A 461,373-nucleotide genomic window follows, 5' to 3' on the forward strand; every position below is an offset into this window, starting at 1 on the left:
GTCACCGGGGCCAGCCACCAGGTGGGGGAGGCCAGGTCGGACAGGAAGAGCAGCAGGCTGACGATCGTGCCGGCGAACAGCGCGATGCCGGGGACGTCGACGGTGCGGAAGAGCGACTCGTGGCGCTCCCTGGCCAGTGGCTTGTCCGGCGCCACGCCGATCAGCGTGAAGACCAGGGTGACGAGCGCGAGCGGCACATTGACCAGGAAGATCGCCCGCCAGCCCCACGCCCCGGCCAGCAGCCCGCCGAGCGGCAGCCCGACGACGATCGTGACCTGCGAGGCGATGGAGAAATTGCCCAGCACCCGGCTGGGCACACCGGTCCCCAGCTCGTCCGCCCGCTCTCTGACCAGCGCCATCGCCGTCGGATAGGCGGCCGACGTGCCGATCCCGATCAGCGCCCGCGACACCAGCAGGAAGCCGAACGCCGGGGCCGCGGCCCCGACGACGCCCGCGACCAGCAGGATCGCCACACCGGACAGGAAGACCCGGCGGGCCCCGAAGACGGCGGCCAGCTTGCCCATCGTGGGCTGCGCCACCGCGCTGCACAGGTACAGCACGGAGATCAGCGAGGCCGTGGTGCCCGGCCCCTTGTGGAAGTCGAGGCCGATCCCGACCAGGCCGGTCGCGATCATCGAGCTGTTGATCGGGTTGAGCGTCGAGCCCAGCAGCAGCGGGCTGACGAAACGCGGCCCGAACGGCTTTCCGGAGGCGGTGGGGCGGGTCTGCTCCGCGGTGTCCGCGGTCACGGCCGGGCGCTGAGGGCGTCCAGGACGTCCTGGGTCGTACCGGTCTCCGCGATGCGCGGGAAGATCCGCACGACGCTGTGCTCGTGCTGGCCGGTGTCGCGGTCGGACATGGCGTCGACGGGCAGCGTCACATGGAAGCCCTGCTCGTGCGCGTCCCTGGCGGTCGACTCGACGCCGCCGCTGGTGGAGACGCCGGTGACGACCACCTGCGTCACCCCGAGGTCGCGCAGCCGGTCGGCGAGACCGGTGCCGGTGAAGGCGCTGCGGGCGTATTTGGTGACGAGCAGGTCGCCGGGCCGCTGGTCAAGCTCGGGGATCAGCTCGGTCCACCCGTCGGGGAAGTCGAGCGTGCGGACCCCGCCGTCGGTCCGCCCGCCCGGCGCCCCCGCGACGTTCACCAGCACCACCGGCAGCCCGCGCTCGCGGAAGGCCCGCAGCAGGTCCGCCGTCCTGGCGGCGACGTCCTCGGCGGGGTGCGCGAGGGGCAGGCCGACGATGCCCTTCTGGAGGTCGATGACGATGAGCGCGGTGGTCGGGTCGACGGTGGTGACGGGCATGCTGAATCCTTCGGTGGATCGGGTTACCTGAGGAAGAGGGCGGGCTCAGGGCGTCTGGGCGAGGCGCCGCAGCAGGTCGGCGGTCGAGGCGAGCTGCGCGGTCTCGGCGGGGGAGAGCGTCGTCTCCAGCGCCCGCGTCAGCCAGTCCTCCTTGGCGAGCCGCCCGGTCCTGAACTCCTCGCGAGCGGTCTCGGTGATGCTCAGCAGCGTCTTGCGCCCGTCCTTGGGATCGGGCGCCCCGCTGACGAGGCCGGCTGCTTCCAGCGCCTGCACGATCTTCGCCATCGACTGCGGCCGTACGCCCTCGGCGCGGGCCAGCGCGGTCGCGGTCGCGGCCCCGTCCCGCTCCAGCCTGAGCAGCACGGACGACTGCGACCGCGTGAGGTCCATCCCGTCCGCCTGCTCCCGCAGCCGCCGCACGAGCTGCGCCAGCGCCACCCGCAGCTCCCCGGCGAGCGCCGCGGTGTCCGCGGTCTCCGCGTGCGGGGGTGCCGGCTGCTGTCCGTTCATGCTTCAACGGTAACGCTTATGCAGCCAACTGTACAGCTGGCTGTCTATTTCTCGTACTGCCCCGCCGTGCTGCGGATGTCCTGCTGTCGTACGTCCTTGAGGAGCTCGGCGACCGCGGCGAAGTCGTCGTCCACGTGCAGGACGATGAGGTCGTGATGGACCGCGCCGACGATGGACGGGCAGGCGCGTCCAGGCTGACGGCCTATCACTTTCCGTGGCCGGGCGACAGCCTGGGAGTAGCCAAGGAGGCGTGGGACAAGAACGGCGAAAGGTCCATGATGGGAACCGAGAACGGCGCGGCGGACGACGAGCAGGTCGTACGCCGTTGGCCCAACTCCGCGCGGTCGGTGCCGCGCGCCAGGCGTGAGCTGCTGGACACGCTGGCGGCGTGGAAACTGCCCGAACTGGAGGACGCTGCCGTCCTCGTACTGTCGGAGCTGGTCACCAATGCCGTACGGCACGCGGGCAGTCCGCGGGGGCGCGAGATCGAGACCCGCTTCTGCCGGCTCTCCGACGGCCGCCTGCGGATCGAGGTGCACGACGCGGGCGACCACCGGCCCGTGCTGCGGCGGGCGGCCGACACCGACGAGGGCGGGCGCGGACTGCTGCTGGTCGATTCGGTCACCGCCCACCAGTGGGGCGTCAGCAGCCGCGGCGGCGTGGGGAAGCTGGTGTGGGCGGTGTGCGCGGCTCCGACGTCCTCGTAGCGGGGGTCAGGGTTCGAGCACGATCCAGGTGCGGCCCGGATGCAGCGGCAGCGTACGGCCATTGAGGGTGTACGCCGTCCCGTCGGACGCCGCCGGGCGGTCCCAGGCGGCGGCGTACGAGCGGCCGTCGCGCAGGACCACCGCGGAACCGTGGCCGACGGTCTGGCTGAAGGGGACGAAGCCGGTGCGGCTGTGGAAGTCGGACTCCTTGACGGACACGTGCTGGACTATGACGTTGTCGGCCGTCCAGGGGGTCGTGCGGCCGTCCATGGCGACCTTGTACTGCGAGCCGTTCCAGACGAAGGAGAAGCGGGCGGCGGGCATCCTGGCCGAGGTGGTCGTCCTCGCGGTGCCCCCCGCGGGGGCCGCGGCGGCGAAGCGCAGGCCGATGTCCCCGGCGGTGCCGCCCTTGGCCGCCGCGTTCGCCGGGTGCAGGAACTCGTTGTGCGGCGCGGGGCGGTCGTGGTTGCGGAAGAAGTCCTTCGTACCGGTCACCGCCGTCAGCTCCGTGCTCTTCTTCAGCACCGGCAGCAGCTTGCTCTGGGCACCGGAGAAGGCGAGCGCGGGCTTGTCGTATTCGCTGAGCAGCTGCAGGTCCGTCTGCCGCGCGCTGCGGACCGGGCCGACGGTCGGCGGCAGGTGCTTGCTGTCGAAGACCGCCATCAGGCGGGACAGGCCGCCCTCGACCTCGATGGCGTAGACGATCGCCGCGCTGTTCAGCCCGGTCTGCGGGCGGGCGGCCGGCACATTGTCGACCTTCACGGCCAGCACACGGCCGGCGGCGCCCGGCTCCCCGGTCAGGACCGACCGGGACGCGGCCGTCCGGGTGGGCTTCGGGCCGGCGTCGTCGCCGCCGGGCGTACAGCCCGCGACCAGCGCCAGTGCGACCGCTGTACCCGCCCCAACCGCACGCCATCCGTACATCGCCGCTCCCGGTGTCCGGCCGACCTCACTCCATAGTGCGCCCGGCCGCCGGGTAAGGCCTCCTGTCGGCCGGCCCCGGCGGAATCGGTGGGAACGGCCGAGGGCGTATCGGGCGTCCTCTCGTACGGAGCCCGGGGCTTGGATAGTGTCGGGCGTCACACGCCAGGGGGCCGTGGGCGCGGGGCGCGCGGGTTGTGCGCGACGAGTCCGGTTCGACGGTTCCGCCGACGAACGGGGAGTCTGTTGACCATGCGCGCCGCACCGCTCGCGCTCGCCACCTGTGTGGCCGTCTCAGCCGCGCTGCTGCTGTCCGCCTGCGGCGGCGGCTCGAAGGACGACGGCAAGATCAAGAACGTCGGCACCGCGACGCCGGCCACGACGGCGGCCGCGCCCACCGGCTCCGCGTCCCCGTCCGCGACGGGCGTCCCACGGCCGGCGATCACGTCCTTCCCGGCGGACGCGAAGGACGTCTTCGAGGGCGGCTCCACCGGTGACGCGACGAAGGACGCGATCCTCGCCGACAACCAGCAGTGGGTCATGGCGCTGGACGACGCGATCTTCCAGGGCACCGCCGCGACGAAGGCGCTGGGCTTCTACACCGCGGGCACCGCCAACGACACCGCCACCCGCTACGTCAGCGGCTACCTGTCGAAGAACTACACCTGGACCGGCACGGTCAGGTTCTTCGACCGCAAGGCCACGATCCTGGGCACGGGCCACGCGGCGGTCATCTACTGCTCCGACGAGAGCAAGGCCTTCCTCAAGGACCGCAAGAGCGGGAAAATCGACAACACGCCGACGACGTCCGACAGCTACGTCCTCTACAACACGGACCTGAAGAGGAACGCGCAGGGCGTCTGGCAGACCGACGGGATGCTGCAGAACCGGGGGGCGAAGCAATGCCAGCCATGAGCCGCAGACGGCGGCACGCAGCGGTGGCCGCGGCGGCGGCCCTGGCGCTCGGCACACCCGGCCTCGCCCATGCGGGCGGCCGCGGCGACGTGGACACGAGCGGCGGCGCCGGCGGCGGGAACATCACCGCCACCGCGGGCGTCAAGTACGACACCAGCAAGAACGGCACCTCCTCCGACGGCTCGCCCGCCGGCCCGCTCAAGCCGACCGGCAACTGGTCGCCGCCCCCGTGCTGGTACCAGCCGTACTACACCCCGGCCCAGTTGAAGGCCGCCGACGAGTCGGTGTGGAGCGAGGACTCGCCCGGCTACGACTGGAAGACCCGCCAGGCCGACTACTACGCCAACGGGAAGCCCTACACCGACTTCAACATGGCCAAGACCGGCCAGGGCTACTGGTGGTACGGCTACACCCCGAGGGAGAACTACGGCCTCCCCGGCGCCCTCTCCTGCACCGACGAGCCCTTCTGGGTCGACAAGGGCGACCCCCCGCCGCCGGGCCACGCCAACGCCATCACCCCGCAGGTCCTCGCCGAACTGGCCTACCGCCAGATCCTCATCCCCACCGGCAGGGCCACCACCAACCCGACCACCACCCAGACGGTGAACCTCCCCACCTGGGTCTGGCTCGACCGCACCGTCTTCCACCCGGTCTCGGTGACCGCCTACCTCCCCGACTACAACGTCTCCGCGACGACCACCGCCACCCCGGTGGGCATCCACATCGACCCCGGCACCCCCGACGCCACCGTCTTCCCGTCCTCCGGCGACTGCCCCGACACGGGCACCGCGTACACCCCCGGCGACCGCGGCACCCCGCCCTGCGGCCTCACCTACCTCCGCGCCACCGACGGCGGCTCCTACCCCCTGACCGTCACCGTCACCTGGCACATCAGCTGGACCGGCACCGGCCAGCCCACCCCCGTGGACCTCCCCACCGGCACCTTCCCCCACGAGCAGCCCACCACCGTCCGGGAGATCCAGACCGTCGACCGCTGACAACCGGTCAATCGTCCTCGTGCGGCGGTCCGATGCGCGGAGCCTTGGTAGCGTCACGCGGAAAGAGGCGAAGAGGTACGGATGACGTGACGGTCAACGAGGGGGAGCCGCTGCGCCTCTACCGGAAGGCGCTGCGATACGCCGAGACGGACCCGGAGGTCTTTCTCGGAGCGGCGAGAAGAGCAGCGGAGTCGATCCTTTTGGACATCGCCATGCAGGAGGCCGTCGGCTCCAGACCCACTCTTGAGTCGTTGCTGACCGTGCTGGTGGCCAGGGACCTGGTGCCGCCGAAGGTCGTGCTGGCCGTGCGGACCATCCAGAACTACGGGAATTTCGGCACGCACGCCCAGGCCCCCTCAGGGGAGGAGATTTCCGCCGAGGACGTGCGGCCGTGTCTTACCGCGCTCACCCAGTTATCCGTGTGGCACGGACAGGTCACGGCCTCGCTGGCCGAGAACGAGGCGCGGCAGGGGCTGAGCGCCGCGCACGGCAGCCGCGGCACGACGCGTATCGCGGACTCGACCCTGATCGTCGTCAAAGCGCTGCTGCTCGGCTGCCGGTTCGAGCAGCAGCTCGCCCAGCGCAACCACCGGGTGTCGCACATACAACTGCCCTGGTCGGACAGCCTGGTCGGCGATGTGGCAGAGCGCCTGCTCGACCTCGCCATCTACAACGAGCAGCGGCTGCTGCGGATCCTGGAGTCCGACGAGGCGATCCGGTCCCAGGTAGTGACGGTCGGGCGGGTCGGCTACTCCATGGGAGGGCGCAACTTCTATCTGCTCGCGGCGCGCACGGGCCGCTGGGGCTCGGTGACAGGACCGGAATTCCTGGCGAACCCGGCCGGGGCGCAGATCGCCGTCCCCAAGCAGAGCGACATGTTCCACAACATCCTCACGGCGTTCTCGACCGACGAGGCCGGCCTGCGCGCCAAGGGGGTGACGATCCTCGACGTGCCGCACCACCTCGGCCTTGAGCTCTTCCATCTGAACCGCGACGTCCTGGCGGTCGGCGGGCAGAACCTGCGGATGCACGCCCGCGACGACGACGGCTACTTCGAACTGCTCGACTCGGAGATGCTCCCGCAGAGCGCACGGACGCGGCTGCGCGCGGCGGCGGCCAATGTACTGATCGCCAACGCCGACTGGCTGGCCGAGCTGCGCGTGGGAGCCGCGGAGCTGCACAGGGAGTTGATGCGCTCCTTCCACGACGTGGCCTCCGACGAGGGGCGTTACGAGGACCTGGTACGGGACCTGGTACGCCAGGCGGCCTTTCCGCCCGACAGCGGCACCACCGGCCGGGAGAGACTGGTGCGGCACGTCCTCTTCGAGAGCTACCGGCTGGGGGAACCGTGACACAGACAGGAGCACACCCATGACCAGGTGGCTTGGCGTAGCGCTGCTTCCGCGCGCTGATCATCTGCGGACCGCCATCCGGGTGCAGCACGAGGTGGCCGGCGGGCACATCCTGCACCCCCCGCTGACGGCCGAGGGGAACCTGCCGCACACCACCGTCTTCCAGGGGCCGTTCCTCGATACGCTCACCCCGGAAGCCGAACTGGAGCGGATCAGGGGGGCATTGACCCTGCCCGGGGAGGTCCGGCTGAATTCTCCCGGCATCGTCTACCAGCCCACCGGCTGGGTCTTCCTGTCGCTGGAGCGGTCGCCCCTGCTGGAGAAACTGCAGGACGTCGTGCTGGCCGCGCTGGCGCCGCACCTCGACCGCGAGGCCTTCGCCCCGAAGGACACCTCCCAGTACACCGACGCCGAAAAGGCCGGCTACGCCCGCTACGGCTACCGTTATACCGGCGAGGCTTACACCCCGCACATCACCCTCGGCCATGCCGAGGAGGAGACCGCACGAGCGCTGGTCCGGGCGGCGGGCGAGCGGTCTTCCGTGCCGGGCAGCTGGATCTTCGACCGGCTGAGCTTCTATGTGATGGGTGAGCACGGCGCTCACGCGCGGACGCTGGTGGAAAGGACGCTGAGGAGGCCGTGAAGAGTGATCGTGATCTGCTCGCCGTCGCCGAGGAGGCGATCGACGCCGGGGCGGCCTGGCTCGCGGGAAAGGGGGCGGGGGACGAGTGGGCCGAGACCAGGTTCAAGGAGTCGGGCGAGGAGGTCACGGACGCCGACGTCGAGGTCGAGCGCCTGGTGACGCGCGTCCTGCGCAGCCGTACCCCTGACGTTCCCGTCGTGGGGGAGGAGAGCGCGGACGGTGCGCTGCCTCCCGCCCGGTGCTGGCTGCTCGATCCCATCGACGGCACGATGAACTTCACCAGGCGCGGACCGCTGTACGCCCTGTCCCTGGCCTACGTGGACCGGGGGGAACCGACCGTCGGAGTGGTCTACGCCCCGGCCCTCGGCCGCCGCTGGACGGCGGGGCCGGAAGGGGGAGTCCCGCACGAACCGCAGCGGGCGGGCGACCTCTCCCGCGCGGTGGTCGGAGTCAGCGGCACCGGGAGCCGGCCCGGGGCCGCGACACTGATCCGACTGCTGCTCGACCGGGCGTACCGCACCAGGATGCACGGCGCGATGAGCCTGGACCTGGTCGGCGTCGCCGAAGGATGGCTCGACGCCTGCGTCTGCGTGGGCCCGAAACCGTGGGACGTGGCCGCGGGCGTGGCCCTGGTCCGGCAGCGCGGCCTCACCGTCCTGGGGAGCGGCGGCCGGCCCTTCGGCTGGGACTCCCCGGTGCTGCTCGCGGGGTCCGAGCCGGTCGCCGGGCAACTGGCGGAACTGTGGGGGACGGCGGACGAGCGGCAACGCTGAATCCGGCCTCTGACCGCGGGTGGAGGGGAGCCCCATGGCACGACCGGAACGCGCGTCCGGCTGTGTGATCTACGAGATCCGCCTGGGAGCCGACCCCGCGTGGCGACCGGGACCCGTACCGGTACGGCTCCCGTCGCGCCCCGAATCGGCCGACCGGGACCTGCGACTGACCTATTTCGAGGCGCGGCTGCGCGATGTGCTCTACGGCTCAGCCGCGGCCCCGGTCCGCTGGCACCACACCTACGACCCGCCGGCCCGCCTGGCGGGGGTGGACGTCGAGAGCGTCGAAATCCTGCGGATGCCGATGGCGGGCGGCGATCCGGGCCTCGCCGTCCTGCACGCGGACCTGGGCGCCGACCCGGTCGCGGCCCTGGAGGCACTGTCCCGGCCGTCAGGTCCTGTGCGGGCCGACCTCGGTCGGCTGCTACCGGACGAAGCGCGGCTGCTCCCCGGCGCGGTCCGCGCCCGGACGGTGGCGCACGTGACCTTCACGGACGGTCCCGTACGTGTGATGTCACCGCCGTACAGCGGGTGGAGGGCCGTCGAGCAGTGGTTGTGGCTGCTGGCATCGGCGACATCGGAGGCGCGGTTCGCGCCCGACCCCGAGGACCCCGCCGTCCGTGCCGGCACGGTGTACTTCTCCGCCGACTGGAAAGCCCTCGTCCTGCGGGACGGCACCGCCTTCGTCGGCACGTCACCCGACGCGGGGGGCGACTGCTTCCACGCACTGGCCAAGGCGCACGTGCACAGCATCTACCTGGACGCGCTGCTCGTCGGCTGCATGCAGCTGCACGCGCTCAACGACGTGGCGAACCAGGTCGCCGGCACGGACGCGACGCGGCTCGACGCGGACCGCCTGGCCGAGCTGGAACACCGCCTGATGGACGTCAGGCGGCGGCTGTGGTCCAGCCACATCACCGTGCGCGGCAAGGGGAACGAGGTGCTGCGGCAGTTCCAGGCACAGCACGCGCTGCCGGCCCTCCTGGAGGGCATCGTGGGCGAGCTGGCGGACGCGGGACGTCTCGTGGAGGCGATGACGAACCGCGGGGTGAACGCGGCACTGGGGCTGCTGACCGTCCTCGGCCTGCCGGTCGGGACGGCCTTCGCAGCCGCGGCGCTCTGGGGGGATCCGCACCCCCGCCTGCTGCTGTTCGCCGCGTCGGCAGCAGCAGGCGGATCCGCGGTGATCGTCGCGGCCGTACCCCAGGCCAGGCAGATGCTGCGGACCCTGAGGCGCAGGGGACCCCGCTGACGGTCACCGTCCGGGAGACCCGGACCGTCAACCGCTGACAGCCGGCCGGGGGCTAAGGCTCCTCGGTGCCGGCGGCCTTCTCGGTTGTCGCCGCCAGCAGCAGGGGCCAGCCGTCGAGCTCCAGTGGGCGCTTGTCGTGGGGCTGCCAACCGGCGGACAGCGCCGCGTCGAGCAGTGCGCGGACGGCGCCCGGCTCGTGCAGGTTCAGCGAGCCGCCCCGGACGTAGCCGACGTCCCCGGAGCCCAGGGGGGCGCCGCCCGGGACGTACCGGTCCGGGCCCTCGGCGAAGACGATGCGCAACGAGCCGCCGGTGCCCGCCGGCTGCGGATAAAGCATCAGCGTCTGGCGGCAGTTGACCCCCCCGCCGCTCGGCGACGCGTCATGGCTGTGGCGGTGATTCCACAGGTACGTGCCCCCGTCGGTGACCAGCAGGCGGGGGCTTCTCGGATTGCGGGGCACTCAGTCGACCTCCGCCACCGCCTGGGCGAACTGGGCCGCGTACAGGCGCGCGTAGGCACCGTCGGCGGACAGCAGCTCGCCGTGGGTGCCCTGTTCGACGATCGCGCCGGACTCCATGACCAGGATCACGTCGGCGTCGCGGATCGTGGACAGGCGGTGGGCGATCACGAAGCTCGTCCTGCCGTGGCTCAGCTTGGCCATCGCCCGCTGGATGAGGACCTCGGTGCGGGTGTCGACCGAGCTGGTCGCCTCGTCCAGGACCAGGATGACCGGGTTGGACAGGAAGGCGCGTGCGATGGTGATGAGCTGCTTCTCGCCGGCGCTGACGCCCGTGCCCTCGTCGTCTATGACCGTGTCGTAGCCGTCGGGGAGGGTGCGGATGAAGCGGTCGGCATGCGCCGCCCTGGCGGCCGCCTCGATGTCGGCGCGGGTGGCGTCCTCGGTGCCGTAGCCGATGTTCTCGGCGATCGTGCCGCCGAAGAGCCAGGTGTCCTGGAGGACCATGCCGATCGAGGAGCGCAGCTCCTCGCGGGACATCGCCGCGACATCCGTGCCGTCCAGGGTGATCCGGCCGCCGGAGACCTCGTAGAAGCGCATCAGCAGGTTGACCAGGGTGGTCTTGCCCGCGCCTGTCGGGCCGACGATGGCGACCGTCTGGCCGGGCTGCACCGCGAGCGACAGGCCGTCGATCAGCGGCTGGTCCGGGTCGTAGCGGAAGGACACGTCCTCCAGGGCGACCCGGCCGGTCAGCTCCGCCGGGCGGGCCGGCGCCTTCGGCTCCGCGGACTGCTCCACGGCGTCGAGCAGCTCGAAGACCCGCTCGGCCGAGGCGACACCGGACTGGATCAGGTTCGCCATGCTCGCGACCTGCGTCAGCGGCTGGCTGAACTGCCGCGAATACTGCACGAAGGCCTGGACGTCGCCGATGGACAGCGCGCCCGACGCGACCCGCAGGCCGCCGACCACGGCGACCAGGACGTAGTTCAGGTTGCCGATGAACATCATCATCGGCTGGATCGTGCCGGAGATGAACTGTGCCTTGAAGCCGGTGTCGTAGAGGGCCTCGTTCTCCTGGCGGAAGGTTTCCGCCGACTCCTGCGCGCGGCCGAAGACCTTCACCAGGGAATGGCCGGTGTACATCTCCTCGATGTGCGCGTTCAGCTGGCCCGTGGTCTTCCACTGCTGCACGAACTGCGGCTGCGCCCGCTTGCCGACCCGGGTCGCCACCAGCAGCGTCACCGGCACGGTGACCAGCGCCACCAGGGCGAGCAGCCAGGAGATCCAGAACATCATCGCCAGCACACCGACGATGGTCAGCAGCGAGTTGATCAGCTGGCCCATCGTCTGCTGCATCGTCGTGCCGATGTTGTCGATGTCGTTGGTGGCGCGGCTGAGCACCTCCCCGCGCGGCTGCTGGTCGAAGTACGACAGCGGCAGCCGGGACAGCTTCGCCTCGACGTCCTGGCGCAGCCGGTAGGCCGTCCGGTTGATGACCGTGGTCGCCACCCGCATCTGGACGACGCTGAAGAGCGACGCCACCACGTAGACGCCGAGGGCGAGCAGCAGCACACTGCCGATCGCGCCGAAGTCCATGCCCTTGCCGGGGGTGAAGTCGATGCCCGACAGCATGTCGGCGACCCCGCCCTTTCCGTGCTCCCGCAGCGAGTCGAGCGCCTGGTCCTTGGTGGTGCCCGAGAGCTGCTTGCCGATCACGCCGGCGAAGATCAGGTCGGTGGCGTGGCCGAGGATGCGCGGGCCCGTGACGGCGAGCGCGACGCTCACCGTGCCGACGGCGAGGACGACGTAGAGGAGGAGGCGGTCGGGGCGCATCAGGCCGAGGAGGCGCTTGAGGGAGCCCTTGAAGTCCATCGAGCGCTCGATCGGGCCGCCGCTCATGAAGCGGCCGGGGCCGGCCATGGCGGCGGGGCCGCGGCGGGCGACGGCCATCGGCTTGCCGGCGGCCGCCGGGCCCTTGCTCAGGGGGGCGGCGCCGTTGCCCTTGCCGGAGGCGCCGTTGCTGGAGGCGCCGTTATGGGGGGCGCCGTTGCTGGACGCGCCGCCGTTGCTCGACGCGCCGTTGCCGGAGGCCCCGTCGCTGCCCGGGGTGCCCGAGCCGTTGCCGGACTCGCCGCTCACGCCGCGGCCTCCTGCTCGGTCAGCTGGGACAACACGATCTCCCGGTAGGTCTCGTTCTCGGCCATCAGCTCGTCATGGGTGCCGGTGCCGACGACGCGGCCTTCGTCCAGGACGATGATCCGGTCGGCGTCGCGGATCGTGGACACCCGCTGGGCCACGATCACCACCGTCGCCTGCGCGGTCTCCGCCGCCAGCGCGCCGCGCAGCGCCGCGTCCGTGGCGTAGTCCAGTGCGGAGAAGGAGTCGTCGAAGAGGTAGATCTCCGGCCGCCGCACCAGCAGCCGCGCGATCGCGAGCCGCTGGCGCTGCCCGCCGGACACGTTCGTGCCGCCCTGCGCGATCGGGGCGTCGAGGCCGCCTTCCAGCTTCGCCACGAAGCCCTTGGCCTGCGCCACCTCCAGCGCGTGCCACAGCTCCTCGTCGGTCGCGTCCGGCTTGCCGTAGCGCAGGTTCGTCGCCACCGTCCCGGAGAAGAGATACGGCTTCTGCGGCACCAGGCCCACCGTCTCGGCCAGCAGCGCCGGCTCCAGCTCCGCCACGTCCTCGCCGTCGACGAGCACCCGGCCGCCGGTCGCGTCGTAGAGCCGCGGGATCAGGCCGAGCAGCGTGGACTTGCCGCTGCCGGTGGACCCGATCACCGCGGTGGTCTCGCCGGGCCTGGCGATCAGGTCGACGCCCCGCAGCACCGCGGCCTCGGCGCCGGGGTAGGCGAAGTCGACGTTGAAGAGCTCCAGCTCGCCGTGCCGGCGCAGGGTGGTGATCGGCGCCTTGGGCGGTACGACGCTGGAGGAGGTGCCGAGCACCTCCTCGATGCGCTCGGCGCACACCTCGGCGCGCGGCACCATCATGAACATGAAGGTGGCCATCATCACCGACATCAGGATCTGCATCAGGTAGCTCAGGAAGGCGGTCAGCGCGCCGATCTGCATGCCGCCGCTGTCGATCCGGTGCGCCCCGAACCACAGCACGGCGACGCTGGAGACGTTCACGATCGCCATCACCGTCGGGAACATCAGCGCCAGCAGCTTGCCGCTGGCCAGCGACACCTCGGTGACCTCGTCGTTGGCCTTGGCGAAGCGCTGCTTCTCGTAGTCGTCCTTGACGAAGGCCCTGATCACCCGGATACCGGTGATCTGCTCGCGCAGCACCCGGTTCACGGTGTCGACGCGCTTCTGCATGGTGCGGAAGATCGGGCGCAGCTTGCGGATGATCAGGCTGACCGCGACGCCCAGCACCGGCACCACGCCCAGCAGCAGCGAGGACAGCGGCACGTCCTGGCCGAGAGCCATGATGATGCCGCCGACGCACATGATCGGCGCCGAGACCATCATCGTGAAGGTCATCAGCACCAGCATCTGCACCTGCTGGACGTCGTTGGTGGTGCGGGTGATCAGCGACGGGGCGCCGAACTGCCCGACCTCGCGGGCCGAGAAGCTCTGCACCTGGTCGAAGACGGACTTCCGGATGTCGCGGCCGACCGCCATCGCGGTGCGGGCGCCGTAGTAGACCGCGCCGATCGCGCACACCACCTGCACGACGGTGACGCCGATCATGGTGGCGCCCATGCCCAGGATGTAACCGGAGTCACCCTTGATCACGCCGTTGTCGATGATGTCGGCGTTCAGGGTGGGCAGGAACAGCGCGGCGATGGTCTGGACGAGCTGGAGGACGACAAGCACGCCGATGGGGCGCTTGTACGGTCCCAGATGGGAGCGCAGGAGTCGGATCAGCACACTGACTACCTCATCGGTCGGTGGGTCGCTCGGGGTCGGCTCTCTGGCGGCCCGGTCCGGCTCGGCCACGACCGGCGCGCAACACTATCCTCAGGCATCCCCCGGCCGCACTTGATTAAAGCGAGGCAAAGGCTCCCGGATGGGTGTGTTCGCGCACAGCGATGTACTGCTGGCGCACAGCCGAGCCAACGGCCGTACCGCCGCCGCCGTTCCCGCCCTCCGCACCACCCGCACCACCCTCCGCGGGGGCCTCGTCGTCGGCCGGGTCGAGCAGCAGCGCGCCGGGCTGCGGCCAGTGCGGGGGCTCGCTCTGCGACTGCGAGCCGAGCACCGCGCCCAGCGACCAGGCCGCCTGCCGGGCCGCGCCGATCGCCGCGTACTCCGCCGGGGCCGGTACCACCACCAGGGTGCCGAAGAGCGCGGGCGCCAGCGCCCTCACGGCGGGCAGCTCGGCCGCCGCGCCCAGCAGGAAGACCCGGTGCACCTCCACGCCCTTGTTGCGCAGCACGTCCAGCGCGTCGGCCAGCCCACACAGCATGCCCTCGAAGGCCGCCCGCGCCACGTGCTCCCGCTTCATCGAGTCCCGGCGCAGCCCCGTTAGGGTGCCCGCGGTGTGCGGCAGGTCCGGGGTCCGCTCGCCCTCCAGATACGGCAGCAGCACCAGCCCGTAGGCCCCCGGCGTCGACTGGAGCGCCAGCTCCGAGAGCCCCGCCAGGTCCGTGCCGAGCAGCTCGGCGGTGCCGCGCAGGGTGCGTACGGCATTGCGCACCTGGACCACCGGGAGGTGGCGGCCGGTCGCGTCGGCGAAGGCGGTGACCGTGCCCGTCGGGTCCTTCAGCGCCTCGTGGTGCACCGCGAAGACGGTGCCCGCGGCGCCGAGCGAGACCACCGCGTCACCCGGGCCGAGCCCGAGGCCCAGGGCCGCGGCCATGTTGTCGCCGGTGCCGGCCGAGATCAGCAGGCCCTCGGGCGTCTGGCCCGCGGGCTCCGCGGGCGCCAGCACGTCGGGCAGCGCCACCTGGTGGCCGAGCGCCAGCTCGACCAGGTCCTCGCGGTATTCGCCGGTCGCCGCCGACCAGTAGCCGGTGCCGGACGCGTCGCCGCGGTCGGTGGTGCGCCGGGTCGGCTGGCCGAGCAGCTGCCACACCAGCCAGTCGTGCGGCAGCAGCACCTCGGCGACGCGCTTGGCCGCGGCCGGCTCGCGCTGCGCCAGCCAGCGCAGCTTCGCCACCGGATACGCCGCCTGCGGCTGCGCCCCCACCGCCTCCGCCCAGCCCGCGGCCCCGCCCAGCTCCTCCGTCAGGTCCGCGGCCTGCGCCTGCGCCCGCTTGTCCCCGCGCAGCAGCGCGGGGCGTACGGTCACACCGCCCGCGTCCAGCGCGAGCAGCCCGTGCTGCTGCCCGGAGATCCCGATCGCCTGCACACCTTCGAGCACCCCGCCCTTGGCCGCCTCGCCCAGCGACAGCAGCCATGCCTGCGGGTCGATCTCGGTCGGCTTCCCGCCGTCCGGCACCTGGTGGGGTGCGTACCCCTGCCGCAGGACCTCACCGGTGTCGGAATCGCATACGACGACGGTGGTACCCGCGGTGGAGCTGTCTATACCGGCCACTTTGCCCATACGGGCGATGATGCCGTACCGGGCGCCCCCCGCGCGTCACGGTTCGACGGTCAGGTGTTCGAGGTGCCCCACTCGTCGTCCGGCCCGTGCCCGTTGCGCATCGACCGCACCCGGGCGGCCAGGGCGTCGGGCAGCCGCGGCCCGACCTTCGCCGACACGGTGTCCGCGGCCTTCACCGCCGCGGTCCTGCTCTGCTGCGCGGCGGTCTCGGCGGCATTGCGCACCGCGGGGTTCTTCGCGAAGCGCTGCGCCGCGGCGACCAGCTGGTCGTACCGCTCCCGGCCCGCCCGTGCGCCGACCACGAAGCCGAACGCGGCTCCCACGATGAACGTCAGCTTGTAGCGCATGGCTCCACCCTTTCCTCCGGACTCGTCCGCACCGCGCCTGTGCTCCGCGCCTACCCTGCGCACCCGGACGACAACCCCGGGCAGAACGGTTGGCGAAGCACCCCCCCACTTGCGCTAATGTATGTGTCGCACCAGGAACACGCCTTCCGGGACCATCCCGGCGGGTGCATTCGGTGCACGCAGTGCGATCCCCTGTAGCTCAATTGGCAGAGCAGCCGGCTGTTAACCGGCAGGTTACTGGTTCGAGTCCAGTCGGGGGAGCTGGTCCCCTGTAGCTCAATTGGCAGAGCAGCCGGCTGTTAACCGGCAGGTTACTGGTTCGAGTCCAGTCGGGGGAGCGCCGGATCAGGGCCCCGCAGGGGTCCTTTTTCATACCCGCGGGAACCACCCCCCCGCCCCCGCGAGTCCACCTGATGACGCGTCTGTGACCCACGAGGGCGACAGATCGTATGAGCGGCTATGCTGCGGCAGACGGCGCGCACGCCACGCCGTACGGGGCGGTAGCTCAGCCGGTTAGAGCAGCGGACTCATAATCCGCCGGTCGTGGGTTCGAGTCCCACCCGCCCCACCACGGCCCTCTAGGGCATGGGCGTTGACCTGCGTGTTTGTGCCCGAGGTGGGGCTTGGCGTGAGAAGTGCTGCCTCTCGGCGATGCCACGTGAGCCCGGGTGAGCCCGGAGGTGCACGAGTCTGCCGTCCGGGCAGCCGGCGTCGGTCAGGACGGTCCCCGGATGCAGAGGCGCTCGGACTCGTCGGGCGGTAGCCAGGATCCTGGCGACTCTGCAGGGGCATTCTTCCCATCCACCGCACAGAGCAGGTCAGCTCATGCGCTCCCTGTGCATGCCGCCACAGGGGGCGCCCGGCACGAGTGCCCGACGCCTCCGCAGCGGGTGCCAAAGGGTCAGAGGAGGGTGTTGTAGGTGTTCATGCCGCCGCCGCTGAGGGCGCGGGTGGCGTAGGGGGCGGCGGGGTTGCCGGTGCCGCGGTAGTACCAGAACTTGCCGGCTGAGTCACGGGCGACGAGGTCCTGGTGGCCCTTGCCGGTCATGTCGCCGATGCCGACGAGGCTGGTGTAGCCCTGCCAGCCGCCGCCGATGCGGACGCGGTTCGCGTAGGGGGCGGCGGCTTTGCCGGTGCCGGGGTAGTACCAGAGGACGCCTGCGGTGTCGCGGGCGAGCAGGTCGGGGTGGCCGTCGCTGGTGATGTCTCCGGCGGCGATGAGCTGGTTGTAGAGGTTCCACCCCGCGCAGATGCGGGTGCGGTTGGCGAGTGGCGCGTTGGGGTTGCCGGTGCCGCGGTAGAGCCAGAGGACGCCGGCCGCGTCGCGGGCGACGAGGTCGGGGTGGCCGTCGCCGGTGATGTCGCCGGCTCCGAGGATCTGGTTGTAGATGTTCCAGCCGCCGCCTATGCGGGTGCGGGTGGCGAAGGGTGCCTTGTTGTTGCCGGTGCCGCGGTAGTACCAGAGGACGCCGGAGCTGTCGCGGGCGGCGAGGTCGCCGGTGCCGTTGGCCTTGAGCGGGCCGAGGGCGGTGATCGTGTTGTAGACGCCCCAGCCGCTGCCGACGCGGGTGCGGGGGCTGAAGGTGCCGGGGCGGGAGGCTGCCGCGTCGGCCTGGTGCTGCCAAAGGACCCCTGCGCTGTCGCGGCCGTACAGCGTGGCCCGGTGCGCGGCCGGGACCGTGTCCGTGGTGAAGTGCAGCGGTTGGTCCCATTCCGCGTACGGCGTTCCGTCGTCGGCCAGGGTCTTGAAGACGCCGGTGACCGTGCCCGCGGGCAGCCCCCAGTCGACGGCGACGTGCAGGTATTCCCATGTCCCGGCGTGTGCCTGCTCTCCGACCCACTCGTGGGCGGGGAGGTCGAGGATGAGCGAGCCGTCGGTGGTGGTCGTCCAGTGCCTGGTCGTGTAGGCGCCCGTGTCGGAGGCGTAGTCGATGTGCAGAGCTGCTGCGAGTTGGGCGGGGGTGTACCCGGCGGCACGGATCTGGTCGGCGGGGATGGTCCAGCGGGTGTGTGTGGCGGCCGGTGGGGTCTGCATGTACATCTGCGTGTATATGCTGGCGGTGGCGACGAGGCCGCCGGTGGGAATCGTGACAGTGCTGTTGGCGGTGTCCGGGGGGGCTTGGCCGGGGACGTTCCATCCTGTCGTCGGGTCGGGTCCGCCGATGTTGATCCTGCCGTTGTGGCCGATCGCTGACCTGCCGATGACCGAACCGCTCGCCCCGTCGATGACGGTGCCGTTGACGGTGACGTACGGGGGTGCCGGGTATCCGACGGAGACGTGCAGGTGGATGGTGCCGGTGGCCAGCGGGGCGCCGGGGATGCCGTTGCCGTCGCTGTCGGCGGTGCCGATGTCCACTGTCCCCGTGGCCGCGGTGACCGGCGGGGTGGACCCGGAGTTGCCGGGGGGCATGGTGACCGGCAGGACGGTCCCGGAGTCGTCGGTGATCGTCAGCTGGTCCAGGCTGGCCGCGGTCAGGGAGAGCTTGATGTATGCGTCGTCGGGCGTCGGTGCCGTCATGGTGATGGCGAGGTCACCGGCCGGCCCGTACTCGTCGATGTCGACGTAGCTTATCGACATGATCGACGGGATGGGGGTCGTGGCCTCCGCCGCCTGGGCGGACGCGAGGCCCCACGCGAGGGCGACCGCCGTGGCGATCGTAGTAGGGCGAAGTCGTCTGTATTGCAACGGAGTTCCTGGGTGGTGAGACGTGGGGCGGAGGTGGGAACGCCGACGGCGTTCCCACCTCCGCGTGGATTGGTACTGGTCGCAGTGGCTAGCTGGTCAGGCGGTTCGACGGAGGAGGTAAAGGAGCGCAGAACCTCGCCGGTCGTGGTGTCGACGGTCTGCTCCGGCCGGTCGGGCGGACGGGTTTGGTGCAACCGCCGAGGTGCTCGATCTGCTGCTGTGCGCGGTCGAAGTCGGGCTGGTTGACCAGGTGAAGCAGGTCCCGCACGGCGGGGCTTGCCACCTGGCGCAGGTCCAGGGCGACCATCGATGAGAACTACCACCGCGATTCGGCGCACCATCGAGGACTGCGGCCTGCCGCACTCCTCCAGCGCGATCGTCTCGCCCTATGGCACCACGGCCCACTACGTCCGCCACGGGCACATTATCCGCTGGAAGGGGTACGCCGCCCATCTCGCCGAGACGTGTGCCTACGACAGCGCCAACGTGATCACGGACGTGGCCATCACATCGGCCGCCACCAACGACAGCCAGGCCCTGCCCGGCATCCACACCCGCCTGGCCCGTCGCGGGCTGCTGCCCGACGAGCACCTCGTCGACGGCGGCTACACCTCCCTGGTCCACCTGGACCGAGCCGCCCGCGAACACCAAATCACCGTCGCCGGGCCCCTGCCAGGCAACCCCACCAGCCAGCACCGCCGAGGCGAAGGCTTCGACCGGGACGACTTCCACATCGACTACGACCGCCGCCGGGTCACCTGCCCCCAGAGCCAGGTCAGCGCGGGCTGGCACGGCCCCTACCCGACCCCCTCACCCATCGCCGCACCCCTGATCGTGGCCCGGTTCACCAAGAGCCAGTGTCGCCCCCGCCCAGCCCGAAACACGCTGCACCACCACCGCAGACAGCGTCCGAACCGTGGACTTTCCCCCGCGCGAACTCCGCGACCTCCAAATCCGCGTCCGCACCGAGCAGCAGACACCCGAGTGGAAGACCCGCTACGCGACCCGCTCCGGGGCGGAGGCACCATCAACGAGTTCGCCCATGGATACGGCATGTGCCACTGCCGCTACCGAGAACAGCCCAAGGCCCACCTGCAATATGTCCTCACGGCAATCGCCCCGACGGACGGGCTCACCCTCTGACCTGCACGGGCGGGACCGGGCGGGACTACCCGTCACCCTCCGGCATGGGTGCCGGGTGACTCATAATCCGCCGGTCGTGGGTTCGAGTCCCACCCGCCCCACCACGGCCCTCTAGGGCATGGGCGTTGACCTGTGTGTTTGTGCCCGAGGTGGGGCTTGGCGTGAGAAGTGCTGCCCCTCGGCGATGCCACGTGAGCCCGGAGGTGCACCGACCTGCGGTCCGGGCAGCCTGTGTGTGCCAGGGGCGCTGCCGGATAGCCAAGCTCCCGGAAGCCGATCGACGGTGGGTCGGCCGCCCTGGCCATCGGGTGGAGGGCATAGGGCACCCATCGGAGCACAGCCTGATTCCGGCCTCGGCGGCAGCTCCTTTCCCCTGTCCTGCAGCCGCTCGTCCGGTGCCGGGTGCTCCCCTGCAGGGGGCGTGCAGGCTGATGCCGGTACGTGTGTCGCGAGTCAGGACGTTGCCGGGATCCGCACAGGTCGGCCGGCTGATGCGTGTGCTGCGGATTTCGTTGTGGGGGGGGTGAGAACGCTTCACACGGTGGTGAGCGGGACCTGGACCGTGTGGACCTCGCCGTCGCCGAGGTGGAGCAGGCCGCGGCCGGGCTGGACGGCCTGGCCGATCGAGCTGCGCTGGAGCCGGACTCCGATGAGTTCGGCGTCGGACATGTTCTGCGGGGAGAGGAGAAGGCCGCGGCGGGCCTTCTTGAGGTCGACCTGCCAGCCGTTGAAGCCCGAGCACATGTCGTCCGCGTCGCCGGCGATGACGATGCCGATGTGTTTGCCGGAGGCGTTGCGCACCACGGACTGGAGGACGTCTCCGGCGTCGCAGGTGCGCAGCAGCTCGGCGTCGTCGACCATGATCATGCCGGGGCCGGCGAAGCGGTCCAGGGCGGCCCGCAGGTCTTCGGGGTCGATGTCGTCGTGGCCGAAGAACCCGACGACGCCTTCGGCATGTTCGAGGCGCCGCAGGGGTGACTGGCGTCGGGGTGCCGCGACGACGACCTGGGTACCGGACCATAGGAGAGATCGGGTCATGGTCAGCAGGGCTGTGCTGCGGCCGGAGCGTGGCGGTCCGGCGATGACGAAGCCGGGTGTGCCCTGGGTGAGGTCGGGGCCGAGGGCGGTGAGCTGGTCGCCGCCGACCGCGGCCATCGACCACAGTCGCCCGCCGCCGGGCATTGCCGCGATCTCCTGGCTGTCGCGCAGCTCCCACGCCTCCTCGTACGTGATGCGGCCCGGCAGGACGTCCACGCGGAAGGGTCGGCGTGAGCGCGGCACCGCGGCGTCCCGTTCCTTCGCGGCCTGGCCGATGGCCTGGAGCGCCGCAGCCTGGGCCTGGCCGCGGCGGTCCTCGGCGAGGAGGGCCACGTGGGTTTCCACCGGGCGGCCCTGGGCGCGGAAGGCGCGGCCCGGTGGGATTTCGGCCGGTGCCTTGCGGGGGTTGAGTCCGATCAGGGACAGGTCGGAGGGGTCACTGAGCTGCAGTGCCATCTTGTTCTCGGTGAGGGTGGAGATCCGGCCGATCAGCAGCGACCGGTCGCCGGAGATGACAAGGTGCAGGCCGGCGGAGGCGCCCTCGCGCATCAGCTGGAAGATCGTGTCCTGCAGGGTGCCGTTGTCGAGATCTCCGAGGGAGGGGACGAATCCCTCCCAGCGGTCGAGGAGCAGGACGATGTGCGGCAGGCGCTGGTCCGCCGGTACCGCGGCGCGCTGCTCCCTGATATCGGTGAAGCCGCTCTCCCCGAGCAGGGCCATACGCCGCTGCAACTCGGCCGAGAGCTTCCCGAGCAGCCGTACCGCGCGGTCCGCCTCGCCCGAGCGGACGACCGCCCCGCAGTGCGGCAGGGAGTTCAGGGCCAGCAGGGCGCCGTTGCCGCAGTCAAGGGCGTAAAGGTGCACGTCTGCGCAGGAGTTCGTACGGGTCAGCGATCCGGCGATGGTGCGCAGCGTCTGCGACCTGCCGCTCTGCGGGGCGCCGGCGATCATCAGGTGGCCGAAGGAGGCGAGGTCGACGGCGACGGTACGGCGGGCCTGTTCGGCGGGCAGGTCGTCCACCGCGTACGGGGCGGGCACGAGGCCGTCCGGGGACGGGGCGGTGAGGGCGTCGAGTCCGTCGATTTCGTCGAGGAGCAGGCGTTCGGGCAGGGCAGGCAGCCAGGGGCTGTGCTGAGGCGGGATGGCGAGCTGGGTTCCTGCTTGCTGGACGGCCTCGACGAGGACTGCGAGGTCGGTGAGGAGGTCGTCGTCGTTCGCGCCGGCCCGTCTGGGCGGTTCGGGGACCGGGCGGCCGATGCCGTCCCAGCCGACCACTGCCGCGAACGGCGCGGGCGCCTCGGCTGCGACCTGCCCCGGCCGCCGGCCGCCGACGCGGCCGGACTGGAAGGGCAGCAACGACGCGGCCCCGAGCCGTACGAAGGCCCGGCCGGGCGTGGACTTGGCGATGTACCCGGCGTCGGGCGCGTCGATCACGTCGGTGGACTCCGTCGCGTCCGTCACGCGCAGCGCGATGCGCAGGTTGGTGTTGGCGCGGATCTCGGGGGAGACGACGCCGGACGGGCGCTGGGTGGCAAGGAGCAGGTGGATGCCGAGGGACCGGCCGCGCTGGGCGACGTTCACCAGGCCGGTGACGAAGTCCGGCAGTTCGCGGGCCAGGGAGGCGAACTCGTCGATGACGATGAGGAGCCGGGGGACGGGCGCGAGCGCGGGGTTGGTGCGCATCGCGACGACGTAGTCCTCCAGGTCCTTGGTGCCTGCGGCGGCCAGGATGTGCTCGCGGCGCCGCAGTTCGGCGCCCAGGGACTCCAGGGCCCGTTCGACCAGGTGGGTGTCGAGGTCGGTGACCATGCCGACGGTGTGCGGGAGTTTCACGCAGTCCTTGAAGGCCGCGCCGCCCTTGTAGTCGACCAGGACGAAGGTCATCGCGTCCGGGCGGTTGGCGACGGCGAGCGAGGCCACGACGGTCTGGAGCAGTTCGGACTTGCCGGAGCCGGTGGTGCCGGCGACCAGCCCGTGCGGGCCGTCCCGTACGAGATCGACGGCGAAGGGGCCGTCGAAGGAGGCGCCCACGACGGCGGTCGTCGAACGGCCCCCGGCGGCCCAGCGGGCCGACACGGCGGCGGCCGTCGGCGGCTCCAGGCCGATCACGTCCAGCAGCCGGCAGGCGTCCGGCAGCGCCGCGCCCTCGTCCCCGCTGACGTCACGGATCGGGGCCAGGGCTCGTGCGACCTGGTCGGCCCACTCCGGGGTCACGCAGTCGGGCCGTACCGACAGCGCCGGCTCGGCGCCGGCCGTCGAGACCTGCAGCAGGCCACTGAAGTCCTCCTCGACCAGGGCGCGGCACTCCTCCGGGAGCAGCCGCCGGTCCGCGTCCAGGCAGATGAGATGGATGCCCACGCGGGGCCCGTTCCGCAGCACTTGGGTCAGCCCCGGCAGCGCGCGCAGCCGCCGCGATCCGTCGAGTACGACAAGGACGGTCGGCCCGGTCCAGGTCTGGTTGGGGGCTGTGCCCGCCTCGCTTGCCGCCTCCTGCCGGGCGGTGACCTGGGAGAGGAGTTCGCTGATCCGCCGGGCCACGGTGTCGGCGTCCGTACCGACCAGGGCGAGCGCCGACTGCCCTTCACGGGCGCGGGCGTGCGGCAGCCACCGCACCCACTCCCAACTCGCCTGACCGGTGGGGTCGGTCAGCACGCAGATCCGCAGATCGTCCGGCGAGTGCAGTGCGGCGGCCTGGGCCACCAGCCAGCGCCCGACCGCCCGCGGCAGGTCACCTCGGCCGGCGATGCCCAGCACACCGTGCTGCCGCAGCGGCACGGTCACCGGTACGTCGGCGAGCCCGCGGGTCTCGCCTCGCTTGTGCTCCTCCTGGCCGGGGTCGCCGACCTCCACCTCGGAGGGGACCGTGCCGGTGCCGACCCGCAGCAGCCCGTAGTCCGGGTCTGAAAGGCGACGCTCCCACAGCCGCTGGCCGGGGCCCGTTGCCGTGCCCCACACCTCAGCCGGGTCGGGGGCGCCCGCGCGGCGCGCGGCGGTCTCGGCCGCCATGGCCTTGCGGGCCTGGCGCTCGATCGACGCCTTGCGCTGCTCGTACTCGGCGAGCATCTGGCGGTAGGTCTTCTTGCCGTGCTTCTTGTCGTTGAGGTAGTTGCCGATCATGGAGATCGGGCTGAGTACGGCCATGAACAGGTACGTGGGCTGCTTCATCACCATGGCCATCGCCACCGCGCCGACCAGCGGGACGACCGCCATCAGCCACGGGAGCGGCCGGCTCTCCGACTGGCGTGGTGCGGCCGGCAGTTGGAACCTGGTGGTGCGGGGCGGGGGAGTGATGCGGGGCGGCCGGTTGTAGTCCAGGCCGGTGCCGTCCTCGGACGGCTTGAGCGCGGCGTCGGGGAAGCGGGGCGGGTTCAGCTCGAAGAGCGTGTGCCCGGCCGCGATGACGCTGCGCGGCTGCCACGGCTTCTCGGCGGTCAGGGGTTGACCGTCCATGGTCGCGGAAGCGCCGTACGCCGGACGTACGGTGACGGTGCCGTCGACGGTGACGTCCACCTCGAAGGCGGTGGGCGGTAAGGCGGCGTCGCCCACCGTGATCCACGCGTCGGGGCTGCTCCCGACGACGGCGACCCCGGGCCCGAGCCGCCACACCCCGCCGGCACCGGGCCCCCCGACGACCCGCACCTCGACGAGGCCCTGGGCCTCGGGGCTCGCCGCCCCGGGCCCGCCGAGACTGACGACGGCGCCGTCGCGGAGGGGGGAGGTATCCAGGCTCAACGCGTGGTCAACGGCGAATCCGTTGACGTGAAGGGTCGGCGCCCCCTGCGCGTCCGCCGGCCGCCCGAGTAAGCGCCCGACCTCGGACGCCAGCGCGCCCGTGAACCCTTCCAGGCCGGTGGTGACCGCGAAGTCCGCACAACAGTCGCGGATCGGGTCGGTCACACTGAATCGGAGTTCCACCGGTTGCCCCCCTGGCCCGTCGGTATTGTGCTGCTGGTGACGCTGACGCCCTCGTCGTCCTGGACGCGCGATACGCCGTACCCGCCCGACGATTCTGCGTCGGGGAAGCGGGGCCGACACCGTCGTTCAGGTGTCGAACTCACCCAGCCAGCTGCGCAGCAGCAGGTGTTTGGGCAGGTAGTCGGACTCGACCTCGATGGGGATGACGCCGGCGTCATGGGCGAGGCAGGCAACGGCGAGGGGGCCGATGGCCACTAGGCCCGTGGGGTCAGTGGCCCGTTCCTCGTCGGCGGTCCAGTACTGCTTGTGGAGCTCCAGGGCCTGGACGAGCGATGCGTTGAACCTCTCGCTGTCCTCGCGGACGTAGTAAAGGAACATTTCAAGGGGCGGGGACAGAATTTTGAGGATCAGCTCGCGGGGGGCGACCCGCAGGGTTTCGGGGTCTGTTTCGTTCAGGGCTTCGAGGAGTTTGTCGAGTGGTACTGAGCGTTCCCTCCAGGAAGTCTGAAGTGTGTCGACCCACGGGTAGATGTAGTCGTCAAATATGGCACCGGAACTGCGCAGCAGATCAAGGGGGATGGCGCTCAGCATGTCCAACCTGGACGATTCACGGCAAATTACTGACAGCCAAAAAGCGGTGATCCATGTACCGGCGTCCGTGTAGTATTGCGGGCCGGTGGCGGGGATTGTCCTCATGTTGTGGTCGATCCGGCACTGAATCGAGCCTTCGGTGGAATTCGCAGCAGCGAAGATCGCGCTTGAGGTCTGCATTGCCGTGATGAATGCCTCCCACGTCTCGATCTTGCTGGCGGTGGGGTCGAGGAGGCAATGGACCTGCGCCACCGTCTCGGCTGTGGCCAGCGCGCGGGCCAGCGTCCGCGGCGAACTCTCGACACGACTGAGTGATTGCGTGAGCCCCCCGCCCAGTACCTCAAGGAGGCTGCTGGCGTTGCCGACCGTGTCAGTCGGCAACTCATGGCGAGATACGGTCACTGGCACCTGTTCAGCTCCCTTGGTCGATGTCGAAGTGCCTCATGACGTAGCCATCATACTGACCGTCCTCGGACTTGGCCTTGACTACGACATAGTCCAGTTTGTTGTCGTCAAGGGCCTTTTGGAGTTCAACGGCGAGCTTGGCCTCATCGAGGTCCCCGGCCCCTCGTTTTTCCATCTGGACGATGATCGCCTCGAAGTACGCACGGTGGCCCTGCATGACCTGCCGTCCTGACAGAGGCCCGTCAGGCAGAGACGCGCGGTCCCCGAGCCGCGTGGTCGGGGATGCTTTCGCCTCGACCACGACGAACCCACCATCGGGCCGTCGCCATATCTGGTCGAATCGATTTTTCCCTCGCGCCCTGTTGTCGACGCGAGTGGCGCCGGGAAAGTTCTCCGGAATGGCATGGTTCGCCGCCGCGGCATCGCCGAGATCTTCACCGGCCCGACTCATCTGGTCGTGCAACGGCGGGTGGGCCGTGTTGGCATCATCGCGAGCGCGTTTGTTCCCGGGCGTCGGGTTGGCGTCGTATGCCGCTTGGGCATCCTTCTGCGCTTGGTGGGCGGCCTGGTCCGCGTCGATCGCTCTCTGGCGCTTGGCGGCAGCCTCGTCGAGGGCCTTCTGGTGCGGGTGGTCGTCCCCGGGTCGATCCCCGACCTTGGACGGGCCGTCCTTGTAGAGGGGTGGGAGGGGCGGTGGAGCGTCGCTGGCAGGGATCCACTTTCCCGGACGCGTCGGGTCGGGCTTGAGTTGCGGCAGCGGGTTGCCGTTCTCATCCCTGCCTTCGGTGCTGTGACGGTGACCGTCGGAGCGGTAATGCTGCTCGAACCATGTGCGGTCGGAATTGGCCTTATCGACCTGTATTCGGACCACCGCCATCGGGTCCTCAGGGGAGGGGTACCTGGCCGAACCGGCGGGGCGCTCGGGCGGTTTGACGGGCGGGATGCCGCCACCACTACCGTCGGGCAGTGGGGTTTCCTCGGTCAGGGGCTTCGGTGCGTCGTCGGCGACTTTGCCGTCGGTGGCCTTGAGTTTGGCGGCCGCCTTTTCCAGGTCCTTCTCCGTCTCGTCCAGGACGCGGTGGAGGGTGCCGGGTAACTTCCTGAAGATGTCCTCGGCTATGGACTTCAGAGCCGCTTCCAGAACTTGGACGACGTGCCACTTGCCGCCGGCGGAGTGGGTTTCGATCTTGCGGGCGTTGGCCCGGCGGTGGGCCCGGATGCTGGCGTTCTCGACACGGCTCTTGTGGGTTCTGGCTGTGGCGGCGACGCGTTGGAGGGCCTGGTAGTCCGCCTTCAGGGTGAGGGTCTCGAAGACGACGGTGGTGCTGCCGGTCAACATCTTGGAGACGGTCGCGCTCACATTGTTGCTGACCTCTTCGGCCGCCTGGTTGACGAGGTAGCCGACGATCTTGTTCTCGAGTTCCTGGAGCACGAACTTGACCGCCGTCTTGGTGAGGGCGATTTCCAGCGGTAGTTCACCCTCGGCTATGCCCAAGGTGAACAGGGCCTCGCCCTGGGTCGCGATGACCTCGGCCGCCAGGGCGCTCGCCTCCGCGATCACCACGCCCTTCTGGATCTCGACTGCCTTGGCGGCGATGTCGAGGGCCCCGGCGAAGTCGTGCATCGGGCCGCGCATGGCCATCATCTGGGAGTGATGGTGGTCCCAGTGCTCGGCCAGGGTGCTGACCGCGCCGGACTGGTTGGTGTCCTTCAGGCCGTGGACCGCGTCATGGCTCAGTTGGGACAGCTGCGTGATCTCCGTGGTGAACTCGCGCAGGTCCTTCGCCCAGCCGCGCAGTTCGTCCTCGTCGATCGCCGGCCAGGGAAGACCGAGGAAGTTGAACGCGTCGACGACCCAGCCTGGCAATTCGAGAGACATCAGGACCCCCGCCTTCACGCGTCGCCGTCTCCTGCAAGGACGCGTTGTCTTTACTCATGATGCTGGACGGGTTGCCGCCGGTTCCCTGGTGGTGGGCATCGACGGTCGACGTGGACGAGATTTCGCCAACCTGCGGGATGGTGCCCGTCATGTTTTCCGGCCGGGAACCATGGACTGCCGTCCGGTTGTCTTCTTCCGTAGGCTGATGCGGAGGTACCGGCGCTTTTGTGCATCGCATTGCGCAACCGCCGGCCCAATGGGCTTATCCCGTTACCGCTGTTCGATCGAGAGTTGGGATCCTTCATGGCGAATGTGAACGTCACGTACCAGGAGATGCAGGACGCGGCGACGAAGCTTCGTTCGGGGCAGTCCGACATCACGGACAAGCTCAATACGCTGCAGAAGTTCATTCAGGGCCTGGTCAACGGCGGCTACGTCACGGACCGGTCGTCCAAGCAGTTCGACCAGTCATACTCGGAGTTCACCAACGGGGCGACCAGGACGATCGAGGGGCTGGAGGGCATGGCGAAGTTCCTGGAGCATGCGGCCGCGCTGTTCCAGCAGACGGACGAGGATCTGGCCAAGGGTGCCCGCGGCTGAAGTCCACGGGCTGGAGGAGTTCGACTGGGCCGCCGTCTCGCTGTTGGGGGCGGTGGCCCACTGGCATATTCGGGGAAGGGTGCGGCTACGCAGTTCCGGTGTGGCACATGTCGGGGGCGGAAGCGTACTCCACGATTCCATTCGTGAGGATCAGGGACGTCACCGTGTAACAGGTCCCGGGTGAGACGGAATTGGCTGGAAACGTCGCCACGGGATCGGCGTTGCCGGCGGTTCTGCGCGGAGACGACTGCGTCCCTCGGACCTTCGCCTGCACGACATAGCCGCTGATCCGCTGAGCCTGTTCCGGGAGTTGCCAGGTGACCTGCACCTGGCCGTCGGCTCTGGTCACGGTGACGTGTCGCGGCATCAGCACAGGCAGCTGGTCGGTGGGTACGGGCCGTGGGACGGCGGTGCTCGGCGACGCGGTGGGTGATGCCGCCGGGTGCTTGTCGCCGTGGCCCAGGAGCAGGGTCAGCGCGGTTGCCGCGCCGGCGAAGACCACCAGTGCCGTGCAGGCGGCGATCAGCCGGATGCGCGCCTGACGTCGGGCCTCCCGCCGGGCGGACTCGGCCCCGGTGTCGGTGACTTGCTCGTCCTCGTCGGCGGGGTCCCAGCCGGGCAGTGGAAGCACGGGCGCCGGCTCGGGTTCCAGGGCGGGCACGCGGGAGGAGTGCGTGTCGGGCAGGAGGAGCCGCAGCGTGCGGTGGATCTCGGTCAGCGGAGGGCGGCCCTCGGGGTTCACGGACATCATGCGGCTGACCAGGGTGAGAAGTGCTTCGGGCGCGTCAGGCCGGGCCGGGTGTGGTACCTCGCCGCGCAGCACCGCCTCGTACAGCTCGGCCCCGCCGGCGCGGGCGGCCTCGGCGTGGGCGGGTGCCCCGTTCAGCAGCGCGTAGAGGGTGGCTCCGAGGCTGTAGACGTCGGCGGCCGGGCCCGGTTTCTCCCAGCCGAAGAACTCCCGCGGCGCGTACAGCGGGTCGAAGACCGAGCCGAGGCCGGGCGCGGCTCGTTGCAGGACGCGGTCGATGCCGTGGTCGGCGAGCAGCGCGTCCCCGGCCGCGTCGAAGAGGACGTTGCCGGGGCGCACCGCCAGGTGCAGGACGCCGCGGCGGTGGGAGGAGTGCAGGGCCAGGGCCAGGCGCGTACCGATGGCGATGACGTCGGCGGCGGGGAAGGGACCGGTGGTGCCGAGGAGCGACTGCGCGTCGCCGCCCGGGCAGAACTCCTGTGTGACATACGGCCGGTGGTCGCTGGTGACGCCCGCTTCCAGGACGGGGACGGAGCACGGGTGCCTCGCGGCGGCACCAGCGGCGAGGAGTTCGGAGTGGGCGGCCAGCCGTGGCCGCTCCTCCTCGACGGCGACGTGCAGGAGTTTGACGGCGACCTCGCTTCCCGTCTCGTCCTCCCGGCAGAGGAATACCGTGGCGTGCCGGCCTGCGCCGACGAGGCGTACCGCGGTGTAGCCGGCAGGCACCATGGAGCCCTGCTCGGGGGCCAGGGACTTCGCGGGTTGCAGGTGGTGGGCCGCGGGCCGGGGGGCAGCCGGGCCGCTCGGCGCTCCGGCCGCGCCGGTCCATTCCGGCGTTCGGTTCACCTCGGGCCTCCCTGGTTGTCGGCGGTTGCGGTGGCGTCGGTTCGTGGTGCGGTCATCTGCCCAGCAGCGCGGCGGGACGAAGCGCCCGGCGCAGGCGTTCCCGGCGCGGGACGGTGGCCAGGACCGCCTTCTCGACGATGTCGCAGTGGGACCAGGCCGCGTCGGCGGTGGCCAAGTCGGCGGGCCGGCCCCCGTAGCCGATCTCGTTGACCAGTTGCGCCAGTTGGGGCAGCCGCGCGCCGGCGGCGCCGCCCACGCGGTCCTGGCCGAACGCCGCGACCTCCTGCGCGGTGTGGGCGCCGGTGGCGGGCAGGCCGATCTCGGTGAGGCGGTCGGTGATCTGCTGCCACGCGCCGATCACCCGCAGACGAGTGTCGGGATTCCCGCGCCGCCGGGCACGGCGCCGGTGGGGGACCCACGCCGCGTACAGCAGGTAGCCGCAGGTGAGAGTGAGCAGCAGCACGAGCGCCCAGGCCCAGGTGGGCAGGCCGCCGGAGCCCCCGCCCGGCTGCGAACCCGCCGCCGCGTGTCCGGAGGCCTTGGGCGCGGTGGTGGGGCGGGCCTGCCCGGTGATGTCCCGGTCGACGTCCTGGCGCTGCTTCGGCTCGCCGGCCGGAGGTGCGGACGCCCCGGACTTCGACGTCTCACCGGGGGTCGGGTAGAACGGCACCCATCCGACGCCCTTGAACTCGACCTCCGGCCAGGCCAGGACGTCCTTGCCGGTGATCTGCCAGGTGCCGGGGGCGATCCGGGCGCCGGGGCGGAAGCCGACCACGACGCGGGCGGGCAGCCCGAGGGTGCGGGCCATGACGGCGTACGAGGCGGCGAACTGCTCCGAGGTACCGCGTTTGCCGGTGGTGAGGAAGAACTCCAGCGAGCGGTAGGTGTGGCCCGGCAGGGCGGCCGGGTCGAAGGCGTGGCCGTTCCGGAGCCAGTCGGCGAGGCGGCTGGCCTGCTGGTACGGGTAGGTGCTGCCGCCGGTGGCCTGGGCGGCGAGCTGCTGGAAGGTGTCGACGGCGGGAATGGGGCGACCGGCCGCGTCGGTACGCGGGAGCGCGAGCATGATCGGGTCGTCGGCGACGTCGGCGTATTCCAGGCGTTGGGAGTCGTACACGGGGACCTGTGAGGTGGCGGAGTAGGTGAGCCCGGAAGGGATGTCCTCTCCGGTGGACAGGACGCCGGTGTCCGGGTCGACGAGGACGGATGTGTGGGCGGGCGTATGAACGGCCGCTGGCCGGTCGGCTGCGGGCAGCCAGATGCCCGGCAGTTGCTGGATGGTGAAGCGCTGGGTGAGCGTGCTGGACGTGACGGGCGCCGCGGTGCCCTGCGGGGCGGGGACGCGGCCGCCGGTGCGGGTCAGCTTCGCGCTGGGGGACCAGGTGACACCGTCGTAGGTGTCGAGCACGGCGAGGCGGTAGTTCTGCGCGGCGGCGGCCTTGACGGTGAAGACCTTCTCGTCGCCGTTGCGCATCCAGGCGGCCACCTCGTCCAGCGGGCTGGTGGTCTGCGGGCGTACGGTCGCGGGCGGCACGGCGCCGCGCGGGTCGTACGGGGTGCCGAGTCCCGGCAGGTGGGTGCCGAGCAGCCCGGCGGCCAGCGCCAGTCCGGCGGCGAAGGGCAGGCCCAGCCCCAGGGCTCGGCCGGACAGGTGGGCTCGGGAGCGCACCAGCGCGAGCGCGGCGGCCAAGCCGGCGAGCGCGGCGACGGCCGGCGTGTTCGAGCCGGTGCCGTCCACGCCGAGGAGCAGCGGGACGCCCAGCGCCAGGACCGCAGGCACGGCGGGCAGGAGCGGGCTGCTGGTGCGCAGGGCCAGTTCGGCTGCGGCGAAGGCGGCCAGCCACAGCACCGCGTGCGGCAGGACGAGCAGCCGGTGGTCGCCGGGGGCGGGCAGGATCACGGTAAGGACGGCGTGCGGCGCGTCGAGGAGGGCAGAGCCCTCGGTACGTACGGTGGACGGTGTCGGCAGCCCGCTTCCCGCACCACGGAAGAGCGTGGCGCTGACCGTCGCGAGCCAGGCCACGACCGTCAGCAGCACGGACGGCCACAGCGGGCGCGGAGGCCGGTCCGCTTTCCCCAAGAGCAGTCCGGACAAGACGGCGGACAGGGCGACCGGTACGACGGCGGCGACGGACACCACCGGCAGCAGGCCGCGCAGGGTGAAGACGCGGTGGAAACCGTACCCGGATGCGGCGGTCAGGGCGGCCACCAGCGGCAGCGACCACAAGCGGCGGGCGCGGCCCAGGCCGTGGGCGGGGGCGGTCTGCAACGCGGCCCGGCGCTGCCCGGCGCCGGCCGCGGTCGGGCGGGGAGTGGGGGCGGCCCACGCCCAGTCCGGTCCGTCGGTGTGCGGCGACAGGGGCGCGGTGCGGACCGGGCGGCCGGGGGCCGAGCTCATCGCACCGCCTCCCATCGCCATGTGGCGAGCAGGGCGTTCAGCGAGGTGACGTGCACCTGGTGGACGTCCCTGCCCGTGCCCGCCACCTGGGGAGAGCCGGCCGCTTCGGCGCCGGCGCGCAGCATCGCCACGCGGTCGAAGCGACGACCGACCCGACCGAGCGCCGCGAGACCATCCGTGTCGCCGGTGCCGGTGACCACGACGAGCTGGCCGCCACCGCGGTGCTGTTCCAGGTCGTCGAAGGCGGCGGCGCAGGACCGGCGGTCTGAGGGCACGGTCAGCGCCAGCCGGTCGAGGAGGGCCTCCGCGTCGCCCGCCGACCCCTGGGCGCGCAGGACCGGGCCGGTCTCTGTGACCACGTAAACGGGGAAGTTCGACCGGGCGGCGGCGTACGCGACGGAGGCGGCGCAGTCCACGGCGAGCTCGAAGTCGTCCTCGCCGCCATAGGCGGTGCCGCGGGTGTCCAGGACGACGGTGGTGTGGGGCAGGGCGACGTCGACCATCTGCCGGACCATCAGCGTGCCGGTTCGGGCGCTGGACCGCCAGTGCACCCGGCGCAGGTCGTCGCCCAGCACGTACTCGCGCAACGCGTGGAAGGTCAGCGAACCGTCATCGGCTGTGTCGGAGGTCGGGCCCTCGATGTGGTGCGCGGTGCCGGAGGGCAGCACCGGCAGCAGGCAGATCCGCGGGCGGACGACGAGGGTGCCGACGGCGCCGTAGGTGCGGGCGCGGCAGGACAGGCCCAGCGGATCGGTCCGTTCGACCTGGAGCGGACCTATCTGGACGATGCCGCGGCGGCCGGTGGGGAGGGGGTAGCTCGCCTCGTGGGCGTCGCCAGGGCGCAGCATGGGGATGTCGGCGCTGGGCGCCTGGTCTCCGGCGCGGTCGCGGACCCGCAGGCCGCGCCTGGTCCGGCCGCCGGTGTTCGTCAGGGTCACGAGGGCGTCGGCGTGCTCGCCGCGGCTGACCTTGTGCGGCGTGACGCGGCGCTCGGCGGTCAGGTCGGGCCGGAGCCACGTCCACACCACGGCCGCGGTGACCGCGAGCAGGCAGGCCGCTCCCAGGGCGGCCGCTTCCCCGTAGCCGAGCGCGTATCCGGCCGTGGTCAGGGCCGCGCCGGATACGAAAGTGCCCCAGCCCGTGGGCGTCAGCATCACACCGGCGCTCCGCTGTGCTGAGGCACCGGCACGCTCGCCAGTACCTCCGCGACGACATCGCCACCGGTGCGTGCGCTCAACTCCGCCTCGGGGGTGAGGATCAGCCGGTGCGCCAGCACGTACGGGGCCATGGCCTTGACGTCTTCCGGGACGGCGTACGTGCGGGCCTGAGAGGCCGCCCGCACGCGTACGGCACGCAGCAGCGCGATGGACCCGCGGGGGGAGGCACCGAGCCTGACGTCCGGCAGCGCGCGCGTCGCGGCCACCACCCGGACCATGTACTCGTACAGCGGCTCGACCACCGTGGCCCGCTCCGCGACACGCGCGAACTGGGCGATCTGCTCCGCGGTGGCGACGGTGGGCAGTGACTCGGGAGTCAGGCTGGAAGCCGAACCGGACAGGACGGCGATCTCGGCGGCGAGGTCCGGGTAGCCGACCGTGATGCGCATCAGGAAACGATCGAGCTGTGCCTCCGGCAGAGGATAGGTGCCGCCCATGTCCACCGAATTCTGGGTGGCCAGCACCATGAACGGGCGCGGGACCTGGTGGGTCCTGCCGTCCGCGGTGACCCGGCGCTCCTCCATCACCTCCAGCATCGCCGACTGCGTCTTGGGCGAGGCGCGGTTGATCTCGTCCCCCAGCACGACGTTGGCGAACACCGGGCCGGGCATGAACTCGAACTGCCCGGTGTTCTGGCGGTAGACGGTGACACCGGTGATGTCGGAGGGCAGGAGGTCCGGGGTGAACTGGACCCGGGCGAACTTTGCCTCCACGCACGAGGCGAGACACCGGGCCAGGGTCGTCTTGCCGGTGCCCGGCACGTCCTCGATCAGCAGGTGTCCCTCGGCGAACAGACAGGTCAGCGCGAGGTCGATGACGGGGCGCTTGCCCTTGACCACCCGCTCGATCGTGTCGCCGAGCGCCTGGAAGCACTGGGCGAAGAGGGCGACGGCGTCCTGGTGCTGGTAGGGCGGGGATGCGGTCATGGCACTGGCTCACTTCGTCGTGGTGCGGCGCGGGTCATGTGCAGGACCAGACAGCGGGGTTGTCCCGGGCATCGAGGTAGACGTCGGCTACGTAGCCGCTGGTGCCCTCGTAGGTGATTGAGGCCCAGACGTCGCTGGTCGTCTTCGAGTAGGGGTCGTTCTCCGTGGAGCCGACGGTCTTGCAGTGCACCGTCACCTGCGGTGTGGTCTTGCCGGGGATGCCGCCGATGTGCTGGCCCGCCTTGGTGGTGGGCTGGGACCGGATGCCGACGGGGATGGTGTCGTGGCTGTTGTTGGTGATGTTCATCTTCTGGTCCGGCGGCGTGAGGTCGAGCGTCCCGCCGACGGTGCCGCTGGAGCCGGCGGCGTTCGAGGCCGTCACCGACACCGCGTACGCCTGGCTGTTGGCCAGGCCGGTGTAGGTGTGGCTGGTGTTCTCCGTCGTCACCGTGCTCGGGCCGGTGACGGTGTACGTCGTCGGCGAGCCAGCATCCGTCGGTGCCTGCCAGCTCAGCGTGCCGCCGTGGCCGCCGGTGGGGTAGGTCACCTGCAGGTTCTGCGGCGCGCCGGGGGCCAGGCACGGCCGCGCCGGCGCGGAAGGAGCGGACTCCTTGTCGCCCGCCCCTCCGGCGTACTTCGCCACCACCGTGAAGGTGTACTGGCGGGAGCAGGAGCCGCCGCGTACGTCGAAGGTGAACGGGCCGCCCGGCCCCACCTCGCTCGGTGCGACCGTCGCGTCGGCCGGGGCTCCCTTGAGTACGTAGCCCTGCGGAGTCACGCCCGAGGCCGCGGCGAAGGTGACAGTGATCCCGCCGGCGCCGGACTGGACCTGCGGAGTGCCGGGTGCCTTGGGTTCGGGGCAGCCCGGCTGCCACTGGGCGGAGCAGTTCCGCTGCGGCGCGTGCGGCGGGGGCTGCGACTGCGACGGGTGCGGTGCGTCGGAAGGACTCACCTGCACGGTAGGACCAGGGGCAGGCGGGGGCTGCGGCTTCGACGGGTGCGGTGCGTCGGAAGGACTCACCTGCACGGTAGGACCAGGGGCAGGCGGGGGCGGCGGGTTCTTCGTGGGAGGTGGGACGGGGGGCACATGGTTCGGTACCGGCTGCTGTGTCTTCTTGGGCGCGGAGGGGACGCCGGTCTTGTACTTGCCGATGTGCTTGACCTGGCCGCCCGCGTTGATGACGGCGGCGGCAGCGTTGTGCTGGTCGTTGACCCACAGCAGACCGTTGCGGACGAACAGTTCAAGGGTGCCCTTGGCACCGGTGACCTTCACCGCGTCGTCGAACTGCGAGGAAGCGGTGTCGTACACCAGCAGGCTGCCCAGGCTCTCGTCCGGTATGTAGACGTGGGTCCCCAGGACCTGGGGGGCGCCCAGGGTGTCTCCCTCGGCCGGGACCTTGGCGTTGGTCGTCTGACCGCTGCGGATGTCGACCAGGTCCAGAGTCCCGGCCCCGGTGCCCAGTATCGGGACCAGGGAGCCGTCCGTGCGGGCCGGCACCAGGACGGTGGCCGGTGCGGAGCCGGCGATGCCGCCTTGAAGGTTGAACGTCTGCCTGGTGCCCGAGAGGGAGACCACTTTGACGACCCCGGCCGTCCGGTCGGTCACCACCGGCGTGCCGCCGGCCAGCGTCAGCAACAGATCATGACGGGCGGGGGACACCTTCACCGGCGTGCTTCTGACACCGTTGACGAACGGCACCACCGTGCCGTCGTCCGGGACGGGCACCCACAACACGCCCTTGTCGTCCACTCCCGCCGCACCCAGGTGCGGCTTGAGGGTCACCGGGGTGCCCACAGGCGTGGTCATCACCGGGTCGATCCGCTGGACCGTACCCTTGAGCGGGTCCACCACATAGGCGTACGACCCACCGGACGCCAACTGCAGCCCCGAAGCCCCGTAGTCGGCGGACTGCTCCGCGGTGAGCTGCGCGGGATCGATCCGGACCACCTTGCCTGTCGTCCTGTCCAGCACCAGGACGGTCTTGCCGTCCTGGGAGATCGACACCTCGTGCCTGCGCGTACCAGGCAGTTGCGTCTTGCCGTCCACGTCGCCGGTCAAGCCGTCGGCATGTGTGGCCTCACCCTTGTCACTGCTCGACAGCCACGCGCCGATATCGGCTAATCGCGGCAGCGACCCAGAGGTGCCCACGCCCACCGCCACGGAGGCGCCGATCAGGGCGCCCACCGCCGTCACGGCCAGATATCCGGTGGCCCGGTTACGCGTCGGACGCACCGCGGCCCAGACGGCCGTGGCCGTGGAGCCCGCACGCAGCTTCAGGGCCGCGGCTGGGCCGATCCGGCTCGCAGAAGACGCTGGCGTCGTCTCGCGCAGTCTGTGCGGACGTAACGCCGGCCTCGAACCGTTGTCCTCTCCTGACGTGCTCATCGCGCCCCCCGGCGGATGGTGACTGTTCCGCGACCCAGGGTATCGGCCGCACCGGCGGCCCGTCAGGACCAGCCGCATCCTGTGACGGACACGTGACAGACGGCCCTGCGCGCGGCTCGGGCGCAGGGCTCGGCCATCCATGTCTGCGCACGATCTCCCGGGGGAATCGGTGATCGGCGACAAGCTCACCACCACGGACCTGCCTCCCGGGCCCTGTTGGTGAGCCGGGTGTGAGCCCGGACGCCGCTGGACCCGTACCGGAGCCCCCTGGAGGTCCCGGCCCCCGGAGCCACCCTCGTTCGAGTGACCCTTGGCCGGCCCCTGGCCGGCACCCTGCCCGCCCCGCCGGAGTGTCGTGGCGGCGGGGTCCGCAACCGGGGTGGGGGCTGGGGCGTCGGAGACGCAAAGGGGCGGGGGAGGGGTGGGCATGGGTGGGGAGCTGTTCGGGCTGGGGGCGGTTGTCGTGGCCCAGCCTCGGCGGGGGCTGTTCGGTAGGTACAAGGGGCCCGTGCTGGAGCTGTGCGACGTGGACGGCACGCCGCTGGCCGATGTCGAGACCGGGCGGCCGGGCCGCATGTACACGGTGGTGAACCGGGGCGGCGGCGTCGCCCTGCGGATCGAGGTGGGCACCCGGCGGCTGCGCCCGCACTTCCGGCTCACCGACGGCCAGGGCGCCGCCGTGGGGACGGCGCAGTCGCGCAGGGTGCTGCCGCGGGCGTTCGCGCTGGAGCTGCGCGGGGCGGACGGGGCCGGGCTCCTGCTGTCGCGGACCACTCCCGCGAGCCTGCAGTGGGCGGTCCGCGAGGGCGAGCCGAAGGCGTCTCCCGTCCTCGGCACGGTGACGTCCTCGGCATTCGGTCCGCTCCACACCCTGCTGCGCTACGTCGTGGAGTTCAGCGACGAACTCGGGCCGGCCCAGCGGCAGCTCGTGGTGGGCTCCGTCGTGTGTCTGCACCTGGTACGCCGGGTCCTCGGCGGCTCGTCCGCCCCGGCCTGACCCGTCGCCCGTGCGCCGCGCGCCGGCCGCCAGGACCACGAAAGGTCCTGGCGGCCGGCGCGCTGCCCTGCGCTACCTGGTCAGATACGCGTTGTAGATCGCCTGCGAAAGGGTGTCGCCCTTCTTGTCGGTGACGTCGGCCTTGAAGGAGACCCCCTTGCCGGCCTTGGGGTTCGCCACCGTCACCTTGCCGTTCCTGACGGCGAGCCGCTTCCAGTGCCTGCCGCCGTCGAAGGAGACGTAGACCTTCAGCGACTTGAGGTTCCTGCCCGCGGCCGAACCCTGGACGGAGACCGGCACCTTGATGCTCGCCCCGGCCCTGGAAGTGCTCGCGAGGCTCAGCGCCGGGCTGAACTTCACGGCGGAGGAGGGCAGCCGGACCTCGTCCGGGGTCGAGGGCTCCTTGGAGGAGAAGGTCCACGCCGCCGTCACCTTGGTGCTGACCGCCGCGACGCCGCTGCGGGTCACCGACGTGGTGAGCTTGTACGTGGCGGCCGCCGCGGGCACGGTGAACGGCTCGCCGCTCAGCGGGTCTTCGTTGGCGCCGACCTTCTTGCCGTTGCGGTAGAGGGTGGTCACCGCCGTGTCGTAGGCGGAGGCGCCCGATTGGCCCGAGCCGTCAGTGAACAGCGGGACGTAGCCGTAGATCTCGTTGCCGAGCCGGTAGAGCCCGGTGGTGGCGTCGATGCTCGGGCCGAAGACGCCGACGTTGAAGATCCTGGCGTAGCTCCCGCCGGACTTGTACGTCCTGCCTACGGTGCCGTACATCGCCTCGAACTGCTCGCCCGCGCTGTCGAGCTGGTCGAATTCGAAGTTCCACTGGACCGACGGGCCGCCGTTGACGTACTCGGTGGTGGTGACCGGCAGGTCCTCGGTGAAGCCGACCGCGCTGGAACCCGGGTCGGAGGTCGCGCCGAAGACGAGGAGCATGCCCTTCTTGCCCCTCACCGATGTGCCGATCGCGACCTTGACCTCGGCCAGTTCCGCGGCCTTGGCGTGCTTGGTGTAGCCGGTCGCCAGCGTGGTCCTGCTGAGGCCGTACGCCAGGTCGTAGCGCTTCCCGCCGTCCGTCCAGGTGCCCGCGAACGACTGGTGCAGGGTGCCGGGGGCGAGGGCGGGGCCGAGGTGCGCGGTGCGGAAGCCGGCATAGCTGTCCATCCACCATCCGACGCTGTTGGCGAAGTCCGCGGTCTCGACGGTGATGTCGGGTGCCGCGAACCGCGCGACGGCCGCACGGTCGGGGACGGTGAGGTCGACCGGCCGCGCGGTGCGCGCGTCGACGGTGACCTCGGTGGTGTGATCGACCGTGAGATCGGGCTGGTTGATCCAGTCGCCGCCCTCCCAGGTGTCCCCGTCGCCGACGAAGACGGTGCTGCTGAGCAGGTAACGGCCCTTGGGCACGCGGATCGTGGCCGTGCCGTCGGCGTCGTAGACGGGGATGAACGTGCCGGCCAGGTCGCCGGACATCGGGAAGAGCGAGGTGTCGTAGGCGCCGGTCGCCTTGCCCTGCCGGTCCAGGTGCTTGACCGTGAGGTCGTACGACTCGACCTCGCGTGTCACGCCGGCCGCGGTGCGGACGGTCTGGCCGTCGGCCGAAGTGGCCGTGATGTAGGCGGTGTAGGCGCCGTCGACGCTGCCGCCGAGCGTGGTGTCCACGGTGACGCCGACGCTCGCCGAGCCCCCGGCGGGCACCGTCACCGAGTCGGCGGAGAGGGTGAAGAAGCCTGCGGGAGCGGCCTGTTGACGCGGGTCCGTGCCCTGCACGGCGAGCGCGAGGACGACGTCCTGGCTGCCGGTGTTGGTGTAGGTGAGCGTCCTGGTCTGCTTCGGGTCGTCCCCGTGCGGCCAGACGGCCGTGTCGTAACTCAGGCTGGTCGAGCCGGGCTCGGCCGTGACGGTCTGCTTGACGGCCTTGGCCAGGTCGACTTGGCCGGTGCCCTGCTCGAAGGGCGAGTATCCGGCGCCGCTGTCGGTGGTGGCGGCGACCAGCGCGGCCTTGATCTGCTGCCCGGTCCAGTCCGGGTGCTCCTGCGCCAGGTCGGCGGCGGCGCCCGCGACATGCGGGGTGGCCATCGACGTACCCGAGATCGTCAGATAGCCCGCCGGGTCCTCGCCGACCTCCTGGTCGATGACCGTGCCGGGCGCGGCGGCGGCGGTGATGTCGACGCCGGGCGCGGTCACGTCCGGTTTGACGGCGTCGTCGCCGACGCGCGGGCCGCGTGAGGAGAAGTCGGCCAGCGCGCTGTCCTTGTCGACCGCGCCGACGGTCAGGGCGGCGTCCGCGCTGCCCGGCGAGCCGACCGTCCCTGCGGCGGAGCCGTCGTTGCCCGCCGCGATGACGAACAGCGTGCCGTAGTCGGCGGACAGGGTGTCGACGGCCGACTCCAGCACGTCGGTGCCGGGCGTGTCCGTGCCGCCGAGGCTCAGGTTGGCTATCTTCGCCCCGGACTTGGCGGCCCACTCCAGGCCCGCCAGGATGTCGGAGTCCTCGCCGAAACCGTCGTCGTCGAGCACCTTGCCCGAGATGATCTTCGCGCCGGGTGCGACGCCCTTGTACGTGCCGCCGGACCGCGCGCCGGTGCCCGCCGCGATGGACGCGACGTGCGTGCCGTGCCCGTAGTGGTCGTCCGGGTTGTCGGCCGTGGAGAAGTTCTGCACGTCGGCCACCTGGCCGGCCAGGTCCTGGTGGTCCTTGTCGACACCGGTGTCGAGCACGGCGATCTTCACGCCGGTGCCGTCGTAGCCGGCGTCCCACGCGCTCGGCGCGCCGATCTGCTGACGGCTCCAGTCCAGGCTCGACGCCTTCTGCACCGCGTCCAGCCACACCTTCTTCAGGCCCGGCTCGGCGGCCGCGTACGGGGTGCCCTTCGCCGGCGCGTTCGTCAGCGCCTGCCAGACCCCGGCGGTGCGGCCCGCCGGCGCGGTGACGGCCTCGGCATTGAGCGTGCCGTACGCGCGGGTGATCCTGGTGCCGTCGGCCCGGTGCAGATCGGCCTTCGCGTCGGAGCCGGCGCCCTGGTAGGTGACGATGTAACCCAGGCCGTGTGCCTGCGCCTTGCGGTATTCCGGCCGGTTCAGGGTCGTGACGTCGAACAGTCGCCGGTCGACACGGCCCTGCTCGATCAGCCGCACCGCGTCCAGCGGCAGCGCGTACGCGTGCCCGTCGGCGGTCTGTAACTCGACCGGGATGTGCTCGCGTCCCTTGCCGTGCTGGATCGCGACCGGCTTGCCGCCGGCGCTCACGCCGATCCGGTCACCGGTGATGAGGGTCACCCAGGTCTTCGCCCCGGCTCCCGCGGCCCTTGCCGGCGCCGCCGCGCGGGCCTTCTGCGCCGGGCTTTCGGCCGCGGCCCCTACGGGAGCCACCGCCCCGGCGGTCAGCGCCGCCGCCACCCCTACCGCGAGCGCTGCCGCCCGCGTCCTTCGCCAACTCTTGCGCAACTGAGTCCCCTTGTGCCGTGGTCTGGACACACGGGAGCCGCTGTCGAGGCACCCAGCATTCGTGATGTTCCCCCCACGAACCATCCCCCACAGAAACCCCGTTCGTATACCCACTATGTAAGCGCCTTCACAGGGTTCGCAAGAGTCACATACGGAACAAGCGCTTCAGCTGACCGCCGCCCAATTCCGTTTGCGGGGCGCCTCGTTCACCGCTTCAGGGGCCCTGTCGGGGCGGCCCGCGGTCACAAGGGACCGTCGGACGGCACCTCTTGCCGGGCGAGGACCATCTCGACCTCCGCCTTGGAGGGATCGCCCTTCATCGGGGCGGTCACCCCGGAGCGTACGAATCCGAACCGCCGGTAGAAGCCCTCGGCCCGCGCGTTGTCCTCGTGGACGTAGAGCCGCACCCGCGCCACCTCCGCGTCCGCAACGGCCCACTCGACGGCCGCCTCGAAGAGCGCGTCGACCGCTCCGCTTCCGCGGAATTCGGGGCGTACGAACACGCCGACGATATGCGCCTGGCGCTGCTGGACGGTCACGCCGAACACGTCGTCGCCGCCCGCCTCCTCGACCAGCACGGTCACCGTGCCGCTCCAGACCCCGCCCGGCCCCTCGGCCACGAACTGCCGCACCCGCGTCCCGCCGGCCGCCCCTTCGGCCCGCTCCCGCCAGAAGGACTCCGGCTCGGCGACCGCCCGCTCGTACGTCTCGAGAAAGGCGATCGGGGCCGCCGGATCCCGCAGCGCGAAGAGCCGCAGCTCCTTCACCTGGGGCCACTCGTCGGCACGTATCGGGCGAACGGCGTCGCGCCACAGCTGGTTCATGCCGCGACCCTACGGGAGGGCCACTTCCCGGCTCCACGGCATTTCCGCAGGTCCCCCGCTTGCCCTCGCTCCGGACGGCGCCGCGGGGCAGGGTGCTCCGGTTGCGCGGGAAGGGCCGGGCGCGGGGCCCTGGCGGCTCATGATCCGGCCGGGCCCCTGCCGGGCGGGCGCGGGTGGGGCGGCGCTAGCATCCTTCGCATGGCGTGGCGGGGGTGGCGGCGGCTGGGAGCCGCGGCGGGGCTGGTGGTGGTGCTCGCGGCGACCTGCGCCTCGGGGGCGGAGGTCCCGGAGGCCGGGGGGACGGCGGGGGATCCGGGGCCGCTGCCCGCCGACCGGTACGCCTACACGTCGCAGGACTACCAGCGGTCCCAGCGGGCGACGGCCTTGCTGGTCAGGGAGTGCATGGCGGACCACGGGCATCCGGACTTCCCGCTCGACCCCCGGTACCCGAGCGACCCCCTGGTCACCACCATGGTGACCACCGATTACGGGGTCCTCGACGCCGCCACCGCCCGCCGCTGGGGCTACGGGTGGGACCCGGCGGAACACCCGGGCGACCGGCCCGAGGGGCGCCGGATGACCGGTGCCGAGTTCGCGGACCTGCCGGCCTGCGACAACGAGGCGGACAAGCGGCTGCTGCGGGGCATCGACGTCAAGCGGGACTGGCTCTACGCGGGCACGCGCGGGGTCGAAGTGAACAAGGCGGTCGAGCGCGACCCGCGCCTGCGCGCGGCCTGGGACGTGTGGTCCCGGTGCCTGGCGGACCAGGGATTCACCCGCTACCCCGACCCCGTCGCCGCGTACACGGACGCCGCCTGGAAGCGGGGCAGCGACGGCAACACCGCGCATACACCGCGCGAGCGGGCCACCGCGGTGGCGGACGTCGACTGCAAGCGCCGCCACCGCACCGCCGACATCTGGCACACCGTACGGGCGCAGAAGCAGGCCGCCGACATCGCCGCGCACCCCGACGGATATGCCGCCGACCTGCGGGCCCTGACGACCTATCGGGCCTCCGTCGCCGAGGTGCTGCGGCAGTACGGCTAGGGCGTGCCACCAGTGGTGCGGGACCGTGACAATGCCGGGTGTCTGAGGAGGCGGACGCGGGGCAGCCGGTGGGGAGACGGTGTCGCCACCGACACGGAAGGGGTCCGACATGCCGGTCACGTTTCGAAAGTCGTTCTGGATATTCCCGGGGGTCCGGCTCAACCTGGGCCGCAATTCCCGGTCGTTCACATTCGGGTTCAAGGGGCACGGTCCCCACCACACGCGCTCGTCGACCGGACGGCGCACCACCTCGTGGGATCTGCCGGGCCCGTTCGGCTTCCGGCACACGAGCCGCAAGAAGCGGACCTGACGACGCCCCGCCGCGGTGAGCGGCGGGGCGAGGTCTCAGCGGCGCCGGGTCAGTGGTGGCCTCCCGGGGCGTGGTGCCCGGCGCAGACGTCGCCCTGGCCGCCGACCGGGGGTATCGCGGTGGCCGGGGCGGTCACACCGTCGTCCTCGCGGACGGTGATGGTGCCGAAGTCGTGGTCGCCCAGCACCGCGTTGACGGAGTCGGACACCGCGACCTTGTAGGCGGTGCTTGCGGTCGCTCCCGGCAGGGTGTCGCCGGTCACCGGGAAGGCGACCGCCTGGCAGGTCTCACCCGGCCGGAAGCTGACCTGCGCCATCGCCGGGGCCAGCGCCCCGGTGGTGGCGCTGCCGAGCACGGTGAGGTAGGCGCTGACCGGGTACGGGCTCGGCTGCGACAGGTAGACCGCCACATGGTCGGTGGACACCGCGGAGCCCTCCTCCACCGTCGTGGAGGCCACGTTGACGGTGCTGCGCCGCTGGGCGTGCGGTGTGCCCAGCGCCTTGCGGTCGAAGCCCAGGTCGGACACGTAGGCCCCGCCGGAGTCCGCGGCCGGGGTGAGCCGGACCGATGCCAGGCGGCGCAGGTCGAGGCCCGCCTTGCGCAGGGTCGCGGTCGGCACGTGCACCTGCTGGAGCACGATCTTGCCGAGGTTGGTGGACGTGCTGGCGGGCATCCGGTTCACGGCCCAGGGGTTGAGGGTGGAGACCGGGGCGCTCCAGCGGCGTCCCGAGGCGTCGGCCACGGTGAGGGTGAGGTCGGTGCCGGTGGTGACGCTCTCGTCGGGTGACATGTCGAGGGTCATCTCGTCGTACCGCGTCACGTCCCGCTGCGAGGACGGGACGGTGACGGCCAGGCCGCCGGCCTTGCCGGTCCAGGCCAGGTGGGTCATGGGGTTGAGCGGTACGTTCGGCGCGTAGTTCGCCGGGGTCCAGTACGGGACCTGCTGGTTGGTCAGGGTGCTGCCGGGGTTGGTGCAGTACGGCAGCGCCTCGGGCACGGTGCGGCCGTACTTGTTGGCGCAGACCGTGGCGGTCATGTCACCGGTGGCGGTCACCAGCGGGGAGGGGGCCTTGAAGGTGGTGAGGTCGGCCCGGTCGGTGCGCGGCTGCTGCGCGACCGTACGGACGTCGGCGAAGCCGGACACGGACGGCGGTTCCTGGCCCGAGCCGTCGAAGAGGCCCTGGAAGGCGGTCTGCCGGCCGAGGGTGGCCTCGAAGAACCCGGCGATGTAGGCCGATCCGACCTGGTATTGCTGGGCGGCGGTCAACCGGATGTTCTGGCCCGAGGCGAGCGCGGTGGCGCTGGTGCCGCAGACCGGGTCGTCGGCCTTCGACCAGTCGTCGGAGGCCGCCGGATAGGGCGGTGTCCAGGACGTGTTGTAGAAGTCGTGGTCGGTGCCCATCACCCAGATGTCGGAGCGCTGCACGTCGTCGGTGAAGGTGCCGTCGCGCGAGTCGGCGTAGAAGTGCTGGCCCTGCTGGTCGGAGACGTCGCCGTCGCAGTACGGCAGCAGCGTGGTGGTGATGACGTCCGGCAGGGTGGCGCGGGTGAAGTCGATCGGCGCCAGCGCGAAGACCGACTTGATGCTCCACGGGTGCGGCAGCGCCTCGTTGAGCGTGCCCGCGGTGACGACGCCCTCGCCGCCGCGCGAGTGGCCCATCAGGCCGATGCTGCCGAAGTCCATCGTCCCGGCCAGCTGGTGTGCGGTGATCGTGCCCGTGGGATACGTGTCCCGGCCGGCGGTCAGCGCCTGGTCCAGCGTGACGTCCTGGCCGGTCGCCGCGTCGTGGTAGGCGACCTTGTGGCCGCTGTTCGCCGCCTTGAGCATGGTCAGCGTGTCCAGCACCAACTGGCCGCGGGTGACGGCCCCGTCGTCGGGGGAGAGCTGGTTGTCGTTGGCGTTGACCGCGTTCGCCGAGATCGACACGACGGTGTAGCCGTCGGCCGCGAGCGCCTCGCCGGCGCCGTCGTAGCCGGCGTAGCTGAGGATCGGCGTGGTGCCGACCGGGCAGGGCCAGCCGCTGGCGCCCTTGAGCGTGGTGGTGTTGTAGCAGGCGCTGTGCCGGCCGTGCAGGAAGATCACCAGCGGGTGCGTGCCCCGGCCGGAGGGCAGGTAGACACGGCCCTCCAACTCGCCGCGGATACCGCCGATGTCGGCCAGCGCGATGGACTGGGCGCCGAAGTCGTAGTCGGCGACGGTGTATTTGCCGGTGCCGACGGTCGTCGGGTCGGCGGGGGTGCTGCCGCTGCCGCCGGGCTTCGCCGGGGCGGGACGGCCGCCGGCGTGGGCCGCGTCCAGGGTCTTGCGCTGGGCCTGGAGTTGCGCCGTCGCGGAGGTGAGGGAGGTGGGGCCGGTGGCGGTGCTGCTGCCGCCGGTCGACCACTGCCAGCCGATCGTCGAGGCCTTGGCGACGGCGGGGTCGGCGGTCGTCGCGGTGAGGGTACGGCCGTCGGCGGACTCGGCGGCGGGACCGAGGTCGACGCCGTCGGCGAGCAGTTCGGGGACGTCGTCCCTGATCGGCAGCCGGGTGCCGAGCTGGAGCGAGACCGCGTAGCCCGCGGCGCCGCGGGTGACCGTCCAGCCGTCGCCGGACGCCACGGTGGCCGAGCGGGCGCCGGGTGTCGCCGCGGCGGCGGGCAGGGCGGCGGCGGTGGCCGCGCCGAGGGCCAGCAGGCCCACGGTCAGCGTGGTGAGCGGGCGGCGCGAGGGCCGCCCCGATATGCGTCTGGTCACTTGTGCGGCGCCTCGTCCTGGTCGGGGTCGTCATCGGGGTAGGGGTAGAAGGCGGTGCCGAGCTTGGGCAGCCAGCCCACGGTGGCGACCGGGGAGGTGTCGTCGCCCGGGTGCTGCGGGGGCAGTCCGGCGTTGATCACCGGGCCCCAGCCGACGGTCAGGAAGGTCATCGCAGGGCCTCCTCGGCGACCAGCGGGTCGTTGGACAGCTCGGGCGGCGTGCCCGGCTCGGCGGAACGCAGCATCCGCGGGGCGACCTTGGGGGCGTCGGCCACCGGGTCGGGCGGCGCCGCGTTGTGGTACTGCGGGAAGTGCTCCTGGTAGTCGATCGCCGCCTGCACGATCTCCGGCTCGCTGAACCGCGGGCCCCAGAACTGCGCGGCGATCGGCAGGCCGACCGTGCTGTCGTAGCCGACCGGGAAGGAGACCATCGGCCAGGCAAGGGCGTTGGGCAGCTGGTAGTAGGCCCGGTAGACCGGGAAGCCGCTGCCGGTGCGCAGGCCGATCTGCGCGCCGAGCGAGAACACCAGCATGAAGTCGACGCCCGCCTTGTCCAGCGCGGCCTGGTAGTTGGCCTGGAGGGTGCGCCTGCGCCGCTCGCCCTCGACGCGGACGGCGGCCGGGATCAGCCCGGCGAACCTGGTGGCCGACTCGAAGGAGGCCGCCGTCTCGCCGGGCGCCTTGCGGCCGTACTGCGCCAGCAGCGCGGCGGCCTGGTCGGCGGGGCGGGTCGCGGCGAAGTCCTTGACCGCGTCCCAGTAGCGGATCTCGTAGCGGTTGGGGCTGAGCACCGCGGAGGACGGCGAGACCGGGGAGCCGTCGACGGTGGCCAGCACGTCGGTGCTGGAGAAGTACGGGTCGTTGGCGGGCACGGTGACGTCCAGGCCGGGGAATTCCTTCACCGTGGCGCCCAGCGAGGCGAGTTGCTGCTTGAGCCGGTTGAAGGCGGCCAGGTGGTCGGCGTCGTAGGTGTCCTGCGGCGAGGTGCCGGTCTGGATGCCGCGGCTGGTGCGCATCCAGTCGGACTGCGGTATGCCGATGGTGACGCCCGCCAGCGGCCTGCGGCCCTTGCGGGCGGTGAGCGGCATCGCGGGGAAGGGGTCGGGCGCCGACAGCGACAGCGGGTCGCCGGCCGGGTCGGGGCCGAGGATCACCGAGAGGATCAGCGACGCGTCGCGCACCGAGCGGGCGATCGGCCCCAGCACGTCGTATCCGGGAGAGAGCGGCATCAGCCCGGCGACCGAACTGGTGCCGAGCGAAGGCTTGATGCCGCTGGCGCCGTTCGCGGCCGAGGGCATCATGATGGAGCCGCCGGTCTCCTCGCCGATGGCGGCCGCCGCCAGCCGGGCGACCGGGGCGACACCCGAGCCCTGGCTCGAACCGCCGGGCACGTAGGCCTTGTTCCAGGCATTGCCGGCGAAGGTGCCGGTGATGGAGCCGGAGAAGGCCGAGGCGACGGTGTGGCCGAGGATCACCGCGCCGGCCTCGCGCAGCCGGTGCACGACGGTGGCGTCCCGCAGGGCGGCGTTGCCGTCGAAGGCGTGGCTGCCGTCCTTGGCCTCAAGTCCCTTGACCGCGACGGAGTCCTTGATCCCGAAGGGGATGCCGAGCAGCGGCGGGAGGTCCTCGCGGCTGTGCCGGGCTCGGGCGAAGCGGACGTCGGCGGCGGCCGCCTGGGCCAGCGCCCCGGCCCGGTCGACGCGGACGAAGGCGTTGTAGAGGCCGTTGTCGCCGTAGGTCTCGAAGGGGCCGTTGAAGCGGTCGATACGGTCCAGGTAGGCCTTGGTGACCTGGACCGCGGTGACGACGCGGGCCCGCATCAGCGCGGCGAGTTCGACCACCTCGTAGTCGACGAGGCGGGCCCGCTTCTTGATGCCGGAGACCGCGGGCAGGGAGCTGAGCAAGTGGGCCGTGCGGGAGGGGGAGTCGCCGGGCTGGGCGGCCGACGCGGGTGTGGCGACGGCCGCGGTGACGGCGGCGGCGCCGGTGACTGCGGCGGCCCCGCCCAGCACCGCCCGGCGGCTCATGCCGGCGGGCGGATCGGTCGGTGCGGGGGTGGGGCCGGGGGTGCGGGTGGACATGACACGTTCTGCCGGCATGTGCAGCTTCCCTGTCCTCTGCGTGCTGAAAGAAAAGGATGAACGTGGGGGGAAGACGTTTCCTACGGGGAGACACTAGGACGCGGGTAATGGCAGAGGGAAGCCATTGACGGTTACTTTCATTCAGGGTGAATCTACTTCATTGTTTTGTTTCGCACGGGTGTCGTGCACGTCAAATGCAGCGAGCGCTGAAACGTGCGTGAATCCGCCTCAACCGGCCATCGTGGCTGGTGGGTAGGCCACCGGCCAGGGTGCTGGGAGATGTGTGAAACAAAAACTCAACACGAAGGGAAAGCCTGAGGAAGGCCGAGGAGCGGAAGGCATCAGCGGCCGACTTTGAGCGGGCCGCCGTCCGTGTGCGGCTTGAGTTCGACCTGGACGCGGTGCGTCGTACCGCGGTCGACGGACCCGCCCAGCTCCGCGGTCACCACCCCGATGCGCAGGCCGCCGCCCGCGGTGCCCGCGCGGTGGACCTGGACGGTGAATTCCAGGCTGACCCGGTCGACGTCGAAGCCGATCCGCTCGTCCTCGGCGGCGACCCGGGCCACTTCCAGCTCGCCGCGGATCTGCTGGATGACCTCGGCCAGGCCGACGAAGGGCGGCGGTTCCACGGTGCGTGCCCCCAACGGGTGATCTCGCGGACGGGGTGGCAAGTCTACGTCTTTTAACAGGACATGACGTTATGTCAGGCGTAAGATTGCCCGTCATGGAGGCCGACGGGGGAATCGGTACCGGGCCCCTGGCGACGCCGCTGTGGGCGGTGCGAATCCGGCGGGCCAACGGGACGATCGCGGGGAGCGGGATTCTGCTGAGCCCTGACCGCGTGCTGACCTGTGCGCATGTGGTGGGCCGGGACGAGGAGGTCACCGCCGAGTTCGTCGGCGCGCACGGGCCGCGGGTGCCCGAGGTGGCCGCCAGGGTCGCCGGGGACGCCTACCGGCCCGAGGTGCGCGACTCCAACGGCGACCCGGTCGGGGACGTGGCGCTGCTCGCCCTGGACCGGCCGCGGCCCGCCGCCGAGCCGACGTCGCTGCACCGGGTGTCCGCGCCGGGCCGCGCGGTGCGGATGTACGGCTTCCCCGCCGCCTACAACGGCGGCCTGTGGCTGCCCGCCACCATCCTCGGCGGCTGCGGCCGGGACGGGCAGGTGCAGCTGGAGCCGACCAGCCCGGCGGGAGTGGCCAGGCGCGGCTTCAGCGGCGGCGGGGTGGTGGACCTGGCCACCGACAAGGTCATCGGCATGGTGCTGGCCAGCTCGCCGGAAGAGGGCGGCGGCTTCTCCTTCATGAGCCCGGCGGAGACCATCGTGCAGCACCTGCGCGAGGTGAGGACCTGGGTCGAGGGCAGGACCGCGGTCGACGAGGAATTGCGCTCCGCTGCCTCCGGCGACGACGGGTCGCCGCTCGACAAACCGTTCGCCGAGCGGCTGGCCCGCTGGCTGCGCGGCGGCCCCGCCGCCCGCCAGGTCAAGATCAGCCTGGTGCCGGACGACGACCCGGTGCGCGCCGCCACCCTGCGGCGCGCGATCACCCTGGCCGACCGGGAATTGCGCAGCCGCTTCTCCACCGGGCGCCCCTCGCTGGACTCGCCGGGGACCGTGCCGGCGGCCGGCGGCCTCGACCTCGCCGTCTACGCCACCGGCCGCGGCACCGACGAGATCGCCGAGCGGATCGCCGGCCGCATGGACCTGCTCCAGCACCGGGATCTGCCGGCCGCGCAGCGCATCGCGGCGGCCGCGGTGACCATCACCCTGGTCGTGGACGGCGTCGACGCCGCCGCCGACCCGGCGTCGCTGATCGGGCTGCTGGCGCTGCTGACCTCCCGGGGCAACCGGGTGCTGCTGGTCTTCCGCGCCCCTGGGGAGGCCCTCGAACTCGCCCGGCAGGAGCTGCTGCTGCGGCCGGCGACGGAGCGCAGGGCGGCGCTGGCCGGGCGTCTTGAGCGGATCGCCCTCGGCCCCGGCCGCGAGCTGGACAGCCTGATGGCCCGGGTGCGCGGCGCCGGGGAGTTGACCGACAAGGCCGTCGACGTGCTGATCAACGTCATGACCGCCCGCGCGGAACTGGCCGCGAGCCGGGGCGCTTTCGCCGGCCCGCCGGAGGACGGCCCCGATCCGGCGCGCTACGAGCGCATGGCCGCCCGCGCCGAGAACCGGCTGCCGCCCGCCATCGCCGCGCTGCGCGAACTGCTCGCCCGGCGCGACGAACTACGCGGCGAGCTGGGCCCCTACCGCCGGCTGTACGAGGACGGTGCCGCCCGCGGTGAGAACGTCGCGGCCGACGAGCTGTACCTGACGGCATACCGGCGCCTGCGCGAACGCCCCTGCGACGTGATCGAAGCGGAGGCCGCGGTCCGCCGCTTCCGCGACCTGGTGGACCGGCCGGGGCGGCAGCCCGCCCCGGGGCCCCCTGAAGGACGGGACAGCGACGAAGGAGGTACGCCGACATGACCGCGCCCGGCGCACCCTGCCCGCACCACCCCTGCGACGGCACGATCCGCGCCTCCGGCTACTGCGGCACCTGCCGCCGCCACCCCTCCACCGCGCCCACGCGGCAGAGGGCGGGACCGGAGACCGTACCGGGCCCGCGTGCCCCGCAGGGCGACACCGACGCCCCTGCCGGGACGCCCCGCCCGGCCGCCGCCCCCGGCGCCCTCGACCGGGACGGCCTGGTCCAGCTGCCCGTCATCCCGCGCCCCGCCGACGCCGACGTCGTGCGCGCCCAGCCCCGCCGCCCCGAGGGCGGCCGGCGCTGCGGGGTGCCGGACTGCACCGGCACCATCGGCCTGTCCTACGACGACGAGCCCGCCCCCGACGAGGGCTTCTGCCCGGTCTGCGGCACCCGTTACTCCTTCCTCCCGCAGCTCGGCCCCGGCGACGTCGTCGCCGGGCAATACCGCGTGATCGGATACCTGTCGCCCGGCGGCACCGGCTGGGTCTACCTCGCCGAGGACCTCGACCTGCCGGGCCAGCGGGTCGTGCTCAAGACGCAGATCAACACCCAGGACGCGGCGGCCCGCCGCAAGGCCGTCGAGGAGCGGCGCTCGCTGACCACCCTGCACCACCGGGACATCGTCGGGATCATCGCGTCCAAGCAGCACCGGCGCGAGGGCGAGAGCGAGCCCACCGACTACATCGTCATGGAATACGTCGCCGGGCGGCCGCTCGACCAGCTCCTGCTGGCCTCCGACGAGGAGCTGACGCGGCTGTTCGGCGAGCCCTTCGCGCTCGACCACGTGGTGACCTACGGCTGCAAGATCCTCGGCGCCCTGGAGTACCTGCACGACCAGGACCTGCTCTACTGCGACATGAAGCCGGAGAACGTCATCCACTACGAGCGGCAGATCAAGGTCATCGACCTCGGCGCCGTCCGCCGTATCGACGACCACGAGAGCGCCCTGGTCCACACCCCGCGCTTCGCGCCGAAGAAGCGCGAGCGCGACGAGCGCGGCTTCCTGGTCGACAGCGACCTCTTCACCGTCGGCCGCACCCTGGCCGCGCTCGCGGCCCGCGCCGAGGTGCCCGCCGGGCTCGCCGCCCGCTCCTTCGACCGGCTGATCGGCCGCGCCACCCACGACGACCCCGCCGCCCGCTTCACCTCCGCCGCGCAGATGTCCCGCCAGCTGTGGGAGGTGCTGCGCGAGCACCGCGCCCTGGCCCGCGGCGAGCGCCATCCCGAGCGGTCCACCCGCTTCGAGCCCACCGCCGTCGCCTTCGGCGCCGCCCTCGGCACGGCCCCCGCGCTCACCCACTGGACGCTGCGGCCCGAGGGCGTGCCACCACCCGACCTGGCCACCGGCGCACCGACCCCGCAGGAGACGGCCCGCGCGCTGCCGGGGCCGATCGCCGACCCGGACGACCCGGCGGCGGTGCTGCTCGGCGGCCTGGCCGGCGACGCGCCCGAGCGCACCGCGGAGCGCGTACGCGACGACCCGGCGCTGCGGACCGTCGAGGTCGCACTGTGGCTGTGCCGGTCGTATCTGCTGTCCGGCGAGGCGGGCCCGGCGGGCGATCCGGCCCGCGCGGCGGCGGAGAAGTGGCTCGGCGAGGCCGTCCGGCTGATGGGCCCCGACGTCGCCGGCTACGACTGGCGGCCGCCGTGGCACCGCGGGCTGCTGCACCTGATGCGCGGGCAGGTGAAGGCCGCGCAGGGCGAATTCGCCGCCGTCTACGCGACGGTGCCGGGGGAGTGGGCGCCGAAGCTGGCGCTCGGCTACTGCGCGGAGAACCTGCGCGGACAGCTCGCCCGGGAGCAGCCCGCGGGCCAGGAGGCGACCGAGGCCGAGCGCGCGGCGGCCGAGGAGGCCAGGGGCAAGGCCCGGGAGGCGGAAGCGGAGGCCGAGGCCTACTACCGGGCCGTGTGGGCGCGCGACCGCGCCCACACCAGCGCGGCCCTCGGGCTCGCCCGGCTGCGGCTGCTGCACGGCGACCGGGCCGACGCGGTCCGGGTGCTCGACCAGGTGCCTACGACCTCCCGCAACTACGACCTCGCCCGGATCGCCGCCCTGCGCATCCTCACCGGGCGGGTGACCGGCACCGCGCCCTCGCAGGCCGACCTCAGGCAGGCCTGCGAGCGGCTGGCGGAGCTGCCGCACGACGACGCCCGCGACCGGCTGGTCGCCGAGATCAGGGAGAACGTGCTCGCGGGCCACCGGGACCCCGGCCGCCCCGCCCCCTGGCGCACCCGGCTCACCCTGGCCCGGGGCCGCCGGACCGGCGGCACCGCGACGGTGGACGCCGAGCCGGACTTCCCGCGGCTGCCGCCGGGGGAGCTCTTCGACGGCGCCGGCAGCCGCAGGGCGCTGGCGCAGCTGCTCCACGGCTCGCTGCGCGGCCTCGTCGGCCAGGCGCCGGAAGCGCAGCGCGCCGAACTGCTCGACCGCGCCTACGCCGTACGCCCGGAAAGCCGCTTCTGACCCGCAACACCCCGCGCAGCAGCGGGAACAGCAGCTCATCGGTGAGGAGTCACGACCACAGTGGACACCACGATCGGCCTCGCGGTCAGCCAGCAGAGGTACCTCCCCGCGGGCGCGGGCCACAAGGACCTGCACGCCATCGTGACCGTCGAGGTCAGCGGCGCGGACGGCGCGGCGCCCGGTCCCGCGCTCGCCGAGGTCCTGGTGGTCGACTGCTCCACCTCGATGGACAGTCCCGAGGAGAAATTCCGGGCGGCCAAGAACGCCGCGATCGCCGCGCTGCGCCTGCTCCCCGACGGCACTCTCTTCGCCGTCGTCGCCGGCACCCACGACGCCGTCACCGCCTATCCGCCGCAGCCGGGGGGGACACCCGCGCAGGCCGGCGCGATGGCGGTGGCCGACGCCGCCACGCGGGCCGGGGCGGAGGCCGCGGTACGCCGCCTGGTCGCGGCCGGCGGCACCTGCGTGGGCAACTGGCTGCAGCTGGCGGACCTGTTGCTCGCCGGGCAGCCCGCGCCGATCCGGCATGTGCTGCTGCTCACCGACGGGCGCAACGAGCACGACGACCGCCGGCCGCTCGCCGGTGTGCTCACCGCGGTCGCGGGGAGATTCGTCTGCGACGCCTGGGGCATCGGCGACGGCTGGGACGCCCAGGTGCTGCTGGCAGTGGCCGGCGCCCTGCACGGCAGGGCCGACGCGGTCCGCCGGGAGGCCGAACTCGTCACCGCCTACGAGCAGTTGATACGCGCCCTGCTCGTCAAGGCGGTGCCGGAGGTGACCCTCACCGTCGAACTGGTGCCAGGCAGCCGGCTGCGGTACGTCCGGCAGACCTTCCCCGACGAGACGCCCCTGCGGCCGGAGGCGGACGCACCCGGCACGTACGTGACCCGGGCCTGGGGCAACGAGGTCCGCCGCTATCACGTCTGCATCGCCGTCGACCCCGAAGGGCAGCTGCACGGCGAGGAGTTGCTGGCCGCCGAGGTCGGTGTGCGCACCCCGGAGGAGGCCGGCGTCCGGCTGCCCGAAGCGCGGCCGCTGGTGGTGCACTGGACCGACGACCCGGCGCTGTCCGGGATGACCGACGAGCAGGTGCTGCACTTCCAGCTGTACGAGCAGCTCGGCCAGGCCGTGGCGGACGCGGCGGACGCCCACCGCCGCGGGCAGCTCGACCGGGCCGCGCAACTCCTCGGCGAGGCCGCCGCGCTGGCCCACCGCACCGGCGCCCGCCGCCAACTCGACGAGCTGCGGCGGCTGGTGGACATCCACGACGCCGCGGCGGGCGTGGTGTCGCTGCGCCGGGACATCGACCCGGTCGACTTCCAGCACCTGATCACCGCGAGCAGCCAGACCACCTACGGCCCCGAGCCCGCGGGCCGGGCGGTCGACCCGGGCATGCTGCCCGGCGCGGCCCTGACCGACTGCCCGGCCTGCAAGCGGCGCATCCCGTCGAAGGCCGGCTTCTGCCCGCGCTGCGGGCACACGCTGGGGGCGTCATGAGCGCGCCGACGGGCCCGATACGGGCGACCGCCCGGACACCGTCCCCGGCACCGACGCCGGTTCCGGCCCAGGCACCGCCACCCCCGCGGGCACCGGGCGGCAGCCGCACCCTGCGCGAGCTGAACCGCCGCATGCTGCTGCTGCTCGTCCTGGTGGTCCTGACCACCCTCTCGCTCTTCCACGCCTACCGCGGGGTGCACACCGACGCGGTGCCGCTGAAGTCCGCGAGCGCCCCCGGTGTGCTGGCCGTGGACACCGCGAAGGACGCGCTGGACCAGGCGCAGGACGGTGTCGAGGGGGACATCGGCACCACGAGCGCCTTCCACACCCATGTCTCGGTGGCCGGCCAGAGCCTCGCGCGGGCAGCGGGCGCCGACGTCACCGGGCTCAGCGGCCGCCAGACACTCCAGACGGTGACCGGTCTGATAGCGACCTACTCCGGCTGGATCGAGGACGCCGAGGCCCAGCACACGGGCAGCGTGCTCCGCGAGGCCTTTCTGGCCTACGCCGACAGCATGCTCGGCCGCGAGACCAAGGGTCCCGCGGCGGACGCCACCATCATGGGCAGGCTCAGCGCGCTGCACGACGAGCAGCTCCAAGTGGTTCGCGGGCAGACGGACTTCGGGCCGCTGCTGTGGCTGGAGTGGAGCGTCGCGCTCGCCCTGGCGCTGGCGCTGCTCGTGCTGCTCGCCGAGGCGCACCGCTACTTCGCCGCGCGCTTCCGGCGGCAGTTCAACCCGGCGCTGCTCGCCGCCGCCGTGCTGCTGGTCGCGGGCGTCACCCTGCTGATCGTCTTCACCGCGCTGACGCACTCGGGGATGGCCGCCGCGCGGACCGCGCTCTCCGGCTCGCCGGCCGACACGGCGATCCAGCGCACCGGGGCCGCGGTCTCGCGGCGGCTGGCGGACACCGGTTTCCGCGCGGCGGCGGACGACTGGATCCTCGTCGGCGGCCTGCTGCTCGGGCTGCTCGTGGTGCTGGGACTCCAGCCGCGCATCAGCGAATACCGCGTCCAGGTCGTCGCCCTGAAGTGGCCGCGGCCGCGCACGCTCGGGGTGGTCGGGGTGTGCCTGGTGCTGCTGGCCGGCGGCGGCGCGCTCGCCGTGCGGGCCACCGGCTGGAGGGGCTCGGTGACCCTGCTGGCCAACTGGACGGGTACGGAACAGGCGCAGTTCCAGCGGCAGGTGATCGACAAGTTCGAGGACGAGCACCGTATCCACGTGGTCTACCAGGGCAGTTCGGCCGAGAGCCAGGTGCTCGCCGCCGACGTCGAGTTCGGCACACCGCCGGACGTCGCGATCCTGCCCGGCCCCGGTGAGCTGGCCGGATACGCGACCCAGGGCGCGCTCACCCCGCTGGACGACCTGGTCGGCGAGGCCCGCTTCGCCTCGACCTGGGTCACCCCGGTGGAGGGCCCGGACGGGGCGCGGCACACCTACTGGCTGCCGATCAAGGCCGACCTCAAGAGCATGGTGTGGCACCCGCCGGCGATGGACGCCGCCGCTGTGGCGCGGGCCGCGGGCCGGCCCGCCTCCTGGTGCCTGGGCATGGGCGGCGACGCCACCTCCGGGTGGCCGGGCTCGGACTGGATCGAGGACATCCTGCTCCAGCAGACCGACCCGAGGACGTACACCGACTGGGCCGAGGGGAAGCTGCCGTGGCGGGACCCCAGGGTCCGCCGCGCCTGGACCACCTGGGGCCGGATGGTCGGCGCGGGCGACGAGAAGCTGATGGGGCCCGCGCTGTCCAGGCCGTTCGCCGACGCCGCCGACGGTGTGCTCCGGCAACCGCGAACGTGCGACCTGGAGCACCAGTCGTCCTTCGCCCGCAGCAGCGACGGGTGGAGCAAGGGCACCGCGTACACCCACTCCGCCGACGTCATCCCCGGCGCGCGGGCCGGCAACCGCTGGGAGGTCTCCGGCGACCTCGCCGCGGTGCTGCACAGCACTCCGCAGGCCGCCGAGCTGATCGGCTACCTCGCCTCGGACGAGGCCCAACGCGCCTGGGCCGGCACGCAGTCCGGCTACTCCGTCAAGCGCGCGGTGCTCGACCGCTACCCGAGCACCGGCACCGACGGCACGATCGCCGGCATCCTGGGCGCCTCGGACGCGGTCCTCTGCTACGACGCCTCCGACGCGATGCCGGCCCAGGTCCGCGACGCCTTCGCCCTGGCCGTGCTGCGCTACCTCGCCGACCCCGGGACCCTCGACGACCAGCTCGACACCCTCGACCGGGTCACAGGCAACGCCGGCAAGACCCGGCTGACCACGGTGTGTCCGCCGCCCGACCCCCTGTGAAGGGGTCAGACGACGGACAGCGTCACCGCCACATTGCCGCGGGTCGCGACCGAATACGGGCAGACCTCGTGGGCCTGCTCGACCAGCGCGGCCGCCTCGTCCGCCGGGACGTTCGGCACGGAGACCTCCAGCTGGACGGTGAGCCCGAAGCCGCCGGACTCGGCCTTGCCGAGGCCGACCTTCGCGGTCACCCGGGACCCGGAGACGTCCGTCTTCGCCCGCCGGGCGACCACGCCGAGCGCGCTCTGGAAGCACGCGCTGTAGCCGGCCGCGAAGAGCTGCTCGGGATTGGTCCCGGCGCCGGTGCCGCCCAGCTCGATCGGCGGGTTGACGATGACGTCGAGCTTGCCGTCATCCGTGGCGACCCGCCCGTCGCGGCCGTTCTCGGCGGTGGCGACGGCGGTGTACAGCACGTCCACGTACTGAATGGTCATGAGGGCTCCTCAACAGAAGGTTCAACGGTTCGGCGCCGAGCCGGGACCGCGGTCCCGGCTGCTCGCGACGGTCACTCCGGGAGGGCGACGACCGTCTTCCCGGTGGTCTCCCCGCGCAGCATCCCCAGGAACGCCGCCACGGCCTGGTCGATTCCGGTGAAGGCGGTCTCGCGGTAGCGCAGCCGCCCGTCCCGCAGCCAGCCGCCGACCTCGCGGACGAAGTCGCCCCTGAGGTCCTGGTGGTCGCCGACCAGGAAGCCGCGCAGCGTGATCCGCCTGCCGACCAGCAGGCCGAGGTTGCGCGGGCCCGGCGCCGGCTCGGTGTCGTTGTAGGCCGAGATGGCGCCGCACAGCGCCGCCCGCCCGTGCACCCGCAGCGAGAAGATCGCGGCCTCCAGGTGCTCGCCGCCGACGTTGTCGAAGTAGACGTCGATGCCGTCGGGGGCCGCGGCCCGCAGCTGCTCGGCCACCGGGCCGTTCTTGTAGTTGAAGGCGGCGTCGAAGCCGTACTCGTCGACCAGCAGCGCGCACTTCTCGTCGGAGCCCGCGCTGCCGATCACCCGGGCGGCGCCCTTGAGCTTGGCGATCTGGCCGGCCTGGCTGCCGACCGCGCCGGCCGCGCCGGAGACGAAGACCGTCTCGCCGGGTGCGAACTCCGCGATACGCAGCAGGCCCGCGTAGGCGGTCAGGCCGGTCATGCCGAGCACCCCGAGGTAGGCGGACAGCGGGGCCTGCCCGGGGTCGACGACCGCCGCCTGCGCCGCGTCCACGAGGGCGTACTCGCGCCAGCCGAGCCCGTGCAGCACATGCGTGCCGACCGGGACGCCCTCGGCCGCCGAGGCCACCACCCGGCCGACCGCGGCGCCCTGCATGGCCTTGCCCAGCTCGTAGGGCGCGGCGTACGACTTCGCGTCGTTCATCCGGCCGCGCATGTAGGGGTCGACCGACAGGAAGAGGTTGCGCACCAGGACCTGGCCGGCGCCGGGCTCCGGGACGGGTGCCTCGGCCAGGGCGAAGTCCGCCGGCGTCGGCCAGCCGTGCGGCCGTGCCGCCAGCTGCCATTCGCGGCCCGTGGGCTTGGTCGTCGGCGTGCTCGTGGACATGACGGGAACCGTCTCCTTCCGCCACGGGCCGGCTCGTGGAGCCACGCCGTGGCCAGCGCTTCACTTCAGCAGATGTTCAGGCCCTCAAGGCGTTAACCATGGACCTTAATCTTTCACCCGCCGAGCGGCGGCCCGACCCGGCCGACCGCCGGGGCGTCCCGCGTCAGCGGGCTACTGGCACCACCACAGCACCGGCTTGCAGGTCGGCGAGGGCGACGGCGGCCGGGTGTGCCTCGGTGTCGGCGTCGCGGGCGGCGGCGCGCTGCTGCTGGCGGGCGGCGGGGCGCTGGTGGCCGGCGGCTTGCCGCCGGTCGCGGACGCGCTCGGCGTGGCGCTGCTGGTGCTCGGCTTGGCGCTCGGGCTCTGCGAACGGCGCGGGCCGCCCGTCGCACCGCCTTTGTGCGGCCTGGCCGACCCCGCGGCGTCCGGCGAGGAGGGGCCGGTCGGCGGCGGGGTGGTGCCGGTGACGACGGGCGCTTCCGGCGGCGTGCCCCCGCCGGAGTCGGCGCCGGACAGCGCGGCCATCGACAGCATCACCAGCGCGCCGGCCACGGCGACCAGGCCGACCCCGTAGACGGCCACCCGCTGCTGCCGCCCGCGGGACCTCCTGCGCTGCCTGCCGCGGGCCGCGGCCCGCCCGGCGCCGGGCGGCGGCGGCGCGTCGGGCGCGTCGTCGTCCTCGGTGATCAGCGGCAGTTGGGCGGTCTCGCCGACCTGCGGAAGCTTCAGCTGGTCGGCAGGCGTGCCGCACCCCGGGCAGGAGTAGGCGCCGTTGAGGTGCCGGCGGCACGCGTAGCAGTAATCCATGGCGCAAGGACCCTATGGGACTCCCGCGGCGTGACGAAACCCCGGCCTCCCGCTTGTCCCGGCTTCGCCGGGAAATTCCCCCGCATCCCAAATCAGCGCAGGTGGGGGCTCTTGACGGCACCCCGGTGCAAGCCTTCTAATAAGGCTGCCCTAACCTAAGTAAGGTTCTCCTTACCTTAAGATCATCCCCGCTCACGCGAAGGACCCCCATGCTCCCCACGTTCGTCATCGGACTCCGCGAAGGACTGGAAGCGGCACTCATCGTGGGCATCATCGCCTCCTTCCTCGCCCAGCAGGGCCGCAGGGACGCGCTCAAGAAGGTGTGGCTGGGCGTCGCCGCGGCGGTGGCGATCTGCGTGGCGGTCGCGATCGGGCTGCAGGTCTACTCCAGCGACCTGCCGCAGAAGCAGCAGGAGCAGTTGGAGACCGTCATCGGCGCCATCGCCGTGGTGATGGTCAGCTACATGGTGCTGTGGATGAAGCGGCACTCCCGCGACCTGCGCAAGGACCTGGAGGGCGCGGCCGGCCGTGCGCTGAGCGAGGGATCGGCCTCCGCACTGGTGACGATGGCCTTCCTCGCGGTGCTGCGCGAGGGCTTCGAGACCTCGGTCTTCCTGCTGGCCACCTTCAACGAGAGCGACAACCCCGCCTACGGCGGCACCGGCGCCGCGCTCGGCGTCGTGCTCGCCGCGGGCATCGGCTACGGCATCTACCGCGGCGGGGTCCGCATCAACCTCTCGCGCTTCTTCCGCGTCACCGGCCTGGTGCTGATCCTGGTCGCCGCGGGCCTGGTCGCCACCGCGCTGATGACCGCCGCCGAGGGCGGCTGGCTGGAGCAGGGCACCCGCGCCTTCGACCTGTCCTGGCTGGTGCGCCCCGGCACCCCGACCTCCTCGGTCGCCACCGGCGTGCTGGGCATCCAGCCCTACCCCGACTGGACGATGGTCGCCGGCTGGCTCGTCTACGCGATCCCGATGACGGCCGTCGTGCTGTGGCCGGCCCGCCGGCGTACGGCCAGGGCCCCGCAGCCCGTCGCCCACTGAACCTCTCGCCCGTCCCCGCAGCAAGCAACCCCCAACAGGAGCTGACCGTGACCCCCCGAGCCACCCACCGCCGCGCACTGGCCTGCGCGGCCACCGTGATCACCGCAGGCCTGCTGATGACCGCCTGCGGCGGCGGCAAGGACGACTCGAAGGGCTCCACGCCCGCCGACGCCGACAACGCCGCAGCCAAGTCCTCCACCGTCAAGATCGACATCAGCGACAAGGACTGCGCGCCCACCCCGGCGACGGTCCCGGCCGGCACGGTGAAGTTCGACGTCGGCAACAAGGGCTCCGCGAAGGTCACCGAGGCCGAACTGCTCGACGGCGGCAAGATCCTGGGCGAGAAGGAGAACCTGACGCCGGGCCTGTCCGGCGACTTCACCCTCAACCTCGACGCCGGCAAATACCAGGTCTACTGCCCGGGGGCGAAGACCGAGAAGACCGAGTTCACCGTCACCGGCACCGCCGAGAAGACCTGGAAGGACGAGCCGGCCCTGGTCACCGCCACCCGGCAGTACGCGACCTGGGTCACCGGCGAGGTCAGGGAACTGGTCACCGGCACCGACGCCTTCACCGCCGCGGTCAAGGCCGGCAAGACCGACGACGCCAAGAAGCTCTACGGCAAGGCGCGCGTCCACTACGAGCGCATCGAGTCGACCGCCGAGGTCTGGGGCGACATCGACGGCCGTATCGACGGCCGCATCGACGACGCGGCCACCGCCGCCGACTTCACCGGCTTCCACCGCATCGAGCAGGAGCTGTGGGAGAAGAACTCCACCGCCGGACTCGGCACGCTCGCCGACCGGTTGAGCGCCGACGTGCACGACCTCTACACCAAGGTGCAGAAGGTCGAGTACCAGCCGGCCGCCATCGCCAACGGCGCCACCGACCTGGTCAACGAGATCCAGTCCTCCAAGATCACCGGTGAGGAGGAGCGCTACTCGCACATCGACCTGCTCGACTTCGACGGCAACCTGGCCGGCGCCAACGAGGCGGTCAGCGTGCTGCTGCCGGTGCTCAAGCAGAAGGACCCGGCGCTCGCCGACACCGTGGCCCAGCGCTACCAGGCCACCGCCACCGCCCTCAAGGCGTACGCGGCCACGCCCGGTTACGAGGACAGCGGCTACGTCGACTACAGCAAGGTCACCGACGCCCAGCGCCGCGTCCTGGCCCAGGCGGTCGACGCGTACGCCGAGTCGGTGTCGAAGATCGCCGGAAAGATCGCCTGACCGTGACCCCGCCCCAGGGCCCCGAGCCCGACGACACGCCAGACATCACACCGGACGCCCAGCGCGACTCCGGTCCCGCCACCTCCGCCGTCAGCCGGCGCCGGCTGCTCGGGGCCGTCGGAGCGGGGGCGGCGGTCGCCGGCGCCGCCCTGGGCGCGGGCGGCACCGCGCTCGCCAACCGCGACAGCGGCTCGGGCTCCGGCGCCCCGACCGGCCACGCCGCCCCCGCCACGGTCGACTTCCGCGGCGCCCACCAGGCGGGCATCGCCACCCCCTCCCAGGACCGGCTGTGCTTCGCGACCTTCGACGTGGCGCCGAACGCGACCCGCGCCGACCTGGCCGCGCTGCTCACCACCTGGACCGCCGCGGCCGAGGCGATGGCCCTGGGCCGCCCGGTGCCCGGCGACGAGGGCGACCTCAACACCCCGCCCGACGACACCGGCGAGGCGGTCGGCCTCAGCCCCGGCCGCCTCACCATCACCATCGGCTACGGCCCGGGGCTCTTCGACGACCGCTTCGGCCTCGCCGCCCGCCGGCCCAGCGCCCTGCGGCCGCTGCCGAAGCTGCCCGGCGAGAACCTCGACCCGGCGGTCACCGGCGGCGACCTGTGCGTGCAGGCCTGCGCGGACGACCCGCAGGTCGCCTTCCACGCGGTACGCAACCTGCGCAGGCTCGGCTTCGGCACCGTCCTGCCGCGCTGGATGGAGCTCGGCTTCGGCCGCACGTCCTCCACCTCCCCCCAGCAGGCCACCCCGCGCAACCTGATGGGCTTCAAGGACGGCACCCGCAACATCGACGCCCGCGACGAGAAGGTCATGGGCCGGCACGTCTGGATCGGCGAGGAGGAGCCGCAGCGGTGGGTACGCGGCGGCTCCTACCTCGTCAGCCGCAAGATCCGGATGCGGATGGAGCAGTGGGACCGCGACCGGCTCGGCGACCAGCAGGACGTCTTCGGCCGCTACAAGGGCAGCGGCGCCCCGCTGACCGGCCACAGCGAGTTCGACACCCCCGACTTCGCCGCGAAGTCCGGCGGGCAGTACGTGATCCCCGACGACGCGCACATCAGGCTCGCCTCGCCCGAGAACAACAAGGGCCTGCGCATCCTGCGCCGCGGCTACTCATACACGGACGGCATCGACAAGGAGACCGGGGACCTGCTGGGCGGGCTGTTCTTCATCGCGTTCATGAACAGCCCCGACCGGTTCGTCACGCTCCAGCGGGTGCTGGGGGCGCACGACGCGCTCAACGAGTACATCCAGCACATCGGCAGCGGCGTCTTCGCCGTGCCGCCCGGACTGGCCGCCGGCCAGGACTGGGGCGCGCAACTCTTCGGCTGACGCCCCGCCCCCGGCAAGGCTCATTCGGGAGGGTGGGCGTTCTTCAGGGGCGCGGGGAACCGCGCGCGCGACCCACCACCGGGCCGCGGGCGAGCAACGCCACCGCAAGTGGCAATCACCCGGGGGCGCGGAGGGACCGGGGGAGATCACGGCTTCGCATCTATCACCCCCGGAGGGGAGGGCACGGCTGCTCCACGGCGCGAGCATGGGGCGATGACCGTCGACGCGGGTGACGCCGAGCGCGAGCGGGCCGTGGAGGCCGCGCTGCGTGCGCTGGGGCTCGATGACAGGGCGCGGCTGCTGGCCGGGCAGGACATGTGGTCACTGCCCGCCTTCCCGGCGATCGGCCTGGGCTCGCTGGTGATGTCGGACGGTCCCATCGGGGTGCGCGGCAGGCGCTGGTCGGCCGAGGACCCGTCCGTGGCGCTGCCGAGCCCCACCGCGCTCGCGGCCTCGTGGGACCCGGAGCTGGCCCGCAGGGCGGGCCGGCTGCTGGCGCAGGAGGCGCACCGCAAAGGTGTGCACGTGCTGCTGGCACCCACGGTGAATCTGCACCGCAGCCCGCTGGGCGGGCGGCACTTCGAGGCGTACAGCGAGGACCCGCTGCTCACGGGGGCGATCGGCACCGGGTATGTGCGCGGGGTGCAGGAGGGCGGCGTCGGCGTCACCGTCAAGCACTTCGTCGGCAACGAGGCCGAGACCGACCGCTTCACCGTCGACAACCGCATCGATCCGCACACCCTGCGCGAGCTGTACCTCGCACCCTTCGAGGCGATCGTCGCCGACGCCCGCCCGTGGGGCGTCATGGCCGGCTACAACGCGGTGAACGGCGTCACCATGACCGAGCACGCCGAGCTGATCAACGGTGTGCTGCGCGGCGAATGGGGCTTCGACGGCGTCGTCGTCTCCGACTGGCTGGCCGCCCGCTCCACGGTCGGCGCGATCCACGGCGGGCTCGACCTGGCCATGCCGGGGCCGCACACCGTCTACGGCGAGGCGCTGGCCGCCGCGGTCAGGGCCGGCGAGGTGCCCGAGGAGCTGGTGGAGGCGGCCGCCAGAAGGGTGCTGCGGCTGGCCGCCAGGGTCGGGCTGCTCGACGGCGCCCCCGCGGCCGTCGCGCCCGCCGACCGGCCCGCACCGGTCGACGGCGACGCGCTCGCCCGGGAGATCGCCGCCCGCGGCTTCGTGCTGCTGCGCAACGAGGTGCGGGACGAGGCCCCGGTCCTGCCGCTGGACACCGCCGCCGTGCACGGCGGCATCGCCCTGATCGGTGCCGCCGCGCGCGAACCGCGCATCCTGGGCGGCGGATCCGCGCAGGTCTTCCCCGGGCATGTGGTCTCGCTGCTCGATGCGCTGCGGGTCGAGCTGCCCGCGGGCGTGCAGCTCGGCTACGCCCTCGGCGCCGACCCCGGCGAGGAACTGGCGCCCGCCGCGGCCGGGTTCGCGCTGTGGGCGGTCGCCCGCGCGGCCGACGGGCGCGAACTCGGGTCCGAGGCGCTGCCGTCCGGGCAGGTGCAGTGGTTCGGCGAGATGCCGCCCGGTGTGGACTACGACGAGGTGCACACCGTCGAGGTGTGCGGCACCTTCACCCCCACGGCCAGCGGCGAACACCGCTTCGGCACCCGCGGCACCGGTGCCTTCACCCTCACCGTGGCGGGCGAAGTCGTCTACGACGGGCCGCAGTTCGACCCGCACTCCGACCCCTTCGAGGCCTTCTTCGGCCAGCCGACGCAGCGCGGCACGGTGCGGCTCGCGGCGTGCGAGCCGGTGGCGGTGAGCATGGTCCACACGCCGCCCAAGGATGCGGAACTTCCCGTCCAGGCCATCGGATGCAGCCTGCTGCACGGTGAACCCGAGCGGGACGAGGAGGAGTTGCTGACCGAGGCGGTCGCCGCGGCACGCGCCGCGTACACGGCGGTGGTCGTGGTCGGCACCACCGAGCGCGTCGAGTCGGAGGGCTTCGACCGGCGGGACCTGCGGCTGCCGGGGCGGCAGGACGAACTCGTCGCCCGCGTCGCCGCGGCCAACCCCCGCACGGTCGTCATCGTCAACTCCGGTGCGCCGGTGGAGCTTCCGTGGCGCGGGGACGTCGCGGCGGTGCTGGTCTGCTGGTTCCCCGGGCAGGAGGGCGGCGCCGCGCTCGCGGACGTCCTGCTCGGTGCCGCCGAGCCCGGCGGGCGGCTCCCCACGACCTGGCCGGTCCGCCTCGCGGACGCGCCGGTCACCGAGGTCGAGCCGCGCTCCGGGGTGCTCACGTACGACGAAGGGGTCTTCGTGGGATACCGCGCCTGGCAGCGGCGCGGGGATCCGGCCCCCGCCTACCCCTTCGGGCACGGGCTCGGCTACACCTCGTGGGCCTACGAGGAGCTGGCCGCCGGGCCGGACTCCCCGGCGTCCGTCACCGTACGGGTCCGCAATGTCGGCCACCGGGCCGGGCGCGAGGTCGTCCAGCTCTACCTCGCCGGCTTCGGCCTTGTCGGCTTCGCCTCCGTCACCGCGGCCCCCGGCACGGTGGCCGAGGCCACCGTCCCGCTCTCCGTGCTCCCCCCGGGCCCTGCCCGCCTGACCGCGGGCCCCCTCACCCTCACCCTCACCCTGCCGTAGCACCGCCACCGGCCCCCGCACCGCGCGGGTGCGGGGCCGGTGGCGGCGCTCGGAGGGGTCAGACCGCGGCCAGGTCGGTGCGGGCCGGGGCCGGGGCGGGCTCGTCGGCGGCCGGGCGGGCCGCCCGGGGCAGGAAGAAGCCGAGCGCGAAGGCCAGCGCGATCAGGGCGGCCGTGCACAGGGCGGTCGTGGACGCCGCGTCCACCGCCGCGGCGGCGTGGCCCCGGCCCAGGACGTTGAAGAAGACCGTGCCCAGGGCGGCGATGCCCAGCGTCATCCCGAGCTGCTGCACGGCTTGCAGCGTCCCCGAGGCGGAGCCGATCTCGTGCGGCTCGACACCGCCGAGGATGATGTCGAAGAGGGGGACGAAGATCATGCCCATGCCGGCGCCCCCGACGACCAGCGGACCCGCGAGCTGCCAGGCCGTCAGGTCGGCGCCCGCGGTCTGGAAGACCCCGTAGAGGCCGAGGACCCCGGCGCCCATCAGCAGCAGGCCGATGTGCAGGACCTTCCTGCCCAGGCTGCCCATGAAGATCGCACCGCCCGCGGAGCCGAAGAGCGCGCCGACGGCCCAGGGCGCGGTGGCCAGCGCGGAGTGGAGCGCGGTGTAGCCGAGGCCGACCTGGAGGAAGACGCCGAGGGTGAGGATCATGCCGCCCATGGACGCGGTGAAGGCGATGGCGAAGGCGACGCCGGAGACGTAGGAGCGCTTGCGGAAGACGCTGGGCTCGACCAGCGGGCTGAGCCCGGCGCGGCTGCGCCGCACCTGGTGCAGGGCGAAGACGCCGAGGACCGGGATCGAGGCCGCGAGCATCGCCAGCGTCCAGCCGGGCCAGCCCAGTTCGCGGCCCTGGACCAGCGGGAAGACCAGCAGGAAGGCGCCGGCGCCGGCGAGCAGCACACCGAGCGCGTCGAGCCGCACACCGCGGGCGGCGGGCGTGACGGCCGGCAGGAACCTCCAGCCGATCACCAGCGCGGCAAGACCGATCGGCAGGTTGATGCCGAAGATCATCCGCCAGCCGGCGCCGAAGAGGTCCGCGTGGATGAGGACACCCGCGACGACCGGGCCGAGCACCGCGGACAGGCCCATCAGCGGGCCGAAGATGCCCCAGGCCTTCTTGACCTCCTGCGGCGAGAAGATCTCCCGCGGGATGGCGAAGCACTGCGGGATCATCACCGCGCCGAAGGCGCCCTGCACGATCCGGGCGGTGACGAGCATCGACGGGTTCTGCGCCGCGGCGCAGACCAGCGAGCCGAGGACGAAGCCCGCCATCCCGGTGAGCAGCACCCGCTTGCGGCCGAACATGTCGCCGAGCCGCCCGCCGACGAGCAGGGCGACGGCCATCGCCAGGGTGTAGCTCGCGGCGATCCACTGCAGGTCGGCGTAGGAGCCGCCGAGCGACGTACGGATCGAGGGCGCCGCGACGTTCGCGATGGTCGAGTCCAGCAGGTCCATGACGCTGGCGGCGAGCACCGCGGTGTAGCCGAGCCAGCGGCCGGGCTGTGCGGCGGGCGAGGAGTCGGGAACGGGTTCCTTCGTGGTGTCCATGACGAACACGCTATGGCCCCATGCGGTCAGCTTCTGTCCGCATGCGGGGGGCTCACGACGCCGGTCGGAAGGCCACCGCCGCCAGGAGCCTGGCCAGTTGCTCCTGGCCCTTCTCGTTCGGGTGGAACCAGTCCCAGGTGCTCAGCTCGTCGCTCCCGAAGTGGTAGCCGAAGACCGCGCCGCCGTCGTAGCGGCAGCGCGCGTACTGCCCGCAGACCTGGCCGAGCACCCCGTTGTAGGCGACCACCCGGTCGTGGACGGCGGTGCGCCGGGACACGGCGGAAGGGCTCTGCGAGTCCGGGTCGGCGAGCATGGACGGGCACAGGCCGAGCTTCCAGACCTCCTTGCCCAGCACGTTGGACCGGCCCACCGACCACAGCCGCTGGAGGTCGGGAATGCTGGCGACCAGGATCTGGGTGGCCGGCAGCGTCTTGTGCAGATACGCCATCGTGGCGGCGAAGTCCCTGCGGAAGTGCGCGACCGAGGTCATCGTGCCGGGCCGTGACGTACAGGCGTCGTTCCCGCCGATCAGCACCGTCACCATGGCCGGCCGGTGGGCGGCCGCCGCCCGCGCCTGGGCGGGCAGGTCGGCGACCCGGGCGCCGGTGCCGGCCAGATTCCAGCTGCGGGTGGCGGGCGCGGCCGCGGTCAGCCGGCCGGCGATGCTTCCGACGCCGGTGCGCGAGCCGGTCGCCCAGGACACCTCGGGGCAGTCGGACAGCGGCTTGCAGGCGTCGAAGCCGCGGGTGATGGAGTCGCCGAGGGCGGCGACCGACGCCGGGTGCACATTCCACGGGCGGGCGGGTGCGGCCGGGGCGGCGGGCGCGGGCTCGCGCGCGGAATGCGAGGTGTGTGCGGTGGGGGACCCGGCCGTGGGCGCCCGCCCGCCGTCCGGCGACGCGCCCGAGGAGCACCCGGAGACGCATCCGCCCAGCAGAGCGGCACCGACGGCCAGTGACAGGCCGCGTCGCAGCAGCGGTCGCATACGGCTCTTCCCTCCGACGAGTGGGTGACATCCGGTAACAGCCCGACCGTACGTCACGTTCTGGGAGACGCCGCAAGGTAGCTTTTTCCCTGACACCCGGATCGATGTGACGGGAGGTCGGCCGCGACCGGGCGTCAAACCGCCAGTTGTTGTCCTGTTTGCCGCGAATAGTGCAGAATGTCTCTCATGTTGCCCCGGGAGCAGCCGGTTCGGGTGTTGAGGCCGCTGGGGAAGGCGAACCTCGTCCCACACTGGAGGTACCGGTGACGACACGTGGTGTTCTGTACGTGCACGCCGCACCGCGCGCGCTCTGCCCGCACGTCGAATGGGCCGTCGCGGGCGTCCTCGGCGTGCGCGTCAGCCTGGACTGGATCCGGCAGCCCGCCGCGCCGGGCACCTGGCGTGCCGAATTCTCCTGGCAGGGCGAACCGGGCACGGCGTCCAAGCTGGCGTCCGCGCTGCGCGGCTGGCACCTGCTGCGCTTCGAGGTCACCGCGGAGCCGTCGGCCGGCGCGGAGGGCGAGCGCTACAGTGCCACGCCCGAGCTGGGCATCTTCCACGCCGTGATCGGCATGCACGGCGACATCCTGATCCCCGAGGACCGGCTGCGCGCCGCCATGCAGCGGGCCCGCAGCGGCGAGGCCGACCTGGAGAGCGAGCTGTCCCGGCTGCTGGGCAAGCCGTGGGACGACGAGCTGGAGCCGTTCCGCTACGCGGGTGAGGGCGCTCCGGTGCGCTGGCTGCACCAGGTCGTCTGAACACGCGCGGGTCTTGCGGCCCGTACGCGGTCCGGCGCCGTGGTCCGGCCCGTGCGTGGCCCCTCCGCGCCCGGTGGCAGGGCGCCCGTCCCGGGCAGCGTGCGGGTCGCCCGCGCGTGGTCCGGCCTGCGCCTGGCCCGGCCGCGTCCGGTGGCAGGGCGTCCGTCCCGGGCAGCGTGCGGGTCGCCCGCGCGTGGTCTGACGCGTACGTGGTCTGACACGCGGTCAGCGCGCCGCCGGCGTCGCCCGGTCGGACGTAACCTGCCCTCATGTCCGACTCTCTCACCGTCGCGGTCCTCGGCACCGGCCTCATGGGCGCCGGGATGGCCCGCAACCTGTCCGCCGCCGGCCACGACGTCCGCGCCTGGAACCGCACCCCGGCCCGCGCCCAGCCGCTGGCCGCCGACGGCGTCACCGTCGTCACCGACCCCGCCGAGGCCGTACGCGGCGCCGACGCCGTCGTCACCATGCTGCTCGACGGGCCCGCCACCCAGGAGGTCGTCGGCGCTGTCGCCGCCGCCGACGCCTTCAAGGCCGGCGCGGTCTGGCTGCAGACCGGCACCGTGGGGCCCGAGGCGCAGGGCCTGCTGGCCGCCCGCGCCGCCGATCACGGCCTGCTCTTCGTCGACGCGCCCGTCCTGGGCACGCGTACGGTCGCCGACGCCGGGCAGCTGACCGTGCTGGCCGCGGGGCCCGACGCCGCCCGTACGGTCGCCGACCAGGTCTTCGACGCGATCGGCGGCAAGACCTTCTGGCTGCCGGGGGACGCCGCCGACGGGCCGGCCAGCCGGCTCAAGCTGGTGCTCAACAACTGGGTGCTCGCCCTGACCGCCGCCGCCGGCGAGACGCTCGCCCTGGCCAAGGCACTGGACGTCGACCCCGACGACTTCTTCGCGGCCATCGAGGGCGGCTCCATGGACACGCCTTACCTTCGGATGAAGGCCGCGGCCATCCTGGGCGGTGACTTCACGCCCAACTTCACGGTCACCGGCGCGGCCAAGGACCTGGGGCTCATCGTGGGGGCCGGGGAGGCGGCCGGCGCCCGCATGGACCTCGCGGCTGCCGCCGCCGCTCGCTTCCAGCGGGCTGCTGCGCAGGGACATGGCGGCGAGGACATGGCCGCCGGGTACTTCGCCAGTTGGGCTTGAGGGGGTGCCCCTTGCGGTGCGTCCCTCGGCTGCCGTCCGGCGGCGGGTTGCGCGCCGCGGAGGGCTCCCACCAGGGGCGCGGGGAACTGCGCGACCAGCCGTCGACCGGCCGCGGGTCGTCACCGTGCGAAAAGGGCCGTTCGGTCCGTGCCGAACCACCGGCCGGTGGTGGGCTGAGCGCGCAGTTCTCCCCCAGAGCTTCGCCTGGGGGTGCCCCCACGCGCCCCCAGGCGATTGCCACTTGCGGTGGCAGTCGCAGTGCCGGTGCGTCGTGGCTTGGCGCGCGGTTCCCCGCGCCCCTTTGGGGCGCCCTCCACTCGGAGGGTGGCCGTGTTGAGGGGCGCGGGGGAGAGGCTCAGCTTTCGACGCTGCGGAGGGCCAGGACCACGTTGTGGCCGCCGAAGCCGAAGGAGTCGTTCAGGGCGGCGATCGTGCCCTCGGGGAGCGGGCGGGGCTTGTCGCCGACGATGTCGGCGTCCGCCTCGGGGTCCCGTTCGACCAGGTTGATCGTCGGCGGGGCGATGCGGTGGTAGAGGGCCAGCACGGAGGCGACCGTCTCGATACCGCCGGCGCCGCCGAGCAGGTGGCCCGTCATGGACTTGGTGGCGGAGATCGCCATGTGGTCCACGTCGTCGCCGAACACGCTGCGCAGCGCCTTGATCTCCGCCACATCACCCTGCGGGGTGGACGTGGCGTGCGCGTTGACGTGCACGATCTCGGCCGGCTTGAGGTCCGAGCCGTCCATCAGGTGCTGGAGCGCCGCCGCGATACCGCGGCCGGTCGGCTCCGGCTGGGTGATGTGGTGCGCGTCGGCCGAGATGCCCTGGCCGACCAGCTCCGCGTACACCCGGGCGCCGCGCGCCCTCGCGTGCTCGATCGACTCCAGCACGACCACGCCCGCGCCCTCGCCGAGGACGAAGCCGTCCCGGCCGGCGTCGTAGGGGCGCGAGGCGCCCTGCGGGTCGCCGTTGTTCTTGGACATCGCCATCATGTTGCCGAAGGCGACGATGGGCAGCGGGTGGATCGCCGCCTCGGTGCCGCCGGCCACGACCACGTCGGCGCGGCCGGTGCGGATCATCTCGACCGCGTAGCCGATCGCCTCGGCGCCCGAGGCGCACGCGCTCACCGGGGTGTGCACACCGGCACGCGCGTTGATGTCGATACCGACGTTCGCCGACGGGCTGTTGGGCATCAGCATCGGCACGGTGTGCGGCGACACCTTGCGTACGCCCTGCTCCTTGAGCACGTCGTACTGCCCCAGCAGCGTGGTGACACCGCCGATGCCGGACGCGACGACCGCGCCGAGCCGGTCGGGGTCGACCGCCGGGTCCTCGCCCGCCTTCGCGGTGAAACCGGCGTCCGCCCACGCCTCACGGGCCGCGATCAGCGCGAACTGCGCGCTGCGGTCCAGCTTGCGGGCCAGCGGCCTGGGCAGGATCTCCCCGGGCTCCACGGCGATCTGCGCGGCGATCCGCACGGGCAGTTCGGCGGCCCAGTCCTGTTCGAGCGGGCGCACGCCTGACCGGCCGGCCAGCAGCGCCTCCCAGGTCGACGCGCTGTCGCCACCCAGCGGTGTGGTTGCTCCGATACCGGTGACGACCACGGTGCGATTGGTCGGGCTCACAGGAATTGTCTCTCCACGTCTAGAAGGGCGGGCGACAGACGCGTCGTCCCGGATGCCGATCCCGCGGGCCACGCGCCGAGGGATCGTTTCGGCCAGCGGCCTCAGACCTGCTGGGCCTTGAGGATGTAGTCGGCCGCGTCGCCGACGGTCTTGAGGTTCTTGACGTCGTCGTCCGGGATCTTCACGCCGAACTGCTCCTCGGCCGCCACCACGACCTCGACCATCGACAGGGAGTCGACGTCCAGGTCATCGGTGAAGGACTTGTCGAGCTTGACGTCCTCGGTGGGGATACCGGCGATCTCGTTGACGATGTCGGCGAGACCGGCGACGATCTCTTCCTGGGTGGCCATTTTTTACGGCGCTCCTTGATGTGTAACCGATGGCGCGGCGTGCGGGACTGCGGCGCCGCGAGGGTGTGTGACTAGGGGAGAGTAACCACAGTCGCCGCGTAGACCAGACCCGCCCCGAAGCCGATGACCAGGGCGGTGTCGCCGCTCTTGGCCTGGCCGGTGGCGAGCAGCCGCTCCATGGCGAGCGGGATGGACGCGGCGGAGGTGTTGCCCGTGGTCTCCACGTCGCGGGCCACCGCGACGTGTTCGGGGAGCTTCAGCGCCTTGATCATCGAGTCGATGATCCGCATGTTCGCCTGGTGCGGGATGAAGGCGTCGAGCTGGTCCGCGGTGATCCCCGCGGCGTCCAGCGCCTCCTGGGCGACCTTGGCCATCTCGAAGACCGCCCAGCGGAAGACCGCCTGGCCCTCCTGGGTGATCGCCGGGAAGCGCACCTGCTCGCCGGGCGTGTCCCGGTAGACCTCCCAGGAGACGGTCTGCTTGATCGTCTCCGACTTGTCGCCCTCGGAACCCCACACCGTGGGGCCTATGGCGGGCTCCTTCGACGGGCCGACGATGACCGCGCCGGCGCCGTCGCCGAACAGGAAGGCCGTCGCGCGGTCCTCCAGGTCCGTCAGGTCGCTCAGCCGCTCCACACCGATCACCAGCACGTATCCGGCGGTGCCGTCGGTGACCATGCCCTTGGCGAGGGTCAGGCCGTAGGTGAAGCCGGCGCAGCCCGCGGAGATGTCGAACGCGGCCGGCTTGCCCGCGCCGATCCGGTGCGCGATGTCGGTGGCGACCGCGGGGGTCTGCTTGAAGTGCGAGACGGTCGCGACGATGACGGCGTCGATGTCGGAGGCGCTGATCCCGGCGTCCGCGATGGCCTTGCCGCCGGCGGCGATGGACATCTCCGCCACCGTCTCGTCCGGGCCGGCCCAGTGCCTGCTGGCGATCCCGGACCGCGACCTGATCCACTCGTCGCTGGAGTCGATGTGCTCCAGGATCACCTCGTTGGGCACCACCCGGGTGGGACGGTAGCCGCCGACGCCGAGGATGCGTGCGTACGGGGAGCCCTTGCTCGGGCTGATCTTCGCTGTCATCGCTGCAACGGCTCCTGTTCGGGTGTGGCTTGCGGTACGACGGCGCCCTCGGCCGCGGCCTGCGCCGCCACCTCGGCCACCAGCGCACGGGCCGCGTCGAGGTCGTCGGGCGTCTTCAGCGCCAGCGTCCGCACCCCGGGCAGCGCCCGCTTGGCCAGACCCACCAGCGTGCCGCCCGGCGACACCTCGATGATCGCGGTGACCCCGCGCTCCTTGAACGTCTCCATGCACAGATCCCAGCGCACCGGATTGGACACCTGGGCGACCAGCCGGCGTACGACGTCAGCCCCGCTCTCCACCGCCTGCCCGTCCGCGTTCGAAACATACGGCAGCGCGGGGTCGGAGACGGTCAGCGAGGGCGCGAGCGCTTCGAGCGTCGCGACCGCGGGGGCCATGTGGGCGGTGTGGAAGGCGCCCGCGACCTTCAGCGGGACCACCCGCGCCTTCTCCGGCTTGTCCTCGGCGAGCGCGGCGAGCTGCTCCAGAGTGCCCGCGGCCACGATCTGGCCCGCCCCGTTCACGTTCGCCGGGGTCAGCCCCAGAGCGGCCAGATGGGCCACCACCGCGTCGTGGTCGCCGCCGAGCACCGCGGACATGCCGGTGGCCGTCACCGCGGCGGCGTCGGCCATCGCACGGCCGCGGGCCGCCACGAAGGCCATCGCGTCCTGCGCGGACAGCACCCCGGCCAGGACGGCCGCGGTGATCTCGCCGACGCTGTGCCCGGCGACCACATCCGGGGTCAGCCCCAGCTCGCCGGCGGACAGCAGGCCCGCGGCGACCAGCAGCGGCTGCGCGACCTTGGTGTCGCGGATCTCGTCCGCGTCGGCGACGGTGCCGAAACGCGCGAGGTCCAGCTCCGCCGCGGCGGACCAGCCTGCGAGGCGGTCGGCGGCGCCGGGGAGTTCGAGCCAGGGAGCGAGGAAGCCGGGCGTCTGAGCGCCCTGGCCGGGAGCGACGAGTACGAGCACCTTCACACTCTCTCTCGCGGGCGGGGATGACCGCCCGTGGGGACAGGGACCAAGAACTGTCAGGTGATTTGTGGGTGTCCCACAAACGCTCAGCCGCGCCGCCCCGCATCGGACAGCCTGCCCAGGATGAGGGCGATGCGCAGGGTGAACGCCGAACGGACGTCGGAGGGTGACCACCCGGTGACATCGGTCACACGTCGCAGCCGGTAGCGGACGGTATTGGGGTGGACGAACAGCATACGGGCGGCCCCTTCGAGGGACGACGCCTGCTCCAGATAGACACTCAGCGTCTCCAGCAGCGCGGAGCCCGCTTCTTCCAGAGGCCTGTAGATCTCCTCCACCAACTGCTCACGCGCATGGCGGTCACCCGCCATCGCACGCTCGGGCAGCAGATCGTCGGACGACACCGGACGCGGCGCGTCGGGCCACGCGTGGCAGGCCCGCAGACCGGCCGCGGCCGCCTGCGCCGAGCGGGTCGCCGACAGCAGGTCGCCCACCACAGGACCGGCCACCACCGGGCCGGCCGCGAACGGGCCGATCAGCGCCTTCGCGACCCGCAGCGGATCGTCGTCGCCGCCGGCCACCACCACCAGGCGCTCGCCCAGCACCCCGGTCAGCACCTGGAGCTTCGCGTGCCGGGACGCCCGCCTGATCGCCTCGACGGTCAGTTCGCTGTCCCCGTTCGGCGCGGTGCCGAGCACCACGACGATCTTGTCCGGCGAACTCCAGCCCAGCGCCGCCGCCCGCGACAGCACCCCCTCGTCGGCCTCGCCCGACAGCACCGCGTTGACCACCAGCGACTCCAGCCGCGCGTCCCACGCGCCGCGCGCCTCCGCGGCCTGCGCGTACACCTGCGCCGTGGCGAAGGCGATCTCCCGCGCGTAGACCAGCAGCGCCTCGCGCAGCACCGCCTCGTCGCCCGGCGCCGCGACCTCGTCGATCGCGGCCTCCATCACCTCGATCGTGGTCCGCACCATCTCCACGGTCTGCCGCAGGCTGATCGCCCGGGTCAGCTCCCTGGGCGCGGTGCCGAAGACGTCCGTGCTGATCGCCTGCGGCGCCTCGGGGTGCCGGAACCACTCGGTGAAGGCCGCGATGCCGGCCTGCGCCACCAGGCCGATCCAGGAACGGTTCTCCGGCGGCATCGCCCGATACCAGGGCAGATTCGCGTCCATCCGGGCGATGGCGTTCGCCGCCAGCCGCCCGGCGGACTTCTCCAGCCGGCGCAGCGTCGCGGAATGCTCCCCGCGACCGGGTTCGGCGGGGGTCTGCGGTGACTGAGAGGCGTTCGGCACGGAGCCAAGCCTATGGGGTCGGTTTTTCCCGCCTCCCCGGCGTCGGGCCGTAGGTGTTCCGGCCGTCTACGGTAGAGGCATGATCGACGTGCGCCGGGCCGCCGACCGCTACGCCGGAGGAGAGCCGGAAGCCGGGGTCGACACCCGGCACGCCTTCTCCTTCTCCGGCTTCTACGACCCCGACAACGTACGGTTCGGGCTGCTCGTCGCCTGCAACGAGGAACGGCTCGCGCCGGGCGCCGGATTCGCCGAGCACACGCACCGCGACACCGAGATCGTCACCTGGGTGATCGAGGGAGAGCTGGAGCACCGGGACGCCGAAGGGCGCGTGGCGCGGCTGCGGGCCAGCGACGCGCAGTGGCTCAGCGCCGGCAGCGGGGTTCGGCACGTGGAGCGCAACGTCGGCGCGTCGACGCTGCGCTTCCTGCAGATGTGGCTGCACCCCGACGTCTTCGGGGCTCGCCCCGACTACGCGGCGGTGACCTCGCCGGTGCCGCCCGGCCCCGGGCTCACGCTGCTGGCGTCCGGGGCGCCGGACGCGACCCCGCCGTTGCGCTTGCGGCAAGGGGCCGCCGCGCTGTGGGTGGGCCGACCTCTCGGGCCCGAGCACCTCACCCTGCCGCCGGGTGCCTTCTGCTACCTCCACGTGCTCGGCGGCACGGTCGGTCTCGACGGTGCGGTGCTTCATCCGGGCGACGCCGCCAGGGTGGCCGGCGAGCCGGCCCTCTCCCTCCACGCTTCGGGCGGCGCCGAATATCTCTTCTGGTCCATGCGGTCGGAGCCGGCTCCTGCGTAGGGGGGCTCCCCGTGGGCGCCCCTTCCCCCGGCCCCGAGACCTTCCCCCGGCGGGTGGCTGTGCGCGCAGTTCCCCGCGCCCCTGACGTGATTGCCCCTTGCGGTGCGGTGCTTGTCTGCGGGCCGGTGGGGGCTTGTCGCGCTGGGGGGAACGGAGCGACCAGCCCCCACCGGGGGAAGGTCTCGGGCGAGGGGTGGCGTCCTAGGTGGAGAGGTCCGTGAGGACGGCGTCGGTCAGGGTGGGCCAGAGGGGGGTGGTCCAGGGGCCGAAGGGGCGGTCGGTGAGGACCGCGCAGGCCGCGGCCGCGGCCGGGTCGAACCAGAGGAAGGACCCGGACTGCCCGAAGTGACCGAAGGTCGCGGACGAGGAGTGCGCGCCGGTCCAGTGCGGCGACTTGTGCGCGCGGATCTCGAAGCCGAGCCCCCAGTCGTTGGGGTTCTGCGGCCCGTAGCCGGGAAGCACCCCCCGGAGCCCGGGGAAGGAGACCTCCGTGGCCAGGGCCACGGAGGAAGCGTGGAGCAGCCGCGGCGCCAGCACTTCCGCCGCGAAGCGGGCCAGGTCGGCGGCCGTGGAGACGGCGCTGGCGGCCGGGGAGCCCGGGAGCGTCGTGGCGGTCATGCCGAGCGGCTGGAGCACCGCCTCGTGGAGGTAGGACGCGAAGGGTATGCCCGCCGCCTTGGCGATCGTGTCGCCGAGGACCTCGAACCCGGCGTTCGAGTAGATCCGCCGGGTGCCGGGCGGGGCCTGCACCCGGTGTTCGTCGAAGGCCAGCCCCGAGGTGTGGGCCAGCAGGTGGCGGACCGTGGAGCCGTCGGGCCCTGCCGGGTCGTCCAGGTCGAAGACGCCCTCCTCGTACGCGACGAGCGCCGCGTAGGCGGTGAGCGGCTTGGTCACCGAGGCCAGCGGGAAGGCGTGGTCCTGCGGTCCGTGCGACCCCGCCACCGTGCCGTCCTGGCGGACGACGACCGCCGCCGCGTTCGGAACCGGCCACTGATCGATCAACCGTAGGCTGTCCATATGGTGAGCCTAATGGCCCGCACTTGCCTGGAGTGCACTCGAAGGTCTTAGCGTGGAGACCATGACGGTCGTGCAGATGGTGAACCAGGAAGCCGCGCCGATGGTCGCGCTGTGCGTGGCGGAGGAGACGCATCCGCGGCCCGACGGCAGGGACCAGTACACGATCAGCGAGGTCGCCGCCTTCACCGGGATGAGCGCGCACACCCTGCGGTGGTACGAGCGGATCGGGCTGATGCCGCACGTGGACCGCTCGAACACCGGCCAGCGCCGCTTCAGCAACCGCGACCTCGACTGGCTGGCCTTCGTCGGCAAGCTGCGGCTCACCGGGATGCCGGTCGCCGACATGGTGACCTATGCCGAGCTGGTCAGGGAGGGCAAGGGCACCGAGCCGCAGCGCAAGGCGCTGCTTGAGGCGACCAGGACGGACGTGGTGCGGCGGATCGCCGAGTTGCAGGACACCCTGACGGTGCTGGACTACAAGATCGGGACGTATGCGGGCGCCGAGCCGGCGCCGGAGAGGACAGGCGCGTGATGTCGGCTGAACTGTTGGGGACGGTACGACTGGGTGCCGACGGGCCGCTGGTCGGCGTCCAGGGCCTGGGCTGCATGGGTATCAGCGAGTTCTACGGCGACACCGACGAGGCCGCGGCCCGCGAGACGCTGGAGACCGCCCTCGACGCCGGGGTGACCCTCTACGACACGGCCGACATGTACGGCCAGGGAGCCAACGAGGAATTCCTCGCGCCCTTCGTCAAGGCGCACCGCGACGAGATCACCCTGGCGACGAAGTTCGCCAACGAGCGCAGGGCCGACGACCCCACCTACCGGTCGATCCGCAACGACCCGCCGTACATCCGGCAGGCCGTGGACGCCAGCCTGCGAAGGCTCGGCGTCGACGTCATCGACCTGTACTACATGCACCGCCGCGACCCGAAGGTGCCGCTGGCCGAGTCGGTCGGCGCGATGGGCGAGCTGGTGGCCGCGGGCAAGGTGCGCTTCCTCGGCCTGTCCGAGGTGACCGGCGCGGAGCTGCGCGAGGCGTACGCGGCGCACCCGATCACCGCGGTCCAGTCGGAGTGGTCGCTCTTCAGCCGGGACGTGGAGCAGTCCGCGGTGGGCGCGGCGGCGGACCTCGGTGTCGCCTTCGTGCCGTATTCGCCGCTCGGCCGCGGCTTCCTGACCGGTGCCTTCCAGGACGCGGGCAGCGAGCTGCACGAGAGCGACATGCGCCGCCGCCAGCCGCGTTTCACCGGCGCCAACGCCCGGCACAACGCGGACCTGCTGGAGCCGGTCCGCCGTATCGCGGCGGCCCACGACGCCACCCCCGGGCAGGTCGCGCTGGCCTGGGTGCACCAGCGGGCGCGGGTGCACGGCCTGCCCGTCGTCCCGATCCCCGGCACCCGCCGCGCCTCCCGTGTACGGGAGAACGTCGCGGCGGCCGGCATCATCCTGGACGCGGCGGAGCTGGCCGAGCTGGAGCCGATCGCGGCACGGGTGCTCGGCGACCGCTACCCGGACATGAGCACGACGGCCGCGGCGCGCGAGTAGGCAGGTCCTACGGCTGCTGCCGTACGCGGACGGAGCGGATCGCGGCCAGCACCGCCGCCGCGAACGGCAGCGACTCGTGCACGGGCCCGTAGCCGAGCCCGAAGATGACGGCGGCGGGATCCTGGTCGGGCTCACCCGGCTGCGGGCCGCCGCCGGCCCTGGTCAGCAGCCGCAGGTAGCCGTGCAGCATCTCGGGGGAGCGCCAGTCGACGCCGCTCAGCTCCTCGACCGGGAAGCTCTGGTCGCCCGCCTTCCACTTGGCCGAGGACGCGCCCGTCCAGAACCAGCGGAAGCAGACGGTGCGTCCGTCGAAGAGTGCCTTGGCGTCATAGGCCTTGAAGGACAGCGGCGGTGACGGTGCCTCGACCAGGAACCCGCCCAGGACGTCGTCGGCGGGTCCGCCGATCTTCGCGCGTAGCTCGTCGCGGTAATACTCCGCCAGGGTGCTGAATTCCTCCGGGACGATGAGCCGGTAGGGGTCCGCGCTGTCCTTCAGCTGGCCGCCGGCCGCCTCGATCAGCGGGTCCGCTCCCGGGCGCGGTGCCGCCCGCAGGACGACGTGCCCGCGGCGCCCGTCCGCCAGGTCCACGGACGCCAGCGCCGCATGCGGCACCCGCCGCTCGCCGAGCACCTGCAGCAGCCGTGCTCCCCGGGCCGCCCGGCTGTACCGGATCACGACGGCGTCGGGCTCGAACTCCCATACGGCATTGCTTCCGGCCAGCACATCGCCCATACGGCCAGCCTATTCCTCCGGGCGGCCGCGCCCCAGGCGACCGGCTCGCGGTGCGTCCCCGTCCGGGGTCAGGCCAGACCGGTGGTGCAGGCCGAGGGGGCGGCGCCGTCGCAGGTGACGGCCGCGTAGGAGCCGAGGGCGATCGAGGTGAAGTTGGCCAGGCTCGCGGTGCCCGGCGCGAAGTAGCCCGGGTGCCCGGCGGCGCCGCGGGCGCTCACGACACGGGCGCCGAATTTGGCCGAGACCGGATCCGTACCGTGGCCGAGGCCGGCGAATTCGAGGTGGGGGACGTCCTCGATCCAGTCGCCGCTGTCCCTGGCCGCCCACACGTTCGCCGTGGTGTGCAACTGCGAGGCCCGCTTCACGTGCATTCCCGGGCTGCCGAAGACGGTGATGTCGGCGACCTGGCTCCCTGCCAGGCCGGGCGCGGCCACCCCGCACAGCACCGAGCCGTAGGAGTGGCAGAAGAGCGAGACCCGCTGCCGCCGGGGCAGCGCGCCCAGCAGCGCCAGCAGCCGCGCGGCGCCGTGCTCGGCCAGGTTCGCGGTGGACGCGTCGAGGCCGAGGCCGCTGGGGGTCACGTAGTCGGCCCAGGCGATCACCGCGGTGCGCGCGTCGGGCTCGGCCGCCCGCTCCCGCCGGTAGAGGGCGCGGGCCATGCCGACCGGGGCCGTGTAGGCCTTCTCGACCCGCTCGAAGGTGAGGACGTTCGTGTCGGCGCCGGGCACCACCACCGCGACCCGCGTCGCGGTCGTGAGGTCGCCGAAGACCTCGGCGGCCAGGCCGGTGCCGCTGGGGTCGAAGGCCAGGATCTGCCGGTGGCCGGCGAGCAGCGAGGTGTAGCGGTCGGCCCGCCGCGCCGCGTCCTTGCGGCCGGCCGGCGTCAGCGTGTTGCCCGACGCGCGGGCCCGCTCGTCGGTGCGGGACCTGGCCAGCGAGAAGCGGTTGGCCTGGTAGCGCAGCGCGAGGGGGGCACCGTTGAGGTTGCCGACGACCAGCGGGTGGCGGCGGGCGAGCCGCAGCGCCTGCGGGCGGGTGAGCGAGGCGAAGAAGCGGGCGACGGCGCCGGCCGGCGCGGTGTCCGGGTCGGGCAGCCGGCGGCCGGCGACCGTGGCGCGCAGCCAGGCCGTGACCGCCGCGGTCCGCGCGTCGGCGGGGCCGTGCGGGCGTACCGCCGTCCAACCGGTGGTGGCCAGCATGACGAAGACCACGGCGAGCGCCAGAGCCGCGCGGAAGGAGGTGGGACTCATACGCGCTTCGAGCAGGGTCACCCGCGGCTGCCTTCCGGAAGACGCCCGCGCGAGGGTCCGGGCGGGTCGGCCCAGCGTAGAAGATCATGGGCGCCCTCCGGACGCGGAAGTCCGGGACCGGGTTTCGGGTGGGCCCTCCCGGGCAAGGGGAGTGGCCGGAAAACACCGGAGCCCCGGCCGGCGTGCTGCCGGTCCGGGGCTCCGCGAGCGGTGTGTCAGGCGTCGCCGCCGGCCGCGCCCGGGTGGGCCGCGGCCACGTCGAGCAGCTGATACCGGTCGACGGCCTGCTTGAGCACCGACCGGTCGATCTTCCCGTCGCGGGCCAGCTCGGTGAGCACCGCGAGCACGATCGACTGGGCGTCGATGTGGAAGAAACGGCGTGCGGCCCCGCGCGTGTCGGCGAAGCCGAAACCGTCGGCGCCCAGCGAGGTGTAGCGGCCGGGCACCCAGCGGGCGATCTGGTCGGGCACCGCGCGCATCCAGTCGGAGACCGCCACGAACGGCCCCTGCGCCCCGGAGAGCTTCCGGGTCACGTACGGGACCTGCTGCTCCTCCTCGGGGTGCAGCAGGTTGTGCTCCTCGACGGCCACCGCGTCGCGCCGCAGCTCGTTCCAGGACGTCGCGGACCATACGTCGGCCCGTACGTTCCACTCCGCTGCGAGCAGCCGCTGCGCCTCGACCGCCCACGGCACCGCCACGCCGGACGCCATGATCTGCGCCGGGATGGCGCCGGACTCGCCGGTCTTGAAGCGGTGGACGCCCTTGAGGATGCCCTCGACGTCCACGTCCGCGGGCTCGGCCGGGTGCTGGATCGGCTCGTTGTAGACCGTCAGGTAGTAGAAGACGTCCTCGCCGGGCCTGCCGTCGGCCGTCGGCCCGTACATCCGGCGCAGGCCGTCCTGCACGATGTGCGCGATCTCGTAGCCGTAGGCCGGGTCGTAGGCGACGCAGGCCGGGTTGGTGGACGCCAGCAGCTGGGAGTGGCCGTCGGCGTGCTGGAGGCCTTCACCCGTAAGGGTGGTCCGCCCGGCGGTGGCGCCCAGTACGAAGCCGCGGGCCAGCTGGTCGGCCATCTGCCAGAACTGGTCGCCGGTGCGCTGGAAGCCGAACATCGAGTAGAAGACGTAGACCGGGATCAGCGGCTCGCCGTGGGTGGCGTACGCCGAGCCCGCGGCGATGAGCGACGCCGTGCAGCCCGCCTCGGAGATGCCGTCGTGCAGCATCTGCCCGGTCGGCGACTCCTTGTACGCCAGCAGCAGCTCGCGGTCGACCGACTCGTACTGCTGGCCCAGCGGGTTGTAGATCTTCGCGCTCGGGAAGAACGCGTCCATGCCGAAGGTGCGGTATTCGTCGGGGGCGATCAGCACGAAGCGCTTGCCGATCTCCTTGTCCCGCATCAGGTCCTTGAGCACCCGCACGAAGGCCATCGTCGTGGCGATGGACTGCTGGCCCGAGCCCTTCTTCGCCGTCGCGTACGCCTTGTCGTCCGGCAGCGGCAGCGGCTTGGCGCGGACGATCCGGGTCGGCACGTAGCCACCGCAGGCCTTGCGGTGGTCGTGCATGTACTGGATCTCCTCGGAGTCCCGGCCCGGGTGGTAGTAGGGCGGGTAGCCCTCGTCCAGCTGGCGGTCGGTGATCGGGAGGTGCAGCCGGTCGCGGAAGCGCTTGAGGTCGTCGACCGTGAGCTTCTTCATCTGGTGGGTCGCGTTGCGGCCCTCGAAGTTCGGTCCCAGCGTCCAGCCCTTGATGGTCTGGGCGAGGATCACCGTCGGCTGGCCCTTGTGCTGCATGGCCGCGGTGTAGGCCGCGAAGACCTTGCGGTGGTCGTGGCCGCCGCGCCCGAGGTGCAGGATCTGCTCGTCGGTGAGGTCCTCGACCATCTTGCGCAGCCGCTGGTCGTCGCCGAAGAAGTGCTCGCGGATGTACGCGCCGGTCTCGGTGGCGTACGTCTGGAACTGCCCGTCCGGCGTGATGTTCATCTTGTTGACCAGCAGGCCGTCGCGGTCCTGGGCCAGCAGCGGGTCCCAGGAGCGGTCCCAGACCAGCTTGATGACATTCCAGCCGGCGCCGCGGAACTGCGACTCCAGCTCCTGGATGATCTTGCCGTTGCCGCGCACCGGGCCGTCGAGCCGCTGGAGGTTGCAGTTGACCACGAAGGTCAGGTTGTCCAGGCCCTCGCGGGCGGCGATGGACAGCTGGCCCAGCGACTCGGGCTCGTCCATCTCGCCGTCGCCGAGGAAGGCCCACACGTGCGACGCGGAGGTGTCGGCGATGCCGCGCGCCTCCATGTAGCGGTTCATCCTGGCCTGGTAGATCGCGCCCAGCGGGCCCAGGCCCATGGACACGGTCGGGAACTCCCAGAAGTCCGGCATCAGCCGCGGGTGCGGGTAGCTGGACAGCCCGTCGGGCGCCTTGGACTTCTCCTGCCGGAAGGCGTCGAGCTGCGCCTCGCTCAGCCGGTCGAGCAGGAAGGCGCGGGCGTAGATACCGGGCGAGGCGTGGCCCTGGAAGAAGATCTGGTCGCCGCCGCGGCCGTCGTCCTTGCCGCGGAAGAAGTGGTTGAAGCCCACGTCGTAGAGCGACGCGGACGAAGCGAACGTCGCGATGTGGCCGCCGACACCGATTCCCGGGCGCTGCGCGCGGGAGACCATCACCGCGGCATTCCACCGGGTCGCGTTCAGGATGCGCCGCTCGATCTCCTCGTTTCCGGGGAAGAACGGCTCGTCCTTGGTCGCGATGGTGTTCACGTAGTCGGTGCTGCGCATCTCGGGCACCGCCACGCGCTTCTCGCGCGCGCGTTCGATGAGGCGCAGCATCAGGTAGCGGGCACGCTCACGGCCGCGCTCGTCGATGGCCGCGTCCAGCGAGTCCAGCCATTCCGCCGTCTCCTCGGGATCGAAATCCGGGACCTGGCTGGGAAGGCCGCCAATGATGATCGGGTTGCGATCGGATCCGGAAGCCACGCTTTTCCTTTGCTGCTCGTCGGTGCTCGGTGCTCTACTGGGTCGCGCCGCATCCATCGTGTACCGCGCCGCGCGAAACGTCATCTCTACCCAGTGGTAACCGCAGGGCCTGCGGGACGGCGGCTGCGGGACCGGTGGTCGCCCCTGCGGCCAAACCTGAACTCTACGCCCACTCGGACGTACGGCCGACTGGCGGTGCCAATCGTGTGCAACACCGGCAAACCGTCGTGAGCTGCGTCACCATTGGGGGTACGGGTTGCGGCGACACGGTCGAATCGTCACTGTTTCGGCGGTCTCGTACGCCGGGTACTTGCGCGATCCGCCGCGCCCGTGTGGACTACCGCCAATAAGTCCGCGTGCGCGAGGGCACACACTGGACTGAGACGAACCGACAGTCCCCATGACAGGAGGCAAAGCGTGAGCGCGACCGCGGACCACGCGGAGGAGCGGACCAACCCGGCGAGCCGGCTTGGTTTCGAGCCCGGACAGGTGGTCCAGGAGCTCGGGTACGACGAGGATTGCGACCAGGAGCTTCGCGAGGGGATCGAGGAGCTCACGGGCGAGGAGCTCGCCGATGAGGATTACGACGACGTGCCCGACGCCGTCCTGCTGTGGTTCCGCGAGGACGACGGCGACCTCACCGACGCGCTGGTCGATGCCACATCGACCGTCGATCCCGGCGCCCCGATCTGGCTGATGACCCCCAAGACGGGCCGCGACGGCCACGTCGAGCCCAGCGAGATCGGTGAGGCGGCGCAGACGGCAGGTCTCGCACAGACCAGCAGCGTCAACGCTGCAAAGGACTGGACCGGCAGTCGTCTCGTGACCCCCAAGACGGCCCGCGCCGGCAAGCGCTGACCTCGGCGGTCGGCGGCTTCACGGCTCCCCGTTGCGGGGGTGCTGCCGTCGGCCGCGTACCACCTGCCTGTGGCTGGGCGCGCAGTTCTCCGCGCCCCCAGGGGGCTCGCCTTCTGCCGCAGAGGGCAAGCCATAAGGGGCGCTGGGAACTGCGCGCCCAGCCCACCACGATCCGCAGTCGGGCACGGCGAGAAAGCGACCACTTCCCATGTCCGAGATCGGGAGTCCGGCACCGGACTTCGCGCTGCCCGACCAGCACGGTCGGACGGTCCGCCTCGCGGACTTCCGCGGCCGGAAGAACGTCGTGCTGGTGTTCTACCCCTTCTCCTTCACCGGCGTGTGCGCCGGCGAGCTGCAGGCGCTGCAGGCGCAGTCCGCGGCCTTCGAGCGCGAGGACGCGCAAGTCCTCGCCGTGTCCTGCGACTCCATGCACACCCAGCGGGTCTTCTCGGACCAGGAGTCCCTCGACATCCCGCTGCTCTCCGACTTCTGGCCGCACGGCGCGGCCGCCCGCGCCTACGGGGTCTTCGCCGAGGACAAGGGATGCGCCCTGCGCGGCACCTTCGTGATCGACCGGAGCGGCACCGTGCGGTGGTCCGTGGTCAACGAACTCGCCGACGCGCGCGACCTTCATGAGTACGTAAAGGCGCTGGAAGCAGTGCGGTCCGGGGGAACCGGTCACTAAGCTCGGCTCGTTGATCGGGCACATTGGCCCGGCGGCCATACGTATACGACGAACGAATAGGGGAGGACTCGTGGGAGTCAGCCTGAGCAAGGGTGGCAACGTCTCGCTGACCAAGGAGGCCCCCAACCTTACGGCGGTCGTCGTCGGTCTGGGCTGGGACGCGCGGACGACCACCGGATCGGACTTCGACCTGGACGCGAGCGCGCTGCTGACGAACGAGGCGGGCAAGGTCCTGTCGGACCAGCACTTCGTCTTCTTCAACAATTTGCGCAGCCCGGACGGCTCGGTCGAGCACACGGGTGACAACCTCACGGGTGAGGGCGAGGGCGACGACGAGGTCATCAACGTCAACCTCGCCGGGGTGCCCGCCGACGTCGTGAAGATCGTCTTCCCGGTCTCGATCTACGAGGCCGAGTCGCGCCAGCAGAGCTTCGGCCAGGTGCGCAACGCCTACATCCGGGTGCTGAACGCGGCGGACCAGCGCGAGCTGGCCCGCTACGACCTGACGGAGGACGCCTCGACGGAGACCGCGATGGTCTTCGGCGAGCTGTACCGGCACGGCGGCGAGTGGAAATTCCGCGCCATCGGCCAGGGCTACGCCTCGGGCCTGCGGGGCATCGCGCAGGACTTCGGCGTCAACGTCTGAGCAGCACCCGCCAAGGGGGAAAGGACCACCATGGGCGTCACGCTCGCCAAGGGAGGCAACGTCTCCCTCTCCAAGGCCGCGCCGAATCTCACCAAGGTGCAGATCGGCCTGGGCTGGAGGGCCCGCTCGACCACCGGGGCCGACTTCGACCTGGACGCCAGCGCGCTGCTGTGCGGCAACGGCCGGGTGCTGGGGGACGAGTTCTTCGTCTTCTACAACAACCTCAAGTCCCCGGAGGGCTCGGTCGAGCACACCGGCGACGACCTGACCGGCGGCAGCGGTGGTGACGACGAGACGGTCCTGGTGGATCTGACGCTGGTCCCGCCGCAGGTCGACAAGATCGTCTTCCCGGTCTCGATCTACGAGGCGGACGCCCGCGTGCAGACCTTCGGGCAGGTCAGCGACGCCTACATCCGGGTGCTCAACCAGTCGGACGGTGCCGAGCTGGCCCGCTACGACCTGACGGAGGACGCCTCGACGGAGACCGCGATGATCTTCGGCGAGCTGTACCGCTATGGCGGCGAGTGGAAGTTCAGAGCCGTCGGACAGGGGTACGCGTCGGGGCTCCGAGGCATCGCCCTAGACTTCGGGGTCAACGTTTCGTAAAGCCGCGTACCGCGCGGGGGCCCTCGTGGTTACAGGTCACAAGGATTGGGTGGGAAGCTCGTGCTCCTCAGAACTTTCGGCTGGTCGTTCGGCATCACTGCCGCCGGCCTGGCCCTGGCGGGCGTGCTCTGGGGGTGGAAGGGACTTGCGATCGTCGCGATCCTGTCCGTCCTTGAGATCTCGCTCTCCTTCGACAATGCCGTGATCAACGCGGGCATCCTGCGGAAGATGAACCGCTTCTGGCAGAAGATGTTCCTCACCGTCGGTGTGCTCATCGCGGTGTTCGGCATGAGGCTGGTCTTCCCGATCATCATCGTGGCGATCACCGCGAAGCTGAGCCCCTACGAGGCGGTCAAGGTCGCGATCAACGACCACGACCGGTACGAGGCGCTGGTCACCGGAGCCCACCCGGCCATCGCGGCCTTCGGCGGGATGTTCCTGCTGATGATCTTCCTGGACTTCATCTTCGAGGAGCGCGAGATCACCTGGCTCGGCTGGCTGGAGAAGCCGCTGGCCAAGCTCGGCAAGCTGGACATGCTCTCCGTGGCGATCGCGCTGATCGCCCTGGTCGTCGTGGCCACCACGGTCGCCACCGGTGTGCCGGTGCACGGCGGCCACGGCACGATCGACAAGGCCGAGACGGTGCTGCTCGCCGGTGTCGGCGGCCTGATCACCTACCTCGTGGTCGGCGGCGTCTCGGGCTTCTTCGAGGAGCGCCTGGAGGACGAGGAGGACGAGGTCGACGACGCGGGGGACGGCGAGGACTACGAGCCCGCCGCGGAGCCGGCCAAGGCCGGCGGCGCCACCGTCGCGCAGGTCGCCGGCCTGGCCGGCAAGGCCGCGTTCTTCATGTTCCTGTACCTGGAAGTCATCGACGCGTCCTTCTCCTTCGACGGTGTCGTCGGCGCCTTCGCCATCAGCAACGACATCTTCGAGATCGCGCTCGGCCTCGGCATCGGCGCGATGTACATCAGGTCGCTGACCGTCTACCTGGTCCGCAAGGGCACCCTGGACGACTACGTGTACCTGGAGCACGGCGCGCACTACGCGATCGGCGCGCTGGCGGTCATCCTGCTGGTCACGATCAAGTACGACGTCAGCGAGGTGATCACCGGCCTGGTCGGTGTGGTGCTGATCGCCGCTTCGTACTGGTCGTCGGTGGTACGCAACCGCCGTGTCGGGGAAAGCTCCCAGTCGGACGACAAGACGGAAGTCACGACCGGCGTGTGACCGGTCGCACGGCTAACAGCTGCCCCCGTCGCCCGGCGGGGGCAGCAGTGTGTGCAGGCAGGGGAGGGGTGGCGGCAGATGGCGTGGTGGGACTTCTTCCGGCCGAGCGGCGCCGGCCAGTTCGACGTGGCGAACGCGCACACGGTGGAGCTGACCAAGAGGCATCCCGTGGTGTCGCTGACCAAGAACGGCGCAGCGGTCGGCAACATGCGGGTCAACCTGTCGTGGTCGATGCGCACGTCGGACACCGGCGGCTGGCACAGCAGCGACCAGCGCGGCTTCCTGCGCCGCCAGTTCGACGTCTTCCGGCCGCAGGTGGTGCAGGCGGCCGGGCCCGCGATGGTCAACGTCGACCTGGACCTGGCGTGCATGTACGAGCTGACCGACGGCTCCAAGGGCGTCGTCCAGCCGCTGGGCAATTTCCTCGGCGACCTCGACGCGCCCCCGTACATCCAGATGAGCGGCGACGACCGCTTCGGCGGCACCTCGGGCGAGACGCTCTACATCAACTTCGACAAGCGCGACGAGTTCAAGCGGCTGCTGGTCTTCGTGTACATCTACGACGGCACGCCCGCCTTCGACCGCACCCACGCCAAGGTGGAGATCTTCCCCGGCTCAGGCCCGCGGATCGAGATCCCGCTGACCGAGCGGGAGCCGCAGGCCCGCTCCTGCGCGGTGGTGCTGATCGAGAACCACAAGGGCGAGCTGATCGTGCGCCGCGAGGTCAAGTACATCTACGGCTTCCAGGCCGAGATAGACCGGCTGTACGGCTGGGGGCTCCAGTGGGGCCGGGGCTACAAGTCGAAGGTGTGACCGCCTTCTTCCTCCCGCCTCCTGCCGGGCGGGGCCTTCTGCCGGGTGGGCCTCCTACCGGGCGGGCTGGAACTGCGGGCCCTGCGGGGGCAGCGTGAAGGCCGCGGTGCCGTTGGCCGCGGCCGCGGCGGCGGCGCCGACCGGCTGCGGGTAGCCGTAGGCCGGGTATCCCGGCTGCGGCTGCTGGTGCACCGGCGGGGCGGCCGGCGGGGGCGGCACGGCGGCGGCGACGGGCTGCGGGTAGCCGTAGGCGGGCTGGGCGGGCACGTGGCCGCCCGAGGGGGCCTGCAGCGGGTATCCGTAGGCGCTGGTCGGCCCGAGGTCGGGCTGCTGGGCCCTGGTGGGCTGCGAGGCCTGGTCCGGGGCGGGCCGCGGCTGGGAGGGCGCGGCGGCCTGCGGCGGGTCGGTGCGGTCGGCGTCCGGCTCCACGTCGTCCACCGTGATGCCGAACTGGGTGGCGAGGCCCACCAGGCCGGTCGTGTAGCCCTGCCCGACCGCCCGGAATTTCCAGCCGCCGTCCTTGCGGTAGAGCTCGCCGCAGTTCATCGCGGTCTCACCGCCGGTGTCCGGGCGGACGTCGAAGGTGACCAGCGGGGCGTGCCGCGGCCCCGAGGTGTCGTACAGCAGCACGCACAGGTCGCGGACCTGCCGGAAGGACCCGCCGTCGCAGGAGGCGGCGATCACCACCCGGTCGACGCCGGCCTCCAGTGCGGCCAGGTCGACCTCCACGGTGTCGGTCAGGCCCTCGGCGACCCGCTGCTTGGGCAGGTGGCGGGCCAGCCCCGAGGGGTGCCGCGGCTCGTTGTAGAAGACGAAGTCGTCGTCCGAGCGCACGCGGCCGTCGCGGCCGAGCAGCAGCACGGAGGCGTCCACGTCCGGCGTGCCGGAGCCGGGGCTCCAGCGCAGCACCGCCCGGATGCCCGGGGCGTCGAGGGGGACGTTCGAGCCCTTCACCATCACGTGCGTCATGCCGGTCATCCTGCCCTTCCCACCGTGCGGCCCACAACGCCGGGGGCGCGTCGGCGGGAAGATCATCCGTAACGTGACACGTCAGGCGGCCGGCCCGCTAAGCGGAGGGTTTGCCCCCGGCGCGCGAAAGGTCACATGGTGGACCTGTGGCGGTTACTTGTTTTTCACGCGCCAAGGGAACGTCTGTCGCATGGTCGCCCGTACGATAATCGGCCAGATGTCCTCAAGGCCCGTATGTTGAAAGGGGGCGCAATGCGACACTTCGGACACCTCGCCGCGGAGACGAGGGAAGAACTGTTCCACCGCGAGCCGCAGGAGTTCACAGCCGACTCGCCGGCTCACACGCTCGCCGCCGCCCTCGGGGCCACTCTCTACAGCCCCGGCACCCGCACCACCCTCGCCGACGACGTGCGCAAGCAGGCCGCCCGCGGGGTGGTGTCCATGGTCCTGTGCCTTGAGGACTCCATCGACGACCGGGACGTGCCCGCGGGCGAGGCCAACCTCGTCCGGCAGTTCCGCGAGCTCGCCGACCAGCCCGGCGCCGCCGGCGAGATCCCGCTGCTCTTCATCCGGGTCCGCACCCCCGCCCAGATCACCGACCTCGTGGAGCGCCTCGGCGACAGCGTGGAACTGCTCTCCGGCTTCGTCCTGCCCAAATTCACCGAGGAGAGCGGCGTCCCCTTCCTGGAGGCGCTCAGCGCCGCGGAGGCCGCCTGCGGCCGCCGGCTCTTCGCCATGCCGGTCCTTGAGTCGCCCGAGCTGCTGCACCTGGAGAGCCGCGTCGAGACGCTCTACGGCATCTCCAGGACCGTCGACAAATACCGCGACCGGGTGCTCGCCCTGCGCCTCGGCGTGACCGATTTCTGCTCCACCTACGGGCTGCGCCGCGCCCCCGCCATGACCGCCTACGACGTCCAGATCGTCGCGGCGGTGATCGCCGACGTCGTCAACGTCCTCGGCCGCGCCGACGGCAGCGGCTTCGTCGTGACAGGACCGGTCTGGGAGTACTTCCGCCACCAGGAGCGGATGTTCAAGCCGCAGCTGCGCCGCAGCCCCTTCAGCCCCGAGGCCGAGGACCTGCGCGAGGCGCTGCTGGAGCGCGACATGGACGGCCTGCTGCGCGAGATCGAGCTGGACCGCGCCAACGGACTCCAGGGCAAGACCTGCATCCACCCCACCCACGTGCCCGTCGTGCACGCGCTGAGCGTGGTCACCCACGAGGAATTCAGCGACGCGGCCGACATCCTGCACCAGGACCGCAGCGGCGGCGGCGTCCTGCGCTCCGCCTACACGAACAAGATGAACGAGGTCAAGCCGCACCGGGCCTGGGCCGAGCGCACCCTGCGCAGGGCCGAGGCCTTCGGCGTCGCCCGCGAGAGCATCAGCTTCGTCGAGCTGCTCGCGGCCGGCCTGCCGCAGACCTGACCAGGCATCCTGGTAGCAATCATGGAATCCACGGAAGAAGACCGCCACCGCATGCTGACGACGACACCGCCCTGGACGGGTCAGTGGGTCGCCGACCGCCTCGGCATCGCGCTGCACGGCGAGGGACCGCACGGCGAGAGCCTGCGCGACCTGCTGGGCCTGGCCCTGCGGCGCAATCCCAAGCGCGCCCACCTGCTCGTGTCGAACGTGCTCGGCAAACACGTGCCGCAGCGCCCCGGCACGGTCTACGGGCACGCCTACGACCTCGGCCTGCGGGTCCGCGCCCTGCTGGGCGAGCGGGAGGCCGCCAGGGCCGTCGTCGTCGGCTACGCCGAGACCGCCACCGGGCTCGGCCACGCGGTCGCCGACGGCGTCGGAGCCGTGCCCTACCTGCACTCCACCCGGCGCGAGGTGCCCGGCCTGGCCTCCGGCGGCGCCTTCGAGGAGGAGCACAGCCACGCCACCGGCCACCTGCTGCTCCCCGAGGACCCCCGCCTGCTCGGCGGCGCCGGACCGCTGGTCCTGGTCGACGACGAGTTCTCCACCGGGCAGACCGTCCTCAACACCGTCCGCGACCTGCACCGCCGCCACCCGCGCGAGCGCTACGTGGTCGTCGCCCTCACCGACATGCGCTCCCCGGCCGACCACGCCAGGCTCGCCGCCGCCGCCGCGGAGATCGGCGCCCGCGTCGACGTCCTGTCGATGGCCTCGGGCGCGGTGACCCTCCCCGAGGGTGTGCTGGCCCGCGCGCAGGCCCTGGTGGCCTCCTGCCGGCCCGCCGACGCCCCGCAGGCCCCCGCGGCGCCCCCAGCCCCGCAGGCCCCCGCGGCGCCCCCGGTCCGGGTCGCCCTCGACTGGCCCGCCGGGATACCCGACGGCGGCAGGCACGGCTTCCTGCCCGCGCACCGCGAGCGCTTGGAGGCCGCGCTGCCCGCGATGGGCGCCCGCATCACCGCCGCCCTGCCCCCCGGCGCCCGCCGGGTCCTCGTCCTGGGCAACGAGGAGCTGATGTACGTACCGCTGCGGCTCGCGCAGGCACTGGAGGCGCACAGCGGCGTCGAGGCGTACTTCTCCAGCACCACCCGCTCACCCGTACTCGCCGTCGACGACCCCGGCTACGCCATCCGCAGCCGCCTGGTCTTCCCCGCCCACGACGAACCCGCCGACAGCGGATCGCGCGAGCGGTACGCCTACAACATCGCCGGCGGCGGCTTCGACGCCGTGCTCTGTGTCGTCGACTCCGCGGGGGACACCCCCGCCCTGCACGCGCCCGGCGGGCTGCTCGCCGGGCTCGCCGCGCACACCGGCACGGTGCTGCTCGCCGTCGTGCCCTCCTACCGACCGAACGGAAACCCTGGCCCCATGAGTGCATCCACCAGGCCGCTGCGCGGACCCGCCTTCGGATCGTATGCGGCGGACGAGGTGGGCTGGCTCCTCAAGGACCTCTCCGACGTCCCCCTCGAAGCCCCCACCGAGGAGCGCGAGGAGGCCATACAGAGCGGCGGCGCCCACTACGCGGAATCCCTGCCGGTCGAATACCAGCCCAGCCCCGCCTACCAGGAGCTGTTCAAGGCCGCGCTGGCGACCTCGGCCGAGCGGATCGCCCGCGCCGTCGGCGCCGTCACCGAACTCGTGCTGGCCGAACGCGGCCCGGACGCCGTCCTGGTGTCACTGGCCAGGGCCGGCACCCCCGTCGGCGTCCTGATGCGCCGCTGGGCCAAGCACGCCCACGGCCTCGACCTGCCGCACTACGCCGTCTCCATCGTCCGCGGCCGCGGCATCGACCCGACCGCGCTGAGCTGGCTGGCCGCCCACCACGACCCGGCCGACGCCGTCTTCGTCGACGGCTGGACGGGCAAGGGCGCCATCACCCGCGAACTGGCCGACGCCATGGCCGACTTCCCCGGCTTCCGCCCGGAGATCGCGGTCCTCGCCGACCCCGGCGGCTGCGTGTCCACCTACGGCACCCGCGACGACTTCCTGATCCCCTCCGCGTGCCTCAACTCCACGGTCTCCGGGCTCGTGTCGCGCACCGTGCTGCGCGCCGACCTCATCGGACCCGGCGAATTCCACGGCGCCAAGTTCTACCGCGACCTGGCAGGCGCGGACGTCTCCGCGCTCTTCCTCGACACCGTCACCGCCGCCTTCGACGCGGTCGGCGACGGCGTCGCCGAGGACGTCAAGTCGCTCCGCTCCCAGGACCGTTCGCCCACCTGGGCCGGCTGGGCCGCCGTCGAGCGGATCAGCGAGGAATACGGCATCGGCGACATCAACCTCGTCAAGCCAGGCGTCGGCGAGACCACCCGGGTGCTGCTGCGCCGCGTCCCCTGGAAGATCCTCGCCCAGCGCGGCGCCGGCTCCGACCTCGACCACGTGCGGCTGCTCGCCGAGCAGCGCGGGGTGCCCGTCGAGGAGACCGACGGACTGCCCTACTCGTGCGTCGGCCTCATCCACCCCCGCTACACCCGCGGCGCCACCGGCACCGACGGCAAGGCGGTGTCGGGCCTGTGAGCCGCATCTACAGCCGGACGATCGTCGCCAGCGACCTCGACCGCACCCTCATCTACTCCGCCGCCGCACTCGCCCTGGCCATGCCCGACGAGGAGGCGCCCCGGCTGCTGACCGTCGAGGTCCACGAGGCCAGGCCGCTGTCCTACATGACCGAGGCAGCGGGTCGGCTGCTGGTCGAACTCGCCGACACCGTACGCTTCGTGCCCGCCACGACCCGTACGCGCAAGCAGTACCGCCGCGTCAGCCTGCCCGGACCCCAGCCGAGTTACGCGATCTGCGCGAACGGAGGGCACCTGCTGGTCAGCGGCCGCACCGACCACGACTGGAACGCCGAGATGCGCCGTCGGCTTGCCGACGGCTCGGCTCCCCTGGCCGAGGTGCGGGCGCACCTCGCCGCCACCGCGGACCCCGAATGGCTCCGCAAGGAGCGCGTCGCCGAGGAGCTCTTCGCCTACCTCGTCGTCGACCGCGACCGCCTCCCCGGCGGCTGGGTCAAGGAACTCGCCGCCTGGGCCGACCCCCTGGGCTGGACCGTCTCCCTCCAGGGCCGCAAGGTCTACGCCGTCCCCAAGCCCCTGTCCAAGAGCGCCGCCCTCGCCGAGGTCGTCCGCCGCACCGGCGCGGACCGCGTCCTGGCCGCGGGTGACTCCCTCCTCGACGCGGATCTCCTCGCGGCGGCGGACGCCGGCTGGACGCCGGGCCACGGCGAACTCGCCGACACGGGCTGGACGGCGCCCCACGTCGTGGCCCTCACCACATCCGGCGTGGCCGCCGGCGAACAGATCCTCCGTCGGTTCCTGGCCACGGCTGCCGCGTAAGCCCTTCGCGCTGCGCTCACGCCCCCACGGCCCTGGGGGTCCTGCCCCTTGCGGCGCGCTGCCTGCCCGCGGCCGCGTGGGGGCTGTGCGCTCCGTTCTCCCCCAGAGCCTGGGGGTGCCCCCACGCGCCCCTGGGCGGGTGCCACTTGCGATGGCGTTCACAGTTGCGGTCCGTCGTGGCTGGTCGCGCAGGTCCCGCGCCCCTTTGGGTTCGCGTCCTCCGCCGTCAGGTGTCTGCCCCTGGCAAGGGCCGGGCTGTGGGCAGGAGAGCACGCGTTTTTGAGGGGCGCGGGGAACTGCGCGCCGCATCACGATGCACGCGCAGGCAAGCAACGCACCGCAAGGGGCAATCACCCAGGGGCGCGTGGGATACCCCCACGTGGAGCTCTGGGGGAGAACGGAGCGACAAGCCCCCGCCGGGACGCGGGCAAGCATCGCACCCCCTGGGCTAAGGGTCCCGGGGGGAGACGACCCTCGTGCAGAAGGGGCGGGTGGATTCGACGCGGGAAGCGTTGACGCGTTCGCTCGACGCGATGAAGGCGCGGGCTTCGAGCTCGGTGCGGCCACCCCGCATATGGCGCCGCAAAAGGCGCCGCTCGCGCAGACGCCGCGGCGTCTCGACGTACCAGAGCTGGTCGAGCAGATCGCGCACCTGCTCCCAGCCGGGCCCGTCATCGGCGAGGTAGTTGCCCTCGGTCACGACGAGCGCGGTCCCTGCCGGGACGACGAGTCCCGCGGCCACCGGCTCGTCGAGCCGCCGGTCGAAGTCGGGTGCGTACACCGCGCGTGAGCGCTCCGCGCGGAGGCGCCGCAGGAGGACGACGTAGCCGTCGACGTCGAAGGTCTCCGGCGCCCCCTTGCGGTCGCGCAGGTGGAGCCGGTCCAACTGGGCGTTGGACAGATGGAAACCGTCCATCGGGACGTACGCGGCGGTGCCGGCGCCGAGCCGGTCGTTCACGCCGGCGACGAGGCGGCGGGCCAGCGTCGACTTGCCGGCGGCGGGTGCACCCGCCAGGCCCAGCAGCGCGCGGCGGCCTGGAATGCTGGGCACCAGGGCGACCGCGTCATCGACAAGCATCCCGTCACCCTAAGCGCCACACATCGGAGCAGACCCTTGTACGAAACGAAGAACCCCCAGCTCACGCCCGAGCTGTACCAATACGTCCTCGATCACAACCCGCCGCTGGACGAGGTCCAGCGCGGGCTGGTCGCCACCACGCACCAACGCCTCGCAGGCCAGGCGGGTATGCAGACCGCGGAGGAGCAGGGTCCGCTGCTGGCCTTCCTGGTCCGGCTGACCGGCGCGAGCCGGATCGTGGAGGTGGGCACCTTCACCGGCCTGTCCACGCTGTCGATGGCGCAGGCGCTGCCCGAGGGCGGGCAGGTGATCGCCTGCGACATCTCCGAGGAGTGGACCGCGGTGGGCCGCGAGGCGTGGGCGGCGGCGGGTGTCGCCGACCGGATCGACCTGCGGATCGCCCCGGCGATCGAGACGCTGCGGGCGCTGCCCGGCGGCAGCTGGATCGACCTGGTCTTCCTCGACGCCGACAAGGAGTCGTACATCGACTACTGGGAGGAGCTGGTGCCGCGGATGAACCCGGGCGGCCTGCTCGTGGTCGACAACACCCTTTACCACGGTGACGTCGCCGATCCCGCGGCCACCGGCGGCGGCGCCGCCATCCGGGCCTTCAACGACCACGTGCGGGCCGACGACCGGGTGGACGACGTCCTGCTCACCGTCGCCGACGGCCTGACGCTGGCCCGCAGGCGGTAAGACCCGTCAGTGCTGGGGCAGTCCGCGGCGGGGCGGCGGCCTTCTGGCCGCCACCGCCGCGTGCTCCCTGGCCTCGCGCTCGCGGGCGACCTCCTCCGGGTGGCGTTTCTTCCAGTACGGGTTGTCATGTGGCAGTCCGCCGGTGACGCGCCCGTACAGCCCGAAGAACAGCAGCAGCAACCCCACGCCGAAGCTGAAGAGCACGTTCGACATCTTGAAGGCCAGCAGATTGCTGTCGGTGTCGAGCAGCGCGAGGTTCACGAAGCCGCTCAGCAGGAAGGCGGTGCCCACGCAGATATTCAGCGTGGAGGCGAAATTGCCGCCGACGACCATCCCGCCGAAGAGCACCGCGCCGATGACGATGGAGATCGTGCTGAGCGCGCCGTTGGAATTGAGCCCGGCGATCCGCTTGCCGGCCTCGGACAGGTACGACACGTCGTTCAGCAGGCCCAGGATGCCGAAGACGACGAGGATGAGGCCCATCGCCCCCGCCCCGTAGCGGTAGACCGTGCTGAGCCGGTGGTCGGCGGTGAGGTGGTCGTCGAGTCTCACAAGCGCCTCCTTCGGGGCTGGACTCGTCGAGGACGCCGTCGCCTCCAGGATAGGTCCGGGCCGCCGGGGCAGCAGCGCGGCGCACGGCGGGCGGCGCCCGCTACCCTGAGGCCATGCCTCGTTACGAGTACCGCTGCAAGACCTGTGGAGCCACCTTCGAAATGCGCCGCCCGATGTCGCAGTCCAGCGCCCCGGCGCCCTGCCCGCAGGGCCACGGCGACACGGTGAAGCTGCTGTCGACCGTGTCGGTGGGCGGCACCGCGTCGGCCGCCGGTTCCGCCGCTCCCGCGCCGGCCCCCGCGGGCGGCGGTGGCGGCTGCTGCGGCGGCGGTTGCTGCGGCTGAGGCCGGTCGGGCGGGTCAGGCGCGGCCTGCCGCCCGGTCCTCCCTGATGTTGGACACCACGCGGTTCGCCGTCTCCCGGACGGCGGCCGTCTCGGTGAGGAAGGCCCAGTAGTCCGGGTGCCGGCCCTCCAGCGCGGCGAGCGCCCGGTCCAGCCGTGCCACCGCCTCGTCGAGCGGCCTGGCGTGCCGCGGCTCCGGGGTCGTACGGCCCTGCATCGCGAGCCGCTGGGCGTCCCTGATCACGAAGCGGGTCCGCTCGACCTCGGCCTTCGGGTCCTTGCTGACCTCGTTGAGCCGGCGCAACCGGTCGCCCGCGGCGCCGACCGCGCCGTCCACGTCGTCCATCAGCGCGCGCACCGACGCCAGCTTCGCGGTGGCCTGCGCCCACTGCTGCCCGTCCCGCGCCCTGCGCGCCTCGGCCAGCGCCGTCTCGGCCTGCCGTACGGCTTGGGCCGCCTGCTCCGGCACCTGCTGGAGGTCCTCCCAGCAGGCCAGCGAGAAACGCCGCCGCAACTCGCTGAGCACCGGCGCGACGCCTTCCGCCCGGGTGCCGAGCGCCTGGACGCGCGTACGCAGCGACACCAGCCGCTTGTCTATCTCCTTGGCCTGCTCGGGCAGCCGCTCGGCCTCGGCCCGCACCGCGTCCGCCTTGCGGCGGATGTCGTCGGCCCGCTGCACGGTCTCCTTCACGCCGTGCTTGGCGGCGCCCTCGTTGAGCTTGGTCAGCTCGGGCGCCAGCGCCGCGAGGCGGGACGCGAGGTCGTCGGCGGTGATCCCGGCGGCGCGGACCGCGTCCAGCGCGTTGCTCGCGGCCAGCAGCGACTGCTTGGCCTGCTCGCGGGCCGGCGCCAGCCGGGCCAGCTGGGTCTCGGCCCGGTTCAGCAGGCCGGTCATCGTCGACTGGTAGCGCTCCAGCTCCGTCCTGGCGTTGACCAGGTCGTCCTTGGCGCGGGTCAGCTCGCTGACCGCCCGGGAGGCGGACGCGTGGTCCAGCTCGTCCCGGTCCAGGTCGTGGGCGTCGACGGCGGCGATGTAGGCCGCGCTGACCTGGTCGATCTTCTCGCCGAGCGCCCGGAAGCCGGACAGCGCGCGGCTCGCCTCGGGCGACTGCTCGACGGCGGAGATCGTCTCGATGGAGATCTCCAGCTCGCGCTGGGCGGTGTCCAGCTCGTAGAAGGCCTGCGCGGCGGCGTCCTTCGCGGCCTGTGCCTCGGCACGCAGATTGTCCCCGCGCCGCCACCACGAACGTGCCGTCGTCACCGTGACTCTCTCTCCCCGCGCTCGCCGCCCACCACCGTCCGTCCCATACTCCCACCCGGCAGCCCCGAACACACGGTCCGGTCCACCTGCCGCACACTCCCCGCACGCGTCGCCGTATGCGCTTGCCCACCTGCCCCCGTGGCGGGGTAACCTGTGTCGTCGCAGTATCCGGGGCGTGTAGCTCAGTGGTAGAGCGCCGCCCTTACAAGGCGGATGTCGGCGGTTCGAAACCGTCCACGCCCACCCCGTTTCGCGCTCTCGCCCTCATCCCCGCCCTCACCGTGTCGGACGAAGGGCGCACCCCCGAAAGTCGTCGTGCGGGCCGCCCCGATGACCGCCTGTCGTACTCGCACGCGTGATCGATTGTTTGGCGTGACTATTACTCCTTTCGGGGAACGGCGGCCATCTGCGGGCGCGTCGGCCGCCGGGGTGCTGACGATGAAGGCGTGAGCACTTCGAGGGGGAAGCGCATAGGCGCGTGGGCGGCACTTGCCGTGGTGACGGCCGCTGTGGGGTCGTGGGGGTTCAGCGGTGTCGCCGCGGCCGCCCCGGCCCACCCGCACCCGCCAAGGCCCGCAGGCCTGCCCGTACCCGTTTCCGTACACCTGCCCGTATCCATGGACGTGGCCCTGCCCGCGCTTCCGCGCGTGCCCATGCCCGTGGCCGACCACCACCATCCGCAGCCGTCGCACACCCGTGAACCCGGGTCTCCGCACAGGCAGCACAGGCAGCACAAGGAGTCGCACAAGCAGCAGCACAGGCCTCCGCACCGGCGGCACAAGCCGGGCTGGCCGCTGCCGCACAAGCCGCGGCTGCCGCGGCCCGCGTACTGGTGCGGGCGGTGGCATCCGCACTGGGAGTGGCCCGAGCCGCTGCACTGCCACCACAAGCCCGTGCCGCCGCCGACCCCGACGCCGAAACCCGTGCCCAAGCCCGTACCGAAGCCCGTGCCCAAGCCGCCTCCGAAGCCCGCGCCGAAGCCGAAACCGGTGGTGCGGGCCGTGCCCGAGCCGGCGCCGAAACCCGCGCCCGAGCCCCTGCCCAAGCCCGCACCGAAACCCGTGCCCAAGCCGCCTCCGAAGCCCGCGCCGCCCGCCGTCGTGCACTGGCCGCGGCACGCGGTCGTGCCGGCCGCGGCGCCCGAGCCGCACCGCCGCAAGCTCACGACCACGCTGCTGCTGACGACGGTGCCGGGGCTGCTGGCGGCCGCCGTGCTCAAGCCGGGGTCAGGGGCTTATCGCAGGAACAACCGGTAGGACGCGAGGGGGAGTTCAGATGTCGCAATGGGTGGTACTGCTGATCGCGATGGCCGCGGTCTGCGCGGTCGTCGTCACCGTGGTCGTCCTCAGACACCGCAGGATCTCCGAGGACGACGACCCGACGGAGACGCCGGACGTCATCGAATACATGGTCATGATGATCGGGGTGATCTACGCGATCGTGCTGGGCCTGGCGATCGCCGGAGTGTGGGAGGGCAGGAGCTCCGCGCAGGCCGACGTGCTGGCCGAGGCGCAGGCGCTGCACGAGGTCAAGGTCCGGGTGCAGGTCTACCCGGTCGGGGTCAGGGACAAGGTGCGGGCGGACGTCGACGCCTATGCCGCCTTCGTCGCGGACAAGGAGTGGCCCCACATGCGCGACCACGGCGACCTCTCGCCGCGGGGCGCGCAGTTGCTCGACCAAGTGCGGACCGACGTCACGCAGTTCGATCCGAAGAGCGACCTGGCGGCGCAGGCCTACCAGCCGGTGGTCGACTCCGTCGCGGCGGCGGACGCGGCACGGGCCGCGCGCGGGCAGAGCGCGGGCGCGACGATGCCGGGGGTGGTGTGGTTCGGGCTGATCGTCGGCGCGCTGGTGACCGTCGGCCTGATCTTCACGCTGCAGATCAGGCGGTCCGCGAAGGAACTGCTGCTCGCCGGGCTGTTCAGCGCGCTCATCGCCTTCCTGCTCTTCCTCATCTGGGACCTGGACGCGCCCTTCGGCAGCGGTCTCGCGGTCTCGGCGGACGTCTTCCGCCAACTGCTCTGATCCCAGAGCGCGCACAGTGCGGCCCCGCCGCCCGGTCAGGTCCGGGCGGCGGGGCCGCACCCCGCTTCACACGGCGCTCAGCGCCAGTTGGACACGTTCACGTTCTCCAGCACGCCGAGGGCGTCGGGGACCAGGACGGCCGCCGAGAAGTACGTACTCACCAGGTAGCTGATGACGGCCTTCTCGTCGACGCCCATGAAGCGCACATTCAGGCCGGGTTCGTACTCGTCGGGCAGGCCGGTCTGGTTGAGGCCGATGACGCCCTGGTTGTCCTCGCCGGTACGGATCGCGATGATCGAGCTGGTGCGGGCCTCGGTGACCGGGATCTTGTTGCAGCTGAGGATCGGGATGCCGCGCCAGGCCGGCACGGTGGAGCCGTGGCATTCGACCGGGTCGGGGTAGATGCCCGCGCGGGTCCACTCCCGGGCGATGGCCGCGATCGTCCTGGGGTTGGCCAGCAGGAAGCGCGTCCCCCGGCGGCGGCTGATCAGCTCGTCCAGGTCGTCGGGCAGCGGCGGCCCGGCGTGCGGCTGGATGCGCTGCTCGTATTCCGCGTTGTTGAGCAGCCCGAACTCCGGGTTGTTGATCAGCTCGTGCTCCTGGCGCTCCCGCAGCGCCTCGACGGTGAGCTTGAGCTGCTGCTCGGTCTGGTTCATCGGCTCGTTGTAGAGGTCGGCGACCCGGCTGTGGACGCGCAGCACGGTCTGGGCCACGCTCAGTTCGTATTCGCGGGGCTTGACCTCGTAGTCGACATAGGTGGCGGGCAGCGCGGACTCGCCCTTGTGTCCCGAGGCGAGCTCGATATTCGCCTCGCCGCGCCTGTTGGACCGCTGCTGCGGGAGCGCCCGGATCGCGTCCAGATGCGCGCGCAGCGAGGCGGCCTGCCCGAGCAGTTGCTCCAGATCCTGCCGGGGCAGCGCGAGCACGGTGGTGGCGGCGGCCGCGCGGGCGGTGAAGGCCCACTCGCCGTCGCCACCGAGCAGCGCCTGCTCGCCGAAGTGGTCGCCGTCGGCGAGGGTGCCGAGGCGGTTCTGCTCGCCGTACGACCCCTCGCCGAGCTTCTCGACCTTGCCGTGCGCGATCAGGTAGACCGTGTCGGCCGGCTGCCCCGCCTCGGCGAGCAGCTCGCCGGGGGCGAACTCCCGCTGGACGAACCGGTCCGCGAGTGCGGTCAGCGCCTCCCCGTCGTCGAAGGACCGCAGGGCGGCGATCTCGCCCAGCTCCTGCGGGATGACCCGGACCTGCGACCCGGTCTTGACGAACGTCACCCGCCCGTCCCCGACGGCATAGCTCAGCCGCCGGTTGACGCGGTACGTACCCGCGTTGACCTGCACCCAGGGCAGCACTTTGAGCAGCCACCTGGACGAGATGCCCTGCATCTGGGGCGTGGACTTGGTTGTCGTGGCCAGATTCCGCGCGGCGGCCGTATCGAGGCTCGTACGCGCGGCGTCCTGCGGATTGCCGACTGCGGTGTCCTGGCCCGCATCAACCGACATGTGCATGTCCTTCCCGTATGGGGGTGATACGGGATCATTCTTGTCGTGACGCTACGCGCTGCCTATTGCCGTATCGAGTGAGAATACTTTGGACGCCAACGGGGGAGTGCCACCGAAAACCGCCCGCGCGGGCGGCCGTTGAAGGCGCCGGGCAGGCGGTCAGAGCGCCTCGACGACCGAGGTGCGGTCAGGGGTCCCGGGGGCGCCCTGCGGGGGGATCGTCAGCGGAACGGCCGCATAGGCTGCGGCCATCGCCGTACGCCGCTCGCGGCGGAAGACGTAGGCGGCGAAGACGCCCGCGCCCAGCAGGGCCACGAAGGACATCAAGGTGCCGAGCCAGCCGGCGCCCAGCCACTCGCCGCCGACCCAGCCCAGGCCGACGCTGTAGGTGGCCCAGCAGACGCCCGCGAGCGCCGACCACGGCAGGAACTCCCGGGGGCTGCGGCGGGCCGTACCGGCGCCCAGGCTGACCACGCTGCGGCCGGCGGGAGCGAAGCGGGCGAGCACCACCAGGGCGCCGCCGCCGCTCGCCAGCACCTGGCCGAGCCGGTCGTGCGCGGCCGACATGCGCCGCGAGGACGCGATGCGCCGGTCGAACCACTCACCGCCGCGGAAGGCCACCCGGTAGGCGATCAGATCGCCCAGGCAGGACGCCACGGCCGCGCAGCCCAGGAGGGCCAGTACGTCGAGGGCGCCGTCGCTGGTGCCCGACGACCCCGCGGTCGCCGCGCTGACCACCAGCACACCGCTGGGCAGCACCGGCACGAAGACGTCCAGCAGGACGGACAGCGCGACGAGCAGGTAGATCCACGGCCACTCGAAAAGAGAGCCCAGGCCTTGCAGCACCGCGCCTCCTCGTCCTTCGCCAGTCCTACGCGCGGTCGCGCGTCACTTGTCGGGTCCTGTCGGGGTCCTGCAATGCCGCAAGAAGATTTCCGATGCCTGGCGGTGCTTGGTCCCTGCCGTGTCCGTGTCCGTTCGTGCTGGTCAAGGCTTCGCGGAGCTGTCAGTGCCGGTCTCGCGCCGACGGCAGCGGATCTTCAACCACCGTCAGCCGTACAGCGTACGCCAGCACGGGCCGACGGCACCGGTCAGGGTGCGTGACGTACGAGACAATCACGACGTTGTCACGACAGGAATACTCACCGGAACAACGCTTCAGCCCCCGGGAAAGTGTCCGCGCCGCGCCTCCACCGCGCCGGCGCCGGACCGGCCCCCCAGGTGCAGTTGAATGCCGATACTGAAATCTGCCCAGGTCGGACGTCCCGTACACTGGTGCGCAGCAGAAGGGGAGTAGCTCTTCGCCGGACCGTCGACATACTGCCCGGGTTCGCGTGCGGCGCCGAAAGGCGCGGCAGGGGACCGGGGCCGGCGCCCGGAGGCAGCGATACGGAAACGTGACGCCGCCAGCGAGACCTTCGGCCGCAGCGTCCCGACGCTGCCGTGCCGAAGCGACCCCGTTTCTCCGCAGGCGTCTCTCGGCAGGGCAGCACCCTACCGATCGAGGATTCGACCCGTGTTCAGCCTCACCGTGACAGTCGTCGTCTTCGGCGTGATCTTCCTCGCCGAACTCCCCGACAAGACGGCACTCGCCAGCCTCATGCTCGGCACCCGCTACCGCGCCTCCTACGTCTTCGCCGGCGTCGCGGCCGCCTTCCTGGTCCATGTCGCGCTCGCCATCGCCGCGGGCAGCCTGCTGACCCTGCTGCCGCACCGCCTGGTGCAGGGCGTGGTGGGGCTGCTCTTCCTGGCCGGCGCGGCCATGCTGCTGCTGCACAAGGACGAGGGCGAGGAGACCGTCAAGCCGCCCTCCGACCAGAGCTTCTGGAAGGTCGCGGGCGCCGGCTTCATGCTGATCCTGGTCGCCGAGTTCGGCGACCTCACCCAGATCATGACCGCCAACCTCGCCGCCCGCTACGACAACCCGGTCTCGGTCGGCATCGGCGCGGTGCTGGGCCTGTGGGCGGTCGGCGCGCTCGGCATCTTCGGCGGGAAGATGCTGATGAAGCGGGTGCCGCTGTCGCTGATCACGAAGATCGCCGCGAGTGTGATGGTGGTGCTGGCCGCTTTCAGCCTCTACGAGGCGGTGGTCGGCTGAGCGTCGGCGTCGGCCGCGTCCTCGGCCTCAGCCGACCGTGACCGTGAGCACGCCGTCCGCGGCCGTCACCCGTACGTCCTCCAGCGAGGGCGCGTGGGCCGACGGGCCGTGGGCGGCGGCGCGCGGTCCGACGCCGACCACCCGCATGCCGGCGGCCCTGGCCGCCGCGATGCCGACCTCGGCGTCCTCGAAGACCAGGCACTCCTCGGGCCCGAAGCCCAGCTCGGCGGCGCCCTTGAGGAAGCCCTCGGGGTCCGGCTTGCTGGCGCCCACCCGCTCCGCGGTCACCATGACCGGCGGCAGCGGCAGCCCGGCGGCGCCCATCCTGGCGCGGGCGAGCATCTCGCCGGCCGAGGTCACCAGGGCGTGCGGCCGCCCGGCCAGCGCGGCCAGGAAGGCGGGGGCGCCGGGGACGGGGACGACACCGTCGAGGTCGGCGGTCTCCTCGGCGAGCATCACCGCGTTCTCGGCGTAGTTCTGGGCCATCGGCCGGTCCGGCAGCAGTGCGGCCATCGTCGCGTGGCCCTGCCTGCCGTGCACCACGCTCAGGACGGCGGCCGGGTCCAGGCCCTGCCTGATCGCCCAGCGGGACCAGCAGCGCTCCACCACGGCGTCGGAGTCGACGAGCGTCCCGTCCATGTCGAGCAGCAGGGCGCGGGCGGTGAACACGGACGGCATGGGGCTCCCTGGACTGGGCTCGGATCTACTCGGTGGCCCCGCCCGCAGGTCAGGGTAAGCGGGCGGGACCACTTTGTTTCTCGAACATACAAAACATTCGGGCAGTGCGCCACCCCCGCCTCACGGCGACACGGTGAACTGCAGCAGACCCCAGGTGAAATGTGCCACCACCCGCTCACCGGTGCCGGGCGCGGTGACCGCGAGCCGGGCGCGGCTCGGCGCGTCCGCCGGCAGCGGCGTCGCCGGCGGGAAGGCGCGGGCCACGTCGTCCACGACGCACGACCAGGGCGCCAGGTCCGCCACGCGGTCCAGCCGCGGGGCCGGTGCGCCGGGGGCGCGGACCAGCCACTCGTTCCACACCGCGCTGCCCCCGGGAGCGCACAGCACCTCCCACCGCAGGTCCGGCCACAACGGCATCGGCCACATCAGCGCGCGGCACGTCAGGTCTCCGACCTGACGTGCGACCTCCTGCTCGGGCGGGCCGAGCGCCAGCCGGTAGCCGCGCTCGCCCCCCGGGTACGTGCGGCTGTGCAGCCGCGCCTGCCATGCGCGGTGCGCTTCCCTCAGCTCGGCGTGCGACGCCCCCGACGCGCGGAGCGCGTCGTCCACCAGTTCCGGATGGTGGTCGGCCATCCTGCGCAGCAGGACCAGTTGAAACTGGGGGATTCCGAAGTGGGCCACCCCGGTGAGCTTACGTTCCCCCGGGGTGCCATGGCCGGTGGCCGCCCCTTGCGGCGGGCGGCCACCTTTCCCGCCGCCGTGGCTGCCCGCGCAGTTCCCCGGGGTGACTTCCGTAAAACGCACATGACGTGCGGGAACGGATGGCGGACCATGGAAGGCATGTACACGACTGCGGACGGCGATGACGGCATGGGCCGTGTCGGCGTGCGCAGGGGCGGTAGGGGCAAGCGGTCGAGCGAGATTCCGGCGGGGCCGGTGTCGCCCTACGACGGGTGCGGCAAGTGCCTGGTTGCTGTGCGTCGGCTGAGCAGGAAGAAGGACGCCACGTCCTCGCCGGAGAAGCAGGCCGCTCACGATCTTGCGGCCGCCGCCGCAGTCGGCGGACACGTCATCGCGTGGGCCGACGACTGGGAGGTATCTGGAGCTACCGACCCGATGACGCGCCCGGGGCTTGGGCCGTGGCTGCGTGGCGAGATGGGACCGTACTCCGGGATCGTCGGTCCGAGCGTCGACCGGATCGGACGTAATCAGCGCGACGTGCTGAACACGGCCTACGCCGTAAACCAGCAGGATCGGCTACTGGTCACCTACGGGCATCAGGGACCGTGGGACTTAGGGGACCAGGCCGACGAGATGCGCCTGTCCATGGAGAGCTTCGGGGCTCAGATGGAGCTTCGAGCGATCGAGAAGCGCAACCGGGATGCGGCGGTCACGGCCCGCAAGCTGGGCAAGCCGAACAACGCCCCGCGATACGGCTACAGGTTCGTACGCAAGTCGCCCATGGGCCGGATCGACCATGTCGAGATCGACCCCGAGGCAGCAGCGGTTATCCGTGAGGTAGCACGGCGCATCCTCGCCGACAGCACGGGAACGATCACGCCCCACAGCGAGGCAGCGCGGCTGAACCGTGCCGGTGTGCTGTCGCCGAGCGACTACAAGGCCGTCCGGAACGGGCGCGAGCCCGAAGGCTCCCTGTGGTCGGCACGCGCGCTGATCCACATTTTGACGTCGGAGGGATCACTGGGTTTCCTCATGCACAAGGAGCGGCCCGTCTTGAACGAGGAGACCGGGCAGCCCATCCGCTTGTGCGAGGGTCTGTGGGACAGGCCCATGCACGATGCCTTGATGGCCAAGTGCCAGCCGAAGGCCAGGAGGAGCCCGGGTGCGCCCCGAGCCCCGAAGGGGGTCCGGTTGGCGTCGGGCCGTGGCACCTGCGGCGTCTGCGGATACCAGATCACTGTCGCCACCCGTCCCGATGGTCTCGGCTACCGGTGCAACGGCAAACGCAAGGGAGCCCGCGACTCCCAGGAGTGCAGGCCCGCCCCGTCGATCAAGCTGAGCATCTTGGACGCCGAACTCACGACGTGGTTCCTCGCCCGCTACGGGTCGGGGCAGATCATGCGCAAGGAGTACGACCCCGGGACCGGGTACGGCGTGCGGATTGCTGAGCTGAAAGCCGACCGCGCCCGGTTGCGGGCAGACCGCCTGGCAGGTCTGTACACCGACGACGATGACGCCGATTGGTATCGGGAGCAGTACGCGCGCATCGGCAGGGAGATCAAGGAGCTTCAGGCGCTTCCGGAGCGGCCGGCGGGAATGCGCATGATGCCGACCGGGAAGACCGTGGCCGAAGCGTGGGCAGAGGCCCCAGACGACGCAGCCCGCCGCGAGATGCTGGCCTCCTACGGAGTGGAATTCAAGCTGTACCCGGCGGGTGGGAAGCGGCTGGAGATCACCGGCATGGACCTCCACACCTTGGCCGCCGCCGCATAACCGGCACGCCACGGCCGTCCCTCCGGCTAGCGCTCCCGGGGGACGGCCGTACTCCCCCCCAGCCGGTCAACCCTGCCTACTTCGCAGGCAGCAGCAGCAACGGCACCAGGTGCGCCGCGTACACCCCGGTATGCGTTTGGATCTCCACCCGCTTGATGATCAACTGCGCCCCGGTGTCCCGCCCACCCACCCCGGCCGCGCCGTCGTAGGAACCGAGGCGTGTGATCTCTGGGACGGTCCATGGCCAGGGGCAGAAGTCGAACCGGCCAAGGCCGGTACTGCCTTTCAAGCGGAACCCCACGCCGCTACCGGTACGTTCCACCATCACCCTCACAGACTCCGCGTCCGTGACGACTTCCAGACCGCCACCGACCGCCCCTATAGGTCGGGGGGTCCCACCGAGAAGGCGCGCGAGCCCGTCAGCGACGCCGGGGTCGGGAGTCGTCACCCGCCAGGTCGGCAGCGCCTCATGCCACCCGTTGACAGTGCGCGTCGCGTGAAATTCGCCTGCCATCGGCTCAGTCATCGGGCCGCCCAGAACCTGACAGCAGCAGCCGGTGCAGGCCCCGTAGGTCCGCCAGGTCGGCCGCGATCCCGCGGGCAATCTCCGCTTCCCCCACTGTGTGACCAGCGCCGACGTACCGCCAGGCAGCAGAGATCACCACACCGTCGGCGCTCTGCTCATCCGGTACCGGCCCGGCTCGGTAGGCGGCACGGGCATCCCGCAGTGCGATGTACGTCGTGGAGTACCGGCGGGACTTGGTCAGGCAGTGCCCCCGATAGCCGAGGGTGTGTGCCCAGGCCCACAGCCGGAGGTGTTCCAGTTCCGGGAGCCCGCCGAGATGCCAGCACATCCCCATCAGCGCGCGCAGATGCCCCGAGACCACCGCCGCAGTGATCGCACCCAGCGACCTGACCCGGTGATCGAGCCCGCCCGCATCCCCGACGCTCTTGGATACGTACTTGGCCACATATGCGGCCACCGCCTCATCTGTCAGCGCCCCGGCATCGCCGAAGGCCCGTACAGGATGCACATCGAGCTGAGCACCCCACCCGAAGACGTATTCGCCCAGCGCCGCACTCGGCTCCAGGCGCACCCGCACCGCAGTCACGGCGCGGTGTACCGCGTCGGCGAGAAGGTCCGCTGTCGCCCACGCAGGCGGAGGCGTATCGGGACCGGTCGGGCCGTCGAGCCGGACCACCGCATGGAAGTGGACCGCGCCCCGGCGCTGATACTCCGCGACCTTCGCGAAGCTCACACGAAGATGCGCCCCGAGCCGCGTCTGTGTGATCCCAGCCGCGGTGGCGAGTTGCCGCCGAATCGCGCGTGTGGTCCGGTTCCACAGCTCCCCGGCATGCGCGTGCCACAGAACATGCGAGGCATAGTCGTAACACTGCGGGCACAGCGGCAGACCAATGTTCCGGTCGCCCTCGCCGTGCACTGCCAGGCAGCCCAGCGGACGCCCGTGCTCGCACTCGCCGCCCTCACGCCGGGGGCGGCAGCGATCTGGCCCCACCCGGTGTACCGGCCCGAAAGGCGGGGCCGTCACCGTGACGAACAAGCGCGGGTGGTCGGCGACCTCCGGGGGCACGCTCTTGCCGCCCAGCAGCCCGGCACGCACCAGGTGGAAGGTGTCCCCGGAATGCTCACGGGAACACGGCGCACACACCGAGGCCCTGCGGTTGCGGCACCGCACCGCCAGCCGCCCGCCCGGCTCACCACGGGTGCTGTAGTGCTTGAGCACCAGGCCCGTGGAAGGGTCAGCAGTCGTGGTGTACCCGGACAGGTACACCGGGCGGGCACACCCCCCGGTCGCCCGGATCTGCTCCCGCCACCGCGGGTAGCCCGGCTCCTTGACCAGTCGGATCAGGTCTCGTTCGGTCTCGCTCAGATGCCGCAGGCGCCCCGCCAGATCCAGAGCGGAGCGCCGTGCAGCACCGTCGTACAGGGTCGCAGCAGCCATGGGGAGGTGACCTTTCGCGCCGAAGTGACAAGGCGGTCGGAACTCGCATGGACGTGCTCCCTTCAAGGTGTGTTGAGCTGCGTTGATTACAGAAGTAGCGAGCCGGCGGAAACGGTCAGTGACGACGGTTGCGGGGCCGGGGGTTGCGACGCCGCATGACACGACGGCAGTACCGGCACCGCAGCAGACGCCCCCCAGGACCCCGCTTCCGCTCCCGCCCACACCGCGGGCAACGCGGCTGATCCTTCACAGCAACCCCCCGGTCACAGATGAGAGAAGAGGGACTGAGACACGCTCAGCACCAGATACGAAGCTGGCGACAGGGCCGTGTAGTAGCCGAAGAGGTAGATGATCGCCGCCTGCCACCACGGCACCTCACGACTGCGGACCACCAACACCGTGACCACCCCGAGGACGAACACCACGGAGAACGTGCCGCCCTCCATCACGCCGCCCCCCGCGCGCCCTCGACCGCGTGAACAAGCCCCGGCAGCGCCGGAGTGATCTTCGCGAACGTGTGCGCCGTCTGACGCGACTGATCGGCACTGGTGTACGTAGAACGCGCCCGAACCCACGACCCGCCGTCAGTGATCACCGCAACGCCCTGCTCGGTCTCGGTGATCGACTGGGCCACCGCCACGGCATCCGGCGCCAGATCACCCAGCACCATCAACGCCGTCTCCGGGTCATTCACCCGGTGGCAGATCCGTCCCCCGAGCTGAGCCCGCAGCGCCGTCACACCCTGACCCAGCTCCGACCCGAAGCGCTGACCCGCGACGATCAGATGCACCCCCAGCGCCGCCCCGAGCTGAGCCAGCCGCAACAGCGCCATCGAACACTCCGCCGCCTGCTGCCTGCCCTCCCGACTGCCGTCCGTCAGATACAACTCAGCGATCTCGTCGACCAGGAGCACCACCGGCACAGGCCGTACGTCCTCCGGCAGCTCCCACACCGACCGGGCGCCACCGCCCTGACACACCGCCATCCGCGCTTCCATCTCCGCCACCAGCGCCCCCAGCAGAGCCACCGCTTCCTTCGCGGTGCACGCCAGCGCCGACAGCCGCGGGCCGAACAACGACAACTCCATGCCGCCCTTGCAGTCGATCCCCACCAACGCCACCGGCTGCGGAGCCAACCCGAACACCAGCGCCGCCATCAGCACCGACTTGCCCGACCGAGTCGCCCCGATCACCAACCAGTGAGGCACCGCCCGAAAATCGATCCGCCACGGACCGCCCTCTTCCGTCCGGCCCACCACCGCCGACAGCAACCGCGCAGGCCTGCCACCCAGGCCGCCGCCCGCACGAAGCAGAGGATCAGCAGCCGTCACCGTCGCAACGACCCAGCCCCGCCGCGGCGAGGCCACCCGCACCCCGAACGCATGCCAGGCATGAGCCATCGCCTCAGCCGCCGCCAGGAAATCCGCCGGCGTCTGACCCGGACGCATCCGGATACGCACCCGCAACCCCAACGGCGTCGGCTGCGGCACCCCCAACCGCGGAATCCCCGGACGCAACTCCCGGCCCGCCACGACCACAGCGCCGCCGAGCACCGCGCGATTCGACCGCTTGGTCACCGTGAGCCCGGACTCCACACACAGCGACCGCCACGTGAAGACCATCCGGAAGGCCATCACCGGAAACCCGGTCACATACCAGCGCAGCCCCGAGTCATCCAGCCGCCGCAACCAACCCGGACCCCGCCCCGGCAGCCGGCCAAGCAGATCCGGACGCACCATAAGAGCGACCAGACCCGCCACGACCAGCCAGAACAGCACCGTCCGCATCAGCGCACACCCCCACCGGTCACACCCGGATCACGCGGCGGACCCGAAGCCCGCACCCCACGCCCGACCCGCCCCGGCCCCCGGTCCTCAGCACCCAGCACCAGCCGGGCACGAAGCGCAGCCGCCCGACCGTGCCGGTCCACCAGCCGCAGCATCACCGGAACGAACTCACCATCCGGCGGGATCACTTCCAGCAGCAGCCCCGCACCGGTCAGCGCATCCAGATCACGACCCAACCGATCCAGCTCCGAGCGCACCTCACCAGTCGGGAGCCGATCCGCCCCATCGCCGGTCTCCGCCAGGAACGCCGCGATCACCGCAGCCTCTTCGCACTCCCGCACGACCTGGGCAAGCGCCACCTGACGCACCCCCGGATCAAGCCGACCCCCGGCCAGATCACCCAGCCGCGTCAGCCGCTCCATCAGATCCAGCCACGAAGCAGCCATCAGCCCTCACCCCCCGCAGGCTTCCTCGCCGCGGGCGCAGGCGCTCCCTGACCCGGAGCCGGGGCAATCGCCGTCGCCCGAAAGCTCGTCCCGGACCGGTCGCCCATCTGCCACTGCACGGCGGTCAGATCCGTGACCACCACCCGCATACCCTCAGCGATCCCCTGCGGCTGACCAGGCACCGCCACCTCGATCGTGTCGGTCTTACGCCCCTCCGCCTGCCGGACCGCCACCCCCACCAGATAGATCGTCTTGCCCTCCCGATCCACCCGGATCTGCCCCGTCTCCGGATTCACCCGGGGCTCAGGACCCACCACACACAAGATCGCCCCCAAGCGGGACGTATCCACCGGAATCGTCTGCACTAGCCCCACCTTTACGGTTCCCGACAGCCACCAGACCTCATGTCTGGTTAGGTACATGTCGTAACAGGTTGAGAGTGCAATGCCTTGACCTGATCCGGCAAGTGCTTATCCTGACAACTGACGAACTGCTGCTAGCACACACCACTGACATTCCGTACGGGGAAGCCGGGAGGCCAGGCGCAATGGCAGACGAGACGATGCAACCGCAGTACCTATATGCCCAGGTCGCCGCGAGGCTGGCCGAGGAGATCGTCAGCGGCGTTCACCCGCCGGGCAGTCTGATGCCCTCCGAGTCGGCGATCATGGAACGCTACGGCATCAGCCGCGTCACCGCCCGCGCCGCCATCGCCGAACTGCGGACCATGGGCCTGATCGAAAGCAAGCGCGGCAAAGGATCAATCGTCCGCGAAGAGACCGCCACAGCCACCCTGGACCAGACCATCACCCGCCGGGGCAAGAACTTCGCCACCTACGGGCAGTACACCACCGCCGAGGACCCCCACGTCACCCGCACACACCTCAGCGGCACCGAAGCAGACCTGCTCAAACTCCCCGACGACGCCGCCTTCGCCATCGACCGCCTACTCACCGACTCCGCCACCGGCCGGGCACACCACCGGACACTCATCCCATTCGCCACCGCCGACCAATACCCCGAACTTGCCGAGAACCCCACGCTCGACCCCGCCGCGATATACGGCCTACTCACCGCCGCAGGCCAGACACTCACCTGGCAGGAATACACCACCGCCCGCCCCGCACTCCCCGACGACCGCACCAGCCTCGCCGGAGACGGCTCCTGGCTCCTCGTCAACCACCGCATCACCCACGGCACCGACGACCAGCCACTCATCCTCGAAACCCTCACCGCCAGCGCCGACCGCACCCGCCTGACCCGCCACGTCACCGCGCAACGGACACCCGTTGGCAAAGCGAACTAGGTGTTCTGTCCATGGAGGTTGGTGACAGGTGTCACGGCGGGCTGATCTTGAATGAGTGAGGGCCCTCCGGGTTCGGTGTGGATTGCGACATCTACACACGAACGACGAGAAGGCCCTCATGCCCCACCGTAATGCACCCCTGACTGAGACCGGACGGCTGCGTCTGGCCCGCTGTGTCGTGGACGACGGCTGGCCCCTGCGCCGCGCGGCGCAGCGCTTCCAGGTCTCGCCCACTACGGCTCAGCGGTGGGCAACCCGCTACCGGGAGCTGGGTGAGGCCGGGATGGCCGACCGCTCCTCCCGTCCGCACCACGGCCCGCGCCGGACACCGACCCGCACGGAGCGGCGGATCATCAAGGTCCGTGTCCTGCGCCGCTGGGGACCGGCCCGCATCGCCTACCTCCTCGGGCTGAACCCGGCGACCGTCCACCGTGTCCTGACCCGCTACAAACTGGCCCGCCTGGCCCACCTGGACCGGGCCACCGGGCGGGCCATCCGGCGCTACGAGCACGCCGCCCCCGGCGACCTGGTGCACGTCGACATCAAGAAACTCGGGAACATCCCCGACGGCGGCGGTCACCAGGTCCTGGGCCGGCAGGCGGGCCGCAAGAACCGCGCCAGGGCGGGCATGAGCTTCCTGCACAACGCCGTCGACGATCACTCCCGGCTCGCCTACAGCGAGATCCTCACCGACGAGAAGAAGGAAACCGCCGTCGCCTTCTGGCAGCGGGCCCACGCCTTCTTCACCGCTGCCGGGATCACCGTCCAGCGCGTCCTGACCGACAACGGCTCCTGCTACAAGTCGCACCTGTGGCGCAACTCCCTCACGGATCAGGGGATTTCACACAAGCGCACCCGCCCCTACCGGCCGCAGACGAACGGGAAGGTCGAGCGGTTCAACCGGACCCTGCTGGACGAATGGGCCTACGCGAAGGCATACCGGACCGAGACCGAGCGACGCGAGGCCTACCCGGTCTGGCTCCACACCTACAATCACCACCGCGGACACACCGCACTCAAGGGCCAACCACCCGCCAGCCGCGTCCCCAACCTCACGGGTCAGTACAACTAGGCCAGACCTCGGCGATCTGTCTGACCGCCCTCGTTGGGGGAGAGTGGGCTGGTTTCGCCGTTCCTGCATGCCGGGAGCACAGGTTTTCTAGGCTGGCGTTGCTGAGCGACGGTTTATCAGGGGGTGGGTATGGACGCCGAGGTCGTGCAGCTCATGGAGCAGGTAGGCCCGTATCTATCAACCGCTTTGGGCGCCTACGGGGCAGCAGTGCTGACGCGGGCAGAGGATGCGGTAGTGGACGCCGGGGCGGACGGGTCGGCGCGTCTGGGGCGGCGAATCTTACACGCGGTATGGCGGCAGCGGGAAGAGCCGGCGCGCGCGGCGCTGGAGGGCGCAGTGAGTGACGCTGCCGCGGAGCCGCAGGATGCTGATGCGGCGGCGGCGCTGCGGCAGCAGGTGAAGAAGGCGTTGCAGGAGGACCAGGACCTGCGACGAGAGTTGGCCAGGTTGCTGGCGGCTGCCGGGGCGGGGACGGTGAACGTGACCGCCTCGGGCGAGCGGGCAATCGCAGCCCAGCACATCGGCACCGCGATCACCGGTGACAACGCGACCGTCCGGCCATGAGCGTCGGGGAGCCGGACTCAGGGTTAGAGGTGGGCAGTGCCGCGAAGAATGGAGTACAGGCGTCCGGCGCGCGATCGGTAGGTGCCAACAGTGTCGGGGTGGCGATCACCGGGGACGGCGCCCGGGTGGTGATGTTGCCGACGGAGGCGGCGTCCTGGGCACGCGAGGTACAGGCCCCTCCGGGAGCGGGATACCTACCCGGGTCGGCCTCGGGGATGTTCGTCGGCCGAGACGAGGAGCTGAAACGACTGCGGACCCTGTTGACGAAGGACAACGAGGTGGCAGTCGTCCAACCATCAGGCCGCACCCACGCGATCCACGGACTGGGCGGGATCGGCAAAAGCGCACTTGCCCAGCGCTACGCGCACCAGTACCGGAACGAGTACGGCCTGGTGTGGTGGATCACCGCAGACTCCACCGAGCAGATCATTTCGGGACTCGCCTCCCTTGCAGTGCAGCTGTGTCCACAGTGGGCGGCCGACGCGGAGGTGGAACAACGGGCGGCCTGGGCGATCACGTGGCTGCAATGGCACCCAGGCTGGCTGCTGATCTTCGACAACGTCGAGGACCCCGACGACCTGCGGCACTACCTCGGAGCACTCCCCGATGGCCACCACCTCGCCACCAGCCGCAAGGCCACCGGCTGGCACGCCGTGGCGCCCATCCTGGCCCTGGACCTACTCGACGCCGGCGCATCCACCGACCTGCTGTGCACACTGGCCCTAGGAGAAGGGCAGGCTGCAAGCCCAGAACAACGCCGAGACGCAGCAGAGCTGGCGCGCGATCTCGGCTACCTGCCGCTCGCCCTGGAACAGGCCGGCGCCTACATCCACCAGACCGGCACCAACCTGGCCACCTACCGCCGCCTACTCGGCCGGGTCCTGGACACCGCGGCCGACGGAATCGACCCCGAACGCACCATCGCCCGCATCTGGAACCACACCCTGACCGCAATCCAGGACCGCGACCCACTGGCCGTCACCATCCTCCAGACCGCCGCCTGGCTGGCCCCCGATGACATCCCCCGCACCCTGTTCGCACCCTTGGCGGACGATCCGATCGAACTGGGCGAGGCATTAGGCGTCCTACATGCCTACAACATGATCGCGTTCACCCCAGACCGCCGCAGCATCACCATCCACCGGCTCGTCCAAACCGTCCTGCGCTCCCGCCCAGCCGATACAGACCAGTCCCTTCCTGGCCGCCAGCAAGCCGAACGACTCATCGGCCAGGCAATCCCCGACAGTGTTCCGCCCACACCGCCGAGCGTGTCCTGGGAGCGCCTGCTCCCCCATGTCCTCGCGCTGCTCGAATCCGCACCGCCGACTGTGCCGGTCTCGGTCCAGGCGGCGGACAGTTACTACGCAGCGGCCCAATACCTCTACCAGCAAGGCCGCGATGCACACAGTCTCACCCTGCGCGAGGCCACTCTGGCTCAGCGCGAGCAGGTCCTCGGTGACACCCACCCCAGCACCCTGGCCAGCCGCAACGACCTCGCCGTCGCATACCATGCCGCGGGTGATCTCGGCCGCGCCGTCCCGTTGTACGAGGCCACTCTGGCCCAGCGCGAGCAGGTCCTCGGTGACACCCACCCCGACACCCTGACCAGCCGCAACAACCTCGCCGGCGCTTACCATGCCGCGGGTGATCTCGGCCGCGCCGTCCCGTTGTACGAGGCCACTCTGGCCCAGCGCGAGCAGGTCCTCGGTGACACCCACCCCGACACCCTGACCAGCCGCAACAACCTCGCCGGCGCTTACCATGAGGCGGGTGATCTCGGCCGCGCCGTCCCGTTGTACGAGGCCACTCTGGCCCAGCGCGAGCAGGTCCTCGGTGACACCCACCCCAGCACCCTGACCAGCCGCAACAACCTCGCCGTCGTATACCATGAGGCGGGTGATCTCGGCCGCGCCGTCCCGTTGTACGAGGCCACTCTGGCTCAGCGCGAGCAGGTCCTCGGTGACACCCACCCCAGCACCCTGACCAGCCGCAACAACCTCGCCGGCGCTTACCATGCCGCGGGTGATCTCGGCCGCGCCGTCCCGTTGTACGAGGCCACTCTGGCTCAGCGCGAGCAGGTCCTCGGTGACACCCACCCCGACACCCTGACCAGCCGCAACAACCTCGCCGGCGCTTACCATGCCGCGGGTGATCTCGGCCGCGCCGTCCCGTTGTACGAGGCCACTCTGGCCCAGCGCGAGCAGGTCCTCGGTGACACCCACCCCGACACCCTGGCCAGCCGCAACAACCTCGCCGTCGCATACCATGACGCGGGTGATCTCGGCCGCGCCGTCCCGTTGTACGAGGCGACCCTCGCCCAGCGCGAGCAGGTCCTCGGTGACACCCACCCCAGCACCCTGACCAGCCGCAACAACCTCGCCAGCGCCTACCGGGCAGCGGGTGATCTCGGCCGCGCCGTCCCGTTGTACGAGGCCACTCTGGCTCAGCGCGAGCAGGTCCTCGGTGACACCCACCCCAGCACCCTGACCAGCCGCAACAACCTCGCCGTCGCATACCATGACGCGGGTGATCTCGGCCGCGCCGTCCCGTTGTACGAGGCCACTCTGGCCCAGCGCGAGCAGGTCCTCGGTGACACCCACCCCAGCACCCTGGCCAGCCGCAACGACCTCGCCGTCGCATACCATGACGCGGGTGATCTCGGCCGCGCCGTCCCGTTGTACGAGGCCACCCTGGCCCAGCGCGAGCAGGTCCTCGGTGACACCCACCCCAGCACCCTGGCCAGCCGCAACAACCTCGCCGTCGTATACCATGCCGCGGGTGATCTCGGCCGCGCCGTCCCGTTGTACGAGGCCACTCTGGCTCAGCGCGAGCAGGTCCTCGGTGACACCCACCCCGACACCCTGGCCAGCCGCAACGACCTCGCCGTCGCCTACCAGGCAGCGGGTGATCTCGGCCGCGCCGTCCCGTTGTACGAGGCCACTCTGGCTCAGCGCGAGCAGGTCCTCGGTGACACCCACCCCAGCACCCTGGCCAGCCGCAACAACCTCGCCGTCGTATACCATGCCGCGGGTGATCTCGGCCGCGCCGTCCCGTTGTACGAGGCCACTCTGGCCCAGCGCGAGCAGGTCCTCGGTGACACCCACCCCGACACCCTGGCCAGCCGCAACAACCTCGCCGTCGTATACCATGCCGCGGGTGATCTCGGCCGCGCCGTCCCGTTGTACGAGGCCACCCTGGCCCAGCGCGAGCAGGTCCTCGGTGACACCCACCCCGACACCCTGGCCAGCCGCAACAACCTCGCCGACGCGCGTCGGGTGATGAAGGCGCAGCAAGAGGGGTCGGGCTCAGGCAATGGCGCCGCCCCCATTTAGGCGGTCCAAAGTTTCTCTACTTACTCAAGGGCGTGCCTCCGGCACGCCGGACGGCTTGGCCGCCCTCCGGCCGGGCATGCGGCCTTCGGCCGGTCCCGTCCGGAGCGGCAGCCGCCCGACCCCGATTCAGCACCCTGAACAGCACAAAGCCCCCGCCCGGCCAACAGCCGGCGGGGGCTCGTCACTTGCACCTCAGCGCGTGCAGGAATCCGCGTGCTTGCGCGCCACGAACTTCGCAGGCGACAGACCAGGCGTGAACTTGTCCAACCCGCAGCCCGAGCACACCACCCACTGGTGGCCCGCGCCGTCCTCCTGGACGCGCACCTTGCCCCGCCCCTGCGTCCGGAGCGCACTCCCTACGTTCTTCCGACCCATGCCCCCAGACTCCCCACCCGACGACCCGCCCGGAAGTACCAGTCCGGACAACCCCGCAACCACCAAAACCAGCGCCAGGCCTACCCAGCGCGCCGCGCCGCCGCCCCCTGGCGCACCTCACCTTGGGATAACGAGCCCGGATGCGCCTGCTTCAACAGCCGCAGTGCCCGCACCAGATCGCAGATCACCGACGGGTGCACATGCAACCGCACCACTCCAGCGCCGTCCGCCCCCGTGCCAACCGCCACGCGAAACGTTTCCTCAGAACAACCCAGCCGGGCAAGCTCCGAGGACAAGAGGTCTGCCACGGCCCGCGCCTCGGCCCACCCCTTCAGGTACGGGAAGCCCACCACGTACATTGACTCGCCCAGGTCACGGTCCAACTCGCCGTCGTCTTCCCCACCCTCATGCATGCCGCGCACTCCTCATGCCCGCAAATGCCGAAGAACTTTGCCAGCCTCTTTGCGACAGCAAAACTACCACCAGGTGATGCGACTTGAGTGATCGGCTGTGCACGCAGAGGAAAAAACCTTACAGGACCGTTCAGTCTGAGGCCCCCTGTGACCCTAGCCGGATCACAGGGGGCCGCCGAAGAACCTCAGGCCCTACCGCCACGCCGAGCACGGCCACGAGGCGTAGGAGCGGCACGACGGCCCATACAGGTACCGCTTCGCCACCCACCCCGAAGCCCCTCTCGGGGAGCCACCACGGCTGCGCGCAGTCAACTGCACATGCATCCACGACCCCTTCCACCCGATCACCTCGACACGGTCACCCCGATACAGGAGACCCCGCACCGTGCCGTGCGAGGAGGCCCGGGTTCGGAACCGCAACCCGTTGACCTTCACATGCGAATACTGCACACGCGCCGGAGCCCGCGACGCATACGAGACGGCCGATGTCGACCGGCCGCCCATGCCCACCGCCGACGCGCTGCCGACACTCACGCACGCCAGTACGGCCAGCGTGAGCGCCATGACAACCCGGAGCCTCTTCGAACCGTTCACGTTCTCTCACCCCTCACTGTTCGGCGACAGTGACGCCAACGTCACTTGTCCTAACAGGTGGCGAGCTTGACCGGCGCAGGGCTAACAGGTCAACCGGTTATCCTAATAAGTGTCGACGCGCAGAGGCCGCCGATGCCTCGCCAGGCGTCGACGGCTCTCTGTGTACAGCGCTACCTACGGGTACGGATCGGTGTAGGCCAGCAACGGAACGATGGCGACAGTGCAGAGCAGTACCAAGACAACGCAGAACAGTATTTGCCTCACGACATCTCCCCTGAGCGCTTCCGCTCCAGGAACACGACAGGGCAGTTCAACGCCGCCGCGATCCTGCGTAGGTTGGCGGGAGTCGCGCTTCGCCACCCGGACTCGATCTCGCCCATCAACTGCTCGGAGATGCCCACCAGTTCAGCGAGTTGGCGCTTCGTCAAGCCCGCCTTCTCGCGTGCCCAGGTGACCGCCTCCGGCTCTTGGTTGATCATCCGCGGACGAGTTCGCCTACGTCGGGGTGCCATCAACACCTCCATCGGCGCACACGGCCCACACCATCTTGCCGATGCCGATTCGGTCGCTCACGCCCCAGCGCCCGCCAGTGATCAACTCCACAAGGATCAAGCCCCGCCCCGACTCGTCCTCCGTCGAGGCCGAACGCGGTTCTGGCTTGTTGACGTTGGCGTCATGCACCTCAATCCGCACCCCGCCGTGCAGGCGCTCAAAACGGGTCTGGATCACGTGCCCCCGAGGCTCGTGAGCGTGGCGCACGCTATTGGTGACCAGCTCCGAGACGATCAGCTCAGCGTCCTCGGCTAAGTGTTCCAGGCCCCACGCGTTGAGACTGCGGGTCAGTAAGTGACGTGCCCTGCCAACCGTGGTGGGACCGATCGGCCACAACTTCTCGACGACGGAGTTCGCCTCGCCGGCCTTTGCCTGCGTGCCCGCGGTCATCGTGCGACCCCCCGGCTCCCGCGGGGGCGTTGATTATGCTCGTACATGTCGGCGCTCCTCTGGCGTTGACCATGCCCCCGGACCGGTCGCACGGTCGCGGGGGTCCTACGTTGCTGTCGACGGGATGTGTCGGTCTTCTTGGCCAGACCAAAGCAGTTGCGCCGCTTCATCAGCCACACTTGATGCACGCAGCGCATACGCCTATGCGCGCTGCGGATGCGAATACTCCGGTCCCACCAGCCGCGGACGTACCGTCCGGGAAAGTGGAACGTATGAACTGGTCGAAGCAGGCGATCCGAGATGCTGCACGTGAGGGCAACTACGGCCGGGTCATCCGCCTCGCCCGACAAGAGTTACGGGTCACGCAGCGCCAACTCGGTGAAGGTTGCGGCGTCACCCAGTCAGCCGTTTCACGGCTAGAAGCGCGATCGACAGGCCCATACGACATGACCACCTTGGCCACGATCGCCGCGTATCTGGAACTGCCGCGTTGGCTGGTCGGCCTCGCTGACTCGGCAGCCGCGCGCACGGACGGAACAGAGCAAGTGGACCGACGAGGTTTTGTCGCAGGAGCAGTCGCTGTTGTCTCCGCCCCTGCCCTTGGTGGCCTGACGGGGCAGGAGCAAACCGAACCCAGCCAAGCCGCCACATTGAGAGTCGCCACCACCGCATACCGCCGGATGGACGGAACGACATCGTCCCGACAGCTACTCGAAGTAGTCCTTGCGCATCTTCGCCTGGTCCAAGGGGTCGCAACAGACAGCCAAGATGAGGCACAGAGAGTAAGGCTTGCAGCCGTCGGCAGCGAAGTCGCCAGCCTGGCCGGTTGGCTCAGCTGGGACATGGGCGACGCAGGATCAGCCCGCACCTGGTACGGATCGGCCATCAAGGCCGCCCGACGTTCCAGCAACAGCCTGCTCACCGCATACCAGGTGGGCAGTCTCGCCCAGATGGAGGCAGAAAACGGCAATGCCGTGCAAGCCCTCGGTCTCGTACACAGTGCCCGAAACCAACTCGGCTCCCAAACAATTGCCGTAGCTGACGCATGGCTCAGCACCGTAGAAGCACTGGCCTACGCGGCAGCGGGCGACGAGCGATCCAGCGACCGCGCCCTTGTACGCAGTCGCTCCGAGGCAGAACGCATCCCCAGCCAGGAACCGCCACCGTGGCCCTGGGTCTTCACGTTCAACGAAGCAAAGGTCGCTGCATGCCGTCTTGCCTGCGGGGCACGCCTCGGCCTGCCTGCGTGGGTCTTCGGATCGGGAGACGAGGCAACGCTTGTGGCAGCAGCAACGCATGCAAAGCAGCGGGCAATACTTCAACTTGATCTCGCCGCAGGACACTTGGCCAATGGTCGACTGGAGGTTGGTTACCTTCTAGCTACCCGGGCAGTCGACACCGGACTGCGGTATCGCTCAGGCCGCGTGGTCGAACGGGCGCGGATCTTCCGTAGGGCGTACTCCTCGAAGACGCCGCCAAGGGTGGTCCGTGAATTTGATGACAGGCTGCACGGCGCATACCTGTGACCAGGAGGAAACCACATGCGCGTCGGAATCACCGGACACCGCGGCTTGCCTGACAAGGTGGCCAGCCTCGTCCAAGCCGAGATCAGGGACATCGTCAGCGGCTACGGTGTTGAGGATCTCACGGCTGTCTCGTGCATCGCTGACGGTCCTGACGCGTGGTTCGCGCAGGCGGTACTCGACCGAGGGGGACGACTTGAAGTGGTCGTCCCTGCCGAGGACTACCGTGACTCCCTTCCCCACTGGCACCACACCGTCTACGACGCCCTCATCAGCCGCGCGTCAGAGGTGCACGCAACCGGTTTGGCAACTTCGAACTCGCAGGCGCACATGACCGGCAGTGAGATCCTGGTCGGCCTTGTGGATGAAGTGATCGCTGTCTGGGATGGCCAGCCGGCCCGCGGATACGGCGGTACCGCCGATGTCGTGCGCTACGCCGAGAGCACCGGGGTCACGGTCCGGGTTGCCTGGCCTGAGGGAGCATCCAGAGACTGACTGTGGGTTCCCGGTGGAGAGCCACGTCGTGAACCGGCTACAGGCTCGTACGGCGCCGTCGTGGCTCGGGGCGGTTGAGCGGAGCTTTAGGCAGCCACCAGGGGGCGAGCCTCGAAGAGCGGGGCCGACTTCGGGCTATTGCGGTCAGGCCCAGTGCCTGCCCGAGTCGCAGCGAGCTTACCGGCCCCGCTCTCTCGCCCCCTGGCAGCTCCCGCCCAAAGCTCCGCCCAACCGCCAATCGCACAACGCACCATCGAGGCCCGAAGGGCTCAAGCCCTGACCGGGGTGAGTGTGCCGTTTCCCCTGTTCAGAGCACCTTTCGACTCGTAGAATGGACTTAGTCCTTAGGCGAAGTCCCCCCGCGCCCCTGGGGTGCTTGCCCCTTGCGGTGCGGTGCTTGCCTGCGGCCGCGTGGGGGCTGTCGCTCCGTTCTCCCCCCGAGCTTCGCCTGGGGGTACCCCCACGCGCCCCTGGGTGGCAGCCCCGTCCTGTCGCGTTCACAGTTACGGCCCTCTGTGGCGGGGCGCGCAGTTCCCCGCGCCCCTTTTGGCCTGCGTCCTCTTGCGCCCGGCGTTGGCCCCTGCCAGGGGCCCTCTGCGCGGGAGGGTGAGCGTTTTTCAGGGGCGCGGGGAACTGCGCGCCCCGCCGAAGGGGCGGGAAAGAAAGCGACGCCACCGCAAGTGGCAACCACCTGGGGGCGCGGGGAGCTGCGCGACCAGCCGCGATGGCGCCGCAGGCAAGCGACGCACCGCGAGGGGCGATCACCCAGGGGCTCGGGGAACTGTGAGACGAGCCACCCGCGCAGCGGCACCGTGGAGTCCCGTAACAGCACCCCGCAGGGAGTGGCCGGCTGCCGAAGGGACCCGGAGGGTCAGTGGTGAGGGGTGGCCTGGAGGAGCGCGTTGCGGGTGGCCTGGCCGTAGACACCCATCGGGTCGCCGTGGATGCCGTACCAGATCTGGAAGGTCGCGACCGCGTGCTGGACGCCGGAGTCGTACTGGCCGTCCACGGGCCCGTGGTAGACCCAGACCGAGGTGAGCCGCTGCTGGAGGTCGGAGACCGCGGGGCCGCTCGACCCGAGCTGGAGGACGGACGTCTGCGGGGACGCCGGCGGCGCGGAGCTGGTCGGCGGCGGGGTCTGGGGCGTGGTGCTCGGCGGCGCCGAGGCCGGCGGCGTGGCGGTCGCGGACGCGGGCGGCGACGGCGTCCCCGCCGCCGAGGAGGGCGTCGCCGTCGTGCCCAGCGACACCGACGGCGTCACCCGGGGAGCCGGTGTCGTCGTCGCCCGCATCGGGTGGTGCGGCGGAGTGACCTTCACCGGCTCGGTGACCGCGCCGGGCGCCGCTCCCGGGGGCAGCGTGACGTCGGGCACGGCCGAGGCGGGCTCGGGCAGCGCCCGGTCGGTGCCGCCCGCCTCCTCGCCCATGACCGAGCCGGTCACGGCCACCGCACCCGCGGCCAGCGCGGACGCGGCCATGGCCGCCGCGGCCACCACGATGCCGCGCCGCCGCCGGCGATGGCGGCCGTGTGCCGCCGCCGCGGCGAGAGCCGCCTCGTGGGCCCCGTCGTCGGCCGGATACTCCTGCGCCGCCTGTATCGCGGCATATGCCGCGGGAAAGAGCCCGAGGTCCTGCGTCGCCGGACCCCCCTCTTCCGCGCGCTCCATGACGATCAGCGGCCGCGCGGTCGCCCCCGAGCCGTCGCCGAACGTGTCGTCCGGGTCGCCGACGTAGGGGCGTACGCGCAGCGGGTGGAAGCCTTCGGTCACCGCGAACGCGGCTGCCCGCTCCGCGGAGCGCTCCGCCGCCCTGACCTCGCCGACGACCTCGTCGTACTCGCTGGTCACACCGGTCACACCGGTGTCGTCAGGCTCGTACGGCCCTGCCGTTAGGTCCGGCTGCTGCGGCGCCACTGGGTTCCCCTCCCGCCGTCGTTCGCGCGTTCGCAAAGACGTGTCAGTGATTATGCCGATACCCCATGCCGTCGCATACCCGGTCCCCTCCCCGCTGGCGCACTCCCGCAGGTCATATCAGCACAAACGATGCCAATATGAGAGTCCGACCGTCGGGGGGCGACGCGAGGAGCCGATTCATGGCGCAGGACACCAGCACCGCCGTGGCGCCGGGGGAGTACCAGGACCGGCGCCAGGTACGGATCGCCATCGGTGCCCTCGCCCTCGGGCTGCTGCTCGCCGCCCTCGACCAGACCATCGTGTCGACCGCGCTGCCCACCATCGTCAGCGAACTGGGCGGCATCGACCACCTGTCCTGGGTGGTCACCGCGTATCTGCTCGCGTCGACCGCGGCCACCCCGCTGTGGGGCAAGCTCGGCGACATGTACGGCCGGAAACGGCTGTTCCAGACCGTCATCGTGATCTTCCTGATCGGCTCCGCGCTGTGCGGAGTCGCCCAGAGCATGGGCGAGTTGATCGCCTTCCGTGCCCTCCAGGGGCTGGGCGGCGGCGGGTTGATCGCGCTGTCCATGGCAATCGTCGGCGACATCGTGCCGCCCCGCGACCGGGGCCGCTACCAGGGTGTCTTCGGCGGGGTGTTCGGCGCGGCCAGCGTGCTCGGGCCGCTGCTCGGCGGGGTGTTCACCGAACAGCTGTCCTGGCGCTGGGTGTTCTACATCAACCTGCCGATCGGCGTCGTGGCGCTCCTCGTCATCGCCGCGGTCCTGCACATCCCCGCGCGCCGCACCTCGCACCGTATCGACTACCTCGGCATGGCGACGGTGGCCGCGGCCGCCACCTGCCTGGTGCTGGTCACCTCGCTCGGCGGCAGCACCCTGGCGTGGGACTCGCCCGGCATCATCGTCCTCGCGATCGTCGGCGTCGCCCTGGTCGCGGTCTTCGTCCTGATCGAGCGCCGTGTGGAGGAGCCGGTGCTGCCGCCGCGGCTCTTCCGGGTGCGGACCTTCGTGGTCTGCTCGGTGGTCTCCTTCATCATCGGCTTCGCGATGTTCGGCGCGATGACGTTCCTGCCGACCTTCCTCCAGGTCGTGCACGGCTACTCGCCCACGCTGTCGGGCGTCCACATGATCCCGATGGTGGTCGGCCTGCTGCTGGCGTCCACCGGCTCCGGGCAGATCATCAGCCGCACCGGGCGCTACAAGATCTTCCCGGTCGTCGGTACCGCCATCACGGCGATCGGCCTGCTGCTTCTGCACACGCTCGACGAGCACACCGCGACCTGGGTGCTGAGCGTGTACTTCTTCATCTTCGGCTTCGGTCTCGGCCTGGTCATGCAGGTCCTGGTGCTCGCGGTGCAGAACGCCGTCGGCTACGAGGACCTGGGGGTGGCCACCTCCGGCGCGACCTTCTTCCGCTCCATCGGCGCGTCCTTCGGCGTCTCGATCTTCGGCACGATCTTCACCAACCAGCTCTCCGACAAACTGGCGAACGCGCTGCGCGGCATCCGCGTGCCGCCCGGCTTCAACCCCGGGCAGCTGCAGGCCGACCCCACGGCCATCGCCCGGCTGCCCGCCGCAATCAAGACGCCCGTCCTGCACGCGTACTCGCAGGCCATCACCACGGTCTTCCTGTGGGCCGTGCCGGTCGCTGCGGTCGGCTTCGTGGCGTCCCTGCTGCTCAAGGAGCAGCCGCTGCGCGGCAGCGTCACCGTGCCCGACGCCAACGAGACGGTCAACGTCAACCCCGTCGAGCGGACCTCGCTGGACGAGATCGCCCGCTGCCTGTCGCTGCTCGGCAGCCGGGACGCCCGCCGCGACCTCTACACCCGCATCACCCGGCTGGCCGGTGTCGACATCCACCCCGCCACCAGCTGGCTGCTGCTCAGGCTCGCCAACGACGGCGAGGCCGACCCCGTCGAACTCGCCCGCCGCACCACCGTGCCCGCCGACGTCATCGAGTCCGCCGCCGTCGAGGCGGAAGTCGGCGGCTACGCGGTACGGGAGGGCAACCCGATGGTCCTCACCGCGTCCGGCACCGCGCTCGCCGACCGCCTCATCGAGGCCAGGCGCTCCGTCCTGTCCGGCCTGCTCGGCGACTGGGACCCCGAGGCGCACAGCGAACTCGCGGCACTGGTGAAGAAGTTGAGCCGCGAGCTGTGCGCGGGCGACACCGACCACCCGGACCGCAAGTCCCGCCAGAAGCCCGCCGTCGGCGGGGAAGCCGCATAACGGGCACCGGGGTTTGCGATGCCCATCCGGGGCAAGCCGACCGACTGAACCGGTGACACCGGGACGGACGGGAGGCAGGACATGTCCACAGGAGTGATCATCGCCGTCGTGGCGGTGGTCGTCATCGTGGCAGCGCTCATCGCGGCGGTGGCGATGAAGGGCGGCTCGGGCGGAGTCGGGCTCAAAAGACGATTCGGGCCCGAATACGAGCGGACGCTGGCGCTGCACGACGGCGACACCCGCGCCACCCGGCGTGAGCTGACCGAACGCGTCAAGAGGTACGGCGGCATCGAACAGCGGGCGCTGCCCGAGCAGGAGCAGGAGCGGTACGCCGCCCAATGGACCGCGATCCAGGCGAAGTTCGTGGAGGACCCGCCCGCCGCGATCACCCAGGCGGACGAGTTGATCGCCCGGCTGGCCGCAGAGCTGGGATACCCGGCGGCGGACTCGCCCGAGCACGTGGACGCGCTGTCGGTGCACCACCCGCACCACGTCCACGGTTACCGGGAGGCCCACGCGGCTGCCGCCGGCGGGCGGCACGGCACGGAGGAGCTGCGCAAGACGCTGGTCGCCGCACGCGCCCTGTTCGAGGGGCTGCTGCGCGGAAACGGCCGCACCCGCGACAGCGAGCCGGACGCGGCGGCCGAAGCAGAGCCGGAGACGGCACGTGAAGGGGCGCCCGAGACGACGCCGGACACGACGCCGGAAGCGGCGCCGAACGAATCCAAGCCGGTAATCGGCAAGCGACTTGCCGCGCTCAATGGGCGCGGACGGACGGAGTCGGAACGATGAGGAACAGCTCGATCGAGACACCCCGAACCTCTGGCGAGGCCGGACCCACCACTGACCAGGCCAAGGATCAGGCCACGGACCAGGCCGCGGACGGCGATCAGCAGAAGGACCCGCAGAAGGCCGCGACGGACCCCGCCGCCGAGCGTGAGCCGGGCAAGCCCGTCACTCCGGGCCGCGACACGGATCGGTCCGAGGCGGTCAAGCCCGCGACCCCGGGCCGCGACACCGAGGCGGCCAGGTCCACGACCACGAGCGGCGACACCGAGCGGTCGGAGGCGGTCAAGCCCGTCACGCCGAGCCGTGACAGCGAGCGGTCCGAGGCGGCCAAGGCCGCTACTGCGACCTACGGCACCGAGCGGTCGGACGGGACCAAGTCCGCCACCACCAGCCGTGACACCGAGCGGTCCGAGGCGGCCAAGGCTGCCACCACGACCCAGGGCACCGGCACCGGCACCGGCACCGACCGGCGTGCCGCCGCGGTCGGCTCCACCGCCGGGCACACGACGGCGTCCACCACGGCGTCCACCACGGCGTCCGCCACCGAGACCGCGCCGGGTGCCGACGTCGTCGGCCGGCTCGGGCGTCGCATGGACCACGCGATCGGCGGCTTCGTCGACGATCCGCGGCGCTCGGTCCGCGAGGCCGACGACGTGCTGGACGAGGCGATCAAGCACATGGCGCGGCTCGTCGAGAACCGCAGGTCGGCACTCCGCTCGGGCTGCAAGGACGGCGCGGGCACCGAGGAGCTGCGGGTCGCCCTGACCCGCTACCGCGACATGACTGACGAGCTCCTCGCGCTCTGACCCGCGGTGCGGGCCCTGAGTACAGGTGCGGCAAGCGGCAGGCAGACCGTACGACGGCCGCCTGCCGCACCTGTTTGCCGGACGGCTGCCCGTGCAGGGCTCAGCCGCCCGGCGGCGGTGTGAACGTCGTCGCCGGGGAGAAGGACGCTCGGCGTTCCGCGCGGCGCAGGGCCTTCAGGAGGCCGGGGCCCAGGGAGAAGGACAGCGCGGCGGTGAGGGCGGCGCGGGGGAGGTCCCAGCCGAGGGACGTCGTGAGGCAGTAGGTGGTGAAGCGGGCCAGGTTGGCGGCCGTCGAGATGTGCGGGGAGTAGCTGATGTCGGAGGCCAGGCCCCCGATGTAGGGCCAGCCCTGGAGGTTCATGACGGTGCCGTACGCGATCGCGGCCACCGCCCCGTAGCAGGCGAGCAGGACGAGTTCGAGCCGCCCGCGCAGGCCCGGCCACGGCAGCAGGCCCGACCCCATGGTCACCCAGCCCATCGCCAGCATCTGGAAGGGCAGCCACGGCCCGACGCCCCCGGTGAGCAGTGCGGACGCGAACATCGTCAGGGACCCGAGGGTGAAGCCGAAGCCGGGGCCGAGGACCCGGCCGGACAGCACCATCAGGAAGAACATCGGCTCGATGCCCGCGGTCCCGGCGCCCAGTGGGCGCAGCGCTGCCCCCGCGGCGGCGAGCATGCCGAGCATGGCGACGGCCTTGGGGTCCATGCCGTCGTCGGCCACGGTGGCGATGACGACGGCGACCAGCAGCGGCAGCAGCGCCGCGAAGAGCCAGGGCGCGTCGGCGCTGTGCGCGGCCACCGCGGAGCCGTGCGCGGCCACCAGCGGCCAGCAGAAGGCGACGGCCCCGATCGCCGAGACCAGGGCCAGTACGGTCGCGGCGCGCGGCCCGATACGCACCGGGACGGCGCGCGGCGGTGCGGCCTCGCGGGGCGTCACGGCGCGGCCTCCAGCGCGCGGGTGACCTGGGCGACGGTCAGCCAGGGCGCGGGCGCGAGCACCTTCGCGGTCTGCGGGGCGAAGGCCGGGGAGGACAGCACGACGTCGGCGGCCGGGCCGTCGGCGACGGTCTCGCCGTCCGCGAGGATCACCACCCGGTGCGCGAGGTCCGCGGCCAGCTCCACGTCGTGGGTGGCCAGCACGATGGCGTGGCCCTCGGCCGCCAGCGCCCGCAGTTGGGCGACCAGCCGGGACTTGGCCGCGTAGTCGAGGCCGCGGGTCGGCTCGTCGAGCAGCAGGACCGGCGGGCTCGCGGCGAGCACGATCGCCAGCGCGAGCGACAGCCGCTGCCCTTCTGACAGGTCGCGCGGGTGGACGTCGTCGGGCACCCCGGGCAGCAGGTCGGCGACCAGGCCGCGGCAGGTGCCGGGCGGCGCGGCGGCGTCGCGGTCGGCGGCGGCGCACTCGGCGGCGACGGTGTCGGCGTACAGCAGGTCGCGCGGCTCCTGCGGGACCAGGCCGACGCGGCGGAGCAGTTCGGCGGGCCGGGTGCGGTGCGGGACCGCGCCGCCGACGGTGACCTTGCCGGTGGCCGGGGTGTGCAGGCCGACCAGGGTGGACAGCAGCGTCGACTTGCCCGCCCCGTTACGCCCCATGAGCGCGACCGCCTCACCCGCCCGTACGGTCAGGTCCACGCCCCGCAGCGCCTCGACGCGCCCCCTCCGTACGCCCAACCGTTCGGCCCGGACCAGGACTTCACCGGGTGCGACAGGGTCGGCGGCCAGGGGCGTACGGTCCGCGAGGCGCTCGCGCAGCGGTCCGGCGGCGCGGCGGGCGTCGCGTATGGACAGCGGCAGCGGGGACCAGCCCGCGAGGCGGCCGAGCGCCACCACCGGGGGGTGGACCGGGGACACGGCCATGACGTCGGCCGGCGCCCCGACGACCGGCGGGGCGCCGGGGGAGGGCAGCAGGATGACCTGGTCGGCGTACTGCACGACCCGCTCCAGGCGGTGCTCGGCGAGCAGCACGGTCGTCCCGAGGTCGTGGACCAGGCGCTGCAGTACGGCGAGGACCTCCTCCGCCGCGCCCGGGTCGAGGGCTGAGGTGGGCTCGTCGAGCACCAGTACCTTCGGGTGCACGGTCAGCACCGAGCCGATCGCGACCCGCTGCTGCTGCCCGCCGGACAGCGTCGCGATCGGGCGGTCGCGCAGGTCGGCCAGGCCCAGCAGGTCGAGGGTCTCCTCGACGCGGCGCCGCATGGTCTCCGGGGCGATGCCCAACGACTCCATGCCGTAGGCGAGTTCGTCCTCGACGGTGTCGGTCACGAAGTGCGAGAGCGGGTCCTGCCCCACCGTGCCGACGACGTCGGCGAGTTCACGCGGCCGGTGGGTGCGGGTGTCGCGGCCCGCGACCGTCACCCTGCCGGTCAGGTGCCCGCCGGTGAAATGCGGCACCAGGCCGCTCACCGCGCCCAGCAGCGTGGACTTGCCGACCCCGGAGGGCCCCACGACGAGGCACAGCTCGCCCTCGGGCACGTCGATGTCGACGCCCTGGACGGCGGGGGCGGCGGCGTCCGCGTAGCGGAAGGAGACCTGCTCGAAACGGATCACCGCGCGAGTCCCTTCGGGGCGGCGAGGGAGGGGACCAGGCCCAGCAGCACGCAGGCCGCGGGCCACAGCGGGAGGGTGGGCGCGGTCAGCGGCACCGCGGGCGGGTCGAGCGCGTCGGGCGCGTAGGTCGCCGCGGCGATCATCGCGGCCGCCACCGCGGCGCCCGAGCCCGCGACCAGCCACGCCCGGAGGCCCCACGCGTCGGGCCGGTAGCGCGTACGCGGCGAGCGCCGCCCGCCGAGACGCAGCCCCGCCACCGCGGCCGCCAGGCCCAGCAGCAGCACCGGCAGCCCGTAGCCCGCGCCGCTCGCGGCGAGCAGCGCGTAAGTGCCGGCGCAGATGCCGAGCAGGCCGCCGACCGTCAGCGCCGCGGTCGCCCGCCGGACGGCGAGCGGCACATCGGCGGTACGCCCGTAGCCGCGCGCGTCCATCGCGGCGGCCAGCGCGACCGACCGCTCCAGCGCGCCCTCCAGGACCGGCAGTCCGACCTGGAGCAGCGCCCTCACCCCGCGGTCGTCCCGCCCGCGCAGCCGGCGGGCCGCCCGCAACCTGGCCACGTCCGCGACCAGATGCGGGGCGAAGGTCATCGCCACGACGACGGCCACGCCCGCCTCGTACAGCGCCCCCGGCAGCGACTTGAGCAACCGGGCAGGATTCGCCAGGGAGTTGGCGGCGCCCACGCACACGAGCAGCGTGGCGAGCTTCAGCCCGTCGCGCAGCGCGAAGACCACCGCCTCGGCGGTGACCGTGCCGCCGAGCCGGACGCCCTGCGCCCAGCCGGGCAGCGGGACCTCGGGCAGCGTGAAAAGGGTGTGGGTGCCGGGGATCGGCGAGCCGAGCAGCACCGCGAAGACGAGGCGGATCGCCAGGACGACGAGGCCGAGCCGGAGGAACGTTGCGTAGGAGCGGGACCAGGGGGCGTCCGTCCTGCGGGCCGCGACGACGTAGCCGGCGACGGCGGTGATCTCGGCCAGGAGCAGGACATTGGTCGTCCTGCTTGCGGCCGTTGCGAGGCCGAGCGCCCAGAGCCACCACGCCGCGGCGTGGAGCGCGGTCGTCCTCCCGGGTGCCACGGGAGGGTGTGGCATGAACTTTCCCTGGCGGGTGGCCTCCAGGCGGGGGATTCCCCGCGGGTATCCCAGGGTGCGCCCTGAGGGGGTGCCACTTGCGGTGGCGTCGCTGCTTTCGCCCCGTCGGGGCTGGGCGCGCGGTTCCCCGCGCCCCTGGAGGGTGCCGTCTCCCGCCAGGGGGCCGGGTGCCTGGGGGGTGCCGCTCGCTGTGGCGTCGCTGGGTTCGAGCCGTGGGGGTTGGGCGCGCGGTTCCTCGCGCCCCTGGGGGGTGCCGCTCGCGGTGGCGTCGCTGGCTCCGCCCCGTCGGGGCTGGGCGCGCGGTTCCCCGCGCCCCTGCGGGGCGCCGTCCTCCGGTGGGGTGGCGGGTGGGGTCATCGGCGGTGGCGGCGGGATTGCCAGGTGGCGGCCAGGGCCAGGGTGGTGATGGCGGCGGCTGCGGTGATCAGGCCTACGGAGGGGCCGTTGTGGGAGGTGTGCGGGGTGGCGGAGACCTCGTCGCCGCAGCCGGTCGCGGGGTAGCCGGTGATGGCGCAGACGATGCCCGCGGAGTTGTAGCGCAGGGGTTTGGCCACCGCGGCCAGGGCGTCGGCGGAGGAGGCGTTCCGCGGGATCTGGGCGCAGGCGGTGCGGGGGGCCGGCGGGGGTGTGGCGGTGTCGGGGGCGTCGGCGGGGGTGCCCGGGTCGATGAGCAGGGCGACCCTCTTGCGGCCCGGGGCGGCCGGGTGTCCGGCGCAGATGCGGGCGAAGTCGGCGCCGCCGCGGGGCTGCGCGGCCTGGGCCGCCGCGTCCTGGCTGACCGCGAAGCGCCAGCCCTCGACGCTGCCGTCGGCGGGTATGTGCATCGCGGGGCCGGTCTGCGCGTACGTCCAACTGGTGCCGGAGCGCAGCCAGTAGGACCAGTAGCGGTAGCCGGCGGCATGCGCCGGGGCGGCGAGGGCGAGCAGCAGCAGGACCGCGGCGGCGGCCGGGAGCGCGGCCAGGCGGCGGCAGCGCATCAGCGCTGCCGCCGCTTGCGCCCGCTGATGAGCAGCCCCACGCCCGCGCTGGCGACGAAGACGACGCCGACGATGATCCAGGTGCTGCCGTTGGACGAGCTGTCCTTCTCGTCGGCCTTGGAGATCGCGCCCGTGGGGCGCTTGGTGGGGGCCGGGCCCAGGGCGATGAGCTGCCGGAGGGCGCCGGTGCGGTCGGCGCCGGCCAGGGTGAGCTGGGCCAGCGCGGCCGGGTTGCCCTTGGACCAGGCCGCGGACTCGGCGCCCAGCCAGCTGCTGGTGGCCTTCGTGTCGTCGAAGCGGCCGAGCGCGTTCAGCGCGATGACGGCGTCGGCGGTGGTGCCGTAGTCCGGGGTCTTGGTGGTGGCGCCCGGGGTGACGGCGGTGAGGTGGCCGCCGCCCGCGTGGAGTCGGGCGAGCAGCCAGCCGGCGGCGGCGGACGCGGCGGCGTTCGGGTCGAGGGCGGCGTAGGCCTTCGGATTGGCGGTGCAGTCCGCCGCCTTGGGCGGGGCCGCCGGGGTGGACGGGCTGGCGTAGGCGTAGCCGGCGAGGTGGGCTTCGGCGAGGAAGTGGACGGCGTCGGCGGTGGCCTTGGCGTTGGGCGTCAGCTTCCCGTCGGTGCCGGGGTAGCCGAAGGCGCCCCGGTCGGCGGGCGCGGCGTCGCAGCCGAACTGGAAGCCGAGCAGCGCGTCGTAGGGCGACTTGCCCTTGGCGTTGGGCGCCAGGCCCGCCTCGCGGCCGAGCGCGCCCATGACGACGGCGGTGGAGTCCGGGTCGGAGGGGCCGCCGGGGTTGTACGACCAGCCCCCGTCGGCGTTCTGCACGCTGTGCAGCCAGGCGGTGGCCCGGTCCACCGCGCCTCCGCTCTGCGAGCTCTGCACGATGCGGAGCGCCTGTATCGCTATGCCGGTGGCGTTGGTGTCCTCGGTCTTCGGGTCGCAGGCCTTGGCGGTGTCCTTGCGGTAGGAGGGCCAGCCGCCGTCCGCGCACTGCTGGGCCAGCAGCCAGGCGGTGGCGGGGGCGCCCGCGAAGTAGCCGGACCTGGCCACCGCGATCTCCGCGTACGACTGCCGCCACACCCCGTCGTAGGTCGGGTCGGCCGTCCCGTAGAGGTCCGCACGGGACGGCGTCGCCGTGGCTGTGGCCGTCGGCGCGGTGGTGTCCGCGAGTGCGATCGGCGCCGTCAGGGCGGTGAGCGTCGTGGCGGCTGCTGCCACGAGGGCGGCGCGGCGGCGCAGGGGCATGAGGTCGAGGCCTTCCGGGTCCGGGGAAGCCCTCACCCTAACCTGCGGCGCCCGGCCGCCCGGGGTGACCTCGGGCACCCCGGGCAGCCACCGGGTGCTATGTGGCGGCGGCCCCGTGTTTGATCGCCTGGAGGAAGCAGGCCAGGGCCGACGGCGTGGTGGAGAGCACGACGCCCGGCTCGTCGCTCTCCCGTATCAGCACCGCGCCTCCGGCCGTGGCGGCCAGCTCCACGCAGTCGCCCTGCTCCTGCGAATACGTGGACTTCTGCCAGATCAGCGTCGGCGCGGTCATCGGCTGGCCTTCCGGTCTCAGAGGTCTCGGGAGGCGCTGAGGATGAAGTCCCGCGACAGGGACTTGTCGAGCGCGACCGCGGCGAGGCTGTTGTAAAGGGTGCGGTAGTTGGCCAGCTGCGGTGCCGCGTGCAGGAAGGTGACGCCGTGGGCGGAGTCGATCTGCACGGTGTCGAGGGCGCGTACGGCACCGCTGGTGTAGAGCATCGCGTGGCCCGATCCGATGTGCCCGTCCGCGGCGAAGGGGATCACCCGGACGCTTATGTGCGGCAAGTGGCTCAATTCCATGAGGTGTTCGAGCTGGGCGCGGGCGACCTTGCCGCCGCCGAAGCGCATCCGCAGCGCCGCCTCGTGGATGACCGCCTCGTAGGGCGGGGCGGAGTCGCGGTAGAGCACCCCGGACCGCTCCATGCGCTGGGCGACCCTGGCCTCCAACTCGCCTGCGGGCAGCGGGGGGATCGCGTATCCGAAGACCGTGCGGGTGTAGTCCTCGGTCTGGAACACCCCGGGGATGTGGGTGATCTGGATGGCGCGCAGCGCGATCGCGTGGAATTCCAGCTCGGCGATGTCGAGCAGCGCGGCGGGCACCACCCCGCGGTAGGCCTCCCACCAGCCCTTGCGGCCCAGGCCGTTGGCCATCACGACCAGCGCGTCGATCAGTTCGGTGTCACCGCATTCGTAGAACGACGCGAGCCGCCGTAGACGCTCCTCGCTGACCCCGAGCCGCCCGGCCTCGATATGGCTGACCTTGGCCGGGTCGGTGCCGAGCAGACGGGCGGTGTCGCGAGCCGTGATGCCGGCCGCCTCGCGCAGTTTCCGTAGCTCCGCACCGAGGCGCTCCTGGCGGGCGGTTGCGGTGCTTCTGAGCGGCATGGTGTCCCTTCTTGATGGTGGTTCGAGTGTGCCTTTTCCGGTCACCTCGGGTCCAGATCGTTTCTGGAAATTTCGGCGACAAGGTTGCAGAGGGGCACTATTGCCCCAAATGCCTCCACGAGGCACGCGTACATGAACAGTCAACTCCCTTGCCGTGCACGGCTGTTGACAGGGGTACGCGATGGTGGCGATCTTCGGCGCCCGCTCAGCGGCCCGTCAGGGCCCGTCCGGCAGCCCTCCCGGGCCGCATCGGCCGCCCGATCGGCGTCCACCCGGCGGCTTGTTCACGACGTCCGCCGGGACCGTGCGTTCTGCACGACCATGAGGTGACAACGGTGACTTCACCGGTCAGGCACCACTATGTAAATCTTTGTCCGTCACCGCCACTGGGGGGATCGATGGACAATCGCTACGAGATATTCTGCCTCGCGGACCGATACTTCTACGAGAGTCTCGACCGGCTTCCCCTTCCTGCCGGCGGCGATTCCCGTCCGCCTTCCGGCCCGGTTTCCGGTCGGTCCTCCGGCCCGGTTTCCGAGGCGCGATCGGCGCCGCTCGTCTTCGCATTCGAGGCCGCTCAGCGCGAAGTGCCGGACGGCTGGCGCTCGATGCGGTCCGGCGACTGGCTGCACCTCGACCCGACACCGGGACCGGAGCGGGAGAGCCGCCCGCCGCAAGGCTGGAAGGTGCATGTGTCCGCCGCCCTCGGCAATGCCGACAAGGTGGCCGCCAAGGTCTGGGACCACTGCGTGCCGCGCGGCATCCCGTTCAAATTCGTGCCCAGCCCGCAGCTGCTCCACCTGCGGAACTCGAAATACGCCGGCCGCGACACGAGCGGAAAATTCGTCACGATCTATCCGACCGGCGAGCCGCAACTGCGGTCGGTGCTCGAAGAACTCGGCGAATTGCTCGACGGTGAGCCCGGCCCCTACATCCTCACGGATCTGCGCTGGCGGGAGGGCCCGCTCTACGTCCGCTACGGCGCATTCGTGAAGCGCTTCTGCGTGGGCGACCGCGGCACCCTGGTCTCCGCGATCGAGGACGCGGAGGGGCGGCTCGTGCCCGACAGCCGCGCACCCGCCTTCCACGTCCCCGAGTGGGTCACGCTGCCGGACTTCCTGCAGCCGCACTTGCAGGCGCGCAACAGCACGACCGTCGGCGACCTGCCCTACCGCATCGAGTCCGCGCTGCACTTCTCCAACGGCGGCGGCGTCTACGTCGGCACCGACACCCGCAGCGGCGAGAAGGTCGTACTGAAGGAGGGCCGCCCACACGCCGGGCTGGCCTCCGACGGCGCGGACGCCGTCACCCGGCTGGAGCGCGAACGGGACGCGCTGCTGCGGCTGTCCGGGCTCGGCGTCGCCCCCGAGGTACGCGACTGGTTCGTCCTGGGCGACCACCGCTTCCTGGTCATGGAATTCCTTGAGGGCAAACCCCTCAACAGCCAGTTCAGCCACCGCCACCCGCTGCTCACCCCCGACCCCGACCCGGCGGAGGTCGCCGGCTACACCGAGTGGGCGCTGCGCGTCCACGCCCGCGTCGAACAGGCGGTCGCCGCCATCCATTCCCGCGGAGTCGTCTTCAACGACCTGCACATGTACAACATCATGGTCTCCCCGGACGGCGAGTCCGTACGGCTGCTGGACTTCGAGGCGGCCGCCGCCGACACCGACAACCTGCGCCAGTCGGTCGCCCACCCCGGCTTCATGGCCCCCCGCGACCGCCGCGGCACCGCGGTCGACCACTACGCCCTGGCCTGCCTGCGGCTGGCACTCTTCCTGCCGGTCACCACGCTGCTGGCCGTCGACCGCGAGAAGGCCGCGCACCTCGCCGAGGTCATCGCCGCCCAATTCCCGGTGCCGCGCGCCTTCCTGGACGAGGCGGTCGCCGAGATCACCCGCGACCTGCCCGCCGCACCCGGCAGCACACCGGACCTGCCCGCCGCGCCCCGCAGGGCCCGCTACCTGCCCGCCGAGACCGCTGGCGACTGGCCCGCCTCCCGGGACGCCATGGCCGGGGCGATCCTCGCCTCCGCCACCCCGGAACGCGGCGACCGGCTCTTCCCCGGGGACATCGCGCAGTTCTCCGACGGCGGCGGCCTCGGCATCGCCCACGGCGCCGCGGGCGTCCTGCTCGCCTTCGCCGAGACCGGCCTGCCCCGCTATGAGCAGGGCGAGCGCTGGCTGCTGGACCGCACCGCGCCCGCGCCGGGCGGCACCCCGCTCGGGCTGTACGACGGCGTCGCCGGCATCGCGTACGTCCTGGACCGGCTCGGACACACCGAACGCGCCCTGGAGCTGGCCCACTCGCTGCTGTCGGAGAAATGGCAGCAGTCCGGCTCCGATCTGTCCGGCGGCATCGCCGGCATCGGCCTGGTCCTGGACCACCTCGCCCACAGCACCGGCGAAACCGCCCTCCAGGAAAAGGCGTTGGAAGCCGCCGGAATCGTGGCGGCCCGCCTCGCCGCCGACGGTACGTCCCGCGCCGGGCTGATGCGCGGCGCGACCGGCGCCGCCCTGCTCTTCGTACGCCTCTACGAGCGCATCGGCGCACCCGCACTGCTCGGCCACGCCGCCCGCGCCCTGCAACTCGACCTCGACCGCTGCGTGATCACCGCCGCCGGCGGCCTCGACGTGGACGAGGGCTGGCGCACCATGCCCTACGTCGGCGACGGCAGTGCCGGCATCGGACTGGTCCTCGACGACTTCCTGCCGCTCGCCCGGGAGGCCGGCGATCTCGACCCCGAGGTCGACGCGCGCTTCGAGAAGGCCCGCGCCGACATCGTCCGCGCGGCGACCCTGCGGCTCTACGCCCAGCCCGGCCTCTTCGCCGGCCGGGCCGGCATGATCCTGCACCTCGCCCGCACCAGCACTCCCGCCGTGCCCGCCGGCGCGCTCGCCGAGCAGGTCGACGCGCTCGGCTGGTACGGCATGCCCTACCGCGGCGGGCTCGCCTTCCCCGGCAACCAGATGATGCGGCTGTCGATGGACCTCGGCACCGGCACCGCCGGCTGCCTGCTCGCCCTGGGCGCCGCCCGCGCCGGCTCCGCCGCCGGGCTGCCCTTCCTGCCGCCGCTGGCCGGCGGCTCCTGACCCGGCTCCGGCCGCCGTGGCCGGAGTCGTGCACCACCCGGTGCTTCTCCCATCGAAAGGACACTGTCATGGCCCTTCTCGACCTGCAGAACATGGAGCCCGCCAACGGTCACGGCGGCGGTGGCGCGGCCAGCTCGCTCAGCCTGATCGGCTGCATCAGCTCCGTGAGCTTCCTCGTCTGCCTGTAGCAGACCCCGCCCCGGGCGGCCCGGCCCGCCGGGCCGCCCGGGGCTTCAGCGTTTCGCACAACGCCCATCGCGCGGGAAGGGGACGAGGACATGGCGGTCGTGGCCGACACCGCGCGGCAGGACGCCGGAAGGTTCCTGGGCGTCACCGGGCTCGGGCTGCTGTCGGCCGGGCTCGAACTCGTGCTGCCCTTCGCCCTCGGCCACGCCCTGGACCAGCTGCTGCGCGGCGCGGACGCCACCCGCTGGGTCGCGCTGTGCGCGCTGGTCGTCGGGGCGCAGACGGCGACCGCGGCCGGCGAGGACCTGCTCGCCGGCCTCACCAACGCCCGCGCCGCGGCCGGAATCCGGCGCCGCACCGTACGGCACATGCTGGCGGCCGGGCCGCGCGCGGCCGGGCAGGGGACCGGGGACCTGGTCACCCGGATGGTCGGCAATGCCGCGGACGCCGCCGCGACCCCCGCGGCCGCCGCGGCGCTCCCCGCGGCGCTGGCCGTGCCGATCGGCGGCATCGTCGCGCTCGCCCTGACCGACGTGTGGCTCGCCGTCGCCTTCCTCGCCGGCGCACCGCTGCTGACGTTGCTGGTGCGGCGCTTCGCGCGGGCGTCCTCCGACTGCGTCACCGCCTACCAGACCGCCCAGGGCCGGATCGCCACCCTGCTGATGGAGGCCCTCGGCGGCGCGCGCACCATCGCCGCCGCCGGAACCGAGGAGCGGGAGAACACCCGCGTCCTGGCACCGCTGCCCGAACTCGCCGCCCAGGGAAGGCGGATGTGGCGCGTCCAGGGCCGGGCGACGGCCCAGGCCGCGGTGCTCGTGCCGCTTTTGCAGATCACCGTGCTCGCCGTCGGCGGCGTCAGGCTGTCCACCGGTGCGCTGAGCGTCGGCGACCTGCTCGCGGCCAGCCGCTACGTCCTGCTGGCCACCGGGATCGGCGTCGTCGTCGGCCAGTTGGGCGCCGTCGTCAAGGGCAGGGCCGCCGCGGGCCGGGTCGACGAGGTGCTGGCCGTGGCCCTGCCCGCCCACGGGGAGCGGCAGTTGCCGAAGCACGGGCCGGGCACCCTGGAGCTGCGCGAGGTCACCGCGGTCCGCGGCGCCGAGACCGTGCTGGACGGGCTCGACCTGACCGTGCCCGGCGGGAGCTGCGTGGCCGTGGTGGGCCGCTCGGGCGCGGGCAAGTCCGTACTGGCCGCGCTCGCCGGGCGGCTGGCCGACCCCGACAGCGGCACCGTCCTGCTCGACGGCTGCCCGCTGCCCGAACTGTCCCTGCCCGCGCTGCGGGACGCCGTCGGCTACGCCTTCGAGCGCCCGGTGCTGCTCGGCGACACCATCGCCGACGCCATCGCCTTCGGGCCGCACCCGCTGCCCCTCGACCGCGTCACGCAAGGAGCCCGCGCCGCCGAGGCCGACGGCTTCGTACGCCTGCTGCCCGACGGCTACGCCACCGCCCGCACCCGCGCCCCCTTCTCCGGCGGCGAGATCCAACGCCTCGGCCTGGCAAGGGCCTTCGCCCACCCGGGGCGGCTGCTCGTACTGGACGACGCGACCTCCAGCCTCGACACCGTCACCGAAGTCCGCGTCGCCCGCGCCCTCTTCCACGACCACGCGCACCGCACCAGGCTGCTCACCACCCACCGCGCCTCGACCGCCGCCCGCGCCGACCTGGTCGCCTGGCTCGACGCCGGGCGCGTCCGGGCGCTGGCACCGCACGGCGTGCTGTGGGCCGACGCCGACTACCGGGCACTCTTCGGGGACTACCAGGACGATTCCGATGGATGAGATCAGGATCAGGGACTGCGTCCGCGGCCGCGGCGCCGTCGTCGCGGTGCTGCTCGGCTGGTCTGTCCTGGAGGCCGGGCAGACCTTCCTCTTCGGCTTCGCCCTCGCGCACGCCATGGACCAGGGCTTCCTGCGAGGGAGGCAGGGCACGGGCCTGTGGTGGCTGGCACTCGCGGCGGCCGCCGTACCCGTCGGGGCGTACGGCGCCACGCGGGTCTTCGGCGCGGTCGCCGCCCTCGTGGAGCCGCTGCGGGACCGGCTGGTCGGCCACGTCGTGCGGCGCGGCCTGCGCGCCGCGGTCGGCGGCGCCGTCCGCGGCGGCGGCCGGCCCGCCGACTCTGCCGTGGTGTCGCGGCTCACCCACCAAGTCGAGATCGCCAGGGACTCCCTCGGCGGCATCGTGATGGTGCTGCGGTCCTTCGTCTTCACCGCCGCGGGCGCCCTCGCCGGCATGATCGCGCTCGCGCCCGTCCTGCTCCTGGTGGTGCTGCCGCCACTGGCCGCGGGCACCGCGCTCTTCGCGCTCGCCCTGCGCCCGCTCGCCCACCGCCAGCGCCGCTTCCTCGCCGCCGACGAGGCCGTCGCCGAGGAGTGCGGCAGCCTCGCGGGCGGCCTGCGCGACATCACCGCGTGCGGGGCGCAGCAGCCGATGGCCCAGCGGGCGGAGCGGCGTATCGACGCGGCACAGCGCGCGGCCCGCGCACTCGCCGTCTGGGGCGTCCTGCGCACCGCCGCCCTCGCCGTCGGCGGCCAACTCCCCGTCGTGCTGCTGCTGGTGACCACCCCCTGGCTCCTCTCCTCCCACCGCGTCACCCCCGGCGCCCTCCTCGGCGCCTTCGCCTACCTGACGCAGTCCCTGCAACCCGCGCTCCAGAACCTGGTCCACACGCTGGGCATCGCGGGTACCCGCCTGGGCGTCGTCCTGGCCCGCCTCACCGGCGAGCCCGCGGCCGCCGAGGGGAAGGCCGCCGGTGCGCTGCCCGCGCAGGCGGGACCCGCGCCCAGCCCGGGGACCGCCCTCGAACTGCGCGGGGTCGGCTTCGCCTACGGCCCCGGCGCCGAACCGGTGCTGCGGTCGCTGGACCTGGCCGTCGGCGCAGGCGAGCACCTGGCGGTCGTCGGCCCGAGCGGGGCCGGGAAGTCCACCCTCGCGGGGGTGATCGCCGGGCTGCTCCCGCCGGGGGAGGGGGAGATGCGGCGGGCCGGCCCTGTCGCGCTCGTGCCGCAGGAGGCGTACGTCTTCCGCGGGACCGTCGCCGAGAACGTCGGCTACCTCCGCGGGCACACCACCCCGGCCCTGGTCACCGCCGCGGCCGCCGCGGTGGGCGCCGCGGCACTGGTCGACGCGCTCGGCGGGCCGGAGGGGCAGGTCGACCCGGGCGCGCTGTCGAGCGGGGAGCGGCAACTGCTCGCGCTGGCCCGCACGTATCTCGCGCCCGCCGGGATCGTCGTGCTGGACGAGGCCACCTGCCATCTCGACCCGGTGGCCGAGGCATGCGCGGAACGCGCCTTCGCCGACCGCCCCGCGACCACCCTGGTCGTGATCGCCCACCGCATCAGCTCCGCCCGCCGCGCGGACCGCACGCTCGTCCTGGACGGCGCCGACACCGCCTGCGGCCCGCACGCGGACCTGCTCGCCGGCTCCCCGCTCTACCACGACCTCGCCGCCGCCTGGGCGGCCACATCCTGACGGCGACCGCTCAGAGCCAGCCCGCGAAGCGCGATATGCGTATGGCGTCGACCCGGTTGCGCGCGCCGGTCTTCCGGGTGATCGCCGCCAGGTAGTTGCGCACCGTGCCATTGCACAGGTGCAGGCTGCGGGCTATCTCCGTCACCGACGCGCCCTCCGCGCTCAGCGACAGCACGCTCAACTCCCGCGGTGTCAGCGGCATGTCGGCGGCCTGGAGGAATTCCACCGCGAGCGACTCGTCGACGAACCGTTTCCCCTGGGCCACTTGGCGCACTGCTGCGGGCAACCGGTCCGCCGAGCGGTCCTTGTTGACGAAGCCCAGCGCGTCGGCCCGATAGGCGCGTCGCAGATTGCCCGGCTTCCCGCCGCTGGTGAGGACGATCAGGGCGCAGTCGCTCCCTGCCGGGCGGGATCCGATCGACGGCGCCATCGCCCTGTCCGTGTGCCGCCGCCAGCCCGGACAGTCCGCGTCGACCACGCAGACGTGCGGCCCGTGCAGCCGACCGTTCTCCTCCCGCCGATGCCACTCGGTGTCGGTCACCTCGAAATCCGGCTCCTTTCCCAATAACGCCGCGAGGGCGGATCGCAGCAGGCTCGTGTCATGGGTCACCAGCACGCGTATCAACTCGGCTTTCCCCTTGTGTTGTCGCACCGATCCCCGCAGGAGCACACTCCCAAATGTCCCCTTCGGTTCTACCCCCGCGGGATGCAGCGGAGGACCCGAATTCCGGTCATCAGGGGCGCAGTCGGCGGCGATCCGATGCGCTCGGGGGGCGCGCGGCGCAATCCGAATACGCCTTCCCTGGGAAGAGTTGACGCGCTATGGCTGACGCCCCACCAGGCTCCGCAGCCCTTGCTGCGACGGCGAACCCGGCTCGGGGAGATGCACCACCACACTGCGGCCGGGATCGTCCCCCACCGCCAACCGCACGTAGGTCAGATCGAGTCGGCCGACCACCGGGGGGTGGAAGCGCCGCGTCGAGGTCCTGAAGGCCTGTACGTCGTGCGCCGCCCACAGCTCCCGGAAGAGCGGGCTCGCCCCGAGCAACGCCCCGATCAGCTCGGCGAACCGCGGGTTGTCCATCTCGTACGCCGCCTGCCCGCGCAGCACCGCGGTCAGCCGGCGCACCTCGCCCTCCCAGTCGTCGAACAGCTCGGTCAGCCCCGGCTCGGTGGACCTCCGTGGCGGCCGCCGAGCTCCCCGGTCGACGCGGCGGTCGACGCCGTCCACCGCGCCCTCACCGCCCGCCGCCCCCGCTACCTGGTCGGCCCCGACGCCCGCACCGTCCGCATCGCCCGCCGCCTCCCGACCCCGGTCCGCGACCGCGCCCTGCCGGCCGCACCGAAGCTCACACCGGCGTCGTTCGGGCCGTGACCCGCGGCCTCACCCGGAGGGAGGGGGGATCAGCCGGCAGACCGTCCTGATGTCCTGGCGGACCTGGGTGACCGGGGAGCGGTCCGCGAGCCAGCTGACGAGCGTGGCGTGCCACGTGTGCTCGACCACGCGGACCGCGGACAGCAGATCGGGTGTCGGCTCGGCGCCGAGCCGCATCGCGTCGAGGATGATCGCCCGGGTGAGGACGGAGACCGTGTCGACCTCAAGGCGGACCGAGCGGTCGGCGAAGATCACCGCCCGCACCATCGCGTCGGCGAGCAGCGGTTCCCGCTGCAGGGCGCGGAAAGCCCGCAGCAGGGTCTCCGCGACCCGCTCCCCCGGGCTCGCGGCCGTCGGGGGCCGGTCGCGGAGCGTGGCGTGCAGCAGGCCGAGCTGGTCCTGCATGACGGCGACCAGCAGGTGGATCTTGGACGGGAAGTAGCGGTAGAGCGTGCCGAGGGCGACGCCCGACTCCTCGGCGACCTCCCGCATCTGGACCGCGTCGAAGCCGCCGCCGGCGGCGAGCCGGGTGCTGGCGTCCAGGATGCGCCGCCGCCTGGCCTCCTGGCGTACGGTCAAAGCGGTGATGCGGCCCATACGTACTTCCATCCGTCACACGCGGCTCCGGCGCGCGCGGGGCCGGGGGCCGTGGGGACCCCGTCCGCTTGCCGGTGGACTCGCCGTCTGTACCATCGAGTCTGAAACTTGTTCTAGATTAGCGCGACCGGTTACGCTCCGGCTCTATCGCTGCGAAGGGGGCCGGGAGTGACGGCAGAGGCCAGGCCGCTACGGATCGCGCTGCTCAGCTACAAGGGCAATCCCTACTGCGGCGGCCAGGGCGTCTACGTCCGGCACCTGTCCCGCGAGCTGGCCGCCCTCGGCCACAGCGTCGAGGTGATAGGCGCGCAGCCCTACCCCGTCCTGGACGCGCTCGGTGACGGCGTCACCCTCACCGAGCTGCCCAGCCTCGACCTCTACCGGCAGCCCGACCCCTTCCGCACGCCGAAGCGCGCGGAATACCGCGACTGGATCGACGCGCTCGAGGTCGCCACGATGTGGACCGGCGGCTTTCCCGAGCCGCTGACCTTCAGCCTGCGCGCCAGGCGGCATCTGGCGGCCCGCCGCGCCGACTTCGACGTCGTCCACGACAACCAGACGCTCGGCTACGGCCTGCTCGGCCTCGGACTGCCGCTGGTCACCACCGTGCACCACCCGATCACCGTGGACCGCCGCCTCGACCTCGCGGCGGCGCCCGACTGGAAGCGGCGGGCGTCGATACGGCGCTGGTACGGCTTCACGCGGATGCAGAAGCGGGTGGCCGGGCGGCTGCCGTCGGTGCTCACCGTGTCGGGCTCGTCCAGCGCCGAGATCACCGCGGACCTGGGGGTGCGCCCCGAGCGCATCCACACCGTGCCGATCGGCGCCGACACCCGGCTCTTCTCGCCGGACCCGGCGGTCGCCGAGGTGCCGGGCCGTATCGTCACCACGTCCAGCGCGGACGTACCGCTCAAGGGCCTGGTCTTCCTGGTCGAGGCGCTGGCCAAGCTCCGCGTCCAGCAGCCCGCCGCGCACCTCGTGGTGGTCGGCAACCGCCCGGAGAGCGGGCCCGTCGCCGACGCGATCGGCGATTTCGGCCTGGAGGACGCGGTCGACTTCGTCAAGGGCATCAGCGACGCCGAGCTGGTCGACCTGATCCGCAGCGCCGAGGTGGCGTGCGTGCCGTCGCTCTACGAGGGCTTCTCGCTCCCCGCCGCCGAGGCGATGGCCACGGGCACCGCGCTGGTGGCCACCACCGGCGGCGCCGTCCCCGAGGTCGCAGGGCCCGACGGCGAGACCTGCCTGGCCGTGCCCCCGGGCGACGCCGGCGCCCTGGCCGCCGCACTCGACCTGGCCCTCTCCGACCCGGCCCTCCGCCACCGCCTCGCGACCGCGGGCCGCGCCCGCGTCCTGGCCCACTTCACCTGGACCCGCGCCGCGGCCGCCACGGCAGAGCTCTATCGCGAAGCGATCGCCCAGCAGGGCGGCGCCCTCCGCGGGCGCGGGGCTGCGTCTGATCTGCGGCCGGCGCCGCGTGGGCGCGACCACCCCCACTCACCGTCGCGTGCGGTCGGACCGCCAGCCCCTCAGGGGCGCGGGGAACTGCGCGACCAGCCCCCACCGGGCGCGCGGGTCGCCACCGGCCGAAAGGGGCTGTTCGGTCTGATCCGGACCACCGGCCGGTCGAGGGCTGAGCGCGCAGTTCCCCGCGCCCCTGAGGGGCTGGCGCCCGAGCGCGAAGGCACCCCCGTCGAGGGGCTGGCGCCCGAGCGCGAAGGCACCCCCGTCGAGGGGCTGGCGCCCGAGCGCGAAGGCACCCCCGTCGAGGGGCTCGCGCCCGAACGCGAAAGCAACCCCGCCCCGGAGGGGCTCGCTCGGAACGAAAACGCACCCGGCGCAACCGGATCAGCCTCCGGGGCACCCGGAATGGGGAGCAGCACATGCTGACCGTCGACTTCACCCGCTTCCCCGTCGCCGCAGGCGACCACGTGCTGGACCTCGGCTGCGGCGGCGGCCGGCACGCCTTCGAGTGCTACCGGCGCGGCGCCCGCGTCATCGCGCTGGACCGCAACGGGGACGAGATCCGCGAGGTCGCGAAGTGGTTCGCGGCGATGGAGGAGGCCGGCGAGGCGCCGGCCGGGGCGTCCGCGACCGCCATGGAGGGGGACGCGCTCCAACTGCCCTTCCCCGACGACACCTTCGACGTCGTCATCATCTCCGAGGTGATGGAGCACATCCCCGACGACAAGGGCGTGCTCGCCGAGATGGTGCGGGTGCTGCGGCCCGGCGGGCGCATCGCGGTGACCGTGCCGCGCTACGGTCCCGAGAAAGTGTGCTGGGCGCTGTCCGACGCCTACCACGAGGTCGAGGGCGGCCACATCCGCATCTACAAGGCCGACCAACTGCTGGAGCGGATGCGGGAGTCGGGCCTGCGGCCGTACGGTACGCACCATGCGCACGGGCTGCACGCACCGTACTGGTGGATCAAGTGCGCGGTCGGCGTCGACAACGACAAGGCGCTGCCGGTGAAGCTCTACCACAAGCTGCTGGTCTGGGACATCATGAAGAAGCCGCTGGCCACCAGGGTCGCCGACCAGGCGCTCAACCCGCTGATCGGCAAGAGCTTCGTGGCCTACGCGACCAAGCCCAGGCTGCCGCAGGACGCCGCCAGGTGACCCGGGCCGACCGCGGGCAGCGCAAGACGGAACGGCTGGCGCTGCCCGGCGTGTTGACCGCGGAGCAGGCCGCGCGGACCGTCGACGCGGTGCTCGCCGTGCAGCGTCCCGACGGGGCCATCCCGTGGTTCCCCGGGCACCACCTCGACCCGTGGGACCACATCGAGGCGGCCATGGCGCTGGACGCGGCCGGCGAGCACGAGGCCGCCGGGGCAGCGTACGACTGGCTGGTGCGCCACCAGGACGCGGACGGCGGGTGGTTCGCCGCCTACCAGGACGGGGATCCGGCCCGGCCGACGGACCGCTCGCGGGAGTCCAACTTCTGCGCGTATCTCGCCGTCGGCGCCTGGCACCACTACCTGTCCACCGGCGACGACGCCTTTATCGAGCGGATCTGGCCGACCGTGGTGGCCGCGGTGGAGTTCGTGCTGGCGCTGCAGCAGCCCGGCGGGCAGATCGGCTGGAAGCGCGAGGCGGCCGAGGACGGCGGCGCGGTGGTCACCGACGCGCTGCTGACCGGGAGTTCGTCGGTGCACCAGGCCCTGCGCTGCGCGCTGGCCATCGCCGAGCACCGCGAGGAGCCGCAGCCCGACTGGGAGTTGGCGACCGGCGCGCTCGGGCACGCGATCCGCCGGCACCCCGAGCGCTTCCTCGACAAGAGCCGCTATTCGATGGACTGGTATTACCCGGTGCTGTCCGGCGCGCTGCGCGGCCCGCGGGCGCTGGCGCGGATCGAGGAGGGCTGGCAGCGGTTCGTGGTGCCCCGCCTCGGGGTGCGCTGCGTGCTGCCGAACCCGTGGGTGACCGGCGGCGAGACCGCCGAACTCGCCCTGACGCTGTGGGCGGTGGGCGAGTCGGACCGTGCGGTGCGGCTGCTCGCCGACATGCAGCATCTGCGGGCGGACGACGGCCTGTACTGGACCGGCTACGTCTTCGACGACGACGCCGTGTGGCCCGTGGAGCGGACCACCTGGACGGCGGGGGCCGTGCTGTTGGCGGTGGCCGCACTCGGGGGGGACGAGGCGACCACCGCCGTCTTCGGGGCGGAGCGGCTGCCGAACGGGCTCGCGCCCGCCTGCTGTCCGCCCCGGCTCTGAGGGGTCACCGGGCGCTCAGGCCCGGTTGACCCGGCCTACGATCGCATGGGCTATCACGCTGTAGACGACCGCGGGCAGGCCGTAGTTGAGCACGGTGCGCCACTTGGCGTTGTCCACGGTGAAGAGGTCCTTCGACCATCCCGCCAGCCAATTGGCCGAGTGGTGGACCCAGTTGACCAGGTCGTTCGCCCGGTTGGCGTCGAAGACGAAGAAGAGTATCCACAGGACGAGGATCAGAACTGCGATGTCTGCGGCGATGAGGATGATCGCCGCGGCGGGGTTGCCGCCATACCGTCTGGCCATGGCAGCCGCCTTGCCCCGATCGGGTGGTTGAAACCACTCGGACGCACGGCGGTCGCGCGGATGTGCGATCGGGCGCGGCGCCCTCGTGACCGCACAGGTAACGGCGACGGCGGCCGGCCACCCCCGCGGGTGGCCGGCCGCCGTCGCCGTTACCTGTGGCGCCTGTGGAGATACGGTTCAGCCGCGCTGGATGCCGCTGCTGTCCTGCAGCACACCGCGACGGCCGTCCTGGGTCTGCGCGATCAGCGCGGAGCCGCGCTGGTCGACGGCCAGGTACCAGGTGCCCGGGGTCAGTTCGGCGATCTGCGCACCGGAGTTGTCCTCGGCGAACAGCGGGCGCGGCACCGGCACCGCGAACCAGAACGCGGTGAAGTCCGGCGACGGCGCCGGAGTCGCGGCGGGCGTCTGCTGCGCGGCGGCCTGGCCGCCGTAGGGCTGCTGCTGGCCGAAGGCCGGGTCGACGGACTGCGCGCCGCCCGGGTAGCCGTAGCCGGCCTGCTGGGGCGCGGCGCCGTAGGGTGCGGCACCGCCCACCGCGTAGGGCTGCTGCTGGCCGGCCGGCGAAGGGGTGCCCATCAGCGGGGCCTTGAGCGCCGGCAGCCGGCTGGAGAGCGGTGCGGCGACGGCGATGGCCACGCCGAACAGCAGGGTCAGCCAGTTGCCCGAGCCCTTGTCGACGCCGTCGGGGTTGTGGAAGAGCGTCGCCCACACGGCCGACCAGCCCACGAAGATCGACAGCGACACGGCCCACTGGTCGAACGACAGCCCGAGCACCTGCTTGCCGTTGAACTGCGGTGCGCGTGCCAGGAGTACGGCGCCGGCCGCCACGAGCGCCGCCAGCGTGACCGACGGCAGGGTCGGGAACCAGTCCGAGTGCCACAGGTTCCGGGACTCGGACCCCACGCTGTAGAACGGCAGGAAGGAGGCGATCAGAAGCAGCACCGCTGCTCCGATCACCGCGCCGTCTCCTCGGGTCAGGGAGCGGATGTTCACGTCAGGTCCTGTCCTTTGTCAGTTCTGTCAGTTCTCTTGGGCCACTCGGGGCGGTGCCCCATGGTACGAGGACGATCTTGGCCGGGTGGCCGGGTATGGGCATTGGTGCACGATCCATACCGGACTGCTACAGCCCTGTCACCTCTTCCCTTCAAGGAAGGCGGTGATTCCGTCGGCGATCCCCTGCGCAGCCTGCTGCCGCCAGGCGGCGTTCGTCAACGCGGCGGCGTCATGCGCATTGCGCATGTTGCCGCATTCGATGAAGACCTTCGGCACCCGTGTGAGGTTGAGGCCGCCGAGGTCGTCGCGAATCGTCAGGCCTTTGCCGCCCAGGTAGTTGGCGAGCGGTTCGCCCGTGGCGGTGTGGAAGTGCGACCGCAGCGTGGTCGCCAGCAGCAGCGAGGGCGCCGCGACGGCCCGGGTGTCGGCCGCGCCCTTGTGCACGGACCTGGGCGCGATGACGTGGAAGCCGAACTTGTCGGCGGGGGCGCCGTCCGCGTGGATCGACAGGGCCGCGTCCGCGTGTGCGGCATTGCCGATCCTGGCCCGCTCGTCCACGCACGGGCCCCAGGCCCGGTCGCCGTCGTGGGTCAGCACGACCTTCGCGCCGCGCGCGAGCAGCAGCGTCCGCACGCGGTGGGCGACGTCGAGGGTGTAGGCCGCCTCGGGATAGCCGGCATCGGTCTCGGTGCCGGTGGTGTCGCACGCCTTTCGGTTGGTGCCGATGTCGACGAGCTTGTTCACCTCGGCGGTGTGCGCGGCGTCGCCGAGGTTGTGCCCCGGGTCGATGACGACGGTCCTGCCCGCCAGGTCCCCGCGGGGCGCGGCGGACGAGGTCGCCCCCGGGGCGGCGCTCACGTCACCCTGCGCCACCGGGGCGCCTTGCCTCCGCGTCGCCGTGGGCGCGGCGGACGGCGTGCCTGCGGGGCCGCGGCCGGCCACCGGGCCGGCGTCGGACCCGCGCTGCGCGTCGTACACGAACCAGCCCGCCACCAGCGCCACGGCCACCACCACCGCGGTGATGACCAGCGACCGGCCCCGAGCGCCCCCGTGTGACTCGTTGCTGAACACGCCCGCGACTCTATCGGCCCTTCTCGCCGCCCGGCACCGCCCCCGGTGAACCGGCCCGCGGATCGGCGGCGGTACTACCGTACGACGCTGCCGGTCACTCTCCGCAACAGCTGGAGGGAGCGGGTCTCCGCTTCCCGGACGAAGGCGCCGGACTCCAGCGCGCGGCGGTAGACGCGGTAAGGCGCCTGGCCGCCGTCGGCGGGGTCGGCGAAGACGTCGTGGATCGCCAGCAGCCCGCCCTCGGCGACCCGGGGCGCCCAGCCCTCGTAGTCGGCCGTCGCGTGCTCGTCGGTGTGCCCGCCGTCGATGAAGACCAGGCTGAAGGGCCGCGTCCACAGCGCCGCCACCTGCGGCGACCGCCCCACCACGGCGACCACGTGCTCTTCGAGTCCGGCCGCGTGCAGGGTGCGGCGGAAGTGCGGCACGGTGTCGATCAGGCCGGTGTGCGGGTCGACCAGCGACGGGTCGTGGTATTCCCAGCCGGGCTGCTGCTCCTCGCTGCCCCTGTGGTGGTCCACGGTCACCACGACCGTGCCCGCCTGCCGGGCCGCGTCCGCCAGCAGGATCGTGGACCGCCCGCAGTAGGTGCCGACTTCGAGCAGTGGCAGCCCCAGGCCGGCGGCGGCCTTCTGCGCCGCCTCGTGGAGCGCCAGGCCCTCGTCGGCGGGCATGAACCCCTTGGCGGCCTCGAACGCCGCGAGCGCGTCAGTCATCCCGGCATCCTACGAAGCGGCTGGTCGCGGTGGCCCGGACCGCTGGTCGTAGGGCGAAATGCCGATGCCGCGGGGGCAGTTGGCACGGCAGCATGGATGCCGTGAGTGAAGCCATCGGACAGCGCACCCCGACAGGACCCACCAATCCCACCGAACCCGGCACGAAGCGCGCCGCGCCACCGGCGTGGGCGGTGCTGCTCGCGGTCTGTGCGGGACAGTTCCTCGTCGTGCTCGACGTGTCCGTCGTCAATGTCGCGCTGCCGTCGATGCGCGGCGCCCTCGGCTTCGGCGAGACCGGCCAGCAGTGGGTGGTCAACGGTTACGCGCTCGCCTTCGCGGGCTTCCTGCTCCTCGGCGGCCGGGCCGCCGACCTCTTCGGACGCAAGCGCACCTTCCTCACCGGCCTCGCGCTCTTCACCGCCGCCAGCCTGGCCGGCGGCCTCGCCCAGAGCCCCTCGATGCTGATCACCGCCCGCGTGATGCAGGGCCTCGGCTCGGCGGTGCTCGCCCCGACCACGCTGTCCATCCTCACCACCTCCTTCCCCGAGGGCCCCGAGCGGACCCGGGCCATCGGCACCTGGACCGCGGTCGGCGCCGGCGGCGGCGCGGCCGGCGGCCTGGTCGGCGGGCTGCTCACCGACCTGCTGTCCTGGCGCTGGGTGCTGCTGGTCAACGTGCCCATCGGCGCGCTGGTCCTGGTCGGCGCGGCCCTGTGGCTGACCGAGAGCCGGGGCGCCACCGTCCGCCGGCTCGACGTCCCGGGCGCGGTCCTGGTCACCGGCGGCGTCGCCGCCATCGCCTTCGGCATCGCGCAGACCGAGTCGCACGGCTGGACCTCGGCGGTGTCGCTCGGCCCGCTGATCGGCGGGCTCGCGATCCTCGCGCTGTTCACCGCGGTCGAGGCGCGTACCGCCCAACCGCTCATCCCCTTGCGGCTGTTCAGCATCCGCTCGGTGTCCTCGGCCAACACGGTGCTCTTCACAGCGGGCGCCGCGACCTTCGCCACCTGGTATTTCCTGTCCCTCTACATGCAACAGGTGCTGCACTACAGCCCGATACGCACCGGCCTGTCCTTCCTCCCGCACACCGTCGCGATCATCATCGGCTCCAAGCTCGCCCCGCGGCTGATGGGCCGCTTCGACGCCCGGCTGATCGCCGCGGCCGGCGGCGTGGTCGCGGTCGCGGGCGCGCTGTGGCAGAGCAGGATCACCGCGGACGGCACCTTCCTCGGCATCATCCTCGGCCCCGGCATCCTGACCATGCTCGGCGCGGGCATGCTGCTCACCCCGGTCTCCGCCGTGGCCATGTCGGGCGTCGGCCGCGGCGACCAGGGCCTGGTCTCCGGCCTGCTCAACACCTCACGCCAGCTCGGCGGCGCGCTGGGCCTGACCATCCTCGCGACGGCGGCCGCGTCCCGTATCTCCACCCGCGCCTCGGGCGGCGCCGACTCCGCCCACGCCCTGTCCGCCGGCTACGGCCTGGCCTTCCTGATCGGCGCGGCCTTCATCGCGGCCGGTACGTGCCTGGTGGTGCTGCTGCCGAAGCCGGTGCCGCGGGCGCGGTGACGCGAACGGGCCGCCGGGTGCCGCCGGCCTCCGCGGCCCGCGTCGGGGTCCGCGTCAGAGCCAGCCGTTCTGCCGGGCGGTGCGCAGCGCCTCCATGCGGTTGCGGGTGCCGGTCTTGCCGATCGCGGCCGACAGGTAGTTGCGTACCGTCGACTCCGACAGGAAGAGCCGCCCCGCGATGTCGGCGACGGTGGCGCCGTCCGCCGCCGCGTTCAGCACGTCCTGCTCCCGCGGGGTCAGCGGGCTCGGGCCCGTGCTGAGCGCCGCGGCGGCCAGCGCGGGGTCGATGACCCGCTCGCCCCGCAGCACCCGCCGGATCGCCCCGGCCAGCTCCTCCACCGGCCCGTCCTTCACCAGGAAACCGGCCGCCCCCGCCTCCATCGCCCGCCGCAGATACCCCGGCCGCCCGAAGGTCGTGAGGATCAGCACCTGGCACTCCGGCAGCAGCCGCCGCAGTTCCGCGGCCGCGTCCAGCCCGCTGCGCCCCGGCAGTTCGATGTCGAGCAGCGCCACATCGGGCCGTGCGGCCAGCGCCTCCTCGACGATCCGATCCCCTGCCGCGACCTGGGCGACGACCTCCATGTCGTCCTCCAGGTCCAACAGGAGCGCCAACGCCCCGCGCATCATGCCCTGATCCTCGGCGAGCAGCACCCGCACGGGCTTGTCCTGGTCCGTCACCCGCCCAGCGTATCCAGCCGCCCGCCGTGGCCCTACGGCGTGGGCCGCGGCCGCCGCGCCGACACGGTGTTTGCAAAAGTGCTCCCGCGGGCGGCGTAGCTTGGGTCACCGTGACCCAATACCTCGTCGGCTCCCGGGCCAGCAATCTCGCGAAAGCGCAGGTAAGGGAATATCTGCGGCCCTTGCGCGAGCGTTTCCCCGACGTCACCTTCACCCACCGGGTGATCCTGGAAGGCGGCGACAGGGACCGTAAGTCACCGGTCTCCGCGGTGTCGCCGGTGAGCGGCGGCTCCGCCTTCAGCACGGAGCAGGAGGCGGCGCTGTCGCGCGGTGACGTGGACGTGGTCGTCCACTCGCTCAAGGACCTCCCCACGTCGAATCCGGCAGGCCTCATGCTGATGCCGCCTCCCGGCAGGGAGGACGTCGCCGACGCGCTGTGCGGCTCGACGCTCGCCGGACTGCGCAAGGGGGCGAGGGTCGGCACGGGCGCCGCGCGCCGGGCGGCCCAACTCCTCGCGGTACGCCCCGACCTCCAGGTCGTCCCGATTCGCGGCAATGTCCCGCCCCGCCTGAAGAAGATCGAGACGGAGGGCCTGGACGCGGTCGTCCTCGCGGCGGCGGGCCTTCGCCGGCTCGGCCTCGACGACGCCATCGGCGAGATCCTCCCCCTCGACCTCTTCCCGCCGAGCCCCGGCCAGGGCGCCCTGGGAATCCAGGTCCGCACCGACAACTCCGCGGTACGTGAGATCCTCGCCACCGCGGGCGACCCGTCGGCCGACGCCCAGGTCCGCGCCGAGCGCGCCTTCCTGGCCGAACTCCACGGCGGCTGCAGCGTCCCCGTCGGCGCCTACGCCGAGCCCCTCCCCGACGGCCTCCTCCGCCTGACCGGCCAGGTGACCTCCCTCGACGGCACGCGACGCGTCTCGGCCCACCGCACCGGCCCGGCGGCCGAGCCGGAGAAGCTCGGCACCGCCCTGGCCGCGGAGCTGATCGCCCAGGGCGCCCAGGTGATCCTCGACGCCGTACGGGCCGCGGCGGCGGGCTGAAGACGTCACGCTGCCAGCGCGGCGGGTTCAGGTAAAACCAATCTAGGTAGATGTAATCTACGTAGATGGAATCTACCTGAATGAAGGGGCGGGACAGTGGCTGAGACGTTCGTCGGTCGGCGGCAGGAGCTGGCCCTGCTGCGCAAGCGGCTCGACCGGGTCGCGGACTCGGGGGCCGGGACGGCTGTCGCGCTGCGCGGGCGGCGGCAGGTGGGGAAGTCGCGGCTCGTGCAGGAATTCTGCGACCGCGTCGAAGTGCCGTACCTCTTCTTCACCGCCACCAAGGGCGCCTCGCCGGTGGAGGCGGTGAGCGCCTTCTACGCGGAGCTGCGGGAGTCGGGGCTGCCCACCGACCCCGAGCTGGTGCCGAGCGGCGGGTCGGGCAGCTGGCCCGACGCCTTCCGGGTGCTGGCCTCCGTACTGCCCGACCGGCCGTCCGTCGTGGTCGTCGACGAGCTGCCGTGGCTCGCCGAGCAGGACGACCTCTTCGACGGTGCGCTGCAGACCGCGTGGGACCGGCTGCTGGCCAGGCGGCCGGTCCTGCTGCTGCTCCTCGGCAGCGACCTGCACATGATGGAGCGCCTCACCGCGTACGACCGGCCCTTCCACGGCAGGGCCGACACCATGATCCTCGGGCCGCTCAATCCCGCCGAGACCGGCCGGGCGCTCGGGCTGGAGGCGGCCGACGCCATCGACGCGCACCTGGTGTCCGGCGGCCTGCCCGGCATCCTGCGGGTGTGGCCGCACGGCACACCCGCGACGGCCTTCATCGAGGACGAGTGCGCCGACCCGGCGTCACCGCTCTTCGGAGTGCCCGAGGCCGCGCTGATGGCCGAATTCCCCGCGCCCGACCAGGCCCGCCGGGTCCTGGAGGCGGTCGGCAGCGGCGACCGTACGCACGCCAACATCGCCGCCGCGGCAGGCGGCCGGGAGGGTTCCCTTGCCTCGGGGGCGCTGTCGCCGCTGCTGCACCGCCTGGTCGCCGAGAAGCGGGTGCTCGCCGCGGACCTCCCGCTGTCCACCACTCCGGGGAAGCCCGCGCTCTACCGCGTGGCGGACAGCAGCCTGCGCCTCTACCTGGCCGCGCTGCGCTCCGCGCAGGAGCAGGCCCGCCGGGGCAGGTCGGACTCCGCCTACGACGTGGTGCGGCGGCGCTGGTCGACCTGGCGCGGACGGGCGGTCGAGCCGCTGGTCAGGGAGTCCCTGGAGCTGGCCGGAACAGCGGGGGACCTGCCGTGGCCGGACACCGAGGCAGTCGGCGGGTGGTGGAACCGCCGCTTCGACCCGGAGGTCGACCTCGTCGGCGCCGACCGAGGGCCCGTCGCGGGCGCCGTGCACTTCGCCGGTTCGATCAAGTGGCTGGACTCCGCCTTCGACGCCCGCGACCTCGCCGCACTCACCCGCGCCGCCCCGCGGATCCCCGGCTTCGACCCGGGAAGCACCGGCCTGGTGGTCGCCTCCCGCTCCGGCGCCGACCTGCCCCCGGGGGCGGTGGACGTGGTCTGGTCCCCGGCCGACGTCCTGGCCGCCTGGCCTGCGGGCTAGCATGCCGCCATGGCGTCAGACGCGGGGCTCGACCCCGACACGTTGCCCAAGGCCCAGTTCGGCTTCCCCGGGCCGCTGCGGGACCAGCTGGTCGCGGCGGTGCTGGACGGGAGCAAGACGTCCACCACCGGGGTCGTCGCCGACTACGAGCACGAGGGGGAGGCGCTGCCCGAGGTGGGGGAGCGGGCGGTCGTGGTGGATTCGGACGGGCGCGGGGTGGGCGTCATCGAGGTCACCGAGGTGCGGGTGGTGCCGCTGCGGGAGGTGGACCTCGCGCACGCCGTGGACGAGGGGGAGGGCTACGAGAGCGTCGCAGCCTGGCGGCGCGGGCACGAGGATTTCTGGCACGGGCCCGAGATGCGGGCCGCGCTGGACGACCCGGGATTCACCGTCGGCGACGACACCCCGCTGGTGCTCGAGCGCTTCCGGCTGGTCGCCGACCTCCGCGGCTGAAACAGCCGGTCAGGCGTCCTCGCCCAGCGGCAGCACCGCCGCGACCCGGAAGCCGCCGCCGGGGGAGGCGCCCGAGGTCAGGGAGCCGCCCGCGGCGGCGAGGCGTTCGGTCAGGCCGCGCAGCCCGGTGCCGGTGCGGGTGGCCTGGAGCGTGGCTCCCTCACCGGCGGCGGACAGCGGGCCGTGGCCGTTGTCGGTGATCGTCAGGCGGGCCAGGCCGTCGGCCGTGTGCAGTTCGATATCGGTCCGGGTCGCGCCGCTGTGGCGTACGACGTTGGTGACGCCCTCGCGCACCACCCAGCCCAGCAGCGCCTCGGTCTGCGGCGGCAGCGGCGGGCCCGACTCCTGGAGGACGACCTCGATGTCGGAGGCGGTCAGCGCCGAGCGCGCCCGGTCCAGCTCGGTGGACAGGCTGCCCTCGCGGTAGCCGGTGACGGCCTCACGGATCTCGGTGAGCGCCTGGCGGCCGACCGACTCGATGTCGCCGACCTGCGTCAGCGCCGCGTCCAGGTCGCGCGGCGCCAACCGCCGCGCGGCCTCGGCCTTCACCACGACCACCGACAGCGTGTGGCCCAGCAGGTCGTGCAGGTCGCGGGAGAAGCGCAGCCGCTCCTCGGCGACGGCATTGCGCGCCAGCTCCTGCCGGGTCGCCTTGAGCTGGTCCACCGCGTGGAAGAGGGTGATGATCACCGAGACGACCAGGCCGGACAGGAACGTGCCGTACGACAGGCTCGCCGTGCTCCAGAAGCCCTCGTGGTGCAGCCCCGACACGGTCCCGGCACTGGCGCTGAGCAGCATAAGCATCACGCCGAGCCCGCGGCGGCTGCTCGACACGCTGCCCGCGCACAGCGACACCAGCACGAACAGCAGCATGAAGTTGTCGCCGTAGCCGATCGCCAGCGACAGTGTGACGGCCGCGAGCGCCCACAGCAGCTGGTAGGGCAGCGGGCCGGTCCGCAGCCGCGCGTCGAAGGCGGACCTGATCGTCGATATGTAGAGCACGCAGAAGGCGACCAGGCCGGACGCGGCCAGCCACGGCATCGGCACCTCGCCCTTGACGATGTCCGTGGCCGGGCCGATCACCATCAGCAGCCACGGGATCAGCGCGCCGCCGTCCGGTGCCTTGAGGTGCTCGATCTCCCGCTCGAACTCGGCCGGGCCGCGCGTCCACCACTGCCGTCCTGCGCGGCACCGCTCCGCGGCCGGATGGTCCTTCGTCGCCATGCTGGGTCCCCGTCCCCGTCGGTCATGTGTCCGTCGTACGCCCCGCCGGGGAGCCGCGGCATTACGCCGTCCGTGCGCTCCGCCGGTAGGAGAACACAGCGTAACCGGCGAAAACGGCCAGCCAAAGGCCCAGCACACCGACCGTTCCCGGGCTCGGGGCGTGGTGGTCGAGCACGCTCCAGCCCAGGTCGCCGAAGCGGTTGGTCGGTGTCCAGCGGGACACCGCGGCCAGCCAGTGCGGGAAGACCTCGACCGGGATCCACAGCCCGCCGATCACGGAGAGCCCCATCATGCTGACCATGCTCACGACACCGGTGGTCTGGGCGGTGAGGCCGTAGCCGTTGCCCAGGCCCAGCAGCGTGAAGGGGATCGTGCCCAGCCACATCAGCGCGGCCGCGGCCGCCCACTGCCACACCGCGAGGCGCACGCCGTTCACCAGGGCGCCCGCGGTGAAGACGGTCACGATCGCCGGCAGCACGGTCACGCCGGCGGTCAGCGCCCGCCCGAGCACCACCTGAAGCGGGCTCAGCGGGGTGACCCGCAGCTGCCGCAGCCAGCCGCGCGCCTTGTCCTCCGCGACGCCCGGCCCCACGGCGAGAGCCGCGCCCAGCGCCCCGTAAGCGGCCATGCCGATCATCGAGAAGCGGGCGTAGTCCATCTTGTCCTGGCTGCTGTCGCCCGTGCCGAGGTTGGTGAACAGCAGGTACATCATCAGCGGGGTGGCCACCCCGACGACCACGAAGCCGGTGTCCCGCAGGGTGCGGCGGACCTCAAGGCGTACGTACTCGATCATCGGACGGCCTCCTCGTACGGCGTCGTCTTCTCGTCCGCGTCCGCGTGCGCGGTCAGGGTGAGGAAGGCCTCCTCCAGGCTGGCCGGCGTGACCGCGAGGCCATGGACCCGGTCCGCTCGCGCCAGCGCCATCACGGTGGCGTCGGAGTCCGCGCTGCGCAGCACCGCGCGGTCGGCGCGGACCTCCACGGCCAGGACCCCCGGCAGGCCCCGCAGTCCCTCGGTGCCGCCGCCCGCCAGGTCGAACGACACGAGCGTCGCGCCCACTTGGCGCTTGATGGCCTCGCCGGTGCCGTCCGCGACGGTACGGCCCTGGTCGATCACGACGACGCGGTCGGCGTTGCCGTCCGCCTCCTCCAGGTAGTGCGTGGAGAACAGCACGGTGTTGCCGCGGGCCGCGTAGCCGCGCATCGACCGCCAGAACGCGCGCCGCGCCTCCACGTCCAGCGCGGCCGTCGGCTCGTCGAGCACCAGCAGTTCGGGGCCGCCGGCCACGGCCAGCGCGAAGCGCAGCCGCTGGGCCTGGCCGCCGGACAGCCTGTCCACCCGCCGCGCCGCGAGATCGGCGATCCCGGCCAGGTCGAGTGCCTCGGCCGTCGACAGCGGACGCGGGTACGTGGACGCCACGAAGCCGACCAGCTCCTTGACCGTGGTCCGCGGAATGGGCTGCCCGACCTGCAGCATCGCCCCCACCCGCCCCGCCCGCACGGCCTCCTGCGGCGCCCCGCCGAACACCCGCACCTCACCGGCGTCCGGCCGGTCCAGCCCGAGCAGCAACGCGATGGTCGTCGACTTCCCGGCGCCATTGCGCCCCAGCAGCGCCACGGTCTCGCCTGCGGCGAGCCTGAGGTCGAGCCCTGCCAGCGCCTCGACGCTGCCGAATCTCTTCCGTACGGCCCTGAATTCGGCCGCCCCCGTCATGTCCATACGACGAAGTTACGCACTGGCCTCTGCCCCGCGGCAGCCCCGTTTGTCCCGCCCTCCCGATGACAAATGTCCCGCCCCCTGCCTCCGCCCGGCGGCGGGACGCACGTCACCGCCGGCCGTGGGGGGCTGCCCGGTCCACCCCCAGAGCTTCGCCTGGGGGTACCCCCATCTCGCTTCGCTCGGGACCACCGGCCGGTGGTGGGTTGTGCGCGTCCACGCGGTGCCAGCCGCAGGTCAGCGGGGGCATGTCCTGCCCAAGGGGAACCGGGTCCGGGGGCCGGGGTCAGGACTCGGGGCGGCGGTGGCGGCCCGGGGGTGGGGAGTCGTCCGGGGGCAGGGGGGACTCGGGGCCGCGGTGGCGGCCCGGAGGGGCTTCGGCTTCGGACATGTTCGTACTCCCCGTGGAAACGCGCCGGCGCCGTCGCAGAAAACGGGCAAACAGGGAGAACCCGTGGTCACGTTGGGTCCCCCGATGCGCGACGGCGAGTGGCGAGTCTAACGGCGTGTCCGGAGCCTCGCGCATGGGGGTCACCCCGCGAGCGGTGCCTGCTGCAAGGGCAGCACGCACCACGTCCGGCGGGCCGGGAGCGCCGGGAGCGTCGGACGTGCCGGCAGCGCGCGGACCGGGGGGACATGGACGACGGCCCCCGACGCGGGAGCGGCTGCCGGCTCCGGCCAGCTGGCCGGCGGGTCGTAGGCGGCGAGCCCGCAGGGGCCGTCACCGGCGGCGTGCGGCAGCCGCAGCTCGTCGCCGGGCAGCCACATGCCGGCCGCGCCGAGCCAGCCGGGCGGCGACGCCCGCCAGTGCACGCGGCGCTCGCCCGGCCGCCACAGCGCCAGCGACTCCGCCCCGCCGGGGACTTCCGCCCGCAGCGCCACGACCGACGCCTCGGGCATGAGGATCTGGCCGGGCTGGGCGGCGACCGGGGTGAGCAGCACACCGGGCACCCGCAGCGCGTCGGGGAAGCGCACCGGGCGCCTGCTGCCCAGCACCCCCCACCCGAGCCGCGCCTCACCGGTGGCGTCGCTGCGCAGCAGCAGCAGCCCGCTGTCGGGTTCGGCGAGCAGCAGCCGGTCGTCGCTGTCGTCGGTGATCTGGAGGAGCGGGCTGGTGCGGCCGGTGTGCAGGTCGGCGGCGACCGCCTTCGTCCGCCCGTCCAGCTCGCGGTCCACGGCGAGCAGCCGCCCGGCCCGGTCCAGCCAGACCCCGCCGGTGCAGCGGCCCGGCACGGTCATGACGGCTTCCGGCACACCGGCGGCCGTACCGTGCACGCGCCAGATCCCGGTGCTGCTGGCGTCCTCGTCGTAGGCCACGGCGTAGGCGGCGCCGCCGGGCGCGGGCGGCAGCAGCCGTACGTCGCCGCCGGTGAGCGAGCCCGCCGGCAGCTCCCCGGTGCCGGGTCCCGACGGGTAGAGCAGCACCAGGTCCCAGCGGTCGGCGAGCCGGCGCCGGAGGAGCACCCGCCCGTCGGCCAGCGGCAGCACCTGCGTGCCGGGTTCCTCCGGCTGCGGGCCGGGCAGGGGCACGGCGTACGGCTCGGGCCCGGTGAGCGTCCACCGCTCGGCGAGCAGGCCGCGGCCGCCCGGGTCCCCGCCGGGTGGCGGCGCGGTCTCGGCGAGGCAGGCCGCGTACGAACCGTCCGCGGCGATCGTGAAGCCCGACCGGCGCACGGTACGCGGCACGCCCGCCGTCCGGAGTGCGCTCATGGCGCCTACCGCACTGACTGCACTGACGGTCATATGAATCGTCCACCTCCGGCTCAGGACCGTACTTTTCGTACTTCCGGACGATCAGCGCGAGTGGGTGCAGTTCACACGTAAGGGTGTCGGTTCACGCGATTTCGCCGCGTGGACGCGGCGGCTGTGCTCCGGGAGAGGGGCTGCGGTGCTCCCGCGGGAGGGGGTGGAGCGGGCCGTTCCGAACGGTCAGGTTAGGCTCACCTAAGAAATTGCTGAGAACTGCTCCAGGAGTGCCCCCATGTCTGTTCGGCGCCGCCACACCGCCGTCGTCGCCCTCGCCCTCGCCGCCGGCCTGTCCCTCGCCGCCTGCGGAGGCTCCTCCGGCGGATCGGCGGACGGCGGCGGCACCGCGGCCAAGGGCAAGGACAAGCAGTCCGTCGCCAAGGGCGGCAAGGACTTCGGGTCGGCGGCCGACAAGACCGCCGCGATGGGCACCGACGCCCAGCCCGGCCAGTGGCCGCGCACCGTCACCCACGCCATGGGCACCACCGTGATCAAGGCCCGGCCCACCCGCGTCGTCGTCCTCGACGTCGGCGAGCTCGACAACGTCGTCTCGCTCGGCGTCAAGCCGGTCGGCTACGCGCCCAGCGAGGGTTCGCCCGAGCTGCCCTCGTACCTGAAGAAGGACGGCGGGCAGCCGAAGAGCGTCGGCACCATCAACAGCCTCAACCTGGAGGCCATCGCGGGCCTCCACCCCGACCTCATCCTCGGCAGCCAGCTGCGCGCGGCCCCGCAGTACGCGGCGCTCAGCAAGATCGCGCCGACCGTCTTCTCGATCCGCCCCGGCTTCACGTGGAAGCAGAACTACCTGCTCAACGCGGCCGCCCTGGACAAGACCGCCGAGGCGAAGGCGAAGCTCGCCGACTACGACAACCGCATCAAGGCGCTCGACTCGGCGCTGGGCGCGCACAAGCCCGTCGTGTCGATGGTCCGCTACATGCAGGACGGCAAGACCCGGCTCTACGGCAACGCCTCCTTCATCGGCACGATCCTCAAGGACGCCGGCATCCCGCGGCCCAAGATCCAGGACATCGACGACCTCGCGGCGGAAATCTCGGCCGAGAACATCGACAAGGCCGACGGCGACTACATCTTCACCGGCGTCTACGGCGACCCCGGCACCACGGACAAGGCCCGCGCCCAGTCCAACCCGCTGTGGAAGAACCTCCGCGCGGTCAAGGCCGGCCACGCCTTCGACGTCCCCGACGAGACCTGGTACCTGGGCCTCGGCGTCACCGCCGCCGACCAGGTCGTCGCGGACCTGACCCACTACCTGGCGGGCTGAACCCCCCGCGGCGGCGGGCGGGGTCCTTGCGGGGCGCGGGCGCCCGCCCGCCGGGGCAGGCCGGGCGGCAACCCGGGTAACCTTCATACGTGCCCCGCCTCTCCGACGTCACCGCCGCCCTCGACGCCCTCTGGCCCCCGGCACTGGCCGAGAGCTGGGACGCCGTCGGACTGGTGTGCGGCGACCCGGCGGCGCAGGTCAGCCGGATCGTCTTCGCCGTCGACCCCGTCCAGGAGGTCGTGGACGAGGCTGTCGCGGCCGGCGCCGACCTGCTGGTCACCCACCACCCGCTGTATCTGCGCGGCACCACGACCGTCGCCCCGGTCGGCCCGGCCGGCTTCAAGGGCCGGGTCGTCCACGACCTGATCCGCGGCGGCACCGCCCTCTACGTCGCGCACACCAACGCCGACCGCGCCGACCCCGGCGTCTCCGACGCGCTCGCCGCCGCCGTGGGCCTGCGGGTCACCGGCCCGCTGGTGCCCGACCCCGACGACCCCGAGGGCCGCTGCGGCCTGGGCAGGATCGGTACGCTCGACGTCCCGCTGAGCCTGGCCGAATTCGCCGGGCAGGCCGCCCGCGGACTGCCCGGCACCGCGACCGGCCTGCGTATCGCCGGCGACCCGGCGGCCCCGATCCGTACCGTCGCCGTGTGCGGCGGCTCCGGCGACGGCCTCTTCGCACAGGTGCGGGCCGCCGGCGTGGACGCGTACCTGACCGCCGACCTGCGCCACCACCCCGCCTCCGAGGCCCGCCAGGCCGGATCGCCCGCGCTGCTCGACGCCGCCCACTGGGCCACCGAGTGGCCGTGGTGCCCGCAGGCCGCCCGCGAGGTCGACGCGCTCGCCGAGCGGTACGGCTGGGCGCTGAGCACCCAGGTCTCGTACGCCGTCACCGACCCGTGGACGGCGCACGCACCCTCCGCTTCTTCCGTCCCTTCCAGCAGCCCAGGAGCCCCCCGCTGAACGCCGAGCCCGCCGACCAGATCCGCCTCCTCGAAGTCCAGGCACTCGACGCGCGCATCGCGCAGCTGGACCACAAGCGCAGGACCCTTCCCGAGCACACCGAGCTGGAGCGCCTCGGCGCCGACCTCGCCCAGCTGCGCGACCTGCTGGTCGCCGCGCAGACCGAGGAGAGCGACACCGCGCGCGAGCAGACCAAGGCCGAGCAGGACGTCGACCAGGTGCGCCAGCGCGCCGCGCGCGACCAGCAGCGGCTCGACTCCGGCGCGGCCGGCCCCAGGGACCTGGAGAACCTGCAGCGCGAACTCGCCTCGCTCGCCAAGCGGCAGTCCGACCTGGAGGACGTCGTCCTCGACGTCATGGAGCGCCGCGAGGCCGCCCAGGAGCGGGCCGCCGAGCTGACCGGCCGCGTCGAGTCGGTGCAGGCCAAGACCGCGGAGGCCGAGGCCCGCAAGTCCGCGGCCCTGGAAGGCATCGACGCGGAGGGCTTCACCGCGGCCAAGGAGCGCGAGATCCTCGCCTCCACCGTGCCCGCCGACCTGACCAAGCTCTACGACAAGCTCCGCTCCCAGCAGGGCGGCGTCGGCGCCGCCCGGCTCTACCAGAAGCGCTGCGAGGGCTGCCGCCTCGAACTGAACATCACCGAGCTGAACGAGCTGCGGGCGGCCCCCGCCAACCAGGTCGTGCGCTGCGAGAACTGCAGCCGGATCCTGATCCGCACGGCCGACTCCGGGCTGTAGGCCGCGGTGGACGAGACTGTCCCGGCCGCGGTGGGCGAGACCGCCCCGGCCGTGGTGGAGGAGGACGTCCCGGTCGCCGTGGACGAGACCGTCCTGCTGCTGCTGCGGCACGGCGAGACCGCGCACACCGCCGAGCGGCGTTTCTCCGGCAGCGGCGGGGCCGATCCGGCGCTGTCGGAGCGCGGCCTCGCGCAGGCGGCGCGGGCCGCGCGGGCCCCAGCCCTCGACGCGGTGCAGGCCGTCGTCAGCTCGCCGCTGACCCGCTGCCGGCAGACCGCGCAGGCGGCCGCCGACCGGCTCGGGCTGCCGGTCACTGTCGCCGACGGCCTGCGAGAGACCGCCTTCGGCGCATGGGAAGGCCTGACCTTCTGCGAGATTCGCTCGCGCTACCCGGCCGAGGTGGACGCCTGGTTCGCCGCACCGTCCGCCGCGCCCCCCGGCGGGGAGAGCTTCGACGACGTCACCGCCAGGGTGACCCGCACCCGCGACGACCTGCTGGCCGCACACCGCGGCCGCACGATCCTGCTGGTCAGCCACGTCACCCCGGTCAAGACCCTGCTGCGCCTCGCGCTGGGCGCCCCGCACGAGGCCGTCTTCCGCATGGACCTCGACCCGGCGTCACTGTCTGCGGTGGCCTACTACGCCGACGGCAACTCCTCCGTACGCTTCCTCAACGCCACCGCGCACCTGGCCTGAGCGCCGCCGCCTCCTTGGCGAGCGCGGTCACGCCCTCCCAGTCCCGGGCCGCGAGCAACTCCTTCGGGACCATCCAACTCCCGCCCACACACGCCACGTTCGGCAGCGCCAGATACCGCGGCGCCTTCGCCGCGTCGATCCCGCCGGTCGGACAGAACCGCGCCCTGGGCAGCGGCGAGGCCAGCGACCGCAGGAACGGTACGCCGCCGGCGGCCTCCGCGGGGAAGAACTTCATGTCGGTGACGCCGCGTTCGAGCAGGTCCAGCACCTCGGACGCCGTCGAGACGCCGGGCAGATACGGCAGCCCCGTCCCGCACATCGCGTCGAGCAGCCGCTCCGTCCACCCCGGACTGACCAGGAACCGCGCCCCCGCGGCCGCGGCCGCCGTCGCGTGATCCGGCGTCAGCACGGTCCCGGCCCCCACGACCGCGTCCGGCACCTCGTGCGCCACCACCTGGATCGCCTCCAGCGCGGCCGGCGTCCGCAACGTGATCTCGATGCCCCCGAGCCCTCCCGCGAGCAGTGCCCGCGCGAGCGGCACGGCGTCGTCGGCGTCCTCCACGACGACGACGGGTATCACGCAAGCCAGCCCGAGCACTCTGTCCATGCGCTCATCCTCTCCCCCCGGACCACCCTCTGCAGCGCCCGTTGCATCCTCCGCAACCACCCCTTGCGGGGGCGCTGTTTCCGCCCCGACCCGCGGCCCGGTGATGGGTCCCGCGCGCAGTTCCCCGCGCCCCTGGGCGGGTGCCTCGTTCTGTTGCGTTCACAGTTGCGGCCTGTGGGGCCGGGGCGCGCAGTTCTCCCCCAGCGCTTCGCCTGGGGGTGCCCCCACGCGCCCCTGAAAATCGCTCACCCCCCGCCCGGAGGGCAGGGCCCCTGGCAGGGGCCAATGCTGGGCGTAGGAGGACGCAGGCCACAAGGGGCGCGGGGAACTGCGCGCCCCGCCGAAGAGGCGGGAAAGGAGGCAACGCCGCAGCAAGGGGCACCCACCCAGGGGCGCGTGGGGACACCCCCAGGCGAAGCGCTGGGGGAGAACGGAGCGACCAGCCCCCACGCAGCGGCACCGTGGAGCCTGTCACAGCACCCCGCAGGGGGTGGCGGGGAACTGCGCGACAAGCCACAACCGCGGCCGCAGGCAAGCAACGCACCGCAAGGGGCAGGAGCTCAGGGGCGCGGGGAACTGCGCGACAAGCCACAGTGGACCTCGACCGTGGAGCCCCGAAAAGCAACCCCGCAGGGGCTTAGTGGAGGTCCCGCACCAGTACGTCCAGGCGGCCCCCGTCCGCCTCCACGGTGAAACCGAGGTCCCTGAGGTCGGCGGCCAGCGCCGAAGGGGTCCGGGGGCCCGCCCCGGACGAGAGGAGCGCCCGCACCAACCGACCCTTCGTGGCCTTGTTGAAGTGCGACACGACACTCCTCCGCTCGACGCCGTCGACAACGGAAACCTGGAGCACCCGCACGGTCGCCGTCCGCGCGGCCACCTCGCCCCGGGGCCGCCAGGCCCCGGCGTAGACGGAGGAGCGCAGGTCGAGCACGAGGCCGCCGCCCGCCACGTCCGGCAGGACCCGGTCCAGGTGCGGCTTCCAGTACGCGGCGAGCCCGCCGACGCCGGGCAGGCGTACGGCCATCGAGCAGCGGTACGCCGGGATGCGGTCCGCGAGCCGTACCGCCCCCCAGAGCCCGGAGAAGACCAGCAGCGACTTCGAGGCCCGCCGCTTGGCCGCGGCGTCGAGCGTGGCGAGGCCGAGCGCGTCGTAGAGGACGCCGGTGTAGAGCCGCCCGGCGGGCATCGCGGGGGCGGTGCGCAGGCCGGCGTTCCTGGCGACCTCGCCGCGCAGCCCGGGGCTCAGCCCGAGGACGTCGGCCGCCTTGTCCACGTCGGCGGCGCACAGGTCGACCAGCTCGTCGAGTACCGCCGCGCGCGCCGCGCCCAGGCCGGGCAGCGACAGCCCGTCGAGCGCGACCGGCCGCCCGCGTACGGCGGTGGCCTTGCCTTCTGACGGCGGCAGCAGGACGAGCACGGCGTTTCTCCCTCACGGCGGACCCCGGGGCCCGAGCGGATGCGTACGGACGTGTCGACAAGCGTACGGACCCCGCGGGTGCCGGCGTACGGATAGCCGGGCGTACGGACGCGCCCCTCACAGCCCCCGGCCCGAGCGCCGGTGTGCTCTCCGCCCCGGGCTGATCCACTACGATGGCCAGTACGGCAGACGAGCCGGGCGGACGGCCGCGTCAGGACCCTCAAGGTCCTGCCGAGGAAGGTCCGGGCTCCACAGGGCAGGGTGATGGCTAACGGCCACCCGGGGTGACCCGCGGGACAGTGCCACAGAAAACAGACCGCCGGGGACCTCGGTCCCCGGTAAGGGTGAAACGGTGGTGTAAGAGACCACCAGTGCCCAGGGTGACCTGGGCAGCTAGGTAAACCCCACCCGGAGCAAGGTCAAGAGGGCGTCGTAGCGATACGCCGCCCGCGCGGACGTTCGAGGGCTGCCCGCCCGAGTCCGCGGGTAGACCGCACGAGGCTGTCGGCAACGGCAGCCCTAGATGGATGGCCGTCACCCGGTGTGCCGCGAGGCACCCGGGGTACAGAACCCGGCCTACAGCCCAACTCGTCTGCCGCCCCCTCCCTGACCTGGGTTTATGCCCTGTTCGGGGCGTCCGAGCGGCGGGTCGGATTGCCCGTTTGTTCCCGGCATTTCCCGGGAGTTCCCGCGCGGTTGTGCACGGGATGTGCACTGGGAGGGGACGCTTTTCCCACTGCGGACGGCGCCCTGGAGCCGGTAGGCGGGCGGTGTGGGGGAAGGGTCAGTCCGCGCGCGGGGCCGCGAGGCCGCGCAGGCGGGCGTGGACGCGGTCGGCGTCCAGCCGCATGCTGAGCCGCCGGTAGATATCCAGCGCCTGGCGCAGATGCGGGGTGCCGCCGGCGGGGTCGCCGGAGGCGAGGTGCCACTCGCCGATGCCTTCGAGGGAGACGGCCTCGTCGTCGGTCTTGCCCAGCTCGCGGTGCACGGCCAGGGCCCGGCGGTAGAGGGCGAGCGCGCGGGCGCGTTCGCCGGTGGCGAGGAGCAGCGCGGCGTAGTGGTTGAGCGCCCAGGCCTCGTCGCCGGGGTGGCCGAGGTCCTGGTACAGCCGTACGGCCGTGGTGAGGGCCTCGGCGGCGCCGGGGTGGTCCCCGGCCAGCCGCCGCACCACCCCCAGTTCGGCCAGGGCGAGGGCCTGGCCGTGGCGGTGGCCCAGGTCCCCGTAGAGCTTCAGGGCCGTGGTGAGGGCGTCGGCGGCGGCCGGATGGTCCCCGGCCAGGCGGCGTACCACCCCCAGGTCGGTCAGCGAGGTCGCCTCGCCCTGGCGGTTGCCGAGGTCGCGGTAGAGGTCCAGGGCCTGCGCGAGGGCGGCGGCGGCCTCGGGAAGGCGGCCGAGGAAGGAGTGCACGCGCCCCGACTCGGACAGGGCGGTGGCCTGGCCCTGGCTGTTGCCGAGGTCGCGGTAGAGCCGCAGGGCCTGCGTGAACGCGTCGCCGGCGTGGGTGAACTCCCCGGTCAGGTAGCGCACCCGCCCCAGCTCGGCCAGCGCGGTGGCCTGGCCGTGCCGGTTGCCGAGGTCGCGGTAGAGGCCGAGGGCGAGCGTGAGCGCGTCGTCGGCTCCGGCGAAGTCGCCGGTCAGGTGCTGTACGCGCGCGAGTTCGGCCAGTGCGCCCGCTTGGCCCAGGCACTCGCCGATGTCGCGGTAGAGCCGCACGGCACGGTTCAGGGCGTCGGTCGCGCCGGGGGCGTCGCCGGTCAGGCGCCGCGTCCGGCCGAGATCGGTCAGGGCCCGCGCCCTGCCGCGGCCGTCGCCGGGATGGCCGGCGGCCTTCTCGTGCATGTCGAGCGCGCGGCTCCACGGCCCGTCCGCCACCATGATCTGGGCCAGGCCCGCGGCCAGCGCCACGGTGCGCGCACCGGTGCCGCGGCGGTGCGCGTACTCGAAGGCGGCCTCCAGGTTGGCGCGTTCGGCGCGCAGCCAGGCCCGCGCGCTCTGCTCGTCCGCAAGGGCGGGTGCGTGGCCGGGCGGCGCGGTGCCGGTGGGCCCCGGCCGGGGGACGCGGTCGATGAGGACGCCCGCGCGCTGCGCGGTGTGCTGGTAGTAGTCGAGCAGCCGGCCCCGGGCGGCTTCCCTCTGCTCCCGCGGGTCGTCTGCCGCCAGCGTCCGCGCGTGCGCCCGGATCAGGTCGTGGACGTGGTAGCGGCCCGGGGACGCCCCGAGCAGCAGGCTGTGCGCGGACAGGTGCTGCACCAGCAGGTCTGCCTCGTCCACGTCGGCGTCCAGCAGGGCGGCGGCCGCGTAGGCGTCGATCTCCGAGCCCGGCAGCAGGCCCAGGCGGCGGAAGAGCAGCCGCTGGCGCGGGGACAGCTCCCGGTAGGACAGGTCGAACACCGCGGCGAGGCTGCGGGTCTCGTCCGTGAAGCCGGCCAGCTCGTCCCCGGGCCTGCGGGCGGCGAGCCGGTCGAGCAACCGTTGCAGCGTCCAGGCCCGCCCGCCGGTGCGCAGCAGGGCGGCGGCGATCAGCAGGGCCAGGGGCAGGCGGCCGCACAGCTCGGCGGCCCGCTGCCACAGGGGCTCGTCCTCGGGAGCCGAGTCGAACCGGGCGGCCTGGCGCAGCAGGGCCACCGCCGCGCCGGCCGGGAGCACGTCCAGCGGCAACGGCAGGGCGTCGTCGAGCGACGTCAGGCGCCGGCGGCTGGTGATCAGTACCAGGCACCCGCCGGTGGCGGGCAGCAGCGGCCGTACCTGCGCCTCGTCGGCGGCGTTGTCCAGCACCAGCAGCGTGTGGGTGCCCGAGAGACGGTCGCGGTAGAGCGCCCCCCGGGCGTCGGGGTCCGCGGGGATCCGCTGGAGCGGGACGCCGAGTCCGCAGAGCAGGGTGGCCAGCGCGTCACCCGGTTCGCGCGGAGCCTTGCCCTGGGTGAAGCCGTACAGGTCGAGGAAGAGCTGTCCGTCCGGGAAGCGCTCGGCCAGCCGGTGGGCGGCGTGGACGGCCAGCGCGCTCTTACCCACGCCGCCCATGCCGTCGATCGCGGAGATCACCACGGCGCCCGGCACGTCCCGGGCCGCGGTGTTCCCTGCGAGTGCGAGCAGGCTCGCGAGTTCTCCGTCCCGGCCGGTGAACAGGGCCGTGTCGGGGGGCAGTTGGCGCGGTCCCGAATATGCGGGGCGCTCCCGCGCGCCCGCCGGGGCGGGGGCGGGGCCGGGGGCGGGAACGGTGCCGGAGGCGGGAGCGGAGTCGCCGGCGGGCGGTTCGGGGCGGCGGGCCGGGCGGGATCTGGCCCTGCGCTGGTTCTCCTCGAGCCGGTCGCGGGCGTCCGCCAGCGCGCCGCGCTCGGCCGGACGCGCGCCGAGCACCTCGACGAGGGCGTCGAACCGGTCGGTGGGCGGCAGGGTGCGGCCGGTGAAGTACTCCGCGATCGCGGCCTGGGACCATCCGGTCCTGCCCGCCAACTCCCGGTAGGTCAGCGGGCTGTCGCGCCGCTCGCGCGCGTGCCGGCGTCGCAGGTCCCGTAACAGCGCGGCCAGATCCTCCAGCGTCTGGGCCCCGGCCGCCGCCTCGCCCGCCGACGTGGTGGCGCGGCCCGGCGAACCGGGCTGGGCTAAGTGGGGCGTCCCACCGGGTTCCATCGCCGCGTCCTCTCGATGTGGCTCAGGACTCGCATACGGTGCAGGGGAGGAAGGCTAACAGCAGCCCGCTGCCGCCGACAGACGGCCGCGGGCCGAACGCCTCGGCAGAGCCGGGAAGTTGGGGCCGGGCGCGGAGCGAGGCCACCCGCCGGTCGCCGGGTGGCCTCGCTCAATACAGGTCAGAACGCCCCGCGAATCCTCAGTAGGGGCGCCACATGAACTCGCCGCTCGCCGCGCAGGTCCACTGGATGACCCAGGCGCCTTTGTTCGTGCGGGCGCCGCCGACGGCCACGCACTTGCCGCTGTTGACGTTCACGAGCTCGTACGCGCCCGGGTAGCTGGAGAACTCCGGTACCAGGGTGAAGAGTTGATCCGGGGTGTTGGCGCAGTTGTAGACGAAGACGGTGGCGCTGTCCGCGGTGGACCCGCCCGCGATGGACAGGCACTGGTTGTTGTGCAGATCGATCAGCTCGTACTGCCCGTTGCCGTTGCTCGCGGCCTCCCAGAAAACGGTGTTGTCGTCGTCGCAGCCCTCCTGGCGGGCCGCGCCGCGCGATTTCGGGTCGTAGGCCAGGCACAGACCGCTGTTGACGTTGGTGAACCGGATGGTCGGGTTGCCGATGGGGTCGGTCGCCGGGGCGTTCCGGGTGGCCTTCTGCCCGCCTGCGGCGGCGTTCGCCGGCGACCCGGTCACGGTGAGGGCCAGGGCCGAGGCGACGGCCAGGACCACGCCGAAGCGGGCCAGGCCGCGTCGACGTCGGGGTTCGATGCGCACTCCAACTCCTCTGCTGTGGGCTGTCTCCCTGGAACAGGACCCGCGCCCGCGCGCCGGCGACGAGAAGGGCCACGTCGACGGCGACGGCGATACGGCGGGCCCGGCTCGCGTACGGGACCTGCGCCGCTCATCGTCGCCGCCGCACACCGGCCCCGCCCGCGATCCCGTCCACCGGCAGGCACCGCCGGAATCCGGCATACAACGGCCGCTCCAGTTCGGCCGGTTCCCACAGCGCTACCAGGCGTCCCGATGGCTGTCCTGCCATCGTGCACAGCGTCTCGGCCGGCGGGGTGCACGCGGGCGTGCCGGACGGGGGCGCGGCGCCCGTCATCTCCGCGGTGCCTGCCAGGTCTGTGGGCCCACGACGCCGTCGGGCGCCACGCCGGCCTCCTGCTGCGGGCGCGTGACGGCCCGTGTGGTCCTGGGGCCCGATGACACCGTCGACGCCGCCCGCACCAACGGCCCGCACCCGCCGACGAGGTCGGTGAACCGGTTCGCCGTCAGCGGGTTGCCGGCATCGTCCTCGCTCGCTCGCTCGCTCGCGGGTGCGGTGCAGGGCGCGGCCGCCGTCTGCCTCCCGGCCGCGGGCGGCGGCGGGGAGGGGCAGGCCACCGCCCCGGGGCGTGCCCTCTGGGGCGCCCCGGGGCGGTGGCTCAGGAAAAGCGGTGGTTCAGGGGTTCTGCGTGAGCAGATGCGCCTTGTAGCCCTCCCCGTACGTGCTGGTCGGCGTGCCGTTCCAGTCGGTGATCAGCACGTTGCCCTGGCTGCAGCCCCAGGGATTCCAGGTCCAGGCGGTGTAGCCGACGCCGTTCTTGTCCGCCCAGGCCGTGACCTGGTCGACGTAGTCATGGGCGCAGCTGTTCTGCCCGATCTCGCCGGCCTGCACGGGCGTCTTCGCGGCGACGGCACCGATCTGGCTGTCCCAGCAGGACGCCGTGACGCAGGCGTTGAAGTTGTACGAGTGCCACGAGGCCATCAGGTTGCCGGTCGGGTCGGACGGCTTGTAGGCGAGCCACTGGCTCAGGTCGTTCGTCCAGGTCAGGCCGCCGGTCATGATGACGTTGGTGGCGCCGGTGGCGCGTACCGCGTTGACCAGGGTCTGCATACCGGCCACCTTGTAGTCGATGCCGGTGCAGGTGCCGCCGTCGCGCAGGCAGGTCCACGCCTTCGTCGCGTCCGCCCAGTTGTTCGCCGCGTCCGGGTAGGGCTCGTTGAACAGGTCGAAGACGACCGCGTTGTCGCCCTTGAAGGTGTTGGCGACCTGGGTCCAGAACGTGGGGGTGTACTGGGCGTCGGGCATTGGCTTCTGGCAGGTGGCCTTGACGTCGGAGCAGCCCGCCCCCGAGCCGCCGTACTGGCCGTAAGTCCAGTGCAGATCGAGGATGACGTTGATGCCGTTGGCGACCAGGAGGTCGGCGTAGTCCTTGACCGCCTTCTGGTACGCCGCCCCGCTGGTGGCGCCCGCGGGTACGTCGGCGGTGCCGAGCCAGCACTCCTCGTTCAGCGGGATCCGTACGGTGTGGATGTTCCACGAGGTCATCGCGGTGACCGTCGCCTGGTCGGCCGGCCCGTCCCACATCCCCTTGCCCTGGAAGCAGGAGTACTCACCACCCGAGCGATTCACGCCCAGCATGCGGTAGGTGGCACCGGAGGCGGTGGCCAGGTGGTTGCCGGCCACGTGCAGCGCGGGGGCGGGGCCGTTCGCGGGCGGGGTCGTGGGAGGCGTCGTGGGAGGTGTGGTGGGGGGCGTCGTGGTCACCGTGCCGGTGCAGACCGTGCCGTTGAGCGTGAAGGAACCGGGCACCGGGTTGGTGCCGCTCCACGCGCCGTTGAAGCCGATCGAGGTGGAGGCGTTGGTCGCCAGCGAGCCGTTCCAGCTCAAGCTGGCCGCCGTCACGCTCTTGCCGGACTGGGTCCACGTGGCGTTCCAGCCCTGCGTGACCGACTGGCCGGCCGCCGGGAAGTCGAAGCCGAGAGTCCAACTGGTGACCGGTGCGCCCAGGTTGGTGATCGACACGTTGGCGCCGAAGCCGCCGGTCCACTGGCTCTGCACGGTGTACGTCACCGTACATCCGCTGCCTGCGGCGGAGGCGGTGCCCGGCAGCACGGCCGCGGTCAGCCCGGCTGCCGCGACCATCCCGGCGGCGCTCGCGGCCGCCAGAATCCTGCGTCTGAACATGGAGGTGTCTCCGATTCGTGGGGGGATCGTGTGAGTCAGCGTTGGTGACTTAACCGCGTAAGTCAATGCCTTGCCCGCACCGGCTTTCAGGCCCTACCGGCAGAATTCAACTGTTCCGTCGTACTGGCTGTGCGGGCGTGCGGCGGGCTGATTCGAGATCAGATGCAGCGGGAATCGGTCCGACAGATCGCCACGAAGCCACTCGGCTGGTTCGAACCATGTCGGATGCCCTGCGCAGTCGTCGTAGCAGAACGAGTCGATCTCCTCGGAGAGGATTTCGATCCGGCCCGACGGCGTCGCCAGGGGGAACCGCTGCCGCAACAGCGGCAGGGCCGGCATTGGGCTGCCGGACGGCGACCGGGGATCAGTGAGCGATAAGGTCATACGTATGGCGTCCCAGTCGCAGCCTCCAAACCGTCTGTTTCCGCCGCGCTTGCCCGCCGGCCGCTTGGGTGTTGCGGTTGTCGCCGAACTCGTCGACCTCATCGTGACGGGCCAGTTGAAGGAAGGCGCGTTGCTGCCTCCTGAGGGTCCGCTGAGCGAGCACTTCGGCGTGAGTCGCACGGTGCTGCGGGAATCGGTGAAGCGGCTTGAGGAGAAGGGCCTGGTGATCGTTTCCCAGGGGCGTGGCACCCAGGTGCGGGCACCGGGCTTCTGGAACATGCTCGATCCGGTGGTGCTGTCGGCGTTGATCGACAACGATGCGACGCTCGGTGTCCTCGACGAGCTGACGATCGTGCGGGCAAGCCTTGAGTCGGCGATGGCGGGCGCGGTTGCCGCTGGTCGCGGCACAGATGGGTTGCGGAGGCTGGAGAACGCGTTGACCGCGATGCGTGAAAGCGAGTCCGAAACGGACTCCTTCCGGCAGGCGGATGTGATGTTCCACTACGCGCTCATGGAGATCTCGGGCAACAGGCTGGCGGAGAACATCGCCAAGCATCTGTACAAGCGAGCTGTGGATTCCAACCGATACCAGGGCATCGAGCCCCCTGACGCGGTTTCACTGACCCTGGAGGAACACGCGGCGATCGTCGATGCCATTTCACGGAAGGACGTCGCCGCGGCCCAAAGAGCGATGCATGACCACATCCACATCTCGTGGGAGCGTCGTCGGCTGCCCGACCACGCGCCACAGGTCGGCGGGCGCGCGCTCGATCAGGAGAGCGAGTAGCCGTCGGCGGCGTCGCCGTCCGAACGCATGCCCGCGTTCGGCGGCGAAAGGCCCGTCGAGCCGGGCTTCCGGAGCGGGCTTCCGGAGTGCCACTCCCCGCCTGGCTCGGCCGACGGCCCGGTCTGAGCGGTGGGGCGGGCGCTCAGGACCGAAGGTCCAGGGCGATCGAACGCCCAGATGGTCGAGGGGCTCGCCCCGGACCCGATCGGGACGATCTGGTTCCCCAGGGCTTCACGTCATACGTCACACGTATCTTGTCGCAAACATCATACGTATGCTAACTCTGTGGTGGGCATCAATGCCCCATCACAGGAAGCAATCGAACATGACATCGACGTCAGACTCGACACGCTTGGTGAGTAAGCGATGGAGGCGCAGGATCGGCGCCGTCGCGGCGCTCGGCGCCTCCGCCGTCATCGCGTCAGCGCTCATTCCCCTGCAGGCGCAAGCCGCGCCCCGGACGGAGTACTTCGCAGCCCCGGACGGCAAGGGCTCCGGACACTGCAGCCAGGCGCAGCCGTGCTCGCTCGAGCGGGCTCAGCACGTTGTCGGCCCGGCCACCAAGCACGGTGACGTGACCGTTCAGCTCGCCGACGGCACCTACCGCCTTTCCGAGCCCCTGCGGTTCGGACCCGGTGACGGCGGCGGCGACCACACCGTCCAGTGGACCGCCGCCCCGGGCGCCCACCCCATCGTCACCGGCGCCTCGAAGGTCACCGGCTGGTCCAAGTCCGCGGCGGGGTCGGGCATCTGGGAGGCGCACACCCCCACCGGCCTCGACACCCGCCAGCTCTACGTGAACGGCGTGATCGCCCCTCGCGCCGCCATCCGCCTGGCCAACGCGGACGTCGCTCCCACCGCGACCGGTCTCACCATCAAGAACCCGGCCCTGAGCTATCTCGCCACGCTCCCGGACCAGGGGCGCATCGAGTTCGAGTCCCTCGGCGACTTCACGAACCGCTACTCGCCGGTCCAGAGCATCAGTGCCGCCGAGATCACGATGGCGCAGCCGGCCTGGGACAACAACACCTGGGGCTGGGACACCGTCCAGAAGTCGTTCCTGGCGGGTCCGAGCTGGTACCTCGACAACTCACTGAGCTTCCTCACCCAGGTCGGCCAGTGGTACATAGATCCGGGCGCCGGGAAGCTCTACTACAAGCCGGCGGACGGGGTCGACCCCAACCGGCTCGACGTTGAGCTGCCCCGCCTGCAGACGCTGGTCAGCATCGGCGGGACGTACGACAAGCCGGTGACCGGCCTTGCCTTCAAGGGCATCCAGTTCTCCGGAACCTCCTGGCTCGGCCCCTCGACCGACGGGTACGCCGACCAGCAGAACGGCCTCTTCATCAAGGGCACCTACGACTACCGCCCCGCCGACGCCTTCACCAGTTGCTCGCGCGGCTGCGAGATGTTCGAACGAGCGCGCACCGACTGGTACCAGGAGCCCGCCGCCGTGCAGGTCTCCGCCGCCAGCCGCATCTCCTTCACCGGAAACACGTTCACCAACCTCGGCCAGTCGGCGTTGGGCGTAGGGAACGACGCCAACGCCACGGTGACCGGCGTCGGGCTGGGTGCCAGCGACATCGAGGTGATCGGCAACCGGTTCACGGAGGACAGCGGGCACGGCGTCGCGGTCGGCGGCGTACTGCCCGACGCGCACCACCCCAGCGACCCCAGGATGACGAACCGGAACATCCTGATCACCGACAACACGGTCAATCGCGTGGCGGTGGACTACAAGGACAACAGCGGCATCCTCAGCACCTATGTCACGGGTTCCCGCATCCTGCACAACGAGGTCTCCAACGTCCCCTACGACGGCATCGACACCGGCTACGGCTGGGGCATCAACGACGCCGGGGGGTCGAACGACTACGTCGACCGCGGTTACTACAAGTGGAACACGCTGTACACGACGCCGACCACGCTCAAGGACAACCGCGTCGAGGGCAACCTCGTGCACAACACGAAGGGGAGCTTCGCCGACGGTGGATCGGTCTACAACCTCTCCGCGAGCCCGGGAAGCGTGGTGGCCGGGAACTACCTGTTCAACATCTCAGGGGTCGGCCTCTACCTCGACGAGGGCTCGCGCTCGATGACCTATGAGAACAACGTGGTCCAGGGCGGCTCCTTCCTCTTCACCAACGCGTACAGCCTCCGCAACAACACCAGCGACAACATCATCCAGAACAACTGGTACAACTCGGGCGGAGCCTCGACGCCGAACGCCGCGGCGCACAACAACCAGCTCATCAACAACGTGAAGGTCACCGGCACCGACTGGCCCGCGGGCGCACGAGACGTGATCTGCCGGGCGGGTGTCGCGCCGCAGTACCGGACCTCGCTCAACGCGAACCAGTTCGGCTTCAGCGGGTGCCCGGTCAGTTGACCGGCCGCGCCCGGCCTGCTTCCGGAGGTACGGCTCCCAACCCGTAATTCGGCCAGCGCGCCGGTGGACTCGGGATCGCGGCGGCGGGCGCACGAGAGTGACCCGCCGTCGGCTCCGGCCGTGCGGGGCGTTCGTTCCCACGTTCGCCCCGCACGGCCTTCTGCCACGGTGCGGTGGGCCGCGTTCCATCCGGCCGCCGGGGCGACACCTTCATCGGCCCGGGCGCCCAGCCGTCCGGTGTGAGGACTTCACAGCGGGTCTTCTTCCGGCTGGCGTCCGAGGTGGTAACCCAGGCGCATTTCGTAGTCGCCCGGCTGGTTGCGTCCGGCCGCTTCCGCGGCGGGCAGCCTGCGCTTGCTTCCCGGCCAGCCGAAGGACGAGAGGTAGATGTCGTAGGAGGACTTCAGGTCGTCCGCGGACGGGAGGGTGTACCTGTTGACCTGTTGTTTCACCGCGGTGATCGATTCCTTGTCGAACGAGGCGATGCGCCGGGCGAGGTTGTCGACGAGGGTGTCGAGTTCGCTGTCGGGGACCGCGCGGTTGACCCATCCGTACCGTTCGGCCAGATCGCCCGGGTAGTCGTCGCCGGAGAGGGCGACCTCCAGGGCGCGTGCGCGGCCGAGCAGCAGTGGGAGGTGCTCAAGGCTTCCGCCGCCGGGCAGGTTGCCGTTGGCGGTTTCGGGCTGGCCGAACAGTGCCGTCGCGCTGGCGTAGCGCATGTCCATCGCTTGGGTCAGTTCGCTGCCCACGCCTCTGACCCGCCCCCGGATCTTCGCGATCGAGACGACAGGCAGGCGGGACAGGCGTGTGCCGGCGTCGATCAGCAGCGGGTAGCCGCTCGCCCCGGTTTCCTTCGGCGTCTCGGCGACCCGGGAGGTGTCGTAGTGGTTCAGAAAGTAGTCCGGGTTCGCCGACTCGAACACGACGACGCGGAGCTCCGAGGCACCCTCCATCTGGTCGATCAGCTGCGGCAGGTCGGTGAGCATCTCCGGCGAGACCAGGTTGATGGGCGGGCTGTCGAAGGTGACCCGCCACAGCCTCCTGGTCTCGACCGCTACGGAAAAATGCGTCCACGATGTCACGGAGGCGTCTCCTTGCTTGCCTGATGCCGCGGGCCCGCGGCCGCTTCGCCGTCCGCCCCGCGAGCCCGGGATTCGCCCGGCCGCGGGGCATTCGTCCACTATGCCGACCGCGGAACGCAAAACACCTCGGCGAAACTCACCAGGCGTCCGGGCATGTCCCGTGTTCCGCCGCCCGGCGGGCGCACCTTCTCAGAGGCCCGAGCGTCGCCGGGCGACGACGACGGCGATGTCGTCGTCGAGTTCGCCGTCGCTGTAGGCGATCAGGTCGCGGTGGAGGTGTTTCAGGAGCTGGCGGGGCGTCTCGCCGCTCCAGGGGCGGACGCGTTCGGCCAGGGGGTAGAAGGCGCCGGAGCGGTCGCGGGTCTCGGTGACCCCGTCGGTGTACAGCAGGAGCTGGTCTCCTGGGTGGAAGGGGGTGACGTCGATCTGGAAGTCGTCGCTCACCAGCATGCCCAGGTTGAGCGGCGGCGAGGGAGCGCCCGCCGGCAGTTCCCGGACCTCGCCGCGGTGCAGCAGAAGGGGAGGCGGGTGGCCGCAGGTGACGGTCCGGACGACCGGTTCGTGGTCCGGGATCTCGGCGAGCAGGGTGGTGATGAAACGCTCGGCGATCTCCGAGCCCACGACTCCCGGGTGCTGGGAGGCATGGCGGCTGATGCTCGTTTCCAGGCGGCGCGCGAGGTCGGACAGGTCGGGCGCCTCGTGGGCGGCTTCGCGGAAGGCGCCGAGCAGTGTCGCGGCAGCCTGGATCGCGGGCAGGCCCTTGCCGCGTACGTCGCCGATGATCAGCCGTACGCTGTGCGGCGTACGGACTGCCTCGTACAGGTCGCCGCCCATCCGGGCTTCCGCCGCGGCGGCCAGGTACATGCTCTCGAGTGTGACGTGCCCGACGTGGCGGGGGAGCGGATGCAGCACGGCCAACTGGACGGTCTCGGCCACTGACCGGACTTGGACCAGCTGATAGGCGCGTCGGGCGAGCAGGCGGTTGAGGAAGACGGCGAACACCGCGTTCACCATGAGGGTGGCCAGCTCGGAGTACGCGGTCGCGTCCTGCAGCGCGTCGAAGTGCACCATCAGGCCGAGAAAGATGGCGCACGCGCCCACCCCGGTGAGCACGGTTCCCCACAGGGACAGGAGCGCGGCAGCGGTGACCATGGCCGTGGCGAGGAAGGCGATCGGCCTGACTTTGCTGGGTGTCAGGAGGCCGATGAGCAGGCCGATGAGCAGAAGCAGAGGAGGCAGTACAGGCAGCAGCCTCTCCTGTGCGGCAGCCCTGCGCGGGACTCCGCCTTCGTCGGAAAGCCTCGCCACCGTGCCGCTCCCCGTGATCGCGGCAGCCCAGATCCGGACCCTGGGCCACCGATTTGGGCAACTGTATAGCTGTTCGCCCGAAATACGATGAACGATCGGTGGTGGCGCGCGGGTGTCACCACGGTGCGGACGGTGAGGCGTTCTGGTCGGTGCCTGCCGTCAGGCGGGCTCCGCCGTCGCCGGTTCCTCCACCGTGCGGGAGTCGGTCAGGCTCAGCGCGCCGCGGGTGGCGATCAGGCCGACGGCGACGGCGAGCACCGCGTACGTGATCCGCTCGCCGTGGAAGAAGGAAGCGACCAGGTCGGTGCTCCAGGTGCCGGCCGGGAGCCGGGTGGTGACCAGCGCGGCGATCAGGGTGCCGACGACGGCCGTGCCGACGCTGGAGCCGACCTCCTGGGCGGTGTCGTTGAGGGCCGCGCCGATGGACGTGCGGTTGGCCGGCATCGCGTCGACGAGGGCGACCGCGCAGATCGTCATGACGGTGCGCAGGCCCACCGTCATGAGCACCATGCAGACGGCGATGGCCGCGTATCCGTGGTCGACGCCCCAGGAGAGGCCGGCCAGCGAGCCCGCCAGGCAGGCCGCGCCGACCAGGCAGGCCATGCGGTGGCCGAAGCGGCGGGCGAGCCACTCGGACAGGGGGGTCGCGGCGACCATCGTCACGATGATCGGCAGGTTGGCCAGGCCGGCGCGTACCGGGCTCCACCCGTAGGCGTACTGGAAGTGCAGGATCAGCCCGAACATCACGCTGGCCATCGCGATGGACGTGCCGATCTGCGCGACGGCCGCGCCGCGGACGGTGCCGTTGGAGAAGAGCTTCAGGTCCAGCATCGGCGCCGCGCTGCGCCGCTCGTGCCGGACGAAGGCGACGGCGGCCGCGACGGCGCCCACGATCGAGGCGAGGGTGGCGGGGGAGAGCCAGCCGCGGTCGACGCCGCTGGTCAGCGAGTAGCAGGCGAGTCCGATGGCGGTGACGCTCAGGGCGGCGCCCGGCAGGTCGAGCGGGTCGTCGGTCAGGTCCTCCTTGCGGTCGGCCGGGACGCCGAGCCGGACGCCGACGCACGCGAGCGCCGCGATCGGGGCGTTGACGACCAGCAGCCACTCCCACCGCACGTGGGCCAGCGCGGTGCCGCCGAGCAGCGGCCCGAGGACGAAGCCGGACATGCCGACGACGATCATCACCGTCATGGCGCGCATCCGCAGCGCCTTGTCGTCGAAGAGGCGGAAGACCAGGGAGTTCGTGATCGGGGCCATCGCCGCGGCGGCGACGCCGAGCGCGGCCCGCAGGGCGATGAGCTCGCCGGCCGTGGTGACGAGGACGACGCACAGGCTCAGCGAGCCGAACACGGCGAGCCCGACCAGCAGCACTCTTCGGCGGCCGAGCCGGTCGGCCATCGACCCGGCGGTGAGCAGCAGGCCGCCGAAGGTGAGCGAGTACGCCCCGGTGACCCACTGCAGCGCGGTCGTGCCGCTGCCGAGGTCGCGGCCGATGGTGGGCAGCGCGATCGACAGCAGCGTGTTGTCGATCATCTCGACGAAGAAGGCCAGGCAGAGGGCTGCCAGGGGAATCCACGCCGCGCGCAGGGACGGGTAGGTGCGTGACGGGGTCTGAAGCGTGGCGGTGGCAGTCATGGCGGTCCTCCGATCGATCGAACGTCGTTCGGCTATCGAACACCGTACGATGCGCTACGATAGAACAACGTTCGATGCAGTGCAAGACGCGAGGGGACGTGACCCATGGCACGCCTGCAGGACAGCCGTACGGGCGAGCAACGCCGGCGGGCTTCGCACGCGGAGGGGCGCCGACGCGCTTCGCACTCGATGGAGTCCGTGCTCACCGAGGCGGTGGCCCTGCTCGACGAGGCCGGGCCGTCCGCGCTGACCTTCCGGGCGCTCGCCCAGCGCCTCGGCGGCGGCGTCGCCAGCATCTACTGGTACGTCGCGAACAAGGAGGAGCTGCTCGACCGCGCCACCGACCACGCGATCGGCGCGGCGCTGGCCGCTGTCGAAGCGCTCCCGGGCAGCGACGACCCGATCGACGACCTTCGCGCGATGGCCCTGACGCTCTTCGACGCGATCGTGGACCGGCCGTGGCTCGGCCCCTACTTCATGCGCAACACCGACATCCAGACCAATTCCCTGCGCCTGTACGAGACGCTCGGCCGGCAGACCCTCCGGCTCGATCTCACCGCGCGCCAGCGATTCCACGCCGTGTCCGCGATCGTCGGGGTCGTCGTCGGCACCGCCGTCGACATGGGGCAGGAGCCGCCCCAGGAGATCCTCGACGGCGCCGTGGACCGCGACGAATTCCTCGGCCGCTACGCCCAGGCCTGGCGGGAGCTCGACCCCCAGGACTTCCCGTTCGTGCACGAGATCGTCGACGAGTTCGACGGCCACGACGACGCCGACCAGTTCCGCTCCGCGCTGGAGCTGACCCTGGCGGGCCTGCGCCTGCAAGCCGGCGCCTGACGGCCCGGCGCTCGCAGTCCGGCCGGCCCGGGTCCCCCGTCGCTGAGCCCTGCCCGCCCCCGGACCGCCAGGCTCGTGCCACTCCCATTGTGCTCACTTTGTACATAAGTCTCCCGGGACGGACGGTGCGGGCCACCTCTGCTCGAAAGCTCTTTCAAAATGTCCTCAACGGCGGACAGCGGCCTTGATCTAGGCCTAGAGCCAGCTGAATATGTGGGCTGCGCGAAAGGGGACGCCGCCGCCTGCCGCACGCCGAGCAACCGGCGACCCCTGACCGCGCCCGACGATGAGCGCGGCCGCGACCGGCGCAACGCCACGGGGCGACATGGCACCATCACATTTCCGGAGGCATATGTGTTGGCCATACCCACGCTCCGACGCCGGACGCAGTTGCTGCTCGCGTTGGCGATCGCGGTGCCGGTCTTCGGTACGACGGCGTGGGCCGCCCCCGGCGCGCGGGTCGCGGTCGGCACGGTGCCGACGGCCGCCGACTACCCGGTCCTCGGCTCCTCCGGCGACATCACCGGTGACGGCGTCCCCGACCTGTGGGGCCGCGCCTGCGACGACACCGTGACCGGCTGGCCCGGCGTGTCCGACGGCGCCGGCTGGACGGGTGCGGGTGCCGCCTTCACCATCGCCGGCGCGTGACGGACGGGCCCTTCGCGGCACCGCGTCGAGCGGCGCCCCGAAGGGCCCGGTGCCCGGCCTAGACTGTGCGGCCATGAGGCGGAGCTCTGTGACGATTGGGTAGGCGGCCGGGGGCGCGGGTCACGATCCGGGCCATCGCCGACGAGGCCGGGGTCTCGATCGCCACCGTCTCGCGGGTCATCAACGGGCGGGCCCCGGTGGCTCCCGCGACGCAGGAGATGGTCCGTCAGGCCGCCGAGCGGCTGGGCGGGGCGTCCGGCGGGATCGGCCCGACCGCCGGGCACCCGGTGCTCGTGTACTGCCCTTACGTCCTGACCGACTACTTCGGCACGATCGTGACCTCCGTCGTGGAGACCCTCGCGCTGCACGGGCGGCGGGCGGTCGTGCAGGCGGGGGAGACCGCGCAGGGCCAGACGTCCACGCTGCTCGCCCTGCCAGGGCAGCCGGGGATAGCGGGCGCCGTCCTCGTCCTGCCGCCCAGTTCGAGCGAGGACATCCAGGCGCTGCACGCGCAGCGCTACCCGCTGGTGGTGATCGACCCCCGGGTCGAGCTGCCCGAGGACGTGGCGTCGGTGTCGGCGGCCCACGCGGCCGGCGCGCGCCGGATCACCGGCCACCTGATCTCCCTCGGCCACCGGCGCATCGGCTTCGTCGGCGGGCCCGTCGACTGGCTGGCCAGCCGCAGCCGGTTCGTCGGCCACGCCTCGGCCCTCGCGGAGATCGGCCTTCTCACGGAGCCCGGTCTGGTGCGCAATGTCGAGGAGCCCACCGCTGAACTGGGCTACCGCGCCGCGCTGTCGCTGCTGGAGCAGGCGGAACCGCCCACCGCGGTGGTCGCCTTCAACGACAAGACCGCGGCGGGCGCGCTGCGCGCGGCCCGTGACAAGGGCCTGCGGGTCCCGGAGGACCTGTCGGTCACCGGCTTCGACGACAGCGAACTGGCAGAGAGCACCACACCGATGCTCACCACGGCCCGGCAACCGCTTGAGGAGATGGGCCGCATGGCGGTGTCGCTGCTGATGCGCCTGGTGGCGGGCCACGCGGTCGACACCCTGCACGTCGAACTCGCCACCCCGCTGGTCGTCCGGGGGTCGACGGCGCGCGTCGGCTGAGACCCCGGAGACACGCGGGCCCGAGCGCTGCCCGGCCATGACGCGTTTGAAAACTTCCGCTCCTGAGCGGCGCTGAGCGCCGAGTCGTACGGACGAGTGCTGCCGGAGATCCCGCCGTCGCGTTCACCAAGTGCACGCATATGCGACCCCGCCGTACAGGAAGGACCGCCGGCGTCCCGGCGTGCCGCCCCCGACCTGTCGACCTTCCTCATCCGCTGACCTGGCAGGACGTCAAGCGGCCGCTCTTTCCTTTGACACGGGGGGTTGACGGGGCTGACCTCGCGTTCTAACTTCACGACTTGTTATAAGTCTGAAACGAACACGTCATGCGGCCACAGCAAATCGCTCAAGGCCGAGAGGCGGGCCGAGCCGTACGAAGACCGCCGGTCCGGCGCTGCACCCCCCCACACGCACGACCCGCAGCTGTTCCCCAGGAGGAACGCCACATGACCCGACCCCGTATCAGCGCGGCGAACGGCCCGCACCACCCGACCTCGGGCAGCACCGCCGTCCACGGCCGCGGCGGCAAGGGCGCCGACGCCGCCGGCGCGGCCGACCAGGCCTGGACGCTCTCCTGACCTGACACCCCCGAACACCCGGTGTGCGGCCACGGCGGTGGCCGCACACCGGGCGCCGACCCGTCCGTCCCCCCACCCGTACGGAGTTCCCCATGCGTCTCACACACGCCATCGCCTCGCTCTCCACCCTCGCGCTCGCCTCCGCGGCGGCACTCGTGGGCGCCGCGTCCGAAGCCCACGCGGCAACAGCGCTGCCCGCCCACTTCGCCGCCCCCTACCTGCAGATCGACAGCGGCACCGCCAACGACATGGCCGCGGACATGAACGCGACCGGCCTGAAGTTCTACACGCTGGCCTTCCTCATCCCCAGGTCCGGCTGCACACCGCAGTGGGAGGCCAGCGGCGACTCGGTCGGCGCCTACGCCTCCCAGATCAACGCGGTCAAGTCGGCGGGCGGCACCGTCATCGTGTCCTTCGGCGGAGCCGAGGGCGGCGAACTCGCCCAGAGCTGCACCTCGGTGTCATCCCTGACGGCCGCCTACGCCAACGTCGTCAACACCTACGGGATCACCCGCCTCGACTTCGACATCGAAGGCGGCACCCTCGGCGACACCGCCGCCAACCAGCGCCGCAACCAGGCCCTTGCGGCACTCCAGGCGCAGAACCCGGCGGTCCAGGTGGCCTACACCCTGGCCGTCGACCCCGGCGGCCTGCCCTCCCAGGAATACAACGTCCTCAGTGACGCCAAGAGCAAAGGCGTGAACGTCAGCGCCGTCAACCTGATGACCATGGACTTCGGCGACGGCCAGAACGCGCTCAACGACGCCGAGTCGGCCGCCCGCGCCACCGCGAGCCAGCTCGCGGGTCTGTACGGCATCTCCACCTCGGCCGCCTACGGACGTATCGGACTGACCCCGATCGCCGGCCAGAACGACGACAACGAGTACTTCTCGCAGTCCGACGCGCAGACCCTGGAGACCTTCGCCGCCGCCAACGGCGTGCAGGAGCTGTCCTTCTGGGAGGTGGACTACTACGACAAGGCCACCGGCTACGCCTACTCGCGCATCTTCAACCAGCTCACCGGGGGCAGCACCGGCGGCGGTGGCGGCGGGACCGGCAAGACCGGCCAGATCACCGGCTACGGCGGCAAGTGCGTGGACGTGGCGGCCGCGAACAGCGCCAACGGGACGGCCGTCCAGCTCTACGACTGCAACGGCAGCGGCGCACAGCAGTGGACGGTGGGCACCGACGGAACGGTGCGCGCCCTGGGCAAGTGCCTGGACGTGGCGTCCGCGGGCACGGCCGACGGCAGCAAGGTGCAGCTCTACGACTGCAACGGCACGGCGGCCCAGGCCTGGCAGCACCAGTCCAACGGCGAGCTGGTGAACACCGGTTCGGGCAAGTGCCTGGACGCCACCGGCAACAGCTCGGCCAACGGCACCCGGCTGCAGATATGGACCTGCTTCGGCAGCGCCAACCAGCAGTGGACGCTGCCCAGTTGATCCACCGGGCCGACGTGCCCCGCCGCCCCTTCCCGCCACCGGACACGCACGCGCCTCCCCCGCGGCGGCCGGACCCTCGTCGCCGTCGCCGCGGTGGCGGCCGGCGCGCTGCTCGCCCCGGGCGCGCCGGCGGCCGCCGGTCGTGGTCAACCAGACCGCGGCCGGCCGGCCCTTCACGCTACGGGCCGGCGGGACGGGCGTGGGCAACGGCGCGAAGATCCAGCTGTGGGCCTACGGCGGCGGCTCCAACCAGCAGTGGAAGCCGGTCGCCGCGGCCAACGGGACGTACACGCCGAGCCCGCGGAGCAATACCGGCGAGTGCCTGGACGTCACCGACACCTCCACCGCAGACGGCGCCCGCCTACAGCAGTGGTCCTGCACCGGCGGTTCCGCCCAGGCCTTCACCATCACCGCGCAGTAGCCGCGTTCCGCGCGATCTCCGTGGGCGGCCGGGACCGCCGGCCGGCCACGGAGATGCGAACGACAGGCCTCAACTGCGGCCGGGTCCGGTGAAGGCCCGCCGGCAGTGGCCGAGCAGTTCGCGCACCGCGGGGCTGTGCGCGGTCCTCCAGACCAGGGCCAGCACGGCGGGTGCCTCGACGCCGTCGATGGTGCGGGCGGTGAGCAGGCCGCCGTAGCCCGCGGCCATCGACTCGCTGAGGACGGCGACGCCGAGTCCGCGGGCCGCGAGGTGGGCGATGGCGTCCGCCGCGCCGGCTTCCAGGGCGATCGCGGGGTGGAGGCCCTGTGCCGCGCAGGCGTGGTCGAACACCGTGCGCAGACCCGTGCCGGGGGGCATGCACACGATCGGGTGGGCGACGACGTCGCGCAGGGTGACCCGCGGCAGCCCGGCCAGGGGGTGCCCGGCGGGGACCGCCGCGACGAGCCGTTCGCTGATGATCGTCATCGCCTCAAGACCGGCGGGAGCGGCCGTCGCGGTCCCGACGAGGGCCAGGTCGAGAGTGCCGGCCCGTACCCCCTCGGCGAGCCGGTCGGAATTGTCCTCGGCCAGCGAGACGTCCACGCCGGGATGCGCCCGGTGGAATGCGGCGAGGGCGTCGAAAAGCGGTGTGACCGTGCAGCCGACGACCATCCCGACCGCCAGCCGTCCCCTGATCAGGCCGGTCACCTCGCTCACCGCCTGGCCGACCGCCCCGGCCGCTGCGAGCGCGGCGCGGGCGTGTTCGAGCGCCGCCTTCCCGGCCACCGTGAGGGTGGCGGTGCGGGCCGACCGGTCGAACAGCTCGGCGCCCAGCTCGCGTTCCAGCTGCCGGATCTGGGCGCTGACGCCGGACTGGCTGATGTGCACCCGCTCGGCCGCCCGCGTGAAACTCCGCTCTTCCGCGACCGCGACGAAATACTCCAGCTGCCTCAGGTCCATGACTGTGAATTCTAGTTCCCGGAAGGACCAGCTGTTGGACTTCTGATCATCGGGCGGCCACGCTGGGAAGGGACCGCAGCGCGACGGACCGCAGCGCGACGGATCCGAGCGCGACGGACCGGAGCACGACGGACCGGAGCACGACGGACCGCAGCACGACGTCAGGAGGAACCCATGCCGGGATACGAGAAGGCCATGCGGCCCGAGGACATCACCCGCTTGTTCGTCGAGCGGTCCAACGCCGGTGACGCGGCCGGGGTCGCCGCCCTCTACGAGGAGGACGCGGTGATGGCCTACCCGCCCGGCGGCCGGACGGTGGGCCGGGAGGCCATCCGGGCGCTCTGGGAGAAGGTGCTGGCCGACCGTCCCCGCTTCGCACCGGAGCAGCCGCTGCCGACGCTGATCAGCGGCGACATCGCCCTCACCTCGACCCCGCCGAAGGACGGGGCGGGCGCGCGGGCGCAGGTCGTCAGACGCCAGCCCGACGGAAGCTGGCTGCGCCTGCTCGACCAGCCCGAATTCGTCCCGCCCGCCGGCTGATCCCCGCGGCCCGTCCGGTGCGGACGGCCCGTCCCACGAGACCACCCGGCGGGTCTAACGTTCGGGCATGCGTATCGTTTCCCTGCTTCCCGCGGCTACGGACATCGTCGTCGAACTCGGTCTCGGTGAGCACCTCGTGGGGCGCACCCACGAGTGCGACTGGCCGCCCGAGGTGGTCGCGCCCGTTCCGGTGGTCACGGCTGCGGGCTTCGACCCCGACGCGCTGAGCAGCCGGGAGATATCCCAGGCGGTGGGCGGCGCCGCGCACCGCGGCTCGTCGCTCTACACGCTGGACGGCGACCTGCTGGCCGAGGCGGCGCCGGATGTGGTGCTGACGCAGGACCTGTGCCAGGTGTGCGCCGTCTCCTACGAGACGGTGGCGGACTCGGTGCGGGTGCTCGACGGCGCCGGTCCCCGCGTGATCAGCCTGGAGCCGAGGACGCTGCCCGACGTGCTGGCCTGCGTGGAGCAGGTCGGCGACGTCCTGGGGGTGCCCGAGGTCGCCATCCGGCGGGTGGCCGCGCTGCACCGGCGGCTCGCCGCCGTACGGGCCCAGGTGTCGGGCCGGCCGCGGCCGCGGGTGGCGGCGATCGAGTGGCTGGACCCGCTGTGGCCCGCCGGGCACTGGGTGCCCGAGCAGATCCGCTGCGCCGGCGGCGAGCCGCTGCTCGCCGAGCCGGGCGAGCACACCGGGTCGATGGACTGGGCGGCGCTGATCGAGGCGGCACCCGAGGTGATCGTGCTGATGCCCTGCGGCTTCCCGCCCGAGCGCACCCTGAAGGAGGTCGGCCTGCTGTCGGACCACCCGGCGTGGGCGGACCTGCCGGCCGTCCGCGACGGGCGGGTATGGGTCCTGGACGGCCCCGCCTACTTCAACCGCCCGGGACCCCGCGTCGTACGCGGCGCCGAGCTCCTGGCGTACGTCCTGCACGGGGTCCGGCCGCCCGAGCCCGTCACCGAGGCGGAGGCCTGCCGGCTGCCGTAGCGCGCACCGCGCCGCCCGCCTGGCAGGCGGGCGGCGCGGCGCGGTGGGGGGTGGCGCTTCGGGGGTCAGGAGCAGGCGGTGCCGTTCAGGGTGAAGCCGCTCGGGGCCGCGAAGGCTCCGCTGGACGTGCCCTGGAAGCCGAAGGACTGGGAGCCGCCGGCCGGGATCTGCGCGTTGTAGGACAGGTTCGTGGCCGTGACGGCGCCGGAGGACGGGCTCAGGGTGGCGTTCCAGACGCTGGTGACCGTCTGGCCCGACCGGAGGGTGAAGCCCAGCCGCCAGCCGTTGACCGCACTGGAGCCGGTGTTGGCGACCGTGACGTTCGCGGAGAAGCCGCCGCTCCAACTCTGCGGGGTGAAGGTCACCTTGCAGCCCGACGAGCCGGAGCCGCCGGTGGTGCCGCCGGTCGTGGACCCGCCCGTGGTCGTACCGCCGGTCGTGCTGCCGCCGGTGCTCGTACCGCCCGTGGTCGAGCCGCCGCCGATGTTCACCGTGGAGGAGAAGGACGTCACCGCCAGGCCCGCGCCGTTCTGCCAGGGCTCGAAACCGGCCTGCACGCTGGTGAGATACCAGGAGTTCTGCGCCAGCCCGCGGTTGATCGCCTCGTTGGCGAAGGCCTTGACGTCGAAGCTCCAGCTGCCGATCGCCGAGGGGGCGACGAAGGAGATGACGTCGTTGCCGCCGTTGTTGCCGGTCCACACGTCCCAACTGCGCCCGCCCACGCTGGCGGTGCCGACCTTGGAGCCGACCGGCTGGACCGAGCCGACGTGGTTGAACCACACCATGATCTCGGTCCTGTTGACGCCGTCCTTCTTGGCCGTCGGGTCGAGCCAGATGTCGTAGGCGGCGTCGAAGACCGCGTTGCCGACGTAGGTGTAGGAGATGCTGGTCGGAGCGCTGCCGATGGCGCTGAGCTGCGCCGGCAGGTTGGTGCCCGGCGAGCAGTTGGTGTAGTGGCAGCCGTTGTAGATCGACGGGTACGACTTGGGGGCCCCGTTGAGGGGGACGGAACCGTCGGCCTGGGTGACCTGGAAGCCGCTGCCGGTGACGTTGATGCACTGGGTCGCGCTGGTGCCCCAGCGGTTGTTCTGCACGACGTAGCGGCCCTGGATCGTGGTCGTGCCGTACTGCGTGCAGATCTGGGTGTCCGCGTGGGCGGCCGGTGCGGCGGTCAGGGTGATCAGGCCGCCCACGGCGAGGCCGAGGGCCGCCAGGGCCGCGACGGCGGCCTTGCGGGTGGATCGGAAAGCTTGCTGGAGAGACTTCATGCTGTCCCTTTCGGCAGGCACGGAGGTGGGGGGAGGTGCAAGCGTCGGCGGGAGCCTGTCCCATTCGGTTTCGACGAATTCGATTATGGGAGCGCTCCCACACCGCTCCGAGAACGGGACGATAGGGCGCCGCCGCGAGCGTGGCAAGAGTTACGTCCGTATCGGCTGTACGGACGAGTTGCGCGAGCGCCTGCGGAGGACCGCCGGGCGGGTGGGATTGACTGGCCGTCGCACGAGGACCTGTGGGCGGGCGAGTGGCAGCGAGGAGCCGGGGTGGCGGGACGTGACGGGGGAGCCGGGCTGGACTACGCGGCCCTCTTCGACGCGGTGCCCGCCGCCTGCGTGGTGCTCGACCGGGAGCTGGCGATCGTCGCCGCCAACGAAGCGTACGCCGAGGTCGCCGGGCGCCCCGCGGCCGAACTCACCGGGCGGTCCTTCTTCGACGCCTTCCCGCCCGACCCGGACGACCCGACGTCGGGCGGGGCCGAGGCCCAGCGCGAGGCTCTCGAAGCGGTGCTGGCCTCGGGGCGCGGCAACATGCTGCTCCTCCAGCGCTTCTCGATTCCCCGGGCCGGCGGGACGGGCGAGTTCGAGTCGCGCTGGTGGAATGTCGCGAACCGGCCGCTCGTCGGGGCCGACGGGCAGGTGGACCTGATCATCCACCGCGTGGAGGACGTCACCGCCTTCGTCAGGTCGGAGCACGCGGCCGCGGAACCCGAGCCCGACACGGAGCGTACGACAGCGCCGCATGCCGAACTCTTCAGCCGGGCCGAGCAGTTGGCGCAGGACCACTCCCGGCTGCAGAAGTCGACGGCCCGCAGCCACGACGTGGCCCTCGCGCTCCAGCAGGCCATGCTCGCCACCCCCGACCTGGACGCGCACCCCGAGATCGCGGTGCGCTACCGGCCGGCGCTGCGCGGCATGAACGCCTGCGGCGACTGGTACGACGTGGTGGACCTGCCCGAGGGGCGGCTCGGCCTGACCGTCGGCGACGTGGTGGGCCACGGGGTGAGCGCCGCCAGCGTCATGGGCATGCTGCGCAGCGCGCTCAGCGCCGCCATCCGGGTCGCCGACGGGCCCAGCGGCGCGCTGGAGGCGCTGGGGCTGTACTCGCGCTCGATGCAGGGCGCGACGGCCACCACGACCTTCGCCTGCCAGGTCTTCCCGGTCAGCCGGCTGCTGATGTACAGCAGCGCAGGCCACCCGCCGCCGGTGCTCATGCGCCCCGACGGGACCTACCAACTGCTCGACGGCGCCACCGACCCGCCGCTCGGCGTACGGCTCGAACACGTCCCCAGGCCGCAGGCCACCGCCGAATACCGGGCGGGCGACCTGCTGGTGCTGTACACCGACGGCCTGATCGAACGCCGCGGCGAGGACATCGACGCGGGCCTGGCCCGCCTGGTCGCCGTCACGTGCGAACTCCGCGGCCTGCCGCCCGAGGAACTGGCCGACGGCCTGCTGCGCGCCCTGGCCAACCCCGACGGCCAGCAGGACGACATCTCCTTGATGGTGACCCGGCTCTGACAATGTCCGACCCTGCCGGCGTTCGGTCAAGAGCGGTGACCGAATTGGTCTGGACCGGGATTCGGGTGCCGGCGGCCCTGCGGCCGCGCCGGCGGAAAACGGGCAGGTCGACGTGCGCCGTCAAGTCGATCTTGTTCAAGTCATTGACGAGTTCGCGTCACGCGCTGAGACTCCATCACGATCCTGTTGGGTGAGAGCGCTTCCAAGCCGCTGACTCGAAGGTTTCCTCGACGGAGGACGCTTGTCGTCGATTGAGGCGTGTAGGCGTGATCTGCACGGACCGCACATCCCGTTCACTTCCTGAACGGGCGGAATTTCCCGGGGTTTTCCGGGCGGTGCCCGTTTCGACCGCTTCGGCCAACCCCCCCACGTACGGGAGAAAGGTCGTCACGCCCATGAGCGACAACCCACGCCCCAGCGCCTCCCCGGGAGCCCGGCCCCGGAGCCGGCGCCTCCTCCCGACCGTGATCGGCGCGCTGCTCGTGCTGGTCGCCGGCGCCCTCGGGCTGTCCGTCACCGGCGGCTCGGCCGCGGCGGCGGTGCCCGGCCCGCCGGCCGGCTGGACCACGATCTTCAGCGACGACTTCAACGGCGCCTCGGGCAGCGGCCTCAACCGGGCCGACTGGCTCTACGACACCGGTACGGGCTACGGCTACCCGGGCGCCGCCACCATGTGGGGCACCGGCGAGATCGAGACGGCCACCGACTCGACGGCCAACGTCTACCAGGACGGTTCCGGCCACCTGGTGATCAAGCCGATCAAGGACGCGGCCGGGCACTGGACTTCGGGCCGCATCGAGACCCAGCGCACCGACTTCGCCGCTCCGGCCGGCGGGCAGTTGGAGATCAGCGCGTCACTCAAGCAGCCCGCACCGGCCCAAGGCCTCGGCTACTGGCCCGCCTTCTGGGCGATGGGCGCCGACGCCCGACCGGTCGGCGCGACCAACTGGCCGAGCATCGGCGAGCTGGACATCATGGAGGACGTCAACGCGCTGAGCCAGCACTCCACCACCTTCCACTGCGGGGCGTGGGCCGGCGAGTGCCACGACCCCGACGGCATCAGCAGCGGCCTGCAGGCCTGCGGCGGCTGCCAGTCGGGCTTCCACACCTACTCGGTGGTCATCGACCGCACCAACACCGCCGCCGAGCAGCTGCGCTTCTCCCTCGACGGCACGGTGACGTACACGGTCAACGAGAACCAGGTCTCCACCGCGACCTGGCAAGCCGCCGTCGACCACGGCTTCTTCGCCATCTTCGACGTGGCGATCGGCGGTTCGTACCCCGACAAGGTCTGCGGCTGCACCTCACCGTCGGCCGACATCAGCTCCGGCGCGGCCATGACGGTCGACTGGATCGCCGTCAACCGGACCAACGGCGGCAGCGGCACGGTCGGCGGTACGTCGACGGGTACGTCCACCGGCACGTCCACGGGGACGTCCACGGGGACGTCCACCGGCACCTCGACCGGCACCAGCACCGGTACGTCCACGGGGACGTCCACGGGGACGTCCACCGGCACCTCGACCGGCACCAGCACCGGGACGTCCACCGGTACGTCCACCGGCACCACCGGCGGCAGTACGACCGCACCCGACTACACCGCGAGTGCCGCGACCACCGGTTCCGGGCAGGTGCGGATCACCTTCGTACCGACGACCCCGGCGGCCTACGTCGACGTGCACTACCTCGTCAACGGCGCGGGCCAGCAGAACTTCCGCATGGCCAACGGCGGCGGCACCTGGACGCAGAACATCAGCGGCCTGTCGTCGGGCGCGGTCATCACGTACTGGTTCACCTACGAGAAGAGCGGCCCCCAGTACGACACCCCGCACTTCACGTACACCTACAGGGGTTAGGTCCCTGGGGCTAAGGGCTGCCCCGTAATCCGCGGTGGACCAGCGCGCGGCGTCAGATGCGGTACATCGCAAGGCGAAGGGTCGCCCTCATACCGGGTCGTATTCGGGCGAGCCCGACAACGCGGCGAGCTGCCGTAGCTGTCGTCGCGCGCCCGCCGGGGATTAAGGGACAGCCCTTAGCTGCCGGGCGTCAGGACGACGCGGTGACCGGGGGCGACGGGGCCGGCCCAGGCCTCCTCGACCTGTGACAGGGGTACGGGGACGGTGGCGACGGCCAGGTCGCCCGCGGTGATGTGCGCGGCCAGGGACGGGAGTTCGGCGAGGATACCCGCCGTGCTCACCGAGCCCTGGCCGCTGCCCATGATCCGCAGGTCGGCCGCGCGCAGGAAGGCGGACGGCAGGGTGATGTCCGCGCCCGCCGTCGAGCCGAGCTGGATCCAGGCCAGTTGCCTGGTGCGGTCGGAGCGGGCGGTGAGCACCGCGCGCATCGCCGCCTCGGTGACCGGCCCCCAGACGTAGTCGAGGACGACATCGGCGTCGGCGGCGGCGCGGCCGAGGCGGTCGGCGACGTCGTCGGGTCCGCCGCACAGGGAGACCGTCCGGTCGGCGCCCAAGTCGGCGAGCAGGGCGAGGCGTTCGGGGTCGCGGCCGGCGGCGACCACCTGGGCGGCGCCCAGCAGGCCGGCGATCCTGACGGCCAGCCGCCCCGCATTGCCGGTGGCGCCCAGGACCAGGACGCGGGCGCCCGGCACGAGGGTGACGCGGCGGCGCAGCGCGACCCAGGAGGACATGCCCGGGTTCATCCCGGCGGCCACCGCGACCGGGTCGGTCCCGGGCGGCAGCGCGATGGCGCGGCGGCGGTCGGCGACGGCCTGCTCGGCCATGGTGCCGGGGGCGGTGTCGGGGGCGACGAAGTAGAGCAGTTCGCCCTGCGCCGTACGGCCGACCGCGTCGATGCCGGGGACGAGGGGCAGGTCGCCGGTGGAGGTGTAGTGGGTGCCGCCGGCGCCCGAGCGGACCCGGGGGTGGAGCCCGGCGGCCAGCACGTCGACCAGGACCTCGTGCTCCCCGCGGGGCTGCGGGGTCGCGAAGCTGTCGTAGCGGGGCGGGGCGTCGAAGGAGTGGACGACGGCGGCGCGCATGGCGGTCTCCCGGTTTCTGGCCTGATGCGGGTATGGTTTGTGGCACGTACTACTTCGACGGTAGTTTGTGCCACGTACTAGGTCAAGTGGAGGCGGCGACCATGAGCACCCATCCGGAACCGGTGGCCGGTCCGGGGCCCCGCGGGGAGCTGGACACGGTCGACGCGCTCGTCCAGCTGTCCTTCCGCGTCCAGGGCGTCCTGGCCGCCGTCGCGGCCGCGCACGACGTCTCCCTCGTCCAGCTCCGCCTGTTCGGCATCCTGCGCGACCGCACGCCCGGCATGCTCGAACTCGCCGGCCACCTCGGCCTGGACAAGTCCTCCATGACCGGCCTGGTCGCCCGCGCGGAGAAGCGCGGACTGGTCCAGCGCCGCCCGTCACCGCACGACGGCCGCGCCGTCCTCGTCAGCCTCACCCCGGAGGGCCACCGCCTCACCGAGACCGGCACCGCCGAGATCGCCCGCCAACTGGCCGCGCTGTGTTCCGCGTTGAGCGAGGAGGAGGCCGCGCTCCTGCGCGCCCTCGCCACGAAGATCCTCTCGCCCCGGCCGGACGCGTAGCCGCGGGGGGCAGCGGCTCCCCGCCCCCGCACGCTCACCAGAGTCCGACGGGGTCCATCTCGGTCGCCCGGAGCAGGATGTGCCGGGTGGAGCCCATCCCGCACGTGTCGACGTCGCTGGAGAGCCCGGCCACGTCCAGCAGGAGGGACCGCATGCCGACGCCGGTGCCCCGCGCCTCCGCACACAGTTCGTGCAGGTCGACCATCATGTCCCGCGGGTCCTGGTTCCCGTCGTCGAGGGATATCTCCAGCAACCGCTGCCGGAAGCCCCGGGTCGTACGTTCGTAGGGCACCGCTACGTCATCCGGCGGAACAAGTACATCGCCGATATTGGCTTGCACACCATCGTCACCCGGGCCAACGTCGCCTGACACCTGACACCTGACACCTGACACCTGACGAAGGCGGAGAAGATGGCCACGCAGACCCACCCCGTCGACCACGAACTCATCCAGGCCGCGGCGCACGTCGCGCGTACTCGGTGCCGCGGTGACAACCACACCATGGCGGCCGCGGCCCGTGCCAGGGACGGCCGGATCGTCACGGCGGTGAACGCCTACCACTTCACGGGAGGCCCCTGCGCCGAACTCGTCCTCATCGGCACGGCAGCCGCCCAGGGTGCGTACGAGCTGGACACGATCGTCGCCGTGGGCGACCGCGACCGGGGGGTCGTTCCCCCGTGCGGCCGGTGCCGCCAGGTCCTTCTCGACTACTTCCCCGCCATCAGAGTCATCGTCGGCGCAGACGACCGCGTCCGAAGCGTCCTTGTCACCGACTTGCTGCCGGAAAGCTACGTCTGGGCCGACCACCAGCTCGACGCCGAGTAGACCGCGCCACTCAGCACGAGCCGGCACCGTTCGCCCTGCGTAGCACCGATCGGTACCCATGGGGCGCAGGATGATCGCGAAGCTCCCGGCGCCTGGCGGGGCGTGCGTGTCAGGATCGCCCGTATGACTTTCGCTCCCCAGAGTTCTGACGGGCGTTCAGGTGTCGCGCCGCCGCCCAAGCAGCCGTCGTGGATCCGTCCAGTTTCCGAGGGCTCCGGCGGGCCGGAAGAGCGGGCCGCCAACGACTACGACAGCTTTGCCGAGGCGTACTCGGCCGAGAACGAGTCCAGCCTCATCAACGCCTACTACGAGCGGCCCGCGATGCTGGACCTGGCAGGCGACGTGGCCGGCCGGCGGATCCTCGATGCCGGCTGCGGTGCCGGGCCCCTGTCCGCGGCGCTGCGCGATCGGGGCGCCGCCGTGACCGGCTTCGACTCAAGCGCCGGGATGCTGGAACTCGCCCGGCGGCGGCTCGGCGACGGTGCGGCCCTGCACCTCGCCGACCTGGGCGGCCCGCTGCCTTTCCCCGACGCCGCGTTCGACGACGTCGTCGCGTCCCTGGTCCTGCACTACCTGGAGGACTGGACGGCACCGCTGGCCGAACTGCGGCGCGTGCTGGCGCCCGGCGGCCGGCTGATCGTGTCCGTCGAGCACCCCGCCGTCGGCCTCGTGTCGCCCGCTCCCGGCGGCGACTACTTCGCGACCTGCAGTTACTCCGAGGAATGGACCCTCGGCGGGCATACCGCCCTGATGACCTTCTGGCGCCGGCCGCTGCACGCGATGACCGACGCCTTCACCGCGGCCGGCTTCCGTATCAACGTCATCAGCGAACCGCCGCCCTCACCGGACGCCCGCGAACTCTTCCCCGACGCCTTCGCGAAAAGGCCCTCGGGCGCCTTCGTCTGCTTCCTGTTCTTCGTCCTGCAGGCCGACTGATGCCGTATCAGGCCACGTTGGCCTTGGCGACGACGGCCTGCTCGATGTGCCGAAACGCACTCACGGCCGCGGGCGCGTACAGCCTCACATCCGGGACCGCAGGACATCGACCTCGCAGCCCGGCGTGAACGGGTCGAAGCCGTGCTCGGCCAGCCAGCGAACGTTCAGCAGGCTTCGCAGCGACCACCACGCGCGGACCACGTCGAGGTCGACGCCGGTGCCGTAGCCGGCGACGACGTCACCGAGGTGCTCCTCGTGTCCGAGGGTCAGGGTGGCGAGGTCGAACAGGGCGTCACCCGGGCCCGCTTCGGACCAGTCGATGATGCCGGTGACCTCGTCATCATCGACGAACACGTGCGTGATCTGCAGGTCGCCGTGCGTGAACAACGGGGTCCACGGGCGGAGCGCGGCCTCGGCGACCTGGCGGTTGCGGGTGACCAGGTCGGCGGGCAGGACGCCGTTCGCCACGAGCCGCCCGCACTCGACGTCGAGGTCCGCCGCCAACGCCTCGGGGCCCTTTCCCCGGGCGGGCCAGGGCGGCAAGGGCGCGTCGTGCAACCTCCGGACGGCGGCACCCGCCGCGGCCCACGCCGCCGGGGACGCGGTCGACGGCTCGCCGAGGCGGCCGAGCGCCGTCCCCGGGACCGCGGCGATCGCCAGCGCGGGCGGCTTGCGCCACAGGACCTCCGGCGTCGGGACCGGCGCCAGGGCCATCGCCGCGACCTCGACGTCGAGCCGCGCCTGATCGGCGTCCACCTTCAGGAACACGTCGCCGACGCGCAGGGTCGCGCGCTCGGAGTGGGCGACGACGACCTCGACCTCATCCATGGGGGACCACTATCCCGGGGACGCACGTCTACGTCGCCGCGTTTCTCGCGCGGCTGACCGCGTCCACTTCCTCGGCGCACGTCAACTCGCCTGTCGACTCAGCCAGGTTGAAAACCGCTCAATCTCTGCCCGATCGGATGGTGCGGTGCCGTTCCGCAACGTTAGGGTGACTCATGGCTACCGGGTTAGTGGTGGATGGCAGCGGGTTCGAGCTGGTCGTTGACGGCCGGCGGGTCGGTCCGCGTCGCGTGTTGCAGGCTTCTGATGTCGGCCTGCTGACTGCTGTCGCGGGCCGGTATGTGGATGCCGTGCGGGGCGGTTCCAGGGACCAGGCGTTGCTCGTGGTGGGGCGTGAGCTGTATCGGTGGCTGGATGGTGACCTCGGCCAGTTGACGGGCCTGCTCGATGAGGCGCCGGCGCCGTTGGTCTTCGAGGTGCAGGCGCCCGCGAGGCCGTCCGCGGCGGCGTGGGCGCTGCTGCGGGCGCCGTTCGAGCTGCTGGCCGCCCCCGAGGGCGGGTTCCTCGCCGGGGAGCCGGAGTTGTTCGCCGTGGCGCGTCGGCTCGGTCGCCCGAGTCCGGCGCAGGCGCTGGACGGATACCGGCTCGGGGTGGCGTTCATGGCCTCGGCGCCGAGGGGCCAGCACGAACTGGACTTCGAGGCCGAGGAGATGGCCATCCTCAACGCCGTCGGGGCGACGAGCCTTGATCTCGTGGTCGAGGACTCCGGCAATCCCGAGCATCTCGGCCTGCGCCTGTCCGAGCTGGGTGGGATGCCGGTGGTTCACCTGTCGTGCCACGGGCTGCACAACTGGCGCTTCGGACCCGACGGGCCCGCCACACCCGTCCTGTTGATGGAGGACGATCTCGGGGACGGGTCATTGCTGAGCGCGGAGGCGCTGGTGGGCCTGTTGACTCCGCGGCCGCGGCTGGCGTTCGTGTCGGCTTGCCTGACCGCCACGGGTGCCGACGTGGCCGGGCACGTACCCGGCGGCGCCGGCCGCCGCGGCGGTCCGGCGGTCGAGCCCGGTGTGTCGGTGGCGCACTCGATGGCCACCGGGCTGATAGCCGCCGGGATTCCCGCGGTCATCGGCTGGGACGGCTCGGTCAGCGACCAGGCCGCCACGCGTTTCGCCGAACACCTCTACCGGCAGCTCAGCCGCCGTGTCGAGGTGGCCGAGGCGGTCGCCGACGCCCGCCGCCACCTGCTGGCGTGTCCCGATGAGCGGCAGCGCGCCGACTGGCACCTGGCGCGGCTGTGGGTGGGGCCGACCGGCGGCGGCCCGCTGGTCGGGGGAAACCTCAAGCGCCAGATGGTGCCGCCGCACCACGTGACCAAGACGTTCCTGGACCGCAAGCACCAACTGCCCGTCGCGGCGGCGGAGATGTTCGTCGGCCGCCGCCCGGAGTTGCAGCAGGCGCTGCGGGCCCTGCGCGGCCGGCAGAAGGCGGGGGTCCTGCTGCACGGGCAGGGCCGGTTGGGCAAGTCGAGCCTGGCCGGGCGGATCGCCGACCGCCACCCCAACCGGGCCGTCGCGGTCGTCTTCGGCGACTACAGCCCGTCGGCGATCCTCGACGCCATCGCCGACGCCGTCGCCGCCAACCCCGCCGCCCGCACTCTCCTAGACGACAGGCGCGCCGAGGTCCGCCGGCATTCGGACCGCCTCAAACCGCTCCTGACCGACCTGCTGGCCGGACCGTGCGCCCAGGAGGTCGACGATGTCCGCAAACCCCTCCTGCTGATCATCGACGACCTCGAACAGATCCTGGCCGCCGACCCTGACGGCCCGCACCGGCTCGACCCCGAGCACGCCGCCGTACTCGCCGACGTCCTCTCCGCGTTCGACCCCGCTGCCACCGACAGCCGACTGCTGGTCACCAGCCGCTTTACGTTCACCCTCAACGGTCTTGAGGCCCGGCTGGAACCGGTCCAGCTGCGGCCGCTGTCGCCGGCGGCCCAGCTCAAGCTCCAGCGTCGTCAGCAGGACCTGGCCCCCGCCGGGTTGCGGACCCAGCGCGCCGACCTGGCCCAGCGCGCGATGGACGTCAGCTCCGGCAACCCCGGATTGCAGGACCTCATCGGATTGCGCCTGGTCTACAGCAGCCAGGTCGACCAGGCCCGCGCCGAGGCCGCCGTCGCCGACATGGAGGCCTACCTCGACCAGGGCGACCTCCCGGCCGACAACGCCGACATCGGCGAATTCCTGGAGAACCTGGCCCTCGACGCCCTCCTCGACCAGGCCGGTCCCGCCCACCACGCCCTGCTGCGGGCCTGCACCCTCTTCACCGTCCCGGTCCCGCAACCCGTCATCGACGCCCTCGCCGCCGCAGTCGGCGGATCGGCGACACGCCTCCTGGGCCTCGGGCTCCTCGACGCCTTCCCCGACCAGCACCACCCTGCCACCCCGGCCGCGGCCGTCAACGCCCTCGCGGCCGGACGCCTGGCCCCGCTCACTTCTGACGAGGGGGCCGCCCTCGCCACGCTGGCCGTCGAACCGCTGTACGCCCAATGGGGCGGTGCCACACCCCGACCCGCCCGCGACACCGACCTGGACCTGCAACTGACCCGACTGGCGCTGGCCGCCGACAACCCGGCCATCACCGCCGGCTGCGCCGCCGCGGCCGTGTCCGCCCTGCGGGAAGGTCCGGCCTCCACCGCGGCCGAGTTCGGCCGCCACGCGATCACCCTCCTCGACCGCCACAACCACGAGGTGCCTGTCACCCTGTTACGGGCCGTCGCTGACGCGGCCCTCACCAGTGGCGACGGCAACCACGCCGACACCCTGCTCCTCCGTGCGGTCCAGCAGACCCAGAGCGGGGACCGGCAGACCGATGCGGCCGTGCACGCCACAGTCCTCTACGACCACGCCAGCCGCCTGATCACCCGCGGCGAGGTCGACCAGGCCGAGGACCTGCTCCACCAGGCCCTCCAACTGTTCACCGACGCGGGTGACACCCGCTCGGTCGCCGTCACCTGGGGAAAGATCGCCGACATCCTTGAGCAGCGTGGTGAGGTTGATGAGGCGTTGCGGATCCGCCGGGAGGTCGAACTCCCGGTGTACGAGCGAATCGGTGACACTCGCTCGGTCGCGGTCACCTGGGGAAGGATCGCCGACATCTTGGAGCGGCGGGGGGAGCCTGGTGAGGCGTTGCGGATCCGCCGGGAGGTCACCCTGCCGGTGTATGAGCGAATCGGTGACACTCGCTCGGTCGCGGTCACCTGGGGAAAGATCGCCGACATCCTCCAGCGGCGGGGGGAGCCTGATGAGGCGTTGCGGATCCGCCGGGAGGTCACCCTGCCGGTGTATGAGCGAATCGGTGACACCCGGTTGGTCGCGGTCACCTGGGGAAGGATCGCCGACATCTTCGAGCAGCGTGGTGAGGTTGATGAGGCGTTGCGGATCCGCCGGGAGGTCGAACTGCCGGTGTACGAGCGGATCGGTGACATCTACTCGGTCGCGGTCACCTGGGGTCAGATCGCCGACATCTTCGAGCAGCGTGGTGAGGTTGATGAGGCGTTGCGGATCCGCCGGGAGGTCGAACTGCCGGTGTATGAGCGGATCGGTGACGCCCGCTCGGTCGCGGTCACCTGGGGAAGGATCGCCGACATCTTCGTGCGGCGTGGTGAGGTCGATGAGGCGTTGCGGATTCGCCGGGAGGTTACTCTGCCGGTGCTCGAGCGCATCGGTGACACCCGCGAGGTTGCGATCGCCTGGGGCAGGATCGCCGACATCCTTGAGCAGCGTGGTGAGGTTGATGAGGCGTTGCGGATCCGCCGGGAGGTCGAACTGCCGGTGTACGAGCGGATCGGTGATGCCATCTCGGCTGAGGTCACCCGGGGCCAGATTGCCGACATCCTCGAACAGCGGGGCGAGGTCGACCTGGCCCTCGAACTGCGGCTCAAACGCTTGGAAGTCATTGAACGGCTCGGCGACATGGACGGCATTGCGAGGGCCAACTGGGACCTTGCCCGAATCGATCTCATTCGCCAGGATTTCGAGGCGGCGGCCCCCAGAGTGGCTACCTCATTTCAGCTCTTTCTGAAGCTTCAACGGCAGGATGGCATCGCGGTCGTCGGGGCTGCCTTGGGCCAAATTCTGCTGGCCGGGGGGGATCGCGAGCAGGCCCGACAGGTGCTTCAGACGAGCCGAGCCGCTGCCTCCAAGATCGGCTTTGCAGACGCTGTGGTCCAGCTTGACGAGCTACTGAAAGCCATCGCCGACGGAAACGAGGAATCATGATCATTGAGTTTGTCGGAGCGGACGTCGAAGCCGCCGGGAAGAGCGTCGCCGCGTTGACTGCAGGCTGGGGCTTCCATCCCGAACCAGCTCCGACTCCGGAGCAGGCGACCGGTGCGGAAACCAAGGGCGTCGATCCCGTCGCGGTGGCGTCCCTGGTCGTGTCCATTCCCTCGGCCATGCTCGCGGTCGCGGACATCACCGACCGTATCCTCAAACGGCGCCGCGCCGGCGAGCTCATCGAGCGCGCCCAACAGCTCTCCGCGCACGAGGCGTCGGCACGCCTCGTGCGCGAGGACCGGTCCGTCGACCTTGCCACTCTCACCCCCGACCAGCTTCTGGACCTCATCGCCGACGAGCCTTCAGCGACCTGAACCCGGGGAAGACCGGCGGGACCGTCTACGAGCGGATCCTTCCGCCTGCGACCCGACAACGGCACAGCCTCCAGAGCAATCAGGTGCGACCGAACGCTTGCGTTCCAGAAGGACGATCGGGCAGTTCAGCGCGTCGGCGATCTTGAGCAGATTCGCCGGAGTGGCGTTGCGCCGGCCTGACTCGATCTCGCCCATCAACTGCTCGGAAATCCCGACGCGTTCGGCGAGTGCCCGTTTGGTGAGGCCCGCCTTCTTCCGCGCCCACGTGACCGCTTCCGGCTCGTGGTCGAGCTTGGTCACGCGCTGTCGTTTACGACTGGCCGTCATCACTGTCCCGGAGGTGCGACGCCCCTTCGTAGGCGCAGATCGCCCAGACCATCTTCCCGACGCCCACCCGGGAGGAGATCCCCCACTGTCCGCTGGTCAGTGCGTCGACCAGCTCAAGGCCGCGGCCGGACTCGTCGTCGTCGGTCGCTTCCCGGCGCTCGGGCTTGGCGTCGTTGGCGTCGTGCACCTCGATCCGCACGCTGAACTCTCCACGGTGGAAGCGCGTCTCGATGTGGCGCCCCCGTGGTTCCCGCGCGTGCCGCAAGGCGTTGGTAAACAGCTCGGAGAGCACGACGGCGGCGGAGTCGATCACCTCAACCGGGCATCCCCACTGCACCAGATGACGTGACAGTTCGGCGCGGGCCCGCTGGACGTTTTTGGGGGCCTGGGTCCACCGTCTGGCAACGACGTCGGGGTCCGAAGGAGCGGAGGGTACGGGGAGCATCACCGTGGTCCTCCCGCGGCGGTCCGACGCACGCCGGCGGTGTGGGAACGGCGGCGTAACGCCACCGTCGAGAGGACGGGTTGAACGCTAGTGTGAATCACTGTCGGCGCTCCTGGTCAGCGTTGGCCATGCCCCCGGGCCGGTCGCACGGTCGCGGGGGTCCGTACATCCCCCGCGCACAGTGCGCGGCCCCATCGAGACCGGTCGCACGGTCCGAAAGGGGCTGTCTCGCTCTAGGCAACCGGAGCGCTACACACAGCGGTACCGTTGAAGCGCAGGCGACTTTGAAGAGCGTTAAGCCGCGTGAGGGGTGGACTCATGAGGGACCGTCAGCCGAACGAGGGTCTGACGCGGCTGTACCGGGAGAGCCGCTGGACGCTGCGGCAGCTGGCCCAGGCAGTCAACAAGATCGGTACCGAGCGGGGAACACCCACGCGGTACCAGCCGCCGTCGGTCCACCAATGGCTCGATGGGCACCTGCCCAAAGAGGACGTACGCCCCCTGATCCTGGAAGCCCTGGCCCGCCATCTGCGAAGGCCGGTCACCTTCACCGAGGCGGGCTTCCCCCCGCCTGCTGACGCCGAGGCGGAAGTCGGCACCGTGGAAGGCCTGCTGGATCTGGGCAGGGGTGACATGGACCCCTCGCGCCGGAGCGTGGTCGGGGCGTCTCTCTTCTCTGTCGCTCTTACCATTCCCGGATGGCAGGATGTCATTGGGCGAATGGAGGCTGTTCAGGCCGGGCAGGTCCTGCGGATAGGAATGTCCGAAGTGGACATGGTCATCTCCATGACCGAGCGAGTCTCGGAAATTGACGACCAGTTCGGCGGACGGCATGCGCGCCCCATGGCGGCTGCCTTCTTGGTCAATACTGTTGCGCCGTACTTGAAGGCCGACGCGTCGGAATCGGTACGGAAGGCCATGATGTCGGCTGCCTCCGACCTGTGTTACCTCACCGGATACATGGCTGTGGACGAAGGGGTGCACGGGATTGCTCAGCAGTATTACTTGAAGGCGCTGGAGCTTGCCGGGGCGTCGGAGGACCACCTGACGTACTGCACCACGCTGCGCGGCATGAGCGTGCAAGCCGTCGACCTGCGACACGGCTCTGAGGCGCTCCGCCTCGCCGACGCCGCCGCAGCCGCATCCCCTCAGGCAGGACCCCGCATGCGGGCCTTCCTCGCAGGGCAGCAGGCTCACGCATCTGCCCAGACAGGAGACCGCAAAAACGCGCTGATGTACCTGCGTGAGGCCGAGGTCGCCATGGATAAAGCGGAGTCACAGCAGAGGGCTTTCGGCTCCTACGATCCCGCAGCCTTGAATTACCACACGAGCCAGGTGCGATACGAGCTGGGCGACGTACGGGGCGCCGTCGAGGCGATGCAGGAATCCGACAGGCTGCGCTACAGCATCTACCGGCGCACACGGGTCAAGGAGCGGAGTCTCCTGGCGGAGCGCCAGTTCGCTCTCGGCCACCTTGAAGCTTCCTGCGCCACATGGCACATGGCACTCGACGACTATCCACTCGTACAGTCCGGTCGTGCCGATCAGCGCGTCGGGGAGATGTTCCGCCTGATCCGCCCGCACCTCAAGAATGCGACGGCGCGTGACCTCTACGAGCGGGCGCGGCTTGCCGCACCATCGCTGGCGGCCTGAGACACGCCCAGTCCTGGGAACCGGCGACGAGGCCGAGCCGGCCGTGTGGGCACCGAGACCGACACCACGCGGTGAACTGGTCGAACCGGCGCCGACGACGCCAAACAGTTGCCTGCCGCTGCTCATACCTGCGTCGTTGCCGCGCGGTCAGGGGCGGTCACGGAGACCGCCCCTGACCGCGCCATGACCGGCCACACTCCAGCCGCCCCGCGAAAGCCGCAGGTCGGACAGCGAAGTCCTACTGGAGCAACTAGCGAACTACTGAAGGTGTGTGGCGGATTACTATAGGTGAGTGGCGGATGTCGTCTTCGGTCCACGCCGGGATGCAGTTCGGGCCGTCGCCCTTCGGTGCGCTGATCACCAAGACATCCAGACCGTGGTCCGGGCGAATCTCAGCGAGCGGAAAACCGAGCGTGAGCGTGCTGCCGGCCGGCACCTTGGCAGGGTAGATGTAGGCAATGAGCTTGCCAGACGTGCCCCTGAGGTGGAAGTAGGGGGCGATCTCCCCTGCCTGTCCGTCGGACGGTTCGGGATTCTTGTCGCCCGAGGCACCACTGCCTTTGTGAGCGGTGCAGTTCGGGTCTCCCGCGAGTACCTTGGCGCGCACGCCCATGCGGGCCAGGTCCTTCCGCATGCCCTCGATGTCCGGCTTACCCGACGAGTTCTCGATGGTCAGTTTGACCCCGCCGGCCGGCTCCTTTTCCAGGGTGTAGGCGGCGTTCGTGATCCGGTTCAGAGAACGACCGCGGTCTGCGGAAGCCGTCAGGCCGCCGTGAGCGCCCGAGGAGGCGGACTGCCCGACGACGAGCGTGGTGGCTGCCACCGTGGCGGCCAGCCCGGCGACAAGCCCGAGCGGTACCCAGCGCACCCGGCGGCTGCGGACCGGGCGGGCGCCGTCAGCCTCTTCGGCATTCACATGCTGGGCGCTCTGCCGGACATGGTTCTTCAGCTCGTGCATCAACCGATCCTCAAAGCCTTCGGTGTTCATCGGACCTCCATCAGGGACGGGAAAGGCGAGGGGGTTTCAGGGACCGCTGGTACCGATGTGTCCTTCAGGGCAGACCGGGCGCGGTGCAGGCGCACCCGGGCGGCCACCCCGTTGATGCCGAGTGCTGTCGCGGCCTCCGCGACGGTCAGGCCGTCCACTGCGACCAGTTCCAGCACGGCACGCTGGCCGGCCGGCAGCGAGGCCATGCGCTCGATCAGCGCGCGGCCCTCCCGTTCGGCGTCGATGCGTTCTTCCAGCCGGGCGATGTCATCGGCGTCCAAATGCCGACGGCCGGAGATCCGGACCTCGGCCACCCACGCTCGGGCGGCTCGCCGGTTCTCGGCAGCCGCGACTTTGCGGGCGATGCCGTGCAGCCACGCGATCTGGCTGCCCAGCTCCTCCCGGTAACCGGCCGCCGCGGAGATCGCCGCGAGGAACACCTCGGCCACCAGGTCTGCCGCGGCGTGCGGATCACGGGTGCGGCGGGTCGCGTACCTCAGCACCGCCTCCACGTGCTCCCGGTAGAACGCCTCGAACGCCTCCGGATCCTCACCGATCCGCGCCACCTCGTAACTGCCCGGCGGATGCCTCACATCGACTCCCTTTGGTCTCTTCCGTTGCCTTCACTCCCCTTGGCGTCCTGCGGCCGGAGCGTTACACACTGCCCTTCAGCCCCACCTGACGGCAGCGGGCTCCGACCTCCCCGAACCAGCCGCTGTCGGCCGGCCGCGGACGCTCTTCGTGCCCGGCGCCGCCGCCGGTTCGGCCGCGTCCGCTGGGGAAGGCAAGGCAGTCCGGCGCAGACGATCGCTTGCGTTCCAGAAGGACGATCGGGCAGTTCAGCGCGTCGGCGGTCTTGAGCAGATTCGCCGGGGTGGCGTTGCGCCAGCCTGACTCGATCTCGCCCATCAACTGCTCGGAAATCCCGACGCGTTCGGCGAGTGCCCGCTTGGTCAGGCCTGCCTGTTCACGCGTGCGGTTATCGCCCGGCTTGACCCGCACGATGACATCGCCGAGTGGCCTCGGCGGGTGGCCTCGGCGAATCTCGACCTGGCTTTGGTCCTGGTGGCGGGGAATCGTCTTGACGAAGCCTGCGACGCGGCGCAGAAGGCCGTACTCTCGGGGCGAGTGGTTCCGTCCCACCACTGGCGAGTGCTGGAAGTCGTCAAGTCCGTCGAGGCCGGGCAGTTGCCTGAGGCCGTCGATCTGCGGGACGCATACGAAAGCCTCGGTTCTCGCCACGTATGACCTCTGCCCGCGGAGCGACCGGCCACGGTCCCGCCCATGCCGACCCGCCGGCTCCGAGGCCAGGAGACTCCGCGACGTCGGGACCGGCACCCTGGGCAAGGTGCACGTGGCCGTCAGCGGCGGCAATGTGCCGGCCCTGCACCTGTGCCCGGACGACGCCGGGTGACCGGTCCGCGCCCGCGAACCGGCTCGCGCCGAGCGACCGGCCCGCGTCCACCGACCGCAGCCGGCGGTCACTGAGTGTGACCGAAAAGCCCCGGCCTACCGGACGGTACGGCCGTCCCGGAGGTCGGGGCTGTCGCTTTTTGCGCCACTCGCACCGCGCTGACCTGCGGCGCTGCCCTTCCGGTTGCGCTTTCGGAACATTGGTGCAGTCCAAGGGGTGTGTTTTTCATATTTAGTCGTATTGTGGTGATCGACAACAAATAGGCCGCAGGCGGAAGCAGGCACCCGCGCCTGTGGCCAAGCGCCGACACCGTGCCCTCACCAGGTGACGAAACCGGCCCCCGACGCAGGAGCGTCACGCATCCGTGCCGACCCGCCGCCCACCGGCGGCGGACCGGGACCCGCCTACACGCCAGGTAACGACATGCGCATCCTTTCGCCCGACTCAGCACCCCCGGCTGTCTGCTCGGTGTCCCCGCCGAAGTGGGCGGGTCGCGGCCAGTCGCGCCTCGCGTGGCCGGCCGGACCCCGGGGCTCCGGTGACCCGCACCCCGCCAGGAGCGGCGCCAGCGGCTCGGAGGCTGTCTCAGGGACCGTCTCAGGAGCCGACACCGGCATCGGCTGCCTGCCGCTGGCGCACCGGCCCGAGGCCGGCGGCGACGCCCGCAGGTCCGCGCGGGCCGTGCTCGCCGGCTGGCAGGTGCCGGAGGAGACCGCGGCCGACGTGGTCCTGGTGATATCCGAGCTGGTCACCAACGCGCTGAACCATGCGCTGCCCGACGTGTGCCTGCACATGACGCGGCTGCCCTGCGGCACCGTCCGGGTCGAGGTCACCGACGGCGGCCCGTGCGGCTCCCCGCTCCAGCGCGACCCCGGCGACGGGGGGCGCGGCCTCGCCCTGGTCCAGGCGCTCGCACAGGCCCACGGCCGCCACGTCGGGCCCGGCGGGACGCTGGCCTGGGCCGAGTTCGCGGGCCCCGCACCGGCCGCCTGAGCGCACGGCAGGCGTACGCCTCTCCGTACGCGGACGGCGGCAGGCGTACGCCTTCCGGTACGCGCACCGCGCCGGACGTACGCGTACGGCCGCCCGCACCGCGTCGAGCGCGTGACCCCCGACCGCGAGGAGGCCGCCATGTCCGTACCCCCGGGCCAACCGCAGGCCGGGCAGGTCCCGCAGGCCGAGGTGCGCCAGCACAACCTCAGCGTGGTGCTGCGCCGCGTCCACACCGCGGGCGCCGCCTCGCGCTCCGAGCTGACCCGGGCCACCGGCGTCAACCGCAGCACCACGGCGGCGCTGGTCGCCGCGCTGGCACGGGCGGGCCTGGTGCGCGAGGAGATCCCCCGCACGCACCGCTCGGCGGGCCGCCCGTCGCCCATGGTGCTGCCGGTCCCCGAGCGCGCCCAGGTGATCGCCCTGGAAGTGGGCGTGGAGCGGATCAGGGCCGAGCGGGTGGGCCTGGGCGGCGAGGTGCTCGCCGACCGCACACTGCTGCCGCCGGATGACGGCCCCGCCACCTTCGAGGAGACCGTCGACCGGCTGGCGGGGCTCGTGGAGTCGCTGGGCGAGCCGGCGGCAGCCGGCGACGAGCAGGGCGTCGGCATCGGCATCGCGGTGCCCGGCCTCGTGCGGCGGGCGGACGGCCTGGTGCGCTTCGCGCCGAATCTGGAGTGGACCGACCAGCCGCTGGCCGCCGCTCTCACCGGGCGCCTGGCGGGACCCTGGTCCCGGGTGCCGGTCGCCGTCGGCAACGACGCGGACCTGGGGGCGCTGGGCGAGCACGCCCGCGGAGCGGCCCGCGGCTACGACGACTTCGTCTACATCTCGGCCAACGTCGGTGTGGGCGGCGGCCTGTTCTGCGGCGGTGTCCCCGTGCGCGGACACCGCGGCTACGCGGGCGAGATCGGCCACATGGTCGTCAACCCCTCGGGCCGGACGTGCCGTTGCGGTGCCCGCGGCTGCTGGGAGACCGAGATCGGCACCGACGTCGTCATCGGGGCGGCCGGCCTGGAGGTGCCGCCCGACCACTCGCTGACCTGCGTGGTCGAGGCGGCGGAGGCGGGCGACGAGCGTGCCGTGCGCGCCTTGGACGACGCGGCCCGCTGGCTCGCGGTCGGGCTCGGCAATCTCGCGGTCGTGCTGAGCCCGCGGCTGGTGATCTTCGGCGGCGGACTGCAGGACATCTACGAGGCCACCTTCGACCGGATCGAGCGCTACGGCGCGACCACCGGCCTGGCCCGCAGCCGCGCCGCCTCCACCCACCGCAGATCCGCCCTGGCCCACCGCGCCCCGCTGGTCGGCGCCGCCGAACTCGCCTTCGCCCCGCTGCTCGACGACCCCCTGGGCGCCCTGCGGGCCGCCGCCTCCCAGTGACGGTTCTGGCGGGTGTCCGCGGGGTCGCGCACCGCCCGGCGCGCGTACGGATCGGACCGTGCGGCGTCCACAAGTACACGAATCTGCAACGAATTTTGTCCTCAAACCTTGTGGCGGGATTTCGCCACGGCATAATCACGCTTCAAGACAGTTCTGGGGTGGGGTCGCGTCGTGCTCTTTGCATTCATCGGTGTTCTCGTGGTCGCCGTCGTCGGTGCCATCTGGTCGGGCCTCAGACATGTGCGGGACGCCCAGCTGGTCCGGATGGCGCGCACCACGGTCCAGACCGCGGAGGTCAGGGCCAAGAACGCGGACGAGCAACTGCGGATCGCGATCGAGGAGTTGCGCTTCCTCGCCGCCGACCGCATCCCGGCCGCCGTCCTCGCGCTGACCCATGAACACGCTCCGGTGCCCGGCCTGCTGCACCCGCAGGAGGCCAACGCCACCCTGGCCAAGGCGATGCGGGACGTGCTGTCGGCGACCACCGCGGCCGCGGCCGGCGAGCGCGACCGGGTCGACGCGGCGGCCAGGGCCGCGATGCGCGGCGCCACCGCCAAGGTGCAGTCGCTGCTCTACCAGACGCAGAGCGTCCTGCAGGACCTCCAGCACGAGCTGGACGACCCGCGGCTGCTCGAACTGGACTTCCGCAACGAGCTGGCGCTACGGCGTATTCAGGCCACCGCGGTGCTCTGCGAGGCCTGGCCGGGCCTGGCCCGCAGCGACTCGCCGCTCGCCGAGGTCGTGATCGGTGCCCAGTCCCGGGTGGCCGGCTACGCCCGCATCAAGATGTCCAACCACCTGCGTGAGCAGCGCCTCGCGGTGGTCGCGCGGGCCGCGGAGCCGCTGGCCATCGCGGTCGCCGAGCTGCTGGCCAACGCGACGTCGTATTCGCACCCCGACACCGCGGTGCCGGTGACGATCCAGCAGAGCGGCGGGCGCGGCGCGCTCATCGTGGTGGACGACGGCGGCATCGGCATGGACGGGGAGACGCTGGCCCGCGCCCGGCGGCTGCTCGCCGGCCCGGAAGTGCTGCTGCTGACCGAGCTGGGCAATCCGCCGCAGGCCGGCTTCGCCGTGGTGGGCCGCCTCGTGCGGCAGTACGGCTTCTCCTGCCACGTCGAGTCCTCGCCCTACGGCGGGGTCCGCGCGATGCTGCGGGTGCCGGCCGAGCTGCTGACCGTACTCGACGAGGAGCACACGCTGTCCGTGCTGGTACCCGCCCCGGCCGAGACCGCGGCGCCGGCCAGGCCCGCCGACGACTCGGCGGACGACGACGGGCCGGTGGTCGAGGCCACCCCGCTGCCCTCGCGCCGCCGCCGCAGCCCCAGAACCGCCGCCGCACGCCCCGTCGCACCGGTACCGCCGGCCGCCGAGGAGCCCGTGGCGCGCACACCAGAGCAGGCGGGCGCGCTGTGGGGCGCCCTCCAGGACGGCACCCGCAGCGGCAGGTCCGCGGCAGGGACCGGCACGACCGTCAGCACCACCAGCGGTAGGACCGCGGCCGGGGGATCCGCCGCAGGCGACAAGCAAGGAGACGACCGTTCATGACCACCCGCCGACCCATGGCAGAGGATCTGGCCTGGGTGCTGGAGCCGCTGCTCGAACTGCCGGGCGTCCAGCACGCGTTGATCGCCACTGGCGACGGCCTGCTGGAAGGCTCCTCGCCCGGCCTCGACCGGGCCGCCGCGGAACGGGTGGCCGCGATGACCGCCACTCTGCACGCCTCGGCCCGCGCCTTCACCACCGCCTTCACCGAGATCGAGTCACCGCGGCTGGCGCAGACCGTGGTGGAGTCCGAGCAGGGCTTCGCCATCGTCGTGCCCGCCGGGCAGAACACCTCGCTCGCGGTCTTCGCCGCCCCTGACACCCAACTGGGCAACATCGCCTACCAGATGCAGGTGCAGGTCGCCGCGCTCGCCAGAGCGATGAGCGCGCCCGCCCGCGAGCCGGACGCAGCCGGCCGGCCATGACACCCGGCAGGCCCGGCACTTCAGGAGCGGCCGCCACGCCGGAACCCGGGGCGCAAGGCGGCCGGGGGCGCCGCCTGGTCCCGGCGTATCTGGCCACCGGCGGCCGCGAACGCCCCCGCGGCACCGCCGACTTCGACCGGCTCACCGTGCTGGTGTCCACCGACCAGCAGCCGCCGGAGATGGACTTCGGGCCCGAACACCGCAGGCTGTGGACGCTGTTGCGCCCCGGCGCGCTGACCGTGGTGGAGTGCTCCGCCCACCTGGGGCTGCCGGTCAGCGCCACCGTCTTCCTGGCCGCCGACCTGGTCGGCGGCGGTCACCTGCTCGCCCGGTCCCCGGTCCCCAAGGCCGAGGCGATCGACCGAACGCTCATCGAGAGGCTGCTCGTTGGACTCCGTGCCCTCCCCTGAACCCGCGACCGCGCTGGTCGCAGAACCGCGGCCCGAGGCGCGGACCGAGTCGAGACCCGAGGCGGCGCCCGCGACGGGTCCCGGGACGGTCCGGTATCTGCCCTCGACCGGGCAGACCCTGATGAAGCTGGTCGTCACCGGCCCCTTCGGCGTGGGCAAGACCACGCTGATCCGCACCCTCTCGGAGATCCCCACCCTGCACACCGAGGAGGTGATGACGAGCTACAGCGCGGGCCTCGACGACCTGCGCGGCCTGCCCGAGAAGTCCACGACCACCGTCGCCGTCGACTTCGGGCGGCTCACCGTCCCCGGCGACGTGGTGCTCTACCTGTTCGGCACGCCGGGCCAGGAGCGCTTCTTCCCGCTGTGGCAGGACATCGCCCGCGGCGCGCTCGGCGCCCTGGTGATGGCCGACACCCGGCGGCTCGCCGACTCCTTCCCGGTCATGGACATGGTCGAGGAGCAGGGCCTGCCCTACGCCGTCGCCGTCAACCGCTTCCCCGGCGCGCCCGCGCACAGCGACGAGGTGCTGCGCAGGCACCTCGACCTGGCGCCCGAGACACCGCTGGTGCAGTGCGACGCCCGCAACCGCCGCGACAGCGTCGGCACGCTCATCGCGCTCGCCGAGTACGTACTGACCCGACTGCCCCAGGACGCGCCATGACCGCCGGTACGCTGCCCGCGCTGTACGGCGAGGACTTCGCCGCCGACCCCGGGCGCCACTACGAGCGGCTGCGCCGCCAGGGGCCGCTGGCCCGGGTCGAGATCGCCCCGGGCGCCGAGGCGGTGCTGGTCACCGACTACCAGGCCGCGCTCGACGTGCTGCGCGACACCCACACCTTCTCCAAGGACCCGCGGCCCTGGCCCGACACCATCCCCGAGGACTCCCCGGTCCGCTCGGTGCTCGACCACCGCCCCGCGGTCGGCTTCTCCGACGGCGACACCCACGCGCGCTACCGCAAGGTCATCGGCGACAGCCTCGGCCTGCTCGGGCCGCACCTGCTGCAGACCCAGGTCGCCGACGCCGCCGCCGCGCTCATCGGCCGCTTCGCCGCCGCGGGCCGCGCCGACCTCGTCACCGCGTACGCCAGGCAGCTGCCGCTGCGGGTCTTCAACACCTGGTTCGGCGTCCCCGACGCCGAGGGCGAGGCGCTGGCCGACCGGCTCGCCCTGATGTTCGCCTCGGGCGCCGACGCGCGGGCCGCGACCGCCGAGCTGACCGGGATCATCGGCGGCCTCGTCGCCGAGCGCCGCGCCCGCCCCAGGCGCGACCTGACGTCGTACTTCGTGCAGCACCCGGCCGGCCTCGACGACGCTGAAACGATCATGCAGATCGCCGTCACCTTCAGCGGCGGCTACGAATTCACCGCGAACCTCATCGCGAACACTCTGCTCCACATGCTCGCCGACCCCCGCTACGACGGGTCCGTCTACGCCGGCGCCATGACCGCCCACGAGGCCATCAACGAGGTGCTGTGGCGCAACCCGCCGCAGTCCACGTCCTCCGGCTACTACGTGCGCTACGACACCACCTTCCACGGGGTGGGACTGCGGGCGGGCCAGCTGGTCCTGGTCTCCTACGCGGCCGCCAACGGCCAGTCCTCGCCCGGCGGCGAGACCGACGCGTGGGGTGCCAGCGAGAGTGCGCACCTCGCGTGGAGCGCCGGGCCGCACAGCTGCCCGGCGCGGCAGCCGGCGCTGCTGATCGCCATCTCGGCGGTGGAGCAGCTCACCAGCCGCCTGTGCGACATGCGGCTCGCCGCCGCCTCGCCCGACGACCTGCGCTGGCGCCCCGGCCCCTTCCAGCGCTCCCTGACCACCCTCCCGGTCCACTTCACCCCCTGGGCCCCGAAGGCCCCGCCCCCACCCGACGAATAGCCCCCCACCGGGCGCGCGGGTCATCACCGGCCGTGAGGGGCTGCTCGGTCCTCCCCGGACCGCCGGCGGGTGGACGGCTCAGCGCGCCGTTCCCCGCGCCCCTTGTGGTTGCCCCCTGCGGCAGCACCGAGCCCCGCAGGGGCGCGGGGAACGGCGCGACCAGCCGTCGACCAGGTGCACGTCGTCACCGTCCGAAAGGGGCTGCTCGGTTCGCCCCGGACCCCCGGCCGGCGGGCGGGTCGCGCGCGCCCACGCGGCGCCAGCCGCAGGTCAGATGCAGCCCCGCGCCCCCGGGGGGCGCCCTCCGCGCAGGCGGCGCGGGCAGGGGAGTGGGAGCATGGCGGCATGCCCTACGCAGAGCCGCTGTCCGCGGACGAGATCGGTGAACGTCTGGCCGCGCTGGAGAGCTGGACCGTGGACGAGGGGGGACGCACGCTTCAGCGGACGTACCGCCTCGACCACCTGGCCGCGGCGATCCTCGCGGTGCACATCGCGAAGATCCAGGCCGAGCTGGACCACCACTCCGACCTCACGCTCGGCTACGACACGCTCCGGGTGGAGATCACCACGCACGCGGCCGGCGGCCGGCTGACCGAGAAGGACTTCGGCCTCGCCGACCGCATCGCCGCCGTCGCGCCGGGCCACGGCGCCCGGTAAGGGGAGCGGGGGTCAGTCGACCCCCGGGTAGCGCACCCCGATCCGCTCGCGCACGGCGTCCATCGTGCGCATCACCGACAGCGTTCCGGCCAGCGGCACCAGCGGGGACTGCGTCAGGCCCTGCTGGAGGCAGCGCGTCACCTCCGCGGCCTCGTAGCGCATCGTGCCGCGCGTGAGCCCGTCGTCCGTGACGTCGGCGAAGTGCACGGTGTGCGGGGTCTCGCCCTGCCGGTGCAGGGTGAAGCGGTCGGGGTTGAAGAAGCCCTCGGGGATCTCGATCCGCCCCCGGGTGCCGGTGATCGTCGCCGGCGCACCCGTGTCCGCGGTGAAGGTGCAGGTCAGGGTGGCCAGGGCGCCGTCGTTCCAGCCGAGCAGTATCCCGGTGTTGTCGTCGACGCGCTCGGGCGTCAGATGCGCCCATGCCTCCACGGTGTCCGGCTCGCCGAGCAGCAGCTGCGCGAAGGACACCGGGTAGACGCCCAGGTCGAGCAGCGCGCCGCCGCCCTGCGCGGGGTCGCGCAGCCGGTGCTCGGGCGGGAAGTCGCCGCCGAAGCCGAAGGCGGCGGAGATGGTGCGGATCTCGCCGATCGCCCCGTCGGCGACGATCGCGGCCAGGTGCCGTATCAGCGGGTTGCAGTACGTCCACATGGCTTCCATCAGGAACAGCCCGCGGTCCTCCGCCAGCTCCACCAGCTCCCGCGCCTCACGCGAGTTGAGGGTGAAGGCCTTCTCGCACAGCACCGCCTTGCCCGCCTCCAGGCACAGCCCGGTCGCCGCCCGGTGCGCGGAGTGCGGGGTGGCCACGTAGACGACGTCGACCGTGTCGTCCGCGGCCAGCTCGGCCCAACTGCCGTACGCCCGCGCGATGCCGTACCGCTCGGCGAATGCCTTGGCGCCGGCCGGGCTGCGCGAGCCGACGGCCACCACCTCGGCGTCCGGCACGGTGGCCAGCGCCTCGGTGAAGTTCGCGGCGATGCCGCCGGTCGCCAGGATGCCCCAGCGGATGGTGCGCTTCACGTCACTCATCGATGCCCCAAAACATGGTCTTGGCCGTCCCCGATCACTGAAAGAATAGGCAACGATTCAACGATCCCGATGGAGAGTGCCACCGTGCAGGACGCCGGGCCGAGAACCCCCGTTCAGGCCAACGCCCCGACCGCTTCCGCCACCCTCACTCCCGGCGCCGGCCGCCAGGCCCGCGTCGGCATGCTCGTCACCCTGGTACTGGGCGGCCTCACCGCGCTGCCGCCGCTGTCCATGGACATGTACCTGCCCGCGCTGCCGCAGGTCACCACCGCCCTGGACAGCACCACGTCCACGGTCCAGCTCACCCTCACCGCGTGCCTGGCCGGCATGGCACTGGGCCAGCTCGTGGTGGGCCCGCTCAGCGACCGCTTCGGGCGCCGCGGGCCGCTGCTGATCGGCATGGTCGTCTACGTCCTGGCCACCGCCGTCTGCGCCTTCGCGCCCACCGCCCCGCTGCTGGTCGGCTTCCGCCTGCTCCAGGGCCTGGCCGGCGCCGCCGGCATCGTGATCTCCCGGGCGATCGTCCGCGACCTCTACGACGGGGTGGAGATGGCGCGCTTCTACTCCACCCTGATGCTCATCTCCGGGGTCGCCCCGATCGTCGCCCCGGTCATCGGCGGCCAGATCCTGCGGCTCACCGACTGGCGCGGCGTCTTCGTCGTCTGCACCGCCATCGGCGTCCTGCTCACCGCGGTCGTCTGGCGCTTCCTCGGCGAGACCCTGCCGCCGGAGGAGCGCCACTCCGGCGAGCTGTCGGGCACCTTCGGCGCCTTCCGCGGCCTGCTCGCCGACCGCGTCTTCACCGGCTACGTCATCGCCGGCAGCTTCGGCTTCGCGGCCCTCTTCACGTACGTGTCCGCGTCGTCCTTCGTGGTGCAGGACATCTACGGCGCCTCGGCGCAGACCTTCAGCCTGCTGTTCGGCCTGAACTCGATCGGCATCGTCGGCATCGGCCAGCTCAACGGCAAGGTGCTGGTCGGCCGGGTCCCCATGGACCGGGTGCTCGCGATCGGCCTGGCGCTGATCACCGCCGCGTCCGCGGCGCTCGTCCTGCTCACCACCGGCGTCTTCGGCCGGGCGTCGCTCGCCGAGGTCGCCGCCGCGCTGTTCGTGCTGATGGCGTCGATGGGCCTGGTGCTGCCCACCACCAACACGCAGGCCCTGCTGCGCACCAAGCGCAATGCCGGCGCCGCCTCCGCGCTCATCGGCACCTCCTCCTTCCTGGTCGGCGCGCTGATCGCGCCGCTCGCCGGGATCGCCGGCGACGGCACCGCGGTTCCCATGGCCGTCACCCAGCTGACCTGCTCGGTCATCGCCTGCGCGGCCTTCGTCGGGCTGTGCGTGCCGGGGCGACGTACCGTGGAGGGACCGTAGGCCGACTAGGCGAACGGCCTGAGGCCATCAGGAGGAAGCGATGTCCGATCCGGACGAACGCACCTGGGCGTTCAAGACAGCCGACAGCTCGCTGCACACCGGTGCCGAGAGCGCCGTCGATCCGGAGGACCTGGTCATGGCCTCCGGCCGGGACTGCACACCGGAACTGATCGAGAAGGCCCGCAAGGATCTGGAGGAGCATGGCCGAGCCGCTGTCGAGAGGTGCCTGCCCTGAGGCGGGCCTCGACGCCGACGAGATCGGCCTGATCGTCCCCTCGCTGTCCGCCGCGCTGGAGCCGGCGGCCGGCCCGCCGTGGTGCGCGGGCGCGGTCGTGCTGGCCGGGCGCGGACCGGTGGTGGCCCTGCACGAGGCGGTCGGCTGGGCGGTGCGCTACGGCTCCTACGACGAGCCCGCCCGGCGCGGGGTGGAGCTGCCGCCCGCCGAGCGCGTACCGATGCGGCCCGACACCGTCTTCGACCTGGCCTCGCTCACCAAGCTCTTCACCGCCGTCGCCGCGGTCCAGCAGATCCAGGCGGGCGCCCTCGACCCGGACCGCCCGCTGACCGCGTACGTCCCCGGCCTGGTGCCCGGCATCACCCTGCGCCACCTGCTCACCCACACCTCGGGGCTGCGCCCGGAGCTCCCGCTCTACGAGCTGCCAGGACCCGCGGAGCGGGCCGCCCGGCTCGCCGCCGAGCAGCCGCTCACCGCGCCGGGCGCCAGGCGCTGCTACTCCGACCTGAACCTGCTGCTCGCCCAGACCGTCCTGGAGCGCGTCACCGGCCGCCCGCTCGACCGCCTCGTCGCCGACGGCATCACCACCCCCCTCGGCATGGCCTCCACCCGCTTCGCCCCACCCCCCTCCTGGCGGGACCGCACCGCAGCCACCGAGGACCAGCGCCGCCCCTGGGGCAAACTGGACCGCGGCATGGTGCGCGGCACCGTCCACGACGAGAACGCCCACGCCATGGGCGGGGTCGCCGGCCACGCCGGGCTCTTCTCCACCGCCTGGGACCTGGCCCTCTTCGCCACCGCCCTGCTCGACGGCACCCTCCCGCTGGCCCCCGGCCTCGGCTTCGAACGCGACCAGCCCTGGTTCATGGGCGCCCTCGCCGGCCGCGGCGCCCTGGGCCACACCGGCTTCACCGGCACGAGCCTGGTACTCGACCCCGCGTCGGGCGCCTACCTCATCCTGCTGGCCAACACGGTCCACCCCGTCCGCCACACCCAGGGCTCCGCCCCCCGCGCCACCGCCGCGACCCACCTGGCTCGGGCGCTGCCGGCGTAGATTCAGCGGAAGATGCCCGTGTGCCCCAGGGAGTAGCGGCCCGGCTGGGGGTAGACGGCGAGGCCGTGGGGGCCCGCGCCGACCGGGATCTTGGCCAGGGTGCGGCCGGTGGCCGTGTCGATGGCGTAGACCTCGGCGTCGTAGCGGCCGGTCAGCCAGAGGACCTTGCCGTCGGCGGAGACGCCGCCCATGTCGGGGCTGCCGCCGCCGTCGATGTGCCACTTCGTGGCCAGCTTCCCGGTGGCGAAGTCCAGCAGGGAGACCGAGCCCTCGCCGCGGTTGGTGATGTAGAGGTACTTCGAGTCGCGTGAGACGTACAGGCCGTGCGCGCCCTTGCCGGTGGGCAGCAGCACCGGTTTGGAGAAGGTGTCGCCGTTCATCGTCCAGACGCCGTTGGCGACCATGTCGGCGATGTACCAGGTGCGGCCGTCCGGCGAGATCTTGACGTCCTGCGGCATCGCGCCGTCCAGCGACAGCCGCCGCTGGCCGATGATCTTCATCGCGGCGGTGTCGACCTTCAGCAGCTCGCCGGAGAATTCGCAGGAGACGATGAAGTAGCGGCCGTCCGGCGAGAAGTCGGCGTGGTTCACGCCGTAGCAGTTGACCGGCACGACCTTCTTGACCGCCATGGTGTGCGCGTCGCGGAAGACCAGCTGGCGGTCGAGCGAGGCCATCACGATCGCGTACCTGCCGTCCGGGGTGAAGTAGAGGTTGTACGGGTCGTGCACGTCGACCGGCTTGCCGACGTGGCCGTTGGCCGGGTCGATCGGGGTGAGGCTGTTGCCGACGTCGTTGTTGACCCACAGCGTCCTCAGGTCCCAGGACGGCACGACGTGCTGCGGCTGGAGCCCCACCGGGATGGTCCTGACCACCTTGTACGTCTTCGGGTCGATGACCGACACGGTGTTGGACTCGGAATTGGGCACGTAGACCAGGGACGGGAAGCCGCGCACGACCGGGGACAGTGCGCCCGGCCGGTCGGCCGCGTAGACGTCGTGCTGGTCCAGCAGCGGCGGCATGCCGGTCAGGCCCGGGTGCGCCGCGGCGGCCAGCCGCTGCACCTTGGCCGCGGCCGCCGCCGCGGCCGCCTGTGCGGCGATCGCCCGCTGGGCGGGGGAGGGGGCGAGCGACCGGGTGCCGCTGTCGCCGCACCCGGCGGCCAGGACGGCGGCGGCGACGGCGGCGGCGGCGGTGACGGCCGCGCGGCGGCGCAGGGGAGTCAGGTGACGGCGCATCAGGTCAGCAGCTCCGAGGTCGTGACCGCGCGCAGACCGCGGCGGTGCAGGTCGTCGAGGATCCCGGGCAGCGCGGCGACGGTGCCGGCGTGCCCGAAGTGCAGCGAGACCACAGAGCCCGGCCCGGCCTGCGCGGCCACGGCGGAACGGACCGCCTCCGCGCCGGGGTCGGTGTAGTCCAGCGGGTCCACGTCGTACGACAGCAGGTGCGCGTAGCCCGCCTTCTTCGCGAGCGAGACCACCAGCGGCGTCGTCAGCCGCGCCTGCGACGGCCGGAACCACCGGCCGTGCGTGCCGGTCAGCTGCCGCAGCCGGCTGGCGCAGCCCTCGATCTCGGCGGTGGCGGCAGCGGCGTCCATGGCGCCGATGTCGCCGTGCGTCTGAGTGTGGTTCCCCAGTTCGTGCCCGCCCGCCAGCACGCGGGCGGCGAGCTTCGGATACGCGTCGAGCCAGTCGCCCACGGCCAGTACGGTGATCCGCGCGCCGCCCCGCTCGGCCGCCGCCAGCAAGGCCTCCGCCTCGTCCGGGTCGCCCTGGCCGTGGAAGGTGAGCGCCAGTTGCGGGCGGGTCCGCGGGCCGTGCTCGATCTGGTCCGGCAGGCCGGGGGGCAGCGCGGCCGCCGTCGGGGCGGGGGCGCCGGTCGGCGCCGCGGCCGCGGGTGGCGGCAGCGCGGGGTCCGCCCCGGCGTGGGCGGCCTTGCCGGCTGTGCAGCCGGACAGCAGCGCCCCGGAGGCGGTCGCCTGGAGGAGGTTGCGGCGAGAGATCGACATCGGCGCCACTTTAAGTCGTAATGTCTGATTTATCGCCCCGAGGTGGGTGGGGATCCCACGAATGCCGTATCGGCAGGGGCGGCACCCCTGCCATCATTGGGCCTCGCCCCCACGGCGCGGTCCGGCACCCCAGCCCGCGCCCGGCTGCCCGGTCCGGTGCCCTCCGCGGAGGGCGGCGCCCTCCAGGGGCGCGGGGAACTGCGCGCGCGACCAGCCACGACCGTCGTGTGGCGACGCACCGCAACCACCCCAGGGGCGCGGGGAACGGCGCGACCAGCCCCCACCGGGGCGCGGGTCGCCATCGTCCGAAAGGGGCTGTTCGGTCCGCTCCGGACCACCGGCGGGTGGTGGGTTGCCCGCGCCCACGCGGCGTCAGCCGCAGATCAGATGCGGCCCCGCGCCCCTGGGGGTGCCCGCTGCGGCGGGCGGCGGCCACCGGGGGCGCGGGGAACGGCGCGACCAGCCGTCGGCAAGGTGCACGTCGTCACCGTGCGAAAGCGGCTGTCCGGTCCGTGCCGGACCACCGGCCGGTGGTGGGCTGAGCGCACCCCTGGTGGTGCCCTCCGCGGCAGGCGGGGGTGGTTTCGGATGGAGGAGAGAGCAGTGGGGAGCCACTTGACATCGGCACCGCAGGAACCCGCGGGCCTGGCGCCCGCAGCGCGGGGGATGGGGTACGGGGAGGCGTTGCGGCGGCTCGCGGGGGCGCAGAAGGGCGCCAAGGGCGTGTCGTTGTACTCGCGGTACGTGAACCGGCCCGCCGGCCGCGTGCTCGCCGCGGGGGCGTACCGCGCGGGGTTGACGCCCAACCAGGTGACCCTGGTGAGCGCGGCCTTCAGCGGCAGCGGCATCGCCGCGCTCGCGGCGCTGGCGCCGTCGTGGGGGCTGGCGGTCGCGGTGTGGGGGGCGCTCGTCGTCGGGTTCGCCTTCGACTCGGCCGACGGGCAGCTCGCCCGGCTGCTCGGGGCGGGCGGGCCCGCGGGGGAGTGGCTGGACCACGTCGTGGACTGCGCGAAGATCACCGCGCTGCACGCGGCCGTGCTGATCACCTTCTACCGGCACTTCGCCCTGCCGGGCGACGGCTGGCTGCTGCTCCCGCTGGGCTTCCAGCTGGCCGCCGTGATGATCTTCTTCGGCGGCCTGCTCGCCGACAAGCTCAAGCCCAAGGCCCAGGCCAAGGCGGCCGCCCCGTCACGGCTGCGCGCCGTCGCCCTGCTCCCGGTCGACTACGGGGTCTTCTGCGCCGTCTTCCTGCTGCTCGGCAGCCAGGACGCCTTCCGCTACGCCTACCTCGTGCTCTTCGCGGTGCACGCCGTCTTCCTCGCGGCCTTCCTCACCAAGTGGTTCAGGGAGATCCGGCTCGCCTCGTGACCGCCGGCCGCGCGCGGCGTCAGCCCGTACCGGCGTCGAGGTGCCGTTCGAGGTCCTCCCACAGGTAGGTCTGGGTGAAGCCGGGCTCGGACAGGCCCGCCTCGCGGGCCTCCCGCTCGGTCAGCGGGCGCAGCCGCCCGGCGGCGGTCTCGGCCGCGCCGTGCGGCCCGAGGTTCGGGCGGTCCGCGCGCGGCGGGTGGAGGATCTCCGGCTCGGCGAAGGCGGCGGGCAGGTCGTCGTCGTGGCCGATGGTGGGCCAGCGGCCGGATCGTACGGCCTCGTCGTCGGCGTAGAGCGGGGTCGGGACGGGGGCCGGGTGGTGGGCGGCGGAGACCGGTTTGAGCGGGTGGGTGCCTTCGAACAGGCCGAAGGCGGTGCCGAAGTCGTCGCGGGCGAGCACGACGGCCAGGTGGTGCGCGCCGTCCGCGGCCGGGATCGCGACGACGTCGCCCGGGGCGGGGCGCCTGCGGGGCTTCGCCGCGGGCGCGGTGACGCCCTTGAGGCCAGACGCCCCCTCGGCCGCCCGCGGTCCGGCGGCGGCCAGGCCGCGGGCGACCAGGTCCGCGAGGTCGCCGAGGGCGGGTCTGGCGCCGTGCGCGTCGGCCAGGCCGTCGGCCAGGGCGGAGAGGACGTCCCCGGCGTCGGCGTAGACGCTGTCGTCCAGCTCGCCGGCACGGGACGCGGCGGGGCCGCGCGGGCGCGGGCGCGGGGTGAGGACGACGGGGACCGGTACGTCCCCGGCGAGCCGGTCGCGCAGCGATCCGGCGCCCCAGCCGAGGACTTCCAGAAGTTCGGCAACGGTCGGCGGCCTGCCCAGCGCGGCCGCGATCTCCCGGCCCAGCCGGGTGAGCTCGCGGGCCGCCGTCTCGTCGAGACCACCGTCGTCGGGCATGTGTGCACCTATCCGCAGTTGGACTTGAGCTGCTCGGCCTCGCGATATTCGGGCTCTTTGGACTGGGCCAGCGGCCGCTGGATGTTCCCGCGCCTGCCCTCCGGGCTGTTGCGGCCGATCACCAGGCCGTTCTTGAGCGCGGTGCGCACTTCCATCAGCCTGGCCTCGAAATACTCCCGGGTCCCGGCCTCGAAGACGAGGCGGTCGCCGTTGGCGAAGTCGAAGCGGTTCCCGTTGGCGCCGTGCCGGCGCATGAGGCCGGCGGCCGTCTCGCCCGGCCCGCACATGCCCGAATAGTAGATCCTCCCGGTCGCGTCGGTGAGGACGTAGTTGCGGTAGCCGGGGCGGCGCAGATAGGCCAGCCGGGTCTTGGTGATGTTGTGGACCAGGACGGCGAGGGCGCCGACGAAGTAGCACTCCGCGTCCTCGACGCCGAAGTTGTACGTCGTCTCCGGCTCGTCCAGGTCCACGCGGGTGACCGTGCGGACGACCGCCGCGCCGCCGTCGCGCCGCAGCAGCGCCGTGCCCGGCAGGAGCTCGTCGGCCTTGGTCCAGGCGCCGGTCGACGCGTCCAGGAACGGGTGCCCCGGTGTGGCCCGCAGCGTCTCGGAGCCGACGCCGACGTCCACCCACCGGGTGGTGCTGCCCCTGGTGACGCCCAGCACCCGCCGTACCACCACCCGCCCGGCCGCGAGGTCGTAGGCGTACACCCGCTGTCCCGGGCGGACGTCCTCGACGGCACGGGGTCCTGCCGGGGTGGCGACAGGTGTCCCGGCGGCGAAGCACAGGCCCACGTCGAGGTCCGGCTCGCCGGCCCGTGCCGGTTCGTGCCCGTCCTCGATGTGGACGTCGTCGTCGGTGACGCCCTCGGGAATCCGCTCCTCCGGCCCTGCCCGGCCGCCCGGGTCGGTGTCCTGGTCGTTGGCCGGGTCGTTCGTCCTGGGTTTGGCGTTCTCCTCGTCGGCGGGCACCGCGGTCCTCGTCTTCGGAGCGGCGGGCGGCGGCTCGACCGCTTTGCCGCCGCGGGCCGCCCTGCGTACGCGCTCGCCCACCGCGCTCAGGGCGCGGCCCAGCGCGGGGAAGCGTCTGAGCAGCGCCTTCACCGCGGACGACGCGGCGGCGCCGAGCAGCAGCAGCGCGATCATGAGGGCGGAGGCGATGGACGAGTCGGCGATGCGGCCGTAGTCGGTCTCGTTCTCCTCCTGCGGCACCGGGACGGGGCTGCGTCCCGACAGGTTGGACGCCGACTTGAGGATCGTGGCGACCTGCAGCGCCAGGTCGGTGGCGATGACGGCGGTGCCGATGCCGACCAGCGCCGCCTCGCCGGCCACCGGGGTGCCGAAGACCGACACGATGACGAAGACCGCCAGCGAGGCCTGCGCCACGATCGAGGCGGCGACCGCGACCAGCTCCCGCCCGACGCCGAGGACGTGGTCCCAGCCCTCGCTGCTGCGACCGGCCTTGAAGGCCTCCCAGGACGCGACGATCTCGTCCCACATCACCGGCAGGTGCCGGTAGACGGCGACACCGGGGACCAGCGCCTCGAACAGGCCGTCCTTGACCACCTCCCACCAGTTCTCCCTGAGGTAGTCGGCGCGGGCCGCCAGGTGGTCCTTGACGCCGTCCCAGTGCGTCGGCTCGGCCGTGTCGGCCACGGCCGCCTGCCGCTGTACGGCCGCCTGCCGCTGTACGGCCGGGGCGCCGCCGACCGCTGCCTGCGTCGTGCCGAGCCGGGGGGCCACGTGCTCGGCCAGCACCCCTTCCAGCAGGCCCGGCACCTTCGCGACCATGTCGCCGACGGCGGCCTTCGTCCCCTCCACCGCGGCCATCGGGTCGCGCACGATCGACATCAGCGCGGAGAGCGCGTTGTCGGCCATGAGCCGCAGGAACATCCGGACGGCTTCCGCCGCCTCCCTCACCTTCCTGACCGCCGCGTCCGCCGCCCGCCAGGCCGCGACGAGCCTGGCCTTCAGGGCGGAGGCCAGCGCGGCGACCCTGGCCCGCAGCCGCGCCACCAGGCCCGTGACGGCCGTCGCGAGCCTGCGGGCCAGGGCGTTGACGCGGGCGAGGCCCGCCTGGACGCGATCGCGCATCCAGGCCCCGGCCTCGCGTGCGGCACCGACCAGGCGCGCGCCGACCGCACGGGCGGCCGCGGCGATCTGCCCGGCGAAGGCCCGGATCCGGTCGCGTACGTAGGCCTGGGCGGCGTCCAGCAGGCCGTTGACGCGGTCGCGGACCGCCGACGCGATGGAGGTGACCGCGTCCCGGGCGTCGCTCCACCAGCTGCGCTGGACCGGCGCGCTCGCGCCGCCGTCGGTGCCCGCGCCCTTCCCGGCCAGTTCGGCGTCCGCCTGCGACCTGGCCTGGGCCATCCGCGTCGAAATCTCGCCGCCGGCGCCCCCGGCAAGGGCGTTGGCGGTGCCGGAGAAGTCGGTGACGGCCGCGGCGCCGGCGGCCTGCGTGGCGTCACGGCGTTCGGCGACGGCCGCGGACGTGGCGGCCCTTTCCTCGACCTGCGCGGCTGTCGCGGTCCGCTGCTCGGCCAGGACGGCGGCGTCGGAGGCCGCGCAGTGCGCGGCGGCCTCGGCGTCGTGGACGGCGGTCGCCGCCTGCGCCTGCGCCGACGCCTCGGCGAGCGCGGCCTGCAGCGCGGGACCGCGGGCCGCCGTCAGCTCACGTGCCACCTCCGGCTCCAGAGCGGGCGCGGCGGGCGCGGCGGGCGCGGCGGGCAGGCCCGCGACGTCGGCCGCCAGCGGGGTGCGCGGGAGGGCGGCGGCCGGCTCGGTCGGGGCGAGCGCGGTGGCGCCGAAGTCCCCGGCGATCACGGCGGCGGCGCTCGTGGCGACCCCGCCGAGCTGCTCGGACGCGGATCCGGCGATCGCGGCGACCTGCGCGGGGTCGGGGGCCGCTCCGGGCGTGACGGCCGGTGCCGGGGCCACGGGGGGCGGGGCGGCGGTCGGGGCCGCGGCGGGGGTGGCGGTGGCCAGGCCGGTCGGCATGACGCCCTGCGGGAGGGCCGCGGTGCCCGCCGCCGCGACGTCGGTGAGGATTCCGGGCAGGCGGCCGGCGGCGGCGCCGAGGGCCGCGGCGGCGTCGAGCGGTGACGGGGTGGGGGTGAGGAATTCCGGCCCGCCCGAGCCCGCGGGCGCCGCGGTGGACGGCACCGCGGACTGCGGGCCCGCGGACGGCGGTCCGGAGTGGCCGGGCGGCGGGGCGACCACCGGTGCGGCCGGGGCGGGAGCCGCCACGGGCGGTACCGGCAGCCCCGCCTGGCCGCCCCCCGAACTCCCCGAAACGAGCCTGGACACCGCGCGGTTGCCGACCGCGCGCTGGAGCCGCAGCATCGCCGCGGCGGGCGTCCCCGACGGCCTCGGCGTCCTGGCGCCCACGGCCGCCCCGGGCGGCTTCGCGGCCTTGGCCTCCGCGGCCGTCAGCGGCGGTTTCGCGGCGGTGGCATGGGCGTCTCGTCCCGCGAGCGGTTGCCGGTCGGGGGACTCGCCGTGGTCGTGGGTCATCCCCCTGCCCTGGGCCGACTCCGCCGGACCTGTCGCACGCTGTCGCCCATGTGCCTGGCACCTCGCAGCAACTCATCGGCCATGAAGGGCATGTTCGGGCCAAATTTCGTCCAGCGAGGCCGTCGCGGCAAGGCCGCGCAAGCGCGGGTTCGGGCAGCCGCCACGGCCCGAACGGGCAGACCCCGGGGCAGCACCCCGCCGCCGCCCCGCGCGCAGGTGTGTCGCGACGGGCGGCGGAAGTCCCCCTCGGCGGCCGTCAGTTCGGCAGGGCCTCGGGCGGCCTGGCCGGCTGCGCCAGCACGTCGAGCGCCCGGCGCAGCTGGGTGCTCGACGTGTGGACGGTGTAGGGGAAGTAGACGACCTCCACGCCCACCGCCGCGAAGTCCCGCTCCAGGCGCAGGCCCTTCTCCGTGCCGCGCCAGTCGTCGCCCTTGAAGAGCACGTCGAACCTGACCTGGCGCCAGGTCTCCACCTTGTCCGGCACCGTCTCCACGAAGGCGGCGTCCACGAAGCGGATGCTGCGGACGATCTCCAGGCGCTCGATCAGCGGCACCACCGGGCTGCGCCCCTTGGCGAGCTGGGCCATCTCGTCCGAGACGACCCCCGCCACCAGGTAGTCGCACTGGCTGCGGGCGTGCCGCAGGATGTTGAGGTGCCCGACGTGGAAGAGGTCGTAGACCCCCGGTGCGTAACCGACCCGATGTGCCATGACACGACCCCCCAGTCGTACAAAAAGGCGTACAACGCTTCACGGCGTTGCGGAGTCTCAGACGATAGCCGGGCCACCGCGCGGTCAAGCGGCGATTTGCCAAAGTCCGACGGTTGGCAAGACCGGGCGTGATGCCCTGGTGAACGGCTAGTGTGGGCAGTTGTTCGTCTGTGGGTTGTTCGTCTGGGGGGAAGGAACACTCCGTGGCCGTTTCCGCCACGCGCCGCCGGCTGCTGCTGGTCTCGACCAACTACGCGCCCGAGCACGCCGGAATAGGTCCCTACGCCACCCAGATCGCCGAGCACTGGGCGGTCGGCGGCGCCGAGGTGCACGTGCTCGCCGGGATGCCGCACTATCCGGCGTGGCGGGTCGACCCGGCCTACGCGGGGGTGTGGCGTACGGAGGAGGAGCGCGCGGGAGTGCGGGTGCACCGGCGGCGGCATACGGTCCCGCCGCGGCAGACCGCCCTGCGCCGGGCGCTGTTCGAGGCGTCGGTGCTCGGGCACGGCCTGCTGGCCCCGCCCGCGATGGGCAGGCCCGACGCGGTCGTCGCCCAACTCCCCAGCCTGGCGGGCGGAATCATCGGCGCCCGGCTGGCCCGCCGCCACGGGGTCCCGTATGTCCCCGTCGTGCAGGACCTGATGGGCGCGGCGGCCAGGCAGAGCGGGATACGCGGCGGCGACCGGGTCGCCTCCGTGGCCGGGGCGGCGGAGTCCTACGCGCTGCGCCGGGCGACCCTGGTCGGCGTGATCCACGAGACCTTCGTGGCGAAGGTCGCCGCCCTCGGCGTGCCCGAGGAGCGCATACGCCTGGTCCCCAACTGGTCGCATGTGCAGAGCCCCTCGCGCCCCCGGGAGGAGACGCGCGCCCGGCTCGGCTGGCGGCCCGGACAGACGGTGCTGCTGCACTCGGGCAACATGGGCCTCAAGCAGGGCCTGGAAGTCCTCGTCGAGGCGGCCAGGCTGGACCCCGGACTGCACGTCGTGCTCATGGGCGACGGCAACCAGCGGGACAAGTTGCGGGAGGCGGCAGGCGGCCTGCCCAACCTGCACTTCGCACCGCCCGCCGACGACGCCGAATTCCCCGACGTGCTGGCCGCGGCCGACGTGCTCGCGGTCACCCAGCGGGCCTCGGTGCTGGACATGAGCATCCCCTCCAAGCTCACCTCCTACTTCGCCGCAGGGCGCCCGGTGCTCGCCTCGGTCGCCGCGGCGGGAGGCACCGCGCAGGAGGTCGAGAGGTCGGGCGCCGGCCTGGTGGTCGCACCGGAGGATCCGCGCGCCCTGCTGGACGCGGTGCGCGCACTGGCCGATGATCCTGACAGGGCCGATGCGCTGGGGGCGCGCGGGCCGCTCTACGTACGTGAACACCTGAGCCGCGAGGCGGGCCTCGCGCGGATCGACGCGCTGCTCGCCGAGGCGCTCGGGGAAGCCGCCGGAGTGGAGCCGGCGGAGGCGCCGCGGGAAGCGGCGGCAGCCGGCGCCGCGGCGCCCGGCGCGGGGGATGACGAGGGGGCAGGAGCCAAGTGACCGACGTGACGCGTGCGGAGCAGCAGCCGCAGGACGAACCCGACCTGCTGCGCGACCAGTTCCGCCAGCTGATCCGCTACCGGACGCTGCTGGTGGTCGGGTTGCTGATCGGACTGCTCGGCGGCGCCTACCTCGCCTTCAGCGGCGCCGACACCTACACGGCGACCAGCGAGGTGCGGGTCAAGGCCGCCATCGAGGACCCCTTCGTGGCCGGGGCCACCGCCGACAAGAACATCGACATCGGCACCGAGCGGCAGAGCGCGCTCAGCAGCATCGTCGCCGACGCGGCCGCCAAGACGGCGGGGGCGCCGGTCACGACGATGTCGAAGTGCCTCCAGGTGACCAACCCGCCCAACACCCTGGTGCTCCGCTTCACCTGCACGGCGGGCAGCGCCCAGCACGCGGCGGACTGGGTGAACGCCTTCACCAAGGCCTACCTGGACGACCGGCAGGCCGGGACCAAGGACACCGTCACCCGCATGGTGGCCAGTTACCAGTCGCAGCTCGACCCGATGGTCACCCAGCGCAACGACCTGCTCGACCAGATCGCCCATGCCAAGACCAGCCAGGTCGTCGGCACCCTGGTCTCCTCGCAGACCAACCTGCTCAGCCGGATCACCGAACTCAACGCCGACATCAGCGGCTTGCGCGCGCTGGACACCACACCCGGCCTGGTCATCAAGCCGGGCGTCAGGCCCGACGCGCCCTCGGGACCCGGGCTGCCGATGATGCTCGCCCTCGGCGTCGTCGTCGGCATCGCGCTCGGCCTGCTCCTCGCCTGGGTGCGGCTGGTCTTCGACCCGACCGTACGCAGCGACGGCGAGGTCACCCGCACCCTGGGCGCCCCCGTGCTCGGCACCCTGCCCCGGCTGCGCGGCCGCACCGCCACGGGCGCCTCCGCCGACGGCCTGCTCGCGGGCGGGCGCGGCGACGGGCGGCTCGCCGAGGAATACCGGGCGGTCGCCTTCCGCCTCACCCGCGACAAGCGCTTCTCCGAGCGGCGCCGGCTGCTGGTCGTCGCCCCGCGCGGCACCGGCGAGACACCCGCCGCCGTCGCCGTCAACCTGGCCGCCTCCTTCGCCGAGATGGGCATGGAGGTGCTGCTCGTCGAGGCCGACCTGCGCACCCCCGCGCTGTCCGCCCGGCTGCGCACCGCGGACGGTGCCAGGCCCGGCTGGGCCCGGACTCCCGGGCTCGGCGAGGGCGGTTGGCCCGCGGGGCTGCAAATGCCCATCGACGCCGGGGAGTCCGGGTCCTTCGACCTGGTGCCCGGCCGCAGGGTGCGCAATGTCGCCCGCGCCCTGACCTCCGCACCGGCCGGGCGGCTCTTCGCCGAGGCGGACGAGCCCGGCTCCGTCGTCGTCGTCCTCGCGCCGCCCGTCCTCGCCTACGCCGACGCCGTCGCGCTGGCCGACCGCGTCGACGGCGTCGTCGTGGTGTGCGACCCGCGGGCCGTGCACCGCGTCGACCTGGAGCGTGTACGCGAGCTGATCGACGCCGCGGGCGCCGCCGTCCTGGGCGTCGTCCTGCACTCCGCCGAGCCCGGCACCCGCCGCCGCTTCGGCTTCACCCGCGCATCGCGCCCCGCGGCCCCGCCCGCCCCCGCCGCCCGCCGCGACGGCGACCTGCCCCAGGAGGCCACCACACCGCCCGAGCGGCACCCGGTCCCTTGACAGGCCCCGCCCCGCGGCAGCCAGCCGCGGCCGGGGCCGTCCCCCAGGACCCGCAGGACGCCGCCGCGGACGGCGCCGCGGGAGCCGCTCCCGGCGGCGACCAGGAAGAAGGTGCCGCGGGCATCGGCTCCAAGGCCGCCATCGTCAGCTCGGTGGCCGACCAGGGAGTGGCCGCCCTCACCAACATCATCGTGCTGGTGGTCGCCGCCCGGCTGTCGAGCGCCGCCGGCTTCTCGGTCTTCTCGATGGTCTACATGATCTTCACCGTGCTGCTCGGCGTCGGCGTGTCCTACGTCGGTCAGGCGCTGGTGCTGGAGCGCGGCACCGAACGCGTACGGGCCGCCTGCCGGTCCGCGGCCACCTTCACCGCGGTCGCCTCCACCACGATCGGCCTGGCGATGGCCGTCGGCCTCGGCCTCGCCGACGGCGCGACCGCGCACGGGCTCGCCGTGCTCGGCCTGGTCCTGCCGATCGTGCTCACCCAGGACGGCCTGCGCTACTGCTTCTCCGCGCTGCGGCTGCCGCACTACGCCCTGGTCGGCGACACCGTACGGCTGCTGGTCGCGGTGCCCGCGCTCGCCGTGCAGCCGCACGGGGCCGGTCCTGAGCGGCTGGTCGCCGTGTGGGGGCTGTCCGCGCTGCCCGCGCTGCTGGTGGCCGCCGCGCTGCTGTGGCCGCGGATCAAGGGCGCACCGCTGGACCTGCGGAAATTCCTCCGCCGGGGGCACCTCGGGCAGCGCTTCGTGGTCGAGTTCGGCGTCGGCAATGCCACCAGCCAGCTCGCCGTGGTCGGGCTCGGCCTCTTCGCCGCGCCGCTGGCCGTCGGCGCCCTGCGCGGCGCCACCACGCTCTTCGGCCCGATGAACGTCCTGTTCAACTCCGCCACCGCCTTCGGCCCGCCCCTGCTCAACCGGGTGCGCGACGCCGACGGCAAGGTCCGCGCCACCGCCGTGCTGGCCGTCGCGCTCGCCTGGGTCGCCGTGGTCTGGACGGTCGTGCTGATGCTGCTGCCCGACAGCGTCGGCCGCCAACTCCTCGGCGACACCTGGGCCGCGTCCTCCGGCCTGCTCGCCGCGTCCGGCAGCCAATACGCCGGCATCGCGCTGGGCACCAGCGCCCTGCTCACCCTGCGGGTGCTGCAACCCAAGGCGACGCTGCCGATCCAGGTGGTCTTCTCCCTCGCCTCCGTCGCCTTCATGCTCGGCGGCTACCGCATCGACGGCGTCTACGGGGCCGCCTGGGGCCTGTGCCTGGGCTCCGCCCTCAAGGCCGCCGCCCTGTGGCTGCGGATCGCCGCGCACCGCCGCCGCCCGGCACCCGCCGCCGGGCAGCAGGCCCAGGGCGGCACCGGCGAGGCCGTCACCGCAGGATCTTCCGCCGGTCCTCGCTGAAGGTGGTGACCAGCGCCAGGCACACGGCGGCGATGCCGATACGCCCCGACGCCTGGAGCAGCGGGCCGCGCAGCAGGATGAACGAATACCCGCACACCAGCGGGATCACCACCGCCATCACCGTGCCGGGCCGCCCGTCCTCCAACGTCCGCTGCGCATAGCGCCGGTCGCCCCGCGCGCACAGGTAGCCCAGCGCGAGGAAGCCGCCGGTCATCCCCACCGGGCCGAAGTCCAGCCACAGTTCGGCCCACAGCGGCGACGACAGGTTGGTGTTGGTCATGCCCATCCACTGGCCGACCTGCACCCCGGAGTCCAGCGGTTTGCCGTGCCAGATCGAGCGCGGCACGAAGAAGAAGACGTCGGCGGCCAGTTGCCGCCCGTGCGAGTGCCCCTTGCCCGAGTGCACGAAGGTCAGGGTGTTCGCGAACATCCCTACCTGGTCGTAGTCCTTGATGGTCAGCGGTTCGAGGACCGACGTCGTCTCCACCGGGTGGTAGCCGCCGGAGTCGTAGCGGAAGCGGTCGAGGAAGGGGAAGAGCAGCAGCGCGGCCACCACCCCGGTGACCAGCGCGGCGCGGTACATCACCGGGCTGCGCGGGAAGGCGGTGAAGAGCAGCGAGAACACGACGGTCAGGAACCAGTAACGCGGGTTCGAGATCGGGTTGTTGACGATCACGTTGACCACGACCAGGCCGCCGAGCGCGGCGATCGCCAGCGGGGTGCGCCGGGCCACCCGGGAGGTGATCATCCAGCGCACCAGGAACAGCAGCGCCAGCAGGGCCGGTACGGTCCCGAAGCCGCGGATGAAGGCCGAGCCGACATGGCTGTCGCCGCCGCCACCGGCCAGGCCGCTGGACTGCACGGACTCGCTGATCGCCTGGCGGCTGGTGAAGAAGACGGCGGGGCCGCCGAGTTTGGCGATCGAGATCGCGCTGCCCATGTAGGCCACCGCGATGAGCAGCCACAGCCTCCGGCGGGACACCTGCGCGGGCGGCCGAGCCCGCCGCGGCTTCGCCGCAGGGCGGTGGCGGGCCAGCAGCGCGCCGACGTCGAAGGCGACGCACCCCAGCAGGACCAGGGCGATCGCGGTGGTCGTGTCGGACCGCGGCCCGACCACCGGCGTCGGGACCTGGCCGATCACCTCCTGCGCCAGCGGGGCGACGCCCATGGCGACATAGACGAACAGCCAGAAGGCGCCCTGGATCAGGCGGCGGCGGGGTGTCAGCACGATGGCGGCGAGACGGCCGCCGGCGTAGACGGTGAGGATGAGTTGCAGCCAGTACGCAGCGTCGCGGACGCCCGTGCCCGGCTGCGTCATCACGTAACCGGGGAGGAAGCCGACGAGGGCCAGCGCCAGGGGTACGGACAGGGCGCGGGACAGTGCCGCGCGGGGCACAGAGGCGGTTGCCCTCGCGGGCGGCACCGTGCGCGGGCTCGCGCTGAGCGTCACGCCTCCACCACCCCTCTCACGGGGGGAGTCTATTCCGGCCGCCCTGCCGCCGTGGCCTGTCTCTCCGTTCTCCCCCAGAGCTTCGCCTGGGGGTACCCCCACGAGCCCCTGGGTGCTTGCCACTCGCGGTGGCCGTTCGCCTTTCCGGCCTCTTCGGCGGGGCGCGGGTGACAAAAGGGCGGAAGGGGCGCGGGGAGGGGCGTACCCGGATAGGGTGCGGGCAAGGGGAAGGGGAAAGCGTGCGGGTCTTGCATGTGGTCACGTTGCACACGCCCACGAACGACTTCGGCGGCCCGACAAGGGTCGCCCTCAACCTGTGCAAAGGCCTGCGCCGCAAAGGCGCGGACGCACGGATCGCCACGCTGGGCGACAAGTTCAGCGGGCCTCTGCCCACGGAAGTGGAGGGCGTGCCCTCCTTCGTGCACCAGGCACGGCACGTGCTGCCGGCGTTCGAGGTCAGCGGGATCACCTCGCCGGCGCTGCTGCGGCAGGCCCGCCGCATGGTGAAGGCCGCGGACGTCGTCCATGTGCACCTGATGCGGGACCTGATCACGCTGCCCTTCGCCCTGGTCGCCCTGGAAGCGAAAGTGCCGCTCGTGGTGCAGACGCACGGGATGATCGACCCGACGGAGAAGCTGTTCGCGAAGGCCGTCGACGTGCTCGGCATGAAGCGGGTGCTGCGGCGGGCGGACGCGATCCTGCACCTGACGGAGATGGAGCGGGACGGCGTCCAGGCGGTCGTGCCGGGGACGCCGCTGCACACCTTCCACCGGCTGGTGAACGGGGTGACACCGCAGGACGCGCGCCCGCCGCGGGGCGATCGCCCGCCGACGGTCCTCTACCTGGCCCGCGTGCAGAAGCGGAAGCGGCCCGAGGACTTCGTCAACGCGATGCCGACCGTGCTCGCGGAGTATCCGGACGCCCGCTTCGTGCTGGCCGGCCCGGACACCGGCGATCTGACCGGGCCCATGCGGAAGTTGGCGGCGGACCTGGGAGTGGCGGGGTCGCTGGAGTGCGTGGGCGCGCTCGGGCACGACGAGGTGCTGGAGCGGCTGCGGGCGGCGGACGTCTACGTACTGCCGTCCGTGGTCGAGCCGTTCGCCGTGTCGATCCTGGAGGCGATGTCGGTGGGGCTGCCGGTGGTGGTGGCCCGCACCGGCGGGCTGTCGCCGGACGTGGCGGCCGCGGGCGCGGGCCGGGTCACCGACAGCCTGCCGGACGCGGACAACGGGCCGCTGGTCGGCCGGGCGGTGCTCGAACTGCTCGACCCGGCCGCCAACGAGCGGGCGTCCCTGGCCGCCCGGCAGCTGGTCCACGACCGCTTCTCGATCGACGCGGTCGTCGACACGCTGCTGGACGTCTACACCGGCGTCATGGCCCCAGGCGGCGCTGTTCACGGGTCTTGAGCCCGATCTGCCAGCGGTAGAAGCTCATCGCGAGGGCGTAGTCCAGGCCTGCCCTGCCGTCGAGGAAGCCGCGCTTGTAGACATAGGCGTAGCCGAAGGACACCAGCGGTTTGAAGGGCACCTTGTGGAAGATCCGGCCCTGCCGGGTCTTCACCTTCCTGATCTGCTCCTTGACCTGGGGGTTGAGTTCGAGCCAGGCCTCCCAGTCGGAGTAGCGGTTGTGCCGGTCGAACCAGGTGCGCACCGGATCGAGGTCCTCGTGCTCGATGGGGGAGCGCAGCCGGGCGGCCGACGCGGCCACCGGCTGGTAGTGGCCCTCCTGTTCGCCCATGCCCGGCGCGTCGAGGTCGCCGACCTCGGGGAAGCGGCAGCGGGTGCGGTCCATCAGGGCGCGCTTGACGATGGTGTAGCCGTGCCGCAGCCGCTTCCCCGCGAACCAGTAGCCCAGCGGGATGTCGAAGGCCGCCACCGACGGCGGGCCGCCGGCGAACACCGACCGCAGTTCGCCGAGCAGTTCGGGGCTGGGCGTCTCGTCGCCGTCGAGGAAGAGCAGCCACGGGATCTCCGGGTGGACGTGGTCCAGGCACCACTGCTTCTTCTTCGGGTAGCGGCCGTCCCAGGTGTAGTCGACGGTCTCCGCGCCCAGTTCGGCGGCGATCTTGCAGGTGTCGTCGGTGCTGTGCGAGTCGACCACGACGACGGCCTGGACGTGGCCGATGACCGACGACACCGTACGGGCGATGTTCTCGGCCTCGTTCTTGGTCGGTATCGCCACGACGAGCGGCAGTCTGTCCATCTGGTCCATCTGGTCCATGCGGTCCATCAGGCCCCTCCGTTGGCCAGCCAGGCATAGCACCCGCTGGAGGTGATGCCGCGCGCGGCGGCCGGTACGGTCATCCGGGCCGTGCCGCCCGACGCCAGGGTGGCGCCGTTCGCGCCGGTGACCCGCCAGGAGCAGGACGACGACGTGTGCGGGGCCCGGTAGCTGCCGGGCGCGACGGCCTTGCCGGGCACGGTCTTGCCGGCGACCTTGAAATTGCCGTCGCCGAAGCCGCGCCGTGCCGTGTCGATGACGGACTGCTGGTCGGGGCACAGGGCGCTGACGGCCGCCGCGGCGCCGGACATGCTGATGTCGCCGGTGACGATCGCGGTGGCGGCCGCGTCCTTGTCGATCTTCGCGGTACGGGTCAGCCGGTCGCAGATCTCCTGGCCGCCCTCCAGCACCGCCGCCGGGTCGGTGCCCTGCGGGACCCGGCCGGACAGGTACGACTTCTGCTCCGTGGTGAAGCTGCCGCCGCCGGGCGGGGTGAGCTCGGCGTCCGGCACCTTGGGGGCGTCGGCCGCGGAGCCGGGCGCCTCGGTGGCGGCCGGGTCGCCCGGCGGGGCGCTGGAGGCCGTGGTGGTGGTCGTGGAGCCCGCGGAGCCTGCCGCGGAGCCCGCCGTGGTGCCCGTCGAGGGGGCCTGGGCGGGGGCCGGCACCGCGGCGGCCGGGCCGGCGCCGGCCTTGCTGCCGCCGCCGCCCCCCGAGCCGCAGCCGCCCAGCAGCAGCGCTGCCGCCGCCGTCACGAGGACGGCGGCGACAGCGGCCGGGCGGCGCCGGGGGTGACCCCGGAGGAAGCCCTGGTGGAAGGTCATCAAGCGGTCCCGAGGGCGTAGTGGTCGGCGATCTGCGCCGGGGTGAGCACCGTCGGGTAGACGGCCGCCTCGTCGATCGAGCCCGCGAAGTACGCGCTCGACGGCTCGGACGGCCAGCCGCCCAGGCTGTCGTAGCCGATGTGCCAGTAGCCGGCGTAGTTCTGGCTGGTGGTGACCGTCGGGTCGGACGCTTGGAGCACGCCGTCCACGTAGAGCTTCATCCCGTCGGTCCCCTGGGTGGCGACGGCCAGGTGCCAGGAGCCGTCGTTGTACGCGTCCGGGCTGGTGACGATCCGGGTCGCGCCGGTGTAGACGCCGAAGATCAGCCTCCCGTTGTTGGCCATGTAGATGTGCTTGTCGTAGTTGCCGCTGGCGTGCGTCGAGTTGTTGCCGAAGCCCATCAGCTTGCCGCCCGAGGTGGTCGTCGTCCTGAACCATGTCTCGATGGTGTACTGCGTGGGCGTCGGGTGCGGCCGGTCGCTGTAGGTCCACTGCGTCGAGCCGTTGAAGGTGTACGCCTTGGAGCCCGGCACCGCGCCCGGCGTCACGCCGTGCACCGGGCCGCCGAGGCTGATCCCGCTGTCGTCACCGGGCGAGGAGTCCGCGTTGTAGGACCCGGAGGCCGCGTCGTAGCGCCAGTAGAGGGTCGCCCCGTCGGCGAGCACCCGGGTCGGGTAGGCCTCCGCCGACGTCGGCACGGTGGCGGAGGCGTTGGGCGACAGCGCACCGGTGTTGGTGCCGTCGCTCGCCGAGACCCGGTAGGTGTACTTGACGCCCGGCGTGACATTGGTGTCGGTGTAGGTGAGCTGCGGGCGGACCCACGGCAGGGAGCTGCCGGCCACGGTGTAGACCGGGGTGGTGCCGCCGTTGCGGTAGACCCGGTAGGTCAGCAGGCCGTCGTCGGTGTCGGTGCTCGACTGCCAGCTGACCTTCACCGAACCGGGGTCGACGCTGGTCACCGAGGTCTGCGGCAGCGTCGGAGCCCCGGTGTCCGGGCCGCTGGCGAAGCGCGTCAGGCCCTGCTGCGCCGCCCCGTTGACGGTGGTGAACTCGCCGCCCACCCACAGGTAGTCGGTGCCGCCGGAGGAGGCCAGCGCCATCACCCGCGGCCCGATCTTCTCGCCGATGCCGTCGTTGGTGTCGGGGAACCACGCCAGCAGGTGCGGGTCGTCCACCGACTCGGCCAGCAGGTGCTTGCGCACCGAGTCGGGGTATTCGCCCATGCTGGAGCAGTCGTGGGCGTGGCTGCCGCTGTAGAGCACGGTCTGGTAGACCGACAGCGACTGCGTGGCGCCCAGGCAGTTGTCCCGCCAGACCTGGTTGAAGTCGGTGAGGCTGAAGCGGATGCGGCCGTCGAAGACGCCGCCGCCGGTGCCCTCGTTGGCGGTGTAGAAGCTGTTGCTCGCCGCGTCCACGATGATGTCCTTGGTCACCGAGGTCGCGTCGATGAAGCCGGTCGGATACGCCTTGACCAGCGCGCCCGTCGCGGTGTCGACCACCGCGAGGGAGTGCGAGTCGACCCCGTCGACGGTGTCGAAGTCGCCGCCCAGGATGGCGTCCTGGCCGTCCGGGGTGATCGCGAGTGCCCTGCCCGGGTTGTCCGCTGCCGGCGCCCACGGCAGCAGCGCGCCCGCGGTGCTGACCGCCGCGTAGCGGCCCCTCGCCTGGCTGTTGACGGAGGTGACGTCACCGCCGAAGAAGACGGTGTCCGCGGTCGCCTCGACGGCCCGCACCGTGCCCGACACCCCGGGGTGGAAGGTCGCGCTGACGGTGCAGGTGTCCAGGTCGATCGCGGCGAGGCTGCTCACCCCGACCCCGTTGACCTGGCCGAAGAAGCCGCCCGCGTAGAGGGTCTGGCCGTCGGGCGAGACGGCCAGCGCGCGGACCGTCGCGTTGTTCGAGCCGACGGTGAAATTCAGCTGGCAGCCCGCCGGTCGGCCGGTGGCCGCGTTGAAGGCGGCGAAGTTCGCCACCGCCGTCTCGTTGGTCCCGGCCGCGGATCCGGCCGGCCGTATCGCGGAGAAGGTGCCCGCGGTGTAGACGATGCCGTTCGCCTGGGCCATCGCCCAGACGACGCCGTTGGTCTGATACGTGCTGAGGTTGTCGGCGGTCAGCCCGACAGGTGGTTGGAGCGCGGTCGCCGATGGTGACGACAGTGCTCCCAGTGTCGCGGCCGCCAATATGGCAGCAGCCGTGAACACCGGCCATTTACGCATGAGTTGTCCCCCAAGCCCCCTGATGTGCAACGGCCGTGGACGGCCGTCGTGGTGCACGGCAGAGTAGGGCGTTCCGCTTGTCGCGGTCTGCCTTTTTGCCGAAACCGGTGAAGTACGGTGACGTTGTCCGATATGGGATCATCTGTCGATTCGCACGGTCGCGCCCGCCAACTGGTCGGCGACCTGCCGGATGTCGGCCTCGACCATGATCCCGGCCAGGTCGGCGACCCGCACCTTGGGCTCCCAGTCCAGCAGGTCGCGGGCCTTGGCCGCGTCGCCGATCAGCGCGTCGACCTCGCTGGGGCGCTCGTACTTGGGGTCGTAGCGGACGTACTGCGTCCAGTCCAGGTCCGCGTGGCCGAAGGCGACCTCGACGAACTGACGCACGGTGGCGGCCTCGCCGGTCGCCACCACGTAGTCCTCCGGCTCGTCGCGCTGCAGCATCCGCCACATGGCGTCCACGTACTCCGGTGCGTAACCCCAGTCGCGGACCGCGTCGAGATTGCCCAGATACAGCCGGTCCTGCAGGCCCGCCTTGATCCTGGCCACCGCCCGGGTGATCTTCCTGGTCACGAAGGTCTCACCGCGGCGCGGCGACTCGTGGTTGAAGAGGATTCCGTTGACGGCGTACATCCCGTACGCCTCCCGGTAGTTGACCGTCGCCCAGTAGCCGAAGACCTTCGCGCAGCCGTACGGGCTGCGCGGGTGGAAGGGGGTGTGCTCGTTCTGCGGGGGCGGGGCGGAGCCGAACATCTCCGAGGACGAGGCCTGGTAGATCCGCGCCTCCGTGCCGCTGGCGCGTACCGCCTCCAGCAGCCGCAGGGTGGACAGGCCGGTCACGTCACCGGTGTAGAGCGGCGCGTCGAAGGACACCCGGACATGGGACTGGGCGCCGAGGTTGTATATCTCGTCAGGTCGCAGGTCGCGCAGCAGGTTGACCAGTGCCACACCGTCGGTGAGGTCGGCGTGGTGCAGGACGAACGACCGGTTCTGGGCCTGCGGGTCCTGGTAGATGTGGTCGATACGCTCGGTGTTGAAGCTCGAAGAGCGCCGGACGATGCCGTGCACGGTGTAGCCCTTGTCCAGCAGCAGTTCGGCCAGATAAGAGCCGTCCTGCCCGGTCACGCCGGTGACGAGCGCGGTCTTGCCCACACGTTCCCCCAAAGTGGTCTCGGTTCAGGTCCACACGAATGCGGAATTAACGTCCGAACGGTCGAAGTCTGGTGACACAATGCCGTTCATGACGGAACTACTTCCGGAAGGCGCCCGGGTCTTCGTCGCGGGCCACCGAGGCCTCGTCGGCTCCGCGGTGGTCCGCCGCCTCACCGCCGAGGGCCATCCTGTACTGGTCCGCACGCGTGCGGACCTGGACCTGCGCGACCCGGCGGCCACTGCCGCCTGGCTGCGCCAGGTCCGCCCCGACGCGGTGGTGCTCGCCGCCGCCAGGGTCGGGGGGATCATGGCCAACTCGACCCACCCGGTGCAGTTCCTCGAGGACAACCTGCGGATCCAGCTGAGCGTCATCGCGGGCGCCCACGCCGCCGGCGTGCGGCGGCTGCTCTTCCTCGGCTCCTCCTGCATCTACCCGAAGTTCGCCCCGCAGCCGATCCGCGAGGACGCGCTGATGACCGGCCCGCTGGAGCCGACCAACGAGGCCTACGCGCTCGCGAAGATCGCCGGGATCGTCCAGGTCCAGTCCTATCGCAGGCAGTACGGGGCCGCGTACATCTCGGTGATGCCCACCAACCTCTACGGGCCGGGCGACAACTTCGACCTGGCCACCTCGCACGTGCTGCCCGCCCTGATCCGCCGCTTCCACGAGGCAGCGCGGGACGGCGCACCGGAGATCACGCTGTGGGGCAGTGGCACCCCGCGACGCGAATTCCTGCACGTGGACGACCTCGCGGCGGCCTGCACCCTGCTGCTGCGCGACTACGACGCCGACGAACCGGTCAACGTCGGCTGCGGCGAGGACCTGACGATCCGCGAACTCGCCGAGACCGTCGCGGACGTGGTGGGCTACCGCGGCCGGATCGGCTGGGACACCGCCAAGCCCGACGGCACCCCGCGCAAACTCCTCGACGTCTCCCGGCTGTTCGCGCTCGGCTGGCGCCCGCTGATCGGCCTGCGGGACGGTGTCGCGGCCGTGCACGAGCAGTGGCGCGCGCAGGCCGAGGGCGTGGGAGGGACGGCGGCCGCCGGGTCTGAGCCGGACCCGGGCGTGGAGCCCGCGGCGGCCCACTAGTAGGCCCCCCGGCCGTCGACCACGGCCCGTACCGTACGGGTCATGACCTCCAGGTCGCCGGCCAGCGACCAGTTGTCCACGTAGCGCAGGTCCAGCGCCAGCGTCTCGTCCCACGAGAGGTCGGAGCGCCCGCTGACCTGCCACAGGCCGGTGATCCCCGGCTTGACCGCGAGCCGCCGCAGCGCCACCTCGTCGTAGCGGTCCACCTCCTCGGGCAGCGGCGGCCGCGGTCCGACCAGCGACATCTCACCGCGCAGCACATTGACCAGCTGCGGCAGTTCGTCCAGCGAGCAGCGCCGCAGCAGCCGGCCGATCGCGGTGACCCGCGGATCGCGGCGCATCTTGAACATCAGCCCGTCGTGCTCGTTGGCGCCGATCTGCTCCAACTCCTGCTTGCGGGACTCGGCGTCGGCCACCATCGTGCGGAACTTCCACATCGTGAACCGCCTGCGATGCCGCCCGCAGCGCACCTGCCGGTGGAAGGCCGGCCCCGGCGACGTCAGCCTGATGGCGAGCGCCACCACGCAGAACACCGGTGCCAGCAGCAGCAGTCCGAGCGCCGCGCTCGTACGGTCGAGCACCGACTTCAGCGCGACCTGCACGCCGTGCCTGACCGGCGGCGCTATGTGCAGCACCAGCAGCCCGGCGGGCGCGTCCAGACCGACCCGGTTCACCTGCACGTCGATCAGGCCGGGCAGCAGCGCCACCGGCAGCCCCGCGTCGTGCAGGCACCACGACAGCCGCCGCAGCCGCTCCGCCGACAGCCGCGGCCCCGGCGCCACCAGCACCAGCTCGGCGCCGTGCTCACGCGCCGCCCGCAGCACCGCCGCCGCGTCCTCCTGCGGCCCCGCCGGGTCGAGCACCGGAAGCCGCTCGGTGACCGGCGCCCCGCACTCCAGTTTCGCGCTGCCCACCGGGACCACCCCGACGACCACATAGCCGTGCTCGGTCCTGCCCGCCAGATGCCCCACCACATGGTCGGCGGCACCCGGTTCGCCGATCACCAGCGCCCTGCGCACCGCGTGCGCCTCGCGCCGGGCGGCGATCAGATGGTGGTAGGTCACCCGCCGGCACACCGCCGTCGGCAGCGGCGCCCAGGCGAGCCCGGCCAGCGCCATCGACGGCTCGGCGACCTCGCCGAACGCGGTCCGCGCCACGGCCAGCACCCCGATCAGCACCAGCCAGTCGCCGAGCACCTGCAGGCCGCCGCGGCTCTCGCCGAGCACGGCGGCCGCATAGCGCCGCCGCAGCGCCCGCACCACGGGCCACGCCAGCGCGGCCACCAGGGCGCACACCAGCACATGCGGCTGGCCGCTCGCGTGCAGCATCACACCGGCGGGCACACCTGCGCCCACCGCGTCCACGGCTGCCGCGACCGGCAGATACCAGCCGGCCTTGTGGCCGTACGCGCGCTGCCCGCCGCCCGGTGCGGCGGCCGCAGGGCCGCCACCGCCGTGCCTACGCCGTCCGGCGTAGGGCAGAGGCGCATCTGGCGCGCCGGCGGCCTCGGCCGGTTGAACCTGTGCTCCGAACGCGAGCGTATTTCCGTTCCGCCCGGTTCTCCGCTCACTTGCTACGGGTACCACTGGTCTGACCGGCTGTGCCTCGACATGCCGCATGGACCCCCCAGTCACCTCGCGACCGACGGCTTCCTTCCACTTCCCCAAGTGGCGACTCGCCGTGATAAAAGCGAACGCTAGGCCAACAGGCCGCTCTTCCGCTGTGGTTTACGCATAATCGAGCCGATGTTTTGACCGATTTAACATGGCTATGGCGCATCATTGACCACACACTGTAAGGGTACCGTTACGTGAGTGAACGGCCCTTACAGTTGGGGCTTGTGCCTACTGTGCCCCTCCCCGACGATCTCCGTGCCGCTCTCGCCGATCAGTTGCGGTCCACCGCCCCCAGCCGGGCGTCCGCGCAGGTCGACCGGCTCATCGAGAGCTACCGCGGTACGACCCCCACGGCCGCGCCGATCCTGCGCGACGCGGCGGACGTCGCGGCCTATGCCGCTTACCGCATGCCGGCCACCTATGCCGCTGCCAGGACCGCACTCGGGGCGTTCCGCTTGCAGTCGGGTGACTGGGCCCCGCAAACGCACCTCGATCTCGGCGGCGGCACCGGGGCGGCCACCTGGGCGGTGGCCGACGCCTGGCAGGACGCCGCCCACCGCAGCACCGTCCTCGACTGGTCCCAGCCCGCGCTGACCCTCGGCGCCGCCCTCGCCAAGACCGCGCACACCGCGGCGGTACGCGACGCCGACTGGACCAGGCAGCCGCTCGGCGGCGCCACCCGGCTGCCGCAGGCCGACCTCGTCACCGTCTCCTACGTCCTCGGCGAACTCACCCCCGCCGACCGGGAATCCCTGGTCAGCGCCGCCATCGGGGCCGCGGGCGGCGCCGTCGTCGTGGTCGAGCCCGGCACCCCCGAGGGTTACGCGCGCGTCCTCGCCGCACGCGACAGCCTCATCGCCGCCGGGCTGCACATCCTCGCGCCCTGCCCCCACGACGGGACCTGCCCGGTCACCGGCGACGACTGGTGCCACTTCGCGGCGCGCGTGCAGCGCACCGCGCTGCACCGGCAGATCAAGGGGGCGTCGCTGCCCTACGAGGACGAGAAGTTCAGCTACGTCGCCGCCGCGCGCTTCCCCGCGGACCCCGCGTCCGCGCGGGTCGTCCGCCACCCGCAGATCCGCAAGGGGCTCGTCCTGCTCGACCTGTGCCAGTGCCCTCCGGGCCTGGACCGCACATCCGTGAGCAAGCGCCACGGCCCCACCTACCGCGCCGCGCGCGCCACCGACTGGGGCGACCCCTGGCCCCCTGTCCCTTCCGCCCAGGAGGGCACCCCGTAGGGACACGGGCCTGCGTCCGATCCGCGGCCGGCGCCGCGCGGGCGCGACCGGCCAACGGTCGTGGTGGGTTGCGCGCGCCGTTCTCCCCCAGAGCTTCGCCCGGGGGTACCCCCACGCGCCCCTGGGGCGGTGGCGGTCCGGCGCCGCGCGACGGTCGTGGTGGGCCGAGAGCGCCCGCGCGGCGCCAGCCGCAGATCAGGCGCAGCCTCGCGCCCCCGAGGGGCACCCTCTGCCGAAGGGAGGCCGCGCGACCGGGGCGGGTCGTCACAGCCAGCCGATGCGGCGGAAAGCGCGGTAGACGAAGGCGGACAGCGTCGCTGTCACCCCGAGCATCAGGGGGTAGCCGAAGCGCCAGCCCAGCTCGGGCATGTGGTGGAAGTTCATGCCGTAGAAGCCGGCGATCATCGTCGGGATCGCCAGGATCGCGGCCGCCGCACTGATCCGCCGCATGTCCACGTTCTGCTGCACGGCGAGTTGGCTGAGATTCGCCGCCAGCAGGCCGTCCACCAGCTCGCTGTACGCGGTCAGCCGCTCCTTCACGTGGGACAGGTGGTCGGCCACGTCGCGGAAGTAGCGGCGCATCTCCATGCCGATCAGGCCGTCCGCGCCGTCGGTCAGCCGCTCCAGCGGGCGGGCCATCGGGTAGACGGCGTGCTTGAACTCGATCAGCTCCCGCTTGAGCTGGTATATCCGTTCGGCGTCGTCGCCGTGGGCGGCGGAGAAGACGTCGGACTCCAGGGTGTCCACGTCGAGTTCGACGGCGTCGGCGACGTCCAGGAAGTCGTCGGTGACCTGGTCGGCGATGGCGTGCAGGACGGCCGCCGGGCCGTGCTTGAGCATGTCGGGCCTGGCTTCGAGGGCGGCGCGCACCCGGGAGAGGCCGGGCGCGCTGCCGTGCCTGACCACGACCACGAAGTCCGGCCCGAGGAAGATCATCAGCTCGCCGGTGTCCACGACCTCGCTGGTCGCGGTCAGCTTCTCGTGCTCCACGAAGACGATCGTCTTGAGCACCAGGAAGAGCGTGTCGCCGTAGCGTTCCAGCTTCGGCCGCTGATGCGCCTGGACCGCGTCCTCGACGGCCAGCGGGTGCAGCCCGAAGACCTCGGCGATCTCCGCCAGGTGCTCGGCCTCCGGCTGGTGCAGGCCGATCCAGGCGAAGCCGCCGCGCTTGCGCGCCTCGTCGAGCACCTGCTGCGGCGGCAGCGACGCCGCCCGGCAGCCGTCCTCGTAGACCGCGCAGTCCACGACCACGTCGGCGGTGCAGCGGCGCTGCTCGGGCAGGCCCTCGGCGCCGTCCAGGGTGTGCCACCGGCCGCTGCGCCGCCACTGCCGGCCGATCGCCCGCTTGGCCGTCGCCGTGGTCCTGTGCTGCCTCATCGTGCCTTCTCCAGTACCGCCATCGCCGCATTGTGCCCGGGGACACCGCTCACTCCGCCGCCGCGGACCGCTCCCGCGCCGCACACGTAGACGTTCGCATACGAGGTGCCCACTCCCCACCTGCCTGTGGCCTCCGTCACCTCGCCGGCCGCGTAGGGCCACGACAGGTCCTGGTGGAAGATGTGCCCGCCGGGCAGCCCCACCTCCCGCTCCAGGTCGAGCGGCGACTTCGCCTCGATGCAGGGCCGGCCCTCGGCGTCGAGGGCCAGGCAGCTCTCCAGCGGCTCGGCGAGGACGGCGTCGAGCTGCGCCAGGGTGGCCCGCAGCACCTCCTGCTTGGCCGCCGCCGGGTCGTCCGCGAAGAGCCGGGCGGGCGCGTGCAGGCCGAACAGCGTCAGCGTGTGCATGCCCAGGCCGGCCAGGTCGGGGGACAGGATCGACGGGTCGGTCAGGCTGTGGCAGTAGATTTCCGACGGCGGCGCGTCCGGTACGTGCCCGGCCGCGGCCTGCTCGTACGCGGTCTGCAGCCCGCCGTAGCCCTCCGCGATGTGGAAGGTCCCGGCGAAGGCCTCCCGCGGGTCGACCGAGGTGTCCCGCAGCCGCGGCAGGCGGCGCAGCAGCATGTTGACCTTGAGCTGGGCACCCTCGGGAGCGGGCTCGGGCGGCCGCTCGCCGAGCAGGCCCGCGAGCGCGTACGGGGAGGCGTTGACCAGGACGTCGCGCGCCGCGACGGTGCGCCCGTCGGCGAAGGTCAGCTCCGCCCTCGCGCCGTCGGTCGCGATCGCCGTCACCTCGGCCGACGTGGCGATCTCCGCGCCTGCCGCGCGCGCCGCGTCCGCGAGGGCGTCCGTGAAGGCGCCCATGCCGCCCACCGGCACGTCCCAGTCGCCGGTGCCGCCGCCGATCACGTGGTAGAGGAAGCAGCGGTTCTGCCGCAGCGACGGGTCGTGGGCGTGCGTGAACGTGCCGATCAGGGCGTCGGTCAGCACGATGCCGCGGACGGTGTCGTCGGCGAATTCCGCTTCCACGGTCTCGCCGAGCGGCCGCTCGAAGAGCGCGGACCAGGCCTCCGGGTCGCCGACCCGGCGCTCCAGCTCCGCCTTGGAGGGCAGCGGCTGGGTGAGCGTCGGGAAGACCGCCTCGGCCACCCGCCGGGTCATCGCGTAGAAGCGCTCCCAGGCCTCGTACTCCCGGTCGGAACCGGTCAGCCGCGCGAAGCCCTCGCGGGTCCTGGCGGGGTCCTGGGCGTCGACCAGGAGCCCGCTGTCGCCGTGCGGCGTGTACGAGGAGATCCTTCTGCGGCGGACGGCGAAATTCAGGCCGAGGTCGTCGACGATCTTCCTGGGCAGGAGGCTGACCAGGTAGGAATACCGGGACAGGCGGGCGTCCAGCCCGCTGAAAGCCCGGGTCGAGACCGCGGCCCCGCCGACCGCTCCGAGCCGCTCGGCCACCAGTACGGTGCGGCCGGCCCGCGCCAAATAGGTCGCGGCGACCAGCCCGTTGTGGCCTCCGCCGACCACCACCACGTCATAACCCATCCCCGCACCCTAGGCCGTCCGGCCCGGTCCCTCATCCCCCGGTTGCGCTGAGCGAGTGGCCCGCCGCGCCCCTGGGCGGCAGTCGCGTCCTGTCGCCTTCACAGTGCCGCTGCGTGGTGAGCTTGTCGCGCAGTTACCCGCGCCCCAACCCCGGCCAGGGGCGAACACCTGGTCGCAAGAGGACGCAGGCCAAAGGGGCGCGGGGGAACTGCGCGACCAGCCACAACGGCGCAGAAGGCGGCAGGCCACCGCAAGTGGCACTCCCCCACGGGCGCGGGGAACTGCGCGACCAGCCGTCCACCGGCGGAGGGTCCGGGGCAGCCCCGGGAGACGGGGGCGGGCGGTCAGGAGCGGTCGTCCCACCGGGGATCCGTGTCCCAGTCGAGGTTGCGCTCAGCAGCCGTCTCCATCGCGCGCTCCGCCGCGCCCTTGCTCGGGTAGGGCCCGAAGCGGTTCTTGGACGGGCAGTCCGGGCCCTCCTCGGCCCGCTTGTGCTCGATGCAGTAGAACCACTCACCCGGCTTGCCTGCCGGCTTCTTCACTCGGAAGACTGCCATGTGCTTCTCCTGTCCGTAGCCCGGCGACGCAGTCCCATTTTCGCGCGCCGATACACTCGTCGGCATGTCTGGTCAGTCGCTGCTCGTCCCCGGCAAGCTGTCGCCCCCGCGGCAGGTGCCCGCCTCGATCCCGCGCCCCGAATACGTGGGCAAGCCGGGGCCCACGCCCTATACGGGGCCGGAGGTCCAGGACGAGGACACCGTGGAGCGGATGCGGGTCGCGTCGCGGATCGCGGCGAGGGCCATGGAGGAGGCGGCGAAGGCCGTCGCGCCCGGGGTGACCACGGACGAGCTGGACCGGATCGCGCACGAGTACATGATCGGGCACGACGCCTATCCCTCCGATCTGGGCTACCGGGGTTTCCCGAAGTCGCTGTGCACCTCGCTCAACGAGGTCATCTGCCACGGCATCCCCGACTCGACGGTGCTGCGCGACGGCGACATCGTCAACCTCGACGTGACCGCGTACATCCACGGGGTGCACGGCGACTGCAATGCCACCTATCTCGTCGGCGACGTGGACGAGGAGTCGCGGCTGCTGGTCGAGCGCACCCGGGAGTCGCTGGCGCGGGCGATCAAGGCGGTGCGGCCCGGGCGGCAGATCAACGTGATCGGCCGGGTCATCGAGTCGTACGCCAAGCGCTTCGGCTACGGCGTGGTGCGGGACTTCACCGGGCACGGCATCAACACGTCCTTCCACTCCGGGCTGATCATCCCGCACTACGACGACCCGCGGGCGACCACCGTGATGCAGCCCGGTATGACCTTCACGATCGAGCCGATGCTGACGCTGGGCACGCACGACTACGACGTGTGGGACGACGGCTGGACGGTGGTCACCAAGGACCGCAAGCGGACTGCCCAGTTCGAGCACACGCTGGTCGTCACGGCGGACGGTGCGGAGATCCTGACCCTGCCGTGAGCGGCGGCCCGCGGCGGGTAGGGTGGCGGCGTTTCCGCGGATGAGTTGTTGAGGAGCCGACGCGCCATGAACCGCCGCAGGGTGTGCCTCGGGGCCGCCGCCATCGCGCTGGCGCTGCCGCTGGCCGGGTGCATGACGGTGCACGGCGAGCGGGCGGACATCCCGTCGGTGGGGAAGGCCGAGGCCGCGCGGGTGCTGGCGAATTTCGCCGCGGTCAACAACCGGGTCGGCAGGACCTACGACGCCAAGGGCGTCACCGCGGTCGAGTCGGGCGTGCTCGGGACGACCGACGAGGCGGGCCTGCGCGCGAAACACACCAACCACCCGCAGGGCAATCCGGCTTACCGGCCGCTGGTCTTCTCCGACGCGCGCTTCGCCATACCCCGGCAGGTCGGCTGGCCGAAGTATTTCGTCGCCGACACCGCCACCAACCGCTCCGGCCGGACCCGTTGGCTGCTGGTCTTCCGGCGGTCCGCCGCCGGGCAGCCGTGGAAGGCGTCGTACGTGGCGTCGATCCCCACCGCGGACGTACCCGCCTTCGCCCGGGACAAGGACGGTTACGCGGTCGCGCTGGGCCTGGCGGGGACGAACCTGCTCGTGCAGCCGGGCCAGTTGAGCGCGGACTACGGTACGTACCTGGGCGGCAGCGGCGGCAGCGGCGTCTTCGCGGCGGGCCCGAGCACCTCGCAGTTGCGCGCGAACCGCAACGCCCATGCCAAGACGCCGAATTCGGTCACCCAGTACGCCGACCAGCCCGCCGCCGGCGGTGACTTCACGCCGGTCGCGCTGCGTACGGCCGACGGCGGGGCGCTGGTCTTCTTCGCCTCGCACCACCAGTCGCGGGCCACCTTCAGGGCCGGCTACAACCTGGCGATCGACGCCGACACCAAGGCCCTGATGACCGGCACCCCGCGCACCTCGGTCACGCTGTCGCACCTGGCCGACGCGGCGGTCGCCGTCCCGCCGGCCGGCGGCAGCGGCAAGGTCGTCTTCCTCAGCCGGGTCGTCGGCCTGGTCACCGCCAAGGGCGAGTAGCGCCGGGGGCGGTCAGCGCAGCCAGGTGGCCGGTTCGCGCTCGGGCTCGTAGGAGAACTGGGCGCAGGCGTCGGAGAGGATGTCGAGCACCGGCAGCGGGTCGGGCAGCGGCAGGTCGGGGCCGTGCTGCGGCAGCCATTCGACGGTGTGGCCCGTCGGCAGCCGGGACGGCGGCAGCAGCACGTAGCTGCCGCGGGAATGCCAGCGGATGCCGGGGTGCTCCTCGGCGGTCTCCGGGTGGCTGTCCAGCTCGCAGGGCCACCACTCGTCCTCGTCGGCGGGATTGCCGCGGGTCTCGGTGAAGAACAGCAGCCGGTCCGCGCGGGCGGCGACCGGGCCCAGGGTGGCGCCGTCGGCGATCAGCCGTTCGATGGCGAGCCGGCCGGCTTCCGCGGGGACGTCGAGGACGTCGTGCGCGATGCCGGTGGCGGTGACGAAGTTGGCCAGCGGGTCGGTGCGCAGCCAGTGGTCGATCTTGTCCATGTCGGTGCTCGCCTGGGTCTGCCAGGCCAGCGAGACCGGGTGGACGGCCGGGATCGGACAGCCGATGCGCTCGCAGGAGCAGCCGAAATTCGCGGGGTGCGCGGCGGGCGCGACCGGGAAGCCCGCGGTGGCGGCGGCTCTGACCAGGGGGTCTCGGCGCAGGTCGGGCTCCGCTGCCCGGGTGGCACCCGAAGCGCCTTCCGTCCGGCGGCGCACCCACTCGGACAACCTGCTCATGCCTGCCATCTAGCTCCTTCCCTCGCCCCCGTCCCGCAGTGCACACGGTACGCGGCTGATGGAGGACATCCTCCCTCTTGCCGGGAATGAACACCCGCCGGGGGTGGAAGTGTTCCTCCGGAAGAATTTCCCGACAGGATGTCGGCAAGCCGTTTGGCTCAGGTATACCTGAGTCGCCACGATCGGACGGCGGACCAGCCGGTTCGCCCCCGAGGAACCGGAGGCCCCATGTCCGCGCAGCCCTTCTCCACCGTCATCCGCGCCGCGAGCCGGCAGCAGCACACCGAGGCGGAGAATTCCGCCTTCATGGCCGACCTGCTGGGCGGCCGGCTCGGCGTCGCCGCCTACGCGCGGTATACGGAGCAGCTGTGGTTCGTCTACCAGGCGCTGGAGGAAGGCGCGGCGCGGCTCGCCGACGACCCGGTGGCCGGCCCCTTCGTCCGGCCGCCGGAGCTGCTCAGACTGGCCGCGCTGGAGAGCGACCTGGACCATCTGCTCGGCGAGGAGTGGCGGAAGCGGGCCTCGCCGCTGCCCGCCACCGCCCGCTACGCCGCCCGGATCACCGAGACCGCGGCCCGCTGGCCGGCCGGCTACGTCGCCCACCACTACACCCGCTATCTGGGCGACCTGTCCGGCGGCCAGATCATCCGCGGCATCGCCGAGAAGACCTGGGACCTCCCCCACAAGGGCGACGGCGTGCGCTTCTACGTCTTCGAGGGCATCGCCAACCCGGCGGCCTTCAAGCGCGGCTACCGCGAGCTGCTCGACGCGATGCCGCTGGACGAGCTGCAGCGCCAGCGGGTGGTCGACGAGTGCCGTGCCGCCTTCACGCTGAACAGCGCGGTCTTCACGGACCTGGGCGAGGCCTTCCCGCGCACCGCCTGACCGGGGGCGGCGCGGCCGGTGGGCGCCGGTCGCGCCGCCGGATCCCCCCGGGCCGGAGCATCTGCGGCACGACTCCGCTTCTGCGCGAAGTCGGTCACCGAAAACGGCGATCGGGCGCACAATCCTCGTAGTACGTCCCCCGGTCGGGCCGACCGTCAGGCGGGGGACGCCACTGTGCACCCCAGGCACACTCACCACCACGAGGAGCCCTCATTGCGCACTGCGACACCCCGCCGGTATCTGATGTGCCCCCCGGCGCATTTCCGCGTGGCGTATTCCATCAACCCCTGGATGGACCCCGACAAACCGGTGGACCCCGCGCTCGCGCTCTTCCAGTGGGAGGACCTGCGCGACCGCTACCGCGCACTCGGCCACACCGTCGAGATCCTGGACCCGGTCGCGGGCCTGCCCGACATGGTCTTCGCGGCGAACGGCGCCACCGTCGTGGACGGCCGGGTGCTCGGCGCAAGGTTCGCCAACCCCGAGCGGGCCGCTGAGGCCCCGGCGCACCTGGCGTGGTTCCGGTCCCGCGCCGACGGCTTCGTCGACGTACGCGAGCCCGAGCACGTCAACGAGGCCGAGGGCGACTTCGCCGTCACCGCCGGCTGGCTGCTGGCCGGGCAGGGCTTCCGCAGCAGCCCGCTCGCACACGACGAGGCGCAGGAGTTCTTCGGCCGGCCGGTGATCAGCCTGGAGCTGACCGACCCGCGCTACTACCACCTGGACACCGCCCTCGCCGTCCTGGACGACGCCGCCGACGACGTCATGTACTACCCCGGCGCCTTCTCCCCGGGCTCCCGTGCGGTCCTCGCCCGCCTCTTCCCGACCGCCCTGCTCGCCACCGCCGAGGACGCGGCCGTCTTCGGCCTGAACGCGGTGAGCGACGGCCGCAACGTCCTGCTCCCCCGGGAGGCGGCGTCCCTGCACGCCCCGCTACGGGCCCGCGGTTACGAGCCGATCGGCGTCGACATGTCCGAATTCCACAAGGCCGGCGGCAGCGTCAAGTGCTGCACGATGGAAGTCCGGCCGTCGCAGCGCTGAGCGCTCCCCCGGGTGACGGCCCCCGGCGGCCCCCGCCCCCCGGGTGATCCCCGACACCCGTGGGGGGCGCCAGGGGCCGGGGCCGCGGGGACCTGGCAGGATCGCGGGCATGACGAATGCTGACGACAGCAGGAACGCGCCGACCGCCGATGCCCCCGCCGCGCCGGCCAAGGCGCCGGCGAGGGATCCCTGGGAGCTGCCCGATGTGTCGGGCCTGGTGGTCGGGGTGCTCGGTGGGACCGGCGACCAGGGCCGCGGCCTGGCCTACCGGCTGGCCAGGGCCGGCCAGCAGGTGGTCATCGGCTCGCGCAACGCCGAGCGCGCCCGGAGCGCCGCCGCCGAACTGGGCCTCGGCGTCGAGGGCGCCGACAATGCGGAGTGCGCGCGGCGCAGCGACGTGGTGATCGTCGCGGTGCCGTGGGACGGCCACGCCAAGACCCTGGAGTCGCTCCGCGCGGAGCTGGCGGGCAAGCTCGTCGTGGACTGCGTCAACCCGCTCGGCTTCGACAAGCAGGGCGCGTACGCCCTCACGCCCGACGAGGGCAGCGCCGCCCAGCAGGCCGCCGCGCTGCTCCCCGACTCCCGGGTCACCGCCGCCTTCCACCACCTGTCGGCGGTGCTGCTGCAGAACCCGGAGGTCGAGATGATCGACACCGACGTGATGGTGCTCGGCGAGTCCCGCGCCGACACCGACCTGGTCCAGGCACTCGCCGCCCGCATCCCCGGCATGCGCGGCGTCTTCGCGGGCCGCCTGCGCAACGCGCACCAGGTCGAGTCGCTGGTGGCGAACCTGATCTCGGTCAACCGCCGTTACAAGGCCCACGCGGGCCTCCGCCTCACGGACGTCTGACCCGGCCGCCCGCGGCCGTCGCGGGCCGGAAGGGGCTCGGCGCGGGGGACACCCCCGCCCCGGCCCCCGGGCTGTTCAGGAGACGTCGAGGACGATCTTGCCGCGGCGGCCGCGCTGCTCCAGGGCGGTGTACGCCGCGGCCGTGCCCGACAGCGGGATCACCTGGTCGACGGGAACCGTCAGCCGGTTCGCGTCGACCAGGCGGGTCAGTTCGAGGAGGCCGGCCCGGTCGGGCTCCACGACGAAGAAGGCCCCGCGCGGGCCCGCGCCCGCCGGGGGCTCGGGCGGCGAGACGATGCTCACCAGCACACCGCTGTCCCGCAGCACCTGCCACGAGCGCTGCTGGACGTCGCCGCCCGCGGTGTCGAGGACCACGTCGACGTCGCGGACCTGGTCCTCGAAGGGTGCCGCCCGGTAGTCGAGGGCCCGTGCGGCGCCCAGGCCGCGGACGAAGTCCAGGTGGTCGGCGCCCGCCGTGCCGATCACCTCCGCGCCGAGGGCCGCCGCGACCTGGACGGCGAGCGAGCCGACGCCGCCCGCGGCGCCGTGGACGAGCACGCGCCCGCCCTCGGCCAGGCCGCCGTGCCGCACCAGGGCCTGCCAGGCGGTCAGCCCGGCCAGCGTCAGGGCGGCGGACTCCCCGAAGCCGAGGCCGGCCGGCTTCGGCGCGAGCACCCCGGCCGGCACCACGGTGAATTCCGCGGCCGCGCCGTCCATGGTGAAGGGGATCAGCCCGAAGACCTCGTCGCCCGCGCCCGGACCCTCGACGACGACCCCCGCCACCTCCTTCGCCGGGATCGCCGGCAGCCGCGGCTTGCCGCCCGGCGCCAGGCTGTCGGTCCAGGTGGCGTCCCAGGCCAGCTCGCCCGCGGTGATCGAGGCGGCCCGCACCTCGACCAGCACCTCGCCTTCGCCCGGCACCGGGCGCGGTGCGGTCTCGTACGCCAGTACCTCGGGCCCGCCGCGGCGGTGGCCGCGTACCGCGTGCATGGTGGTGTCCACGAGACGTCCTTTCCGCGCCCGGCGGCGCTGTCGCCCACCAGTCAACCGGCAACCGGGGCCGCCCGCCTCCCCGCCGGGGAGCACGGGGGACAGGGAGCAGGGGGGAGGGGCGCATGGGGGACAATGGGCGCGCACCGCCCGTACGCACGTGTCAGGACAGGAGCCCGTCCAGCCATGCCCCGCCTCGCCCTCTACGCACTCGTCGTGTGCGTCCTCTCCGTCGCCGCCGCCGTCGTGTCCTTCGTGAACGGCAACTGGCTGGGCGTGGTGTGGGTGCTGCTCGCGGGGGTGTCCAGCAACATGTGGTGGTATCTGCGCAGGAAGGCCCGCGCGGCCGCGTGAGCTTCCCCGCGACCGGCGGGCCGGCGGGCCGGCGGCGTCAGTGCTTCCAGAAGCGGAAGAGCCAGTAGCCGTACTCCACGGCGATGTCCGGCACCTTGAACCAGCCCATGACGTGGTAGACGCCGTCGAAGAACTTCTCGTTGACCGCCGGGATGTACAGCACGCCGAAGGTCGCGATCAGCCCGAAGGGCGCGAAGGGTTCCACCTGGCGGCGGAAGTTGTACGGCAGCCAGGGCTCCCAGATGCCGTAGCCGTCCAGGCCCGGGATCGGCAGCAGGTTCAGCAGGGCCGCGCTGACCTGGAGGAACGCCAGGAAGGCGAGCGCGAAGAGGAAGGTACGCGGCCAGCTGTCGATGAGGCCCAGCGTGAAGGGCAGCATCAGCAGCGCGGCGAACAGCACGTTCATCAGCGGGCCCGCGGCCGAGATCAGGCTGTGCCGCCACCGGCCCCTGATACGGCCCCGCTCGATGAAGACCGCCCCGCCGGGCAGGCCGATGCCGCCCATGATCACGAAGATCACCGGCAGCGCGATGGAGAGCGCGGCGTTGGCGTACTTGAGCGGGTTGAGGGTGAGGTAGCCCTTGCTGCCGATGCTGATGTCGCCGCTGTGCAGCGCGGTGCGGGCGTGCGCGTATTCGTGCAGGCACAGCGAGACGACCCAGCCGGACACGACGAAGAGGAAGACCGCGAAGCCGGCGTCCGAGGCGAAGCCGTTCCATACCGCCCACCCGGACACGGCCATGACCGCCGCGATGCCGAGGAATACGGGGCTGACGGCCCGCTCCCCGCTGCCGCGGGCCTGACGAATCGGCGTGACGCTCATGCGAGTGCTCCAGCTTTCCGACGGTGACCAGCCCTCCGGGGGACTCAACGCCCCCGGGCGCCCGATCATCCCACGTCCGCGCCGCCGCGAGGGGTGCCCCCGGCGGTGCCGGCCCGCGCCCCCGTGGAGGGGAACCGCACGACCCCCGCGCCCGGCGGGAAGCTGGTCGCCGTGCCGGAGGCGACTTCCGTAAGAATGGGGCCGTGCGATACACGATTCTCGGCACCACGCAGGCCCTGCGGGACGACGGGGAGCCGGTCGCCCTCGCGGGCGGGCGGCTCCGTGCGCTGCTGACGGCGCTCGCGCTGCGGCCCGGCCGGGTGGTGACCGCGGACGTGCTGATCGACGAGGTGTGGGACGGGGAGCCGCCGGCCGGCGGTACGGGTGCCTTGCAGGCGCTGGTCGGGCGGCTGCGGAAGGCCATCGGCCACGGCGCGGTCGGCTCGGTGGAGGGCGGCTACCGGCTGGCCGCCGCGCACGACGACATCGACCTCTACCGCTTCGAGCGGCTCGCCGCCGAGGGCGCTCGGGCGCTGGACGACGGGGACCCGGTGAAGGCGGCCGGGCTGCTGGCGGACGCGCTCGGGCTGTGGCGCGGCCCGGCGCTGGCCGACCTGCCGGACCGCGGCACCGCCGCCGTACGCAGCGAGGCGCTGCGGCTGGACACCCGGCGGCTGTGGCTGACCGCGGAGCTGGAACTGGGCCGTGCCGCCCACGTGCTGCCCGAGCTGGCGGGGCTGGCCGCCGACCACCCGCTGGACGAGCCGCTGCACGCGCTGCACATCAGGGCCCTGCGCGCGGCGGGCCGCACGGCCGACGCGCTGGCGGCCTACGAGGTGGTCCGCCGGTCCCTGGCCGACGAGCTGGGCACCGACCCGAGCCCGCAACTGCGGGCGCTGCACGCCGAATTGCTCAACCCCCGGCAGGAGCCGCCGCGTTCGGCCGCGCCGGCGGGGCGGCCGGGGGGCCGCGAGGGCAGGCCCGGCGGCAACGCCCGCACCAGGCTGACGAGTTTCGTCGGCCGGGAGGCCGAGATCGCCGCGGTGCGCGCCGACCTGTCCCGTGCCCGGCTGGTGACGATCACAGGACCGGGCGGCACCGGCAAGACCCGCCTCTCGCAGGAGGCCGGCGACCTGGTCGCCGGGCGCTGGCCGGACGGCGTCTGGTACGCCGAACTGGCCCCGGTCAGCGACCCGCGCACCCTCCCCGAGGCGGTGATCAGCTCACTCGGCCTGCGCGACACCCAGCTGCACGGCGGCGCCGCGGAGACGGCGATGGCAGTGGAGAGCAAGGTCAAGGACCCGCTGCGCCGCCTCACCGACCACCTCGCGGCCCGCGAGATCCTGCTGGTGCTGGACAACTGCGAGCATGTCATCGACGCGGCCGCGACGCTGGCGGCCCAGCTCCTCGCCGACTGCCCCGGTCTGGCGGTGCTGGCCACCAGCCGCGAACCGCTCGGTGTGCCGGGGGAGTTGGTACGCCCGCTGGACCCGCTGCCGGAACCGACCGCGCTGCGGCTGCTGGCCGACCGGGGCGCGGCCGCCCGGCCCGGCTTCTCGGTGGAGGACGACCCGGTCGCCTGCGCCGAGCTGTGCCACCGACTCGACGGGCTGCCGCTGGCCATCGAGCTGGCCGCGGCCCGGCTGCGCAGCCTGTCGCCGCGCGGGCTCGCCGACCGGCTCGACGACCGCTTCCGGCTGCTGACCGGCGGCAGCCGTACGCTGCTGCCCCGGCAGCAGACCCTGCGGGCCGTCGTGGACTGGTCCTGGGACCTGCTCGTCCCGGCCGAGCGCACCCTGCTGCGCCGCCTCGCGGTCTTCCGCGGCGGCTGGACGCTGGAGGCCGTCGAGGCGATCTGCACCGACCCGCCCCAGCCGCGTACCGCGCCCGCCGAGGGGGCCGTGGCCGTGCTGGCGCCCGCCGACGTCGCCCCGCTGCTCGCCTCCCTGGTCGACAAGTCGCTGGTCCTCGCCGAACTGACCGCGGCCAGCGAGCGCTACCGCATGCTGGAGACGATCTCCGAATACTCCGCGGAGCGGCTCGACGAGTCGGGCGAGCGGGCCGCGGTGGAGCGGCGGCACCTGGCCTACTTCCGCGAATTCGCCCGCACCGCGGACCCGTTGCTGCGCCGGAGGGGCCAACTGGCCTGGTTCGAGCGGCTGGAGGTCGAGCACGAGAATCTGCGGGCCGCGCTGCGCCGGGCGGTGGACGCCGGCGCCGAGGAGGACGCGCTGCTGCTGGTGCTGGGCTGCAACTGGTTCTGGGAGGTGCGCAACTACGTCTCGGAGCGCCGCTTCTGGCCCAAGGAGGTCGCGGGGCTCGGCCCCGACCCCTTCGCCGACCCCGCGGAGCCCGAGCCGATCGAGCGCGGGCCGCTGGAGGACCCGCCGCCGCTGAGCCGGGAGCAGCTGATCGAGGCCCGCCGCTGGGTGCGGGTCATCCAGATGTCGGCCAACGACGACGACACGGAGTGGTGGACGAAGCCGGCCATGGTCGGGATCGGCCGGTCGCTCATCGCCGGCTACCCGCCCGAGCTTCCGCAGTCGGCCCGCTTCCCCGGCATCCTGCGCGCCTACGGCGCCTTCTTCACCGGCGACTTCGGCCGGCTGCAGTCGCTCGTGGACGGGACGGTGGCCGCCTGCCGCCGCTACGGCAGGGACTGGGAGCTGGCCTTCGTGCTGCAACTGCGGGCGAAGATCAACAACGACGTGGCCGAGCACATGGCGGACTCGATCGTCGACATCGGCGAGAGCCGCCGGATCTTCGAACGGCTCGGCGACGAGTGGGGCATGGCCGAGACGCTGTCGGCGGAGGCCGAGGCCGCGAGCAGCGCGGGCGACTGGGAGCACGCCGCCGAGTGCTGCCTCAAGGGAATCGAGCTGGCCCGCAAGATCGGCTCCCCGCAGCATGTGCCCGTGCTCACCGTGCGGCTCGGCGACGCCCTGGTCAACGCCGGCCGGGTCGAGGAGGGCATGCGCAAGCTCCAGGAGGGCGTGGACGACGCCACCCGAACCGGCACCGACCAGGAAGGCGCCGGCTTCTTCGGCCGGATGCTGCTCGCCGGCGCGCTCAGCCACACCGGGCGGCCCGAGGAGGCGCTGGAGCTGGTCGAGGAGACGATGGCGCGGGGCGTCGCCGCCAGCGGCCAGCCCGCCTTCGTGATCGGCATGCTGAAGGGCCTGAAGGGCTTCCTGATCGGCAGGCTCGGCGAACCCGAGGGGGGCCTGGCCCTGCTGCACGAGGGCCTGACGACCCTGTCCTCGCACCCGCTGGCCGAGGTGATCACACCGCGCCTGGGCATCCTGCTCGCGCCCGGCGGGATCGAGCTGCTCACCCTGCTCGCCGAGCGGGGCGGCCCCGGCGCGGAGCGCAGGGCCCGCCGCGCCGCGACCGTCATGAACGCCCACGACCGGCTCCGCCCCTCGGTGATCCCGCCCGGCGAGAAGCGCGAACTGGACGACGTCAGAGCCCGATTGGCCGTGCTGCTCGGCGAGGACGGATACGCCGCCGGATATGCCGAGGGCGACGGCCTCGATCTGCGCGAGACCGTCGCCCTGATACGCGACATCGACTGAGCCGGTGGGGCCGGGTCCGTCAGGTCTTCTTGCGGAACCGCGCGACCGCCAGCGGCGCGGTCACCGCGGTGATGCCCACCGACCAGGCCAGCGTGATCCACACCGAGTGCGCGACGGCGCCGCCGTTGATCATGGCGCGGGCCGCGTCCGCCAGGTTGGACAGCGGGTTGACCTTGGTGAAGCCCTCCAGCCAGCCCGGCATCGTGGTGGGCTTGGCGAAGATCGAGCTGCCGAACTGCAACGGCATCAGCACGAGCATGGCGACCCCCTGAACCGCCTGCGGCGTCTTCATGGTCAGGCCCAGCAGGATGAAGATCCACATCAGCGAGGCGCCGAAGACCGCGGACAGGGCGACGGCCCCGAGCAGGCGCAGCACATCGGTGTGGACCGTCAGGCCGAGCGCGAAGCCCACGCCCAGCAGGATCACGGTGGCGATCATCATGCGGCCCAGCTCGACGACGATCTTGGCGATCAGGACCGAGGAGCGCGCGATGGGCATCGTGCGGAAGCGGTCCATGACCCCCTTCTTGAAGTCGTCGTTGATGCCGGTGCCGACCGCCATCGCGATGTTCATGCCCATCATCGCCATCAGGCCGGGCACCACGTAGTTCACGTACTCCTGCTGGTTGCCCTTGCCGGCGACCGCGCCGCCGAAGACGTAGACGAACAGCAGGGTGAAGATCACCGGCATCAGCAGGACGTCGAACATCGACTCCGGGTCCTGCTTGATCTGCAGCATGTTGCGCCGGGCGAGGGCGCCGATGTGGCGCAGGTTGGCCCGCAGGCCGATCCGGCCCTCGGCGGTCGCGGCGGCCTTGACCGGCCGGTCCAGTGTGGCCGTGGCCGTGGTCATACCGTCACCTCTTCCTTGTCCTTCGCGGGGGCGTCCTTCGTGAGCGGGGCCGCGTCCGCCGGGGCGTCCGCCGTGGCCTTCCTGCCGGTGATCGCCAGGAAGACCTCGTCCAGGCTGGGCAGGTGGGTGCCGATGTGGGCGATGCCGAAGCCGCGGGCGGCCAGCAGGCCCACCACTGCCGTCAGCTGGGCGTCGTTGGCGATCGGCACGTTGACCGCGCCCGCGGCGCGGTCGGTCCGCACCCCGGCGACGCCCTCGATGCCCGCCGTGTCGAGGGCCTCCGCCATCGCGCCGAGCTGGTCCGGCTGCGAGGGGACGATCTGCAGCGTCCGGCCGCCGACCTTCGCCTTCAGCTCCGCGACCCTGCCGTTCGCGACCACCCGGCCGCGGTCGATCACCGTCAGCTCGCTGGCGAGCTGCTCGGCCTCCTCCATGTACTGCGTGGTGAGCAGCACGGTGGCACCGTCCGCGACCATCCGCTGGACCTCCTCCCAGACCTCGTTGCGGGTCCGCGGGTCCAGGCCGGTCGTCGGCTCGTCCAGATACAGCACCGACGGGTGCCCGATCATGCTCGCCGCCAGGTCGAGCCGGCGGCGCATGCCGCCCGAATACTGCATCGCGGGCCGCTTGGCGGCCTCGGTCAGCGAGAACCGCTCCAGCAGCTCGTCCGCGCGGGCCTTGGCCTGCCTGCTGGGCAGGTCGAGCAGCCGCCCGATCATGTAGAGGTTCTCCCGGCCGGACAGCTTCTCGTCCACCGAGGCGTACTGCCCGGTGAGCCCGATCACCCGGCGCAGCTGCCGGGGCTGGCGCAGCACGTCGTACCCCGCCACCCTTGCCGAGCCCGCGTCGGGCTTGACCAGTGTGGACAGCACTCGCACCAGCGTGGTCTTCCCGGCTCCGTTGGGCCCGAGGACACCGAGCACCGTCCCCTGCCGTACGTCGAGGTCCACCCCGTCGAGTGCCTTGGTCCGGCCGTAGTGCTTGACCAGCCCCCGTACCTCGACGGCGGCGCCTTCTTTGTCCAGTCGCGTCGTCATGTGCACCACAGTGACGGGTGGCTCTGACACCGCGCCGACATCCCGCCGACGCGCCATGCCGGCGGCTCCCGCCGCCGCGTCGGGCCTACGTCGGTACGGTGACGAGCAGGGCGCCGGTGTCGGTGCGGACGTCGAAGTGCGTGATCGCCGAGGCGTGCAGCCCCGCGGCGCCGTGCACGGTGAGGGGCGCGGGCCGGGTGTCCGTGCCGTAGCCGCCGGCCGGGACGGACCAGGTGGCCACCGTCTGCGCCTTCCCGTTGGCGCCGAAGGCGATGAGGCTGCAGGTCAGCGGCCCCTCGACGCCGGTGAGGCGCAGGTCGACCACGCTGCCCCACCCCTTGTCGGTGACCCCGACGACCGCGGACACGCCCGTCGCCGGGTCGGAGGCGGTGTGCTGGTCGGAGCCGAAGCTCTGGACCGCCGCGGGGGAGCCGCCGCCGTCCTGGGTGGCCAGCACGGCGACCGCCGGGCCGCCGACGACGAGGATCGCGGCCGCCGCGACCGAGATCAGCCGCCGCCGCCGGTGCGCGCGCCGCTCGCCCGAAACCTCCGCGAGCAGCCGGTCGAGCACCGCGTCACCGCTGGGCATCTCCGGGAAGCCCAGCCCGTCGTCCCGCAGCTCGTCGAGCACCGGTACGACCCCGCTGAGCTCGTCGAGCTCCTGCCCGCACAGCTCGCAGTCCAGCAGGTGCGCCTCGAAGCGCGCCATCTCCTCGTCGTCCAGCGCGCCGAGCAGGTAGGCGCCCACATCCATGTGCGGGTTCATGAGGTGGTCACACCTCTCTCCTCCAGTGCGTTCCGCAGGGCGCGCAGCGCGTAGAACACCCGGGAGCGTACGGTCCCGGGCGGCAGCCCCAGCTCTTCGGCGGCCTCGTTGACCGTACGGCCGCGGAAGTACGTGGCGACCAGCGCCTCCCGGTGCGCCTCGGACAGGTCCTGGAGCGCGTCCGAGATCGTCATCAGCCGCAGCGAGCGCTCCATCTCGTCGTCCGCCGGCAGCTGCTCCAGCGCCGCGGGCGACGTCTCCGGCGGGCGGGCCTGCCGGCTGCGATGGGAGTCGATGACTATGCGCCGGGCCACCGTGACCAGCCACGGCCGCAGCGACCTGGCGGCCGGGTCGAGCCGGGAGGCGCTCTTCCACGCCCGCAGCAGCGTCTCCTGCACGACGTCCTCGGCCAGGAAGCGGTCGCCCGCGACGAGCCGGAGCACGTAGGCGTAGAGCGCGCCCGCGTGCTCGCGGTACAGCGCCCGCATCAGCTCCTCCTCCGGGGCCGAGCCTGCGGGCTCCGAAGGTCCGAGGGGTGGTCCGTCCACGGGCGCATCCTGCCCTACCCGGGGCGCCCGGTCGAGTTCGCCGGTGAGGGCGCCGCCCCATGTGGTGAAGGTCATGGTGTCTTCCCGTATGTGCCGGTGGCCGCCGCCCCTGGGGGAGGCGCTTACCGACACATACGGACGCGGCGGCGGGTTGTCTCAAAAGAATCGGCGGCACTTCGGGAAAACCCGGAAGTGTCGGGACACCCGCCGCCGCGGAGATCCACACGACAGACCCTAGTGGAAGGTGTGCTCCTCGGCCGGGAAGGCCCCGCCGACGACCTCCTCGGCATACGCCCTGGCGGCGTCACCGAGGGTCTGCCGCAGGTTCAGGTACTGCTTGGTGAAGCGCGGCACCTTCCCGCCGGTCAGCCCGACCATGTCGGTCCACACCAGCACCTGCGCGTCGGTGTCGGGGCCCGCCCCGATCCCGATCACCGGGATGTGCAGCGAACGGGTGACCTCGGCCGCGACCTCGGCCGGCACCAGTTCGAGCACCACCGCGAAGGCGCCGGCATTCTGCGCCGCCTTCGCGTCCCTGATCAGCTGCTGCGCCGCCTCCTCGCCGCGGCCCTGCACCCGGTGGCCGAGGGTGTTCACCGACTGGGGGGTCAGCCCGAGGTGCGCCATCACCGGGATGCCGGCCTGCACGATCGTCTCGGTCTGCGGGAGCGACCGCTCGCCGCCCTCCAGCTTCACCGCACCGACCCCGGCCTCCTTGACCAGCCGGGTGGCGCTCCGCAGCGCCTGCACGGGCCCCTCCTGGTACGACCCGAAGGTCAGGTCCCCGACGACCAGCGCACGGCTCGTACCCCGCACGACGGCCGCGGCCAGCATCGTCATGTGGTCCATCGTGACCGGCACGGTGCTGTCGAAGCCGAGGTGGCAGTTCCCCATCGAGTCCCCGACCAGCAGCACCGGGATCCCGGCCTCGTCGAAGACCGACGCGGTCATCGCGTCGTAGGCGGTGAGCATGGGCCACCGCTCCCCGCGCTCCTTGGCGAGTGCCAGGTCCCGCACGGTGACCCGCCGGGTCGCCGTCCCCCCGTAGAGCGCCTTGGGATTGTCGCCGCCCGCAGGCGTTTTCTGGGCAGCCGGAAGTTGCGTCATGGTGACAGCTCCCTCATGTCATCTCGAGGCGCCCTGACGGCGTCCCCGGATCCCCTCCATGCTGACACGCCTCGCGTGCGCCGCAAAGGGGAGCCGCGCTGTGCGGTAAGCCACCCGCGCCGCCGCGGCGCTCGGGCAGCCGCCGCCTCGCGGGGCGGAGCCGGTCGCCGGGCTGCACCCGCAGGGCTGGAATCGGGCACTGCGCGCACTCGCGGTGGCCGCCCCCGACGACGCCTGGCCCGAGACCGAGGCGGTCGGCGGCCGGTGGAACCGCCGGAACGCGACCAGGCTGACACCTACGGGCTACGTGCCCGGGGCGGCGGCCGCGGCGAGGGTGTCGTAGCCGACGAAGGTGAACATCCGGGCGTCCGCCGCCAGCGGGCGCGGGGGCGCCGTGCGGTGGTGGACGCCGACGCCGAAGCCGGCGTCAGGGGCGGAGAGGAAGCGCCGCTCGAAGCCGCGCGCTTCGAACCAGTCGCAGATCCGCGGCACCAGATCCGGCGCCTTGCGGTGCCTGGTCCACACGAGGGTGCCGCCCCGACGGCACAACGCGGCGCAGTGGTCGACCGTGTTGCGGACGTCGTCGTCCGGAATGTTGCCGAACACCCCGCACATCAGGACCAGATCGGCCGGCGCGGCCCCCGCGTACAGGCGCGTCAGCGCGGCGTCGTCCTCGATGACCTCGACGCCGTCCAGCCCGGCGGCGGCCGCGGCCTGCCGGGCCGCGGCGACGTTGCGCGGGTCCAACTCGACCAGCCGGGCGGTCACATCGACCGCCCGCGGGTGCCCGGCCAGCACCTCGATCAGGTCCCGGCCCTGCCCGGCGCAGACGCTGACGACCCCGATCGGCCCCGCGGGACACGCGTCGAGCGCCGCGCGGATGTGCTGCTGGACGACGAGCAGCCGCCGCCCGAGGGAGGAGTCCGTACGGTCGTAGAAGTCGTGCCAGCCATGCCAGTCCATGCCCGCACCCTACGAAGCCCCGGCCCCGGTCCGCACCCCGTATTCCCCGGGCGGCCTCTCACCCCGTGACGTAGGCCGCCAGGTGCTGGGCGGTCAGGGTGGACCCGGTGGCCACCAGGTCCGCCGGGGTGCCCTCGAAGACGACGCGGCCGCCGTCGTGGCCCGCGGCCGGGCCGAGGTCGATGATCCAGTCGGCGTGGGCCATGACGGCCTGGTGGTGCTCCACGACGATGACGGACTTGCCGGAGTCGACGAGGCGGTCGAGCAGGGCCAGCAGTTGTTCGACGTCGGCGAGGTGGAGGCCGGTGGTCGGCTCGTCCAGGACGTAGACGCCGGCCTTCTCGGCCATGTGCGTGGCCAGCTTGAGGCGCTGGCGCTCGCCGCCGGACAGCGTGGTGAGGGGCTGGCCGAGGCTGAGGTAGCCGAGGCCCACGTCGGCGAGGCGCGTGAGGACCGTGTGCGCCGCCGGCGTATGCGCGTCGCCCGAGCCGAAGAATGCCTCGGCCTCGGCCACCGACATGGCCAGCACCTCGCTGATGTCCCGCCCGCCGAAGCGGTATTCGAGCACCGACGCCTGGAAGCGCCGACCCTCGCACTCCTCGCAGACGCTCGCGACGCCGGCCATCATGGCCAGGTCGGTGTAGACGACGCCGACGCCGTTGCAGGTCGGGCAGGCGCCTTCCGAGTTGGCGCTGAAGAGCGCGGGCTTGACGCCGTTGGCCTTCGCGAAGGCCTTGCGGATCGGGTCGAGCAGGCCGGTGTAGGTCGCCGGGTTGCTGCGGCGCGAGCCGCGGATCGGGGCCTGGTCGATCGAGACGACGCCCGCGTCCGCGGGGACGGAGCCGTGTACGAGCGAGCTCTTGCCGGAGCCGGCCACGCCGGTGACGACGGTGAGCACCCCGAGCGGGATGTCGACGTCGACGTCGCGCAGGTTGTGCGTCGTCGCGCCGCGGATCTCCAGCGCACCGGCGGGCTCGCGTACCGCCTTCTTCAGCGCGGCCCGGTCGTCCAGGTGGCGGCCGGTGACGGTGCCCGAGGAGCGCAGGCCCTCGATGGTGCCCTCGAAGCAGACGGTGCCGCCGTCGGCGCCGGCACCGGGGCCGAGGTCGACCACGTGGTCGGCGATGACGATGGTCTCCGGCTTGTGCTCCACGACCAGCACCGTGTTGCCCTTGTCCCGCAGTTGCAGCAGCAGCTCGTTCATGCGCTGGATGTCGTGCGGGTGCAGGCCGATGGTCGGCTCGTCGAAGACGTAGGTGACGTCGGTGAGCGGCGAGCCGAGGTGGCGGACCATCTTGACGCGCTGCGCCTCGCCGCCCGACAGGGTGCCGGCCGGGCGGTCGAGCGAGAGGTAGCCCAGGCCGATCTCCACGAAGGATTCCAGGCTGTCGCGCAGCGACTCCAGCAGCGGTGTCACCGAGGGCTCGTCCAGGCCGCGGACCCAGTCCGCGAGGTCGCTGATCTGCATCGCGCACGCGTCGGCGATGCTGGTCCCGCCGATCTTCGAGGCCCTGGCGCCCTCGCTGAGGCGGGTGCCGTCGCACGCGGGGCAGGTGTCGAAGGTGACCGCCCGCTCCACGAAGGCCCGGATGTGCGGCTGCATCGCGTCCTTGTCCTTGGACAGCATCGACTTCTGGATCCGGGGGATCAGGCCCTCGTACGTCATGTTGATGCCGGCGATCTTCATCCGGGTCGGCTCGTGGTGCAGGAAGGCGTGCAGTTCCTTCTTGGTGTACTCGCGGATCGGCTTGGCCGGGTCGACCAGGCCCGACTCCTTGTAGAGCCGCATGTTCCAGCCGTCGGAGCCGTAGCCGGGGATGGTGATCGCGCCGTCGTCCAGCGACTTGGCGTCGTCGTAGAGCTGGGTCAGGTCGATGTCGGAGACGGTGCCGCGGCCCTCGCAGCGCGGGCACATGCCGCCGGTGCGGTCGAAGGTGGCCTTGACCGCCTTCCTGGCGCCGCGCTCGACGGTGATCGCGCCGGTCGCGTGGACCGAGGGCACGTTGAAGGCATAGGCGCTCGGCGGGCCGATGTGCGGCTGCCCGAGCCGGCTGAAGAGGATGCGCAGCATCGCGTTGGCGTCGGTGGCGGTGCCGACCGTGGAGCGCGGGTCGGCGCCCATCCGCTGCTGGTCCACGACGATCGCGGTGGTCAGCCCGTCGAGCACGTCGACGTCGGGCCGGGAGAGCGTCGGCATGAAGCCCTGGACGAAGGCGCTGTAGGTCTCGTTGATGAGCCGCTGCGACTCTGCGGCGACCGTGCCGAAGACCAGGGAGCTCTTGCCGGAGCCGGAGACCCCGGTGAAGACCGTGAGCCGGCGCTTGGGGATCTCGACGCTGATGTCCTTGAGGTTGTTCACCCGCGCGCCGTGCACCCGGATCAGATCGTGGCTGTCGGCACTGCCGGGCGCCGGCGGCTTCCGGTCCGTCCTGGTGGGCTTGGCCATGGCGGTGTCTCCCTCGGTCGCGCGGGCCGCCTTCCCCGGACCGGCCCTGGGGCCACGCTACGGGCGCGCGGCGGGCGGCGCTTCTTTATTCGTGATCGGCTCCTGAACATGCGTGATCGGCTCCTGAACATGCGTGACCGGCTCCCGACCCGCCTTCCACGGCCGGTTTTACCCGGACTTTACGATACGAGACACCTCCGTATCGTAAACCCGACCTACGCTGGCAAACATGGCCGACAACCCGACTTTCACCGTCCCTGAGGCGGTACACCGCCGGCGCTGGGCGATCCTCACCGTGCTGCTGTTCAGCCTGCTGGTCGTGGTGCTGGACAACTCGATCCTCAACGTGGCGATGAAGACGATCGCGCAGCCGAAACCGACCGGGCTCGGCGCGACGCAGAGCCAGCTGGAATGGGCGATCAACTCCTACACCCTGGTCTTCGCCGGCCTGCTGTTCACCGCGGGCCTGCTGGGCGACCGGCTCGGCCGCAAGAAGGTGCTGCTCTTCGGCATGCTGGTCTTCGGCATCGGCTCCGCGCTGTCGGCGTCGGCCGGGTCCGCCGGCGAACTGATCGCCTTCCGCGGCCTGATGGGCTTCGGCGGCGCCTTCATCATGCCCGCGACGCTGGCCATCATCATGAACGTCTTCCAGCGCGAGGAGCAGCCCAAGGCGATCGGCATCTGGGCCGGCGTCGTGGGCCTGGCCATCGCGATCGGGCCGATCACCGGCGGCCTGCTGCTCCAGCACTTCTGGTGGGGCTCGGTCTTCCTGGTGAACGTGCCGATCGTGATCGCCGGCCTCATCGCGATGTTCGTCCTCGTCCCGGACTCGAAGGACCCCAGGCCCGGCAAGCTCGACCCGGTCGGCGTGCTGGTGTCCATGGCGGGCCTGGTGCTGCTGATCTACGGCATCATCAAGGGCGGTCAGGCCGGCGACTTCACCAAGCCCGAGGTGTGGGTGACCGTGCTCGGCGGTGTGCTGGTCCTGGCCGGCTTCGTCTGGTTCGAGAAGCGCAGCGACCACCCGGCGCTGGACGTCACGTACTTCAAGAAGCGGCAGTTCTCCGCCTCCGTCGCCGCCATCGGCCTGGTCTTCTTCGCACTGATGGGCGTGACCTTCTTCATCGTCTTCTACACCCAGTCCGTACGCGGCTACAGCGCCCTGCAGTCCGGCCTGCTGCTGCTCCCGCTGGCCGCGGCCCAGATGGTCTTCGCGCCCAGGGCGCGGCTGCTGGTCGACAGGTTCGGCGCGCGGGCGGTCTGCGCGGCCGGTATGACGATGACCGGCGTGTCCTTCCTGGGCTTCCTGCTGCTCGGCGCGGACACCCCGATCTGGGTGCTCGAAGTGCTGTTCTTCCTGATGGGCACGTCCATGGCGCACGTCATGCCGCCCGCCACCGTGATGATCATGTCGTCGCTGCCGCGGGAGAAGGCCGGCTCTGGCTCCGCGATAAACAACGTCTTCCGCCAGGTCGGCGGGGCGATCGGCGTCGCCGTGCTGGGCTCGCTGATGTCCACGGTCTACCGCAACGGCATCAACAGCCACCTCGGCGGCCTGCCCGCGCCCGCCCGGCACTCCGCGGGGGAGTCCGTCGAGGCCACGCTCGGCGTCGCCGCGAAGCTCGGCCCCAAGGGGCAGGGCCTGGTCGAGCCCGCCCACCAGGCCTTCATCCACGCCATGCACGTCACGGCGGCCGCCTCCGGAGGTGTCGCCCTGGTCGGCGCGCTGGTGGTGGTGGTCTTCCTGCCCGGCAAGGCCAGGCCCGCGGCCGCCGAGCCCGGCGGTGAGACGGAACTGACGATGGCCGGGGCGGAGCAGTGACCGGACCGGATACGACGGCCGTGCCGCGCGGACGCCCGCGCGACGCGGCCGTCGGCCACAAGGTCGTCGAGACCGTCCTGCGGCTCATCGCCGAGGGGACGCCCTTCGGCGACCTGACGATGGAGGGCATCGCCCGCGAGGCCGGCGTCGGCAAGGCCACGGTCTACCGGCGGTGGGCGAGCAAGGACGCGCTGCTGCTCGACGCGATGGCCGCCGTGGACAGCCCCGCGCTGCCGGTGCTGCCCGGCACGTCCTTCCGCGACGACCTGGTCGTCGCGGTCGAGACGATACGTCGGCGCGGCCTGGCCAAGCGGGACTCCGCGATGCTGCGCAACATGCTGACGCAGGTTCAGAACAACCCGGAGCTGTGGCGGCGCTACCACGAGACGGTCATCGCCACGAGGCGTGCCGCGCTCCGCCGGCTGCTGGAGCGGGGCATCGCCCTGGGCGCGGTCAGAGCGGAACTGGGCTCGGAGCTGGACGTGCTGGTCGACTTCGTCACCGGCCCGATGCTCGTCCGCACCGCCTTCCACCAGGACGCCCCGCTGGAGGAGGGCCTCTCCGAGCGGGTGGTCGACCTCATCCTGCGCGGCATCGCCCCCGACCCGCCTCCGTAGGACCTGTCTGGCAAATCCCGTCTGGCCGGCGGGGCCTGGCACGCACGCTCTCCCCCTGCCTTCGGCGGGAGGTGCCCCCAGCGTTGTCGGTCGTCGGCGCGGCCCGCTGCGCTCTGTCCCCCTGGGCCTGGCGGCCCGGGAGGTGCCCCCACCCCCCACCCTCCGCCTTGCGATCGCACGCACCAGACTCCGCCAGCCCCGCCCCAAGGGGGCGGACGACGCTGTTTGCCAGACAGGCCCTCGGGCGCCGCGCCTGCCGGGACCCCTCCCCGGAGGGGAATCCGCAGGTAAGCGTTCTGTCACAAGCAGGGTGATATGGGGGCGCGGGGGGAACCCGTGCGGGGGCGGGGGCCGTCGGTTCACATATCGATCCCATAGGGTCGGCAGAGCACCCGGCAAGGCAGCGAGGATCCTCATGACCCAGGCGCAGAGCAGCACGGACGCGGCCGCGGGCGGCGACGGCACGCCGGAGCCCGCGCGGGGCGGTGGGCGGGACCGGGTCCTGGAGCGCTTCCTGCGCTGGTGGCGCCCCGCCGGGATGTGGCGGCGGGGCATCGTGCTGGCCGCCGCGAGCGTGCTGCTCACCGTCGTGCTGTTCTCGCACTCCACGATCCCCAACCGGATCGGCAACCTCGGCAGCCTGCTGGAGACGTTCCTGCCCTGGCTCGGCCTGGCGCTGCCGGTGCTGTTCGTGCTGGCGGTGCTGCGGCGCTCCACGACCGCCCTGATCGCGCTGCTGCTGCCGTCCCTGGTGTGGCTGAACCTCTTCGGCGGGCTGCTCATCGACAAGTCCGAGTCCGGCGGCGACCTGACGGTGGTGACGCACAACGTCAACGCCGAGAACCCGGACCCCGACGGCACCGCGCGGGACCTGGTCGCCGCCGGGGCCGACGTCGTGGCGCTGGAGGAGCTGGCCGAGAGCCAGGCGCCCCGGTACGCGCGGGATCTCAAGGCGGCGTATCCCTTTCACTCGGTGCAGGGCACGGTCGGGCTGTGGAGCAAGTACCCGATCAGCGGGGTGCGGCCGGTGGACATCAAGATGGGCTGGACGCGGGCGATGCGGGCCGCGGTGAGCATGCCGGACGGGAAGGTCGCCGTCTACGTGGCCCATCTGCCGTCGGTGCGGGTGAAGTTCGACGCCGGTTTCACCGCCGGGCAGCGGGACAGCGCCGCCGACTCGCTCGGCGAGGCCATCGCGGCGGAGCCGCTGCACAGCGTCGTGCTGCTCGGCGACCTCAACGGCACCATGAACGACCGGGCGCTGGCGTCGGTCACCTCGCAGATGCGCTCCACCCAGGGCGCCGCGGGCAACGGCATGGGCTTCAGCTGGCCGGCCGGCCTGCCGATGGCACGGATCGACCAGATCATGGTCAAGGGCGCGGAGCCCCGGTCGTCCTGGACCCTGCCGAGGACCGGCAGCGACCACCTCCCGATCGCGGCCCGCCTCCAACTGCCGCGGTAGCCGGCCCGATCCGGCGCGGTGCGGTCAGCTCCCGTACAGCAGGCGCACGTTGTCCCGCGGTGCGGGCCGGGACCGGCCCGCCGGCCCCGCGGCGAAGCCGGTGAGCACGTTCTCGGTGGCCCTGGTGACGAACAGCCGGGTGCGGTCGTCCATCCCGTGGTCGCCGCCGTCCAGGCCGGTGCCCGCCATGAGCCCCTCCACCCAGCGCATCGTCCCGGTGGCGAAGACACCCGCGCCGCCCGGCACCGTGTAGTAGGCCGAGTCCGAGTGGCTCGCGCGGCCCTGGCAGACCAGCGGCGAGTGGGCGAGGACCTCGACCGGCGCCGGGGCGGGGAAGCCCGGGTCGACCCGGTCGTACTCGTCGCCGACGAGGTGCTCGAAGCGGTCGCCCCGCGCGGCGCCGGTGCCCGCGAAGATCCAGTGGCCGGCGTTCTCCACCACATAGGGGGCGTCCACCGGAAAGCCCTCGTAGATGACCCCGGTCAGCGCCGACTCGGGGTCGGGGGCCGGCCGGGCGCGGAAGTCGTTGGTGGGCTTCGCCGGGTGCAGCGCCAGGTAGGGGTCGAGGCGGTAGTCGGTCTTGTAGCAGACCACGGTGCGGGCGCCGCCGTCCGGTCCCTCCTCCAGGCGGATCCGCCGGTAGCAGGAGTTCGCGCCCAGGAAGACCAGGTTGGTGCCCGCGTCCCGCGCCGCCGTGACGTACGCGCGCTGCTCCGGCGTCCAGTATTCGTCGTGCCCGAGCGAGACGGCCGTGGCCGCGCCGCGCAGCACCCCGGGGTCCCGGTGGACGTCGACACCCGTCGTGTACGCCAGCGGCAGGCCGAGGCGCTCGGCGAGCACCACCAGGGCCCGCTCGTAGACCAGGAACTTCTCGGCGCCGCTCGCCGCGTAGGGCCGGTCGAAGGACACCGCGTACGACCGGTGCCCGTAGGTGCCGTCCCGGCCGGTGTAGAGGCTGTAGCCGCCCCAGTCGTTGTACGCCTGCCAGGTCGTGGGGGCGTGCATGATCAGCGTCCGGCCCGCGGCGCCGGCCGAGCGGACCACCAGCGGGACATACCGCTGGTGGCCGCTGGCCGCGGTGAGCACCAGCAGGTAGGCGCCCTCCGGCCAGCCGCCGGTGTCGACGTCGAGGCTGCGCTCCCAGCCGGCCGTCACGGTCCTGGTGGGCACGGCGAGGCGGCCGCGCGGCTGCCTGCGGCCGGGGACCCACGGCGAGGTCCACACCAGCGCGGCCTGCTTGCCGCCGTACCACCCCACCCGGAAGGCGGCGGCGCGGAAGGAGTCCGCGGTCGTGGACACGTGCAGCCCGACCTGCTCGCCGGGAAGGACGCTGGCCTTGTCGGTGTAGCCCTCGATGGCGTCCTGCGGACCCTCGGGGGTGATGCGCCAGTCGTCGGAGCGGGCGGGCCGGACGCGGTGCGGCGGGGCCGGTGGGCCGGTGTCGCAGCCGGCCGCCGCCACCGTGACGGCCCCGGCGACGGCCGCGGACAGCACGCTCCGCCGCCCCGGGCCGCGCGGGGGCGCACCGCTGCCGCACCCGCCGGTCGCGTCCACTTCCGCCTTCCTCCTGGCGGCCGAGGGCCCGTGCCGCCGCTCGGCTCCGTCAGGACGATCCTGCGGGCGGACCGGCCGCCGCACGAGCCGGGCGCCGCCAGAAGCGGCAGTCGCCCGGCGCCGGGGTCAGGACGGCTCGCCCTCGCGCCAGCGGTTGGTGATCGGCAGCCTGCGGTCCTTGCCGAAGCCCTTCGCGGAGATCTTCGTACCCGGCGGGTACTGCCGCCGCTTGTACTCGGCGGTGTCGGTCAGCTTCAGGATGCGGGTCACCAGATCCGCGTCGAAGCCGGCCGCGACGATCGCCTCCCGGCCCTGGTCGCGGTCCACGTACAGCTCAAGGACGCGGTCGAGCACGTCGTAGTCCGGCAGCGAGTCGGTGTCGACCTGGCCGGGGCGCAGCTCGGCGCTCGGCGGCTTGCTGATGGAATTCTCCGGGATCGGCGGCGTCTCGCCCTTGGCCTGCGCCACCGAGTTCCGCCAGCGGGCCAGCCGGAAGACGGTGGTCTTGTAGACGTCCTTGATCGGGCCGTAGGCCCCCACCGAGTCGCCGTAGAGGGTCGAGTAGCCCACCGCCAGCTCGCTCTTGTTGCCCGGCGCGAGCACGATGTGGCCCTCCTGGTTGGAGATCGCCATCAGCGTCACCCCGCGCAGCCGGGACTGCAGGTTCTCCTCGGCCAGCCCGGTCAGCGACAGCGACGCCATGTACGCGTCGAACATCGGGGCGATCGGGACCGTGCGGAAGTTCAGCCCGGTCCTGCGGGCCAGCTCCGCCGCGTCGCCCCTGGAGTGGTCGGAGGAGTAGGCCGACGGCATCGACACGCCGTAGACGTTGTCCGCGCCGACCGCGTCGCACGCGACGGCCGCGACCAGGGCCGAGTCGATACCGCCGGACACGCCGATCAGCACCGAGCGGAAGCCGTTCTTCTCCACGTACGCGCGCAGGCCGGTGACCAGCGCCCCGTAGACCTCGGCGTCGTCCGCGAGCCGCTCGGCGACCTCGCCGGTGAACTGCGGTGCGTACGGCGCCACCGGCTCCTCGGACAGGGTCACGTGGCGGATCTCCAGGCCGTCGGCCACCCGGCCGGACGGGGCCTCGGCGGGCGCGGCCGGCAGCTCCAGGTCGAGCAGCACGCAGTCCTCGGCGAACTGCGGGGCACGGGCGATCACGTCGCCGTCCGGCGAGACCGCGATGGTGTCGCCGTCGAAGACCAGCTCGTCCTGCGCGCCGACCATCGCCAGGTAGACCAGTGTGCAGCCGGCCTCCTGGGCCCGCTTGCGCACCAGGTCGAGCCGGGTGTCGTCCTTGTCCCGCTCGTAGGGCGAGGCGTTGACCGACAGCAGCAGGCCGGCGCCGGCCGCGCGGGCGCCGGGAACCCGGCCGCCGTCCTGCCACAGGTCCTCGCAGATCGCCAGCGCCACGTCGACCCCGCGGACCCGGATCACCGGCATGGTGTCGCCCGGAACGAAGTAGCGGAATTCGTCGAAGACGCCGTAGTTGGGCAGGTGGTGCTTGGCGAACCGCAGCGCCACCTTGCCGCGGTGCAGCACCGCGGCGCAGTTCTGCGGGGCGCCGGCCGGCTGGCCGAACCGCGGCCTGGCGTCCTGGCTGCGGCCCAGGTAGCCGACCACGACCGGCAGCTCGCCGAACCCCTCGGCCTGGAGCCGCCCGGCCAGCTCCACCAGCGCGCTGCGGCTCGCCTCGACGAACGACGACCGCAGGGCCAGGTCCTCCACCGGGTATCCGGTGAGCATCATCTCGGGGAAGGCCACCAGGTGGGCTCCCTGCCCGGCCGCATGCCGGGTCCAGCGCACGACCGACTCGGCGTTCCCGGCGATGTCGCCGACGCGGGCGTCGATCTGATTCAGGGCGAGTCGTAGTTGAGGCACGGCCCCAGTCTAATCGTCACCTAGACGAAATCGCTGTCGCCCGGATCACACGGGCGGTTCCCCTGCCCCGGGGAGAGGGTGCCCCCAGGGGCGCGGGGAACTGCGCGCGCAACCACCCGCCGGCCGGTGGTCCGGAACGGACCGAACAGCCCCTTTGGGACGGTGGCGACGTGCAGCTTGTCGACGGCTGGTCGCGCAGTTCCCCGCGCCCCTGTCGGGCGCCCTCCAGGGTATGGGTCAGCCCCGCAGCCAGACCGCCGTGTCCGCGGGGAGGCGCCCCTCCGCGAGAGGCCCGCTGGCCAGCAGCACCGTACCCTCGGGGAGCTGCGCGGGGGAGTCCGCCAGGTTCAGGACGCAGACGAACTCCGGGGAGCGCCGGAAGGCCAGCACGCCGGGAGCGGAGTCCAGCCACTCGAAGGTGCCGTCGCCGAGCCCCGCCTCCGCGCGCCGCAGGCGCATGGCCGCACGGTAGAGGGAGAGCATCGAGTCCGGGTCGGCGGCCTGCGCCTCGGCCGTACGGGACGCCCAGTCGGCCGGCTGCGGAAGCCACGGCTCTGCGGCGGCCCCGGCCGGGCTGAACCCGAACGGCGACGCGGAACCCCCCCACGGAAGTGGCACCCGGCAGCCGTCGCGGCCCGGATTGGTGTCGGCGGACCGCAGGTACATCGGGTCCTGGAGCTTGTTCAGCGGGATGTCCTCGACCTCGGGGAGCCCCAGCTCCTCGCCCTGGTAGAGGTAGACCGAGCCGGGCAGCGCCAGCGTGAGCAGGGCCGCGGCCCGCGCCCGGCGGGTGCCGAGGTCCAGGTCGGTCGGGATGCCGAAGGCCTTGGTGGCGAAGTCGAAGCCGGTGTCGGCCCGCCCGTAGCGGGTCACCGTACGCGTCACGTCGTGGTTGCACAGCACCCAGGTGGCGGGCGCGCTCACCGGCGCGTGCGCGGCCAGCGTCGTGTCGATGGACGTACGCAGCCGGGCCGGCTCCCAGGGACAGGCCAGGAAGTCGAAGTTGAAGGCGGTGTGCATCTCGTCGGGCCGCAGATACCGCGCGAAGCGCTCCGCGTCCGGCAGCCACACCTCGCCGACCAGGATGCGCGCGCCGGGGTAGGAGTCGGCGATCGACCGCCAGCCGCGGTAGATGTCGTGCAGCTCGTCCCGGTCGACGTACGGGTGCGGCACACCCGGCTCTTCGGTCAGGTCGGGCAGGCCGGGGTCCTTGGACACCATGGCGGCGGAGTCGATGCGCACACCGCCGGCGCCGCGGTCGAACCAGAAGCGCAGGATGTCCTCGTGCTCGGCGCGGACCTGCGGGTCGTTCCAGTTGAGGTCCGGCTGCTCGGAGTCGAAGAGGTTCAGGAACCAGTCGCCGGGCTCGCCGTCCTGGTCGGTGGTCCTGGTCCACGCCGGGCCGCCGAACTGCGAGGGCCAGTTGTTCGGCGGCAGTTCGCCGTGCTCGCCGCGTCCCGGGCGGAACCAGAAGCGCTCCCGCGCCGCCGAACCGGGTCCGGCGGCGAGCGCCTCGCGGAACCACGGGTGCGCGGCGGATATGTGGTTCGGCACGATGTCGATGATCGTCCTGATACCCAGCGCGAGGGCCTCCGAGATCAGCTTCTCGGCCTCGGCGAGCGTGCCGAAGACCGGCTCGACGTCCCGGTAGTCCGCGACGTCGTAGCCGCCGTCGGCCATCGGCGACGGATACCACGGGCAGAACCACAGAGCGTTGACGCCCAGCTCGGCCAGATACGGCAGCCGGGACCGCACACCGGCGAGATCACCGGTCCCGTCACCGTTGCTGTCGGCGAAGCTCCGCGGATAGACCTGGTAGATGACCGCGCCGCGCCACCAGTTCTCGTCGGCCTCGGGCTGAGGGGTGTCTGCCACGTCAACGTCCTTTCGGGCAGGTGGGACCCCGCCGCCGGCCCCGGGAAGCGGGGATGTGGGCATGGGGACCGGCGGCGGAGTGCTGTGGGGTGGAGCGTTACGGAAGGCTGCGCGGCGTCATGGGCCGGTCAGCCCTTGAGGCTGCCGGCGGTCAGGCCGGACATGATGTTGCGCTGGAAGAGCAGGAAGATCAGCAGGGTCGGCAGCGCGGAGATGGCGAGCGCGGCGATGAGCACGTTCTGCGGTACGCCCTGCGAGAGCGAGTTGATGCCGATGTTGATCGGCTGCTTGGCCGGGTCGGGCTCCACCAGCATCGGCCAGAGGAAGTCCTTCCAGACGTTGACCACGGCGAAGATCGACACCACACCGAGGATCGGCCGGGACATCGGCAGCACGATCGACAGCAGGGTGCGCATCGGCCCGGCCCCGTCGATGGCCGCCGCGGCCATCAGGTCGTTCGGGATCGAGTCGAAGAACCGTTTGAGCAGGAAGATGTTGAAGCCGTTGGCCACCGTCGGCAGCCAGATCGCCCAGGGGTGGTTGATCAGGTTGAGGTGCAGCAGCGGCAGGTCGAGCACCGTCATGTACTGCGGGATGATCAGCACCGCCGACGGGATCATCAGGGTGGCCAGCATCGCGCCGAGCACCACGTTGCCCATCACCGGGCGCAGCTTGGACAGCGCGTAGGCGGCCGACACGTCGAAGACCAGCTGGAAGGCCAGCGCGCCGAAGGCGTAGTAGAAGGTGTTCCACAGCAGCTTGGCGAGCTTGAGCTGGGTCCACGCCGTCTTGTAGTTGGCCGGGTGGGAGTCCTTGGGCACCAGGGTCGGCGGGTTCTGCACCACCTCGTGCACGGACTTGAAGCCGCTGGTGATCATCCAGTAGAGCGGTCCGACGAAGACCAGCGTGAAGACCACGAGCACCACGGACAGCACGGTCCAGTAGACGACCTTTCCCCGGGGCCTCGCCAGGGTCGCGGACGAGATCAGCGTCCGGTTCGCGGTAGAGAAATCTGCCATGATCGTGATCCGTCCTAGTCGCTGTTCCGGTTGATCCGCGCGTACAGGCCGGAGAATCCGGCGAGCACCAGGAGCAGGAAGAGGCCGAGCGCGGCCGCGCCACCGAAGTTGTTGTAGTGGTAGCCGTACTGGTAGACCATGTAGACCACGGTCATCGTGGAATTCTCGGGACCGTTTCCGCCGGCCATCAGGAAGACGTTGGTGAATTCCTGCATGGTCGCCACGATCTGCAGCAGCAGCATCAGCGAGAGGACCAGCCTCGTCTGCGGGATCGTCACGTGCCAGATCTTGCTCCACAGGCCCGCGCCGTCCAGGTCGGCGGCCTCGTACAGCTCACCGGGTATGTTCTGCAGCGCCGCCAGGTAGATCAGCGTGGCGCTGCCCATGCTCATCCACGTCGCCGCGACGACCACCGAGATCAGTGCGGTGTGCGACGAGTCGAGCCACTGTGACGTCGGCAGGTGGAATATCTTGAGAATGCGGTTGAACAGGCCGTATTCGGGGTTGTAGAAGTACTTGAAAAGCAGTGCGCCCGCCACCGGCGGGAGCATGACGGGCAAATACACCAGGATGCGCAGATAGGCCCGTGCGTGCCGCAGTTCGTTGAGCAGGATCGCGACGAGGAAGGGCACCGCGAAGCCGAGCAGCAGGGCGTAGAGCGTGAACATCCCGGTGTTCTTCCACGCCGTCCAGAAGTACGGGTCGTGGTAGACGGTCTTGATGTTCTTGAACCCGACCCAGCTGGTCACACCGCGCTTGGTCGACTGGAAGCTCATGATGAACTCCCGGACCATCGGATACCACGAGAAGAACCCGAAGCAGAGGATCGCCCCGATCAGGAACCCGTAGGCCTGGACGTTCTGGCTCAGTTTGCGGCTGATGCCGCCCCGGCCGCCTCGGGCCCGAGGACCTGCGGCGCGCCCGGCGTGGCGCCTGGTTGTTTTGTCGGGGACGGTCGTCGCCGCCATGAAGGCTCCTCGGCTGGAAGCGGTGCGTGAGTTCCGTGCCGCCGCGGGGGCCGGTCGCCGACCGGCCCCCGCGGGGGGGCTGCGCTGTTACTGGCCGGCGGCCAGCAGCTGGTTCGCCTGCGTCTCCGCGGACGAGAGCAGCTTGCTGATGTCGGCGCTCTTGTTGCTGAGGACGCCGGACATCACGGTGTCGAGCACGGTGTAGAGCTTCTGCGCGTTCGGCGGCTCACCCTTGACCGGGACCTGCGCGTCCACGTAGGACTTGTAGTTCGCCACCGGGACGGTCGCGTACTGGGTCTTGTCCGCGGTGTCCGTGGCCTTGGACTGGCCGGTGAAGAAGAAGGGCTGCGGCAGGCCGACCGGGATGCCGTCGGTCTTGTTGCGCGCGTAGTTGAACTGGCCCTTCTTCAGGGTCAGGAACTTGAAGTTGATCCAGGCGATGCCGGCCTTGATCTGGTCCGGGGAGTCCGACTTCTTGAAGAAGTAGTCGTTGCCGCCCATCAGCGAGGTCTTGCCGCCGGGGATCGGCGCCATGCCCAGGTCGTTGAAGTTGGAACCGTACTGCTGGACCATCAGCTGGATGTCGTCGGGCGCGGCGAGGTACATGCCGATCTGGCCCGCGCCCATCGCCTTCTGGCTCTCGCCCCACGCCTTGCCGGCACTGGACGGCATGGAGTTGTCCACCCAGCGCATGTCGTGGATGGTCTGCAGGATCGAGGTGGCCTCGGGGCCGTTGAAGGCCGCCTTGGTGCCGTCGTCGCTGACCACGTTGTTGCCCGCGCCGTAAAGCGCCGAAGTCAGGTGCCAGCCGCCCTGGTTGCCCGCGCCGTACTCGAAGAAGCCGTGGATGCCCTTGCTGCCGAGCTTGTCCTGGATGGCCTTGGCGTCGGTGCGGATCTCGTCCCACGTGGTCGGCGGCTTGTCGGGGTCGAGGCCGGCGTCCTTGAAGATCTTGCGGTTGTAGACCAGGCCCATCGAGTAGTTCGTCGTCGGGAGGCCGTAGAGCTTGCCGTCGTCCTTCAGGATCGCCAGGACGTTGGGGTCGATGTCCTTGAGGTTCGGCACCGTCTTGTCATTGACGTAGCCGGTGATGTCGGCGGCCTGGCCGGCGTCGAGGACCTGGTTGAGGTCCGTGACGTAGCTGTAGAAGACGTCGGTCTCGGACGAGCCCTGCAGTTGGGCGGTGAACTTGTCCGTGTCCTCGCAGGGGAACGTGTCCTTGCTGTTGATGGTCACGTTCGGGTACGTCTTGTGGAACTCGGCGATGTCGTCCAGCCACTGCTTGCGCTCGGGCTTCTTGGTGGTGGGCGGCATGCAGTCGACGCTGATCGTCACCTTGGTCTTCGGGTCCAAGGGCGTACCGGCGCTGGAGCTGCTCGCCTTGCTGCCGCCGTCGTCCTTCTTGTCGCTGGAGGAACATGCGGCACCGGTCAATCCGATGCCTGCGACCAGCGCGACTGCCACCAGTCTGCGGTAGCGGATTCTGCTCATGATCAAACCCTTCCCCTGAACCACTGCGCGTCTTTGGACTGCGATCTGGGACCCCCGCGGCGCATGATGCACTTGATGTCCGGCGCAGGTGCGCGCCACCGTCTCGGGTTGGCTCAACGTACTTAACCCGATAGATGTCCGCAAGATGTCGCGTGAATTTCGCAAAGACACGACTCGGTCACGACCGCCCGCTGTGCTGATCACGCTGCGGAGACGACTGAGCGCGCAGGTCCACCGCGCCGGGGCCCGGCACGGTGAGCTGCGCGCTCTGCTTCGCGGACGGCCGCGGAGGGGTCCTCGCTAGGCGTTCGTACGGGCCTCCGGGTGCGGGATACGGGCGGGGTGCGGGGCGGGTCCGGTGGAACCGCGTACTACCAGCTCGGGCTCGAAGAACAGCTCGTCGTGGTCGACCGAGGCGCCGCTGATCTCCCCCGCCAGCAGGTCCACCGCGGCCCGGCCCATCGCCTCGATCGGCTGCCGCACGGTCGTCAGCGGCGGCTCGGTGCAATTCATCAGCGACGAGTCGTCGTAACCGATCACCGAGACATCGTCCGGCACCGAGAGCCGCCGTCGGCGGGCGGCCCTGATGGTGCCGAGCGCCAGCAGGTCGGAGGCGCAGATGAAGGCCGTGATGCCGCGCGCCAGCAGCCTGCTCGCCGCCGCCTGGCCGCCCTCCAGGGTGAAGAGGGCGTGCTCCACGGTGACCGACGGGTCCACCCTGCGGGCGGCGGCCAGTTTGCGGCGGGACGGCACGTGGTCGGGCGGGCCGAGCACCAGGGCTATCCGCTGGTGGCCCAGCGAGATCAGGTGGTTCATCGCCTGCTCGACGGCCACCGCGTCGTCGCAGGAGACCCGCGGGAAGTCCAGATGGTCGATCGCCGCGTTCATCAGCACGGTCGGCAGGTTGCGCTCCGCGAGCCGTGCGTAGTGGTCGTGCGGTGACTCGGCCTGGGCGTAGAGCCCGCCGAAGAAGACGACGCCGGAGACATGCTGCTGGAGCAGCAATTCCACGTAATCCGCCTCGGAGACGCCGCCCGCGGTCTGGGTGCACAGCACCGGGGTGAAGCCCTGCTGTGCGAGTGCGCCACCGACCACCTCCGCGAAAGCGGGGAAGATCGGGTTCTGCAGCTCGGGCATGACCATGCCGACCAGCCGGGCGCGTTCGCCCCGCAGCTGGGTGGGCCGTTCGTATCCGAGCACGTCAAGGGCGGTGAGGACCGCGGCCCGGGTAGCGTCGGAGACGCCGGGCTTTCCGTTCAGCACCCGGCTGACCGTGGCCTCGCTCACCCCGACCTTCTTTGCCACCTCGGCAAGTCGTCGTGTCATGGCGTCGATTCTAGTACAGCAGGCGCAAGATTCTTGCGGTGATTTTGCGGAATCTCTGCAAGTCATCCAAATTTTGCGAAACCTGGTCGACATATTGCTGCGTCAGGTCGCGATCCCTGGGCGTCGCTCGTCACACCGGCGACTCCCGTCAGAAGGGACCCCCCACCGCGTGGACACCGGACGTCGCACTTCTGCCTGGCTCGCCTCGGCGACCGCCGCCGCCCGCCGTCGCGGTGGGTGGGCCGGCGGTTCAGCGCTGCCGCGGCACCCGGGACCCGGCCGGCCCGCGGGGGGCGCGGGCGGAGCCGCCGCCGTCGCGCAGGTGGAGGGCCCGCACCGCGATCTCGGTCGCGAACCGCTCGTCGGGATGGGCCAGTTGCTGGCCGAAGGCCCGCTCCAGGATGCGCATCCGGTAGCGGACCGTCTGCGGGTGGACGCCCAGCTGCTCGGCGATCTGCGCCGCGGTGCCCCGGGTGGTCAGCCAGATCCGCAGCGTGTCGAGGAGCCTGGCCTGCTGGGCGGGCGTCAGCGCGGCCAGCGGCGCCAGGTACCTGGCGGCCATCTGGTCGGCGAGCGCCTGGTCGCTCAGCAGCCACAGCGGCAGCAGGTGGTCCTCGCCGAGCAGCAGCGACCCGCCCGACACCGCCCCGGCGCCGGCCAGCGCGAGGGTGTGCCTCGCCCAGCGCAGCGAGTCCGCCGCCTCGCCCAGCCCGGTGGTCAGCCCGACCGCGGCCCGGCAGCCGCCGAGCGCCTCCTCGACGCAGGCGCGGCGGTCCTCGGTCAGCGGCCCTGGCACCAGCAGATACGGCTCGGGGTCGGCTAAGTCCTGGAGTATGTCCGCGTCCAGGGCCTGGCGGCGCGGCCGGGTGCCCGGGGCGAGCGCCACCATGGTCACCTCGTCGGGCAGCCGCCAGGCGCAGTGCTCCGCCAGCTCCGCCAGCGCGCTGCGGGCCACCGCCGTGCCCCCTAAGATCCGGCGCAGCAGCCGCCGGCGCCGGTTGTCGGGCTCCTCGCCGAGTTCGGCCAGGGCCTGCACGTAGCCTTCGTGGGAGAGTTCGGCCAGGTCGCCCATGTAGGCGAAGAGCGCGTCGGCGAAGGTGAGCATGAAGGCCGCCGCTGCACGACCGGATGGCCGGCACCCACACCGCGGACGCCGCCACCCTCAGGCAGTCGGGCACGTCCACCCGGGGCACCGTCACCGACGCGGCGGTCACCGAACTGGACACCAGGGCGGGTACGGCCAAGCTCATCGCCACCGTCCAGGTCCAGGTCACCCCGGCCGCGGGCGCGGCCACCACCGACCGCAAACGCTTCGAGGCGGGCCTGTCCCGCACCGCCGGCGGCTGGAAGCTCACCGCGCTCACCGCGGTCCCCGTCGGGTCGAGTTGAGAGCGGAGGAGGGATCCCGGATGACAGCGACCGAGCACACGGCGGAAGCGGCAGCCGAAGCCGACGTCGAAGCGGAGACCGACACCGGCGCGGACACCGAAGCCGGTGAACGCGCCCCCTGGTGGGGGCGGTTGCCGCGCCCGCGGCTGCCCGGCTTCGTGCGGCGCGACCCGCGCCGGGCCGCCGCCGTCGCGGTGATCGCCGCACTGGTCCTGACCGGCGGCGGATTCGGCTACGCGGCCCAGCAGTCGAAGGACCCCGGCGCGGCACGCAACCACGCGCTCACCGACGCCGAGGCCACCAGCCGGCTCACCGGTGACGTCAGCGACGCGCTCAGCCGGATCTTCGCCTACACCCCCGACGACACCCGGTCCACCGCCCAGGCCGCCCACGACCTGCTGGAGGGCGCCGCGGCCCGGCAGTACCGGCAGCTCTTCACGCAGATCCGGCGGCAGGTCGCCGACCAGCGGCTCACCCTCAGCACCCGGGTGGTGCGGGCCGGCGTCGTCTCGCTGACCGGCGACCGCGCCCGGCTGCTGGTCTTCCTCGACCAGACCGCCCAGCGCGCCGCCGCCGCCACCAGCGCGGCCGCCCAACTCTCGGTGTCCGCCCACCTGGTCGGCGGCCACTGGCGGATCACCGACCTCAAGGCCCGGTAGGAGAAGCCCAGATGGCACCCAAGCAATCCACCCTCCGGCGGCGCCCGCTCCTCGCGGTGGCGCTCACCCTCGTGGTGGCCGCGGCCCTCGCCGCCGCGCTGACCGGCTGGTCCTGGTACAGCGCCGCCCACGACGGCGACACCGCCTTCGCCCGTGACCGCGACACCGTACTGGCCGCGGGCGAGCAGGCCGTACAGAACCTCAACACCCTGGACCACGGCGACCTCGACCACGGCCTGGACATCTGGGAGGACTCCACCACCGGCGACCTGCACACCCAACTCACCCAGGGCCGGGCCGACTTCGCCAAGCAGGTGCAGCAGGCCCGGACGGTCAGCACCGCCAAGGTGCTCTCCGGCGCGGTCACCGAGCTGGACACCAGGACCGGCAAGGCAAGCGTGATGGTCGCGCTGCGGATCACCGTCCGGGCGCCCGAGGCCAAGCCCGCGGTCAAGGAGAGCCGGATGCTCGGCGAGCTGACCAGGACCGCCGACGGCTGGAAGCTCAGCGCACTCGGCCAGGCCCCGACGGGCGACAGCGCCCCCGCCCCGGCCACCACGGCTCCGCAGCCGACCGCGAGCCACTGACGCCGTACGTGAGAGGACCGACGCGCCATGTCGACCACCCGTCATCTGATCAACCGGCAGCGCAGGCTGGCCGCGGTGTCCGCGGCGGCGGAGGAGCGGACGGGCGAGCGTACGGTACGCGGCGGCCAGGCGCCGGCGCCGGCCCGTACACGTACCCGCCCCGCCGCCTCCGCGGCCACCGCCGACGCGGCGGAGCCGAAGCGCGCCGCCCGCCGCCCGCTGCCCGTCGCCGTCACGCTGCTCGCGGTGCTGGCCGTGCTGCTCGGCGGCTTCGCCGCGTTCGCCGCGAGCCGGGCCGCCGCCCTGCACGACACGGTCGCCGCCCACAACACCGCGCTGACCGACACCCCCGCCACCAGCGAGGTCAAGGGCCGGATCGCCGAGGCGGTGAACGCCGTCTTCTCCTACGACTACGCCGACACGGCCCGCACCGACGCCGCCGCGCGCCGGCTGCTCACCGGAAAGGCCGTACAGCAGTACGCGGGCATGCTCGCCGAGGTGCGCGCCCAGGCCCCCGCGGAGAAACTGGTGCTGACCACGACGGTCACCGACACCGGCGTCGAGTCGGTCGACGGCGACCGGGCGCGGGTGCTGGTCTTCGCCGACCAGCGCAACACCAGCACCGCCGAGGCGGGCGCGGGCAGCACCTACGCCGCCGCCATGTTCGCGGTGGACGCCGTTCACCAGGGCGGCATCTGGAAGATCGCCACGATCGACACCTTCGGCTGAGACCTCCCAGCGGGCACTATGGGGGTGAGCCGCGACTGCAACGCACCCGAAACGGTGTGATGCAATGCTCATGATCCCCGCCCGGGACCAGGCGGGGGAGCGGTGCCTGATCGGCGAGGATGGATGGATATGGATAAGCAGCAGGAGTTCGTTCTCCGCACCCTGGAGGAGCGGGACATCCGCTTCGTAAGGCTGTGGTTCACCGACGTACTCGGCTATCTCAAGTCGGTCGCCGTCGCCCCCGCTGAGCTCGAGCAGGCATTCGACGAGGGCATCGGCTTCGACGGCTCCGCCATCGAGGGCTTCGCGCGGGTGTACGAATCCGACATGATCGCCAAGCCGGACCCCGGCACCTTCCAGATCCTGCCCTGGCGGGCCGAGGGCCCCGGCACGGCCCGGATGTTCTGCGACATCCTGATGCCCGACGGCTCCCCGTCCTACGCCGACCCGCGCTACGTCCTCAAGCGCGCCCTCGCCAAGACCTCCGACCTCGGCTTCACCTTCTACACGCACCCCGAGATCGAGTTCTACCTGCTCAAGGACAAGCCCCTGGACGGCGGCCGCCCCACCCCCGCCGACAATTCCGGCTACTTCGACCACACACCGCAGAACGTCGGCATGGACTTCCGCCGCACGGCCATCACCATGCTGGAGTCCATGGGCATCTCCGTGGAGTTCTCCCACCACGAAGGCGCTCCCGGCCAGCAGGAGATCGACCTGCGGTACGCCGACGCGCTGTCGACCGCCGACAACGTGATGACCTTCCGGCTGGTCATGAAGCAGGTCGCCCTGGAGCAGGGCGTGCACGCCACCTTCATGCCCAAGCCGTTCTCGGAATACCCCGGCTCGGGCATGCACACCCACCTGTCCCTCTTCGAGGGCGACCGCAACGCCTTCTACGAGTCGGGCGCCGAATTCCAGCTCTCCAAGGTCGGCCGGTCCTTCATCGCGGGCCTGCTGCGGCACGCCGGCGAGATTTCCGCGGTCACCAACCAGTGGGTCAACTCCTACAAGCGGGTCTGGGGCGGCTCCCAGCGCACCGCGGGCGCCGGCGGCGAGGCCCCCTCGTACATCTGCTGGGGCCACAACAACCGCTCCGCCCTCATCCGGGTGCCGATGTACAAGCCCGGCAAGACCGGCTCGACCCGCGTCGAGGTCCGCTCCCTCGACTCCGGCGCCAACCCCTACCTGTCCTACGCCGTCCTCCTGGCCGCCGGCATGAAGGGCATCCAGGACGGCTACGAACTCCCGGCCGGCGCCGACGACGACGTCTGGGCCCTCTCCGACTCGGAGCGCCGCGCGCTCGGCATCGAGCCCCTCCCGCAGAACCTGGGCGAGGCCATCGAGCTGATGCAGCGCAGCGAACTGGTCGCCGAGACCCTGGGCGAGCACGTCTTCGACTTCTTCCTCCGCAACAAGAAGCAGGAGTGGGAGGAGTACCGCTCCGAGGTCACGGCCTTCGAACGCCGCAAGAACCTGCCGAACCTGTAGCGGACTTCCGGGCCGGCACGACCGGAGCGCCGGCCCCGAGCCTCCCGCGGAGGCGGCTGAGGTCCTTTCAGCCGAGCCGGGAGGGTGCCAGGGCCGAGGCGGCCAGCAGGCGGGGGGTGCCGGCGCCGGTGGCGGGGACGGTGTAGAGGTCGGAGCCGTAGTCGCCGGGGAGGGAGTAGGACAGGGTGTCGTCGTCGAGCCAGACGGCCTGGTCGTCGACATTGCGGGTCTCGGCCGTGGGGTGGTCGCGCAGAGTGGCCAGGTCGAGGACGTAGAGCCGCCAGGGGGCGTCCGGGTCGAGGCCCTTGACCCGCTTCTTGAAGGCGATACGGGTGCCGTCGGGGGACAGCGACGGGCATTCGACGTTCGTACGCAGGGTGACCGCCGTCCTCGACGCCACGTCGCCGCGGATCAGGTAGGTGTGGCCGCCGGTCGCGGCGGTGGCGTAGAAGTGGGTGTCGTCGGCGAAGGTGACACCCCAGTAGTTGAGGTCGGCGGCCCGCAGCCGCTTGCCGTCGCGGGTCAGGGCGTAGTCCTCCAGGGTGGACTGGAGCTCGCCGGTGCGGGTGTCCAGGATCGAGGTGCGGGTGGAGAAGTTCGTGCCCGCGTAGGAGTCGCCGCCGACGAAGACCGTCCAGGCGACCAGGTGGCCGCTGGGGGAGACCCGGGCGCGGGTGGGGATGCCGGCCAGGTCGACGCGGCGGGTGGTGCGCAGCCGGGAGTCCAGCACCAGGGCGCGGTAGCTGTCGTTGACCGGGCCGCGCTCGGCCTGCAGGCAGATGCCGGTGCCGCCGGCCGCGTAGAAGCGCAGGCAGGTCACGCCGGAGGCGGTGCGCGGGCCGTCGGGCGCGGCGGCCGGCACGCTGGCCAGCTCGTCGCGGTGCGGGCCCCACGCCATCGAGCGGAAGACGATGCGCGGCGGCCCGGCCGCGGCCAGCGACACCGTGCCGGCGTGCACGGCGGGGCCGCCGGCCTGCACGTGGTTCCTGGCCTCCGCCCGGTCGGCGGCCCGCCACACCGCGGCCCCGGCGACCGTCGCGAGCACCACGACCGCGGCCAGCAGCACCAGCAGCCTGCCGCGTACGCTCATCGGCCCGTCGCCGGGAACCGCTTCCGCAGCCGTGCCGGCGTCCGTGTCCGTGTCCGTGTCCGTACTCATACCGCCTCCGCGGGTCGCAGCCGTATCGAGAGCGCCACGCTCGCCAGCAGCGCGACCGCGGCACCGGACAGCGCCGACCGGTCGCCGAAGGCGGTCCAGGCCGCGCCGAAGGCGATCGAGCAGAAGAAGCGCGCCGCGGCCTGCCCGGTCTGCACCAGTGCGAGACCGCTGGAGCGCAGCGCCGCCGGTACGGAACCGGCCGCCGCCGCCATCAGCACGCCGTCGGTGGCCGCGTAGAAGGTGCCGTGCAGGGCCAGCACCGCGTAGGGCAGGACGCCGGAACGCAGGTGGGTGAGCAGCAGGGCGTAGGCCAGCAGCAGCGCGAGGTGGCCGCCGACGAAGACCCGCCAGCGGCCGACCCGGTCGGCCCAGCGGCCGAGCGGCACGGCGAGCAGCAGGAAGGCGCCCGCGGTGCCCAGCGGCAGCAGCGCGAACCACCGGTCGGGCACGCCGAGCCGGCGCTGGAGCATGAGGTAGACGAAGGAGTCGCTGACCGTCGCCAGCCCGAGCGCGACCGCGCACAGCGCCAGCCCGCGCAGCTCGCGCCGTCCGAGCAGGGCGACCGCGGCCCGCAGTGAGGGGCGCTCGGCCTGGGAGGCGTCGGAGGCGTCGGAGGCGGCGGCCGGTGCGGCCTCCCGCACCCGTGACGGCACGAAGAGCAGCAGCACCAGCACGCCCACCGCCGCCACGCAGAAGCTCACCGTGAAGACCGCGTCGTAGCCGTCGGCGGCCTGGCGGAGGATCAGGAAGGCGACCAGCGGGCCGAGCAGCGCGCCCGTGGTGTCCATCGCCCGGTGGACGCCGAAGGCGCGGCCGCGGGTCCGCGGCGGCGAGGACAGCGAGATCAGGGCGTCGCGCGGGGCGGTGCGCAGGCCCTTGCCGGTACGGTCGGCGGCGAGCACCGCGCCGATCAGCGGCAGGGTGTGCACGGCCAGCAGCAGGGGTTTGCACAGCGCGGACAGGCCGTAGCCGAAGGCGGCGATCTGCTTGTGGCGGCCGCCGCGGTCGGCGAGGTGGCCGCCGACCAGCCGGACCAGGGCGCTGAAGCCGTTGTAGACGCCGTCGAGCAGACCGAAGCCCAGCGGGGACAGGCCCAGTCCGGTGACCAGGTAGAGCGGCAGCACCGCGGTGACCATCTCCGAGGAGACGTCGGTGATCAGGCTGACCGCGCCGAGCGCGAGCACGGTGGAGGCGACCGCGGAACGCCGCCCGGGGCGCGGGCCCCGGGCGGCGGTACGCGAGGCCGCCGCGGGTGTGCTCCCGCGGCTCTCGCTGACGTACATCGGTCAGCTGGTCCAGATGCCGGTGATGTCGGAGGCGGACGCGGCCTGGCCGGCGTGGCCCGACGTGCCCGCGAGATCCTCCAGCGTCCGCAGGAGGTTGTAGTGGTTGTACGTGGTCGCGCTGGAGCTGCCCGCCTTCACCGGCTGGCCGTAGAGGACGGTCGGGATGCGGTTGCCGCTCAGCGAGTTGTCCTCGTCGAAGGTCACGACGAGCAGGCTGTTGTGCGTCTTCGCCCAGGTCGCGTACGCGCCCAGGTTGTTCTTGACCCAGGTGTCACCGGTGGACACCGAGCAGTCGTGCATGTCGCTGCACAGGTTCGGCACCACGAACGACATCGTCGGCAGCGTCGAGTAGTCGGTCGGGAACTGCGCGAAGGTCTTCGCGCTCGACGTCGCCACGTTGGAGAAGCCGAACCACGGGTTGTGCTTCTGCGCGTAGTTGCCGCTCTTGCAGGTGGTCGAGCCCTGGCTCGGCAGCGTCTCGTTGTAGCTGCCCCATGTCTTGCCCGCGGCGGTCACCTCGGAGCCCAGGTTCGCGGCCGCGCTGAAACCGGGCGTGACGCAGCTGTCGCTGGTGACGCCCTGCAGCGAACCGGAGAAGAGGGCGTAGTAGTTCGGCTGGCTGGGGTGGGTGATGGCGTGGCTCTGGGACAGGTTCGCGCCGCCGGTCTTGAGCGAGTTGATGTAGGGGGCGCTGGAGCTGCCGATCACCTGGCTGTACGCGTGGTTCTCCAGGACCACCACGACGGTGTGGGCGGGGGTCGGGACGGAGCCCGCCGCCTGGGCGTCACCGCCGAGGCCGGCCCACAGGCCGGCGGAGGCGGCGGCGAGGCCGCCGGCGGTCAACAGAGCGGTACGGCTGCGGCTGCGCACGGGGTTACCTCCGGTGAGGGGGGCGCGGTTCGGACATGCGTGGGCGGACTGCTGTGCGGTGTGCATGCCAAAGGTAGGAGCGGCTGGGGAACCCGCGGAGCGTGAGGCGGATGAAGAACACGCGAACGCTGCGGTACACCCCCGGTGTGCTTCCCTCCGGAGCGGCCGTGGACCCAGCGTCTCAGCCGGTCGGCGGTAGCGCCAGCCGTAGCCGAACGCCCCGCGGCAGTGGCTCCGCCGCCACCGTGCCGCCGTGGGTCTCGGCGATCTGCCGCACGATCGCCAGCCCCAGGCCGGAGCCGGGCAGCGAGCGCGCCGCGGGCGAGCGGTAGAAGCGGTCGAAGACGAAGGGCAGGTCGGCCGCCGGGATACCCGGGCCCCGGTCGCTCACCGACACCACACCGCCGGCGGTCGTCACCACCGTGATCCGGCCGCCCTCAGGGCTCCACTTCACGGCGTTGTCCACCAGGTTGCCGATCGCCCGCTCCACCGCGTCCGGGTCGGCGCGCACCATGCACGGGACCAGCTCCGCCGTGAAGTCCAGCCGCGGCGACCTGGCCGCCGCCCGGTCGAGCACCCGGCGGGCCAGCAGGTCCAGCCTGGTGTCCTCGGTGTGCGCCCGCACACTGCCGTAACGGCCCAGGTCCACCAGGTCGTTGACCAGCGAGGTCAGCTCGGCGGCCTGGGCGCGGGCCTCCGCGACCAGCGCGGGCGCCTGCGGATCGGCCAGCGCCGGGCCCTCGCCCAGCAGTTCCAGGTTGGTGGTCAGGCTGGTCAGCGGGGTGCGCAGCTCGTGGGACGCGTCCGCGACCAGCCGGCGCTGCGCGCCCACCGATTCGTCGAGAGCCGCCATCATCGCTGCGAACGACCGGGTCAGCCGGGCGATCTCGTCCCGCCCGTCGGCCGACAGCCGCGCGGTCAGGTCCTGCGTCGCGGTGACGTGCTCGACCGCCTCGGTGAGCTGCCGCACCGGCCGCAGTACCCGCCCGGCCGCCAGCCGCCCCGCCACCGCCGCGAGGGCGCAGCCGCCCGCCGCGATCGCCACCAGCAGGAAGGCCAGCCGGTCCAGCGTGCCCTGCACCACAGACGTCAGGACGGCGGTACGCACCAGGACACCGGGACTGTCCGCCATCGCCGCGGTGTAGATCCGGTAGTGCCGGCCGTCGTAGGCGGCGTCGTGGAAATACGCCGGCTGCTCGCCCTGCGCGACCGCCACATCCCGATCGCTGATGTCGGTGAAGCCGTCCGCCGGGCCCGCACTGACCGGCGGTACGAGGAACTGCAGCAGGGCCGACCCGACGTCGACGGGCCCGGTCGGGATCACCGGCTCGTCCGCGTCGCGCCCCTTGACGGCCGCCGTCGCGTTCTTCTGCTTGAACGCCCGCACCAGATCGGGCGCTTGGGCCGCCGCCGACACCAAATCCGTGTCGTGCTGCTCGTGCAGCTTGGCGCCCAGCGACGGATACAGCACCAGCGAGGCGAGCGCCAGCGCCGCGAGCACCACCGCGCCGCCCGCCAGCGCCAACCGGTTCCGCAGGCTCACGGCCCCTCCCGCAGTACGTACCCCAGGCCGCGCACGGTCTGCACCAGCCGCGGCTCACCGCCGGCCTCCAGCTTGGCGCGCAGGTAACTCACGTACACCCACAGGGCGTTCGACGACGGCCCGAAGTCGTAGCCCCACACCGAGTCGAAGATCAGCGTACGGCTGAGCACCCGGCGCGGATTGCGCAGGAAGAGCTCCAGCAGGGCGTATTCGGTCCTGGTCAGTTCGAGCACCCGGCCGCCGCGGGTCGCCCGGCATGCGGCGGTGTCCATCTCCAGGTCGGCGAACCGCAAGACCTCCTGGTCGGCGCCGGAGCGGCGCAGCAGCGCCCGGATCCTGGCCCGCAGCTCCTCCAGCGCGAACGGCTTGGCCAGATAGTCGTCCGCGCCCGCGTCGAGGCCCGCGACCCGGTCGGCGACCAGGTCGCGGGCGGTGAGCATGAGGATCGGCGTACGGTCGCCGCGGGCCCGCAGCGCACGGCACACCTCCAGCCCGTTCGGCTCCGGCATCAGGATGTCGAGCACCACCGCGTCCTGCCGCCCGGCGGCCAGCGACGCCAGCGCGGCGGCCCCGTCCGCCGCCACCGCGACCTCGTACCCGTCCCGGGTCAGGGCGTGCGCCAGCGAACGGCGTACCGCGTCATCGTCGTCAACCACCAGCACTCGCATGGCGTCAGGGTGCCGTAGCGCTTGTCAGCGGGGGATCAGGGTCTTGCCGGCGTCGTCGGCCCCCTTGCCGGGCTTGTCGGGCTTGCCCGGATCGGGCTTGCCCGAGCCAGGCTTGCAGGTGGGCTTGCCTTCGCCCGGCTTGCCCGCGGCCGTCTTGAGCTGGACGATCGCCTTCGTGAGCTGCTGCGGGGTGACCCCGAGCCTGGCGGCCACCGCGGCGAAGGCCGGGCTGTTCTCGTCGACGCTGCCCTTCGGGCCGGTGGCCGTCTTCTGCAGGGCGTCCAGGGCGGCCTGGGCCCCGGCCTGCGACACACCCAGCGCCTTGGCCAGCTGCGCGGCGGTGAAAACGGTCGCCGGGCCGCCCTTGTCGTCCTTCCCGCTCTTCCCCTCCTTCCCACCCTTCCCCTGCTTGCCGTCGGCCTTGCCGACCTTCCCGTCCCTGCCGCCCGGGGCGCCGGGCTTCGCCGGGACGGGGCCGGCCTCGCCGAGAATCCGCTCCAGGGTCTTGCGGGCCTGGGCGGTGGACATCCCCATGTCCTTGGCGAAGATCGCCACGACCTTGTCCGTCAGCTTGCCGCCGGTCGAGCCGAGCGCGATCTTGACGTCCCTGAGGGCGTTCTCGAGCTTGCCGCTCGGCTTGGCCGGTGCGCACTGGGCCGGCTTCTTGCCGGCGGCCCCGGACGCCGGGCCCGCGCCGGTGCCTGCCGCGGAGGCCGTGGTGGCTCCCAGGGCCAGGACGACGGCCGTCGCGGTGATGAGCGCTGTCTTGTGGCGCACGGTGCGCCCCCTTTCTCTCGTGCCGCCAGCACACCAAGGCGCGCTTCACTCCGGCCTCGGCGCACCTTAGGACTTCCCTAGAACCCCACCGCCCGCCCTGAAGGCTCTCCCCAGGCGGACAGGGGTGGTCGGCAGGGCAGGGGGAGGGGAGGGCGGATAGGCTCGGAGGGAGGGAGCGGCTGGGGACGGGAGCACTATGCAAGGCCGACGCAGCACGACATTCACCCGGCTGCTCCGGCACGGCTTCACGGACCCCGCCGCGGCCGAGCGGCTGCTCGACGTGCCGGAGCTGTGGGCCGTACGGTCCGACCCCGTCCTGCTTGAGGCGCTCGGCGCGACCGCCGACCCCGACCTGGCGCTGCTCGGGCTCGTCAGGCTCGCCGAGGCGCTGGACGAGGGCGAGCGGCGGGCGCTGCTCGACACCGTGACGACGGCCAAGCCGCTGCGCGACCGGCTGCTGGGGGTGCTGGGCGCCTCGGAGGCGCTGGGGGACCACCTGGCCAGGCACCCGGCGGACTGGCATGCGCTGGTCACCTACGAGGCCGCCGACCTGCACCCCGGGATCGCCGAGTTCGAGCGCGGGCTGGCGGCCGCGACCGATCCGGACGCGCTGCGCGCCGCCTACCGGCGGTGCCTGCTGGGGATAGCGGCCCGGGACGTGTGCGGCACGAGCGACCTGGTGCTTACGGCCGCCGAGCTGGCCGACCTGGCGACGGCGACCTTGCGCGGGGCCCTGGCCATCGCGGCGTCCGAGGCGCCGCAGGACGCCGCCGCGGCCCGCCTCGCGGTGATCGGCATGGGCAAATGCGGCGGCCACGAGCTGAACTACGTCTCCGACGTCGATGTGATCTTCGTGGCGGAGCCCGCCGAGGGCGTCGAGGAGAACGAGGCGGTCAAGGCCGCGACGCGGCTCGCCGCCCGGATGATGCGGGTGTGCTCGGACACCACCGTCGAGGGCACGATCTGGCCGGTCGACGCGAACCTGCGGCCCGAGGGCAAGAACGGCCCGCTGGTGCGCACCCTGTCCAGCCATCTCGCGTACTACGCCAGATGGGCGAAGACCTGGGAATTCCAGGCGCTGCTCAAGGCCCGCCCGGTCGCCGGCGACCCGGCGCTCGGCGCGGAATACGTCGCCGCGATCCGCCCGCTGGTCTGGCAGGCCGCCGAGCGCGAGCACTTCGTCACCGACGTGCAGCAGATGCGCCGCCGGGTGGTGGACAACATCCCGGCGGCCCAGGTGGAGCGGGAGCTGAAGCTCGGACCCGGCGGACTGCGGGACGTCGAGTTCGCGGTGCAGCTGCTGCAACTGGTGCACGGCCGCACCGACCCCTCGCTGCGCAGCCCCACCACCCTGACCGCGCTGGCCGAGCTGGCCGCCGGCGGCTACGTGGGCCGGGCCGACGCCGCCGCGCTGGACGTCGCCTACCGCTTCCTGCGGCTCATGGAGCACCGCATCCAGCTGCACAAGATGCGCCGCACCCACCTCGTACCCGACGACGAGGCGGGCCTGCGCCGCCTCGGCCGGGGCCTGGGCTTCCGCTCCGAGCCGGTCGCGAACCTCACCAGGGAGTGGAAGCGGCACGCCATGGAGGTGCGCCGGCTGCACGAGAAGCTGTTCTACCGGCCGCTGCTCGAATCCGTCGCCCAGCTCGGCACCGACGACGTCCGGCTGAGCACCGACGCGGCCCGGCAGCGCCTCCAGGCCCTCGGATACGCCGATCCGGCCGCCGCGATGCGCCACCTGGAGGCGCTGGCCAGCGGGGTGAGCCGCAAGGCGGCGATCCAGCGCACCCTGCTGCCGGTGCTGCTCGGCTGGTTCGCGGACTCCGCCGACCCCGACGCGGGCCTGCTGGGCTTCCGCAAGGTCTCCGACGCGCTCGGCATGACGCCCTGGTATCTGCGGCTGCTGCGTGACGAGGGGGCCGCGGCCCAGCGGCTCGCCCGGGTGCTCTCGTCCGGGCGGATGGCCCCCGACCTGCTGCTGCGCGCCCCCGAGGCGGTCGCGGTGCTCGGCTCGGTCGACGGGGGCCTGGTGCCGCGCGACCACGACAGCCTCGAACAGGAGGTGCTGGCCGCGGTGGGCCGCGCGGAGGGGCCGGAGCAGGCCATCGCCGCGGTCCGCGGGGTGCGCAGGCGGGAGCTGTTCCGCACGGCGGCGGCCGACCTCATCGACACCTACGGCGACGACGTCGAGGCGGACGGGGACCGCGTCGACCCGGCGGAGCTGACCGACCGGGTCGGCTGCGCCGTCTTCGGCCTGACCTCGGCGACTGTCGCCGGCGCCCTGCGCGCCGCGGCCAAGGCGGTGACCGGCAACGACGCGCACCGGCTGCCGACCCGCTTCGCGGTGATCGGCATGGGCCGCTTCGGCGGCCGGGAGCTGGCCTACGGCTCGGACGCCGACGTGCTCTTCGTGCACGAGCCGCGCGAAGGGGTGGACCAGGAGGAGGCGGGCCGGGCCGCGCTCGCGGTGGCGGACGAGATGCGCAGGCTGCTGCAGATCCCCACCGCCGACCCGCCGCTGCTGGTCGACGCCGACCTGCGCCCCGAGGGCAAGAGCGGCCCGCTGGTGCGCAGCCTCGCCTCCTACGCGGCCTACTACCGCAGGTGGTCGCTGACGTGGGAGAGCCAGGCGCTGCTGCGGGCGACCCCGGTGGCCGGCGACAAGGGCCTCGGGGCGCGCTTCGTGGAGCTGATCGACCCGCTGCGCTATCCGGAGGGCGGCCTGGACGACGAGGCGGTACGCGAGATCCGCCGCCTCAAGGCGCGGATGGAGTCCGAGCGGCTGCCGCGCGGCGCCGACCGCACCACCCACGCGAAACTGGGCCGCGGCGGCCTGTCCGACGTCGAGTGGACCGTGCAGCTGCTCCAGCTCCAGCACGCCGGCCAGGTGCCCGAGCTGCGGACCACCGGCACCCGGCAAGCGCTGGCCGCCGCGGCGCGGGCGGGCCTGCTGGAAGCGGCGGACGCGGCCGTCCTCGACGAGGCCTGGGTGCTGGCCACCCGGGTGCGCAACGCGGTGATGCTGGTACGCGGCCGGCCCGGCGACACCTTCCCCGGCGACGGGCGCGAGCTGGCCGCGGTGGGCCGCTACCTCGGTTTCGCCCCCGGCCACGTCGGCGACATGCTGGAGGACTACCGGCGGCGTACGCGGCGGGCCAGGGCAGTGGTGGAGCGGCTGTTCTACCAGGGGTGACCGGCGGCCGCCGGCCCGCCGGACACCCCCCGGCGGACGAAGCCGTCAGTTCTCCACGGTCCTGGCGTGCTCTTCGAGCGCCAGCGCACCCGACGCGTACTTCGGCAGGGAGTACACCCAGCGGCCGTAGATCAGGTACGCCACCGTGTAGCCGATGGCCAGGCACAGCGCGCCGCCGACCGCGTCCATCCAGAAGTGGTTGCCGGTGGCGACGATCACCAGCAGCGTCGCCACCGGATAGAGCCCGCCGAGGATACGGGCCCACAGCGGTTTCGCCAGCGTCACGATGGTGATGCCGCACCACAGCGACCAGCCGATGTGCATCGACGGCATGGCCGCGTACTGGTTGGACACCTGCGCCAGGCTGCCCCGCGACAGCGAACCCCAGGTGTGGTGCAGCATCACCGTGTCGATGAAGTTGCCGCCGACCATCAGCCGCGGCGGTGCCAGCGGATACGCCCAGAAGCCGATCAGCGCCACCCAGGTGGTCAGGAAGACCACCAGCCGGGCCGGGCCGTAGCGCCCGGGGTGGCGGACGTAGAGCCATATCAACACGCCGATGGTCACTATGAAATGCAGCGTGGCGTAGTAGTAGTTCATCCCCACGATCAGCCACGTCACGGAATTCACGCCGTGGTTGACGCTGCGCTCGATGGCGAGGCCCAGATGGTGCTCGAACGCCCAGATCGCGTCGGCGTGCCGCAGCGCGATCGCCTGCTTCTGCGGCACCGCGTTCCTGATCTGCGAATACAGGGAGTAGCTGAAGCCGATCAGCAGGACCTCGAACCACAGCCTCGGGCGTCGTGGGGTGCGCACTCTCTCCAGCAGCGTACGGGCCAGCGCCAGCCGGCCGGCGCTGTCCGCTCCATCGGAAACATGGGAACCGGTGGAGCGCTGCGGTGCGGCGGAACGGCCGCTTGTCGTGTTCGCGGTCTTCGCAGTCGGTTCCCCCATAGGACACCAGTCTGCCAGATGTGTCCCGTGATGCGGATCAGCCGCGGGTCGCGTCGTCGGCCGTCCTGGTGCCCCGCGGGGCGGGGGGCTGCGCGGGCAGCGACGCGTTCTGCCCGGTCGGGGCGGCCGCGGTCGATCCGCGGACGACCAGCTCCGGCAGGAAGACGAATTCGCTGTGCGGGGCCGGGGTGCCGCCGATCTCCTCCAGCAGCGCGTTGACGGCGGCCTGGCCCATCGCGGTGACCGGCTGCCTGATGGTGGTCAGCGGCGGGTCGGTGAACGCGATCAGCGGCGAGTCGTCGAAACCCACCACCGACACCTCGTCCGGCACCGACAGGCCCAGCTGCCTGGCCGCCCTGATCGCGCCGAGCGCCATCATGTCGGAGGCGCAGACGACCGCCGTGCAGCCGTCGGCTATCAGCGCCGACGCGGCCGCCTGGCCGCCCTCCAGGGTGAAGAGCGAGTGCTGCACCAGCTCGTGCGCCTCGTCGCCGCTCATGCCGAGCACCTCGGCCATGGACGTCACGAAGCCCTCGATCTTCCTGCGCACCGGGACGAAACGCTTCTGCCCCACGGCCAGGCCGATCCTGCGGTGTCCGAGCGCCGCCAGATGGGTGACCGCGAGGCGCATCGCGCCACGGTCGTCGGGGGACACGAAGGGCGCGTTGACCTTCTCGGTGAAGCCGTTGATCAGCACGAACGGCACGCCCTGGCCCTGCAGCCTGGCGTAGCGCTCCATGTCGGCGGTGCAGTCGGCGTGCAGCCCCGACACGAAGATGATGCCGGCCACCCCCCGCTCGACCAGCATCTCCACCAGCTCGTCCTCGGTGGAGCCGCCGGGCGTCTGGGTGGCGAGCACCGGGGTGTAGCCCTGCCGGGTCAGGGCCTGGCCGATGATCTGCGCGAAGGCGGGGAAGATCGGGTTGTCCAGCTCGGGCGTGATCAGCCCGACCAGGCCCGCGCTGCGCTGCCGCAGCCGCACCGGGCGCTCGTACCCCAGCAGGTCGAGCGCGGCCAGCACTGATTCGCGGGTGGTCGCGGAGACCCCGGGCTTGCCGTTGAGCACCCGGCTGACCGTCGCTTCGCTGACCCCCGCCTGGGCTGCGATGTCAGCGAGCCGCGCGGTCACAGTACCGGATGCTATTGGACGGAAAGCCGCCACGTCAGATCGCCCACCAAATTGCCGTGTCTGCGGCGATAGTGACGTCAATGCCGTCAACCAGGTCCAATGACGCGGCCGTCGCGGGCGGCTGCGCCGCGCTGGCCAGCAGCAGCCGGCCGCCGGGCACGGTGAGGACCACCGGCCGCGCGGTGGGGTTGACCAGGCACAGGAAGCCGTCGCCGTCGCCGTCCCTGCGGAAGGCCAGCACACCCTCGGGCGTGTCCAGCCACTGCACGGCCCGGCCCGCGCCCAGCGCCGGCAGCTCCCGGCGCAGCGCCAGGGCCGCGCGGTAGAGCTCCAGGGTGGAGGCCGGGTCGCCGGTCTGCGCCTCGACGCTCAGCTCGGCCCAGGTCGCCGGCTGCGGCAGCCAGCTCGGCCCGCCCTCCGGGCCGAAGCCGTACGGCGGCTCGGCGCCCGACCACGGGATCGGCACCCGGCAGCCGTCGCGGAAGCCGTCCTGCCCGGCCGCACGGAAGAAGGACGGGTCCTGGCGCACCTCGTCCGGCAGGTCGGTGACGTCGGGCAGGCCCAGCTCCTCGCCCTGGTAGAGGTACGCCGACCCGGGCAGCGCCAGCATCAGCAGGGTCGCCGCGCGCGCCCTGCGCAGGCCCAGTTCGCGGTCGCCGGCCTCGCGCAGCTGGAGGGATCCGCCGCCAGGGGTCCCCCCGCCGAAGGCAGGGGAGGGGTTGCCGAAGCGGGTGGCGTGCCGGGTCACGTCGTGGTTGGACAGCACCCAGGTGGCGGGGGCGCCGACCGCGCCCATCGCGGCCAGCGACTTGTCGATGACCTTGCGCAGCGCCGCCGCGTCCCACGGGGTCGCCAGGTATTCGAAGTTGAAGGCCTGGTGCAGCTCGTCGGGCCGCAGGTACAGCGCGGCCCGCTCGATGGTCGGCGTCCACGCCTCGGCGACACCGATCCGGTCGCCGGCGTATTCGTCCAGGATGCGCCGCCAGCCGCGGTAGATCTCGTGCACACCGTCCTGGTCGAAGTACGGCATGGGCGCGCTGCCCAGCAGCGCCAGCTGCTCGCTGTGCCCGATGTCGGGCAGGCCCGCCGCCTTGACCAGGCCGTGGGCCACGTCGATACGGAAGCCGTCGGTGCCCAGGTCGAGCCAGAAGCGCAGCACCGAGCGGAATTCCTCGTGCACCGCCGGGTGGTCCCAGTTGAAGTCGGGCTGCTCGGGTGCGAAGAGGTGCAGATACCACTGGCCGGGGGTGCCGTCGGGGTCGTTGGTCCTGGTCCAGGCGGGGCCGCCGAAGATGGACTCCCAGTCGTTGGGCGGCAGTTCGCCGGTCGCGCCCTTGCCGGGGCGGAAGTGGAAGCGGTCCCGCAGCGCGGAGCCGGGGCCGTCGCGCAGCGCCTGCTTGAACCACTCGTGCTGGTCGGAGCAGTGGTTGGGCACCAGGTCCACGATGACCCGCAGGTTCAGCGCGTGCGCGGCGCGCACCAGGTCGTCGGCGTCGTTGAGGTCGCCGAACATCGGGTCGACCTCGCGGTAGTCGGCCACGTCGTAGCCGGCGTCGGCCTGCGGGGAGGCGTAGAAGGGCGACAGCCACACCGCGTCCACCCCGAGGTCCCGCAGATACGGCAGCCGGGCCGTGACGCCGGGCAGGTCGCCCATGCCGTCGCCGTTCCCGTCGGCGAAGCTGCGCGGGTAGACCTGGTAGATGACCGCATCGCGCCACCAGTCTCTGTGCCCGGCGTCGGCAGCGGGAGCGGCGGCGGAGCGGGGCGCGTCGGAGAGGTGCTGGCTCATGGATTCCCTTATCGGGTGCGGGGGAACGATCAGTGGCATACGTGACTGCGGTGCTGCGGGCCGGTCAGCCCTTGGTGCCGCCGGCGGTCAGACCGGTCACCAGGTGGCGCTGGACGAGCAGGAAGACGATGGTCGCGGGTATCGCGATCAGCACCGAGGCGGCGGTCATGCTGCCCCAGTCGGCGCGCTGGTCGGAGGCGAAGGTGCGGATGCCGGCCGCCAGCGTGGAGTGGTCGCTGCCCATGAACTGCGCCGCGTAGGCCACCTCGCCCCAGGCGGTCAGGAAGCTGTAGAAGGCGGTGACGGCGAGCCCCGGGCGGGCCAGCGGCACGATCAGCCGCCAGAAGGTGCCGAAGGGGCTCAGCCCGTCGACCCGGCCGGCCTCGTCGATGTCCCGCGGGATGGTGTCGAAGTAGCCCTTGAGCATCCAGGCGCAGAAGGGCACCGCGATGGTGCAGTAGACCAGGATCAGGCCGAGGTAGCTGTCGATCAGGTCCAGCTGCGCCAGCAGGTTGTACAGCGGCACGATCAGTACGGCCATGGGGAACATCTGCGTGATCAGGAAGGTCCACATCAGCGACCTGTGCCCGGGGAAGCGCATCCGGGAGATCGCGTAGCCCGCGCTGGCGGAGATCAGCACGCCGAGCACGGTGGTGGCGCCGGCCACGATCACCGAGTTGAGGAACCACTTGGGGAAGCTGGTGTGCATCAGCACGAACCGGTAGTTGCCCAGGCCCAGGTGCTTGAGCACCTCGTGCGGCTGCTGCCAGGAGGTGCTGGGGCCGAGCGAGATGAACAGGATCCACAGCACGGGGAAGACCGCGATGGCGCTCGCGGTGATCAGGGCGGCGTGCAGCGCGATCGACGCGCCGCGGCTGCGCTCGCCCCGGCCGCGTGGCTTGGCCGCGGCGGCGCTGAGCGGGCCGGCGGTGCTTGCGGCCGGGCCGCTGTGGGTGGTGGCACTCATGGTGATCCGGCTCCTAGGCCTGCTCGGGCTTCAACTTGCGGCGGTAGAAGGTGGAGAAGGCCACGAGGATGAGGAGGATGACGATCCCGTAGGTGGCGGCGGCCGAATAATCGGACACTCCGGTGAACGCCTTCTCGTAGGCGTATGTCACCAGGATGTCCGTGTCGCCCGTGGTGTTGTTGCCCAGCAGCAGGTAGATGATCGCGAACATGTTGAACGTCCAGACCGTGCTGAGCAGCACCACCGTGCTGGTCACCGGGCGCAGCCCCGGCACCGTGACGTTGGTGAAGCGCTGCAGCGGCGAGGCGCCGTCCATCTCGGCGGCCTCGTACAGCTCGCCGGGTATCGACTGCAGGCCGCCGAGCAGGGCGACCATCATGAACGGCACGCCGACCCAGATGTTCACCATGATCACCGCGATCTTCTGCGACAGCGGTGTGCCGAGCCAGTCCTGCGCGGGCAGCCCGAAGCTGGTGATGATGTCGTTGAGGACGCCGTACTGCGAGTTGAGCATCAGCCGCCAGGCGAAGACGCCGATGAAGGCCGGCACCGCCCAGGGCAGGATCAGGCAGAGCCGGTAGAAGAGCCGGAAGCGCACCTTGCGGTTGAGCAGCATCGCCATCGCCAGGCCGATGGCGTAGGTGACCGCCACGCAGGCGACGGTCCACACGACCGTCCACTCGAAGCGCGGGTAGAAGTCGCCGTCCTTGCCGGACAGCACCTGCCAGTAGTTGTGCAGGCCCACCCAGTGGTAGGTGGCGCCGATGTGGACCGGGCCGATGTCCTTGGCGACATTGGTCTCGTTGGCGTTGGTCAGCGACAGGTAGGTGCCGTAGCCGAGCGGATAGAACACCAGGACGGCCAGCACGATCACGACCGGGGCGACCATCGCCCAGGCGTACCAGTGCCGGTCCCAGGAACGCCTGATCGAGGTCATCAGGCCGGGCCGCGGCTCGCGCGGCGGGCGGGCGGCCGTGCCCGGAAGGGGCTCGTCCAAGCGTGCGGTGGTCATCGCTCCTCGGCTCTTTCGTCGGTGGTGGGGTGACCGGACCGGCCGGCCGGGCGCGTGGGCCCTGCCGCGTCAGGGCGGCGGGGCCCCGGCCGGCCGGTCCGGAACTGGGGGCCGGCTACTGCACGGTGTAGCCGGGCAGCAGCTTGCCGAACTCCTTGGCCGCGGCGTCCAGGCCGTCCTGGACCGAGGACTTGCCCTGCAGGATCTTGATGTACTCCTGCTGCAGCGGCGTGAACAGGCTGCCCACCTGCGGCAGCGCGACCCGCGGCCGGGCGGTGTCCATGATCGGCTTGAAGCCGGCGATCGTCTGGTTCTTCAGCACCTCGGCGGTGTAGGCGGAGGTCCTGGTCGGCAGGGTGCCGTTCTTCTGCGCGATCGTCTGCTGGCTCGCGGAGGAGGTCATGAACTGCGTGAACAGGTAGGCCGCGTCCAGGTTCCTGGAGCCCTGGTAGACCGCCAGGTCGTGGCCGCCGGTCGGCGCCAGCGCCTTGCCGGTGGATCCGGCCGGCACGGGCGCGTAGCCGAGGTTGGCCTCCTTGCCCTGGAAGGCGGACCCGGTCAGGTCGTCGCCCACCGACCACGGCCCCTGGATCAGCATGGCGACCTTGCCGGTCTTGAAGGAGGTCTGCATGTTGTCGTACGCGCTGGCGAAGTCGACCTTCAGCGAGGAGGTGTCGTAGACCTTCTTCGCCTCGGTGACCGCCTTGACGGCCTCCGGCGAGTTGATCGTGACCTTCTTGCCCGCCGGGTCGGCCAGGTCGGCGCCCTCGCCGAACAGCAGCGGGAAGAGGAAGTACGAGTCGGGGTTGACATACGTGCCCGCGACACCGGGCACCTTCGCCTTGATGGTCGCGGAGTCCGCGATCAGCTCGTCCCAGGTGGTCGGGGGCGCGGCGATGCCGGCCTTGGCGAAGATGTCCTTGTTGTAGAGCAGCCCGAGCGTGTCGGTCACCGACGGCACGCCGTAGGTCTTGCCCTCGTACTTGGTGGTGTTCAACGGCCCCGCCACGAAGTCCTGCGTGTCGGTCAGCGCCGCGGTGCCGTCCAGCGGGGCGATGTAGTGGAGCGAGGCGTACTCGGGGATCAACCCGACGTCGGTCCGCACCACGTCGGGAGCGCCCTTGCCGCTCTGAGCCGCCGCCTTGAACTTCTGCTCCACGGTGGTGAAGTCGACGTTCTGGTAATTGACCTTGATGTGGGGGTACTTCGCCTCGAAGTCCTTGATGAGGGCCTGGTAGGTCGGGGCCTCGTTCTTGGCGTCCGAGGTGTCCCAGTAGGTGATCGTCCCGGACACCGCGGCCGGGTCCTTGGCCGCCGTACCCTTGTCGCTCTTGTCGTCGCTACCACTACCGCCACAGGCGGTGACCCCGAGAACGATGGCCGCGGCCATCGCAACGGCGGATATGCCGCGTCGCATACCTGACTCCTTGATGAGGGAAGTGCCCGTTCGCCCTGGCCAGGCTGGCTGCCGGCCGCTGTCGTCCCTACGGGGGCGCTCGGGCTGGGCAGGAACGTAACAGCGATGTAATGCTTTGCGAAAGAGGCTGCAAGAAACTTTCCGCAAGATCCTTCATCCGTGATGCTGCCGTTATCCGGGCGTGTCGTCCGAGGTCGGCCCGTTGCGCGCGCACCGCTGGCGCACCCGGACCGGATGCGACGGAACTGCTTACAGAGTCTTGCTGCAACCGCCCCGGGAGGGATACGTTCCCGCACAGCTTCGGCACCGACGCCGTGGCGGCGACCGGTTCATGCGCGTGGACCCGGGCGCGAGGCTGTCCCCAGCAAGGAGATCCGCCCGTGGCCCTGGAGTTCAGGCTGCCCGCACACAGGTTGCGGCACGTCGCCGTCGCCACCGCCCTCGCGGCGCTGGCCGCATTCGTCCAACCGGCCTACGCGCACGGCTCGCCGCGGCCGCCGGCCCCGCCGTCCGACAAGGCGCTCGCCGGACAGGCCGCACGGCACGACGACACACGCGAGCAGTTCTACTTCGTGATGCCCGACCGCTTCGCCGACGGCGACAAGGCCAACGACAGGGGCGGCCTGACCGGCGGCCGGCTCAGCACCGGCTACGACCCCACGGACAAGGGCTTCTACCAGGGCGGCGACCTCAAGGGCCTCACGCAGAAGCTGGACTACATCAAGGGCCTGGGCACCACCGCGATCTGGATGGCGCCGATCTTCAAGAACCAGCCCGTACAGGGCACGGGGGCTGTGGGTACCTCCCAGGCCGAAGGCTCTGGGGGAATCTCGGCCGGCTACCACGGCTACTGGATCACCGACTTCACCCGGGTGGACCCGCACTTCGGCACCAACGACGACCTGAGGAAGCTGATATCCACGGCCCACGCCAAGGGCATGAAGATCTTCTTCGACGTCATCACCAACCACACCGCCGACGTCATCGGCAACACCGATAACACCTACAACTACCTGTCCAAGGGCGCCTTCCCCTACCTGTCCGCCGACGGCACCCCCTTCGACGACGACACCTACGCGGACGGTCCCCCGGCGCCTTCGGCCCGGGAGGTACTCCCACCGAGCCCCTTCCCGAAGGTCACCGCCGCGTCCTTCCCGCGCACCCCCACCGTGCCCGCCGGCCAGCTGAACACCAAGGTCCCCGCCTGGCTCAACGACCCCACGATGTACCACAACCGGGGCGACTCCACCTTCGCCGGCGAGAGCGCCGACCAGGGCGACTTCACCGGCCTGGACGACCTGTGGACGCAGCGGCCCGAGGTCGTGCACGGCATGGAGCAGATCTACGAGAAGTGGGTCAAGGACTTCGCGATCGACGGCTTCCGCATCGACACCGCCAAGAACGTCGACCTGCCCTTCTGGACCCAGTGGGCCACCGCCCTGGACGCCTACGCGGCCCGGCACGGCCGGAAGAACTTCTTCATGTTCGGCGAGACCTACGACGCCGACCCGGCCGTCACCTCGCCCTACGTCACCCAGGGACGGCTCGACGCGACACTCGACTTCCCCTTCCAGGACGCCGCCCGCGGCTACGCCTCGCAGGGCGCGCCGCCGAGCAAGCTCGCCGGCGTCTACGGCCAGGACTACCGCTACACCACCGACAAGGCCAACGCGTACGAGCAGGTCACCTTCCTCGGCAACCACGACATGGGCCGCATCGGCAGCTTCCTCGCCCAGGACAACCCGGGCGCGGGCGACGCCGAACTGCTCGACCGCGACGAGCTGGCCAATGCCGTGATGTTCCTCGGCCGCGGGAATCCCGTCGTCTACTACGGCGACGAGCAGGGCTTCACCGGCGCCCCCGGCGGCGACAAGAACGCCCGGCAGACGATGTTCGCCTCCCAGGTCGCCGACTACCTCGACGACGACGAGATCGGCACCGACCGCACCGCCGCGAGCGACGCCTACGACCCGCGGCACCCCCTCTACCGGGCGATCGCCGCGCTGTCCCGGCTCACCGAGGAGCACCCCGCGCTGCGCGACGGCGTCCAGACCGAGCGCTACACAGCCCCCGGCACCGACCCGGGCGTCTACGCCTACTCCCGCACCGACGCCGCCAGCCGCGACGACTACCTGGTCGCGATCAACAACGCCACCGCCGCGCGGACCGTGACCGTACCGACCGGCAACACGGCCGGCGCCGCCTACCAGGGGATCTACGGCGCCACCGGCACCACGGCCACCGCCGCGGACGGCACCCTCACCCTGACCGTGCCGCCGCTCCAGGCCGTCGTGCTGCACGCCGCCAAGCCGCTGCCCGAGCCCACCGCGGCCCCCGCGCTCACCCTCACCCCGCCCGCCCCCGGCGCGACCGGCACCGTCGAGCTGTCCGCCGACGTCACCGGCGGCGGCCTGAACCGCGTCGTCTTCGCCGCCCAGGTGGGCGACGCCCCCTGGAAGGTGCTCGGCTCCGCCGACCACGCCCCCTACAAGGTCACCCAGACCCTCACCGGCACCCCCGCCGGAATTCCCGTGCGCTACAAGGCCGTCGTGGTCTCCGCCGCCGGGCGCACCGCCTCGGCGACCGCCGCCGCCACCACCGGCGCCCCGCCGGTCACCGCGCCCCCGACCGCGATCAGCCACGACTACGCGATCGTCCACTACCGGCGGACCGACCAGACTTACGCCGACTGGGGCCTCTACACCTGGGGCGACATCGCCGACGGCGAAGCCACCACCTGGCCGGCCGGCCACCCCTTCACCGGCCGTGACGCCTATGGCGCCTTCGCCTACGTGAAGCTCAAGCCCGGCGCCTCAAGCGTCGGCTTCATCGTGGTGGACAAGGACGGCGTCAAGGACACCGACGGCGACCGCACCATCGACCTCGGCGCCGGCGCCGAGGTGTGGATTTCCCAGGGCAGCCCGGCCGTCGCCACCAGCGCCCCGGACGGCGCCTACCCGCCGCAGGACACCACGAAGGCGGTCCTGCACTACCACCGGGCCGGGGGCACCTCCCAGGCCGGAGGCGCGGGGGGAGGCGACTACACCGGCTGGGGCCTGCACGTCTGGAACGGCGCCGCCACTCCCACCGACTGGACCGCACCCCTCCAGCCCACCCGCATCGACTCCTACGGTGCCGTCTACGAGGTGCCGCTCGCCGCCGGCGCCACCTCGCTCAGCTACATCCTGCACAAGGGCGACACCAAGGACCTGCCCAGCGACCAGTCCCTCGACCTCACCGGCACCGGCCACGAGGTGTGGCTGCTCGAGGGCACCCCCGCGTATCTGCTGCCGCAGCCGCGGGGCAGCGGCGCCGACCTGGACCTGGGCAAGGCGCAGGCCCAGTGGATCGACCGCGACACCGTCGCCTGGCAGACCAGCGCCCCGTCCCTGTCACAGCAGCTCGTCTACGCCCCCGACGGCGGCATCACCGTCAAGGACGGCGCCCTGTCCGACGAGGGCCACTGGCTGCGCCTGCAGAAGCTGCCCGGCGGGCTCACCGACGCGCAGCTCGCGAAATTCCCGCAGCTGAAGGGCTATTCGGCCTTCACCGTCGACCCGCGCGACCGCGGCAGGGTGCGGGACGCCCTGCGCGGGCAGGTCATCGCCACCCAGCGGGCCGCCAACGGAGGTCTGTTGGCGGCGACGGGCGTGCAGACCCAAGGCGTGCTCGACGACCTCTACGCCGCAGGCGCGGAAAAGGCCGACCTCGGACCGGTGTTCAGCCACGGCAGGCCCAGCCTGTCGGTATGGGCACCGACCGCCCACAGCGTCTCGGTGGACATCGGCGGCCACCGCGTCCCGATGCGGCAGGACACCGCGACCGGCGTCTGGTCGGTCACCGGCACCCCCTCGTGGACCGGGAAGCCCTACCGCTACGACGTCACCGTCTGGGCGCCCAGCGTGCAGAAGACCGTCGTCAACCAGGTCACCGACCCCTACTCGGTCGCGCTCACCGCCGACTCCGAGAAAAGCCTGCTGGTGGACCTGGACGACCCGAAGCTCGCCCCCGAGGGCTGGGCGACCGAGCGCAAACCGGCCGCCGTGCCGATGAGCCGGGCCGAGATCCAGGAACTGCACATCCGGGACTTCTCCGTCGCCGACACCACCGTCCCGGCCGCCGACCGCGGCACCTACACCGCCTTCACCGACACGTCGTCGGCCGGCATGAGCCATCTGCGCGACCTCGCGCAGGCCGGCGTCAACTACGTCCACCTGCTGCCCGCGTTCGACTTCGCGACGGTGCCCGAGCGGACCGCCGACCAGACCGAGCCCGCCTGCGACCTGGGCTCGTACGGCCCCGCAAGCGACAGGCAGCAGGCCTGCGTCACCGCCCAGCGGGCCACCGACGCCTACAACTGGGGCTACGACCCTTACCACTTCACCGTCCCCGAGGGCTCTTACGCCAAGAACCCGGACGGCGCGGGCCGCACGGTCGAATTCCGGCAGATGGTCCAGGGGCTCAACAGCAGCGGGCTGCGGGTGGTGATGGACGTGGTCTACAACCACACCTCCGCCGCGGGACAGGCCGACACCTCCGTCCTGGACAAGATCGTCCCCGGCTACTACCAGCGCCTCATGCCGGACGGCTCGGTCGCCACCTCCACCTGCTGCGCGGGCACCGCGCCGGAGAACGCCATGATGGGCAAGCTCGTCGTGGACTCCATCGTCACCTGGGCCAAGGAATACAAGGTCGACGGCTTCCGCTTCGACCTCATGGGCCACCACCCCAAGGCCAACATCCTCGCCGTGCGCAAGGCACTCGACGCGCTCACCCCCGCCAAGGACGGCGTCGACGGCAAGAAGATCATCCTCTACGGCGAGGGCTGGAACTTCGGCGAGGTCGCCGACAACGCCCGGTTCGTACAGGCCACCCAGGCCAACATGGCAGGCACCGGCATCGCCACCTTCTCCGACCGGGCGCGCGACGCCGTACGCGGCGGCAGCCCCTTCGACGCCGACCCCGGCGTCCAGGGCTTCGCCTCCGGCCTCTACACCGACCCCAACGCATCGGCCGCCAACGGCACTCCGGCCGAGCAGAAGGCCCGCCTGCTGCACTACCAGGACCTCATCAAGGTCGGACTCAGCGGAAACCTGCGGCAGTTCGGCTTCACCGACTCCGCGGGCAAGCAGGTCACCGGCGCCGAGATCGACTACAACGGGGCGCCCGCCGGATACGCCGACGCGCCGGGCGACGCGCTCGCGTACGCCGACGCGCACGACAACGAATCGCTCTACGACGCGCTGACCTACAAACTCCCGGCCGACACGTCCGCCGCCGACCGGGCCCGCATGCAGGTCGTCGCCGAGGCCACGGCGTTCCTCTCCCAGGGCCCCGCCTTGGGCCAGGCGGGATCGGACCTGCTGCGGTCCAAGTCCCTCGACCGCAACTCCTTCGACTCCGGCGACTGGTTCAACGCGATCCACTGGTCGTGCGAGCAGGGGAACGGGATGGGCCGCGGGTTGCCGCCGGCGGCCGACAACGAGGACAAGTGGCCTTACGCCACGCCTCTGCTGACCTCCGCGGCCGCGACTCCCTCGTGCGCCGAGATCGGCGGGGCGTCCGCCGCCTACCAGGACCTGCTGCGCATCCGCACCACGGAACCGGCCTTCCACCTGGTGACCTCCGGTCAGGTGCAGCGGGAGCTGGCCTTTCCGCTGAGCGGGTCCGAGGAGACGCCCGGCGTCATCACGATGACCCTCGGGGACCTGGTGGTGGTCTTCAACGCCACGCCGCTGGCGCGGGGCCAGAAGGTCGCGGCCCTGGCCGGCACGCACTATGCCCTGCACCCGGTGCAGGCCGCCGGGTCGGACCCGGTGGTGAAGTCCTCGACCTTCACGGCGTCGACCGCCATGTTCACCGTCCCGGGCCGCACGGTGGCGGTCTTCACCCGCGCCCCCTGACCACCCCTGGCGGGGTGCGCCTGCCCAACCCCCGGGGGCTCCCTCCCGAGCCCCCGGGGGGCCGCGGCGGGCGGTCGCCTTTCCCACCGTCGTGGTTGCGCGCGCAGTTCCCCGCGCCCCTGGGCGGGTGCCACTTGCTGTGGCGTTGCTTCTTCCCCGCCTCGTCGGCGGGGCGCGCAGTTCCCCGCGCCCCTTTGTGGCCTGCGTCCTCCTGCGCCCAGGCGTTGGCCCCTGCCAGGGGCTGGGCTCTGCGCAGGAGGGCGCGCGTTTTTCAGGGGCGCGGGGAACTGCGCGATGAGCCCACCACCGGGCCGCGAGGGGAGTCCCGCACCCCCCCGGATGGGGCTATCGGGTCAGCGGGTGGAGGGTGAGGCCCGAACTGGTGCGGGCGGAGAGTTTGGCGTGGGTGCCGCGGGGAGCGGGGACGGCGAGGGAGGGGCCGGAAACACCGGCCGTGAGGCCGTCCGCCGAGACCGAGACGACCTCGCGGCTCCCCGCGGCGAGCAGGTACCAGCGGCTGCCGGGGGACTTCCACATCACCCCGGCCACGATGTCCTGCCCGAAGCGGCTGCAAGCGGAACCGCCGGTCTGCCGGCCGGCGGGCGTGCCGGGGGCCCCGGGCGCGGCGTCCGGGGGGACGAACTGGACGGTCGCGCGGCCGGGCCCGCGCCATGTGTCGGCCCGGTCGCAGGTCCACGCGGCCTCCCCCGCCCCCTCGGGGAGACGCGTACGGGCGAACTGCCAGTCGTTGACGGAGCGGACCCCCTGTCCCCGCAGTTCGCCGAGGCGGCAGGCGCTGTGCGCCCAGCTGGCCAGCGCCTGCGCCCCGGTGGCCTCGCGCGGGGCACGCGCGGGGGTGCCAGGGGACGGCGGCGGGGTGAAGGTCAGGTGGACCGGGCTGAGGTCGCCGAGGTCGGTGAGCAGGAAGGAGTGCCGCTCCACGATCCGGCCGGAGGAGCGCAGTTGCAGCGCGGGCCAGCTCGTGCCGCAGGCACCCGGCGTGCGCACCGGGTCCGTCGTGCCGTCCGCGGTGGTGTGCAGCGGCGTCCCCTGGAGGTCGGGCCGCAGCAGGTCGCGGGTCTGGGCGTCGGCGATCCAGGGGGCGGTCAGGAAGCGGGCGTTGCCGTCGACGCGGTCGACGACGACCGCCGCGGCCGTCGTGAGGTCGGCGTCGGCGACCTGCGCGAAGTCCAGGGCCGCGGCGGAGCCGCCACCGCGGGCCTGGGCGTAGCGGACCAGGCGCAGGCCGTCGTAGAAGACCACGACCGTCGTGGAGTCGACGTCCCCGGCGTAGAGCAGTTGCGGCGGCTGCGCGGGTCCCGTCGTGGGGGTGCCGGGGGTCGCGGCGACCTGGACGGAGCGTGCCGGGTTTGCCCAGGCCGCGAGCGCCCTGCGCAGCAGCGTGCTGTCGCCGGCCCGGTTGCCGCGGGCGGGCCAGGCGGTGAAGTCGAGCCTGGCGGTGGTGGTCCAGGCCTGCGGCCGGGCGCGTACGAGGGCGGCCGGGTCGAGTGCCCGCGCGCCGGCCGCCGTGGAGCCGGGGGGCCCGGCGGAGCCGTGCGGCCCGGTGGGGTCGCCGCCCGGGGACGCGACGATCAGCACGGCGCCGGCCGCGACCGCCGCGGCCACCGCGATCCCGGTCCTGGTGCGCTGCCGCCGCCGCAGCAGGTCGGTGGGCCGCACATGGACCGTGCAGGGGTCGAACTCGCCTGCCGCCAGCAGCCGGTGGTCGTTCTCGATGGCGGCCGCCGTCCGTACCGCTCCTTGCGGGTCGGTGGCGCCCGCCTCGGTCAGGACGTCCCTGGCCGCGTGCTCGTCGAGGCCTTCCACGCCGAGCAGCGCATAGGCGGCCCGAGTCGCCCCCGGCAGGGTGGCCAGCGCCCGGTCCAGGGCGAGTTCGGCCCCGCCGCCGGCCTGCGGGTGCAGCCGCAGGCCGGCGACGTGTGGAAGTCCGGTGCTCGCCAGCGCGCTGTGCAGCCGCCCCGACCGCCGCCCCTGGGCGAGCGCCTGGCGCAGCACCTCGCGCCGCAGCATCGCGTACGGGCCCTGGCCGCCGGACGAAGTGAGCGCTACTCGCAGTGACTTCTGGGTGAGCCGGTGGGCGATGAGCACTCTGTGGTGGCGGTCGATCGCGGCGGGCAGCGCGAGGTAGGCCAGCCGCACCAGACGTGGATAGTGCTCGATCAGAGCCGCTTCGGCCTCCGCCACCGGGATGTGCCGAGCGGACTTCTTCGTGAACGGGGACAGTGCGCGTGACGGTCGGCTCTTCACTCTGCGTCAAACGACTGGCGGCGGCGATGGTCACCGGCACATGCCCGGCGCGGGAAAGGGGAAGGGCGCCCGCCGTGTCGGCGGGCGCCCTTCACGACCGCGGGGAGGCGGTGGTGGAGCGGGGGCGGATCAGACCAGGCCGGCCTTCTCCAGCGCGCTGCCGCAGGTGTCCACGATCAGCCGGGTGACGACGTAGGGGTCGACGTTGGCGTTCGGGCGGCGGTCCTCGATGTAGCCCTTCTGGTCGACCTCGACCTGCCACGGGATACGGACCGACGCGCCGCGGTTGGACACGCCGTAGCTGTACTCGTTCCACGGGGCGGTCTCGTGCGCGCCGGTGAGGCGGGCCTCGACGCCGGCGCCGTAGTGCTTGATGTGCTCGAGCGGCTTGTCGTCGCGGCCCAGCGACTCGGCTGCCTCGATGATCGCCGCGTAGTTCTCGCGCATCGCCTTGGTGGAGAAGTTGGTGTGCGCGCCGGCGCCGTTCCAGTCGCCCTTGGCGGGCTTGGGGTCCAGCGTCGCGGAGATGCCGAAGTCCTCGGCGGTGCGGTAGAGCAGCCAGCGGGCGATCCACAGGTGGTCGGAGACCTCCAGCGGGCTGAGCGGGCCGACCTGGAACTCCCACTGGCCGGGCATCACTTCGGCGTTGATGCCGGAGATGCCGACACCGGCGGCCAGGCAGTTCTCCAGGTGCTTCTCGACGACCGGGCGGCCGAAGATCTCGTCGGCGCCGACGCCGCAGTAGTAGCCGCCCTGCGGGGCGGGGAAGCCGCCCTCCGGGAAGCCGAGCGGGCGGGAGCCCTGGAAGAAGGTGTATTCCTGCTCGATGCCGAACAGCGACTCCTGCGCGGCGTACTTCTCGGCGACCTCGCGCAGCGGGGCACGGGTGTTGGACTCGTGCGGGGTGCCGTCGATGTTGAAGACCTCGCACATCACGAGGACGTCGTCACCGCCGCGGAACGGGTCGGGGAAGGAGGCGACGGGCTTGAGTACGCGGTCCGAGGCGTGGCCCTCCGCCTGGTTGGTGCTCGATCCGTCGAACCCCCAGATCGGAAGCTCCGCGCCGTCGGCCAGGACCCGCGTCTTCGAACGGAGCTTCGCGGTCGGCAACGTGCCGTCTATCCAGATGTACTCAGCCTTGTAGGTCACGGTGACGCCATCCTTAACGAACGTGTTCGCGGGTGCGGCCGAACTGCGCTGATCGGGCCGAAGGCAGCGTTGCAAGGATCGTTTTCTCAAGCATTGCCCTTGTGTTAACGGGATGTAACCGAGGTTTCGGGCGGCCCCGGCGCGCATCGTGAGACGCCCGACCCGCCTCGGACCTGCCGGGATAGGGTCGAAACCATGCCGCATACCACCGTGGAATACTCCGGAACGCTCGCCGACGCCCTCGATCGGCCGGCGTTCGGCAAGGCCCTGCACGAGGCCCTGGTCACCGTCGCCGGCGGCCGCGCGGACGGTTGCAAGACCCGTTTCGTACGCCATGACGACCTCTGGATCGGCGACGGTTCGCCGGACCGCGCGATGGTCCACGTCGAGATCGCCCTGCTGTCCGGGCGCACCCCCGAGGTCAAGCGGGCGCTCACCGAGGCGGTGCTCGCCGCCCTGCGCGACAGCACCGCGCCCACCCCGCGCCACGAGGTGCAGTTCTCCGTCGACCTGCGCGACCTGGACCGCGAGTCGTACGTGCGCCACGAGGAAGCGCGGGCCGCGTCATGACCGCGCTGCGGGTGGGACTCTTCGGCACCGGGCCGTGGGCGCGGCTCGCGCACGGGCCCGCGCTCGCCGCGCACCCGGGCGTGGAACTCGCCGGGGTCTGGGGGCGCAGGGCGGAGGCCGCCGCCGAGGTCGCCGAGCTGTTCGGCACCCGCGCCTGCGCGGACGCCGACGCGCTGATCGCCGACGTGGACGCGGTCGCCGTCGCGCTGCCGCCCGCCCTCCAGGCGCCGCTGGCCGCCCGCGCCGCCCGCGCCGGGCGGCACCTGCTGCTCGACAAGCCGCTGGCCGCCACCGTCGAGGGCGCCCGCGAGGTGGTCGACGCGGTCGAGCGGGCCGGGGTGCGCTCCGTGGTCTTCTTCACCACGCGCTTCGACGCGGCGAGCGCCGAGTGGATCGGCCGGCAGGCCGCGGCCGGCGACTGGTACACCGGCCGCGCCGACTGGTACGGCGCCGTCTTCGGCGCCGGCGCCGGCGCCGGTCCCTTCGCCGACTCGCCGTGGCGGCGCGAGAAGGGCGGCCTGTGGGACGTCGGCCCGCACGCGCTGTCCGTGCTGCTGCCGGTGCTCGGCGACGTCACCGCCGTCGCCGCCGCCCACGGCCCCGGCGACCTGGTCCACCTGACGCTGCGGCACGACAGCGGCGCGTCGAGCACCGCGGTCCTCACCCTCACCGCGCCCCCGGCCGGCGCCGGGGTGGCCGTCGAATTCCGCGGCGAGCACGGGGTCGCGACCTACTCCGACGGCCTCGCGGGACCCGCCACGGACGCCTACGCCCGTGCCGTCGACGTCCTGGTGAGCGGCGAACCGCACGGCTGCGACGCCCGGTTCGGGCTGCGGGTCACCGAGATCCTGGCCGCGGCGGAGGAGTTGCTCGCCGGACTTTGATCGTTTTCGCCCGATTGCCGCCGGACCCTTCCGGAGCCGTCCAACGGTGTCTATGGTCGAAACATGAGGGTTCCGGACTGGTGGTCGATCGAGGTCATGGACGTCGAGGACGGTGCGGTGCACACCGCGACCGGGTGGCGTGACGCGTACGCGCAGGTGCTGACCGAGTCACTCATCACCAACGGCGCCTCGTCCTGGCGGTGGTTCGAGCACAGCTGGGGCGTGGTGCTGGAAGTCGCCTTCGCCGAGGAGGAGTCGTGGGCCGACTGGCTCGCCCTCCCCGGCACCGCGGCCACGCTGGACGCGGTGCCCGACCCGGTCCGCGGCCTGATCGTCCACCGCGGCCACGGCGGCGCTTCCGGCTCCTACGTGCCCCGCCCGGCGGGCACCGCCCCCCGCGCGGACAGCGTCGCCCTGCCCGAGCCGCTCGTCTCCTGAGCGCCGTCAGGCCAGTCCGTCCCAGCCCCAGTGCGGGGCCGGGCCGGGGTCGCCCAGTTCGGTGCCCGGCTGCGACACGGACGCGGCGATCCGCGTCCCCCACTCGATGTACTCGGCGAAGCGCCGCTGGAGCAGGCCGTCGGCCGGCAGCTCCTTCGCCGCCGTCGCCAGCATCACCTCGACCCAGCGCGCCCGCTGCTCCTCGGTGATCTTCAGGTTCAGATGGCTGCTGAGCAGGGCCTGGTGGCCGCCGAGGCGTTCGGTGTAGGCGGCGGGGCCGCCGAAGACCTCCGACAGCCACACCACGACGTGGTCGACGTGCGTCGGGGTGAAGTGCGCGAAGACCGGCTCAAGCAGCGGGTCGACGAGCACCTGGTCGTAGAAGGCCTCGATCAGCCGCCGCAGCGCCGCCTCGCCGCCGAGCGCGTCGTAGAAGCTCCCACCGTGCTTTTCGGTCACCAGGACCCCCCGTCATCCGTCCGACCGGTCCGCCGGAGGCCCGGCGCCGTGGCTCCACCCTCACCCCGGCCGGCGCCGCGCGTCGACGCTTTTCGCCACCGGCACACCGAACGGAGCACCGCATTCCGGGAAGAAAGCCGGCCGGCGGTAGCTTGTAGGGCTCATGAAGGCGATCACATACAAGACCAGCGGCGCCGCGGACGTGCTGGCGCTGACCGACCGGCCGGTCCCCACCCCCGGCGAGGGGGAAGTGCGGGTCGCGGTCAGGGTGTCGGGCGTCAACCCGACCGACTGGAAGGCCCGGCAGAGCAACTCCCCGCAAGGTGAGCAGGTGCCCAACCAGGACGGCTCCGGCGTGATCGACGCGGTCGGCCCCGGCGTCCCCGAGGCCAGGATCGGCGAGCGGGTGTGGCTGTGGGAGGCCGCGTGGAGCCGCGCCGACGGCACCGCGCAGGAGTACGTGACGCTGCCGGCCCGGCAGGCGGTGCCGCTGCCCGAGCACGCGTCGTTCGACCTGGGCGCGAGCCTCGGCATCCCGGCGCTGACCGCCCACCGCACGCTGACCGTCGCGGACGGCGGCCCCGCCCGGCTGGCCCCGGGCGCGCTGGTCGGCCGTAATGTGCTGGTCGCCGGCGGCGCGGGCGCGGTCGGCAACGCGGCGATCCAGCTGGCCCGCTGGGCGGGCGCGACCGTGGTCACCACGGTCAGCGGCCCCGCGAAGGGGGAGCTGGCGAAGGCGGCGGGCGCGCACCACGTGGTCGACTACCGGGCACAGGACGCGGCCGCCGAGATCCGCCGGATCTTCCCCGGCGGGGTGGACATCGTCGTGGAGGTCGCCCCCGCCGCCAACGCCGACCTGGACGCGGCGGTGACCGCGCCCGACGCGGTCGTGGCCTTCTACGCCGACGACTCGGCGAGCTTCGCCGTCCCCGTCCGGCCCTCGATGTTCGGCAATCTGCGCTGGCAGGGCGTGCTCATCTACACCGTCCCCGCCGAGGCCAAGGACGAGGCGGTGGCGGCGGTCAGCGCGGCCGTGGCGGACGGCGCGATCAGCGTCGGCGAGGCCGCGGGACTCCCGCTGCACCGCTTCCCCCTGTCCCGCACCGGCGACGCCCACGACGCCGTCCAGCAGTCCGCGGTCGGCAAGGTCCTCATCGACGTCACCCCCTGACCGTCCGCTGACCGTCCTGACGGACAGGGCCCCGGGGCGGTGCCCCGGGGCCCTGTCGTGTCGTTCGTGCGGGACGGGTGGAGGTCAGGAGTAGAGGGCCTTGGCCGCCGCGGCGGCCGCGTCCTCTATCTTCGCTATGCCGGACTTCTCCGACTTGTTGCCCGAGGACAGCACGCAGACCAGCAGCGTGTGGCCCTTGTAGCCGACCTCGCCGATGCTGTTGATGTCCCACAGGCCGGTCGCGGTGCGCTGCAGCCAGCCGTTCTTCAGCGCGAAGCCGGAGTCGTCCTCGTCGGCCGCCGACACGCCCCACTGCTGGCCCTCGGTGACCGTGTGCATCAGGCCCTTGATGTAGTCGCGGGACGACGCGGACAGCGGTGACTCGTCGCCGCCGAAGACCACCCGCAGCAGTGCCTGCTGGTCGGCCGTGGTGGTCTGGGTGAGACCCCACAGGTCGGCGGAGCCGCCCTCGGTGTGGTCCAGGCCGAAGGTGCTGTTGGCCGCGTCGAGCCCGGTCCTGCGGTTGATGGCGTTCCACAGCGCGGTGGCCGCGTTGTTGTCGCTCTGCTGGATCATCACCGTGGCCTGCGACCGCTCGGACGAGGTCATCTTCGTGCCCGCCTTCTGGTGCCGCAGCAGCAGCGTGGCCAGAATGTCGACCTTGACAATGCTCGCCGTGTCGTAGGTGGCGGTGCCGTCCGCGTACGAGGCGCCGGTGCCCGCGTCGCTCAGATCGGTCACCGCGACCGACAGCCGCCCCTTGTCCTTCGCCGAGAGGGCCTTGATCGCGGTGGCGAGCCGGGCCTTGGCGTCGGCGGCCGGGGTCGTCGGCGCCTTCGACGGGGTGGCGGACTCGCTGGTGGGCGGCGCTGCGGTGGTGGCGGGGGCGGTGGTCGCCGTGGAAGCGCCGCCGGCCGCGTCCCCGGCCTTGGCGTCGCTCGCGTCGGCGGAGTCGGATCGGGCCTTGGCCGAAGGGGACCGGTTGATGATCACCAGGGTGATCAGGCCGATCATGGCCAGTACGGCCGCCGACACGACCGCCGGACGCTGCCACCAGGACGGTTTTCGCCGTCGCCGGTGGGAACGGGAGCGCGTCGAGCCGCGCCCGCCACCCGGTGGTCCTGAAACATGCGTCATGCACCAGACCGTAAGAGCGGAATATTTCATTCTCCTAAGATTTTCGTACCGACTTGGCTGAGGGAGGTTTTTCCGCAGGCCAGGGCGTCATGTGGGGGTGAGCGCTTCTTGCGTGGTTTCTGTCAAATATTTCGCCTGATGCGCGATCTATTGCGAAGGCGTAACCCCGTCGTTACGATCCCCGCACCAGACTTCCGGTCCGCTGCCGTAGACCGATCGGCCGTGTGACGGCGGGAGTTGACAGCCGATCGGAGGAGTTCCAGATGGGTGTCACACGCCGGGCGCTACTGCAGACCGCGATTGCGGTGACTGCAACGGGAGCGGTGGGGGCCACGCAGACAGCGCTGGCCGGCAACGCTTTTGCGGCCAGTTCACCGGGTGACGTTGTGGGCAAGATCACGGTGGGGTATCAGGGGTGGTTTGCGTGTATTGGTGATGGTGCGCCCATTGACGCGTGGTGGCACTGGAGTGCCAACGCCGGGCAGGCGCCGTCGCCGTCGAACACCACGATCGTGGCGTGGCCGGATGTGCGGGACTACGCGAAGACGTATCAGACGGGGTATGCGGCGCTGGGGAACGGGCAGCCGGCGAAGCTGTTCTCGTCGTACGACCAGCAGACGGTCGACACGCACTTCCTGTGGCTGCAGCAGAACAACATCGACACCGCGGCGCTCCAGCGCTTCAACCCCACCGGCGGGGAGGGCCCGACCCGGGACGCGATGGCGGTGAAGGTGCGCAGCGCCGCGGAGAGCCACGGGCGGAAGTTCTACATCATGTACGACGTCTCGGACTGGACGACCATGCAGTCGGACATCAAGGCCGACTGGACGAACAAGATGAAGGCGTACACCGCGTCGTCGGCGTACGCGGTGCAGAACGGCAGGCCTGTCGTGTGCATCTGGGGCTTCGGCTTCGCCGACAACCAGCGCCCCTTCAGCGCCGCCGCGTGCCTGGACGTCGTCAACTGGTTCAAGGACCAGGGGTGTTACGTGATCGGCGGGGTGCCGACCTGGTGGCGTACCGGCGACCGGGACTCGCGCGCCGGGTTCTCCGACGTCTACCACGCCTTCCACATGATCAGCCCGTGGATGGTCGGCCGGATCGGCAGCGCCGCCGACGCCGACAACTTCCACAACGTGGCCACCGTGCCCGACATGGCCGAGTGCGCCGCCCACGGCATCGACTACCAGCCCTGCGTCCTGCCCGGCACCCTCAACCTGCGCCAGCGCTCCCACGGCGACTTCATGTGGCGGCAGTTCTACAACATGGTCAGGGCCGGCGTGCAGGGCATCTACATCTCGATGTTCGACGAGTACAACGAGGGCAACCAGATCGCCAAGACCGCCGAGACCCAGGCCTGGATGCCCACCGACTCCGGCCTCCTCGCCCTCGACGAGGACGGCACCGCCTGCTCCGCCGACTACTACCTCCGCCTCACCGGCGACGGCGGCCGCCTGCTCAAAGGCCAGATCGCCCTCACCGCCACCCGCCCCACCCAGCCGGTCGTCAGCGGCGGCGGCGACACCGCACCGCCGACCGCCCCCGGCTCCCTGCACTCCACCGGCCACACCGACACCACCGTCGCCCTGGCCTGGACCGCGTCCACCGACAATGTCGGCGTCGCCGGCTACCGCGTCCTGCGGGTCAGCGGCGGCACCAGCACCCAGGTCGGCGCCACCTCGGGCACCGCCTTCACCGTCACCGGCCTCACCCCCGCCACCGCCTACACCTTCGACGTAGTGGCCCTCGACGCGACAGGCAACGCGTCGTCGCCCTCCAACCAGGTCACCGTCACCACCGACGCGACCTCCTCCACCACCGACCTGGCCCTGCACAAGGCGACCTCGGAGAGCAGCCACACCCAGAACTACGGCTCCGGCAACGCCGTCGACGGCGACCAGAACTCGTACTGGGAGAGCGCCAACAACGCCTTCCCGCAGTGGCTCCAGGTCGACCTGGGCGGCGCCACCACGGTCAAGCGGATCGTGGTCGACCTGCCGCCGGCCACCGCCTGGGCCACCCGCAGCCAGACCATCGCGGTCCAGGGCAGCACCGACGGCGGCACCTTCAGCACCCTGCTGGCCGCCGGCGCCCACACCTTCGACCCGGCCACCGGCAACACCTCGACGCTCACCCTGTCCAGCGCCGCGACCACCCGCTACGTCCGGCTGGTCTTCACCGCCAACACCGGCTGGCCGGCCGGCCAGGCGTCCGGCGTGCACGTCTACAACGCTTGACCGGAGCGCGCCCCCCGCACAGCGGCGGTACGGCCGAGACGCCATCCCCCGGCCGTACCGCCGCCGCGCCACCCCTCCCGAACCGCCTCGGTTCGGCTCAGCGCAGGATGCCCGCCTCCCTGGCGGCCTTCAGCCAGGACGGGAATTCGGTGAGGACGCGGTCGTACAGATCGGCGTCCGACAGCGTCGCGATGTCGTCCACGGCGAAGAAGCCGACATTGTCCACCCGGCGGCCGCCCATCGTGTCGAAGCGCTCCAGGATGCCGTAGTTCGACTGGCCCAGGCCCACGAACTGCCAGAAGATCGGCTCCTCCACCGCCGCCCGCAACTGCTGCTCGATCTCCGCGTTGCGGTGCACACCGCCGTCGGAGAAGAAGAGGACGAAGGTCGGCTCCCGCGAAGGCGCCGCGCGCACGAAGTCCCGCACCTGCGCGATGACCTTCTGCTCCTCGTTCTGGATGCCGACCGCCCGCATGTCGACCTGGCCGGGCTGCAGCCCGCGCGGCGGCTTCTTGCGGCGGCCGAAGAGCACCAGCTCGCCGATCCGCACGTGCAGCGCGATCCAGCCCGGCAGGTCGCCCAGCGTCAGCTCCGGCAGCCGGGCCGGGTTGCTGGCGAAGGTCCAGGCCTGCATCGTGCCGTCGCTCGCCAGTTGGGCCGCGACCGCCGCCATCCGCTCCACCACACCGGCGACCACACCGCCCGCGTACAGCTTCGCCATCGAGCCGGAGGCGTCGAGCACCAGCACGATACGGGCGGTGGCGCCCTCGGCGCCGTGCTTGCGCAGGCTCACCGCGACCTGCTCCTTGCGCAGCGACAGGCGCTTGCGCATGTCGACGGGCAGGTTCTCCTCGCCTTTGACCATGCGGGGGGCGCCGGTGGGAGCGGGGGCCGGCGCGGGGGCGGGGGCCGGGGCTCCGTAGGGGTTTCCGTACGCGGGGGGCGGCGGCAGCGGTGCCGCCGGGCCCGTGGGCGGGGGCGGCGGGTACGCGTTCGGGCCCGTGCCCGGCGGCGGGTACGCGGAGGGCGGCGGCGCGGCCGGGTAGGCGGGCGGGGCCGACGGGGGCGGGGGAGCCGGCCGCTGGTAGACCGGGGGAGCGGGCGGCGGGGTGACGGGCCGCGGCGCCGCGGGAGTGTGCGCGGCGGTGTTGTCCTCGTCCACCGTGATCCCGAAGTCCGTCGCGAGGCCCGCGAGCCCGGCCGCGTAGCCCTGCCCGATCGCCCGGAAGCGCCAGCCGCCGTCCCGCCGGTAGAGCTCGCCGCCGACCAGCGCGGTCTCGGTCGCCGCCGTGAAGTCGAAGTGCGCCAGCTCCTCGCCGGAAGCGGCGTCCACCAGCCGCAGCCCGAGCCCGGACAGCGCGCCGAAGGTCCCGGTGTCCACGGACGCGGCCAGCACCACCCGGTCGACCACCGCTTCGAGCCCGGCGAGGTCCACCTCGACGGCGTCGGTCACGGTGCCGCCCGCGGCGCCCTGCTTGCCCATGTGGCGCACCGCGCCCGAGGCGTGCCGCGGCTGGTTGTAGAAGACGAAGTCGTCGTCGCCGCGCACCTTCCCGTCCCGGGTCAGCAGCAGCGCGGACGCGTCCGGGTCCGTCCCCCCGGGCGGACCCGCGGTCCAGGTCAGCACCACCCGTACGGCGGAGGTGGTGACCGGTGTGTTGGCACCCTTGCTCAGCGGCTTCGACGTCATGGCGCAAGTCTGCCCCGCCGCACCGGGGTCCGCCGAGCGTTTCACCGGTCCGGATCGCGGGCAAATCCGCGCATTCCGCCCGCCTGCCGCGTCCCCCCGGCTGCCGCCGCCCGCAATAGGCTGGGGCCATGCAGTCGTACACCATCGGCCAGGCCGCCCGCCTGCTCGGCGTCAGCCCGGACACCGCCCGCCGCTGGGCCGACGCGGGCCGGGTCGCCACCCACCGCGACGACGCGGGCCGCCGGCTGATCGAGGGCCGCGACCTGGCCGCCTTCGCCGTCGAGATCGCCCACACCGACGACGCGGAGGCCTCGACTACATCGGTGCGCAACGCCTTCCCGGGCATCGTGACCGCCGTCAAACTCGGCGACGTCGCCGCCCAGGTCGAGATCCAGGCCGGCCCGCACCGGCTGGTCTCGCTGGTCACCCGCGAGGCCGTCGAGGAGTTGGGCCTGGAGGTCGGCGCGGAGGCCGTCGCCCGGGTGAAGTCCACCAGCGTGCACATCGACCGCGTCTGACGCCCCCGCGACTACTTGAGCAGCCGCGACATCCGCCGGTCCGCCAGCGGCTTGCCGCCGGTCTGGCAGGTCGGGCAGTACTGCAGCGACGAGTCCCGATAGGACACCTCGCGGATGGTGTCCCCGCACACCGGGCACGGCTCGCCCCTGCGCCCGTGCACCCGCAGCCCGCTCTTCTTCTCCGCCTTCAGATCGCGCAAGGGCAGCCCTCGCGACCGCTCGACGGCGTCGGCCAGCGTCCTGCCCAGCACCTCGTACAGCCGCGCCACCTCGTCGGGCGTCATCGCCGCCGCCAGCTTGAAGGGCGACATCTTCGCCGCGTGCAGGATCTCGTCGGAGTACGCGTTGCCGATGCCCGCGATCACGCTCTGGTCCCGCAGCACCCCCTTGACCTGCCGCCGCTCACCGCGCAGCAGCCCCGCGAAGACCTCCTCCGTGAAGTCCGCGTCCAGCGGATCGGGCCCGAGCCGCGCGATCCCCGGCACCTCCCGCGGGTCCCGGACGACATAGACGGCCAGGTGCTTCTGCGACCCGGCCTCCGTCACGTCGAAGCCGCCCCCGCCCGCCATCCGCACCCGCAGCGCCAGCGGCCCCTTCCCGCCCTTCGGCGCCCCCTCGGCCATCTCGTCGTGCCACCGCACCCACCCCGCCCTGGCCAGGTGCATCACCAGATACAGCCCCTCGGCCTCCACCCCCAGGAACTTCCCGTACCGCCCCACCCCGCCGACCCGCCGCCCCTCCAGCTCCCCGACCCCCGGCTCGTACGTCTTCAGCGCGTGAAACGCCACCGGATACATCCGCTCCACGGCCTCCCCGACGACCTGACCAGCAAGAAACCGCACCAACGACTCGACCTCAGGCAACTCCGGCATGCCTTCAGTGTGCCCCTTTTCCACCGGTTACGTCAGCAGCGCTGCCCCGCCGAGGGCGGCCCCTTCCACCTGGTCCGGCCTCCCGACCCCCGCCCCGGGCGCGAGCCCCGCTGAAGCCGGACCGGCTCGTGCGCGAGCACAAAACCGTGGGCCGCCGCTTCCAGGACGGAAGCGGCGGCCCACGGACGGCCCAGGAGAGCGGAGAGCCGCTCTGACCTGGGGTCTTCCTAGATGTCGAAGTACAGCTCGAACTCGTGCGGGTGCGGGCGGAGCTGGATCGGGGCGATTTCGTTGGTGCGCTTGAAATCGATCCACGTCTCGATCAGGTCGGCGGTGAAGACGCCGCCGGCCTGGAGGTACTCGTTGTCGTTCTCCAGGGCGGTGAGCACGGCCGGGAGGGAGGTGGGGACCTGGGGGACGCTCGCGTGCTCCTCGGGGGCGAGCTCGTAGAGGTCCTTGTCGATCGGCTCGGCCGGCTCGATCTTGTTCTTCACGCCGTCGAGGCCCGCGAGGAGGAGCGCGGAGAAGGCGAGGTAGGGGTTCGAGGACGGGTCCGGGGCGCGGAATTCGACGCGCTTGGCCTTGGGGTTGGAGCCCGTGATCGGGATGCGCATCGCGGCGGAGCGGTTGCGCTGCGAGTAGACCAGGTTGACCGGGGCCTCGAAGCCGGGGACCAGGCGGTGGTAGGAGTTCACCGTCGGGTTGGTGAAGGCCAGCAGAGACGGGGCGTGCTTGAGGATGCCGCCGATGTAGAAGCGGGCGGTGTCGGACAGGCCCGCGTAACCCTGCTCGTCGTAGAAGAGCGGGGTGCCGCCCTGCCAGAGCGACTGGTGGACGTGCATGCCGGAGCCGTTGTCACCGAAGATCGGCTTGGGCATGAAGGTCGCGGTCTTGCCGTTGCGCCAGGCGACGTTCTTCACGATGTACTTGAAGAGCATCAGGTCGTCGGCGGCGGCAAGCAGCGTGTTGAACTTGTAGTTGATCTCGGCCTGGCCCGCGGTGCCGACCTCGTGGTGCTGGCGCTCGACCTGGAGGCCGGCCGCTTCGAGTTCGAGGCTGATCTCGGCGCGGAGGTCGGCGAAGTGGTCGACCGGCGGGGCCGGGAAGTAGCCGCCCTTGTAGCGGACCTTGTAGCCGCGGTTGTTCTCCAGCGCGCCGGTGTTCCAGGCGCCGGCCTCGGAGTCGATGTGGTAGAACGACTCGTTCGCGGAGGTCTGGAAGCGCACGTTGTCGAAGACGTAGAACTCCGCCTCCGGGCCGAAGTACGCGGTGTCCGCGATACCGGTCGACGTCAGGTACGCCTCGGCCTTCTTCGCCACGTTCCGCGGGTCGCGGCTGTACTGCTCGCCGGTGATCGGGTCGTGGATGAAGAAGTTGATGTTGAGCGTCTTGTCCCGGCGGAAGGGGTCCACGCGAGCCGTGGACAGGTCGGCGCGCAGCGCCATGTCCGACTCGTGGATGGCCTGGAAGCCGCGGATGGACGAGCCGTCGAAGGCCAGTTCCTCGGTCGGGTCGAACGACGAGACCGGGACCGTGAAGTGCTGCATCACACCGGGCAGGTCGCAGAACCGGACGTCGACGAACTTGACGCCCTCGTCCGAGATGAACTTGTTGACGTCGTCGGCGTTCTGGAACATCCAACTCCTCCTAGGCCCGGCCCCGCGGGTCGGGTTGGCGATCGAGGTGCAGCCAGTGCGGTGGCGCACACTGCCCTGACCTTAGGGATCAGGGATTTCTCCAGCATGACCCATTTGTTTCGTAGACGTTAACCGCGACGCCGCCGGCGCCGCGCCCGCCCTGTGGGGCTGGGCCGTACGGGGGTTACCGTTAACGGGTGGACAAGAGGGAAGTAATCGGATCGTGGCTGTCGGGGCCCCGCGCGGCCGCCGAGCAGATGGGCGCGGAGTTCGGCTACCGGGGTGAGGGGCTCGGTCTGCCCCAGGACGGCCCCGGGTCCATCGCGCCGGTCGGCAGGCGGATCGCCGCACTGTTCATCGACTGGGTTCTCAGTGTGTTGATCGCATACGGTCTGATCGCGCACCGTGATCTGCACCAGGCGAACAACTGGGCGCTCGTCGTCTTCGCCGTGGTGAGCGTGATCAGTCTCGGACTCGTCGGCTGCACACCGGGAAAGCTGATCATGCGCATCCGGGTCATCCAGGTGGACGGCAGCCGGCTCAGCCCGCTGGGCGCCGCACTGCGTACGCTGCTGCTGGTCCTGGTCGTCCCGGCCGTCGTCTTCGACCGCGACACCCGCGGCCTGCACGACAGGGCCGTCAAGTCCGTCCAGGTCCGTATCTGAGGCGGGTCGGAAACGGAAGCGGGAGTCCGGCGACAACGCCCTGACCTCTGCATATGATGTTGAGAGTCGGCGGTCACCCCGATGCTCTGCCGACGTCCCGCTTGCGTTCGAGGACAACGATCGGGCAGTTGAGTGCTGCGGCGATCTTCAGGAGGTTGGCGGGGGTAGCGCTGCGCCAGCCGGACTCGATCTCGCCCATCAACTGCTCCGAAATGCCGATCTTGTCGGCGAGGGCGCGTTTGGTGAGCCCGGCTTTCTCCCGTGCCCAGGTGACGGCCTCCGGCTCCTGACGGAGCCTGCTCGGGCGGGTACGGGTACGGGTACGGGTGCGGGGCGCGGGCGCCATGGCGGTCACCGGGCGGCCGTGGAGCTGAGCGTGCAGAGTGCCCAGACGCGTTTGCCGACGCCATCGCGGTCGCTGACGCCCCACTGTCCGCCGGTCAGGGCATCCACCAAGGCGAGCCCCCTTCCGGTCTCCGCATCCACGGAGAGAGGCCCCAGCGGCGTGGGCCGGGCCGAGTCGGCGTCATGGACCTCGATACGCACTCCATTGGGCAGCCGCACGTACCGGGTCTCGATCAAGCTGTCATCCGGGACATCGGTGTGCCGAAGGGCGTTGGTGAACAGCTCGGACAGAACCAGTTCGGCGCTCTCCGCCACAGAGTCCAGATCCCACGCTGCCAGAACCCGGAGCAGATCGTGCCGGACCTGCCCGACGAGCCGGGCGTCGTACGGCCACCGCCCTACATGGGGCGACCCCGCCGCCCCGGACAGGGCGGTGCCCTGCGCCTGCCGGCTGCGGATCACTCGCAGTACGTCGCCCAGCGCCTCGTGCAGCCGCCGCGCGGCGAAGCGCACCGCGCCCAGCTCGGACGCCGGATCGTCCAGCACGACCGGCGCCAGACCCCACACCGACCGGGCCGACTCGAGCTGAGCGGCCTCTATCTCGTCGGCGAGCTGGGACAGGATCCCGGCGTCGCCGAGAAGCAGCGCGGGCCGCCCCTCGGGGCCATCCCATGGCAGGAGACGTAAAGTCGCGGACCCGGCGATGGCGTGGTCGGCGTGGTTGGGCACGGCGCGGCTCCCTGAGGCGTATCCGTCAGATGCGTGACTCAACGCTACGGACGGTGACCGTGCATCAACAGGCGCGGAACGTGGACCTCTGAGACCTCGTCACTATCCAAGGTGCACGGAGCGTGGTCCCTACAGTGCGCCGAAAAACTCTGCCAGCCGCCGCTGCCGCTGAGTCATCCGTCCGCCCTGCTGCTGGACCTCGCCGAACGTCTCGGCCGCCATCCGCTGATGCCGCAGCCACTCCGGGGTCTCCGCCCGCAGCTTGTCAAGGACGTCCAACGCCTCGGACCGCTGCCGCAACGTCGCATGAGCTGCCGCCACATCCAGTAGGTGGCGCCGCATGAACGTCGTATCCCCCGCCCCGGCGACGCGCTCGGACAGGCGCAGCACCATGTCCGGGCGGTCCGCCACGAGGTGGTTCTCAATGCCCTGGAACGCCACCGTGCGCCAGTCGAACTTGCCCCACGACGACTCGGCTACCGCAGTCCCCCCGGCGAGCGCAGCGCCAGCGGTACGGCCCATGCGCAGCATCTCCCGCGCCTCGGCCGAACGGTTGTTGCGCGCTGCCGCAGCCGAGCCGTGCACCAGCAACTTGCCCCAGGCTCCGAGAGCCTGCCTCGACGCCCGCGAGATCCGCGGTTCAACCGCTTCCGCCGTGGCGACGCTGACCTGCTCCGCCTCATCGAGGCGACCCTGCCTCATGAGGAGCCAGCCCTGCTGGTACATAGCGGCCGCCACCGCGTCGAGGGCGCCGATGGCCAGGGCGTCGGTGATGGCGTCCCGTAGCGCGATGTGCGCGAGGTCGTAAGCGCGGACCTGGGTGAGGTACCGGCCCGCCATCTGGAGGACGTCGGAGCGAATCCGCAGGGCGCTGGTGTGCTGGGGACCGTTGTCGAAATGGTCCACGGTGGCGTGCGCCGAATGCACCAACGGCGGCAGCAGCTCGGCGACGGTGGCGTAGTCGTCCTGGTGGTATGCCTGCGCGATGGTGCGGGCCGTCGCTGTGAGGCTGCCGAGGTCTGGTTCGTCACCGGCGTCCGGGGCGAGGCGACTGATCGTGATGGGTGGGGTGATGGCCTGCCGGAACGGCATGAGGTCGATGTTGTCGTCATCACCGCGGCGGGTGTGGTGAGGGCCGGCCGGGTCCAGGAGCGCGGACGTTCGCACGCCCAGGGCGCGGGCGAGAACGTGATACGTGGGCAGCCGGCCGGTGCCGCCCCGCTCCAGCTTCTTGATGACCCCGATGGACAGGCCGGTGCGTTCGGCGAGCTGCTCCTGGGTCAGGCCACGGCGTAGCCGGGCGCGCTTGAGGGCGTCACCGGGAAGGGTCGGATTGTCTGCGGCGTGCGGCATGCTGGGCGCTCCGTTCTGACCTCGACACTCAGACGGTACTCGCGGCCACGGCCGTTTTGCGGCCCCTTGTCTTTGACGAGGGGCCGTTGCCTTGCGCCGCCAGATCCGGCAGAGACCAGGAAGGCAAGGTTGTCCTGCGCAGCGTTGAGCAGGGAGACGACGACCGAGGCGACGAGAGCGGCGGTGGCGGCCGCCCATACCTTCGCCTCGACCTTGAGTTTGGCGAGCAGTCCGGCCCTGGTCACGCCACCTTCGGAACCTGGAGCATGGCCCAAGAGGTCGGACCCAGGGCGGGCCTGGAGCCGCTCATGAAGAACGCGTTGCCCGGGAACGGCGTTGCCCGGGGTGTCGGACAGGTGCTCGTAGACCTTGCCGCCATAGCGGCACCAGGGGAAGAAGAGCGCCTCGTCCCGGATCGCTAAGGGCTTGCAGCGGATCATGGTGTTGCTTCCCGTCCTGGTTGTCGTTGTTGTGGTATGCGCATCCCGGACGAGACTCGTGACCAACTTGCCCTGAAGTTCGCGGTGTTGTTCCCGCATCTGGATGAGCGGCAGCGGCGGTTGCTGATGGCCGTGGAGGCGAGGGCTCTGGGCCATGGCGGCGTCCGGGCCGTCGCGCGGGCCGCGGCGATAAGCGAGACCACTGTTCGCCGGGGCGTGTTCGAGATCGAGGCCGGCGAGGCACCCTTGGGACGGGTGCGACGGCCGGGCGGGGGCCGCGAGCGGATCTCCGTCCTCGACCACGGCCTGCGCCCGGCCTTGCTGGCGCTGGTCGAGCCGGACGAGCGCGGAGACCCGATGTCCCCCCTGCGGTGGACAGTGAAGTCGACTCGCGCCCTTGCCCGGGAGCTGACCCTGGCCGGGCACAAAGTCAGTGCCGACACCGTCGCCGACTTGCTGCGGGAGGAGGGCTTCAGTCTGCAGGCAGCTGCTAAGACCCTGGAGGGCGGCCGGCATGCGGATCGTGACGCCCAGTTCCGCTACCTCAACGAGCGGGCCCGCGAGCACCGGGACGCCGGCCAACCAGTGATCAGCGTGGATGCCAAGAAGAAGGAACTCGTCGGAGACTTCAAGAACAGCGGCCGCCAGTGGCGGCCGGCCGGTGACCCGGTGCAGGTCGGCGTCCACGACGTCGCCGACCCGCAACTTGGCAAGGCCGTCCCCTACGGAATCTACGACATCGAAGCCAATACCGGCTGGGTCAACGTCGGCACCGACCACGACACCGCAGCGTTCGCCGTGGAGTCGATCCGCCGCTGGTGGCACAGCCAGGGCCAGGAAGCCTACCCGCAGGCGACGAGGCTGCTGATCACCGCCGACGCGGGCGGCTCAAACGGCTACCGGACCCGGGCATGGAAACTCCAGCTCGCCCGCCTCGCCGCCGAAACCCGTCTCACGATCACCGTGTCCCACCTCCCGCCGGGAACATCGAAGTGGAACAAGATCGAGCACCGGCTGTTCTCCCACATCACCATGAACTGGCGCGGCCGCCCGCTGACCAGCCACGAAGTCATCGTCAACAGCATCGCAGCGACCACGACCCGCACCGGACTGCGCGTGAGTGCCGCCCTGGACACCAACAGCCATCCCACCGCAGTCCAGATCAAAGACGCCGAGATGGCTGCTCTGCCACTGACCCGGCACGCCTTCCACGGCGACTGGAACTACGCCCTGCACCCCCAGCCAAGCTCCGCCATTCCGGCGGCGCTGGCCCCGCAGACCCCTGCCACCCAATGGACGAGAACCAGTTGTCCGATCCAGCGCTGACCGGAATGACCCGGCGACAACTCCGGGACCTCACACGAACGCTGGCTCCAGACGGAGACACCCGGCACGGCCGCCCACCCCGGCTCACCTTCCCCGAACAGGTCCTGGCCACCGTGCTCCATCTGAGAGTCGCCCTGGCCGCGGAACCTCTCGCCGTACTGTTCACCAGCAGCCGAACAGCCATGCACCGAACCCTCCTGAAGAACAGAAGACTCCTCAAAGCGCACGGGATCGCCATCCCGCCCACCACGACCCCACCCGCGGCCCTGGCGACCCTCCACGCCCGGGTCCTCACCCTCACCAGCGACCCCAGCAACAAGATCAAGACAACGTGTTAATGATCTGCAAGCCCTAAGAGCTGTCCCGGTTGGTGCGGGTCCCGCCCGCGTGGTCCTCGACCGAGAGCGAGCGGGAGTTCGCCGGGAGGAACTCCAAGCCCCTCGATCACCTGGGATGTGGCTCCGGTTGAAGATCCGGCGGCCATGCATACCATTTTTGGATATCTTTTTCAGGCCCCGTCGGAATCCCAACACGATCTAGGATCGGGCATGTCGGACCGTGCAGAAGCGCGGGAAGTGCGGGCCAGGGGGCCGGGATGAGCGGACTTCAGCGGGTCGTTATCGAGGTGGCTGCAAGGGCGCAGAAGACGCAACTACGCGCTGTGGACTACTTGCGGGTGTCCACCGAGGAGCAGGTCAAGGGCTACGGCATTCCGTACTCCAGCAAGCGGACCGCCAAGCACATCGTCCACAAGGGCTGGGAGCACGTCGGCACTTTCGCCGACGAAGGCGTGTCCGGGTCGTTACTCGCTCACGAGCGCGACGACCTGACGCGTCTCATGGTCCGGGCGCGACAGACGCCACGGCCCTTTGACGTGGTCGTCGTAAACGAAGAACGCGCCATCGGCCGTGCGGGCAGGGCTTTCTGGCCCTGGGTGTGGGAATTGGAGGACTTGGGCGTCTTCGTTGCCGTCGTCAAGGGCGACTATGACAACACCACGCCCGACGGGCGCAGTCGCATGCGCAAGGCTGCCGACCGTGCCCAGGACGAGCGCGAGACCATCCGCGACCGCACGCAGGGTGGCATCCAGGAGAAGGCCGAGGACGGCCGCCACCCTGGCGGTCAGGCCCGCTACGGGTACCACATCGCGGATCAGGGCCGTGTCGGCCAGAGCCGATTGGCTCTGGACATCTGCGGCGGCACCGAGCGATGCACTCGTACCGGTCCGTGCCAGACGCTGCACGAGACGACCGTGCTGCGCCGCGGGCGCCATCTTGTGATTCAGTTTCACGGGAACTGGGGCCGCGCAGTGCTCACGCTCAATGCCGAGGGGTTCGTCAGTCGATCCGGCAAACCGTGGAGTGTTGCGAATTTCCGCAACCGTTTCCTCCAGAGTCTCGATCCGAGGTACGTCTTCCGCAGCGCGGCGAACGCCACGCTGGATGCAGACGGCAGCCCCGTCTGGGGTGAGAGCGTCACGATCGACCTCGATCCCGTCTTCACTCCGGAGGAGGTCGCAGAGTTCCGCCGTGCCTGGAACCCGAAGTTCCGCGTACGGCACGTTGGCAGACGCACCTATCCGCTGACGGGGCGCATCACGAGTCTGTGCGGCTCCCACTACGTCGGCGCTTCGCCGACGACCAAGGACGTGAGTCCGCACTATGTGTGCGCTGGTAAGGCCGCCCTTCCGGGCAGCGAGGGATGCTCCTGCTCCCAGCTGGACGCCCTGGGCGTCGAAGCATGGGCCTGGGAAGCGGTGAGTGGACTACTCGGCAACGCCGACAAGCTCCACGTGCTGGCCGAGCGCCAGAAAGCGCGCACCAGTGAGGAACGCATCGACCACGCCTCGCGGCTGGCCGAGCTGGACCAGCAGGTGGCCGAGCAGCAGGACGCCATCGACACCATTATGGTGATGGGCGCCAAGAGCGCCGCACGGCGAGGGCAGCGGGGCAAAGAGGCGGAGACATCCGTTGCCCGCATGATCAAACCCTTGGAGGACGAACTGGAGGCACTGGAGGCCCAGCGCCGCGAGGTCGTTTCCTGGCAGGCCGACGCGGTCGAGGCGGCGCAGAGGACCGGAGACCTACAGGCGCTGGCCGAGATGGCCGCGCAGGGCCTCCAGGACGTGAGCGCCGAGGACCAGCGCCGCTTGTACGGCCTGCTGGAGATCACCGGCTGCCTGACCGGGCCGGTCCCGCAGATGCGGAAGGGTCTCGCCTGCTCGGTGGCGGAGTGGTTCCGCGACGCAGGCCGGCTCGTGCCGGACCTGACCAATGCGAGCTGGGCGAAGGTCGCCCCGCTCATGCCGCGAGGCGAGAAGGACCGTCCGGTCCTGGAAGCGGTCCTGACCAAGGCAGCGAGTGACGCTCGCTGGGAGGAGCTGTACGAGAAGTACGGTACGACCGCGCTGCGGACCTACTGGCGCCGCTGGAAGGCCAGCGGCCTGTGGGAGCAGATCATGGCGGCCCTCCCGGAAGAGGGCCGACCCGTTCCGCGGCGGCATCCGCTGCCGCCGATCCATCTGCACGGAGTGCTCCAGCCGGGGCTTATCCTCGCGACTGCTTCCGAAGACCACGGCCCGGCATCGGGCCCTTCGGGATCGGCATGTTGGACATCAGGTCGCCCAGCGCCTTGAGGCGGTCGTTGACCTCGGTGGTCTTCGGGCCGGTCAGCGTGCGCGGGAGGCGCAGCAGCGTCGCGCGCAGCTTCTTGAGCGGCAGCTCCCCCTCGCCGTTGCCGACGATGAAGTCGTGGACCGGCACGTCGTAGACGACCCGGGCGACCTTCCGCTTCTCGTTGGCCAGCAGGCCCTTGACCCGGTTGGGGTTGCCCTCGCCGACCAGCACCACACCGGCCTTGCCGACCGCCCGGTGGACGACGTCCTGGCTCTTGTTCATGCCCACCGCCGGCGACACCGTCCAGCCGCGGCCGATGTTCTGCAGCACGGCGGCAGCCGCGCCCGGCTTGCCCTCCAGCTGCCCGAAGGCGGCCCGCTCGGCGCGGCGGCCGAAGATCACCGCCATCGCGAGCAGCGCCAGCAGGAGTCCCAGGATTCCGGCCCAGATGGGGTGATCGATCAAGAAGCCGAGGGCGAGGATGACACCGAAGGTGACGATTCCCACAGCCGCAATGACAAGCCCGATCTTGGAGTCGGCCTGCCTGGTCATCTTGTAGGTCTGGACGATCTGTGCCAGTCGCCCAGGGTTCTCGGATGTTTCCTTCCTCGCCATGTGGCAAAGGATACGTGGCCGCCCACTCACGCGTCACCGCGGCCACCCACTGCGATCAGTCGCGTACGGCGTCTCCGCGCGCGCCTGTCAGCAGGGCGGCCATCTCGTGCTCGGCCTCCCTGCGGTCCTTGGCGCGCTGGCGGTCCGCGACCACCGACGCCCAGGCGTTGCGGCGGGCGGTCTGCTGGCCGCCGCGCAGCAGAAAGCTTTCTACGGCCCGCAGCGCCCCGGCCACCGGGGTGTGGGTGGGCAGCTGGGGATACGGACGGATGTGGACCGACTCGGACGGCATGGCGTCCCCCTCAAGGCAGCGAGCGCAAAGGCAACGAGACGAACCGGACGGGCTGAGACAGGAGAAGCGGGCAAAGCGGGCAAAGCGGGAAAGCGGAGAAACCGCGGTGCGGAGCCAGCCGTGGAACCACCTGTGGTGAGACCAGGCTCGCCACATCGTGTTACCAGCCGGTGACCACTCGGTCAATCTCACATGAAAGCCTCAGCACCGCCCGCGCACCGCCCCGCCAGGTCACTCTTCCGGGAGGGCGATACGCCCGGGTGAGGGGTCTCACACCGGGCTCGCGCCGCCGTCCTCCCGAAGGGCGCGCGGCCTCCCGGGCCCACGCCGCCGTCAGACCGCCTGGCGGCGGTCGACGGCCTGCTGGAAGAGCCGGCCCGCGCGGTAGGACGAGCGGACCAGCGGCCCGGACATCACACCCGCGTAGCCGATCTCCTCGGCCTCCTCCTGCAGCTCCACGAACTCGGCCGGCTTCACCCACCGCTCCACCGGGTGGTGCCGCACCGACGGCCGCAGATACTGCGTGATCGTGATCAGCTCGCAGCCCGCGTCGTGCAGGTCCTGCAGCGCCTGGCTGATCTCCGCGCGCTCCTCGCCCATGCCCAGGATCAGGTTGGACTTGGTGACCAGGCCCGCCTCCCGCGCCCGGGTGATGACGTCGAGCGAGCGCTCGTAGCGGAAGCCGGGGCGGATGCGCTTGAAGATCCGCGGCACCGTCTCGACGTTGTGCGCCAGCACCTCGGGGCGGGTGCCGAAGACCTCGGCGAGCTGCGCGGGCTCGGCGTTGAAGTCGGGGATGAGCAGCTCGACCTTGGTCCGTCCGGCGGACCGGCCGGCGGTCATGGCGTGGATCTGCCGGACGGTCTCGGCGTAGAGCCACGCGCCGCCGTCCTCCAGGTCGTCACGCGCGACGCCGGTGATCGTGGCGTAGTTCAGGTCCATGGTGACGACGGACTCGCCGACCCGGCGCGGCTCGTCGCGGTCCAGGGCCTGCGGCTTGCCGGTGTCGATCTGGCAGAAGTCGCAGCGCCGGGTGCACTGGTCGCCGCCGATGAGGAAGGTCGCCTCGCGGTCCTCCCAGCACTCGTAGATGTTGGGACAGCCGGCCTCCTGGCACACCGTGTGCAGGCCCTCGCTTTTGACGAGCTTCTGCATCTGCGTGTACTCGGGACCCATTTTCGCCCGGGTCTTGATCCACTCGGGCTTGCGCTCGATGGGGGTCTGGCTGTTGCGGACCTCCAGGCGCAGCATCTTGCGTCCGTCGGGTGCGACTGCGGACACGACCGGCTCCTAAAGCTGAGAATGTGCCTACGGCTTGGATTCTTCGGTAAACGCCAGGGTACGCCCCGGAATTCCTAGTGCGGTGACCGCACTAGACAGCCCGGGGGAGCGGGACGGCCGCGGCGAGCACCGCGCCGAGGTGCTTCTGCACCACCGGCAGCACCTCGGCCACGCCCACGTCCCGGCCCAGTTCCTCGGACAGCGACGTGACGCCCGCGTCCCTGATGCCGCACGGCACGATCCGGTCGAACCAGGTGGTGTCGGGGTTGCAGTTCAGGGCGAAGCCGTGCATGGTCACGCCCTTGGCGACCCGGATGCCGATCGCGGCGAGCTTGCGGTCCTCGCGGCGCTGCCCGGCGTTGGAGGGGGCGTACTCGGGGCCGTTCAGCCGCGGGTCGAACTCGTCGTCGGCCAGCCGCGGGTCGAAGTCCAGCACCAGCCCGCCGGCACGTTGCGCTGTGTTTTCGCTCGCGCTCCGCCTCGACTCCGCTCCGGCCGTGTGCCCCTCCCCTGTGCCTCGGTCGGGACCCGCGACCTGCGCTGCGTCTCGGCTGCGCCGCTCGACGGGGTCGCCCAGCACCCACACCCCAGAGCGGCCCTCCACCCGGCTGGTCCGCACGCCGAACTCCGTCGCCGTCAGGATCAGCGCGTCCTCCAGCCGCCGCACATGGGCCACGACGTCGACCGGGCGGGGCAGCTTCAGGATGGGGTAGCCCACCAGCTGGCCGGGGCCGTGCCAGGTGATCTTGCCGCCGCGGTCGACGTCCACCACGGGGGTCCCGTCGAGCGGGCGCTCGCTGTCGGCCGTACGGCGGCCCGCCGTGTAGACCGGCGGGTGTTCCAGCAGCAGGCACGTGTCGGGGACCTCGTCGGCGAAACGGGCCGCGTGCACCGTGCGCTGCCTCTGCCACGCCTCCCCGTACTCCACGGCGTCAGCCCCGAAACCCAGGTGAACGAACTGCAGCTCACTCACGACGACGACTCCTCTGCTGTGCGATACGCGCCCCTGCAACTGTACGGCGGCGGCGCGCGCCGACCCGCTCAGGGCGGCGACATACCACGGTGGCTCGTCATGGTGCGGGCGGCTTACCAGGTAATGATGACTGTTGTCGCTCAATCGGACGAATATGCGGCTCTTGCGGTGAGCTGGGTGGCGCTGACCGTTACATTCGCGCCGATCTGAAGACCCCGCAGAGGAAGTGGGCCGCACCGCCGATGACGGACCGTGCCACGCAGCGAACCCCGAACGGACCCACCCCCGTCCCGGCCGCCCGGCCCGGACGCGGCCCCGCCGCACCCCCCGGCGGCCAGGAGGAACCGGGGGAGGCGGGCGCCGCCGCGGCGCCCGCCCGCACCGGCCGGCCGGACCGGCGCAACACCCGCCTCGCCGCCCTCATCGCTGAGGCCGGCTTCTCGCACGCCGGCCTCGCCCGCCGCGTCGACCGGCTCGGCCAGGAGCACGGGCTCGACCTGCGCTACGACAAGACGTCCGTGACCCGCTGGCTGCGCGGCCAGCAGCCGCGCGGCACCTCGCCCGCGCTCATCGCCGAGGTCTTCACGCAGCGGCTCGGCCGCCGGCTGTCCGCGCAGGACCTCGGCCTCGACGCGTGCGCGCCGGTCTACGCCGGGCTCGAATACGCCGCCACCCCCGGTGAGGCGGTCGACATCGTCAGCGGCCTGTGGCGCAAGGACACCGGGAACCAGGCGGAGCTGCGCAAGATCGCCTTCAGCCCGGCGGGGCTCGTCGTGCCCAGCAGGGACTGGCTGATCGGCTCGGCGGACGACACGGTCACCCGCAAGGGCGCGGTGCGGGTGCCCACGCAGATCCGCGGCACCCCGCACCCCGCGCGGGCTTTACGGCCCGCAGCGCAGGGCGCCGCCGCCCCCGCGGGCCGGGTCGGATCCGGCGACATCGCGGCGCTGCGGGCCGTCGGCGACCTCTTCCGCGCCCTTGACCACGCCTACGGCGGCGGGCACGCCCGCCAGGCGCTCATCCGCTACCTCGAACACGAGGCCGAGCCGATGCTGCGCGGCAGCTACGGGGAGGCCCAGGGCAGGCGTCTCTTCTCCTCCGTCGCCGACCTGACCCGGCTGGCCGGCTGGACGTCGTACGACATCGGCGCGCACGGCCTGGCCCAGCGCTACTTCGTCCAGTCGCTGCGGCTGGCCCAGGCGGCCGGCGACCGGGTCTACGGCGGCTACGTCCTGGTCACGATGAGCCGCCAGGCCGTCTACCTCGGTCACGGGCGCGAGGCCGTACAGCTGGCACGGGTCGCCCAGCAGGGCATCGGCACGGGGGCGCCGGCCGCCGTACAGGCCCTGATGCACGCGGCCGAGGCCCGCGGGCAAGGTGTGCTCGGCGAGACCCGGGCCTGCACGGCGGCGCTGTCCCGGGCCGAGCGCGCCTTCGCCGCGGGCCGGCCGGGGGACGAACTGCCGCCCTGGGCACGCTTCTTCGACGAGGCGCAGCTCGCGGACGAGTTCGCGCACTGCCACCGCGACCTCCAGCAGCACCGGGCGGCCGTCCAGCAGGCGGAGCGCTCGCTCCAGTTGCGCGCACCCGGCTACGCGCGCAGCCGGCTCTTCTGCCGCACCGTCCTCGCCTCGGCCCGGCTCTCCCTCGGCGAGGTCGACGCCGCCTGCGCCCTCGGGGCCGAGGTCGTCCGGCAGGCCGCGGACATGCGGTCCGCTCGGGCGGCGGAATACGCCCGCGACTTCGCCCGCCGCCTCGACCCCCACCGCGACACCGCCGCCGCCAGGGCCTTCTTCGCCCGCGCGGAGGCCGCGGAATTCGCGCTCTGACGGCCCTCCGTGGCACCCCGAGTCCCCGAGTCCCCGGCGCCGTCCGCCGGACCACCCTGCGTCCGTCGCAGTAGCGCTTCGTACCGAAGATGGGCGAGTGATCGGGTTTCCGCACCCCCGGGCGGTCACCGACGGTACGTTCGCGGTGACGGTACGGGCGTCGGCCCCGGCCGGTCGCGACCCGGCCGGGGGGCCGGGGGCCAGGGGGTGCTGATGTCCGCCACTGCTGTGGCCGGGGGCACGGACTGGGCGGGGCGGATCCGTACCGGTCTGATCGAGCCGGTGGAGCGCGCCTTCACCGGGCAGCGGGCCGCGGTGGAGATGGCCGCGGTATGCCTGCTGGCCGGCGGCCACCTGCTCGTCGAGGGCAGGCCGGGCACCGGCAAGACCACGCTGGCGCGGGCGATCGCCGCCTGCCTGGGCCCGGCGCCGGGCGTCACGGCGTGGCGGCGGGTGCAGTTCACCCCCGACCTGCTGCCCGCCGAGATCACCGGCTACGAGCAGCCACTGCTGACCGGCGGACTGAGCGACTTCCGGCAGGGGCCGCTGTTCGCGCACGTGGTCGTGGCCGACGAGATCAACCGGGCCTCGCCCCGTACGCAGTCCGCGCTGCTGGAGGCCATGGAGGAGGGCAAGGTCACCGTCGCCGACCGCACCCACCGCCTGCCCGACCCCTTCTTCGTCGTCGCCACCCAGAACCCGGTGGACCTCAACGGCACGTATCTGCTGCCCGAGGCGGAACTGGACCGGTTCATGATCCGGGTGGGCGTCGACTTCCCCGCGCGGGAGGCCGAGGTGGCGATCGCCGCGGGGCGGCTGGCCGACCCCGACGACCGCGAGGGCTTCGGGGAGCCCTCGCTGCCCGCCGCCGACATCCTGTCCGCGCGCGCCGCCGTCGCCGCCGTGACCGCCACCGACACCCTCGTCGGCTACGCCGTCGACCTCGCCGAGGCGACCCGCGGGAGCGGTGCCCTCACCCACGGCGTCAGCGTCAGGGCCACCCGCGCCCTGGTGGCCGCGGCCCGCGCCCGCGCCTTCCTCGACGGCCGCGGGCATGCCGACGCCAAGGACGTACAGCAGCTGGCCGTGGCGGTGCTGGCCCACCGGGTGGAGCCCTCGGGCGCCGCGACGGGTGACCCGGCGGCGGTGATCACCGAGCTGCTGGCCCGCGTGACCGCCCCGGAGAACGCCGCATGCGCGCCCTGAAGGCCGCGGACGGCAGGCACGTGCGGCTGACGGCCGCCGGGCGGTGGGGCGGCGGTGCCGGCACCGCCGCGCTCGTGCTCGGGGCGGCCGGCGGGCTGCGCCCGCTCTTCGGCGTCGGCGCCGCCGCGGTGCTCGCCTGTGCCGCGGCATGGGCGAACGCGCGGTTCGGGCGGCGGCCCGGCGTCGCCCACGCCTCGCTGCCCGCCGCGCGATTCGTCCGGGGCGAGCGCCCGCTGCTGCACTGCGCCCCGGCGGGCCGGGCCGGGGCCGCGACACCCGCGATCCGCGGCACGCTGGACGACGTGCTGCCGGACGGCGTACGCACCCTGCCGTTTGCCGGGCGCGGCTGGACCGCGGCGGGGCCCGCCCTGCCCCGCGGAGTGTGGCGGCTCGGCCCGGCCGTCGCCGAATACCACGACCCGCTCGGCCTCGCGGTGACCCGCACCCGACCGTCACCGCCCGGCGCGCACTTCACCGTCAGCCCGCGCACCCCGGCCGCCGTGCCGTGGGTCGCCGAGGCCGCCGCCGCCCACGCCTCGGGCGCCGCGCGGCTCGACACGGACGAGGCGTTCGAGATCCACGGCATGCGCCCCTACACCCCCGGCGACGACCTGCGCCTCATCGACTGGCGCGGCACCCTGCGCACCGGCGCCTTCCACGTCCGTGAGCGGCGCGGCGGCGGCTCCGCGCCCGCCGCGGTCCTGCTGGACACCGGCGCCGAGGACGGCGAGGCCTTCGAGACGGCGGTCGACTGCGCGGCCGCCGTCGCCCTGAGCGTCCTGCGCCTCGACCGCCCGGTCGTCCTGTCCGGCCTCGGCGCCGCCCCCCGGCTGATCACCCCGGCACCCGAGGCCGCGGCGGGCCTACTCGACCTCCTCGCCCGCGTGACCCCCCACCCGGGCGCCTCCACGACCCCGCTCGCCCGCCTCGCCGCGGCCATCCCGAACGGCGCCCTCGCCGTCCTGGCCACCACCCGCGACCCCGCCCTCTGGCGCCCGGCGCTCTCCGCCCTGAGCGCCCACCGCGCCACGGTGGTCTGCCTGCACGCGGTCCCCGCGGGCCCGGGGGCCTCCGGCCCGCGCCAGTTCGCCGGCTTCCGGGTGCTGCGGGTCAGGTCGGTGGAGGACCTCGCCGGTCTGCCGGCGGGGCGGTGACGGGGATGGGGCGGGTCTGGGAGGTGCTGGCGGCCGCGACCGCGGCGGCGACGCTCGCCGGGATGCTGCTGGCCGCGCGGCGGGGCGGGCCGGTCGGGCGGTGGCGGGGGGCGGGGGTGATGGTGCTCGTCGTGGGCGTCGCGGTCGGCGGGGTGTACGTGTCGCCACCGCATCTGGCGGCGCACCGGGACGTCGTGGCACGGCAGCAGGCGGGTCCGCCGGAGACCGACCCGCTGTCCCGGCTGCCGCAGTGGACCGGCGCCCCCCGCGACCCGGTCCTGCACGCCCGGTTCACCGGGGCGCCGGGTGCGGCCGGGCGGTTGTGGCCGCTGCTCGCCTACGGGACCTACCGCGCCGCCGACGGCTGGCAGTCGTCACCGGCGCTCACCGCGCTGCCCGCGGCCGCGGGCGGCACCGGGGTCGACGTCGTGCTGGCGCACCCCGAGCGCCTGGTGCCGCACCCCTTCGGCGTACGGTCCGCGCGACCGGCCGGCACCGGCTACGACCCGCGGACCGAGGCCGTACGCACTCCCGCCGCGGGCACGGCCTACTCCCTGACCGTCGACACCGCCGCCCCTGAGCCCGCCGGGGCGCCGCTCGCCGTCGCGCCGAGCACCGGCTGCGCGGGACCCGAGCTGCGCCGGCTGGTCGGCCGGGTGCGCCCGGGACTGCCGCTCGCCGGGCAGCTGGCGGAACTGGCGCAGGTCGTCGCCGGGACGGGCAGCGCGGACGCGACCGGCCCGGTCGAGGACGGCTGCGACGGGGTGACGGCGGCGCTGCGGGAAGGGCACGGCACCAGCGACCAGTACGCGACCGCCTTCGCCCTCGCGGCCAGGATGCTCGGCGCGTCCAGCCGGGTCGTGGCGGGATTCGCGCCGCGGCGGGAGGTCCCGGCGGACGGCGGGCTCGACATCCTGGGCGGCGACGCCGTGGCCTGGCCGCAGATCGCCTACGGCGGTGGCCGCTGGGTCGACTACTGGCCGCTCCCCGGCCGCACGGCCGCCGGCGGCCGCGTCCCCTCGCCGGAACCCGCCGCCGCCACGCCGCCCGCCACCCAGCCGCCCGGCGGCGGCTCCACCTGGCAGAACCACCAGGCGCGGCTGTTCTTCCTCGCGGCCGGCGCCGTCCTGCTGCTGTCCGCGGCCGCCGCGGGCGCCGTCGTCCTGCGCGCCCGGCGGGCCGAGCGCGACAGGCGGCAGCGTGACCGGGCCCGGCGGTGGGACGAGCTGAGCCCGCGGCAGCGCATCCTCACCCTGTGGGGGCGCTCGCTGCGGGACAGCGGAATCCCCGCCTCGCCGTCGACCACCGCCCGCGACGTCGCCACGGCGACCGACCTGCCGCCGCTGCGGGAGCTGGCACAACTGGTGGACCGCACGCTCTACGCCCCCGCGCCGCCGGAGGGGACGCCGGAGGCCGAGCAGGCGGCACGGCTGGCGGCGGCGGTCCGCGCGGGAGCGGGCGCGGACCGCCGCCGCGGGGCTTTCAGCAGTCGCCGGCCTCCATGTTGACGGTGACCTCGTCGAGCTTCACGCTCCCGGACGGCGCCTTGACCGCCTGCCCCGCCTTCCACTTCGCGGCCTGCCCCGCTCCGCTCGGCGTCAGCCAGTACGTGAGGAACTGGGCCGAGCCGTATTCGTGGCAGCTGCCGTAGACCTGCAGGTCCTTGGTCCAGGTGGTGGCACCGAGATGGTGGGCGTGCCCGGGGTCGATGGGCGAGCCGCCGTACATCGGCCGGTCGGCAAGCGGGGTCCCCGCGCCGTTGGTCAGGATCCTGACGAAGACCCACAACTGGCCCTGCCCGGCGTCCTCCGGATAGCCCGTGACCTTGAGCGTGGTCAGCGGATACGGCGACTTGAGGGTATCCCCGGTGCAGGGGCTGACGAAGGCCGCCGTGAAGCCGTGCGCCTTCTTCGGCGTGGCGCACGGCTTGTCGCCGGGCGGGGGCTCGGTCGTCACCGGCGGCGTGGTGGCCGTGGGGGCGGCCGGCACGGTGGTGACCACCGGTCCGGCGGGGACGTTGGTGACGACCGGCCCGGCCGGGGGATCGCTGTGGTTGCCGGAGTCGCCGCCGTTCGCGACGAAGGTGCCGATCAGGGTGAGCAGCCCGGCGACCACGAGGCCCGCCGCGCCGATCATCGCGACCTGGATCTTGGTCCTGGGCGTATCGCCGTCGACCGCGCCGCCGCCGGCGGCGGCCGGAGGCGTGGTGCCGCCGGTCCCGTCGGAGGGCGTCGGCTCATCGTCGTCTGGCATGCGGGGTCGTCCTTTCGGCTGCGCTGCGGGAGCTGGCGGGTGGCGCGCGGGAGGCCGCGCAGGGTCAGGGACCCGTGGGTGACGCGGTGGTGGGCGACGGGCCGGTCGGCGAGGGACCGGTGGGCGAGGGGCTGGTCGGCGACGGCGACGGCGATGGTGTCGTCGGCTCGGGGCTGGTCGTCGGCGGGTCCGTGGGCGGCGGGCCGGTCGGCGGTGCGGTCTCGTCGCAGGAGCCGCGCCGGGTGACCGTCACCTCGTCCATCAGCTCGCTGCCCGCGGGCATACGGCCGATGGCCGCGCCCTGCTGCCAGGTGCGCAGCGCCTTTTCCACGCCGTCCTGCGTCAGCAGGTAAATGCTCAGCCTGGTCCGGCCGCGGTCGTGGATGCAGGGCTTTCCGATCTGGACCGAGCCGGACCAGGTGCTGTTGTCCTTGCCCGACAGGAAGTAGTCCGTGAGCATCGCGTAGACGGGCCGCTCTTTGACCGGACCGTCCTTGTCCGAGAGCACGGTCTGGACGACGGTGATAGCGCCGTGGCCGTCCGCCGGATAGGCCGAGACGTGAATGGAGAGCACCGGATAGGTGGCGACGACGAATTTCTCGCACGGGAAAACGAAGGCGGCCAGGAAACCGTGGACGGACCTCGGCGAGCCGCACCCCGTGGGTGCGGGCGGCCCGGTGCTCGCACCGGGGCCGGTGGTGCGGGTGGGCTTCCCGGGGCCGTCCGCCCGGCCCCCGGCGCCGGTCGTGGCCCCCGTGCCCGGCGGCCCCGGTGACGTGTCGTCACCCGGGTCCGGGGGTCCGGAGGCCGGTCCCGGCCCCGCCGTCGTGGGTCCGACGCTCGGCGGGAGCCGGGCGCTCGTCACCGGGGGAGTGCTCGTGGCGGGCGGCAACTCCGGGGAGGCGGACGGCGGCGCCGCTGTCGACGTCCTGACAAGGCGCACCTGGTCGGCGCCGACCGATGTACGGGGCAATTGTGCGCCCACTTCGAGGACGAGCCCGGCGATGACGCAGGTAAGTGTGCAGGCGATGACGACTAATCGGGAGTCGCGTAATCCCCCCATGCCGATCCCCCCGGGAGGCCAAAGAACCGCTGCTGCGGGCTTTGCCGAAAGTATATCGACGGCTCCGCCGTGTGACAGCGTTTCCGAATAACGGCCAGGCGTCCCGCGCACCGGTTTTCGCACGGGTGGAACGGCCGGTGCGTATTCGCATTGCTGCGACGCGAGGTGCGGCGGGCCGTTCCCCCCGGCGCCCCTGGCGGGCGGCCACGCCGGGGGCGCCGACCCGCGGCCGACGCCGCGTGGGCGCCGTCGCCCGCCGGGTCGCCCGAAGGAGGGAGGCGGGGGTCAGGCGGCGGCTTTCTGCGGGGAGGGGTGGCGTGCGGTGTCGAGGACGAGGGCGGCGGCGGCCCGGCGGGCCGAGTGCAGGGCGCCCTGGAGGGTGCTGCTGGTGCGGTGGGAGCCGCAGACGTAGAGGCCGTGCAGGACGCGGACCGGGCGGCGCAGGTCGTGGGGCGCGGGCATCGCGGCGACCGCCTCCGTGTCGGTGTGGATGCCGAGCAGCTCCCACTCGTCGGTGCACGCCTCGTACAGCTCCGCCAGATGCGCGCGCACCGCCTTGTCCGAGTCGCCGTCCGGCGGCGGCCCCAGCACCACCGAGGTGATCAGCGGCCGCCCTCGCGGCGCCCGGACGGGGTCGACCGCGCCGGTCGGCAGCGTGTGGGAGACCGGCCCCAGCCGGTCCGCGTCGAGCACCAGCACGGGCTCGCGCAGCGGCGCGACCCGCGCGGTGTGGTGGAAGACGGTGACCTGGTGGAAGGGCGGCACCCGCAGCCCGGGGAGCAGTTCAGCGGCCGCCCGCGCCCCGGTCGCCACGAGTACGGCCCGGCAGGGCACTTCCGTGCCGTCGGCGACCCGGACGCTGCTCACCGCGACCCGCACCGCGCGCATGCCGAGGCGTATCGTGCCCGGCGGAAGAGCGGCCGCCAGCCGGGCCGGCACGGCGGCCGAGCCGCCCGCGGGCAGGCAGGTGCGGCCGCGGGCGAAGCCGCGCAGCACCAGGTCCGCGGCGCGGCTGGACGTCTGCAGCTCCGGGTCGCACAGCAGCGCCGCCAGCAGCGGCCGCAGGAAGCCGTCGACCGTGCGCGGCGCGAAGCCGCGCCCGCTCAGCGCCCGCGCGGCCGCCGTCTCCGGGCGGGCGGCGAGCCGTGCGTCCGGTGTGCCGGCCAGCCGGTTGAGGGTGGCGGCCAGCCGGGCCCGGTCCAGCGCGGACCCGAGCGCCGCCCGGGCGCCGCGCTGGTCGCCGACCCGGTAGCCGCGGCCGCCGGCCCTCACCAGCGCGCCGGGCGCCAGCGGTGCCAGCGGCAGGCCGTGCAGCCCGCGGGTGCGGTGCAGTTCGGGGTAGGAGGTGTTGAGCAGCTGCGGCCGCCGGTCCAGCAGGAATCCGGCGACCTCGTCGGTGGCCATCCGGCCGCCGACGCGTTCCGCCGCCTCCAGCACGGTCACCGTCAGGCCCGCTTCGAGCAGGTGGTGGGCGGCGGCCAGGCCGGCCGCCCCGGCTCCGATCACGATGACGTCGACAGGTACTGCGGTGGTCTTGCGGCGTGCTGGTAGAAGCACGATTTCCCTCCCCGAGGTCGGGTCGACTCCCCGCTCGCGTCAGCGACAGCGCAATCCACGCGAAGCGCGCGGCGCGGAACGCTGGTAAGGGTCATGCCCCCATCAAAGGCAACTGATGCGGTCGCACCAGGTCCGATCCGGCCTTATCCACGCAACGCCGCGCCGATGGCCTGCTCGATCTCCGGGAAGGCGTACGCGAAGCCGGACTCCAGCAGCCGCTTGGGCCGCACCCGCTGACTGCCCAGCACATCCCCGGCGAATTCGCCCAGCGCGGCACGCAGCACGGGCGCCGGTACGGCCGCGAGCGTCGGCCGGTGCAGGACGCGGCCCATGGCCGCGGTGACCTCACGGTTCGTCAGCGGGTTCGGTGCCGTCAGGTTGACCGGGCCCGACAGCGCCGGGGTGTCGAGGATGTGCCGCATCGCGGCGACCTCGTCGTGCAGCGCGATGAAGCTCCAGAACTGCCTGCCATTGCCGAGCCGGCCGCCGAGCCCCGCCTTGAACAGCGGGAAGAGCCGTCCCCACGCGCCGCCGCCCCGGCCCACGACCAGTCCCGTACGTCCGAAGGCGGTACGCACCCCGGCCGCCGCGGCAGGTTCCGCCGCGGCCTCCCAGTCCTGGACCAGGTCCGCCAGGAAGCCCGTGCCGGGCGGGCTGTCCTCGTCCACCCAGCTGTCCCCGGTGTCGCCGTAGTAGCCGATCGCGGTGCCGCACAGCAGCACGCCGGGCGGCGTGTCCATAGCCGCGACCGCGGCGGCGATCGTCGCCGTCCCCAGCACCCGGCTGTCGTACAGCTGCTTCTTCCGCTCCGCGGTCCACCGCCGGTCGCCCACCCCGGCGCCTGCCAGGTGGACGACGGCCCCGCACCCCGCCAGCGCCCCGGGGTCGAGCGCCCGGCGCTGCGGGTCCCACCGGACCTCGTCCGGCCCCTCTGGCTGCCGCCTCACGAGGCGGACGACGTCGTGGCCCTCCCGGGCCAGAGCGGTGGTCAGCGCGGTCCCGATCAGACCGGACGCGCCTGTGACGGCGATACGCATGGCGCCATCCTCCCTCTCCCGGGCGCCCCGGGGGCCGCGCCGTGCGGTACGGGCGCCCGCGCGGTTCCACCGGACGGGGGATGCCGCGCGGGCGGCCAGGGGCCGCACGGGGCCGCCGTCAGGTGAAGCGGGACCAGAGCTGCGGGAAGCGAGCCGACATGGCGGACCCGTCGTCGAAGTCGAGGGGGTCGCCCTCGGGCCGCTCCTGGTGGGGCAGCCCGAGTTCGGGGAGCCGGACGGCCGTCAGCTGCTCGTACGCCTCGTCCGCGGCATAGCCGAGGTCCTCCGCGTCGCCGTCGGTCTCCGCGTCGAAGTCCGTGACGAGGAAGGCGAGGTCGTCGGGGGAGTGCAGGGCGCCCTCGAAGACGTGCCTGCCCTGGCCGATGAGCCAGCAGCGGAAGTAGTCGAAGGACTCCTCGTCCGCGCCGCCGAGCATGATGTCGGCCGCGCCCCACAGGTCCCAGCGGAAGGCCCGGATGAAGCGGGTCTCGAAGTGCCGCGCGAAGTCGATCACCGTTTCGGGATCGAGCTGGGCAAGACGCTCGACGAGCAGGTCGGCATGGTCCTCCGGATCGCCGCCCGAAGCCTCGCGCGTACTGTCGACGATCTCCCAGAACTGCGTCTCGTCCATCACCCGTACAGCTTCCCGGTTGGTGTGCGCCGGTGCACGCCCTGTCAGCCGGATGCGTCCGTGTCGTGACGCACACCCGCCGCCCGGGCGACCGGCGCCGGAAGCGCCAGGACAGCGAGCACGCAGGCTACCAGTCGCCGCAGGGGCCGCGGCTCAGCGGCGGCGCAGCCGGAGCCGGAAGCGGACGGTGCGGCGCAGCGGGCGGAAGCCCAGCGTGGTGTTCACCGCGAGGAGGTGGCGGTTGTCGTCGGGAACGCGGGTGTGGATCTCGGCGAGGTCGGGTTGCGCGGCGGGCAGCCGGCGGAGCATCTCGGACTTCATCCACAGGGCGAGGCCGTGGCCGCGGTGGGCGGGGACGACCCCGGTGTCGTACTGGTGGGCGCGGCGGGCGCCGTCGCAGGGGAGGAGGACGGTGGTGAAGCCCGCGATGTCGCCGTCGTCGTGGAGCGCGGCCACCGTCAGCAGGCGGTCGCCGCGGCGGGCGGCGACCTCCGCGGCCTCCTGGACGGCGGCCGGGTCCCAGCGCCGCTCGCCGTCGTCGACCGAGGCGGCGGGCAGCGCGCGCAGGGCGCCGACGAAGCCGTCGGTGAGGGTGTCGGGGGCGGCGCCCTCCCAGGCGGTCAGCCGGTAGCCGGGGTGCGGGACGTCGGGGAGCTTGCCGATCTGGCCGGGGATGCCGTCGAGGGCAAGCCGCTGCCAGGTCAGGCGGGTGACGGGGACGAAGTCGCGGGTCGCGAGGAAGCCCTCGCCGGGGGTGCCCGACACCGCTTCCGCGGACAGCGTGCCGCAGCCGGCCGCGACGGCGGCCTCGGTGGCGGTGGCCAGCAGCCGGGAGCCCGTGCCGAGGCGCCGGTGCGCCGGGTGGACGGTCATCTGGACCTCGGCGGGGGGGCCGGGGGTGCCTTCCGCGGCCTCGTCGGACAGCCGCAGGACAGCGGTCGCGATCGGCTCGTCGGCGGAGCCGCGCAGCAGCCACAGGACCAGCCGCCGGCGGTTGCCCGCGGTGGTCAGGCCGGCCCGCACGGCAGCCTGCGAGGGCACCGGCTCACCCGGCCGGTCGTGCGCGAGCGCGGCGGACTGCACTCGGTACCAGGCGCGGAGATCCTCGGCGGTCGGAGCCGTCAGAGGACTGGGGTTGGCAGCCATCCGGGGGAACTTAACCGGTAGTTGTAAAGGCCCGCAATCCCTTTCCGGTCAGTAGGTTTGGCCGACGCCCGGGTTTCACAGGTTTCTTGAGTGCTTTTCAGCACCAACGCAAGCCGCCGCCACGGGAGTTGGCACAGGCCACACCCGTGACGGCGGCAACGCGACGGGAAGGCACGGGCTTCTCGGAGCCCGTGGCCTTCCGCTCAGAGCCCGTAGCGCTCCGCCGCCTCCTTCACCTTGGCCGCCTCGACCTCGCCGCGCCGGGCGAGTGCCGCGAGGGCCTGGACGGTGAGCGACCGCGGGTCCACCCCGAAGTGCCTGCGGGCGGCGTCGCGGGTGTCCGACAGGCCGAAGCCGTCGGTGCCCACGGACGTCCAGTCCTGCTCGACCCAGGGCGCGATCTGGTCGGGCACCGCCCGCATCCAGTCGCTGACGGCGACCACGGGGCCGGGGGCTCCCTCCAGTGCGCGCGTCACGAACGGCGTGCGCTCCTCGCCGCGCAGCCGGGCCGCGTCGCATTCCAGCGCGTCGCGCCGCAGCTCGGTCCAGGACGGCGCGGACCACACGTCGGCGGCCACTCCCCAGTCCTTGGCCAGCAGCTGCTGCGCGTCCAGCGCCCAGTGGATGGCCGTTCCCGAGGCCAGCAGCTGCACCCGCGGGGCGCCGGGCGCCGCGTCGGCCGCGGCCTGGTAGCGGTAGAGGCCCTTGAGGATGCCCTCCTCGACGCCCGCCGGCATCGCGGGCTGCGCCTTCGGCTCGTTGTAGACCGTCAGGTAGTAGAAGACGTCCTCGGCGTCGGGGCCGTACATCCGCCGCAGGCCCTCGCGGACGATCACCGAGACCTCGTAGGCGAAGGCCGGGTCGTAGGAGATCGCCGCCGGGTTGGTCGAGGCGATCAGGTGCGAGTGGCCGTCGGCGTGCTGGAGGCCCTCACCGGTCATCGTGGTGCGGCCGGCGGTCGCGCCGATCACGAACCCGCGGCCCAGCTGGTCGGCCAGCGCCCAGAACTGGTCGGCGGTGCGCTGGAAGCCGAACATCGAGTAGAAGATGTAGAAGGGGATCATCGGCTCGCCGTGCGTGGCGTACGCGGTGGCGGCCGCGGTGAAGTCGGCGAGCGAACCGGCCTCGGTGATCCCCTCGTTGAGGATCTGGCCGTCCTTCGCCTCCTTGTAGTACAGCAGCTGGTCGCGGTCGACCGGGTCGTACGTCTGGCCCTTGGGCGAGTAGAGGCCCGCGGACGGGAAGAGCGACTCCATGCCGAAGGTGCGCGCCTCGTCGGGGACGATCGGCACCCAGCGGCGGCCGGTCTCCTTCTCCCGCATCAGGTCCTTGACGAGCCGCACGAAGGCCATCGTGGTGGCGATCTCCTGCGTGCCCGAGCCCTTCTCCAGCGCCTGGTAGGCCTTGTTCCCCGGCTCCGGCAGCGGCAGTGGCCTGGCGACGACCTTGCGGGCCGGGGCGGGCCCGCCGAGTGCCGCGCGCCGCTCGCGCAGGTAGCGCATCTCGGGGGAGTCCTCGCCGGGGTGCCAGTACGGCACGGTGCCGGCGTCCAGCGCGCTGTCCGGGATGGGCAGTTCGAGCAGGTCGCGCATCGTGCGGAACTGCTCCCCGGTGAGCTTCTTCATCTGGTGGTTGGCGTTGCGCGACTCGAAGCCGGCGCCGAGGGTGTAGCCCTTGACCGTCTGGGCGAGCACCACGGTCGGGGCGCCCTTGTGGTCCAGGGCGGCGCGGTAGGCCGCGTAGACCTTGCGCGGCTCGTGCCCGGCCCGCGAGGTCTGGAACAGTTCGAGCAGCTTGGCGTCGGCGAGCCGGCCGCCGATCGTACGCAGCGAGGCGTCCGCGCCGAAGAAGTGCTCGCGGATGTAGGCCGCGTCGCGGGTGGCGTACGTCTGGAACTGCGCGTCGGGCACCTCGCGCAGCCGCCGCAGCAGGGCGCCGTCGACGTCCTGCGCGAGCACCTCGTCCCAGGCCGCGCCCCACAGCGCCTTCACGACGTTCCAGCCGGCCGCGCGGAACTGCGACTCCAGCTCCTGCACGATCTTGAAGTTGGGGCGGACCGGGCCGTCGAGCCGCTGCAGGTTGCAGTTGATCACGAAGGTCAGGTTGTCCAGGCCCTCACGGCCGGCCAGCGCCAGGGCCGCCGTCGACTCGGGCTCGTCCATCTCGCCGTCGCCGAGGAAGGCCCACACGTGCGAGTCCGAGGTGTCCTTGATGCCGCGGTGCTCCATGTAGCGGTTGAAGCGCGCCTGGTAGATCGCGGACAGCGGGCCGAGGCCCATCGAGACGGTGGGGAATTCCCACAGCCACGGCAGCCGCCGCGGATGCGGGTACGACGGCAGGCCGTCGCCGCCGGCCTCCTGCCGGAAGCGGTCGAGCTGCCCCTCGGACAGTCGGCCGTCCAGGAAGGCGCGGGCGTATATGCCGGGGGAGGCGTGGCCCTGGATGTAGAGCTGGTCGCCGGACCCCGTGCCCTCCTTGCCGCGGAAGAAGTGCTGGAAGCCGGTCTCGTACAGCCAGGCCGCCGACGCGAAGGTGGCGATGTGGCCGCCGAGCCCGAGCCTGCTGCCGCGGGTGACCATGGCGGCGGCATTCCACCGGTTCCAGGCGGTGATCCTCGCCTCGATCGCCTCGTCGCCCGGATAGGCGGGCTCGGCGGCGGTCGGGATGGTGTTGATGTACTCGGTCTCCAGCAGCGACGGCAGGTTGCCGCTCGCGCTTTCGAGGGTGCGCCGCATCAGGTACGCGGCCCGGTGCGGCCCGGCCGCCTTGGTGACGGCGTCGAGCGACGCGAGCCACTCGGTGGTCTCTTCCGGGTCGCGGTCCGGGATCTGATCGAGCTGACTCGGCCGGGTACGGCCAACGGCGTCAGGCATGGGGTGCCGCCTTCCGAGCGGAGGGAGGTGAAGAGTGCGAGTGAGGTAGTCGGCAGACAGGGCTCGCCCTCCGCCATCGACTTTACGCCTTCGATCGATGATCGATCAATCATTCTCGGCGGCGAATTCCAAGACGGCACAGCGTGCCAACCTTTAAGGCACGCAGTGCCGCGCGTCGGGAATCTTCGATTCCCAGGGATTTAAAGCCTGGGCGGAATTCAGACCTGGGGAGCGCAGCTCAGCACATGCGACTTGATCAAGGCGCAGATGTTCGGGTCGCGGCGGGTGAAGGCGTCCACGATGTCCTGGTGCTCCGCCGCGTAGGCGCGCGGCGCGGGGCTGAGCCAGCGGATGGACAGGGTCGTCCAGACCTCGATGCCCAGGGACTCCCACGCGTGCAGCAGCACCGCGTTGTCCGCCGCGCGGACCAGCTCGTGGTGGAAGGCCACCGTGTGCCGCACCTGGGCCTCGCTGTCCAGCGCCGCGTCGGCCAGCCGCAGCGCGGCGACCTCGCGCTCCAGGGCGGCCGGCGCGAAGGCGAGCCGGGGGGCGGCCAGCTCCGCCGCGACCTGTTCGAGCCCGGCGCGCACCGGATAGCTCTCCTTGAGGTCGGCCGCGGTCAGCCCGCGCACCCGCACGCCCTTGTTGGGCGCCGACTCGATCAGCCGCAGCGTCTCAAGCTCCCGCAGCGCCTCCCGCACGGGTGTCTGGCTGACCTGCAGCTCCACCGCGATCCTGCGCTCCACGATCCGCTCGCCCGGCTTCCAGCGCCCGCTGACGATCCCCTCCAGGATGTGCTCGCGGATCTGCTCCCGGAGGCTGTGCACGACAAGGTGCGGGACGGCGGCAGGGGCCATGGGGGGCGCTCCTTCACGTGTTGCGTGACACCGACGATACGACGAAGAAGCAACAGTGCCTCCCATCCGGCCGCGACCGGCATACGGCGGCGCCCCCGCCCCGGGTGTTCCGGGACGGGGGCGCCGAGTGCCGTACAGCGGTGCCGCGGGGCGGTTACAGGCCGAGCTCGACCTCGAACTCGCCCGCCTCCAGGATCTCCTTGACCGCCGTCAGGTAGCGGGCGGCGTCGGCGCCGTCCACCAGCCGGTGGTCGTAGGACAGCGACAGGAAGGTCATGTCGCGGACGCCGATGACCGTGCCGTCGGGGGTCTCCACGACCACCGGGCGCTTGACGGTCGCGCCGATGCCCAGGATGGCCGCCTGGTTCGGCGGCACGATGACGGTGTCGAAGAGCGCGCCGCGCGACCCGGTGTTGCTGATGGTGAAGGTCGCGCCCGCCAGGTCGTCCGGGGTGATCTTGCTGGCCCGGACGTTGGCCGCCAGCTCCGCGGTCTTCTTGGCGATACCGGCGATGTTCAGGTCGCCCGCACCCTTGATGACCGGGGTCATCAGACCCTTCTCGGAGTCCACCGCGATCCCGATGTGCTCGGAGTCGAAGTAGGTGATCGTGCCCTCGTCCTCGTTGATCCTGGCGTTGATCACCGGGTGCGCCTTGAGGGCCTGCGCGGCGGCCTTGACGTAGAACGGCATCGGCGAGAGCTTGACGCCCTCGCGGGCCGCGAAGGACTCCTTGGCCTGGGCGCGCAGCCGCATGACACGGGTGACGTCCACCTCGACGACGCTGGTGAGCTGCGCCTGCGAGTGCAGGGCCTTCATCATGTTGTCGCCGATGACCTTGCGCATCCGGGTCATCTTGACCGTCTGGCCGCGCAGCGGCGACACCGCGGCGGGGGCCTTCGGGGCGGCGGCGGCCGGAGCCGCCTTCGACGCGGCGGCGGCAGCGGCCTTCGCGGCCTCCGCGGCGGCGATGACGTCCTGCTTGCGGATCCGCCCGCCGACGCCCGTGCCCTGCACGGAGCCGAGGTTCACGCCGTTCTCGGAGGCGAGCTTGCGGACCAGCGGCGTGACATAGGCGCCGTCGTCACCGGTCACGGCCGCAGGAGCGGGCGCGGCCGGGGCGACCGGAGCCGGCGCCGGGGCAGCGGGGGCCGGGGCCGGGGCCGGAGCCGCAGGAGCGGGCGCGGCGGCGGCCGGCGCGGGGGCCGGGGGCGCCACCGGCGCGGGAGCCGGAGCGGCGGGAGCCGGGGCCGGGGCGGCCGGGGCGGGAGCGGGCGCGGCAGGTGCAGGAGCCGCGGCGGGGGCGGCACCGGCCGCACCGATCACCGCGAGCCGGGCACCGACCTCGGCCGTGCCGTCCTCCTCGACCAGGATCTCCAGCAGCGTGCCCGCCACCGGGGAGGGGATCTCGGTGTCGACCTTGTCCGTCGACACCTCCAGCAGCGGCTCGTCGGCCTCGACGCTGTCGCCGACCGACTTCAGCCAGCGGGTGACGGTGCCCTCGGTGACGGACTCGCCCAGCGCGGGCAGCACGACATCCGTGCCGGACGCGCCGGAGGCACCGGTGGCCGCCTCCGCGGTCGGGGCCGGGGCGGGCGCCGCGGCCTCGGTCGACGGGGCGGTAGGAGCCGCGGCGGGCTCCGGGGCGGGCTCGGCCGCGGGAGCGGCCGGGGCGGCAGCGGGGGCGCCGCTGCCGTCGTCGATGACGGCCAGCTCGGCGCCGACCTCGACCGTCTCGTCCTCGGCGACCTTGATGGACGCGAGCACGCCGGACGCGGGGGAGGGGATCTCGGTGTCGACCTTGTCGGTCGAGACCTCGAGCAGCGGCTCGTCGGCCTCGACGCGCTCACCCTCGGCCTTGAGCCAGCGGGTGACGGTGCCCTCGGTCACGCTCTCGCCGAGCGCCGGCAGGGTTACGGAAACCGCCATGGTTGCGGTTACTCCTTCTGCAATCTGTGCGGATGGGTGGCGTGGAGAGGGTCAGTCGTGCGAGTGCAGCGGCTTGCCCGCGAGGGCGAGGTGGGCCTCGCCCATGGCCTCGTTCTGCGTCGGGTGCGCGTGGATGAGCTGCGCGACCTCGGCGGGCAGCGCCTCCCAGTTGTAGATCAGCTGCGCTTCGCCGACCTGCTCGCCCATCCGGTCGCCGACCAGGTGGACGCCCACGACGGCACCGTCGCGGACCTGGACGAGCTTGATCTCGCCCGAGGTCTTGAGGATCTTGCTCTTGCCGTTGCCCGCCAGGTTGTACTTGAGCGTGACGACCTTGTCGGCGCCGTACACCTCCTTGGCCTTGGCCTCGGTGATGCCCACGGACGCGACCTCGGGGTGGCAGTACGTCACCCGCGGCACACCGTCGTAGTCGATCGGCACGGCCTTGAGGCCGGCCAGCCGCTCCGCCACCAGGATGCCCTCGGCGAAGCCGACGTGCGCCAGCTGGAGGGTGGGCACCAGGTCGCCCACGGCCGAGATGGTCGGCACGTTCGTCCGCATGTACTCGTCGACCAGGACGTAGCCCCGGTCCATCGCGACGCCCTGCTCCTCATAGCCCAGGTTCTGCGAGACCGGGCCGCGGCCGATCGCGACCAGCAGCACCTCCGCCTCGAAGGTCTTGCCGTCCGCCAGCGTCACCTTCACACCGTCCGCGGTGTACTCGGCGCTCTGGAAGAAGGTGCCCAGGTTGAACTTGATGCCGCGCTTGCGGAAGGCCCGCTCCAGCAGCTTCGAGCTGTTCTCGTCCTCGACCGGCACCAGGTGCGGCAGGCCCTCGACGATGGTCACGTCGGTCCCGAAGGACTTCCACGCCGAGGCGAACTCGACGCCGATCACACCGCCGCCCAGCACGATCGCCGTCCTGGGGACCCGGTCGAGGGTCAGCGCGTGGTCGGAGGAGATGATCCGGTTGCCGTCGATGGTCAGGCCGGGCAGCGAACGCGGTACGGAACCGGTCGCGAGCACCACGTGGCGGCCCTGGATCCGCTGTCCGTTCACATCGACCGAGGTCGGGGACGACAGCCGCCCCTCGCCCTCGATGTACGTCACCTTGCGTGAGGCCACCAGGCCCTGCAGGCCCTTGTAGAGGCCCGAGATCACGTCGTCCTTGTACTTGTGGACGGCCGCGATGTCGATGCCCTCGAAGGTGGCCTTCACACCGAACTGCTCGCTCTCGCGAGCCTGGTCCGCGATCTCACCGGCGTGCAGAAGCGCCTTGGTGGGAATGCAGCCGTTGTGCAGACAGGTGCCCCCGAGCTTGTTCTTCTCGATCAGGGCGACGTCCAGTCCCAGCTGCGCGGCACGCAGTGCGGCTGCGTAGCCGCCACTGCCGCCGCCGAGGATCACTAGGTCGAAAACAGTGCTGGCGTCGTTCGCCACGTCACGTCCTCCATGCATGGGTTCGCCGGAGCCGGTCCACCATGACCGGGCGGCGGCTTTGGTTCGGCCGCTTTGTCTTAAAGGGGGCCCTGTCGTGCCGAGACAACATCTTCGCACTTCTCAGGGGCTCGCGGGCCACCGGCCCTGCCGGTGGAACACCGGGAGCGGCCCCCGGCATGTCGCCGGGGGCCGCACGTGACACATCTCACCCGGACGGCGGCGCCGTCCGGCGGTCAGAACAGGTCGCCGTCGGCGGTCTGCCGGGCCAGCGCCACCAGGGTGCGCACGGCGGTGCCGGTGCCGCCCTTGGGGGTGTAGCCGAACGGCCCGCCCTCGTTGAAGGCCGGGCCCGCGATGTCCAGGTGCGCCCAGGTGATGCCCTCGCCCACGAACTCGCGCAGGAACAGCCCGGCGATCAGACCGCCACCCGGGCGTACGCCCATGTTCGCGATGTCCGCGGTCGGGGAGTCGAAGGTCTTCCGCAGCTGCTGCGGCAGCGGCATCGGCCAGGAGTCCTCGCCCTCGGCCAGCGCGGCGGTGTGCACGGCGGTACGGAAGCCGTCGTCGTTCGCCATGATGCCGAACCGGCCGTCACCCAGCGCGAGCACCATCGCACCGGTCAGCGTCGCCACGTCCACGATCGCGTCCGGCGCCTCCTCCGACGCCCTGGCCAGCGCGTCGGCCAGCACCAGCCGGCCCTCGGCGTCGGTGTTGAGCACCTCGACCGTCTTGCCGCTGTACATCCGCAGCACGTCACCGGGACGCGTCGCGCCGCCACCGGGCATGTTCTCGGCCAGCGCCAGCCAGCCGGTCACATTGACCTCAAGACCCAGCTTGGCCGCCGCCACCACCGCGGCGAAGACCGCGGCCGCGCCGCTCATGTCGCACTTCATCGTCTCGTTGTGCCCCGGCGGCTTCAGCGAGATGCCGCCCGAGTCGTACGTGATGCCCTTGCCGACGAAGGCCAGCGTCCTGGTCGCCTTCGCGTGCGCATACGCCACCCGGACGAGGCGCGGCGGGGTCGCCGAGCCCTGGCCGACCCCCATGATGCCGCCGTAGCCGCCCTTGACCAGCGCCTTCTCGTCCAGCACCTCGACCTTGAGGCCGAACTCCTTGCCCGCGGCCAGCACCGCGGCGGCGAAAGCCTTCGGGTTCAGGTCGTTCGGCGGGGTGTTCACCAGGTCACGCGCCCGGTTGACCTCCTCGGCCACCGCCGTCGCCCGCTCCACCGCCGCCTTGTGCGCCTTGTCGCGCGGCTTGGCGCCCACCACCGCGATCTCGGCGAGCGGGCCCTTGCCCGAGTCGGCCTGGTACGCCGTGAACGCGTACGCGCCGAGCAGGGCTCCGACCGCGACCGCCTCGACGTCGGCGGCGTCCGCCGCGGGCAGCGCGAACGCCGCCTTCTTGGCCCCTGACAGCGCGCGGGCCGCGGTGCCCGCGGCCTTGCGCAGAGCCTCGGGGTCGAACCCCGCGCCGTCCTCGGGCGTGTCCCCCAAGCCCACCGCCACCACGACCGCGGCCTTCACGCCGGCCGGCGACGGGAGCTTCGTCAGCTCGCCCTCGGCGCCGGTCGCGCCGAGCGTCTCCAGCGTCGAGGCGAGCTTGCCGTCGTACGCGGCATCCACCGATTCCGCCCCCGGGGCGAGGCGGGGGCCGCCCTTGGCGGCCTTGCTCACCCCCACGACGACGGCGTCCGCGCGCAGCGCTGCGGCGGCGGAGGTACTGAGTGTCAGAGCTGTCACGGTGGCTCAGGTCCTATTCGGTCGAGGTCCTCGTCAAAGGCCGGTGGATGGCCCGGCCGGGCCGGTCCCCGCATCGTATTCCGCCACACCATCGGGGCTGTCCGCGGTGGTCACCGGTTGTGCTTGAGCCTACGCCGCCAGGTTGCGGGTGCGCGCCTGTGCGGGGTTCCCCGCGGTTGCGGCGCGGGGTGTTCTTTCTTTGCCCGCCCACCCACCCACCCACCCGCCCGCCCGTGCGGGTGGTTGGTCGGGTGCGGGTGCCGGTGGTGGTCGTGTCGGTGCCGCTCCGGGGGTATCTCCTCGGACTGCGCACCTGGGCCCTTCCCGAACGTTCCAGCGGGAGTTGTGCGCAGTCCTGCGGGGACACCCCCGGATCGTCCCCTCCCCACCGCCGGCGTGTGCGCATCCGTGGGGGGTGGGGGTGGGGGCGGGATGAGCGCAGGGCCGGAGCGAGGAGTGCGGCCGTGCGGGCAGCTTCTCCCTCCCACCGCCGGCGTGTGCGCATCCGTGGGGGGTGGGGGTGGGGGCGGGATGAGCGCAGGGCCGGAGCGAGGAGTGCGGCCGTGCGGGCAGCTTCTCCCTCCCACCGCCGGCGTGTGCGCATCCGTGAGCGGCGGGGGTGGAAGGCGGGATCAGCGCAAGGCCACAGTGAGGAGTGCGGCCGTTGTCGCTGACTCGGTGATCGCGCCGAAGACGTCTCCTGTCACCCCGCCGAAGCGGTGGACGCAGCGTCGCAGCAACGCCTCGCCCGTTCCCACCGCGGCCAGGGCCGCGGCACCGCAGCGCAGCCACGTCAGACCGCCGAAGCCGAGGCCGGCGGCCGCGGCGAGCGGTGTGCACAGGACGGTGGCGGTGAGGGCCAGAGACGGTGGTACCGCGCCGGCGACGGCCGCGCCGAGACCGCCCGGCCTGGCGGCCGGGATGCCGCGCCGGCATGCGGCGAGCAGCGCCACCCGTGCGGACACCGCCGCGATCAGGGCGGCGGCGCCGCCGTACAGCCAACCGTGCCCGTAGCAGGCCGCGACCGAGGCGGTCTGGGCGAGGAGGACGAAGACCAGGACGACGACGCCGAACGGCCCGATGTCCGACTGCTTCATGACGCGCAGGGCGTCGTCCGCCTCCTTGCCCGAGCCGAGGCCGTCCGCGGTGTCGGCGAGCCCGTCCAGGTGCAGGCCCCGGGTGAGCACCGCGGGCACCGCCACGGCGCCGACCGCGGCGAGCAGTGGTCCGGCGCCGAGCGCGACGAGCAGGCCGCCGCACGTGGCGGCGGCCAGTCCTATGACCACCCCGACGAGCGGCGCGGCGAGCATGCCGCCCCGGGCGGCGGCCCGGTCCCACCGGGTGAGCCGCGCGGGCAGCACGGTGAGGGTGCCGAAGGCGAACCGCAGCGCGTCACCGGCCGAGGCCGAGGGGAGCTTGTCCATCGCGCGAGGCTATCCGCCCCGTGTACGCCCCCGGTGCGGCGCCCGGGGCCGGTCAGTGGCCCGGTGGGGGCGAGCCGCGCAGGGCGGGGGGCGGGGTGCGGCTGAAGAGGGTCAGGATCAGTGCGACGCCCGCGAGGTGCTCGTAGCCGGCGAGGTTGGGGAGGGAGACGACCTCCACGACCATCGCCAGGACGATCGTGCCGACCGTCCACCACGCCCGGTAGCGCAGGGCGACGTAGACGCCGAGGGCGACGACCGCCGCGGACGGGCCGGTGTCCCGGACCAGGAGCTCGTGCGCGGGCAGGCCGAGCGGCCAGTGGGGGCCCGCCCAGAGGGAGTAGCGGGCGAAGCCGGTGCCGGCCAGTGTGGCGAGCAGCGCGATGCCGAGCGTGCGGCGCGGGCCGACGGTGGTCTCGGCGATCCCGAAGACGACCACGACCTGGAGCAGCAGCCCCCACACCGGCAGCGAGGGGTCGGGCAGGAAGACCGACAGGGGCGTGCGCAGCAGGGCCTGCCACCAGGGCAGGCCGGCGTAGACGCCGCCGAGCCGCTCCACCCAGCCGCTGGTGCCGCGACCGTGCTGGAGGAGCTGGAGCAGGAGGATCCCGGCGCAGGCGCCGAGCGTGACGGGCACGGCCCGCGGCCCCCGCGTCCGCAACCGCCCCCGCACATCACCGAGTACGTCCCTCCACTCGGCGAACAGCCGCGTCACGCCGCCCCCGCGCCCGGTGGCGTACCGCCCTCCCGTGCCCGTGCGGGCTTCACCGGGCCTCCTCCTCCACCCGCTCCACCGGTCGGCGGCGCAGCGGCGGGGGGAGGCGGGGGACGCCGAGGAAGCCCTCGGCGCGGGCGCCGGCGAGGCCGATGCGGGGGAGTTCGCTCGTCTTGCCGAAGAGGACATAGCGCGGCTCCCAGATCGGCCGGAATTTGGCGTTGGCGCGGTAGAGGGACTCGATCTGCCACCACCGTGAGAAGAACGTCAGCAGGGAGTGCCACAGGCGCAGGACGGGTCCGGCGCCGAGCCGGGAGCCGCGGTCGAAGACCGACCTGAACATCGCGAAGTTCAGCGAGACCTGCTCGATGCCGACCTCCTCGGCGCGCTGGACGAGTTCGATGACCATGAACTCGATCAGGCCGTTGTCGGAGCCGCGGTCACGCCGCATCAGGTCGAGGGACAGGCCGTTCCGGCCCCACGGCACGAAGCTCAGCAGCGCCCGCGGCGTACCGTTCCCGTCCGCGCACTCGACCATCACGCACCGCCCGTCGGCGGCGTCGCCGAGGCGCCCGAGGGCCATCGAGAAGCCGCGTTCCGTCTGGCCGTCGCGCCAGTCGTCGGCACGCTCCAGCAGCGCGGCGAGCTCGCCCGGCGGGATGTCGGCGTGCCGCCGGACGCGTACCGTGCAGCCTGACCGGCGTACGCGGTTGTACGCCTGCCGGACCGTACGCATCGCGCGCCCTTCGAGGGTGAAGCCGGCGGTCTCCACGATCGCCTCGTCGCCGAGTTCGAGGGCGTCCAGGCCGTGCCGGGCGTAGACCCTGCCGGCCTCCTCGCTCGCGCCCATGACGGCCGGCACCCAGGCGTGCCGGCGGGCCTCGGCCAGCCAGGCGTCGATGGCGCCGGGCCAGGCCTCGGGGTCGCCGATGGGGTCGCCGGAGGCGAGGGAGACGCCGCCCAGCACGCGGTAGGCGATCGCGGACTTGCCGCTCGGCGACCAGATGACGCTCTTGTCGCGGCGCAGCGCGAAGTAGCCGAGCGAGTCGCGCTCGCCGTACTTGTCGAGCAGGGCGCGCAGCCGCTGCTCGTCCTCCGCGCCCAGCAGTTCGCGGCCCCTGGGGGAGCGGAAGGCGACGAAGAGGACGAGGACGAAGAGCAGGGTGCTCATCACATTGATCACGACGTCCACCCAGCCGGGGGTGGAGATGGTCATGAAGGCGCTGTCGTCGGGGACCAGGGAGACCAGCCGCAGCAGGGCGTAGCCGAAGCTGTCGCCGAAGGTGCCGCCGTGCTGGGAGTCGGTCGCCGCGACCAGGCCGGTGCCGACCAGCGCGGCCAGCACCAGGCCGGCGGCGGCTGCCACCGCCGCCTGCCACGGGTTGGCGGGGTCGCCCTTGGCGCGGAATTCCCGCCGGGCGGCGAGCAGCGCGGTCAGGAAGGCGCTGGTCAGGGCGAGCGAGATCCAGTTCTGGGCGTGCTGGTGGATGTCGGGCCACACCATGCTCAGCGCGAGCGCGGCGAAGAACAGTCCGGCCAGGACGAGGTTCAGGATCCAGGCGGCCCGTTTGCGGCGGCGCATGGTGACGGCGAGGAAGAGGGCGATGGCGCCCGAGGTGTAGCCGGCGGTCAGCAGATACGGGGTGAAGTAGTCCTGCGCATTGTGCCGCCTGATGTCGGCGCCGAAGGAGACCCAGACGGCGCCGAGGAAATTCAGCGCGGCCACCGCGCGCAGGTACCAGACCGTGAAGACCGCGCTGCGCGCCGCTGGGCGGCGCGGTGGCCGCGGACTTCCCATGGGTGGGAAGCGTAGAGCCAAATGTCTGATTTACGGCATATTACGCTCTCAGGGCGTGTCGGGGCCCTGCGCCGGGCGGAGGCTAGGCCTCCACCGCCTCCTCGACGGGCTCCGCTCCCTCTTCGACGGGAAGCTCGGCGGACATCGCCGCCGCGGCCTGGATCAGCGGCAGCGCGAGCAGGGCGCCGACGCCGCCGCCCAGCCGGATGCCGTGGTCCAGCAGCGGGTCCAGGGAGATCCGGTCCAGCGCCTTGGCCTGGCCCGGCTCGCCGGTGGCGTGGCCGGCCAGCCACCAGTCCGGTGCGCGAAAGGCGATGCGCTGGGCGAGCAGCGCGCAGGCCGCGCTGACGACGCCGTCGAGCACCACGGGCAGCTTGCGCACCGCGGCCTGGAGCAGGAAGCCCGTCATCGCGGCGAAGTCGGCGCCGCCGACAGTGGCCAGCAGGGCGAGCTGGTCGCCGAGCACCGGGCGGGCGCGGCGCAGGGAGTCGCGGATCGCGGCGCACTTGCGCATCCAGGCGAGGTCGTCGATGCCGGAGCCGCGGCCGGTCACCACGGAGGCGTCCGTGCCGCACAGTGCGGCGATCAGCACGGCGGCCGGGGTCGTACCGCCGACGCTCAGGTCACCCAGCAGCACCAGGTCCGTGTCGGAGTCCGCGTGCCGGTCGGCGAGTTCCGTACCCGTACGGAAGGCCTGCTCGGCCTCCTCGCGGGTCAGCGCGTCCTCGACGTCGATACGGCCGGAGCCGCGGCGCACCCGATACGCCGTCACCTCGTCCGGCAGGTCCGCCGGGTCGCAGTCCAGCGCCATGTCGACGACGTCGACCGGTACGCCGAGGCGGCGCGCGATCACGTTCACCGGGGCGGTTCCCTCGATCGCGGCCTGGGCCAAGGCACTCGCCGTGCCGGGCTTCCTGGCCGAGACGTCCAGTTCGGCGATGCCGTGGTCGCCGGCGAAGAGGATGACGCGGGGCGCGGTGATGGGCCGCACCGGGACCACCCCCTGCACGGCGGCCAGCCAGTCGGCCAACTCCGCGGCCTTCCCCAGCCCTTCGGCCGGCCGCACCAGCGCCCGCCACCTGTCCGCCGAGTCCCGACGCAGCCTTGCGTCGGGGCGCTCCACCAGGGAGCCGAAGTCGTCCAGCACGATGCCACTCACCCGCCGAACCCTAACCTAGCCCGCCCCCGGGCTCCTCCGTCCCCCTCCCGCCCCCGGGCCGGCGCCGCCCCGCACCCCCGTGCCGGCTTGCTCGCGCCCTTGGGCGGGTTCCTCGTCCTGTTGCGTCCGCAGTCACGGTCCGCCGTGGCCGGCCGCGCGGTTCCCCGCGCCCCCCGCCAGGGGCGAACGCTGGTCGGTGGAGGGCGCAGGCCCAAAAGGGGCGCGGGGAACTGCGCGCTCAGCCCTCCACCGGCCGGTGGTCCGGGTTCGACAGCAACAGCCCCTTCGGGCCGGTGGCGACCCGCGCGCCCGGTGGGGGCCAGCCGCGCAGTTCCCCGCGCCCCTGGGGGTGCCGCCTGCCGTGGAGGGTGCGGGTCTGGAGGGGGCCGCGTCAGCGGAGGGTGCGGGTCTGGGGGGTGCCGCGTCAGCGGAGGGGGAGGGGGAGGCCGGCGATCAGGAGGAGGACGTGGTCGGACTCGGCGGCCATCGCGGCGTTGAGTCGGCCCAACTCGTCGCGGAAGCGACGACCCGCGGGGGTGGCGGGGACCACGCCCGAGCCGACTTCGTTGGAGACCGCCACGGCGGTGCGACAGGTCGCACGCCATGCCGCGGCCAGCGCGTCCGCACGGGCGCGTACGCGGCGGGCGGCGCCGTTGTGCCAGGCGTCGTCGTCCCACGCCCCCTCCGTGTCGAGGACGTCGGTGAGCCACAGCGCGAGGCAGTCGATGAGGAGCGGGGGGCCGGAGCCGTCCGCGAGGAGCGGGGTGAGGTCGCAGGTCTCCAGGGTGCGCCAGCCGGCCGGGCGGCGTTCGCGGTGCCGGGCGACGCGGTCGGCCCAGTCGGCGTCGCCCTCGCGGGTGCCGCCGGTGGCGACGTAGAGGACCTCGGGGAAGGCCGCGAGGCGGCGCTCCGCCTCGGCGGACTTGCCGGAGCGGGCGCCGCCCAGCACCAGGGTGCGGCGCGGCACATCGGGCACGGCGTGGTAGTCGCCGGCGACCAGCGTCGTACCGTCCGGCACGGCCCTGGCGCCGTATGCGGCCAGCCGCCGGCCCAGCTCGGGCTGCGGCGGCGCGTCGTGGTCGATGTGGACGGCGACCACGTCGGTCGTGCCGGCCACGGCGCCGGCCGCCCGCAGCCGGGCGAGCGCGTCGGGCCGCCCGATCGCGTCGAGCAGCACCAGGTCGTACGGCGGCTCGTCCGTGCCGCCGATGCCCGCGGGGGCGCAGCCGGGCGGCAGGTACAGCAGCCGCAGGCCGTCCGGCGACTCGACGGCGTAACCCGTACCGGGCGCGTCCATCGCCAGCGCCCGTACCTTGTGCCCGGTGATCAGGGTGAGCCGCTGCCCGTCCGGCACCCGGGTGGGCGCGGGCAGCCCGGCCGGGATCTCCACGGCAGGGCCGTCGTGCGGGTGCGAGAGCAGGACGAGGCGCAGCCCGGTGAGGCTGTGCCCGGCGCGGGCCGCCGCCAGGGCCACGCCCGGCGTCAGGTCGAGCAGCACCACACCGTCGACCAGGACGGAAGCCGGGGCGCGGGCGCCGTCACCCACGGCGAGGGCGCAGGCCGCGCAGGGGCAGTCCGGGACGGGCAGGCCTTCGGGCCCCGCGGTGCCGAGGAGAGTCGCTTCCACGGCACGATCGTCTCGCGTCGCGCCGCGCGGGGCGCGCGGGGTCCGCCATGTGGCGACGGCCCCACCACCGCCGACCCCGCAAGTTACGCTGCCTGGGCAGCTTCCGCAGCACTCTGGACTCGGCACCGAGGAGACACACATGGCGTGGACGTGGCGGTTCGAGAAGGCCGACGGCACCGAGGTGCCGCCCGCGGTGCAGCCCGAGGAGTTCACCACGCAGGGCGACGCCGAGTCCTGGCTGGGCGAGGCATGGAAGGAGCTGCTCGAAGGCGGCGCCGACCAGGTCGTCCTCTTCGAGGGCGACGCGAAGATCTACGGCCCGATGAGCCTGCACGCCGACGCGTGACCGCCGGTGTCCCCCGCGCGAGCGGGGGACACCGCCCGCGTCAGCCCAGCGACGCCAGCGTGACCTGCGCGGTCTGCGTCACACCGTTCCGGTCGAAGGTCACCGTCACCTTCGCGCCCGGCTTGAGCGCCGCCAGCGCCGTCGTGAGGCTCTGCACGGTGGTGATCGGCTTGCTGCCGAGCTTGGTGATCACGTCGCCGGACCGCAGCCCGGCCTTGGCGGCGGCGCCGCCCTTGGTGGCGGACACGATCGCGACACCCGCGGGCTGCTGGTTCTGGTCGACGACACCGCGGACGGTCACGTCGAGCGCGGCCCGCCCCGAGTCGGTGACCTTGCCGTTCTTGATGATCTGCTCGGCGATCCGCGTCACCGTGGACGCCGGGATCGCGAAGCCGATGCCGGGCGCGGCACCGCTGCCGAGCTGCGGGTCGGTGGCCGCCAGCGTGGGGATGCCGATCACCTGGTTGTCGAGGTTGACCAGGGCGCCGCCGCTGTTGCCCGGGTTGATCGCGGCGGACGTCTGCACCATGTCGGGGATCGTCGCCCCGGTGCCGCCGCCGGAGGAGCTCTCGCTGACGGTACGGCCGGTCGCCGACACGATGCCCTGCGTGACGCTGCTCGACAGGCCGAGCGGATTGCCCATCGCCAGCACGATCTGGCCGACCGCGACCTTGCCGGAGTCGCCGAAGTCGGCCGGCTTGAGGCCCTTCGGCGGGGACGTCAGGCGGATCACCGCGAGGTCGCTGGCGGGGAAGGACGAGACCAGCTTCGCGCCGAGCGGGCTGCCGCCGGTGGCCAGGGACACCTGGAAGTTCGTGGCATTGCCGACGACGTGGGCGTTCGTGACGATGTCGCCCTTGTCGTCGAAGACGACGCCGGAGCCGAGGTCCTGGTCGGTGGTGATCTGCACCACGGACGGCAGGACGGCCTTGACGGTGTTCTGGTACGCCGTCTGCAGGTCGCTGCCGCCGTTTGCCGCGACGACCCGGGCGTTCGCCTCCGGCGAGGACGGGTTTCCTGATGCGCCGGACGTGCAGGCGCTGACAGTCATCGCCAGGCCCAAGACGGCTGCGCCTGGCATAAGGAGCGTACGAGGTCGCCTCATACCGGCATCCTCCATCCCCCCGCCCCCCCTCACCCGCCCCCGACGTCCATCCGGGTGTCCCCCCGGGCACCCAGGTGGTTGCCACTTGCTGTGGCGTTCGCGTCTTTCCCGCCTCTTCGGCGGGGCGCGCGGTTCCCCGCGCCCCTGAAAAACGCGTGCCCTCTGCGCAGAGCCCCTGCCAGGAGCAGACGCTGGGCGCAGGAAGACGCGGACCCAAAGGGGCGCGGGGAACTGCGCGCCCAGCCACGATGGCGCCGCAGGCAGGCAACGCACCGCAAGGGGCGATCACCCAGGGGCACGGGGAACTGCGTGGCAGGCCGCGTACCCCGAGACGGGGGGACGTCAGGCGCGGATGGCGCAGAGGTGGAGAAGCGCGGCCACTCCGCGGTACGGATCGGAGCGGCCGGCAGCAGCCTCGGCGTCGAGGAGCGTGGCGAGGGCGCCCGGGTCCGCGGGGGCGAGCGCGTGGTCGGGGGCGGTGTCGGTGAAGACCCGCACGCCGTACCAGGTGTGCAGCGGCACCCCGATCCCGGCCAGCGTCGTCGTCATCGGCGCCAGCCGGTCCGCGCGGGTGGCGAGCCCGAGGCGGTTGACGTAGCCGGGGGACCCGAAGGCCTGGAGCGCGGAGGCGTAGTCGCCGAGCAGTCCGGGCCGCATGGCCAGGGCGTCGCCGTTGCGGACGACGAGGGACAGCAGTCCGCCGGGTGCGAGCACCCGGGCGAGCGCGGCGAGCATCGGATCGGGGTCGGGCACGTACATGAGCACGCCGTGGCAGAGGACCACGTCGAAGCAGGCGGGGCCGAAGTGCCGGCCCGTCTCGCGACCGTCGCCCTGGAGGGCGACGAAGCGGCTCCGCACATCGGCGGGCTCCGCCGCGACCGCCGCCCGCAGGGCGGTGAGCATGGCCGGGTCGGCTTCGAGGCCGGTCACGAGGTGCCCGGCGCGGGCCAGCCGCAGGGCCTGCGTGCCCTGGCCGGGGCCGATGTCGAGGACCCGCAGCCGCCGCACCGCGTGGGCGCCGCCGGCGGGCGGGAAGTGCGCGGCGAGCTGCTCGTCCAGCTGCCGCGCGACCAGTTCCTGCCTGACGGTGTTCCGCAGGCCGCCGAGACCGGCCAGCCAGGTGTCGGCGCCGCCGTGGAAGCCGCCCGCGCCCGGGGCGGGGTGCGGGTCGGGGACGAAGCCGTTCAGAGCTTGGCGCCGCGCTGGACCTGCGGCTTGGGGAGCCGCATCCGGCGCATCTGGAGCGTCCGCATCAGGCCGTAGGTGACCGCCCGCCGGGTGTTCTGGTCGGGGAAGCGCGCGGCCAGCTGGCGGCGCAGCGCGAAGCCGGTGATCACCGAGTCGACCACGATCAGCACGATGACCAGGACCCACAGGAACAGCGAGAGCGTCTGCACGGAGGGCACGAGGCTGCCGACGAGGATCAGCACGGCCATCGGCAGGAAGAACTCGGCGACCCGGTAGCGGGAGTCCACGTAGTCGCGGGTGAATTTGCGCACGGGGCCCTGGTGCGCGGCCGGCAGGTTGCGCTCGTCGCCGTTGGCGAGGGCCTCGCGGCGCTTGGCCAGGTCGACCCGGCGGGCCTCGCGGGCCTGCTTGGCGGCCGCCTTGCGGTCGGTCGGGGTGTTGACCGCCTTGCGGCGCTGCTGCTGGGACTCGCTGCGCTTGGGCGTGGGGCGACCCTTGGGAGCCTGCGGGTCGCGGGACTGGTCCTCGAGCACTGCGGCTACGGCGAGGGCCTGCTCATCTTCGGAACGGCGTCGGAACACAACTCCAAGGTTACGTGCTTCCGCCGTTTGACCCCAGCCCCTGCCTACTACCTGGGCAGGGGGTGGCCGAACCGTGATCGTCCTTGCGGATGAGCGCATCCGGGCCCGAACAGTGCGGTAATGGAACCAAGGCCCGTAGGCTGGGGTCTGTAGAGGTGCTGGAGCAGTTTGCCGGAGAAGGGGGCGCGCGAGGCCCATGAGCGGTGTCATGAAGCGGATGGGACTGATCTTCCGCGCGAAGGCCAACAAGGCCCTGGACAGGGCCGAGGACCCGCGCGAGACGCTTGACTACTCGTACCAGAAGCAGCTGGAGCTGCTGCAGAAGGTACGGCGGGGTGTGGCCGATGTCGCCACCTCCCGCAAGCGGCTCGAACTGCAGCTGACCGAGTTGCAGAAGAAGTCGTCGACGTACGAGGACCAGGGCCGCAAGGCGCTCGCGCTGGGGCGCGAGGACCTGGCCCGCGAGGCGCTGTCGCGGCGGGCGGCCCTGCAGCAGCAGGTCACCGACCTGGAGACGCAGCACACGACGCTGCAGGGCGAGGAGGAGAAGCTCACGCTGGCCTCCCAGCGCCTGCAGGCCAAGGTGGACGCCTTCCGTACGAAGAAGGAGACCATCAAGGCCACCTACACCGCCGCCCAGGCGCAGACCCAGATCGGCGAGGCCTTCTCCGGCATCTCGGAGGAGATGGGCGACGTCGGCATGGCGATCCAGCGTGCCGAGGACAAGACCGAGCAGCTGCGGGCCCGCGCGGGCGCGCTGGACGAGCTGATCGCGTCCGGCGCCCTGGACGACCCGACCGGCATGGCCAAGGACGACCTCCAGGCCGAGCTGGACCGGATCTCCGGCGGCAGCGACGTGGAGCTGGAGCTCCAGCGGATGAAGGCCGAGCTGGCGGGCGGCAGCGCCCCGCAGGCGATCGAGGGCGGCCAGGGCAAGCGTGACGCCCAGGGCCAGCCGCAGGACACCCCGAGGTTCGACAAGCAGTAGGCGCCCGCAACGGAGGAGGCCGTCATGATCGCGCGGATCATGGGGGAGGGCCAGGTGAGGTTGGCGGAGGCCGACCTCGCCCGGCTCAACGAGCTGGACACCGAGCTGCTCGCCGCGGTGGAGACCGGTGACGAGGAGGGTTTCCGGCGCACGCTGGGCGCCCTGCTCGACGGGGTCCGCAGCCTCGGCGTGCCGCTGCCCGACGACGCGCTGGAGCCGTCCGAGCTGATCCTGCCCACGGCGGACGCCACCCTCGACGAGGTCAAGGCCATGCTCAAGGACGACGGGCTGATCCCGGGCTGACCGGCAGACCATCCGGCGCGAACGGCGGGGGCTCTGCCCCGGAATACAGTGGTTACCGTGCAGTATCCCAGGAGAGCTCCCGGCCGGCCCGTGCGGTGGCGCCGGGATGTGCCGCACCGCGGGGTGCTGTGGGCCGTGCTGCTGTCGGTCTGCGCGCTGTCCACCGTCCTCGTCGTCCGGCACCGGGTCGACGGCTGGGCCGTCGCCGTCGTCGCCTGGACGGGCACCGCCCTTGCCGCGGCTGACGCCGTACGGAGCCGCCGGGCCTATGCCGCGGCGATCGCCGAGCGGGCGCTGCGCGCGGAGGAGACCCGCGAGGAGGAGGCCAAACGCCGGGTCGCCGAGGAAAGGCTGCGGATAGCCCGCGAGTTGCACGACGTCGTCGCCCACCAGATCGCACTGGCCAATGTGCAGGCGGGTGTTGCCGCGCACGTCATGGACCGCCGCCCCGACCAGGCCCTCCAGGCGCTCGCGCACGTACGCGAGGCGAGCCGGTCCGCACTGGACGAACTGCGCGCCACCGTAGGCCTGTTGACGCAGCGCGGCGAGCCCGCCGCACCGATGGAGCCGGCCCCGGGCCTCGGCCTTCTCGACCAACTCCTCGACGGCTTCCGGCGGGAGGGGCTGCGGGTCACCGTCGAGGAGCGCACCGGCGGCGACCCCGCACCGCTGCCGCGCGCACCGCTGCCGGCCAGCGTCGACCTCACCGCCTACCGGGTGATCCAGGAGTCGCTGGCCAACGTGCGCAAGCACGCCGGGCCCGGCGCGGACGCGGTCGTACGGATCAGGCGTGATCCGGGGGCACTTGAGGTCGTGGTGGACGACGACGGGGCGCCCGGCACCGCGGAGTCGCCGCCACCCGGGCAGAGCGGGCCGCGCCCCGACGCGGCGGGCGACGGCGGTTCGCAGGTGCCGCCCGGCATCCCCTGCCCCGGCCGCCCCGTCGAGCGCGGCACCGGCGGCCCCGGCCTGCTGGCGATGTACGAGCGGGCCAGCGCCCTCGGCGGCATCTGCCGGGCCGGCGCCCGCCCCGGCGGCGGCTTCCGGGTCTGGGTCCGCCTCCCGCTGTCCGCCCCGCACGGCACCCAGCGCCACCACCCGGCGTCCCCCGCCCCGGCGGAGGGGACCTGCGGCTGATCGGCGGCCGCGGGCCTCAGAGGAAGAGCGGCGAGGGGATGTACGGGTTCGGCGGGCGCATCCCGCGCAGGCACACATACCCGGCGTTGGAAATCTCCAGGCCCGCCGCGACCCCGACGTCCACCGCCCACTCCTGCTCGGCGGTCAGCCCGGCCACCCGCACCGGTCGGCCCTGCGGCATGCTCACCAGGGCCGCCGTCAGCAGCCGGGTGGCCAGCCGGCGGGACGTCGCGGCCAGCAGCTCCACACCGCGGTCGTCGGCGTAGCAGTAGCCGCTGCCCGCCAGGTCGTCCACGACGAACAGCCGGAAGTGCCGCGGCATTTCCTCGTGGTCGGGCCCGTGGGCGCCGCCCCGGGTGCGGCGGTCGACGGAGTCCATCAGGTCCCGGTGCCTGGCGGTGCCCTCGTGCACGGCGCCGTCCAGCGGCGCCAGGCCCGCCGGGTCGACCACCCCGGTCAGCCGCATCGCCGGATGCAGCGTGAAACCCGCCCTGCGGAAGGTCCGCGGCGCGGCCGGATGCCGGGTGCCGCAGATGATGCCCCGCAGGCAGGCCCGCCCGTGCACCAGCGCCCGCGCCATCAGGGCCTTGCCGACCCCCTTGCCCTGCGCGCCGGGTGCCACCGCCAGCAGCGACAGGCCCCAGGTGCCCTCGCGCCGGGAGGACAGCACCGCGCCCACCGGGCCGGCCAGCTCGTCCTGCGCGATCCAGCAGCCGCCCGGGTCGGTCCTGGCCAGATGGCGGGTGCGGCCGCGCTCCCGTGCGGCGACCTCGGGCCGCCCGCCGGATTCCTCCGGGAGCGCCGGGTCGCCGCCGATCTCCCGCGGGGCGCCGAAGGCGGCGGCGGTGACCTCCCGCACGACCTCGGCGTCCTCCTCGTCGTCCCGAACCGGTCGAAGGATCACCGGTCCATCATCGCGCCGGACCGCCCGTACGGGCAGGGTTTTACGGCAGTGCGAGCATCTGCTCCAGGGCCAGCTTGGCGAAGTGCTCGGTCTCGGGGTCGACTTCGATGCGGTTGACCGGCTTGCCGTCCGCGAGCGACTCCAGCGCCCACACCAGGTGCGGCAGGTCGATGCGGTTCATGGTCGAGCAGAAGCAGACGGTCTTGTCGAGGAAGACGATCTGCTTGTCCGGGTGCGCCTTGGCGAGCCTGCGCACCAGGTTCAGCTCGGTGCCGATCGCCCACGCCGAGCCGGCGGGGGCCGCGTCCAGCATCTTGATGATGTACTCGGTCGAGCCGACGTGGTCGGCGGCGCTGACGACCTCGTGCTTGCACTCGGGGTGCACCAGCACGTTGACGCCGGGGATGCGCGCGCGGACGTCCTCGACCGACTCCAGCGAGAAGCGGCCGTGCACCGAGCAGTGGCCGCGCCACAGGATCATCCTGGCGTCCCGCAGCTGCTCGGCGGTCAGCCCTCCGCCCGGCTTGTGCGGGTTGTAGACGACGCATTCCTCCAGCGGGATGCCCAGATCCCGCACCGCGGTGTTGCGCCCCAGGTGCTGGTCGGGCAGGAAGAGCACCTTCTCGCCCTGCGAGAAGGCCCACTCCAGCGCGCGCCGCGCGTTGGACGAGGTGCAGATCGTGCCGCCGTGCCGACCGGTGAAGGCCTTGATGTCGGCCGAGGAGTTCATGTACGACACCGGGACGGTGACATCGGCGACGCCCGCGTCGGCCAGCACGTCCCAGCACTCGGCGACCTGCTCGGCGCTGGCCATGTCGGCCATCGAGCAGCCGGCCGCCAGGTCGGGCAGGATCACCTGCTGCCGGCTCGACGTGAGGATGTCCGCGGACTCCGCCATGAAGTGGACACCGCAGAAGACGATGTACTCCGCCTCCGGCCTGGCCGCCGCGTCCCTGGCCAGCTTGAAGGAGTCGCCGGTCACATCGGCGAACTCGATCACCTCGTCGCGCTGGTAGTGGTGGCCGAGAACGAAGACCTTGTCGCCGAGGCGGGCCTTGGCGGCTCTGGCGCGCTCCACCAGGTGCGGGTCGGACGGCGCCGGGAGGTCGCCGGGGCAGTCCACGCCCCGCTCGCTGCGCGGGTCGGACTCGCGGCCGAGCAGCAGCAGCGCGAGCGGGGTGGGCTGTACGTCCAGGGTTTCTGTGGTGGTCACGGGCCGGACGCCCTTTCTTTGCATCGCAGACCTTTTCGTCTACTTGACACTATCTATCATAGCCCGTTCGCGTCAGATTGACGATGTCTGGTCTCGTCAATGTGACGCATTCGTCCATGGCTGCCGCGCGGGAGCGGCGGTGTGCGAGCATGGTGGTGACGAAGACGCCGCGGACTCGCCCGATCCCGCTCGACCCGCCCGGAATGAATCCGGAAGGGCGCCGGTTGGCAGTCGGTAAGCCAGTAGTCCGTACAACCCGGGAGTAAGCAGATGACGGTTCAGGACGAGACCAGCACGACGGACGGCATCCTCCTGTCGGATGCCGCCGCCGGCAAGGTGAAGAGCCTGCTGGAGCAGGAGGGCCGGGAAGACCTCGCGCTGCGGGTCGCTGTCCAGCCCGGCGGCTGCTCGGGCCTGCGCTACCAGCTCTTCTTCGACGAGCGCGCGCTCGACGGCGACGTCGTCAAGGACTTCGGCGGCGTCAAGGTCGTCACCGACCGCATGAGCGCGCCCTACCTGGGCGGCGCGTCGATCGACTTCGTGGACACGATCGAGAAGCAGGGCTTCACGATCGACAACCCGAACGCGACCGGCTCCTGCGCCTGCGGCGACTCTTTCCACTGAGCGTCTGCCCGGCGCCAATACCCTGCCGGGCAAGCTCAAAGAGGCGCCGGGCTGCATGTGATTCTGCAGCCCGGCGCCTCTGCTCTGCGGGGCGGGCCAAAGGGGCGCGGGGAACTGCGCGCCCAGCCCTCCACCGTGGCGCGGGTCGCCACCGCCCCGAAGGGGCAGCTCGGTCCGCTCCGGACCACCGGCCGGTGGATGGCTGAGCGCGCCCACGCGGCGCCGGCCGCAGATCGAATGCAGCCCCGCTGCCCCTGGTGCTTGCCCGGCGGGGCAGCGGATCCCCCTAATGCCCGACCGGCAGGTCGGTGGTGGCGTCCACGACCGTACGGGCCCCCAGCGGCGAGCTGAGGGTGACCGAGGTGGTCTGGGCCTTGAGCATCGCCGGGCAGGGCGCTCCCGGATCCTTCGCCGTGCCGGTCACCCTGACCGTCACGGCGTCGGCCTGCTCGGACGCCGACGCCGCGTACGTCTCGCAGATCCCGCCCCAGAAGGTCAGCGTCAGCGACCTGCCGTCGGCCTGGTAGCCGGAGACCTTCTCGGGTGACACGGGGGAGGGGCCGCCGGGTGCGTTGCCGCCGCCCTGGGTGCCCTGGAGGTCGTCCTGGGTCACGGCCTGCTGGGCGATGACCGAGGTGGCTTCCGAGCCCTCGGGCCGCGCGGTGAAGAGCCAGGCGGGCACCAGTGCCTGGCCGCCGGGGACGAACTGCGGGGCCAGGCCGAATTCCGCGCCGATGATGTCGGTCGGCGACACGCGCGGCGCCACGCACGGCAGGCTGCGCGGCAGCGTCTTGTCCTGGCCCGGGAGGGTGGGCGACGCGGCATTCCCGCCGGGTCGCGCGGGCTGGGCCTGGCCCTTGCCGTCCGGCATCGGCACCTGGCAGGACATCCGGCCCTGCGGCTGCATGACCCGGGACGACAGGCTCCTGAAGGCCTGGTCCGCACTGATCACCGGGAAGCTGTCGCCCTTGGCCAGCGCCGAGAGCCGCCCCTGCCCGCTGACGATTCGGCCGTTCGGGTCGACGTCGAGGGTGGTGTCCCAGCCGTGCGTGGGCAACCCGCCGACCACCGGGTCCGCGGCCACCGTACGGATAGAGCCCGCCGTCCTTGACACGTCGACCCGTGCGCCGGACAGGCCCAGCCCGTCCAGGACGGGCGCCACCGACGCCCTGGCCCGCTGCTCGGAGACCGGCGGGCTGGCCGCGTCCGTACCGGAAGCCGGGGCCGACGCGGCCGGGGGAGCGGCCGTCGCCGAGCCCGCGGCGTCCGGGGCCGCGGGGGAGGCCGCGGCCGGGGGCGGGACCTGCGGGAGCGCGGGCGGCACCACGGTCCTCGCGCCCGGGGCGGCCTGGCCGTTGCGGGCGTACGACCAGCTGCCCGGCGCGTCCTGCCCGGCCAGCAGCGCGGGACCCGTACCGTCCGCGGCACCGACGCGCCAGGAGCCGTGGTCGGCGACCACCGGCCCGGTCAGGCCCAGCAGCGCCGCGAGCCGCTCGACCGCGGCCCGGTCGGCGCCGCCCTCGGGGCGGTAGAGAGGGGACGGCCCCGGGGTGTCCGACGGCAGGGTGCCGGCCAGCCGGTAGCCGCCGCCCGTGCCCGTACCGGCGACCCTGCCCGGCCCGCCGTCGGCCTTGCCCGGAAGCGTGGTGACCGGCCCGGCGTGCGCGGTCGTCGACTTCCCGCCGCCGCCCGCGGCCACCGCCCAGTAGGCACCGCCGCCCGCGGCGGCCAGCACCGCGGCGGCCACCAGGGCCACCGTCGTCCGCCGCCTGCGCGGTGCCCCGTCCCGCGGGCGCTGGTGCCCGCCGGGGGTCCCACCGACGAGGATGTCGTCGTCTCGACCGGTCTCGTGGCCTTCGCCCCGCGGGCGCACCTCATGATCGTCGTGCTCGCTGCTCACCGCGCACACTCCTCGGCTCGGTCAACCGTCAGGTGCCGATGTGACGCGGCAGCCCGCCCGACGGTTCCCCTCGGCCTGTCAGGACCGTGGGCCCGCGGCGGAAACGCGTCAGTCGCCGAACTCCGCCATGCCGGCCACCACATGGGCCGATGCCGCAGGCACCGTGATGCCGTGCAGGCCGGCCGGGGCGGCGGGGGTCCGCTCGCTGCCCGCCGGGACGCGCCAGTGCTCGGCCATCCGCCGGCAGTCGCCGATCAGCTGCTCCATCGAGTCCGGCTCGGCGAGCGGAACGGGGGCGAGCGGGGATGTGACACCAGTGACACGCGGGGTAGACCTCATATCACCGACACTAGGCACGGGTGGTCCGGGGAGAAAGCCCTACTATCGGGTAGTTTCGCCATCTCCCGCCGATCCACCGGCGGGACCGGCGGCAATCCGCGGATGTCCCGGCCGTGCCCGGGTTTGCCGGTAGCGTGGACGACTGCCCAGACCGACGCAACCCCCCCCGCGTACGAATCCCTCGCCCACAGGAGCCTGCCGCCGTGCGTATCGCCGTCACCGGATCCATCGCCACCGACCACCTGATGACCTTCCCCGGCCGGTTCGCCGACCAGCTGGTCGCCGATCAGCTGCACACGGTCTCGCTGTCGTTCCTGGTCGACGCCCTCGATGTGCGGCGCGGCGGGGTCGGCGCCAACATCTGCTACGGCATGGGCCTGCTCGGCACCTCGCCGATCCTGGTCGGCGCCGCGGGCAACGACTTCGGCGAATACCGCGCCTGGCTCCAGCGGCACGGCGTGGACACCGCCTCGGTCCGTATCTCCGAGGTACTGCACACCGCCCGCTTCATCTGCACCACCGACGCCGACCACAACCAGATCGGCTCCTTCTACACCGGCGCCATGAGCGAGGCCCGGCTGATCGAGCTGCAGCACGTCGCCGACCGGGTCGGCGGCCTGGACCTGGTGTCGATCGGCGCGGACGACCCCGAGGCGATGATCCGCCACACCGAGGAGTGCAGGTCCCGCGGCATCCCCTTCGCCGCGGACTTCTCCCAGCAGATCGCCCGGATGGACGGCGACGACATCCGGGTCCTGGTCGACGGGGCCGCGTACCTCTTCAACAACGAGTACGAGAAGGGCCTGATCGAGAGCAAGACCGGCTGGAGCTCCGAGGAGATCCTCGACCGGGTCGGCACCCGGGTCACCACGCTCGGCGCCAACGGTGTGCGGATCGACCGCAAGGGCGAGCCCCCGATCGTCGTCGGCTGCGCCGAGGAGCAGGCCAAGGTCGACCCGACCGGCGTCGGCGACGGCTTCCGCGCCGGCTTCCTGTCCGGCCTCGCCTGGGGCGTCGGCCTCGAACGCGCCGCGCAGGTCGGCTGCATGCTGGCGACTCTGGTCATCGAGACGCTGGGCACGCAGGAGTACGAGTTGCGGCGCACGCACTTCATGGAGCGCTTCACCAAGGCGTACGGCGAGGACGCCGCCGCCGAGGTCCGCCACCACCTGGGCGCCTGACGCGCCGCCGCTCTCCCCGGGCGCGCACCCCGGACCCGGCTGCTGCGTAAGGCGCCGCCTTCCGCGGGGCGCGATGGCTGGGCGGTGCCCCTTCGGCAGGGGTGCCCCCCCAGGGGTGCGGGGAACGGCGCGCAACCCACCACCCACCGTCGTGTGCGGACGGACCGCGACCAGCCCCCACCGGGCGCGCGGGTCGCCACCGGCCCGAAGGGGTTGTTGCCGTCGAAGACGGACCACCGGCCGGTGGGTGGCTGAGCGCGCAGTTCCCCGCGCACCTGTAAGGCGCCGCCTCACGCAGCGGCGCCCGCGCGGCGGCAGCCGCAGATCAGATACAGCCCCGCGCCCCTGAGGGGCGCCGCCCTACGCAGCGGCGCCCGCGCGGCGCCGGCCGCACATCAGGTGCGGTCCCGCGCACCTGTAAGGCGCCGCCAGGCGCAGGGCTCAGGTGCGGCGGCGGACCAGGTAGGCCGTGCCGCGGGGGGCGGGGGTGGCGCCCAGGTAGTCCTGGGCGCGCATGGAGCACCAGGCCGGGATGTCCAACCCGGCCGCCTCATCGTCGGACAGGACAGTCACCGTGCCGCCGACGGGGACATCGCCGATGACCTTGGCCAGTTCGATCACCGGGATCGGGCACAGCTTGCCGAGCGAGTCGACGACCAGGCCCGCGTCGGGGGCCGGGGTGACGGCCGGCGGCGGGGCGAGGTGCGAGCGGACCTCGGCGACCAGCGGGGGCAGCACGTCGAGGAAGCGCGTGACGTCCGCCTCGGAGGTGCCCGGGGGGAGGGAGACCCGGACGTTGCCCTCGGAGAGCACGCCCATCGCCTTGAGCACATGGCTCGGGGTCAGCGTGCTCGACGTGCAGGAGGAGCCGGACGACACCGAGAAGCCGGCGCGGTCCAGCGCGGTCAGCAGCGCCTCGCCGTCCACGTAGAGGCAGGAGAAGGTCACCAGGTGCGGCAGCCGCAGTGTGCCGTGGCCGACCACCTCGACGTCCGGGACCAGTTCGGGCACCCGCGCCCTGATCAGGTCCACCAGCGCCGACAGGCGGGCCGCCTCCTGCTCGGCCTCCTCGCGCACCGCCCGCAGCGACGCGGCCGCCGCGATGATCGCCGGCAGGTTCTCGAAGCCGGGGGAGCGGCCCGACTCCCGTTCGTCCGCGGGGTGCTGGGGCGCGAACCTGGTGCCCTTGCGCACCGCGAGCAGCCCCACCCCGGCCGGGCCGCCCCACTTGTGCGCGCTGCCGGCCAGCAGCGACCAGCCGCCGTCGACCCGGCCCCACGCCAGCGACTGGGCCGCGTCCACCAGCAGCGGCACCCCCGCGGCCCGGCACAGGTCGGCGACCTCGGCGACCGGCTGGACCGTACCCACCTCGTGGTTGGCGGACTGCAGGCACACCAGCGCGGTGTCGGGCCGCAGCGCCGCCGTCACGTCGCCCGGCGCGACACGCCCGGCGCGGTCCACGCCGACCGCCGTGCTGTCGTAAGCGTCCGCCGCGTGCAGCACCGCCGAGTGCTCGACCGCCGAGACCACGATGTGCCGGCCGGTCCTGCGCCGTCCGGCCATCGCCCCCGCGACACCGTCGTGCAGCGCGCGGGTCCCCGAAGGAGTGAAAACCAGTTCGTCGGGGCGGCACCCGACGGCCGCCGCGGCGGTCTCCCGGGCCGCGTCGAGCAGCAGCCTGGCCCGCCGCCCCTCGCGGTAGAGCCGGGCCGGGTCGGCCCACCCCTCGTCGAGGGCGGCCAGCAGCGCCTGGCGGGCCACCGGATGCAGCGGTGCGGCGGAAGCCATATCGAAATAGGACACGTCGGCACGCTACGCCCCGAAGCTTCCGCCAGGGTGTCCCAGGGCCGGTGAGCGGCCGGGCGCTGTGTCAGAACACCTGCCGCGCGCGGGATTCCATCCCTTCGGGGAGAGCCCCGGCGCGTTGGACCCCCTCCCCGCGCGACCCCAAATAGCGTCCAGTAGGGTTTGGTCCGCATAAACATCCACACCTCAATGCCTGCACTCGGGCCGACCGACCAGCACACGGCCGGAACACCCGGACGCGCGGGCGAGACTCTCGGGAAGGCGCTACGTGAGTCCCAACGGCTCCGACCTCCCCCACCGCCCCAAGGGCGTGGGCGGCACCCCCACGTCACGGCGTGGGTTGCGGCGGAAGCTGCCGCAGGCGCTGGCAGCGGGTCTGGTCCTTGCGACGGCCACTGGTTGCTCGTACAAGGATTATCCCCGGCTCGGCATGCCCAGTCCGGCCACCGAACAGGCACCACGGATCCTCGCCCTGTGGCAGGGCTCCTGGGCCGCGGCACTGGCGACCGGTGCGCTGGTCTGGGGCCTGATCCTGTGGAGCGTGATCTTCCACCGCCGCAGCCGGACCAAGGTCGAGGTCCCTGCGCAGACCCGCTACAACCTGCCCATCGAGGCGCTGTACACGATCGTCCCGATCGTGGTGATCGCGGTGCTCTTCTACTTCACCGCCCGCGACGAGAACAAGCTGCTGGAGACGTCGAAGAAGCCGCAGCACATCATCAACGTGGTGGGCTTCCAGTGGAGCTGGGGCTTCAACTACGTCGAGAACGTCGACGGCACGCCGGAGCCCGCGAAGGCGCCCGCCGCGCTGAGCGAGATCCCGGCGAACAAGCTGCTGTTCCCGCCGGGCGCCGAGGGCGTCTACGACGTCGGCACCCCCTCCAGCCGCAACCCGGAGACCGGCAACCCCGGCCCGACCCTGTGGCTGCCCGAGGGCCAGACCGTCCGCTTCGTGCTGACCTCGCGTGACGTCATCCACTCGTTCTGGATCGTGCCGTTCCTGATGAAGCAGGACGTCATCCCGGGCCACACCAACGTCTTCGAGGTGACTCCCAACAAGGAGGGCATCTTCATGGGCAAGTGCGCCGAGCTGTGCGGTGTCGACCACTCCCGGATGCTGTTCAACGTGAAGGTCGTATCGCCCGCGGCGTACCAGCAGCACCTCAAGGACCTCGCCAAGGCGGGGCAGACGGGCTACCTCCCGTCCGGTATCGCCACCACGGGCAACGCGAAGAACTCGGAGCCCAAGACCACATGAGCATTCTCAACGAACCGCAGGGCGCCGCGACGGCCGACGACTCCTACGCGGACGAGATCCCGGCCCGCCGCAAGAAGCCCGGATCCGTGGTGATCACGTGGCTGACCACCACCGACCACAAGACCATCGGCACCCTGTACCTGGTCACGTCGTTCGCGTTCTTCCTCATCGGCGGCGTGATGGCGCTGCTGATGCGGGCCGAGCTGGCGAGGCCCGGCAACCAGTTCCTGTCCAACGAGCAGTTCAACCAGGCCTTCACGATGCACGGCACCGTGATGCTGCTGATGTTCGCGACACCGCTGTTCGCCGGGTTCACCAACTGGATCATGCCGCTGCAGATCGGCGCGCCCGACGTGGCCTTCCCGCGGCTGAACATGTTCGCCTACTGGCTCTACCTGTTCGGCTCGCTCATCGCGGTCGGCGGCTTCGTCACCCCGCAGGGTGCGGCCGACTTCGGCTGGTTCGCGTACTCGCCGCTGTCCAGCGCGGTCAACTCGCCCGGCGTCGGCGCCGACATGTGGATCATGGGTCTGGCGCTCTCCGGCTTCGGCACCATCCTCGGCGCGGTCAACTTCATCACCACGATCATCTGCATGCGCGCACCCGGCATGACGATGTTCCGCATGCCGATCTTCGTGTGGAACGTGCTGCTGACCGCCGTCCTGGTGCTGCTGGCCTTCCCGGTGCTCGCCGCCGCGCTGCTGGCGCTGGAGGCCGACCGAAAATTCGGCGCGCACATCTTCGACTCCGCCAACGGCGGGGCGCTGCTGTGGCAACACCTCTTCTGGTTCTTCGGCCACCCGGAGGTGTACATCATCGCGCTGCCGTTCTTCGGCATCATCTCCGAGGTCATCCCGGTCTTCAGCCGCAAGCCGATGTTCGGCTACATCGGCCTGGTCGCGGCGACCATCTCCATCGCGGGCCTGTCCGTGACGGTGTGGGCGCACCACATGTACGTCACCGGCGGTGTGCTGCTGCCGTTCTTCTCGTTCATGACCTTCCTGATCGCGGTGCCGACAGGTGTGAAGTTCTTCAACTGGATCGGCACCATGTGGAAGGGGTCACTGAGTTTCGAGACCCCGATGCTGTGGTCGGTCGGCTTCCTGATCACCTTCGCCTTCGGCGGTCTGACCGGTGTGATCCTGGCGGCCCCGCCGCTGGACTTCCACGTGTCCGACTCCTACTTCGTGGTGGCGCACTTCCACTACGTGGTCTTCGGCACTGTCGTCTTCGCGATGTTCGCCGGCTTCCACTTCTGGTGGCCGAAGATGACCGGCAAGATGCTCGACGAACGGCTCGGGAAGATCACCTTCTGGACGCTCTTCTTCGGCTTCCACGGCACCTTCCTCGTCCAGCACTGGCTGGGCGCCGAGGGCATGCCGCGCCGGTACGCCGACTACCTGGCCGCCGACGGCTTCACCACGCTGAACACGGTCTCCACGATCAGCTCGTTCCTGCTCGGCCTGTCGATACTGCCTTTCCTCTACAACGTGTGGAAGACCGCGAAGTACGGCAAGAAGGTCGAGGTCGACGACCCGTGGGGCTACGGCCGCTCGCTGGAGTGGGCGACCTCCTGCCCGCCGCCGCGGCACAACTTCACCTCGCTGCCGCGTATCCGTTCCGAATCCCCGGCGTTCGACCTGCACCACCCGGAGATTTCGGCGATCGACGCCCTCGCGGCGCACGGCGCGAGCACGGCCATTACCGGTGCTGAGGGCAAGGGAGCGGGTCAGTGAAGGTCCAAGGTTGGATGTTCGGCGGCTTCGCCCTGTTCATCCTGGCCACCGCCGTCGTGTACGGCCTGTGGTCCAAGGAGCCGACCGGCACGACCGCGCTGTTCCTGGCGTTCGCGCTCTGCACCATGATCGCGTTCTACCTGGGCTTCACCGCGAACCGGGCCGACACCGGGGCGATGGACAACGAGGACGCGGACGTCGCCGACGACGCCGGCGAGGTGGGCTTCTTCAGCCCGCACAGCTGGCAGCCGCTGATGCTGGGCACCGGTGGGGCGCTGGCCTTCCTGGGCGTCATCTTCGGCTGGTGGCTGCTGTTCTTCTCGCTGCCGGTGATCTTCATGGGGATCTTCGGCTGGGTGTTCGAGTACTACCGCGGTGAGAACCGCACCCAGTGACCACCCGCTGAACGGCCCGCCCCTTTTGCACCCCTCCGCCGTGCGGAATCCGCGGCCGGTTCCTAGCGTGATGCCATGAGCCGAAACCCTCGAAGCCGGATAGTGATGCGCTGCGCTCTTCTCGTGGCGCCCCTCGCGGTGGGGCTCACCGCCTGCGGTGGGGACGGCAACCCGCTCGCCGCCCCGCCCTACGAATCCGCGGCCAAGGTCGCCTACTCGGTGGCGGAGGGCGGCAAGGCCGACCCCGGCAAGCCGCTCAAGGTCACCGTCAAGGACGACGGCAGCCGGATCACCGATGTGACCGCCACCGACGCCGCCGGGCGCTTCGTGAGCGGCAAGCTCAGCGAGGACGGCCTCAGCTGGCAGTCCACCGGCCAGCTGGCCGCGGGCGCCCACTACACGGTCCGGGTGAGCACCGAGGACGCCGACGGCCACCCCGGCCGCAAGACGCTGACCTTCGACACGACGCCCGCCGACGCCGGCTTCCACGTCACCTTCGGGCCCGACGCGGGTACCTACGGCGTCGGCCAGCCCCTCACCGCCGCGCTGAGCGCCCCGGTGAAGACCGCGGCCGCGCGCGCGGTCGTGGAGTCCCACCTGCTGGTCTCCAGCGCCCCGCAGGCCGCACACGGCTCCTGGTACTGGGTCGACGACCGCACCCTGCACTACCGGCCGAGCAGCTACTGGCCCGCGCACGCCAAGGTCGACGTCCGCAGCACGCTCAACGGCGTCAAGGTGCAGGACAAGCTCTTCGGCGGCAACGACAAGCCGCTCACCCTGCACACCGGCGACCGGATCGAGGCGATCACCGACGCGGCGACCGACCAGATGACCTTCAAGGACGACGGCAAGGTCGTGAGGACCATCCCGGTCACCACCGGCAAGCCGGGCTTCGACACCCGCAACGGCATCAAGGTCGTGCTGGCGAAGGAGAGCTTCGTCCAGATGAAGAGCACCACCGTCGGAATAGCCGCCGGCAGCTCGGACTCCTACGACCTGCCGGTCTACTGGGCCACCCGGGTGACTTGGAGCGGTGAATATGTGCACGCCGCGCCGTGGTCCGAGGGCTCGCAGGGCTCCGCCAACGTCAGCCACGGCTGCACGGGCATGAGCACCGACAACGCGCACTGGTTCTTCGACCACGTGCGCCAGGGCGACGTCGTCCAGGTCGTCAACAGCCACGGCCCCACGATGACGCCGTTCGACAACGGCTTCGGCGACTGGAACCTGGACGAGGCCAAATGGCAGCAGGGCAGCGCTCTCGGTTCCAAGGCCGCGGGCCTGGCCGAGCAGGGCTCCGCCGCCGTGGCGAGGAACCCGCTGTCCGACCCGGCGCGGCTGCGCCCAGAGACGGCCTGAGCCGCCGCTAGCGGGCCGCGACCGCCGTCGAGGCGGGCTCGATCCTGCGCCGCAGCAGGACGGCCAGGGTGTCGCTGAGCGCCACCGGGTCCACCGGGTGGGTCACCGCGGCGTCCGCGCGGCTCCAGGTGGCCAGCCAGGCGTCCTGCGGGCGGCCGATCAGCACCAGCACCGGCGGGCAGCGGAAGATCTCGTCCTTGACCTGCCGGCACACGCCCATACCGCCCGCCGGGGCCGTCTCGCCGTCCAGCACGCAGAGGTCGATGCCGCCGTTCTCCAGCTCGGTCAGCACCGCGGGCAGCGTCGCGCACTCCACGAACTCCACCGGCGGCAGGTCGGCGGCGGGCCTGCGGCCGACCGCGAGCCGGACCTGCTCCCGGGTGTTCGCGTCGTCGCTGTAGACCAGCACCGTGGCAGTCGCCTGCATCCTGGATCCTCCGGCTCGTGAACGGTTTCTCAAGTGAGTCGGATGCTACTCCCGCGGGCGCCTTCCGTGGAGGGGCCGCGGCCGCCCAAGATCCCGCGGACGGATCGTCATCCCTCGTTCGAGGGACGTCAGCGGGGGGCGACACGGCCCGGCGCAGGACCTTGACACACCGAAGGGGACCCCCGGAGTGAGCGCCGGATAAGCGACCGACATAATGTCGGACGTGGCGACAGCAACAGCAGTAGAAACCGGGCACGCGCACCCGTCGGTCAACCGGCCGAACCTCACCAGCGTCGGAACCATCATCTGGCTGAGTTCCGAGCTGATGTTCTTCGCGGCCCTCTTCGCGATGTACTTCACCATTCGGTCGGTCACGGGTGCCGATTTCTGGAAGGAACACGCCCATGCGCTGAACGTGCCGTTCTCCGCGACGAACACCACGATCCTGGTGCTCTCCTCCTTCACGTGCCAGATGGGCGTCTTCGCCGCTGAGCGCGGCGACGTGAAGAAGCTGCGCTCGTGGTTCATCGTGACGTTCGTGATGGGCGCGATCTTCATCGGCGGGCAGATCTTCGAGTACACGAGCCTGGTCAAGAAGGACGGGATCTCACTCAGCTCCGACCCGTACGGTTCGGTGTTCTACCTGACGACCGGCTTCCACGGACTGCATGTGACGGGTGGTCTGATCGCGTTCCTGCTGGTGCTCGGCCGTACGTACGCGGCCAAGCGGTTCACCCACCAGCAGGCCACCGCTGCCATCGTCGTGTCCTACTACTGGCACTTCGTCGATGTCGTCTGGATCGGCCTCTTCGCCACGATCTACCTGATCAAGTAGTCGGTCGCGTACCGCAGCACGGTGCCGGACAGGCACAACCCGAAGCATCGACACAAGAGATCCTGACACCGGGGTAATCCGTGAAAAAGCTCTCCGCACGACGGCGCCACCCGCTGGCGGCGCTTGTCGTCCTACTCTTCGCGCTAGCGGCCATCGGGGGGCTCTACGCCGCACTCGCGCCGGCACCCAAGGCGCAGGCCGACGACTCCTCCCAGTCCCTTGAGATCACCGAGGGCAAGAAGCTGTTCTCCGTGGGCTGTGCCAGCTGCCACGGCGCGCACGGCCAGGGGAGTTCGGACGGCCCCAGCCTGACCGGCGTCGGCTCGGCCGCGGTGGACTTCCAGGTCGGCACCGGCCGGATGCCCGCGCAGCAGCCCGGCCCGCAGATCCAGAAGAAGAAGACGCAGTACAGCCAGAAGGAGATCGACCAGCTGGCTGCGTTCATCGCCTCGCTCGGCCCCGGTCCCGTCACTCCGACGCAAGACCAGTACGACCCGGCCGGCGGCGACGTGGCGAAGGGCGGTGAGCTCTTCCGCACCAACTGCTCGCAGTGCCACAACTTCGTCGGCAAGGGCGGCGCGCTGACCGACGGGAAGTACGCGCCCACCCTCAAGGGCGTCGACCCCAAGCACCTCTACGAGGCCATGCAGACCGGCCCGCAGAACATGCCGTCGTTCCCCGACACCACGATGCCGTCGAAGAACAAGGCCGACATCATCGCGTACCTGCAGGCCGTCGACAGCGCCGACAGCAAGAACCCGGGCGGCTTCACGCTCGGCACCCTCGGCCCGGTGCCTGAGGGGCTGTTCGCCTACATCTTCGGCCTCGGCGCGCTGATCGCCGTCGCCGCCTGGATCGCGGCCCGCACGACCAAGGCCAAGAAGTCATGAGCGAAACCGGATCCCACAACGACATGGCAGAGCCAGAGGAAAACCTCCCGGCCACCCGCGGCGCGCACGGCGCCGAAGCGGCGGTCCCCGGCGACCCGTTCGCCAACCCCGGCCACCCGGAGCACGAATTCCGGCGTCAGGACATCGACGAGAAGGCCGCCAAGCACTCCGAGCGGGTCGTCGCGGGGCTGTTCACGCTGTCGATGCTGGGCACTCTCGCCTTCATCACCAGCTTCGTGATCTTCCCGGTCGACAAGTACATCTTCGTCTTCCCGATCGGCCACGTCAGCGCGCTGAACTTCTCGCTCGGCCTCTCGCTGGCCGTCGCGCTGATCGGCATCGGCGCCGGTGCCGTGCACTGGGCCCGCACGCTGATGTCCGACGAGGAGATGCCGGACGAGCGGCACTCGGCGAGCGCCGACGACGAACTGCGCGCCAACATCGAGGCGCAGTGGAAGCAGGGCACCAAGGAGAGCGGGTTCGGCCGGCGCAAGCTGGTCCGCACCACGATGCTGGGCGCGCTCACCCTGGTCCCGCTGTCCGCGGTCGTGATCCTGCGCGACCTCGGCCCGCTGCCGGAGGACAAGCTCAGGCACACCGCCTGGGCCAAGGGCAAGGCGCTGATCAACCCGAACACCAACAAGCCGCTGCGCCCCGAGGACATCCCCGTCGGTTCGCTCACCTTCGCCCAGCCCGAGGGGCTGAACGAGGCGGACGAGGACTTCCAGAACCAGATCGCGAAGGCGGCCCTGATGGTCGTCCGGCTCAAGCCGGAGGACATCAAGGACAAGAAGGAACTCGACTGGTCCCACCAGGGAATTGTCGCCTTCTCCAAGATCTGCACCCACGTGGGCTGCCCGGTCAGCCTGTACGAGCAGCAGACGCACCACGTACTCTGCCCTTGCCACCAGTCGACGTTCGACCTGTCGGACGGCGCCAGGGTGATCTTCGGTCCCGCGGGTCACCGGCTGCCGCAGCTTCGGATCAGCGTCAATGGTGAGGGCAACCTCGTTGCGATGAGCGACTTCGAGGTTCCCGTCGGTCCGGCCTTCTGGGAGCGCGGATGACTACATCGACAGAGACCTCGACGAGCACTCGGCGAGGCCCCAAACACCCCGGACAGCGCGTCGCGGAGTGGACTGACGCCCGAGTCGGTCTGTACAAGCTCGGCAAGTCCAACCTGCGGAAGATCTTCCCCGACCACTGGTCGTTCATGCTGGGTGAGATCTGCCTCTACAGCTTCACGATCCTCATCCTCACGGGTGTGTATCTGACGCTGTTCTTCCACCCCAGCATGAGCGAGACGGTCTACAACGGCCCCTACGCGCCACTGCAGGGCGTGCGGATGTCGGAGGCGTACGCCTCCACCATGCACATCAGCTTCGAGGTGCGCGGCGGTCTGCTGATCCGGCAGATCCACCACTGGTCCGCGCTGATCTTCATCGCCGGCATGATCGTGCACATGATGCGGGTGTTCTTCACCGGAGCCTTCCGCAAGCCGCGCGAGCTGAACTGGCTGTTCGGCTGGACGCTGCTCTTCATCGGCATGTTCGAGGGCTTCACCGGCTACTCGCTGCCCGACGACCTGCTGTCCGGCACCGGTGTCCGCTTCACCGAGGGCGCGGTGCTGTCCACGCCGATCGTCGGCACGTATCTGTCGATGTTCCTCTTCGGCGGCGAATTCCCGGGCCACAACTTCGTGCCGATCTTCTACTCGGCGCACATCCTGCTGCTGCCGGGCATCATGGCGGCGCTGCTGGTGGCCCACCTGATCCTGGTCTTCTACCACAAGCACACCCAGTTCGCGGGTGCGGGCAAGACCGAGAAGAACGTCGTCGGCATGCCGTTCTTCCCGATCTACACCGCGAAGGCCGGCGGTTTCTTCTTCCTGGTCTTCGGTGTCATCGCGGCCATCGCGGCGATCGCCACCATCAACCCGATCTGGACCATGGGCCCCTACCGGCCGGACCAGGTGTCCACCGGCGCGCAGCCCGACTGGTACATGGGCTTCTCGGAAGGCCTGATCCGGGTGATGCCGGGCTGGGAGATCAGCGCCTGGGGCCACACGCTCGTACTCGGCGTGTTCGTCCCGTTGATAGTGTTCCCGACCGTCCTCGTCGCCATCGCGGTCTGGCCGTTCATCGAGTCGTGGGTGACCGGTGACACGGGCGAGCACCACCTGCTCGACCGGCCGCGCAACCGCCCGGTGCGCACCGGCTTCGGTGTCGCCTGGCTGACGCTGTACTTCACGCTGCTGATCGGTGGCGGCAACGACCTGTGGGCCACGCACTTCCACCTGTCGATCGAGACGATCACCTGGTCGGTGCGCATCGGCTTCTTCGTGCTGCCGGCGCTGGCCTTCTTCGCCACCAAGCGCATCTGCCTCGGTCTGCAGCGCAGGGACCGCGACAAGGTGCTGCACGGCCGCGAGTCCGGCATCATCAAGCGGCTCCCGCACGGCGAGTTCATCGAGGTGCACGAGCCGCTGGGCCAGGAGGAGCTGCACGTCCTCACGGCCCACCCGCAGCCCCAGCCGCTCGACATCGGCCCCGAGGTCGACGAGAACGGCGTGGAGCGCAAGGTGAACGCGGTCACGAAGGTGCGGGCGAGGCTGTCCCGCAACTTCTACGGCGAGCACAGCCAGATCCCGAAGCCGACCGTCGAGGAGTACGACGAGATCACGAGCGGCCACGGTCACCACTGACCCGCTGCTCCGGCTACGACGATCCGCCCCCCGGGCCGGTCGGACATCCTGCGAAGGGTGACCGACCGGCCCGGGGGTTTTCCGCCGCCCCGCGCCGCTAGGCTGAGCGGCAGGGACCCTTACACCACCAGGAGCGTGGACCATGAGCGTTGTGAACCCGGCAGGTGACGAGACCGGGGCGCTGCGTACGTGGCCCGACGTCCTGTCGATGCTGATCGCGGGGCGGGACCTGGGGGTCGACGACACCGCGTGGGCGATGGACGCCATCATGCGGGGCTCCGCCACCGACGTGCAGATCGCCGGGTTCGCGGTGGCCCTGCGGGCCAAGGGCGAGACGGTGGAGGAAGTCACCGGCATGGTGCGGTCGATGTACGCGCACGCCAACACCATCGACGTGCCCGGCGCGACCGTGGACATCGTCGGCACCGGCGGCGACCGGGCCAGGACCGTCAACATCTCCACCATGTCCGCGATAGTGGTCGCCGGCACCGGTGCGAAGGTCGTCAAGCACGGCAACCGGGCCGCGTCGTCCGCCAGCGGTGCCAGCGACGTGCTCGGACACCTCGGGGTGAACCTGGACCTGACCCCCCAGCGGGTCGTGGAGGTCGCGGAAGAGGCCGGCATCACCTTCTGCTTCGCCGTCAGATTCCATCCGGCGCTGCGTCATGTGGCCACCGCTCGCGGTGAGTTGGGGGTGGCCACCACCTTCAACTTCCTCGGCCCGCTGACCAACCCGGCCCGGGTGCGCGCCCAGGCGACCGGGGTCGCGGACCTGCGGATGGCCCCGATCATGGCCGGCGTGCTGGCCGAACGCGGGTCGTCCGCACTGGTCTTCCGCGGCGACGACGGTCTGGACGAGCTGACCACGACCGCCACCTCGCAGGTGTGGGTGGTCGGCGACGGCAAGGTCGCCCAGCACTCCTTCGACCCGCGGGACATCGGCATCGACCTGGTGCCGGTCGAGGCGCTGCGGGGTGGCGACCCCGCCTACAACGCGGACGTGGCCCGCCGGCTGCTGGCCGGCGAGACCGGTCCGGTCAGGGACGCGGTGCTGCTCAACTCCGCCGCCGCGCTGGTGGCGCTGAACCCCGGCGACGGCACCCTGGAGGACCAGCTGGCCGCCGGCACGGCCAGGGCCGCGGAATCCCTCGACTCCGGCGCCGCCGCGGCCGTGCTGGAGCGCTGGGCGGCCGCCACCAACGCCTGACCGTCGCCTGACCTCTTCCACCGCGGGACCAGGGCGCCGTCCGTACCTCGGACGGCGCCTTGCGCATACGGCGACCTGTGGCAGAATCCGTTGCAGGTCACGAGTGACAGCGCAAAGGCCCCGGCTCGCTGTCCGGCAACCCTCCGTCCGAGGCGGGGTGCCCCGGGTGATGACCGGGCTGTGAGCAAGCAAGGCTCGCAGCAAGCCGGACTCGGGAGTTCTTTCATGCGCAAGCGAATGCGATAGGGCCTCACGGCCCCGGTTCCGCCGTACCGCGGTGCCGCTGTGCACCGGTCCTCATTCCTCACTCCGCCGTTCGACCGCCCCGTCGCGCCCCCTGCCGGCGCACGGAGCTGTCGCCTGCCGTCGCGCCAGGAGCCCGCCATGACCGTTTCCACCGCCACCATCCCTGTGACCTGCGACCTCTCCCCGCTGCCGGTGCTCGGCCGGGACGTGACCGTACCGCTGGTGACCGGTGGTGAAGTGACCTACGCCGCCCTCGACTACGCCGCCAGCGCGCCCGCGCTCCAGCGGGTGTGGGACGACGTGGCCGCGTACGCCCCCTACTACGGCAGCGTGCACCGCGGCGCCGGGTACCTGTCCCAGCTGTCCACCGACCTCTTCGAGCAGAGCCGGGCCACCGTCGCCGACTTCCTCGGCTGCCGCCCCGCCGACCAGGTGATCTTCACCCGCTCCACCACCGACTCGCTCAACCTGCTGGCCGCGGTCCTGCCGGCGGGGACGCAGGTCTTCGTCTTCGAGACCGAGCACCACGCGGCGCTGCTGCCGTGGCAGCGGGCGAAGGGCGCGCGGGTCACCTGTCTGGCCGCGCCGCACACCCCGGAACAGGCCGTCGCCGCGCTCGACGTGGCGCTGCACGCGGCGCCCAAGGGCCCCAAGCTGGTGTGCGTCACCGGCGCCTCCAACGTGACCGGCGAGCTGTGGCCGGTACGCGAACTCGCCGCCGCCGCGCACCGGCACGGCGCCCGTATCGTGCTGGACGCCGCACAGCTCGTGCCGCACCGGAAGGTGGACGTCGCCGAACTCGACGTCGACTGGGTCGCCTTCTCCGGCCACAAGCTCTACGCGCCCTTCGGCGCCGGGGTGCTCGCCGGCCGCCCGGACTGGCTGCGCGAGGCCGAGCCCTACCTCGCGGGCGGCGGCGCCACCCGGACGGTGGTCCGGCGGGCCGACGGCCAGGTCGAGGCCGAGTGGCAGGAGTCGGCCGCCGCCAGGCACGAGGCCGGGTCGCCCAACGTCATCGGGGCCTACGCCGTCGCGTCGGCCTGCAAGGCGCTCACCGAGGCCGGTTTCGACCGGCTGGGCGAGCACGAGCGGCAGCTGCTCGGCCTGCTGCGGGACGGGCTCGCCGAGATCCCCGAGGTGCGGGTGCTCTCGCTCTTCGGCGACGACGCCGACCGGGTCGGGGTGCTGAGCTTCGTCGTGCAGGGCTGGAACAGCTCGCACCTGGCCGCGGCGCTGTCCGCGGAGCACGGCATCGGCGTACGCGACGGCCTGTTCTGCGCGCACCCGCTCGTCCGGCACCTGCTCGGCGGTGAGCCGGAGGACCCGGGAGCCTGCGGCTCCCCGGAGAACCTGTCCTTCAACGCGGTCCGCGTCAGCTTCGGCGTCGGCACCCCGCCCGAGCACGTGCTGCGCTTCACCGGCGCCCTGGCCAAGCTCGTCCGCGAGGGCGCCGCGTGGACCTACCGCACCGAGTCGGGCCGCTGCGTCCCCGCGCCCACCGCGTAGGCCCGGGGCCCTCAGGGTCTGGCGCCTCGGCGCCTCAGGAGTCGAGGCCGATCGCGAAGGCCGCCTCCAGGTCGTGCTGGGAGTACGTGCGGAAGGCCACGTGGGTGTCGGTCACCTCGACGCCGGGGATCTTGCTGATCCGGCCCGGAATGATGTCCGCCAGGTCGTCGTGCCGGGCCACCCGCACCACGGCGATCAGGTCGTACGTACCGGTCACCGAGTAGACCTCGCTGACGTTCTCGAGCGCGGCGATCTCCTCGGCGATCTCGGGAATCCGATCCACAGTGGTCTTGATGAGCACGATCGCGGTGATCACGACTGAACGTCTCCTTGGGTCGTCCCGGCAACGACGCCCAGCTTAGACCTGGGGCGATAGCAGGCCCACGCCCAGCAGAAGCCGAAGGCGAAGCCGACCACGTGGGCCAGGTAGGCCACCCCGGGGCCGCCCGCCGCGGTCTGGGCGGCGAGCCACTGGAGCACGAACCAGAAGCCGAGCACCATCCAGGCGGGGAAGCGCAGCGGGACGAAGAACAGGAAGGGGAACAGGCTGGTCACCCGGGCCTTGGGGAAGAGGTAGAGATAGGCCCCCAGCGCCCCGGAGATCGCCCCCGACGCCCCGACCAGGCTCTGCGTGTCGTCGGCGTGCGCGAAGGCGAAGCCGTACGTGGCCAGGAAGCCCGCCGCCAGGTAGAAGAGCGCGAAGCGCACCCGGCCCATGCGGTTCTCGACGTTGTCGCCGAAGACGTAGAGGAAGAGCATGTTGCCGATCAGGTGCAGCCAGCTGCCGTGCAGGAACATCGACGTGAAGACGGACAGGAACGGCACCTTGCCGTAGGAGGCGGGCGCGGCGCATCCGGCGGGCAGGCCCAGGCCCGCGGGCGGCAGCCGGCCGTGGACCAGCTCGGCGGGGATCACCCCCCAGCGGTCGAAGTACATCGCCTGCTCGCAGGCCAGCCGCTGCCCGCCGCCGTAGACCGGGGTGAAGCCGGACAGCGGGCCGAGCAGGAAGACCGCGGTGCACACGGCGATCAGCCCGTAAGTGACGACCGGCGTACGGCGGACCGGGTTCTTGTCGTACACCGGGATGACCATGGACCGATCATGACGCAGCGGTCGTAACGGACATAGGCCGCCTCGCCGCAGCGCGGCGCACCTCCGAGGCCTTAGGGTGACCGGGACGCACGCTCCCACGGAGGATCCAGAGGAAGAGGTACCCGCGATGCCGGTTCCGCTGCCGACCGCGACGACGCGCTGGCGCTGCACTCTGTGCGGGAATCTGACCCGTTTCGACGTGACCCGCTCGTCGCGGGTCGTCGAGTACGTGCACCTGGACCTGGGCGGTGAGCCGTCGGTCGAGGAGACCGAGGTGCTGGCCGAGACCGTGGAGTCGGTGCGCTGCCGCTGGTGCAACGCGGTGGACCGGATCGAGCTGGTGGACCGCCCCGGGGCGGGCGCCGGCGGTGACGGTTCCGGCGGCGGTTCCGGCGGCGGTTCCGGCGGCGGGAACAGCAGTGCGGAAAGCGCCGCCGGGAGCGGTTCCGCGTCGGGCTGAGCGCCGGGCGGGGACAATGGAAGCAGCAGGGCGGCGGGCCGGAGGGATCGAAGGGGGCCGGGAGGACGCCGAGGAACCGGACGGGAGTGACTGGTGGACGGTATCGGCGGTTTTCCGCATGCCGGGGCGAGTGGTGCCGCGGCGGAGCCCGCCGTGCCCCCCGCGCCGGACGGGCCCGCCGACCCCGGTGACCCGGGCGATCGCGGCGACTCCGACTCCCACGGCGGCGGCGGTACCGGTGACCGCGCTTCCGGCGACGGTGTCTCCGGCGACGGTGAGGCGGAAGCGGAAGCCGCGGCGGAGGCCGAGCCCGCGCTCGACCGGCCGCTGCCCGAGGGCGTACGCCACCGGGTCGTCGCCATCGCCGCCGAGGCCTTCGGCGGCTTCACCTACCAGGAGCTGCCGGTCTCGCTGCGGCCCTACGCCCGCTTCACGCCCACCCGGCGGGTGAAGTACGCCGGGACGGCGCTGGCCGCCGCCCTGGAGCACGACCCCGCCTTCCGGCAGAAGGTCGCAGGACGGCTGCGGGAGATGCAGGCGGAGCTGGCCGGGGCGCTGGAGGGCGGCACCCCGCCGCCCGCCGCCGATCCGCTGGACGTGGCGGCCGCCGCGTATCTGCTGCGCCCCCCGGGCTGGGCCAAGTTGGTCGCGACCGCGGGCGAGGAGGCCCAACGGGCCGGCGCCGAGCGGGCCGACGAGGAGGCGCTGCGCGAACTGGCCGCGCTGCGCGGCGAGGTCGAGGCGCTGCACGAGCACGGCAGGGCGGACGCGGCCAGGGCCAGGGCCGAGCTCGAAGCGGTGCGCAAGGAGGGCGACGCGCTGCACCGCAAGCTGCGCAGCGCGCTCAGCGACGTCAAGCGGGCCGAGGCCGCGCAGCGCAGACTCCAGGCGGAGGTGGACGAGTTGCGGTCCGCCGCCGCCCACGACAAGGCCGCGTCCGACAGCGAGGCGCGGCGGCTGCGGACCCGGCTCGCCGAGGCCGAGGCCGTCATCGAGACCGGGCGCAAGGCGGCCCGCGAAGGCCGCAGCATCGAGGACGTACGGCTGCGGCTGCTGCTCGACACGGTCCTGGACGCCGCCTCCGGGCTGCGCCGCGAACTCGCCCTGCCGCCACGGGACACCATGGCGGTGCGTCCCGCGGACACCGTGGACGCGGTGGCGCCGGGCGCCTTCAGCGCCCGCGACATCGCCACCCGGGCGCTGTCCGAGACCGACCCCGCGCTGCTCGACCAGTTGCTCGCGCTGCCGCAGGCGCATCTGGTGGTCGACGGCTACAACGTCACCAAGACCGGTTATCCGGCGATGCCGTTGGAGAAGCAGCGGCTGCGGTTGCTCGGCGGTCTCGCGGCGCTCGCCGCGCAGAGCGGCGCCGAGGTGACCTGCGTCTTCGACGGCGCCGACCTGGACATGCCGGTGCTGCTCGCGCCGCCGCGCGGGGTGCGGGTGCTCTTCAGCAAGGCCGGTGAGACCGCTGACGAGTTGATCAGGCGGCTGGTGCGGGCCGAACCGCCGGGACGGCAGATCGTGGTGGTCTCCGCCGACCGCGAGGTGGCAGACGGGGTCGCCAAGGCCGGTGCTCGCCCGGTCGCCTCGACGCTGCTGCTGCGCCGCCTCGCGCGCGTCTGACCGCCCGCCGCCGCAAGCCGGTTCGTGACGGCCGTCACCCTGTGGAGTGTTCACTAGCGCACCAGTGTGCACTCTGCGTCGAACGGTCATCACTGCGTGTGTGAAGCGCGTAAAGAAAACGCGAACCGGTCGAGATTTTGCCTTCAAGGATTTGAACCGATCACGGAAAGGTCACTAAGGTCAGGCCTCGTACCTCCGCGCAGTCGATCATCCAATCCGGATGGCGCGTCGGGGGCCGCCCGCCAGTGGTCAACCGGTAGGCGGCTGAAGGAAGAAGGAGCTCGCCTTCGTGGCGTCCCACCGTCGTCCCAAGCCCGCAAGCCGCGCGCGTGTGTCCGTACTCACCGCCGCCGCTGCAGCCGCCGTCGCGCTCTCCGCCCAGGCGGCCAACGCCGCTCCCGCGAAGCCCAGCAAGCCCACTTCGGTCAAGGACGCCAAGGCCCAGGTGGACGCGCTCTACACGCAGGCGGAGCAGGCCACGGAGAAGTACGACGCGGCCAACGAGAAGCTTGCGACCCTGCAGACGGAGGCCGGCAGTCTCCAGGACCAGGTGGCGCGGCAGCAGCAGCACCTCAACACGCTGCGCGACAGCCTCGGCACGATCGCGGCCTCGCAGTACCGCACCGGCGGAATCGACCCGTCGCTCCAGCTCTTCCTGTCCTCCAACCCGGACAGCTACCTGGACCAGGCCACCGCGCTCGACCAGATCAGCTCCCTGCAGGCCACCGCGCTGCAGCAACTCCAGGACGCCAAGCGGACCCTGGACCAGGAGCGGGCGGAGGCGACCTCCAAGCTCACCGAGCTTGAGGCCACCAGGAACGAGCTGAAAACGCGCAAGACCGAGGCCAAGAACAAGCTGGCCCAAGCGCAGAACATCCTCAACTCGCTGACCGCCGCGCAGCGCCAGCAGATATCCGACGACGCCGCCCGCGCGAACCGCGACACCGGGCGTGCACCCATGGGCGGCAAGCCCGCCTCGGGACTCGCTGCCGCCGCCTATGCCGCCGCCCAGAGCCGGAAGGGCGACTCGTACGTCTACGGCGCCTCGGGGCCCAGCACCTTCGACTGCTCCGGGCTCACCTCCTGGGCCTACCGGCAGGCCGGGATCACCATCCCCAGGACCGCGGCCGGGCAGGCCAACGCGGGCACCCACCTGAGCAAGTCGGAACTCCAGGTCGGCGACCTGGTCATCTTCTACAGCGACCACCACCACGTCGGCTTCTACGCCGGCGACGGCATGGTGCTGCACGCCCCCAAGCCCGGCACGGTCGTGCGCTACGAGGCAATGAGCGACATGCCCTTCCAGTTCGGCGTCCGCATCTGACCTGCCGCGGCAGGACCCACCGCGACAGGGCCTGTCGCGGCACGCGTGAATACGGCGTTCGGGTGGTGCCGGACGCCGTCCGGTGACCCTACCGAGGCCTGTGACCAGCGACTTGGCCCCGACCGTTCAAGCGTACGGGTCATGACGTCTTTGTCCTGAGGGTGTCCGGCTGGCTACTGTCCGTTGCTGTGGCATCCCATCGACGTGCACCGCAGCCGGGCCTGGCCGTCCGCACCACCCGGGTCACCGTGCTGTCCGCGGCGGCCGCGGCCACCGCGGCACTGTCCGGCGGCACCGCCCAGATCGCGGCGGCCGCCCCCTCGCCCGCAGCGGGCCAGGACACCGCGACCCGGCTCGACCGGCTCTACCAGCAGGCCGAGCAGGCCACCGAGACCTACGACGCCGCCCAGGAACGCGCCGAGCAGCTGCGCGCCGACCTCGCCACGCTCCAGGACCGCGCCGCCCAGGGCCAGCAGCGGGTCAACGAACTGCGCGACGAACTCGGCACGTTGGCCGCCGAGCAATACCGCGGCGGCGCCCTCGACCCGTCACTCGCGCTGCTGCTGTCCGACGACCCCGGGGCCTCCCTCGACCGCGCCGCGACCCTGGACCGGCTCGGCGCCCGGCAGACCGGCCGGCTGCGCCAACTCCAGGACGCGGAAAGGGCGCTGCGCAGCCAGCGCAGTCAAGCGGCGGGCAAGCTGGCCGAGTTGAACCAGACCACCGCGGACCTGGGTCGCCGCAAGGCCGCGGTGCAGCAGGCGCTGGCCGCCGCCCAGCAGGTGCTGCACACCCTGCCCCCGGCCCAGCAGGCCGGCTACGCCCCCGGCGCGGCCGACCGCGCCACCCACGACCGCGCCCCCCTCCCCGGCCTTCCCGACCTGCCCGCCGCCTCCGGCCGCGCCGCCCTCGCGGTCGCCGCCGCGCGCCAGGTCCTCGGCGCCCCCTACGTGTGGGGCGCCACCGGCCCGCACGCCTTCGACTGCTCGGGCCTGATGCAGTACGCCTACGGCCGCGCGGGAGTGTCCCTGCCCCGCACCTCCCAGGAGCAGATGAACTCCGGCCACCGCGTCCCCCTCGACCAGGCCCGCCCCGGCGACCTGGTCGTCTACCGCGGCGACGCCAGCCACGTCGCCATGTACGTCGGCGGCGGCCGCGTCATCCACGCCCCCTACCCGGGCGCCCGGGTCCGCTACGACCCGGTGGGCATGATGCCGATCACGGCGGTGACCCGCCCGTAGGGCCTGTCTGACCGATCCCTGCCGGCCTGCCCCAGGGACGCCCCGGGCGGCCGCCAGGGGCGGGTCGTACGATCGGGCGCATGACCGCGGTGCACCCACGACGCCAGACGGCCGGCGCCGTGACCGCCGTCCTCGCCCTGATCGGGCTGCTCGCCGCGCTCACCGGCTGCGGGGGAGCGCCCGCCAAGGCCGCGCCGCCCACCGCCGACCCCGCGGTGCAGCGGCTGCTCGACCAGCGGGCGGCAGCGGTGCGGCAGCACGACCAGCCGGCCTTCCTCGCCGGGGTCGACCCGCGCGCCACCCGCTTCCTGGCCGCCCAGCGGCAGATGTTCGGCAACCTCGCGCAGGTGCCGCTCGCCGACTGGTCCTACCGCGTGGTCCGCACCGACGCCTTCCCGCTGCCGCCCGAGGCCGGCTCCGACGGCACCCGCAGGACCGCCGCGGAGGTCGAGCTGCGCTACCGGCTGCGCGGCTACGACGCGCAGCCGGTGGTCTCCACGTCCTACCTGACCCTCACCGAGCGCGCCGGGCGCTGGTATGTCGCCGCCGACGACCAGGGGGCCTCCGCCGGGCGGCGCAGCGCCGTACAGCTGTGGGACCAGGGCAAGGTGACGGTGGTGCGCGGGGCGCACAGCCTGGTGCTCGGCCTCGGCGACGCCAGGACGCTGCGCGGCTACGCGGCCGACGCCGACCTGGCGGTGCCGCAGGTGCAGCACGCCTGGGGCCGGGCCGGCTGGCCGGGCAGCGTCGTGATCGAGGCGCCGAGCACCCTCGACCAGCTCGGCGCGCTGCTCGCGGCCGACCCCGCCGACTACAAGGGCATCGCCGCGGTCACCACCGGCGAACTCGGCGGCAGCGCCCAGGCCCCCGCCGACCGCGTCATCGTCAACCCCGCCGCCTTCGGGGAGCTCTCCGCCTTCGGCCGCCAGGTCGTCCTCACCCACGAGACCACCCACGTCGCCACCCGCCTGGCCACCACCGCCCGCACCCCCCTGTGGCTGTCGGAGGGCTTCGCCGACTGGGTCGCCTACCGCGAGTCCGGCCGCACGGCCCCCGAGATCGCCCCGGAACTTGCCCAGGACGTCACCGCGGGCCACATCCCCGCGGCCCTCCCCACCGCCGCGGACTTCCGCCCCACCTCCACGGACCTGGCCCAGGCCTACGAGGGCGGCTGGCTCGCCTGCCGCATGATCGCCGACCAGTGGTCCCCCGAGACCCTGACGACCCTCTACCGCGCCGCGGGCACGACCCCGAACCTCGACCCGGTGCTGCGGTCCGGCCTGCACCTGTCCCTCGCCGACTTCACCGCACGGTGGCGCGGGTATGTGAAGCAGGAACTGGGATGAGGCGCGCCGGCACACTGCGGTACGAGGCGGGTCGGGGCGGGCGTCGGCGCCGGTACATACGAGGGGGGCCGCGGTGAGCGGGGTCGAGGACATGGCGGACTTCTCTGACGAGCACATCGCCCGGGGCAGGGCCCTGCGGCGCGGGGTCTGGCCGGTCGCTCTCGCCGGCCGCGCGGCCGGCCTCGCACTGGTCCTCGCGCTCGGGCTGACCCCGGCGGGCGCCGGGCTCGTCGCCGCCTTCGGCGGTACGTGGGCCGGCCGGGTCGCGGGCGCAGCCCTCACCCTCGTCCTGCTCCCGCAACTGCTCTCGCTGCCCTTCGGGGCCCGTACCCGGGTCGTACGGGTCCGCTTCGGCCTGGTGACCCAGGGCTGGGGCGGCTGGGCGCTGGACGTGCTGCGCGGCCTGCTCATCTCGCTGCCGCTCGTCGGCGGCGCCCTCTTCGCCGTCTACGCGCTCGCCGGCGCCACCCGCTGGTGGTGGGCCTGGGCCGCGCTCGGCGCTGCGGCCGTGACCGTCGCCCTGTCCTGGGCCGCGCCGGTGGTCTTCGAACCGCTCTTCAACCGCTTCACCCCGATGTCCCCCGGCCCGTTGCGCGAGGCCCTGCTCGCCCTCGCCGCGCGCGACGGTGTCACCGTGCGGGACGTCCTGGTCGCCGACGCGTCACGGCGCACCACGGCGCTCAACGCGTACGTCTCCGGCTTCGGCAGGACCCGCCGGATCGTCGTCTACGACACGCTCCTGACCACGGCGGAGCCGCGCGAGGTCGAGCTGGTCGTCGCCCACGAACTCGGGCACGTCGTGCACCGCGACGTCGCCCGCGGCACGGCACTGGGCGCGGTGGGCTCCGCCCTCGGGGTGTGCGTGCTGGCCGCCGTCGTCAGCCGCCCGGCGCTGCTCGACCTCGCCGGCGCGGACCGCTTCGCCGACCCGCGGTCGGCGTGGCTCCTCGCGGCCGTCGCCTCCGTCGGCGGGGCGCTCGCCGGGCCCCTCGGGTGCGCCGTCAGCCGGCGCGTGGAGGTACGCGCCGACCGCCACGCCTTGCGCCTCACGGCGGACCCGGGGCAATTCATCGCCATGCAGCGGCGGCTCACCGTCGCGAACGTGGCCGAGCCCAGCCCGCCCCCCGCCCTACACCTGCTCTTCGGCACCCACCCGACTCCTGCGGAGCGCATAGCCCTGGCCCGAGCCTTCCGCACCCCCGGCTGACCGCGCCCCTCGCGGTGCGTTGCCTGCCTGACGGCGCCGCCGTGGTGGTGCGCGCAGTTCTCCCCCAGAGCTTCGCGTGAGGGTACCCCCACGCGCCCCTGGGTGGGTGCCTCTTGCAGTGCGGTGCTTGCCTGCGGCCCGGCGGGGGCTGGGCGCGCAGTTCCCCGCGCCCCTATTGGCCTGCGTCCTCCTGCGCCAGGCATTGGCCCGTGGGGGGGGGGTGAGCGTTTTTCAGGGGCGCGTGGGGTACCCCCACGCGAAGCTCTGGGGGAGAACGGCGCGACAAGCCCCCGCGCAGCGGCACCGTGGAGTCCGTACAGCCCCCCGCAGGGCGACCTCAGGGGCGCGGGGAACTGCGCGACCAGGTGAGGCGGCGCGGGGCCCGGGAAGGCGCGGGGGAGGCGGCGGCACGCCAGACGCGGCGGCAGGCGACAAGGCCGGCCCCGCAGAGCAGCGCGTTGCGGGAGAGGATGAGGGCGACGCCCAGGAAGTCGCCGGCGACGACGTGGGCGAAATACACGGGGAATTCCAGGGTCGTCAGCAGCGCCGCAGGCAGCAGCAGGAACACGGGCAGACGCACCGCGCTCTCCCGCAGGGAGACGCAGACCGCCCCGATGCCGACCAGCCACACAAGATACTGCGGGCTGATCACCCGGCTCGTGGCGGTGAAGAGGAGGACGGCTGTGAAGCCGGCGTCGTAGGGGGTCGCGGCCGTGAAGACGCGGGCCCGCATGCGCCACAGGAGCAGCCAGCAGAGGCCCAGGACGCTCAGCGCCAGCGAAAGCGTGCTGACCAGGTCCACGTAGGGGCCGATGAATTCCACGGAGCCGTAGTGGAGCGCGGTGACGCCGTGCCATCCGGCGTGCCGGGCGAGGTGGAGGGCGAGGCCGCCGAGGGACTCGATCTCGGTGCCGCGGTCGCGCTGGAAGGTCAGGAAGGAGAAGGCGCCCGGCATGGTGGCGTAGAAGAGCAGGGAGCCGGCGGCGACGGCGGCGCCCGCGGTGAGCCAGGCGCGGCGGGTGGCGCGGCCCCGCGGTGTGCCGATGAGCAGCAGCAGCGGCCAGAGCTTGATGAGCGTGCCGGCTCCGGCGATCAGGCCGCCGAGGGCGGGGCGGCGGCGCAGGGCCAGGAGCGCGGCGACGCCGACGGCGGTGGCCATGATGTCGTAGCGGGCGTAGACGATGGGGCCCAGGAGCAGGACGCCGACCACCCACACCCATGCCCCGTCGAGCCGCCAGGAGCGGTGCGAGGCGTCGTACAGCAGGCAGGCGAGGACCGCGGCGTCGGCGAGGAAGGCCAGCCAGAAGAAGGCCGCCGGGTAGCTGAGGAAGGGCAGGGCGCCCGGTGCGACCAGGACGGCCGCCGCGCCCGGCGGATACTGCCAGGTCACGTCGTGCGCGGGGAAGGCGCCGGAGAGCAGCGTCGGATACCAGCGCTGGTAGACCGAGGACACGTCGTAGACGACGCCTTGGCCGGGGAAGTGGAGCAGCTGGAAGACGAAGACCAGCAGCAGCGCACGGCTGAGCGCCCACACGACGACCAGCGGCATCGGGCCGCTCATATGCCGATATCTCACGTCTTGCATCTTGCGGCCCGCGGCGCCTGGCAGCCGGGAGGGACGCGCGCGGCGGCCCGCGGCGCCGGAGTAATCTCGGCGGCGATGGAAAAGACCTTGATCGTCACCAATGACTTCCCGCCGCGCCAGGGCGGTATCCAGTCCTTCGTCCACAGTATGGCGCTGCGCCTCGACCCGGACCGGGTCGTCGTCTACGCCTCGACGTGGAAGGACGGCACCGCGGTCGCGCGGTTCGACGCCGAGCAGCCCTTCCCGGTCGTCAGGGACCGTACGAAGATGCTGCTGCCGACGCCGAGGGTGACGCGGACCGCGGTGCGGCTGCTGCGGAGTCACGGCTGCTCGTCGGTGTGGTTCGGGGCGGCGGCACCGCTGGGCCTGATGGCGCCGGCGCTGCGCAAGGCGGGCGCGCTGCGGCTGGTCGGCACCACGCACGGCCACGAGGCGGCCTGGGCGCAGCTGCCCGCGAGCCGCCAACTGCTGCGCAGGATCGGCGAGGACACCGACACCCTCACCTATCTGGGTGAGTACACCCGTTCCCGTATCGCCTCGGCGCTGACCGGGCGTGCGGCGGAGCGGATGGTCCAACTGCCGCCGGGCGTCGACGAGAAGACCTTCCACCCGGGGTCGGGCGGTGCGGTCGTACGGGCCAGGCTGGGGCTGGCGGACCGCCCGGTCGTGGTGTGCGTGTCGCGGCTGGTGCCGCGCAAGGGCCAGGACACGCTGATCCTGGCGATGCCGCGCATCCTGCGGGAGAAGCCGGACACGGCGCTGCTGATCGTCGGCGGCGGCCCCTACCGCGGCGAGCTGGAGGCGCTCGCCGAGCGCACCGGTGTCGCCGGCTCCGTCCGCTTCACCGGGCCGGTGCCCGGGGACGAGCTGCCCGCCCACTTCGGGGCGGGCGACGTCTTCGCGATGCCGTGCAGGACCCGGCGCGGCGGCCTGGACGTGGAAGGCCTCGGCATCGTCTACCTGGAGGCGTCGGCCACCGGGCTGCCGGTCGTCGCGGGCGACTCGGGCGGCGCCCCCGACGCGGTGCTGGACGGCGAGACCGGCTGGGTGGTGCGCGGCGGCTCGCCCGAGCAGTCCGCCGAGCGCATCCTGGCCCTGCTGCGGGACGCCGACCTGCGCCGCCGGATGGGCGAGCGCGGGCGGGCCTGGGTGGAGGAGTCCTGGCGCTGGGACCTGCTGGCCCGGCGGCTGCGCGACCTGCTCTGAGCCTCCGGGCCGGGCGGCCTCCGCGGGGGCGGGGGCCTCAGGCCTTGGGGATACGCAGCGCGGCCAGCACCGGCAGGTGGTCGGTGGCCGTGTAGAGGTCGATGGCGGTGACGCCGGCGACCCGCTCGGGCACCCCGCAGCCCAGCACCTCGACCGGCTTGGTCGTGAAGACCGCGTCGATCCGCTGGAAGGGCGCCTGGGTGTTGGTGACCTCGCCGCCCCACGGGGCGACGGCGAAGCCGTCCTGGAGGTGGGCGGCGATACGGGCGAAGCCGGGGCGGTCGGGCGGCTCGTTGAAGTCGCCGCCGACCACCACGTTCGGTTCGCCCATCGCGGCCACCCGGTCCAGCAGCAGCCCGGCCTGTTCGTAGCGCTCGGCCGGGCTGAGGCTGAGGTGGGTGCTGATCACGCCGAGCCTGGCACCGCCGATCCGCAGCACCGCGGTGGCGAACCCCCGCTGGTGCAGCGGCGGACGGTGCGGCAGCAGGACGTCCTCGGTGCGCTCCACATGGGCCCGCAGCGAGGACAGGATCATCGGTCCCGCCGCGGTGGCGCCGCCGGTCACATGGACCAGACCGGTGGACTGGGCGAGGCGGGCCGCGGCCTTACGCCATCGGAAGAACCGCGGAGCCTCTTGGACCAGGACGAGATCGGGGGCGCAGGCTCGGATCACCCGGGCCAGCGCCGTCGTGTCGTCCCGCATCGAGCGGATGTTGTAGCTGAGCACGCGTACGACCGCCGAGGACGGCTCGGTGCTTGAACCCGGCAGATCCTCCACGGTCATTCGCCTCAGCCCTGTCGTGCCAGGTCGGCGGCCCCGACCAGCCCCGCCTTGCCGCCGAGCTGCGCGGCGAGGACCTGGGCGTGCGGACGCCACTCCCCGCCGATCAGCCAGCGCCGGAAGGACTTGCGGATCGGGTCGAGGACCAGTTCGCCCTCGTCGGCCACGCCGCCGCCGACGATGAAGGCGGACGGGTCGAAGAGCGACGCCAGGTCGGCGAGGCCCGCACCGGCCCAGCGGGCCAGTTCACGGAAGGAGTCGACGGCGACCGGGTCGCCCTGCCGGGCGGCGGCGCTGATGTGCCGGCCCTCGATGCCTTCCACGGTCCCGTCGCCCAGTGCGAGCAGGGTCTCGGCATTCTCCGGGGTGGCGTTGGCCCGCTGCTTGGCGTAGCGGACCAGGGCGCGCCCGGAGGCGTACTGCTCCCAGCAGCCCTGGCTGCCGCAGCCGCACAGCAGACCGTCGGGCACCACCCGGATGTGCCCGAACTCCGCCGCGACGCCGAACCTGCCGCGGCGCAGCTTGTTGCCGATGATGATGCCGCCGCCGAGGCCGGTGCCGAGCGTGATGCAGATCACATCGGAATGGCCCTGTCCGGCACCGAAGCGATACTCGCCCCATGCCGCCGCGTTCGCGTCGTTCTCCACGACGACGGGGAGTCCGACGCGCTGCTCGACCTTGTCCTTCAGTGCCTCGTGCCGCCAGTTGATGTTGGGCGCGAACAGCACGGTGGCACGCTTGTCGTCGACGTAGCCGGCGGCGCCGATGCCGACGGCTTCGATCGTGTGACCGGCGCTGACCTGGCGCACCGCCTCCACGATCGCGTCCACGATGCCTTCGGGAGTCGGCGGCGTCGGCACCTTGACGGTCTCAAGAATCGAGCCTTCCTCGTCGACCACTCCGGCCGCGATTTTGGTGCCGCCGATGTCGACGCCGATGGTGAGTCCCATGTGTCCCTCAGTTTTCGGTCGATCCCCGCTAAGAGAACCGTACCGGAGAGGGGGTCAGTCGAGGTCGATGTGTTCAGCCGTTGAACGCGACGAGGTCCCGCCCGAGGTCCAGCGGGATTCCGCTCCTGCCACTGCGGACCGGTATGCCGCCAGCAATTCGGCCCCCGCGGCCGTCAGGTGGTCGAAGACGTCCGGATTCCGCTCCTTGATGGGTTCGACAACAGAACGCACCTGGGACAGGACGCCTTGCGCGGCGAGCTGCACCGCGGGATTGCGCAGCGCGGCCAGCCGGTCGCCGACCGCGTCGCCGACCGCCTCCGCGAAACGCCGCAGCTCCTCGGCGGCGCCGGCCTGGCCCGCCTGTTCGCGCCGCCTGGCGTGCTCGGCCGCGATGTCCTCGGCACTGGCCTTCGCCCACGCGTCGGCGTCGGGACGGTCGGTGGCTTCGCTCATGATCGGCTCCAAACGGGCGCGGCAGCTCGGGCGTCAGCCCTCGACTCCCGACGGTACCCGAACCGGGCCCGGGAGCGGCCGGTCAGCGCGGCCAGAGTCCGGGGTCGGGCGTGAACCGCACCCGCAGCGCCCCGTCGCGCAGCGCGGCACCCTCCACGGTGCAGCGCCGCAGCGCCGAAGGCAGCGGCAGGATCCGCCGGAAGCCCCCGGCGTCCACGACGAGTTCGTCGCCGCGCCGCACCAGGTCGAGACCGTCCTTGGTCGCCCCGGGCAGCGGCAGCGACCATACGAAGTGGCCCTCGTCACGCAGCCGGTCCTCCACGGTCCACGGGTCGCCGCCGGCCGCGGGAGCCGCGTCGTAAGGCACCGCGAGCGCCTCCTCGGGGCCCTGCGGCTCCCGTCCCAGGTGCGGCAGTTCGTGGAGGGAGGTGCCGTCGGCCGCGCAGACCTCCGCCAGCGCCTTGAGATGGGCCTGCTGGGTGCCGGAAAGGGCGGCCAGGAAGGGGTCGGCCGCGTCGGTGGGCAGCAGCCGGTTGGCGACGACCGACGCCGGGCCCAGGCCGTGCAGCGCCAGGCCGGTCCGCGCGGTGCGGAGGACCTCCGCGGCGTGGGCGCCCGGTTCCACCACGACCGTCACCGACGTGCCCGGATGCTCGATCACCGCCTGGACGGCGGCCAGTTCGCGGTCCGCGCGGGCGGCCGCCTCGTACGCCCACTCGGTGGGCATCGGCACCCCGGCCAACTGGGCCAGCACGGGCCGCAGCGCGCGGGCCGCCTGCCGGTCGGCGGGCAGCAACCGGAAGAGGTAGCGCCGCAGTTGACCCGGCAGCGCCAGCAGCCCCACCGCCTCGCGCACCGGCGGCAGGTCGACGACGGCCAGCTCCCACGTGCCGTCGTGGGCCGCGCGCACCGCCCGCAGCAGCGCCAGCGCCTCCGCGCCCGGCAGCGGCGTCAGCTCCTCCGGGTCCAGCGGCGCCGCGCCGAGCAGCGCCAGCAGGGTGCCGCCCCGGCTCTGCAGGTCGAGCAGCGCGTCCTGGAAGGCGGCGCCGGGGTCGATCGAGGCGACGCCGAGCCCGGGGACGGTGCCGGACAGCGCGGCGGCGGCCTCCCTGTCGTAGGTCAGCAGCAGGGTGCGGGTGCCGGCCGCGGCCGCCGCGGCCGCCGTGGCGGCCGCGACCGTGGTGCGGCCCGCGCCGCCCGCGCCGGTGATCAGGACGGTGCGAGCGGGAGCTGCCGGCATCAGCCGGCGGTCTCGGCGTCGGCCTCGCCGGCGGCTTTCTCGGGCGCCGCCTCGACCCGCTTCTTCAACCCGGCGAGCGCCCGGTCGATGATGACCTTCTCGGCCTTGCGCTTGATCATGCCGAGCATCGGGATCTTGACGTCCACCGTGAGCTGGTAGGTGACCTCGGTGCGCCGCCCGCCGTCCAGCGCGGCGAGCGCGTAGGAGCCGTCGAGGGTGCGCAGCATCTGCGACCTGACCAGCGACCAGCGCACCTCGTCCGGGCTGATCCAGGTGTAGGCCAGGGTGTGGTCGTCCTTGATCGCGCCGGCGTCGAGCAGCAGCCGCACCTGCTGGGCGCGGCCGTCCTCGTCGCGGGAGAGGACCTCGGCCTCCTTGACCTCGCCGGTCCACTCCGGGTAGCGGTCGAAGTCGGCGATGACGCCCATGACGGCGGTCGGGGCCGCCTCGATCGTGATGCTCGACCGTGTGTGTTCCGCCATCGCCGTGGCCCTCCGGACTACTGGTGCAGGATGCTGCGTGAAGTGTGCTGAGGAGTGTGCTGAGAGGCTATCGCGCCCAGGTGGCAGGGCCGTCACCATGCGGGGGCGGTTCGCCTCGTGCCTCACCACTCCAGCACCCACGGGGTGCGGGTGTGGTTGAAGTGGCCGACGTTGACGCATTCGGTGCGGCCGATGCGGGTGCGGGCGACCAGCGGCTGGTGGACGTGGCCGAAGAGCGCGTATTTCGGCTGCACCGTCCGGACCGCGTCGAGCAGTGCCTGGCTGCCGCGCTCGAACCGGCGGGCGGCGGTGTCGTAGCACAGCTCGGGAACAGCCGGCGGGATGTGCGAGCACAGCACGTCGACCGGGCCGAGGGCGGCGACCTTGGCCGCGTATTCCTCCTCACCGACCTCGTAGGGCGTGCGCATCGGGGTGCGCAGGCCGCCGCCGACGAAGCCGAAGACCCGGCCGCCGATCTCCGCGGTGGTGCCGTCCAGCACGGTGGTGCCGGGGCCGGCGTACTCGTACCACAGGTCGGGGACGTCGACATTGCCGTAGGTGGCGTAGGTCGGGGTCGGGAAGGCGGCGAAGAGCTCGGCGTACTGCTTGCGCACCGCGGCCTCGATGGCCCCGTGCCGGTCGATGCCCGACCAGAGCTGGGCGTCGAACCTGCGGGCGTCGTCGAAGCGGCGGGCGGTGCGCAACTCGACCATCCGGTCGGCGTTCTCGACGCCGAAGAGGTCGGGGAAGATGCCCCGGGAATGGTCGGCGTAGTCCAGGAAGAGGATCAGGTCGCCGAGGCAGACCAGCGCGTCGGCACCCTGGCCGGCCCGGGCCAGCGCCTCGGCCGCACCATGCACGTCACTCACCACATGCACCCGCATGCGGTCACTTTATAGCGCCCCGCGCAGGCCGCCCCGCTCGCGGGTCACCTGTGGATCGGCGGGGCGTTGGTCTAGTCTTCCGGGCATCGGTGCCCCCGCCCCTCACGGTGTGTGATGCTTAAAACATCTTGTCGTGCCCCCTATCGCCGGAGCTTTACCGATGGGTAACGTCCAGCCCGTCCATCACCTTCCCTCCGGGTGCGCCGTGGCACCGATGAGGAGCAGTCGCCTTGCGTGAGTTCAGCCTTCCGGCCCTGTACGAGGTCCCCGCTGACGGGAATCTGACGGACCTGATCCGCCGCAACGCCGCCCAGCACCCGGACACCCCCGTCATCGGCCGCAAGGATTCCGCCGGCCACTGGCAGGACATCACCGCGACCCGCTTCCTCGCCGAGGTGCGGGCCGCCGCCCGCGGGCTGATCGCCGAGGGCGTGCAGCCCGGCGACCGCGTCGCCCTGATGTCCAGGACCCGCTACGAGTGGACGCTGCTCGACTTCGCCGTCTGGAGCGCCGGCGCGGTCACCGTGCCGGTCTACGAGACGTCCTCGGCCTCCCAGCTCGAATGGATCCTCGCCGACTCCGGCGCCGTCGCCGTGGTCGTGGAGTCCGGCCCGCACGAGCGGGCGGTGGAGTCCGTACGCGAGCGGCTGCCGCAGCTCAAGCACGTCTGGCGGATCGACACCGGCGCGGTCGACGCGCTGGTCGCCGCCGGCGGCGACATCTCCGACGCGGTGCTCGACGAGCGCGGCGCCGCCGCGAACGCCGACTCGCCCGCGACCATCGTCTACACCTCGGGCACCACCGGCCGCCCCAAAGGCTGCGTGCTCAGCCACCGCAGCTTCTTCGCCGAGTGCGGCAACGTCCTCGAACGCCTCGCCCCGCTCTTCCGCACCGGCGAGTCCTCGGTGCTGCTCTTCCTGCCGCTCGCCCACGTCTTCGGCCGGCTCATCGAGGTCGCCGCCGTGATGGCGCCGGTCAGGCTCGGCCACGTGCCCGACATCAAGCACCTCACCGACGACCTCCAGGGCTTCAGGCCCACCCTGATCCTCGGGGTGCCGCGGGTCTTCGAGAAGGTCTACAACACCGCGCGGGCCACCGCCCAGGCCGGCGGCAAGGGCAAGGTCTTCGACAAGGCCGCGGCCACCGCGATCGACTACAGCCGCGCCCTGGACACCCCCGCCGGCCCCTCGGTCCGGCTGCGCCTCACCCACAAGGTCTTCGACCGGCTCGTCTATGCCAAGCTGCGGGCGGTGCTCGGCGGCCGGGCCACCCACGCCGTCTCCGGCGGCGCCCCGCTCGGCGAGCGCCTCGGCCACTTCTACCGCGGCATCGGCTTCACCGTCCTGGAGGGCTACGGCCTCACCGAGTCGTGCGCGGCCACCGCCTTCAACCCGTGGGACCGCACCAAGATCGGCACCGTCGGCCAGCCGCTGCCCGGCTCCACGATCCGCATCGCCGGCGACGGCGAGGTGCTGCTCTACGGCGAGCACCTCTTCACCGGCTACTGGAACAACGAGCCCGCCACCGCCGAGGCCATGGCCGACGGCTGGTTCCACACCGGTGACATCGGCGCGCTGGACGAGGACGGCTACCTGTCCATCACCGGCCGCAAGAAGGAGATCATCGTCACCGCAGGCGGCAAGAACGTCGCGCCCGCGGTGATGGAGGACCGCATCAGGGCCGACGCGCTGGTCGCCGAGTGCATGGTCGTCGGCGACGCCCGCCCCTTCGTGGCCGCGCTGATCACCCTGGACGAGGAATTCCTGCCCCAATGGGCCGCCCAGCACGGCAAGACGGGCAGCACCGCCGCCCAACTGGCAGCCGACCCCGACCTGCTGGCCGCGATCCAGCACGCGGTGGACGAGGGCAACACGGCGGTCTCGCAGGCCGAGTCGGTACGCAAGTTCCGCGTCCTCCCGGCGCAGTTCACCGAAGAGTCCGGGCACCTGACACCGTCGCTGAAGCTCAAGCGCAACGTGGTGCTCGCCGACTACGCGGCCGACGTCGAGGCGCTCTACATCCGCTGAGCCCGCCCGGGGCCCCCGGGCCGACCCCTGCGGCGCCCGTCAGACGACGGCGCCGCGGCCGGGATCGTCGTCGTCGTCCTCGTCACCCGTGCGCATCCGCGCCACCAGCGTGGCGAAGCCGCCGAGGAAGCCGCCGACACCCACCGTGACCGCCCACCAGGTCAGTTCGACCTGGAGAAGCACGAACGCGAGCAGCAGCAGCGGGCCGCCGAGCACCGCGATCCAGGCGAATTTCGTCGTCACGTCCGCATCCGGCAGCGGCGGCGGCTCGGGCGGCACGAAATGCGCCTCCTCGTCGTCGTCGGCCAGTTCGTAGTCCCGCGGACCGCTGATCACCGGGTGGATCACGATCGTGCGGTCCGCGGGCGGCGGCGCCGTACTGACCGCCGCCGGATCCGTCGGGTCGGGATCGGCCGGCGGCAGCGGGACGTTCTCCACCTCGGGCCATGCCGCGGCCGTGGCCGGCTCCGGGTCGTTGTCGTAGCCGGCGATCAGCGCGGCCCAGGCCGCCTCCTCGTCCAGCGGCGGGCGGGGCGGCTCGTCCTCGCTCGGGGCGGTGCCCTCGTCCTCGCGGTCAGCCACCGGCCGTACCCTCCTTCACCGTGTCGCCCGCCGTGCCCGCACCGGTCGACAGCCGCTCGACGAAGGCATACGACTCCGCGAAGATCCGCTCCGCGTCATGGTCCAGCGTCGCCACGTGGAAGCTGCGCTCCAGCACCTTCTCGGTGACGTCCGTGGACGACACCGAGCCGAGCACCACCGCCGAGTTCGACGGGTGCACCACATGGTCGACCCGGCTGTGCAGCAGCAGCAGCGGCTGCGTGACCTGCGGCAGCGCCGCTCTGACCAGCCGCCACAACCCCGTCAGCGAATGGACCGCGCGCAGCGGCGTGCGGTCGTAGCCGATCTCGGCGCCGCCCTCCATGGCGATGTCGCTCGCGATGCCCTTCACCGACGGCACCACCTTGCTCAGCGCGGCCACCGCCTTCAGTGCCGGACTGTCGGCCTTCACCGACGGATTGACCAGGATCAGGCCGCTGATCTCGGCACCGTGCCTGGCCGCCAGCCGCAGCGCGAGCGTGCCGCCCATCGACAGGCCGCCCACGAAGACCTGCGAACAGCGCCCGGCCAGCTCCGCCAACGCCCGGTCCACCTCGGCGTACCAGTCCTGCCAGCCGGTCACCTGCATGTCCTGCCAGCGGGTGCCGTGCCCCGGCAGCAGCGGTACGGACACGGTCAGGCCGCGCTCCGCCAGGTACTCGCCCCAAGGGCGCATCGACTGCGGGGAACCGGTGAATCCGTGGCAGAGCAGCACGCCGATCTCGCCGCCGTCATGGCGGTACGGTTCGGCTCCGGGCATGAGCGGCACCGTGGGTCTCCTGTTCGAGGGCGTGAAATCGCGTACGCGGGTACACGAAGTACACGGAGGTCGGACGTTCAGCGTACGCGGCCGCGATACCAAGCGGTAAGCCCCATCGGAAGCAGCCGGAGCCGCCCGCTGGCGTTAAGGTCGGTGCGTCGGCTACAGGAGGTCCGAGGTTGTTCTACGGCGCGATGAAGATCGCCATCGGCTCGCCCCTCAAGGCGGCCTTCCGACCCTGGGTCGAAGGCCTTGAGCACATCCCGCACGACGGTCCCGCGATCCTCGCGAGCAACCACCTGTCGTTCTCGGACTCCTTCTTCCTGCCCGCGGTGCTCGACCGGAAGGTCACCTTCATCGCGAAGGAGGAATATTTCACCTCGCCCGGCGTGAAGGGCAAGCTCACCGCCGCCTTCTTCAAGGGCGTCGGCCAGCTCCCCGTCGACCGGTCGGGCGCCCGCGGCGCCGGCGAGGCCGCGATCAAGAGCGGGGTCGCCGTGCTGGAGCGCGGCGAGCTGTTCGGGATCTACCCCGAGGGCACCCGCTCGCCCGACGGCCGCCTGTACCGGGGCAAGCCGGGCGGCCTGGCCCGCGTCGCCCTCGCCAGCAAGGCACCGGTGATCCCGGTGGCGATGATCGACACGGAGAAGGTGCAGCCGGTGGGGAAGGTCGTACCGAAGCTCTCGATCCGACCCGGCATCAGGATCGGCAAGCCGCTGGACTTCTCCCGCTACGCGGGCATGGAGGGCGACCGCTTCATCCTGCGGTCGATCACGGACGAGGTCATGTACGAGATCATGAAGCTCTCCGGCCAGGAGTACGTCGACATCTACGCGACCGCGGCCAAGCGGCTCCTCGCCGCGGAGTCCAACTCCCCGACGCCCCCTCGGTAGGCCGTCCCCCCCCCTTGCGCAGGGGGCGCCCTTCCGCCGGGCGCGGTGGGTGTGCGGCTCCCCTTCGGCAAGGGGGTGCCTCTCCGTGCACCGCGGTCGGGGGTCCCTTGCGCAGGGGGCGCCTTTCCGCTGGGCGCGGTGGGTGTGGGGCTTCCCTTCGGCAAGGGGGTGCCTGACAGGGGCGCGGGGAACTGGTCGACCAGCCCACCACCGGCCGGTGGTCCCGAGCGAAGCGAGATGGGGGTACTCCCGGGCAAAGCTCTGGGGGAGGACCGAACAGCCCCTTCGGGCCGGTGACGACCCGCGCGCCCGGTGGGGGCCGGTCGCTCCGCTCTCCCCGGAGCTTCGCCTGGGGGTACCCCCACGCGCCCCTGGGGTGGTGGCGGTCTTCGCCACACGACGGTCGTGGTGGGTTGCGCGCGCCGTTCCCCGCGCCCCTGTCGGGCGCCCCGAGGGCGCATGGTGCGGGCTAGGCTGGCGGCGGTCGGGGGAAAGGGGCGCCGCATGCGCATGTCGGTGGAACAGCCGTTGTGGCGGGCGCTCGTGGCGTATCGCGTGCTGACGGCCGCGTACGCCGTGGCGCTGTACTGCTACGCGTACGACGAGATGCGTCACCCCCTGCTGGGCGGAGCCTACGTCGGGGTGCTGGCGGTGTGGACGCTGGCCACGCTCGGGCGGGTGATGTCGGCCCGGCGGTGCACCAGAGGCTTCCTCGCCGCCGATCTGGCGCTGGCGCTCACCGGCATCCTGCTGACCGCGGTCGTGGACACCCAGGCGCGTATCGACTCGGGGTCCTTCACGCTGCCGTCCATCTGGACGGCGGGATCGGTGCTGGCGTTCGCTATCAAGGGCGGCTGGCGGTGGGCCGCCGTCGCCTCCTCGCTGGTGGCCGTCGCCGACCTGGTCGAGCGGCGCAGCGCGGCCGGCGACACCCTGCACAACGTGCTGCTGGTGTGGGTCGCGAGCATCGGCATCGGCTATGTGGTCGAGGTCGCCAGGATCAGCGAGCGCACCCTTGCCCGCGCCCTGCAGATCGAGGCCGCCACCCGGGAGCGGGAAAGGCTGGCCAGGGACATCCACGACGGTGTGCTCCAGGTGCTGGCGATGGTCCAGCGGCGCGGCAACCAGGCCGGCGGCGAGGCCGCGGAGCTCGGCAGGATGGCCGGCGAGCAGGAGGCCGCGCTGCGCACCCTGATCAGCGGCGCCCCCGTCCCGGCGCCGCGCGGCGCGGACGACGCCCCGCCGGGGCCGCACGACCTGCGCACGCTGCTCGCGCCGTACGCGTCGGCACGGGTGACGCTGTCCGCGCCCGGCACCCCCGTGCTGCTCGACCCGGCGGCCGCCGGGGAGCTGTCCGCCGCGGTGGGGGCGGCGCTGGACAACGTGTGGCGGCACGCCGGTGAGCGGGCGCACGCCTGGATCCTGGTCGAGGACGAGCCGGACGTGGTGCTGGTGACCGTTCGGGACGACGGTCCCGGCATCCCCGAGGGCCGGCTGGCCGCCGCGGCGGCCGAGGGGCGGCTGGGGGTGGCCCAGTCGATCCGCGGACGGCTGGGCGACCTCGGCGGGACCGCGGTGCTGCTGTCGCTGCCGGGGCAGGGAACCGAGGTGGAGCTGCGGCTGCCCAGGGCCGGGCTCGTCAAGGACACGGCGGCACCGGCCGCCGCCAACGGAGGAGGCACCGCATGACGGTCGGCGACGACCAGGGCACCCGGCCGGCGGTCACGGTGATGGTGGTGGACGACCACCCGATGTGGCGCGACGCGGTCGCCCGCGACCTGACCGAGGCCGGCTTCACGGTGGTGGCGACCGCGGGCGACGGCCCTGAGGCGATCCGCCGCGCCAAGGCGGCCCGCCCCCAGGTGCTGGTGCTCGACCTCAACCTGCCCGGCGCGTCCGGTGTGCGGGTCTGCAAGGAGGTCGTGGCGGGCGATCCCGCGATGCGCGTCCTGGTGCTGTCCGCGAGCGGCGAGCACACCGACGTACTGGAAGCGGTCAAGTCCGGGGCGACCGGCTACCTGCTGAAGTCCGCGGGCCGGGAGGAGCTGGTCGACGCGGTCCGCAGGACGGCGGTGGGCGACCCGGTCTTCACTCCCGGCCTGGCAGGGCTGGTGCTCGGCGAATACCGCCGGCTGGCGACCGTGCCGCCGCCGGCCGCCCCGGGCGGCGCGGCCGCGCCCCGGCTGACCGAGCGGGAGACCGAGGTGCTGCGGCTGGTCGCGAAGGGCCTGAGCTACAAGCAGATCGCCCAGCGCCTGGTCATATCGCACCGGACCGTGCAGAACCACGTGCAGAACACCCTCGGCAAACTCCAGCTGCACAATCGCGTGGAGCTTGTCCGGTACGCGATCGAAGCGGGTCTGGACGAGGAGCCGCGGGCCTGCACGGAGGGCTGACGAGCGAGCTTCCGCAGTGGCCGGCCGAGGAACGAGGCCGTCCGCGGAGGAAGTGAGGAGGAGGACCGACCGACGGCACCGAGGGCTGACGAGCGAGCTTCCGCAGTGGCCGGCCGAGGAACGAGGCCGTCCGCGGAGGAAGTGAGGAGGAGGACCGACCGACGGCACGGACGGCGCCATGTGACCCAAGTCACGCTAGCTTGGCGGAGGTTGTCACATCCGGCACAGCTGGCTTGCGACGAAGGGAAGAGTCCATGCGAGTCGGAGTTCTGACTGGCGGCGGAGACTGCCCCGGCCTCAATGCGGTCATCCGCGGCATCGTACGTAAGGGCGTCCAGGAGTACGGGTACGAATTCACCGGCTTCAGGGACGGTTGGCGTGGCCCCCTGGAGGGGGACACTGTACGGCTCGACATCCCGGCGGTCCGCGGCATACTGCCGCGCGGCGGCACCATACTCGGCTCCTCGCGCACCAACCCGCTCAAGGTCGAGGGCGGGGTGCGCAGGGTCCAGGAGAACCTGGCGGCGGAGGGCGTCGACGCGCTCATCGCGATCGGCGGCGAGGACACCCTCGGCGTCGCGGCCGCCCTTCACCAGGAACACGGCGTAAAAGTGGTAGGTGTCCCCAAGACCATCGACAACGACCTGTCGGCGACCGACTACACCTTCGGTTTCGACACCGCCGTCAACATCGCCACCGAGGCCATCGACCGGCTGCACACCACCGCCGAGTCGCACATGCGGGTCCTCGTGGTCGAGGTGATGGGGCGGCACGCGGGCTGGATCGCGCTGCACTCGGGCCTGGCCGGCGGCGCCAACGTGATCCTCATACCGGAACAGCGCTTCGACCTCGACCAGGTGTGCGCCTGGGTCGAGAGCCGCTTCAAGATCCGCTACGCGCCGATCGTGGTCGTCGCCGAGGGCGCGATGCCGCGCGACGGCGACATGGTGCTCAAGGACGGCACCCTGGACTCCTTCGGGCACGTCCGGCTTTCCGGCATCGGCGAATGGCTCGCCAAGCAGATCGAGAAGCGCACCGGCAAGGAGGCCAGGACCACCGTCCTCGGCCACGTCCAGCGCGGCGGCACCCCCAGCGCCTTCGACCGCTGGCTCGCCACCCGCTTCGGCCTGCACGCCGTCGAGGCCGTCAGGGACGGCGACTTCGGCAAGATGGTCGCGCTGCGCTCCACCGACATCGTCCGGGTGCCGATCGGCGACGCGACCGCCAGGATCAAGACCGTCGACCCGGCGCTCTACGCCGAGGCGGGGGTCTTCTTCGGCTAGCGCCGCCGGCGCCGCGGGTGCTGTCGGGAAGACGCACCCCGACAGCGCTTGCCGCAAGTGATCCCCGCGACCTATTCTCCCTGCACCCGGCTTGTCCGGCCGCTTCGTATCCCCTTTGAGCACATGAGGAGCGCCCGGTATGGCGGGTGAAGAAGTGACGCGCGAAGCGCTTCCGAACAAGGGCGGGGGCGGGTGGCGGGCGGGAGGGCTCTACGCGCCCGTACTGGCGGTCGCAGGCGGCACCGCGTCCGGCAAGTCCACTCTTGCCGAAGCGCTGGCGCTGCACCACCCCGACACTGTCGGACTGATCCATCTCGACGACTTCTACGTCCCCGCGCACGATCCGCTGCGCGGGGTCAGGACGCTCAGCGCGACCGGCGCGGAGACCCTGGACTGGAACCATCCGGGGTCCATCGACGAGACCGCGGTGACCGCCGCGATCGACGCGGCCGCCGGGTCCGGGCGGCACCGCCTGGTGGTGGTCGAGGGCCTGTTCGCCCTGACCCTGCCCGCGGTCGCCGCCCGTGCCGCCTGGCGGGTGTACGTCGACACGCCGGACGACATCCGGCTGGCCAGGAAGATCCTCCGCAAGATCGAGATCCAGCGCCAGGACCCGGCCCTGTCGCTGCGCAACTACCTGGCCCACGGGCGCGAGAGTCACGCGGAATACGTCGCCCCGTCCAGGTCCCGGGCGGACCTGGTGCTGGACGGCACGGCGGCGGAGTCGGACCTGCTGGCCGCGGTGGGACAGCTGATCGGACCGGTTCTCGGCGAACCGGTCCGACCGGAGGCCCCGCATGAGCGGGGAGCACGCGGCATGGCGTTCGCTTCCGCTCGCCAGGCAGGGATCAGCCCCGCGTGCACGGGGAGCGGCGCTGTGCCCGTCTAGTGTGCCGGTGCCAGTACCTCCGCCAGCAGCCCCGCCGCGATGTCCGAGCCGTTCAGCGTCAGCACCGACTCGGGGTGGAACTGCACGCCCGCGAAGCCGGGGCCGCGCATCGCGTGGATGTCGCCGGTGCCCGGGTCGCGGCTCAGCTCGACCCGGTGCATCGCCAGCTCCTCCGCGGCGGTGTCGTCGCAGCGGGCGGTGAAGGAGTTGTAGAAGCCGACCGTCTCCTTGCGGCCGAAGAGGTCGATGGTCCGCTGGGCGCCCTGGAAGGGCTCGTCCTTGCGGACCAGGTCCAGGCCCAGCTCCGCGGCCAGCAGCTCATGGCCGAGGCAGACCCCGAGCAGGCCGTGCGGGTGGTCGCGGACCAGGTCGGCGGCCAGCGCCCGCAGGAAGCGCATCTTCGGGTCGGCGGTGTCGGCCGGGTCGCCGGGTCCCGGGCCGAGCACCACCGGGCCCTGGTGGCACAGGGCCGCCTCCCGCAGCCCGGGGTCGTCGTAGCGGCGTACGGTCACCGCGTGGCCCGAGGAGCGCAGCAGGTGGGCCAGCATCGCGGTGAAGGTGTCCTCGCCGTCGACCACCAGGGTGTGCGCGGTCGGCTCGGGGTGCTCGACCTGCATCCGCAGCCAGAAGGGCGCCAGGTGCGCCCTGCGGGCGTCCAGGGCGGCCCGTACGCGGATGTCGTCGGCCAGCCGCGGCCTGGGCGCCCCGGACGTACGCGGCGGGGCCTGCCGCACGCCGAGCGCGGTGAGCACACCCGCGGCCTTGGCGTGGGTCTCGGCGACCTCGGACCGCGGCCGGGAGTGCCGTACGAGCGTCGCGCCGACCGGGACGCGCAGCTCGCCGCCGGGGGAGATGTCGGCGGTGCGGATCAGGATGGGGGAGTCCAGCGTCTGGGCGCCGCCCGCGTCGCGGCCGATGAGGGCCAGCGCCCCGGCGTAGTAGCCGCGCCCGCCGGGCTCGTGGCGCTCGATGACCCGGCAGGCGTTCTGCACCGGCGAGCCGGTCACCGTCGCGGCGAACATCGTCTCGCGCAGCACCTCGCGCACGTCGCGGGTGGAGCGCCCGCGCAGCTCGTACTCGGTGTGCGCCAGGTGCGCCATCTCCTTGAGCCGTGGGCCGACCACGACCCCGCCGAGGTCGCAGACGGTGCACATCATCTTCAGTTCCTCGTCCACCACCATGGTCAGCTCCTCGGCCTCCTTGGGGTCGGCGAGGAAGTCCAGCAGCCCGGCGGCGTCCGGGCCCTGCGCGGGGTAGCGGTAGGTGCCGCTGATGGGGTTCATCACGACGGTGTTGCCCGACATCCGCACATGGACCTCGGGGCTGGCGCCGACCAGGGTGCGCTCGGGTGTGTGCACCACGTAGGTCCAGTACGCGCCGCGCTCGCCGCGCAGCAGCCGCGCGAAGAGGGCCAGCGCGGCGGCGGGCCCGTAGTCCGGGATGGTGCCGCGGAAGGTGCGGCGGATCACGAAGTTGGCGCCCTCGCCCTGGCCGATCTCGTCCTCGATGACCCGCCCGACGATGTCCGCGTAGGCGTCGTCGCCGACGTCGAAGGCGCCGTCCTCGACCCGTACGGGGACGTCGGGCAGCGCGTCCAGGAGGCCGGCGAGCGGGACTTCCGCGGTCTCCTCGGGGTGCAGGACGACCAGCGGGGTGCCGTCGTCGCGGACGTCGAAGCCGCGTTCGCGGATCTGCCGGAAGGGGATCAGGGCGAGGGCGTCGGTGCGGGCGCCGCCGCCGGCCGGGCCGGTGGGCAGCGCGATGTCGGCGAGCCGCTCGACGGCCGTGACGGGCCCGGTGAGCACCTCCACGACCCCCTCGGGCCGCCCCGGCGTCCTGCGGTGCAGCAGGGCGAAGGGCGGGTGCCCTGGGGTGAGCAGGCGGTCGACGAGCCGTACGGCGTCGGGATTTCTGGGCACGGTCGGGTGTCCTTCCTTGACGGCGGGGGAAGGGGCGGCGACCGGGCCGGGAAACGCCGAAGGCCGCCCCTGCGGGCGGCCTTCGCGAAGTGCTGCTGATGCGCGATTCAGCGGGCCGCCGGATGAGCGGTCCACCACCAGTCCTGGTGCGTCGTCGGTGAGTTCTGAAGCGCGTTCATGCCGACGACCCTAGCGCACCGGGACGCCGCGCGTCAGAGCAGGACGTTGTACGTGTTCCAGCCGCCGCCGATGCTGATCCGGGGAGTGGCGTAGGGGGCGGTGGCGCTGCCGGTGCCCTTGTACAGCCACAGCTGGCCGGCGGAGTCCCGGGCCAGCAGGTCGGCCTTGCCGTCGCCGGTGATGTCGCCGGGGCCGACCAGGGAGGTGTAGCCCTGCCAGCCGCCGCCGATCCTGGTCCGGGCGGCGTAAGGGGCGGCGGGATTGCCGGTGCCCTTGTAGACCCACAGGACGCCGGCGGAGTCGCGGGCCAGCAGGTCGGCCTTGCCGTCGCCGGTGATGTCGCCCGCTGCGGCCAGCATGGTGAAGATGTTCCAGCCGCCGCCTATCACGGTCCTGCCGGTGAAGGGCTTGGTCGCGTCGCCGGTGCCCTTGTAGACGTAGAGGACGCCGCCGCTGTCCTTGCCGATCAGGTCGGGGTGGCCGTCGGCCGTTATGTCGCCGGAGCCCAGCAGCTTGCTGTAGATGTTCCAGCCGCCGCCGACCGTCACCCGGTTCAGCAGCGGGGCCGAGGGCTTGCCGCTGCCCCGGTAGTACCAGAGCGTGCCGGAGGAGTCGCGGCCGACCACGTCGCCGGTGCCGTTCGCGTTCATCGTGTCGAGCGCGCTGAGCACGTTGTAGATCTGCCAGCCGCCGCCCGCCCGGAAGCGGGAGAAGAGCGGCGTCGAGGCGCTGCCGCTGCCCTGGTACTGCCACAGGGCGCCGGTGGCGTCCCGGCCGAGCAGGTTGTGCCGGCCCGCGGTGGACGTCAGGCCGCCGCTGGGGACCAGGTTGACGTCGCTCGCCCGCACCCAGGCGATCCGGTGGTTGTAGCGGATCGGGTAGAACATGACGGTGCCCTTGACCAGGACGCGGTCACCGGTCGTGTTGCCGGTGTAGGTGCCCGCGTGCCAGTAGTCGCCGACCGCCTCGGGGCCCGCCTGGGCGTAGGACTGGCCCGCCGGGATCGTGTACTTCGTCAGCGAGGCGCTGTTCTGGGGCTGCACCTCCACGTTGGTGCCCGCGTAGGCAGCGTCCTCGGGGTACGCGCGGCCGTAGACCGGGATCGTGCCGGACTTCGGCGTGACGACCGGGGTCGGGGCGACGACCGAGGTGTACTGCCCGCCCGGGTTGTGGAACCACAGCGCGCGGCCCTGGTACCAGATCGCCGTCCAGTCGATCTGCACGCCGGCGACCACGTAGGCGCCGCCCGCGGGGACCTTGTCGGCCCAGTTCGCGCCGTCGCTCCACTTCACGGTGCCCAGGTACGGGTCGACGGGCAGCGCGGCGCTGGTGGACGGTGAGGCGTAGAGGTAGACGAAGTTCGCCGGGTGCGCGGGGACCGCGGCGCCGCCGTTGGTCAGCGTCGGCTGGTTCGCCGTGGTGTACGGCGGCACCACCCGGACCAGCTGGCCGGTCTTCACCGGGCCGCCCGCGCCGCCGGCGCCGTCGGGGGCGCCCAGCAGCGACATGTAGTGGTTCCAGTCCCAGTAAGGACCCGGGTCCCAGTGCTGCGTCTTGACGTTGGCGTCGAGCGGCCCCGGCACCTCGTCGTGGCCGATGATGTGCTCGCGGTCCAGCGGGATGCCGAATTTCTGGGCCAGGTATTTCACCAGGACGGCCGAGGAGTCGTACTCCTGCTCGGTGAACCAGTCACCGGTCTTGATCGCGAAGCCCTCGTGCTCCACGCCCACCGAGTGCATGTTCACGGTCTTGTTCGCCGCGTGCCACGCCTCGTCCTTGAGGTGCACCATCTGGGTGACGCGGCCGTCGTCGGCGATCAGGTAGTGCGCGCTGGCGTAGGCGGTGGAGTTCTTGAACTCGTCGATGCTGCCCTGGTACGTGCCCTCCATGTCGTGGATGACGATGTAGCGGATGTCCTCGCCGTTGGCGGGCCGGTCGGACTCGTTGTAGTTGCCGAAGTCGTCCGGCGTGCTGCTGTTCTGCTTGTAGCCCGCGGCCACGAAGGCGCAGCTCAGCGACGACGGGCACTCGGCAGCCGTCGCCGCGGGCTCGACGGCGGGCGTGGTGGACGCCGCCAGCGGGACCTTCGCCGGCTCGAACGGGGCCACCGACGGGTCGGCGGACAGCGTCACCGCCTGGCCGTCCGCGGTGAGCCGGCTCGCGCCGGACTTCACCGTGTCGAAGACCCGCTGCACGAACTGCTTGGCGCCCGCGCGGTCGGGGGACTGGCTGTAGCGGGCGATACCCGCCCACCAGTGGCCCGGGTCGGCCGGCAGCGAGCCGAACGCCGCCTTCTCGTACTGCGCCAGCAGCGCGGCGCCGGCCCGTACGCTCTGCCGCGGGTCGGAGCGCACCTCGGACGCGGAGGCGCCGATCAGCTTCGCCGCGGCGTCCAGGGTGTGCAGCCGCGGGTCGGTGGTGTCGACCTGCGCCGGGTTGCTGCTCAGCGCACGGGCGGCGTCGAAGTGCCGGGAGACGGCCGGGTCGCCGCTCATGTTCAGGTGCGACAGCCGTTCGGCGTCCGAGGGCTGCTCGACGTCCGCGGCGGTGACCTGGGTGAGGCCCATCACGTTGTAGTTGCCGGTGGTGCTCGGCCGGCCCTGGTGCGACTCCCACAGGGTCTGCCGGTAGGAGACCGCCATCAGCACGCTCTGCGGTACGTGGAATTCGGCTGCCGCGGCCGCGAAGTCCGCCTGCAGCGCGTTCTGCGCCAGGCCCGGCTTCGCGTCGGCCGTACCGCCCGACGGGTTCGCCAGCGCGACCGTGCCGTAGGTCGCCACGGTGGCGAGCACGACGGCTCCTGCCCCGTAGGCGATCCTGGACTTCCGTCGGCGGTGTCTGCTTGTCAAGGTGCTGCCCTCGGCCTTCCCGCGCGCCATGGGCGCGCCCTCCCGGGGAGCCTGCGCCAGGGCGGCGTGGGCTCTGAAGCGGGATGACGCTATCAGCCGGGCGTTCGGTTTCCGTGTTGCCCCCCGGACGGCATGTCTCATCCACTGAGCGGGTCGAAAAGCAGGTGACACGACCCCGTAATGTGGGGCCCGTGACCGTGAACGCAGACATCCACGCCGGGGGCAACACCTGGCACGCTCTTCCCGCGGCGCAGCAGCCCGAGTGGCCCGACTCCGAGGCTCTGCGCGATGTGATCGCCGACCTCGCCTCGTATCCGCCGCTCGTCTTCGCCGGGGAGTGCGACCAGTTGCGCAGCCGGCTGGCGTCGGTCGCCAGGGGTGAGGCGTTCCTCCTCCAGGGCGGTGACTGCGCCGAGGCGTTCGACGCGGTCGGCGCCGACCAGATCCGCAACAAGCTGAAGACCCTGCTCCAGATGGGGGCGGTCCTCACCTATGCCGCCTCGGTGCCGGTGGTCAAGGTCGGGCGGATCGCCGGGCAGTACAGCAAGCCGCGGTCCAAGCCGACCGAGACCCGCGACGGGGTGACCCTGCCGACCTACCGCGGCGACTCCGTCAACGGCTTCGAATTCACCCCGGAGGCCCGCACCCCGGACCCCGAGCGGCTCAAGCGGATGTACCACGCGTCGGCGTCCACGCTGAACCTGGTGCGCGCCTTCACCACCGGCGGTTACGCCGACCTGCGCCAGGTGCACGCCTGGAACCAGGACTTCGTGAAGTCCTCGCCGTCCGGGCAGCGCTACGAGGCGCTGGCCCGCGAGATCGACAACGCGCTGAACTTCATGGCGGCCTGCGGCACCGACCCGGCGGAATTCCGCACCGTCGAGTTCTACGCCTCCCACGAGGCGCTGCTGCTCGACTACGAGACGGCGCTGACCCGTACCGACTCCCGCACCGGCAAGCTCTACGACGTCTCGGGTCACATGGTCTGGATCGGCGAGCGCACCCGGCAGCTGGACGGCGCGCACATCGAGTTCGCCTCCCGGATCAGCAACCCGATCGGTGTGAAGCTCGGCCCCGGCACCACGCCGGAGGAGGCGCTGACCTACATCGACCGGCTCGACCCGGACCGCGACCCCGGCCGGCTCACCTTCATCGTGCGGATGGGCGCGGACAAGGTCCGCGACAAGCTGCCGACGCTGGTCGAGAAGGTCTCCGCGTCCGGCGCGCAGGTCGCCTGGATCTGCGACCCGATGCACGGCAACACCTTCGAGGCCGCCTCGGGCCACAAGACCCGGCGCTTCGACGACGTGCTGGACGAGGTCAAGGGCTTCTTCGAGGTCCACCACGCCCTCGGCACCCACCCCGGCGGCATCCACGTCGAGCTGACCGGCGACGACGTCACCGAGTGCGTCGGCGGCGGCGACGAGATCTTCGTCGACGACCTGCACCAGCGGTACGAGACGGCCTGCGACCCGCGGCTCAACCGCAGCCAGTCGCTCGACCTCGCCTTCCTCGTCGCGGAGATGTACCGCGGGCAGTAGCGCTGGGACGGAAGGGGCGCGGATCACACCGACCTGCGCCCCTTGCTGCTTTTCCCGGCCGGAATCCGCAGGTAAGGTAAGGGTTACCTCAGCTCCCCAGGGCCCCTGATCGGCGGTGACCGCGTGTACGTCTGCTCCTGCTTCGGCATCACCGAGCAGCAGGTCAAGCAGCACGCCGACGACGGTCGCTGCACTCCCCGGCAGATAGCCTCCGCCTGCAAGGCCGGCACCGACTGCGGGTCCTGCGTCAAGCGCATCCAGAGCCTGCTGGGCCGCGGGTCCGGCTGCTCGACCCGTACGAAGCCGGAGCCGGCCGAGGTGCCCGCCGTGCTGGCACGGGCCGAGGAGCCCGACGCGCGCGCGGCCTGAACCGCCGCGGGACGGAGCGCAGGGGTCAGCTGTCCGGCTGCTCGATCTGCTGCGCGATGTACAGCGCCTCGCCCAGTTGCTCCACCAGCTCCAACTGCGTGTCGAGGTAGTCGATGTGGTGCTCCTCGTCCGCCAGGATCGATTCGAAGATGTTCTTCGACGTGAAGTCGGCCTTGGCGTGCATGACCTCGATACCCCGGCGCAGCCGGTCGATCGCCTCGATCTCGACCTGCCGGTCCGCCTGGAACATCTCGGTGACGGTCTGCCCCACCCTGACGTGGAAGAGCCGCTGGTAGTTCGGCAGGCCTTCGAGAAGGAGAATGCGGTCGGTCAGCATCTCCGCGTGCTTCATCTCGTCGAACGACTCCGACCTGGTGTACTTCGCGAGCTTCACCCAGCCGAAGTTCTCCTGCATCTTCGCGTGCAGAAAGTACTGGTTGATCGCGGTCAGCTCAGCGGTCAGCTGTTCGTTGAGGAACTCGATGACCTCGGGGTCGCCCTGCATGGCAACGCCGTCCTTCCGTTCTGACGAGTGGATGCGCGAATGGATGCGCGCATCCTCGCACTGAGCGGTGGCACGATCCAGTAAGCGGGTCCTTACCGCCGGTGAGCTGTGCGTCCGCCCGCGTCATGAGCACCTCGTCCGGTCTGTCACCATGGACACATGGGTCGGTACGAGCGTCGCGAGGGGGAGCTGCCGCCAGGCCAGCGGCTCCAGCGGGGCTGGCCCGTCACGCACTACGGCCCCGTACCGCGCTTCAAGCCCGACCGCTGGGAGTTCCGCGTCTTCGGCGCCACCGCGGACGGCGACAAGACCTGCTGGAATCACGCGGACTTCTCCGCGCTCCCCTATGACACCGTCGTCGCCGACTTCCACTGCGTCACGAAATTCTCGATGCTCGGCATCGAATGGGGCGGCGTCGCCACCTCGACCGTCCTGAAGCTCGCGCCGCCCGCCGCCGACGTGACCCATGTGATGGTCTGGGCCGAATACGGATTCAGCTCCAACCTGCGGATCGAGGACTTCCTCGACGACCAGTCCATATTCGCGACCCACAAGGGCGGCCAGCCCCTTACCGCGGAACACGGCTTCCCGGTCCGGCTCGTCGTCCCCGGGCTCTATGCCTGGAAAGGCCCCAAATGGGTCCGCGGCGTCGAATACATGACGGCGGACCGCCGCGGCTTCTGGGAGGAGCGCGGCTATCACAACCTCGGCGACCCCTGGGGTGAGCAGCGCTACTCCTACCAGGAGGAGCCGGGCGACGGCCCGGAAATCTAGGGCCGCCCCCTCCAACACCTTCGCGCTGGGGCTCAGCGCACCCAGAGGGTGACCGTCGCTCCCTTCGGCGCCTGGCTGCCGCCGCCGGGGGACTCGTTGAAAACGGTCTCGCCGAAGAAGAGGTTGATCACCCGGACATCGAAGCCGGCGTCCTTGAGGATCTGCTCGGCCTCGTCCGACTTCTTGCCCTCGACGTCGGGCACATCGAAGAGCTGCTGGCCCTTGGACACGGTGATCGTCACCGTGTCGCCCGTGGCAGCCTGGCTGTCCCGGCCGGGGGACTCCAGGGCGACGGTGTCCTTGTCCGCCTCGTCGGAGAAGACCTTCTCCGGGGCCAGGACCACAGTGAAGCCCGCGTCCTGGAGATCCTGCTGCGCGTCGGCCACCGACTCGCCGATCACGTCAGGCACGTCCACCGGCGAACCGCGCGAGACCGTGAAGGCCACCGGGGTGTCGGGGGAGCGCTCCGTACCGGCCGCCGGGTCCGTCGCGACGACCTGGCCCTGCGGGACCGAGCCGTCGAACGACTTCCGCACCGTGCCGGGGGTCAGCCCCGCCGCCTTGATCTGCCGCTGGGCCTCCGCCAGGGTGCGGCCCTTGACGTCGGGCACCCTGATCTCCTGCGGCCCCTTCGACACCGTCAGCGTCACCGTGCCGTTGCTGCGGACCCGCTTGCCGGGCTCCGGGTCGGTGGAGATCACGCTGCCGCGCGGCACGGTCAGCGAGAAGTCCTGCTCGACCCGGGTGTCCAGACCGGCCGAGCTGAGCTTGTGCTGCGCCTGCGTCTGCGGCAGCGCCAGCACACCGGGGACACGGGTGAACTGCCCCTCGCTGATGTACCAGACGCCGGCGCCCACGCCGATGATGACCAGCAGTGCCACCAGCACCGCCAGCGGGCCCCGGCGGCTCCTGCCCGCCCTTGCCGCCGCGGCGGGCGGGTGCGGCGGCGGCACCGGCAGGTCCGCAGGACCCGGCGGCGGAAACATCAGCCGGGCCGTCCGGTGCAGGGCGTCCCCGCCCGCGCCCTCCGCCGGGGCGGGCGGCCTGACGACCACGCTGGTCGGCTCCTCGGAACCCACCGGCGGCACCGCGTCCTCGTACGGCCGCGCGTCCAGCTCCTGCGGGCCCAGCCCGACCCGCACCACCCGCACCTCGGCGAGCATCGCCGCCGCGTCGGCCGGCCGCCCCGCGGCGTTCCGCGCCGCCGCCCGCGCCACCAGCGCGTCCAGCCCGGCGGGCAGCCCCGGTACGGCGGCGGACGGCGGCGGCACGTCCTCGTTCAGCCGCTGCACGATCACCTGCATCGGCGTGTCGCCGGTGTACGGCTTCGCGCCGGTCAGCATCTCGTACAGCATCACACCGCACGCGTACACGTCCGTACGCTGGTCCACCATGCCGTGCCCGATCTGCTCCGGCGCCAGATACGACACCGTCCCGAGCAGCGCCCCCGACACGCTGGTCTGCGTGTCCACCGTCCTGACCAGCCCGAAGTCGGCGACCTTGACCTGGCCGTCGTCCCCGATCAGCACATTCTCCGGCTTCACGTCCCGGTGCACGAGCCCGGCGCGGTGCGCCGCCCCCAGCGCCGCGAGCACCGGCTCCAGGATGTCCAGCGCCGCCCGCGGCGACAGCGCCCCGCGCTCCCGCATCACGTCCCGCAGCGTGCACCCGGCCACATACTCCATGGCCAGATACACATACGTCCCGTCGGTGCCCTGGTCGAAGACCCCCACCACGTTGGTGTGCGACAACCGCGCGACCGCCTTGGCCTCCCGGATGAACCGCTCCACGAAACCGCTGTCCGCCGCCAGCCCCGGATGCATCACCTTCAACGCGAGCACCCGGTCGAGGCGGGTGTCCACGGCCCGGTAGACCGTGGCCATCCCGCCGACGGCGATACGCGCCTCGACGCGGTAACGCCCGTCGAGCGTCTGCCCGACCAGCGGATCCTGCACGGTGGTGTCCACGACGCCCGATTCTACGATCCGCCCCCGACCCGATCGCTGCCCCGCGCCAGGACTGTGGCCGTGCCGTGGTGTTCCGGAACCAAACCGTGATGAAGGATCCTTTTTGCCGGGTGCGTGGCCGTCAGAAAGCGGGCCGTTCCGGACCGAACCCTCTTCACGCGCCCCTCGCGGGCGCTTCGGTTCCTCTCCACGCCTCCCTCGCGGGCGCTTCGCTTGCTTCGGTCCGCTGCGCCGGACTCCGTCCGGCGAGTGGGGGTGCCGTCAGAAGGCAGGTCTCTCCGGATCCAGGGCCGGGAGGCCGGTCGTCGGGGAGGAGGGGAGGGCGTGGTGGCGGCGGGGGATGCGGCCGGCGCGGTGGGCGAGGCGGCCGGCGGTGACCGCGTGGCGCATGGCCTGGGCCATCAGGGCCGGGTGCTGGGCGCGGGTGACGGCGGAGGCGAGCATGACCGCCGCGCAGCCCAGTTCCATGGCGAGGGCCACGTCCGAGGCGGTGCCGGCGCCCGCGTCCAGGATGACCGGGACGGTGGCGCGCTCGGTGATCAGCTGGAAGTTGTGCGGATTGCGGATGCCCAGGCCCGACCCGATGGGGGAGCCCAGCGGCATGACCGCGGCGCAGCCGACGTCCTCCAACTTGCGGGCCAGTACCGGGTCGTCGTTGGTGTAGGGCAGTACGGTGAAGCCGTCGTCGACCAGCGTCTCGGCCGCGTCGAGCAGTTCGACCGGGTCGGGCAGCAACGTCCGCTCGTCCGCGATGACTTCGAGCTTGACCCAGTCGGTGCCCAGCGCCTCCCTGGCCAGCCGCGCGGTCAGTACGGCCTCGCCGGCCGTGTAGCAGCCCGCCGTGTTCGGCAGTGCCCGGATCCCGAGCCGGGCCAGCACCGAAAGCACCGATCCCTTCGTCGTCGGGTCGAGGCGCCGCATCGCGACGGTCGTCATCTCGGTCCCCGACGCGACCAGCGCCCGTTCGAGCACCTCCAGGCTGGGCGCCCCGCCCGTCCCCATGATCAGCCGCGAGGAGAACTCCGCCCCGCCGATCCGCAACGGATCGTCCGCCATGCCTCAGCCCCCCTGGACCGCGGTGAGGACTTCCACCCGGTCGCCGTCGGCGAGGGGGGTGGCGGACCAGCGGGTGCGCGGGACGACCGTGTCGTTGAGGGCGGCGGCCACACCCGAGGGAGCGGACGTCAGGGCGGCGACCAGGGTGTCGAGGGCGACCGGGGCGTCGACGGTGCGGGCCACGCCGTTCACGTGGACGGTGATCGTCATACGGTCTGCTCCTGCCGCGCCGGCGCGAACCGCTGCGCCCCGAAGGCACCGGCGTAGGCCGGAAGCTCACCGGTGTCCGAGGTCAGCACCTCGGCCATCACGTCCCCGGTGACCGGGGTGAGCAGCACGCCGTTGCGGTGGTGGCCGGTGGCCAGCAGCAGCCCGTCGAGAGCGGTACGGCCGAGCAGCGGCGCGTTGTCGGGGGTGGCGGGGCGCAGGCCCGCCAGCGTCTCGGTGAGCGGGAGTTCGGTGATGCCGGGCACCAACTCGTGCGCGTCCCGCAGCAGTTCGTACACCCCGCCGGCGGTGACCGTCGTGTCCCAGCCGAATTCCTCGCTGGTCGCGCCCAGCACCAGCTCGCCGTTCTCCCGCGGCACCAGGTAGACGTGGCTGCCGCGTACCACCGCCCGTACCGTGCGCGACAGGAAAGGCGCGTGCGTCGGCGGAATCCGCAGCCGCAGGATCTGGCCCTTCACCGGCCGCACCGGCGGCAGGACGTCCGCCGGGACCCCGGCGATCCGGCCGCTCTCGCAGCCCGCCGCCAGCACCGTGCGGTCGGCGGCCACCGAGGTGCCGTCGGCCAGCACCGCGCCCGTCACCCGGTCGGCGGCGCACTCCACGCGGACCACCGCGGACCGCAGGAAGACCACCCCGGCCTGCTCGGCCGCCCGCAGCAGCGCGGCCGCCAGCCGGCGCGGGTCGACCTGGTGGTCGCCCTCGACCCGCAGCCCGCCGCGCACACCGGGGGCCAGCATCGGCTCCAGCCGGCGGCAGTCCCGCCCGCTCAGCCACTGCGCCGCCAGCCCGAGCGAGGTCTGGAAGGCGTGCAGGTCGCGCAACTGCGCCCGGTCGTCGGCGTCCAGCGCCACGGCCAGGGTGCCGCACGGGCGGTAACCGGTGTCCAGCCCCGTCGCCGCGGTCAGTTCCGCGGCGAAGTCCGGATAGCGGGCCGCCGACGCCAGGTTCAGGTCGAGCAGCGCCTGCTCGCCGTACTGCAACTCGGTCACCGCGGCCAGCATCCCGGCCGCCACGTGGGCGGCGCCGCCGCCGGGCGCCGGGTCCGCGACGGCGGTACGCAGACCGCGCTGGGCCGCGCGCCACGCCGTCACCAGGCCGATGATTCCGCCGCCGACGATCAGCACGTCGTGCTTGTGCGTACGCATGGGACTACCGCTCCTCCCTTCGCCGGCATGACCCGGATCAGGTTCTACGGTCGGCGGCCTCCAGCCGCCCTCTCAGCCCGGTCCGCCGGACTCCCGCGAGTTCGCTTGCGCGCTCACCTTATCCCCATCCCTCCGCTTTGCCGTGTGCGGTACGCCCGGGACTTCCCCGGGTGGTGGGCTGGTCGCGCAGTTCCCCGCGCCCCTGAAAAACTCGTGCCCTCTGCGCAGAGCCCTGCCCCTGCCAGGGCGCGAACGCGGGCGCAGGAGGACTCGAGCCCAAAGGGGCGCGGGGAACTGCGCGCTCGGCCACGACGGCGGCCGCAGGCAAGGACGCACCGCATGGGGCAGCACTCCAGGGGTGCGGGGAACGGCGCGACAAGCCCCCACCGGGCGGCGGGTGAGGGACGCACCGTATGGGGCAGCACTCCAGGGGTGCGGGGAACGGCGCGACAAGCCCCCACACAGCGCGAGTGTGGAGTCCGTAACAGCACCCCGCAGGGAGTGGCTCGGGTTACCGTGATCGAGTGAGCGAGCGCAGCGCTGTCGTGGTGATCGTCGGGGCCGGAATGGCCGGAGTGCAGACCGCCGTGGCCTTGCGGGAAATGGGCTGGCGGGAGGGGATCACCCTGATCGGTGACGAGCCGCACCCGCCGTACGACCGTCCACCGCTGTCGAAAGCGGTGCTGCTCGGGAAGCCCGACAGCGCAGCTGTCGACGTCCGCTTCGACGTGGACTTCGAGGCGCTCGACGTCGACCTGCGCATCGGCGTGCGCGCCCAGGGGCTCCGCACGGCGGACCGCGAGGTGGTCACGGACGCCGGACCGCTCCGTTACGACCACCTCGTGGTGGCGACCGGCGCGTATCCGGTCGCGCTGCCGGGGACCGCGGGCCTGCCCGGGGTCCACCTGCTGCGGACGCTGGACGACGCGGCGGCGCTGCGCCCGGTGCTGGACGCGCGGCAGCGGGTCGTGGTGGTCGGCGCCGGGTGGATCGGCGCGGAGTTCGCGACCGCCGCCCGCCAGGCCGGCTGCGAGGTGACGGTCGTGGAGGCGGCGGACCGGCCGCTGGCCGGTGCGCTGCCCGCGGTGGTCACCGCGCACATGCGGACCTGGTACGAGGAGGCGGGCGTCGAGCTGCGCACCGGTATGGCGGTGTCCGTGCTGGAGCCCGGCGCGGTGGTGCTGGCGGACGGCAGCCGGCTGGCGGCGGACGCCGTCGTGGTGGGCATCGGCGCCCGCCCGGCGACGGGCTGGCTGGCCGGATCGGGCGTGGAGCTGGGCGCCGACAGCGCGGTGCTGGCCGACGACCGGCTGCGTACGACCGCCCCCGGCGTCCTCGCGGTCGGCGACTGCGCGTCCTTCCCGTCGGCCCGCTACGGCGAGCGGCTGCTGATCCACCACTGGGACAACGCGCTGCAGGGCCCGCGGACGGCCGCGGCCAACGTGCTGGGCGGCGACGAGCGCTACGACCCGGTGCCGTACTTCTGGTCCGAGCAGTTCGGGCGGTTCGTGCAGTATGTCGGGCACCACTCCGACACCGACACGCTGCTGCTGCGCGGCGACCCGGCCACCACGTCCTGGTCGGCGTGCTGGCTGCGCGGCGGCGTGCTGGCCGGGGTGCTCGTGGTGGACCGGCCGCGCGACCTGGCGCAGGCCCGCAAGCTGATCCGCCGTTCCGCGGTGCTGGACCCGGCGCTGGTGGCGGACCCGTCGGTGCCGCTGATGTCGGCGGTGCTGCCGGACTGAGCGGCCGGGCCGGACTGAGCGGGCGGACCGGGCGGACGGCGGCCCCGGACGGCGGCGCTCTGCGGCGCTTGTCGGTGGCAGGTGGCAGGCTTGGTCCGTGACAGTTTTCTCGTCTGTTGACGCACACATCGACGCACTCGTCCCCTCATGGCTCAACCTGCCCGAGGTCGCCGAGCGCCTGGGGCTCGACATCACCCGGATCCGGCCGCTCATCAAGGAGGGCCAGCTCATCGCGGTCCGCCGCGGGGAGAACAAGGTCCTGATGGTGCCGAGCGACTTCATCGGTGACGGGAAGATCATCAAGGGCCTGTCCGGCACGCTCACCGTCCTCAAGGACGACGGGTTCTCGGACGAGGAGGCCCTCGAGTGGCTCTTCACCGTCGATGACACCCTGCCCGGCACCCCCGCCCAGGCGTTGCGCGAGAATCGCGGGACCGAGGTGAAGCGCCGCGCGCAGGCGCTCGCCGTGTAGCCCGCGGTGGCAGTGGCCGCCGCATGTCCCCGGGGAGCCGACCGTATGACCAGCAGCAGTGCCCGGGAGCGGTTGGCGGCGGCCAGGCTCTATCTGTGCACCGACGCCAGGAGCGGGCGCGGCGACCTCGCGGAGTTCGCCGACGCGGCGCTCGCCGGCGGGGTGGACGTGATCCAGTTGCGACACAAGGGCATCGAGGCCCGCGAGGAGCTTGCCGCGCTCGCCGTGCTGGCGGACGCGTGCCGCCGGCACGGCGGGCTGCTCGCGGTCAACGACCGGGCCGACGTCGCGTATGCGGCCGGCGCCGACGTCCTGCACCTGGGGCAGGGCGACCTGCCGGTGCCGGCCGCGCGCGCCCTGCTGGGCGACCAGGTGGTCATCGGCCGGTCCTGCCATGCCGAGGACGAGGTGGCGGCGGCCGCAGTGGAGCCGGGCGCCGACTACTTCTGCACCGGACCCGTATGGCCGACCCCGACCAAGCCCGGCCGCCCCGCCCCCGGCCTGGACCTGGTGCGCTATGCGGCCGGGCTCGGCACGGACCGCCCGTGGTTCGCGATCGGCGGCATCGACGCGGGCAATGTCGGGCAGGTGCTGGACGCCGGCGCCCGCCGGATCGTGGTCGTACGGGCTGTCACCGAGGCCGCCGACCCGCACGCGGCGGCGAAGGAACTCGCGGCGGCGGTCCGCTCCCACGACGGCTGAGCCGGACGCGCGGCCGCCGTCCCGGACACGGTCCGCAGGGCCGGCGGGAGGCCTCAGGCTGTCCACAGGGTGGACGGGAATCGGACGTAGCCGGGCATATTCGCCGGTACGGTGACGCACGGTCGCCGGTCACGGTTAGCCTGCATTCATGGCCCTGGGAATCTCGTCCACGCGACCCGACCGAGCGATCACCATCCGTGAGCTGCTCGCGTCAGGCCACCGGTCGTATTCGTTCGAGTTCGGCGCGCCCAGGACGGAGAAGGGCGAGCGGACGCTGTGGAACGCGATCCGCCGGATCGAGGCGGTCCAGCCGACCTTCGTGTCGGTCACCTACGGCGCCGGCGGCTCGTCCCGCGAGGGCACCGTCCGTGCCACCGACCGGATCGTCTCCGACACCACCCTCACCCCGTGCGCGCACCTGACCGCGGTGAACCACTCGGTGGCCGAGCTGCGCAACATCATCGGGCAGTACGCCGACGCCGGAATCCGCAACATCCTCGCCGTGCGCGGCGACCCGCCCGGCGACCCGCTCGCCGAGTGGGTCCGGCACCCGCAGGGGCTGTCCTACGCGGCGGAACTGGTCTCGCTCATCAAGGAGTCCGGCGACTTCTGCGTGGGCGTGGCGGCCTTCACCGAGATGCACCCGCGCTCCACCGACCCGGCCGAGGACACCCGGCACTTCCTCGACAAGTGCCGTGCGGGCGCGGACTTCGCGATCACCCAGATGTTCTTCGACGCCGACGACTACCTGCGGCTGCGCGACCGGGTCGACGCGGCGGGCTGCAGCACCCCGATCATCCCCGAAGTGATGCCGGTCACCAACGTCAAGCAGATCGAGCGTTTCGCGCAGCTCGGCAACGCCCCCTTCCCGCCTGACCTGGCAGAGCGCATCCTCGCCGTACAGGACGATCCGGCGGCGGTCCGGGCGATCGGCATCGAGTTCGCCACCGAGATGTGCCGGCGTCTGATGGCCGAGGACATTCCGGGGCTGCACTTCATTACTCTTAACCACTCCACGGCATCTCTGGAGATCTACGAGAATCTGGGGCTGCACCAGCGGGCGTGACGCGCGCTGCGGCTACCGGGTGAGGAAGTGGGCACATGGGCCTGTCGGTGCTCTACATCGCCTTCGGCATCGTCGCGCTGTGGCTGCTCGGCGAAGTGCTGCTCCAGTACAAGGCGCGGCTTCGCTGGCGGGTGCTGGCCTTCTGCGGCTTCATCGGGGTGGTTGCCGGGGTCGCGATGGGGCAGATCGCGGTGATCGTGCTGGGCGCCCTGGCGTTCGGCGCCGGGCAGACCCTCGTCACCCTGTCGTACAAGCGCGGCTTCTCCACCGGCTGGGCGCTGGGCGGGCAGCCCGGCTCCAGCCGCCGCCGCAAGGGCGGCGCCGTGCGCACCGAGCCGGTCATCGAGGTCGGCCCGGTCGAGGAGGACGACTTCGCGGTGGCCGGCAGCGGCCCCGGCGCGGACCGGGCGGCCGCCGCCGAGCAGATCGCCGACCCGTCGGCCGCCGCCCGGGAGGACGTCTACCAGCCGGTCCCGCTGCACGAGGACAGCGGCGAATACCCGCTCTACGAGAGCCAGCAGCCCTACACCGCCGACCCCTACGCCGGCGGCGGCTACGAGGGCTACGGCACCCAGGGCTACCAGGACTGGGGCACCGGACCCCAGCCCGCGGCGGCCTCGTACGGCTACCAGAACGGCCAGGGCGGCCAGGACGGCGGCTACGGCGACTCCGGCAGCTGGGCCGGCGACCAGGACGCCGCCTCCTACGGCGGCCAGCAGCAGGGCTACGGCTACGACCAGGGCGGCTACCAGCAGCCCGCCGCCGGCTACGACTACGGCCAGACCACCGGCGACTGGACCGGGCAGCCCCAGCAGCCGGCCGACCCGTACGGCTACCCCTACCAGCAGGAGCAGCCGCCGGCCTACATCCCGCAGCAGCAGGGGACGTACGAGTCCGACCCGCAGCAGAACTACCAGCAGCCCCCGCAGCAGTCCTACGACCAGCAGCAGCAACCGCAGTACGCCGACCCCTACGACCCCTACCGCTACTGAGCCGCCGGGCCGCCCCGGGCCGTCAGCGGCGGCCCAGCAGCGCGGGCAGCCGGGCCGCCGACGTACCGAGCCCGGCCGGGACCGCCCAGGACGGTCCCGGCGCCGGGACGGGCGCGGCCGGGGGCGCCGCCGAGGGGAAGTGCCGCAGCAGTGCCTCCTCCTCGTAGCGGTGGCAGCCGCTGTGCCAGGTCAGGATGCCGGCCATCCAGTCCCGCAATTCCTGCGCATAGCCCTCCAGCGCCCGCCGCGCGGTCCCGTCGAGCTGGAACTCCTCGAAGAGCGCGGGCAGTTGCGTCTCGGTGATGTACTGGAACTCGGCCATCCTGGCGGCCATCAGACCGCCCACCACCCGCATGCCCTCCTCGGGGTCGCAGTCCAGGAACTTCTGCACCACCAGCACCCCGTTGTGGATCTCGCCCTCGAACTGGATCTCCTTTTGGTACGAGTACACGTCGTTGAGCAGGCAGGCGAAGTCGGCCGCGGCGGACTCCATGGCCCGCACCGGGCGGGAGCGGTAGACCTCGGGCGACAGGGTGCCGCCGTGGCCGATCCTGGACAGGCTCATCGTCAGGTCGGAGCCGAAGGTCTTGCGGCGCATCTCGATGTAGTCGACGGGGTCGGGGATCCGGTTCTGCTTCTGGTTGGCCAGCTCCCACAGCCAGCTCTCGGTCATGTCCTCGATGGAGAAGCGGAAGGCGCGCCGGGCGTCCGGCGCCATGGGCCCGGCGGTGCGCTGCCACAGGTCGGCGAGGCCCCGCTCCAGCACGGTCACCGGCGGCGGCACCGGGCCCGCGTCCAGCGGCATGAAGAGGCCGAAGCGGTCGGTGGTGTGCCGGGCCGCCGCCATGTCGGGGGACCGGCCGAAGACCAGCGGGTAGTAGTCGTCGCCGTAGGTGCCCCAGGTCAGCCAGTCGGTGGTCAGGTCGAGGCTGTCCTGGTCGGCGTCGGGATGGATGCCGGCCGCGCACAGCGCGAAGTCGTAGGCCACCAGCTTGTCGGGATTCCACAGGCCGCCGGGGACCGGGAAGCCGGGCTCGGGGTCCAGCATGCCCATCCGCTTGCCCCAGTCGAGGTTGTGCGCCCGGGCGGCGTCCAGATGCGGGCTCAGCCGGGTCTCGAACGGCATCGGGATCTCCGGCAGCGGCACCGCGCCCACCTGCTGGTGCGGCACATGGCTGAAGCTCCGCAGCCGCTGCGGCATGGTCGCGGCCAGCGAGCCGATCACCCCGGCCGCCGAGGTGCCCAGCCCGGTCGGCCCGCCGAGCCCGCCGGTGCCGCCGGTCACCTCACCCGCGGCGCCGTCCTTCGCCCCGTTCATGTAGCGGCTGGAGCGCATGTGCCACTCGTGGCCGCCTGACTGCCAGTCCTGCAGGCCCTTGACGTAGGCGAAGACGTCGCCCCGCTCCTTCGGACCCAGGCCGTACCGGTCGGCCAGCGGCTCGACCTCGGTGAAGGCGGTGTGCTCGAACTGCTGGAGCCGGGAGGTCAGCAGCTGGTTGACCCGCTCGGCGGCCTCCTGGGTGCCGATGCCGAGGAACCTTTCGAGGACCAGCACCGCATTGGCCAGCTCGCCCTCCTGCTCGGTCTCCCGCTGGTAGGAGAACAGGTCGTTGCGCAGATGGACCCCGTCGGCGAAGGTGTCCCGCAGCACCCGCATCGGGCGGCTCGCGGCGATCACCGCGGGCACCTCGGCCGCCGCCGCGTGCTCGATCAGATTCGCCGACCAGGGCGCACCGCCCACCTTGCGGCGCATCTCGATGTATTCGATCGGGTTGGACACCCGCCCCGCGCTGATGTTGTCCAGCTCCCAGAGCGACTCGTCGAGCAGCGCCTTGGTGCTCTCGGCGAAGCGCCGCCGCCAGCTGTCGGACATCGTGGGGACGGTGCGCGCCCACAGGTCGGCCAGGCCGGCCTCCACCTGGTTGGTCGGCTCGGGCACCGGCTGCCCGAGGTCCACCGGCATGAAGGCGGGCAGCCGGTCCAGATAGGCCTTCGCGCCCGTCATGTCCTGGCTGCGCTTGTAGATGTCGAGGAAGTGGTCGTCGAAGAAGAAGACCCACACATACCAGTCGGTGACCAGGTCCAACTCGGGGCCCGAGGCGTCCGGGTGGGTGTAGGCGCACAGCAGGGCGTAGTCGTGGGAGTCGAGGTCGGACTCCTCCCAGATGCCCGACCCCTCCAGCATGTCCATCTCGCGTGCCCACGCCTTGGTGTGCACGCGCGCACGGTCCAGATGGGGGTTGAGGCGGGCCGGATAAGGGACGTAGAACCGCGGGAGCTCGAAGGGCTGAGACATGTCGGCAAGGGCCTTCCACTGAGGAGATCAAAGGGCCTGCGATCACGCTAAGTGATCGACCGTTCGCTCCGGGAGGGCCTGCGGACACAACCGCCCGATCTGCTGAATTCAGGCGGGTGTCCGATTAACGATCTTGGGACGCGGTCCTGTGTGACGCGTCGCGCTCAGCGGCTGCCGCCGGGGCCGCCGGCGACCAGGTCGGCCGTGATCGCCGCCGACATGCCCGCGTGCGGCAGCCCGCCGCCGGGGTGGGCCCAGCCGCCGACGCGGTAGAAACCGGGCAGGGGCGACCGGTTCGCCGACCGCAGCAGGATGCCGCCGGCCCCGGCCAGCGAGGGCGCGGGCACCGCGCCGCGCGCGGCGCCGGTCTCCCGCTCGATGTCCACCGGGGTGCGGACCTCCCGCCACAGCTCGCGCGCGCGCAGCCCCGGCACGGCCGCCTCCGCTGCGGCCACCATCAGGTCGGCGAAGGAGTCGGCGGCCCCCGGCGCGTTCCAGTCCAGCGTCCGCGCCGACTCGCGCGCCGCCTCGTGCGCGGGCACCGGCGCGGTCAGCGTCACCGCCTCGTGGCCGTCGTCGGGACGCGTCGCCGGGTCGTCGGGCCGCAGCACGGTCACCGTCAGCGCGCCCCGCGGCGGCAGCGGCGCGGGGTGGCGGGCGGTGAGCCAGTCCAGCGCCCGGCCCCGGTCCGCCGCGTGCACCACCGTGCGGTGCGCGGTGCCCGACGGGCGAGAGCCGCGCAGCGCCAGATGCACCGTCAGGCGGCTGCCCTCGTCGCGCGGCCCGTCGAAGGGCCACGGCTCGCCGTCGGTGTCCCGGCCCGCCGCGCCCGCGTGGAGGGCCGGCGCCGGGGTGCCTGCCACCACGATGTCGGCGGCCACCTCGCTGCCGTCGGCCAGCCGCACACCCGCCGTACGGCCGTCCGCCACCAGCAGGCCGGTCACCTGCGTGTCGAAGCGGAATTCCACCCGGCGCTCCAGGCACCGCTCGTGGACCGCCCGCACCAGCTCCCGCATGCCGCCGCGGACATACCAGAGGCCGAAGGTCTCCTCCAGATACGGCAGGACGGCCGCCGACGCCGGGCCCTCGCGCGGGTCGACGCCCTGGGCCAGCAGATGGCTCTCCAGCAGCGCCACCAGCCGCGGGTCGCGCAGCTCCGCGGCGGCGATCCTGGCCAGCGACGGCCGGTTGCGGCCGGGGCCCAGGCCGCGCCTGACCGCCGGATACGGGTCGCGGGCGAAGGCCGACGGGTCGGCGGGCAGCGCCTCCTCCAGCATCGGCCGCCGCATCGCCTCCCAGGTCTCCCGCGCCCTGACCATGAGGTCGCTCCAGCGCTCACCGCTGCCGGGCCCGAAGGCCGCGTCCATGGCGGCGATCGTGCCCGACCGCGACGCGTTCGGCAGCGTGAGGTCCGTACCGTCGGCGAAGACATGGCGTGCCGCCGGGTTCACCTCGACCAGGTCGACGCAGGCCTCCAGGGGCCGCTTCCCGGTCTTCACGAACAGATCGCGGTAGACCGCGGGCAGTGTCAGCAGGCCGGGCCCGGTGTCGAAGGCGAAGCCGTCCCTGGCCAGCCGGCCGACACCGCCGCCGTACGTGGCGGTGCGTTCGAGCACCACCACCTGGTGGCCCCCGACGGCGAGCCGGGCCGCCGCCGCCAGCGACGCCATGCCTGCGCCTGTCACCGCAATCCGTGCCATGCCACGGACTGTAGCGGCGGGCACAGGCTCAGACGGCGGCCGGGGTGCCCGGGCCGCCGCGGGTCGCCCGGCGCTCCCTGCGGCGCCGCCAGAAGCGCCGGATGCGGGAGAAGAGGAAGCCCACCGTGGCAAGGCCGAGCGCCAGCAGTGTGCCGGCGATCAGCGCCGCCGCCACCGGGTGGAAGAGGGCGAAGACCATCAGCGTCCCCACCCCCAGATCCTCGGCCAGGCTCACCACGATGTTGCTGAAGGGCTCAGGCGAGGTGTTGACCGCCATCCTGGTGCCGGCCTTCACCAGATGGCTGGCCAGCGCTGTGGAACCGCCGACCGCGGCCGCCGCCAGCTGCGGCAGCGAGCCGTCGTGGCCGGCCAGCAGTGCGGCCACCACCGCCCCCGCGACCGGCCGGACTGCGGTGTGCACCGTGTCCCACGCCGTGTCGATGTAGGGGATCTTGTCGGCGACGGCCTCGCAGAGGAAGAGCACGGCGGCGGCCACGAGCACATCAGGGCGCTGCAGCGCGTGCGGGACCTCGTCGGTCGCCCCGGTGGCACCCATGAGGCCCAGCAGCAGCACGACGGCATAGGCGTTGATCCCGCTCGCCCAGCCACTGGTGAAGACCAGCGGGAGTACGGACATGACCGGAACTCTAGCCAGAACAGGCCGGACGGTGACCGGAACCGGGGGAAGGTGAGTGAAACCCCCGGGATCTGAGTATCACTACCTAGACCCGCCGTTGAGTAGCCGCACGGATAGCCGCAGCCCGTCGGGGGACGGGAGAGTGGAGCCGCGGACGGGCAGGCCGAACGCACCGCCGACACGGGGCGGCGGTACGGAAGGCCTCCCGGTCGTCAACGGGGGTTGCATGGGGGAGGCGCTGTCCCGGCACGGCTCGGTGGGGGACCGGTCCGTGCCAGGACATCGCACTCGACTTTTCCGGCGCCTCCTGGCCCCCGGCTTCCCCCGGCCGCCAGGACCGGTTCTCAGGACCGCGGTGCCGCCGAGTCGAGCGCCGCGCCTCCGACCCGGCCCTGGAGCAGTCGCGACAGTGCCGCGTGCACATCGTCGATGCTGCGTTCCGGCTGGAACGCCTGCCAGTCGAGGGCCGCCACCAGCACCATGCCGAACAGCGCGGACGCCGTCAGCTGGACGTCGATGTCCTCGCTCAGCTCACCCGCCGCCACCGCCGCGCTCAGCACCTCCTCGACCACCGAGACGGCCTGCCGCCGCACCAGCGTCAAGGTGTCCTGCCAGGCCCGGTTGGTCCGCCACAGCTCGGCCACGTAGAGCTGGGTGAAGGACGGATAGCGCACGATGAAGCGCAGACCGGCGTGGATCATCGCGTCCAGCGCGTCCACCCCGCTGCCGCCGCACGCCGTGGCGGTGGTGGCGGCCTGCCGCAGCGCGTCCCGCAACCGGTCCACACCGTCCCGCAGCAGCTCCTCGAACAGGTCGTTCTTGCTGGCGAAGTTGTAGTAGACGGTCCCCTTGGCGACACCGGCCCGCTCGGCGATCTCGTCGACGGTGGTGGCGGAGAAACCCTGCTCGGCGATGAGAGTGACGGCCGCCGCGTAGAGCTTGCGGCGGGTGGCCTGGCGTCGTGCGGTGCTCATGGCACCGATTCTGCCCGCCCGCGGTGGGGCGAGGTGACCCGATCATCAAGGAAGAGGCGGTATTCGCAGGTCAGAGCCGATTGTCAGTGGTCGGCCCCAGTATGGGGCGTACGGACACACGTACGGAGAAAGTGAGGCTCGCCATGGCAGTTCCGCTCAGCGACGTCCACCCTGTGCTGCGCCGCGCCACCGCTTCACCCGCCGCCCTCGACCTGCTCACCCAGGCGCACCTCGGGCTCACCGAGGCCGCCGCGCTCGACGCGCCCCACGAGCGCTATGCCACCGCCCACCTCGCCGCCCTGCGCACCGCCGCCGCGGTGCTCGCCGCCCGCGGCAGGCCCGAGGACACCCCGCGGCGGCGCCGCAGGATCCGCAGCGTGTGGGAGGTGCTGCCGGAGATCGCACCCGAGCTGTCCGAATGGAGCGCGCTGTTCGCCGCCGGCGCCGACCGCAGGGCCAGGGCAGAAGCCGGCATAGCCACCGCGGCCGGCCCGCGGGAGGCCGACGACCTGGTCCGCTCCGTCACGATGTTCCTGCGCCTGGTGGAGCGCATGCTGCTGCTCCGCCCGGCCCTCGACGGCGCCCCGCCCCTGATACCGGCCCCCGCACCCGAGTGACCGGCGTGCGGCCCCGCTGCCCATGACAGCCGGGGCCTCGGGCGTGTCTGACGAATCCCGTCTGGCTGGCGGGGCCTGGCACGCACGCTCTCCCCCTGCCTTCGGCGGGAGGTGCCCCCAGCGTTGTCGGTCGTCGGCGCGGCCCGCTGCGCTCTGTCCCCCTGGGCCTGGCGGCCCGGGTGGTGCCCCCACCCTCCGCCTTGCGATCGCACGCACCAGACTCCGCCAGCCCCGCCCCAAGGGCGGACGACGCTATTTGTCAGACACGCCCTAGATGTACTGACCCGTGAGGTTGGGGATGCGGCTGGCGGGTGGTTGGCCTTTGAGTGCGGTGTGTCCGCGGTGGTGATTGTAGGTGTGGAGCCAGAGGGGGTATGCCTCGCGTCGTTCGGTCTCGGTCCGGTATGGCTTGGCGTAGGCCCACTCGTCCAGCAGGGTCCGGTTGAACCGCTCGACCTTCCCGTTGGTCTGTGGCCGGTAGGGGCGGGTGCGCTTGTGAGTGATCCCAGCCGCTGCCAGGGTGTCGCGCCACAGGTGGGACTTGTAGCAGGCGCCGTTGTCGGTCAAGACGCGCTGGACGGTGATCCCGGCTTCGGCGAAGTAGGTGTGGGCGCGCTGCCAGAACCCGGCGGCGGTCTCTTTCCTCTCGTCGGTGAGGATCTCGCTGTAGGCCAGGCGGGAGTGGTCATCGACGGCGTTGTGCAGGAAGCTCATCCCGGCCTTGGCCCGGTTCTTGCGGCCTGCCTGCCGGCCCAGGGCCCTGTGGCCGCCGCCGTCCGGGATGTTGCCGAGTTTCTTGATGTCGACGTGCACAAGGTCGCCGGGGGCGGCGTGCTCATAGCGCCGGATCACCTGGCTGGTGGCGCGGTCCAGGTGGGCCAGGCGGGCGAGGCCGAAGCGGGTCAGGACGCGGTGCACGGTGGCCGGGTTCAGCCCCAGCAGATAGGCGATACGGGCCGGTCCCCACCGGCGCAGGACACGGACCTTGATGATCCGCCGCTCGGTCCGGGTCGGCGTCCGGGTCGGGCTGTGGTGCGGGCGCGATGGGCGGTCGGACATCCCGGCCTCGCCGAGCTCACGGTAGCGGGACGCCCACCGGTGAGCTGTTGTGGGCGAGACCTGGAAGCGCTCAGCCGCGCGGCGCAGGGGCCAGCCGTCGTCCACGACGCAGCGGGCCAGACGCAGGCGACCAGTCTCGGTCAGGGGTGCATTACGGTGGGGCATGAGGGCCTTCTGATCGTTCGGTGGCGATGTCGCAATCCACACCGAACCCGGAAGGCCCTCACTCGTTCAAGATCCCCCAGTCGTGATCACTGTCACCAACCTCCATGGACAGAACACCTAGAGTTGGAGCCGCACCAGTCACCCGCAGCCGCGAGGAGCCGTCCGCCATGTCCCGTCAAGGAGGGGTGGACCCGATGCGCCCCCGTGCCAGCCTGCGTACCGCCGTGGTCTGGGAAGTGCTGCGCGACGCCTTGGAGCGGCGGGCGAAGGCGGCGGACACCGCGGTCCTCGACGTGCTCGACACCGGCGGCGGCACCGGCAATTTCGCGGTGCCCGTCGCCCGCCTCGGCCACCGGGTCACCGTGGTCGACCCCAGCCCGGACGCGCTGTTCGGCCTGGAGCGGCGGGCCGCCGAGGCCGGTGTCACGGAGCGGGTCAGCGGGGTGCAGGGCGACGCCCAGGGGCTGCTGGACGTGATCACCCCCGGGGCCTACGACATGGTGCTCTGCCACGGGGTCCTGGAATACGTGGACGACCCGGCCGAGGGCATCCGCCATGTCGCCGGCGCCCTGCGTCCGGGCGGCGCGCTCAGCCTGCTCGCTGCGGGCCGCGGCGGCGCCGTCCTGGCCAGGGCACTCGCCGGGCACTTCGCCGAGGCACAGCACGCCCTGGGCGACCCGGACGGGCGATGGGGCGACGGCGACTCGCTGCCCCGCCGCTTCACCGCGGAGGAGCTGACCCGGCTGGTGACCGACGCCGGGCTGCGGGCCGCCGCCGTGCACGGGGTGCGGATCTTCGCCGACCTGGTGCCGGGAGTGCTCGTCGACACCGAGCCGGGCGCGCTGGACGCGCTGCTCCGGCTGGAGCTTGCGGCCGCTGAGGACCCCGGTTTCCACGCGGTCGCGACCCAGCTGCACATGCTCGCGGAGCGCGACTGATCGGTCACGCCCGGTTGACGTGCGGGGGTCGTCGAGCCCCCGCACGGCCCCCGCGTGCGGGGACCGGGCCGCGGCCCCGTCCGTCACGCCATTCCTGACCGTATGCTGGCATGACGCGACTGCGGACGGGGAATGAAGCACCCGTCGGGGTTGGCGCATCGGGGTGGGTTTCACGGGGGCGATTCCCTGCCTATCCTGAAAGGGTCGGACCGGTCGCTTCCGCGACCGACGAGTAGGAGGTCTCCGTGCCGCTCTCGGAGCACGAGCAGCGCATGCTCGAGCAGATGGAGCGAGCGCTGTACGCCGAAGATCCCAAGTTCGCGTCGGCGCTCGAGGGAACCGGGCTGCGCACGTTCACCCGGCGCCGGGTCTATCTGGCTGTCGCAGGGTTTCTGGTCGGTGTAGCGCTGCTCATGGGCGGCATGATCGCCAAGCTGACCTTGGTCGGCGTGGCAGGCTTCCTCGTCATGCTGGTGTGCGCGGTCCTCGCGGTCACCGGGTGGCGCAAGGCCGCCAAGCCGGGGGACTCCATGCCGCCGGCCGTCGCGGCGTCCGGACGAGGCGGGCGGCTCGGCCGCCGCCACCACCAGCCCCGCAAGGGCAAGGTCATGGACCGCATCGAAGAGCGGTGGCAGCGGCGCCGCGACCAGCAGGGCCAGTAGCTTCCAGCTCGGTTGAGCCATTCCGTACGCCCGCGCAATCCGCTGCGCGGGCGGTTGTGCGGTGTCTCCGCCTAGGTCGTGACCTTCCCCGGACGCGGGGGTCGTGCGGTTCCCCTTGCGCAGAGGGGGCGCCTCTCCGCCGGGCGCGGTGGCTGCGGGGTTCCTTGCGCAGGGGCTGCCTGACAGGGGCGCGGGGAACTGCGCGACCAGCCATCGACCGCGCGCGGGTCGTCACCGACCCAAAGGGGCTGTTGCTGTCGAAGACGGACCACCGGCCGGTGGACGGCTGAGCGCGCAGTTCCCCGCGCCCCTGGTGGCGGCGGTCCGTCGCCACGTGACGGTCGCGCCCACGCGGCGCCGGCCGCAGATTCGGATGCAGCCCCGCGCCCCTGTCAGGCACCCCCTGCGCAAGGGAACCGCACGACCCCGCGGCCGGGGGAGGCCGCCCCGCAGGGCGGATGCGGCCCCGTGCCCCCTGGGGGGCGCGCCCGTGCGCAAGGGGAACCGCACGACTCGCGCCGCCCGCGGGGGCGCCCCCCAGGTGGGGGGCGGCCCCGGGATCGGGGGGGGGTCAGGAGGGGCGGGTCAGGCGGCGGCGGAGGGGGGTCGTGAGGCGTTCTGTCGTGTGGGAGAGCCTCGCGGACGCCGCTGACGTCATCGCGGACGCGCTCCACAGGACGCGGGCGAAGGAGCGGGGGAAGAAGCGGGCGCGGATGCGGCCGCCGCGGGTGGCCGAGGAGTGGAGGCCCGCGCGGACCGCGTGGACGTCGGCCGCGAGGCCGGTGGCAGCCTGCGGCCGTGGCGCGTACAGCGTGCGCTCCACCGCCGTGGCCAGCGAGGTCGCCGCCTCGGCTGCGGGCCCGCTGAGCCTGCCCTCGGTGACCAGGCGGGACATCGCCCGCCGCGGGGTCTCGGACTCGTCCGGCGGGATGCCGTAGTCCCACCCGGTGTCGAGCACCTCGTCCCACGCGGACAGCACGAGTCCGCCCGCTTTCTCTCTGCCGCCTGACAGCCGTCCGGCCCGTACCCGGCTTCGCCACAGCAGTGGCAGCGTGGGCACCATGACCACCAGCAGGGCGATCAGCCCGATCCCGGCGAGCCGCAGCCCGTCGAAGCCGGAGCCGCCCGAGCCGCCGCCGCCCGCGGCGGCCGCTGAGCCGCACTCGGCAGGGCCGAGGTTGTGCTGCTCGGCGCACTGGGACGAGGCGGTCGGCGTCGGGCGGGCGGTGTTGCCGGCGCCGTGCTCCGCGGGGTCGGGGGCGTCGCCGCCGCCCGCGGTGCTGGTCGCCAGCGTGTAGGACGGCGCCGTACCTCGGTAGGGCGTCGGCTCGAAGCGGGTCCAGCCGATGCCCTCGAAGTACAGCTCGGGCCAGGCGTGGGCGTCCTTGAGCCCGACCGACATGGAACCGTCGGTGGTGAGCGAGCCGGGCGTGAAGCCGACTGCGACCCGGGCCGGGATGTGCAAGGTGCGGGCCATCGCCGCCATGGTGAAGGCGAAGTGCACGCAGAAGCCCCGCTTGGTCTGCAGGAACCGGGCGATCGCGTCCACGCCCGTACCGGACTTGGCCTCGGTGTCGTAGACGAACTGCCCCGAGGTGAAGTAGCGCTGGAGGTCGAGCGCCCGCTCGTAGTCGTTGGTGGCCGACTGGGTGACCTGCCGGGCGGTGTCCGCCACGACCGCGGGCAGCGAGTCGGGCACCTTCTCGTACTGCTCGGCGATCTTCCCGGCGGCCGGCTGCGCCGCCGCGAGCTGCGCGGCGGTCGGCGCCAGCTGCATGCTGGTGACCTGGTATTGCAGGCCCGAGGTGGTCTGCCCGTGGTCGCCGATGACCATCCGGCCCTCGGGCTCGTAGCGCCAGTCCCCGTCGGCCTGCACCCGGAGCGCCGGGTACGGCATCGGCAGCCAGCCCTGCGCGTAGTCCCGGTCCACCGCCACCGAGGTGTCGACCTCGGTGTACTTCACGTCTCCCGCCTGACCTTGCGGCGTCGGCAGGACGTCGGGGATGTCCAGCTTGTCGTCCTTGGAGGCCGACCACTGGGTGCCGTCGAACTGGTCGAGCGACAGGATCCGCAGATACATCCCGCTGGCGTCGGGGGAGTTGGTCTTGTAGGTCATCACCTCGCGGTTGTCCGGCTGGTTCAGGTAGTCCTGCAGCGCGACCTCGGGGCGTACCGACGTGGCATTGCCCACGCCGGCGCCCAGGCCGTCACCGCCGCCGCTGCCCGTGGAGCCCAGCAGGCCGCCGCTGAGCGAGGGCAGGACGACGGGCAGCACCAGGGCGATGCCCAGCGCCATCGCCCCGATCCGGCGCCCGGTGCGCACCGGGGCCAGCGGCGCGCCGCCGCCCGCGGCGCCGGCCGGTCCCGCCCAGCCGCCCTGCCGCGGGGCGCCGCCGAAGACCCGGCCCCAGCGGGAGAGCCGGTCGCGGCCCTCGGCGAGCAGCAGCAGCAGATAGCCGGCCGCGGCGATCAGGAAGTACAACCACTGGCTGCCGCCGTCCTCCAGGCCGGCGGCGACCGCGTAGAGCGCGAGCAGCGGCAGCCCGGCGGGCGCCGCGCTGTTGTACGTCACCGCTATGGCGTCGACCGCGAGCGCGATCAGCAGCACCCCGCCGACCAGCAGGAACCTGATGCCGGGGGTGACCGGCGCCGGGATCGCGAAGTTGGTGACGTCGGTCATCCCGTCCTGGACCAGCTGCCCGAGCTGGCGGAATGCCTGCGGGCCGGGCAGCACACCGCCGACCGCCTGGTGCGGGACGAACATCGCGGTCAGCACCAGCAGCGAGACCAGCAGCTGGGCGACGACCGTCAGCGGCCTGGCCAGCGGCACCCGGCGGGCGCCCGCGCCCACCCCGGCCTGCAGGACCACGCACAGCACCGCCTTGACGTACCAGCCGCGCGGGCTGGCCAGCGGCAGCAGGGCCGCCGCGGCCATCAGGGAGGCCAGTGCGGCGAACACCGTCAGCCGTGCACGTCCGCTCATGTCGTCGCCCCCGCTTCGTGCCGTCCCTGCGGGGTGTCCGGGGACTCCTCCCGCGTGCGGTAGCGGTCGGCCCGCTGCCACAGTTCCGGCAGCGTGTCGCCGGCGGCGACCTCGACCACCGTCCAGCCCGCCTCGCGCAGCATCCGCACCGCGCGCCGGGTGCCGTCCTGCTCCTCGACGGCTACGGCGTCCGCGTCGCCGGCCGGCACCAGCCGGCCGCCGGCGTCCCGCGCCATCCAGTCGTCGCTGTCCAGGACGAACGCGACCGCGCCGCCCGTCCGCTGCCTGATCCGCGCGACGCTCGTGGCCTGCTCCTCGTCCAGGTCGCCGAGGAAGGCCACTATCAGGCCCTCGGTCGCCGAGCGCAGCGCTTCGTACGCGGGCGACAGCGTCTCGCCTTCGGAGTGGGCCACCACCGCGAGGGTGTCGAGCAGGACGCCCGCCATGTCGGAGGAGTCGCCGCCGAATCCGGCGGTGCCCTCGGGGCCCGGCACGCTGGTGCCGGTGTCGGTCAGCAGCCGGACCGCGTAGCCGCGCTCCAGCATGTGGGTGGACACCGAGGCGGCCCCGGACACCGCCCATTCGAAGGCCGAGTCGGGCCCGGAGCCGAAGTAGGCCCAGGCGCGGGTGTCGAGCAGCACCGTGCAGCGCGCCCGGTGCGGCTGCTCCTCGCGGCGCACCATCAGCTCGCCGTATTTGGCCGTCGAGCGCCAGTGCACCCGGCGCAGGTCGTCGCCGTGCCGGTAGCCGCGCGGGATGACGTCGTCCTCGCCGGCGAAGGCCAGCGCCCGGGTGCGGCTCTCGCCGTAGCCGTTGGCCTCGCCGGCCAGCCGCACCGCCGGCAGCGCCTCGACCCGCGGGACGACGGTGAGGGTGTCGTAGGAGCTGAAGGAGCGGGTCAGCTCGCACATGCCGAAGGGGTCGGTGAGCCGCAGTTGCAGCGGCCCCAGCGGGTAGCGGCCGCGCAGGTCGGAGCGCACCCGGTAGGAGACCTCGCGGTGCCCGCCGGGCTCGACCCGGTCGAGCACGAAGCGCGGGCGCGGCCCGAGGACGTACGGCACCCGGTCCTGGAGCATCAGCAGGCCGGTGGGGATCCGCGAGACGTTGTCGACCCGCAGGTGCACCCGGGCCTCCGACATCGCGGGCACCCGCGACGGCGACAGCCGGCGGCTGCCCGCGACCCGGTAGCGGGTGCGGTAGAGCACCGCGACGCACACCAGCGGCAGGATCGCCAGCAGCAGTCCGACCCGCAGCAGGTCGGGCTGCCCGAGGACGTACGCGCATATCGCCGCGGCGATACCGGCCGCCACGAAGGACCGGCCGCGGGTGGTGAGCCCGCCGAGCGCGGTACGGAAGCCGCCGGTGCCCGGCCGCGGGTCGCCGCCGGGCAGGTCGGAACCGCCGGGACGGCCGACCCGCGGCGGTTGCGGGGGCGGCGGTGGCGGCCCCCCGGGGGCGGGGGTGGCCATCACAGGGTCCGGGCGCCCGGCATGCCGGGCCGGCGGCCCGCCGACGGATCGGGGACCGGGACACGCTGCAGGATCTCGATCACGACCTGCTCCGGTGTCCGCCGGTTGAGCTGGGCCTGCGCGGTCGGCAGCAGGCGGTGCGCCAGGACCGCGGAGGCCAGCGCCTGCACGTCGTCCGGCAGCACGAAGTCCCTGCCGTCCAGGGCCGCCGAGGCCCTGGCCGCCCTGATCAGGTGCAGGGTGGCCCGGGGGGAGGCGCCGAGCCGCAGGTCGGGGTGGTCGCGGGTGGCGCCGACCAGGGCCACCGCGTAGCGCCGCACCGGGTCGGCGACATGCACCTGGCGGACCGCCTCGATGAGCTTGACGATCTCGTGGGCGTGCGCGACCGGCTGGAGGTCGTCCAGCGGCGAGACCCCGCCGTGCACGTCCAGCATCTTCAGCTCGGCCTCCGGGCTGGGGTAGCCGATGGAGACCCGGGCGGTGAAGCGGTCGCGCTGCGCCTCGGGCAGCGGGTAGGTGCCCTCCATCTCCACCGGGTTCTGGGTGGCGATCACCATGAAGGGGCTGGGCAGTTCGTACGTGGTGCCGTCGACGGTGACCTGGCGCTCCTCCATCGACTCCAGCAGCGCCGACTGCGTCTTGGGCGAGGCGCGGTTGATCTCGTCGCCCACCACGATCTGCGCGAAGATCGCACCCGGCTTGAACTCGAAGTCCCGCTGCTGCTGGTCGAAGACGCTCACCCCGGTGATGTCCGAGGGCAGCAGGTCCGGCGTGAACTGGATCCGCCGTACCGAGCAGTCGATCGAACGCGCCAGCGCCTTGGACAGCATCGTCTTGCCGACACCGGGCACGTCCTCGATCAGCAGGTGCCCCTCCGCCAGCAGGACGGTCAGCGCGACACGTACGACCTCGGGCTTGCCCTCGATCACGCTCTCCACACTGCGGCGAACCCGGTCCGCGGTCGTGGTCAGATCACTCAGGCTTGCTCGTGCATCAAACGTCGTCACCCGGTACTCCTAGGCCATGTTCCGCGGGACTCGGTCATCCCTGGACCGGCCCTCCCCGAATGTGCGTGTGCCCGCGCCCGCCGATGGCGATGCGGTACCGCACTGTGCATTCTTCCCTTACGCGGCACTCCACGTCACTCGACTGCCGTTACTTGTTCGTGATTTCGCGCAGCAGACCGGTGTGGACGTCGAAGACGAAGCCCCTGACGTCGTCGGTGTGGGCGAGGAAGGGGGACGTCCTGACCCTGGCCATGGACTGCCTGACGTCCTGGTCGATGTCGGTGAAGGACTCCACCGACCAGGTCGGCCGCTGGCCGACCTCCGCCTCCAGTTCGGTGCGGAAGTCCTCGGTGATGCTCTGCATGCCGCAGTTGGTGTGGTGGATCAGCACGACCGAGCGGGTGCCCAGCGCGCGCTGGCTGATGGTGAGCGAGCGGATCGTGTCGTCGGTGACCACACCGCCGGCATTGCGGATGGTGTGGCAGTCGCCGAGCGCGAGGCCGAGCGCCTTGTGCAGGTCGATGCGGGCGTCCATGCACGCCACGACGGCGACCTTGAGCACCGGCCTGGCATCCATGCCCGGGTCGGCGAAGGCGGCGGCATAGCTCTGGTTGGCATCGACCAGTCGGTCGGTGACCGACGCGGTGGCGGCCGGGGCCGAGGTCTCGGACGGGCCGTCTGCGGCAGATATCGACATGGCTCCGACGTTAAGGCCCGGACCGCCCGGTCACCTGTTGTGAGTTCCGACGAAAAGTTAAATATGGGTCAATCCAGTGGATGTGATGTAACCCACACGGGTCGCGGGGTTCCCTGGCCGGGTCGCCCGGCAGGGTGACGCGCCCGCGCCGGGCCAACGTTGACGGTGGGGCATGGTGGAGTAAAGTGGCGCGAAGTGGTGCGTGAAAAGTGGCGTCTGCGGGAGGTGCGATGTTCCTCGGGACGTACACCCCACGGCTGGACGACAAGCACCGCCTGGTGCTGCCGGCCCGCTTCCGCGAGCCGCTGGCCGAGGGGCTGGTGATCACCCGCGGCCAGGAGCGGTGCCTGTGCGTATGGCCCGTCGCGGGCTTCAAGGTGGCCACCGAGCAGCTGTCCGCGGCCCCGCTGACCTCGAAGTCCGCCCGCGACTACCTCCGGGTGCTGTTCGCCGGGGCGCACGACGAGATCCCCGACAAGCAGGGCCGGGTCACCGTCCCGCAGCCGCTGCGGGACTACGCGGGGCTGGAGCGGGACTGCGCCGTCATCGGTGCCAACACCCGGGTGGAGATCTGGTCGGCGACCGCCTGGGCCGATTATCTGGCCGCCCAGGAGGACACCTTCTCGGCCCTCTCGCAGGAGGTTCCGCCCGGATTACTGTGAGCGCGGCCCCCGCACCGCGCGCCTCCCCCTTGCGAATCACCCGCGCGGACGTACGGCTCGGCCTCCTCCCGCTCCACCGTTGCGCTGGCACCACTTCCCCGGTGCCAGGGGAACGTCTCTGCCGAGCGGGCGGGGACCAGGTTCTACGTCCACCCGCCGGCCGCCACCCCAGGGCCGGCCGCGTGCCAGCACAGTCCCAGAAGGGCCGGCCCCATGAGCGACACCACCCCGCAGCCACCGGAGCCGCGGCACGTCCCGGTGATGCTGCGGCGCTGCCTCGACCTGCTGGCGCCCGCGCTCGCCGAGCCCGGGGCGGTGGTCGTGGACGCCACGCTGGGCCTCGGCGGGCACAGCGAGGCGCTGCTGACCACCTTCCCCGCCGCCCGGCTGATCGCCCTGGACCGCGACCCCGAGGCGCTCAAGCTCTCCGGCCGCCGGCTCGCCCGCTTCGGCGACCGCGCCACCCTGGTCCACGCGGTCTACGACGAGATGCCCGACGTCCTCGCCGGGCTGTCCGTGCCGCGCGTGCAGGGCGTGCTCTTCGACCTCGGCGTGTCCTCCATGCAGCTGGACGAGGCCGACCGCGGCTTCGCCTACGCGCAGGACGCCCCGCTGGACATGCGGATGGACCAGACCACCGGCATCAGCGCGGCCGAGGTGCTCAACACCTACCCGCCGGGCGACCTGGTCCGCATCCTGCGCGCCTACGGCGAGGAGAAATTCGCCCGCAAGATCGTGGACGCGGTCGTGCGGGAGCGGGACGCCGAGCCCTTCCGCAACAGCGCCAGGCTGGTCGAGCTGATCAGGGACGCCCTGCCGCAGGCCGCCAAGCGCACCGGCGGCAACCCGGCCAAGCGCACCTTCCAGGCGCTGCGGATCGAGGTCAACGGCGAGCTGTCCGTGCTGGAGCGGGCCGTGCCCGCGGCCGTCTCGGCGCTCGCCGTCGGCGGCAGGATCGCCGTGCTGGCCTACCACTCCCTGGAGGACCGGCTGGTCAAGCAGGTCTTCGCGGCCGGCGCGGCGAATACGGCCCCGCCGGGGCTGCCGGTGGTGCCCGAGCAGTACCAGCCGCGGCTGCGGCTGCTCACCCGAGGCGCCGAACTGCCCGGCGAGGACGAGGTCGCCGAGAACCGCAGGGCCGCGCCGGCCCGGCTGCGCGGCGCGGAGCGCATCCGCGAGGAGGCCCGGTGAGCCCGGTCCGCGCCCGGTCCGCAACCGCGGCGCGTACGCCCTTCGTCATCCTTGTCGTGACCCTCCTCGCCGGTGGCCTGATCTCGCTGCTGCTGCTCAATGCCGCGGTGAACCAGGACTCCTTCCAGCTGAACAAGTTGGAGAAGGAGACCACGGGTTACACGGACGAGCAGCAGCAGTTGCAGCAGGAGGTCGATCAGTACGGGGCGCCGGGGACGCTGGAGGGCAAGGCCCGGCAGCTCGGGATGGTCCCGGGCGGGAACCCGGCCTTCCTCGACTCGGACGGCTCGGTCCGCGGCACTCCCGAGCGGGCGACGGCGGCGCCGCCCCCGCCCAAGCCGGCGAATCCGGCCGCTCCTCCGACCCCGTCCCCGGGTACGCCCCCGGGTACTCCGACCACTCCCTCCGGTAGGTGACGCGATGTCCCGCGCGGTTCCGTTGCGTCCACACGACGGTCCGTCCCGGCTGGGCGCGCAGTTCCCCGCGCCCCTGGGTGATTGCCGCTCGCGGTGGCCTGTCGCCTTCACCACCGTCGTGGTTGCGCGCGCGGTTCCCCGCGCCCCTGAGGCGCTCGGCTCTGCGGCGGAGGGCAGCCACCAGGGGCGCGGGGAACCGCGCGACAAGCCACCACGCGGCCGCGGGCACGTACGCACCGCAAGCGCCGGGGCGCGGCCGTGAGCGCCCCTCGCCCGCCCGCGAGGCGGCCTCGCCCGGCCGCGGGGCCCGGGGCGGCGGGCCGCCCCGCCGGCCGCCCGGTGCGACGGCCTGTGCCGCCGCCGCGGCAACCGCGGCGGCGGCCCCGCATGGTGCGGCTGGGCACCCCGCGCCCGAGGCTCCGCCTCGTCGCGCTGGCCCTGACCGTGGTCATGGGCGTCTTCGTCGTGCGCCTGCTCCAGGTGCAGGCGGTCGACGCGTCGGCCTATGCCTCGAAGGCGGCGGTGAACCGCTGGGTCACCCACGACGTCACCGCCGACCGCGGCACGATCACCGACCGCTCGGGAGTGGCCCTGGCCACCACCGTGGACGCGTACGACATCACCGCGGACCCGTATCTCTTCACCCCGGCGCAGGCCAAGGTGAAGGACGCCCCCGCGCAGGCGGCGGAGCTGCTGGCGCCGATCGTCGGCGGGGACGCGACGACGATCGCCCGGCAGCTGTCCACGCCCGGCTCCCGCTACCAGGTCCTGGCCAGCCGGCAGACCCCGCAGGCCTGGAACCAGATCTCCGACCTCAAGAAGGCGCTCGCCGCCAAGGCGGTCAAGCAGCCGGGCGCCGACGTGCTGGCCGGGATCTTCAGCGAGCCGCACACCAAGCGGGTCTACCCCGGCGGCGACCTGGCCGCCGGGGTGCTCGGCTTCGTCAACAGCAAGGGCGCCGGCGGCGGCGGCCTGGAGTCGATGTTCGACAAGCAGCTCGCCGGCCGGAACGGCAAGATCCGCTACGCCCAGTCCAACGGCCGTCAGGTCCCCACCGCCGGCGTCCAGGAGCACCCCGCGGTGCCCGGCTCCGACGTGGAGCTGACCTTGGACCGCGACATCCAGTGGGCCGCGCAGAGCGCGATCAGCGCCCAGGTGAGGAAGTCCAGGGCCGACCGCGGCTATGTCACCGTGATGGACAACAGGACCGGCGAGGTGCTGGCGATGGCCGACGCCCCCGGCTTCGACCCCGCCGACCTCGCGCACGCCGACCCCGAGGCGCTCGGCAATGCCGCGATGCAGGACGCGTACGAGCCGGGCAGCGTCAGCAAGGTGATGTCGATGGCCGCGATCATCGACACCGGCACCGCGACGCCCACCACCCGGGTGACCGTGCCCGGCACGCTGCCGCGCGCTGACCGGGTCTTCCACGACGACGTCGACCACGGCACCTGGTACCTGACGCTGAACGGCGTGCTCGCCAAGTCCAGCAACATCGGCACGATCGAGGCCTCGGGGCTGCTCGGCAAGACCCAGCCGCAGGCCAACCGGGTGCTCTACTCGTACCTGAAGAAGTTCGGCATCGGCGACCCCACCGGCATCGGCTTCCCCGGCGAGACCCCCGGCATCCTGGCCGAGCCGCAGGACTGGAACGCCTCGCAGCAGTACACGATCCCCTTCGGCCAGGGCCTGTCGCTGAACGCGCTGCAGGCCACCTCGGTCTACGCGGCGATCGCCAACGGCGGCGTCAGGGTCGAGCCCAGCCTGATCCGCGGCATCACCGGGCCGGACGGGCGCTTCGTGCCCGCCGCGCCGCCGAAGAAGACCAGGGTGGTCAGCGCGCAGACCGCGAAGACGCTGTCCACCATGCTGGAGTCGGTGGTCGGCAGCGAGCAGGGCACCGGCATCAACGCCCGGATCGACGGCTACCGGGTCGCCGGCAAGACCGGTACGGCCAACCGGGTGGACCCGAAAACGGGCACCTACAAGGGCTACACCGCGTCCTTCATGGGCTTCGCGCCGGCCGACAACCCGCGGGTCACCGTCTCCTGCGTCATCCAGAACCCCACCAAGGGCAGCTACTTCGGCGGCTCGATCTGCGGCCCGGTCTTCAAACAGGTGATGGAATTCGCCCTCAAGACGCTCCAGGTGCCGCCGTCCGGCGTACCGGCCCCGCAGCTGCCGATCACCTTCGACCCGGCCGAGCCCGCCGCCCCCGCGGCGACCGGCGCCAAGGCGCGGTGATCATGACAGGCACCGGCCGCGACCGGCCCGGCGTCCCCGGCGGCACGGCCCGCGACCTGCGGCCGCCCCGCCCGGCGGGCACGGACCACGACCCGCGGCCGCCGTACCCTGCCTGTTTTGGCCCCGAGCCCGGCCAGCCCGGTAATCTCACCGCCGTGCCCAACCCTGATCAAGCCACCACCCTCACCCAGCCGGGCCTGCCGCGGCCGACGCGGGTCCGCCCCAAACCGCTGGCGGACCTCGCCCGGCGGCTCGGCCTGCCGGACCCCGGAGGTGACACCGCGGTCACCGGCATCACCCACGACTCGCGCGCGGTCCGCCCCGGGGACCTCTACACCGCCCTGCCCGGCGCCCGCTTCCACGGCGCCGACTTCGCCGCCCAGGCGGCCGCCGCCGGAGCCGCCGCCGTGCTCACCGACCCGGCGGGCGAACAGCGCGCCGCCGAGACCGGTCTGCCGGTGCTCACCGTCCCCGAGCCCAGGTCGGTGATGGGCGCGCTGGCCGCGGCCGTCTACGACGAGCCCGGCGAGGCGATGCTGCGGATCGGCATCACCGGGACCTCGGGCAAGACCACCACCGCCTATCTGGTCGAGGGCGGCCTGCGGGCCGCCACCGGCGGCGCCACGGGCCTCGTCGGCACCGTCGAGACCCGGATCGGCGAGGACCGCGTCAAGAGCGAGCGCACCACCCCGGAGGCCACCGACCTGCAGGCGCTCTTCGCGGTGATGCGCGAACGCGGGGTCGGCTCGGTCGTCATGGAGGTCTCCAGCCACGCGCTGGTGCTCGGCCGGGTCGACGGCGCCGTCTTCGACGTGGCCGTCTTCACCAACCTCAGCCCCGAGCACATGGAATTCCACACCGGCATGGAGGACTACTTCCAGGCCAAGGCGCAGCTCTTCACCCCGCACCGCAGCCGGCTCGGCGTGGTCAACCTGGACGACGAGTACGGCCGCCGGCTGGTCGCCGAGGCCACCGTGCCGCTGGTGACCTTCTCGGCGCGGGGCAGGCTGGACGCCGACTGGCGGGCCGAGGACGTCGAGGCGGACCTGATGGGCAGCACCTTCACGGTGCTCGGCCCCAAGGGCGAGCGGCTGCGGGCCGCCGCGCCGCTGCCCGGCCCCTTCAACGTCGCCAACACCCTCGCCGCGATCACCGCGCTGGCCGCCGCGGGCCTCGACCCGCAGAGCGCCGCCGAGGGCGTCGCGGCGGTCCCCGGGGTGCCGGGCAGGCTGGAGCGGGTCGACGCCGGGCAGCCGTATCTCGCGGTGGTCGACTACGCGCACAAGACCGACGCCGTGGAGTCCGTGCTGCGGGCGCTGCGCACCACCACCCGCGGCCGTATCCACGCCGTGCTGGGCTGCGGCGGCGACCGCGACGCCACCAAGCGCGGCCCGATGGGCGCCGCGCTGGCCAGGCTCGCCGACACCGCCGTGCTCACCTCGGACAACCCGCGCTCCGAGGACCCGCTGGCGATCCTCAGCGCGATGCTGGCCGGGGCCGCCCAGGTGCCGGCCGAGGAGCGCGCCCGGGTCGTCGTCGAACCCGACAGGGCCGCCGCGGTGGCCGCCGCCGTCGCCGCGGCCGAGCCGGGCGACATCGTGCTGGTGGCGGGCAAGGGCCATGAGCAGGGCCAGGACATCGCCGGAGAGGTGCGCCCCTTCGACGACCGAGAGGTGCTGCGCGCCGCGATCGAGAAGGACCGGAAAGCATCGTGATCCCCCTTACCCTCGCCGAGGTCGCACGCGCGGTCGGCGGGACTACGTACGACATACCGGACGACACACTGCTGGTCACCGGGCCGGTGGTCAGGGACTCCCGCGAGGTGGTGCCCGGCTCGCTGTTCGTGGCCTTCGCCGGCGAGCGGGTCGACGGCCACGACTTCGCCGCGGGGGCGGTGGAGGCCGGGGCGGTCGCGGTGCTCGCGGGCCGCCCTCTGGGTGTGCCCGCGATCGTGGTGGACGACGTGCAGGCCGCGCTCGGCGCGCTGGCCCGGCATGTCATCGACTCGCTCGGCGCGACCGTGGTGGCGCTCACCGGCTCCGCCGGCAAGACCAGCACCAAGGACCTGCTGGCGCAGCTCCTCGAACACCTCGCGCCGACCGTCTACACCCCCGGGTCGCTCAACAACGAGATCGGCCTGCCGCTGACCGCGCTGCAGGCCGACGAGGGCACCCGGCACCTGGTGCTGGAGATGGGCGCCCGTGGCATCGGTCACATCGCGTACCTGACCGGCCTGACGCCGCCGCGCATCGGCCTGGTGCTGAACGTCGGCAGCGCCCACATCGGCGAGTTCGGCGGCCGCGAGCAGATCGCCCAGGCCAAGGGGGAACTGGTCGAGTCGCTGCCCGACGGGCACGCGGGCGGCATCGCCGTACTGAACGCAGACGATCCGCTGGTGCTGGCCATGGCGGAACGTACCAAGGCCCGGGTGGTGCTCTTCGGGGAGAGCGAGCAGGCCTCCGTGCGGGCCACCGGCATCCACCTCAACGACCGAGGTCAGGCGGTCTTCTCCCTGCGAACACCCACCGGGTGCGCCGACGTGACCTTGCGCCTGTACGGTGAGCACCACGTGTCGAACGCGCTCGCCGCAGCCGCCGTCGCCAGTGAACTCGGCATGCCCGCCGAGGAGATCGCCACCGCGCTCTGCGCGGCGGGACCGCTCTCGCGCTGGCGGATGGAGGTCACCGAGCGCCCCGACGGCGTGACGGTCGTCAACGACGCCTACAACGCGAACCCCGAATCCATGAGGGCAGCCCTGCGCGCACTCGCCGCGATGGGCCGGTCCGCACAGGCCGCGGGGGGACGGACGTGGGCGGTGCTGGGAAAGATGGCCGAACTGGGCGGGGAAGCACTCGCCGAGCACGACGCGGTGGGGCGGCTGGTCGTCCGGCTCAACGTCAGCAAGCTCGTTGCGGTCGGCGGCACGGAAGCCGCGTGGCTGCAAATGGGCGCCTATAACGAGGGTTCGTGGGGTGAGGAGTCGGTGCACGTGTCCGACGCGGAGGCGGCGATCGACCTGTTGCGCGCAGAGGTGCGCCCAGGTGACGTCGTGCTGGTGAAGGCATCACGGTCGGTCGGCCTGGAGGCCGTCGCCCTGGCGCTGACCGAAGGCGATCCCGGCGGTACGGCGGCCCGTGAGGGTGCCGCGCGATGAAGCAGATCCTGGTCTCCGGGGTGATCGCGCTCTTCCTGTCGCTGATCGGTACCCCGCTGCTGATCCGCCTGCTGGCCCGCAAGGGATACGGGCAGATGATCCGGGACGACGGCCCGCAGACCCACCACAGCAAGCGCGGCACACCCACCATGGGCGGTATCGCCTTCATCCTGGCCACGCTGGTCGCGTACGCCTCGACGAAGCTCATCACCGGCGACAAGCCGAGCATGTCGGGTGTGCTGGTGCTCTTCCTGACCGCCGGCATGGGCCTGGTCGGCTTCCTCGACGACTACATCAAGCTGGTCAAGCAGCGCAGCCTGGGCCTGCGGGCCAAGGCCAAGATGGCCGGCCAGCTCATCGTCGGCGTCACTTTCGCGGTGCTCGCGCTGAACTTCCCCGACTCGCGCAACCAGACCCCGGCGTCCACGAAGCTGTCCTTCACCACGGACTTCGGCTGGTCGATCGGCCCGGTGATCTTCGTGATCTGGGCGCTGTTCATGATCCTGGCGATGTCCAACGGCGTGAACCTGACCGACGGCCTCGACGGCCTGGCCACCGGCGCCTCGGTGATGGTCTTCGCCGCCTACACCGTCATCGGCGTGTGGCAGTACGGCCAGTGGTGCGGCGCCCAGGTCAGCGCCAACGGTGCCTGCTACGAGGTCCGCGACCCGCTCGACCTCGCGGTGGTCGCGGCGGCCCTGGTGGGCGCCTGCTTCGGCTTCCTGTGGTGGAACACCTCGCCGGCGAAGGTCTTCATGGGCGACACCGGTTCGCTCGCGCTGGGCGGGGCGCTCGCCGGCCTGGCGATCTGCTCGCGCACCGAGCTGCTGGTCGCCATCCTCGGCGGCCTGTTCGTCATCATCACCATGTCGGTGGTCATCCAGGTCGGCTCCTTCCGGCTGACCGGCAAGCGGGTCTTCCGGATGGCACCGCTCCAGCACCACTTCGAGCTGAAGGGCTGGAGCGAAGTGCTGGTCGTGGTCAGGTTCTGGATCATCCAGGGCATGTGCATGGCCGTCGGACTCGGTGTCTTCTACGCCGCGTGGGTGGCCGCGTCATGACGGCCGGCGGCGGGTACGAGGACGGCGCGTTCAAGGGCGTACGGGTCACCGTCGCCGGGCTCGGCGTGTCCGGAGTGCCCGCCGCCAAGGCGCTGCACGCGCTCGGCGCCCGCGTCACCGTGGTCAACGGCGTCGCGGGGGAGCGGCAGCGGGCCGAGGCGGCGGAGCTGGAGGCGCTGGGCGTCACCGTGCGCCTCGGCGACGGCGAGAGCCTGCCCGAGGGCACCGAGCTGGTCGTCACCGCGCCCGGCTGGAAGCCGTCGAGCCCGCTGTTCGCCGCTGCGGAGCAGGCGGGCGTCGAGGTCATCGGCGACGTCGAACTGGCCTGGCGGCTGCGTGGCCCCGACGCGGCGCCCTGGCTCGCGGTCACCGGCACCAACGGCAAGACCACCACGACCAGGATGCTCGCCGCCATCCTCACCGCGGCGGGCCTGCGCACCGCCGCGGTCGGCAACATCGGCGTCTCGCTCCTCGACGTGGTCCTGGGCGAGGAGCAGTACGACGTCCTCGCCGTGGAGCTGTCCAGCTACCAGCTGCACTGGGCGCCCGGCATCCGCCCGCATTCCGCGGCGGTGCTCAACCTGGCGCCCGACCACCTGGACTGGCACGGCTCGATGGCCGCCTACGCCGCCGACAAGGGCCGGATCTACCACGGCAACAAGGTCGCCTGCGTCTACAACGCCGCCGACCCGCAGACCGAGCGGCTGGTCGAGGAGGCCGACGTCGAGGAGGGCTGCCGGGCGATCGGCTTCACGCTCGACGCGCCGCGGATGTCCGAACTGGGCGTGGTCGACGGGCTGCTGGTGGACCGGGCCTTCGTGGCCGACCGCCGCAACAGCGCCCAGGAGCTGGCCGAGACCGCCGACGTCCAGCCGCCGGCCCCGCACAACATCGCCAACGCGCTGGCCGCCGCCGCCCTGGCCCGCGCCTACGGGGTGCCGGCCGGCGCGGTCCGCGAGGGCCTGCGCGCCTTCCGCCCCGACGCGCACCGCATCGAAGAGGTCGCGGTGCTCGACGGGGTGGCCTATGTCGACGACTCCAAGGCCACCAACACCCATGCCGCGCAGGCCTCGCTGGCGGCGTACGAGCGCGTGGTGTGGATCGCCGGGGGACTCGCCAAGGGCGCCGAGTTCGACGAGCTGGTGGCCGCGGCCGCCGGGCGGCTGCGCGGGGCGGTGCTCTTCGGCGCCGACCGCGCGCTGATCCGCGAAGCCCTGGCGCGACACGCCCCCCAGGTGCCGGTGGTGGACCTGGAACGGACCGACACTGGGGCGATGTCCGCAGCGGTGGACGCTGCCCGGCAGCTGGCCACGGAGGGCGACACGGTCCTGCTGGCGCCCGCCTGCGCGTCGATGGACATGTTCAGCAACTACAACCAGCGCGGCGACCTGTTCGCGGAAGCCGTGCGCGCCGCACTGCCGGACTCCGCGGCGCACTAGCCGCCGCGGCCGCCTCCCGCAGGCCGCGGCGCACCGCACCGACGGAGGGGACGCATGACGGCACACGGCTCCACCCCGCGCGGCGCCGCACGCCCCGCCAGGGCGCCCAGCGCCCTGCGCGGGGCCGCCCGGCTGCCAGGGCGGCTGCGGGAGGCCTGGGACCGGCCGCTGACCGCCTACTACGTGATCCTCGGCGCCGCCCTGCTGATCACCGTGCTCGGCCTGGTGATGGTCTACTCCGCGTCGATGATCCAGGCGCTGCGCTACGGGCTGCCGTCCACGTACTACTTCCGCAAGCAGCTGCTCGCGGTCGCGATCGGCTCGGTGCTGCTCTACGCGGCCGCCAGGATGCCGGTCAGGGCGCACCGGGCGCTGGCCTACCCGCTGCTGCTCGGCTCGGTCTTCCTGATGTGCCTGGTGCAGGTGCCGGGGATAGGGCAGTCGGTCAACGGCAACACCAACTGGATCTCGGTGGGCGGCCCCTTCCAGCTGCAGCCCAGCGAGTTCGGCAAGCTCGCGCTGGTGCTGTGGGGCGCCGACCTGCTGGCCCGCAAGGGCGACAAGGGCCTGCTGGTGCAGTGGAAGCACCTGCTGGTGCCGCTGATCCCGGTGACCGTGCTGCTGCTCGGACTCATCATGCTCGGCGGCGACATGGGCACCACGGTGATCCTCACCGCGATCCTCTTCGGCATGCTGTGGCTGGCCGGGGCGCCGACCCGGCTGTTCGCCGGGGTGCTCGGCGGGGCGAGCGCGCTGGCCGGGCTCGCCATCGTCACCAGCCCCAACCGGATGGACCGGCTGCACTGCATCGCCGCCTCCGACCCCGACAACGGGTGCTGGCAGGCCGTGCACGGGATCTACGCCCTCGCCTCCGGCGGCTGGTTCGGTTCCGGGCTCGGGGCGAGCGTGGAGAAATGGGGCGAACTCCCCGAACCTCACACCGACTTCATCTTCGCCGTGACAGGGGAGGAACTGGGCCTTGCGGGGACACTGTCGGTACTCGCCCTCTTCGCGGCACTAGGCTACGCGGGTATCCGCGTGGCCGGTTGTACGGAGGACCCCTTCGTCAGGTTCGCAGCGGGTGGCGTGACCACCTGGATCACAGCTCAGGCCGTGATCAACATCGGTGCGGTGCTCGGCCTGCTGCCGATCGCCGGAGTCCCGCTCCCGCTGTTCTCCTACGGAGGTTCAGCCCTCCTGCCGACCATGTTCGCGATCGGGCTGCTGATCTCCTTCGCCAAGAACGAGCCGGCGGCACGAGCCGCGCTGGCCGTGCGGGGGCGGCGGAGCGGGCGCAATTCCCCGAGCCGGGCAATGACACGGACGATGCGACGGTACGTCACCCGACGGCCGTCCGGAGAGCGGTGAATTTCGGTGCATGTCGTACTCGCCGGCGGGGGGACCGCCGGCCACATCGAGCCTGCGCTCGCGCTCGCCGATGCCCTGCGCAGGCAGGACCCGACCGTGGGCATCACCGCCCTCGGCACCGAGAAGGGCCTGGAGACCAGGCTGGTGCCGGAACGCGGCTATGAACTGGCGCTGATCCCCGCCGTTCCGCTGCCGCGCAGGCCCACCCCCGAGCTGATCACCGTCCCCGGGCGGCTGCGCGGCACCATCAAGGCCGCCGAGCAGATCCTGGAGCGCACCAAGGCGGACTGCGTCGTCGGCTTCGGCGGCTATGTCGCCCTGCCCGGCTACCTGGCCGCCAAGCGGCTCGGCGTGCCGATCGTGGTGCACGAGGCCAACGCACGCCCCGGGCTCGCCAACAAGATCGGCTCGCGGTATGCCCACGCGGTCGCCGTCTCCACTCCGGACAGCAAGCTGCGCGACTCCCGCTACATCGGCATCCCGCTGCGGCGCTCCATCGCCACCCTGGACCGCGCCGCGGCCCGCCCCGAGGCCAGGCACGCCTTCGGCCTCGACCAGAACCTGCCCACCCTGCTGGTCTCCGGCGGCTCGCAGGGCGCCCGCAGGCTCAACGAGGTGATCGCCACCGTCGCCCCCAGGCTCCAGCAGTCCGGGGTGCAGATCCTGCACGCGGTGGGCCCCAAGAACGAGCTGCCCAGGGCCGACAACATGCCCGGCATGCCGCCCTACCGCCCGGTGCCCTACGTCGACCGGATGGATCTCGCCTACGCCGCCGCCGACATGATGCTCTGCCGCGCCGGCGCCATGACGGTCGCGGAGCTGTCCGCGGTCGGCCTGCCCGCCGCCTATGTGCCGCTGCCGATCGGCAACGGCGAACAGCGGCTCAATGCGCAGCCGGTGGTCAAGGCAGGCGGCGGCCTGCTGGTCGACGACGCGGAGCTGACCCCGGACTGGGTGCTCGGCAATGTGCTCCCGGTGCTCACCGATCCGCACCGCCTGTACGACATGTCACGCGCCGCCGCCGAGTTCGGCCGCCGCGACGCGGACGACCTGCTCGTCGGCATGGTGTACGAGGCGGTGGCCGCGCGCCGGGCACGATAGACCCCGCCGGGCGTCAACACACGGGAGGCCGACGTGACAGGACCGGGAGCCGGTGCCGGAGCCAGACCCGCCGAGCGCGGCGGCCAGGACCGTCCGCGGCTGCCGCACGCGGCGGCCCGCCCGGCCGCCGCCGCGCCCCGCGGGCCGCGGCTGACCGCGCCCGCCAGGCGTACGGTCCTGATCGCCCTGGCCGTGCTCACCGTGCTGCTCGGCGGCGGCACCTGGGCGGTCTACGGCTCCTCGTGGCTGCGGGCCGACAAGGTCGCGGTCAGCGGCGCCCGGGTGCTGACCGAGCAGCAGGTCCAGCGGGCCGCCGCCGTACCGCTCGGCGGCCCGCTTGTCTCGGTCGACACCGGGGCGGTCAGGAAGCGGCTGCTCAAGGCGCTGCCCCGGCTGCTCGACGTGTCGGTGCACCGGTCGTGGCCGCACACGATCCGGGTCGAGGTGACGGAACGCACTCCTTCCGCGGTCCTGAAAAGCGGCGCGAAGTTCATCGAAGTCGACAAGGAAGGCGTCAGGTTCGCCACCGTCGATCAGCGGCCGCGCGGAGTGCCGGTCGTGCAATTGACGCCGGATCAGTCGGCGAGCCTTCGGCATTTCGGAACAAAGAGACTTCTGCAGGCCGCGATTACCGTCGCGGGCCGGCTGCCGGAATCGCTCACCGGCCGGGCGACCGCGATCCGGGTGCGTTCCTACGACGCCATCACCGTCGAACTCACCGGCGGCCGGGACGTGATGTGGGGGAGCCAGGAGGACGCCGCCCGCAAGGCGGCGGTCCTCACCGCGCTGATGAAGGCGGAGCCGCACGCCACGCACTACGACGTCAGCGCCCCCACCGCACCTGCGGCTTCCGGAAGTTGATGTGTGCGGGACGTCCGCTTCGGTAGTATTCGACCCCTGGTTCACGGAGCACCTGCGTGATCACATAGGGTCAAAAGAAAAACGGGAGGTTCGGCGTGTTCGTTGAACCACCACCGCTTGTCGACTTAGTGTCTCGTCCCAAAGGAACACACGGGACAGGCATACTGGTAACCCTAAACCTCAGGGTCAGGGTTCGGAACGGTCCCGGCGAGCGTACCGACCGTCCCACACGATTCGTAAATCGAGGCGAGAGGCCTTCGACGTGGCAGCACCGCAGAACTACCTCGCAGTCATCAAGGTCGTCGGCATCGGCGGCGGTGGCGTCAACGCCATCAACCGGATGATCGAGGTCGGTCTCAAGGGCGTCGAGTTCATCGCGATCAACACCGATGCGCAGGCCCTGCTGATGAGCGACGCCGACGTCAAGCTCGACGTCGGCCGGGAGCTGACCCGGGGCCTCGGCGCCGGTGCGAACCCGGACGTCGGCCGCAAGGCCGCAGAGGACCACCGCGAGGAGATCGAAGAGGTGCTCAAGGGCGCCGACATGGTCTTCGTCACCGCCGGCGAGGGCGGCGGCACCGGCACCGGTGGCGCCCCCGTGGTCGCCAACATCGCCCGCTCGCTGGGCGCCCTGACCATCGGGGTGGTCACCCGCCCCTTCACCTTCGAGGGCCGCCGCCGCGCCAACCAGGCGGAGGACGGCATCGCGGGGCTGCGCGAGAACGTCGACACCCTGATCGTGATCCCCAACGACCGGCTGCTGTCCATCTCGGACCGCCAGGTCAGCGTGCTCGACGCCTTCCGCTCCGCCGACCAGGTGCTGCTGTCCGGTGTCCAGGGCATCACCGACCTGATCACCACCCCCGGTCTGATCAACCTGGACTTCGCCGACGTGAAGTCCGTGATGTCCGAAGCCGGTTCCGCCCTCATGGGCATCGGTTCCGCCCGCGGGGACGACCGGGCCGTCGCCGCCGCGGAGATGGCGATCTCCTCGCCGCTGCTCGAAGCGTCCATCGACGGTGCCCGCGGAGTGCTGCTCTCCATCTCCGGCGGCTCCGACCTCGGCCTGTTCGAGATCAACGAGGCGGCCCAGCTGGTCAGCGAGGCCGCCCACCCGGAGGCCAACATCATCTTCGGCGCGGTCATCGACGACGCGCTCGGCGACGAGGTCAGGGTCACCGTCATCGCGGCCGGCTTCGACGGCGGCCAGCCGCCCACCAAGGGCAGCCGCGACAAGGTGCTCAACTCGCCCTACGCGGGCCGCGACGACACCCCGGCCGCCGGCGGCCCCAGGACCGGCGCCCCCGGCGACATCCAGCGTCCCGCGCCCTCCTTCGGCGGCCTGGGCAGCGTCCCGTCCGCCGCACCCGGCGAGCGGGAGTCCGAGCCGGTCGCCGAGGCCCCGGCCGCGCCGAGCACGCCGGTCGTGCCGCCGGCCCGGCCGTACCAGGACAGCGCGGCCGAAGAGCTCGACGTCCCCGACTTCCTGAAGTGACCGCCAGGACGTGATAGGGCACCGCATTTCCGCGAACGGCGCGCACTTCGCCTTCACCGACAGGTGGGGCGGGGTGAGCGCCGTTCCGTACGACAGCCTCAACCTCGGCGGGGCGGTGGGCGACGACCCGGACGCCGTCCGGGGCAACCGCGACCTTGCCGCCCGCGAGCTGGGCCGCGACCCCGGCCGGACGGTGTGGATGAACCAGGTGCACGGCCGCGAGGTCGCCGTCGTGCGCGAACCGTGGGGCGCCGCCCCCGCGCCGGAGGTCGACGCCCTGGTCACCACCCGCGCCGACCTGACCCTCGGGGTGCTCACCGCGGACTGCGTCCCGGTGCTGCTCGCCGACCCGGTCGCCGGGGTCGCCGCCGCGGCGCACGCCGGGCGGCCCGGAATGGTCGCCGGGATCGCCACCGCCGCGATTGAGACGATGATCACACTCGGCGCGGACCCGGCCAGGACGACCGCCGTACTCGGCCCGTCGATCTGCGGCAAATGCTATGAAGTGCCCGCCGCGCTGCGGGACGAGGTCGCCGCGGTCGAAGCGGCGGCGTACGCCGAGACGAGTTGGGGCACTCCGGCGGTCGACGTGGCCGCCGGAGTGCGCGCCCAGCTGCTGCGCGCCGGGGTGCGGACGGTCGAGGGACCGGTGGCCTGCACCCTGGAGTCCGCCGACCACTTCTCCTACCGCCGCGACCGGGTCACCGGCCGGCTCGCCGGCTACGTATGGCTGGACGGCACCGGGTGAGCGGTTCGCAGGACATCGGCCGCGGCGGGCAGCTCGCCGCGAGCCTCGCCCGGGTCGAGCAGCGCATCGCCGACGCCTGCCGGGACGCGGGGCGGGACCGCAAGGAGGTGACCCTGATCGTGGTCACCAAGACCTACCCGGCAAGCGACGTGAGGCTGCTGGCCGGACTCGGCGTGCGCGAGGTCGCGGAGAACCGCGACCAGGAGGCCGCCGCGAAGGCCGCAGACTGCGCCGATCTGTCGCTGAGCTGGCACTTCGTGGGCCAGTTGCAGACCAACAAGGTCCGTTCCGTGGTCAGTTACGCTGATCACGTGCACTCTGTCGACCGGCTCCGGCTGGTCACCGCACTGTCCTCGGCGGCCACCGCCGCGCAGCGGCAGGTCGGTTGCCTCGTCCAGGTCGCCCTGGACGCGGCGGCGGGGGATCGCGGGGAGCGCGGCGGGGTGGCACCCGACGCGGTGCCCGCGCTGGCCGACGCCCTCGCGGCGGCTCCCGGGCTGCGGCTCGACGGGCTGATGACGGTGGCGCCGCTGGCCGGAGAATACGCGGGCCAACCCCGCGCGGCCTTCGACCGGTTGATGGAAATCTCATCCCGCCTGCGCGAGACTCATCCGGCTGCCACCATGGTCTCGGCGGGGATGAGCCAGGACCTCGACGAAGCGGTGACGGCCGGAGCGACACATGTACGCGTCGGAACGGCGGTACTCGGAGTCCGTCCCGGGCTCCGGTAACGTCACCAAACAAGTCGGACCACAGCATAAATATGGTGTGGCGGCCGTCCCCGACGGCGGCCGAGGACCGCAACCCCGCTGAGAGGACGCAGAGCATGGCCGGCGCGATGCGCAAGATGGCGGTCTACCTCGGCCTCGTGGAGGACGACGGATACGACGGCCCGGGCTTCGACCCGGATGACGAGTTCGAGCCGGAGATGGCCGCGCCACCCGCGCGTGCCGTCACCGAGCAGGAGCGCGCCCCCCGCCGCCCGCACAGCCAGCACGTGCCACCGAGCCAGCACCAGCCGCAGCAGGTCGAGCCGCCGCGGCTCGTGCACGCCCCGGCACCCCGCGAACCGCGGATCGCCCCCGTGGCGTCCATCACACCCGAACGTCACAGCCTGGAGAAGAACGCAGCGGTGATCATGCCCAAGGTCGTGTCAGAACGCGAGCCGTACCGGATCACGACACTTCACCCCCGGACCTACAACGAAGCCCGTACCATCGGGGAACACTTCCGTGAAGGCACCCCGGTGATCATGAACTTGACGGAGATGGACGACACGGATGCGAAGCGACTTGTCGACTTCGCGGCCGGTCTGGTGTTCGGCCTCCACGGGAGCATCGAGCGGGTGACGCAGAAGGTCTTTCTGCTCTCGCCTGCTAACGTCGATGTCACGGCGGAGGACAAGGCCCGGATCGCCGAGGGCGGGTTCTTCAACCAGAGCTGAGCGAAACGCAACGTAGGGACCGGCCAACTGGCCGACGAGCAGGGGAGAGGGAAGCGCGATGAGTGTCGCACTCCAGGTGCTGTACATCGCGTTGTACTGCTTCCTCTTTGTGCTGATCTTCCGATTGGTGATGGATTACGTCTTCCAGTTCGCCCGTTCATGGCACCCTGGGAAGCCGATGGTGGTGGTCCTGGAGGGCACCTACACTGTCACCGATCCGCCACTCAAGCTTCTGCGGCGGTTCATCCCGCCGCTGCGCCTCGGGGGCGTGGCGCTCGACCTGTCCTTCTTCGTATTGATGATCATCGTTTACATCCTGATCTACGTTGTTGGGAGCTTCATGTGAACGGTGCTAGCTCCCGATATGTCGACGATCACGTTGAGGTGAAGAGATGCCGTTGACCCCCGAGGACGTTCGGAACAAGCAGTTCACGACCGTCCGCCTCCGAGAGGGCTATGACGAGGATGAGGTCGACGCCTTCCTCGACGAGGTGGAGTCGGAGCTGACCCGACTGCTCCGCGAGAACGAGGACCTGCGGGCCAAGCTGGCCGCAGCCACTCGTGCCGCAGCCCAGAACCAGCAGGGCATGCGCAAACCCGAACCGCAGGACCGACCGGTCCCGGCGGCCATATCAGGACCGCAGCCCGTGCAGCAGCAGATGCCGCAGCAGATGGGCCCGCCGCAGCAGCAGGGCGGCATGCCCCAACTGCCCCCCGGCCCCAGCTCGCAGCAGCACGGCCCCGGCCCCGGCCAGCACCCGATGCAGCAGCAGGGTCCCGGTCCGATGGGCCAGCACCCGATGCAGCAGCAGGGCCCTGGTCCGATGGGCCAGCACCCGATGCAGCAGCAGGGCCCTGGTCCGATGGGCCAGCACCCCATGCAGCAGCAGGGGCACCCGATGCAGCAGCAGGGCCCCGGTGGCGACAGTGCCGCCCGCGTGCTCTCGCTCGCCCAGCAGACCGCCGACCAGGCCATCGCCGAGGCCCGGTCCGAGGCCAACAAGATCGTCGGTGAGGCCCGCAGCCGCGCCGAGGGTCTGGAGCGGGACGCCCGCGCCAAGGCCGACGCGCTGGAGCGGGACGCCCAGGAGAAGCACCGCGTGGCGATGGGCTCGCTGGAGTCCGCCCGCGCCACGCTGGAGCGCAAGGTCGAGGACCTGCGCGGCTTCGAGCGGGAGTACCGCACGCGGCTGAAGTCCTACCTGGAGTCCCAGCTGCGCCAGCTGGAGAACCAGGCGGACGACTCGCTCGCCCCGCCGCGCACCACTCCGCCGGCGCCCTCCCTGCCGTCCGCTTCGATGGCCGGTTCCATGGGAGGCAGCTCCATGGGCAACGGTTCCATGGGCAACGGCTCGATGAGCAACGGCATGAGCGGTATGGCTCCCGCCGGCGCCGGGGCGATGGGGCACAACGCCTCCGCGCCCTCCTACGGCGGCGGCCAGGGCATGGGCGGCCACACCCCCGGCCCGACCTACGGCGGCCAGCAGCAGATGCAGCCCGCGATGACCCAGCCGATGGCTCCGGTCCGCCCGCAGGGCGGCCCCTCGCCGCTCCAGCAGGCACCGACGCCGATGCGCGGCTTCCTCATCGACGAGGACGACAACTGACCGCTGCGGTCAGCTTTTCAGGGCCGGGCCTCCCGGGGATTCCTCCCCCGGCGAGGCCCGGCCCTTTTGCCTGCCTGGGGCAAGCCATCCGGTCGGCGACGCCAAGGCCGCTCGGATCACCTCCGCTCACGCGGAGAGACGCCCCAGGCGCGTCCCCAAGCCTAGAAGAGGCCTGTGACAACCCGGGGCGAACCGCCCTCAGCTCCTGCGGATGCCGAACGCGAAGCCGTGCTGCGCGTCATGGGCGACCGGCTGCCCGGTTTCCTGCGTCACTGCCGTGGGCCACTGCGGGTCATCCCAACGACCCTCGGTCATCTCCTCGGCCAGCACCTCCTCGGCGATCATGGCTGAGTGCTCACGAATCGCTTCGCCGGTCTTCGGCTGCGTCGGGGCCCACGCGACGCGAATCCTGTCGGTCACCTCGAAACCGCGACTCTTTCGCTCCGCCTGGACGAGCCTGATGAATTCGCGGGCCAGGCCCGCTCGCTCCAGCTCCGGGGTGATCTCCAGGTCCAGGGCGACCGTGGCGCCCGAGTCGGAGGCCACCGACCAGCCCTCGCGCGGGGTCTCGGTCACGATGACCTCGTCCGGGGAGAGGCTGACGGTCTCACCGTCGACCACCACGGACGTGGCACCGCGCTCCCGCAGGTCCGCCGAGAGCGCCGCCGCGTCCGCCGCGGCCACGGCGGCGGCCACCGCCTGGACGCCCTTGCCGAAACGCCGCCCCAGCACCCGGAAGTTGGCCTTCGCGCTGGCGTCCACCAGGGAGCCGCCGACCTCGGAG

General features: G+C 72.3%; 391 protein-coding genes, 4 tRNA genes, 1 other RNA gene, 6 pseudogenes and 2 riboswitches (2 of these 404 cut by a window edge). Of the genes and pseudogenes, 194 read left to right on the top strand and 208 right to left on the bottom strand.

Features of this window, described 5'->3' with window-relative positions; genetic code table 11:
• The 3 genes in view from OG900_28365 to OG900_28375 are tightly spaced (at most 45 nt apart) and all read right to left on the bottom strand, a layout consistent with a single transcriptional unit that may run on beyond the window.
• Window positions 1–749: the 5' portion of an MFS transporter gene (locus OG900_28365; GenBank protein ID WUH93640.1), read on the bottom strand. It extends 652 nt beyond the left edge of the window; the window shows 749 of its 1,401 coding nt (coding positions 1–749); it begins with the start codon at window positions 747–749; its stop codon lies off the left edge, out of view.
• Window positions 746–1,306: an isochorismatase family protein gene (locus tag OG900_28370; protein ID WUH93641.1), complete on the bottom strand. Its 561-nt coding sequence runs from the start codon at window positions 1,304–1,306 to the stop codon at window positions 746–748. The genes OG900_28365 and OG900_28370 overlap by 4 nt, the downstream gene beginning before the upstream one ends.
• A 45-nt stretch (window positions 1,307–1,351) precedes the next feature.
• Window positions 1,352–1,816 carry a MarR family winged helix-turn-helix transcriptional regulator gene (locus OG900_28375; protein WUH93642.1) on the bottom strand — a complete coding sequence of 155 codons (465 nt, stop codon included), beginning with the start codon at window positions 1,814–1,816 and terminating at the stop codon, window positions 1,352–1,354.
• A gap of 134 nt (window positions 1,817–1,950) precedes the next feature.
• Here OG900_28375 and OG900_28380 point away from each other — a divergent pair, with 134 nt between their 5' ends.
• Window positions 1,951–2,523, top strand: coding sequence for an ATP-binding protein (locus tag OG900_28380; protein ID WUH93643.1), 573 nt, complete (start codon window positions 1,951–1,953; stop codon window positions 2,521–2,523).
• Between the two features lie 6 nt (window positions 2,524–2,529).
• Here OG900_28380 and OG900_28385 read toward each other — a convergent pair whose 3' ends face one another.
• Window positions 2,530–3,447 (bottom strand): DUF3048 domain-containing protein, encoded by a 918-nt coding sequence (locus tag OG900_28385; GenBank protein WUH93644.1) that lies wholly within the window; start codon window positions 3,445–3,447, stop codon window positions 2,530–2,532.
• Window positions 3,448–3,696: 249 nt separating this feature from the next.
• Here OG900_28385 and OG900_28390 point away from each other — a divergent pair, with 249 nt between their 5' ends.
• The 6 genes from OG900_28390 (at window position 3,697) to OG900_28415 (ending at window position 9,377) form a co-directional block, all read left to right on the top strand.
• Window positions 3,697–4,359, top strand: a complete 663-nt coding sequence (locus OG900_28390) for a hypothetical protein (GenBank protein WUH93645.1) — start codon at window positions 3,697–3,699, stop codon at window positions 4,357–4,359.
• A complete protein-coding gene (locus tag OG900_28395; protein WUH93646.1) occupies window positions 4,356–5,357 on the top strand; it encodes a hypothetical protein in 1,002 nt (333 codons plus the stop codon). Before OG900_28390 ends, OG900_28395 begins: the two co-directional genes overlap by 4 nt.
• 86 nt (window positions 5,358–5,443) lie before the next feature.
• Window positions 5,444–6,709 (top strand): hypothetical protein, encoded by a 1,266-nt coding sequence (locus tag OG900_28400; GenBank protein WUH93647.1) that lies wholly within the window; start codon window positions 5,444–5,446, stop codon window positions 6,707–6,709.
• A gap of 19 nt (window positions 6,710–6,728) precedes the next feature.
• Complete coding sequence (locus tag OG900_28405) at window positions 6,729–7,352, top strand: 2'-5' RNA ligase family protein (GenBank protein ID WUH93648.1); 624 nt, start codon at window positions 6,729–6,731, stop codon at window positions 7,350–7,352.
• Entirely contained in the window at window positions 7,349–8,125 is a 777-nt protein-coding gene (locus tag OG900_28410) for an inositol monophosphatase family protein (protein ID WUH93649.1), read from the top strand. The genes OG900_28405 and OG900_28410 overlap by 4 nt, the downstream gene beginning before the upstream one ends.
• A 34-nt stretch (window positions 8,126–8,159) precedes the next feature.
• Window positions 8,160–9,377: a hypothetical protein gene (locus OG900_28415; protein ID WUH93650.1), complete on the top strand. Its 1,218-nt coding sequence runs from the start codon at window positions 8,160–8,162 to the stop codon at window positions 9,375–9,377.
• Between the two features lie 52 nt (window positions 9,378–9,429).
• Here OG900_28415 and OG900_28420 read toward each other — a convergent pair whose 3' ends face one another.
• The 5 genes from OG900_28420 to OG900_28440 form a co-directional block, all read right to left on the bottom strand.
• Window positions 9,430–9,837, bottom strand: a complete 408-nt coding sequence (locus OG900_28420; protein WUH93651.1) for a hypothetical protein — start codon at window positions 9,835–9,837, stop codon at window positions 9,430–9,432.
• On the bottom strand, window positions 9,838–11,754 hold the full coding sequence (locus OG900_28425; GenBank protein WUH95964.1) for an ABC transporter ATP-binding protein/permease: 1,917 nt from the start codon (window positions 11,752–11,754) through the stop codon (window positions 9,838–9,840). It lies immediately after the preceding gene.
• Window positions 11,755–11,969: 215 nt separating this feature from the next.
• Window positions 11,970–13,706, bottom strand: coding sequence for an ABC transporter ATP-binding protein/permease (locus tag OG900_28430; GenBank protein ID WUH93652.1), 1,737 nt, complete (start codon window positions 13,704–13,706; stop codon window positions 11,970–11,972).
• A gap of 115 nt (window positions 13,707–13,821) precedes the next feature.
• A complete protein-coding gene (locus OG900_28435) occupies window positions 13,822–15,324 on the bottom strand; it encodes an FGGY family carbohydrate kinase (GenBank protein ID WUH93653.1) in 1,503 nt (500 codons plus the stop codon).
• 50 nt (window positions 15,325–15,374) lie between these two features.
• The gene (locus OG900_28440) at window positions 15,375–15,671 is read right to left on the bottom strand and encodes a YtxH domain-containing protein (protein ID WUH93654.1); all 297 of its coding nucleotides are present in this window, start codon (window positions 15,669–15,671) and stop codon (window positions 15,375–15,377) included.
• A 188-nt stretch (window positions 15,672–15,859) separates the two neighbouring features.
• Between OG900_28440 and OG900_28445 the strand changes: the two genes are divergently transcribed.
• The 3 genes from OG900_28445 to OG900_28455 all read left to right on the top strand — a co-directional run bounded on the left by OG900_28445 (window position 15,860) and on the right by OG900_28455 (window position 16,242).
• Window positions 15,860–15,932, top strand: a tRNA-Asn gene (locus OG900_28445).
• Window positions 15,933–15,936: 4 nt separating this feature from the next.
• Window positions 15,937–16,009: transfer RNA gene (locus tag OG900_28450), tRNA-Asn, on the top strand.
• Between the two features lie 156 nt (window positions 16,010–16,165).
• Window positions 16,166–16,242: transfer RNA gene (locus tag OG900_28455), tRNA-Ile, on the top strand.
• Between the two features lie 330 nt (window positions 16,243–16,572).
• Here the strand turns inward: OG900_28455 and OG900_28460 are convergent.
• Complete coding sequence (locus tag OG900_28460) at window positions 16,573–18,249, bottom strand: VCBS repeat-containing protein (GenBank protein ID WUH93655.1); 1,677 nt, start codon at window positions 18,247–18,249, stop codon at window positions 16,573–16,575.
• A 417-nt stretch (window positions 18,250–18,666) separates the two neighbouring features.
• Here OG900_28460 and OG900_28465 point away from each other — a divergent pair, with 417 nt between their 5' ends.
• Window positions 18,667–19,500, top strand: a complete 834-nt coding sequence (locus OG900_28465; GenBank protein ID WUH93656.1) for a hypothetical protein — start codon at window positions 18,667–18,669, stop codon at window positions 19,498–19,500.
• Between the two features lie 534 nt (window positions 19,501–20,034).
• Here the strand turns inward: OG900_28465 and OG900_28470 are convergent.
• The 3 genes from OG900_28470 to OG900_28480 form a co-directional block, all read right to left on the bottom strand.
• Window positions 20,035–24,453 carry an FtsK/SpoIIIE domain-containing protein gene (locus tag OG900_28470; protein WUH93657.1) on the bottom strand — a complete coding sequence of 1,473 codons (4,419 nt, stop codon included), beginning with the start codon at window positions 24,451–24,453 and terminating at the stop codon, window positions 20,035–20,037.
• A 126-nt stretch (window positions 24,454–24,579) separates the two neighbouring features.
• Window positions 24,580–25,452, bottom strand: coding sequence for an immunity 49 family protein (locus tag OG900_28475; protein WUH93658.1), 873 nt, complete (start codon window positions 25,450–25,452; stop codon window positions 24,580–24,582).
• Window positions 25,453–25,456: 4 nt separating this feature from the next.
• Complete coding sequence (locus tag OG900_28480) at window positions 25,457–27,328, bottom strand: hypothetical protein (protein ID WUH93659.1); 1,872 nt, start codon at window positions 27,326–27,328, stop codon at window positions 25,457–25,459.
• Window positions 27,329–27,631: 303 nt separating this feature from the next.
• On the opposite strand from OG900_28480, the gene OG900_28485 reads away from it, so the two are divergent.
• On the top strand, window positions 27,632–27,928 hold the full coding sequence (locus OG900_28485) for a WXG100 family type VII secretion target (protein WUH93660.1): 297 nt from the start codon (window positions 27,632–27,634) through the stop codon (window positions 27,926–27,928).
• Between the two features lie 85 nt (window positions 27,929–28,013).
• On the opposite strand, the gene OG900_28490 is transcribed toward OG900_28485, so the two are convergent.
• From OG900_28490 to OG900_28510, 5 genes are read right to left on the bottom strand one after another with little or no spacing between them, the layout of a single operon-like run.
• The gene (locus tag OG900_28490) at window positions 28,014–29,522 is read right to left on the bottom strand and encodes a serine/threonine protein kinase (GenBank protein ID WUH93661.1); all 1,509 of its coding nucleotides are present in this window, start codon (window positions 29,520–29,522) and stop codon (window positions 28,014–28,016) included.
• A gap of 52 nt (window positions 29,523–29,574) precedes the next feature.
• Window positions 29,575–31,917: a DUF3488 and transglutaminase-like domain-containing protein gene (locus OG900_28495; protein ID WUH93662.1), complete on the bottom strand. Its 2,343-nt coding sequence runs from the start codon at window positions 31,915–31,917 to the stop codon at window positions 29,575–29,577.
• Window positions 31,914–33,071, bottom strand: coding sequence for a DUF58 domain-containing protein (locus OG900_28500; GenBank protein ID WUH93663.1), 1,158 nt, complete (start codon window positions 33,069–33,071; stop codon window positions 31,914–31,916). Before OG900_28500 ends, OG900_28495 begins: the two co-directional genes overlap by 4 nt.
• Window positions 33,071–34,060, bottom strand: a complete 990-nt coding sequence (locus OG900_28505; protein WUH93664.1) for a MoxR family ATPase — start codon at window positions 34,058–34,060, stop codon at window positions 33,071–33,073. Before OG900_28505 ends, OG900_28500 begins: the two co-directional genes overlap by 1 nt.
• A 34-nt stretch (window positions 34,061–34,094) precedes the next feature.
• Window positions 34,095–36,293, bottom strand: coding sequence for a hypothetical protein (locus OG900_28510; GenBank protein WUH93665.1), 2,199 nt, complete (start codon window positions 36,291–36,293; stop codon window positions 34,095–34,097).
• A gap of 580 nt (window positions 36,294–36,873) precedes the next feature.
• Between OG900_28510 and OG900_28515 the strand changes: the two genes are divergently transcribed.
• Window positions 36,874–37,443 carry a hypothetical protein gene (locus OG900_28515; GenBank protein WUH93666.1) on the top strand — a complete coding sequence of 190 codons (570 nt, stop codon included), beginning with the start codon at window positions 36,874–36,876 and terminating at the stop codon, window positions 37,441–37,443.
• 72 nt (window positions 37,444–37,515) lie between these two features.
• On the opposite strand, the gene OG900_28520 is transcribed toward OG900_28515, so the two are convergent.
• Together OG900_28520 and OG900_28525 are read right to left on the bottom strand one after the other, a co-directional pair.
• Window positions 37,516–40,809 (bottom strand): S8 family serine peptidase, encoded by a 3,294-nt coding sequence (locus tag OG900_28520; protein ID WUH93667.1) that lies wholly within the window; start codon window positions 40,807–40,809, stop codon window positions 37,516–37,518.
• 317 nt (window positions 40,810–41,126) lie between these two features.
• Window positions 41,127–41,708, bottom strand: a complete 582-nt coding sequence (locus OG900_28525) for a GNAT family N-acetyltransferase (GenBank protein WUH93668.1) — start codon at window positions 41,706–41,708, stop codon at window positions 41,127–41,129.
• Window positions 41,709–41,906: 198 nt separating this feature from the next.
• On the opposite strand from OG900_28525, the gene OG900_28530 reads away from it, so the two are divergent.
• Both OG900_28530 and OG900_28535 read left to right on the top strand, forming a co-directional pair.
• Window positions 41,907–42,755: a hypothetical protein gene (locus OG900_28530; protein WUH93669.1), complete on the top strand. Its 849-nt coding sequence runs from the start codon at window positions 41,907–41,909 to the stop codon at window positions 42,753–42,755.
• 109 nt (window positions 42,756–42,864) lie between these two features.
• Window positions 42,865–43,065, top strand: a complete 201-nt coding sequence (locus OG900_28535; protein WUH93670.1) for a DUF4236 domain-containing protein — start codon at window positions 42,865–42,867, stop codon at window positions 43,063–43,065.
• 49 nt (window positions 43,066–43,114) lie between these two features.
• Here the strand turns inward: OG900_28535 and OG900_28540 are convergent, their stop codons facing one another.
• The 4 genes from OG900_28540 to OG900_28555 all read right to left on the bottom strand — a co-directional run bounded on the left by OG900_28540 (window position 43,115) and on the right by OG900_28555 (window position 48,523).
• Window positions 43,115–45,799 carry a hypothetical protein gene (locus tag OG900_28540; protein ID WUH93671.1) on the bottom strand — a complete coding sequence of 895 codons (2,685 nt, stop codon included), beginning with the start codon at window positions 45,797–45,799 and terminating at the stop codon, window positions 43,115–43,117.
• Window positions 45,796–45,969 (bottom strand): hypothetical protein, encoded by a 174-nt coding sequence (locus tag OG900_28545; protein WUH93672.1) that lies wholly within the window; start codon window positions 45,967–45,969, stop codon window positions 45,796–45,798. The genes OG900_28540 and OG900_28545 overlap by 4 nt, the downstream gene beginning before the upstream one ends.
• Window positions 45,966–47,897, bottom strand: coding sequence for an amidase (locus OG900_28550; GenBank protein WUH93673.1), 1,932 nt, complete (start codon window positions 47,895–47,897; stop codon window positions 45,966–45,968). Before OG900_28550 ends, OG900_28545 begins: the two co-directional genes overlap by 4 nt.
• Before the next feature lie 323 nt (window positions 47,898–48,220).
• Window positions 48,221–48,523, bottom strand: a complete 303-nt coding sequence (locus tag OG900_28555; protein WUH93674.1) for a hypothetical protein — start codon at window positions 48,521–48,523, stop codon at window positions 48,221–48,223.
• Window positions 48,524–48,603: 80 nt separating this feature from the next.
• Here OG900_28555 and OG900_28560 point away from each other — a divergent pair, with 80 nt between their 5' ends.
• Genes OG900_28560 through OG900_28575 form a run of 4 tightly spaced genes read left to right on the top strand, consistent with a single transcriptional unit; the run spans window position 48,604 to window position 56,605 of the window.
• Window positions 48,604–50,346 (top strand): serine protease, encoded by a 1,743-nt coding sequence (locus OG900_28560; GenBank protein WUH93675.1) that lies wholly within the window; start codon window positions 48,604–48,606, stop codon window positions 50,344–50,346.
• Window positions 50,343–52,811, top strand: coding sequence for a protein kinase (locus OG900_28565; protein WUH93676.1), 2,469 nt, complete (start codon window positions 50,343–50,345; stop codon window positions 52,809–52,811). The genes OG900_28560 and OG900_28565 overlap by 4 nt, the downstream gene beginning before the upstream one ends.
• A 60-nt stretch (window positions 52,812–52,871) precedes the next feature.
• Window positions 52,872–54,308 (top strand): VWA domain-containing protein, encoded by a 1,437-nt coding sequence (locus OG900_28570; protein WUH93677.1) that lies wholly within the window; start codon window positions 52,872–52,874, stop codon window positions 54,306–54,308.
• Window positions 54,305–56,605 (top strand): extracellular solute-binding protein, encoded by a 2,301-nt coding sequence (locus OG900_28575; protein ID WUH93678.1) that lies wholly within the window; start codon window positions 54,305–54,307, stop codon window positions 56,603–56,605. Before OG900_28570 ends, OG900_28575 begins: the two co-directional genes overlap by 4 nt.
• A gap of 5 nt (window positions 56,606–56,610) precedes the next feature.
• Here OG900_28575 and OG900_28580 read toward each other — a convergent pair whose 3' ends face one another.
• The 3 genes from OG900_28580 to OG900_28590 form a co-directional block, all read right to left on the bottom strand.
• Entirely contained in the window at window positions 56,611–57,039 is a 429-nt protein-coding gene (locus OG900_28580; GenBank protein WUH93679.1) for an organic hydroperoxide resistance protein, read from the bottom strand.
• Window positions 57,040–57,110: 71 nt separating this feature from the next.
• The gene (locus tag OG900_28585; protein ID WUH93680.1) at window positions 57,111–58,142 is read right to left on the bottom strand and encodes an NADP-dependent oxidoreductase; all 1,032 of its coding nucleotides are present in this window, start codon (window positions 58,140–58,142) and stop codon (window positions 57,111–57,113) included.
• 171 nt (window positions 58,143–58,313) lie between these two features.
• A complete protein-coding gene (locus OG900_28590; GenBank protein WUH93681.1) occupies window positions 58,314–58,949 on the bottom strand; it encodes a hypothetical protein in 636 nt (211 codons plus the stop codon).
• A gap of 209 nt (window positions 58,950–59,158) precedes the next feature.
• Here OG900_28590 and OG900_28595 point away from each other — a divergent pair, with 209 nt between their 5' ends.
• The 4 genes from OG900_28595 (at window position 59,159) to OG900_28610 (ending at window position 65,162) form a co-directional block, all read left to right on the top strand.
• Window positions 59,159–59,992 (top strand): FTR1 family protein, encoded by an 834-nt coding sequence (locus OG900_28595; GenBank protein WUH93682.1) that lies wholly within the window; start codon window positions 59,159–59,161, stop codon window positions 59,990–59,992.
• A gap of 47 nt (window positions 59,993–60,039) precedes the next feature.
• Entirely contained in the window at window positions 60,040–61,221 is a 1,182-nt protein-coding gene (efeO, locus tag OG900_28600) for an iron uptake system protein EfeO (protein WUH93683.1), read from the top strand.
• Between the two features lie 44 nt (window positions 61,222–61,265).
• Window positions 61,266–62,558, top strand: coding sequence for an iron uptake transporter deferrochelatase/peroxidase subunit (gene efeB / locus OG900_28605; protein ID WUH95965.1), 1,293 nt, complete (start codon window positions 61,266–61,268; stop codon window positions 62,556–62,558).
• 213 nt (window positions 62,559–62,771) lie between these two features.
• Window positions 62,772–65,162, top strand: coding sequence for a glycoside hydrolase family 3 C-terminal domain-containing protein (locus OG900_28610; protein WUH93684.1), 2,391 nt, complete (start codon window positions 62,772–62,774; stop codon window positions 65,160–65,162).
• Between the two features lie 58 nt (window positions 65,163–65,220).
• Here OG900_28610 and OG900_28615 read toward each other — a convergent pair whose 3' ends face one another.
• Window positions 65,221–66,711: an MFS transporter gene (locus OG900_28615; GenBank protein ID WUH93685.1), complete on the bottom strand. Its 1,491-nt coding sequence runs from the start codon at window positions 66,709–66,711 to the stop codon at window positions 65,221–65,223.
• A 52-nt stretch (window positions 66,712–66,763) separates the two neighbouring features.
• A complete protein-coding gene (locus tag OG900_28620; protein ID WUH93686.1) occupies window positions 66,764–67,696 on the bottom strand; it encodes an SGNH/GDSL hydrolase family protein in 933 nt (310 codons plus the stop codon).
• Window positions 67,697–67,959: 263 nt separating this feature from the next.
• Here OG900_28620 and OG900_28625 point away from each other — a divergent pair, with 263 nt between their 5' ends.
• Together OG900_28625 and OG900_28630 are read left to right on the top strand one after the other, a co-directional pair.
• A complete protein-coding gene (locus OG900_28625; protein ID WUH93687.1) occupies window positions 67,960–68,454 on the top strand; it encodes a DUF3145 domain-containing protein in 495 nt (164 codons plus the stop codon).
• A gap of 269 nt (window positions 68,455–68,723) precedes the next feature.
• The gene (locus tag OG900_28630; protein WUH93688.1) at window positions 68,724–69,602 is read left to right on the top strand and encodes an NAD(P)-dependent oxidoreductase; all 879 of its coding nucleotides are present in this window, start codon (window positions 68,724–68,726) and stop codon (window positions 69,600–69,602) included.
• A gap of 355 nt (window positions 69,603–69,957) precedes the next feature.
• Here the strand turns inward: OG900_28630 and fabF are convergent, their stop codons facing one another.
• From fabF to OG900_28655, 5 genes are all read right to left on the bottom strand, one after another.
• Window positions 69,958–71,226 (bottom strand): beta-ketoacyl-ACP synthase II, encoded by a 1,269-nt coding sequence (fabF, locus tag OG900_28635; protein WUH93689.1) that lies wholly within the window; start codon window positions 71,224–71,226, stop codon window positions 69,958–69,960.
• Window positions 71,227–71,327: 101 nt separating this feature from the next.
• Window positions 71,328–71,576: an acyl carrier protein gene (locus OG900_28640; GenBank protein WUH93690.1), complete on the bottom strand. Its 249-nt coding sequence runs from the start codon at window positions 71,574–71,576 to the stop codon at window positions 71,328–71,330.
• Window positions 71,577–71,647: 71 nt separating this feature from the next.
• Window positions 71,648–72,658, bottom strand: coding sequence for a ketoacyl-ACP synthase III (locus OG900_28645; GenBank protein ID WUH93691.1), 1,011 nt, complete (start codon window positions 72,656–72,658; stop codon window positions 71,648–71,650).
• On the bottom strand, window positions 72,655–73,626 hold the full coding sequence (locus tag OG900_28650; GenBank protein WUH93692.1) for an ACP S-malonyltransferase: 972 nt from the start codon (window positions 73,624–73,626) through the stop codon (window positions 72,655–72,657). The genes OG900_28645 and OG900_28650 overlap by 4 nt, the downstream gene beginning before the upstream one ends.
• 89 nt (window positions 73,627–73,715) lie before the next feature.
• Window positions 73,716–74,921: a helix-turn-helix domain-containing protein gene (locus OG900_28655; GenBank protein WUH93693.1), complete on the bottom strand. Its 1,206-nt coding sequence runs from the start codon at window positions 74,919–74,921 to the stop codon at window positions 73,716–73,718.
• A 79-nt stretch (window positions 74,922–75,000) separates the two neighbouring features.
• Between OG900_28655 and OG900_28660 the strand changes: the two genes are divergently transcribed.
• Entirely contained in the window at window positions 75,001–75,717 is a 717-nt protein-coding gene (locus OG900_28660; protein WUH93694.1) for a pirin family protein, read from the top strand.
• Window positions 75,718–75,918: 201 nt separating this feature from the next.
• Here the strand turns inward: OG900_28660 and OG900_28665 are convergent, their stop codons facing one another.
• Window positions 75,919–76,734, bottom strand: a complete 816-nt coding sequence (locus OG900_28665; protein ID WUH93695.1) for a beta-lactamase family protein — start codon at window positions 76,732–76,734, stop codon at window positions 75,919–75,921.
• Between the two features lie 76 nt (window positions 76,735–76,810).
• Between OG900_28665 and OG900_28670 the strand changes: the two genes are divergently transcribed.
• Window positions 76,811–77,266, top strand: a complete 456-nt coding sequence (locus tag OG900_28670) for a MerR family transcriptional regulator (GenBank protein WUH95966.1) — start codon at window positions 76,811–76,813, stop codon at window positions 77,264–77,266.
• Window positions 77,266–78,282, top strand: coding sequence for an aldo/keto reductase (locus tag OG900_28675; protein ID WUH93696.1), 1,017 nt, complete (start codon window positions 77,266–77,268; stop codon window positions 78,280–78,282). The genes OG900_28670 and OG900_28675 overlap by 1 nt, the downstream gene beginning before the upstream one ends.
• A gap of 7 nt (window positions 78,283–78,289) precedes the next feature.
• On the opposite strand, the gene OG900_28680 is transcribed toward OG900_28675, so the two are convergent.
• The 3 genes from OG900_28680 to aceE (OG900_28690) form a co-directional block, all read right to left on the bottom strand.
• On the bottom strand, window positions 78,290–79,015 hold the full coding sequence (locus OG900_28680) for a DUF4429 domain-containing protein (GenBank protein WUH93697.1): 726 nt from the start codon (window positions 79,013–79,015) through the stop codon (window positions 78,290–78,292).
• Window positions 79,016–79,083: 68 nt separating this feature from the next.
• Window positions 79,084–80,265, bottom strand: coding sequence for an alpha/beta hydrolase (locus OG900_28685; protein ID WUH93698.1), 1,182 nt, complete (start codon window positions 80,263–80,265; stop codon window positions 79,084–79,086).
• Between the two features lie 215 nt (window positions 80,266–80,480).
• Window positions 80,481–83,228, bottom strand: coding sequence for a pyruvate dehydrogenase (acetyl-transferring), homodimeric type (gene aceE, locus OG900_28690; GenBank protein ID WUH93699.1), 2,748 nt, complete (start codon window positions 83,226–83,228; stop codon window positions 80,481–80,483).
• 417 nt (window positions 83,229–83,645) lie between these two features.
• Between aceE (OG900_28690) and OG900_28695 the strand changes: the two genes are divergently transcribed.
• From OG900_28695 to OG900_28720, 6 genes are all read left to right on the top strand, one after another.
• Window positions 83,646–84,086 carry a DUF3052 domain-containing protein gene (locus OG900_28695; protein WUH93700.1) on the top strand — a complete coding sequence of 147 codons (441 nt, stop codon included), beginning with the start codon at window positions 83,646–83,648 and terminating at the stop codon, window positions 84,084–84,086.
• A 208-nt stretch (window positions 84,087–84,294) separates the two neighbouring features.
• A complete protein-coding gene (locus OG900_28700; protein WUH93701.1) occupies window positions 84,295–84,771 on the top strand; it encodes a peroxiredoxin in 477 nt (158 codons plus the stop codon).
• 70 nt (window positions 84,772–84,841) lie between these two features.
• On the top strand, window positions 84,842–85,417 hold the full coding sequence (locus OG900_28705) for a TerD family protein (GenBank protein WUH93702.1): 576 nt from the start codon (window positions 84,842–84,844) through the stop codon (window positions 85,415–85,417).
• Window positions 85,418–85,447: 30 nt separating this feature from the next.
• Window positions 85,448–86,023: a TerD family protein gene (locus OG900_28710; GenBank protein WUH93703.1), complete on the top strand. Its 576-nt coding sequence runs from the start codon at window positions 85,448–85,450 to the stop codon at window positions 86,021–86,023.
• Between the two features lie 60 nt (window positions 86,024–86,083).
• On the top strand, window positions 86,084–87,253 hold the full coding sequence (locus tag OG900_28715) for a DUF475 domain-containing protein (GenBank protein WUH93704.1): 1,170 nt from the start codon (window positions 86,084–86,086) through the stop codon (window positions 87,251–87,253).
• 78 nt (window positions 87,254–87,331) lie between these two features.
• Entirely contained in the window at window positions 87,332–88,066 is a 735-nt protein-coding gene (locus OG900_28720) for a Tellurium resistance (protein ID WUH93705.1), read from the top strand.
• A gap of 54 nt (window positions 88,067–88,120) precedes the next feature.
• Here OG900_28720 and OG900_28725 read toward each other — a convergent pair whose 3' ends face one another.
• Entirely contained in the window at window positions 88,121–89,035 is a 915-nt protein-coding gene (locus tag OG900_28725; GenBank protein WUH93706.1) for a TerD family protein, read from the bottom strand.
• A 252-nt stretch (window positions 89,036–89,287) separates the two neighbouring features.
• Here OG900_28725 and OG900_28730 point away from each other — a divergent pair, with 252 nt between their 5' ends.
• Genes OG900_28730 through OG900_28740 form a run of 3 tightly spaced genes read left to right on the top strand, consistent with a single transcriptional unit; the run spans window position 89,288 to window position 93,789 of the window.
• Complete coding sequence (locus OG900_28730; protein WUH93707.1) at window positions 89,288–90,460, top strand: HpcH/HpaI aldolase/citrate lyase family protein; 1,173 nt, start codon at window positions 89,288–89,290, stop codon at window positions 90,458–90,460.
• A 21-nt stretch (window positions 90,461–90,481) separates the two neighbouring features.
• On the top strand, window positions 90,482–92,971 hold the full coding sequence (locus OG900_28735) for a phosphoribosyltransferase (GenBank protein WUH93708.1): 2,490 nt from the start codon (window positions 90,482–90,484) through the stop codon (window positions 92,969–92,971).
• Window positions 92,968–93,789: an HAD family hydrolase gene (locus OG900_28740; GenBank protein ID WUH93709.1), complete on the top strand. Its 822-nt coding sequence runs from the start codon at window positions 92,968–92,970 to the stop codon at window positions 93,787–93,789. Before OG900_28735 ends, OG900_28740 begins: the two co-directional genes overlap by 4 nt.
• A gap of 448 nt (window positions 93,790–94,237) precedes the next feature.
• On the opposite strand, the gene OG900_28745 is transcribed toward OG900_28740, so the two are convergent.
• Complete coding sequence (locus tag OG900_28745; protein WUH93710.1) at window positions 94,238–94,867, bottom strand: nucleoside/nucleotide kinase family protein; 630 nt, start codon at window positions 94,865–94,867, stop codon at window positions 94,238–94,240.
• Window positions 94,868–94,903: 36 nt separating this feature from the next.
• Here OG900_28745 and OG900_28750 point away from each other — a divergent pair, with 36 nt between their 5' ends.
• Window positions 94,904–95,563 (top strand): O-methyltransferase, encoded by a 660-nt coding sequence (locus tag OG900_28750; GenBank protein WUH93711.1) that lies wholly within the window; start codon window positions 94,904–94,906, stop codon window positions 95,561–95,563.
• 6 nt (window positions 95,564–95,569) lie between these two features.
• Here OG900_28750 and OG900_28755 read toward each other — a convergent pair whose 3' ends face one another.
• Window positions 95,570–96,166 (bottom strand): DUF4383 domain-containing protein, encoded by a 597-nt coding sequence (locus tag OG900_28755; protein ID WUH95967.1) that lies wholly within the window; start codon window positions 96,164–96,166, stop codon window positions 95,570–95,572.
• Between the two features lie 62 nt (window positions 96,167–96,228).
• Between OG900_28755 and OG900_28760 the strand changes: the two genes are divergently transcribed.
• A complete protein-coding gene (locus OG900_28760) occupies window positions 96,229–96,459 on the top strand; it encodes a zinc ribbon domain-containing protein (GenBank protein ID WUH93712.1) in 231 nt (76 codons plus the stop codon).
• 15 nt (window positions 96,460–96,474) lie between these two features.
• On the opposite strand, the gene OG900_28765 is transcribed toward OG900_28760, so the two are convergent.
• Complete coding sequence (locus OG900_28765) at window positions 96,475–97,719, bottom strand: hypothetical protein (protein ID WUH93713.1); 1,245 nt, start codon at window positions 97,717–97,719, stop codon at window positions 96,475–96,477.
• 171 nt (window positions 97,720–97,890) lie between these two features.
• On the opposite strand from OG900_28765, the gene OG900_28770 reads away from it, so the two are divergent.
• From OG900_28770 to OG900_28780, 3 genes are all read left to right on the top strand, one after another.
• Window positions 97,891–97,962: transfer RNA gene (locus tag OG900_28770), tRNA-Val, on the top strand.
• A gap of 203 nt (window positions 97,963–98,165) precedes the next feature.
• Window positions 98,166–98,975: a hypothetical protein gene (locus OG900_28775; protein WUH93714.1), complete on the top strand. Its 810-nt coding sequence runs from the start codon at window positions 98,166–98,168 to the stop codon at window positions 98,973–98,975.
• A gap of 19 nt (window positions 98,976–98,994) precedes the next feature.
• Entirely contained in the window at window positions 98,995–99,744 is a 750-nt protein-coding gene (locus OG900_28780) for a DUF4239 domain-containing protein (GenBank protein ID WUH93715.1), read from the top strand.
• Between the two features lie 77 nt (window positions 99,745–99,821).
• Here the strand turns inward: OG900_28780 and OG900_28785 are convergent, their stop codons facing one another.
• Window positions 99,822–101,240, bottom strand: a complete 1,419-nt coding sequence (locus tag OG900_28785; GenBank protein WUH93716.1) for a family 2B encapsulin nanocompartment shell protein — start codon at window positions 101,238–101,240, stop codon at window positions 99,822–99,824.
• A gap of 159 nt (window positions 101,241–101,399) precedes the next feature.
• Window positions 101,400–102,086 (bottom strand): VTT domain-containing protein, encoded by a 687-nt coding sequence (locus OG900_28790; GenBank protein ID WUH93717.1) that lies wholly within the window; start codon window positions 102,084–102,086, stop codon window positions 101,400–101,402.
• A gap of 670 nt (window positions 102,087–102,756) precedes the next feature.
• Between OG900_28790 and OG900_28795 the strand changes: the two genes are divergently transcribed.
• Window positions 102,757–103,338 carry a TMEM165/GDT1 family protein gene (locus OG900_28795; protein ID WUH93718.1) on the top strand — a complete coding sequence of 194 codons (582 nt, stop codon included), beginning with the start codon at window positions 102,757–102,759 and terminating at the stop codon, window positions 103,336–103,338.
• A gap of 27 nt (window positions 103,339–103,365) precedes the next feature.
• Here OG900_28795 and OG900_28800 read toward each other — a convergent pair whose 3' ends face one another.
• Both OG900_28800 and OG900_28805 read right to left on the bottom strand, forming a co-directional pair.
• The gene (locus tag OG900_28800) at window positions 103,366–104,016 is read right to left on the bottom strand and encodes an HAD-IA family hydrolase (protein WUH93719.1); all 651 of its coding nucleotides are present in this window, start codon (window positions 104,014–104,016) and stop codon (window positions 103,366–103,368) included.
• A 120-nt stretch (window positions 104,017–104,136) separates the two neighbouring features.
• A complete protein-coding gene (locus OG900_28805) occupies window positions 104,137–104,649 on the bottom strand; it encodes a hypothetical protein (protein WUH95968.1) in 513 nt (170 codons plus the stop codon).
• A 198-nt stretch (window positions 104,650–104,847) separates the two neighbouring features.
• Between OG900_28805 and OG900_28810 the strand changes: the two genes are divergently transcribed.
• A complete protein-coding gene (locus OG900_28810; protein WUH93720.1) occupies window positions 104,848–106,470 on the top strand; it encodes a recombinase family protein in 1,623 nt (540 codons plus the stop codon).
• A gap of 76 nt (window positions 106,471–106,546) precedes the next feature.
• Here OG900_28810 and OG900_28815 read toward each other — a convergent pair whose 3' ends face one another.
• The 6 genes from OG900_28815 to OG900_28840 form a co-directional block, all read right to left on the bottom strand.
• Window positions 106,547–106,996: a hypothetical protein gene (locus OG900_28815; protein ID WUH93721.1), complete on the bottom strand. Its 450-nt coding sequence runs from the start codon at window positions 106,994–106,996 to the stop codon at window positions 106,547–106,549.
• Window positions 106,989–108,434, bottom strand: coding sequence for a plasmid replication initiator protein (locus OG900_28820; protein ID WUH93722.1), 1,446 nt, complete (start codon window positions 108,432–108,434; stop codon window positions 106,989–106,991). The genes OG900_28815 and OG900_28820 overlap by 8 nt, the downstream gene beginning before the upstream one ends.
• A gap of 263 nt (window positions 108,435–108,697) precedes the next feature.
• Window positions 108,698–108,880, bottom strand: a complete 183-nt coding sequence (locus OG900_28825; GenBank protein ID WUH93723.1) for a hypothetical protein — start codon at window positions 108,878–108,880, stop codon at window positions 108,698–108,700.
• Window positions 108,880–110,220: an FtsK/SpoIIIE domain-containing protein gene (locus OG900_28830; protein WUH93724.1), complete on the bottom strand. Its 1,341-nt coding sequence runs from the start codon at window positions 110,218–110,220 to the stop codon at window positions 108,880–108,882. Before OG900_28830 ends, OG900_28825 begins: the two co-directional genes overlap by 1 nt.
• A complete protein-coding gene (locus OG900_28835) occupies window positions 110,220–110,666 on the bottom strand; it encodes a hypothetical protein (protein ID WUH93725.1) in 447 nt (148 codons plus the stop codon). The genes OG900_28830 and OG900_28835 overlap by 1 nt, the downstream gene beginning before the upstream one ends.
• Window positions 110,666–111,031 (bottom strand): hypothetical protein, encoded by a 366-nt coding sequence (locus OG900_28840; GenBank protein WUH93726.1) that lies wholly within the window; start codon window positions 111,029–111,031, stop codon window positions 110,666–110,668. Before OG900_28840 ends, OG900_28835 begins: the two co-directional genes overlap by 1 nt.
• Window positions 111,032–111,213: 182 nt before the next feature.
• On the opposite strand from OG900_28840, the gene OG900_28845 reads away from it, so the two are divergent.
• The 4 genes from OG900_28845 (at window position 111,214) to OG900_28860 (ending at window position 116,940) form a co-directional block, all read left to right on the top strand.
• A complete protein-coding gene (locus tag OG900_28845; GenBank protein ID WUH93727.1) occupies window positions 111,214–111,972 on the top strand; it encodes a GntR family transcriptional regulator in 759 nt (252 codons plus the stop codon).
• 118 nt (window positions 111,973–112,090) lie between these two features.
• A complete protein-coding gene (locus OG900_28850; GenBank protein WUH93728.1) occupies window positions 112,091–113,044 on the top strand; it encodes an IS481 family transposase in 954 nt (317 codons plus the stop codon).
• Between the two features lie 129 nt (window positions 113,045–113,173).
• Window positions 113,174–113,608: a hypothetical protein gene (locus OG900_28855; protein WUH93729.1), complete on the top strand. Its 435-nt coding sequence runs from the start codon at window positions 113,174–113,176 to the stop codon at window positions 113,606–113,608.
• 215 nt (window positions 113,609–113,823) lie between these two features.
• Entirely contained in the window at window positions 113,824–116,940 is a 3,117-nt protein-coding gene (locus OG900_28860) for a tetratricopeptide repeat protein (protein WUH93730.1), read from the top strand.
• Between the two features lie 455 nt (window positions 116,941–117,395).
• On the opposite strand, the gene OG900_28865 is transcribed toward OG900_28860, so the two are convergent.
• The 3 genes from OG900_28865 to OG900_28875 all read right to left on the bottom strand — a co-directional run bounded on the left by OG900_28865 (window position 117,396) and on the right by OG900_28875 (window position 119,264).
• Window positions 117,396–117,728, bottom strand: a complete 333-nt coding sequence (locus OG900_28865) for a hypothetical protein (GenBank protein ID WUH93731.1) — start codon at window positions 117,726–117,728, stop codon at window positions 117,396–117,398.
• Between the two features lie 854 nt (window positions 117,729–118,582).
• Complete coding sequence (locus tag OG900_28870; protein ID WUH93732.1) at window positions 118,583–118,801, bottom strand: helix-turn-helix transcriptional regulator; 219 nt, start codon at window positions 118,799–118,801, stop codon at window positions 118,583–118,585.
• Window positions 118,802–118,817: 16 nt separating this feature from the next.
• A complete protein-coding gene (locus OG900_28875; GenBank protein ID WUH93733.1) occupies window positions 118,818–119,264 on the bottom strand; it encodes an ATP-binding protein in 447 nt (148 codons plus the stop codon).
• A 272-nt stretch (window positions 119,265–119,536) separates the two neighbouring features.
• Between OG900_28875 and OG900_28880 the strand changes: the two genes are divergently transcribed.
• The gene (locus OG900_28880) at window positions 119,537–120,790 is read left to right on the top strand and encodes a helix-turn-helix domain-containing protein (GenBank protein WUH93734.1); all 1,254 of its coding nucleotides are present in this window, start codon (window positions 119,537–119,539) and stop codon (window positions 120,788–120,790) included.
• Between the two features lie 15 nt (window positions 120,791–120,805).
• Complete coding sequence (locus OG900_28885; GenBank protein ID WUH93735.1) at window positions 120,806–121,282, top strand: hypothetical protein; 477 nt, start codon at window positions 120,806–120,808, stop codon at window positions 121,280–121,282.
• 871 nt (window positions 121,283–122,153) lie between these two features.
• Here the strand turns inward: OG900_28885 and OG900_28890 are convergent.
• Entirely contained in the window at window positions 122,154–123,137 is a 984-nt protein-coding gene (locus OG900_28890) for a peptidoglycan-binding protein (GenBank protein WUH93736.1), read from the bottom strand.
• A 194-nt stretch (window positions 123,138–123,331) separates the two neighbouring features.
• On the opposite strand from OG900_28890, the gene OG900_28895 reads away from it, so the two are divergent.
• The 3 genes from OG900_28895 to OG900_28905 all read left to right on the top strand — a co-directional run bounded on the left by OG900_28895 (window position 123,332) and on the right by OG900_28905 (window position 127,017).
• The gene (locus OG900_28895) at window positions 123,332–125,422 is read left to right on the top strand and encodes an MFS transporter (GenBank protein ID WUH93737.1); all 2,091 of its coding nucleotides are present in this window, start codon (window positions 123,332–123,334) and stop codon (window positions 125,420–125,422) included.
• Between the two features lie 81 nt (window positions 125,423–125,503).
• Entirely contained in the window at window positions 125,504–126,214 is a 711-nt protein-coding gene (locus tag OG900_28900) for a hypothetical protein (protein ID WUH93738.1), read from the top strand.
• Window positions 126,211–127,017, top strand: coding sequence for a hypothetical protein (locus tag OG900_28905; GenBank protein WUH93739.1), 807 nt, complete (start codon window positions 126,211–126,213; stop codon window positions 127,015–127,017). Before OG900_28900 ends, OG900_28905 begins: the two co-directional genes overlap by 4 nt.
• 100 nt (window positions 127,018–127,117) lie before the next feature.
• Here the strand turns inward: OG900_28905 and OG900_28910 are convergent, their stop codons facing one another.
• From OG900_28910 to OG900_28940, 7 genes are all read right to left on the bottom strand, one after another.
• Complete coding sequence (locus OG900_28910; GenBank protein WUH93740.1) at window positions 127,118–127,954, bottom strand: ECF transporter S component; 837 nt, start codon at window positions 127,952–127,954, stop codon at window positions 127,118–127,120.
• Entirely contained in the window at window positions 127,951–129,564 is a 1,614-nt protein-coding gene (locus OG900_28915) for an ATP-binding cassette domain-containing protein (GenBank protein WUH93741.1), read from the bottom strand. The genes OG900_28910 and OG900_28915 overlap by 4 nt, the downstream gene beginning before the upstream one ends.
• Window positions 129,561–130,652: an energy-coupling factor transporter transmembrane protein EcfT gene (locus OG900_28920; protein ID WUH93742.1), complete on the bottom strand. Its 1,092-nt coding sequence runs from the start codon at window positions 130,650–130,652 to the stop codon at window positions 129,561–129,563. The genes OG900_28915 and OG900_28920 overlap by 4 nt, the downstream gene beginning before the upstream one ends.
• A 353-nt stretch (window positions 130,653–131,005) precedes the next feature.
• Entirely contained in the window at window positions 131,006–131,629 is a 624-nt protein-coding gene (locus tag OG900_28925; GenBank protein WUH93743.1) for an SCO2322 family protein, read from the bottom strand.
• The gene (locus OG900_28930; GenBank protein ID WUH93744.1) at window positions 131,629–132,906 is read right to left on the bottom strand and encodes a terpene cyclase/mutase family protein; all 1,278 of its coding nucleotides are present in this window, start codon (window positions 132,904–132,906) and stop codon (window positions 131,629–131,631) included. The genes OG900_28925 and OG900_28930 overlap by 1 nt, the downstream gene beginning before the upstream one ends.
• 61 nt (window positions 132,907–132,967) lie before the next feature.
• The gene (locus tag OG900_28935) at window positions 132,968–133,162 is read right to left on the bottom strand and encodes a DUF397 domain-containing protein (protein WUH93745.1); all 195 of its coding nucleotides are present in this window, start codon (window positions 133,160–133,162) and stop codon (window positions 132,968–132,970) included.
• 17 nt (window positions 133,163–133,179) lie between these two features.
• The gene (locus tag OG900_28940; protein ID WUH93746.1) at window positions 133,180–134,034 is read right to left on the bottom strand and encodes a helix-turn-helix domain-containing protein; all 855 of its coding nucleotides are present in this window, start codon (window positions 134,032–134,034) and stop codon (window positions 133,180–133,182) included.
• 398 nt (window positions 134,035–134,432) lie between these two features.
• Between OG900_28940 and lanKC the strand changes: the two genes are divergently transcribed.
• The 4 genes and pseudogenes from lanKC (at window position 134,433) to OG900_28960 (ending at window position 140,753) form a co-directional block, all read left to right on the top strand.
• Window positions 134,433–137,126 (top strand): class III lanthionine synthetase LanKC, encoded by a 2,694-nt coding sequence (gene lanKC, locus OG900_28945; protein WUH93747.1) that lies wholly within the window; start codon window positions 134,433–134,435, stop codon window positions 137,124–137,126.
• Between the two features lie 68 nt (window positions 137,127–137,194).
• Window positions 137,195–137,314 carry a SapB/AmfS family lanthipeptide gene (locus tag OG900_28950; protein WUH93748.1) on the top strand — a complete coding sequence of 40 codons (120 nt, stop codon included), beginning with the start codon at window positions 137,195–137,197 and terminating at the stop codon, window positions 137,312–137,314.
• A 90-nt stretch (window positions 137,315–137,404) separates the two neighbouring features.
• Window positions 137,405–139,090 (top strand): ABC transporter ATP-binding protein/permease, encoded by a 1,686-nt coding sequence (locus OG900_28955; GenBank protein WUH93749.1) that lies wholly within the window; start codon window positions 137,405–137,407, stop codon window positions 139,088–139,090.
• Window positions 139,083–140,753 (top strand): annotated as a pseudogene (locus tag OG900_28960) (ATP-binding cassette domain-containing protein). The gene OG900_28955 and the pseudogene OG900_28960 overlap by 8 nt, the downstream one beginning before the upstream one ends.
• Before the next feature lie 37 nt (window positions 140,754–140,790).
• On the opposite strand, the gene OG900_28965 reads toward OG900_28960, so the two are convergent.
• The 3 genes from OG900_28965 to OG900_28975 form a co-directional block, all read right to left on the bottom strand.
• Window positions 140,791–141,390 carry a response regulator transcription factor gene (locus tag OG900_28965; GenBank protein ID WUH93750.1) on the bottom strand — a complete coding sequence of 200 codons (600 nt, stop codon included), beginning with the start codon at window positions 141,388–141,390 and terminating at the stop codon, window positions 140,791–140,793.
• Window positions 141,391–141,600: 210 nt separating this feature from the next.
• Window positions 141,601–142,011 (bottom strand): hypothetical protein, encoded by a 411-nt coding sequence (locus OG900_28970; GenBank protein ID WUH93751.1) that lies wholly within the window; start codon window positions 142,009–142,011, stop codon window positions 141,601–141,603.
• Between the two features lie 153 nt (window positions 142,012–142,164).
• Window positions 142,165–142,752, bottom strand: a complete 588-nt coding sequence (locus OG900_28975) for a TetR family transcriptional regulator (GenBank protein WUH93752.1) — start codon at window positions 142,750–142,752, stop codon at window positions 142,165–142,167.
• A 150-nt stretch (window positions 142,753–142,902) separates the two neighbouring features.
• Between OG900_28975 and OG900_28980 the strand changes: the two genes are divergently transcribed.
• Genes OG900_28980 through OG900_28990 form a run of 3 tightly spaced genes read left to right on the top strand, consistent with a single transcriptional unit; the run spans window position 142,903 to window position 146,464 of the window.
• On the top strand, window positions 142,903–144,639 hold the full coding sequence (locus tag OG900_28980) for a glycosyltransferase family 4 protein (protein WUH95969.1): 1,737 nt from the start codon (window positions 142,903–142,905) through the stop codon (window positions 144,637–144,639).
• Window positions 144,633–145,367, top strand: a complete 735-nt coding sequence (locus OG900_28985) for a class I SAM-dependent methyltransferase (protein ID WUH93753.1) — start codon at window positions 144,633–144,635, stop codon at window positions 145,365–145,367. The genes OG900_28980 and OG900_28985 overlap by 7 nt, the downstream gene beginning before the upstream one ends.
• Entirely contained in the window at window positions 145,364–146,464 is a 1,101-nt protein-coding gene (locus tag OG900_28990) for a prenyltransferase (GenBank protein WUH93754.1), read from the top strand. The genes OG900_28985 and OG900_28990 overlap by 4 nt, the downstream gene beginning before the upstream one ends.
• A gap of 15 nt (window positions 146,465–146,479) precedes the next feature.
• On the opposite strand, the gene OG900_28995 is transcribed toward OG900_28990, so the two are convergent.
• The 4 genes from OG900_28995 to OG900_29010 form a co-directional block, all read right to left on the bottom strand.
• The gene (locus OG900_28995) at window positions 146,480–146,767 is read right to left on the bottom strand and encodes a hypothetical protein (protein ID WUH93755.1); all 288 of its coding nucleotides are present in this window, start codon (window positions 146,765–146,767) and stop codon (window positions 146,480–146,482) included.
• A 177-nt stretch (window positions 146,768–146,944) separates the two neighbouring features.
• Window positions 146,945–147,760, bottom strand: a complete 816-nt coding sequence (locus OG900_29000; protein ID WUH93756.1) for a hypothetical protein — start codon at window positions 147,758–147,760, stop codon at window positions 146,945–146,947.
• Between the two features lie 138 nt (window positions 147,761–147,898).
• Window positions 147,899–148,831: an N-acetylmuramoyl-L-alanine amidase gene (locus tag OG900_29005; GenBank protein WUH93757.1), complete on the bottom strand. Its 933-nt coding sequence runs from the start codon at window positions 148,829–148,831 to the stop codon at window positions 147,899–147,901.
• A 74-nt stretch (window positions 148,832–148,905) separates the two neighbouring features.
• On the bottom strand, window positions 148,906–149,544 hold the full coding sequence (locus OG900_29010) for a class I SAM-dependent methyltransferase (GenBank protein ID WUH93758.1): 639 nt from the start codon (window positions 149,542–149,544) through the stop codon (window positions 148,906–148,908).
• A gap of 191 nt (window positions 149,545–149,735) precedes the next feature.
• On the opposite strand from OG900_29010, the gene OG900_29015 reads away from it, so the two are divergent.
• Window positions 149,736–151,109, top strand: coding sequence for an MFS transporter (locus OG900_29015; protein ID WUH95970.1), 1,374 nt, complete (start codon window positions 149,736–149,738; stop codon window positions 151,107–151,109).
• A 54-nt stretch (window positions 151,110–151,163) separates the two neighbouring features.
• Here the strand turns inward: OG900_29015 and OG900_29020 are convergent, their stop codons facing one another.
• Window positions 151,164–151,787, bottom strand: coding sequence for a response regulator transcription factor (locus tag OG900_29020; protein WUH93759.1), 624 nt, complete (start codon window positions 151,785–151,787; stop codon window positions 151,164–151,166).
• A 110-nt stretch (window positions 151,788–151,897) separates the two neighbouring features.
• Between OG900_29020 and hemC the strand changes: the two genes are divergently transcribed.
• From hemC to OG900_29035, 3 genes are all read left to right on the top strand, one after another.
• Window positions 151,898–152,833, top strand: coding sequence for a hydroxymethylbilane synthase (hemC, locus tag OG900_29025; protein WUH93760.1), 936 nt, complete (start codon window positions 151,898–151,900; stop codon window positions 152,831–152,833).
• A gap of 96 nt (window positions 152,834–152,929) precedes the next feature.
• Window positions 152,930–154,378: an ATP-binding protein gene (locus tag OG900_29030; protein ID WUH93761.1), complete on the top strand. Its 1,449-nt coding sequence runs from the start codon at window positions 152,930–152,932 to the stop codon at window positions 154,376–154,378.
• Window positions 154,379–154,387: 9 nt separating this feature from the next.
• The gene (locus OG900_29035) at window positions 154,388–154,831 is read left to right on the top strand and encodes an ASCH domain-containing protein (GenBank protein WUH93762.1); all 444 of its coding nucleotides are present in this window, start codon (window positions 154,388–154,390) and stop codon (window positions 154,829–154,831) included.
• 9 nt (window positions 154,832–154,840) lie between these two features.
• Here OG900_29035 and OG900_29040 read toward each other — a convergent pair whose 3' ends face one another.
• The 4 genes from OG900_29040 to OG900_29055 all read right to left on the bottom strand — a co-directional run bounded on the left by OG900_29040 (window position 154,841) and on the right by OG900_29055 (window position 159,481).
• A complete protein-coding gene (locus OG900_29040) occupies window positions 154,841–156,055 on the bottom strand; it encodes a sensor histidine kinase (protein ID WUH93763.1) in 1,215 nt (404 codons plus the stop codon).
• A 61-nt stretch (window positions 156,056–156,116) separates the two neighbouring features.
• A complete protein-coding gene (locus OG900_29045; GenBank protein ID WUH93764.1) occupies window positions 156,117–156,848 on the bottom strand; it encodes an ABC transporter permease in 732 nt (243 codons plus the stop codon).
• Window positions 156,845–157,774, bottom strand: a complete 930-nt coding sequence (locus tag OG900_29050) for an ABC transporter ATP-binding protein (GenBank protein WUH93765.1) — start codon at window positions 157,772–157,774, stop codon at window positions 156,845–156,847. Before OG900_29050 ends, OG900_29045 begins: the two co-directional genes overlap by 4 nt.
• A 528-nt stretch (window positions 157,775–158,302) precedes the next feature.
• Window positions 158,303–159,481 carry a hypothetical protein gene (locus OG900_29055; protein ID WUH93766.1) on the bottom strand — a complete coding sequence of 393 codons (1,179 nt, stop codon included), beginning with the start codon at window positions 159,479–159,481 and terminating at the stop codon, window positions 158,303–158,305.
• Between the two features lie 271 nt (window positions 159,482–159,752).
• On the opposite strand from OG900_29055, the gene OG900_29060 reads away from it, so the two are divergent.
• The 4 genes and pseudogenes from OG900_29060 to OG900_29075 all read left to right on the top strand — a co-directional run bounded on the left by OG900_29060 (window position 159,753) and on the right by OG900_29075 (window position 163,194).
• Window positions 159,753–160,799 carry an iron-siderophore ABC transporter substrate-binding protein gene (locus tag OG900_29060; protein ID WUH93767.1) on the top strand — a complete coding sequence of 349 codons (1,047 nt, stop codon included), beginning with the start codon at window positions 159,753–159,755 and terminating at the stop codon, window positions 160,797–160,799.
• Window positions 160,800–160,888: 89 nt separating this feature from the next.
• Complete coding sequence (locus tag OG900_29065) at window positions 160,889–161,761, top strand: Nif3-like dinuclear metal center hexameric protein (GenBank protein WUH93768.1); 873 nt, start codon at window positions 160,889–160,891, stop codon at window positions 161,759–161,761.
• The gene (locus tag OG900_29070; protein WUH95971.1) at window positions 161,758–162,498 is read left to right on the top strand and encodes a C4-type zinc ribbon domain-containing protein; all 741 of its coding nucleotides are present in this window, start codon (window positions 161,758–161,760) and stop codon (window positions 162,496–162,498) included. Before OG900_29065 ends, OG900_29070 begins: the two co-directional genes overlap by 4 nt.
• Before the next feature lie 96 nt (window positions 162,499–162,594).
• Window positions 162,595–163,194: pseudogene (locus OG900_29075) on the top strand (histidine phosphatase family protein).
• Here the strand turns inward: OG900_29075 and eda are convergent.
• Window positions 163,169–163,801, bottom strand: coding sequence for a bifunctional 4-hydroxy-2-oxoglutarate aldolase/2-dehydro-3-deoxy-phosphogluconate aldolase (gene eda / locus OG900_29080; GenBank protein WUH93769.1), 633 nt, complete (start codon window positions 163,799–163,801; stop codon window positions 163,169–163,171). The pseudogene OG900_29075 and the gene eda overlap by 26 nt on opposite strands.
• A 637-nt stretch (window positions 163,802–164,438) precedes the next feature.
• Window positions 164,439–165,218, bottom strand: coding sequence for a peroxide stress protein YaaA (gene yaaA, locus OG900_29085; protein WUH93770.1), 780 nt, complete (start codon window positions 165,216–165,218; stop codon window positions 164,439–164,441).
• Window positions 165,219–165,408: 190 nt separating this feature from the next.
• Here yaaA and rnpB point away from each other — a divergent pair.
• An RNA gene (gene rnpB, locus OG900_29090) (RNase P RNA component class A) lies at window positions 165,409–165,813 on the top strand.
• A gap of 189 nt (window positions 165,814–166,002) precedes the next feature.
• On the opposite strand, the gene OG900_29095 is transcribed toward rnpB, so the two are convergent.
• From OG900_29095 to OG900_29115, 5 genes are all read right to left on the bottom strand, one after another.
• Window positions 166,003–168,849: a tetratricopeptide repeat protein gene (locus OG900_29095; GenBank protein ID WUH93771.1), complete on the bottom strand. Its 2,847-nt coding sequence runs from the start codon at window positions 168,847–168,849 to the stop codon at window positions 166,003–166,005.
• A gap of 199 nt (window positions 168,850–169,048) precedes the next feature.
• Window positions 169,049–169,624: an RICIN domain-containing protein gene (locus tag OG900_29100; protein ID WUH93772.1), complete on the bottom strand. Its 576-nt coding sequence runs from the start codon at window positions 169,622–169,624 to the stop codon at window positions 169,049–169,051.
• Window positions 169,625–169,951: 327 nt separating this feature from the next.
• Window positions 169,952–170,062 carry a peptidoglycan-binding protein gene (locus tag OG900_29105; protein ID WUH95972.1) on the bottom strand — a complete coding sequence of 37 codons (111 nt, stop codon included), beginning with the start codon at window positions 170,060–170,062 and terminating at the stop codon, window positions 169,952–169,954.
• A gap of 232 nt (window positions 170,063–170,294) precedes the next feature.
• A complete protein-coding gene (locus tag OG900_29110) occupies window positions 170,295–171,803 on the bottom strand; it encodes a cellulase family glycosylhydrolase (GenBank protein ID WUH93773.1) in 1,509 nt (502 codons plus the stop codon).
• Window positions 171,804–171,896: 93 nt separating this feature from the next.
• On the bottom strand, window positions 171,897–172,187 hold the full coding sequence (locus OG900_29115) for a hypothetical protein (protein ID WUH93774.1): 291 nt from the start codon (window positions 172,185–172,187) through the stop codon (window positions 171,897–171,899).
• 4 nt (window positions 172,188–172,191) lie between these two features.
• Between OG900_29115 and OG900_29120 the strand changes: the two genes are divergently transcribed.
• Both OG900_29120 and OG900_29125 read left to right on the top strand, forming a co-directional pair.
• Entirely contained in the window at window positions 172,192–172,974 is a 783-nt protein-coding gene (locus OG900_29120; GenBank protein ID WUH93775.1) for a FadR family transcriptional regulator, read from the top strand.
• Between the two features lie 355 nt (window positions 172,975–173,329).
• Entirely contained in the window at window positions 173,330–175,363 is a 2,034-nt protein-coding gene (locus tag OG900_29125; protein WUH93776.1) for a right-handed parallel beta-helix repeat-containing protein, read from the top strand.
• 248 nt (window positions 175,364–175,611) lie between these two features.
• Here OG900_29125 and OG900_29130 read toward each other — a convergent pair whose 3' ends face one another.
• The 3 genes from OG900_29130 to OG900_29140 form a co-directional block, all read right to left on the bottom strand.
• Window positions 175,612–176,445 (bottom strand): enoyl-CoA hydratase/isomerase family protein, encoded by an 834-nt coding sequence (locus OG900_29130; GenBank protein WUH93777.1) that lies wholly within the window; start codon window positions 176,443–176,445, stop codon window positions 175,612–175,614.
• Between the two features lie 189 nt (window positions 176,446–176,634).
• Window positions 176,635–177,753, bottom strand: a complete 1,119-nt coding sequence (locus OG900_29135; GenBank protein ID WUH93778.1) for a serine/threonine-protein phosphatase — start codon at window positions 177,751–177,753, stop codon at window positions 176,635–176,637.
• Between the two features lie 159 nt (window positions 177,754–177,912).
• A complete protein-coding gene (locus tag OG900_29140) occupies window positions 177,913–179,385 on the bottom strand; it encodes an MFS transporter (protein WUH93779.1) in 1,473 nt (490 codons plus the stop codon).
• Window positions 179,386–179,574: 189 nt separating this feature from the next.
• Here OG900_29140 and OG900_29145 point away from each other — a divergent pair, with 189 nt between their 5' ends.
• From OG900_29145 to OG900_29170, 6 genes are all read left to right on the top strand, one after another.
• Window positions 179,575–180,222, top strand: a complete 648-nt coding sequence (locus OG900_29145; protein ID WUH95973.1) for a TetR family transcriptional regulator — start codon at window positions 179,575–179,577, stop codon at window positions 180,220–180,222.
• A gap of 354 nt (window positions 180,223–180,576) precedes the next feature.
• Window positions 180,577–180,870: a hypothetical protein gene (locus tag OG900_29150; GenBank protein ID WUH93780.1), complete on the top strand. Its 294-nt coding sequence runs from the start codon at window positions 180,577–180,579 to the stop codon at window positions 180,868–180,870.
• Window positions 180,871–180,965: 95 nt separating this feature from the next.
• On the top strand, window positions 180,966–181,982 hold the full coding sequence (locus OG900_29155; protein WUH93781.1) for a LacI family DNA-binding transcriptional regulator: 1,017 nt from the start codon (window positions 180,966–180,968) through the stop codon (window positions 181,980–181,982).
• Between the two features lie 446 nt (window positions 181,983–182,428).
• Window positions 182,429–182,560 (top strand): hypothetical protein, encoded by a 132-nt coding sequence (locus tag OG900_29160; protein WUH93782.1) that lies wholly within the window; start codon window positions 182,429–182,431, stop codon window positions 182,558–182,560.
• 92 nt (window positions 182,561–182,652) lie between these two features.
• Entirely contained in the window at window positions 182,653–184,002 is a 1,350-nt protein-coding gene (locus tag OG900_29165) for a ricin-type beta-trefoil lectin domain protein (GenBank protein WUH93783.1), read from the top strand.
• A 142-nt stretch (window positions 184,003–184,144) separates the two neighbouring features.
• Entirely contained in the window at window positions 184,145–184,423 is a 279-nt protein-coding gene (locus tag OG900_29170; GenBank protein ID WUH93784.1) for an RICIN domain-containing protein, read from the top strand.
• Between the two features lie 69 nt (window positions 184,424–184,492).
• On the opposite strand, the gene OG900_29175 is transcribed toward OG900_29170, so the two are convergent.
• Window positions 184,493–185,383: a LysR family transcriptional regulator gene (locus OG900_29175; GenBank protein ID WUH93785.1), complete on the bottom strand. Its 891-nt coding sequence runs from the start codon at window positions 185,381–185,383 to the stop codon at window positions 184,493–184,495.
• Window positions 185,384–185,557: 174 nt separating this feature from the next.
• On the opposite strand from OG900_29175, the gene OG900_29180 reads away from it, so the two are divergent.
• Window positions 185,558–185,923, top strand: coding sequence for a nuclear transport factor 2 family protein (locus tag OG900_29180; GenBank protein ID WUH93786.1), 366 nt, complete (start codon window positions 185,558–185,560; stop codon window positions 185,921–185,923).
• Window positions 185,924–185,990: 67 nt separating this feature from the next.
• Window positions 185,991–186,908 (top strand): cobalamin-binding protein, encoded by a 918-nt coding sequence (locus OG900_29185; GenBank protein ID WUH93787.1) that lies wholly within the window; start codon window positions 185,991–185,993, stop codon window positions 186,906–186,908.
• A 65-nt stretch (window positions 186,909–186,973) separates the two neighbouring features.
• Here the strand turns inward: OG900_29185 and OG900_29190 are convergent, their stop codons facing one another.
• Window positions 186,974–188,176 (bottom strand): cellulose binding domain-containing protein, encoded by a 1,203-nt coding sequence (locus OG900_29190; GenBank protein WUH93788.1) that lies wholly within the window; start codon window positions 188,174–188,176, stop codon window positions 186,974–186,976.
• A gap of 273 nt (window positions 188,177–188,449) precedes the next feature.
• On the opposite strand from OG900_29190, the gene OG900_29195 reads away from it, so the two are divergent.
• Window positions 188,450–189,703, top strand: coding sequence for a SpoIIE family protein phosphatase (locus OG900_29195; protein ID WUH93789.1), 1,254 nt, complete (start codon window positions 188,450–188,452; stop codon window positions 189,701–189,703).
• 395 nt (window positions 189,704–190,098) lie between these two features.
• Window positions 190,099–191,559 (top strand): glycoside hydrolase family 16 protein, encoded by a 1,461-nt coding sequence (locus tag OG900_29200; GenBank protein WUH93790.1) that lies wholly within the window; start codon window positions 190,099–190,101, stop codon window positions 191,557–191,559.
• A 176-nt stretch (window positions 191,560–191,735) separates the two neighbouring features.
• On the opposite strand, the gene OG900_29205 is transcribed toward OG900_29200, so the two are convergent.
• Window positions 191,736–192,701: a zinc-binding alcohol dehydrogenase family protein gene (locus OG900_29205; protein ID WUH93791.1), complete on the bottom strand. Its 966-nt coding sequence runs from the start codon at window positions 192,699–192,701 to the stop codon at window positions 191,736–191,738.
• Window positions 192,702–192,802: 101 nt separating this feature from the next.
• Here OG900_29205 and OG900_29210 point away from each other — a divergent pair, with 101 nt between their 5' ends.
• On the top strand, window positions 192,803–193,261 hold the full coding sequence (locus OG900_29210) for a MarR family transcriptional regulator (GenBank protein ID WUH93792.1): 459 nt from the start codon (window positions 192,803–192,805) through the stop codon (window positions 193,259–193,261).
• A gap of 34 nt (window positions 193,262–193,295) precedes the next feature.
• Here OG900_29210 and OG900_29215 read toward each other — a convergent pair whose 3' ends face one another.
• Window positions 193,296–193,553, bottom strand: a complete 258-nt coding sequence (locus OG900_29215; protein WUH93793.1) for a hypothetical protein — start codon at window positions 193,551–193,553, stop codon at window positions 193,296–193,298.
• Window positions 193,554–193,673: 120 nt separating this feature from the next.
• Between OG900_29215 and OG900_29220 the strand changes: the two genes are divergently transcribed.
• Window positions 193,674–194,087 (top strand): cytidine deaminase, encoded by a 414-nt coding sequence (locus OG900_29220; GenBank protein ID WUH93794.1) that lies wholly within the window; start codon window positions 193,674–193,676, stop codon window positions 194,085–194,087.
• A gap of 123 nt (window positions 194,088–194,210) precedes the next feature.
• Window positions 194,211–195,023, top strand: a complete 813-nt coding sequence (locus OG900_29225) for a class I SAM-dependent methyltransferase (GenBank protein WUH93795.1) — start codon at window positions 194,211–194,213, stop codon at window positions 195,021–195,023.
• An 84-nt stretch (window positions 195,024–195,107) separates the two neighbouring features.
• Here OG900_29225 and OG900_29230 read toward each other — a convergent pair whose 3' ends face one another.
• Window positions 195,108–195,851, bottom strand: coding sequence for an aminoglycoside phosphotransferase family protein (locus tag OG900_29230; GenBank protein ID WUH93796.1), 744 nt, complete (start codon window positions 195,849–195,851; stop codon window positions 195,108–195,110).
• A 308-nt stretch (window positions 195,852–196,159) separates the two neighbouring features.
• On the opposite strand from OG900_29230, the gene OG900_29235 reads away from it, so the two are divergent.
• On the top strand, window positions 196,160–200,089 hold the full coding sequence (locus OG900_29235; GenBank protein ID WUH93797.1) for a CHAT domain-containing protein: 3,930 nt from the start codon (window positions 196,160–196,162) through the stop codon (window positions 200,087–200,089).
• Window positions 200,086–200,460 carry a hypothetical protein gene (locus OG900_29240; GenBank protein WUH93798.1) on the top strand — a complete coding sequence of 125 codons (375 nt, stop codon included), beginning with the start codon at window positions 200,086–200,088 and terminating at the stop codon, window positions 200,458–200,460. The genes OG900_29235 and OG900_29240 overlap by 4 nt, the downstream gene beginning before the upstream one ends.
• Here OG900_29240 and OG900_29245 read toward each other — a convergent pair.
• Complete coding sequence (locus OG900_29245; protein ID WUH93799.1) at window positions 200,449–200,760, bottom strand: helix-turn-helix transcriptional regulator; 312 nt, start codon at window positions 200,758–200,760, stop codon at window positions 200,449–200,451. The two genes, OG900_29240 and OG900_29245, sit on opposite strands and share 12 nt — an antisense overlap.
• Before the next feature lie 10 nt (window positions 200,761–200,770).
• Window positions 200,771–201,232 carry an ATP-binding protein gene (locus OG900_29250; protein ID WUH93800.1) on the bottom strand — a complete coding sequence of 154 codons (462 nt, stop codon included), beginning with the start codon at window positions 201,230–201,232 and terminating at the stop codon, window positions 200,771–200,773.
• A 318-nt stretch (window positions 201,233–201,550) separates the two neighbouring features.
• Here OG900_29250 and OG900_29255 point away from each other — a divergent pair, with 318 nt between their 5' ends.
• The gene (locus OG900_29255) at window positions 201,551–202,885 is read left to right on the top strand and encodes a tetratricopeptide repeat protein (protein WUH93801.1); all 1,335 of its coding nucleotides are present in this window, start codon (window positions 201,551–201,553) and stop codon (window positions 202,883–202,885) included.
• Between the two features lie 250 nt (window positions 202,886–203,135).
• On the opposite strand, the gene OG900_29260 is transcribed toward OG900_29255, so the two are convergent.
• From OG900_29260 to OG900_29270, 3 genes are all read right to left on the bottom strand, one after another.
• On the bottom strand, window positions 203,136–203,873 hold the full coding sequence (locus OG900_29260) for a hypothetical protein (GenBank protein ID WUH93802.1): 738 nt from the start codon (window positions 203,871–203,873) through the stop codon (window positions 203,136–203,138).
• On the bottom strand, window positions 203,870–204,439 hold the full coding sequence (locus OG900_29265; protein WUH93803.1) for an RNA polymerase sigma factor: 570 nt from the start codon (window positions 204,437–204,439) through the stop codon (window positions 203,870–203,872). The genes OG900_29260 and OG900_29265 overlap by 4 nt, the downstream gene beginning before the upstream one ends.
• Before the next feature lie 88 nt (window positions 204,440–204,527).
• Window positions 204,528–205,115: a helix-turn-helix transcriptional regulator gene (locus OG900_29270; protein ID WUH93804.1), complete on the bottom strand. Its 588-nt coding sequence runs from the start codon at window positions 205,113–205,115 to the stop codon at window positions 204,528–204,530.
• Between the two features lie 595 nt (window positions 205,116–205,710).
• Between OG900_29270 and OG900_29275 the strand changes: the two genes are divergently transcribed.
• The 8 genes from OG900_29275 to OG900_29310 all read left to right on the top strand — a co-directional run bounded on the left by OG900_29275 (window position 205,711) and on the right by OG900_29310 (window position 212,572).
• Window positions 205,711–206,280 carry an ATP-binding protein gene (locus OG900_29275; GenBank protein WUH93805.1) on the top strand — a complete coding sequence of 190 codons (570 nt, stop codon included), beginning with the start codon at window positions 205,711–205,713 and terminating at the stop codon, window positions 206,278–206,280.
• Window positions 206,281–206,418: 138 nt separating this feature from the next.
• Window positions 206,419–207,657 (top strand): ROK family protein, encoded by a 1,239-nt coding sequence (locus tag OG900_29280; protein ID WUH93806.1) that lies wholly within the window; start codon window positions 206,419–206,421, stop codon window positions 207,655–207,657.
• Between the two features lie 171 nt (window positions 207,658–207,828).
• Window positions 207,829–209,205 (top strand): ATP-binding protein, encoded by a 1,377-nt coding sequence (locus OG900_29285; protein WUH93807.1) that lies wholly within the window; start codon window positions 207,829–207,831, stop codon window positions 209,203–209,205.
• Complete coding sequence (locus tag OG900_29290) at window positions 209,202–209,627, top strand: roadblock/LC7 domain-containing protein (protein WUH93808.1); 426 nt, start codon at window positions 209,202–209,204, stop codon at window positions 209,625–209,627. Before OG900_29285 ends, OG900_29290 begins: the two co-directional genes overlap by 4 nt.
• Entirely contained in the window at window positions 209,624–210,037 is a 414-nt protein-coding gene (locus tag OG900_29295) for a DUF742 domain-containing protein (GenBank protein WUH93809.1), read from the top strand. Before OG900_29290 ends, OG900_29295 begins: the two co-directional genes overlap by 4 nt.
• Window positions 210,038–210,158: 121 nt before the next feature.
• Window positions 210,159–210,701, top strand: a complete 543-nt coding sequence (locus OG900_29300; GenBank protein ID WUH95974.1) for an ATP/GTP-binding protein — start codon at window positions 210,159–210,161, stop codon at window positions 210,699–210,701.
• Window positions 210,698–211,915: a cytochrome P450 gene (locus OG900_29305; GenBank protein ID WUH93810.1), complete on the top strand. Its 1,218-nt coding sequence runs from the start codon at window positions 210,698–210,700 to the stop codon at window positions 211,913–211,915. The genes OG900_29300 and OG900_29305 overlap by 4 nt, the downstream gene beginning before the upstream one ends.
• A gap of 345 nt (window positions 211,916–212,260) precedes the next feature.
• Window positions 212,261–212,572 carry a 4a-hydroxytetrahydrobiopterin dehydratase gene (locus tag OG900_29310; protein WUH93811.1) on the top strand — a complete coding sequence of 104 codons (312 nt, stop codon included), beginning with the start codon at window positions 212,261–212,263 and terminating at the stop codon, window positions 212,570–212,572.
• Window positions 212,573–212,584: 12 nt separating this feature from the next.
• Here the strand turns inward: OG900_29310 and OG900_29315 are convergent, their stop codons facing one another.
• Complete coding sequence (locus OG900_29315) at window positions 212,585–213,598, bottom strand: Gfo/Idh/MocA family oxidoreductase (GenBank protein ID WUH93812.1); 1,014 nt, start codon at window positions 213,596–213,598, stop codon at window positions 212,585–212,587.
• 69 nt (window positions 213,599–213,667) lie between these two features.
• Here OG900_29315 and OG900_29320 point away from each other — a divergent pair, with 69 nt between their 5' ends.
• The 3 genes from OG900_29320 to OG900_29330 are packed head-to-tail and all read left to right on the top strand — an operon-like array spanning window position 213,668 to window position 216,261.
• Window positions 213,668–214,972 carry a multidrug effflux MFS transporter gene (locus tag OG900_29320; protein ID WUH93813.1) on the top strand — a complete coding sequence of 435 codons (1,305 nt, stop codon included), beginning with the start codon at window positions 213,668–213,670 and terminating at the stop codon, window positions 214,970–214,972.
• 40 nt (window positions 214,973–215,012) lie between these two features.
• On the top strand, window positions 215,013–215,207 hold the full coding sequence (locus OG900_29325) for a hypothetical protein (GenBank protein WUH93814.1): 195 nt from the start codon (window positions 215,013–215,015) through the stop codon (window positions 215,205–215,207).
• Window positions 215,173–216,261: a beta-lactamase family protein gene (locus tag OG900_29330; GenBank protein ID WUH93815.1), complete on the top strand. Its 1,089-nt coding sequence runs from the start codon at window positions 215,173–215,175 to the stop codon at window positions 216,259–216,261. The genes OG900_29325 and OG900_29330 overlap by 35 nt, the downstream gene beginning before the upstream one ends.
• A 2-nt stretch (window positions 216,262–216,263) precedes the next feature.
• On the opposite strand, the gene OG900_29335 is transcribed toward OG900_29330, so the two are convergent.
• A complete protein-coding gene (locus OG900_29335; protein WUH93816.1) occupies window positions 216,264–217,496 on the bottom strand; it encodes a beta-propeller fold lactonase family protein in 1,233 nt (410 codons plus the stop codon).
• Window positions 217,496–218,266, bottom strand: a complete 771-nt coding sequence (locus tag OG900_29340; protein ID WUH93817.1) for a polysaccharide deacetylase family protein — start codon at window positions 218,264–218,266, stop codon at window positions 217,496–217,498. The genes OG900_29335 and OG900_29340 overlap by 1 nt, the downstream gene beginning before the upstream one ends.
• Before the next feature lie 666 nt (window positions 218,267–218,932).
• On the opposite strand from OG900_29340, the gene OG900_29345 reads away from it, so the two are divergent.
• Window positions 218,933–219,634, top strand: coding sequence for a CDP-alcohol phosphatidyltransferase family protein (locus OG900_29345; GenBank protein WUH95975.1), 702 nt, complete (start codon window positions 218,933–218,935; stop codon window positions 219,632–219,634).
• A gap of 19 nt (window positions 219,635–219,653) precedes the next feature.
• On the opposite strand, the gene OG900_29350 is transcribed toward OG900_29345, so the two are convergent.
• The 3 genes from OG900_29350 to OG900_29360 form a co-directional block, all read right to left on the bottom strand.
• The gene (locus tag OG900_29350) at window positions 219,654–220,526 is read right to left on the bottom strand and encodes a hypothetical protein (GenBank protein WUH93818.1); all 873 of its coding nucleotides are present in this window, start codon (window positions 220,524–220,526) and stop codon (window positions 219,654–219,656) included.
• Between the two features lie 8 nt (window positions 220,527–220,534).
• Complete coding sequence (locus tag OG900_29355) at window positions 220,535–224,041, bottom strand: HINT domain-containing protein (GenBank protein WUH93819.1); 3,507 nt, start codon at window positions 224,039–224,041, stop codon at window positions 220,535–220,537.
• A gap of 256 nt (window positions 224,042–224,297) precedes the next feature.
• A complete protein-coding gene (locus OG900_29360; GenBank protein WUH93820.1) occupies window positions 224,298–224,750 on the bottom strand; it encodes an adenylyltransferase/cytidyltransferase family protein in 453 nt (150 codons plus the stop codon).
• A 236-nt stretch (window positions 224,751–224,986) separates the two neighbouring features.
• On the opposite strand from OG900_29360, the gene OG900_29365 reads away from it, so the two are divergent.
• From OG900_29365 to OG900_29375, 3 genes are all read left to right on the top strand, one after another.
• Window positions 224,987–226,279 (top strand): glycosyltransferase, encoded by a 1,293-nt coding sequence (locus tag OG900_29365; protein WUH95976.1) that lies wholly within the window; start codon window positions 224,987–224,989, stop codon window positions 226,277–226,279.
• Window positions 226,276–227,952: a lipopolysaccharide biosynthesis protein gene (locus tag OG900_29370; protein ID WUH93821.1), complete on the top strand. Its 1,677-nt coding sequence runs from the start codon at window positions 226,276–226,278 to the stop codon at window positions 227,950–227,952. The genes OG900_29365 and OG900_29370 overlap by 4 nt, the downstream gene beginning before the upstream one ends.
• A 122-nt stretch (window positions 227,953–228,074) precedes the next feature.
• On the top strand, window positions 228,075–229,343 hold the full coding sequence (locus OG900_29375) for a hypothetical protein (GenBank protein ID WUH95977.1): 1,269 nt from the start codon (window positions 228,075–228,077) through the stop codon (window positions 229,341–229,343).
• Here OG900_29375 and OG900_29380 read toward each other — a convergent pair.
• Entirely contained in the window at window positions 229,312–230,793 is a 1,482-nt protein-coding gene (locus OG900_29380) for an oligosaccharide repeat unit polymerase (protein WUH93822.1), read from the bottom strand. The genes OG900_29375 and OG900_29380 overlap by 32 nt on opposite strands.
• A 239-nt stretch (window positions 230,794–231,032) precedes the next feature.
• On the opposite strand from OG900_29380, the gene OG900_29385 reads away from it, so the two are divergent.
• Window positions 231,033–232,199 carry a glycosyltransferase gene (locus OG900_29385; protein ID WUH93823.1) on the top strand — a complete coding sequence of 389 codons (1,167 nt, stop codon included), beginning with the start codon at window positions 231,033–231,035 and terminating at the stop codon, window positions 232,197–232,199.
• On the opposite strand, the gene OG900_29390 is transcribed toward OG900_29385, so the two are convergent.
• The 4 genes from OG900_29390 to gmd form a co-directional block, all read right to left on the bottom strand.
• Window positions 232,165–232,995 carry a glycosyltransferase family 2 protein gene (locus OG900_29390; protein ID WUH95978.1) on the bottom strand — a complete coding sequence of 277 codons (831 nt, stop codon included), beginning with the start codon at window positions 232,993–232,995 and terminating at the stop codon, window positions 232,165–232,167. The two genes, OG900_29385 and OG900_29390, sit on opposite strands and share 35 nt — an antisense overlap.
• A gap of 26 nt (window positions 232,996–233,021) precedes the next feature.
• Window positions 233,022–233,834 (bottom strand): hypothetical protein, encoded by an 813-nt coding sequence (locus OG900_29395; GenBank protein WUH93824.1) that lies wholly within the window; start codon window positions 233,832–233,834, stop codon window positions 233,022–233,024.
• Window positions 233,834–236,050 carry a hypothetical protein gene (locus OG900_29400; GenBank protein ID WUH93825.1) on the bottom strand — a complete coding sequence of 739 codons (2,217 nt, stop codon included), beginning with the start codon at window positions 236,048–236,050 and terminating at the stop codon, window positions 233,834–233,836. The genes OG900_29395 and OG900_29400 overlap by 1 nt, the downstream gene beginning before the upstream one ends.
• Window positions 236,051–236,188: 138 nt before the next feature.
• Window positions 236,189–237,202, bottom strand: coding sequence for a GDP-mannose 4,6-dehydratase (gene gmd, locus OG900_29405; protein WUH93826.1), 1,014 nt, complete (start codon window positions 237,200–237,202; stop codon window positions 236,189–236,191).
• 88 nt (window positions 237,203–237,290) lie between these two features.
• Between gmd and OG900_29410 the strand changes: the two genes are divergently transcribed.
• Window positions 237,291–238,295: a GDP-L-fucose synthase gene (locus OG900_29410; GenBank protein ID WUH93827.1), complete on the top strand. Its 1,005-nt coding sequence runs from the start codon at window positions 237,291–237,293 to the stop codon at window positions 238,293–238,295.
• Here OG900_29410 and OG900_29415 read toward each other — a convergent pair.
• On the bottom strand, window positions 238,292–239,623 hold the full coding sequence (locus OG900_29415; protein ID WUH95979.1) for a sugar transferase: 1,332 nt from the start codon (window positions 239,621–239,623) through the stop codon (window positions 238,292–238,294). The genes OG900_29410 and OG900_29415 overlap by 4 nt on opposite strands.
• 512 nt (window positions 239,624–240,135) lie before the next feature.
• Between OG900_29415 and OG900_29420 the strand changes: the two genes are divergently transcribed.
• The gene (locus OG900_29420) at window positions 240,136–241,149 is read left to right on the top strand and encodes a small ribosomal subunit Rsm22 family protein (GenBank protein ID WUH93828.1); all 1,014 of its coding nucleotides are present in this window, start codon (window positions 240,136–240,138) and stop codon (window positions 241,147–241,149) included.
• A 264-nt stretch (window positions 241,150–241,413) separates the two neighbouring features.
• Here the strand turns inward: OG900_29420 and corA are convergent, their stop codons facing one another.
• From corA to OG900_29435, 3 genes are all read right to left on the bottom strand, one after another.
• Complete coding sequence (gene corA, locus OG900_29425) at window positions 241,414–242,526, bottom strand: magnesium/cobalt transporter CorA (GenBank protein WUH93829.1); 1,113 nt, start codon at window positions 242,524–242,526, stop codon at window positions 241,414–241,416.
• Window positions 242,523–244,064 (bottom strand): NAD(P)/FAD-dependent oxidoreductase, encoded by a 1,542-nt coding sequence (locus OG900_29430; GenBank protein ID WUH93830.1) that lies wholly within the window; start codon window positions 244,062–244,064, stop codon window positions 242,523–242,525. Before OG900_29430 ends, corA begins: the two co-directional genes overlap by 4 nt.
• Window positions 244,065–244,408: 344 nt before the next feature.
• Complete coding sequence (locus OG900_29435) at window positions 244,409–244,621, bottom strand: hypothetical protein (protein WUH93831.1); 213 nt, start codon at window positions 244,619–244,621, stop codon at window positions 244,409–244,411.
• A 64-nt stretch (window positions 244,622–244,685) separates the two neighbouring features.
• Between OG900_29435 and map the strand changes: the two genes are divergently transcribed.
• Both map and OG900_29445 read left to right on the top strand, forming a co-directional pair.
• Window positions 244,686–245,543 (top strand): type I methionyl aminopeptidase, encoded by an 858-nt coding sequence (gene map / locus OG900_29440; GenBank protein ID WUH93832.1) that lies wholly within the window; start codon window positions 244,686–244,688, stop codon window positions 245,541–245,543.
• A gap of 66 nt (window positions 245,544–245,609) precedes the next feature.
• The gene (locus OG900_29445; GenBank protein ID WUH93833.1) at window positions 245,610–246,578 is read left to right on the top strand and encodes a hypothetical protein; all 969 of its coding nucleotides are present in this window, start codon (window positions 245,610–245,612) and stop codon (window positions 246,576–246,578) included.
• Between the two features lie 12 nt (window positions 246,579–246,590).
• Here the strand turns inward: OG900_29445 and OG900_29450 are convergent, their stop codons facing one another.
• The gene (locus OG900_29450; GenBank protein ID WUH93834.1) at window positions 246,591–247,307 is read right to left on the bottom strand and encodes a bifunctional DNA primase/polymerase; all 717 of its coding nucleotides are present in this window, start codon (window positions 247,305–247,307) and stop codon (window positions 246,591–246,593) included.
• A 219-nt stretch (window positions 247,308–247,526) separates the two neighbouring features.
• On the opposite strand from OG900_29450, the gene OG900_29455 reads away from it, so the two are divergent.
• From OG900_29455 to npdG, 3 genes are all read left to right on the top strand, one after another.
• Window positions 247,527–248,183, top strand: coding sequence for a biliverdin-producing heme oxygenase (locus OG900_29455; GenBank protein ID WUH93835.1), 657 nt, complete (start codon window positions 247,527–247,529; stop codon window positions 248,181–248,183).
• A 243-nt stretch (window positions 248,184–248,426) separates the two neighbouring features.
• Complete coding sequence (locus OG900_29460; protein WUH95980.1) at window positions 248,427–249,224, top strand: amidinotransferase; 798 nt, start codon at window positions 248,427–248,429, stop codon at window positions 249,222–249,224.
• A 109-nt stretch (window positions 249,225–249,333) separates the two neighbouring features.
• Window positions 249,334–250,074: an NADPH-dependent F420 reductase gene (npdG, locus tag OG900_29465; GenBank protein WUH93836.1), complete on the top strand. Its 741-nt coding sequence runs from the start codon at window positions 249,334–249,336 to the stop codon at window positions 250,072–250,074.
• 75 nt (window positions 250,075–250,149) lie between these two features.
• Here the strand turns inward: npdG and OG900_29470 are convergent, their stop codons facing one another.
• A complete protein-coding gene (locus tag OG900_29470) occupies window positions 250,150–251,076 on the bottom strand; it encodes an NADP-dependent oxidoreductase (GenBank protein WUH93837.1) in 927 nt (308 codons plus the stop codon).
• A gap of 174 nt (window positions 251,077–251,250) precedes the next feature.
• On the opposite strand from OG900_29470, the gene OG900_29475 reads away from it, so the two are divergent.
• Window positions 251,251–251,418 (top strand): hypothetical protein, encoded by a 168-nt coding sequence (locus OG900_29475; protein WUH93838.1) that lies wholly within the window; start codon window positions 251,251–251,253, stop codon window positions 251,416–251,418.
• Between the two features lie 37 nt (window positions 251,419–251,455).
• Here the strand turns inward: OG900_29475 and OG900_29480 are convergent, their stop codons facing one another.
• The gene (locus OG900_29480; protein ID WUH93839.1) at window positions 251,456–252,241 is read right to left on the bottom strand and encodes a site-2 protease family protein; all 786 of its coding nucleotides are present in this window, start codon (window positions 252,239–252,241) and stop codon (window positions 251,456–251,458) included.
• A 203-nt stretch (window positions 252,242–252,444) separates the two neighbouring features.
• On the opposite strand from OG900_29480, the gene OG900_29485 reads away from it, so the two are divergent.
• On the top strand, window positions 252,445–255,816 hold the full coding sequence (locus tag OG900_29485; GenBank protein ID WUH93840.1) for a winged helix-turn-helix domain-containing protein: 3,372 nt from the start codon (window positions 252,445–252,447) through the stop codon (window positions 255,814–255,816).
• A gap of 19 nt (window positions 255,817–255,835) precedes the next feature.
• Here the strand turns inward: OG900_29485 and OG900_29490 are convergent, their stop codons facing one another.
• The 7 genes from OG900_29490 to OG900_29520 all read right to left on the bottom strand — a co-directional run bounded on the left by OG900_29490 (window position 255,836) and on the right by OG900_29520 (window position 263,536).
• Window positions 255,836–256,669, bottom strand: coding sequence for an ABC transporter permease (locus OG900_29490; protein WUH93841.1), 834 nt, complete (start codon window positions 256,667–256,669; stop codon window positions 255,836–255,838).
• Complete coding sequence (locus tag OG900_29495) at window positions 256,666–257,706, bottom strand: ATP-binding cassette domain-containing protein (GenBank protein WUH93842.1); 1,041 nt, start codon at window positions 257,704–257,706, stop codon at window positions 256,666–256,668. Before OG900_29495 ends, OG900_29490 begins: the two co-directional genes overlap by 4 nt.
• Window positions 257,707–257,791: 85 nt before the next feature.
• A complete protein-coding gene (locus OG900_29500; protein WUH93843.1) occupies window positions 257,792–258,472 on the bottom strand; it encodes a zf-HC2 domain-containing protein in 681 nt (226 codons plus the stop codon).
• Window positions 258,469–259,095: a sigma-70 family RNA polymerase sigma factor gene (locus OG900_29505; GenBank protein WUH93844.1), complete on the bottom strand. Its 627-nt coding sequence runs from the start codon at window positions 259,093–259,095 to the stop codon at window positions 258,469–258,471. The genes OG900_29500 and OG900_29505 overlap by 4 nt, the downstream gene beginning before the upstream one ends.
• A gap of 159 nt (window positions 259,096–259,254) precedes the next feature.
• Complete coding sequence (gene panB, locus OG900_29510; GenBank protein ID WUH93845.1) at window positions 259,255–260,127, bottom strand: 3-methyl-2-oxobutanoate hydroxymethyltransferase; 873 nt, start codon at window positions 260,125–260,127, stop codon at window positions 259,255–259,257.
• A gap of 303 nt (window positions 260,128–260,430) precedes the next feature.
• Window positions 260,431–261,090, bottom strand: a complete 660-nt coding sequence (locus OG900_29515; GenBank protein ID WUH93846.1) for a methyltransferase domain-containing protein — start codon at window positions 261,088–261,090, stop codon at window positions 260,431–260,433.
• Between the two features lie 58 nt (window positions 261,091–261,148).
• Window positions 261,149–263,536, bottom strand: coding sequence for an excinuclease ABC subunit UvrA (locus OG900_29520; protein WUH93847.1), 2,388 nt, complete (start codon window positions 263,534–263,536; stop codon window positions 261,149–261,151).
• A gap of 229 nt (window positions 263,537–263,765) precedes the next feature.
• On the opposite strand from OG900_29520, the gene OG900_29525 reads away from it, so the two are divergent.
• The 3 genes from OG900_29525 to OG900_29535 all read left to right on the top strand — a co-directional run bounded on the left by OG900_29525 (window position 263,766) and on the right by OG900_29535 (window position 267,437).
• Window positions 263,766–265,358, top strand: a complete 1,593-nt coding sequence (locus tag OG900_29525; protein WUH93848.1) for an MFS transporter — start codon at window positions 263,766–263,768, stop codon at window positions 265,356–265,358.
• Entirely contained in the window at window positions 265,355–265,975 is a 621-nt protein-coding gene (locus OG900_29530; GenBank protein WUH93849.1) for a TetR/AcrR family transcriptional regulator, read from the top strand. Before OG900_29525 ends, OG900_29530 begins: the two co-directional genes overlap by 4 nt.
• A 415-nt stretch (window positions 265,976–266,390) precedes the next feature.
• Window positions 266,391–267,437: an endonuclease/exonuclease/phosphatase family protein gene (locus tag OG900_29535; protein ID WUH93850.1), complete on the top strand. Its 1,047-nt coding sequence runs from the start codon at window positions 266,391–266,393 to the stop codon at window positions 267,435–267,437.
• Window positions 267,438–267,461: 24 nt separating this feature from the next.
• Here the strand turns inward: OG900_29535 and OG900_29540 are convergent, their stop codons facing one another.
• The 8 genes from OG900_29540 to OG900_29575 form a co-directional block, all read right to left on the bottom strand.
• On the bottom strand, window positions 267,462–268,991 hold the full coding sequence (locus OG900_29540; GenBank protein ID WUH93851.1) for a hypothetical protein: 1,530 nt from the start codon (window positions 268,989–268,991) through the stop codon (window positions 267,462–267,464).
• A gap of 126 nt (window positions 268,992–269,117) precedes the next feature.
• On the bottom strand, window positions 269,118–270,878 hold the full coding sequence (locus OG900_29545; protein WUH93852.1) for an NAD+ synthase: 1,761 nt from the start codon (window positions 270,876–270,878) through the stop codon (window positions 269,118–269,120).
• A 237-nt stretch (window positions 270,879–271,115) separates the two neighbouring features.
• Complete coding sequence (locus tag OG900_29550) at window positions 271,116–272,753, bottom strand: glycoside hydrolase family 13 protein (GenBank protein WUH93853.1); 1,638 nt, start codon at window positions 272,751–272,753, stop codon at window positions 271,116–271,118.
• A gap of 128 nt (window positions 272,754–272,881) precedes the next feature.
• Complete coding sequence (locus tag OG900_29555; GenBank protein WUH93854.1) at window positions 272,882–273,772, bottom strand: carbohydrate ABC transporter permease; 891 nt, start codon at window positions 273,770–273,772, stop codon at window positions 272,882–272,884.
• A 14-nt stretch (window positions 273,773–273,786) separates the two neighbouring features.
• Window positions 273,787–274,740, bottom strand: coding sequence for a sugar ABC transporter permease (locus tag OG900_29560; protein WUH93855.1), 954 nt, complete (start codon window positions 274,738–274,740; stop codon window positions 273,787–273,789).
• A gap of 87 nt (window positions 274,741–274,827) precedes the next feature.
• Entirely contained in the window at window positions 274,828–276,231 is a 1,404-nt protein-coding gene (locus OG900_29565; protein ID WUH93856.1) for an extracellular solute-binding protein, read from the bottom strand.
• Between the two features lie 300 nt (window positions 276,232–276,531).
• Complete coding sequence (locus OG900_29570; GenBank protein WUH93857.1) at window positions 276,532–277,557, bottom strand: LacI family transcriptional regulator; 1,026 nt, start codon at window positions 277,555–277,557, stop codon at window positions 276,532–276,534.
• Window positions 277,558–277,807: 250 nt separating this feature from the next.
• Window positions 277,808–278,662 carry a helix-turn-helix domain-containing protein gene (locus tag OG900_29575; protein ID WUH93858.1) on the bottom strand — a complete coding sequence of 285 codons (855 nt, stop codon included), beginning with the start codon at window positions 278,660–278,662 and terminating at the stop codon, window positions 277,808–277,810.
• 8 nt (window positions 278,663–278,670) lie between these two features.
• Between OG900_29575 and OG900_29580 the strand changes: the two are divergent.
• From OG900_29580 to OG900_29600, 5 genes and pseudogenes are all read left to right on the top strand, one after another.
• Window positions 278,671–278,946: pseudogene (locus tag OG900_29580) on the top strand (hypothetical protein).
• Between the two features lie 20 nt (window positions 278,947–278,966).
• Window positions 278,967–279,605 carry a hypothetical protein gene (locus OG900_29585; protein ID WUH93859.1) on the top strand — a complete coding sequence of 213 codons (639 nt, stop codon included), beginning with the start codon at window positions 278,967–278,969 and terminating at the stop codon, window positions 279,603–279,605.
• Window positions 279,606–279,616: 11 nt separating this feature from the next.
• Window positions 279,617–280,192 carry a hypothetical protein gene (locus tag OG900_29590; GenBank protein ID WUH93860.1) on the top strand — a complete coding sequence of 192 codons (576 nt, stop codon included), beginning with the start codon at window positions 279,617–279,619 and terminating at the stop codon, window positions 280,190–280,192.
• Window positions 280,193–280,219: 27 nt separating this feature from the next.
• Complete coding sequence (locus tag OG900_29595) at window positions 280,220–280,921, top strand: hypothetical protein (GenBank protein WUH93861.1); 702 nt, start codon at window positions 280,220–280,222, stop codon at window positions 280,919–280,921.
• A gap of 129 nt (window positions 280,922–281,050) precedes the next feature.
• Window positions 281,051–282,412: a glutamine synthetase family protein gene (locus OG900_29600; protein ID WUH93862.1), complete on the top strand. Its 1,362-nt coding sequence runs from the start codon at window positions 281,051–281,053 to the stop codon at window positions 282,410–282,412.
• Between the two features lie 67 nt (window positions 282,413–282,479).
• On the opposite strand, the gene OG900_29605 is transcribed toward OG900_29600, so the two are convergent.
• The 6 genes from OG900_29605 to OG900_29630 form a co-directional block, all read right to left on the bottom strand.
• Window positions 282,480–283,502 carry a TolB-like translocation protein gene (locus OG900_29605; GenBank protein WUH95981.1) on the bottom strand — a complete coding sequence of 341 codons (1,023 nt, stop codon included), beginning with the start codon at window positions 283,500–283,502 and terminating at the stop codon, window positions 282,480–282,482.
• Window positions 283,503–283,567: 65 nt separating this feature from the next.
• Entirely contained in the window at window positions 283,568–284,854 is a 1,287-nt protein-coding gene (locus OG900_29610) for an MFS transporter (protein ID WUH93863.1), read from the bottom strand.
• Between the two features lie 3 nt (window positions 284,855–284,857).
• Window positions 284,858–285,793, bottom strand: a complete 936-nt coding sequence (locus OG900_29615) for an alkaline phosphatase family protein (protein WUH93864.1) — start codon at window positions 285,791–285,793, stop codon at window positions 284,858–284,860.
• 115 nt (window positions 285,794–285,908) lie between these two features.
• Window positions 285,909–287,270: a HAMP domain-containing histidine kinase gene (locus tag OG900_29620; protein ID WUH93865.1), complete on the bottom strand. Its 1,362-nt coding sequence runs from the start codon at window positions 287,268–287,270 to the stop codon at window positions 285,909–285,911.
• Complete coding sequence (locus OG900_29625) at window positions 287,267–287,938, bottom strand: response regulator transcription factor (GenBank protein WUH93866.1); 672 nt, start codon at window positions 287,936–287,938, stop codon at window positions 287,267–287,269. Before OG900_29625 ends, OG900_29620 begins: the two co-directional genes overlap by 4 nt.
• A 24-nt stretch (window positions 287,939–287,962) precedes the next feature.
• A complete protein-coding gene (locus OG900_29630) occupies window positions 287,963–288,715 on the bottom strand; it encodes a hypothetical protein (protein WUH93867.1) in 753 nt (250 codons plus the stop codon).
• Between the two features lie 196 nt (window positions 288,716–288,911).
• On the opposite strand from OG900_29630, the gene OG900_29635 reads away from it, so the two are divergent.
• Entirely contained in the window at window positions 288,912–291,911 is a 3,000-nt protein-coding gene (locus OG900_29635; GenBank protein ID WUH93868.1) for a bifunctional [glutamine synthetase] adenylyltransferase/[glutamine synthetase]-adenylyl-L-tyrosine phosphorylase, read from the top strand.
• Window positions 291,912–291,956: 45 nt separating this feature from the next.
• Here the strand turns inward: OG900_29635 and OG900_29640 are convergent, their stop codons facing one another.
• The 6 genes from OG900_29640 to OG900_29665 form a co-directional block, all read right to left on the bottom strand.
• Window positions 291,957–292,865, bottom strand: a complete 909-nt coding sequence (locus tag OG900_29640) for a phosphatase PAP2 family protein (protein WUH93869.1) — start codon at window positions 292,863–292,865, stop codon at window positions 291,957–291,959.
• A gap of 37 nt (window positions 292,866–292,902) precedes the next feature.
• A complete protein-coding gene (locus OG900_29645; protein WUH93870.1) occupies window positions 292,903–293,994 on the bottom strand; it encodes a LacI family transcriptional regulator in 1,092 nt (363 codons plus the stop codon).
• 34 nt (window positions 293,995–294,028) lie between these two features.
• Window positions 294,029–295,783, bottom strand: coding sequence for a glycoside hydrolase family 13 protein (locus tag OG900_29650; protein ID WUH93871.1), 1,755 nt, complete (start codon window positions 295,781–295,783; stop codon window positions 294,029–294,031).
• 64 nt (window positions 295,784–295,847) lie between these two features.
• The gene (locus OG900_29655) at window positions 295,848–296,750 is read right to left on the bottom strand and encodes a carbohydrate ABC transporter permease (protein WUH93872.1); all 903 of its coding nucleotides are present in this window, start codon (window positions 296,748–296,750) and stop codon (window positions 295,848–295,850) included.
• 13 nt (window positions 296,751–296,763) lie between these two features.
• Window positions 296,764–297,687, bottom strand: a complete 924-nt coding sequence (locus OG900_29660; GenBank protein WUH95982.1) for a sugar ABC transporter permease — start codon at window positions 297,685–297,687, stop codon at window positions 296,764–296,766.
• 190 nt (window positions 297,688–297,877) lie between these two features.
• Entirely contained in the window at window positions 297,878–299,179 is a 1,302-nt protein-coding gene (locus tag OG900_29665) for an extracellular solute-binding protein (GenBank protein WUH93873.1), read from the bottom strand.
• Between the two features lie 380 nt (window positions 299,180–299,559).
• Between OG900_29665 and pulA the strand changes: the two genes are divergently transcribed.
• Window positions 299,560–305,082, top strand: coding sequence for a pullulanase-type alpha-1,6-glucosidase (gene pulA / locus OG900_29670; GenBank protein WUH93874.1), 5,523 nt, complete (start codon window positions 299,560–299,562; stop codon window positions 305,080–305,082).
• 345 nt (window positions 305,083–305,427) lie between these two features.
• Here pulA and OG900_29675 read toward each other — a convergent pair whose 3' ends face one another.
• Entirely contained in the window at window positions 305,428–307,287 is a 1,860-nt protein-coding gene (locus tag OG900_29675) for a hypothetical protein (protein ID WUH93875.1), read from the bottom strand.
• 192 nt (window positions 307,288–307,479) lie between these two features.
• The gene (locus OG900_29680; GenBank protein WUH93876.1) at window positions 307,480–308,499 is read right to left on the bottom strand and encodes a glutamine synthetase beta-grasp domain-containing protein; all 1,020 of its coding nucleotides are present in this window, start codon (window positions 308,497–308,499) and stop codon (window positions 307,480–307,482) included.
• Window positions 308,500–308,694: 195 nt separating this feature from the next.
• Here OG900_29680 and OG900_29685 point away from each other — a divergent pair, with 195 nt between their 5' ends.
• The 3 genes from OG900_29685 (at window position 308,695) to OG900_29695 (ending at window position 310,391) form a co-directional block, all read left to right on the top strand.
• Entirely contained in the window at window positions 308,695–309,069 is a 375-nt protein-coding gene (locus OG900_29685; GenBank protein WUH93877.1) for a 5-carboxymethyl-2-hydroxymuconate Delta-isomerase, read from the top strand.
• A gap of 5 nt (window positions 309,070–309,074) precedes the next feature.
• On the top strand, window positions 309,075–309,953 hold the full coding sequence (locus OG900_29690; GenBank protein ID WUH95983.1) for a Gfo/Idh/MocA family oxidoreductase: 879 nt from the start codon (window positions 309,075–309,077) through the stop codon (window positions 309,951–309,953).
• 63 nt (window positions 309,954–310,016) lie between these two features.
• Window positions 310,017–310,391 carry a hypothetical protein gene (locus tag OG900_29695; protein WUH93878.1) on the top strand — a complete coding sequence of 125 codons (375 nt, stop codon included), beginning with the start codon at window positions 310,017–310,019 and terminating at the stop codon, window positions 310,389–310,391.
• A gap of 6 nt (window positions 310,392–310,397) precedes the next feature.
• Here OG900_29695 and OG900_29700 read toward each other — a convergent pair whose 3' ends face one another.
• Window positions 310,398–310,850 (bottom strand): group II truncated hemoglobin, encoded by a 453-nt coding sequence (locus OG900_29700; GenBank protein ID WUH93879.1) that lies wholly within the window; start codon window positions 310,848–310,850, stop codon window positions 310,398–310,400.
• Between the two features lie 163 nt (window positions 310,851–311,013).
• Here OG900_29700 and OG900_29705 point away from each other — a divergent pair, with 163 nt between their 5' ends.
• Window positions 311,014–312,021 (top strand): NADPH:quinone reductase, encoded by a 1,008-nt coding sequence (locus OG900_29705; protein ID WUH93880.1) that lies wholly within the window; start codon window positions 311,014–311,016, stop codon window positions 312,019–312,021.
• Between the two features lie 84 nt (window positions 312,022–312,105).
• On the opposite strand, the gene OG900_29710 is transcribed toward OG900_29705, so the two are convergent.
• Window positions 312,106–313,158 carry a class A beta-lactamase-related serine hydrolase gene (locus OG900_29710; protein WUH93881.1) on the bottom strand — a complete coding sequence of 351 codons (1,053 nt, stop codon included), beginning with the start codon at window positions 313,156–313,158 and terminating at the stop codon, window positions 312,106–312,108.
• Between the two features lie 263 nt (window positions 313,159–313,421).
• On the opposite strand from OG900_29710, the gene OG900_29715 reads away from it, so the two are divergent.
• Window positions 313,422–315,395, top strand: a complete 1,974-nt coding sequence (locus OG900_29715; GenBank protein WUH93882.1) for a discoidin domain-containing protein — start codon at window positions 313,422–313,424, stop codon at window positions 315,393–315,395.
• A 97-nt stretch (window positions 315,396–315,492) separates the two neighbouring features.
• Here OG900_29715 and OG900_29720 read toward each other — a convergent pair whose 3' ends face one another.
• Window positions 315,493–317,085: a VWA domain-containing protein gene (locus OG900_29720; GenBank protein WUH93883.1), complete on the bottom strand. Its 1,593-nt coding sequence runs from the start codon at window positions 317,083–317,085 to the stop codon at window positions 315,493–315,495.
• Window positions 317,086–317,213: 128 nt separating this feature from the next.
• Here OG900_29720 and OG900_29725 point away from each other — a divergent pair, with 128 nt between their 5' ends.
• Entirely contained in the window at window positions 317,214–317,603 is a 390-nt protein-coding gene (locus OG900_29725; GenBank protein WUH93884.1) for a helix-turn-helix transcriptional regulator, read from the top strand.
• A gap of 11 nt (window positions 317,604–317,614) precedes the next feature.
• On the opposite strand, the gene OG900_29730 is transcribed toward OG900_29725, so the two are convergent.
• Window positions 317,615–318,475 (bottom strand): Fpg/Nei family DNA glycosylase, encoded by an 861-nt coding sequence (locus tag OG900_29730; GenBank protein ID WUH93885.1) that lies wholly within the window; start codon window positions 318,473–318,475, stop codon window positions 317,615–317,617.
• A gap of 227 nt (window positions 318,476–318,702) precedes the next feature.
• Window positions 318,703–320,112, bottom strand: a complete 1,410-nt coding sequence (glnA, locus tag OG900_29735) for a type I glutamate--ammonia ligase (GenBank protein WUH93886.1) — start codon at window positions 320,110–320,112, stop codon at window positions 318,703–318,705.
• A gap of 197 nt (window positions 320,113–320,309) precedes the next feature.
• Between glnA and OG900_29740 the strand changes: the two genes are divergently transcribed.
• Window positions 320,310–320,777, top strand: a complete 468-nt coding sequence (locus tag OG900_29740) for an RDD family protein (protein WUH93887.1) — start codon at window positions 320,310–320,312, stop codon at window positions 320,775–320,777.
• Window positions 320,778–320,850: 73 nt separating this feature from the next.
• On the opposite strand, the gene OG900_29745 is transcribed toward OG900_29740, so the two are convergent.
• The 4 genes from OG900_29745 to OG900_29760 all read right to left on the bottom strand — a co-directional run bounded on the left by OG900_29745 (window position 320,851) and on the right by OG900_29760 (window position 323,644).
• Complete coding sequence (locus OG900_29745) at window positions 320,851–321,123, bottom strand: helix-turn-helix transcriptional regulator (GenBank protein ID WUH93888.1); 273 nt, start codon at window positions 321,121–321,123, stop codon at window positions 320,851–320,853.
• 5 nt (window positions 321,124–321,128) lie between these two features.
• Window positions 321,129–321,851 carry an ATP-binding protein gene (locus OG900_29750; protein WUH93889.1) on the bottom strand — a complete coding sequence of 241 codons (723 nt, stop codon included), beginning with the start codon at window positions 321,849–321,851 and terminating at the stop codon, window positions 321,129–321,131.
• A 129-nt stretch (window positions 321,852–321,980) separates the two neighbouring features.
• Window positions 321,981–323,204 (bottom strand): helix-turn-helix domain-containing protein, encoded by a 1,224-nt coding sequence (locus tag OG900_29755; GenBank protein WUH93890.1) that lies wholly within the window; start codon window positions 323,202–323,204, stop codon window positions 321,981–321,983.
• Window positions 323,132–323,644, bottom strand: a complete 513-nt coding sequence (locus OG900_29760; protein ID WUH93891.1) for a hypothetical protein — start codon at window positions 323,642–323,644, stop codon at window positions 323,132–323,134. The genes OG900_29755 and OG900_29760 overlap by 73 nt, the downstream gene beginning before the upstream one ends.
• A 36-nt stretch (window positions 323,645–323,680) precedes the next feature.
• Here OG900_29760 and OG900_29765 point away from each other — a divergent pair.
• From OG900_29765 to OG900_29775, 3 genes and pseudogenes are all read left to right on the top strand, one after another.
• Window positions 323,681–324,886, top strand: a pseudogene (locus OG900_29765) (ISAzo13 family transposase).
• A 197-nt stretch (window positions 324,887–325,083) separates the two neighbouring features.
• A complete protein-coding gene (locus tag OG900_29770) occupies window positions 325,084–325,308 on the top strand; it encodes a hypothetical protein (GenBank protein ID WUH93892.1) in 225 nt (74 codons plus the stop codon).
• A 257-nt stretch (window positions 325,309–325,565) separates the two neighbouring features.
• Window positions 325,566–327,605, top strand: coding sequence for a recombinase family protein (locus OG900_29775; protein WUH93893.1), 2,040 nt, complete (start codon window positions 325,566–325,568; stop codon window positions 327,603–327,605).
• On the opposite strand, the gene OG900_29780 is transcribed toward OG900_29775, so the two are convergent.
• The 4 genes from OG900_29780 to lipB form a co-directional block, all read right to left on the bottom strand.
• Window positions 327,517–328,200, bottom strand: a complete 684-nt coding sequence (locus OG900_29780; protein WUH93894.1) for a DUF4191 domain-containing protein — start codon at window positions 328,198–328,200, stop codon at window positions 327,517–327,519. The genes OG900_29775 and OG900_29780 overlap by 89 nt on opposite strands.
• 55 nt (window positions 328,201–328,255) lie before the next feature.
• Window positions 328,256–328,492 carry a hypothetical protein gene (locus OG900_29785; protein WUH93895.1) on the bottom strand — a complete coding sequence of 79 codons (237 nt, stop codon included), beginning with the start codon at window positions 328,490–328,492 and terminating at the stop codon, window positions 328,256–328,258.
• 333 nt (window positions 328,493–328,825) lie between these two features.
• Window positions 328,826–329,773 carry a lipoyl synthase gene (lipA, locus tag OG900_29790; GenBank protein ID WUH93896.1) on the bottom strand — a complete coding sequence of 316 codons (948 nt, stop codon included), beginning with the start codon at window positions 329,771–329,773 and terminating at the stop codon, window positions 328,826–328,828.
• A 91-nt stretch (window positions 329,774–329,864) separates the two neighbouring features.
• Window positions 329,865–330,746 carry a lipoyl(octanoyl) transferase LipB gene (gene lipB, locus OG900_29795; GenBank protein WUH93897.1) on the bottom strand — a complete coding sequence of 294 codons (882 nt, stop codon included), beginning with the start codon at window positions 330,744–330,746 and terminating at the stop codon, window positions 329,865–329,867.
• On the opposite strand from lipB, the gene OG900_29800 reads away from it, so the two are divergent.
• From OG900_29800 to OG900_29820, 5 genes are all read left to right on the top strand, one after another.
• On the top strand, window positions 330,723–330,956 hold the full coding sequence (locus tag OG900_29800) for a hypothetical protein (GenBank protein WUH93898.1): 234 nt from the start codon (window positions 330,723–330,725) through the stop codon (window positions 330,954–330,956). The two genes, lipB and OG900_29800, sit on opposite strands and share 24 nt — an antisense overlap.
• Before the next feature lie 32 nt (window positions 330,957–330,988).
• Entirely contained in the window at window positions 330,989–332,575 is a 1,587-nt protein-coding gene (locus OG900_29805; protein ID WUH93899.1) for a regulator, read from the top strand.
• Window positions 332,576–332,788: 213 nt separating this feature from the next.
• Entirely contained in the window at window positions 332,789–333,781 is a 993-nt protein-coding gene (locus tag OG900_29810) for an AAA family ATPase (protein ID WUH93900.1), read from the top strand.
• Window positions 333,769–334,935 (top strand): DUF58 domain-containing protein, encoded by a 1,167-nt coding sequence (locus OG900_29815; GenBank protein ID WUH93901.1) that lies wholly within the window; start codon window positions 333,769–333,771, stop codon window positions 334,933–334,935. Before OG900_29810 ends, OG900_29815 begins: the two co-directional genes overlap by 13 nt.
• A 5-nt stretch (window positions 334,936–334,940) precedes the next feature.
• Window positions 334,941–336,443 (top strand): transglutaminase-like domain-containing protein, encoded by a 1,503-nt coding sequence (locus OG900_29820; protein ID WUH93902.1) that lies wholly within the window; start codon window positions 334,941–334,943, stop codon window positions 336,441–336,443.
• Here the strand turns inward: OG900_29820 and OG900_29825 are convergent.
• The 16 genes from OG900_29825 to OG900_29900 all read right to left on the bottom strand — a co-directional run bounded on the left by OG900_29825 (window position 336,418) and on the right by OG900_29900 (window position 358,181).
• Window positions 336,418–337,188, bottom strand: a complete 771-nt coding sequence (locus OG900_29825) for a hypothetical protein (GenBank protein WUH93903.1) — start codon at window positions 337,186–337,188, stop codon at window positions 336,418–336,420. The two genes, OG900_29820 and OG900_29825, sit on opposite strands and share 26 nt — an antisense overlap.
• Window positions 337,189–337,252: 64 nt before the next feature.
• Entirely contained in the window at window positions 337,253–338,251 is a 999-nt protein-coding gene (locus tag OG900_29830) for a hypothetical protein (protein WUH93904.1), read from the bottom strand.
• Between the two features lie 285 nt (window positions 338,252–338,536).
• Window positions 338,537–339,808, bottom strand: coding sequence for an FAD-dependent oxidoreductase (locus tag OG900_29835; GenBank protein WUH93905.1), 1,272 nt, complete (start codon window positions 339,806–339,808; stop codon window positions 338,537–338,539).
• A gap of 143 nt (window positions 339,809–339,951) precedes the next feature.
• Entirely contained in the window at window positions 339,952–340,845 is an 894-nt protein-coding gene (locus OG900_29840; protein ID WUH93906.1) for a TIGR01777 family oxidoreductase, read from the bottom strand.
• A gap of 118 nt (window positions 340,846–340,963) precedes the next feature.
• Window positions 340,964–341,476 carry a DUF4240 domain-containing protein gene (locus tag OG900_29845; protein ID WUH93907.1) on the bottom strand — a complete coding sequence of 171 codons (513 nt, stop codon included), beginning with the start codon at window positions 341,474–341,476 and terminating at the stop codon, window positions 340,964–340,966.
• A 153-nt stretch (window positions 341,477–341,629) separates the two neighbouring features.
• A complete protein-coding gene (locus OG900_29850; protein ID WUH93908.1) occupies window positions 341,630–342,622 on the bottom strand; it encodes a GNAT family N-acetyltransferase in 993 nt (330 codons plus the stop codon).
• 203 nt (window positions 342,623–342,825) lie between these two features.
• Entirely contained in the window at window positions 342,826–345,495 is a 2,670-nt protein-coding gene (gene aceE, locus OG900_29855; GenBank protein WUH93909.1) for a pyruvate dehydrogenase (acetyl-transferring), homodimeric type, read from the bottom strand.
• A 218-nt stretch (window positions 345,496–345,713) separates the two neighbouring features.
• Window positions 345,714–346,352, bottom strand: a complete 639-nt coding sequence (locus tag OG900_29860; protein WUH93910.1) for a GntR family transcriptional regulator — start codon at window positions 346,350–346,352, stop codon at window positions 345,714–345,716.
• 154 nt (window positions 346,353–346,506) lie between these two features.
• A complete protein-coding gene (sucB, locus tag OG900_29865; protein WUH93911.1) occupies window positions 346,507–348,279 on the bottom strand; it encodes a 2-oxoglutarate dehydrogenase, E2 component, dihydrolipoamide succinyltransferase in 1,773 nt (590 codons plus the stop codon).
• Window positions 348,280–348,330: 51 nt separating this feature from the next.
• Complete coding sequence (lpdA, locus tag OG900_29870) at window positions 348,331–349,719, bottom strand: dihydrolipoyl dehydrogenase (GenBank protein WUH93912.1); 1,389 nt, start codon at window positions 349,717–349,719, stop codon at window positions 348,331–348,333.
• A 233-nt stretch (window positions 349,720–349,952) separates the two neighbouring features.
• A complete protein-coding gene (locus OG900_29875; GenBank protein WUH93913.1) occupies window positions 349,953–351,461 on the bottom strand; it encodes a leucyl aminopeptidase in 1,509 nt (502 codons plus the stop codon).
• A gap of 632 nt (window positions 351,462–352,093) precedes the next feature.
• Window positions 352,094–352,885, bottom strand: a complete 792-nt coding sequence (locus tag OG900_29880; GenBank protein WUH93914.1) for an adenosylcobinamide-GDP ribazoletransferase — start codon at window positions 352,883–352,885, stop codon at window positions 352,094–352,096.
• A gap of 52 nt (window positions 352,886–352,937) precedes the next feature.
• Window positions 352,938–353,597 (bottom strand): hypothetical protein, encoded by a 660-nt coding sequence (locus tag OG900_29885; GenBank protein ID WUH93915.1) that lies wholly within the window; start codon window positions 353,595–353,597, stop codon window positions 352,938–352,940.
• 49 nt (window positions 353,598–353,646) lie between these two features.
• Entirely contained in the window at window positions 353,647–355,395 is a 1,749-nt protein-coding gene (locus tag OG900_29890; protein ID WUH93916.1) for a phosphatidylglycerol lysyltransferase domain-containing protein, read from the bottom strand.
• Window positions 355,396–355,477: 82 nt separating this feature from the next.
• Complete coding sequence (cobT, locus tag OG900_29895) at window positions 355,478–356,554, bottom strand: nicotinate-nucleotide--dimethylbenzimidazole phosphoribosyltransferase (protein ID WUH93917.1); 1,077 nt, start codon at window positions 356,552–356,554, stop codon at window positions 355,478–355,480.
• A 424-nt stretch (window positions 356,555–356,978) separates the two neighbouring features.
• Window positions 356,979–358,181: a bifunctional adenosylcobinamide kinase/adenosylcobinamide-phosphate guanylyltransferase gene (locus OG900_29900; GenBank protein ID WUH93918.1), complete on the bottom strand. Its 1,203-nt coding sequence runs from the start codon at window positions 358,179–358,181 to the stop codon at window positions 356,979–356,981.
• Between the two features lie 139 nt (window positions 358,182–358,320).
• On the opposite strand from OG900_29900, the gene OG900_29905 reads away from it, so the two are divergent.
• Window positions 358,321–358,527, top strand: a complete 207-nt coding sequence (locus OG900_29905; protein ID WUH93919.1) for a hypothetical protein — start codon at window positions 358,321–358,323, stop codon at window positions 358,525–358,527.
• Window positions 358,528–358,567: 40 nt separating this feature from the next.
• On the opposite strand, the gene OG900_29910 is transcribed toward OG900_29905, so the two are convergent.
• The 3 genes from OG900_29910 to OG900_29920 form a co-directional block, all read right to left on the bottom strand.
• Window positions 358,568–359,647 (bottom strand): trypsin-like peptidase domain-containing protein, encoded by a 1,080-nt coding sequence (locus tag OG900_29910; protein ID WUH93920.1) that lies wholly within the window; start codon window positions 359,645–359,647, stop codon window positions 358,568–358,570.
• 327 nt (window positions 359,648–359,974) lie between these two features.
• Window positions 359,975–360,706: a class I SAM-dependent methyltransferase gene (locus OG900_29915; GenBank protein ID WUH95984.1), complete on the bottom strand. Its 732-nt coding sequence runs from the start codon at window positions 360,704–360,706 to the stop codon at window positions 359,975–359,977.
• Window positions 360,707–360,816: 110 nt separating this feature from the next.
• Window positions 360,817–361,401, bottom strand: a complete 585-nt coding sequence (locus OG900_29920; protein WUH93921.1) for a DUF3043 domain-containing protein — start codon at window positions 361,399–361,401, stop codon at window positions 360,817–360,819.
• 196 nt (window positions 361,402–361,597) lie between these two features.
• On the opposite strand from OG900_29920, the gene OG900_29925 reads away from it, so the two are divergent.
• The 3 genes from OG900_29925 to OG900_29935 are packed head-to-tail and all read left to right on the top strand — an operon-like array spanning window position 361,598 to window position 363,829.
• Window positions 361,598–362,389 (top strand): PspA/IM30 family protein, encoded by a 792-nt coding sequence (locus tag OG900_29925; GenBank protein ID WUH93922.1) that lies wholly within the window; start codon window positions 361,598–361,600, stop codon window positions 362,387–362,389.
• 24 nt (window positions 362,390–362,413) lie between these two features.
• The gene (locus OG900_29930; GenBank protein ID WUH93923.1) at window positions 362,414–362,692 is read left to right on the top strand and encodes a hypothetical protein; all 279 of its coding nucleotides are present in this window, start codon (window positions 362,414–362,416) and stop codon (window positions 362,690–362,692) included.
• Between the two features lie 57 nt (window positions 362,693–362,749).
• On the top strand, window positions 362,750–363,829 hold the full coding sequence (locus OG900_29935) for a histidine kinase (protein WUH93924.1): 1,080 nt from the start codon (window positions 362,750–362,752) through the stop codon (window positions 363,827–363,829).
• Between the two features lie 16 nt (window positions 363,830–363,845).
• On the opposite strand, the gene OG900_29940 is transcribed toward OG900_29935, so the two are convergent.
• On the bottom strand, window positions 363,846–364,733 hold the full coding sequence (locus OG900_29940) for a GNAT family N-acetyltransferase (GenBank protein WUH93925.1): 888 nt from the start codon (window positions 364,731–364,733) through the stop codon (window positions 363,846–363,848).
• Between the two features lie 40 nt (window positions 364,734–364,773).
• Window positions 364,774–365,970, bottom strand: a complete 1,197-nt coding sequence (gene nadA / locus OG900_29945) for a quinolinate synthase NadA (GenBank protein WUH93926.1) — start codon at window positions 365,968–365,970, stop codon at window positions 364,774–364,776.
• A gap of 246 nt (window positions 365,971–366,216) precedes the next feature.
• Here nadA and OG900_29950 point away from each other — a divergent pair, with 246 nt between their 5' ends.
• Window positions 366,217–366,570, top strand: a complete 354-nt coding sequence (locus OG900_29950) for an iron-sulfur cluster assembly accessory protein (protein WUH93927.1) — start codon at window positions 366,217–366,219, stop codon at window positions 366,568–366,570.
• Between the two features lie 286 nt (window positions 366,571–366,856).
• Here the strand turns inward: OG900_29950 and OG900_29955 are convergent, their stop codons facing one another.
• A complete protein-coding gene (locus OG900_29955; protein WUH93928.1) occupies window positions 366,857–368,470 on the bottom strand; it encodes a hypothetical protein in 1,614 nt (537 codons plus the stop codon).
• 108 nt (window positions 368,471–368,578) lie between these two features.
• The gene (locus OG900_29960) at window positions 368,579–368,809 is read right to left on the bottom strand and encodes a hypothetical protein (GenBank protein WUH93929.1); all 231 of its coding nucleotides are present in this window, start codon (window positions 368,807–368,809) and stop codon (window positions 368,579–368,581) included.
• A gap of 203 nt (window positions 368,810–369,012) precedes the next feature.
• Between OG900_29960 and OG900_29965 the strand changes: the two genes are divergently transcribed.
• A complete protein-coding gene (locus tag OG900_29965; GenBank protein WUH93930.1) occupies window positions 369,013–369,990 on the top strand; it encodes a carbohydrate kinase family protein in 978 nt (325 codons plus the stop codon).
• A 441-nt stretch (window positions 369,991–370,431) separates the two neighbouring features.
• Here the strand turns inward: OG900_29965 and OG900_29970 are convergent, their stop codons facing one another.
• The gene (locus tag OG900_29970; protein ID WUH93931.1) at window positions 370,432–371,793 is read right to left on the bottom strand and encodes a cysteine desulfurase/sulfurtransferase TusA family protein; all 1,362 of its coding nucleotides are present in this window, start codon (window positions 371,791–371,793) and stop codon (window positions 370,432–370,434) included.
• Between the two features lie 271 nt (window positions 371,794–372,064).
• On the opposite strand from OG900_29970, the gene OG900_29975 reads away from it, so the two are divergent.
• From OG900_29975 to OG900_29990, 4 genes are all read left to right on the top strand, one after another.
• Window positions 372,065–373,054, top strand: coding sequence for a cytochrome c oxidase subunit II (locus OG900_29975; protein ID WUH93932.1), 990 nt, complete (start codon window positions 372,065–372,067; stop codon window positions 373,052–373,054).
• Window positions 373,051–374,790 (top strand): cytochrome c oxidase subunit I, encoded by a 1,740-nt coding sequence (gene ctaD / locus OG900_29980; protein ID WUH93933.1) that lies wholly within the window; start codon window positions 373,051–373,053, stop codon window positions 374,788–374,790. Before OG900_29975 ends, ctaD begins: the two co-directional genes overlap by 4 nt.
• The gene (locus OG900_29985; GenBank protein WUH93934.1) at window positions 374,787–375,185 is read left to right on the top strand and encodes a cytochrome c oxidase subunit 4; all 399 of its coding nucleotides are present in this window, start codon (window positions 374,787–374,789) and stop codon (window positions 375,183–375,185) included. Before ctaD ends, OG900_29985 begins: the two co-directional genes overlap by 4 nt.
• A 75-nt stretch (window positions 375,186–375,260) precedes the next feature.
• Window positions 375,261–376,544: an Ig-like domain-containing protein gene (locus OG900_29990; GenBank protein ID WUH93935.1), complete on the top strand. Its 1,284-nt coding sequence runs from the start codon at window positions 375,261–375,263 to the stop codon at window positions 376,542–376,544.
• A 7-nt stretch (window positions 376,545–376,551) separates the two neighbouring features.
• Here OG900_29990 and OG900_29995 read toward each other — a convergent pair whose 3' ends face one another.
• Window positions 376,552–376,971 carry a hypothetical protein gene (locus OG900_29995; GenBank protein ID WUH93936.1) on the bottom strand — a complete coding sequence of 140 codons (420 nt, stop codon included), beginning with the start codon at window positions 376,969–376,971 and terminating at the stop codon, window positions 376,552–376,554.
• Between the two features lie 214 nt (window positions 376,972–377,185).
• Between OG900_29995 and OG900_30000 the strand changes: the two genes are divergently transcribed.
• The 6 genes from OG900_30000 (at window position 377,186) to OG900_30025 (ending at window position 384,359) form a co-directional block, all read left to right on the top strand.
• Entirely contained in the window at window positions 377,186–377,806 is a 621-nt protein-coding gene (locus OG900_30000; GenBank protein ID WUH93937.1) for a heme-copper oxidase subunit III, read from the top strand.
• Between the two features lie 80 nt (window positions 377,807–377,886).
• Window positions 377,887–378,696 carry a c-type cytochrome gene (locus tag OG900_30005; GenBank protein WUH93938.1) on the top strand — a complete coding sequence of 270 codons (810 nt, stop codon included), beginning with the start codon at window positions 377,887–377,889 and terminating at the stop codon, window positions 378,694–378,696.
• Window positions 378,693–379,763, top strand: coding sequence for a Rieske (2Fe-2S) protein (locus OG900_30010; GenBank protein WUH93939.1), 1,071 nt, complete (start codon window positions 378,693–378,695; stop codon window positions 379,761–379,763). Before OG900_30005 ends, OG900_30010 begins: the two co-directional genes overlap by 4 nt.
• Window positions 379,760–381,400 (top strand): cytochrome bc complex cytochrome b subunit, encoded by a 1,641-nt coding sequence (locus tag OG900_30015; protein WUH93940.1) that lies wholly within the window; start codon window positions 379,760–379,762, stop codon window positions 381,398–381,400. The genes OG900_30010 and OG900_30015 overlap by 4 nt, the downstream gene beginning before the upstream one ends.
• Before the next feature lie 142 nt (window positions 381,401–381,542).
• Window positions 381,543–382,607 carry an anthranilate phosphoribosyltransferase gene (gene trpD, locus OG900_30020; GenBank protein ID WUH93941.1) on the top strand — a complete coding sequence of 355 codons (1,065 nt, stop codon included), beginning with the start codon at window positions 381,543–381,545 and terminating at the stop codon, window positions 382,605–382,607.
• Between the two features lie 95 nt (window positions 382,608–382,702).
• Window positions 382,703–382,820: riboswitch (SAM riboswitch) on the top strand.
• Between the two features lie 171 nt (window positions 382,821–382,991).
• Window positions 382,992–384,359, top strand: coding sequence for an aminotransferase class V-fold PLP-dependent enzyme (locus OG900_30025; protein WUH93942.1), 1,368 nt, complete (start codon window positions 382,992–382,994; stop codon window positions 384,357–384,359).
• 34 nt (window positions 384,360–384,393) lie between these two features.
• On the opposite strand, the gene OG900_30030 is transcribed toward OG900_30025, so the two are convergent.
• Together OG900_30030 and OG900_30035 are read right to left on the bottom strand one after the other, a co-directional pair.
• Window positions 384,394–384,675 carry an Lrp/AsnC ligand binding domain-containing protein gene (locus tag OG900_30030; GenBank protein ID WUH93943.1) on the bottom strand — a complete coding sequence of 94 codons (282 nt, stop codon included), beginning with the start codon at window positions 384,673–384,675 and terminating at the stop codon, window positions 384,394–384,396.
• Window positions 384,672–385,451 (bottom strand): rhomboid family intramembrane serine protease, encoded by a 780-nt coding sequence (locus OG900_30035; protein WUH93944.1) that lies wholly within the window; start codon window positions 385,449–385,451, stop codon window positions 384,672–384,674. The genes OG900_30030 and OG900_30035 overlap by 4 nt, the downstream gene beginning before the upstream one ends.
• Before the next feature lie 127 nt (window positions 385,452–385,578).
• Between OG900_30035 and OG900_30040 the strand changes: the two are divergent.
• From OG900_30040 to OG900_30065, 6 genes and pseudogenes are all read left to right on the top strand, one after another.
• A pseudogene (locus tag OG900_30040) lies at window positions 385,579–385,815 on the top strand (hypothetical protein).
• Window positions 385,816–386,238: 423 nt separating this feature from the next.
• A complete protein-coding gene (locus OG900_30045) occupies window positions 386,239–387,537 on the top strand; it encodes an NYN domain-containing protein (GenBank protein WUH95985.1) in 1,299 nt (432 codons plus the stop codon).
• Between the two features lie 289 nt (window positions 387,538–387,826).
• Complete coding sequence (locus tag OG900_30050; GenBank protein WUH93945.1) at window positions 387,827–388,861, top strand: NlpC/P60 family protein; 1,035 nt, start codon at window positions 387,827–387,829, stop codon at window positions 388,859–388,861.
• A gap of 188 nt (window positions 388,862–389,049) precedes the next feature.
• Entirely contained in the window at window positions 389,050–390,102 is a 1,053-nt protein-coding gene (locus OG900_30055; GenBank protein WUH93946.1) for an NlpC/P60 family protein, read from the top strand.
• A gap of 80 nt (window positions 390,103–390,182) precedes the next feature.
• Window positions 390,183–391,448 carry a basic secretory family protein gene (locus OG900_30060; protein WUH93947.1) on the top strand — a complete coding sequence of 422 codons (1,266 nt, stop codon included), beginning with the start codon at window positions 390,183–390,185 and terminating at the stop codon, window positions 391,446–391,448.
• Between the two features lie 73 nt (window positions 391,449–391,521).
• Window positions 391,522–392,655, top strand: coding sequence for a M48 family metalloprotease (locus OG900_30065; protein WUH93948.1), 1,134 nt, complete (start codon window positions 391,522–391,524; stop codon window positions 392,653–392,655).
• Window positions 392,656–392,992: 337 nt separating this feature from the next.
• On the opposite strand, the gene OG900_30070 is transcribed toward OG900_30065, so the two are convergent.
• Window positions 392,993–394,231, bottom strand: coding sequence for a DUF2029 domain-containing protein (locus tag OG900_30070; protein WUH93949.1), 1,239 nt, complete (start codon window positions 394,229–394,231; stop codon window positions 392,993–392,995).
• Window positions 394,232–394,315: 84 nt separating this feature from the next.
• Between OG900_30070 and OG900_30075 the strand changes: the two genes are divergently transcribed.
• Entirely contained in the window at window positions 394,316–395,446 is a 1,131-nt protein-coding gene (locus OG900_30075) for a glycosyltransferase family 4 protein (protein WUH93950.1), read from the top strand.
• 37 nt (window positions 395,447–395,483) lie between these two features.
• Here OG900_30075 and OG900_30080 read toward each other — a convergent pair whose 3' ends face one another.
• The 6 genes from OG900_30080 to OG900_30105 all read right to left on the bottom strand — a co-directional run bounded on the left by OG900_30080 (window position 395,484) and on the right by OG900_30105 (window position 400,236).
• Window positions 395,484–396,230 carry an endonuclease/exonuclease/phosphatase family protein gene (locus OG900_30080; GenBank protein WUH93951.1) on the bottom strand — a complete coding sequence of 249 codons (747 nt, stop codon included), beginning with the start codon at window positions 396,228–396,230 and terminating at the stop codon, window positions 395,484–395,486.
• 5 nt (window positions 396,231–396,235) lie between these two features.
• Window positions 396,236–397,177: an ROK family glucokinase gene (locus OG900_30085; GenBank protein WUH93952.1), complete on the bottom strand. Its 942-nt coding sequence runs from the start codon at window positions 397,175–397,177 to the stop codon at window positions 396,236–396,238.
• 54 nt (window positions 397,178–397,231) lie between these two features.
• Window positions 397,232–397,630 carry a DUF5304 domain-containing protein gene (locus OG900_30090; GenBank protein WUH93953.1) on the bottom strand — a complete coding sequence of 133 codons (399 nt, stop codon included), beginning with the start codon at window positions 397,628–397,630 and terminating at the stop codon, window positions 397,232–397,234.
• Window positions 397,631–397,712: 82 nt separating this feature from the next.
• Window positions 397,713–398,870, bottom strand: a complete 1,158-nt coding sequence (locus OG900_30095) for an ArsA family ATPase (GenBank protein WUH93954.1) — start codon at window positions 398,868–398,870, stop codon at window positions 397,713–397,715.
• Entirely contained in the window at window positions 398,870–399,352 is a 483-nt protein-coding gene (locus OG900_30100) for an SRPBCC family protein (GenBank protein WUH93955.1), read from the bottom strand. The genes OG900_30095 and OG900_30100 overlap by 1 nt, the downstream gene beginning before the upstream one ends.
• Before the next feature lie 122 nt (window positions 399,353–399,474).
• Complete coding sequence (locus OG900_30105; protein ID WUH93956.1) at window positions 399,475–400,236, bottom strand: metallophosphoesterase; 762 nt, start codon at window positions 400,234–400,236, stop codon at window positions 399,475–399,477.
• Window positions 400,237–400,466: 230 nt separating this feature from the next.
• Between OG900_30105 and OG900_30110 the strand changes: the two genes are divergently transcribed.
• A complete protein-coding gene (locus tag OG900_30110) occupies window positions 400,467–402,263 on the top strand; it encodes an AMP-dependent synthetase/ligase (protein WUH93957.1) in 1,797 nt (598 codons plus the stop codon).
• 39 nt (window positions 402,264–402,302) lie between these two features.
• Here the strand turns inward: OG900_30110 and OG900_30115 are convergent, their stop codons facing one another.
• Together OG900_30115 and OG900_30120 are read right to left on the bottom strand one after the other, a co-directional pair.
• Window positions 402,303–402,845 carry a hypothetical protein gene (locus tag OG900_30115; GenBank protein WUH93958.1) on the bottom strand — a complete coding sequence of 181 codons (543 nt, stop codon included), beginning with the start codon at window positions 402,843–402,845 and terminating at the stop codon, window positions 402,303–402,305.
• Window positions 402,838–403,632: an alpha/beta fold hydrolase gene (locus tag OG900_30120; GenBank protein ID WUH93959.1), complete on the bottom strand. Its 795-nt coding sequence runs from the start codon at window positions 403,630–403,632 to the stop codon at window positions 402,838–402,840. The genes OG900_30115 and OG900_30120 overlap by 8 nt, the downstream gene beginning before the upstream one ends.
• Before the next feature lie 170 nt (window positions 403,633–403,802).
• On the opposite strand from OG900_30120, the gene OG900_30125 reads away from it, so the two are divergent.
• The 5 genes from OG900_30125 (at window position 403,803) to OG900_30145 (ending at window position 409,084) form a co-directional block, all read left to right on the top strand.
• On the top strand, window positions 403,803–404,516 hold the full coding sequence (locus OG900_30125) for a 1-acyl-sn-glycerol-3-phosphate acyltransferase (GenBank protein ID WUH93960.1): 714 nt from the start codon (window positions 403,803–403,805) through the stop codon (window positions 404,514–404,516).
• A 510-nt stretch (window positions 404,517–405,026) separates the two neighbouring features.
• The gene (locus tag OG900_30130) at window positions 405,027–406,205 is read left to right on the top strand and encodes a DUF5931 domain-containing protein (protein WUH95986.1); all 1,179 of its coding nucleotides are present in this window, start codon (window positions 405,027–405,029) and stop codon (window positions 406,203–406,205) included.
• Window positions 406,202–406,912 carry a response regulator transcription factor gene (locus OG900_30135; protein WUH93961.1) on the top strand — a complete coding sequence of 237 codons (711 nt, stop codon included), beginning with the start codon at window positions 406,202–406,204 and terminating at the stop codon, window positions 406,910–406,912. The genes OG900_30130 and OG900_30135 overlap by 4 nt, the downstream gene beginning before the upstream one ends.
• A 254-nt stretch (window positions 406,913–407,166) precedes the next feature.
• Entirely contained in the window at window positions 407,167–408,195 is a 1,029-nt protein-coding gene (locus OG900_30140; GenBank protein ID WUH93962.1) for a 6-phosphofructokinase, read from the top strand.
• A 139-nt stretch (window positions 408,196–408,334) separates the two neighbouring features.
• Window positions 408,335–409,084 carry a hypothetical protein gene (locus OG900_30145; GenBank protein WUH93963.1) on the top strand — a complete coding sequence of 250 codons (750 nt, stop codon included), beginning with the start codon at window positions 408,335–408,337 and terminating at the stop codon, window positions 409,082–409,084.
• Here OG900_30145 and OG900_30150 read toward each other — a convergent pair.
• Both OG900_30150 and OG900_30155 read right to left on the bottom strand, forming a co-directional pair.
• On the bottom strand, window positions 409,081–411,003 hold the full coding sequence (locus OG900_30150; GenBank protein WUH93964.1) for an anthranilate synthase family protein: 1,923 nt from the start codon (window positions 411,001–411,003) through the stop codon (window positions 409,081–409,083). The two genes, OG900_30145 and OG900_30150, sit on opposite strands and share 4 nt — an antisense overlap.
• A 212-nt stretch (window positions 411,004–411,215) precedes the next feature.
• A complete protein-coding gene (locus OG900_30155) occupies window positions 411,216–414,062 on the bottom strand; it encodes an N-acetylmuramoyl-L-alanine amidase (protein ID WUH93965.1) in 2,847 nt (948 codons plus the stop codon).
• A 161-nt stretch (window positions 414,063–414,223) separates the two neighbouring features.
• Between OG900_30155 and OG900_30160 the strand changes: the two genes are divergently transcribed.
• Window positions 414,224–415,573 (top strand): 3-deoxy-7-phosphoheptulonate synthase class II, encoded by a 1,350-nt coding sequence (locus OG900_30160; protein ID WUH93966.1) that lies wholly within the window; start codon window positions 414,224–414,226, stop codon window positions 415,571–415,573.
• A gap of 123 nt (window positions 415,574–415,696) precedes the next feature.
• Window positions 415,697–415,942, top strand: a complete 246-nt coding sequence (locus tag OG900_30165) for a (2Fe-2S)-binding protein (GenBank protein WUH93967.1) — start codon at window positions 415,697–415,699, stop codon at window positions 415,940–415,942.
• A 25-nt stretch (window positions 415,943–415,967) separates the two neighbouring features.
• On the opposite strand, the gene bfr is transcribed toward OG900_30165, so the two are convergent.
• Window positions 415,968–416,447: a bacterioferritin gene (gene bfr, locus OG900_30170; GenBank protein ID WUH93968.1), complete on the bottom strand. Its 480-nt coding sequence runs from the start codon at window positions 416,445–416,447 to the stop codon at window positions 415,968–415,970.
• Between the two features lie 159 nt (window positions 416,448–416,606).
• On the opposite strand from bfr, the gene OG900_30175 reads away from it, so the two are divergent.
• On the top strand, window positions 416,607–417,221 hold the full coding sequence (locus OG900_30175; GenBank protein WUH93969.1) for a sulfite oxidase-like oxidoreductase: 615 nt from the start codon (window positions 416,607–416,609) through the stop codon (window positions 417,219–417,221).
• A 32-nt stretch (window positions 417,222–417,253) separates the two neighbouring features.
• Here the strand turns inward: OG900_30175 and pknB are convergent, their stop codons facing one another.
• From pknB to thiO, 4 genes are all read right to left on the bottom strand, one after another.
• Window positions 417,254–419,188, bottom strand: coding sequence for a Stk1 family PASTA domain-containing Ser/Thr kinase (gene pknB, locus OG900_30180; protein WUH93970.1), 1,935 nt, complete (start codon window positions 419,186–419,188; stop codon window positions 417,254–417,256).
• 261 nt (window positions 419,189–419,449) lie between these two features.
• Complete coding sequence (locus OG900_30185; protein WUH93971.1) at window positions 419,450–420,244, bottom strand: thiazole synthase; 795 nt, start codon at window positions 420,242–420,244, stop codon at window positions 419,450–419,452.
• A gap of 3 nt (window positions 420,245–420,247) precedes the next feature.
• Entirely contained in the window at window positions 420,248–420,454 is a 207-nt protein-coding gene (gene thiS / locus OG900_30190; protein WUH93972.1) for a sulfur carrier protein ThiS, read from the bottom strand.
• A complete protein-coding gene (gene thiO / locus OG900_30195; protein ID WUH93973.1) occupies window positions 420,451–421,617 on the bottom strand; it encodes a glycine oxidase ThiO in 1,167 nt (388 codons plus the stop codon). The genes thiS and thiO overlap by 4 nt, the downstream gene beginning before the upstream one ends.
• Window positions 421,615–421,723: riboswitch (TPP riboswitch) on the bottom strand. It overlaps the preceding gene by 3 nt.
• A gap of 418 nt (window positions 421,724–422,141) precedes the next feature.
• Here thiO and OG900_30200 point away from each other — a divergent pair.
• From OG900_30200 to OG900_30220, 5 genes are all read left to right on the top strand, one after another.
• On the top strand, window positions 422,142–423,362 hold the full coding sequence (locus tag OG900_30200) for an FAD-dependent oxidoreductase (protein ID WUH93974.1): 1,221 nt from the start codon (window positions 422,142–422,144) through the stop codon (window positions 423,360–423,362).
• Window positions 423,363–423,459: 97 nt separating this feature from the next.
• Window positions 423,460–423,834 carry an Rv2175c family DNA-binding protein gene (locus tag OG900_30205; GenBank protein WUH93975.1) on the top strand — a complete coding sequence of 125 codons (375 nt, stop codon included), beginning with the start codon at window positions 423,460–423,462 and terminating at the stop codon, window positions 423,832–423,834.
• A 45-nt stretch (window positions 423,835–423,879) separates the two neighbouring features.
• Window positions 423,880–424,536, top strand: a complete 657-nt coding sequence (gene thiE / locus OG900_30210; protein WUH93976.1) for a thiamine phosphate synthase — start codon at window positions 423,880–423,882, stop codon at window positions 424,534–424,536.
• A gap of 148 nt (window positions 424,537–424,684) precedes the next feature.
• Window positions 424,685–425,602 (top strand): methylenetetrahydrofolate reductase [NAD(P)H], encoded by a 918-nt coding sequence (gene metF / locus OG900_30215; protein WUH93977.1) that lies wholly within the window; start codon window positions 424,685–424,687, stop codon window positions 425,600–425,602.
• Between the two features lie 35 nt (window positions 425,603–425,637).
• Window positions 425,638–426,594, top strand: coding sequence for a hypothetical protein (locus OG900_30220; protein ID WUH93978.1), 957 nt, complete (start codon window positions 425,638–425,640; stop codon window positions 426,592–426,594).
• Window positions 426,595–426,616: 22 nt separating this feature from the next.
• Here the strand turns inward: OG900_30220 and OG900_30225 are convergent, their stop codons facing one another.
• The 4 genes from OG900_30225 to OG900_30240 all read right to left on the bottom strand — a co-directional run bounded on the left by OG900_30225 (window position 426,617) and on the right by OG900_30240 (window position 432,201).
• A complete protein-coding gene (locus OG900_30225) occupies window positions 426,617–428,890 on the bottom strand; it encodes a germacradienol/geosmin synthase (GenBank protein WUH93979.1) in 2,274 nt (757 codons plus the stop codon).
• A 164-nt stretch (window positions 428,891–429,054) separates the two neighbouring features.
• Window positions 429,055–430,590 carry an NAD(P)/FAD-dependent oxidoreductase gene (locus OG900_30230; protein WUH93980.1) on the bottom strand — a complete coding sequence of 512 codons (1,536 nt, stop codon included), beginning with the start codon at window positions 430,588–430,590 and terminating at the stop codon, window positions 429,055–429,057.
• Window positions 430,591–430,618: 28 nt separating this feature from the next.
• Complete coding sequence (locus OG900_30235; protein WUH93981.1) at window positions 430,619–431,227, bottom strand: DUF4126 domain-containing protein; 609 nt, start codon at window positions 431,225–431,227, stop codon at window positions 430,619–430,621.
• A 344-nt stretch (window positions 431,228–431,571) separates the two neighbouring features.
• Entirely contained in the window at window positions 431,572–432,201 is a 630-nt protein-coding gene (locus tag OG900_30240) for a TetR/AcrR family transcriptional regulator (protein WUH93982.1), read from the bottom strand.
• Between the two features lie 101 nt (window positions 432,202–432,302).
• Between OG900_30240 and OG900_30245 the strand changes: the two genes are divergently transcribed.
• Window positions 432,303–432,818: an SAV_6107 family HEPN domain-containing protein gene (locus tag OG900_30245; GenBank protein ID WUH93983.1), complete on the top strand. Its 516-nt coding sequence runs from the start codon at window positions 432,303–432,305 to the stop codon at window positions 432,816–432,818.
• Window positions 432,819–433,088: 270 nt separating this feature from the next.
• Here OG900_30245 and OG900_30250 read toward each other — a convergent pair whose 3' ends face one another.
• Window positions 433,089–434,042: an IS481 family transposase gene (locus OG900_30250; GenBank protein ID WUH93984.1), complete on the bottom strand. Its 954-nt coding sequence runs from the start codon at window positions 434,040–434,042 to the stop codon at window positions 433,089–433,091.
• Between the two features lie 167 nt (window positions 434,043–434,209).
• Here OG900_30250 and OG900_30255 point away from each other — a divergent pair, with 167 nt between their 5' ends.
• Together OG900_30255 and OG900_30260 are read left to right on the top strand one after the other, a co-directional pair.
• Entirely contained in the window at window positions 434,210–434,980 is a 771-nt protein-coding gene (locus OG900_30255; GenBank protein ID WUH93985.1) for a methyltransferase domain-containing protein, read from the top strand.
• 245 nt (window positions 434,981–435,225) lie between these two features.
• On the top strand, window positions 435,226–435,642 hold the full coding sequence (locus OG900_30260) for a DUF3040 domain-containing protein (GenBank protein WUH93986.1): 417 nt from the start codon (window positions 435,226–435,228) through the stop codon (window positions 435,640–435,642).
• Between the two features lie 571 nt (window positions 435,643–436,213).
• Here OG900_30260 and OG900_30265 read toward each other — a convergent pair.
• The 4 genes from OG900_30265 to OG900_30280 all read right to left on the bottom strand — a co-directional run bounded on the left by OG900_30265 (window position 436,214) and on the right by OG900_30280 (window position 441,798).
• On the bottom strand, window positions 436,214–438,625 hold the full coding sequence (locus OG900_30265; protein WUH93987.1) for a DUF3488 and transglutaminase-like domain-containing protein: 2,412 nt from the start codon (window positions 438,623–438,625) through the stop codon (window positions 436,214–436,216).
• Entirely contained in the window at window positions 438,622–440,094 is a 1,473-nt protein-coding gene (locus tag OG900_30270) for a DUF58 domain-containing protein (GenBank protein WUH93988.1), read from the bottom strand. The genes OG900_30265 and OG900_30270 overlap by 4 nt, the downstream gene beginning before the upstream one ends.
• A complete protein-coding gene (locus tag OG900_30275) occupies window positions 440,094–441,101 on the bottom strand; it encodes a MoxR family ATPase (protein WUH93989.1) in 1,008 nt (335 codons plus the stop codon). The genes OG900_30270 and OG900_30275 overlap by 1 nt, the downstream gene beginning before the upstream one ends.
• 148 nt (window positions 441,102–441,249) lie before the next feature.
• Window positions 441,250–441,798, bottom strand: coding sequence for a carbonic anhydrase (locus tag OG900_30280; GenBank protein WUH93990.1), 549 nt, complete (start codon window positions 441,796–441,798; stop codon window positions 441,250–441,252).
• Window positions 441,799–442,028: 230 nt separating this feature from the next.
• On the opposite strand from OG900_30280, the gene mraZ reads away from it, so the two are divergent.
• The 17 genes and pseudogenes from mraZ to OG900_30365 all read left to right on the top strand — a co-directional run bounded on the left by mraZ (window position 442,029) and on the right by OG900_30365 (window position 460,589).
• Window positions 442,029–442,460 (top strand): division/cell wall cluster transcriptional repressor MraZ, encoded by a 432-nt coding sequence (gene mraZ, locus OG900_30285; GenBank protein ID WUH93991.1) that lies wholly within the window; start codon window positions 442,029–442,031, stop codon window positions 442,458–442,460.
• Window positions 442,461–442,673: 213 nt separating this feature from the next.
• Entirely contained in the window at window positions 442,674–443,651 is a 978-nt protein-coding gene (gene rsmH, locus OG900_30290; GenBank protein WUH93992.1) for a 16S rRNA (cytosine(1402)-N(4))-methyltransferase RsmH, read from the top strand.
• A gap of 20 nt (window positions 443,652–443,671) precedes the next feature.
• Window positions 443,672–444,025: pseudogene (locus OG900_30295) on the top strand (hypothetical protein).
• 381 nt (window positions 444,026–444,406) lie between these two features.
• The gene (locus OG900_30300; protein WUH93993.1) at window positions 444,407–446,311 is read left to right on the top strand and encodes a penicillin-binding protein 2; all 1,905 of its coding nucleotides are present in this window, start codon (window positions 444,407–444,409) and stop codon (window positions 446,309–446,311) included.
• A gap of 2 nt (window positions 446,312–446,313) precedes the next feature.
• Window positions 446,314–448,026 carry a UDP-N-acetylmuramoyl-L-alanyl-D-glutamate--2,6-diaminopimelate ligase gene (locus OG900_30305; GenBank protein ID WUH93994.1) on the top strand — a complete coding sequence of 571 codons (1,713 nt, stop codon included), beginning with the start codon at window positions 446,314–446,316 and terminating at the stop codon, window positions 448,024–448,026.
• Window positions 448,023–449,465, top strand: a complete 1,443-nt coding sequence (murF, locus tag OG900_30310; GenBank protein WUH93995.1) for a UDP-N-acetylmuramoyl-tripeptide--D-alanyl-D-alanine ligase — start codon at window positions 448,023–448,025, stop codon at window positions 449,463–449,465. Before OG900_30305 ends, murF begins: the two co-directional genes overlap by 4 nt.
• Window positions 449,462–450,526 (top strand): phospho-N-acetylmuramoyl-pentapeptide-transferase, encoded by a 1,065-nt coding sequence (gene mraY, locus OG900_30315; GenBank protein ID WUH93996.1) that lies wholly within the window; start codon window positions 449,462–449,464, stop codon window positions 450,524–450,526. The genes murF and mraY overlap by 4 nt, the downstream gene beginning before the upstream one ends.
• A complete protein-coding gene (gene murD / locus OG900_30320) occupies window positions 450,523–451,965 on the top strand; it encodes a UDP-N-acetylmuramoyl-L-alanine--D-glutamate ligase (protein ID WUH93997.1) in 1,443 nt (480 codons plus the stop codon). Before mraY ends, murD begins: the two co-directional genes overlap by 4 nt.
• Window positions 451,966–452,019: 54 nt before the next feature.
• Window positions 452,020–453,333 carry a putative lipid II flippase FtsW gene (gene ftsW, locus OG900_30325; GenBank protein ID WUH93998.1) on the top strand — a complete coding sequence of 438 codons (1,314 nt, stop codon included), beginning with the start codon at window positions 452,020–452,022 and terminating at the stop codon, window positions 453,331–453,333.
• A 6-nt stretch (window positions 453,334–453,339) separates the two neighbouring features.
• A complete protein-coding gene (gene murG / locus OG900_30330) occupies window positions 453,340–454,434 on the top strand; it encodes an undecaprenyldiphospho-muramoylpentapeptide beta-N-acetylglucosaminyltransferase (protein WUH93999.1) in 1,095 nt (364 codons plus the stop codon).
• A 33-nt stretch (window positions 454,435–454,467) separates the two neighbouring features.
• Entirely contained in the window at window positions 454,468–455,295 is an 828-nt protein-coding gene (locus tag OG900_30335) for an FtsQ-type POTRA domain-containing protein (GenBank protein ID WUH94000.1), read from the top strand.
• Between the two features lie 262 nt (window positions 455,296–455,557).
• Entirely contained in the window at window positions 455,558–456,790 is a 1,233-nt protein-coding gene (gene ftsZ / locus OG900_30340; protein ID WUH94001.1) for a cell division protein FtsZ, read from the top strand.
• A 10-nt stretch (window positions 456,791–456,800) separates the two neighbouring features.
• Complete coding sequence (pgeF, locus tag OG900_30345) at window positions 456,801–457,538, top strand: peptidoglycan editing factor PgeF (GenBank protein ID WUH94002.1); 738 nt, start codon at window positions 456,801–456,803, stop codon at window positions 457,536–457,538.
• A complete protein-coding gene (locus OG900_30350; GenBank protein ID WUH94003.1) occupies window positions 457,535–458,269 on the top strand; it encodes a YggS family pyridoxal phosphate-dependent enzyme in 735 nt (244 codons plus the stop codon). The genes pgeF and OG900_30350 overlap by 4 nt, the downstream gene beginning before the upstream one ends.
• A 95-nt stretch (window positions 458,270–458,364) precedes the next feature.
• Window positions 458,365–458,982, top strand: coding sequence for a cell division protein SepF (sepF, locus tag OG900_30355; GenBank protein ID WUH94004.1), 618 nt, complete (start codon window positions 458,365–458,367; stop codon window positions 458,980–458,982).
• A 58-nt stretch (window positions 458,983–459,040) separates the two neighbouring features.
• A complete protein-coding gene (locus tag OG900_30360) occupies window positions 459,041–459,328 on the top strand; it encodes a YggT family protein (protein WUH94005.1) in 288 nt (95 codons plus the stop codon).
• Window positions 459,329–459,374: 46 nt separating this feature from the next.
• Window positions 459,375–460,589: a DivIVA domain-containing protein gene (locus tag OG900_30365; protein WUH94006.1), complete on the top strand. Its 1,215-nt coding sequence runs from the start codon at window positions 459,375–459,377 to the stop codon at window positions 460,587–460,589.
• A 198-nt stretch (window positions 460,590–460,787) separates the two neighbouring features.
• Here the strand turns inward: OG900_30365 and ileS are convergent, their stop codons facing one another.
• Window positions 460,788–461,373, bottom strand: the final stretch of a protein-coding gene (gene ileS, locus OG900_30370; protein WUH94007.1) for an isoleucine--tRNA ligase. The gene runs 2,591 nt beyond the window's last position; the window shows 586 of its 3,177 coding nt (coding positions 2,592–3,177); its start codon lies beyond the right edge, outside the window — the gene reads right to left on this strand; it ends in the stop codon at window positions 460,788–460,790.

The sequence above is a fragment of the Streptomyces sp. NBC_00433 genome (assembly GCA_036015235.1).
In the GTDB taxonomy this organism is placed as follows: domain Bacteria; phylum Actinomycetota; class Actinomycetes; order Streptomycetales; family Streptomycetaceae; genus Actinacidiphila.

Excerpts from the sequence above, each read along its gene's own strand:
- OG900_28415 (WUH93650.1), top strand. The coding sequence starts at position 8,160 with ATGGCACGACCGGAACGCGCGTCCGGCTGTGTGATCTACGAGATCCGC.
- OG900_28680 (WUH93697.1), bottom strand. The coding sequence starts at position 79,015 with ATGGGCGATGTGCTGGCCGGAAGCAATGCCGTATGGGAGTTCGAGCCC.
- OG900_30240 (WUH93982.1), bottom strand. The coding sequence starts at position 432,201 with ATGAGCACCGCACGACGCCAGGCCACCCGCCGCAAGCTCTACGCGGCG.
- bfr (WUH93968.1), bottom strand. The coding sequence starts at position 416,447 with ATGCAGGGCGACCCCGAGGTCATCGAGTTCCTCAACGAACAGCTGACC.
- OG900_28585 (WUH93680.1), bottom strand. The coding sequence starts at position 58,142 with ATGTCCACGAGCACGCCGACGACCAAGCCCACGGGCCGCGAATGGCAG.
- OG900_28780 (WUH93715.1), top strand. The coding sequence starts at position 98,995 with ATGTCGCAATGGGTGGTACTGCTGATCGCGATGGCCGCGGTCTGCGCG.
- OG900_28640 (WUH93690.1), bottom strand. The coding sequence starts at position 71,576 with ATGGCCACCCAGGAAGAGATCGTCGCCGGTCTCGCCGACATCGTCAAC.
- ftsW (WUH93998.1), top strand. The coding sequence starts at position 452,020 with ATGACGGCACACGGCTCCACCCCGCGCGGCGCCGCACGCCCCGCCAGG.
- OG900_28535 (WUH93670.1), top strand. The coding sequence starts at position 42,865 with ATGCCGGTCACGTTTCGAAAGTCGTTCTGGATATTCCCGGGGGTCCGG.
- OG900_29720 (WUH93883.1), bottom strand. The coding sequence starts at position 317,085 with ATGACGTCGAAGCCGCTGAGCAAGGGTGCCAACACACCGGTCACCACC.
- OG900_28830 (WUH93724.1), bottom strand. The coding sequence starts at position 110,220 with ATGCGGACGGTGCTGTTCTGGCTGGTCGTGGCGGGTCTGGTCGCTCTT.
- OG900_29095 (WUH93771.1), bottom strand. The coding sequence starts at position 168,849 with ATGGAACCCGGTGGGACGCCCCACTTAGCCCAGCCCGGTTCGCCGGGC.
- OG900_30250 (WUH93984.1), bottom strand. The coding sequence starts at position 434,042 with ATGCCCCACCGTAATGCACCCCTGACCGAGACTGGTCGCCTGCGTCTG.
- OG900_29330 (WUH93815.1), top strand. The coding sequence starts at position 215,173 with ATGGCCGAGCCGCTGTCGAGAGGTGCCTGCCCTGAGGCGGGCCTCGAC.
- OG900_29905 (WUH93919.1), top strand. The coding sequence starts at position 358,321 with ATGGCGTGGACGTGGCGGTTCGAGAAGGCCGACGGCACCGAGGTGCCG.
- OG900_29180 (WUH93786.1), top strand. The coding sequence starts at position 185,558 with ATGCCGGGATACGAGAAGGCCATGCGGCCCGAGGACATCACCCGCTTG.
- OG900_30140 (WUH93962.1), top strand. The coding sequence starts at position 407,167 with ATGCGAGTCGGAGTTCTGACTGGCGGCGGAGACTGCCCCGGCCTCAAT.
- OG900_28530 (WUH93669.1), top strand. The coding sequence starts at position 41,907 with ATGGCGTGGCGGGGGTGGCGGCGGCTGGGAGCCGCGGCGGGGCTGGTG.
- OG900_30080 (WUH93951.1), bottom strand. The coding sequence starts at position 396,230 with ATGACCGTGGAGGATCTGCCGGGTTCAAGCACCGAGCCGTCCTCGGCG.
- OG900_28905 (WUH93739.1), top strand. The coding sequence starts at position 126,211 with ATGAGGAACAGCTCGATCGAGACACCCCGAACCTCTGGCGAGGCCGGA.
- OG900_29115 (WUH93774.1), bottom strand. The coding sequence starts at position 172,187 with ATGACCTTATCGCTCACTGATCCCCGGTCGCCGTCCGGCAGCCCAATG.
- OG900_30130 (WUH95986.1), top strand. The coding sequence starts at position 405,027 with ATGTCGGTGGAACAGCCGTTGTGGCGGGCGCTCGTGGCGTATCGCGTG.
- OG900_29280 (WUH93806.1), top strand. The coding sequence starts at position 206,419 with ATGTCCGTACCCCCGGGCCAACCGCAGGCCGGGCAGGTCCCGCAGGCC.
- OG900_28685 (WUH93698.1), bottom strand. The coding sequence starts at position 80,265 with ATGAGTCCCACCTCCTTCCGCGCGGCTCTGGCGCTCGCCGTGGTCTTC.
- OG900_29725 (WUH93884.1), top strand. The coding sequence starts at position 317,214 with ATGCAGTCGTACACCATCGGCCAGGCCGCCCGCCTGCTCGGCGTCAGC.
- ctaD (WUH93933.1), top strand. The coding sequence starts at position 373,051 with ATGAGCATTCTCAACGAACCGCAGGGCGCCGCGACGGCCGACGACTCC.
- OG900_28895 (WUH93737.1), top strand. The coding sequence starts at position 123,332 with ATGAGAGTCCGACCGTCGGGGGGCGACGCGAGGAGCCGATTCATGGCG.
- OG900_29040 (WUH93763.1), bottom strand. The coding sequence starts at position 156,055 with ATGGCGACGAAGGACCATCCGGCCGCGGAGCGGTGCCGCGCAGGACGG.
- OG900_29570 (WUH93857.1), bottom strand. The coding sequence starts at position 277,557 with ATGACACGACGACTTGCCGAGGTGGCAAAGAAGGTCGGGGTGAGCGAG.
- OG900_28565 (WUH93676.1), top strand. The coding sequence starts at position 50,343 with ATGACCGCGCCCGGCGCACCCTGCCCGCACCACCCCTGCGACGGCACG.
- OG900_29665 (WUH93873.1), bottom strand. The coding sequence starts at position 299,179 with ATGCGACGCGGCATATCCGCCGTTGCGATGGCCGCGGCCATCGTTCTC.
- OG900_28870 (WUH93732.1), bottom strand. The coding sequence starts at position 118,801 with ATGATCAACCAAGAGCCGGAGGCGGTCACCTGGGCACGCGAGAAGGCG.
- OG900_29805 (WUH93899.1), top strand. The coding sequence starts at position 330,989 with ATGACGGACCGTGCCACGCAGCGAACCCCGAACGGACCCACCCCCGTC.
- OG900_28730 (WUH93707.1), top strand. The coding sequence starts at position 89,288 with ATGCGACACTTCGGACACCTCGCCGCGGAGACGAGGGAAGAACTGTTC.
- OG900_29450 (WUH93834.1), bottom strand. The coding sequence starts at position 247,307 with ATGGCAGGCATGAGCAGGTTGTCCGAGTGGGTGCGCCGCCGGACGGAA.
- OG900_28590 (WUH93681.1), bottom strand. The coding sequence starts at position 58,949 with ATGGATTACTGCTACGCGTGCCGCCGGCACCTCAACGGCGCCTACTCC.
- OG900_29345 (WUH95975.1), top strand. The coding sequence starts at position 218,933 with ATGGGGTACGGGGAGGCGTTGCGGCGGCTCGCGGGGGCGCAGAAGGGC.
- OG900_28725 (WUH93706.1), bottom strand. The coding sequence starts at position 89,035 with ATGACGCACGTGATGGTGAAGGGCTCGAACGTCCCCCTCGACGCCCCG.
- OG900_29055 (WUH93766.1), bottom strand. The coding sequence starts at position 159,481 with ATGAGCGCACTCCGGACGGCGGGCGTGCCGCGTACCGTGCGCCGGTCG.
- OG900_29840 (WUH93906.1), bottom strand. The coding sequence starts at position 340,845 with ATGCGTATCGCCGTCACAGGCGCGTCCGGTCTGATCGGGACCGCGCTG.
- OG900_28735 (WUH93708.1), top strand. The coding sequence starts at position 90,482 with ATGGAATCCACGGAAGAAGACCGCCACCGCATGCTGACGACGACACCG.
- OG900_29190 (WUH93788.1), bottom strand. The coding sequence starts at position 188,176 with ATGAAGTCTCTCCAGCAAGCTTTCCGATCCACCCGCAAGGCCGCCGTC.
- thiE (WUH93976.1), top strand. The coding sequence starts at position 423,880 with ATGACCAGCAGCAGTGCCCGGGAGCGGTTGGCGGCGGCCAGGCTCTAT.
- OG900_29525 (WUH93848.1), top strand. The coding sequence starts at position 263,766 with ATGGCCGACAACCCGACTTTCACCGTCCCTGAGGCGGTACACCGCCGG.
- OG900_28385 (WUH93644.1), bottom strand. The coding sequence starts at position 3,447 with ATGTACGGATGGCGTGCGGTTGGGGCGGGTACAGCGGTCGCACTGGCG.
- OG900_28760 (WUH93712.1), top strand. The coding sequence starts at position 96,229 with ATGCCTCGTTACGAGTACCGCTGCAAGACCTGTGGAGCCACCTTCGAA.
- OG900_29120 (WUH93775.1), top strand. The coding sequence starts at position 172,192 with ATGGCGTCCCAGTCGCAGCCTCCAAACCGTCTGTTTCCGCCGCGCTTG.
- OG900_29640 (WUH93869.1), bottom strand. The coding sequence starts at position 292,865 with ATGGGGGAACCGACTGCGAAGACCGCGAACACGACAAGCGGCCGTTCC.
- OG900_29600 (WUH93862.1), top strand. The coding sequence starts at position 281,051 with ATGGATAAGCAGCAGGAGTTCGTTCTCCGCACCCTGGAGGAGCGGGAC.
- OG900_29455 (WUH93835.1), top strand. The coding sequence starts at position 247,527 with ATGTCCGCGCAGCCCTTCTCCACCGTCATCCGCGCCGCGAGCCGGCAG.
- OG900_28875 (WUH93733.1), bottom strand. The coding sequence starts at position 119,264 with ATGACCGCGGGCACGCAGGCAAAGGCCGGCGAGGCGAACTCCGTCGTC.
- OG900_28610 (WUH93684.1), top strand. The coding sequence starts at position 62,772 with ATGACCGTCGACGCGGGTGACGCCGAGCGCGAGCGGGCCGTGGAGGCC.
- OG900_29500 (WUH93843.1), bottom strand. The coding sequence starts at position 258,472 with ATGAACCCGCACATGGATGTGGGCGCCTACCTGCTCGGCGCGCTGGAC.
- OG900_28460 (WUH93655.1), bottom strand. The coding sequence starts at position 18,249 with ATGTCGATAAGCTACGTCGACATCGACGAGTACGGGCCGGCCGGTGAC.
- OG900_28580 (WUH93679.1), bottom strand. The coding sequence starts at position 57,039 with ATGACCATTCAGTACGTGGACGTGCTGTACACCGCCGTCGCCACCGCC.
- OG900_28995 (WUH93755.1), bottom strand. The coding sequence starts at position 146,767 with ATGGCCAGACGGTATGGCGGCAACCCCGCCGCGGCGATCATCCTCATC.
- OG900_30025 (WUH93942.1), top strand. The coding sequence starts at position 382,992 with ATGACCGTTTCCACCGCCACCATCCCTGTGACCTGCGACCTCTCCCCG.
- OG900_29950 (WUH93927.1), top strand. The coding sequence starts at position 366,217 with ATGACGGTTCAGGACGAGACCAGCACGACGGACGGCATCCTCCTGTCG.
- OG900_30000 (WUH93937.1), top strand. The coding sequence starts at position 377,186 with ATGTCGGACGTGGCGACAGCAACAGCAGTAGAAACCGGGCACGCGCAC.
- OG900_29335 (WUH93816.1), bottom strand. The coding sequence starts at position 217,496 with ATGCGCCGTCACCTGACTCCCCTGCGCCGCCGCGCGGCCGTCACCGCC.
- glnA (WUH93886.1), bottom strand. The coding sequence starts at position 320,112 with ATGTTCCAGAACGCCGACGACGTCAACAAGTTCATCTCGGACGAGGGC.
- OG900_28720 (WUH93705.1), top strand. The coding sequence starts at position 87,332 with ATGGCGTGGTGGGACTTCTTCCGGCCGAGCGGCGCCGGCCAGTTCGAC.
- OG900_29320 (WUH93813.1), top strand. The coding sequence starts at position 213,668 with ATGGAGAGTGCCACCGTGCAGGACGCCGGGCCGAGAACCCCCGTTCAG.
- OG900_29390 (WUH95978.1), bottom strand. The coding sequence starts at position 232,995 with ATGGACAGACTGCCGCTCGTCGTGGCGATACCGACCAAGAACGAGGCC.
- OG900_29685 (WUH93877.1), top strand. The coding sequence starts at position 308,695 with ATGCCGCATACCACCGTGGAATACTCCGGAACGCTCGCCGACGCCCTC.
- OG900_30265 (WUH93987.1), bottom strand. The coding sequence starts at position 438,625 with ATGAGCGGACGTGCACGGCTGACGGTGTTCGCCGCACTGGCCTCCCTG.
- OG900_29555 (WUH93854.1), bottom strand. The coding sequence starts at position 273,772 with ATGGCAGATTTCTCTACCGCGAACCGGACGCTGATCTCGTCCGCGACC.
- OG900_29305 (WUH93810.1), top strand. The coding sequence starts at position 210,698 with ATGACCGCCGGTACGCTGCCCGCGCTGTACGGCGAGGACTTCGCCGCC.
- OG900_29230 (WUH93796.1), bottom strand. The coding sequence starts at position 195,851 with ATGGATGAGGTCGAGGTCGTCGTCGCCCACTCCGAGCGCGCGACCCTG.
- OG900_29605 (WUH95981.1), bottom strand. The coding sequence starts at position 283,502 with ATGAGCGTACGCGGCAGGCTGCTGGTGCTGCTGGCCGCGGTCGTGGTG.
- OG900_28865 (WUH93731.1), bottom strand. The coding sequence starts at position 117,728 with ATGCATGAGGGTGGGGAAGACGACGGCGAGTTGGACCGTGACCTGGGC.
- OG900_29925 (WUH93922.1), top strand. The coding sequence starts at position 361,598 with ATGAGCGGTGTCATGAAGCGGATGGGACTGATCTTCCGCGCGAAGGCC.
- OG900_29535 (WUH93850.1), top strand. The coding sequence starts at position 266,391 with ATGACCCAGGCGCAGAGCAGCACGGACGCGGCCGCGGGCGGCGACGGC.
- OG900_29635 (WUH93868.1), top strand. The coding sequence starts at position 288,912 with ATGCAAGGCCGACGCAGCACGACATTCACCCGGCTGCTCCGGCACGGC.
- OG900_29240 (WUH93798.1), top strand. The coding sequence starts at position 200,086 with ATGATCATTGAGTTTGTCGGAGCGGACGTCGAAGCCGCCGGGAAGAGC.
- OG900_29995 (WUH93936.1), bottom strand. The coding sequence starts at position 376,971 with ATGCAGGCGACTGCCACGGTGCTGGTCTACAGCGACGACGCGAACACC.
- OG900_29205 (WUH93791.1), bottom strand. The coding sequence starts at position 192,701 with ATGCGCGCCGCCGTCGTCCACTCCTTCGACGCCCCGCCCCGCTACGAC.
- OG900_29310 (WUH93811.1), top strand. The coding sequence starts at position 212,261 with ATGCCCTACGCAGAGCCGCTGTCCGCGGACGAGATCGGTGAACGTCTG.
- OG900_29860 (WUH93910.1), bottom strand. The coding sequence starts at position 346,352 with ATGGCCCCTGCCGCCGTCCCGCACCTTGTCGTGCACAGCCTCCGGGAG.
- OG900_28660 (WUH93694.1), top strand. The coding sequence starts at position 75,001 with ATGATCGACGTGCGCCGGGCCGCCGACCGCTACGCCGGAGGAGAGCCG.
- OG900_30220 (WUH93978.1), top strand. The coding sequence starts at position 425,638 with ATGGGCCTGTCGGTGCTCTACATCGCCTTCGGCATCGTCGCGCTGTGG.
- OG900_30225 (WUH93979.1), bottom strand. The coding sequence starts at position 428,890 with ATGTCTCAGCCCTTCGAGCTCCCGCGGTTCTACGTCCCTTATCCGGCC.
- OG900_29475 (WUH93838.1), top strand. The coding sequence starts at position 251,251 with ATGCCCCGCCTCGCCCTCTACGCACTCGTCGTGTGCGTCCTCTCCGTC.
- OG900_29315 (WUH93812.1), bottom strand. The coding sequence starts at position 213,598 with ATGAGTGACGTGAAGCGCACCATCCGCTGGGGCATCCTGGCGACCGGC.
- OG900_30305 (WUH93994.1), top strand. The coding sequence starts at position 446,314 with ATGACAGGCACCGGCCGCGACCGGCCCGGCGTCCCCGGCGGCACGGCC.
- OG900_29715 (WUH93882.1), top strand. The coding sequence starts at position 313,422 with ATGGGTGTCACACGCCGGGCGCTACTGCAGACCGCGATTGCGGTGACT.
- OG900_28920 (WUH93742.1), bottom strand. The coding sequence starts at position 130,652 with ATGCCACACCCTCCCGTGGCACCCGGGAGGACGACCGCGCTCCACGCC.
- OG900_28835 (WUH93725.1), bottom strand. The coding sequence starts at position 110,666 with ATGGCTGCTTCGTGGCTGGATCTGATGGAGCGGCTGACGCGGCTGGGT.
- OG900_28545 (WUH93672.1), bottom strand. The coding sequence starts at position 45,969 with ATGACCTTCCTGACCGTCGGCTGGGGCCCGGTGATCAACGCCGGACTG.
- OG900_28700 (WUH93701.1), top strand. The coding sequence starts at position 84,295 with ATGTCCGAGATCGGGAGTCCGGCACCGGACTTCGCGCTGCCCGACCAG.
- OG900_28560 (WUH93675.1), top strand. The coding sequence starts at position 48,604 with ATGGAGGCCGACGGGGGAATCGGTACCGGGCCCCTGGCGACGCCGCTG.
- OG900_29890 (WUH93916.1), bottom strand. The coding sequence starts at position 355,395 with ATGGGAAGTCCGCGGCCACCGCGCCGCCCAGCGGCGCGCAGCGCGGTC.
- OG900_28595 (WUH93682.1), top strand. The coding sequence starts at position 59,159 with ATGCTCCCCACGTTCGTCATCGGACTCCGCGAAGGACTGGAAGCGGCA.
- OG900_29060 (WUH93767.1), top strand. The coding sequence starts at position 159,753 with ATGTCTGTTCGGCGCCGCCACACCGCCGTCGTCGCCCTCGCCCTCGCC.
- OG900_29185 (WUH93787.1), top strand. The coding sequence starts at position 185,991 with ATGCGTATCGTTTCCCTGCTTCCCGCGGCTACGGACATCGTCGTCGAA.
- nadA (WUH93926.1), bottom strand. The coding sequence starts at position 365,970 with ATGCAAAGAAAGGGCGTCCGGCCCGTGACCACCACAGAAACCCTGGAC.
- OG900_28940 (WUH93746.1), bottom strand. The coding sequence starts at position 134,034 with ATGCCGCTCAGAAGCACCGCAACCGCCCGCCAGGAGCGCCTCGGTGCG.
- OG900_28375 (WUH93642.1), bottom strand. The coding sequence starts at position 1,816 with ATGAACGGACAGCAGCCGGCACCCCCGCACGCGGAGACCGCGGACACC.
- OG900_28630 (WUH93688.1), top strand. The coding sequence starts at position 68,724 with ATGTCCGACTCTCTCACCGTCGCGGTCCTCGGCACCGGCCTCATGGGC.
- OG900_28925 (WUH93743.1), bottom strand. The coding sequence starts at position 131,629 with ATGCGCTGCCGCCGCCTGGCCGCGCTCCCGGCCGCCGCCGCGGTCCTG.
- OG900_28950 (WUH93748.1), top strand. The coding sequence starts at position 137,195 with ATGGCCCTTCTCGACCTGCAGAACATGGAGCCCGCCAACGGTCACGGC.
- mraZ (WUH93991.1), top strand. The coding sequence starts at position 442,029 with ATGTTCCTCGGGACGTACACCCCACGGCTGGACGACAAGCACCGCCTG.
- OG900_29610 (WUH93863.1), bottom strand. The coding sequence starts at position 284,854 with ATGTACGTCAGCGAGAGCCGCGGGAGCACACCCGCGGCGGCCTCGCGT.
- OG900_29035 (WUH93762.1), top strand. The coding sequence starts at position 154,388 with ATGGCGTCAGACGCGGGGCTCGACCCCGACACGTTGCCCAAGGCCCAG.
- OG900_28710 (WUH93703.1), top strand. The coding sequence starts at position 85,448 with ATGGGCGTCACGCTCGCCAAGGGAGGCAACGTCTCCCTCTCCAAGGCC.
- OG900_29960 (WUH93929.1), bottom strand. The coding sequence starts at position 368,809 with ATGAGGTCTACCCCGCGTGTCACTGGTGTCACATCCCCGCTCGCCCCC.
- npdG (WUH93836.1), top strand. The coding sequence starts at position 249,334 with ATGACGAATGCTGACGACAGCAGGAACGCGCCGACCGCCGATGCCCCC.
- OG900_29160 (WUH93782.1), top strand. The coding sequence starts at position 182,429 with ATGACCCGACCCCGTATCAGCGCGGCGAACGGCCCGCACCACCCGACC.
- OG900_28805 (WUH95968.1), bottom strand. The coding sequence starts at position 104,649 with ATGGCCGACCACCATCCGGAACTGGTGGACGACGCGCTCCGCGCGTCG.
- OG900_29165 (WUH93783.1), top strand. The coding sequence starts at position 182,653 with ATGCGTCTCACACACGCCATCGCCTCGCTCTCCACCCTCGCGCTCGCC.
- rsmH (WUH93992.1), top strand. The coding sequence starts at position 442,674 with ATGAGCGACACCACCCCGCAGCCACCGGAGCCGCGGCACGTCCCGGTG.
- OG900_29255 (WUH93801.1), top strand. The coding sequence starts at position 201,551 with ATGAGGGACCGTCAGCCGAACGAGGGTCTGACGCGGCTGTACCGGGAG.
- OG900_29210 (WUH93792.1), top strand. The coding sequence starts at position 192,803 with ATGAGCACCCATCCGGAACCGGTGGCCGGTCCGGGGCCCCGCGGGGAG.
- OG900_28645 (WUH93691.1), bottom strand. The coding sequence starts at position 72,658 with ATGACAGCGAAGATCAGCCCGAGCAAGGGCTCCCCGTACGCACGCATC.
- OG900_28880 (WUH93734.1), top strand. The coding sequence starts at position 119,537 with ATGAACTGGTCGAAGCAGGCGATCCGAGATGCTGCACGTGAGGGCAAC.
- OG900_28615 (WUH93685.1), bottom strand. The coding sequence starts at position 66,711 with ATGGACACCACGAAGGAACCCGTTCCCGACTCCTCGCCCGCCGCACAG.
- OG900_29515 (WUH93846.1), bottom strand. The coding sequence starts at position 261,090 with ATGGACTGGCATGGCTGGCACGACTTCTACGACCGTACGGACTCCTCC.
- OG900_29745 (WUH93888.1), bottom strand. The coding sequence starts at position 321,123 with ATGGCGCCCGCGCCCCGCACCCGTACCCGTACCCGTACCCGCCCGAGC.
- OG900_30060 (WUH93947.1), top strand. The coding sequence starts at position 390,183 with ATGACCGCGGTGCACCCACGACGCCAGACGGCCGGCGCCGTGACCGCC.
- OG900_29820 (WUH93902.1), top strand. The coding sequence starts at position 334,941 with ATGGGGCGGGTCTGGGAGGTGCTGGCGGCCGCGACCGCGGCGGCGACG.
- OG900_29325 (WUH93814.1), top strand. The coding sequence starts at position 215,013 with ATGTCCGATCCGGACGAACGCACCTGGGCGTTCAAGACAGCCGACAGC.
- OG900_28370 (WUH93641.1), bottom strand. The coding sequence starts at position 1,306 with ATGCCCGTCACCACCGTCGACCCGACCACCGCGCTCATCGTCATCGAC.
- OG900_29910 (WUH93920.1), bottom strand. The coding sequence starts at position 359,647 with ATGGAGGATGCCGGTATGAGGCGACCTCGTACGCTCCTTATGCCAGGC.
- OG900_29845 (WUH93907.1), bottom strand. The coding sequence starts at position 341,476 with ATGGACGAGACGCAGTTCTGGGAGATCGTCGACAGTACGCGCGAGGCT.
- OG900_29520 (WUH93847.1), bottom strand. The coding sequence starts at position 263,536 with ATGGCCAAGCCCACCAGGACGGACCGGAAGCCGCCGGCGCCCGGCAGT.
- OG900_28850 (WUH93728.1), top strand. The coding sequence starts at position 112,091 with ATGCCCCACCGTAATGCACCCCTGACTGAGACCGGACGGCTGCGTCTG.
- OG900_29775 (WUH93893.1), top strand. The coding sequence starts at position 325,566 with ATGAGCGGACTTCAGCGGGTCGTTATCGAGGTGGCTGCAAGGGCGCAG.
- OG900_29490 (WUH93841.1), bottom strand. The coding sequence starts at position 256,669 with ATGACCACGGCCACGGCCACACTGGACCGGCCGGTCAAGGCCGCCGCG.
- OG900_29560 (WUH93855.1), bottom strand. The coding sequence starts at position 274,740 with ATGGCGGCGACGACCGTCCCCGACAAAACAACCAGGCGCCACGCCGGG.
- OG900_29430 (WUH93830.1), bottom strand. The coding sequence starts at position 244,064 with ATGGGTTATGACGTGGTGGTGGTCGGCGGAGGCCACAACGGGCTGGTC.
- OG900_30085 (WUH93952.1), bottom strand. The coding sequence starts at position 397,177 with ATGGGACTCACCATCGGCGTCGACATCGGCGGCACCAAAATCGCGGCC.
- eda (WUH93769.1), bottom strand. The coding sequence starts at position 163,801 with ATGGACAGAGTGCTCGGGCTGGCTTGCGTGATACCCGTCGTCGTCGTG.
- OG900_30010 (WUH93939.1), top strand. The coding sequence starts at position 378,693 with ATGAGCGAAACCGGATCCCACAACGACATGGCAGAGCCAGAGGAAAAC.
- OG900_29710 (WUH93881.1), bottom strand. The coding sequence starts at position 313,158 with ATGACGCATGTTTCAGGACCACCGGGTGGCGGGCGCGGCTCGACGCGC.
- OG900_29225 (WUH93795.1), top strand. The coding sequence starts at position 194,211 with ATGACTTTCGCTCCCCAGAGTTCTGACGGGCGTTCAGGTGTCGCGCCG.
- OG900_29355 (WUH93819.1), bottom strand. The coding sequence starts at position 224,041 with ATGACCCACGACCACGGCGAGTCCCCCGACCGGCAACCGCTCGCGGGA.
- OG900_28885 (WUH93735.1), top strand. The coding sequence starts at position 120,806 with ATGCGCGTCGGAATCACCGGACACCGCGGCTTGCCTGACAAGGTGGCC.
- OG900_29220 (WUH93794.1), top strand. The coding sequence starts at position 193,674 with ATGGCCACGCAGACCCACCCCGTCGACCACGAACTCATCCAGGCCGCG.
- OG900_29145 (WUH95973.1), top strand. The coding sequence starts at position 179,575 with ATGGAGTCCGTGCTCACCGAGGCGGTGGCCCTGCTCGACGAGGCCGGG.
- OG900_29410 (WUH93827.1), top strand. The coding sequence starts at position 237,291 with ATGACGGAACTACTTCCGGAAGGCGCCCGGGTCTTCGTCGCGGGCCAC.
- OG900_29200 (WUH93790.1), top strand. The coding sequence starts at position 190,099 with ATGAGCGACAACCCACGCCCCAGCGCCTCCCCGGGAGCCCGGCCCCGG.
- OG900_28900 (WUH93738.1), top strand. The coding sequence starts at position 125,504 with ATGTCCACAGGAGTGATCATCGCCGTCGTGGCGGTGGTCGTCATCGTG.
- OG900_30075 (WUH93950.1), top strand. The coding sequence starts at position 394,316 with ATGGAAAAGACCTTGATCGTCACCAATGACTTCCCGCCGCGCCAGGGC.
- OG900_29480 (WUH93839.1), bottom strand. The coding sequence starts at position 252,241 with ATGAGCGTCACGCCGATTCGTCAGGCCCGCGGCAGCGGGGAGCGGGCC.
- OG900_29660 (WUH95982.1), bottom strand. The coding sequence starts at position 297,687 with ATGACCTCGATCAGGCGTTCCTGGGACCGGCACTGGTACGCCTGGGCG.
- OG900_29785 (WUH93895.1), bottom strand. The coding sequence starts at position 328,492 with ATGCCGTCCGAGTCGGTCCACATCCGTCCGTATCCCCAGCTGCCCACC.
- OG900_29880 (WUH93914.1), bottom strand. The coding sequence starts at position 352,885 with ATGGACAAGCTCCCCTCGGCCTCGGCCGGTGACGCGCTGCGGTTCGCC.
- OG900_29250 (WUH93800.1), bottom strand. The coding sequence starts at position 201,232 with ATGCTCCCCGTACCCTCCGCTCCTTCGGACCCCGACGTCGTTGCCAGA.
- OG900_29260 (WUH93802.1), bottom strand. The coding sequence starts at position 203,873 with ATGAACACCGAAGGCTTTGAGGATCGGTTGATGCACGAGCTGAAGAAC.
- OG900_30135 (WUH93961.1), top strand. The coding sequence starts at position 406,202 with ATGACGGTCGGCGACGACCAGGGCACCCGGCCGGCGGTCACGGTGATG.
- OG900_28855 (WUH93729.1), top strand. The coding sequence starts at position 113,174 with ATGGACGCCGAGGTCGTGCAGCTCATGGAGCAGGTAGGCCCGTATCTA.
- OG900_29290 (WUH93808.1), top strand. The coding sequence starts at position 209,202 with ATGACCACCCGCCGACCCATGGCAGAGGATCTGGCCTGGGTGCTGGAG.
- OG900_28800 (WUH93719.1), bottom strand. The coding sequence starts at position 104,016 with ATGCCGTCCGTGTTCACCGCCCGCGCCCTGCTGCTCGACATGGACGGG.
- OG900_29175 (WUH93785.1), bottom strand. The coding sequence starts at position 185,383 with ATGGACCTGAGGCAGCTGGAGTATTTCGTCGCGGTCGCGGAAGAGCGG.
- OG900_29445 (WUH93833.1), top strand. The coding sequence starts at position 245,610 with ATGAACCGCCGCAGGGTGTGCCTCGGGGCCGCCGCCATCGCGCTGGCG.
- OG900_29575 (WUH93858.1), bottom strand. The coding sequence starts at position 278,662 with ATGCTCACCTTCGCCGACGCGCTCTTCGCCTACATGGGCGACCTGGCC.
- OG900_29625 (WUH93866.1), bottom strand. The coding sequence starts at position 287,938 with ATGCGAGTGCTGGTGGTTGACGACGATGACGCGGTACGCCGTTCGCTG.
- OG900_30035 (WUH93944.1), bottom strand. The coding sequence starts at position 385,451 with ATGGTCATCCCGGTGTACGACAAGAACCCGGTCCGCCGTACGCCGGTC.
- OG900_28505 (WUH93664.1), bottom strand. The coding sequence starts at position 34,060 with ATGACCGCATCCCCGCCCTACCAGCACCAGGACGCCGTCGCCCTCTTC.
- OG900_29655 (WUH93872.1), bottom strand. The coding sequence starts at position 296,750 with ATGAGTGCCACCACCCACAGCGGCCCGGCCGCAAGCACCGCCGGCCCG.
- OG900_29395 (WUH93824.1), bottom strand. The coding sequence starts at position 233,834 with ATGACCTTCCACCAGGGCTTCCTCCGGGGTCACCCCCGGCGCCGCCCG.
- OG900_29815 (WUH93901.1), top strand. The coding sequence starts at position 333,769 with ATGCGCGCCCTGAAGGCCGCGGACGGCAGGCACGTGCGGCTGACGGCC.
- OG900_29340 (WUH93817.1), bottom strand. The coding sequence starts at position 218,266 with ATGTCGATCTCTCGCCGCAACCTCCTCCAGGCGACCGCCTCCGGGGCG.
- OG900_30245 (WUH93983.1), top strand. The coding sequence starts at position 432,303 with ATGGGGCGTACGGACACACGTACGGAGAAAGTGAGGCTCGCCATGGCA.
- OG900_28675 (WUH93696.1), top strand. The coding sequence starts at position 77,266 with ATGTCGGCTGAACTGTTGGGGACGGTACGACTGGGTGCCGACGGGCCG.
- OG900_30015 (WUH93940.1), top strand. The coding sequence starts at position 379,760 with ATGACTACATCGACAGAGACCTCGACGAGCACTCGGCGAGGCCCCAAA.
- OG900_29565 (WUH93856.1), bottom strand. The coding sequence starts at position 276,231 with ATGAGCAGAATCCGCTACCGCAGACTGGTGGCAGTCGCGCTGGTCGCA.
- OG900_30365 (WUH94006.1), top strand. The coding sequence starts at position 459,375 with ATGCCGTTGACCCCCGAGGACGTTCGGAACAAGCAGTTCACGACCGTC.
- OG900_29460 (WUH95980.1), top strand. The coding sequence starts at position 248,427 with ATGTGCCCCCCGGCGCATTTCCGCGTGGCGTATTCCATCAACCCCTGG.
- OG900_30270 (WUH93988.1), bottom strand. The coding sequence starts at position 440,094 with ATGGCCACCCCCGCCCCCGGGGGGCCGCCACCGCCGCCCCCGCAACCG.
- sucB (WUH93911.1), bottom strand. The coding sequence starts at position 348,279 with ATGGCGGTTTCCGTAACCCTGCCGGCGCTCGGCGAGAGCGTGACCGAG.
- OG900_30230 (WUH93980.1), bottom strand. The coding sequence starts at position 430,590 with ATGGCACGGATTGCGGTGACAGGCGCAGGCATGGCGTCGCTGGCGGCG.
- OG900_29505 (WUH93844.1), bottom strand. The coding sequence starts at position 259,095 with ATGACCTTCACCACATGGGGCGGCGCCCTCACCGGCGAACTCGACCGG.
- OG900_28395 (WUH93646.1), top strand. The coding sequence starts at position 4,356 with ATGAGCCGCAGACGGCGGCACGCAGCGGTGGCCGCGGCGGCGGCCCTG.
- OG900_29850 (WUH93908.1), bottom strand. The coding sequence starts at position 342,622 with ATGGCTGCCAACCCCAGTCCTCTGACGGCTCCGACCGCCGAGGATCTC.
- OG900_29110 (WUH93773.1), bottom strand. The coding sequence starts at position 171,803 with ATGTTCAGACGCAGGATTCTGGCGGCCGCGAGCGCCGCCGGGATGGTC.
- OG900_29830 (WUH93904.1), bottom strand. The coding sequence starts at position 338,251 with ATGGGGGGATTACGCGACTCCCGATTAGTCGTCATCGCCTGCACACTT.
- OG900_28845 (WUH93727.1), top strand. The coding sequence starts at position 111,214 with ATGGCAGACGAGACGATGCAACCGCAGTACCTATATGCCCAGGTCGCC.
- OG900_29990 (WUH93935.1), top strand. The coding sequence starts at position 375,261 with ATGAGCCGAAACCCTCGAAGCCGGATAGTGATGCGCTGCGCTCTTCTC.
- OG900_29045 (WUH93764.1), bottom strand. The coding sequence starts at position 156,848 with ATGATCGAGTACGTACGCCTTGAGGTCCGCCGCACCCTGCGGGACACC.
- OG900_30280 (WUH93990.1), bottom strand. The coding sequence starts at position 441,798 with ATGTCGATATCTGCCGCAGACGGCCCGTCCGAGACCTCGGCCCCGGCC.
- OG900_29755 (WUH93890.1), bottom strand. The coding sequence starts at position 323,204 with ATGCCGCACGCCGCAGACAATCCGACCCTTCCCGGTGACGCCCTCAAG.
- OG900_28435 (WUH93653.1), bottom strand. The coding sequence starts at position 15,324 with ATGGGCAAAGTGGCCGGTATAGACAGCTCCACCGCGGGTACCACCGTC.
- OG900_30255 (WUH93985.1), top strand. The coding sequence starts at position 434,210 with ATGTCCCGTCAAGGAGGGGTGGACCCGATGCGCCCCCGTGCCAGCCTG.
- OG900_30095 (WUH93954.1), bottom strand. The coding sequence starts at position 398,870 with ATGCCGGCAGCTCCCGCTCGCACCGTCCTGATCACCGGCGCGGGCGGC.
- map (WUH93832.1), top strand. The coding sequence starts at position 244,686 with ATGTCTGGTCAGTCGCTGCTCGTCCCCGGCAAGCTGTCGCCCCCGCGG.
- OG900_28495 (WUH93662.1), bottom strand. The coding sequence starts at position 31,917 with ATGAGCTCGGCCCCCGGCCGCCCGGTCCGCACCGCGCCCCTGTCGCCG.
- OG900_29705 (WUH93880.1), top strand. The coding sequence starts at position 311,014 with ATGAAGGCGATCACATACAAGACCAGCGGCGCCGCGGACGTGCTGGCG.
- OG900_29780 (WUH93894.1), bottom strand. The coding sequence starts at position 328,200 with ATGGCGAGGAAGGAAACATCCGAGAACCCTGGGCGACTGGCACAGATC.
- OG900_28440 (WUH93654.1), bottom strand. The coding sequence starts at position 15,671 with ATGCGCTACAAGCTGACGTTCATCGTGGGAGCCGCGTTCGGCTTCGTG.
- OG900_28825 (WUH93723.1), bottom strand. The coding sequence starts at position 108,880 with ATGGAGGGCGGCACGTTCTCCGTGGTGTTCGTCCTCGGGGTGGTCACG.
- OG900_29435 (WUH93831.1), bottom strand. The coding sequence starts at position 244,621 with ATGGCAGTCTTCCGAGTGAAGAAGCCGGCAGGCAAGCCGGGTGAGTGG.
- OG900_30090 (WUH93953.1), bottom strand. The coding sequence starts at position 397,630 with ATGAGCGAAGCCACCGACCGTCCCGACGCCGACGCGTGGGCGAAGGCC.
- OG900_28810 (WUH93720.1), top strand. The coding sequence starts at position 104,848 with ATGGAAGGCATGTACACGACTGCGGACGGCGATGACGGCATGGGCCGT.
- OG900_29050 (WUH93765.1), bottom strand. The coding sequence starts at position 157,774 with ATGGACATGACGGGGGCGGCCGAATTCAGGGCCGTACGGAAGAGATTC.
- OG900_28515 (WUH93666.1), top strand. The coding sequence starts at position 36,874 with ATGGGTGGGGAGCTGTTCGGGCTGGGGGCGGTTGTCGTGGCCCAGCCT.
- OG900_29495 (WUH93842.1), bottom strand. The coding sequence starts at position 257,706 with ATGACGACGCGACTGGACAAAGAAGGCGCCGCCGTCGAGGTACGGGGG.
- OG900_28425 (WUH95964.1), bottom strand. The coding sequence starts at position 11,754 with ATGGCCGGCCCCGGCCGCTTCATGAGCGGCGGCCCGATCGAGCGCTCG.
- OG900_30235 (WUH93981.1), bottom strand. The coding sequence starts at position 431,227 with ATGTCCGTACTCCCGCTGGTCTTCACCAGTGGCTGGGCGAGCGGGATC.
- OG900_28550 (WUH93673.1), bottom strand. The coding sequence starts at position 47,897 with ATGCCGGCAGAACGTGTCATGTCCACCCGCACCCCCGGCCCCACCCCC.
- OG900_29810 (WUH93900.1), top strand. The coding sequence starts at position 332,789 with ATGTCCGCCACTGCTGTGGCCGGGGGCACGGACTGGGCGGGGCGGATC.
- OG900_29730 (WUH93885.1), bottom strand. The coding sequence starts at position 318,475 with ATGCCGGAGTTGCCTGAGGTCGAGTCGTTGGTGCGGTTTCTTGCTGGT.
- OG900_29595 (WUH93861.1), top strand. The coding sequence starts at position 280,220 with ATGTCGACCACCCGTCATCTGATCAACCGGCAGCGCAGGCTGGCCGCG.
- OG900_28815 (WUH93721.1), bottom strand. The coding sequence starts at position 106,996 with ATGACTGAGCCGATGGCAGGCGAATTTCACGCGACGCGCACTGTCAAC.
- OG900_29695 (WUH93878.1), top strand. The coding sequence starts at position 310,017 with ATGAGGGTTCCGGACTGGTGGTCGATCGAGGTCATGGACGTCGAGGAC.
- OG900_30360 (WUH94005.1), top strand. The coding sequence starts at position 459,041 with ATGAGTGTCGCACTCCAGGTGCTGTACATCGCGTTGTACTGCTTCCTC.
- OG900_29400 (WUH93825.1), bottom strand. The coding sequence starts at position 236,050 with ATGCGTAAATGGCCGGTGTTCACGGCTGCTGCCATATTGGCGGCCGCG.
- lanKC (WUH93747.1), top strand. The coding sequence starts at position 134,433 with ATGGACAATCGCTACGAGATATTCTGCCTCGCGGACCGATACTTCTAC.
- OG900_29760 (WUH93891.1), bottom strand. The coding sequence starts at position 323,644 with ATGATCCGCTGCAAGCCCTTAGCGATCCGGGACGAGGCGCTCTTCTTC.
- OG900_29300 (WUH95974.1), top strand. The coding sequence starts at position 210,159 with ATGAAGCTGGTCGTCACCGGCCCCTTCGGCGTGGGCAAGACCACGCTG.
- OG900_29930 (WUH93923.1), top strand. The coding sequence starts at position 362,414 with ATGATCGCGCGGATCATGGGGGAGGGCCAGGTGAGGTTGGCGGAGGCC.
- OG900_29590 (WUH93860.1), top strand. The coding sequence starts at position 279,617 with ATGGCACCCAAGCAATCCACCCTCCGGCGGCGCCCGCTCCTCGCGGTG.
- OG900_29825 (WUH93903.1), bottom strand. The coding sequence starts at position 337,188 with ATGCCAGACGACGATGAGCCGACGCCCTCCGACGGGACCGGCGGCACC.
- OG900_29615 (WUH93864.1), bottom strand. The coding sequence starts at position 285,793 with ATGCACACCGCACAGCAGTCCGCCCACGCATGTCCGAACCGCGCCCCC.
- aceE (WUH93909.1), bottom strand. The coding sequence starts at position 345,495 with ATGCCTGACGCCGTTGGCCGTACCCGGCCGAGTCAGCTCGATCAGATC.
- OG900_28575 (WUH93678.1), top strand. The coding sequence starts at position 54,305 with ATGAGCGCGCCGACGGGCCCGATACGGGCGACCGCCCGGACACCGTCC.
- OG900_29360 (WUH93820.1), bottom strand. The coding sequence starts at position 224,750 with ATGGCACATCGGGTCGGTTACGCACCGGGGGTCTACGACCTCTTCCAC.
- corA (WUH93829.1), bottom strand. The coding sequence starts at position 242,526 with ATGAGGCAGCACAGGACCACGGCGACGGCCAAGCGGGCGATCGGCCGG.
- thiO (WUH93973.1), bottom strand. The coding sequence starts at position 421,617 with ATGCGTACGCACAAGCACGACGTGCTGATCGTCGGCGGCGGAATCATC.
- mraY (WUH93996.1), top strand. The coding sequence starts at position 449,462 with ATGAAGCAGATCCTGGTCTCCGGGGTGATCGCGCTCTTCCTGTCGCTG.
- OG900_28405 (WUH93648.1), top strand. The coding sequence starts at position 6,729 with ATGACCAGGTGGCTTGGCGTAGCGCTGCTTCCGCGCGCTGATCATCTG.
- OG900_28665 (WUH93695.1), bottom strand. The coding sequence starts at position 76,734 with ATGGACAGCCTACGGTTGATCGATCAGTGGCCGGTTCCGAACGCGGCG.
- OG900_28390 (WUH93645.1), top strand. The coding sequence starts at position 3,697 with ATGCGCGCCGCACCGCTCGCGCTCGCCACCTGTGTGGCCGTCTCAGCC.
- OG900_30100 (WUH93955.1), bottom strand. The coding sequence starts at position 399,352 with ATGGCGGAACACACACGGTCGAGCATCACGATCGAGGCGGCCCCGACC.
- OG900_28785 (WUH93716.1), bottom strand. The coding sequence starts at position 101,240 with ATGTCGGTTGATGCGGGCCAGGACACCGCAGTCGGCAATCCGCAGGAC.
- OG900_28985 (WUH93753.1), top strand. The coding sequence starts at position 144,633 with ATGCTGACCGTCGACTTCACCCGCTTCCCCGTCGCCGCAGGCGACCAC.
- OG900_29415 (WUH95979.1), bottom strand. The coding sequence starts at position 239,623 with ATGCTGCACGCGAGCGGCCAGCCGCATGTGCTGGTGTGCGCCCTGGTG.
- OG900_30155 (WUH93965.1), bottom strand. The coding sequence starts at position 414,062 with ATGGCGCGCGGGAAGGCCGAGGGCAGCACCTTGACAAGCAGACACCGC.
- OG900_28745 (WUH93710.1), bottom strand. The coding sequence starts at position 94,867 with ATGCTTGTCGATGACGCGGTCGCCCTGGTGCCCAGCATTCCAGGCCGC.
- OG900_29350 (WUH93818.1), bottom strand. The coding sequence starts at position 220,526 with ATGCCCGACGACGGTGGTCTCGACGAGACGGCGGCCCGCGAGCTCACC.
- OG900_28935 (WUH93745.1), bottom strand. The coding sequence starts at position 133,162 with ATGACCGCGCCGACGCTGATCTGGCAGAAGTCCACGTATTCGCAGGAG.
- OG900_29010 (WUH93758.1), bottom strand. The coding sequence starts at position 149,544 with ATGACTGACGCGCTCGCGGCGTTCGAGGCCGCCAAGGGGTTCATGCCC.
- OG900_28465 (WUH93656.1), top strand. The coding sequence starts at position 18,667 with ATGAGAACTACCACCGCGATTCGGCGCACCATCGAGGACTGCGGCCTG.
- metF (WUH93977.1), top strand. The coding sequence starts at position 424,685 with ATGGCCCTGGGAATCTCGTCCACGCGACCCGACCGAGCGATCACCATC.
- OG900_29585 (WUH93859.1), top strand. The coding sequence starts at position 278,967 with ATGACAGCGACCGAGCACACGGCGGAAGCGGCAGCCGAAGCCGACGTC.
- OG900_28975 (WUH93752.1), bottom strand. The coding sequence starts at position 142,752 with ATGGGCCGCATCACCGCTTTGACCGTACGCCAGGAGGCCAGGCGGCGG.
- OG900_29650 (WUH93871.1), bottom strand. The coding sequence starts at position 295,783 with ATGAGCCAGCACCTCTCCGACGCGCCCCGCTCCGCCGCCGCTCCCGCT.
- OG900_29295 (WUH93809.1), top strand. The coding sequence starts at position 209,624 with ATGACACCCGGCAGGCCCGGCACTTCAGGAGCGGCCGCCACGCCGGAA.
- OG900_30175 (WUH93969.1), top strand. The coding sequence starts at position 416,607 with ATGGGTCGGTACGAGCGTCGCGAGGGGGAGCTGCCGCCAGGCCAGCGG.
- OG900_28955 (WUH93749.1), top strand. The coding sequence starts at position 137,405 with ATGGCGGTCGTGGCCGACACCGCGCGGCAGGACGCCGGAAGGTTCCTG.
- OG900_28670 (WUH95966.1), top strand. The coding sequence starts at position 76,811 with ATGGTGAACCAGGAAGCCGCGCCGATGGTCGCGCTGTGCGTGGCGGAG.
- OG900_28860 (WUH93730.1), top strand. The coding sequence starts at position 113,824 with ATGTTCGTCGGCCGAGACGAGGAGCTGAAACGACTGCGGACCCTGTTG.
- OG900_28500 (WUH93663.1), bottom strand. The coding sequence starts at position 33,071 with ATGCTGACGCCCACGGGCTGGGGCACTTTCGTATCCGGCGCGGCCCTG.
- OG900_30185 (WUH93971.1), bottom strand. The coding sequence starts at position 420,244 with ATGGCGGACGATCCGTTGCGGATCGGCGGGGCGGAGTTCTCCTCGCGG.
- OG900_28820 (WUH93722.1), bottom strand. The coding sequence starts at position 108,434 with ATGGCTGCTGCGACCCTGTACGACGGTGCTGCACGGCGCTCCGCTCTG.
- OG900_29140 (WUH93779.1), bottom strand. The coding sequence starts at position 179,385 with ATGACTGCCACCGCCACGCTTCAGACCCCGTCACGCACCTACCCGTCC.
- panB (WUH93845.1), bottom strand. The coding sequence starts at position 260,127 with ATGACGCAACTTCCGGCTGCCCAGAAAACGCCTGCGGGCGGCGACAAT.
- OG900_28480 (WUH93659.1), bottom strand. The coding sequence starts at position 27,328 with ATGTCTCTCGAATTGCCAGGCTGGGTCGTCGACGCGTTCAACTTCCTC.
- OG900_30145 (WUH93963.1), top strand. The coding sequence starts at position 408,335 with ATGGCGGGTGAAGAAGTGACGCGCGAAGCGCTTCCGAACAAGGGCGGG.
- murD (WUH93997.1), top strand. The coding sequence starts at position 450,523 with ATGACGGCCGGCGGCGGGTACGAGGACGGCGCGTTCAAGGGCGTACGG.
- OG900_29275 (WUH93805.1), top strand. The coding sequence starts at position 205,711 with ATGCGCATCCTTTCGCCCGACTCAGCACCCCCGGCTGTCTGCTCGGTG.
- thiS (WUH93972.1), bottom strand. The coding sequence starts at position 420,454 with ATGACGATCACCGTCCACGTGAACGGCGTGGCCCGCACCGTCGACGCC.
- OG900_28525 (WUH93668.1), bottom strand. The coding sequence starts at position 41,708 with ATGAACCAGCTGTGGCGCGACGCCGTTCGCCCGATACGTGCCGACGAG.
- sepF (WUH94004.1), top strand. The coding sequence starts at position 458,365 with ATGGCCGGCGCGATGCGCAAGATGGCGGTCTACCTCGGCCTCGTGGAG.
- trpD (WUH93941.1), top strand. The coding sequence starts at position 381,543 with ATGAGCGTTGTGAACCCGGCAGGTGACGAGACCGGGGCGCTGCGTACG.
- OG900_28485 (WUH93660.1), top strand. The coding sequence starts at position 27,632 with ATGGCGAATGTGAACGTCACGTACCAGGAGATGCAGGACGCGGCGACG.
- OG900_30105 (WUH93956.1), bottom strand. The coding sequence starts at position 400,236 with ATGCGGGTGCATGTGGTGAGTGACGTGCATGGTGCGGCCGAGGCGCTG.
- OG900_28620 (WUH93686.1), bottom strand. The coding sequence starts at position 67,696 with ATGCGACCGCTGCTGCGACGCGGCCTGTCACTGGCCGTCGGTGCCGCT.